This is a genomic window from Haemophilus parainfluenzae (assembly GCF_036288925.1).
Lineage (GTDB): Bacteria > Pseudomonadota > Gammaproteobacteria > Enterobacterales > Pasteurellaceae > Haemophilus_D.
The window spans coordinates 742,178-1,203,550 of record NZ_CP127167.1; the positions used below are offsets into that span (position 1 = coordinate 742,178).

General features: G+C 39.2%; 442 protein-coding genes, 20 tRNA genes, 3 rRNA genes, 8 pseudogenes, 1 riboswitch and 2 other annotated features (2 of these 476 only partly in view). Of the genes and pseudogenes, 281 read left to right on the plus strand and 192 right to left on the minus strand.

The features are described from left to right. On the plus strand, positions 1-168 hold the final stretch of the coding sequence (gene nlpD / locus QQS40_RS03825; RefSeq protein ID WP_289902141.1) for a murein hydrolase activator NlpD. 1,062 nt of this gene lie to the left of the window's left edge; the window shows 168 of its 1,230 coding nt (coding positions 1,063-1,230); the start codon falls outside the window, past its left edge; it ends in the stop codon at positions 166-168. Positions 169-263: 95 nt separating this feature from the next. Further along, positions 264-1,979 (plus strand): proline--tRNA ligase, encoded by a 1,716-nt coding sequence (proS, locus tag QQS40_RS03830; RefSeq protein ID WP_329506195.1) that lies wholly within the window; start codon positions 264-266, stop codon positions 1,977-1,979. 65 nt (positions 1,980-2,044) lie between these two features. Here the strand turns inward: proS and deoC are convergent, their stop codons facing one another. Continuing rightward, positions 2,045-2,719 (minus strand): deoxyribose-phosphate aldolase, encoded by a 675-nt coding sequence (deoC, locus tag QQS40_RS03835; RefSeq protein WP_128786738.1) that lies wholly within the window; start codon positions 2,717-2,719, stop codon positions 2,045-2,047. Between the two features lie 39 nt (positions 2,720-2,758). Continuing rightward, positions 2,759-3,493, minus strand: a complete 735-nt coding sequence (gene deoR, locus QQS40_RS03840) for a DNA-binding transcriptional repressor DeoR (RefSeq protein WP_128786739.1) — start codon at positions 3,491-3,493, stop codon at positions 2,759-2,761. A gap of 151 nt (positions 3,494-3,644) precedes the next feature. On the opposite strand from deoR, the gene QQS40_RS03845 reads away from it, so the two are divergent. The 4 genes and pseudogenes from QQS40_RS03845 to QQS40_RS03865 all read left to right on the plus strand — a co-directional run bounded on the left by QQS40_RS03845 (position 3,645) and on the right by QQS40_RS03865 (position 15,765). Further along, a complete protein-coding gene (locus QQS40_RS03845) occupies positions 3,645-3,902 on the plus strand; it encodes a PfkB family carbohydrate kinase (protein ID WP_420485560.1) in 258 nt (85 codons plus the stop codon). A gap of 227 nt (positions 3,903-4,129) precedes the next feature. After that, entirely contained in the window at positions 4,130-5,851 is a 1,722-nt protein-coding gene (locus QQS40_RS03850; protein WP_329506718.1) for a ShlB/FhaC/HecB family hemolysin secretion/activation protein, read from the plus strand. Positions 5,852-5,895: 44 nt separating this feature from the next. Beyond that, positions 5,896-15,578: pseudogene (locus tag QQS40_RS03860) on the plus strand (two-partner secretion domain-containing protein). A gap of 7 nt (positions 15,579-15,585) precedes the next feature. After that, on the plus strand, positions 15,586-15,765 hold the full coding sequence (locus QQS40_RS03865; protein WP_329506198.1) for a hypothetical protein: 180 nt from the start codon (positions 15,586-15,588) through the stop codon (positions 15,763-15,765). A gap of 7 nt (positions 15,766-15,772) precedes the next feature. On the opposite strand, the gene QQS40_RS03870 is transcribed toward QQS40_RS03865, so the two are convergent. After that, positions 15,773-17,047, minus strand: coding sequence for a VENN motif pre-toxin domain-containing protein (locus tag QQS40_RS03870; protein ID WP_225852634.1), 1,275 nt, complete (start codon positions 17,045-17,047; stop codon positions 15,773-15,775). A 147-nt stretch (positions 17,048-17,194) separates the two neighbouring features. On the opposite strand from QQS40_RS03870, the gene QQS40_RS03875 reads away from it, so the two are divergent. The 10 genes and pseudogenes from QQS40_RS03875 (at position 17,195) to rfaD (ending at position 21,843) form a co-directional block, all read left to right on the plus strand. After that, a complete protein-coding gene (locus tag QQS40_RS03875; RefSeq protein WP_289902133.1) occupies positions 17,195-17,440 on the plus strand; it encodes a hypothetical protein in 246 nt (81 codons plus the stop codon). A gap of 80 nt (positions 17,441-17,520) precedes the next feature. Then, positions 17,521-17,802: a virulence factor gene (locus tag QQS40_RS03880; protein WP_128786747.1), complete on the plus strand. Its 282-nt coding sequence runs from the start codon at positions 17,521-17,523 to the stop codon at positions 17,800-17,802. 220 nt (positions 17,803-18,022) lie between these two features. Then, positions 18,023-18,250, plus strand: a pseudogene (locus tag QQS40_RS03885) (Mor transcription activator family protein); the annotation flags it as partial. A gap of 157 nt (positions 18,251-18,407) precedes the next feature. Continuing rightward, on the plus strand, positions 18,408-18,770 hold the full coding sequence (locus tag QQS40_RS03890) for a helix-turn-helix domain-containing protein (RefSeq protein WP_128786748.1): 363 nt from the start codon (positions 18,408-18,410) through the stop codon (positions 18,768-18,770). Between the two features lie 3 nt (positions 18,771-18,773). After that, positions 18,774-19,274, plus strand: coding sequence for a toxin (locus QQS40_RS03895; protein ID WP_128786749.1), 501 nt, complete (start codon positions 18,774-18,776; stop codon positions 19,272-19,274). Positions 19,275-19,506: 232 nt separating this feature from the next. Further along, positions 19,507-19,650 (plus strand): hypothetical protein, encoded by a 144-nt coding sequence (locus tag QQS40_RS03900; RefSeq protein WP_172621990.1) that lies wholly within the window; start codon positions 19,507-19,509, stop codon positions 19,648-19,650. Positions 19,651-19,756: 106 nt separating this feature from the next. Then, a pseudogene (locus tag QQS40_RS03905) lies at positions 19,757-19,951 on the plus strand (N-acetylmuramoyl-L-alanine amidase); the annotation flags it as partial. Positions 19,952-20,001: 50 nt separating this feature from the next. After that, a complete protein-coding gene (locus QQS40_RS03910) occupies positions 20,002-20,286 on the plus strand; it encodes a hypothetical protein (protein ID WP_128786750.1) in 285 nt (94 codons plus the stop codon). Positions 20,287-20,360: 74 nt separating this feature from the next. Further along, entirely contained in the window at positions 20,361-20,864 is a 504-nt protein-coding gene (locus tag QQS40_RS03915) for a protein disulfide oxidoreductase (RefSeq protein WP_329506206.1), read from the plus strand. Positions 20,865-20,916: 52 nt separating this feature from the next. Next, positions 20,917-21,843: an ADP-glyceromanno-heptose 6-epimerase gene (gene rfaD, locus QQS40_RS03920; RefSeq protein ID WP_111327568.1), complete on the plus strand. Its 927-nt coding sequence runs from the start codon at positions 20,917-20,919 to the stop codon at positions 21,841-21,843. A gap of 50 nt (positions 21,844-21,893) precedes the next feature. Here rfaD and xylB read toward each other — a convergent pair whose 3' ends face one another. After that, the gene (gene xylB, locus QQS40_RS03925; protein WP_329506210.1) at positions 21,894-23,375 is read right to left on the minus strand and encodes a xylulokinase; all 1,482 of its coding nucleotides are present in this window, start codon (positions 23,373-23,375) and stop codon (positions 21,894-21,896) included. A gap of 56 nt (positions 23,376-23,431) precedes the next feature. Beyond that, a complete protein-coding gene (gene xylA / locus QQS40_RS03930) occupies positions 23,432-24,751 on the minus strand; it encodes a xylose isomerase (protein ID WP_015702065.1) in 1,320 nt (439 codons plus the stop codon). A 233-nt stretch (positions 24,752-24,984) separates the two neighbouring features. On the opposite strand from xylA, the gene xylF reads away from it, so the two are divergent. The 11 genes from xylF to hslO all read left to right on the plus strand — a co-directional run bounded on the left by xylF (position 24,985) and on the right by hslO (position 38,087). Continuing rightward, positions 24,985-25,983 carry a D-xylose ABC transporter substrate-binding protein gene (gene xylF, locus QQS40_RS03935; RefSeq protein WP_329506251.1) on the plus strand — a complete coding sequence of 333 codons (999 nt, stop codon included), beginning with the start codon at positions 24,985-24,987 and terminating at the stop codon, positions 25,981-25,983. A gap of 50 nt (positions 25,984-26,033) precedes the next feature. Beyond that, entirely contained in the window at positions 26,034-27,545 is a 1,512-nt protein-coding gene (xylG, locus tag QQS40_RS03940) for a D-xylose ABC transporter ATP-binding protein (protein WP_329506253.1), read from the plus strand. A 3-nt stretch (positions 27,546-27,548) separates the two neighbouring features. Next, a complete protein-coding gene (locus tag QQS40_RS03945; protein ID WP_329506255.1) occupies positions 27,549-28,676 on the plus strand; it encodes a sugar ABC transporter permease in 1,128 nt (375 codons plus the stop codon). Positions 28,677-28,950: 274 nt separating this feature from the next. After that, positions 28,951-30,123: a MalY/PatB family protein gene (locus tag QQS40_RS03950; RefSeq protein ID WP_126470229.1), complete on the plus strand. Its 1,173-nt coding sequence runs from the start codon at positions 28,951-28,953 to the stop codon at positions 30,121-30,123. 1 nt (position 30,124) lies between these two features. Beyond that, positions 30,125-31,531 (plus strand): Na+/H+ antiporter NhaC, encoded by a 1,407-nt coding sequence (nhaC, locus tag QQS40_RS03955; RefSeq protein ID WP_012054497.1) that lies wholly within the window; start codon positions 30,125-30,127, stop codon positions 31,529-31,531. A 111-nt stretch (positions 31,532-31,642) separates the two neighbouring features. After that, positions 31,643-32,806 carry a XylR family transcriptional regulator gene (locus QQS40_RS03960; protein ID WP_012054498.1) on the plus strand — a complete coding sequence of 388 codons (1,164 nt, stop codon included), beginning with the start codon at positions 31,643-31,645 and terminating at the stop codon, positions 32,804-32,806. Positions 32,807-32,881: 75 nt separating this feature from the next. Continuing rightward, complete coding sequence (gene waaF, locus QQS40_RS03965; protein ID WP_329506274.1) at positions 32,882-33,922, plus strand: lipopolysaccharide heptosyltransferase II; 1,041 nt, start codon at positions 32,882-32,884, stop codon at positions 33,920-33,922. Continuing rightward, complete coding sequence (locus QQS40_RS03970; RefSeq protein WP_329506276.1) at positions 33,919-34,824, plus strand: DMT family transporter; 906 nt, start codon at positions 33,919-33,921, stop codon at positions 34,822-34,824. The genes waaF and QQS40_RS03970 overlap by 4 nt, the downstream gene beginning before the upstream one ends. Continuing rightward, complete coding sequence (rfaC, locus tag QQS40_RS03975; RefSeq protein WP_308603223.1) at positions 34,821-35,774, plus strand: lipopolysaccharide heptosyltransferase RfaC; 954 nt, start codon at positions 34,821-34,823, stop codon at positions 35,772-35,774. The genes QQS40_RS03970 and rfaC overlap by 4 nt, the downstream gene beginning before the upstream one ends. A 144-nt stretch (positions 35,775-35,918) precedes the next feature. Then, a complete protein-coding gene (locus tag QQS40_RS03980) occupies positions 35,919-37,022 on the plus strand; it encodes a porin (protein ID WP_329506280.1) in 1,104 nt (367 codons plus the stop codon). A 198-nt stretch (positions 37,023-37,220) separates the two neighbouring features. Continuing rightward, entirely contained in the window at positions 37,221-38,087 is an 867-nt protein-coding gene (gene hslO, locus QQS40_RS03985) for an Hsp33 family molecular chaperone HslO (RefSeq protein WP_049381434.1), read from the plus strand. A gap of 44 nt (positions 38,088-38,131) precedes the next feature. Here hslO and QQS40_RS03990 read toward each other — a convergent pair whose 3' ends face one another. After that, positions 38,132-38,956 (minus strand): alpha/beta hydrolase, encoded by an 825-nt coding sequence (locus QQS40_RS03990; RefSeq protein WP_329506282.1) that lies wholly within the window; start codon positions 38,954-38,956, stop codon positions 38,132-38,134. 257 nt (positions 38,957-39,213) lie between these two features. On the opposite strand from QQS40_RS03990, the gene pckA reads away from it, so the two are divergent. Continuing rightward, the gene (gene pckA / locus QQS40_RS03995) at positions 39,214-40,830 is read left to right on the plus strand and encodes a phosphoenolpyruvate carboxykinase (ATP) (protein ID WP_329506284.1); all 1,617 of its coding nucleotides are present in this window, start codon (positions 39,214-39,216) and stop codon (positions 40,828-40,830) included. A gap of 180 nt (positions 40,831-41,010) precedes the next feature. On the opposite strand, the gene fecE is transcribed toward pckA, so the two are convergent. The 5 genes from fecE to QQS40_RS04020 all read right to left on the minus strand — a co-directional run bounded on the left by fecE (position 41,011) and on the right by QQS40_RS04020 (position 45,598). Next, positions 41,011-41,778: a Fe(3+) dicitrate ABC transporter ATP-binding protein FecE gene (fecE, locus tag QQS40_RS04000; RefSeq protein WP_075916512.1), complete on the minus strand. Its 768-nt coding sequence runs from the start codon at positions 41,776-41,778 to the stop codon at positions 41,011-41,013. Next, positions 41,778-42,761, minus strand: coding sequence for a Fe(3+) dicitrate ABC transporter permease subunit FecD (gene fecD, locus QQS40_RS04005; protein ID WP_075875608.1), 984 nt, complete (start codon positions 42,759-42,761; stop codon positions 41,778-41,780). The genes fecE and fecD overlap by 1 nt, the downstream gene beginning before the upstream one ends. Further along, positions 42,761-43,750 carry an iron-dicitrate ABC transporter permease FecC gene (gene fecC / locus QQS40_RS04010; RefSeq protein ID WP_007526232.1) on the minus strand — a complete coding sequence of 330 codons (990 nt, stop codon included), beginning with the start codon at positions 43,748-43,750 and terminating at the stop codon, positions 42,761-42,763. Before fecC ends, fecD begins: the two co-directional genes overlap by 1 nt. Then, entirely contained in the window at positions 43,750-44,640 is an 891-nt protein-coding gene (locus QQS40_RS04015) for a Fe(3+) dicitrate ABC transporter substrate-binding protein (RefSeq protein WP_329506294.1), read from the minus strand. The genes fecC and QQS40_RS04015 overlap by 1 nt, the downstream gene beginning before the upstream one ends. Before the next feature lie 91 nt (positions 44,641-44,731). Then, a complete protein-coding gene (locus tag QQS40_RS04020; protein ID WP_329506296.1) occupies positions 44,732-45,598 on the minus strand; it encodes a DMT family transporter in 867 nt (288 codons plus the stop codon). 112 nt (positions 45,599-45,710) lie between these two features. On the opposite strand from QQS40_RS04020, the gene msrAB reads away from it, so the two are divergent. Further along, a complete protein-coding gene (msrAB, locus tag QQS40_RS04025; protein ID WP_329506298.1) occupies positions 45,711-46,772 on the plus strand; it encodes a bifunctional peptide-methionine (S)-S-oxide reductase MsrA/peptide-methionine (R)-S-oxide reductase MsrB in 1,062 nt (353 codons plus the stop codon). A 9-nt stretch (positions 46,773-46,781) separates the two neighbouring features. Next, entirely contained in the window at positions 46,782-47,258 is a 477-nt protein-coding gene (locus QQS40_RS04030; protein WP_297568420.1) for a redoxin family protein, read from the plus strand. 42 nt (positions 47,259-47,300) lie between these two features. Here QQS40_RS04030 and QQS40_RS04035 read toward each other — a convergent pair whose 3' ends face one another. Continuing rightward, entirely contained in the window at positions 47,301-48,332 is a 1,032-nt protein-coding gene (locus QQS40_RS04035) for an extracellular solute-binding protein (protein ID WP_374047774.1), read from the minus strand. Between the two features lie 182 nt (positions 48,333-48,514). Between QQS40_RS04035 and QQS40_RS04040 the strand changes: the two genes are divergently transcribed. After that, entirely contained in the window at positions 48,515-49,810 is a 1,296-nt protein-coding gene (locus tag QQS40_RS04040) for an NAD(P)/FAD-dependent oxidoreductase (RefSeq protein WP_329506302.1), read from the plus strand. A gap of 51 nt (positions 49,811-49,861) precedes the next feature. Here the strand turns inward: QQS40_RS04040 and asnC are convergent, their stop codons facing one another. Next, positions 49,862-50,314, minus strand: coding sequence for a transcriptional regulator AsnC (asnC, locus tag QQS40_RS04045; RefSeq protein ID WP_288669103.1), 453 nt, complete (start codon positions 50,312-50,314; stop codon positions 49,862-49,864). 157 nt (positions 50,315-50,471) lie between these two features. On the opposite strand from asnC, the gene asnA reads away from it, so the two are divergent. Continuing rightward, positions 50,472-51,464 (plus strand): aspartate--ammonia ligase, encoded by a 993-nt coding sequence (gene asnA, locus QQS40_RS04050; protein ID WP_049371941.1) that lies wholly within the window; start codon positions 50,472-50,474, stop codon positions 51,462-51,464. A 344-nt stretch (positions 51,465-51,808) separates the two neighbouring features. On the opposite strand, the gene glpK is transcribed toward asnA, so the two are convergent. Next, positions 51,809-53,320 (minus strand): glycerol kinase GlpK, encoded by a 1,512-nt coding sequence (glpK, locus tag QQS40_RS04055; protein WP_128786764.1) that lies wholly within the window; start codon positions 53,318-53,320, stop codon positions 51,809-51,811. 372 nt (positions 53,321-53,692) lie between these two features. Between glpK and QQS40_RS04060 the strand changes: the two genes are divergently transcribed. The 3 genes from QQS40_RS04060 (at position 53,693) to QQS40_RS04070 (ending at position 55,642) form a co-directional block, all read left to right on the plus strand. Next, the gene (locus QQS40_RS04060) at positions 53,693-54,436 is read left to right on the plus strand and encodes an MIP/aquaporin family protein (protein ID WP_065286246.1); all 744 of its coding nucleotides are present in this window, start codon (positions 53,693-53,695) and stop codon (positions 54,434-54,436) included. Positions 54,437-54,536: 100 nt separating this feature from the next. Continuing rightward, a complete protein-coding gene (locus tag QQS40_RS04065; RefSeq protein WP_329506309.1) occupies positions 54,537-54,890 on the plus strand; it encodes a helix-turn-helix domain-containing protein in 354 nt (117 codons plus the stop codon). Next, the gene (locus tag QQS40_RS04070) at positions 54,878-55,642 is read left to right on the plus strand and encodes an IS3 family transposase (RefSeq protein ID WP_329506722.1); all 765 of its coding nucleotides are present in this window, start codon (positions 54,878-54,880) and stop codon (positions 55,640-55,642) included. Before QQS40_RS04065 ends, QQS40_RS04070 begins: the two co-directional genes overlap by 13 nt. 110 nt (positions 55,643-55,752) lie before the next feature. Here QQS40_RS04070 and QQS40_RS04075 read toward each other — a convergent pair whose 3' ends face one another. The 5 genes from QQS40_RS04075 to cysZ all read right to left on the minus strand — a co-directional run bounded on the left by QQS40_RS04075 (position 55,753) and on the right by cysZ (position 60,083). Then, on the minus strand, positions 55,753-56,523 hold the full coding sequence (locus QQS40_RS04075) for an amino acid ABC transporter ATP-binding protein (protein WP_329506311.1): 771 nt from the start codon (positions 56,521-56,523) through the stop codon (positions 55,753-55,755). A gap of 8 nt (positions 56,524-56,531) precedes the next feature. Continuing rightward, entirely contained in the window at positions 56,532-57,248 is a 717-nt protein-coding gene (locus QQS40_RS04080; protein ID WP_329506313.1) for an amino acid ABC transporter permease, read from the minus strand. Further along, positions 57,232-58,005, minus strand: coding sequence for an amino acid ABC transporter substrate-binding protein (locus QQS40_RS04085; protein WP_049362446.1), 774 nt, complete (start codon positions 58,003-58,005; stop codon positions 57,232-57,234). The genes QQS40_RS04080 and QQS40_RS04085 overlap by 17 nt, the downstream gene beginning before the upstream one ends. A 181-nt stretch (positions 58,006-58,186) precedes the next feature. Beyond that, complete coding sequence (gene cysK / locus QQS40_RS04090) at positions 58,187-59,137, minus strand: cysteine synthase A (protein WP_329506316.1); 951 nt, start codon at positions 59,135-59,137, stop codon at positions 58,187-58,189. Between the two features lie 100 nt (positions 59,138-59,237). After that, entirely contained in the window at positions 59,238-60,083 is an 846-nt protein-coding gene (gene cysZ / locus QQS40_RS04095) for a sulfate transporter CysZ (RefSeq protein WP_329506724.1), read from the minus strand. 170 nt (positions 60,084-60,253) lie between these two features. Between cysZ and zipA the strand changes: the two genes are divergently transcribed. After that, positions 60,254-61,276 (plus strand): cell division protein ZipA, encoded by a 1,023-nt coding sequence (gene zipA / locus QQS40_RS04100; protein ID WP_329506318.1) that lies wholly within the window; start codon positions 60,254-60,256, stop codon positions 61,274-61,276. 84 nt (positions 61,277-61,360) lie between these two features. Continuing rightward, a complete protein-coding gene (gene ligA / locus QQS40_RS04105; RefSeq protein WP_329506726.1) occupies positions 61,361-63,370 on the plus strand; it encodes an NAD-dependent DNA ligase LigA in 2,010 nt (669 codons plus the stop codon). A 145-nt stretch (positions 63,371-63,515) separates the two neighbouring features. Here the strand turns inward: ligA and QQS40_RS04110 are convergent, their stop codons facing one another. The 7 genes from QQS40_RS04110 to tsaD all read right to left on the minus strand — a co-directional run bounded on the left by QQS40_RS04110 (position 63,516) and on the right by tsaD (position 67,859). Further along, the gene (locus QQS40_RS04110) at positions 63,516-63,770 is read right to left on the minus strand and encodes a hypothetical protein (protein WP_329506320.1); all 255 of its coding nucleotides are present in this window, start codon (positions 63,768-63,770) and stop codon (positions 63,516-63,518) included. Positions 63,771-63,773: 3 nt separating this feature from the next. Then, on the minus strand, positions 63,774-64,079 hold the full coding sequence (locus QQS40_RS04115; RefSeq protein ID WP_329506322.1) for a hypothetical protein: 306 nt from the start codon (positions 64,077-64,079) through the stop codon (positions 63,774-63,776). A gap of 58 nt (positions 64,080-64,137) precedes the next feature. Beyond that, a complete protein-coding gene (locus QQS40_RS04120) occupies positions 64,138-64,524 on the minus strand; it encodes a YgiW/YdeI family stress tolerance OB fold protein (protein ID WP_197560909.1) in 387 nt (128 codons plus the stop codon). Positions 64,525-64,746: 222 nt separating this feature from the next. Next, entirely contained in the window at positions 64,747-65,967 is a 1,221-nt protein-coding gene (locus tag QQS40_RS04125) for an aromatic amino acid transporter (RefSeq protein WP_329506329.1), read from the minus strand. Positions 65,968-66,003: 36 nt separating this feature from the next. Beyond that, positions 66,004-66,585: a thymidine kinase gene (locus tag QQS40_RS04130; protein ID WP_329506331.1), complete on the minus strand. Its 582-nt coding sequence runs from the start codon at positions 66,583-66,585 to the stop codon at positions 66,004-66,006. Next, complete coding sequence (locus tag QQS40_RS04135; protein ID WP_329506334.1) at positions 66,585-66,821, minus strand: hypothetical protein; 237 nt, start codon at positions 66,819-66,821, stop codon at positions 66,585-66,587. The genes QQS40_RS04130 and QQS40_RS04135 overlap by 1 nt, the downstream gene beginning before the upstream one ends. 9 nt (positions 66,822-66,830) lie before the next feature. Next, positions 66,831-67,859, minus strand: a complete 1,029-nt coding sequence (tsaD, locus tag QQS40_RS04140; protein ID WP_329506336.1) for a tRNA (adenosine(37)-N6)-threonylcarbamoyltransferase complex transferase subunit TsaD — start codon at positions 67,857-67,859, stop codon at positions 66,831-66,833. 218 nt (positions 67,860-68,077) lie between these two features. On the opposite strand from tsaD, the gene rpsU reads away from it, so the two are divergent. From rpsU to psiE, 4 genes are all read left to right on the plus strand, one after another. Further along, positions 68,078-68,293, plus strand: coding sequence for a 30S ribosomal protein S21 (rpsU, locus tag QQS40_RS04145; RefSeq protein ID WP_005694732.1), 216 nt, complete (start codon positions 68,078-68,080; stop codon positions 68,291-68,293). Positions 68,294-68,428: 135 nt separating this feature from the next. Continuing rightward, the gene (gene dnaG / locus QQS40_RS04150) at positions 68,429-70,213 is read left to right on the plus strand and encodes a DNA primase (RefSeq protein ID WP_329506339.1); all 1,785 of its coding nucleotides are present in this window, start codon (positions 68,429-68,431) and stop codon (positions 70,211-70,213) included. Positions 70,214-70,282: 69 nt separating this feature from the next. Continuing rightward, positions 70,283-72,178 (plus strand): RNA polymerase sigma factor RpoD, encoded by a 1,896-nt coding sequence (rpoD, locus tag QQS40_RS04155; RefSeq protein WP_329506341.1) that lies wholly within the window; start codon positions 70,283-70,285, stop codon positions 72,176-72,178. Positions 72,179-72,310: 132 nt separating this feature from the next. Continuing rightward, the gene (gene psiE / locus QQS40_RS04160; protein ID WP_070582952.1) at positions 72,311-72,727 is read left to right on the plus strand and encodes a phosphate-starvation-inducible protein PsiE; all 417 of its coding nucleotides are present in this window, start codon (positions 72,311-72,313) and stop codon (positions 72,725-72,727) included. 35 nt (positions 72,728-72,762) lie between these two features. Here psiE and QQS40_RS04165 read toward each other — a convergent pair whose 3' ends face one another. After that, positions 72,763-73,608, minus strand: coding sequence for a 23S rRNA (adenine(2030)-N(6))-methyltransferase RlmJ (locus tag QQS40_RS04165; RefSeq protein WP_329506344.1), 846 nt, complete (start codon positions 73,606-73,608; stop codon positions 72,763-72,765). Positions 73,609-74,027: 419 nt separating this feature from the next. Beyond that, a riboswitch (TPP riboswitch) is annotated at positions 74,028-74,119 on the plus strand. A 74-nt stretch (positions 74,120-74,193) separates the two neighbouring features. Between QQS40_RS04165 and QQS40_RS04170 the strand changes: the two genes are divergently transcribed. Genes QQS40_RS04170 through QQS40_RS04205 form a run of 8 tightly spaced genes read left to right on the plus strand, consistent with a single transcriptional unit; the run spans position 74,194 to position 80,880 of the window. Further along, positions 74,194-74,919, plus strand: a complete 726-nt coding sequence (locus QQS40_RS04170) for an ABC transporter ATP-binding protein (RefSeq protein ID WP_126470271.1) — start codon at positions 74,194-74,196, stop codon at positions 74,917-74,919. Next, the gene (locus tag QQS40_RS04175) at positions 74,916-75,653 is read left to right on the plus strand and encodes an ABC transporter permease (protein ID WP_289902118.1); all 738 of its coding nucleotides are present in this window, start codon (positions 74,916-74,918) and stop codon (positions 75,651-75,653) included. Before QQS40_RS04170 ends, QQS40_RS04175 begins: the two co-directional genes overlap by 4 nt. Positions 75,654-75,678: 25 nt before the next feature. Next, positions 75,679-76,623, plus strand: a complete 945-nt coding sequence (locus QQS40_RS04180) for an ABC transporter substrate-binding protein (protein ID WP_297568388.1) — start codon at positions 75,679-75,681, stop codon at positions 76,621-76,623. Positions 76,624-76,632: 9 nt separating this feature from the next. Then, entirely contained in the window at positions 76,633-77,280 is a 648-nt protein-coding gene (tenA, locus tag QQS40_RS04185; RefSeq protein WP_329506349.1) for a thiaminase II, read from the plus strand. Positions 77,281-77,295: 15 nt separating this feature from the next. Then, entirely contained in the window at positions 77,296-78,090 is a 795-nt protein-coding gene (thiM, locus tag QQS40_RS04190) for a hydroxyethylthiazole kinase (protein WP_289902116.1), read from the plus strand. Then, positions 78,083-78,892, plus strand: coding sequence for a bifunctional hydroxymethylpyrimidine kinase/phosphomethylpyrimidine kinase (thiD, locus tag QQS40_RS04195; RefSeq protein ID WP_289902115.1), 810 nt, complete (start codon positions 78,083-78,085; stop codon positions 78,890-78,892). Before thiM ends, thiD begins: the two co-directional genes overlap by 8 nt. Before the next feature lie 10 nt (positions 78,893-78,902). Beyond that, positions 78,903-79,583, plus strand: a complete 681-nt coding sequence (gene thiE, locus QQS40_RS04200) for a thiamine phosphate synthase (protein ID WP_289902114.1) — start codon at positions 78,903-78,905, stop codon at positions 79,581-79,583. After that, on the plus strand, positions 79,567-80,880 hold the full coding sequence (locus QQS40_RS04205) for an MFS transporter (protein ID WP_329506353.1): 1,314 nt from the start codon (positions 79,567-79,569) through the stop codon (positions 80,878-80,880). Before thiE ends, QQS40_RS04205 begins: the two co-directional genes overlap by 17 nt. Before the next feature lie 123 nt (positions 80,881-81,003). Here the strand turns inward: QQS40_RS04205 and QQS40_RS11220 are convergent. Together QQS40_RS11220 and QQS40_RS04210 are read right to left on the minus strand one after the other, a co-directional pair. Beyond that, a pseudogene (locus QQS40_RS11220) lies at positions 81,004-81,696 on the minus strand (penicillin-binding protein 1A); the annotation flags it as partial. 75 nt (positions 81,697-81,771) lie between these two features. Next, positions 81,772-83,622: pseudogene (locus QQS40_RS04210) on the minus strand (penicillin-binding protein 1A); the annotation flags it as partial. A 99-nt stretch (positions 83,623-83,721) separates the two neighbouring features. Between QQS40_RS04210 and QQS40_RS04215 the strand changes: the two are divergent. The 7 genes from QQS40_RS04215 to nfuA all read left to right on the plus strand — a co-directional run bounded on the left by QQS40_RS04215 (position 83,722) and on the right by nfuA (position 88,785). Then, positions 83,722-84,570 carry a competence protein ComA gene (locus QQS40_RS04215; protein WP_289902111.1) on the plus strand — a complete coding sequence of 283 codons (849 nt, stop codon included), beginning with the start codon at positions 83,722-83,724 and terminating at the stop codon, positions 84,568-84,570. After that, a complete protein-coding gene (locus tag QQS40_RS04220) occupies positions 84,557-85,069 on the plus strand; it encodes a PilN family protein (RefSeq protein WP_289902110.1) in 513 nt (170 codons plus the stop codon). Before QQS40_RS04215 ends, QQS40_RS04220 begins: the two co-directional genes overlap by 14 nt. Further along, positions 85,066-85,608: a competence protein ComC gene (locus QQS40_RS04225; RefSeq protein WP_289902109.1), complete on the plus strand. Its 543-nt coding sequence runs from the start codon at positions 85,066-85,068 to the stop codon at positions 85,606-85,608. Before QQS40_RS04220 ends, QQS40_RS04225 begins: the two co-directional genes overlap by 4 nt. 38 nt (positions 85,609-85,646) lie before the next feature. Next, positions 85,647-85,991, plus strand: coding sequence for a pilus assembly protein PilP (locus tag QQS40_RS04230; protein ID WP_329506359.1), 345 nt, complete (start codon positions 85,647-85,649; stop codon positions 85,989-85,991). 1 nt (position 85,992) lies between these two features. After that, complete coding sequence (gene pilQ / locus QQS40_RS04235; protein WP_329506361.1) at positions 85,993-87,378, plus strand: type IV pilus secretin PilQ; 1,386 nt, start codon at positions 85,993-85,995, stop codon at positions 87,376-87,378. A 19-nt stretch (positions 87,379-87,397) separates the two neighbouring features. After that, positions 87,398-88,087: a ComF family protein gene (locus QQS40_RS04240; RefSeq protein WP_289902165.1), complete on the plus strand. Its 690-nt coding sequence runs from the start codon at positions 87,398-87,400 to the stop codon at positions 88,085-88,087. A 113-nt stretch (positions 88,088-88,200) separates the two neighbouring features. Beyond that, positions 88,201-88,785 (plus strand): Fe-S biogenesis protein NfuA, encoded by a 585-nt coding sequence (gene nfuA / locus QQS40_RS04245; RefSeq protein ID WP_005694707.1) that lies wholly within the window; start codon positions 88,201-88,203, stop codon positions 88,783-88,785. A 43-nt stretch (positions 88,786-88,828) separates the two neighbouring features. On the opposite strand, the gene QQS40_RS04250 is transcribed toward nfuA, so the two are convergent. The 7 genes from QQS40_RS04250 to QQS40_RS04280 all read right to left on the minus strand — a co-directional run bounded on the left by QQS40_RS04250 (position 88,829) and on the right by QQS40_RS04280 (position 96,927). Continuing rightward, complete coding sequence (locus QQS40_RS04250) at positions 88,829-90,358, minus strand: YifB family Mg chelatase-like AAA ATPase (RefSeq protein WP_128786785.1); 1,530 nt, start codon at positions 90,356-90,358, stop codon at positions 88,829-88,831. Between the two features lie 129 nt (positions 90,359-90,487). After that, positions 90,488-91,102, minus strand: coding sequence for a ribosome biogenesis GTP-binding protein YihA/YsxC (gene yihA, locus QQS40_RS04255; protein WP_049357183.1), 615 nt, complete (start codon positions 91,100-91,102; stop codon positions 90,488-90,490). Between the two features lie 278 nt (positions 91,103-91,380). Further along, positions 91,381-92,379, minus strand: a complete 999-nt coding sequence (oppF, locus tag QQS40_RS04260) for a murein tripeptide/oligopeptide ABC transporter ATP binding protein OppF (RefSeq protein ID WP_014064663.1) — start codon at positions 92,377-92,379, stop codon at positions 91,381-91,383. Continuing rightward, positions 92,376-93,347, minus strand: a complete 972-nt coding sequence (locus tag QQS40_RS04265) for an ABC transporter ATP-binding protein (RefSeq protein ID WP_128786786.1) — start codon at positions 93,345-93,347, stop codon at positions 92,376-92,378. Before QQS40_RS04265 ends, oppF begins: the two co-directional genes overlap by 4 nt. A gap of 9 nt (positions 93,348-93,356) precedes the next feature. Then, the gene (gene oppC, locus QQS40_RS04270) at positions 93,357-94,292 is read right to left on the minus strand and encodes an oligopeptide ABC transporter permease OppC (protein ID WP_049357189.1); all 936 of its coding nucleotides are present in this window, start codon (positions 94,290-94,292) and stop codon (positions 93,357-93,359) included. Positions 94,293-94,301: 9 nt separating this feature from the next. Further along, complete coding sequence (gene oppB / locus QQS40_RS04275; RefSeq protein WP_049357190.1) at positions 94,302-95,222, minus strand: oligopeptide ABC transporter permease OppB; 921 nt, start codon at positions 95,220-95,222, stop codon at positions 94,302-94,304. A 79-nt stretch (positions 95,223-95,301) separates the two neighbouring features. After that, positions 95,302-96,927 (minus strand): ABC transporter substrate-binding protein, encoded by a 1,626-nt coding sequence (locus QQS40_RS04280; protein WP_329506368.1) that lies wholly within the window; start codon positions 96,925-96,927, stop codon positions 95,302-95,304. Between the two features lie 292 nt (positions 96,928-97,219). Between QQS40_RS04280 and tal the strand changes: the two genes are divergently transcribed. From tal to rpoC, 8 genes are all read left to right on the plus strand, one after another. Further along, entirely contained in the window at positions 97,220-98,176 is a 957-nt protein-coding gene (gene tal / locus QQS40_RS04285; protein ID WP_289902104.1) for a transaldolase, read from the plus strand. A gap of 198 nt (positions 98,177-98,374) precedes the next feature. Further along, the gene (locus QQS40_RS04290) at positions 98,375-98,998 is read left to right on the plus strand and encodes a YagU family protein (RefSeq protein WP_289902103.1); all 624 of its coding nucleotides are present in this window, start codon (positions 98,375-98,377) and stop codon (positions 98,996-98,998) included. A 167-nt stretch (positions 98,999-99,165) separates the two neighbouring features. Then, positions 99,166-99,912 (plus strand): MlaA family lipoprotein, encoded by a 747-nt coding sequence (locus QQS40_RS04295; RefSeq protein WP_289902102.1) that lies wholly within the window; start codon positions 99,166-99,168, stop codon positions 99,910-99,912. An 80-nt stretch (positions 99,913-99,992) separates the two neighbouring features. Next, complete coding sequence (locus QQS40_RS04300) at positions 99,993-100,382, plus strand: RidA family protein (protein WP_289902101.1); 390 nt, start codon at positions 99,993-99,995, stop codon at positions 100,380-100,382. 312 nt (positions 100,383-100,694) lie between these two features. Beyond that, positions 100,695-101,186, plus strand: coding sequence for a 50S ribosomal protein L10 (gene rplJ / locus QQS40_RS04305; RefSeq protein ID WP_005694693.1), 492 nt, complete (start codon positions 100,695-100,697; stop codon positions 101,184-101,186). Positions 101,187-101,240: 54 nt separating this feature from the next. After that, positions 101,241-101,612, plus strand: coding sequence for a 50S ribosomal protein L7/L12 (gene rplL / locus QQS40_RS04310; protein WP_049357197.1), 372 nt, complete (start codon positions 101,241-101,243; stop codon positions 101,610-101,612). Positions 101,613-101,910: 298 nt separating this feature from the next. After that, positions 101,911-105,939 carry a DNA-directed RNA polymerase subunit beta gene (rpoB, locus tag QQS40_RS04315; protein WP_329506376.1) on the plus strand — a complete coding sequence of 1,343 codons (4,029 nt, stop codon included), beginning with the start codon at positions 101,911-101,913 and terminating at the stop codon, positions 105,937-105,939. Positions 105,940-106,062: 123 nt separating this feature from the next. Further along, a complete protein-coding gene (gene rpoC, locus QQS40_RS04320; protein WP_297568313.1) occupies positions 106,063-110,313 on the plus strand; it encodes a DNA-directed RNA polymerase subunit beta' in 4,251 nt (1,416 codons plus the stop codon). 185 nt (positions 110,314-110,498) lie between these two features. Here the strand turns inward: rpoC and QQS40_RS04325 are convergent, their stop codons facing one another. From QQS40_RS04325 to metN, 3 genes are read right to left on the minus strand one after another with little or no spacing between them, the layout of a single operon-like run. Next, a complete protein-coding gene (locus tag QQS40_RS04325; RefSeq protein ID WP_049357202.1) occupies positions 110,499-111,329 on the minus strand; it encodes a MetQ/NlpA family lipoprotein in 831 nt (276 codons plus the stop codon). A 39-nt stretch (positions 111,330-111,368) separates the two neighbouring features. Next, positions 111,369-112,061: a methionine ABC transporter permease gene (locus QQS40_RS04330; RefSeq protein WP_049357203.1), complete on the minus strand. Its 693-nt coding sequence runs from the start codon at positions 112,059-112,061 to the stop codon at positions 111,369-111,371. Further along, on the minus strand, positions 112,051-113,088 hold the full coding sequence (metN, locus tag QQS40_RS04335; RefSeq protein ID WP_049357205.1) for a methionine ABC transporter ATP-binding protein MetN: 1,038 nt from the start codon (positions 113,086-113,088) through the stop codon (positions 112,051-112,053). The genes QQS40_RS04330 and metN overlap by 11 nt, the downstream gene beginning before the upstream one ends. 173 nt (positions 113,089-113,261) lie before the next feature. Here metN and gmhB point away from each other — a divergent pair, with 173 nt between their 5' ends. The 9 genes from gmhB (at position 113,262) to hemN (ending at position 121,922) form a co-directional block, all read left to right on the plus strand. Next, positions 113,262-113,816, plus strand: coding sequence for a D-glycero-beta-D-manno-heptose 1,7-bisphosphate 7-phosphatase (gmhB, locus tag QQS40_RS04340; RefSeq protein WP_049357206.1), 555 nt, complete (start codon positions 113,262-113,264; stop codon positions 113,814-113,816). Positions 113,817-114,145: 329 nt separating this feature from the next. Next, a 16S ribosomal RNA gene (locus QQS40_RS04345) occupies positions 114,146-115,678 on the plus strand. Positions 115,679-115,760: 82 nt separating this feature from the next. Continuing rightward, positions 115,761-115,837 (plus strand) — tRNA-Ile (locus tag QQS40_RS04350). Between the two features lie 53 nt (positions 115,838-115,890). Beyond that, positions 115,891-115,966 (plus strand) — tRNA-Ala (locus QQS40_RS04355). Positions 115,967-116,211: 245 nt separating this feature from the next. Next, positions 116,212-119,102 (plus strand): 23S ribosomal RNA (locus QQS40_RS04360). A 149-nt stretch (positions 119,103-119,251) separates the two neighbouring features. Next, a 5S ribosomal RNA gene (gene rrf, locus QQS40_RS04365) occupies positions 119,252-119,367 on the plus strand. Together the 16S, 23S and 5S rRNA genes with 2 tRNA genes alongside form the textbook arrangement of a ribosomal RNA operon. 181 nt (positions 119,368-119,548) lie before the next feature. Next, positions 119,549-120,106 carry a Der GTPase-activating protein YihI gene (yihI, locus tag QQS40_RS04370; protein ID WP_289901662.1) on the plus strand — a complete coding sequence of 186 codons (558 nt, stop codon included), beginning with the start codon at positions 119,549-119,551 and terminating at the stop codon, positions 120,104-120,106. A 5-nt stretch (positions 120,107-120,111) separates the two neighbouring features. Further along, positions 120,112-120,555, plus strand: coding sequence for a DUF2489 domain-containing protein (locus QQS40_RS04375; protein WP_289901661.1), 444 nt, complete (start codon positions 120,112-120,114; stop codon positions 120,553-120,555). Beyond that, entirely contained in the window at positions 120,555-121,922 is a 1,368-nt protein-coding gene (hemN, locus tag QQS40_RS04380; RefSeq protein ID WP_329506384.1) for an oxygen-independent coproporphyrinogen III oxidase, read from the plus strand. The genes QQS40_RS04375 and hemN overlap by 1 nt, the downstream gene beginning before the upstream one ends. Positions 121,923-121,975: 53 nt before the next feature. On the opposite strand, the gene lysA is transcribed toward hemN, so the two are convergent. Further along, positions 121,976-123,226 (minus strand): diaminopimelate decarboxylase, encoded by a 1,251-nt coding sequence (lysA, locus tag QQS40_RS04385; protein ID WP_329506386.1) that lies wholly within the window; start codon positions 123,224-123,226, stop codon positions 121,976-121,978. 27 nt (positions 123,227-123,253) lie between these two features. Beyond that, a complete protein-coding gene (lptM, locus tag QQS40_RS04390) occupies positions 123,254-123,379 on the minus strand; it encodes an LPS translocon maturation chaperone LptM (protein ID WP_005697346.1) in 126 nt (41 codons plus the stop codon). Between the two features lie 95 nt (positions 123,380-123,474). Between lptM and cyaY the strand changes: the two genes are divergently transcribed. Then, entirely contained in the window at positions 123,475-123,780 is a 306-nt protein-coding gene (cyaY, locus tag QQS40_RS04395; protein WP_289901658.1) for an iron donor protein CyaY, read from the plus strand. Further along, positions 123,780-125,645, plus strand: a complete 1,866-nt coding sequence (gene recQ / locus QQS40_RS04400) for a DNA helicase RecQ (RefSeq protein WP_289901657.1) — start codon at positions 123,780-123,782, stop codon at positions 125,643-125,645. Before cyaY ends, recQ begins: the two co-directional genes overlap by 1 nt. Before the next feature lie 42 nt (positions 125,646-125,687). Here recQ and QQS40_RS04405 read toward each other — a convergent pair whose 3' ends face one another. Then, positions 125,688-127,229, minus strand: coding sequence for a YjjI family glycine radical enzyme (locus QQS40_RS04405; protein ID WP_289901656.1), 1,542 nt, complete (start codon positions 127,227-127,229; stop codon positions 125,688-125,690). A 190-nt stretch (positions 127,230-127,419) separates the two neighbouring features. Here QQS40_RS04405 and yczE point away from each other — a divergent pair, with 190 nt between their 5' ends. After that, complete coding sequence (yczE, locus tag QQS40_RS04410; protein WP_289901655.1) at positions 127,420-128,085, plus strand: membrane protein YczE; 666 nt, start codon at positions 127,420-127,422, stop codon at positions 128,083-128,085. Here yczE and QQS40_RS04415 read toward each other — a convergent pair. The 4 genes from QQS40_RS04415 to QQS40_RS04430 form a co-directional block, all read right to left on the minus strand. Next, positions 128,035-129,066 carry a glycosyltransferase family 9 protein gene (locus QQS40_RS04415; protein WP_329506728.1) on the minus strand — a complete coding sequence of 344 codons (1,032 nt, stop codon included), beginning with the start codon at positions 129,064-129,066 and terminating at the stop codon, positions 128,035-128,037. The genes yczE and QQS40_RS04415 overlap by 51 nt on opposite strands. Further along, on the minus strand, positions 129,060-130,307 hold the full coding sequence (locus QQS40_RS04420) for an O-antigen ligase family protein (RefSeq protein ID WP_329506390.1): 1,248 nt from the start codon (positions 130,305-130,307) through the stop codon (positions 129,060-129,062). Before QQS40_RS04420 ends, QQS40_RS04415 begins: the two co-directional genes overlap by 7 nt. Positions 130,308-130,573: 266 nt before the next feature. Further along, positions 130,574-131,929: a surface lipoprotein assembly modifier gene (locus tag QQS40_RS04425; protein WP_289901653.1), complete on the minus strand. Its 1,356-nt coding sequence runs from the start codon at positions 131,927-131,929 to the stop codon at positions 130,574-130,576. Positions 131,930-131,983: 54 nt separating this feature from the next. Then, complete coding sequence (locus QQS40_RS04430; RefSeq protein WP_289901652.1) at positions 131,984-132,598, minus strand: Slam-dependent surface lipoprotein; 615 nt, start codon at positions 132,596-132,598, stop codon at positions 131,984-131,986. 141 nt (positions 132,599-132,739) lie between these two features. Between QQS40_RS04430 and QQS40_RS04435 the strand changes: the two genes are divergently transcribed. After that, positions 132,740-133,117 (plus strand): helix-turn-helix domain-containing protein, encoded by a 378-nt coding sequence (locus tag QQS40_RS04435; protein WP_289901651.1) that lies wholly within the window; start codon positions 132,740-132,742, stop codon positions 133,115-133,117. 283 nt (positions 133,118-133,400) lie between these two features. On the opposite strand, the gene fbaA is transcribed toward QQS40_RS04435, so the two are convergent. From fbaA to QQS40_RS04450, 3 genes are all read right to left on the minus strand, one after another. Then, positions 133,401-134,480: a class II fructose-bisphosphate aldolase gene (gene fbaA / locus QQS40_RS04440; protein ID WP_329506394.1), complete on the minus strand. Its 1,080-nt coding sequence runs from the start codon at positions 134,478-134,480 to the stop codon at positions 133,401-133,403. Positions 134,481-134,572: 92 nt separating this feature from the next. Then, a complete protein-coding gene (gene pgk, locus QQS40_RS04445) occupies positions 134,573-135,733 on the minus strand; it encodes a phosphoglycerate kinase (protein WP_329506396.1) in 1,161 nt (386 codons plus the stop codon). 98 nt (positions 135,734-135,831) lie between these two features. Further along, complete coding sequence (locus QQS40_RS04450; RefSeq protein WP_289901649.1) at positions 135,832-136,545, minus strand: ribonuclease T2 family protein; 714 nt, start codon at positions 136,543-136,545, stop codon at positions 135,832-135,834. Between the two features lie 75 nt (positions 136,546-136,620). On the opposite strand from QQS40_RS04450, the gene QQS40_RS04455 reads away from it, so the two are divergent. From QQS40_RS04455 to rpoH, 7 genes are all read left to right on the plus strand, one after another. After that, entirely contained in the window at positions 136,621-136,881 is a 261-nt protein-coding gene (locus QQS40_RS04455; protein WP_014064693.1) for a YfhL family 4Fe-4S dicluster ferredoxin, read from the plus strand. Positions 136,882-136,916: 35 nt separating this feature from the next. Continuing rightward, positions 136,917-137,069, plus strand: coding sequence for a DUF1232 domain-containing protein (locus QQS40_RS04460; RefSeq protein WP_005696968.1), 153 nt, complete (start codon positions 136,917-136,919; stop codon positions 137,067-137,069). Between the two features lie 142 nt (positions 137,070-137,211). Next, positions 137,212-138,426: an MFS transporter gene (locus tag QQS40_RS04465; protein WP_297569652.1), complete on the plus strand. Its 1,215-nt coding sequence runs from the start codon at positions 137,212-137,214 to the stop codon at positions 138,424-138,426. A 136-nt stretch (positions 138,427-138,562) separates the two neighbouring features. Further along, positions 138,563-140,266: a nitrate/nitrite two-component system sensor histidine kinase NarQ gene (gene narQ / locus QQS40_RS04470; RefSeq protein ID WP_289901647.1), complete on the plus strand. Its 1,704-nt coding sequence runs from the start codon at positions 138,563-138,565 to the stop codon at positions 140,264-140,266. A 9-nt stretch (positions 140,267-140,275) separates the two neighbouring features. Continuing rightward, entirely contained in the window at positions 140,276-141,301 is a 1,026-nt protein-coding gene (gene murB / locus QQS40_RS04475) for a UDP-N-acetylmuramate dehydrogenase (protein WP_289901646.1), read from the plus strand. 19 nt (positions 141,302-141,320) lie between these two features. After that, the gene (locus tag QQS40_RS04480) at positions 141,321-141,632 is read left to right on the plus strand and encodes a DUF2322 family protein (protein WP_289901645.1); all 312 of its coding nucleotides are present in this window, start codon (positions 141,321-141,323) and stop codon (positions 141,630-141,632) included. Positions 141,633-141,778: 146 nt separating this feature from the next. Next, complete coding sequence (gene rpoH / locus QQS40_RS04485; RefSeq protein ID WP_289901644.1) at positions 141,779-142,621, plus strand: RNA polymerase sigma factor RpoH; 843 nt, start codon at positions 141,779-141,781, stop codon at positions 142,619-142,621. A gap of 49 nt (positions 142,622-142,670) precedes the next feature. Here rpoH and plsY read toward each other — a convergent pair whose 3' ends face one another. Next, entirely contained in the window at positions 142,671-143,270 is a 600-nt protein-coding gene (plsY, locus tag QQS40_RS04490; protein WP_014064698.1) for a glycerol-3-phosphate 1-O-acyltransferase PlsY, read from the minus strand. A gap of 97 nt (positions 143,271-143,367) precedes the next feature. On the opposite strand from plsY, the gene folB reads away from it, so the two are divergent. Both folB and QQS40_RS04500 read left to right on the plus strand, forming a co-directional pair. Continuing rightward, entirely contained in the window at positions 143,368-143,724 is a 357-nt protein-coding gene (folB, locus tag QQS40_RS04495) for a dihydroneopterin aldolase (protein ID WP_297569656.1), read from the plus strand. Positions 143,725-144,113: 389 nt separating this feature from the next. Then, positions 144,114-144,941 (plus strand): class II glutamine amidotransferase, encoded by an 828-nt coding sequence (locus tag QQS40_RS04500; RefSeq protein ID WP_297569658.1) that lies wholly within the window; start codon positions 144,114-144,116, stop codon positions 144,939-144,941. A 70-nt stretch (positions 144,942-145,011) separates the two neighbouring features. Here the strand turns inward: QQS40_RS04500 and QQS40_RS04505 are convergent, their stop codons facing one another. The 4 genes from QQS40_RS04505 to gorA form a co-directional block, all read right to left on the minus strand. Continuing rightward, positions 145,012-145,833, minus strand: a complete 822-nt coding sequence (locus QQS40_RS04505) for an IS3 family transposase (protein ID WP_329506730.1) — start codon at positions 145,831-145,833, stop codon at positions 145,012-145,014. Further along, positions 145,818-146,045, minus strand: a complete 228-nt coding sequence (locus QQS40_RS04510; protein WP_329506404.1) for a hypothetical protein — start codon at positions 146,043-146,045, stop codon at positions 145,818-145,820. The genes QQS40_RS04505 and QQS40_RS04510 overlap by 16 nt, the downstream gene beginning before the upstream one ends. Continuing rightward, positions 146,032-146,172 carry a hypothetical protein gene (locus tag QQS40_RS04515; RefSeq protein ID WP_329506405.1) on the minus strand — a complete coding sequence of 47 codons (141 nt, stop codon included), beginning with the start codon at positions 146,170-146,172 and terminating at the stop codon, positions 146,032-146,034. Before QQS40_RS04515 ends, QQS40_RS04510 begins: the two co-directional genes overlap by 14 nt. An 84-nt stretch (positions 146,173-146,256) precedes the next feature. Beyond that, the gene (gene gorA / locus QQS40_RS04520) at positions 146,257-147,627 is read right to left on the minus strand and encodes a glutathione-disulfide reductase (protein WP_329506407.1); all 1,371 of its coding nucleotides are present in this window, start codon (positions 147,625-147,627) and stop codon (positions 146,257-146,259) included. A 254-nt stretch (positions 147,628-147,881) separates the two neighbouring features. Here gorA and QQS40_RS04525 point away from each other — a divergent pair, with 254 nt between their 5' ends. Next, on the plus strand, positions 147,882-148,301 hold the full coding sequence (locus tag QQS40_RS04525; protein ID WP_049356160.1) for a hotdog fold thioesterase: 420 nt from the start codon (positions 147,882-147,884) through the stop codon (positions 148,299-148,301). Further along, positions 148,298-149,269 carry a ferrochelatase gene (hemH, locus tag QQS40_RS04530; RefSeq protein ID WP_329506410.1) on the plus strand — a complete coding sequence of 324 codons (972 nt, stop codon included), beginning with the start codon at positions 148,298-148,300 and terminating at the stop codon, positions 149,267-149,269. The genes QQS40_RS04525 and hemH overlap by 4 nt, the downstream gene beginning before the upstream one ends. A gap of 219 nt (positions 149,270-149,488) precedes the next feature. Here the strand turns inward: hemH and QQS40_RS04535 are convergent, their stop codons facing one another. Further along, a complete protein-coding gene (locus QQS40_RS04535) occupies positions 149,489-150,532 on the minus strand; it encodes a porin (RefSeq protein WP_329506412.1) in 1,044 nt (347 codons plus the stop codon). 301 nt (positions 150,533-150,833) lie between these two features. Next, entirely contained in the window at positions 150,834-151,817 is a 984-nt protein-coding gene (epmA, locus tag QQS40_RS04540; RefSeq protein ID WP_297569128.1) for an elongation factor P--(R)-beta-lysine ligase, read from the minus strand. A 278-nt stretch (positions 151,818-152,095) separates the two neighbouring features. Between epmA and frdA the strand changes: the two genes are divergently transcribed. From frdA to frdD, 4 genes are read left to right on the plus strand one after another with little or no spacing between them, the layout of a single operon-like run. Beyond that, the gene (frdA, locus tag QQS40_RS04545) at positions 152,096-153,895 is read left to right on the plus strand and encodes a fumarate reductase (quinol) flavoprotein subunit (RefSeq protein WP_289901633.1); all 1,800 of its coding nucleotides are present in this window, start codon (positions 152,096-152,098) and stop codon (positions 153,893-153,895) included. Beyond that, a complete protein-coding gene (locus tag QQS40_RS04550; RefSeq protein WP_005696861.1) occupies positions 153,888-154,658 on the plus strand; it encodes a succinate dehydrogenase/fumarate reductase iron-sulfur subunit in 771 nt (256 codons plus the stop codon). The genes frdA and QQS40_RS04550 overlap by 8 nt, the downstream gene beginning before the upstream one ends. A gap of 10 nt (positions 154,659-154,668) precedes the next feature. After that, on the plus strand, positions 154,669-155,079 hold the full coding sequence (gene frdC / locus QQS40_RS04555) for a fumarate reductase subunit FrdC (RefSeq protein ID WP_126470358.1): 411 nt from the start codon (positions 154,669-154,671) through the stop codon (positions 155,077-155,079). An 11-nt stretch (positions 155,080-155,090) separates the two neighbouring features. Then, positions 155,091-155,435 carry a fumarate reductase subunit FrdD gene (gene frdD / locus QQS40_RS04560; protein ID WP_049356147.1) on the plus strand — a complete coding sequence of 115 codons (345 nt, stop codon included), beginning with the start codon at positions 155,091-155,093 and terminating at the stop codon, positions 155,433-155,435. Between the two features lie 153 nt (positions 155,436-155,588). Here frdD and rplI read toward each other — a convergent pair whose 3' ends face one another. From rplI to infA, 5 genes are all read right to left on the minus strand, one after another. Next, positions 155,589-156,038, minus strand: a complete 450-nt coding sequence (gene rplI / locus QQS40_RS04565) for a 50S ribosomal protein L9 (protein ID WP_014064775.1) — start codon at positions 156,036-156,038, stop codon at positions 155,589-155,591. A gap of 14 nt (positions 156,039-156,052) precedes the next feature. Further along, entirely contained in the window at positions 156,053-156,283 is a 231-nt protein-coding gene (gene rpsR / locus QQS40_RS04570; RefSeq protein WP_005696867.1) for a 30S ribosomal protein S18, read from the minus strand. A gap of 11 nt (positions 156,284-156,294) precedes the next feature. Continuing rightward, positions 156,295-156,621: a primosomal replication protein N gene (priB, locus tag QQS40_RS04575; RefSeq protein ID WP_005627623.1), complete on the minus strand. Its 327-nt coding sequence runs from the start codon at positions 156,619-156,621 to the stop codon at positions 156,295-156,297. Beyond that, a complete protein-coding gene (rpsF, locus tag QQS40_RS04580; protein WP_005627620.1) occupies positions 156,608-156,985 on the minus strand; it encodes a 30S ribosomal protein S6 in 378 nt (125 codons plus the stop codon). Before rpsF ends, priB begins: the two co-directional genes overlap by 14 nt. Before the next feature lie 190 nt (positions 156,986-157,175). Beyond that, complete coding sequence (gene infA, locus QQS40_RS04585) at positions 157,176-157,394, minus strand: translation initiation factor IF-1 (protein ID WP_049356144.1); 219 nt, start codon at positions 157,392-157,394, stop codon at positions 157,176-157,178. A gap of 345 nt (positions 157,395-157,739) precedes the next feature. On the opposite strand from infA, the gene QQS40_RS04590 reads away from it, so the two are divergent. The 6 genes from QQS40_RS04590 to QQS40_RS04615 all read left to right on the plus strand — a co-directional run bounded on the left by QQS40_RS04590 (position 157,740) and on the right by QQS40_RS04615 (position 163,257). Next, complete coding sequence (locus QQS40_RS04590) at positions 157,740-158,417, plus strand: glycosyltransferase family 25 protein (protein WP_126470361.1); 678 nt, start codon at positions 157,740-157,742, stop codon at positions 158,415-158,417. Further along, entirely contained in the window at positions 158,410-159,441 is a 1,032-nt protein-coding gene (locus QQS40_RS04595; RefSeq protein ID WP_126470363.1) for a glycosyltransferase family 9 protein, read from the plus strand. The genes QQS40_RS04590 and QQS40_RS04595 overlap by 8 nt, the downstream gene beginning before the upstream one ends. Before the next feature lie 42 nt (positions 159,442-159,483). After that, positions 159,484-160,347, plus strand: coding sequence for a 16S rRNA (adenine(1518)-N(6)/adenine(1519)-N(6))-dimethyltransferase RsmA (gene rsmA, locus QQS40_RS04600; protein ID WP_054419133.1), 864 nt, complete (start codon positions 159,484-159,486; stop codon positions 160,345-160,347). 15 nt (positions 160,348-160,362) lie between these two features. Next, a complete protein-coding gene (apaH, locus tag QQS40_RS04605; protein WP_329506429.1) occupies positions 160,363-161,190 on the plus strand; it encodes a bis(5'-nucleosyl)-tetraphosphatase (symmetrical) ApaH in 828 nt (275 codons plus the stop codon). Between the two features lie 9 nt (positions 161,191-161,199). After that, positions 161,200-161,823 carry a glucose-6-phosphate 1-dehydrogenase family protein gene (locus QQS40_RS04610; protein ID WP_329506433.1) on the plus strand — a complete coding sequence of 208 codons (624 nt, stop codon included), beginning with the start codon at positions 161,200-161,202 and terminating at the stop codon, positions 161,821-161,823. Positions 161,824-161,922: 99 nt separating this feature from the next. After that, entirely contained in the window at positions 161,923-163,257 is a 1,335-nt protein-coding gene (locus QQS40_RS04615) for an NAD(P)/FAD-dependent oxidoreductase (protein WP_049356137.1), read from the plus strand. 99 nt (positions 163,258-163,356) lie between these two features. On the opposite strand, the gene QQS40_RS04620 is transcribed toward QQS40_RS04615, so the two are convergent. Together QQS40_RS04620 and QQS40_RS04625 are read right to left on the minus strand one after the other, a co-directional pair. Beyond that, positions 163,357-165,315: a TonB-dependent receptor domain-containing protein gene (locus QQS40_RS04620; protein ID WP_329506436.1), complete on the minus strand. Its 1,959-nt coding sequence runs from the start codon at positions 165,313-165,315 to the stop codon at positions 163,357-163,359. A gap of 145 nt (positions 165,316-165,460) precedes the next feature. Next, positions 165,461-167,710 (minus strand): annotated as a pseudogene (locus QQS40_RS04625) (TonB-dependent receptor). A gap of 253 nt (positions 167,711-167,963) precedes the next feature. Here QQS40_RS04625 and QQS40_RS04630 point away from each other — a divergent pair. After that, positions 167,964-168,677, plus strand: coding sequence for a 7-cyano-7-deazaguanine/7-aminomethyl-7-deazaguanine transporter (locus QQS40_RS04630; RefSeq protein ID WP_329506438.1), 714 nt, complete (start codon positions 167,964-167,966; stop codon positions 168,675-168,677). A 133-nt stretch (positions 168,678-168,810) separates the two neighbouring features. Here the strand turns inward: QQS40_RS04630 and QQS40_RS04635 are convergent, their stop codons facing one another. Continuing rightward, a complete protein-coding gene (locus QQS40_RS04635; RefSeq protein ID WP_329506440.1) occupies positions 168,811-170,220 on the minus strand; it encodes a multicopper oxidase domain-containing protein in 1,410 nt (469 codons plus the stop codon). A gap of 1 nt (position 170,221) precedes the next feature. Next, complete coding sequence (locus tag QQS40_RS04640; RefSeq protein ID WP_329506442.1) at positions 170,222-170,944, minus strand: 1-acylglycerol-3-phosphate O-acyltransferase; 723 nt, start codon at positions 170,942-170,944, stop codon at positions 170,222-170,224. Between the two features lie 87 nt (positions 170,945-171,031). Between QQS40_RS04640 and lpxH the strand changes: the two genes are divergently transcribed. Continuing rightward, on the plus strand, positions 171,032-171,736 hold the full coding sequence (lpxH, locus tag QQS40_RS04645) for a UDP-2,3-diacylglucosamine diphosphatase (RefSeq protein WP_329506444.1): 705 nt from the start codon (positions 171,032-171,034) through the stop codon (positions 171,734-171,736). 64 nt (positions 171,737-171,800) lie between these two features. Here the strand turns inward: lpxH and glmS are convergent, their stop codons facing one another. The 7 genes from glmS to QQS40_RS04680 form a co-directional block, all read right to left on the minus strand. Next, the gene (glmS, locus tag QQS40_RS04650) at positions 171,801-173,633 is read right to left on the minus strand and encodes a glutamine--fructose-6-phosphate transaminase (isomerizing) (protein WP_289901620.1); all 1,833 of its coding nucleotides are present in this window, start codon (positions 173,631-173,633) and stop codon (positions 171,801-171,803) included. A gap of 50 nt (positions 173,634-173,683) precedes the next feature. Further along, positions 173,684-174,466: a DeoR/GlpR family DNA-binding transcription regulator gene (locus QQS40_RS04655; protein WP_297569094.1), complete on the minus strand. Its 783-nt coding sequence runs from the start codon at positions 174,464-174,466 to the stop codon at positions 173,684-173,686. 126 nt (positions 174,467-174,592) lie between these two features. Beyond that, on the minus strand, positions 174,593-174,865 hold the full coding sequence (gene hbs, locus QQS40_RS04660) for a non-specific DNA-binding protein Hbs (RefSeq protein WP_049356119.1): 273 nt from the start codon (positions 174,863-174,865) through the stop codon (positions 174,593-174,595). A gap of 138 nt (positions 174,866-175,003) precedes the next feature. Continuing rightward, positions 175,004-175,594: a YjaG family protein gene (locus QQS40_RS04665; RefSeq protein ID WP_289901619.1), complete on the minus strand. Its 591-nt coding sequence runs from the start codon at positions 175,592-175,594 to the stop codon at positions 175,004-175,006. 11 nt (positions 175,595-175,605) lie between these two features. Next, complete coding sequence (gene hemE / locus QQS40_RS04670; protein ID WP_329506450.1) at positions 175,606-176,670, minus strand: uroporphyrinogen decarboxylase; 1,065 nt, start codon at positions 176,668-176,670, stop codon at positions 175,606-175,608. A 10-nt stretch (positions 176,671-176,680) separates the two neighbouring features. After that, the gene (gene nudC / locus QQS40_RS04675; RefSeq protein ID WP_420485561.1) at positions 176,681-177,508 is read right to left on the minus strand and encodes an NAD(+) diphosphatase; all 828 of its coding nucleotides are present in this window, start codon (positions 177,506-177,508) and stop codon (positions 176,681-176,683) included. Between the two features lie 73 nt (positions 177,509-177,581). Then, complete coding sequence (locus tag QQS40_RS04680) at positions 177,582-178,796, minus strand: aromatic amino acid transporter (protein ID WP_128787778.1); 1,215 nt, start codon at positions 178,794-178,796, stop codon at positions 177,582-177,584. Positions 178,797-178,972: 176 nt separating this feature from the next. Between QQS40_RS04680 and QQS40_RS04685 the strand changes: the two genes are divergently transcribed. The 8 genes from QQS40_RS04685 to murQ all read left to right on the plus strand — a co-directional run bounded on the left by QQS40_RS04685 (position 178,973) and on the right by murQ (position 187,650). Next, complete coding sequence (locus tag QQS40_RS04685; protein ID WP_329506454.1) at positions 178,973-179,836, plus strand: YicC/YloC family endoribonuclease; 864 nt, start codon at positions 178,973-178,975, stop codon at positions 179,834-179,836. A gap of 8 nt (positions 179,837-179,844) precedes the next feature. Beyond that, the gene (gene ygfZ, locus QQS40_RS04690) at positions 179,845-180,684 is read left to right on the plus strand and encodes a CAF17-like 4Fe-4S cluster assembly/insertion protein YgfZ (protein WP_329506456.1); all 840 of its coding nucleotides are present in this window, start codon (positions 179,845-179,847) and stop codon (positions 180,682-180,684) included. Between the two features lie 290 nt (positions 180,685-180,974). Continuing rightward, entirely contained in the window at positions 180,975-182,576 is a 1,602-nt protein-coding gene (locus tag QQS40_RS04695) for a lactate permease LctP family transporter (RefSeq protein WP_297569083.1), read from the plus strand. Positions 182,577-182,672: 96 nt separating this feature from the next. After that, positions 182,673-183,404, plus strand: coding sequence for a (Fe-S)-binding protein (locus tag QQS40_RS04700; protein WP_329506459.1), 732 nt, complete (start codon positions 182,673-182,675; stop codon positions 183,402-183,404). A gap of 1 nt (position 183,405) precedes the next feature. Continuing rightward, on the plus strand, positions 183,406-184,818 hold the full coding sequence (locus tag QQS40_RS04705; protein ID WP_289901612.1) for a LutB/LldF family L-lactate oxidation iron-sulfur protein: 1,413 nt from the start codon (positions 183,406-183,408) through the stop codon (positions 184,816-184,818). 5 nt (positions 184,819-184,823) lie between these two features. Beyond that, positions 184,824-185,522 (plus strand): LutC/YkgG family protein, encoded by a 699-nt coding sequence (locus QQS40_RS04710; protein WP_289901611.1) that lies wholly within the window; start codon positions 184,824-184,826, stop codon positions 185,520-185,522. Positions 185,523-185,619: 97 nt separating this feature from the next. After that, positions 185,620-186,738: an anhydro-N-acetylmuramic acid kinase gene (locus QQS40_RS04715; RefSeq protein WP_329506462.1), complete on the plus strand. Its 1,119-nt coding sequence runs from the start codon at positions 185,620-185,622 to the stop codon at positions 186,736-186,738. Between the two features lie 3 nt (positions 186,739-186,741). After that, positions 186,742-187,650: an N-acetylmuramic acid 6-phosphate etherase gene (gene murQ, locus QQS40_RS04720; protein WP_289901609.1), complete on the plus strand. Its 909-nt coding sequence runs from the start codon at positions 186,742-186,744 to the stop codon at positions 187,648-187,650. A gap of 60 nt (positions 187,651-187,710) precedes the next feature. Here the strand turns inward: murQ and QQS40_RS04725 are convergent, their stop codons facing one another. The 3 genes from QQS40_RS04725 to QQS40_RS04735 all read right to left on the minus strand — a co-directional run bounded on the left by QQS40_RS04725 (position 187,711) and on the right by QQS40_RS04735 (position 191,426). Then, positions 187,711-189,369 carry a phosphoglucomutase gene (locus tag QQS40_RS04725; RefSeq protein WP_329506464.1) on the minus strand — a complete coding sequence of 553 codons (1,659 nt, stop codon included), beginning with the start codon at positions 189,367-189,369 and terminating at the stop codon, positions 187,711-187,713. Between the two features lie 184 nt (positions 189,370-189,553). Further along, positions 189,554-190,696, minus strand: coding sequence for an FMN-dependent L-lactate dehydrogenase LldD (gene lldD, locus QQS40_RS04730; RefSeq protein WP_049356086.1), 1,143 nt, complete (start codon positions 190,694-190,696; stop codon positions 189,554-189,556). Positions 190,697-190,856: 160 nt separating this feature from the next. Then, positions 190,857-191,426, minus strand: coding sequence for a DUF5358 domain-containing protein (locus QQS40_RS04735; protein WP_289901607.1), 570 nt, complete (start codon positions 191,424-191,426; stop codon positions 190,857-190,859). 152 nt (positions 191,427-191,578) lie between these two features. Between QQS40_RS04735 and menB the strand changes: the two genes are divergently transcribed. The 15 genes from menB (at position 191,579) to fis (ending at position 205,683) form a co-directional block, all read left to right on the plus strand. Further along, positions 191,579-192,436, plus strand: coding sequence for a 1,4-dihydroxy-2-naphthoyl-CoA synthase (gene menB / locus QQS40_RS04740; protein WP_005698319.1), 858 nt, complete (start codon positions 191,579-191,581; stop codon positions 192,434-192,436). 95 nt (positions 192,437-192,531) lie between these two features. Next, positions 192,532-193,302, plus strand: coding sequence for a glycosyltransferase family 25 protein (locus QQS40_RS04745; protein WP_080969746.1), 771 nt, complete (start codon positions 192,532-192,534; stop codon positions 193,300-193,302). A gap of 57 nt (positions 193,303-193,359) precedes the next feature. Continuing rightward, positions 193,360-194,349, plus strand: coding sequence for an o-succinylbenzoate synthase (menC, locus tag QQS40_RS04750; RefSeq protein ID WP_289901606.1), 990 nt, complete (start codon positions 193,360-193,362; stop codon positions 194,347-194,349). A 60-nt stretch (positions 194,350-194,409) separates the two neighbouring features. Further along, positions 194,410-194,862, plus strand: coding sequence for a type II 3-dehydroquinate dehydratase (gene aroQ, locus QQS40_RS04755; RefSeq protein ID WP_049356080.1), 453 nt, complete (start codon positions 194,410-194,412; stop codon positions 194,860-194,862). A 159-nt stretch (positions 194,863-195,021) separates the two neighbouring features. After that, complete coding sequence (gene accB, locus QQS40_RS04760; RefSeq protein WP_049356078.1) at positions 195,022-195,480, plus strand: acetyl-CoA carboxylase biotin carboxyl carrier protein; 459 nt, start codon at positions 195,022-195,024, stop codon at positions 195,478-195,480. Positions 195,481-195,539: 59 nt separating this feature from the next. Then, positions 195,540-196,886, plus strand: a complete 1,347-nt coding sequence (gene accC / locus QQS40_RS04765; RefSeq protein WP_289901604.1) for an acetyl-CoA carboxylase biotin carboxylase subunit — start codon at positions 195,540-195,542, stop codon at positions 196,884-196,886. A gap of 123 nt (positions 196,887-197,009) precedes the next feature. After that, entirely contained in the window at positions 197,010-198,203 is a 1,194-nt protein-coding gene (locus QQS40_RS04770) for a transferrin-binding protein-like solute binding protein (RefSeq protein ID WP_297569051.1), read from the plus strand. A gap of 64 nt (positions 198,204-198,267) precedes the next feature. Then, positions 198,268-199,716: a surface lipoprotein assembly modifier gene (locus tag QQS40_RS04775; protein WP_329506476.1), complete on the plus strand. Its 1,449-nt coding sequence runs from the start codon at positions 198,268-198,270 to the stop codon at positions 199,714-199,716. 12 nt (positions 199,717-199,728) lie between these two features. Next, a complete protein-coding gene (locus QQS40_RS04780) occupies positions 199,729-199,983 on the plus strand; it encodes a YhdT family protein (protein ID WP_049365286.1) in 255 nt (84 codons plus the stop codon). Next, positions 199,983-201,407, plus strand: coding sequence for a sodium/pantothenate symporter (panF, locus tag QQS40_RS04785; protein WP_329506478.1), 1,425 nt, complete (start codon positions 199,983-199,985; stop codon positions 201,405-201,407). The genes QQS40_RS04780 and panF overlap by 1 nt, the downstream gene beginning before the upstream one ends. A 16-nt stretch (positions 201,408-201,423) precedes the next feature. Beyond that, on the plus strand, positions 201,424-202,299 hold the full coding sequence (locus tag QQS40_RS04790; protein ID WP_329506480.1) for a DMT family transporter: 876 nt from the start codon (positions 201,424-201,426) through the stop codon (positions 202,297-202,299). 12 nt (positions 202,300-202,311) lie between these two features. Beyond that, a complete protein-coding gene (gene prmA, locus QQS40_RS04795; RefSeq protein WP_329506482.1) occupies positions 202,312-203,214 on the plus strand; it encodes a 50S ribosomal protein L11 methyltransferase in 903 nt (300 codons plus the stop codon). A 20-nt stretch (positions 203,215-203,234) separates the two neighbouring features. Beyond that, complete coding sequence (locus tag QQS40_RS04800) at positions 203,235-203,849, plus strand: acyltransferase family protein (RefSeq protein ID WP_329506484.1); 615 nt, start codon at positions 203,235-203,237, stop codon at positions 203,847-203,849. Between the two features lie 560 nt (positions 203,850-204,409). After that, positions 204,410-205,390: a tRNA dihydrouridine synthase DusB gene (dusB, locus tag QQS40_RS04805; RefSeq protein ID WP_329506486.1), complete on the plus strand. Its 981-nt coding sequence runs from the start codon at positions 204,410-204,412 to the stop codon at positions 205,388-205,390. Then, a complete protein-coding gene (gene fis, locus QQS40_RS04810; RefSeq protein WP_005696908.1) occupies positions 205,384-205,683 on the plus strand; it encodes a DNA-binding transcriptional regulator Fis in 300 nt (99 codons plus the stop codon). The genes dusB and fis overlap by 7 nt, the downstream gene beginning before the upstream one ends. A gap of 46 nt (positions 205,684-205,729) precedes the next feature. Here fis and QQS40_RS04815 read toward each other — a convergent pair whose 3' ends face one another. The 4 genes from QQS40_RS04815 to bcp form a co-directional block, all read right to left on the minus strand. After that, positions 205,730-206,530 (minus strand): energy transducer TonB family protein, encoded by an 801-nt coding sequence (locus QQS40_RS04815; RefSeq protein WP_329506488.1) that lies wholly within the window; start codon positions 206,528-206,530, stop codon positions 205,730-205,732. Then, on the minus strand, positions 206,527-206,964 hold the full coding sequence (gene exbD, locus QQS40_RS04820; protein ID WP_049356061.1) for a TonB system transport protein ExbD: 438 nt from the start codon (positions 206,962-206,964) through the stop codon (positions 206,527-206,529). The genes QQS40_RS04815 and exbD overlap by 4 nt, the downstream gene beginning before the upstream one ends. Before the next feature lie 2 nt (positions 206,965-206,966). After that, the gene (gene exbB / locus QQS40_RS04825) at positions 206,967-207,419 is read right to left on the minus strand and encodes a TonB-system energizer ExbB (RefSeq protein WP_049356059.1); all 453 of its coding nucleotides are present in this window, start codon (positions 207,417-207,419) and stop codon (positions 206,967-206,969) included. Positions 207,420-207,593: 174 nt separating this feature from the next. Next, complete coding sequence (gene bcp, locus QQS40_RS04830; protein WP_049356058.1) at positions 207,594-208,061, minus strand: thioredoxin-dependent thiol peroxidase; 468 nt, start codon at positions 208,059-208,061, stop codon at positions 207,594-207,596. A gap of 115 nt (positions 208,062-208,176) precedes the next feature. Here bcp and dapA point away from each other — a divergent pair, with 115 nt between their 5' ends. Together dapA and bamC are read left to right on the plus strand one after the other, a co-directional pair. Then, positions 208,177-209,073: a 4-hydroxy-tetrahydrodipicolinate synthase gene (gene dapA, locus QQS40_RS04835; protein ID WP_329506496.1), complete on the plus strand. Its 897-nt coding sequence runs from the start codon at positions 208,177-208,179 to the stop codon at positions 209,071-209,073. Positions 209,074-209,175: 102 nt separating this feature from the next. Continuing rightward, positions 209,176-210,177 carry an NlpB/DapX family lipoprotein gene (gene bamC / locus QQS40_RS04840; protein WP_329506498.1) on the plus strand — a complete coding sequence of 334 codons (1,002 nt, stop codon included), beginning with the start codon at positions 209,176-209,178 and terminating at the stop codon, positions 210,175-210,177. A gap of 62 nt (positions 210,178-210,239) precedes the next feature. Here the strand turns inward: bamC and QQS40_RS04845 are convergent, their stop codons facing one another. The 3 genes from QQS40_RS04845 to arsC all read right to left on the minus strand — a co-directional run bounded on the left by QQS40_RS04845 (position 210,240) and on the right by arsC (position 211,232). After that, a complete protein-coding gene (locus QQS40_RS04845) occupies positions 210,240-210,536 on the minus strand; it encodes a DUF5377 family protein (protein WP_329506500.1) in 297 nt (98 codons plus the stop codon). Positions 210,537-210,561: 25 nt separating this feature from the next. Then, positions 210,562-210,816: an alternative ribosome-rescue factor A gene (locus tag QQS40_RS04850; RefSeq protein ID WP_289901592.1), complete on the minus strand. Its 255-nt coding sequence runs from the start codon at positions 210,814-210,816 to the stop codon at positions 210,562-210,564. Between the two features lie 65 nt (positions 210,817-210,881). Further along, complete coding sequence (arsC, locus tag QQS40_RS04855; RefSeq protein WP_289901591.1) at positions 210,882-211,232, minus strand: arsenate reductase (glutaredoxin); 351 nt, start codon at positions 211,230-211,232, stop codon at positions 210,882-210,884. 94 nt (positions 211,233-211,326) lie between these two features. Here arsC and QQS40_RS04860 point away from each other — a divergent pair, with 94 nt between their 5' ends. Further along, complete coding sequence (locus QQS40_RS04860; RefSeq protein ID WP_289901590.1) at positions 211,327-212,373, plus strand: AI-2E family transporter; 1,047 nt, start codon at positions 211,327-211,329, stop codon at positions 212,371-212,373. Between the two features lie 36 nt (positions 212,374-212,409). Here QQS40_RS04860 and tsaA read toward each other — a convergent pair whose 3' ends face one another. Continuing rightward, positions 212,410-213,147 carry a tRNA (N6-threonylcarbamoyladenosine(37)-N6)-methyltransferase TrmO gene (gene tsaA, locus QQS40_RS04865; protein WP_289901589.1) on the minus strand — a complete coding sequence of 246 codons (738 nt, stop codon included), beginning with the start codon at positions 213,145-213,147 and terminating at the stop codon, positions 212,410-212,412. Positions 213,148-213,208: 61 nt separating this feature from the next. Between tsaA and QQS40_RS04870 the strand changes: the two genes are divergently transcribed. The 3 genes from QQS40_RS04870 (at position 213,209) to QQS40_RS04880 (ending at position 216,212) form a co-directional block, all read left to right on the plus strand. Continuing rightward, positions 213,209-214,120, plus strand: a complete 912-nt coding sequence (locus QQS40_RS04870; RefSeq protein WP_128787763.1) for a 1,4-dihydroxy-2-naphthoate polyprenyltransferase — start codon at positions 213,209-213,211, stop codon at positions 214,118-214,120. A 45-nt stretch (positions 214,121-214,165) separates the two neighbouring features. After that, the gene (gene rraA / locus QQS40_RS04875) at positions 214,166-214,663 is read left to right on the plus strand and encodes a ribonuclease E activity regulator RraA (protein ID WP_049356040.1); all 498 of its coding nucleotides are present in this window, start codon (positions 214,166-214,168) and stop codon (positions 214,661-214,663) included. A gap of 163 nt (positions 214,664-214,826) precedes the next feature. Next, positions 214,827-216,212, plus strand: coding sequence for a DASS family sodium-coupled anion symporter (locus tag QQS40_RS04880; RefSeq protein WP_289901588.1), 1,386 nt, complete (start codon positions 214,827-214,829; stop codon positions 216,210-216,212). Positions 216,213-216,274: 62 nt separating this feature from the next. Here the strand turns inward: QQS40_RS04880 and plsB are convergent, their stop codons facing one another. Further along, positions 216,275-218,731 (minus strand): glycerol-3-phosphate 1-O-acyltransferase PlsB, encoded by a 2,457-nt coding sequence (plsB, locus tag QQS40_RS04885; protein WP_329506505.1) that lies wholly within the window; start codon positions 218,729-218,731, stop codon positions 216,275-216,277. A 218-nt stretch (positions 218,732-218,949) separates the two neighbouring features. Between plsB and lexA the strand changes: the two genes are divergently transcribed. Then, the gene (gene lexA / locus QQS40_RS04890) at positions 218,950-219,576 is read left to right on the plus strand and encodes a transcriptional repressor LexA (protein WP_289901586.1); all 627 of its coding nucleotides are present in this window, start codon (positions 218,950-218,952) and stop codon (positions 219,574-219,576) included. A 121-nt stretch (positions 219,577-219,697) separates the two neighbouring features. Continuing rightward, entirely contained in the window at positions 219,698-220,522 is an 825-nt protein-coding gene (gene dapF, locus QQS40_RS04895) for a diaminopimelate epimerase (RefSeq protein WP_289901585.1), read from the plus strand. A 174-nt stretch (positions 220,523-220,696) separates the two neighbouring features. Here the strand turns inward: dapF and dusC are convergent, their stop codons facing one another. The 5 genes from dusC to dauA form a co-directional block, all read right to left on the minus strand. Beyond that, a complete protein-coding gene (gene dusC / locus QQS40_RS04900) occupies positions 220,697-221,629 on the minus strand; it encodes a tRNA dihydrouridine(16) synthase DusC (RefSeq protein WP_289901584.1) in 933 nt (310 codons plus the stop codon). Continuing rightward, the gene (gene djlA, locus QQS40_RS04905; RefSeq protein ID WP_289901583.1) at positions 221,629-222,495 is read right to left on the minus strand and encodes a co-chaperone DjlA; all 867 of its coding nucleotides are present in this window, start codon (positions 222,493-222,495) and stop codon (positions 221,629-221,631) included. Before djlA ends, dusC begins: the two co-directional genes overlap by 1 nt. 111 nt (positions 222,496-222,606) lie before the next feature. Then, a complete protein-coding gene (gene pyrE / locus QQS40_RS04910; RefSeq protein ID WP_329506509.1) occupies positions 222,607-223,248 on the minus strand; it encodes an orotate phosphoribosyltransferase in 642 nt (213 codons plus the stop codon). Positions 223,249-223,257: 9 nt separating this feature from the next. Beyond that, positions 223,258-223,974: a ribonuclease PH gene (gene rph, locus QQS40_RS04915; RefSeq protein WP_329506511.1), complete on the minus strand. Its 717-nt coding sequence runs from the start codon at positions 223,972-223,974 to the stop codon at positions 223,258-223,260. Between the two features lie 62 nt (positions 223,975-224,036). Continuing rightward, the gene (gene dauA / locus QQS40_RS04920; RefSeq protein ID WP_329506514.1) at positions 224,037-225,779 is read right to left on the minus strand and encodes a C4-dicarboxylic acid transporter DauA; all 1,743 of its coding nucleotides are present in this window, start codon (positions 225,777-225,779) and stop codon (positions 224,037-224,039) included. Positions 225,780-225,904: 125 nt separating this feature from the next. On the opposite strand from dauA, the gene QQS40_RS04925 reads away from it, so the two are divergent. Beyond that, a tRNA-Ser gene (locus tag QQS40_RS04925) sits at positions 225,905-225,994 on the plus strand. A gap of 199 nt (positions 225,995-226,193) precedes the next feature. Further along, positions 226,194-226,379, plus strand: coding sequence for an Arm DNA-binding domain-containing protein (locus tag QQS40_RS04930; protein WP_329506516.1), 186 nt, complete (start codon positions 226,194-226,196; stop codon positions 226,377-226,379). A gap of 715 nt (positions 226,380-227,094) precedes the next feature. Here the strand turns inward: QQS40_RS04930 and QQS40_RS04935 are convergent. Both QQS40_RS04935 and QQS40_RS04940 read right to left on the minus strand, forming a co-directional pair. Then, a tRNA-Arg gene (locus QQS40_RS04935) sits at positions 227,095-227,171 on the minus strand. A 52-nt stretch (positions 227,172-227,223) separates the two neighbouring features. Further along, positions 227,224-227,300: transfer RNA gene (locus QQS40_RS04940), tRNA-Pro, on the minus strand. Positions 227,301-227,478: 178 nt separating this feature from the next. On the opposite strand from QQS40_RS04940, the gene folD reads away from it, so the two are divergent. Next, positions 227,479-228,336: a bifunctional methylenetetrahydrofolate dehydrogenase/methenyltetrahydrofolate cyclohydrolase FolD gene (folD, locus tag QQS40_RS04945; RefSeq protein WP_329506518.1), complete on the plus strand. Its 858-nt coding sequence runs from the start codon at positions 227,479-227,481 to the stop codon at positions 228,334-228,336. 244 nt (positions 228,337-228,580) lie between these two features. On the opposite strand, the gene rpmE is transcribed toward folD, so the two are convergent. Next, the gene (gene rpmE, locus QQS40_RS04950) at positions 228,581-228,793 is read right to left on the minus strand and encodes a 50S ribosomal protein L31 (protein WP_005696847.1); all 213 of its coding nucleotides are present in this window, start codon (positions 228,791-228,793) and stop codon (positions 228,581-228,583) included. A 192-nt stretch (positions 228,794-228,985) separates the two neighbouring features. On the opposite strand from rpmE, the gene mutY reads away from it, so the two are divergent. The 7 genes from mutY to QQS40_RS04985 all read left to right on the plus strand — a co-directional run bounded on the left by mutY (position 228,986) and on the right by QQS40_RS04985 (position 234,760). Further along, complete coding sequence (mutY, locus tag QQS40_RS04955) at positions 228,986-230,104, plus strand: A/G-specific adenine glycosylase (protein ID WP_289901576.1); 1,119 nt, start codon at positions 228,986-228,988, stop codon at positions 230,102-230,104. Beyond that, positions 230,097-230,369 carry an oxidative damage protection protein gene (locus QQS40_RS04960; protein ID WP_014064755.1) on the plus strand — a complete coding sequence of 91 codons (273 nt, stop codon included), beginning with the start codon at positions 230,097-230,099 and terminating at the stop codon, positions 230,367-230,369. The genes mutY and QQS40_RS04960 overlap by 8 nt, the downstream gene beginning before the upstream one ends. Positions 230,370-230,378: 9 nt before the next feature. Next, on the plus strand, positions 230,379-231,458 hold the full coding sequence (gene mltC, locus QQS40_RS04965) for a membrane-bound lytic murein transglycosylase MltC (RefSeq protein ID WP_329506523.1): 1,080 nt from the start codon (positions 230,379-230,381) through the stop codon (positions 231,456-231,458). Between the two features lie 227 nt (positions 231,459-231,685). Continuing rightward, a tRNA-Phe gene (locus QQS40_RS04970) sits at positions 231,686-231,761 on the plus strand. A gap of 2 nt (positions 231,762-231,763) precedes the next feature. Then, a tRNA-Asn gene (locus QQS40_RS04975) sits at positions 231,764-231,839 on the plus strand. Positions 231,840-232,115: 276 nt separating this feature from the next. Beyond that, positions 232,116-233,354 (plus strand): HAAAP family serine/threonine permease, encoded by a 1,239-nt coding sequence (locus QQS40_RS04980; RefSeq protein ID WP_289901574.1) that lies wholly within the window; start codon positions 232,116-232,118, stop codon positions 233,352-233,354. Between the two features lie 35 nt (positions 233,355-233,389). Next, the gene (locus QQS40_RS04985) at positions 233,390-234,760 is read left to right on the plus strand and encodes an L-serine ammonia-lyase (RefSeq protein WP_329506525.1); all 1,371 of its coding nucleotides are present in this window, start codon (positions 233,390-233,392) and stop codon (positions 234,758-234,760) included. Between the two features lie 56 nt (positions 234,761-234,816). On the opposite strand, the gene QQS40_RS04990 is transcribed toward QQS40_RS04985, so the two are convergent. Together QQS40_RS04990 and QQS40_RS04995 are read right to left on the minus strand one after the other, a co-directional pair. Next, a complete protein-coding gene (locus QQS40_RS04990) occupies positions 234,817-235,644 on the minus strand; it encodes a transferrin-binding protein-like solute binding protein (protein WP_329506527.1) in 828 nt (275 codons plus the stop codon). 76 nt (positions 235,645-235,720) lie between these two features. Then, positions 235,721-236,812 carry a metallophosphoesterase gene (locus QQS40_RS04995; protein WP_329506529.1) on the minus strand — a complete coding sequence of 364 codons (1,092 nt, stop codon included), beginning with the start codon at positions 236,810-236,812 and terminating at the stop codon, positions 235,721-235,723. Positions 236,813-236,947: 135 nt separating this feature from the next. On the opposite strand from QQS40_RS04995, the gene QQS40_RS05000 reads away from it, so the two are divergent. The 6 genes from QQS40_RS05000 (at position 236,948) to QQS40_RS05025 (ending at position 241,891) form a co-directional block, all read left to right on the plus strand. After that, a complete protein-coding gene (locus QQS40_RS05000; RefSeq protein ID WP_005696839.1) occupies positions 236,948-237,277 on the plus strand; it encodes a YbaB/EbfC family nucleoid-associated protein in 330 nt (109 codons plus the stop codon). A 61-nt stretch (positions 237,278-237,338) separates the two neighbouring features. After that, positions 237,339-237,941 carry a recombination mediator RecR gene (recR, locus tag QQS40_RS05005; protein ID WP_289901572.1) on the plus strand — a complete coding sequence of 201 codons (603 nt, stop codon included), beginning with the start codon at positions 237,339-237,341 and terminating at the stop codon, positions 237,939-237,941. A 4-nt stretch (positions 237,942-237,945) separates the two neighbouring features. Then, positions 237,946-239,889: a DNA topoisomerase III gene (locus tag QQS40_RS05010; protein ID WP_329506531.1), complete on the plus strand. Its 1,944-nt coding sequence runs from the start codon at positions 237,946-237,948 to the stop codon at positions 239,887-239,889. A 117-nt stretch (positions 239,890-240,006) separates the two neighbouring features. After that, complete coding sequence (secG, locus tag QQS40_RS05015) at positions 240,007-240,354, plus strand: preprotein translocase subunit SecG (RefSeq protein WP_070582988.1); 348 nt, start codon at positions 240,007-240,009, stop codon at positions 240,352-240,354. Between the two features lie 20 nt (positions 240,355-240,374). Further along, positions 240,375-240,460 (plus strand) — tRNA-Leu (locus tag QQS40_RS05020). A 204-nt stretch (positions 240,461-240,664) separates the two neighbouring features. Next, a complete protein-coding gene (locus QQS40_RS05025; protein WP_329506534.1) occupies positions 240,665-241,891 on the plus strand; it encodes a tyrosine-type recombinase/integrase in 1,227 nt (408 codons plus the stop codon). Between the two features lie 171 nt (positions 241,892-242,062). Here QQS40_RS05025 and QQS40_RS05030 read toward each other — a convergent pair whose 3' ends face one another. From QQS40_RS05030 to QQS40_RS05120, 19 genes are all read right to left on the minus strand, one after another. After that, complete coding sequence (locus QQS40_RS05030) at positions 242,063-243,832, minus strand: DNA primase family protein (protein WP_329506536.1); 1,770 nt, start codon at positions 243,830-243,832, stop codon at positions 242,063-242,065. Then, the gene (locus QQS40_RS05035; RefSeq protein WP_118856813.1) at positions 243,820-244,212 is read right to left on the minus strand and encodes a hypothetical protein; all 393 of its coding nucleotides are present in this window, start codon (positions 244,210-244,212) and stop codon (positions 243,820-243,822) included. The genes QQS40_RS05030 and QQS40_RS05035 overlap by 13 nt, the downstream gene beginning before the upstream one ends. Then, positions 244,205-244,717 (minus strand): hypothetical protein, encoded by a 513-nt coding sequence (locus QQS40_RS05040; RefSeq protein ID WP_329506543.1) that lies wholly within the window; start codon positions 244,715-244,717, stop codon positions 244,205-244,207. The genes QQS40_RS05035 and QQS40_RS05040 overlap by 8 nt, the downstream gene beginning before the upstream one ends. Continuing rightward, the gene (locus QQS40_RS05045; protein ID WP_329506545.1) at positions 244,704-244,910 is read right to left on the minus strand and encodes a hypothetical protein; all 207 of its coding nucleotides are present in this window, start codon (positions 244,908-244,910) and stop codon (positions 244,704-244,706) included. The genes QQS40_RS05040 and QQS40_RS05045 overlap by 14 nt, the downstream gene beginning before the upstream one ends. After that, complete coding sequence (locus QQS40_RS05050) at positions 244,900-245,100, minus strand: hypothetical protein (protein ID WP_329506548.1); 201 nt, start codon at positions 245,098-245,100, stop codon at positions 244,900-244,902. The genes QQS40_RS05045 and QQS40_RS05050 overlap by 11 nt, the downstream gene beginning before the upstream one ends. Next, complete coding sequence (locus QQS40_RS05055) at positions 245,093-245,341, minus strand: hypothetical protein (RefSeq protein WP_329506550.1); 249 nt, start codon at positions 245,339-245,341, stop codon at positions 245,093-245,095. Before QQS40_RS05055 ends, QQS40_RS05050 begins: the two co-directional genes overlap by 8 nt. Further along, entirely contained in the window at positions 245,334-246,299 is a 966-nt protein-coding gene (locus QQS40_RS05060; RefSeq protein ID WP_329506552.1) for a host cell division inhibitor Icd-like protein, read from the minus strand. Before QQS40_RS05060 ends, QQS40_RS05055 begins: the two co-directional genes overlap by 8 nt. A 91-nt stretch (positions 246,300-246,390) precedes the next feature. Beyond that, the gene (locus QQS40_RS05065; protein ID WP_329506554.1) at positions 246,391-246,594 is read right to left on the minus strand and encodes a helix-turn-helix transcriptional regulator; all 204 of its coding nucleotides are present in this window, start codon (positions 246,592-246,594) and stop codon (positions 246,391-246,393) included. A 159-nt stretch (positions 246,595-246,753) separates the two neighbouring features. Then, positions 246,754-247,680, minus strand: coding sequence for a hypothetical protein (locus QQS40_RS05070; protein WP_329506556.1), 927 nt, complete (start codon positions 247,678-247,680; stop codon positions 246,754-246,756). Between the two features lie 94 nt (positions 247,681-247,774). Then, positions 247,775-248,137, minus strand: coding sequence for a hypothetical protein (locus QQS40_RS05075; RefSeq protein ID WP_329506558.1), 363 nt, complete (start codon positions 248,135-248,137; stop codon positions 247,775-247,777). A 93-nt stretch (positions 248,138-248,230) separates the two neighbouring features. Further along, on the minus strand, positions 248,231-248,515 hold the full coding sequence (locus tag QQS40_RS05080; protein ID WP_070775428.1) for a hypothetical protein: 285 nt from the start codon (positions 248,513-248,515) through the stop codon (positions 248,231-248,233). Then, the gene (locus QQS40_RS05085; RefSeq protein WP_329506561.1) at positions 248,512-250,179 is read right to left on the minus strand and encodes a terminase large subunit; all 1,668 of its coding nucleotides are present in this window, start codon (positions 250,177-250,179) and stop codon (positions 248,512-248,514) included. The genes QQS40_RS05080 and QQS40_RS05085 overlap by 4 nt, the downstream gene beginning before the upstream one ends. Positions 250,180-250,186: 7 nt before the next feature. Then, positions 250,187-250,555, minus strand: a complete 369-nt coding sequence (locus QQS40_RS05090; protein ID WP_065243198.1) for a phage terminase small subunit P27 family — start codon at positions 250,553-250,555, stop codon at positions 250,187-250,189. Positions 250,556-250,660: 105 nt separating this feature from the next. Beyond that, entirely contained in the window at positions 250,661-251,023 is a 363-nt protein-coding gene (locus QQS40_RS05095) for an HNH endonuclease signature motif containing protein (RefSeq protein ID WP_111696305.1), read from the minus strand. 16 nt (positions 251,024-251,039) lie between these two features. After that, positions 251,040-251,348: a head-tail connector protein gene (locus QQS40_RS05100; protein ID WP_005633852.1), complete on the minus strand. Its 309-nt coding sequence runs from the start codon at positions 251,346-251,348 to the stop codon at positions 251,040-251,042. Continuing rightward, a complete protein-coding gene (locus tag QQS40_RS05105; RefSeq protein WP_005633854.1) occupies positions 251,335-251,679 on the minus strand; it encodes a phage head closure protein in 345 nt (114 codons plus the stop codon). Before QQS40_RS05105 ends, QQS40_RS05100 begins: the two co-directional genes overlap by 14 nt. Further along, positions 251,663-252,895 (minus strand): phage portal protein, encoded by a 1,233-nt coding sequence (locus tag QQS40_RS05110; protein ID WP_329506569.1) that lies wholly within the window; start codon positions 252,893-252,895, stop codon positions 251,663-251,665. Before QQS40_RS05110 ends, QQS40_RS05105 begins: the two co-directional genes overlap by 17 nt. Position 252,896: 1 nt before the next feature. Continuing rightward, positions 252,897-253,463, minus strand: coding sequence for an HK97 family phage prohead protease (locus QQS40_RS05115; protein ID WP_329506571.1), 567 nt, complete (start codon positions 253,461-253,463; stop codon positions 252,897-252,899). A 43-nt stretch (positions 253,464-253,506) separates the two neighbouring features. Next, positions 253,507-254,697, minus strand: coding sequence for a phage major capsid protein (locus QQS40_RS05120; protein ID WP_329506572.1), 1,191 nt, complete (start codon positions 254,695-254,697; stop codon positions 253,507-253,509). Between the two features lie 592 nt (positions 254,698-255,289). On the opposite strand from QQS40_RS05120, the gene QQS40_RS05125 reads away from it, so the two are divergent. After that, entirely contained in the window at positions 255,290-256,711 is a 1,422-nt protein-coding gene (locus QQS40_RS05125) for a sucrose-specific PTS transporter subunit IIBC (RefSeq protein ID WP_005698676.1), read from the plus strand. A gap of 89 nt (positions 256,712-256,800) precedes the next feature. Here the strand turns inward: QQS40_RS05125 and QQS40_RS05130 are convergent, their stop codons facing one another. Next, the gene (locus tag QQS40_RS05130) at positions 256,801-257,268 is read right to left on the minus strand and encodes a hypothetical protein (RefSeq protein WP_128787746.1); all 468 of its coding nucleotides are present in this window, start codon (positions 257,266-257,268) and stop codon (positions 256,801-256,803) included. Positions 257,269-257,485: 217 nt separating this feature from the next. On the opposite strand from QQS40_RS05130, the gene QQS40_RS05135 reads away from it, so the two are divergent. Further along, positions 257,486-259,156 (plus strand): ATP-dependent nuclease, encoded by a 1,671-nt coding sequence (locus QQS40_RS05135; protein ID WP_329506575.1) that lies wholly within the window; start codon positions 257,486-257,488, stop codon positions 259,154-259,156. A gap of 65 nt (positions 259,157-259,221) precedes the next feature. Here the strand turns inward: QQS40_RS05135 and metH are convergent, their stop codons facing one another. From metH to leuA, 5 genes are all read right to left on the minus strand, one after another. Further along, complete coding sequence (metH, locus tag QQS40_RS05140) at positions 259,222-262,914, minus strand: methionine synthase (RefSeq protein ID WP_329506577.1); 3,693 nt, start codon at positions 262,912-262,914, stop codon at positions 259,222-259,224. 175 nt (positions 262,915-263,089) lie between these two features. Next, positions 263,090-263,692 (minus strand): 3-isopropylmalate dehydratase small subunit, encoded by a 603-nt coding sequence (gene leuD, locus QQS40_RS05145; protein WP_329506579.1) that lies wholly within the window; start codon positions 263,690-263,692, stop codon positions 263,090-263,092. A gap of 10 nt (positions 263,693-263,702) precedes the next feature. After that, the gene (gene leuC / locus QQS40_RS05150) at positions 263,703-265,112 is read right to left on the minus strand and encodes a 3-isopropylmalate dehydratase large subunit (RefSeq protein WP_329506581.1); all 1,410 of its coding nucleotides are present in this window, start codon (positions 265,110-265,112) and stop codon (positions 263,703-263,705) included. A gap of 167 nt (positions 265,113-265,279) precedes the next feature. Further along, a complete protein-coding gene (gene leuB / locus QQS40_RS05155) occupies positions 265,280-266,356 on the minus strand; it encodes a 3-isopropylmalate dehydrogenase (protein ID WP_329506583.1) in 1,077 nt (358 codons plus the stop codon). A 175-nt stretch (positions 266,357-266,531) separates the two neighbouring features. Next, positions 266,532-268,079 carry a 2-isopropylmalate synthase gene (gene leuA / locus QQS40_RS05160; protein ID WP_329506585.1) on the minus strand — a complete coding sequence of 516 codons (1,548 nt, stop codon included), beginning with the start codon at positions 268,077-268,079 and terminating at the stop codon, positions 266,532-266,534. Positions 268,080-268,602: 523 nt separating this feature from the next. On the opposite strand from leuA, the gene dprA reads away from it, so the two are divergent. The 4 genes from dprA (at position 268,603) to pfkA (ending at position 272,221) form a co-directional block, all read left to right on the plus strand. Continuing rightward, positions 268,603-269,718, plus strand: coding sequence for a DNA-processing protein DprA (gene dprA, locus QQS40_RS05165; protein WP_297568873.1), 1,116 nt, complete (start codon positions 268,603-268,605; stop codon positions 269,716-269,718). A 63-nt stretch (positions 269,719-269,781) separates the two neighbouring features. Next, the gene (yaaA, locus tag QQS40_RS05170; protein ID WP_297568870.1) at positions 269,782-270,558 is read left to right on the plus strand and encodes a peroxide stress protein YaaA; all 777 of its coding nucleotides are present in this window, start codon (positions 269,782-269,784) and stop codon (positions 270,556-270,558) included. Continuing rightward, entirely contained in the window at positions 270,551-271,144 is a 594-nt protein-coding gene (locus QQS40_RS05175) for an HI_0983 family protein (protein WP_297568867.1), read from the plus strand. Before yaaA ends, QQS40_RS05175 begins: the two co-directional genes overlap by 8 nt. A 111-nt stretch (positions 271,145-271,255) precedes the next feature. After that, entirely contained in the window at positions 271,256-272,221 is a 966-nt protein-coding gene (pfkA, locus tag QQS40_RS05180; protein WP_297568864.1) for a 6-phosphofructokinase, read from the plus strand. 78 nt (positions 272,222-272,299) lie between these two features. Here the strand turns inward: pfkA and uhpC are convergent, their stop codons facing one another. Both uhpC and folA read right to left on the minus strand, forming a co-directional pair. Next, entirely contained in the window at positions 272,300-273,625 is a 1,326-nt protein-coding gene (uhpC, locus tag QQS40_RS05185; RefSeq protein WP_297568860.1) for an MFS transporter family glucose-6-phosphate receptor UhpC, read from the minus strand. A 202-nt stretch (positions 273,626-273,827) separates the two neighbouring features. Then, complete coding sequence (folA, locus tag QQS40_RS05190) at positions 273,828-274,313, minus strand: type 3 dihydrofolate reductase (RefSeq protein WP_297568857.1); 486 nt, start codon at positions 274,311-274,313, stop codon at positions 273,828-273,830. Positions 274,314-274,454: 141 nt separating this feature from the next. On the opposite strand from folA, the gene proB reads away from it, so the two are divergent. Then, positions 274,455-275,564: a glutamate 5-kinase gene (proB, locus tag QQS40_RS05195; protein ID WP_297568856.1), complete on the plus strand. Its 1,110-nt coding sequence runs from the start codon at positions 274,455-274,457 to the stop codon at positions 275,562-275,564. 238 nt (positions 275,565-275,802) lie between these two features. On the opposite strand, the gene ftsN is transcribed toward proB, so the two are convergent. Beyond that, positions 275,803-276,669, minus strand: a complete 867-nt coding sequence (gene ftsN, locus QQS40_RS05200) for a cell division protein FtsN (protein WP_289901557.1) — start codon at positions 276,667-276,669, stop codon at positions 275,803-275,805. A gap of 92 nt (positions 276,670-276,761) precedes the next feature. Then, positions 276,762-278,951: a primosomal protein N' gene (priA, locus tag QQS40_RS05205; protein ID WP_329506591.1), complete on the minus strand. Its 2,190-nt coding sequence runs from the start codon at positions 278,949-278,951 to the stop codon at positions 276,762-276,764. Positions 278,952-279,064: 113 nt separating this feature from the next. Between priA and trmB the strand changes: the two genes are divergently transcribed. The 9 genes from trmB (at position 279,065) to QQS40_RS05250 (ending at position 286,781) form a co-directional block, all read left to right on the plus strand. Further along, positions 279,065-279,811, plus strand: a complete 747-nt coding sequence (trmB, locus tag QQS40_RS05210; RefSeq protein WP_329506593.1) for a tRNA (guanosine(46)-N7)-methyltransferase TrmB — start codon at positions 279,065-279,067, stop codon at positions 279,809-279,811. Between the two features lie 50 nt (positions 279,812-279,861). Further along, entirely contained in the window at positions 279,862-280,203 is a 342-nt protein-coding gene (locus tag QQS40_RS05215) for a YggL family protein (RefSeq protein ID WP_329506594.1), read from the plus strand. 223 nt (positions 280,204-280,426) lie between these two features. Continuing rightward, on the plus strand, positions 280,427-280,969 hold the full coding sequence (gene napF, locus QQS40_RS05220; RefSeq protein ID WP_289901554.1) for a ferredoxin-type protein NapF: 543 nt from the start codon (positions 280,427-280,429) through the stop codon (positions 280,967-280,969). Beyond that, complete coding sequence (locus QQS40_RS05225; protein WP_049367905.1) at positions 280,956-281,219, plus strand: chaperone NapD; 264 nt, start codon at positions 280,956-280,958, stop codon at positions 281,217-281,219. The genes napF and QQS40_RS05225 overlap by 14 nt, the downstream gene beginning before the upstream one ends. 63 nt (positions 281,220-281,282) lie before the next feature. Continuing rightward, positions 281,283-283,769: a nitrate reductase catalytic subunit NapA gene (gene napA, locus QQS40_RS05230; protein WP_329506597.1), complete on the plus strand. Its 2,487-nt coding sequence runs from the start codon at positions 281,283-281,285 to the stop codon at positions 283,767-283,769. A 116-nt stretch (positions 283,770-283,885) separates the two neighbouring features. Next, on the plus strand, positions 283,886-284,791 hold the full coding sequence (gene napG / locus QQS40_RS05235) for a ferredoxin-type protein NapG (protein WP_049356291.1): 906 nt from the start codon (positions 283,886-283,888) through the stop codon (positions 284,789-284,791). Next, positions 284,791-285,681: a quinol dehydrogenase ferredoxin subunit NapH gene (gene napH, locus QQS40_RS05240; RefSeq protein WP_126470602.1), complete on the plus strand. Its 891-nt coding sequence runs from the start codon at positions 284,791-284,793 to the stop codon at positions 285,679-285,681. Before napG ends, napH begins: the two co-directional genes overlap by 1 nt. Positions 285,682-285,702: 21 nt before the next feature. Beyond that, entirely contained in the window at positions 285,703-286,131 is a 429-nt protein-coding gene (locus QQS40_RS05245) for a nitrate reductase cytochrome c-type subunit (RefSeq protein WP_049356295.1), read from the plus strand. Positions 286,132-286,142: 11 nt separating this feature from the next. After that, entirely contained in the window at positions 286,143-286,781 is a 639-nt protein-coding gene (locus QQS40_RS05250) for a NapC/NirT family cytochrome c (protein WP_289901551.1), read from the plus strand. Positions 286,782-286,832: 51 nt separating this feature from the next. On the opposite strand, the gene gss is transcribed toward QQS40_RS05250, so the two are convergent. Together gss and QQS40_RS05260 are read right to left on the minus strand one after the other, a co-directional pair. Beyond that, complete coding sequence (gene gss, locus QQS40_RS05255; protein ID WP_289901550.1) at positions 286,833-288,722, minus strand: bifunctional glutathionylspermidine amidase/synthase; 1,890 nt, start codon at positions 288,720-288,722, stop codon at positions 286,833-286,835. 170 nt (positions 288,723-288,892) lie between these two features. Beyond that, positions 288,893-289,966 (minus strand): TrmH family RNA methyltransferase, encoded by a 1,074-nt coding sequence (locus QQS40_RS05260; protein WP_329506602.1) that lies wholly within the window; start codon positions 289,964-289,966, stop codon positions 288,893-288,895. Between the two features lie 149 nt (positions 289,967-290,115). Between QQS40_RS05260 and pssA the strand changes: the two genes are divergently transcribed. The 6 genes from pssA to acrB all read left to right on the plus strand — a co-directional run bounded on the left by pssA (position 290,116) and on the right by acrB (position 298,212). After that, positions 290,116-291,483 (plus strand): CDP-diacylglycerol--serine O-phosphatidyltransferase, encoded by a 1,368-nt coding sequence (gene pssA / locus QQS40_RS05265; protein ID WP_289901548.1) that lies wholly within the window; start codon positions 290,116-290,118, stop codon positions 291,481-291,483. Positions 291,484-291,608: 125 nt separating this feature from the next. Then, positions 291,609-292,478, plus strand: coding sequence for an archaetidylserine decarboxylase (gene asd / locus QQS40_RS05270; RefSeq protein ID WP_329506604.1), 870 nt, complete (start codon positions 291,609-291,611; stop codon positions 292,476-292,478). Between the two features lie 22 nt (positions 292,479-292,500). After that, positions 292,501-293,133, plus strand: a complete 633-nt coding sequence (locus tag QQS40_RS05275; RefSeq protein ID WP_005696813.1) for an FKBP-type peptidyl-prolyl cis-trans isomerase — start codon at positions 292,501-292,503, stop codon at positions 293,131-293,133. A 155-nt stretch (positions 293,134-293,288) separates the two neighbouring features. After that, positions 293,289-293,870, plus strand: coding sequence for a TetR/AcrR family transcriptional regulator (locus tag QQS40_RS05280; protein WP_329506606.1), 582 nt, complete (start codon positions 293,289-293,291; stop codon positions 293,868-293,870). Between the two features lie 27 nt (positions 293,871-293,897). Continuing rightward, positions 293,898-295,094, plus strand: a complete 1,197-nt coding sequence (gene acrA / locus QQS40_RS05285) for a multidrug efflux RND transporter periplasmic adaptor subunit AcrA (protein WP_297568832.1) — start codon at positions 293,898-293,900, stop codon at positions 295,092-295,094. Between the two features lie 13 nt (positions 295,095-295,107). Next, the gene (acrB, locus tag QQS40_RS05290; RefSeq protein ID WP_329506609.1) at positions 295,108-298,212 is read left to right on the plus strand and encodes a multidrug efflux RND transporter permease subunit AcrB; all 3,105 of its coding nucleotides are present in this window, start codon (positions 295,108-295,110) and stop codon (positions 298,210-298,212) included. Between the two features lie 115 nt (positions 298,213-298,327). Here acrB and QQS40_RS05295 read toward each other — a convergent pair whose 3' ends face one another. Then, the gene (locus QQS40_RS05295; RefSeq protein WP_289901543.1) at positions 298,328-299,107 is read right to left on the minus strand and encodes a M48 family metallopeptidase; all 780 of its coding nucleotides are present in this window, start codon (positions 299,105-299,107) and stop codon (positions 298,328-298,330) included. A 124-nt stretch (positions 299,108-299,231) separates the two neighbouring features. Between QQS40_RS05295 and mtr the strand changes: the two genes are divergently transcribed. The 4 genes from mtr (at position 299,232) to tsf (ending at position 303,210) form a co-directional block, all read left to right on the plus strand. After that, positions 299,232-300,488, plus strand: a complete 1,257-nt coding sequence (mtr, locus tag QQS40_RS05300; RefSeq protein ID WP_289901542.1) for a tryptophan permease — start codon at positions 299,232-299,234, stop codon at positions 300,486-300,488. Between the two features lie 71 nt (positions 300,489-300,559). Then, positions 300,560-301,333, plus strand: coding sequence for a class I SAM-dependent methyltransferase (locus QQS40_RS05305; protein ID WP_289901541.1), 774 nt, complete (start codon positions 300,560-300,562; stop codon positions 301,331-301,333). Positions 301,334-301,502: 169 nt separating this feature from the next. Next, entirely contained in the window at positions 301,503-302,225 is a 723-nt protein-coding gene (gene rpsB / locus QQS40_RS05310; RefSeq protein WP_005698638.1) for a 30S ribosomal protein S2, read from the plus strand. Between the two features lie 133 nt (positions 302,226-302,358). Continuing rightward, positions 302,359-303,210: a translation elongation factor Ts gene (gene tsf, locus QQS40_RS05315; protein ID WP_049365655.1), complete on the plus strand. Its 852-nt coding sequence runs from the start codon at positions 302,359-302,361 to the stop codon at positions 303,208-303,210. Positions 303,211-303,284: 74 nt separating this feature from the next. Here the strand turns inward: tsf and QQS40_RS05320 are convergent, their stop codons facing one another. Then, positions 303,285-304,844 carry a phosphoethanolamine transferase gene (locus QQS40_RS05320; RefSeq protein WP_289901540.1) on the minus strand — a complete coding sequence of 520 codons (1,560 nt, stop codon included), beginning with the start codon at positions 304,842-304,844 and terminating at the stop codon, positions 303,285-303,287. 125 nt (positions 304,845-304,969) lie between these two features. On the opposite strand from QQS40_RS05320, the gene pyrH reads away from it, so the two are divergent. The 14 genes from pyrH (at position 304,970) to QQS40_RS05390 (ending at position 319,902) form a co-directional block, all read left to right on the plus strand. Then, positions 304,970-305,683: a UMP kinase gene (gene pyrH / locus QQS40_RS05325; protein ID WP_005696785.1), complete on the plus strand. Its 714-nt coding sequence runs from the start codon at positions 304,970-304,972 to the stop codon at positions 305,681-305,683. Positions 305,684-305,807: 124 nt separating this feature from the next. Then, on the plus strand, positions 305,808-306,365 hold the full coding sequence (frr, locus tag QQS40_RS05330; protein ID WP_049356323.1) for a ribosome recycling factor: 558 nt from the start codon (positions 305,808-305,810) through the stop codon (positions 306,363-306,365). Between the two features lie 89 nt (positions 306,366-306,454). After that, a complete protein-coding gene (gene ispC, locus QQS40_RS05335) occupies positions 306,455-307,654 on the plus strand; it encodes a 1-deoxy-D-xylulose-5-phosphate reductoisomerase (RefSeq protein WP_289901539.1) in 1,200 nt (399 codons plus the stop codon). Between the two features lie 39 nt (positions 307,655-307,693). Next, positions 307,694-308,413, plus strand: coding sequence for a polyprenyl diphosphate synthase (gene uppS, locus QQS40_RS05340; protein WP_128787716.1), 720 nt, complete (start codon positions 307,694-307,696; stop codon positions 308,411-308,413). A gap of 11 nt (positions 308,414-308,424) precedes the next feature. Further along, the gene (locus tag QQS40_RS05345) at positions 308,425-309,291 is read left to right on the plus strand and encodes a phosphatidate cytidylyltransferase (protein ID WP_128787715.1); all 867 of its coding nucleotides are present in this window, start codon (positions 308,425-308,427) and stop codon (positions 309,289-309,291) included. Between the two features lie 8 nt (positions 309,292-309,299). Beyond that, on the plus strand, positions 309,300-310,631 hold the full coding sequence (gene rseP, locus QQS40_RS05350) for a sigma E protease regulator RseP (protein ID WP_329506618.1): 1,332 nt from the start codon (positions 309,300-309,302) through the stop codon (positions 310,629-310,631). Positions 310,632-310,656: 25 nt separating this feature from the next. Continuing rightward, positions 310,657-313,044 carry an outer membrane protein assembly factor BamA gene (gene bamA / locus QQS40_RS05355; protein ID WP_297568819.1) on the plus strand — a complete coding sequence of 796 codons (2,388 nt, stop codon included), beginning with the start codon at positions 310,657-310,659 and terminating at the stop codon, positions 313,042-313,044. A gap of 101 nt (positions 313,045-313,145) precedes the next feature. Next, positions 313,146-313,754 (plus strand): OmpH/Skp family outer membrane protein, encoded by a 609-nt coding sequence (locus QQS40_RS05360; RefSeq protein ID WP_297568817.1) that lies wholly within the window; start codon positions 313,146-313,148, stop codon positions 313,752-313,754. Between the two features lie 12 nt (positions 313,755-313,766). Then, positions 313,767-314,792, plus strand: a complete 1,026-nt coding sequence (lpxD, locus tag QQS40_RS05365) for a UDP-3-O-(3-hydroxymyristoyl)glucosamine N-acyltransferase (RefSeq protein WP_297568815.1) — start codon at positions 313,767-313,769, stop codon at positions 314,790-314,792. Between the two features lie 141 nt (positions 314,793-314,933). After that, positions 314,934-315,338, plus strand: coding sequence for a 3-hydroxyacyl-ACP dehydratase FabZ (gene fabZ / locus QQS40_RS05370; protein WP_420485563.1), 405 nt, complete (start codon positions 314,934-314,936; stop codon positions 315,336-315,338). A gap of 23 nt (positions 315,339-315,361) precedes the next feature. Beyond that, positions 315,362-316,150 (plus strand): acyl-ACP--UDP-N-acetylglucosamine O-acyltransferase, encoded by a 789-nt coding sequence (lpxA, locus tag QQS40_RS05375; RefSeq protein ID WP_329506623.1) that lies wholly within the window; start codon positions 315,362-315,364, stop codon positions 316,148-316,150. 95 nt (positions 316,151-316,245) lie between these two features. Beyond that, on the plus strand, positions 316,246-317,415 hold the full coding sequence (gene lpxB, locus QQS40_RS05380) for a lipid-A-disaccharide synthase (protein ID WP_329506625.1): 1,170 nt from the start codon (positions 316,246-316,248) through the stop codon (positions 317,413-317,415). After that, entirely contained in the window at positions 317,408-318,010 is a 603-nt protein-coding gene (gene rnhB / locus QQS40_RS05385) for a ribonuclease HII (RefSeq protein ID WP_329506627.1), read from the plus strand. The genes lpxB and rnhB overlap by 8 nt, the downstream gene beginning before the upstream one ends. A gap of 35 nt (positions 318,011-318,045) precedes the next feature. Next, positions 318,046-319,902, plus strand: a complete 1,857-nt coding sequence (locus QQS40_RS05390; RefSeq protein ID WP_329506629.1) for an SLC13 family permease — start codon at positions 318,046-318,048, stop codon at positions 319,900-319,902. A gap of 54 nt (positions 319,903-319,956) precedes the next feature. Here QQS40_RS05390 and aspA read toward each other — a convergent pair whose 3' ends face one another. From aspA to ureA, 8 genes are all read right to left on the minus strand, one after another. Next, positions 319,957-321,375 (minus strand): aspartate ammonia-lyase, encoded by a 1,419-nt coding sequence (gene aspA / locus QQS40_RS05395; protein WP_329506631.1) that lies wholly within the window; start codon positions 321,373-321,375, stop codon positions 319,957-319,959. A 160-nt stretch (positions 321,376-321,535) separates the two neighbouring features. Next, positions 321,536-322,348 carry an urease accessory protein UreD gene (locus QQS40_RS05400; RefSeq protein WP_329506633.1) on the minus strand — a complete coding sequence of 271 codons (813 nt, stop codon included), beginning with the start codon at positions 322,346-322,348 and terminating at the stop codon, positions 321,536-321,538. A gap of 53 nt (positions 322,349-322,401) precedes the next feature. Further along, on the minus strand, positions 322,402-323,037 hold the full coding sequence (gene ureG, locus QQS40_RS05405; RefSeq protein WP_126470651.1) for an urease accessory protein UreG: 636 nt from the start codon (positions 323,035-323,037) through the stop codon (positions 322,402-322,404). An 84-nt stretch (positions 323,038-323,121) separates the two neighbouring features. After that, a complete protein-coding gene (locus QQS40_RS05410) occupies positions 323,122-323,829 on the minus strand; it encodes an urease accessory protein UreF (protein WP_289901531.1) in 708 nt (235 codons plus the stop codon). After that, positions 323,814-324,371 carry an urease accessory protein UreE gene (gene ureE, locus QQS40_RS05415; protein ID WP_329506636.1) on the minus strand — a complete coding sequence of 186 codons (558 nt, stop codon included), beginning with the start codon at positions 324,369-324,371 and terminating at the stop codon, positions 323,814-323,816. The genes QQS40_RS05410 and ureE overlap by 16 nt, the downstream gene beginning before the upstream one ends. A gap of 69 nt (positions 324,372-324,440) precedes the next feature. Next, positions 324,441-326,159: an urease subunit alpha gene (gene ureC, locus QQS40_RS05420; protein ID WP_329506638.1), complete on the minus strand. Its 1,719-nt coding sequence runs from the start codon at positions 326,157-326,159 to the stop codon at positions 324,441-324,443. 11 nt (positions 326,160-326,170) lie between these two features. Further along, complete coding sequence (gene ureB / locus QQS40_RS05425) at positions 326,171-326,476, minus strand: urease subunit beta (protein WP_049356354.1); 306 nt, start codon at positions 326,474-326,476, stop codon at positions 326,171-326,173. Positions 326,477-326,552: 76 nt separating this feature from the next. Next, positions 326,553-326,855, minus strand: coding sequence for an urease subunit gamma (gene ureA / locus QQS40_RS05430; RefSeq protein ID WP_049356356.1), 303 nt, complete (start codon positions 326,853-326,855; stop codon positions 326,553-326,555). 168 nt (positions 326,856-327,023) lie between these two features. Here ureA and QQS40_RS05435 point away from each other — a divergent pair, with 168 nt between their 5' ends. The 9 genes from QQS40_RS05435 (at position 327,024) to metJ (ending at position 336,120) form a co-directional block, all read left to right on the plus strand. Further along, positions 327,024-327,314: a co-chaperone GroES gene (locus tag QQS40_RS05435; protein WP_126470663.1), complete on the plus strand. Its 291-nt coding sequence runs from the start codon at positions 327,024-327,026 to the stop codon at positions 327,312-327,314. 22 nt (positions 327,315-327,336) lie between these two features. Continuing rightward, complete coding sequence (groL, locus tag QQS40_RS05440) at positions 327,337-328,983, plus strand: chaperonin GroEL (RefSeq protein WP_065244178.1); 1,647 nt, start codon at positions 327,337-327,339, stop codon at positions 328,981-328,983. A gap of 110 nt (positions 328,984-329,093) precedes the next feature. Beyond that, the gene (locus QQS40_RS05445; protein ID WP_297568793.1) at positions 329,094-329,642 is read left to right on the plus strand and encodes a YecA/YgfB family protein; all 549 of its coding nucleotides are present in this window, start codon (positions 329,094-329,096) and stop codon (positions 329,640-329,642) included. A 12-nt stretch (positions 329,643-329,654) separates the two neighbouring features. Next, entirely contained in the window at positions 329,655-330,947 is a 1,293-nt protein-coding gene (gene pepP, locus QQS40_RS05450; protein WP_297568791.1) for a Xaa-Pro aminopeptidase, read from the plus strand. A gap of 104 nt (positions 330,948-331,051) precedes the next feature. Further along, complete coding sequence (gene uspA / locus QQS40_RS05455; RefSeq protein ID WP_289901525.1) at positions 331,052-331,477, plus strand: universal stress protein UspA; 426 nt, start codon at positions 331,052-331,054, stop codon at positions 331,475-331,477. Positions 331,478-331,664: 187 nt separating this feature from the next. Next, entirely contained in the window at positions 331,665-334,289 is a 2,625-nt protein-coding gene (alaS, locus tag QQS40_RS05460; RefSeq protein ID WP_329506645.1) for an alanine--tRNA ligase, read from the plus strand. A gap of 78 nt (positions 334,290-334,367) precedes the next feature. Then, the gene (csrA, locus tag QQS40_RS05465) at positions 334,368-334,559 is read left to right on the plus strand and encodes a carbon storage regulator CsrA (protein WP_005698601.1); all 192 of its coding nucleotides are present in this window, start codon (positions 334,368-334,370) and stop codon (positions 334,557-334,559) included. 224 nt (positions 334,560-334,783) lie between these two features. Further along, positions 334,784-335,671: a UTP--glucose-1-phosphate uridylyltransferase GalU gene (gene galU / locus QQS40_RS05470; protein ID WP_049370893.1), complete on the plus strand. Its 888-nt coding sequence runs from the start codon at positions 334,784-334,786 to the stop codon at positions 335,669-335,671. 131 nt (positions 335,672-335,802) lie between these two features. Then, positions 335,803-336,120 (plus strand): met regulon transcriptional regulator MetJ, encoded by a 318-nt coding sequence (gene metJ / locus QQS40_RS05475; protein WP_297568780.1) that lies wholly within the window; start codon positions 335,803-335,805, stop codon positions 336,118-336,120. 2 nt (positions 336,121-336,122) lie between these two features. On the opposite strand, the gene cueR is transcribed toward metJ, so the two are convergent. Beyond that, entirely contained in the window at positions 336,123-336,509 is a 387-nt protein-coding gene (gene cueR / locus QQS40_RS05480) for a Cu(I)-responsive transcriptional regulator (protein ID WP_297568778.1), read from the minus strand. 80 nt (positions 336,510-336,589) lie between these two features. On the opposite strand from cueR, the gene QQS40_RS05485 reads away from it, so the two are divergent. Both QQS40_RS05485 and QQS40_RS05490 read left to right on the plus strand, forming a co-directional pair. Continuing rightward, entirely contained in the window at positions 336,590-336,799 is a 210-nt protein-coding gene (locus QQS40_RS05485; RefSeq protein ID WP_297568775.1) for a heavy-metal-associated domain-containing protein, read from the plus strand. Next, the gene (locus QQS40_RS05490) at positions 336,786-338,954 is read left to right on the plus strand and encodes a heavy metal translocating P-type ATPase (protein ID WP_329506653.1); all 2,169 of its coding nucleotides are present in this window, start codon (positions 336,786-336,788) and stop codon (positions 338,952-338,954) included. Before QQS40_RS05485 ends, QQS40_RS05490 begins: the two co-directional genes overlap by 14 nt. Positions 338,955-338,991: 37 nt before the next feature. Here the strand turns inward: QQS40_RS05490 and cpxA are convergent, their stop codons facing one another. The 4 genes and pseudogenes from cpxA to yejK all read right to left on the minus strand — a co-directional run bounded on the left by cpxA (position 338,992) and on the right by yejK (position 342,651). Then, the gene (gene cpxA, locus QQS40_RS05495; protein WP_289901520.1) at positions 338,992-340,395 is read right to left on the minus strand and encodes an envelope stress sensor histidine kinase CpxA; all 1,404 of its coding nucleotides are present in this window, start codon (positions 340,393-340,395) and stop codon (positions 338,992-338,994) included. Beyond that, a pseudogene (locus QQS40_RS05500) lies at positions 340,395-341,096 on the minus strand (response regulator transcription factor). Before QQS40_RS05500 ends, cpxA begins: the two are co-directional and overlap by 1 nt. 63 nt (positions 341,097-341,159) lie before the next feature. Further along, positions 341,160-341,573, minus strand: coding sequence for an outer membrane protein assembly factor BamE (gene bamE, locus QQS40_RS05505; protein WP_289901518.1), 414 nt, complete (start codon positions 341,571-341,573; stop codon positions 341,160-341,162). 61 nt (positions 341,574-341,634) lie between these two features. Beyond that, positions 341,635-342,651 carry a nucleoid-associated protein YejK gene (gene yejK, locus QQS40_RS05510; RefSeq protein WP_289901517.1) on the minus strand — a complete coding sequence of 339 codons (1,017 nt, stop codon included), beginning with the start codon at positions 342,649-342,651 and terminating at the stop codon, positions 341,635-341,637. A gap of 140 nt (positions 342,652-342,791) precedes the next feature. On the opposite strand from yejK, the gene QQS40_RS05515 reads away from it, so the two are divergent. The 3 genes from QQS40_RS05515 to QQS40_RS05525 all read left to right on the plus strand — a co-directional run bounded on the left by QQS40_RS05515 (position 342,792) and on the right by QQS40_RS05525 (position 345,937). Continuing rightward, complete coding sequence (locus QQS40_RS05515) at positions 342,792-343,010, plus strand: YejL family protein (RefSeq protein ID WP_014064863.1); 219 nt, start codon at positions 342,792-342,794, stop codon at positions 343,008-343,010. Between the two features lies 1 nt (position 343,011). Continuing rightward, the gene (locus QQS40_RS05520; protein WP_329506656.1) at positions 343,012-344,754 is read left to right on the plus strand and encodes a DUF3413 domain-containing protein; all 1,743 of its coding nucleotides are present in this window, start codon (positions 343,012-343,014) and stop codon (positions 344,752-344,754) included. Positions 344,755-344,944: 190 nt separating this feature from the next. Continuing rightward, positions 344,945-345,937 (plus strand): amidohydrolase family protein, encoded by a 993-nt coding sequence (locus QQS40_RS05525; protein ID WP_049374946.1) that lies wholly within the window; start codon positions 344,945-344,947, stop codon positions 345,935-345,937. A 117-nt stretch (positions 345,938-346,054) separates the two neighbouring features. Here the strand turns inward: QQS40_RS05525 and QQS40_RS05530 are convergent. The 4 genes from QQS40_RS05530 to QQS40_RS05545 form a co-directional block, all read right to left on the minus strand. Beyond that, positions 346,055-346,130: transfer RNA gene (locus QQS40_RS05530), tRNA-Val, on the minus strand. Positions 346,131-346,177: 47 nt separating this feature from the next. Further along, a tRNA-Val gene (locus tag QQS40_RS05535) sits at positions 346,178-346,253 on the minus strand. Between the two features lie 59 nt (positions 346,254-346,312). Next, a tRNA-Val gene (locus QQS40_RS05540) sits at positions 346,313-346,388 on the minus strand. Positions 346,389-346,432: 44 nt separating this feature from the next. Then, positions 346,433-346,508 (minus strand) — tRNA-Val (locus QQS40_RS05545). A gap of 172 nt (positions 346,509-346,680) precedes the next feature. Between QQS40_RS05545 and gltX the strand changes: the two genes are divergently transcribed. From gltX to QQS40_RS05560, 3 genes are all read left to right on the plus strand, one after another. Next, complete coding sequence (gene gltX, locus QQS40_RS05550) at positions 346,681-348,123, plus strand: glutamate--tRNA ligase (protein ID WP_329506658.1); 1,443 nt, start codon at positions 346,681-346,683, stop codon at positions 348,121-348,123. 80 nt (positions 348,124-348,203) lie between these two features. Then, a tRNA-Ala gene (locus QQS40_RS05555) sits at positions 348,204-348,279 on the plus strand. Between the two features lie 239 nt (positions 348,280-348,518). Then, positions 348,519-349,682, plus strand: coding sequence for a tyrosine-type recombinase/integrase (locus tag QQS40_RS05560; protein WP_329506660.1), 1,164 nt, complete (start codon positions 348,519-348,521; stop codon positions 349,680-349,682). 86 nt (positions 349,683-349,768) lie between these two features. Here the strand turns inward: QQS40_RS05560 and QQS40_RS05565 are convergent, their stop codons facing one another. The 5 genes from QQS40_RS05565 to merR all read right to left on the minus strand — a co-directional run bounded on the left by QQS40_RS05565 (position 349,769) and on the right by merR (position 353,270). Beyond that, positions 349,769-350,029: a hypothetical protein gene (locus tag QQS40_RS05565; protein WP_005644566.1), complete on the minus strand. Its 261-nt coding sequence runs from the start codon at positions 350,027-350,029 to the stop codon at positions 349,769-349,771. Between the two features lie 16 nt (positions 350,030-350,045). Further along, positions 350,046-350,285: a transposase gene (locus QQS40_RS11265; RefSeq protein WP_329506662.1), complete on the minus strand. Its 240-nt coding sequence runs from the start codon at positions 350,283-350,285 to the stop codon at positions 350,046-350,048. Between the two features lie 62 nt (positions 350,286-350,347). Further along, on the minus strand, positions 350,348-351,049 hold the full coding sequence (locus tag QQS40_RS05575) for a transposase (protein ID WP_329506664.1): 702 nt from the start codon (positions 351,047-351,049) through the stop codon (positions 350,348-350,350). Positions 351,050-351,208: 159 nt separating this feature from the next. Then, the gene (gene merA, locus QQS40_RS05580) at positions 351,209-352,849 is read right to left on the minus strand and encodes a mercury(II) reductase (RefSeq protein WP_329506666.1); all 1,641 of its coding nucleotides are present in this window, start codon (positions 352,847-352,849) and stop codon (positions 351,209-351,211) included. Positions 352,850-352,877: 28 nt separating this feature from the next. Further along, on the minus strand, positions 352,878-353,270 hold the full coding sequence (gene merR, locus QQS40_RS05585; RefSeq protein ID WP_005644354.1) for a mercury resistance transcriptional regulator MerR: 393 nt from the start codon (positions 353,268-353,270) through the stop codon (positions 352,878-352,880). Between the two features lie 229 nt (positions 353,271-353,499). On the opposite strand from merR, the gene QQS40_RS05590 reads away from it, so the two are divergent. Next, entirely contained in the window at positions 353,500-354,087 is a 588-nt protein-coding gene (locus QQS40_RS05590) for a hypothetical protein (RefSeq protein WP_005644465.1), read from the plus strand. A 1,006-nt stretch (positions 354,088-355,093) separates the two neighbouring features. On the opposite strand, the gene QQS40_RS05595 is transcribed toward QQS40_RS05590, so the two are convergent. From QQS40_RS05595 to QQS40_RS05640, 10 genes are all read right to left on the minus strand, one after another. Continuing rightward, entirely contained in the window at positions 355,094-355,843 is a 750-nt protein-coding gene (locus tag QQS40_RS05595; protein WP_329506670.1) for a DEAD/DEAH box helicase family protein, read from the minus strand. A 40-nt stretch (positions 355,844-355,883) separates the two neighbouring features. Beyond that, positions 355,884-356,162, minus strand: coding sequence for a hypothetical protein (locus tag QQS40_RS05600; RefSeq protein WP_010129410.1), 279 nt, complete (start codon positions 356,160-356,162; stop codon positions 355,884-355,886). Continuing rightward, positions 356,155-356,367, minus strand: coding sequence for a helix-turn-helix transcriptional regulator (locus QQS40_RS05605; protein WP_010129411.1), 213 nt, complete (start codon positions 356,365-356,367; stop codon positions 356,155-356,157). The genes QQS40_RS05600 and QQS40_RS05605 overlap by 8 nt, the downstream gene beginning before the upstream one ends. 586 nt (positions 356,368-356,953) lie before the next feature. Beyond that, positions 356,954-357,700 (minus strand): monofunctional biosynthetic peptidoglycan transglycosylase, encoded by a 747-nt coding sequence (gene mtgA / locus QQS40_RS05610; RefSeq protein ID WP_289901378.1) that lies wholly within the window; start codon positions 357,698-357,700, stop codon positions 356,954-356,956. After that, a complete protein-coding gene (trpR, locus tag QQS40_RS05615; protein ID WP_289901377.1) occupies positions 357,678-357,986 on the minus strand; it encodes a trp operon repressor in 309 nt (102 codons plus the stop codon). The genes mtgA and trpR overlap by 23 nt, the downstream gene beginning before the upstream one ends. A 32-nt stretch (positions 357,987-358,018) precedes the next feature. After that, positions 358,019-360,211, minus strand: coding sequence for a transglycosylase SLT domain-containing protein (locus QQS40_RS05620; RefSeq protein ID WP_297569587.1), 2,193 nt, complete (start codon positions 360,209-360,211; stop codon positions 358,019-358,021). A gap of 66 nt (positions 360,212-360,277) precedes the next feature. Beyond that, a complete protein-coding gene (locus QQS40_RS05625) occupies positions 360,278-360,574 on the minus strand; it encodes a YciI family protein (RefSeq protein WP_128787676.1) in 297 nt (98 codons plus the stop codon). A gap of 11 nt (positions 360,575-360,585) precedes the next feature. Then, complete coding sequence (gene yciA, locus QQS40_RS05630; protein WP_049372961.1) at positions 360,586-361,050, minus strand: acyl-CoA thioester hydrolase YciA; 465 nt, start codon at positions 361,048-361,050, stop codon at positions 360,586-360,588. Further along, positions 361,050-361,604, minus strand: a complete 555-nt coding sequence (locus QQS40_RS05635; RefSeq protein WP_289901375.1) for a septation protein A — start codon at positions 361,602-361,604, stop codon at positions 361,050-361,052. The genes yciA and QQS40_RS05635 overlap by 1 nt, the downstream gene beginning before the upstream one ends. Before the next feature lies 1 nt (position 361,605). Then, a complete protein-coding gene (locus QQS40_RS05640; RefSeq protein ID WP_289901374.1) occupies positions 361,606-362,361 on the minus strand; it encodes a beta-methylgalactoside transporter in 756 nt (251 codons plus the stop codon). 217 nt (positions 362,362-362,578) lie between these two features. On the opposite strand from QQS40_RS05640, the gene QQS40_RS05645 reads away from it, so the two are divergent. Next, entirely contained in the window at positions 362,579-363,193 is a 615-nt protein-coding gene (locus QQS40_RS05645; RefSeq protein WP_049356401.1) for an OmpW family outer membrane protein, read from the plus strand. Positions 363,194-363,248: 55 nt separating this feature from the next. Here the strand turns inward: QQS40_RS05645 and purN are convergent, their stop codons facing one another. The 3 genes from purN to QQS40_RS05660 all read right to left on the minus strand — a co-directional run bounded on the left by purN (position 363,249) and on the right by QQS40_RS05660 (position 365,434). Beyond that, positions 363,249-363,887, minus strand: a complete 639-nt coding sequence (gene purN, locus QQS40_RS05650; RefSeq protein ID WP_289901373.1) for a phosphoribosylglycinamide formyltransferase — start codon at positions 363,885-363,887, stop codon at positions 363,249-363,251. 68 nt (positions 363,888-363,955) lie between these two features. Continuing rightward, entirely contained in the window at positions 363,956-364,993 is a 1,038-nt protein-coding gene (purM, locus tag QQS40_RS05655; RefSeq protein ID WP_329506681.1) for a phosphoribosylformylglycinamidine cyclo-ligase, read from the minus strand. Between the two features lie 153 nt (positions 364,994-365,146). Then, positions 365,147-365,434 carry a YfcZ/YiiS family protein gene (locus QQS40_RS05660; protein WP_289901371.1) on the minus strand — a complete coding sequence of 96 codons (288 nt, stop codon included), beginning with the start codon at positions 365,432-365,434 and terminating at the stop codon, positions 365,147-365,149. 203 nt (positions 365,435-365,637) lie between these two features. Between QQS40_RS05660 and QQS40_RS05665 the strand changes: the two genes are divergently transcribed. From QQS40_RS05665 to mutH, 3 genes are all read left to right on the plus strand, one after another. Further along, positions 365,638-366,996 carry a porin gene (locus QQS40_RS05665; RefSeq protein WP_289901370.1) on the plus strand — a complete coding sequence of 453 codons (1,359 nt, stop codon included), beginning with the start codon at positions 365,638-365,640 and terminating at the stop codon, positions 366,994-366,996. 77 nt (positions 366,997-367,073) lie between these two features. Continuing rightward, entirely contained in the window at positions 367,074-367,613 is a 540-nt protein-coding gene (locus QQS40_RS05670; RefSeq protein ID WP_289901369.1) for a methylated-DNA--[protein]-cysteine S-methyltransferase, read from the plus strand. Then, the gene (mutH, locus tag QQS40_RS05675) at positions 367,610-368,281 is read left to right on the plus strand and encodes a DNA mismatch repair endonuclease MutH (RefSeq protein WP_289901368.1); all 672 of its coding nucleotides are present in this window, start codon (positions 367,610-367,612) and stop codon (positions 368,279-368,281) included. The genes QQS40_RS05670 and mutH overlap by 4 nt, the downstream gene beginning before the upstream one ends. Positions 368,282-368,296: 15 nt before the next feature. Here mutH and tilS read toward each other — a convergent pair whose 3' ends face one another. The 5 genes from tilS to znuC all read right to left on the minus strand — a co-directional run bounded on the left by tilS (position 368,297) and on the right by znuC (position 373,189). Beyond that, entirely contained in the window at positions 368,297-369,589 is a 1,293-nt protein-coding gene (gene tilS, locus QQS40_RS05680) for a tRNA lysidine(34) synthetase TilS (protein WP_289901367.1), read from the minus strand. Further along, the gene (gene pdxY / locus QQS40_RS05685; protein WP_049369150.1) at positions 369,589-370,455 is read right to left on the minus strand and encodes a pyridoxal kinase; all 867 of its coding nucleotides are present in this window, start codon (positions 370,453-370,455) and stop codon (positions 369,589-369,591) included. The genes tilS and pdxY overlap by 1 nt, the downstream gene beginning before the upstream one ends. Before the next feature lie 109 nt (positions 370,456-370,564). Then, positions 370,565-371,512, minus strand: coding sequence for an acetyl-CoA carboxylase carboxyl transferase subunit alpha (gene accA, locus QQS40_RS05690; RefSeq protein ID WP_075915680.1), 948 nt, complete (start codon positions 371,510-371,512; stop codon positions 370,565-370,567). Between the two features lie 87 nt (positions 371,513-371,599). Then, entirely contained in the window at positions 371,600-372,385 is a 786-nt protein-coding gene (gene znuB, locus QQS40_RS05695; protein WP_329506688.1) for a zinc ABC transporter permease subunit ZnuB, read from the minus strand. A 9-nt stretch (positions 372,386-372,394) separates the two neighbouring features. Then, on the minus strand, positions 372,395-373,189 hold the full coding sequence (znuC, locus tag QQS40_RS05700) for a zinc ABC transporter ATP-binding protein ZnuC (RefSeq protein WP_329504246.1): 795 nt from the start codon (positions 373,187-373,189) through the stop codon (positions 372,395-372,397). A gap of 179 nt (positions 373,190-373,368) precedes the next feature. Here znuC and mepM point away from each other — a divergent pair, with 179 nt between their 5' ends. The 6 genes from mepM (at position 373,369) to QQS40_RS05730 (ending at position 379,633) form a co-directional block, all read left to right on the plus strand. After that, positions 373,369-374,844: a murein DD-endopeptidase MepM gene (mepM, locus tag QQS40_RS05705; protein ID WP_329504248.1), complete on the plus strand. Its 1,476-nt coding sequence runs from the start codon at positions 373,369-373,371 to the stop codon at positions 374,842-374,844. A gap of 137 nt (positions 374,845-374,981) precedes the next feature. Then, positions 374,982-375,935, plus strand: a complete 954-nt coding sequence (locus QQS40_RS05710; RefSeq protein WP_269471709.1) for an ABC transporter permease — start codon at positions 374,982-374,984, stop codon at positions 375,933-375,935. Then, positions 375,928-376,887, plus strand: coding sequence for an iron chelate uptake ABC transporter family permease subunit (locus QQS40_RS05715; RefSeq protein ID WP_289901363.1), 960 nt, complete (start codon positions 375,928-375,930; stop codon positions 376,885-376,887). The genes QQS40_RS05710 and QQS40_RS05715 overlap by 8 nt, the downstream gene beginning before the upstream one ends. Next, positions 376,878-377,639, plus strand: coding sequence for an iron ABC transporter ATP-binding protein (locus QQS40_RS05720; protein WP_289901362.1), 762 nt, complete (start codon positions 376,878-376,880; stop codon positions 377,637-377,639). Before QQS40_RS05715 ends, QQS40_RS05720 begins: the two co-directional genes overlap by 10 nt. Before the next feature lie 14 nt (positions 377,640-377,653). Continuing rightward, positions 377,654-378,562: a siderophore ABC transporter substrate-binding protein gene (locus tag QQS40_RS05725; protein WP_329504257.1), complete on the plus strand. Its 909-nt coding sequence runs from the start codon at positions 377,654-377,656 to the stop codon at positions 378,560-378,562. Between the two features lie 120 nt (positions 378,563-378,682). Continuing rightward, positions 378,683-379,633 (plus strand): sigma 54-interacting transcriptional regulator, encoded by a 951-nt coding sequence (locus QQS40_RS05730; RefSeq protein WP_289901360.1) that lies wholly within the window; start codon positions 378,683-378,685, stop codon positions 379,631-379,633. On the opposite strand, the gene hflX is transcribed toward QQS40_RS05730, so the two are convergent. The 3 genes from hflX to rluC form a co-directional block, all read right to left on the minus strand. Further along, complete coding sequence (gene hflX / locus QQS40_RS05735) at positions 379,623-380,969, minus strand: ribosome rescue GTPase HflX (RefSeq protein ID WP_289901359.1); 1,347 nt, start codon at positions 380,967-380,969, stop codon at positions 379,623-379,625. The two genes, QQS40_RS05730 and hflX, sit on opposite strands and share 11 nt — an antisense overlap. Positions 380,970-380,978: 9 nt before the next feature. Then, complete coding sequence (hfq, locus tag QQS40_RS05740; RefSeq protein WP_289901358.1) at positions 380,979-381,260, minus strand: RNA chaperone Hfq; 282 nt, start codon at positions 381,258-381,260, stop codon at positions 380,979-380,981. An 88-nt stretch (positions 381,261-381,348) separates the two neighbouring features. Beyond that, on the minus strand, positions 381,349-382,329 hold the full coding sequence (gene rluC / locus QQS40_RS05745) for a 23S rRNA pseudouridine(955/2504/2580) synthase RluC (protein WP_065244214.1): 981 nt from the start codon (positions 382,327-382,329) through the stop codon (positions 381,349-381,351). A 426-nt stretch (positions 382,330-382,755) separates the two neighbouring features. Between rluC and rne the strand changes: the two genes are divergently transcribed. Together rne and QQS40_RS05755 are read left to right on the plus strand one after the other, a co-directional pair. Further along, positions 382,756-385,560: a ribonuclease E gene (gene rne, locus QQS40_RS05750; protein WP_329504263.1), complete on the plus strand. Its 2,805-nt coding sequence runs from the start codon at positions 382,756-382,758 to the stop codon at positions 385,558-385,560. Between the two features lie 155 nt (positions 385,561-385,715). Next, positions 385,716-385,805, plus strand: a tRNA-Ser gene (locus QQS40_RS05755). Between the two features lie 69 nt (positions 385,806-385,874). On the opposite strand, the gene priC is transcribed toward QQS40_RS05755, so the two are convergent. The 5 genes from priC to cmoA form a co-directional block, all read right to left on the minus strand. After that, positions 385,875-386,456 carry a primosomal replication protein PriC gene (priC, locus tag QQS40_RS05760; protein ID WP_329504265.1) on the minus strand — a complete coding sequence of 194 codons (582 nt, stop codon included), beginning with the start codon at positions 386,454-386,456 and terminating at the stop codon, positions 385,875-385,877. Between the two features lie 39 nt (positions 386,457-386,495). Continuing rightward, a complete protein-coding gene (locus tag QQS40_RS05765; protein WP_126470737.1) occupies positions 386,496-387,848 on the minus strand; it encodes a Na+/H+ antiporter family protein in 1,353 nt (450 codons plus the stop codon). 98 nt (positions 387,849-387,946) lie between these two features. Next, positions 387,947-388,074: a sequence feature (His leader region), on the minus strand. 116 nt (positions 388,075-388,190) lie between these two features. Next, positions 388,191-388,880: a ribonuclease T gene (rnt, locus tag QQS40_RS05770; RefSeq protein ID WP_329504268.1), complete on the minus strand. Its 690-nt coding sequence runs from the start codon at positions 388,878-388,880 to the stop codon at positions 388,191-388,193. Between the two features lie 73 nt (positions 388,881-388,953). Then, positions 388,954-389,361 carry a lactoylglutathione lyase gene (gloA, locus tag QQS40_RS05775; RefSeq protein ID WP_126470741.1) on the minus strand — a complete coding sequence of 136 codons (408 nt, stop codon included), beginning with the start codon at positions 389,359-389,361 and terminating at the stop codon, positions 388,954-388,956. A 95-nt stretch (positions 389,362-389,456) separates the two neighbouring features. Continuing rightward, complete coding sequence (gene cmoA, locus QQS40_RS05780) at positions 389,457-390,182, minus strand: carboxy-S-adenosyl-L-methionine synthase CmoA (protein ID WP_049381649.1); 726 nt, start codon at positions 390,180-390,182, stop codon at positions 389,457-389,459. Between the two features lie 184 nt (positions 390,183-390,366). Between cmoA and aspS the strand changes: the two genes are divergently transcribed. From aspS to ruvB, 8 genes are all read left to right on the plus strand, one after another. Next, positions 390,367-392,133: an aspartate--tRNA ligase gene (gene aspS, locus QQS40_RS05785; RefSeq protein WP_329504272.1), complete on the plus strand. Its 1,767-nt coding sequence runs from the start codon at positions 390,367-390,369 to the stop codon at positions 392,131-392,133. Positions 392,134-392,904: 771 nt separating this feature from the next. Continuing rightward, a complete protein-coding gene (locus QQS40_RS05790; RefSeq protein ID WP_329504274.1) occupies positions 392,905-394,173 on the plus strand; it encodes an NRAMP family divalent metal transporter in 1,269 nt (422 codons plus the stop codon). Between the two features lie 101 nt (positions 394,174-394,274). Then, on the plus strand, positions 394,275-394,745 hold the full coding sequence (gene nudB, locus QQS40_RS05795; RefSeq protein WP_329504276.1) for a dihydroneopterin triphosphate diphosphatase: 471 nt from the start codon (positions 394,275-394,277) through the stop codon (positions 394,743-394,745). A gap of 36 nt (positions 394,746-394,781) precedes the next feature. Continuing rightward, positions 394,782-395,522: a YebC/PmpR family DNA-binding transcriptional regulator gene (locus tag QQS40_RS05800; protein WP_005697071.1), complete on the plus strand. Its 741-nt coding sequence runs from the start codon at positions 394,782-394,784 to the stop codon at positions 395,520-395,522. A gap of 17 nt (positions 395,523-395,539) precedes the next feature. Beyond that, on the plus strand, positions 395,540-395,974 hold the full coding sequence (locus tag QQS40_RS05805) for an ACP-like domain-containing protein (protein WP_289901347.1): 435 nt from the start codon (positions 395,540-395,542) through the stop codon (positions 395,972-395,974). A 50-nt stretch (positions 395,975-396,024) separates the two neighbouring features. Next, the gene (gene ruvC / locus QQS40_RS05810) at positions 396,025-396,597 is read left to right on the plus strand and encodes a crossover junction endodeoxyribonuclease RuvC (RefSeq protein WP_128787639.1); all 573 of its coding nucleotides are present in this window, start codon (positions 396,025-396,027) and stop codon (positions 396,595-396,597) included. Between the two features lie 58 nt (positions 396,598-396,655). Further along, entirely contained in the window at positions 396,656-397,267 is a 612-nt protein-coding gene (gene ruvA / locus QQS40_RS05815; protein WP_128788032.1) for a Holliday junction branch migration protein RuvA, read from the plus strand. Positions 397,268-397,280: 13 nt separating this feature from the next. Then, entirely contained in the window at positions 397,281-398,288 is a 1,008-nt protein-coding gene (gene ruvB / locus QQS40_RS05820) for a Holliday junction branch migration DNA helicase RuvB (protein WP_289901346.1), read from the plus strand. Between the two features lie 55 nt (positions 398,289-398,343). Here ruvB and QQS40_RS05825 read toward each other — a convergent pair whose 3' ends face one another. Beyond that, on the minus strand, positions 398,344-398,655 hold the full coding sequence (locus tag QQS40_RS05825) for a DUF5339 domain-containing protein (RefSeq protein WP_289901345.1): 312 nt from the start codon (positions 398,653-398,655) through the stop codon (positions 398,344-398,346). Between the two features lie 441 nt (positions 398,656-399,096). Between QQS40_RS05825 and QQS40_RS05830 the strand changes: the two genes are divergently transcribed. From QQS40_RS05830 to iscX, 21 genes are all read left to right on the plus strand, one after another. After that, on the plus strand, positions 399,097-400,662 hold the full coding sequence (locus QQS40_RS05830) for a cytochrome ubiquinol oxidase subunit I (RefSeq protein WP_289901344.1): 1,566 nt from the start codon (positions 399,097-399,099) through the stop codon (positions 400,660-400,662). 14 nt (positions 400,663-400,676) lie between these two features. Beyond that, a complete protein-coding gene (cydB, locus tag QQS40_RS05835; protein ID WP_289901343.1) occupies positions 400,677-401,816 on the plus strand; it encodes a cytochrome d ubiquinol oxidase subunit II in 1,140 nt (379 codons plus the stop codon). 112 nt (positions 401,817-401,928) lie between these two features. Then, positions 401,929-402,216, plus strand: a complete 288-nt coding sequence (ybgE, locus tag QQS40_RS05840) for a cyd operon protein YbgE (RefSeq protein WP_128788031.1) — start codon at positions 401,929-401,931, stop codon at positions 402,214-402,216. 71 nt (positions 402,217-402,287) lie between these two features. Then, on the plus strand, positions 402,288-402,716 hold the full coding sequence (ybgC, locus tag QQS40_RS05845) for a tol-pal system-associated acyl-CoA thioesterase (RefSeq protein WP_225852609.1): 429 nt from the start codon (positions 402,288-402,290) through the stop codon (positions 402,714-402,716). A gap of 20 nt (positions 402,717-402,736) precedes the next feature. Continuing rightward, positions 402,737-403,423, plus strand: a complete 687-nt coding sequence (tolQ, locus tag QQS40_RS05850; protein ID WP_049356471.1) for a protein TolQ — start codon at positions 402,737-402,739, stop codon at positions 403,421-403,423. A gap of 78 nt (positions 403,424-403,501) precedes the next feature. Further along, positions 403,502-403,921, plus strand: coding sequence for a colicin uptake protein TolR (gene tolR / locus QQS40_RS05855; RefSeq protein ID WP_014064913.1), 420 nt, complete (start codon positions 403,502-403,504; stop codon positions 403,919-403,921). Positions 403,922-403,939: 18 nt separating this feature from the next. After that, positions 403,940-405,211 carry a cell envelope integrity protein TolA gene (gene tolA, locus QQS40_RS05860; RefSeq protein WP_329504287.1) on the plus strand — a complete coding sequence of 424 codons (1,272 nt, stop codon included), beginning with the start codon at positions 403,940-403,942 and terminating at the stop codon, positions 405,209-405,211. 41 nt (positions 405,212-405,252) lie between these two features. Beyond that, positions 405,253-406,536, plus strand: a complete 1,284-nt coding sequence (gene tolB / locus QQS40_RS05865) for a Tol-Pal system beta propeller repeat protein TolB (RefSeq protein ID WP_128787635.1) — start codon at positions 405,253-405,255, stop codon at positions 406,534-406,536. Positions 406,537-406,560: 24 nt separating this feature from the next. After that, positions 406,561-407,031 carry a peptidoglycan-associated lipoprotein Pal gene (gene pal / locus QQS40_RS05870; protein ID WP_014064916.1) on the plus strand — a complete coding sequence of 157 codons (471 nt, stop codon included), beginning with the start codon at positions 406,561-406,563 and terminating at the stop codon, positions 407,029-407,031. 167 nt (positions 407,032-407,198) lie between these two features. After that, positions 407,199-407,274 (plus strand) — tRNA-Lys (locus QQS40_RS05875). 26 nt (positions 407,275-407,300) lie between these two features. Continuing rightward, a tRNA-Lys gene (locus tag QQS40_RS05880) sits at positions 407,301-407,376 on the plus strand. A gap of 124 nt (positions 407,377-407,500) precedes the next feature. After that, positions 407,501-408,226 carry a tRNA (cytosine(32)/uridine(32)-2'-O)-methyltransferase TrmJ gene (gene trmJ / locus QQS40_RS05885; RefSeq protein WP_128787633.1) on the plus strand — a complete coding sequence of 242 codons (726 nt, stop codon included), beginning with the start codon at positions 407,501-407,503 and terminating at the stop codon, positions 408,224-408,226. A gap of 53 nt (positions 408,227-408,279) precedes the next feature. After that, entirely contained in the window at positions 408,280-408,735 is a 456-nt protein-coding gene (gene iscR, locus QQS40_RS05890; RefSeq protein WP_128787632.1) for a Fe-S cluster assembly transcriptional regulator IscR, read from the plus strand. A 63-nt stretch (positions 408,736-408,798) separates the two neighbouring features. Further along, positions 408,799-410,013, plus strand: coding sequence for an IscS subfamily cysteine desulfurase (locus QQS40_RS05895; protein WP_128787631.1), 1,215 nt, complete (start codon positions 408,799-408,801; stop codon positions 410,011-410,013). A 54-nt stretch (positions 410,014-410,067) separates the two neighbouring features. Next, the gene (gene iscU, locus QQS40_RS05900; RefSeq protein WP_005696665.1) at positions 410,068-410,451 is read left to right on the plus strand and encodes a Fe-S cluster assembly scaffold IscU; all 384 of its coding nucleotides are present in this window, start codon (positions 410,068-410,070) and stop codon (positions 410,449-410,451) included. A gap of 50 nt (positions 410,452-410,501) precedes the next feature. Continuing rightward, entirely contained in the window at positions 410,502-410,825 is a 324-nt protein-coding gene (gene iscA, locus QQS40_RS05905; protein WP_032822628.1) for an iron-sulfur cluster assembly protein IscA, read from the plus strand. 9 nt (positions 410,826-410,834) lie between these two features. Further along, positions 410,835-411,356: a Fe-S protein assembly co-chaperone HscB gene (gene hscB / locus QQS40_RS05910; RefSeq protein WP_128787630.1), complete on the plus strand. Its 522-nt coding sequence runs from the start codon at positions 410,835-410,837 to the stop codon at positions 411,354-411,356. 74 nt (positions 411,357-411,430) lie between these two features. Then, positions 411,431-412,117: a DUF2625 domain-containing protein gene (locus QQS40_RS05915; RefSeq protein ID WP_128787629.1), complete on the plus strand. Its 687-nt coding sequence runs from the start codon at positions 411,431-411,433 to the stop codon at positions 412,115-412,117. A gap of 40 nt (positions 412,118-412,157) precedes the next feature. Further along, positions 412,158-414,014, plus strand: a complete 1,857-nt coding sequence (hscA, locus tag QQS40_RS05920; protein ID WP_329504293.1) for a Fe-S protein assembly chaperone HscA — start codon at positions 412,158-412,160, stop codon at positions 414,012-414,014. Positions 414,015-414,059: 45 nt separating this feature from the next. After that, positions 414,060-414,401 (plus strand): ISC system 2Fe-2S type ferredoxin, encoded by a 342-nt coding sequence (gene fdx / locus QQS40_RS05925; RefSeq protein ID WP_005696659.1) that lies wholly within the window; start codon positions 414,060-414,062, stop codon positions 414,399-414,401. Beyond that, positions 414,401-414,595, plus strand: a complete 195-nt coding sequence (gene iscX, locus QQS40_RS05930; protein ID WP_049364507.1) for a Fe-S cluster assembly protein IscX — start codon at positions 414,401-414,403, stop codon at positions 414,593-414,595. The genes fdx and iscX overlap by 1 nt, the downstream gene beginning before the upstream one ends. Positions 414,596-414,630: 35 nt before the next feature. Here the strand turns inward: iscX and QQS40_RS05935 are convergent, their stop codons facing one another. From QQS40_RS05935 to QQS40_RS05955, 5 genes are all read right to left on the minus strand, one after another. Beyond that, on the minus strand, positions 414,631-415,287 hold the full coding sequence (locus tag QQS40_RS05935; protein WP_289901339.1) for a class I SAM-dependent methyltransferase: 657 nt from the start codon (positions 415,285-415,287) through the stop codon (positions 414,631-414,633). A gap of 75 nt (positions 415,288-415,362) precedes the next feature. After that, entirely contained in the window at positions 415,363-416,373 is a 1,011-nt protein-coding gene (mglC, locus tag QQS40_RS05940) for a galactose/methyl galactoside ABC transporter permease MglC (protein ID WP_289901338.1), read from the minus strand. 18 nt (positions 416,374-416,391) lie between these two features. Next, positions 416,392-417,906 (minus strand): galactose/methyl galactoside ABC transporter ATP-binding protein MglA, encoded by a 1,515-nt coding sequence (mglA, locus tag QQS40_RS05945; protein WP_289901337.1) that lies wholly within the window; start codon positions 417,904-417,906, stop codon positions 416,392-416,394. 80 nt (positions 417,907-417,986) lie between these two features. Beyond that, entirely contained in the window at positions 417,987-418,982 is a 996-nt protein-coding gene (gene mglB / locus QQS40_RS05950; RefSeq protein ID WP_049355502.1) for a galactose/glucose ABC transporter substrate-binding protein MglB, read from the minus strand. Positions 418,983-419,162: 180 nt separating this feature from the next. Continuing rightward, positions 419,163-420,170 (minus strand): substrate-binding domain-containing protein, encoded by a 1,008-nt coding sequence (locus tag QQS40_RS05955; protein WP_289901336.1) that lies wholly within the window; start codon positions 420,168-420,170, stop codon positions 419,163-419,165. A 215-nt stretch (positions 420,171-420,385) separates the two neighbouring features. Here QQS40_RS05955 and galT point away from each other — a divergent pair, with 215 nt between their 5' ends. The 12 genes from galT to murA all read left to right on the plus strand — a co-directional run bounded on the left by galT (position 420,386) and on the right by murA (position 431,047). Then, positions 420,386-421,432, plus strand: coding sequence for a galactose-1-phosphate uridylyltransferase (gene galT / locus QQS40_RS05960; RefSeq protein ID WP_049374436.1), 1,047 nt, complete (start codon positions 420,386-420,388; stop codon positions 421,430-421,432). Positions 421,433-421,486: 54 nt separating this feature from the next. After that, positions 421,487-422,641: a galactokinase gene (galK, locus tag QQS40_RS05965; protein WP_289901335.1), complete on the plus strand. Its 1,155-nt coding sequence runs from the start codon at positions 421,487-421,489 to the stop codon at positions 422,639-422,641. Further along, positions 422,635-423,660, plus strand: coding sequence for a galactose-1-epimerase (gene galM, locus QQS40_RS05970; RefSeq protein WP_289901334.1), 1,026 nt, complete (start codon positions 422,635-422,637; stop codon positions 423,658-423,660). Before galK ends, galM begins: the two co-directional genes overlap by 7 nt. Positions 423,661-423,806: 146 nt before the next feature. Beyond that, positions 423,807-424,703, plus strand: a complete 897-nt coding sequence (gene corC, locus QQS40_RS05975; RefSeq protein WP_014064936.1) for a CNNM family magnesium/cobalt transport protein CorC — start codon at positions 423,807-423,809, stop codon at positions 424,701-424,703. Positions 424,704-424,777: 74 nt separating this feature from the next. Beyond that, complete coding sequence (lnt, locus tag QQS40_RS05980; RefSeq protein WP_289901333.1) at positions 424,778-426,310, plus strand: apolipoprotein N-acyltransferase; 1,533 nt, start codon at positions 424,778-424,780, stop codon at positions 426,308-426,310. Positions 426,311-426,382: 72 nt separating this feature from the next. Then, complete coding sequence (gene mlaF / locus QQS40_RS05985) at positions 426,383-427,177, plus strand: phospholipid ABC transporter ATP-binding protein MlaF (protein ID WP_289901332.1); 795 nt, start codon at positions 426,383-426,385, stop codon at positions 427,175-427,177. Then, positions 427,174-427,959: a lipid asymmetry maintenance ABC transporter permease subunit MlaE gene (gene mlaE / locus QQS40_RS05990; RefSeq protein WP_049355494.1), complete on the plus strand. Its 786-nt coding sequence runs from the start codon at positions 427,174-427,176 to the stop codon at positions 427,957-427,959. Before mlaF ends, mlaE begins: the two co-directional genes overlap by 4 nt. 12 nt (positions 427,960-427,971) lie before the next feature. Next, positions 427,972-428,478, plus strand: a complete 507-nt coding sequence (gene mlaD / locus QQS40_RS05995; protein ID WP_049355493.1) for an outer membrane lipid asymmetry maintenance protein MlaD — start codon at positions 427,972-427,974, stop codon at positions 428,476-428,478. A 21-nt stretch (positions 428,479-428,499) separates the two neighbouring features. Continuing rightward, entirely contained in the window at positions 428,500-429,147 is a 648-nt protein-coding gene (gene mlaC / locus QQS40_RS06000; RefSeq protein ID WP_289901331.1) for a phospholipid-binding protein MlaC, read from the plus strand. Positions 429,148-429,151: 4 nt separating this feature from the next. Then, on the plus strand, positions 429,152-429,487 hold the full coding sequence (locus QQS40_RS06005) for an STAS domain-containing protein (protein ID WP_014064941.1): 336 nt from the start codon (positions 429,152-429,154) through the stop codon (positions 429,485-429,487). A gap of 13 nt (positions 429,488-429,500) precedes the next feature. Next, on the plus strand, positions 429,501-429,758 hold the full coding sequence (locus tag QQS40_RS06010; protein WP_005697151.1) for a BolA family protein: 258 nt from the start codon (positions 429,501-429,503) through the stop codon (positions 429,756-429,758). Positions 429,759-429,766: 8 nt separating this feature from the next. After that, positions 429,767-431,047, plus strand: a complete 1,281-nt coding sequence (gene murA, locus QQS40_RS06015) for a UDP-N-acetylglucosamine 1-carboxyvinyltransferase (protein ID WP_289901330.1) — start codon at positions 429,767-429,769, stop codon at positions 431,045-431,047. 54 nt (positions 431,048-431,101) lie between these two features. Here the strand turns inward: murA and QQS40_RS06020 are convergent, their stop codons facing one another. Beyond that, complete coding sequence (locus QQS40_RS06020) at positions 431,102-431,806, minus strand: YggS family pyridoxal phosphate-dependent enzyme (RefSeq protein WP_289901384.1); 705 nt, start codon at positions 431,804-431,806, stop codon at positions 431,102-431,104. 162 nt (positions 431,807-431,968) lie between these two features. Beyond that, positions 431,969-432,082 (plus strand) — a sequence feature (Thr leader region). A 32-nt stretch (positions 432,083-432,114) separates the two neighbouring features. On the opposite strand from QQS40_RS06020, the gene thrA reads away from it, so the two are divergent. From thrA to thrC, 3 genes are all read left to right on the plus strand, one after another. Further along, positions 432,115-434,562, plus strand: coding sequence for a bifunctional aspartate kinase/homoserine dehydrogenase I (gene thrA, locus QQS40_RS06025; RefSeq protein WP_329504305.1), 2,448 nt, complete (start codon positions 432,115-432,117; stop codon positions 434,560-434,562). Between the two features lie 12 nt (positions 434,563-434,574). Further along, positions 434,575-435,519 carry a homoserine kinase gene (thrB, locus tag QQS40_RS06030; protein ID WP_329504307.1) on the plus strand — a complete coding sequence of 315 codons (945 nt, stop codon included), beginning with the start codon at positions 434,575-434,577 and terminating at the stop codon, positions 435,517-435,519. A 78-nt stretch (positions 435,520-435,597) separates the two neighbouring features. Next, a complete protein-coding gene (gene thrC, locus QQS40_RS06035; RefSeq protein WP_329504309.1) occupies positions 435,598-436,872 on the plus strand; it encodes a threonine synthase in 1,275 nt (424 codons plus the stop codon). 46 nt (positions 436,873-436,918) lie between these two features. Here thrC and QQS40_RS06040 read toward each other — a convergent pair whose 3' ends face one another. The 3 genes from QQS40_RS06040 to QQS40_RS06050 form a co-directional block, all read right to left on the minus strand. After that, on the minus strand, positions 436,919-437,740 hold the full coding sequence (locus QQS40_RS06040; RefSeq protein ID WP_329506711.1) for an IS3 family transposase: 822 nt from the start codon (positions 437,738-437,740) through the stop codon (positions 436,919-436,921). Beyond that, positions 437,725-438,078, minus strand: coding sequence for a helix-turn-helix domain-containing protein (locus QQS40_RS06045; protein ID WP_128787400.1), 354 nt, complete (start codon positions 438,076-438,078; stop codon positions 437,725-437,727). Before QQS40_RS06045 ends, QQS40_RS06040 begins: the two co-directional genes overlap by 16 nt. A gap of 121 nt (positions 438,079-438,199) precedes the next feature. Next, positions 438,200-439,693: a PTS transporter subunit EIIC gene (locus QQS40_RS06050; protein WP_329504313.1), complete on the minus strand. Its 1,494-nt coding sequence runs from the start codon at positions 439,691-439,693 to the stop codon at positions 438,200-438,202. A gap of 172 nt (positions 439,694-439,865) precedes the next feature. Here QQS40_RS06050 and QQS40_RS06055 point away from each other — a divergent pair, with 172 nt between their 5' ends. The 6 genes from QQS40_RS06055 to QQS40_RS06080 all read left to right on the plus strand — a co-directional run bounded on the left by QQS40_RS06055 (position 439,866) and on the right by QQS40_RS06080 (position 445,696). Beyond that, the gene (locus QQS40_RS06055) at positions 439,866-440,576 is read left to right on the plus strand and encodes a 4'-phosphopantetheinyl transferase family protein (RefSeq protein WP_329504315.1); all 711 of its coding nucleotides are present in this window, start codon (positions 439,866-439,868) and stop codon (positions 440,574-440,576) included. Positions 440,577-440,704: 128 nt separating this feature from the next. Further along, positions 440,705-441,946: an FtsH protease activity modulator HflK gene (gene hflK / locus QQS40_RS06060; RefSeq protein WP_329504316.1), complete on the plus strand. Its 1,242-nt coding sequence runs from the start codon at positions 440,705-440,707 to the stop codon at positions 441,944-441,946. Then, positions 441,946-442,833 carry a protease modulator HflC gene (gene hflC, locus QQS40_RS06065; RefSeq protein WP_289901324.1) on the plus strand — a complete coding sequence of 296 codons (888 nt, stop codon included), beginning with the start codon at positions 441,946-441,948 and terminating at the stop codon, positions 442,831-442,833. The genes hflK and hflC overlap by 1 nt, the downstream gene beginning before the upstream one ends. A 92-nt stretch (positions 442,834-442,925) precedes the next feature. Beyond that, positions 442,926-443,279, plus strand: a complete 354-nt coding sequence (locus QQS40_RS06070; RefSeq protein ID WP_128787400.1) for a helix-turn-helix domain-containing protein — start codon at positions 442,926-442,928, stop codon at positions 443,277-443,279. After that, complete coding sequence (locus QQS40_RS06075) at positions 443,267-444,085, plus strand: IS3 family transposase (protein WP_253257864.1); 819 nt, start codon at positions 443,267-443,269, stop codon at positions 444,083-444,085. Before QQS40_RS06070 ends, QQS40_RS06075 begins: the two co-directional genes overlap by 13 nt. A gap of 222 nt (positions 444,086-444,307) precedes the next feature. Further along, positions 444,308-445,696 carry a cytochrome-c peroxidase gene (locus tag QQS40_RS06080; protein WP_289901323.1) on the plus strand — a complete coding sequence of 463 codons (1,389 nt, stop codon included), beginning with the start codon at positions 444,308-444,310 and terminating at the stop codon, positions 445,694-445,696. Between the two features lie 409 nt (positions 445,697-446,105). On the opposite strand, the gene QQS40_RS06085 is transcribed toward QQS40_RS06080, so the two are convergent. The 4 genes from QQS40_RS06085 to QQS40_RS06100 all read right to left on the minus strand — a co-directional run bounded on the left by QQS40_RS06085 (position 446,106) and on the right by QQS40_RS06100 (position 446,503). Beyond that, positions 446,106-446,181: transfer RNA gene (locus QQS40_RS06085), tRNA-Lys, on the minus strand. Between the two features lie 50 nt (positions 446,182-446,231). Then, positions 446,232-446,318 (minus strand) — tRNA-Leu (locus tag QQS40_RS06090). A gap of 28 nt (positions 446,319-446,346) precedes the next feature. Further along, positions 446,347-446,420, minus strand: a tRNA-Cys gene (locus QQS40_RS06095). A gap of 7 nt (positions 446,421-446,427) precedes the next feature. Beyond that, positions 446,428-446,503, minus strand: a tRNA-Gly gene (locus tag QQS40_RS06100). A gap of 255 nt (positions 446,504-446,758) precedes the next feature. Here QQS40_RS06100 and QQS40_RS06105 point away from each other — a divergent pair. Next, complete coding sequence (locus tag QQS40_RS06105) at positions 446,759-447,868, plus strand: methionine biosynthesis PLP-dependent protein (RefSeq protein WP_289901322.1); 1,110 nt, start codon at positions 446,759-446,761, stop codon at positions 447,866-447,868. 117 nt (positions 447,869-447,985) lie between these two features. Then, positions 447,986-448,309: a thioredoxin TrxA gene (gene trxA / locus QQS40_RS06110; RefSeq protein ID WP_049364449.1), complete on the plus strand. Its 324-nt coding sequence runs from the start codon at positions 447,986-447,988 to the stop codon at positions 448,307-448,309. Positions 448,310-448,362: 53 nt separating this feature from the next. On the opposite strand, the gene QQS40_RS06115 is transcribed toward trxA, so the two are convergent. Then, positions 448,363-449,172, minus strand: coding sequence for a DNA ligase (locus QQS40_RS06115; RefSeq protein WP_289901321.1), 810 nt, complete (start codon positions 449,170-449,172; stop codon positions 448,363-448,365). A gap of 199 nt (positions 449,173-449,371) precedes the next feature. On the opposite strand from QQS40_RS06115, the gene lpcA reads away from it, so the two are divergent. From lpcA to QQS40_RS06145, 6 genes are all read left to right on the plus strand, one after another. After that, positions 449,372-449,956, plus strand: a complete 585-nt coding sequence (gene lpcA / locus QQS40_RS06120) for a D-sedoheptulose 7-phosphate isomerase (protein WP_014065007.1) — start codon at positions 449,372-449,374, stop codon at positions 449,954-449,956. 148 nt (positions 449,957-450,104) lie between these two features. Continuing rightward, a complete protein-coding gene (gene artP / locus QQS40_RS06125; RefSeq protein WP_005696556.1) occupies positions 450,105-450,842 on the plus strand; it encodes an arginine ABC transporter ATP-binding protein ArtP in 738 nt (245 codons plus the stop codon). An 11-nt stretch (positions 450,843-450,853) separates the two neighbouring features. Beyond that, positions 450,854-451,573 (plus strand): lysine/arginine/ornithine ABC transporter substrate-binding protein, encoded by a 720-nt coding sequence (locus QQS40_RS06130; RefSeq protein WP_289901320.1) that lies wholly within the window; start codon positions 450,854-450,856, stop codon positions 451,571-451,573. 3 nt (positions 451,574-451,576) lie between these two features. Continuing rightward, positions 451,577-452,248, plus strand: a complete 672-nt coding sequence (artQ, locus tag QQS40_RS06135; protein WP_289901319.1) for an arginine ABC transporter permease ArtQ — start codon at positions 451,577-451,579, stop codon at positions 452,246-452,248. Further along, a complete protein-coding gene (artM, locus tag QQS40_RS06140) occupies positions 452,248-452,931 on the plus strand; it encodes an arginine ABC transporter permease ArtM (protein ID WP_049375226.1) in 684 nt (227 codons plus the stop codon). The genes artQ and artM overlap by 1 nt, the downstream gene beginning before the upstream one ends. Positions 452,932-453,046: 115 nt before the next feature. Continuing rightward, the gene (locus QQS40_RS06145) at positions 453,047-453,745 is read left to right on the plus strand and encodes an SIR2 family NAD-dependent protein deacylase (protein WP_289901318.1); all 699 of its coding nucleotides are present in this window, start codon (positions 453,047-453,049) and stop codon (positions 453,743-453,745) included. A gap of 94 nt (positions 453,746-453,839) precedes the next feature. Here QQS40_RS06145 and QQS40_RS06150 read toward each other — a convergent pair. Both QQS40_RS06150 and QQS40_RS06155 read right to left on the minus strand, forming a co-directional pair. Next, a pseudogene (locus QQS40_RS06150) lies at positions 453,840-454,211 on the minus strand (virulence RhuM family protein); the annotation flags it as partial. A gap of 159 nt (positions 454,212-454,370) precedes the next feature. Further along, entirely contained in the window at positions 454,371-454,604 is a 234-nt protein-coding gene (locus QQS40_RS06155; RefSeq protein WP_289901317.1) for a zinc ribbon domain-containing protein, read from the minus strand. 203 nt (positions 454,605-454,807) lie between these two features. Between QQS40_RS06155 and QQS40_RS06160 the strand changes: the two genes are divergently transcribed. The 6 genes from QQS40_RS06160 to murE form a co-directional block, all read left to right on the plus strand. Beyond that, complete coding sequence (locus tag QQS40_RS06160; RefSeq protein ID WP_289901316.1) at positions 454,808-456,382, plus strand: carbon starvation CstA family protein; 1,575 nt, start codon at positions 454,808-454,810, stop codon at positions 456,380-456,382. Between the two features lie 208 nt (positions 456,383-456,590). Further along, complete coding sequence (gene mraZ, locus QQS40_RS06165; RefSeq protein ID WP_005696540.1) at positions 456,591-457,049, plus strand: division/cell wall cluster transcriptional repressor MraZ; 459 nt, start codon at positions 456,591-456,593, stop codon at positions 457,047-457,049. Between the two features lie 77 nt (positions 457,050-457,126). Then, entirely contained in the window at positions 457,127-458,095 is a 969-nt protein-coding gene (rsmH, locus tag QQS40_RS06170) for a 16S rRNA (cytosine(1402)-N(4))-methyltransferase RsmH (protein WP_289901315.1), read from the plus strand. Position 458,096: 1 nt separating this feature from the next. Further along, positions 458,097-458,417: a cell division protein FtsL gene (gene ftsL / locus QQS40_RS06175; RefSeq protein ID WP_302482248.1), complete on the plus strand. Its 321-nt coding sequence runs from the start codon at positions 458,097-458,099 to the stop codon at positions 458,415-458,417. A 14-nt stretch (positions 458,418-458,431) separates the two neighbouring features. Continuing rightward, positions 458,432-460,252: a penicillin-binding transpeptidase domain-containing protein gene (locus QQS40_RS06180; RefSeq protein WP_329504328.1), complete on the plus strand. Its 1,821-nt coding sequence runs from the start codon at positions 458,432-458,434 to the stop codon at positions 460,250-460,252. A 14-nt stretch (positions 460,253-460,266) separates the two neighbouring features. Further along, on the plus strand, positions 460,267-461,373 hold the 5' portion of the coding sequence (gene murE / locus QQS40_RS06185; RefSeq protein ID WP_329504330.1) for a UDP-N-acetylmuramoyl-L-alanyl-D-glutamate--2,6-diaminopimelate ligase. 363 nt of this gene lie beyond the right edge of the window; the window shows 1,107 of its 1,470 coding nt (coding positions 1-1,107); the start codon lies at positions 460,267-460,269; its stop codon lies beyond the right edge, outside the window.

The window sequence follows — 461,373 nt, forward strand, 5'->3', positions numbered from 1 at the left end:
GCTTATGCACACAACGACAAGATCCTTGTGAGCGATCAACAAGAAGTGAAAGCAGGCCAAGAGATTGCGAAAATGGGTAGCACAGGGACCAATGCTGTGAAACTTCACTTCGAGATCCGTTATAAAGGTAAATCTGTCGATCCAGTTAGATACTTACCGAGAAGATAATCTTTTCTCAGAAAAAAGTGCGGTTAAAAATGACCGCACTTTTTGTTATACTCTCACCAATTTTTTCTCAATGCTTAGAATCTAAGGTTAATTCAATGCGTACAAGTCAATATTTATTCTCAACATTAAAAGAAACCCCAGCTGAAGCGGCCATTGTGAGCCATCAATTAATGCTTCGTGCGGGGATGATTCGCCCTCTTGCTTCAGGTCTTTATAACTGGATGCCAACCGGCTGGCGTGTGCTTCGTAAAGTAGAAAAAATCATTCGTGAAGAAATGGATAAAAGTGGTGCACTTGAAATCAAAATGCCAGTCGTGCAACCAGCAGAATTATGGGAAGAATCAGGTCGTTGGGAACAATATGGCCCAGAATTACTTCGTTTTGAGGATCGCGGAAACCGTAACTTTGTGTTAGGTCCAACACACGAAGAAGTGATTACGGATTTAGTTCGTCGCGAAGTGTCATCATACAAACAACTTCCAATCAATTTATACCAAATTCAAACCAAATTCCGTGATGAAGTGCGTCCTCGTTTCGGTGTCATGCGTTCACGTGAATTTATCATGAAAGATGCGTATTCTTTCCATGCGGATCATGCGAGCTTACAACAAACTTATGATGTGATGTACCAGACTTATAGTAATATTTTCAATCGCTTAGGTTTAGATTTCCGTGCCGTACAAGCGGATACCGGTTCTATCGGTGGTAGTGCATCACATGAATTCCAAGTGTTAGCAAACAGCGGTGAAGATGATGTGATTTTCTCTACGGAATCTGATTACGCTGCAAACATTGAATTAGCGGAAGCGGTGGCAATTGGTGAGCGCACCGCACCAACGAAAGCGATGGAATTAGTTGATACACCAAATGCAAAAACAATTGCAGAGTTGGTGGAACAATTCAATTTGTCAATTGAGAAAACGGTTAAAACCTTGATTGTAAAAGGGGCAAGCGAAGATCAACCGTTAGTGGCATTAGTCATTCGTGGTGACCATGAATTAAACGAAATCAAAGCGGAAAAATTACCGGAAGTGGCTTCACCATTTGAGTTTGCGGATGAAGCTGCCATCAAAGCAAAAATTGGTGCAGGTGTGGGTTCATTAGGTCCTGTTAATCTCAATATTCCAGTGATTATTGACCGTTCAGTGGCATTAGTGTCTGATTTCAGTGCGGGTGCAAACATTGATGGTAAACATTACTTCAATATCAACTGGGAACGTGATGTAGCGTTACCAAAAGTGGCGGATATTCGTAACGTGGTTGAAGGTGAGCCAAGCCCAGATGGTAAAGGCACCTTATTGATTAAACGTGGTATCGAAGTAGGCCATATCTTCCAATTAGGTAAAAAATACTCAGAAGCGATGAATGCGACCGTTCAAGGTGAAGATGGTCGTCCAATGGTCGTCACCATGGGATGTTACGGGATTGGTGTAACACGTGTGGTGGCTGCAGCGATTGAACAGCATTTTGACGAACGCGGTATTGTGTGGCCAACAGATGAAATTGCGCCATTCACAGTTGCCGTTGTACCAATGAATATGCATAAATCTGAAAGCGTTCAAGAATATGCGGAAGAATTGTACCGCACTTTACAAGCACAAGGCGTTGAGGTGATCTTTGATGACCGTAAAGAGCGTCCAGGTGTCATGTTTGCCGATATGGAACTTATCGGTGTGCCACACATGGTGGTGATTGGTGAGAAAAATCTTGCAAACGGTGAAATCGAATACAAAAATCGTCGCACCGGTGAAAAACAAATGATTGCAAAAGATCAGTTGTTAGATTTCTTGAAAGGACAAATTAAAGCTTAATTGAGTCTTTGATGATTTAAAAAGGAGATTGGGTCATACACTTCAATCTCCTTTTTTATTATAGGTTAGTAATTACTTGAGGTATTACCAGAAACCCCCGTTACAATTGCAATGCCTGCGCTTGCACCAATTCGAGTAGCGCCTGCTTCAATCATCGCTAGTGCGGTTTGAGTATCACGAATACCGCCAGAGGCTTTTACGCCAATGTTGCCTACCGTTTTCTTCATTAATGCCACATCTTCTACGGTTGCCCCGCCTTTATTGAAACCCGTTGAGGTTTTAACGAATGCCACACCTAGCGCTTTACAGATTTCACAGGCTTTTACGATTTCTTCTTTGGTGAGTAAGCACGTTTCTAAAATCACTTTAAGCGGCACACCATGACAAGCGGTTAAGACAGCTTGAATGTCCTCTTTTACAGCATCCCATTTATTTGATTTAATCAAGCCGACATTAATCACCATATCGATTTCACCCGCACCCGCTTTGATGGCTTCTTGGGTTTCAAACGCTTTGACTGAGGATAAGTTAGCGCCAAGTGGAAAACCGACTACTGTACAAATTTTTACATCTGAGCCAGCGAGTTTTTCTTTGGCTAACGGAATATAACCTGAATTAATACAGACTGAATAAAAACCGTACTGAATGGCTTCATCACAAAGCTTAAGTATATCCTGTTCTGTTTTTTCAGCAGTAAGGGCAGTGTGATCAATATATTGTGCTAATTGTTTACTATCCATATTTTTTCTCCTGATTTAATTATGTCTCATTAAGGACAATTATTTTTTCTCATAAAAATTTTTAGGTAATTCTTTATCACATATCAGTAAATCGAATTGGTTTAAATCTCCAATATATGCTTTTTTTACTTGATTTATTTTTGTATGATCAAAAACCAATATATTTTTTCTACTTTTTTTCATTGCTACTTTTTTTACTTTTGCTTCATCATAATCAAAGCAGCTAACACCATATTCATCGCTTACTCCTGCCGCAGAAATAAAGGCTTTAGTTGTAAGTATCGATTCTATTTCTGAGTTATTAATTGGAGTGAAAAAGGAGTTGTGACTAGAGTATGAACCACCTGCTAGTATTACTTCACAATTACTTTTTTCTTGCAAAATTGTAAATGTATTTAGAGAACAACAAAGTGCAGTAAATTTTATATCTGATTTTATTTGTGATGCAATAAAAGGGATTGTTGAACCACAATCAAAAAAAATAACATCGCCATTTTCAACAAGTTCTGCTGCTGCTTTACCTATAGTCATTTTCTCCTTTAAATTCTTAGTTTCTTGTTCAAAAATAAGGTAGTTAGCCTCATGATGATTTTGAGGGGTTCTGACTATATGACCACCTAGTAGAATTAAAGGGCATCCTTCAATACTTAAATCTCTTCTTAAAGTCATTTCAGATACACTTAGTATATTGGCGGCGTCTCTTAATTTTATAGAGCTCATTGTTCTTAGTATAAATTCTAAGCTTTTTATTCTTGAATTGTTTTTTCTGTCCATGGTGATATATGGTTATAGTTTTATTGTTTCTAATAATATCATAAAAATTTTTTCTAGAACTGTGATATTTGTCACTTTTTTAACATTTATTGGTGATTATACTATTTCTTAAACAAAATGTTACTTTATTAACAATTGAAATGGAGGTCGTATGGATATTGCAGTTATTGGTTCAAATATGGTTGATCTGATTACATATATAGATCGGATGCCTAAGTTGGGTGAGACAATTGAAGCTCCTAGCTTCAAGATAGGATGTGGAGGTAAGGGTGCTAATCAAGCAGTAGCTGCTGCTAAGTTAGGATCGAATGTGATGATGTTAACAAAAGTTGGAGATGATTTGTTCGCTGATAACACACTAAAAAACTTTCAACGATATTCCAACATTCGAGCACAGAATTTGCAGTAATCACGGCATCCCGATTTCTTCATGTTACTTTCATACATAAGTAACTCAGCAATGGGTTGCTTTATTTTTTTAATTTAATGTTTAAAATAAATAAGATTATTTAATTGAAGCATTTTAAATTCAGCGAGTATTTGATAATAAATTATAAATAGCATAAAATTAATCAAATAAAATTTGTCATCTTAGGTACAAATGTGAAAGTAGTTCATCAGCATATTTATTCGGTAATGATATTTGCCTGCCTTCCTAATTCTCTTTTTGCTAATCAAACTGAAAACTTCTCTCGTTTAAATCAAATCGATGCAACGCAACAACAACGACAGCAACAGATTCAACAAGCACAAGATAAAATATTGCAATCTCAATCTGATGTACGTTTAGATACCACCAATAATGAAAGGTTGACATTATCAAACCACGAAATGCCCTGTTACTCTGTCCATCGTATTAGTCTCGTCGATTACTCCACAACGCCCACTTCCTCTGAAAGCCAATTCCAATGGGCGTTTGATAAAGCCGCTCATGATTTAAACTTAATCTTACCACACTGTTTTGTCGGTGAAGGTTTAGGTATTTTAATGAAGCAAATTCAAAATCGTATCATTGAAAAAGGTTATGTTACGACAAGAGTGGTGACCCAAGAGCAAGATTTGCGTTCAGGGACGTTAACACTCACGGTGATTCCAGGTAAGGTGGGGAATACGTTAGTTTCCGACAGTAGCAATGTCCCCCGCTTCACACGTTTGCATGTGTTAACAGGACTTACCTTTGCGAAAGGCGATGTTTTAAATGTGAGGGATATTGAACAATCCCTTGAAAATCTCAAGCGTGTTCCGACCGCCGAAGCCAATATTGAGATATTACCAAGTGAAACGGATGTCGGTGTCAGCGATATTAAAATCAGCTACCAACAAGCATTCCCTTTCCGTATTAATCTCGGTTTAGATGATTCAGGCTCTACTTCAACAGGTAAATACCAAGCTTCAGGTACACTCTCTTTAGATAATCTGTTTTCAGTCAATGACCTGTTTTATACCAGCTTCACCCACAGTTTAAAAAGTAACAATGACGAAGCCGGAAAGCGTGCGACTAAAAATCTCACGTTTTACTATTCTATCCCGTTTGGTTATTGGACACTTTCTGCTTTACAAACCTATAACCGTTACTATCAAGAAGTCTTCGGTGCTTTTAATAATAACTACCTGTATTCTGGTAAAAGTAATACCACTAAGGCAACACTTTCTTATTTACTTTACCGTGACAGCAAACGTAAAACTTCGATTTTAGGTTCGTTTTGGTCTCGCCAATCGCAAAATTATATTGACGGTGCAGAAATAGAGGTACAAAAACGCCGTATGGCAGGATGGGAAGCGGGCATTTCTCATAAAGAGTATATCGGTGATGCAACCCTTGAGCTATCGGCAAATTATAAGCGAGGCACAGGTGCAAGAGGCTCGATTGAAGCACCTGAAGAGCTTTGGGGGGAAGGTACATCTCGTCCTAAAATAATGACTGCCGCCATTGAGCTAACCAAGCCATTTATGTTAGGTGAACAACCGTGGCAATATCAAAGTAGTTGGAATGCACAATGGAATAAAACCCCTCTGATAGCCCAAGACCGTTTTAGTATCGGTGGGCGTTATACGGTGCGTGGTTTTGATGGTGAGTTAACTTTGTCCGGTGAGCGAGGTTGGTTATGGCGTAACGAGTTAGCTTGGAATGTGAATCAGAAAGGGCATCAGCTTTATCTCGCCCTAGATAGTGGACGGGTGATGGGTTGGTCAACCGAATCACAGCTTGGACATCATTTAGTGGGTGCTGCGTTAGGCTTAAAAGGTGGCTTCGGTAGATTTTATTATGATGTTTTTGTTGGCAGACCTATCCGTAAGCCTGAGGGCTTTAGAACCTCGGATGCGGTAGCAGGTTTTAATATTGGATATAGTTTTTAATGGCTGATTGTCTTTCATTAGTTATTGATGTTTCGGAGTGAAAAATGAATAAAAAATGTTTCCGTGTGATTTTTAGTAAAACTCTTCAACGCCTTGTGGTGACGTCTGAATTAGCCAAATCAGAAGGTAAATCTACGGAGCCGTGCGCTTTTGGCTTATCGCATATTTTTGCCCAAATCCGACCGCTTACCTTTAGTCTTTATTGTGCATTAGGCTTTGTGGCATTCTCTAATTCGGCATTAGCCAATCTGATTATTCAAGCCGATAAATCCGCCCCGAAAAATCAACAACCGATAGTGCTACAAACGGCGAACGGTTTACCGCAAGTTAATATTCAAACTCCGAACGACAAAGGGCTTTCACATAATAAATATGCCAAATTTGATGTTGATACCAAGGGGCGATTTTGAACAACAGCCGCACCAATGTGCAAACACAGCAAGGCGGTTTGATTACGGGCAATCCTTATTTGGCGAGAGGGGAAGCCAAGGTCATTTTAAATGAAGTCAATTCCTCCGACCCCTCAGTGTTAAAAGGCTATGTGGAAGTAGCAGGCAAAAAGGCAGATGTGATTATTGCCAATCCGTCCGGTATTCATTGCGAAGGGTGTGGGATTATCAATTCTAACCGTGCGACGTTCACAACCGGTAAACCACAGATTAAAAACGGCAACTTAGAAAGCTTTGTAGTAGAAAAGGGTAAGGTCAAAGTATCGGGCAAGGGGTTGGATAACAGCCGAGTAGATTACACCGCGATTATTGCTCGAGAAACGCAAGTCAATGCCGGTGTTTGGTCTAAAAAAGAAGCTAAAGTGATTACCGGTAAGAATACGGTCAAACGGTTGGAAAATTCGGCAGATTTACAAATTATTCACAGCAATCAACCGCTTGCGGATGAAGCACGACCACAGGTGGCGGTGGATGTTGGCGAGTTGGGCGGCATGTACTCGGGCAAAATTCATCTTATCGGCACGGAAAAAGGCGTGGGCGTGCACAATGCTGGACATATTGGGGCGAGTGCGGAAACCCTCAAAATTGACAGCGAAGGTCGCATTGTCAATACCGGAACTTTAAACGCCAACCACGCCGTTCAACTAGCAGGCACAAAAGGCATTGAAAACCGAGGCAAAATCGAAAACCGCCAAGGCGACATGGTCTTTAACACGGCGGCCGATATTCAACAAGACGGCTCTGTAGTCGCACGTGGCGGTCATATTCATCAAACGGCAAACCAAGCCATTCACCAGCAAGGTGAAACGGTGGCGAAAGGTCATATCACCTATAAGGCATCAAGTGTTACCGCTTCAACATCATCACTGATTGCCTCAGGTGTCGAAGTCAAAGATAGCGCACAAGGTGAAGTTCGCACACTTGAAACTCAATCGGCTCAAGGTAAGTCGATTAGCGTTATCACCACAGGGAAAACCTCATTACAAGGTAAAAATGTGGCTTCGGGCAATATCAATGTCAGCAGTTCGGAAGCCGATTTAGACCACAGTCACACTTCTGCGCATGCAGTCAATGTCAACGCATCTCAAGGCAAAATTCAAGCTAACAATGCAATCTTGATTGCTAATGCCGAGTTAGCCTTAACCACGCCAACCTCGCTTGAAACGCAATATAGTGATGTAAAAGCAGAAAAAATCACGATAAAACAACGCTCATTGAATACAAAAGGAGCTACTTGGGAACAAACTGGCACAGGCGAATTAAAACTGGATGTTGCAGATACATTACACAATAGCGGCGGTACCTTTAAAACTCAAGGGAATTTAACTGTTAATGCCCAAGGCGTGAATAACCAACAAGGGCGTTTGATTGCGAAAGACAAACTGACGGTTAATACCGAGCGTGGTAAATTAGATTCGACACAAGGCTTATTGGTGGCAGAGCAAGATATTGCTATCAATTCGGGTGAATTTATCAATGATGGCGGCTTAATTCAATCTAATCAAAATGTTGCTATTAATACCCAAGGACAATCTCTATCTAATAAACAGACCTTAACGGATGCCCAAGATAAGGGTATTGTTGCACTTGGAGAAGTGAATATTCAGGCAGGAAATGTAGTCAACCGACAAGGGCGGATCGTCAGTGTAGGCAAACAGATTATCAATGTTGCCAATGTCGATAATCAGCAAGGTTTGGTTTACACGCAGGACAATTCAACTTTAAATGCGAAAAATCTTTCTAATGATGAAGGTAGTATTCGTGCTGTTAAACAGGCTGATATCACATTATCTGATAGTTTAAATCAGCAAAATGGTGCCATTAAAGCTCAGACATTAAATTTGGTTGCAAATACACTGAATTCACTCACAAAAAGTGTCATTTCGGCGGATAATCTTAGTATCATCACGTCAAATGAATTAAGCAATAAAGATAGTCATATTATTGCTAAGTTAAATGGTGATATTCAAACCGGCAGTACATTAAACAATAAGAATGGAACGATTGGTAGTCAGGAGCGTTCTTTCATTATCAATACGCATCAGCATCGTTTAGAAAACGAACAGGGAAGTATTATTGCTGCTCAAAATATTGATATTAACAGCGGGGCAATCAACAACAATCAAGGATTAATCTCAGCAAATGAGATTGTTATTAATAGCAATAATCAGTCAATTAATAATCAAAAAACCGTATTGGAAAAGCAAGGTAGTAAAGGGATTATTGCACAACATTCATTAACCCTGCATTCAAATTCTTTGAATAACAATAACGGGAATATTCTTTCACGCAATAATGCCACCGTAAATACGGCATCTCTCATGAATCATCAAGGTGAAATACGTACACAATCACAGCTTGATTTGCATACAAATACCCTTGAACAGAACAATGGTTTAATCACTGCAAATACCGTTAATTTGGTTGCTGATGCTATTAAATCAAATAAACAAAGCGAAATAAGCGGCAATCAAGTAAATGTGACTGCACAAACGCTTGATAATCAAGAGAGCAAATTAATTGCACGCCAACTCGCACATGTTGATATAAAACAAGGTATTCAAAATCAAAATGGCATCCTTGCCAGCCTTGGTGAAAAGCTCACGATTAATAGCAATCAATCCGATATAAATAATACGGGCGGCATGGTTTTAGCGCAAAACGGCACACTGAAATTAAATACGAATATGCTTAATAATAAACAGGGGAGTATTCGTGCCAAAATAGCAGAAATTTTTGCGCAAAAAACCTTAGATAATCGCAATACTCTTGCAGATGAGCAGCAAGGTATCATCGCCACTGATTTGAGTTTAAAAGCGAAGCAACTTGATAATCAAGCCGGACGTATTACAGCTTTAAATAGCACCGCACTTCAAGCTTCTGATATTCAAAATCAGGCCGGTGAAATTTTAATGGTAAATGATGGTTCGCTGAATGCAGATAAAATCAATAATCAAGCTGGCCAAATTGCCTCTCTGTCTGCCAATTTAAATATTACGACACAAACAGCATTAAATAACCAACGAGGCACGATCAAGGCAGAAAATATGCTTACGTTGATGACCAAAGGGTTAGAAAATCAACAAGGCAAGGTGGTTTCATCCAATCAATTACTGCTTAAAACAGATCAACAACAGATTGATAACCAACAAGGCACCTTATTCGCCAAGAATAAGGCCGATATTCACTCGGGGAGTATTAATAACCTAAACGGTCTCATTCGAGCAGACGATTCACTCTTAATTGAGACTTACCAAAATGTCATTGATAACCGACATACCCAAGATGCTTTAAAGGGAATTGTTGGATTGCGTAACATGGTTTTACAAGGTGTCACTACGCTATTTAATCAGCAAGGTAAACTCTATGGTGGAAATACGCTTAATATCACGACAGCAGAAGACATACAAAATCAGCAAGGAACTCTTCAAAGTCAGGGAGATTTAACACTCTCTACACAGTCAGTGAATAATCAAGAAGGTAAGATTTCTTCTCATGTAGCCAATATTACAGCGAAAACAATCAATAACCGCGCAACATCTGAGCAAGGTTCGTTAATTTATGCAGATAAATTAACCCTCAATACCGAGCAGCTTGATAACCAAGGCACAAAAGCAAAAGATAAATCACCGGCACAAGGTATTCAAGGTCAAGATATTGTCATCCAAACGGCAACATTAAATAACCAACAAGGTGGCATTTATAGTGCGAATAATGTCTCTATTACTTCAAATAATCATTTGGATAATAGCGAGGGAGAATTATTAGCGGTGAACACCGTGGATGTCTTAAACGGCAACAATTTAATGGTCAATAATGAGAAAGGGCTTATTCAAGGTAATAAAACCGTTACTTTAAATGCAACAGGTTTGGCATCTGAAGGCAATATTAAAACAAAGGGCGATCTGAATATCGCATTAAAAGAGAGTTTTATCTTAAATAATGCTTTTGAAGCAAATAATCTAACGTTTAAAACGGAAGGTAACTTCACGAATAATACTGAGCAGAGAGTTGCCAATAAAATGACGATTTCGGCAAATCATATTGAGAATCGTGCCAATGCAGAGCTTTCATCAAATGAGACAATGCTGAATTCAACGAACTTAATAAACCGAGGGTTGATTGATGGCGTTAACACCGTTATCAAGAGCTCAGCCGTAACAAATATCGGCACAGGACGAATTTACGGTGATCATTTAGCAATTAATGCTGCAACAGTCGAAAACTTGGCTGAAACCGTCAATGGAGAGACGAAAGCGGCTACGATTGCGGCAAGAGAGCGCCTAGATTTTGGGGTAAATACGTTAATTAATCAAGATGGTGCTTTAATTCTCTCCTTAGGTAATACCGTGATAGGTAATACATTAGATAAAAATAATCATGCTGTTGGAAAGGCGAATTTAATTCAAAATGATAGTGCAACAATTGAATTGTTAGGCAATGCAGTGGTTAATGCCCAAAATGTGATTAACCGAGATACTAAAATCAAAACTCGAATCAGAGAAGAAAAAGAAACGTTTGATTTATATGGTAAAGAAAATGCTACTACTGAGAAAGTTTCTGAATGGTATCGAGTTGGTGTAGATGGAGAAATGGATCATGCAAACGGGAAACGTAAAAAAAGTGCAACCTTTACGTTTTATGATAGCGCCAAAGGGAGCATTTCTTCGCATAAAGGGGATTATTGGCAACGTCGAGAGTTTACCCAAACACGCTATATCCCGGAAATTTATGATGAATCTCCTGCTAAATTCCTTGTGGGCGGAAACTTACACCTTAATAGCGAAAATACACTCAATCAATATAGCCAACTTTTAATTGGAGAAAGATTATATTTTAATGAACAAAATATTTCACAATCAGATAAAAACATTGATTCAAACAATGGAAAACTCGTGAATGAGGATTTCACCGCAATACAGAGTGTAGATGAGCAAGGTTATTTTTATCGTTATCAGCAGAAGAGATTGAGATCAGGAAAAGGAAGAAGACATAAAAATTTCTTAAAGATAAATATACAAAATGCCATTAATGAACAATCTTCAAAAGAGTTGCATTTTAATCTTGTACTCAACACGATCGGCATCCCAATCACATCCAGTGCCACTGTGGATGATAAAACCAAAGTAAAAGATATTCAGTTAGATACAGTCTCTGTTATGTCAAATAGTGCGGAGAGTCCAAATGGGATTTCTATTGAACGATCACCATTAAATCCGTCTATCGGCAAGCATACCGAAATGATACTGACACCGACCATAAATAACCATAATGTGATTAGTTCCGGGCAGGTCATCGCTAAATTACAGACCGCCGTTGAAAAAGTTGATCCTCAAGACTTATCTAGCATGACCATGCCAATGGTAAAAACCCATTTGACAGAAGTGCGTTTACCACAGGCTAGCCTGTATAAAATCAACCCGGATGCTCCGAACGGCTATCTGGTGGAAACTGATCCAAAATTTACCAATCGTAAACGCTGGCTCAGTTCCGACTACATGTTTGAACAGCTTCGTTACAATCACGATAACGTACATAAACGTTTAGGCGACGGTTTCTATGAACAGCGTTTAATCAATGAACAAATTAACCAGCTCACCGGTCGCCGTTATATTGAGGGTTACAACAACGATTTCGCACAATATCAAGCGTTAATGAAGCGTGGTGTGGAATACGCCAAACAATTTAACCTTGCCTTGGGTGTGGGCTTAACGGCGAAACAGATGTCGGAGCTGACGACCGATATGGTGTGGTTAGTCAATAAAGAAGTCACGCTTGCAGACGGACGTAAAATCACCGCCCTTGTACCACAAGTGTATTTAGTTGCACGAGATAGCGATATTAGTTCCCGAGGTGCAGTGATTTCAGCCAATCAAATAGAGGGAAATGTGGGCGAACTAAACAATAGCGGTGTAATAGCCGGACGAGATTTAACCCAAATTCATTCGAGTCAACTGCAAAACGAAGGCTCGATACTGGGGGATACGGTTGATTTATCCGCTCAACAAAACCTGATTAACCTGGGTGGACGCATTGAGGCGGTAAAATCTCTCTCGCTGTCGGCGGGGAAAAATTTAGACATTAGCAGTACGCTTTCCTCTTCAGAAAGTGCCGACGGCAATGTTGCCCGTACGGTGTTAGACCGTCTTGCCAGCGTGAAAGTCACCGGTGCAGGCGGCCATTTGGCATTACACAGCAATGAGAACCTGACGATAAAAGCGGCCGATATTGAAAGCCAAGGCAGCTTAAGCGCAACGGCAGGGAATATGTTAAACGTGACGACATTAGCGGTGCGCAATAAAGAATATTACAACGGCGATGCGGATAACTACTATCGTTTAGCGCAACATTCGGAAGTCGGCAGTACCCTTAAAGGCAAGGATGATGTAACGCTTGTGGCGAAAAAGGATGTCCGGCTACGCCAATCGAATATCGGTAGCGAAAAGGGCAACGTACTTATTGACTCACAACAAGGGAATATACAGGTTGAAGCCGGGCGCGAAGAGGAACAACTGGCAAGCGCTTCAAAATCCGTGAGCAGAGGTCGCTTCGGGTTAAGTAAAACGACGGAGATACGTCGTCATGAACACCATATTGAACAATCGGTGGGCAGTAACATTGACGGAAAAACGGTGAATCTTATTGCCGGTCAAGGGAATGTGACGGTGCAAGGCTCAAATGTGGTGGGAGAAAACAGCTTAACGGTGCGGGCGAAAAACATCGACATCAAAGAAGCGGAAAACAAAGTTTATTCCGATGATTTTCACAGCAAGAAAAAATCAGGTGTGCTGGGCGGAGGAGGCCTAGGGGTTACGTTTGGTGCCCAAAAGCAAACGCTAGAAAGCGATAAAACGAAGTTTTATGCCCAAGGCAGCCAAGTGGGGAGCTTAAACGGCAACGTCACCCTCATCGCAGAGAATCATTACACTCAAACGGCAAGTCTGGTGAGTGCAATCAAAGGCGGCGATGTAAATATTCTGGCGAAAAAAGTTGATATTAAAGCAGCAGATGAGAAATATGAAACCAATACCAAACAAACCTTTGAACAAAAAGGTGTAACTCTTGCGATTACCTCCCCTGTTATTTCTGCTGTTCAGGCTGTACAAGGCGCAGTGCAATCAACTAGACAAGTAGGTGAGAGTAAGCATGGTCGTGTAAATGCGATGGCAGCAGCTAATGCTGGTTTTGAGGCTTATCGTGCAGCTGATAGCGTAATGAAAGCTGGCGACTCTATTCAAAAAGCAATGAGTAATAGCGATGTGGATTCCGTAGTAGGGGCACAAATCACTTATGGCCAACAAAAGAGCGAATCACGCACACATACCGAAGGCAAAACCGCGGCCAAATCACAAGTGAATGCCGGAGGCAAAGTGAATATTGTTGCCACAGGGGCAGGCAAAGCATCCAATATCACCATTAACGGTTCGGACGTGTCCGGTAAACAAGGAACCTTCTTGGAGGCTGACAATGACATCAACATCACGGCAGCCGAACAAACGCACAAAGAGCGCAGCACTAATAAATCGAGTGGTTTTAATGCAGGGGTAGCCATTAAAGTGAGTAATGGTGAGGCTGCTGGGGCTACTTTAGGCAGTAATTCCGGAAAAGGCTATGGCAATGGTGATGAAACCACTTATGTTGCAAGTCATGTAGGTGATAGTCAAAGTAAAACCGTGATTAATGCAGGTGGTGATGTCACTCTTGCAGGCAGTCAAGTGAAGGGTAAACGTGTTGAATTGGATGCGGAAAACCTGAATATTGAGAGTTTGCAAGACACCGCCACATACAAAGGCAAACAAATGAACGTGAGTGGGAGTGCGACAGTAGGCTATGGTTTTTCTGCAGGTGGTAGTTTCAATAAATCAAAAATCAATGCTGATCATGCGAGTGTGAATGAACAGGCAGGAATTTATGCCGGAGATGAAGGCTATGATATTAATGTTAATAAGCATACCGATCTTAAAGGTGCATTGATTACCTCTACACAAAAGGCAGAAGCAGATGGTAAAAACCATTTTAGCACTGGCAGCATTACACATTCAGATATTGAAAATCACTCAAATTATAGTGGCAGCAGTTTTGGTGTAAGTGGCAGTGTGTCAGCTAACTTTGAAACACCATTTGGTGAAAATGGTGAGGCTCAAAGTACAAAACAAGCCACAGATAAAGATGGTAATCTGCTTTATACTGATAAAAATGGCAACACAACCGTTAATTCTAAAGGAGTAGATGGAAAAGAGAACACCAAGAAATTGGCTGAAGGCAAGGAGTCTCTCCAATTCTCTTATGGCATGGGCTATGGTAAAGATTCCGATAGCCAATCTAGCACAACAAAAAGTGGTATTAATACACAAAATATCATTATTAAAGATGAAGCTGAGCAATTAAAACGTACAGGCAAAACGGTACAAGAAGAAATTGCGGCGATTAAAACCGATATCACTACAGAGAGTGCACAAAGCCAAAGTGGCAAATTAGAGAATCGTTTTAATAAAGATGATGTTCAAAAAGAGCTTGATTTCCAACGTGAGGTGACAGAGAAATTTGGACCAAATGTCGCGGAAGCAGGAAGTTTGCTTGCTAATAAATTTGGTGAAGAAGCGAAAGCAAAACGTCATGAAGCCGCAATTGCGTTAGAAGAAGCAGAAAAAGCCAAGGCAGAAAACAACAACGAAACGAACCGCGCTTTAGTCAAACAAGCACGAGATAATTTTGAGACAGCGAGTCGCGAAGCCAAAAAATGGGAAACGGGGGGAAGTCAACGCCTTGTCATTGATTCAGCATTAAATGTTATCAGCACCGCTTTGGCCGGCAGACCGGCAGCGGAAGTGGTGGCTTCAGGATTATCACCTGTGGTGAATAATAAAATTAAGAAAGCGACAACAGATGCAAAAGGCAATGTGAATACCGCTCTCAATTTGACTGCTCATGCACTTTGGGGCGCGGTAGAGGCTTATGCGGGCAATCGTAATGTTGCTGCGGGTGCTGCGGGTGCAGCAGGCGGAGAGGTTGCGGCTCATTTCCTTGCCTCGACACTTTATAATAAATCACCTGAAAAGCTTAGCGAAGAAGAAAAACGTACGGTATCTTCTTTAAGCCAGGTAGCCGCAGGTATTGCTGGTGGTAGTTTATCAGATAGTTCTGATGGAGCGATTATTGCGGCTAAGACAGCGAAAGATTCTGTGGAGAATAATGCGCTTACTCCAGAAACAGTGTGGGATGTGGCTAATCTTACAATAGGAGGCGCTTCTTTAGCTTATAATATTGGAAGAGGGTAATTATGGAATGGCTGTTCTTGATGGAGTCGGGCTTCTCTATGATGGCTTTGCCACAGTCGTGCCATTTTTACCTGCAGGGGCATCTGCTGGGCTTAAAGCATATCGTACTGGTAACTCAGTTAAACAGTCAGTTGCTATTGGTAGAAGAAGCAGAAAAAGCCAAGGCAGAAAACAACAACGAAACTAACCGCGCTTTAGTCAAACAAGCACGAGATAATTTTGAGACAGCGAGTCGCAAAGCTAAAGAATGGGAAACAGGTGGAAGTCAACGCCTTCTCTATAGCTTGATTAATATCATCCTCATCAAATCCATAATTTAATAGATTATTTTTATTCTGTTCTAAATCTAAACATTGAGCTCCACATAAATCTTTAGAATCTTTCAATGTTTGACTAGAAGTATTCCTTCCACCATACGTTCTACTATTCTTATGAACTTCTTTAGGGATGGCTATTGCTGTTGCCTCATTTTTTAATTTATATTTTTCCTCTCTTGTTAATTGTCGTCCTAAGCTTTTTTCTAGGCTTTTAATCTGAGCAGCAAATGATGGAATATGATCTAAATCAAGATTATCTCCTACGACTGAACGTGCTTTTAAAACTTTATAACTATCTACATCCAATGCTTTAACACTCTCAAATTGTTTAATCGCTTCTTTTTGATACTTAATCGCCTCGGCAACATTCCCCGCTTTTTCAGCAGCTTTCGCCATGTTAAGTGCGTTCTTCGCCTCTTTTAACGGCTTCGTCACAACATCCGCACCGGGAATCAACCCTACTGTTGCCAACGCATAGTCAATACCATTTTCCGCTTCTACAAAGGATTTTATATCTCCAATTATCGGCGTAAAGTCCGCTAAAAATGCACCTACATCACCCGTGGTTCTTAAGTTTTTAACCAATTCAGGATGCGCTTTTTCAAATTCTTCCGCAGCTTGACGCGTCGCTTCGCTTAACTGAGTTTGCACTGTGGCATTTGCGACTAAACCGTTAGCATAATCCGTGGATTTATACGCTTGGTCAAAGAAGTTATTCTCTACCGCATCTTTCGCTGTTTTAGCTGCAATAATCGCCCCATCAGAGCTATCTGATAAACTACCACCAGCAATACCCGCCGCCACTTGGCTTAAAGAAGATACTGTACGTTTTTCTTCTTCGCTAAGCTTTTCAGGTGATTTATTATAAAGTGTTGACGCTAAGAAATGAGCCGCCGCCTCTCCGCCTGCTGCACCCGCAGCACCAGCAGCAACATTACGATTGCCCGCATAAGCCTCTACTGCGCCCCAAAGTGCATGAGCAGTCAAATTGAGGGCAGTATTCACATTGCCTTTTGCATCTGTTGTTGCTTTCTTAATTTGATTATTCACCGCAGGTGATAATCCTGAAGCCACCACTTCCGCTGCCGGTCTGCCGGCTAAAGCGGTGCTGATAACATTTGATGCTGAATCAATGACAATGCCACAGTGCAAACTCAGTTATTCAGCATAAAGGACAAATTATTCCAGCTTGCTATTTAGAGGAAAATCACCAACTAAATCCATTATGGGAAGCTATCTCAAACCCAGAGAAAACCTATGATAATGTTGTGGTCTCGTTGAAAGATTGGGATGAGGCTTATGCGCGTGCTCTTCAAGAGAATCCAAAATTCGCGGGTGAAATGCAAGGTTAAGTTGCTTGAAGAAAAGGGCTTTTCAGTGACTAAAGCCAACATTCATAGCTGGCGACGGAAAAGCGGTAAGCCAAATTCTCGACCTGTTCCACACCGTATTTTATACGCTCTTTTTGAGCTTTTATTTGCTCAAAAAAATCAAAATCCTGATTTTTTTGAATATCCAAAAGAAATAAAAAGCGGCGAACAATAAAGAAAATTTTAATTTTCTTGTACTGCTATGTTCTGTATTGTACAATTTATGTTCCAAAATAATGAGCGGAGGATTTTAATATGTATGCTATTGCTTTCGATCTTGATACTGCAATGCTAAAAGAGCTATACCCTACTGAAAGTTGGCAGAATGCTTACGGTGATGTAAAAAAAGTGCTAGAAGCAGAAGGCTTTGATCATCAACAAGGTAGTGTTTATTTTGGTGGTGCAGATATGACAGCGGTTAAATGTGTTTTGGCTGCTCAAAAACTTTCTCAGTCTTATTCTTGGTTCAAGCCATCTGTATCAGATATTAGAATGTTGAGAATAGAAGAGCTTAATGATCTAGCTCCTGCATTGTAATTAAAGCTATATCTAAGCCCTAGTTATTTACTAGGGCTTTTTTATTTGGTGCTTCCCCTCCCTTTGGGTCGGGTCGGGCTATATTTTACGGCTGTATCCAACCACTTAATATGAGAAATAAACAAAGAAATAGGGATTTGGTTGTAATAAGCGGGAATAAGTGGTTCAAAACCTTATGAAACGGGGCTTTACGTGATGTAGAGCCTTTTTTATTGGGGAAAACCATATCGCGCAATGCTGGGGCGGTGAGGTGATTTATATCCCTCGTAATCTTGTTTTATTACTAAACGAACGCGACCGGAAGATTTTTAACGAGTTCAAAGATACAAATCACCGTGAACTCACACGAAAATACAACGTATCAATGCAGTGGATTTATCAGATAGTGAAAAAAATCACAAAAGAAGAAATCGCCCGACGCCAATTTGATATGTTCGGTAACGCATAACCGCTAAAAATTAGAAAAAACGTCCGAAAGGGCGTTTTTTAATAACTCTGCATTTACCAAATAGGTGAATGAAAAATCAAAAACTAAAAAATAATTTATTGACTTTCTTATTTAATTGCTTAAAATTGGGAAATAAGAGAGACAAGGAGATAAAACTATGGCACTTACAGAATTCGGCAAAGCAGTCCGCAAAGCTCGGATTGATGCCGGTGAAACACTACTTAGTATGGCAGAGACTATCGGAGCCAGTCCAGCATTTTTAAGCGGAATGGAAACCGGTCGTAAAAAAGTCCCGACTGAATGGGTAGAAAAAATTGCTAACTACTTTAAAGACAAAAACGTACAAACTGAAGACTTGCAAGAATTGGCCCATATTTCTAATGACGCTATTCCTGTAGAAGGTTTGCCATTACAACAGCAAATGATGGTAGCAGGTTTCGCCAAATCTGCGATGACCGCAGAGCAACTCACCAAATTTGCCGAATTATTAAAAGAAATCCATTCAGAAAAGGGAGAGTAATGGATGAGTTTACAAAGTTTATTATACGAAATGAACGGCTTACGAGTAAAACCAATGACCAGAAATGAAATTGAAAAAATGGCGTTGCCTCTTGCTAAGCATTTGAAATTTACCAAATGGAATAAAGCACGCCAACGCTTTGATGATGTATTGGAAAATGTGGCAACGATTGTCAATCTTGAGATCCTGTCAGAGACCGAATGGCAGGAACTTACCCATAACTTCACCAAAGGGCATTTCAGCCCAAGCGAGTTTACCATTCGTATTCCTGAAAATACCTATATTCTTGCCTGTAAAGGCGATAAAGATTCACTCGAAATTGTGTTGCATGAACTCGGACACGTTTTTCTAATGCACCAAGCCTATTTACACAAAGCAGACGAGTCACCTACAATCAATGAAGATCCCGAATGGCAGGCAGACACCTTTGCAGAAATTATTTTAGAAGCAATGGGGTACTCAATTACACAAATCTCACTAGATTTCGGTCGGCTAGAAATGTAAAAACCCAATCATAAAGACTGGGTTTATAAGATTTAGTAAAGTATTGCAGTACTTTATTAAATAGTAAGCAAAAAAATCAGTTCCATAGGGCGTTACTGATTTTCTTAACCTGAAAGCAATGCGAAATTTTACTCTTTTAATAGATTTTCGCAAGGATTAAGTTTGTAAAATGAGATATTTCTCTCAAATTACAATAATAAATACGCCCTCCTAACAATATAGGAGGCTTCAAATGGTATTTGAAACTAACCCTAATGGTGAACAGGTGGCAGTGATTTTTACTCCATATATCACTAAAAAAGGTAAGCGAATTTATCATCCTCACGGCGGTGTTTTCCGCATTGAGATCCCAATGGATAAATATCGTAACCATTAATTCAAAGGCTGTCTTATGACAGCCTTTTTCTTTAAACTCCTTTAATATAGCAACCCACCATTATTTCTTAAAATTTCTTTACGTAATATTAAAGAGGTTTAAAGAAATATCTCTATCACTTCCTATCACCAAAATCGTGATCCATTGTTCCGCCACAAAAAACGGCAAATCATTACGCACGGCAATACAAACCACCGCGCAACGTATCGACGAATGGCATAAACAACGCGGTTTTAAGCGTAGCCCCGTGTTAGCCAAACAATTCAATCCACATTTGCAACACCTAAGCTATCACTATGTATCGGCAAACATACCGAAATTACACTGACACCGACCATAAATAACCATAATGTGATTAGTTCCGGGCAGGTCATCGCTAAATTACAGACCGCCGTTGAAAAAGTTGATCCTCAAGACTTATCTAGTATGACCATGCCAATGGTAAAAACCCATTTGACAGAAGTGCGTTTACCACAGGCCAGCCTGTATAAAATCAACCCAGATGCTCCGAACGGCTATCTGGTGGAAACTGATCCAAAATTTACCGATCGTAAACGCTGGCTCAGTTCCGACTACATGTTTGAACAGCTTCGTTACAATCACGATAACGTACATAAACGTTTAACGTATTTATAGCAAAATATCTGTAATTTTGACCGCACTTTTCTAATCGATTACAATCCACTTATCCTAGCTCATGAAATTTTATTGTGAAAATTAAAACCTTATTAAAAAATGCGATTTCGCTCCTGCTGACGTTAATTATCGTGAGCAGTATTCTCGATTTTATTCGTAAACCCAATATTCCACCTGAAATCAATGCGACAGCACTTTATGATTTACAGGGGAATGCCTTCTTTTTACCTCAATTAGATCAAGCTAAGCCGACGATCATTTATTTCTGGGGAAGTTGGTGCGGCTATTGTCGTTATACTTCGCCAGCGATTAATTCACTTTCAGAAGAAGGCTATCCGGTAGTCTCTGTCGCGCTGCGTTCAGGGTCAAATAAGGACGTGGAAGATTATTTACAAACCCATCACTATCAGTTTACAACGGTGAATGATCCTCAAGGCAAAATTGCGGATCAATGGCAGGTGAATGTGACGCCGACCATTATTATTTTAAACAAAGGAAAAATGGATTTGGGCACAACAGGCTGGACAAGTTACTGGGGCTTAAAAGTGCGGTTGTTTTTCACAGAGTTTTTTGGCTAAGCGGCACAAAATCTATTACAATACACAGACTTATTTTAAAGAGGACAGAATTATGATTATCGTAACAGGTGGCGCCGGTTTTATCGGCAGTAATATCGTTAAAGCGCTAAACGATATGGGACGCAAAGATATTTTAGTGGTGGATAACTTAAAAGACGGGACTAAATTCATTAACTTAGTGGATCTTGATATCGCAGATTACTGTGATAAAGAAGACTTCATTGCGTCAATTATTGCCGGTGATGATTTAGGTGATATCGATGCAGTATTCCATGAAGGGGCTTGTTCAGCGACCACTGAATGGGACGGCAAATACATCATGCATAATAACTACGAATATTCAAAAGAGTTATTGCATTACTGTTTAGATCGTCAAATTCCGTTCTTGTATGCATCAAGTGCGGCAACTTATGGCGATAAAACTGAATTCCGTGAAGAGCGTGAATTTGAAGGCCCATTGAATGTGTACGGTTATTCTAAATTCTTATTCGACCAATATGTACGTGCAATTTTACCTGAAGCACAATCGCCAGTATGTGGTTTCCGTTATTTCAACGTGTATGGTCCGCGTGAAGGCCACAAAGGTTCAATGGCAAGTGTGGCATTCCACTTAAATAACCAAATCCTGAAAGGCGAAAATCCCAAATTATTTGCAGGCAGTGAACATTTCCGCCGTGATTTCGTTTATGTAGGTGATGTGGCTCAAGTCAACATTTGGTGCTGGCAAAATGGCATTTCGGGTATCTTCAACTGTGGTACCGGCAATGCCGAGTCTTTCGCAGAAGTGGCGAAAGCGGTAATTAAATTCCACGGCAAAGGCGCAGTGGAAACTATTCCATTCCCAGAGCATTTGAAATCTCGCTATCAAGAATATACGCAAGCAGATTTAACGAAACTTCGCGCAACTGGCTACGACAAACCATTTAAAACTGTCGCGGAAGGTGTGGCTGAATATATGGCTTGGTTGAATAGAAAATAAATTATTAATGTAGTAAATCCCCTATAGACTCTCGGTATAGGGGATTTTGTTTAGTATAACTGTGATAAATGTTTTAAATAACGCTCGTAAGCACTTTGATAATTTTTCACCTGTGATAAGTTGGGGTAAGTTTTGGAGTTTTCATCTAAGTGAATGAAGGTTTCGCATAAAATTTTTAGTTCTCCTTCTCCATTTGCCCACATAGCTTGAATTGCTCCTCCTAATGCAGCAGCTTCTTCTTCCTGCAAACATACCACTTCGGAATTCATCACATCAGCAACCATTTGCCGCCAAAATGAGCTTTTCGCTCCACCTCCAATTAGGCGAATTTGTGAGGTTTTGAGTCCTGCTTGATGAAATAAATCTAAGCCATAGCGAAGCGTAAAAGTGGCACCTTCCATCATTGCTCGACAAAGATTTTCTCGTGTGAAATTACTTGAATCTAATCCTAAAATACTCGCTTTTGTATTGGGTAAAGGTGGAACTCTTTCACCATTAAAGAATGGCAAAATAGTGATGCCATTCGCACCGATAGGTGCTTGTTGAGCAAGTTGATTTAATTCTTCAATATCAATATTGAGCAAATTCATTAGCTGTTTATTTGAGGAGGTTATATTCATAACACAAACTAGTGGTAACCAGCCATTATTACTTGAACAAAAATTTGCGATCATTGGTGGTAAATTAAGTAATGGCTTTTGCGTATAAGCATACAAGGTACCAGAAGTACCGAGACTCATCGTAGCAATCCCTTCTCGAATATTTCCTGTACCAATTGCTCCCATCATATTATCGCCTCCACCTGTGGAGACGATGACATTATCATTAAAACCAAATAAAGTCGCAATTTCAGGTTTAATCACACCGATTTTTTGTTCGGCAGAAAGTAATTTAGGTAACACTTCATCCATATTTAATTCTGGCGCAAGATATTTGAAGACTTCTCTTTTCCATTCTCTTTTCACAACATCGAAATAACCACTACCGGAAGCATCACCAAATTCAGTGCAGAATTTTCCTGTTAGCCAATAATTTAGATAATCGTGTGGCAGCATAATTTTGCGAATATTGGCAAATTTATCAGGATAATTTTGACGGAACCAACTCAGTTTTGAAGCCGTGTAACCAGTTTGGCAAATGATACCTAATTTTTCAAATGCGGCTGTTTGTCCGCCTAATTTTTCGATCAGTATATCATTTTCCGTAGCGGTTTCTGTATCACACCAAAGCTTAGCCTTATATAGAGGACGATCGTTTTTATCTAACATTACCAGTCCATGTTGTTGTCCTGAAATGCCTATTCCCTTCACTAAATTAGGTGAAAAGTGCGGTAAATTTTTTGCTTGTTTCAATGCAATTTGTAATGCTTGTTGTAATGCCTCAATCCACCAATTTGGATGTTGTTCACGTCTTCCATTGGATTGTGTAATTAATTCATGTTTTGCGTAACCAACTCCAATCACTTTTTTTTGGACAGAATCAAGCACTATCGCCTTTGTTCCTTGTGTGCCACAATCAATTCCTATATACATAATGTCTCCTAAAATAAAAAAGTGCGGTGGAATACAACCGCACTTTTGCTTCATTTTTAGCTATAAATAACTTGGTTTACCAAATTTTCCAAATATTCTTGCTGACCTGAAACTGGTTTTGGCGCTAAATCTTTTTGTTGGACAAGTTGCGCAAGTGTTTCAAGTGAAGTTTTACCTTGCAAAATATGCTGGCCAAGTTCACTATTCCAACCTGCATAGCGTTCATTAACAATTTTTTGTAAGGTTTCCTCTTGTAACATTTTTGCTGCACGTTTTAAGGATAATGCCAATACATCAATTGCACCGATATGAGCGTAAAATAAATCATAAGGATCAATACTTTGTCGGCGAATTTTCGCATCAAAATTAAAACCTCCAGTAGTAAAACCACCATGTTTTAAAATTTCATACATAACTAGCGTGTTTTCTTCAACACTATTTGGGAATTGGTCGGTATCCCAGCCTAATTGTGGATCGCCACGATTAGCGTCAATTGAGCCAAAAATATCTAATGCACAAGCTGTTGCAATTTCATGTTGAAAGGTATGGCCAGCAAGCGTCGCGTGGTTAGCTTCAATATTAACTTTAATTTCTTTTTCTAAACCAAATTGTTTTAGGAAACCATACACTGTTGCCACATCATAATCATATTGATGTTTAGTTGGTTCTTGCGGTTTTGGCTCAATTAATAATGTACCTTTAAACCCAATTTTATGCTTATGTTCTACCACCATTTGCATAAAACGACCAATTTGTTCACGTTCACGTTTCAAATCGGTATTCAATAAAGTTTCATATCCCTCACGTCCACCCCATAATACGTAATTTTCTCCACCTAAACGTTGAGTGGCATTCATTGCATTAAACACTTGTGTTGCAGCCCAAGCAAAAACCTCAGGATTAGGATTGGTTGCTGCACCAGACATATAACGAGGATTAGTAAAACAATTTGCAGTTCCCCATAAGAGTTTTACACCCGTTTCTACTTGTTTGCGTTCTAAAATATCAACAATATGATGAAAATTTTGTACATATTCCCGCACTGAATTACCTTCAGGTGCAATATCGACATCATGAAAACAATAATAAGGCACGCCTAACTTATTCAAAAACTCAAAAGCAATATCTGCTTTTTGTTCTGCGCCAGCAAGCAAATTTGGATTTTTCTGCCAACTTCGTTCCAAAGAACCTAGCCCAAACATATCATTCCCATTCCAGCAAAAGGTATGCCAATAACACACAGCTAAGCGTAAATGTTCAGCCATAGTTTTACCTAAAATTACTTGATTAGCATCATAATGTTTGAAAGCAAAAGGATTTGTGGATTTTTCTCCCTCAAAGGAGATTTTTTCAATTTTATCGAAATAGGTTGTCATAACATTTTCCTCTCTAGATGATGAAATTTTTCGTATTTTTGTGAAAAACTAGCTTTTCATCAATTATGTTATTTAATTTTTCTATGTTGATTATTTGCAACTGTGGAGTGGATCACAGTTGTGAAAAAACGTAATAATGGAGAAAGATTTTATAATTGAAAGCCTTTTTTAAAGTGTGAAAACTAACAACTGGAGTAATAACTAGTCCTTCACTTAACTATCGAGGTATCAATATGAAAATCAAATCAGCTTTACTTACCCTTGTTGGTGCATTAACTGTATTTAGTAGTTCAGCCCATTCCAAAGATCTTAAAATTGGTTTATCCATTGATGATTTACGTTTAGAAAGATGGCAAAAAGATCGAGATATTTTCGTAAACAAAGCAGAATCAATGGGTGCAAAAGTATTTGTCCAATCTGCGAATGGTGATGATTCAGCACAAATTTCTCAAATCGAAAATATGATCAATAAAAATATTGATGTATTAGTAATTATTCCTCATAACGGTGAAGTATTAAGTAACGTTATTTCTGAAGCTAAAAAGGAAGGAGTAAAAGTATTAGCGTATGACCGTTTAATCAATAATGCAGACTTAGATTTTTATGTTTCCTTTGATAATGAAAAAGTGGGTGAACTACAAGCTAAAAGTATTGTGGATGTAAAACCAGAAGGTAATTATTTTTTAATGGGGGGATCTCCTGTAGATAATAATGCGAAATTATTTAGAAAAGGGCAAATGAAAGTATTAGATCCTTTAATTGCCAGTGGGAAAATTAAGGTTGTAGGAGATCAATGGGTTGATTCTTGGTTAGCTGAAAAAGCGTTACAAATTATGGAAAACGCATTAACAGCTAATAAAAATAATGTGGATGCTGTTGTTGCATCTAACGATGCTACTGCTGGAGGTGCGATTCAAGCCCTTAGCGCACAAGGCTTATCCGGGAAAGTAGCAATTTCTGGGCAAGATGCAGATTTAGCTGCAATTAAACGTATTGTTAATGGCTCACAAACTATGACTGTTTATAAACCAATTACGAAACTTGCAGATAAAGCGGCAAAAATTGCGGTTGAATTAGGTAAGAATGAAAAAGTAGAAGCTAATGCAGAACTGAATAATGGCTTAAAAAATGTTCCTGCGTATTTACTTGATCCTATCGCTGTTGATAAACGTAATATTAATGAAACTGTAATTAAAGATGGTTTTCATACTAAGGAAAGCATTTATCACTAACTTTAAGAGGGAAGAGATAACTCTTCCCTTACCTCTTAGGGAGTTACGATATGGCATTATTGGAAATGAAACATATCACAAAAAAATTTGGTGATGTGACCGCACTTCATAATATATCTATTGAATTAGATGCGGGGAAAATTTTATCTTTATGTGGTGAAAATGGATCTGGAAAATCTACATTAATGAAAATACTTTGCGGTATTTATCCTTGTGGAGATTACAGCGGTGATATTTACTTTTCAGAAAGTGAACTAAAAGCAAGGAATATTAGAGATACTGAAGAAAAAGGAATTTCAATTATTCATCAAGAACTTACTCTAGTAAAGAATATGTCTGTATTGGAGAATATTTTTTTGGGTAACGAAATAACTCATAAAGGTTTGACAGCAGATAATGAAATGTACTTACGTTGCAAAAATTTATTACAGCAGGTGCAATTAGATGTTGATCCCAATACACGAGTAGGAGAATTAGGTTTAGGGCAACAGCAATTAGTTGAAATAGCTAAGGCTTTGAATAAACAGGTAAGACTTCTTATCTTAGATGAACCAACGGCTTCACTTACTGAAAAAGAAACGGAAATTTTGTTAAATCTTATTAAGGATCTTAAAGCACACAATATCGCTTGTATCTATATTTCCCATAAACTCAATGAAGTTAAAGCGATCTCTGACAAAATTTGCGTCATTCGTGATGGTGAACATGTTGGTACGAAAGACGCTTCAACAATGACAGAAGATGACATTATCACCATGATGGTAGGTCGGGAAATTACCTCACTTTATCCACATGAACCTCATGAAATCAAAGATGAAATTTTACGAGTAGAAAATCTTTCTGCTTGGCATCCAATCAATACACATATTAAGCGTGTTGATAACGTAAGTTTTAGTCTTCATGAGGGGGAAATTTTAGGTATTGCAGGTTTAGTTGGTTCGGGTCGTACAGACATGGTGCAATGCTTATTTGGGTCTTATGAAGGTAAGTTTGAAGGAAATATTTTTATCAATCAAAAACAAGTAAATATCAAAAATTGTGCCCAAGCGATTGAACATAAAATTGTGATGGTTCCTGAAGATCGGAAGAAACACGGCATTGTTTCTATTATGGGGGTTGGAAAAAACATTACGCTTTCTTCTTTGAAATCTTATTGTTTCGGAAAAATGGTAGTTAATGAAGCAAAAGAAGAGCAAATAATTGGCTCAGCCATCAAACGACTAAAGGTGAAAACTTTTTCACCAGATTTACCAATAGGACGACTTAGTGGCGGTAATCAACAGAAAGCGATCCTTGCAAAATGTTTATTGTTAAATCCTAAAATACTAATTTTAGATGAACCAACAAGAGGAATTGATGTCGGTGCGAAATATGAAATTTATAAGTTAATTAACCAATTAGCACAAGAAGGGATTGCGATTATTGTCATTTCATCAGAACTGCCAGAACTTTTAGGCATTAGTGACAGAGTTCTTGTTATGCATCAAGGTAAACTTAAAGCTAGTCTTATCAATACTGCTCTTACTCAAGAACAAGTTATGGAAACAGCACTTAAGGAGTAATCTATGTTTAAGTTAAAATCCGTAAATTTACAAGTTTACATTATGTTAATAGCTATTGCCGTCATTATGGCATTCTTTAGTGTTGCTACTGATGGAGCTTATTTAAGTGCAAGAAATATTTCTAACTTGTTACGCCAAACTTCAATTACCGGCATTCTTGCAATTGGAATGGTTTTTGTCATTATTTCTGCTGAAATTGACTTATCTGTTGGTTCACTTATGGGCCTACTGGGAGGATTTGCAGCTATTGCCGATGTTTGGTGGGGCTTTCCATTACCTGTAACTATTATTGCAACAATTGCTCTTGGTTTAATTTTTGGTATTTGGAATGGTTGGTGGGTGGCTTATCGCAAAGTGCCATCCTTCATTGTTACACTTGCAGGTTATCTCGCATTCCGTGGAATTTTGATTGGCTTGACTAATGGCACAACTGTATCTCCTATTAGTGGAACTATGACAGTTATTGGGCAAGGTTATTTATCAGATATTGTAGGGGTTATCTTAGGTGGTATTGTAGTTATTGGATTTGTTCTTTGGGGAAATTATCAACGTAGAAGTCGCCAACAGCTTCAACTGGAAGTGTCTGCATTATCAAAAGATTTTACGAAATATGCTTTGTTTGCAGTAATTGTATTAGGTGCAATTTATTTACTTAATGATTATCGTGGCATTCCATTTCCTGTTTTAGTACTGTCAATTCTTGCAATCTTAGGGTTATTCCTCTCTCGTAAAACTTCATTCGGTCGCCACGTTTATGCGATTGGAGGCAATATTGATGCGGCAAAATTATCTGGTATCAATGTAGAGAAAACAAAACTGATTATATTTGCAATGAATGGTGTGTTAGTTGCAATAGCAGGGTTGATTTTAAGTGCTCGTTTAGGTGCAGGCTCACCATCGGCAGGGCAAAATGCAGAACTAGATGCGATTGCAGCTTGTGTCATTGGAGGGGCAAGCTTAGCTGGTGGTGTAGGAAGTGTGTTTGGGGTTGTTATTGGCGCACTTATCATCGCATCGCTTGATAATGGTATGAGTATGCTTGATGTGCCAACTTTTTGGCAATATATTGTCAAAGGTGCCATTTTGTTACTTGCTGTATGGATAGATACTAGTAATAAGAAAAAGATGTAATTATTAATTTTAAACCGTCATTTATAAAATGGCGGTTTTTTAATTTTATAGAAATGGTTACCTAACATACTGCTTTCTAGATGATGAAGTTTTTCATCTTTTTATGAAAAAACAAGTTCTTATCCGTTACATTATTTAATTTTTTATAGTGATTATTTACAATTGTGGACTAGATCACAGTTGTGAAAAAAAGTAATAGATAAAGTAGTTTTAGTAATTTTAATTCTTTTCTTCTTTGACTAAAGTAAATTTGCCTTATGTATCAGGAGGAATAATGAATAATTTTTATAATTTTGATGTGATTATTGATCGCCTAAATACGTTTAGTGCTAAATGGAATGTAGATAATGATATTATTCCAATGTCTGTTGCGGATATGGATATTCCAGCACCTCAAATAATGATAGATGAATTAGAAAAATTTAATCGTTTAGGAATTTATGGTTATACTGAATTACCAGCCGATTATTACAAGATAATCAGTGATTATATTTTCGAACAATATCATTATTCTGTTCTCTCTGAAAAAATTGTATTTTGCCCAAGAATAATCCAAGCCATATCTATTTATATACGAGCATTTACAAAAGAAACTGATGGGATATGTATTCTATCACCTTCATATGGTCCAATATTAAACACGATAAAATTAAATGACAGAAAATTATATCAATGTCCTTTGGTTTATGAGAATAGAAAGTATCGTATTGATTTTAATTTATTAGAGGAATGTTTTGAACATTCTAAAGTATTTGTTTTAATTTCTCCTCATAACCCAACTGGAACGATTTGGAACAAAGAAGTCCTTATTAAAATTATAAACTTAGCTAAAAAACATAATGTATTTATCATTTCCGATGATGTCCACGCAGACTTTACACTAACAAATGACTCCCACTATTTAATATCATCATTAGATGAATGGGTAGCAAATCACTCAATGATCTGTTTATCCCCAGCAAAAACTTTTAATATTCCTGGATTGGAAATAGCTAACCTAATTATTGAGAATAAAGAAATTCGAGAGAAATTTATAAAAGAAATGATGGCATTAGGTATACATAATCCAAATTATTTCTCTATACCAGCTATTATTTCGTTATATAAATATTGTACTGACTGGGTAATCTATCTAAAAGAATACATAAAGAATAATAAGAAGATAGTAAAAGAATTTTTCAATGAGTATATTCCATTATTAGATATTACCGAAAGTGATGGAACTTATTTACTTTGGATAAACTATAAAAAGCTAAGTATAAATGAAAATGAATTAGCTTATTGGATTAATAATTTATCAAGAGTAAAAGTATCTTTGGGTAGTGAATTTGGCAAAGAGGGAGACGGTTTCTTTCGTATGAATGTCGCTATGCCTAGAGAAAAATTATTAGAAGCATTGAATCGAATCAAAAATGGGTTTTGTTTATTAAACAATAGGGAGATTTAATATGAAAACCACTCATCGCACAAGAATGCCAACAACATTAGAAGCTTTTTCACCAATCATTGTGATGCTATTACTGTTAGGGCTTGGGTATGCTTTATTTGATTTGCCAGCTGAGCCATTAATGATTATTTCAACGGTATTTGCTGGTTTTTTAGTTATTAAATTAGGTCATTGCTATTTAGATATTTTAGACGCTATTTCAGAAAAAATAGCTAAAACAATGCCTGCGCTATTAATTTTAATTACTGTAGGATTATTAATTGGAACTTGGATTAGTGGAGGAACAATTCCTATGATGATCTACTACGGACTAAAAGCGATATCACCAGAATATCTTTATGTGACAGCCTTATTCCTTACTGCTATTGTTTCCATTTGTACTGGAACCTCTTGGGGGTCAGCAGGGACTGTTGGTGTGGCATTTATGGGAGTTGCGATTGGATTAGACGCCAATTTGGCTGCTACGGCAGGTGCTGTGGTGGCTGGTGCGTATTTTGGAGATAAATTATCGCCATTATCTGATACAACCAATATTGCATCTGCAGCTGCTGGCGTAGATTTATATGAGCATATCGCTCACTTACTTTATACAACATTACCATCCTTTATTCTTTCGGCTACTGTCTATGTGGTATATGGTTTAAACTACGATTTTTCTAATGTGGCGACTCCAGAAAAAGTAAATACAATGATTCATGAGTTAGAGCAAGTTTATCATTTTAACTTTCTATTACTTATTCCAGTCGCTATTGTATTATGGGGATCTATTACTAAGAAACCGACTATTCCAGTGATGTTATTATCAGCATTTATCGCAATTATTAATGCTATCTTAATTCAAAAATTCTCTCTATCTGATGTGATTAATAGCGCAGTTAATGGATTTGATACCTCAATGATTCACCATACTTCAGTTAGCTCTGATTTAAGTCGTTTGTTGAATCGTGGTGGAATGAACTCAATGATGGGAACACTATTAATTTGTTTCTGTGCATTGTCATTTGCAGGTGTATTACAATTGAGCGGTGCATTAACCGTGATTATTCAAAAATTACTCACCTTTGTTCATTCAACTCTTTCTTTGATTATTACAACGATTCTTTGCGGTTTAACAATGATTGGGGTTACTTGTAATGGGCAAATTTCTATTCTAATTCCAGGAGAAATGCTTAAAGATGCGTATGTAGAAAAAGGATTACATCCAAAAAATCTAAGTCGAACAGCAGAAGATTCCGCAACAATTATTGAACCTATTTTGCCATGGACTGCCGCAGGTGCATATATGGCAGGCACATTAGGTGTTGCAACATTGTCTTATTTACCTTGGGCAATTTTATGTTGGAGCGGTATTATCTTTGCTATTATTTATGGTGCAAGTGGAATAGGTATTGCGAAGCTAAAAAAATAAATGTGGTATTGGATATAAAAATGGCCAGTTATTCTGGCTATTTTTATCTTGAAGCTAAATATCTTTTCTATTATAACTTAAATAGCAATTTCCCATAGATAAGGATATAAAATGACGGAACAATACTACAAAATTGCCCTCTTATTTAATGCAAACAAAGTATATGATCGGCAGGTAGTGGAGGGTATTGGACAATATATTCAGGCATCGCAATGTATGTGGGATATTTTTGTAGAAGATGAATTTATCTATCATACTGATACCATTAATCAACTTTCTATTGATGGCATTATTGCAGACTTTGATGATCCAAAAACTGTTGAATTATTGCAACACACTCTTATTCCTACTATAGCAGTTGGTGGATCTTATAAACAAGCTGATTTTTATCCGCACTTTCCTTATGTAGCAACAGATAATATGGCATTGGTTGAAATGGCTTTATCTCATTTACAGGAGAAAGGACTGTCACAGTTTGCATTTTATGGTTTGCAAGTAAATACTCATAAGCATTGGTCTATAGAACGAAGAGATGCTTTTGTAGAGTTGATGGAGAAAAATCATTACCCTATTTACCTATATGAGGGTGTGCAGGTTCATGCTCAAAATTGGTTGGAAGAGCAACAAAAGCTAATTGTCTGGTTAAAATCTCTTCCTTCTCATACTGGTATTATTGCTGTTACGGATGCGCGTGCTCGTCATTTATTGCAAGCTTGTGAGTACAGTAAAATTGCTGTACCTGAAGAGCTTTGTGTGGTTGGTATTGATAATGAAGAATTGATCCAATATTTATCGCGTGTGTCCCTTTCCTCCGTAGAACAAGGCACGAGAGAGATTGGTTATCAAGCTGCGAAATTATTACACAAATTACTCAATGGTCAAAAAGTTTCACATACCCCTATTTTAATTCCACCGATTACCGTTCACTCTCGAAATTCTACAGATTATCGATCATTAACAGATCCGCTTGTCATTCAAGCAATGCATTATATTCGTCATCGTGCCTGTCATCGAATTAAAGTAGAACAAGTTTTAGATCATCTTGAAACCTCACGTTCTAATCTTGAACAACGTTTTAAGAATGAAATGAATAAAACAATTCACCAAGTCATTCACGAAGAAAAAATTTCCCGAGCAAAGAATTTATTACAACAAACAGATATTTCTATTCAAGAAATTGCTGAGATTTGCGGCTATCCATCAATTCAATATTTTTATTCTGTGTTTAAGAAAGAATTTGAAATGACTCCTAAAGAGTTTCGACTAAATTGTTAAAGGAGCATATTTTTATTCAACTCTGTGCCATAATAACAAGTATTTTTGACCGCACTTTTATCTGAAAGACAGAAAATGAATATTCTAATTATTGGCCCATCTTGGGTCGGCGATATGATGATGTCGCACAGTTTGTATCAACAACTCAAACAGCAATATCCAAATTGCCAAATTGATGTGATGGCACCCAATTGGTGTAAACCGCTTTTAGCCCGTATGCCAGAAGTGCGTCATGCTATTGAAATGCCGCTTGGACACGGCAAGTTTGCCTTGTGTGAACGTTATCGTTTAGGTAAGGCATTGCGCAATCAATATGATATGGCAATCATATTACCAAACTCCTTGAAGTCAGCTTTTATTCCCGCCTTTGCAAAAATTGCGGTACGTCGAGGCTGGAAAGGGGAGAGCCGTTATTTCTTGCTTAACGATTTACGCAATCATAAACGGGATTACCCGATGATGGTGCAACGTTATGTCGCGTTGGCCTTTGAGCAAAATGCGGTACCGAAAGCGGCTGATATTCCTGTTCTAAAACCTTATTTAACCGTTGATCCCACTCAACAAGCAGAAACCTTAAAAAACTTTGAAAAACAGACCGCACTTTTAGGCGAACGTCCGATTATTGGTTTTTGTCCTGGAGCTGAATTTGGTCCAGCTAAACGTTGGCCTCACTACCATTATGCGAAATTGGCCGAAATGCTCATTGAAAAAGGCTATGCAGTGGAATTGTTTGGTTCACCGAAAGACGTAGAAGCCAGCGAACAAATTCGCAATGCATTGCCTGTTGAACAACAACCATTTTGTTTAAATTTAGCGGGACAAACTAATCTGAATCAGGCTGTGGATTTAATTGCTCACTGTACAGCAGTAGTGAGCAATGACAGTGGGTTAATGCATATTGCTGCAGCAACGGACCGTCCATTGGTTGCGCTTTATGGTCCAACGAGCCCAACTTATACACCACCATTATCTGATAAAGCCGTGATTATTCGTTTAATTGAAGGTGGATTGATTAAAGTCCGTAAAGGCGATAAAGAGGGCGGTTATCATCAAAGCTTGATTGATATTACGCCGGACATAGCATTAGAAAAATTAGAGGCATTATTAGCAAAATGAACCCTCTCCGCATACACTTACAATTAATTGGAATGGTGATTTTATGGGGCGCCTCTTGGCCTTGGGGACGAGTGGTTGCCCAAGCCATGCCGACATTTGTGGCTTCAAGTTTACGATTTTTGTTCGCGATTATTCCATTGTTGATTTGGTTGTATGTGGCTAATCGCTTTATTTATGTGAGAAAGCTTCGTCCTAACCAATGGTTTGGATTATTATTAACGGCTTTGCTTGGGATTTTTGGTTATTCGACTTTCTTTATTTGGGGCTTGAAATACGTGCCTGCAGGACAAGGAACGATGGTGGTTGCTTCGAATCCAGTCTTTACGATGTTTTTTGCTATTTTACTATTTAAAGAAAAATGGAATCGCTGGGTTGTATTAGGCATGATTATTGCAATTAGCGGTTCCCTATTAGCCATGACAAAAGGGAATCCAACTAATCTCTTACAAAATTTTGGATTCGGTCAAATGTTATTGCTTTGTGCTTTAGTTTGCTGGGTTGCTTATACTTTGTTGGCGCGTAAGGTATTAATTGGAATAGATTCCCTTACCGCGACCACAATTTCTTCCACTTTTGGTTTCTTCATGCTGACGTTGGCAGCGTTATGGACGGAAAATGCAGAAGATTGGGCAACCGTACTTCAATTAAATGGACCACAATGGTTTAGTTTACTTGGTCTTGCATTTGGTGCAACGGTATTAGCCTATGCATGGTATTTTGATGGGGTGAAATACTTAGGGGCAGGCAATGCCTCGGCTTACATTATTCTTGTACCTATTTTAGGCATTTTATTTTCAGCCGTTTGGTTGAATGAACAAGTGGATTCCTCCTTAATTATTGGCGGTATTTTAGCCGTATCTGGGCTTGGGATTATGCACTGGGGAAGAAGGTTAATTAAATGAAAGTATGTGTGATTAAGACTTCCTCTATGGGGGATGTGATTCATACTTTGCCGGCATTGACTGATGCGCAGCATGCTATTTCTAATCTCTCTATTGATTGGGTGGTGGAGGAGAATTTTGCCGAAATCCCACGTTGGCATCCAGCAGTGAATCAAATCATTCCAATCGCGTTAAGACGTTGGCGAAAATCGCCTTTTTCAGCTCAAACAAAAAACGAATGGAAATCTTACCGCACGTTATTACAAGCCAATCAATATGATGCCGTGATTGATGCGCAAGGGCTTTTTAAGAGCGCTTTTTTTGCGACACGCTTAGCTAATGGCGTCAAGCATGGCTATGACCGAAAAAGTATTCGTGAGCCGATAGCTTCCTTGTTTTACGATAAAAAATATGCGATTTCTTATCAACAACATGCCGTAGAACGTATTCGTCAACTTTTTGCACAAGCCTTATCTTATCCATTACCTAAAGAGAAAGGGGATTATGGCATTGCGCGTCATTTTATTTCCGCAGATTCTATCGAACCTTATGTGATCTTTTTTCATTCTACGACTAGAGATGAAAAGCATTGGCCAGAACCTGAATGGCGAAATTTAATCGAAAAACTGACCGCACTTTCAGTTCAAGTGCGTTTACCTTGGGGAAATGAAAAAGAAAAGGCAAGAGCAGAGCGATTAGCCACAGGTTTATCTCATGTGGTCGTTTTACCTAGACTTTCATTAAATGAATTAGCTGACCAAATTGCTAATGCGAAAGCGGTGGTATCTGTGGATACAGGGCTTGCTCATTTAACTGCTGCATTGGATAAACCGAATATTACGCTTTATGGCGCAACTGATCCGACCTTAATTGGCTGTTATGGTAAAAATCAACATTATTTAACTTCAAACTCAATGGAAAATATTACTTCAGACCAAGTATTTTCTACTCTTAATTTATTAATTAAATAATTGAATGTGTATTTATCTGGATTAAATTTAGTCAAAATGTTGTTTATTTTCCGATAGTTGTCTAGATTTAAGGTTGACCTCTGGAGTTGTAGTGTATAAACTGGGAAAAGTTCAAATTTTTTATTAAATCATAAGGAAAGCGTTATGAAAAAAGCTCTTCTTGCTTTATCTGTCGCAGCATTCGCAACAGGTTCTGCGCAAGCATATAACTTCCATATTGACCAAACGGGAACTGATGTGGACTTTTATGGTTCTTTACGTGTTAAATGGGAAAGCACCTCTAACAAAACTAACTATGTAAACGGTGATGTAACTAAAGAGCACATCAATCACGCAGTTGATAACAACGGCTCACGTTTCGGTTTCAAATTAAAACAAAGCTTAGGTGGAGATTTCTACGCTTTAGGCCGTGCTGAATGGCGTATGCGTGGTGAAGCACCTTCACAACATGATTTTGACCATGTTTATACTCACCAACTTTATGCTGGTTTTGGACATAAAAAATTCGGTGAGTTAACTTACGGTAATATGACAACTATTACTGATGAAGTAAAACAAACTGACTTAGCAAATACTTACAGCTTGTCTGATGGCTTATTAGATAGTTCTGCACGTCGTGTAACTCAATACGTGTACAATGGTAATTATGGTGATAACAAAGTTAAATTTGGTGCGTACTATGGCGGTTCAAGCAAACGTGACATCAAAAACGTAGATTTAAAAAATAACCGTAAAAACACTTGGGGTACAGGTCTTATCTTTGATCATGAAATTGATAGTATCCAAAATGTAACTGTCGCAGCAGGTTTCACTCGTGAAATTTCTGAAAATGCTGACAAAACAGCATACTACAGCAATGCTTATGCTTTAGGCTTAGCCTATAACTTTGTTCACACTACTTATGGTTTAGACTTTGCTCACAAAGATACTAAAAATAAAGATGGCGCAGGTAACAAGGTAAAAAATAATGAAGTAACCGCAGTAATTCGCCAAGGTTTAAATGAAGACTGGAACGTATATGCAATGTATTCTTATAAAACTGAGAAAACGTTACCTGTGGGTTCTGCATATTCCAAATCAACAGATCGCCAATTCTTAGTGGGTACTGAATACTATGTGTATAATCAAGGTTCATTAAAAGTTAAACCATTTATTGAATGGCAAGCAACTCGTACTAAATACGAAAATGATGCAAAAGATCGTAGCCGTGATTTCAAAACTGTTATCGGTCTACGTGCATACTGGTAATTTATCAGTTTAATCTTATAAAACGAGCGGATAGTGAAAGCTATCCGCTTTTCTTTTTGGCTTGTAATTTTGATTTTCACCCCCATAATACTGCTCAGGCGCAAAGTGCGGTAACAAAATGACATCTTTTTTGAATGTTTACGATTTATTCGAAAAATTGACCGCGCTTTTTACTCAAAGAATAAATAGGAACAAATAATGAATTACACTCAAGACAATGACAAACTTTACCGCTACCTTTTCCAAAACCGTGCCGTGCGTGGTGAATGGGTGCGATTAAATCAAACTTTTACTGATACGTTGAATACTCATCATTATCCAAAAGCGGTACAAAACTTATTAGGTGAGATGATGGTGGCGACTAATTTATTGACTGCAACATTAAAATTTAACGGTAATATTACTGTTCAAATTCAAGGTGATGGTCCATTAAAATTAGCTTTAGTAAATGGTAATGACCAACAACAGATCCGTGCATTAGCACGTGTACAAGGCGATATTCAAGACGGTATGAGCCTTCATGATATGATCGGCAAAGGCGTATTAGTGATTACGATTGCTCCAACTGAAGGTGAGCGGTATCAAGGCGTTATCGGTTTAGATAAACCAACGATTACGGAATGTTTAGAAGACTATTTTGTTCGTTCAGAACAATTACAAACTCAGCTTATTATTCGCACGGGTGAATATGAAGGCAAACCAGTTGCTGCAGGAATGTTGCTACAGATTATGCCAGATGGCCAAGGTACACCAGAGGATTTTGAGCATTTAACTACGTTAGCTGCAACCGTAAAAGATGAGGAGTTATTTGGATTACCCGCAGAAGAATTGCTTTATCGCTTATATCACGAAGAAGTGGTGGAAGTTTTTGAACCACAATCAGTTTCTTTCTTCTGTGGTTGCTCACCTGAGCGTTCAGGGGCAGCATTATTACTGATTCCAGAAGCTGAAATTGAGGAAATCTTAGAAGAGCATAAAGGCAGCATTGATATGCAGTGTGAATGTTGTGGCACGCATTACTTCTTCAATAAAGAAGCAATCAATAAACTCAAACAAGCACAATAAGAAAAATCCCCGTTCATGATAACGGGCATTTTTTTATGGATGTTTTATTGTTGCACTTGTTCCAAGCAATGTTTGATTGCGTCAGGAATTGAGCCACCGTGGTTTTTATTGGGAATGGAAATAAACGCCACGGAATTTCCTTGTTTTTCCAATATTCCCGCCAGTTGATGCGCATTGATTGTTCGCATTTGTTTCCGTTGATTAATACGCTGTAATTGTTCTTCAGTGATATTTGGATCTTGTTCAGGGTATTCTTCGTAAGAGCCTAATGTAATTAGAATATGTGATGGTTTTTGGCTAACCCAAGGTTCATTTTGAGGCAAAAATGAGCCATTTCCCCACCAAAGGGAAGGGCTTGCCAAGGTGTAATGTTGAAATAAATCCGGTTGATGGAAGAGCACATACAATCCAAATAATCCCCCAAAAGAATGACCAAAGAAATATTGTTTTTCTTTATTTATATTGAAATGCTGCTCAATGTAAGGTTTAACATCTTCTTGAATAAAACGTAAAAAATCGGCAGCTTTCCCTCCTTTGGCAAATTCAGCACCTTCAGCCGGAAACGTGTAGTCTCTTGTACGTTCCTCAATGGCGTAAGCTTTATCAGATACATAACCGATACCGACAATAAGAGGGAGAGGTTTGTTAGGATTGACCGCATTCACTGCGATTGGAAATTGAGCGTTACCATCTAGCGTATAAAGTGCGGTCAGTTTTTTCGACGTTTTTGGTGGAACTGCAATAAACAAACGGTAATGCTTGCCTTCAAAAGTAAAATCTTTTTCTTGAATTTGATACATTTTTTTCATGCTTTCTTGAATAGGTGGAATTTTAAAATCGGGTTCAGCTTGCGTGCTTTGTGTAAACATCAGCAGAAAAAATAAAAAAGGTAAACACAGAAATGAGAACATGGTTATCTGGTATTAATTTGAGAATGGTTATCACTATATAGTAAAAGTAAAGGTGAAATCAACCGCACTTCATCTTGGCTCCCCAAAACACCCTAAAAATAGGTAGAAATTTTCAATGAATGTTCAAAAATTTGATCTAGTTAACATTTTTTTTGGGGTAATTCCCCTACAATAGCCACAGGAAAAATTTTTAAACTTTAATCAAGAGGTGAACTATGACTGACATTAAAAATGTAATTAAAGAACTTGAAGCCATTGGTATTCATGACGTAAAAGAAGTGGTTTATAACCCAAGTTATGAACAACTTTTTGAAGAAGAAACGAAACCAGGTTTAGAAGGTTTTGAAAAAGGTACACTTACCACAACTGGCGCGGTGGCTGTTGATACAGGGATCTTTACCGGTCGTTCACCGAAAGATAAGTATATCGTTTTAGATGATACTACAAAAGATACCGTATGGTGGACTTCTGATGTGGCGAAAAACGATAACAAACCAATGACTCAAGAAACTTGGTCAAGCTTGAAAGGCCTTGTGACTAAACAACTTTCTGGCAAACGTTTGTTCGTGGTTGATGGTTTCTGTGGCGCAAGTGAAAAAGACCGTATTGCGGTTCGTATTGTGACGGAAGTAGCATGGCAAGCACACTTTGTGAAAAATATGTTCATTCGTCCGACAGAAGAACAATTAAAAACCTTTAAACCAGATTTCGTGGTCATGAACGGCTCTAAATGCACTAACCCGAATTGGAAAGAACAAGGTTTGAACTCTGAAAACTTTGTCGCATTCAATTTAACTGAACGCATTCAATTAATTGGTGGTACTTGGTACGGTGGTGAAATGAAGAAAGGTATGTTCTCCATGATGAACTACTTCCTACCACTTAAAGGTGTAGGTGCAATGCACTGTTCTGCTAACGTAGGTAAAGACGGTGATGTAGCAATATTCTTCGGTTTATCAGGTACAGGTAAAACCACACTTTCTACCGATCCAAAACGTGAATTAATCGGTGACGATGAGCACGGTTGGGATGATGTAGGTATCTTCAACTTTGAAGGTGGTTGCTATGCGAAAACTATCCATCTTTCAGAAGAAAATGAGCCGGATATTTATCGTGCAATCCGCCGCGATGCATTATTAGAAAACGTCGTTGTTCGTGCTGACGGTTCAGTTGATTTTGATGACGGTTCTAAAACTGAAAATACTCGTGTGTCTTACCCAATTTATCACATTGATAATATTGTTAAACCAGTGTCTCGCGCAGGTCACGCAACGAAAGTCATTTTCTTAACTGCGGATGCATTCGGTGTATTACCGCCAGTGTCTAAATTGACACCAGAGCAAACCAAATACTACTTCTTATCGGGTTTTACCGCTAAATTAGCCGGTACAGAACGTGGTATTACTGAACCAACTCCAACCTTCTCAGCATGTTTTGGTGCAGCGTTCTTAACTCTCCACCCAACACAATATGCTCAAGTGTTAGTTAAACGTATGCAAGCTGCCGGTGCAGAAGCATATTTAGTTAATACAGGTTGGAATGGTACAGGTAAACGTATCTCAATCAAAGATACTCGTGGTATTATCGATGCAATCTTAGATGGTTCTATCGAAAAAGCAGAAATGGGCGAATTACCAATCTTTAATTTAGCGATTCCAAAAGCATTACCTGGTGTAGATTCTGCGATCTTAGACCCACGTGATACTTATGCGGATAAAGCACAATGGGAAGCGAAAGCGAAAGACCTTGCAGGACGTTTCGTGAAAAACTTCGAAAAATATGCGACTAACGCAGAAGGTAAAGCGCTTATCGCAGCAGGTCCAAAAGCTTAATTAGAGAATATAGTTATCTAATTAAACATTTCTAAAAATAACCGCACTTTGGTTTTTAAATCAAAGCGCGGTTTTTTATATTAATTTTTTATGTGAATGATATTTTCTGATATGGTGAGAAGAGACCAATATTGTTACTACCCTACAATAAAGCTTTATATTTAGAGAAGTGATAGTAGGTTATTTCAAAATAAACATTGGTGTATTGCTGATAGGATCACGATGAATAATGACATCTAAATCAAACACATCCTTCAGCAACTCTTCGGTCATGACTTCATCAGGTGTGCCTTGTGCCATTACTGCACCTTTTTTCATGACGATTAAGTGATCGCAATAGCGGCAGGCTTGGTTGAGGTCATGTAACACCGTAATCACGGTTTTTCCGTTTTGTTGCATTTGTCGCATCATGCCCATGAGTTCAGCTTGGCGGTTTAAATCCAGATAAGTGGTAGGCTCATCGAGTAGCACTAATTCAGCATCTTGCGCAAGAGTCATGGCTAAGAAGACGCGTTGTTGCTGACCACCAGATAAATCAGAAACCAACTGTTCGGCAAGTTCAGCAGTTTGTGTTTGATCCATCGCCCAAGTGACCAATTCTTCATCTTTTTGGCTGAGTTTGCCCCAGAGATTTAAGTAAGGCGAACGCCCGTAGGCGATCAATTCCCGCACTTTAATCCCTTCGGGTACCAAGTGTTGCTGCGGGAGAAAAGCCAATTCTTGGGCATATTCTTTAGGGCTTTTTTGCCAAATATCCTGACCTTTATGAGTGATTGAGCCTTGCTTCGGTTTGAGCAAGCGAGCCACCGCTTTTAATGTGGTGGACTTACAGCAACCATTTGGGCCGATTAATGCAATCACTTTATTTTTCGGGAATTTTAGCGACAGATTTTTAACCACGAGTTTATCTTGATAACCTAAAGATAAATTATTGATTTCAATGCTCATTATTTAGTTCTCATCAATAAGTAGAAGAAATATGGCGCACCGATAATTGCAGTCAGAATGCCCGCGGGGAGTTCAGTTGGTGGGTCAATCACCCGCGCCAAAATATCCGAAAGTTGTAATAAGAGGGCGCCAATAATCAAGGCCGCCGGTAATAGGGTGCGATGTCTGCCACCGACTAAACGACGAGCAAGATGCGGAGCAACTAATCCTAAAAAGGCAATTGGACCACAAATTGCCACAGCTGTAGTGGAAAGGGCTACCGCTAACACTAAAACGCTAATTTGCACTTTATTTACGGTTACGCCCAAGGTGGAGGCTTTGTTTTCACCTAAACCAAGGGTATCTAGATCGTGACAGAAAATAAATGGCAAGGGCAGTAATACTACTAACCATGGCAATACCACATTCAAATAAGACCAGCTGCGCCCCCACAGGCTTCCTGTGAGCCATAACATAGCCGTGTTGATCTCGACCGGATTGGTAAGCATCAAATAATGACTAATGGCTGCCCACAATGCGGAAAGTGCAACTCCAATGATTGCCATTTTGATAGGGCGGAAGTTAAAGCCGCATACGATCCATAAAATAACAAAAGATAGCACACCACCTAAAAAGGCAAAAATCGGCATCCAGTAAAATGCTAAGTTTGGCAAGAACATCAATACCGAAACAGCAATTAACCCCGCTGCATTGTTAATCCCCAAAATATCGGGAGAGGCAAGTGGATTACGCACCACGCTTTGTACGAGCACACCAGAAATCGCTAAGGCGCCGCCTAATAAAATCGCTAATACCGCACGGGGTAGGCGATATTCCATCAAGGTAAAATAGTTTTTATCATCAGGCTGAAAGGCCGCCCAAATTTCCTCAAAGGAAAGCGTATAAGTGCCAAGGCGAATACTCAACCCAAAGAGTAGTACCATTAGACTAAGCGTGACGACATAAAAGCCGATAGCGCGAAAAGATACATGAGAAGCTCGCATTAGTGTCTTCCTCTGGCAAATAATACAAAGACTGGTGCACCGATTAAGGCAAGCACCGCACCGGCAGGCACTTCGCTAGGGAAGTTGACCGCGCGGGCAATGGTATCTGCAGCCAGCATTAAAATTGCGCCGAGTAACATCGCCATGGGGAGCGATTTTCGCAAGTCATAACCAATCCAATAGCGGGCAAGATGGGGCACGAGTAAGCCAATAAAGGCTACGGGGCCGGCAACACTCACACTAGAACCCACAATCAATAACGCCATGATGTTAGCGTACCAACGTAAACGGAAGAGATTGATGCCTAGTGAACGAGCGGATTCATCGCTTAAATTGAGTAAGTTCAAACGGCTGGCAAAAAACAGGCAGAAAAGTGCGGTCAAAATAAAGAACGGAAATAACGTCAATAATTCATTCCAACGGGCATGTGCAATGCCGCCAGCTAGCCAACTCATAATACCGAAGGCATGATCTTCTGCGATAATGAGCACCAATTTCGTCAGAGCTGCACACAGTAGTGATACGGCAATCCCCGCTAAAATCACTCGGCTACGATCTCCACTGTTGTCTTTCCATCCGTTGCTGATCAGCATCACTACAAACCAACTCAGACCACCACCGATACTGGCAACTAAAGCAATACTATAACCAGAAAGAATCAAAGGGCTAAACGCACTGGCGGTTACCATGGCAAGACTGGCTCCCGAGTTCACGCTGAGTAGCGTAGGCGAGGCTAGTGGATTGCGCGTAATGGTTTGTAATAACGCCCCCGCCACCGCAAGATTGGCACCTAAAATCATGCCAACTAATGCGCGCGGTAGGCGTAAATCGGTTACCGTAATTTTGGCAATTTCATCGCCATCGGGGAGGAACGCTTGTAACGCTGCAAGCGGTCGAATTTCGATGGGATAATACAAAAACAGGCTTCCCCATAATAGGAAAGCCAGAATGATAAGGGGAAGTCCCCAACGGAAAGCAGACTTCATCATTATTTTTGTTTCACGAAACCTTCAATTTGTTTTGCCATAATTTTGCTTGCTTCTAAGCCGCGACCACGCGCCCACATGTCGGCGTCAACGCTGTAAACATGGTTTGCTTTGACGGCAGGAATGGCTTTCCAAAGTGGCTCAGCTTCCCATTTGCGGGCAATACTTTCATCACGATAATGGGCGATGAACAAGTATTCCGGTTTTTCCATTACTAATTGTTCAAGGTTGATTTCCACGAAAGCCTGATCGCTATTGAGTTTGGTTGGGGCAAAACCTAATGTCGTTAAGAAACTACCCACATAGCCATTGTCATTTTGGATATTAAATTTATCTTCTCGGGAAGTACCAAATGAGGCTTTTTTGCCTTGTACACCTAGATTTTTTGCAATGTTGGCAATGTAATCATTATGTTCATTGATCTTCGCTTTCATTTCAGCGCTTTGACCCACTAAATCACCAATTTTTTGTGCTGTTTCAAGGTTTTCTTGATAGCTTTCATGACGAGAATCGAACATCACCGTTGGCGCAATTTTTTTCAATTCTTCAAACACCGCTGTGTGACGGGAAGGATCGGCAATAATTAAATCGGGTTTGAGAGAAGCAATCACTTCAAGGCTTGGCTGAGAACGCGTGCCAACGGATTGCCATGCAGCAATTTTTTCGCGTACTTGCGGCAGAATACGATCGACTTTGTTATCGTCGGCCACACCCACTGGGCTTACACCCACTTGGGCTAACGCATCCACAAAAGAATATTCCAACGCCACAACACGGCTTGGGGTTTTATCAAGGGTAAATTCGCCCTTTGCATCTTTAATCGTCACAGCACTAGCAAATGCAGATGCCATCAATAATGCGGAAGCTAAAGTAGTTTTGAATAATTTTTTCATGTTGTGTCCTCAATAATAAAAAGCATTTGGATTATACACTCAAACAATGTTATTGAGAATAGTTGTATTTTAGCTATTTGGTCGGATTTCTCTATTTTGCCCGCATTCTAGCAAGTAAACTGACGGCAATAATAATAACTAATGAACCGATCCAGAAATTTAGGCTTGGTACGTTATCCCAGAATAACCAGTCACAGATACTGGAAAAAATGACACCGGTAAAAGCAAAAGGCGTAATGACATTCGCTGGCGCGTATTTAAAGGCACGAGTGAGTAATAATTGGAAAATAAGCCCGAATCCGCCCACCAAAAGCAGTAATACAAATCCATGTAATGTTGGCATTTTCCATTGTGCGATGAAAAAGAGCGGCAATAAAATTGAGCCTAATAAGTGAAAGTAAAACACGATATTTTTAGGTGAATTGTGTTTATTGAGCTCTTGTAAGCTGATAAATGCCATCGCAGCCAAGACTGCCGCACCCAAAGCATAGCCTATATGGAGAGGATTGATATTCATTGAGCCGTTGGTCAGCATAATGATGGATACACCAATAAAACCCATAAAACTGCAAGCCAATACTTTTAATGGTGTTCTGACCTTAAAGAAAAACAGCAGTAAAGGCACAAAAAGCGCGGAGGTATTCATCAATAAAATCGCAATGGAAATCGGTAAATATTTAATAGCGTAGAAGGTTAATAACATACTGGCTATGCCGGCGAGGTTACGCAAAACGAGAAACTTCCATTGGGACATATCGACTTTGAAATCTCCATCTTTAATTAAAAAGGGTAAGAGAAACACAAAACCAATAAAGAAGCGGGAAAATAAAATTTCACTGGACGGTAATTCATCAGAGGCGTATTTTACAAATACGCCCATTAAGGCAATGCTGATGTAAGCTAATACCATACAAACAACAGCTTTTTGATAATTATTGCGGAGATGTATGTTTGGCATAAGGGTTCCTTGCACAAAGTGCGGTAAAAATTGCCTTATTTTGTAAGAAAATGGGCTTGTATTCGTCTAATGAAATGTAATCTTAAGATATTTTCTATAATAAGGAAAGAAAATGAAATATACAAAAACATTTCTCATATTGACCGCACTTTTTAGCGGTTTGCAAAGTAGTTTAACGTATGCTGATCACACAGAATCATCAAAGGAGCAAAAAATGACAATGGAAAGTAAACAAGAACAACAAATTATTTATCTTGCAGGTGGCTGCTTTTGGGGATTAGAAGCTTATATGGAACGCATTCAAGGCGTGACCGATGCTGTTTCGGGCTATGCTAATGGAAAAGGTGATACCACTAACTACCAATTATTGCATGCGACAGATCATGCGGAAACGGTGAAAGTCACTTACGATCCAAATAAAATTTCGCTAGATAAATTGCTGCAATATTATTTTCGCGTGATCGATCCAACCAGTATTAACAAACAAGGTAATGATCGTGGCAGACAATATCGCACCGGCATTTATTATCAAAATGAGCAAGATAAAGCGGTTATTGAAGAGGCATTGAAAACCTTACAAAGTAAATATCAAGCGCCGATTCAAATTGAAGTAGAACCGCTGAAAAATTATGTGGAGGCGGAAGAGTATCATCAGGATTATCTCAAGAAGAATCCGAATGGTTATTGTCATATCGACATCAAAAAAGCCGATGAGCCATTAATTGATGATAAAAAATACCCAAAACCAAGTGATGCAGAATTAAAGCAAAAATTGACCGCACTTCAATATGATGTGACGCAAGGCAAACATACCGAACGCTCTTTTAGTAACGAATATTGGGATAATTTCGCGCCGGGTATTTATGTGGATATTACCACGGGAGAGCCGTTATTTTCTTCTAAAGATAAATTTGAATCGGGCTGTGGTTGGCCAAGTTTTACTAAACCGATTGCCGCTGAAGTCGCTGAATATCAAAAAGATACTAGCTTTAATATGACTCGTATTGAGGTGTTAAGTCGCAGTGGTCATGCCCATTTAGGTCATGTGTTTGACGATGGTCCACGTGATAAAGGTGGTTTGCGTTATTGCATCAACAGCGCATCGATTAAGTTTATTCCATTAGATGAAATGGAAAAACAAGGCTATGGTGATTTGATTCCTTTTGTGAAATAAGAGGGCAAAATGAGAAAAATATTGACCGCACTTTTATTTTTTTTGAGTCCATTGAGTTTTGCACAAGAGAAGGTGTCTTTGGCGGATATTTCCTTGAAGATGTTGGATAACCAAACCGTCACCTTATCACAATATCAAGGCAAACCGCTTTATATTAAAATGTGGGCATCTTGGTGTTCAATTTGCTTAGCAGGCTTAGCGGAAATTGATGATCTCAGTGCTGAAAAGAATCTTGATTTTAATGTGATTACGATTGCCTCACCTGGACAAAAGAACGAACAAAATAGTCAAAAATTTATCAATTGGTATAAAGGTCTGGATTACAAAAATATTACGGTATTATTGGATGAAAATGGGGAAATTATTAAACGTGCTAATGTGTTAGGTTATCCATTTAATTTGCTGTTGGATAAGGATTTAAATCTTATCAAAGCACAGCCAGGTCATTTGAATTCAGATCAAATTAAACAATTTGTGAAGGAATAAAAAAGTGTGGTCATTTTTGACCACACTTTCATTGAGATGTTATTAATTGGTTTTCAATTTATTCCAATATTTTTCGTAAATATCCACTGCTTCACCCACATCGCCTTGCATAATACCTTTTTCGATATTTTCAGCAGAGGGGAATAAGGTTGGGTTATTCGCCATTTCAGGTGAAAGTAATGCTTTCACGCCTTCATTTGGCATCGAGAAGCCCATTTTTTCAACCACTAATTTCGCATTTTCAGGGCGAAGTAAGAAGTCGATAAATTTATAAGCGCCCTCTGTATTTTTCGCACCTTTGGGAATCGCGTAGTTATCCATCCAGAAAATCGCGCCTTCTTTTGGATACACAAATTGGATACTTGGATTTTCTTTATGGGCTAAATAAGCCGAACCATTCCATAACATCCCAATAGATGCCTCACCTTGTACAAATGGTACTTCTGGCGAATCGGAGTTAAAGGTCACCACATTTGGTAACAGTTTCACTAAGCGCTCATAAGCCGCTTTAATGTCTTCTTCATTCGTGGTGTTTGGTGATTTTCCATCCAAGACTAATGCGATGTGGAACACTTCACGCGCATCACTGGTTAATAATACTTTACCTTTGTATTCAGGGTTCCATAAGTCAGCCCAGCTGGTGATTTTGCTTGGATCAATATCATCCGCATTCACACCGATACCGGTTAAGCCATAAACATAAGGCAAAGAATATTTGTTATTTGGATCAAATTCCTTGTTTAATAAGTTTGCCGGAATTTGTTTAAAATTACTTAATTTGCTGTGATCAAGCTCTTGTAACATATTTTCTTTCGCCATTTTATTGACGTAATAGCTTGATGGGAAAACTAAATCATAACCACTACCTGTACTAGAGGTCAGTTTCAATTTAGCATACATTTCTTCATTACTTTCAAACGTAGAATAAATCACTTCAATGCCGGTTTCTTTGGTAAATTCAGCAACCAAATTGGATGGCACATAGTCAGTCCAGTTGTAAACATACAATTTTTCAGCAGCAAGTGCTGCAGAGGTTGCAGCGAATGCAACTGCTGAAAGGCAAAGTGATTTGATGTATTGAACAGCATTTTTTTTCAATTTATTGACCTCCTCAGGACAATCAAAATAAACCCTAAGTAATTGTTTACTTATATAAACTTTCTGAGTATAGCACCTTTTTTGCAAAAGGTTTGACATATTTTTCTATCAGGGTAAGATTTCCTTTATCTCAATTTTATGTTAATTAATCATCAATTATGCTCGAATTTGCACATCAAGAACACATCAAATCTTATTATCTTGACAGTCGGAATCAAACTTTTGAACTGATGCCTCTCACTCAACAAGAAGAGGCGGATGTTTGTGTCATCGGTGCGGGGTTTTTTGGTTTATCTACAGCGCTTGAATTGGCGGAAAAAGGTAAAAAAGTGGTTGTCCTAGAAGGTGCGAGAGTCGGATTTGGCGCATCCGGCAGAAGTGGCGGTCAAGCTATCAATGGTTTTGAAGAAGGCATTGATGAATATATTGCTCAAGTGGGCTTTGATAAAGCGAAAAAACTTTGGGATATGTCGCTAGAAGCCATTGATATTATTGACGAACGCATTGCGAAATATGGCATTCAATGTGATTGGAAAAAAGGTTATGCCACATTGGCGTTAAATGAACGTCGTATGGACGATCTCATTGAAATGGAAAAAGCCAGCCATGCGACTTTTGGCTATGACAAAATGCAACTTTGGGATAAAGCCAAACTTAAACAACATCTAGGCAGCGATATTTATGTAGGCGGCTTATACGATAGCAACTCAGGCCACTTACACCCATTAAACTATTGCTTAGGCTTAGCAAAAGCTTGCTTGGATTTAGGCGTGCAGATTTATGAACAATCGCCTGTTGTGGATTTAGTGGAAAAATCAGGCTGCATTGAAGTCAAAACCGATAAAAGTGCGGTTATTTCTCAAGACGTTATTTTAGCCACCAACGCTTATATTGATGCACTACCGAAGTCCATTCATCACGGTATTAATCGCAAAATTTTACCGGTCGAGAGCTTTATTATTGCGACCGAACCTTTAGATCAAGCCACGGCTGACTCAGTGATCAACAATGGCATGTCTGTTTGCGATAACAATATCTTGCTCGATTACTATCGCTTGAGTGCGGATAACCGTTTGTTATTTGGTAGTGACTCAAGCTCAGAAAAAGATATGGTGCAAATTATGCGTGGCAATATGTTGCATGTTTTCCCACAGTTAGAAAATGTCAAAATTGACTATGGCTGGGCAGGGCCAATTGATATGACAATGAACGCAAGCCCGCATTTTGGTCGTATTTCACCGCATATTTACTTTGCACAAGGTTATTCTGGACACGGTGTCGCTCTCACTGGACTTGCAGGACGCATTATTGCAGAAGCAATTTTAGGTAATGACGAACGTTTGAGAATTTTTGAAGGGTTGAAAGTCCCTTCGTTTTATGGTGGAAAATATCTTAAAAACTTAGCCACCAAGATCGGCGTACTCTATTACAAATTCCTCGATCGTTATCGTTAATTAAAAAACAAAAGGCGTGTTAAATACACGCCTTTATTGTTTCGATGACATTTAAGGTTTAATGTCTCGTAAAATAGGATTTTGCATGGAAATCAAGGTTTCCGTCGATTGAATTTCATCAATTAGCTGAATTTTAGTTGCCAGCACGGAATGTAATTCAGCAATCGTATGTGTCATCACTTTAATAAAAATCGAATAGTTACCCGTGGTATAATAGGCTTCCACCACTTCATCAAAAGTGTCTAGCTTTTTAATCACTTTTTCATAATCTTTTGCACTTTTCAAAATAATGCCAATAAAGCAACACACATCGTAACCCAACTTACGCTCATCAATAATCGCTTTTGTCCCTTCAATCAGGCCAGACTGACGCATTTTCTCTACACGAACATGAATTGTACCCGGGCTTACACCAAAGTTTTTGGCCATTTCTGCATAGGGTGTACGAGCATCTTTTGTCAGTACTCGGAGAATTTGTCGATCAAGCGTATCGATATTGTGCATAAAACACCCCCAGTTAGATCTTTTTTAAAATATCTTCTTTATTTTTGATAATATTCAACATTTAAAACAATGTAAAGAAATTACTTGAAACAAATTGCAATTTTATTAAATAATACACAACAAATCTTACCAGTTATTATAAAAAAGAAGGATAAATATGAAAAAGACGTTTATTTTACAACAACAAGAAATTAGCTTTGTGAAGAACACCTTTACTCAAAATTTAATTGAACAACTTGGCATCATTGAAGTGCAAGGTCCAATCCTGAGTGAAGTTGGCAATGGTATGCAAGATAACTTATCAGGCATTGAGAAAGCGGTTCAAGTAAACGTGAAATGCATCCCAAATGCGGTTTATGAAGTGGTTCACTCATTAGCAAAATGGAAACGTCACACTTTAGCACGTTTCCACTTTAAAGAAGGCGAAGGCTTATTTGTGCACATGAAAGCATTACGTCCAGATGAAGATTCATTGGATCAAACTCACTCTGTTTATGTGGATCAATGGGACTGGGAAAAAGTGATTCCTGAAGGTCGTCGTAACTTTGCTTATTTAAAAGAAACGGTACGTTCTATCTATCGTGCAATCCGTTTAACTGAATTAGCAGTAGAAGCGCGTTTTGATATCCCATCAAGTTTGCCAAAAGAAATCACCTTCGTTCACAGTGAAGATTTAGTGAAACGCTACCCAGATCTTTCAAGCAAAGAGCGTGAAAATGCGATTTGTAAAGAATATGGCGCCGTGTTCTTAATTGGTATTGGTGGCAAATTATCAGACGGTAAACCACATGATGGTCGTGCACCAGACTATGATGACTGGACAACTGAATCTGAAAACGGCTACAAAGGCTTAAACGGTGATATTTTGGTGTGGAACGCTGAGTTAGGTAAAGCGTTTGAGCTTTCTTCAATGGGTATTCGTGTGGATGAATCCGCATTACGTTTACAAGTTGGCTTAACCGGTGATGAAGATCGCTTAAAAATGGATTGGCACCAAGATTTATTAAACGGCAAATTACCTCTCACCATCGGTGGTGGTATCGGTCAATCTCGCTTGGCAATGTTGTTGCTTCACAAAAAACACATTGGTGAAGTGCAATCAAGCGTATGGCCAAAAGAGATGTTAGAACAATACCAACATATTCTTTAGTTAATATCGAATATAAGCCTACTAGCAGCCATTTAGAGATGGTAAAGTAATCTCTGAATGGCTAACTAAGCGAGTAGTTTCTTTTATTGAAAATTTGGCTGGTCATTTAGCCGTCTATCATCGAATTGAGACTGAATAAAGAATCATTTGTGGCATATAGAGAAGTAAATGGTTTCGATAATCAATGGTGATCTAAATTGCGATGATGGCCGATCAATTTAATTAAAATCAAAAGAAAAGGACGTCGTCTAATATATCGACGTCAGTCCTTAAGTGAATGGTGTAGCTTTTAGGTGAGATCAAAATAGAAATTTTGATCTCATTTTATTATCAGTCAGAAAAGATTATTCCGCATCTTCTTTTGCCCATTCTAATGAGCGTTTAACGGCTTTTTTCCAACCTTTATACCGACGTTGACGTTTTTCATCATCGTTATCAGGCGTAAAAGTTCGTTCTACACGTGCTTTGTCGTGAAGTTCATCGAGGTCTTTCCAGAAACCAACTGCAAGACCGGCAAGGTAAGCTGCACCAAGTGCGGTCACTTCTTTTACGACAGGTCGTTCAACATTCACATCTAAAATATCCGCTTGGAATTGCATTAAGAAGCTATTGTTGGTTGCGCCGCCATCAACACGTAAATATTGTAAGCGTTGACCAGAGTCAGATTGCATTGCTTCTAATACGTCACGAGTTTGGTAAGCGATAGATTCAAGGGTTGCGCGTACAATATGGTTACGGTTAGAACCTCGAGAAAGACCAAAAATTGCACCGCGTGCATACGGATCCCAATATGGTGCACCTAAACCGGTGAAGGCTGGAACAACATATACCCCGTTGCTATCAGGGACTTTCTGTGCGAAGTATTCGGAGTCGTGGCTGTCATGAACGATTTTGAGTTCATCACGTAACCATTGGATTGAAGCGCCTGCAATAAATACAGAACCTTCAAGTGCGTATTCAGGTTCACCTTTGGCGTTACAAGCGATGGTGGTTAATAGGCCATTTTTAGAGGTAATAGCTTTATCACCGGTGTGGAGCAACATAAAGCAGCCTGTACCATAGGTATTTTTCGCTTGGCCTGCGCGTGTGCATAGATGGCCGTAAAGTGCCGCTTGTTGGTCGCCCGCGATACCTGCAACTGGAATACGTACGCCGCCTTTACCCCCGATGTTGGTTTGGCCATACACTTCAGAAGAATTACGCACTTCAGGTAACATAGAGCGTGGAATATTTAATAATTCCAACATTTTGTCATCCCATTTTTTCGTATGGATGTTAAATAACATGGTACGGGATGCGTTGGTGTAATCCGTTACGTGAACACGACCTTGGGTTAATTTCCACACAAGCCAGGTATCTACAGTACCGAATAAAAGCTCGCCACGTTCCGCTTTTTCGCGAGCGCCTTCTACATTGTCTAAAATCCATTTCACTTTTGTACCAGAGAAATAGGGGTCCACCACTAAACCCGTGGTGTTGCGGATATATTCCTCATGACCATCCGCTTTAAGTTTGTCTGTAATATCTGCAGTACGACGACATTGCCACACAATCGCGTTATAAACCGGTGTACCGGTTGCTTTTTCCCATACGATGGTGGTTTCACGTTGGTTAGTAATACCAATTGCCGCAACTTCATCAGAGGTAATGCCTGCTTTTGCAACCACTTCGTTTAATGTTGAACTTTGTGTTGCCCAAATTTCCATTGGATTATGTTCCACCCAGCCTGCACGTGGATAAATTTGTGTAAATTCACGTTGAGCGATTTCGACAACATTCGCATTGTGATCTAATAATACTGCACGAGAGCTTGTGGTACCTTGGTCCAACGCAATGATGTATTTCTTGTCTGTCATGGTTCTATTCCTTAGAGTGTTTGGCACTCTCATTAAATGAATGAAGAAATTTTGAGCTTAAACGAACAAATTGCGAACCTAACTTAATTGAATTCGAACTTAATTGGAATAAGCAATATTTGATTTTGTGACTGTGATCACAAATTTTTTCCTGAAAATATGTAAACGATTGCGTTAACGCACAAAATAATGTGATCGCTCTCTCATTTTTAGAAAATAGATCGGTTTCATCTATTGAATTAATTGGTTAAAACTAGATAATGAAGCCACTCACTTTGAGTATCTCAATATTTGATCAAACAACGAAACGAATTGCAAAGCAAGATTTCTTTAATGAAATCATTAAGTTAATCATTATTTGGAGATTTTCTTATGAATGCCTATTTTGCAGAATTTTTTGGCACAGCACTTCTCATCCTGTTAGGTAACGGTGTAGTGGCCAACGTATGCTTAAATAAAACGAAAGGGCAAAGTTCTGGTTGGATTGTGATCACTACCGCATGGGCATTTGCGGTGTATGTGGCGGTTGTTGTAACGGGACCTTACAGTGGGGCACACTTAAATCCTGCGGTAACACTTGGTGTAGCAATGAAAGGTGCATTTGCTTGGGAATTGGTGCCGGGCTACATCGCGGCACAAGTGGTGGGTGGCATGGTTGGTGCGTTGTTGGTTTACATTATGTATAAAGATCACTTTGCAGCGACTGAAGAAGAGGGCTTAAAACGCGCTTGTTTCTGTACTGAACCAGCAATTCGTAACTATCCAATCAACTTAGTGAACGAAATCGTTGGTACCTTCGTACTCGTCTTCGTGATTTTCTATCTTGCAGGTGCAAACATCACTTTACCTGGCACAGCAGAAAGCACGCCAATTGGTTTAGGTTCTATCGGGGCATTACCAGTCGCGATTTTAGTTTGGGCAATTGGTTTAAGTTTAGGTGGAACAACCGGTTATGCGATCAACCCAGCTCGAGATCTTGGTCCGCGCTTAACTTTAGGTCTTTTACTTGGTGGTACATTAAAAACTAAAGCTGACTGGGGATACAGTTGGGTTCCGGTTGTAGGTCCATTTATCGGGGCGGCTTTAGCAGCGGTATTCTATAACGCCATTATGTAATTTATTCAAATAGAAAGAGCGGTCAAAGTTCATGATGTTTTTTGATCTGCACCCCAAAAGTTGGACTCAACAAACCAACAATTGAGGTGCAGATTTTTTTATGGGTAAACACTACACAATCGAATTTAAATTACAGGTTCTTCAACCTATTTTGAATGGGAAAATGAGTATCAGAGAAGTGGCTCGTTTTTACAATATTCCTTCCAACGCCTTAGTCGGGACATGGTTGAAACGGTTTGAAAAAAGTGGCATAAAGGGACTTATTCCCCGTAAACCATCAGGACGACCGCCTATGAAACCTAAATATGCCAGAATGCCACCGCCACCCAAAACTGAAGAAGACCGTTTACGCCTGAGAATTTTACAGCTTGAAGCGGAGGTAGCCTACCTAAAGGAGTTGAGAAAGCTCAGACTTCAGGACGAAGCCGAGCAACGGAAATTATCCAAAGGTTAAGAACACGCTATCCGTTAAAATGGCTTTTAGGCTTTGCACAGTTAGCGCGTAGTACGTTTTTTGCGAAACTTCAGATTAAACCGGATAAGGATGAGGAGCTGAAAAAGGCCATTAAACGCATCAAAGCCAATCATCCTGATTATGGCTACCGACGTGTTCATGCCAGCTTGCCAGGCGTGAATCATAAAAAAGTTCAACGTTTAATGCAGACACTTGGGCTTCAAGTGCGGTCAAGAAAAAGCAAGAAATTTACCACCTATCGAGGCACGATAGGGGTAATTGCACCGAATCATCTTGAACGCGATTTTAGCGCAACAGCCCCGAAACAAAAATGGGTGACCGATATCACCGAGTTTAAGGCAAAAGATGGGAGTAAAGTCTATTTATCCCCGATTTTAGACTTATTTAACAATGAGATAGTCTCCTATAACCTCAGCTATTCCCCAAACTGGGCGCAAGTAGAAGACATGTTAATGCAAGCCGTCAAAGGATTAAATAAAGCTTGTGGTGTCATTTTACATTCAGACCAGGGATGGCAATATCAAATGGTAGCTTATCGTCGAATCTTGGCTGAACATGGCATCATTCAAAGTATGTCGAGAAAAGGGAATTGCTTAGATAACGCCGCAATGGAAAGTTTCTTTGGGCGATTAAAAACGGAATGTTTTTATGGTCGGGAATTTAAAACAAAAGAAGAGATAGTTGATGCTGTCAGAGATTATTTGGATTACTATAATCATCGACGGATTTAACTAAAATTAAAAGGACTGAGTCCGATACAATATCGAAAACAATCCTTTAAATAACAGTCTAACTTTTTGGGGTCAGATCATTTTGACCGCTCTTTTTGTATTTAGGGGGATTAAATACAATAATCTTCGAATTCCATTGGCATTTTAGCTTGCAATAAGAATTGTTTGGTGCGCTCTTGCTGTGGATGACTGAAGAATTCAGCTGCGGTATTTTGTTCAACAATATGACCATTTTCCATAAGAATCACACGATCTGCCACATCTTTGGCAAAATTCAACTCATGGGTGACGATAATCATTGTCCAGCCTTCTTGTGCGAGCATTTTGAGTGCCTGTAACACTTCACCAACGAGTTCCGGGTCAAGAGCGGAAGTGGGCTCATCTAACAAGATAATATCGGGTTTAACCGCTAAAGCTCGGGCGATCCCGACACGTTGCTGTTGACCACCAGAAAGTTGAGAGGGATATAAATCCGCTTTTGCTTTTAAACCGACTTTTTCCAATAATGCCAAGGCTTTTTCACGTGCAATCTCTTTCGGTTGTTTTTGCACAACCACCATCCCTTCCATCACATTTTCAAGTGCCGTGCGGTGAGGAAATAGGTTATATTGTTGGAATACCATTGAGGAACGACGACGCAATTTTAGTTCATCGGATTTGCTGATCTTCTTACTGAAATCAATGGTTAAGCTTCCATCGGTAAATGCTAATACCCCTTTTTCTGGGTGTTCGAGCAAATTTAAACAGCGTAAAAAGGTCGTTTTGCCTGAACCTGAGGGACCCAGAATGGCAACCACTTCACCTTTATTAATTTCAAAATCAATGCCTTTTAATACATGGTGGCCATTAAAACTTTTCTGAATATTCGTGACTTTTAACATAACAGTCCTTATAAATGGCGAGAAAGGCGTTTTTCTAAGTGGGTTTGCCCTATCGACAGCACAAAACAGAATACCCAATAAATGAGAGCCGCTTCACTATAAATTAAAATAAATTCGTAGTTTTCGGCTGTGATGTTTTGTGCCACACGGAATAATTCTGCAATCCAAACGAGTGAAGCAAGAGAAGTATCTTTCACCGTGCTAATGAAAGTGTTTGATAGCGAAGGGACGGAAATACGTAAAGCTTGCGGCATAATGGTACGCACGAAAGCTTGTGTGTAATTCATGCCTATCGCATAAGAGGCTTCCCATTGACCTTTAGGAATCGCAAGAATGGAGGCTCTCACCGTTTCTGCCGCATAAGCACCAATGTTAATGGAGAACGCAATAATTGCGGTTGGAAAAGGTTCTAGCTTGATACCAACTTCAGGTAAGCCGTAGAAAATAATGAAGATCTGCACCAACATTGGCGTGCCACGAATAATTGAAATATAAGTGCGACAAATGCCCTGCAGTATTTTGGTCATTAAATTGGGATGGGGCAATGTGCAAATCACAGCCACGATAACCGCAATGAATAAACCGCAAAAGAAGGAAATGACCGCAAGGGGGATCGTATATAAAATTGCCCCTTCCATCATAGGCCAAAACGAGCTGATGACATAATCAGCTCGTTCTGTGGTCATAAATGGAAGGCTGGCTAACCAATTATTGAGTAATGTCATCGCCAAACCATTTGATTGAAATTTGTTTTAACGTTCCGTCTTTGCGTAGTTCTTCAAGTGCTTGGTTCACTTTTGCAATAAGCGGTTCTTCACCTTTCAAGAAAGCAAAACCGGTCGGGATTTTTTTATCACTTTCTACAGCAATTTTTAAGCCTGAGTTAGGTTGTTTTTTGAAGTAATCTAATACGGCTAATTTATCGTTTACTGTTGCATCAACACGGCCTTGTTTTACCGCCTCAAGGTTTTGTGCCAAGCTATCAACAGTCACGATAATTGCACCATTATCACGTGCGTCTTTGCTCCAGTTACTGGTTGCAGATTGTGCAGATTTTTTACCTTTTAAATCAGGGAATGATTTAATGCTATCGTTATCAGCTTTCGTCACAATTACGCCAGCTGAGTAGTTATAAGGTGCACTGTAATCATATTTTTTTAAACGTTCTGGGCTTGGATTGGTTTGGTTCGCAATAACATCAAAACGTTTTGCGTTTAAACCTGCATACATGCCATCCCAAGCAGTTTCTTTAAATTCGACTTTCCAACCTAATTTTTGCGCAACTTTTTCGATAATTTCCACATCAAAACCGGTTAACTTGCCATCTTTGTCGTGGAAAGTAAATGGTGCGTAAGTCCCCTCAGTACCGACTAATAAGGTTTTAGTTTGTTCAACGCGATCCGCAATTTCACCTGCGTTGGCAAAAGTAGAAAGGGCTAATCCTGCCGCTAAAAGTGCGGTGCTAAAAAATGATTTTTTCATAAGTATTCCTTTTTTAGATAAATATCAAAAGTGAAATGAATTATAAGAAGCGAAAAAGAAAAGAAAAGTATTATTTATTTATGAATTATTTCCTTTAGTTATATTAAATAGAAATTGTTTAATTAATAAACAAAAAGGTCTGTAAAAACAGACCTTAGATTAAATGAATTCAATCAATAGGTTAAGCTTCAATACCTTCAAATAACGCCGTACTTAAATAACGTTCTGATGCAGAAGGTAAGATTGCAACAATTAATTTATCTTGGAATTCTGGTAGTTTTGCTAAGCGGTCAGCTACTGCCACAGCGGCTCCAGAGGAAATACCCGCAAGAATCCCTTCTTCAGCCATTAAACGGCGAGCGGTAGCAATCGCAGTATCGCTATCTACAGTTTCCACACGATCAATGAGTGATAAATCTAAGTTTTTCGGAATGAAGCCTGCACCGATACCTTGAATTTTGTGTGGGCCCGGTTTTACTTCTTGCCCTGCAAGGGTTTGGCTAATAACAGGTGATTCAGTTGGTTCAACCGCTACAGAGGTAATTTTTTTACCATGATCCAATTTGATTGAGCGAGAAATACCGGTAATTGTACCACCGGTACCCACACCAGCAACCACCACATCAACTTTACCGTCAGTGCCTTTCCAGATTTCTTCACCGGTAGTTTGACGGTGAATGTCAGGGTTAGCCGGGTTTTCAAATTGTTTTAGCATCACATAATGATTTGGATTAGACGCCACAATTTCTTCTGCTTTAGCGATCGCACCTTTCATCCCTTTTGAGCCTTCAGTGAGCACGAGATTTACCCCTAAACCACGTAATAAACGTTTACGTTCAAGGCTCATGGTTTCAGGCATGGTTAAGGTGATTTTATAACCACGTGCGGCTGCTACATAGGCTAAAGCGATACCGGTGTTACCACTGGTCGCATCTACTATTTCTTTACCAGCCGTTAAAATGCCATCTTTTTCCGCTTGCCAAATCATATTGGCACCAATACGGCATTTCACGCTAAAGCTTGGGTTACGACCTTCAATTTTTACAACAACGTTACCATTGTGTCCGAAATGTTTTAAACGAACTAATGGCGTATTACCGATTGAGTATGAGTTATCTGCATAAATTGTCATCTTACTGTCCTTTTATATTTTGGAATAATTTGATGCAATAGTTATAACACCAGCTTTTAAATTCAAAAAATAGTTAATCGCTATATTTTATAACTAAATGCTATTTATTCACGATGCTGTTTCCCGAAGGCTTAATTTCCGTACTTGTAGAACGTGTCACAATTTGTGTTGAACTTGAAGTGCGGTCAAAATTCATATCAAATTTTAATTGTGAGCGATAATTTTCGACCCACATTATGGTCGCACCACAGACTGCAACGGGAATAACGACTAAATTCACAATCGGTAATGCGGTACAAAGGGTGATTAATGCTCCGAATGTCAGGCTTTGTATGCGTCTTTCACCTAATGCGTTTTTCATAATGCCAAAAGAAATTTTATGATTATCAAATGGGTAATCACAATATTGAATTGCCATCATCCAGAAAGTAAATAAGAAGGTCAGTACCGGAATAATGGTTTGTCCGATAACAGGGATAAAACTCAATAGGAATAAGCCTACGAATTTCGGTAAGCTGTACCACAGTTTTTGCCATTCACGATTTAGCATACGTGGCACATCTTTCATAATTTCGGCAAAACCATCATCATTAACCGCTTCACCAGTTAGCATTTTTTCGACTTTTTCTGCTAATAATCCATTAAACGGCGCGGCAATAAAGCCTGAAAGCGTTGTAAAGGCAAAATAGAAAAATAAGAGAATTGAGCCAATAGACAACACAAGCAAAATCACGCTTAAAAAGCTTAGCCAATCTGGAATAAAGCTCATCACCCAGTCAATAATCGTGGAGATTTGTGAAACGAATAGCCAAAATAAGCCTGTAAGTAGAACGACGTTAAGTAAAATTGGCATAATCACAAAACGGCGGAGTCCTTTTTGCGTAATAAAATGCCAACCCATTACGAAATGATTGAAAGCAGATTTTATTTCATTTTGATCGATCATCATTGTTCCTTTGAATTGAAAAGTAAAAAGCACAAAATCTCACAGAAAGACAATGTTTTTTGAGAAAAATTCCATTTTGTTCCTTTTAATATCTTGTTTGTATCCCTATTTTTTCACTTGGTGAAATGTGATAGGATTAGCAAAAATTATTGCGTCAAGGAGCAACAAGAATGGATTTGAATACCATTTTGATCATTTTAGGAGTGATCGCTTTAATTGCCCTAGTGGTACACGGATTATGGTCAAATCGTCGAGAGAAATCAAAGTATTTTAAAAATGCGAATGCATTTAATCGCACTTTTAAAAGTGAGGAGGTCAATCCTTTTTCGCAAGCGGCCGATGTCAATGCGGATATCTCTTTAACGCATAGTGCAGAGAGCGTACAAACAGTACAGCAAACTACCGATCGATTCAATGTTATGCCACAGGTGGTGAGCCAGGTTGAAGAGCAACGAACCCAAGAGGATGCTCGTCAAACAGAAAAAAGTGTCGATGATATAAAAATCTCCTTACCAAATCAGTCTGTTTATGAAATCGAGTCTGTTCAATCACCTTCAGCATCGCAATCCGAGTCTGCAGCTTCTCTTGACGCTAATGAGCAGTCGAAGCGTCGTGTAGTAGAAATGACAATCGAAGAATTAGAAGCGCAAAGCAATGATTTTGACGGTGTGAATTCTTCTTCGCCTGAATTGCGTGAGCAGTTAGCGGAAATGTCATTAAGTTCACAGAATGCTACACATGACAATGTGCATTTTAATTATCACGAACCTGTCGAAGTAGAGAAACCAAAACAAACCTCTGGTTTTGTTCAACTTTATGTGATTTCGAATCAAAATCGTGACTTTTATGGACCGCAATTATCACAATCTTTGGAAAATCTTGGTTTTATTTTTGGTGAACATCAAATGTATCATCGCCATTTAGATTTGAGTGTAGCGAGTCCTGTATTATTTAGCGTAGCGAATATTGAACAGCCAGGTACGTTTGATTATTACAATATGGCTGAGTTTTCAACCATTGGGATTGTGTTCTTTATGCAATTGCCATCGCCAGGTAATAATTTGGCCAACTTACGTACCATGATTCGCGCAGCGAAAACTATTGCAGAAGATTTAGATGGTGTAGTGCTGACTGAACAACAAGAAATTTTTGATGATGTAGCAGAGCAGGATTATTTATCTCGTATCGCATAAAAACGCACGAAAAATAACCGCACTTTGGGCGAGCCGCGATGGTTCGCCCATTTTAATTCAATGAACAAACTGTTAGAGAACATTATGAGCCTTCAGCAACAAATTGATAAATTACGTCAGGATCTTCGTCGTTATGAATATGAATATCATGTATTGGATAACCCAACGATTCCTGATGCAGAATATGACCGTTTATTTCATCAACTTAAAGCCTTAGAAGCCGCCCATCCGGAACGCATTACGGCAGATTCACCTACTCAACGTGTAGGCGCCAAACCGCTTTCTGGTTTTGCTCAAATTCGTCATGAAATTCCAATGCTTTCTTTGGATAATGCCTTTTCAGACGAGGAATTCTATGCATTCGTAAAACGTATTGAAGATCGTCTTATTCGTTTGTCTGAACCTCTTACTTTCTGCTGTGAGCCGAAATTAGATGGTTTAGCGGTGAGTATTTTGTATGTGAATGGCGTACTGACTCAAGCTGCAACCCGTGGTGATGGGACAACAGGGGAGGATATTACCGCGAATATCCGTACAATTCGAAATATTCCCTTGCAACTTTTAATGGACAATCCACCTGCACGTTTAGAAGTGCGTGGTGAAGTGTTTATGCCACATGAAGGCTTTGAGCATTTAAATCAACAGGCTTTAGAGAAAGGCGAGAAAACCTTTGCTAATCCACGTAATGCAGCAGCAGGTTCGTTGCGACAGCTTGATCCAAAAATTACGAGTAAGCGCCCATTGGTATTGAATGCTTATGGTATTGGTATTGCAGAAGGGGTGGATTTACCAAATACGCATTATGATCGTTTGCAATGGTTGAAGTCTATTGGGATTCCTGTAAACCCAGAAATCCGTTTATGTAACGGCACAGATGAAGTGTTGGATTTTTATCGTGATATTCAAAATAAACGCAGTTCCCTTGGCTATGATATTGATGGTACCGTGCTGAAAATTAATGATATTGCGTTACAAGAGAAATTAGGTTTTATCTCCAAGGCGCCACGTTGGGCGATTGCTTATAAATTCCCTGCGCAAGAAGAATTAACTCGCTTAAATGACGTGGAATTCCAAGTAGGCAGAACGGGTGCAATTACCCCAGTAGCAAAATTAGAGCCGGTATTTGTGGCAGGGGTAACGGTAAGTAATGCCACATTGCATAATGGTGATGAAATTGAACGCTTGGATATTGCTATTGGTGATACGGTAGTGATTCGTCGTGCGGGGGATGTGATCCCACAAATTATCGGCGTATTGCACGACCGTCGCCCAGCAGATGCGAGACCGATCATTTTCCCTAAAACTTGTCCTGTGTGTGATTCGGCCATTGTTCGTATTGAAGGCGAAGCCGTTGCACGTTGTACTGGAGGCTTATTCTGTGCAGCACAGCGTAAAGAAGCGCTTAAACATTTCGTTTCTCGTAAGGCCATGGATATTGATGGCGTAGGGTGTAAATTAATTGAGCAGTTGGTGGATCGTGAATTAATTCATACGCCAGCCGATTTATTCAAGTTAGATTTAACCACACTGACTCGTTTGGAAAGAATGGGCACAAAATCTGCTGAAAATGCCTTAGCCAGCCTTGAAAAAGCAAAAAATACGACTTTGCCACGTTTTATTTTTGCGTTGGGAATTCGTGAAGTGGGTGAAGCTACGGCATTGAATTTAGCGAATCATTTCAAAACCCTAGAAGCATTGCAAAATGCAGATTTAGAGGCTTTACAGCAAGTGCCTGATGTGGGCGAAGTGGTGGCAAATCGTATTTTGGCGTTTTGGCATGAACCACATAATGTGGCAGTAGTGAATGATTTGATTGCTCAAGGCGTACATTGGGAAACCGTGGAAACCAAAGAGGTCACAGAAAACCGCTTTAAAGGCAAAACGGTTGTGTTAACCGGAACCTTAACCCAAATGGGCCGTAATGAAGCGAAAGCGTTATTACAAGACATGGGCGCGAAAGTGAGCGGCTCGGTTTCAGCAAAAACAGATTTTGTGATTGCTGGTGATGCGGCGGGTTCTAAGCTCACAAAAGCACAGGAATTAGGTGTTACTGTGCTAACGGAAGAAGAGTTCCTTGCAGAAATTCAGTCATAATTAAACGGTTAGAAAACAAAATGGGGCGTAGATGAATACGCCCCATTTTTTATCTCAAAAATACGCTCAAAATTGACCGCACTTCATCTCATCTCAAGATTAAGTGCGGTTTAACTTTTCTTCTTAATAAACAATAGCGGACATTTTAAGCTCTTAATTTACTGGCTCCGCGTTCCAGTTGTGTCGCCAAATATTCTTTGGAGGCAATAATTTGTTTACCAAAACGTTTATATAAACGTTGTTTTAATTTTGCCAATCCTTTCACTTTAGCACTTTTTTCTGCCCCAAATAGTTGCTTAATATGGAGTGTCACCTGGCCAATCTCTTGTAAGGCTATACCTGTTTTGGCTTTTAATTCGTTTAATTGGAACGTGATTTTTTCTTGTACATTCTGTTCCAATCGTTACATTAATTCTGTCGTATCGGCGGTTTCATTTTGACACAACTGTTCAAATTCGGCGATTTCTGTACTGAAATCTAGCGGTAACCCTTGTTCCAGTTCAATTAATACTGCCGTGCCGTATTCCAATTGTGACGTTAATTGCTGTTGGCTTTGAACTAATTGATTTTGAATGGCTTCACTTTGCTCAATACATTCATTTAATGACTGTTTCATTTCTGTTTGTTGTTGCATAGCAGAGGCTTTTAGTGAATCAATTCGTTGTTGAATTTGCTGCATAGGATCTGACATTGTTTGTACGTTTTCCATTTTCTTCTCCTTTGGAGATTTTTAACCGCACTTAAGAAAAGTGCAGTCATTTTGTTACTTATTTTTTGATGATTTGTTTCACATCAATATCTGTTTTATTCCATTCTTTATCGACTTTACCGATAATTTGAATGTTATCTTGAGGTGCTATCGTTTGACCATTCCATGCTTTTTTGCTGACTTCGATTTGGATTTCTTTTCCACTTGCATCTTTAAATAAGAAATCCTTTTTACCAATTTGTTTTACAATTTGTCCGTCTAAACGAACTGGAGTGTTATCATTGGCATTTAATGCATCAGCGACGGTTTTCACAATGACGCTTTCATCTACAAAACCTTGTTGAGTGACTTGATTCTTGCCATCATTAAATCCTTGCGCCATTGCGGTGTTATATACGGCAACAGAAGATAATGCGATAGCTGCAACAGTAAGTAATTTTTTCATAGTTTGTTCTCCTAAATAAGATAATCATAAAGTAAGTTGAAAGTTTTGCTTTCAAATTTATTTATCGATTGGGTTGTTTGCCTTCGATGAGTGTATTTAAACAAGAGAATCTTAAGGAAAGATTAAGAGAGGTAAAAAAAATGAAAACTTTTTGAAAATAAAAAAATAGGGCGTTTAAGCCCTACTTTTTATAAGAAAAATGCCTTGAAAATCTACCGCACTTTAGCCTGCCACAGCTGGTAGGTAACCCGCTTGAATTAAGAATGGCACGATCATAATTGTTACACCAATGATTAACGCAATCACTAAAGTCACATTACCACCGATTACACGATAAGGCAGATTTGGATTTGCTTGACGTGTTTTCCATGCTAGTCCAATAGGTAAAATTAAGCAATAGAATGCACAGAGTAAACCCGCATAGCTTAATGCCGCAATAAAACCTTCAGGATAATACAAGGCAAACGCAAGTGGTGGTGTGAAGGCTGCAACCGTCAGTGTCAAACGGTTGTGTGGCAATTTATAACGTTTAAATAAATCGCCTAAACCTTCAAATACCCCTAGCATCACACCTAGGAAAGAAGTGATTAATGCAAGTGCAGAGAACACACGTACGATTTCGCCCATGATGTGGGAGTTTGTGATTTGACGTGTTGCATTGACCAAGCCGTTAAGGGTTGGATCCGCTTGGAGTACTTGCACGAATTCATTTTGACTTAATACGCCGTGAGTCGCTAATTGCCACACTAAATAAGCTACTAGCGGAATAGCTGTCCCAATTAAAATCGCTTTACGGAATTGAGTGACACTACCATCTAAATAGCTATTTACGCTACCCATGATGATGTGGAAGCCAAAAGAGGTAAAGAAGATTGGCGCTGCAGAGATTACGAAAGCATAATCTAAAGGCAATGCCATCAGGTTATCGACAGACACTTTTGGTAACATCATGAATAACACGAAAGCAAAGGCAATTAATTTACCGATGAACAGAATGCGGGTGGCACCATCAACGCCTCTTGTACCTACAACCACAAAGGCACCGAGTACGACGGTAAATAAAATGATTGAAAGTTCGGAGGAAAGACTTTCAAAGCCAAAAGCGGTTGGTAAACCCGATAATAATGAACCGCCCCCGGTGATGTAAGCCGCAGAAAGGGCATAAAGTAAAATGAGTAAGCTAAAAGTTGCTAAGACACGCCCTGTGATACCGAAGTATTTCTCCGCGAGAGTCGCCACGCCATCATTTAATCGATCGGCTGTTTGGTAGACTTCAACAAAAAGTAAACCGCTGTAAACCAAAAGTGCCCATAAGCCGACTAATAAGAAAACGGTGTAACCAAAACCAATACCTGCAGAGGTTAATGGCATCGCGAGCATTCCCGCCCCGATGGTCGTGCCGGCAATGATTAAGGCACTGCCGAATGTTTTGTTTTTTAGCATAAAATTGTTCTCCGAGTATAAAATTGAAAAACGAGGTTAAAGCTGACCGCACTTTTCTTTGTAATGATAGCGGCAAACCGAAAGATAGGAGTCGTTTCCACCAATTTGGATTTGTTCCCCTTCCTTAATGACTTCACCTTGTTTATTTAAACGTAAAACGAAATTGGCTTTACGTCCACAATAACAGATAGTTTTTAATTCTTCTAGTTGATCTGCCCAAGCAAGTAAATACTTACTGCCTTCAAAAAGCTCTGCTTGGAAGTCGGTACGTAAGCCATAACAAAGGACAGGAATCTTCAGTTTATCCACGACATCGCTTAATTGATACACTTGTTGTTTCGTTAAAAACTGGGCTTCGTCAACCAAAACACAATGAATTTTTTCTTCTTGTAAACGTTGGCTCACTTCGGCAAAAAGGTCACTCGTTGATGTAAATAGATTAGCATCTTCATGAATACCAATACGCGATGTGACTTTGCCTAATCCAAAGCGGTCATCAATGGCTGCCGTATAAACCATGGTGTTCATATTGCGTTCACGATAGTTATAGGAAGACTGCAGCAACGTGGTTGATTTGCCCGCATTCATCGTAGAGTAGTAAAAATAGAGTTTTGCCATTATTTAATCACCCATTTCCAGAAATAATAGGCAATAAATCCTGCAACAGGTGGACAGGCTGCGAGCATAAAGGTCCCGTAAGTGGCGCCACCTCCAACCATTTTTCCAGCAGCTGAAAGCGCGCTAACGATATCAGCACTTGGTGTGGTAAAAATCCATGCGCCAATAATCGCGAGCACTAAAAAACAAGCGATACCGGCTGCACGCATAGCTCTCACTTTAATCATATTTTCCATATTTTTTCCTTAAATTGCAGGGAGTTCAGCCATTGCCCAACGAGGTTTAACATCAATGGCGAGATCGCTATGCTGACCTTGTTTTAAGCGTAAAAAGCCCGTATAGGCAATCATGGCGCCGTTATCGGTACAAAATTGAGGTTGCGGATAAAACACTTCGCCACCAAGATTTTTCATCATTGTGCCAAGAGTTTCACGTAATTTTTTGTTTGCACTCACCCCGCCAGCAATCACTAAACGCTTATAGCCGGTTTCTTTTAAGGCACGTTTACATTTGATAGCAAGCGTATCTACGACGGAATCTTGGAAGGCAAACGCAATATCGGCTTTGGTTTGTTCGGATAATTCACCTTCTTGCTTAATCGCCTGATTAATCGTATTAGCCGCTGAGGTTTTTAAACCTGAAAAGCTAAAATCAAGGCCTGGTCGATCTGTCATTGGACGTGGAAACACAAAACGATCTTTTGATCCTTTTTCGGCTAAACGTGAAAGTGCCGCACCGCCAGGGTAATCTAACCCTAATAATTTTGCGGTTTTATCAAAGGCCTCACCCGCCGCATCATCAATAGATTCGCCAATGACTTCATATTTTCCTACGCCATCAACGCGCACTAATTGCGTATGTCCACCTGAAACTAAGAGAGCAATGAATGGAAAGTGCGGTCGATTTTCATCAAGCATTGGCGCAAGTAGATGACCTTCCATGTGGTGTACGCCAATCGCGGGCACATTCCAGGCATAAGCCAGTGAACGCGCGATCGTTGCACCCACTAATAATGCACCCACTAAACCAGGACCACTTGTATAGGCGATACCATCAATTTGATCAGCCGTTAGATTGGCTTCTGCTAATGCGGCTTTAATTAATGGCGCTGTTTTACGGATATGATCTCGAGAAGCCAGCTCAGGTACCACACCACCATAATCTGCATGTAAGGCAATTTGCGTGTAGAGCTGATTGGCAATTAAGCCTTTATCTTCATCATAAATCGCGACACCTGTTTCATCACAGGAGGTTTCGATTCCTAAAATACGCATTTTCTTCTCATTTTATTAAAAAAATTGGCAAAGATTTTACCTTGTTTAGCCCGTTTAAACCAGTTTAAACGCCAAATTTTCAGCAAATAGGCGATCTTTCCTTTGCTTTTGCAGGTAAGATCGATTAGAATTGCGTCCTTTATTGAATTTGCCGTTTATTCGGCAGTAATAAAAATTTAAAATTGCAATTAAATTAAACTCATTGAGGTGATTGGCTTATGCCTGTAATTAAAGTACGTGAAAACGAATCATTTGACGTAGCTTTACGTCGTTTCAAACGCTCTTGCGAAAAAGCTGGTATTTTAGCAGAAGTTCGCGCTCGTGAATTCTATGAAAAACCAACTACAATCCGTAAACGTGAAAAAGCAACGCTTGCTAAACGTCACGCTAAACGTAATGCTCGCGAAAATGCGCGTAATACCCGTTTATACTAATTTGTAGTATTTTCTAACTCGAGTTAAGACAAACCGTGAAACCTTTTTGGAATCACGGTTTTGCCATTTTAAATTCATCGAAAAAGTCACGCAAAATCAACCGCACTTTCGCATCGTATTCAAGGAGGCAAGGCAATGAAAGGCTCTATTCCACGCCAATTTATTGATGATCTGCTCACAAAATCGAATATTGTCGATGTGATTAATGCGCGCGTGAAACTCAAAAAAGCAGGACGAGATTATCAAGCTTGTTGTCCATTTCATCACGAAAAAACACCCTCCTTTACGGTAAGTGAAAAAAAACAATTCTATTATTGCTTCGGTTGTGGCGCAAAAGGCAATGCCATTTCATTTTTAATGGATTACGACAAATTAGAATTTGTTGAAGCTGTTGAAGAACTTGCCGCTTCTGCCGGACTTGAAGTGCCTTATGAAAAACGTCCAAATCAATTCGGCAATAAACCGGATGTGAGCTATCAGACAAAACGTAATTTATATGATTTGATGCAAGAGATTGCGTCGTTTTATCAAGCTCAACTCCCGCTAAATATTCCTGCTCAAAGCTATCTTCAGCAACGTGGTTTATCGCCAGAAATTATTGCTCGTTTTCAAATTGGTTATGTACCCAATGCGATGGATACGGTGTTGCGTCAATTCGGTAAAAATCGAGAAGAACAGAAAAAGCTGTTTGATTTAGGTATGCTTTCTCGTAATGATCGGGGCAATGTGTACGATAAATTCCGTAATCGCATTATGTTTCCGATTCGGGATAAACGGGGTCGAACGGTCGCTTTTGGGGGACGTGTCTTAACGGATGAAAAGCCCAAATATTTAAACTCACCCGAAACCATTACATACCATAAAGGTAATGAACTTTATGGTTTGTATGAAGCCTTACAAATCAATGATGAGCCAGAAAAATTACTGGTAGTTGAAGGTTACATGGATGTGGTGGCATTGGCGCAATTTGGTGTGAATTATGCGGTAGCTTCCCTTGGGACATCAACGACCTCGGAGCAAATTCAATTATTGTTCCGTTCAACAGAACAAGTTATTTGTTGTTATGATGGTGATCGAGCGGGTAGAGATGCTGCTTGGCGTGCGCTTGAAAATGCGTTGCCTTATCTGGAAGACGGACGACAAATTAAGTTTATTTTTCTACCAGATGGAGAAGATCCGGATACTTATATTCGTCAATACGGTAAAGAAAAGTTTGAAGAATATATTGAGCAAGCTCAGTCTCTTACGGAATTTTTATTTGCGCATTTAAGTCCACAAGTGGATTTTTCGACGCAAGAAGGAAGAGGCAAATTAATGGCTCTGGCTGCGCCATTGATTCGTCAGATTCCGGGGGAATTGCTACGTTTATCATTGCGAAATATGTTAGCACAAAAGCTTGGAGTCTTTGATCAATCACAGCTTGAAAGCTTAATTCCAAATCAAATAGATAAGGCTGAACCAAAACCTAAAACGCCACAAAAAATCATTAAGAAAACGCCAATGCGTGTGGTGATTTCGCTGTTATTACAGAATTCACAATTAGTAAATCGTATTTCGGATGTCGGTTTGCAAGCCTTAAAGCATGAGGCGGGTTACGAATTACTCGAAAAATTAACCGCACTTTGTCGTGAACGAGAAGGTATTACAACAGGGCAAATCTTAGAATATTTTCGCGATACAGAATTTAGCAAGCCCCTTGAAATATTAGCCTCTTGGGATCATCTATTAAATGACTTAGAAATCATTAATGCATTCTCTCAAAACTATCGTCGATTGAATATTCAAGCAATTGAAAGAGATATTGAAATGCTGATTGCAAAAGAAAGGGCTGAAGGATTAACTGACCAAGAACGAGCAATTTTAGTGAATTTGCTCAAGGGGAAAGAAGCGCAGAAAAAACAGTTAGTTAATCCGTCATAACAATGGTAGAATCTCCTGTTCAAAACAAGGGCTTTTATCTTCCAAAAATAACGCAAAATGGGAATAAAAATGGAACAAAATCAACAATCTACCGCCGAGCAATATTCAGAACAAATTGAACAGCTTATGGAATTAGGTCGTACGCAAGGTTATTTAACTTATGCGGAGATTAATGACCTGCTTCCAGAAGATGTCATCGATCCAGAATATTACGATAAGCTGTTACAAACTTTACAGCATGATGCTGGTATTCCGGTTCTTGATGAAGCACCAGAAAGTGATGAAATGATGTTGAATGACACGATTCCGGATGAAGATGCAGTGGAAGAAGCAACGCAGATTTTATCAAATGTGGAATCTGAGATCGGTCGTACAACGGATCCTGTGCGTATGTATATGCGTGAAATGGGTACTGTTGATCTTCTCACACGTGAAGATGAGATCAGCATTGCAAAACGTATTGAAGAAGGAATTGATGAAGTCCAAAGTGCGATAGCAGCCTATCCAGAAGCGTTAACTGAATTATTAGATAATTACGATCAAGTTGAAGCGGGGAATTATCGTTTAGCGGATTTAATAACTGGCTTTGTAGATCCAAGCGTGATTGAAGAGGAAAATGCAGATGTAGATATTGAAGAGCATTTTTCTGATGAGGGTGAAAGTGGAGAATCTAATACGGTTATTGATGACAGTGATGATGAAGAGGATGAAAACGATAGCGGTTCAAGTTCAGATGACAGCGATTCAGATAACAGTATCGATCCTGAGGTAGCTCGTGAAAGATTTGCGACATTAAGAGAGCAACATACTAAAACATTAGCAACGATTGCAAAATACGGACGCAGTGGTAAACGAGCAAAAGATCAAATCGAATCACTAGCTGAGATCTTTAAACAATTTCGTTTAGTACCAAAGCAATTTGACACACTTGTTTTGTCGATGAAGAATATGATGAAACGCGTACGCTTTGAAGAACGTCAATTACAAAAAGTGCTTGTTGATATCGCGGGTATGCCAAAAGATGAATTCGAAACACTTATTACAACGAGTGGAAGTAATGATGCTTGGGTAGTTAAAGCATTAAAATCAACTAAGCCCTGGGCAAAACGCTTACCAAAATATGAAGAGCGTATCCGTTTATCTTTAGATAACTTGGCTAATATTGAGCAACATACCAATCTTACAATTCAACAAATGCGTGAGATTTGTGATGCAGTATCACGTGGTGAACAAAAAGCTCGCCGGGCGAAAAAAGAAATGGTTGAAGCCAACTTGCGTTTGGTGATCTCTATTGCGAAAAAGTATACCAACCGTGGTTTACAATTCTTGGATTTAATTCAAGAAGGGAATATCGGTTTGATGAAAGCGGTAGATAAATTTGAATACCGTCGTGGCTATAAATTTTCTACTTATGCAACATGGTGGATTCGTCAGGCGATTACTCGTTCCATTGCGGACCAAGCACGTACAATTCGTATTCCTGTTCATATGATTGAAACAATTAATAAATTAAATCGTATTTCTCGTCAAATGTTACAAGAAATGGGGCGTGAAGCGACACCGGAAGAGCTTGCTGACCGCATGGGTATGCCAGAAGATAAAATTCGTAAAGTCCTTAAGATTGCGAAAGAACCTATTTCTATGGAAACTCCAATTGGTGATGACGATGATTCACATTTAGGTGACTTCATCGAGGATTCAACCCTTGAGTTACCATTAGATTCAGCAACCGCACAAAGTTTAAAAGTAGCGACTCATGAAGTGTTAGAAGGTTTAACTCCTCGTGAAGCAAAGGTATTACGTATGCGTTTTGGTATTGATATGAATACCGACCATACACTCGAAGAAGTGGGTAAACAATTTGACGTAACTCGTGAACGTATTCGTCAGATTGAAGCGAAAGCATTGCGTAAATTACGTCATCCTAGCCGTTCTGAGACATTAAGAAGTTTCTTGGATGAGTAATTGTTCATTTATATAAAAAGAAAAGGCAGAGTTCTCTGCCTTTTTTATTTGATTAAATTTGGTTATTTACCATGAAATCATATTCCTTTAAAATACGCGCCTTTCTTCATTTAAAAATAAAAAAGGAACTTTATGGAAGAATCTCAAGAACTCGAAAAACTGCCGCGAGTGGTGACAAGTGTATTAAAAGTAGTATTAAGTTTTTCACTTATTGCTTTGGCTTTAGTGTTGATTATTGCTTTAGCTAAAATTACCTATACCTTAGCAATTATGGTATTTAATACATCAAGCGTAGTACCTTATGATGTTGCTGAACAAGCTGTGATGTTTTTCTTATATTTCGGTTTTATTGGTCTTATTGTGCAATATTTTAAAAGTGGCTATCACTTTCCTTTGCGATATTTTATTTATGCGGGGATTACTGCCATGTTGCGCCTGATTATTGTGAATCATGAAAGCTCAGTTGATACCATCTTATTCGCAGGTGCGATTTTAATTATGGTTATTGCACTTTGTTTAGTGTTGTATTCCAATAAAATTAAAATTTAAAAGGGCGGTCGCTTTGACCGATATTTGGGAATGGATTATTCCGGCACAATCCATTCCACTGTCCAACTTCCCGTACCTTCAGGGACGAGCGTTTGGGTTAAATAAGGTAAAATGGCTTTCATTTGCTGTTCTAATTGCCAAGGTGGGTTAATCACCACCATTCCACTTGCGGTCATGCCACGTTGATCGCTATCAGGGCGAACCGCCAATTCAATTTTCAAAATTTTACGAGTTCCCGTTGCTTCTAATCCTTTAAAAATGCGTTTTGTTTGTTGACGTAGAACCACAGGATACCAAATCGCATAAGTCCCCGTTGCAAAGCGTTTGTAACCGTCTTCGATTGCTTTCACCACTAAATCATAATCTTCTTTTAATTCATAAGGCGGATCAATAAGCACTAAACCACGGCGTTCTTTTGGTGGAAGCGTCGCTTTAAGTTGTTGGAAACCATTTTCTGATTTTGTAGTGATATTTTTAAATTCTTTGAAATTATTGCGTAATAATGGAAAATCGCTCGGGTGTAATTCTGTTAGTAATGCACGATCTTGAGGACGTAATAATTGCGCGGCAATCATTGGTGATCCCGCGTAATAACGTAATTCTTTACCGCCATAATTGAGTTTTTTAATGAGATCCACGTAGCGAGCCACTTCTTCGGGTAAATCTGTTCTTTCCCAAAGTCTCCCAATTCCCTCTTTGTATTCACCGGTTTTTTCTGATTCGTTAGAACTTAAGCGATAACGACCCACACCAGAATGGGTGTCAAGATAGTAGAAACCTTTTTCTTTTAGTGAAAGATTTTCTAGAATTAGCATTAGTACAATGTGCTTAAGCACATCGGCGTGGTTGCCAGCATGAAAACTGTGGCGATAACTTAACATAGTTTCTCCTTTATGATGAGAAAAGTACGCTCAAGATTGATGGTATAACTTTTCTGTAGAAAAAATATTATCACTTGAAACACTAAAACCTTTAAAGGGATTTGAATTCAAAGGGATATTCATGATGTCAGAATTTTTTATAATTCGGCAACTTATGGGAAAGCAAATTAAGGGACTAATAATATATTATATGCTTATAGAGAATCTAGTTTTTTATGATAAATACGTTCGTTGTCTTATTTTACAAGGTAAGGTGTCATTTCTAGAGCGTTGAATATAACACTTGAAAAGTGAGTCTATAATTTAAATTATTATTTTCATTACTTAAATTGACTCCTGAGGACTAAACAAAAAAATCTAAACTAAAGTTAATGTGATTTCCTATTGTTTTATTCTTAATTGCGATATAAAATTCTTTCAAATTTTAGTCGGGGTGCCACAAGGTGGCTGAGATGATACCCGTGAACCTGAAACAGTTAGTACTGACGTAGGAAACTAATATGCCAAAATATTTTCTCATTCTTCATACCTATTTTTACTCCTTTTCTGCCGTTACCTTTGGTTATTAATCCTTAGGTTAATGCTATGGTGAATATTCAGGATCTTAGTCTTGCTTTTGGAGAGCAAGTACTATTTGAACACCTTGATTTAACGCTTTTGCCTAATGAGTGGGTCAGTTTACTTGGCTGCTCTGGTGTAGGTAAATCAACGCTTTTGAGATTAATTGCAGGGCTTGAAATACCAGGAAAAGTTCAAGGCAATATCACCTCCCATCCTCATATTCGAGTGGCATGGTTACCGCAAAAAGATACCCTTTATCCTTGGCTTTCAATTGTTGATAACGTCCAATTAGAAAACGTACTATTTGGAAATAAATCTGCAAAAACCACTATTCGAGCCAAAGTATTACTTGAACAAGTGGGTATGTCAGAGCATCTGCATAAAAACAGTGCTCAATTATCTGGAGGGCAAAAACAAAGAGTGGCGCTCGCTCGAGTATTAATGCAAAACGCTGATTTAGTTTTACTTGATGAACCATTCTCTGCCCTTGATGCGATTAGTCGTTACCAATTACAAAACTTGGCCTATGAACTATTAAAAAATAAATCAGTATTATTAGTTACCCATGATCCTCAAGAAGCATTACGCTTAAGCCAACGTATTTTTGTATTACGTTCACCGCAGCCTAATCAATCAGCATTATCCGATGTTATAAAACCTGAAGGTAAAGCACCACGAGATCTAAACCAAAATAATTTGTGGATGCTCCAACAGCAATTATTGAACGAGTTATTAGAGGGAAAAAGATGAAACTTAACCTTCTTAAACCGCTCTTTATTGGAGTTATATTGCTTTGTCTATGGCAACTTATTGGTGTATTCGGTGATTTTCCCCATTACATATTTCCTTCTCCACAAGCTGTATGGTTGCAATTAACTTCTCATTCAGAACTACTTTGGCAACATACACTAATCACCTTAATTGAAATTGGCTTAGGGCTGCTACTGGGTTTTCTTTTTGGATTGTCATCAGCCCTATTGCTCTCTTTTTCGCCTAAAATATCGTCCTTACTGTTACCGGTTTTAGTGATTTCTCAAGCAATTCCTGTTTTTGCTATCGCTCCGATACTCGTACTTTGGCTAGGTTATGGCATGCCGTCAAAAATTGTTATGGCTATTCTCATTATCTATTTCCCTGTAACTGCAGCTTGTTACGATGGCTTACGCAATACACCTAAAGCTTGGATTGATCTCGCCAAAACATTCAAGCCATCCCCTTGGCGTTTATTACTTAAAGTACGTTTACCAGCTGCTTTACCCGCATTTGCATCAGGCTTTCGCATTGCTGTTTCAGTCGCACCAATTGGCGCTGTAATTGGAGAATGGGTGGGTTCATCAGAAGGGCTTGGCTATTTGATGATTCATGCCAACGCCCGTATGCAGGTAGATTTAATGTTTGCCGCATTGCTGATCTTAGTGGCAATTTCACTTTGTTTATATTTCAGCATTGATTGGCTACTACGCCGTTTTATTTGGAACGTTTAACACTTCATGACAAAAGGAGACAAAAATGAAGAAAATCATCCGTTATTTCAGTCTTTTAATTGGACTCACCGCCAGCTTTTCCAGCTTAGCAAAAGAGAAAATCAGCTTAATGCTTGATTGGTATGTAAATCCTGATCACGCCGCAATCATTGTCGCGCAACAAAAAGGCTTTTTTGAAAAAAATAACTTAGACGTCGACATTATCGAACCCGCCGATCCATCATTACCGCCTAAATTAGTTGCCGCAGGAAAAGTGGACTTAGCTATTAATTATCAACCTCAACTTTATCAACAAGTTGCTGAAGGATTACCTTTAGTACGTGTAGGCTCTCTGATTTCCAGCCCATTAAATAGCGTAGTGGTTCTAAAAAATAGCAATATCAAAACGCTTGCCGATCTGAAAGGGAAAAAAGTAGGCTATTCAGTCAGTGGCTTTGAAGATGTGTTGCTCGATACCATGCTCCATTCCATCGGACTCAGCAACCAAGACGTAAAATTAGTGAATGTGAATTGGTCACTTTCCCCTTCTCTTTTAACCGGACAAGTCGATGCGGTCATCGGGGCATTTCGTAATTTCGAACTGAATCAGATCCATTTAGAAAAACAAGAAGGCGTGGCATTTTTCCCAGAACAATATGGTGTGCCAGCTTATGATGAATTGATTTTAGTGGCGAACAGAAACAATCTTGCCTCTAAAAAAATTTCCGCTTTTTTGACCGCACTTGAACAAGCCACAACCTATCTACAAAGCCATCCAGATGAAGCATGGCAAGCATTTGTGAGCTATAAGCCAAAAGAACTTAATACAGAATTAAATCAATTAGCATGGAAAGATACCCTACCTTTATTAGCAACGAAACCCCGTCAATTGGATGCTAAACGTTATCAACAAATGGCGGAATTTATGCATCAGAAAGGGTTGATTACAAAAGCACTTGAATTGAAAGACTATGCTGTCGAATTACAATAAGGGAAAATGATGATTAATCAACTCATTCAGCAAGCGCAACCTTATTGGAAGCAATATGTTGAGCATGAATTTGTGCAACAACTTGCAAAAGGCACCTTGCCAAAAGCTTGTTTTCAACACTATTTAAAACAAGATTACATCTATCTTTTCCATTACAGCCGAGCTTTTGCCTTGGGCGTATTCAAGGCAAAAAATTTTGCCGAGATGGACATGCCACGTAAAACGCTCGATATTCTTTGCCAAGAAATCCAATTACATTTGGATTACTGCCGACAATGGGAAATTAGTGAACAGGAAATATTCCAAACACCCGAAAGTGCGGCATGTATTTCCTATACACGTTATCTGCTTGATTGTGGAATGACGGGCGGTTTACCTGAACTATATGCCGCCGTTACGCCTTGTGCTTTAGGTTACGCACAAGTCGCCCGTTACATCACAGAAAATTATCCCAAACAACCAAGCAATCCTTATCAAGCATGGATTGACGCATACTCTGCACCAGAATATCAACAAGCGGCACAAAAAACAGTTGATTTTCTTACCGCACTTTGTGAACCACTTAATGATGCCCAATTCGCTCATATCCAACAAATTTTTACTACGGCTACCCGAATGGAAATCGGATTTTGGCAAATGGGATTAGATTTAGCATAAAAATAAAGGTGTGAAATGAAATCTATTTATTTATCAAAAATTCGTGAACAAAACCCGCTTATTCATAACATTACCAACATTGTCGCGGCAAATTTTAGTGCCAATGGCTTACTTGCATTAGGTGCGTCACCATTGATGTCAGCCAACATAGAGGAAATGGTTGAGGTGCCGAAAATCAGCCAAGCATTAGTCATCAATATCGGTACTCTCATAGGTAAAGAACGAGAGGCTATGTTATTAGCGGGTAAAACGGCTAATTCTATAGGCATTCCTGTCGTGCTTGACCCGGTTGGAGTGGGCGCCACTCGTTACCGACAAGAAACAGTCCGTCAGTTATTGGCGGAAGTAAAATTTGCCTTAATTCGTGGTAATGCTGGTGAGCTAGCTGCAATTGCAGGTGAAGACTGGCAAGCAAAAGGCGTGGATGCGGGACAAGGTAAAACGAATCTACAAGAAGTCGCTAAACATGTTGCACAACGCTATAACTGTACGGTGTTGATTAGTGGAGAAGTCGATATTATCAGTGATGGTCAGCAAACTGCTACCATCCATAACGGTACGCCGCTATTTCCAAAAGTCACCGCATCGGGGTGTTTATTAAGTGCAGTATGCACAGCATTTTTAGCCGTTGATGAAGGTAAACATTTTTCTGCAACAGTCGAAGCCTGTGCCGCTTACACCGTTGCAGGGGAGCTTGCGGCTAAAAACTTAACCACGCAAGTCGGTCAATTCCAAATTCGCTTACTTGATGAATTGGCAGACTTAACACCTGATTTAATAGAACAAAATGCGGAGGTGAAATATGTCTAACATTCCACAAACATTGACTATTGCTGGTTCTGACTGCGGCGGTGGTGCGGGAATTCAAGCAGATTTGAAAACCTTTCAAATGCAAGGCGTATTTGGGACTTCAGTGATTACAGCTGTCACCGCACAAAACACACTTGGCGTATTTGATATTCACCCTATTCCGCTGAACACGATTCAAGCACAACTTGAAGCGGTTAAAAATGACTTTCAAATTGCAAGTGCCAAAATTGGCATGCTTGGCACGGCAGATATTATTGAATGCGTTGCTGATTTCTTAAAATATCGACCATTCGGCACATTAGTTCTTGATCCCGTCATGATTGCGAAAGGTGGGGCACCTTTATTGCAACAACAAGCTATTTCCGCACTAAGCAAATATTTATTGCCACTTGCCGATGTGATTACGCCAAATATTCCTGAGGCAGAAGCTTTAACTAGTTTTAAGATTTCTGATACAGCCAGCATTCAACAAGCCGCGTTAGACTTGCAAAAACAAGGCGCAAAGAATGTGATTATTAAGGGCGGACATTCACTCAATTCACAAAGTCAGCAATGCCAAGATTGGATCCTTTTACAAAATGGTGAACATTTTGTTTTGGAAAGTCCACGTTTCAATACACCACATACTCATGGCACAGGTTGTACTTTTTCAGCTTGCTTAACGGCAGAATTAGCCAAAGGGGCACCTCTAGAAAGTGCGGTCAAAACAGCCAAAGATTTTATTACGGCAGCTATTTCTCACCCATTGAATATTGGTCATGGACATGGACCAACGAATCATTGGGCTTACAGTCGCCTTTAAGGATTGAAAGATGAAAAATATTCAAGAAATTTTACCGATCTATTTTGTAGCAGGCACACAAGATTGCCGACATTTAGGTGATAATCCAGCAGATAACTTGCTTTCTGTTCTTAAACAAGCTTTAGAAGGTGGCATTACCTGTTTTCAATTTCGCGATAAAGGCAAATTCTCATTAGAAAATTCTCCAACAGAACAACGAGTCTTAGCCATTAAGTGCAGAGACTTATGTCGTCAATATAATGTGCCATTTATTGTCGATGATAACGTTGATTTAGCTTTAGAAATTGAAGCGGATGGTATTCACGTTGGGCAAAGTGATACGCCTGTAAAAACGATTCGAGCAAAAACCAATAAACCACTGATTATTGGTTGGTCAGTAAACCGTTTAGACGAAGCCAAAATCGGAGAGGAATTATCTGAAATCGATTATTTCGGTATTGGTCCAATTTTTCCGACTCAGTCAAAAGAAAATCCTAAACCTACTCTAGGAATGACGTTCATTCAAACATTGAGAGAAGCAGGAATCACCAAACCACTTGTAGCTATTGGTGGCGTAAAACGAGAACATGTAAAAACCTTACTGAAATATGGTGCTGATGGTGTTGCAGTTATAACGGCTATAACTCAAGCGAATGATATAAAAGTAGCCACTCAAGCCTTAAAGGAAGAAAGTAATGCAAGCAACCAATAATCCAAATAGCTTAAAACGAGTCGCAATAGCAACAATGATTGGCACCGCTATTGAATATTTCGATAACTATATTTATGCCATGGCTGCGGTGCTCGTTTTCAATCATCAATTTTTCCATGCAGCCGATCCGCTTTCAGGCCAAATCGCTGCGCTTTCTACGCTAGCACTGACTTTTATTGCTCGTCCTCTGGGGGCGGTATTATTCGGACATTTTGGCGATCGCTTAGGAAGAAAAAATACCTTTGTTATGAGCCTGTTAGTAATGGGAATCTCAACCGTAGTGATCGGCTTATTACCGACTTACGACAGTATCGGAATATGGGCAACCATCTTACTTTGCTTATGCCGTATCGGGCAAGGTATTGGTTTAGGTGGCGAATGGGGCGGCGCTGCATTAGTGGCAATCGAAAATGCACCTGAAGGAAAACGTGGTTGGTATGGCACTTTTCCACAATTAGGCGCACCTCTAGGGTTACTACTTGCCAATGGTATCTTTCTACTCATTACCACGCTTTTTGGACAAGCAGCAATGATTGACTGGGCATGGCGAATTCCATTTCTTTCCTCTTTTGTATTAGTTGCAATTGGTTTGTATGTTCGATTAAAACTTACGGAAGCACCAATATTTATTGCTGTACTTAACAAGCCTAAACCTAAAGCTTTACCGATGATAGAAGTAATCGTTACTCATTTCAAACCGTTCTTCTTAGGCATGATGATCTGCATTTCAGGCTATGTGCTCTTTTATATTATGATCGCTTTCAGCCAAATTTATGCAAAATCTGCCCCAACCGTATCAGAAGCTGGCTACGCAATGGGATTAGGTTTCTCACCACAAATTTTTACTGCTTTACTAATGTGCAGTGCGATTTCATTAGCTATTACAATTGCTATTTCAGGCAAATATATCGATATTGTTGGACGAAGAATTTGGTTAATTTGGACAACCTTTGGCGTGGCTATTTTTGGCTTAGCCTTGCCATATTTTCTCGATAATGGAACAACTACCAGTTTATTTTGGTTCTTGATGATAGGAATGGGGTTAATTGGCATGGGTTATGGCCCGCTTGCGAGTTTCTTACCTGAATTATTTCCAACACATGCTCGTTATTCCGGTGCATCGTTGACCTACAATATTTCAGGCTTATTCGGTGCCAGTGTAGCAGCAATTATTGCGTTACCACTGAATGCAAATTATGGCTTAAAAAGTGTTGGAATTTATCTAACCTTAAATGCCGTATTAAGTTTGATTGGACTTTGGTTTATTACGGAAACAAGAGATAGGCAACTGCGCTAGATAAATTTATCAAACTTAAAATTTAACTAATATTGAAAATATTTTGAGTAAAAGAATGCCTTTCACAAATTGAGATCGGAAAGGCATTTAAAATTAACTACACTTTTAGTATTTTAATCAGTACTAGAATAATTCTTCTGGTTGCGTTGCTGGAATGGCATCTTTAGTTTTACCTGTTCCACCGTTTAGACGTTGTTGTAACTCTGGTGGAACATAATAACCACGCTCTTGCATTTCCGCAATGTAAGTACGTTTAGGCTCAGTACCGACGATAAAGTATTCTTTGCGACCACCACCTTCAGAAAGTAAACCAGAGTTACTATCAATGGTTTTTTCCATGATGTTTGGAGGAAGCTCAAGTTGACGTTCTGGAACATCAGAAAGTGCAGCTTTCATATAAGCGACCCACGCCGGCATTGCAGTTTTTGCACCCGCTTCACCTTTACCTAATATGCGTTTGTTATCATCGAAACCAACATAGGTTGTGGTGACTAAGTTTGCGCCAAAACCTGCGTACCAAGCTACTTTCGCACTATTAGTGGTACCGGTTTTACCACCGATATCACTACGTTTAATGCTTTGAGCAATACGCCAGCTGGTACCTTTCCAACTAAGTCCTTGCTCACCATAAATCGCCGTATTTAATGCACTACGAATTAAGAAGGCTAATTCACCACTAATCACACGAGGTGCGTATTCTTGTTTTGCTGCACCGTCTTTCGCATCCGCCATTAAATCAACAGAACCGTCATTTAATGCGGATGTTTGAAGCTCTGGCAAGTCTGGTACATTCTCAGGTTGCTGATCGCCCTCACCTTCATCTGTATCGGTGTTGCTATTACCTTTAGCGGATTTTAGGTTATCAGGGTTAGCCACTTCTGCGACATCTTTAAAGCCATCAATTTTATCTTTGGTTTCACCATAAATCACAGGAATGTCATTACAGGTAATACAAGCAATTTTAGGGTTCGCAATAAATAAATCTTTACCGGTATTATCTTGAATTTTTTCGATAAGGTAAGGATCAATTAAGAAACCACCATTATCAAAAACTGCGTAAGCACGCGCCATTTCCAATGGCGTGAAGGATGCAGCACCTAATGCAAGCGCTTCACTCGCAAAATATTGGTCACGTTTGAATCCAAAACGTTGTAAGATGTCAGCAGTGAAGCCAACACCTGCGGTTTGTAGTGCTCGGATTGCAATCATGTTTTTAGATTGACCTAAACCTACACGTAAACGCATCGGACCGTCATAACGATCAGGTGAGTTTTTCGGTTGCCACAAAGGTTGTCCTGGTTTTTGGATAGAGATAGGACTGTCTTGCAATACGCTTGAAAGCGTTAAACCTTTTTCTAACGCAGCGGCATAGATAAATGGTTTAATTGAAGAACCGACTTGCACTAAAGATTGGGTTGCACGATTAAATTTACTTTGTTCGTAACTAAAGCCACCCACCATGGCTTCAATTGCACCATTATCGGAGTTTAATGAAACTAATGCAGAGTTAGCGGCTGGGATTTGACCTAAAATCCATTCACCGTTATCACGTTTACGAATCCAAATTTGTTCGCCCACTTTAACCGGTGATCTACCTGCCCAACGCATTGCGTTAGAAGAGAGCGTCATCGTTTCATTATTGGCTAAAAGTAATTCTGCACCATTCTTACCTAATGCGGTCACTGCTGCTGGAATGAATGGTTCTGAATCAGGTAATTTTTTCAAGAAAGCGACAATACGTTCATTATCCCATGGGGCTTCACCTTTTTTCCAAAGTGGTGCACCGCCACGCCAGCCATGACGCATATCATAATCAATCAGGTTATTACGAACGGCTTTTTGTGCTTCTGCTTGATCTTTTGAGAGTACAGTCGTGAAGACTTTATAACCTTTGGTATAAGCATCTTCTTCACCAAAACGTTTTACCATTTCTTGACGAACCATTTCTGTCACATAGTCTGCACGGAACTCAAATTTAGCACCGTGATAGCTTGCGACGATTGGCTCTTTAATCGCTGCATCATATTCTGCTTTGGTGATTTTATTCTCATCAAGCATTCGACTTAAAACCACATTTCGACGTTCTTCCGCACGTTTTGGCGAATAGAGTGGATTCATGGTAGAAGGCGCTTTTGGCAAGCCAGCAATGATCGCCATTTCAGAAAGCGTTAATTCATCTAAGTTTTTACCAAAGTAGGTTTGAGCGGCGGCTGCAACGCCATAAGAACGATACCCTAAGAAAATTTTATTTAAATAGAGTTCTAAAATTTCTTGTTTGCTTAAGGCATTTTCAATTTCAATGGCCAATACCGCTTCGCGAGCTTTACGAATAATGGTTTTTTCTGGCGTTAAGAAGAAGTTACGCGCAAGCTGTTGCGTAATGGTACTTGCCCCTTGAGATGCACCACCATTGTTGACGGCAACAAAAATCGCACGAGCAATACCGACAGGGTCTAAACCGTGATGTTCATAAAAACGGCTATCTTCTGTTGCTAAGAAGGCATCTTGCAGGCGTTGAGGCACATTTTCTAATTTTACTGGAATACGGCGTTGTTCACCGACTTCACCGATTAATTTGCCATCAGCCGTATAGATTTGCATTGGTTGTTGCAACTCAACGGTTTTTAGGCTCTCAACCGATGGTAAGGAGGATTTTAAGTGAAAATACAGTACACCACCGGCGACTAACCCCAGTATACATATCGTAAATAGGGTACTTAATATTAATTTTGCGATCCGCATCGTAAAATTCTCTCTGGTTTAATGAATATTCAAAAAATCAAAATTATGATTTTGGCTGCTAAGTATAAAAGATTAATCCCTTAAAGAATAGGAAAGAATATGGGAATTGTTCCTAGAAAGCAGCTAAAACAAAAAATTGGTGTGAGTAAACAACAAGATAACCTCTATTTTGTTTGGCTAGATGAATTCTACAAAGTTCAATCTATTTGCTTAAATGGACAACAAAAGGACATTTTCCCCCAGTTATTACCTCATTTACCTCAAAAAGCGAACCAATGTTGTTTTATTGGTTCCATTTCCCCCCATTTGACTTGGTCTAAAACGCTTATTTTACCGCAAACACTCAATGCTCAGGAGTGTGAACAACAATGTCGTTTTATTTTGCAAAAAGAATTGCCGATTCCGTTGGATGAATTATGGTTTGATTATCTTGCCATGCCATTAAAACAAGGTTTCCGTTTGGATATCACGGCGATTCGACAAGAAAGCGCCAATGCAGAATTAGAAAAATATTTGCCGCTAAAATTGACCGCACTTGATTCACTGAATCACAGTATTTTACGTGCATTTTATGCCATTTTAGGTCAAGAGCCGATTAACACTTTATTTTTATATCAAGATCAACAAGGATGTCTCGCCGTTTGTGAACGCTTACAACAACGACAAGTTTTGCAATCTCAAGGTGATTTATCCGAACTTTATCAACAATTTACCCAGCGTTTTCCTGAAACCATAGAACAGATTTATATGTATCAAACGCCCGATATATTAAATTCACACACAATCGAATTACTGTCTCAGGATTGGCAGCGTATCGAAACAGATTTTCCTTTCATCGCCTTAGGTAATGCACTTTGGCAAACCGATTTAAAGCTAGTGGATTTATCTTTAAAACCAGCCGCACTTTTGCCTTTAGTTAATCGGGAGAGTGGTGATGTTAAGCCTTAATTTATTGCCTTGGCGTTTAGAACAACATCAAAAGGCCTTTCGTCGTTTTATGTGGCAAGGTTTCATTTGGCTAGCTTGTTCAGTTTTGATTGTCATTGGATTGAACCAACTCAATGAACAACAAGGGCAAGCCCTAAATCAGACAAAAGAAAAACTGACACAAATAACTCATCAAGTCCATCAGAAGCGCATTCAAGTTCAGCAACTACAAAGTAACTTAAAAGAAATGAATGAGTTGACTGAGATGGATACGGAATATGTGTATCGCCTGCTTAATTTATTAAGTGAGCTGCCATTACAACAGGGTGAGTTAGATGAATTTACGCTCAATGCGAAGCAAATTGTCCTTTCAGGCATGACAGAAAGCCAACAAGAGTTTGAAGAGATACATCAATTTCTCAAACGCCATTTTACAGAGGTTAACTTAACTAAGTTTCAGCCAGTGCAACAGCAGTTATTTTTTCAATTTGATATTCATTTATCGGAGTCTATGCAATGAGGAACTTTATCAATGAGCTAGTTCAAAAAAGTGCGCAAAGTTGGTTTGGGAGATGGCTTCGATTACCTCAAATGGTCCATGCTGCCTTTTGGTTGAGTGCATTAAGTGCAGTCATCTTTTTACCTGTTTTTCGTTACGTTGAAAATAGCAACGAACTACATCGACTTGACGCAGAATTGAGTTTGCAGCAGCAAGAGTGGGATAAACAGGAAAAGATTTTACAAACCTTAAGGCAAAAGTCAGACAGCCGACAACTTTCTCCTGAATTGGCTAACTCTGTGTTGCCGATTAATCAGCATGTACAGGCGCTGTTAAATGGGCGACTTCGAGCGTTGGATTTACGTTGGGATTTTTCTCAACATACTTTGTTGCATTTGTCGTTACAAGGCTATTTTGTCGATTTACAGCAATTTTTGACCGCACTTTTAAACGATGTTCCTACACTTTCTTTAACTCAATTAAACATTAAGAAATTAGATGAAGAGGAAAATGCTTCTATTACATGCGAGTTAATTTTCCAACTAAATAAGGACAAATAATGAAAAAGCTTTTCTTAATCTTGATAGCGTTTTTTTCTGTGTCAGCATTTTCGCAAGATCCTTTTGATCGTAAACAAAGAGAACAAACCGAATATCCAAAAGAGGGGCTTACCCTACCGCCAGTGTCGACTTGCGTGTATTCAGAGCTGAGACTGGCGGAGGAACGCCCATTGGCTCAGCTAGATATTGTGGGAGTCGTGCAATATGGTAAACAGGCAGAAGTATTATTTAATGATGATGGGCATATTCTTTCCGTTCAAGTCGGGCAGCGAATTGGAAAAGAAGGTTATTTAATTGAAAAAGTAAGTAAAAATGGCGTGACGCTTCAAAGTTATAAACCGGGGCAATGTGAACAAACGACCTCAATCATAATGAGATTTTAAAATGATAAAGCAGAAAATAAAAACAAAGTGCGGTCAGTTTTTAATGTGTTTTTTGATCCTATGGACAACTTACTCGGCGGCAGAAAATCGCGTATTTTCACTTCGCTTAAAACAAGCTCCCATGGTGGCGACACTCCAGCAACTTGCTCTTGAGCAAAATGCCAATTTAATGATTGATGATGAGTTAGAAGGAACGCTTTCATTGCAATTAGAGAACGTAGATTTTGATCGTTTATTGCGTTCTGTGGCAAAAATCAAAAGGCTCTCTTTTTATCAAGAAAATGATATTTATTATTTGGGTAAGCCTTCTCAACATGAACAATATGCAGAGAAAATGACAGAACCTATGGCGATTAGCGGAGAAAGTTTGCCTAGTGAAACACCACTTGTGAGTACAACGATTAAACTGCATTTTGCTAAGGCCTCTGATGTGATGAAATCTTTAACAACTGGTAGTGGTTCTTTGCTTTCACCTAGCGGCACAATTACCTTTGATGATCGAAGCAATGTATTACTGATTCAGGATGATGCACGTTCTATCAAAAATATCAAAAAATTGATTGCAGAGCTGGATAAACCCATTGAACAAATTGTCATCGAAGCACGTATTGTGACGATTACTGATGAAAGCCTGAAAGAGTTAGGTGTACGTTGGGGTATTTTTAATCCGACTGAGGCTGCCCATCGAGTGAGTGGCAGTCTAGATGCGAATGGTTTTAGTAATATCAGTAATAATTTAAATGTGAATTTTGCGACAACGGTCACGCCAGCTGGCTCATTAGCATTTCAAGTCGCTAAAATTAATGGCCGATTATTAGACTTAGAATTGACTGCACTTGAACGTGAAAATAACGTAGAAATTATTGCGAGCCCTCGCTTACTCACGACCAATAAGAAAAGTGCAAGTATCAAACAAGGGACGGAAATTCCTTATGTAGTGACGAACGGGAAAAATGACACCCAATCAGTGGAGTTTCGAGAAGCTGTGTTGGGATTGGAAGTCACACCGCATATTTCAAAGGATAATAATATCTTATTGGATTTATTAGTCAGTCAAAATTCCCCGGGAAACCGTGTGGCTTATGGGCAAGGTAACGAAGTCGTGTCTATTGATAAACAAGAAATTAATACACAAGTTTTTGCTAAAGATGGGGAAACGATTGTATTAGGTGGTGTATTCCACGATACGATCACAAAAGGAATTGATAAAGTGCCGCTATTGGGTGATATTCCAGGTATTAAGCGCTTATTTAGTAAGGAAAGTGAACGTCATCAAAAGCGAGAGCTTGTAATTTTTGTGACTCCTCATATTTTAAAACAAGGTGAAAGAATGGAAATGGCTAAGAAAGAAAAGCATTTTAAGCAAATTGAAAAAGCGAAAAAATAAAGTGCGGTCAATTTCTCTGATGTTTTCTCATTTTTTTCAATTTAGCTGTGTGTATTGCAAGCGATCTATTCATCTTGGTCGAAATGGATTGTGCAGTCGATGTCAGAAGCAAATTAAAACTTTCCCTTATTGTGGGCGATGTGGTTCACCCTTGCAGCATTATGCAATGGGCTGTGGACATTGTTTGAGAAATGAACCCGCTTGGGATCGTATTGTGATTATTGGGCATTACCTCGAACCGCTTTCTTCACTTATTCATCGTTTTAAATTTCAAAAACAGTCTTGGTTAGATCGCAGTTTATCGCGTTTGCTTTATCTTGCGGTGCGAGAGGCGAGACGAACGCATGGACTCTCACTGCCACAGGCGATTATCCCTGTGCCGTTATATCATTTTCGGCAATGGCAACGAGGCTACAACCAGGCTGATTTATTAGCGAACTGGTTGAGCCGTTGGTGTGATGTGCCTAACTGTCATCATGTGGTGAAACGAATTAAACACACCCACACTCAGCGAGGTTTAAGTGCGAAAGATCGACGATATAATCTACAAAATGCTTTTACAGTGAATACCAAAAAGTCTTTTCCTTATGAACGTGTTGCGTTGGTGGATGATGTGATTACAACCGGCTCAACGTTGGCAGAGATAGCCAAACAGCTTCGAAAATTAGGCGTAAAAGAAATTCAAGTGTGGGGCTTAGCGAGAGCCTAAATTTTTAAAGATAGGATTTATCTATATTTATAAAAATAGGAATAAATATAGAAAAAATTACCATATAGGAGTATCATTCTTGATATATTGCATCAAGTATTAGGATTTTATTTATGGAACAAATTTTTATTTCAGATGCTGCACAAGCACATTTTCGGAAACTTTTAGATACACAAGAAGAAGGTACCAATATCCGTATTTTTGTTGTGAATCCAGGTACACCTGGAGCAGAATGTGGCGTGTCTTATTGCCCGCCAAATTCAGTTGAAGCGACTGATACTGAAATGAAGTACGATACGTTCTCTGCATTTGTGGATGAAATCAGCTTACCGTTTTTAGAAGATGCGGAAATTGATTATGTAACAGAAGAGCTTGGGGCTCAACTGACTTTAAAAGCGCCTAACGCAAAAATGCGTAAAGTTGCGGATGATGCGCCTTTAATTGAGCGCGTAGAGTATGTGATTCAAACACAAATCAACCCACAATTAGCCAGTCATGGCGGTAAAATCACGTTAATTGAAATTACTGATGACGGTTATGCAGTTTTACAATTTGGTGGTGGCTGTAACGGTTGTTCAATGGTGGATGTCACCTTAAAAGATGGGGTAGAGAAACAGTTAGTTTCGCTCTTCCCAAATGAATTAAAAGGTGCAAGAGACGTAACCGAACACCAACGTGGTGAACATTCTTATTACTAAGAATAGAAGATAAAAAAGGGCGAATGATTCGCCCTTTTATTTTTTAAGCGGCAGATAATTTCTGTAGCAATCGATCCATGGCTCGATATCCGAGCGCTTCAGCTAAATGGGGTTGCTGTATTTCTTTTTCGTCATTTAAATCAGCAATCGTGCGTGAGACTTTTAAAATCCGATGATAGGCTCTTACTGAAAGTCCTAGCTTATTGAGTGCATTCTCAAGGAATAGCGAGTCTTTATCTTGTAATTTACAATCCCGTTCAATTTCTTTGCTTGAAAGATACGCATTGATTTTACCGGCTCGGGCAAGTTGAATTTCTCTCACTTTTAACACTTTTTCTCGTACTTGCTGGCTTGTCTCACCTCTATCCCCTGTATTCTGTAAGCTACCTTGTGGCAGAAGAGGTACTTCAATAGATAAATCAAAGCGATCTAAAAATGGCCCTGAAAGTCGGCTTAAATAACGCATCACTTGCTGCGGCGAGGTGCGATTATGTGTTCCCGTATAATGCCCGGTTGGACTTGGATTCATCGCGGCAACGAGTTGAAAGCGAGCGGGGAATTGGATTTTTGCATTGGCACGCGAAATAATAATTTCTCCACTTTCTAAGGGCTGTCGAAGTGCATCAAGCACTTTACGCTCAAACTCAGGCAATTCATCAAGAAAAAGTACGCCGTTATGTGCGAGTGATATTTCGCCTGGTTTTGGAATGGTTCCCCCACCTACTAAGGCCGGTAATGAGGCACTATGATGTGGCGCTCGAAACGGACGTTGTTTCCAGTTATGAAAATTTAATTCATTTTGTACTAAGCTCGTAACCGAAGCGGTTTCAATGGCTTCTAAATCGGTCATTTCAGGTAGCAATGCAGTAAGACGGCTTGCCAACATGGTTTTACCCGTCCCTGGTGGCCCTAAAAAGAGTAGGTTGTGCTGACCTGCTGCCGCTATCGTTAGTGCTCGTTTAGCATGTTGTTGACCAATAATATCGGTCAAATCTAAGTGATTTTTAGCTGAAAATCCGACCGCACTTTCTTGTGCGAGTAATGAGGCTAAAGGTAATTTTTCTTGATTATTTAAGAATTGTACGACGTCTAACAGGTTTTTAGCAAAATAAGTCTCTTGTTCTGAAACAAGCGAAGCTTCATTAGCATTTTGATAAGCGATAATGGGGGCGCGTTTCGCTTTTTGTGCCGCTAAAATGGCAGGAATGACACCGTGTACACCACGTAATTCACCTGTTAATGCGAGCTCACCTACGAATTCAAACTGTTTTAAACGGCTGCCATCAAGTTGATCTGATGCGGCTAAAATACCGATTGCAATAGGTAAATCAAATCGTCCCCCTTCTTTGGGTAAATCGGCTGGTGCAAGGTTAACGGTGATGCGTTTGGCCGGATATTTGAACTGGGCATTTATTAATGCACTTCTGACACGATCTTGCGCTTCTTTTACTGTTTTTTCAGGTAGGCCAACTAAGGTAAATCCAGGCTTTCCGTTACTTAAGTGCACCTCAATGGTGACAAGGGGGGCTTGTACCCCCATTGAGGCACGGCTATAAACAATGGCAAGAGACATTCAGATTCCTTAAAGTGCAGTCAAAAATAATTAGATTTTCGCACTATAAAAAAAGCACAGAATGAAATCATGCATTCTGTGCTTTTTTTGCGATCTTGATCGCAGAAATGACTTTTTCTTGATAAAAAACTACACGAAAAGTGGCGCAAACCAACTATCTAACTTAGTTGCTAATTTATCAATACCAATTTTGTTTTGTGCAGAAAAAGCCTCAACTTGAATATCACCTTGGAAGGGTAAAATAGCTTCACGTACCATTTTGACCTGTTTGCTACGCGCACTTTGACTGAGCTTATCTGCTTTAGTTAAAAGTAACATAACCGGTAAATCAGCAGAAACAGCCCATTCGATCATTTGTTGGTCGAGATCTTTTAAAGGATGGCGAATATCCATTAAAACAACAAGCCCGCCTAAACATTCGCGTTTTTGCAAATATTCCCCGAGGGATTTTTGCCATTCGATTTTCATTTTTTCAGGAACAGCAGCATAACCATAGCCGGGTAAATCCACTAGTTTACAATTCGGCTCCACCTCAAAAAGGTTGATGAGCTGTGTACGACCAGGTGTTTTAGAAGTTCGAGCTAAGCTTTTTTGATTGGTTAATGCATTAAGTGCGGTTGATTTTCCAGCATTTGAGCGTCCCGCAAAAGCAATTTCAATTCCTGTATCTTCTGGGATAGAACGAATATTGGGGGCGCTCGTAAGAAAATGCGTTTTATGATAATTCAGTTTAATTTCAGACATAATAGTTCCTTTCATCAATTGATCCTAGCATATCACAAATAGAAAAATTGCTGAAATGATGAGAGAATGCGGACTTTGTATGATTTAAACATTTTTAATTAGGTATTCCACAAGAATATCAAAATAAATCTCGTTTTATCCAAAATTCTCATATGTTGTAGAATTTGTAATTTAAATTCGATTGTGTAGTGTTTACCCATAAAAAATCTGCACCTCAATTGTTGGTTTGTTGAGTCCAACTTTTGGGGTGCAGATCAATTTTAACCGCACTTTTTGTTTTATAAGACTTTTAAACAAGCCACAAAATGGCTGTTGTTTTGGCTGGTGAAAGGTGGTTTTTGTTTCGCACAATTTTCATCAGCTTTCAGGCAGCGGGTACGGAACACGCAACCAGACGGCGGATTAATTGGCGAAGGCAAATCACCTTCAAGCAATTCGATGGATTTATTGCGTTCCAATTTTGGATCGGGAATCGGAACTGCAGACATTAAGGCTTTGGTATAAGGATGTTTGGTATTGTTATATACCTCCTCATCACTGCCTAATTCCATGGCATTGCCTAAATACATGACTAATACGCGGTCAGAAATGTGTTTTACCACCGCTAAGTCATGGGCGATAAAAATTAAGGAAAGCCCCATTTCTTTTTGTAGGGATTTTAATAAATTTACCACTTGAGCTTGAATCGATACATCCAATGCAGAAACCGGCTCATCACAAATGATCATTTTCGGCTCAATGATTAACGCACGAGCAATACCGATACGCTGACATTGGCCACCAGAAAACTCATGCGGATAGCGGTTAATCAAGTTTGGTAAAAGCCCAACTTTCAACATCATTGCTTGTACTTTTTCTTTCACTTCAGCGGCACTTAAGTGCGGTTGGTAGATTTTTAATGGCTCAGCAATGATTTCACCAATATTCATTCGCGGATTGAGAGAGGCCAGCGGATCTTGGAAAATCATTTGGATATCTTTACGCGTTTCTTTCCATTGTTTGGCTGATTGTTTTCGTAAATTTTTACCAAGCCACAAGATTTCCCCTTCGCTCGCTTCGACTAAACCGATAATAGCGCGTGCAAGTGTGGATTTACCGCAACCGGACTCACCCACCACACCGAGAGTTTCACCTGCGTAAAGTTTAAAAGAGACATCCTTCACCGCTTTTAAGGTTTGCGGTTTGGCGAAGAAAAGGGATTTCTCATTTTTAATTTTAAAACTGACGCCTAAGTGATTGACTTCAAGGAGTAATTCTTTGTTATTTGAGACTGTCATAGGTTAAATTTCTCCGCGGGTAACCAACAATTGCGTAATTGACCGTGATTAAATGTAGTCAGTTTGGGCGCAGTTTGGCATTGTTCGGTTGCAAATTGGCAACGTGGTGAGAATGGGCAACCTTTTGGCAAATGCAACAGATTCGGTGGATTGCCTGGAATGGTTACCAAGTGTTCTTCATTGCCGTCTAAGCGAGGAATTGCATCCATTAAGCCAATGGAATAAGGATGGGTTGGATGATAGAAAATTTGTTCCGCTGTGCCGTATTCCATGGTTCGTCCAGCATACATCACCATAACTTGATCGCAGATACCTGCCACTACACCAAGATCATGGGTAATCATAATAATCGCAGTATTAAATTCACGTTTTAGCTCATTTAATAAAGTCATGATTTGCGCTTGAACCGTTACATCCAAAGCAGTGGTTGGTTCATCAGCAATGAGTAGTTTGGGACGGCATAATAAGGCCATCGCAATCATCACCCGTTGACGCATACCACCCGAAAATTCATGCGGATACATGCCCATACGTTTTTTAGCTTCTGGCATTTTAACTGCATCTAACATTTTCACGGATTCAGCAAAGGCAGTTTGTTTATCATAACCTTTGTGCAATTGCAGCACTTCCATGAGTTGTTCACCGATTTTCATGTATGGGTTGAGTGACGTCATGGGATCTTGGAAAATCATGGAAATTTGCTCGGCGCGGATTTTATTCAATTCAGCATTCGGTAAATTAACTAATTCTTTCCCTTCAAAAATGGCTGAACCTTCCACTTCTCCGTTGGCTGCCAATAAACCCATTAAAGCAAAGGCCGTTTGTGACTTGCCTGAGCCACTTTCGCCTACAATACCCAGCGTGCTTCCTGCATTCAGCGTGAAGTTTAAGTCATTCACTGCTGTGACGACGCCATCTGGTGTTTTGAAGCGAACGTAGAGATTTTTTACATCTAATAAAGGATTCATTATTCGCTCCTATCTATCTTTCGGATCGAGTGCATCACGCAACCCGTCACCGATAAAGTTAAAACAAAATAGGGTAAGGCAAAGGAAAAATGCCGGGAAAATTAATAACCAAGGCGAGACTTCCATTTGCGCAGCACCATCACTTAAGAGTGCGCCCCAACTACTCATCGGCTCTTGTGTACCTAATCCTAAGAAGCTTAAGAATGATTCAAATAGAATGAGCCCCGGTACTTCAAGCGAGGCGTAAACTGCCACTAAGCCCAATACATTCGGAATAATGTGTTTCAAAATGATTTGGCGACGAGGTACGCCACAAACGATGGCGGCTTCGACGAATTCTTTATTTTTTAGGCTGAGGGTTTGTCCGCGTACAATACGTGCAAGACCAAGCCAAGCAATGGCCCCGATTGCGATAAAAATTAAGAAAATGTTTTGGCCAAAAAGGGTCACTAACAAAATGACGAAAAACATAAATGGAAATGAGCTGAGAATCTCTAAAAAGCGCATCATCAACATATCTGTTTTACCGCCTACATAACCGGAAATAGCCCCATAAATTGTGCCGATAGTTACGGAAATGAAAGCACCAGCAATACCGACCAATAATGAAATCCGTCCACCGATAGCAGTACGTACCAATAAGTCGCGACCCGAGGCATCGGTACCGAAGAAGTGATAGCCTTCCATTGTTGGTGGGGCGCTCATCATATTCCAATCGGTATCTTCATAGGTAAAGGGGAAGAACCAAGGCGCTACGGTAATAAATACAATAATAAACGCTAGAATAATCAGACTGGCAACGGCCGCTTTGTTGCGGAAAAAACGGCGTTTCGCATCTTGCCATAGGCTGCGGCCTTCCAGTTGCATTTCTTCAATACGGTCAGCCACGTGTTCCACAAAATCCGCATTTTTCTGATTAATCGGCTGAGTACGATAATCTGTCATAACTTATCCTTAATAACGAATTTTTGGATCGATGATGGCATATAAAATATCCACAATCGCATTAAATAAAATGGTTAATGTGCCCACTAAGATAGTGAGACTTAAAACTAAAGAATAATCGCGGTTTAATGCGCCGTTTACAAATAATAACCCCATGCCAGGTAAACCAAATACGCTTTCGATCACCATTGAACCGGTAATAATCCCCACAAAAGCGGGCCCTAAATAGGTGATCACGGGTAAAAGAGCAGGGCGCAAAGCATGTTTTAAAATGATTCTTGAAGTAGAAAGTCCTTTAGCTTTGGCGGTCCGAATAAAGTTGGAATGCAGCACTTCAATCATCGAGCCACGCATGATACGCGCAATCCCTGCCACATAAGCGATAGTTAAGGAGGCGACAGGTAAGATCATGTACATGGCGGTACCGCCGTTCCAACCACCAGCTGGCAGCCATCCTAAATAAATGGCGAAAATCAGCACCAAGACTGGTGCGAAGACGAAGCTCGGCATAATGACGCCAAGCATCGAGAAACTCATCAAAATATAATCCCAACGACTATTTTGATTGAGCGCAGCGAGCGTACCCGCTGTTACCCCTAATACGACAGCAAAGGCGAAGGCCACCATGCCCAATTTAATGGAAACCGGGAAAGCAGACGCGATTAAATCATTGACTGATTGGTCTTTATATTTAAAAGAGGGACCAAAATCTCCTTTGGAAAGATTTTCTAAATAAAGGAAATATTGTTTATATAATGGTTCATTTAAATGATACTTCGCTTCGATATTCGCCATCACTTCTGGCGGATAAGCACGTTCAGAGGTGAACGGGCTACCAGGGGCGAGGCGCATCAAAAAGAAAGAAAAAGTAATTAAAATAAACAGCGTCGGCAAGGCTTCCAACAGCCGTTTAAAAATAAACTTGAGCATAACAACTCCAACAAAATGGGCGAAAAGTGCGGTCAAAAAACACGACGATTTTTAACCGCACTTAAATACTAGCAACGAATTAATGTTTAATAATATAAAGGTTACGTAAGTAGATGTGATCTTGCGGATCTTTGCCTGAATAACCTTTTACGTAAGGTTTCACTAAGCGTGGATTCACATAGTTAAAGATTGGTACGATCCCGTAATCTTTTGCAAGAATTTCTTCGGCTTTCGCATAAGCTTTTGCACGACCTTCTGCATCCGTTGCGACATAAGATTCAGCAATGGCTTTATCATATTCTGGGTTCGCGTATTTCGCGGTATTGTTACTCGAATTAGATAAGAAATAGTTGCCGAATGTTGTTGCTTGGTTGTAATCCGCATTCCACCCAGCACGCGCCACATCATAACGACCTGCACGACGGCTATCAATGTAAGTTTTCCACTCTTGGTTTTCTAATTTCACATCAATTAAACCTTTAGTGTTCGCTTTCCACATAGAAGCTGCAGCAATAGCCACTTTTTTGTGATTTTCATTGGTATTGTAAAGAATACTGAATTTCAACGGATTCGCTTTGCTGTAACCAGCTTCCTCTAAGAGTTTAATGGCTTCTTCATTACGTTGTGCCATTGGTTCTTTTGAATAAGCAGGTTGTTGAATGAAATGACCTTCTTCGATGTAAGTTGGAGTAAACACATAGGTTGGTGTTTGACCTTGGCCTAAAACTTTATCGGTGATCACATGACGATCAAGGGATAAGTTCAAGGCTTTACGAATATTCACGTTATCAAAAGGCGCTTTCTTATTGTTTAACTCGTAAGAATAGGTCGCAAGAGTTCGTGTCGTGAATACTTCACCAGGCAATTCTTTTTGTAATTTAGCAAATTGTTCTGGTGGTAAGGCGTAGCTTGTCATATCTAAATCGCCTGCACGATAACGCGCCACATCGGTACTTGGGTTCTCAATAGCGAGAAATGTTGCGCTATTGATTACGGTTTCTTTATCGTTCCAATAAAGTGGGTTACGTTCAAATTCGATTTTTTCGTTAATGATGTGGTTAGCGAGCTTATACGCACCGTTACCCACGTAGTTTTCTTTTTTCACCCATGCATCACCCAATTTTTCGACTACTTTTTGTGGTAATGGCAATAAGGATTGGTGAGTCGTTAAACTGACCGCATAAGGCACAGGATTGGTTGCATGAACAATAAAGGTGTAATCATCTTTTGCTTCCACGCCTAATTCAGCCGGTTTTTTCTTACCGTCAATGATGTCTTGCGCATTTTCAACTTGTAAATAACTTAAGTAACTTGCGTAAGGTGCAGCAGTTGCAGGATCCACTAAACGGCGCCACGCAAATACGAAGTCGTGTGCTGTAACAGGATCACCGTTTGACCATTTAGCATCTTTACGTAAATGGAATGTCCAGGTTTTGAAGTCAGGTGTATTTTCCCAGCTTTCCGCCACACCCGGTTGAAGTTTACCCTCAGAGTCTGAGGTGACTAAGCCTTCAAGTAATTGATAAGCAACGTTAGATTCTGGTACACCTTCGGTTTTTTGTGGATCAAAACTTTGCGGTTCAGCCCCATTATTGAACACGATATGCTGTTTTTCATCTAATTGCGTTCCCTCAGGTAGTATAACTGCTTGCGCAGAATAGGAAAGAGCAAGAGCGATTGCTGAGAAGAGTAGTTTGTGTTGCATTTGAGCCTCCTTGTTATTAGGTGATATTTTTATAAGAGTCTTCCACTTATTAGCTCAAAAAATTATTTTTGTAAAGATTTGTAAGGGGATTATTTGAAGAAAAATTGAGTTTTGTGATTTGTGTCTAATAAATCGCTAAAAAAATTGCTAAAAGTGATGATATGAGAGGAGAAATCTAGAATGTATTGGTTTTTCCTATCGCAAATATTTTGCTGGAGAAATTACCTTTTTAAAGCTAATTATGCTATCTTAACTCAATTAGATTCAAACAAGTCCATTCAAGGAGAATATAATGACAACTCAGTTAGATTCACTTCGTAAAATGACCGTCGTTGTGGCTGATACTGGCGATATTGATGCAATTAAAAAATACCAACCGCAAGATGCAACAACAAACCCATCTTTAATTTTAAGTGCTTCAGCATTACCTCAATATGCACCATTAATTGATGAAGCGATTGCTTATGCAAAAGCGCAAAGTGCGAATAAAGCACAACAATTAATTGATGCAGAAGATAAATTAGCGGTAAACATTGGGTTAGAAATTTTAAAAATTGTTCCGGGACGCATTTCAACAGAAGTAGATGCGCGCCTTTCTTACGATACCCAAGCAACCGTTGAAAAAGCACGTAAACTTATCGCACTTTATAATGCGGCAGGCATTTCAAATGATCGTATTTTGATCAAAATTGCTTCAACATGGCAAGGTATTCGTGCGGCAGAAATTCTTGAAAAAGAAGGCATTAACTGTAACTTAACGTTATTATTCTCCGAAGCGCAAGCTCGCGCCTGTGCTGAAGCGGGTGTTTATTTAATTTCGCCATTCGTAGGCCGTATTTTAGACTGGTACAAAGCAAATACCGATAAAAAAGAATATGCGCCAGCAGAAGACCCAGGTGTCATTTCTGTAACCAAAATTTATAACTATTACAAAGAATATGGTTATAAAACGGTGGTGATGGGCGCAAGTTTCCGTAATGTAGGCGAAATTATTGAATTAGCAGGTTGTGACCGTTTAACGATTGCACCCGCTTTACTCAAAGAATTACAAGAAAATTCAACCGCACTTGTACGTAAACTAGAGTACAAAGGTGAAGTAAAAGCGAAACCTCAACCGTTAACTACTGAAGCAGAGTTCTATTGGCAACATAACAGCGATGCGATGGCAGTTGAAAAATTAGCAGAGGGAATTCGCAAATTTGCAGTTGACCAAGAGAAATTAGAAGCAATGCTTTCAGCAAAACTTTAATTTGATAGAGAAGAAAGTGCGGTTGGAAATAACCGCATTTTTTATTCTTATCATAAAATGTTCTAACTCTTAATAATTAGTTCTTGACTAACTCACCAAAGTCATTGAAAATTCAAGATAAGTTTTGCTAAAGCAAAATGGGAACTGCGACTTTTGATACAAAGAGCGGTCATTTTTTTCTTTTTTCGGAGCAAATATATGTCAGGTATTTTTGAACAAACTCCTGCTAATCGTCGTCGTTATGGCGTAGCGATTTTTGTTGGTATTATTGCAGGTTTGATTTCTGCATTCGTAAAATGGGGTGCAGAGCATCCATTTCCACCGCGTAGTCCAATTGATTTCTTCGCGGCAGCATGTAAAGTAGACATTACAGGCTTAAGCCAAGATCAAATTCTTCAAGTCTGTTCACGTGCATTCTTAAACCCACCACACGTATTCTTACGTGATTATTTAGGTATTGATCCAACTCAAGCCGTATTTACTTTTGCAGATCATGGTTTTGACTGGATTGGTGTGACTCACATTACTTTCTCATTAGTATTTGCTATTGCTTACTGCTTAGTGGCAGAACGTTTCCCTAAAATCAAATTTTGGCAGGGTATTGGTGCTGGTTTAATCGCCGATATTTTTGTGCATTACATTACTTTCCCTGCATTGGGTTTAACACCACCTGTTGCAGAATGGCCGTTATATGAACATATTTCTGAATTAGTGGGACACATTTTCTGGTTCTGGACAATTGAGATTATTCGCCGTGATCTACGTAACCGTATTACTCACGAGCCCGATGCAGAAATTCCATTAAAAAATACAACAGAATAATCAATCTTTTTGAGTAAGAATGCCACCAATAAGGTGGCATTTTTACTGACATTGAAATCCAAAATATCGTTTTACAAGAAAGTTAGTACTAGAATTTAAATAAATTTTTTGTAGTTATCTCTCAAGTTGGTTAGAATAAAGACAATTTTTTGTAATAGGAAAGTGGAATGAAAAAAGCACCTTTACTTGCAGTAAGCTTAATGACAACGGCTGTTTTAACAGGTTGTGCAACCAAAGCTGATGGTGAACGCAATGATAAATTAGAAGGTTTTAACCGTACGATGTTTGATTTTAACTATAAAGTCATGGATCGCTATGTGTTGGAACCAGCAGCAAAAGGCTGGCGTGATTACGTGCCAACACCGGTTACAAAAGGTCTATCCAATGTGGCAAATAACTTGGATGAGCCGGTGAGCTTTGTTAACCGTTTATTAGAAGGTGAACCGAAAAAAGCCTTTGTTCACTTCAACCGCTTTTGGATTAACTCAACCTTTGGTATCGGTGGCTTATTTGACTTTGCAAGTGCAAGTAAAGAATTACAGGTTTATGATCAACGTAGCTTTGGTGAAACATTGGGCACCTATGGTGTAGATGCAGGTACTTATATTGTATTGCCAATTTATAATGCGACGACACCTCGTCAATTAACGGGTGCAGTAGTTGATGCAGCTTATACCTATCCTTTCTGGAATTGGGTAGGCGGTCCGTGGTCACTTGTAAAATATGGAGTGCAAGCGGTAGATAAACGCTCGAAAACATTGGATCAAACCGAGTTGCTCAATCAAGCACAAGATCCTTATGTTACCTTCCGCGAAGCTTATTATCAGAATTTAGAATTTAAAGTAAATGATGGCAAAGTAAAAGAAAGCTCACAGAAAGAATTGTCTGATGATGTATTAAAAGAGATTGATTAAGAATACTCGTATAAGCGATAAAGTCACTTATATGTTAGGATAGCAAGCGTATTTATTCGTCAATATTAAAGGAGAATATCATGACTAAAATCATTCACACAGAAAAAGCCCCAGCAGCAATCGGTCCTTATGTTCAAGCGGTAGATTTAGGTAATTTAGTTTTAACATCTGGACAAATTCCCGTTAATCCGGCGAATGGTGAAGTGCCGAAAGATATTGTGGCACAAGCGCGTCAATCTTTAGAGAATGTGAAAGCGATTATTGAACAAGCGGGTTTGGCCGTGGGTGATATTGTGAAAACTACTGTGTTTGTGAAAGATCTGAATGATTTTGCAGCAGTAAATGCAGAGTACGAGAAGTTCTTTAAAGAAAACAATCATCCGAATTTCCCAGCTCGTTCTTGTGTAGAAGTGGCTCGATTACCAAAAGATGTAGGTGTGGAAATCGAAGCAATTGCGGTAAGAAAATAGTCGCAAAGTGCGGTTAAAATCTGCAGATTTTTTCTACAATAGACTTTACAAGAGCGAGATTAATCACTATAATCTCGCTCCTAAATTACGCTCAGCGTAAAATTTCTGGTTGGTGCTTGACCTATTCAAGCCCCGTCCAAGACCGTAGGGAATGGTTAGCAATAATCGTCTTAATAATCCTACGTAGATGGTGAACAGAATAAGAATATTTCTTGCTTCTGGGCACCGAAGTCGTCCTAGTCTGAAAGATAACTCTTTCGATGAGGTAAATTAATTCCGAGAAATCGGAGTGTATTCAGGAGCTAAAAGCCAATGGCATTAAATCTTCAAGACAAACAAGCAATTGTTGCCGAAGTAAATGAAGCAGCCAAAGGTGCACTTTCAGCAGTAATCGCGGATTCTCGCGGTGTAACTGTTGATAAAATGACTGAATTACGTAAAGCAGCTCGTGAAGCGGGTGTAACAATGCGCGTTGTTCGTAATACTTTATTACGTCGTGCGGTTGAAGGCACTGATTTCGAATGCTTACAAGATACGTTTGTAGGTCCAACACTTATCGCATTCTCTAATGAACACCCAGGTGCAGCAGCACGTTTGTTCAAAGATTTTGCTAAAGCAAACGATAAGTTTGAAATTAAAGGTGCAGCCTTTGAAGGTAAGATCCAAGATGTTGAATTCTTAGCAACATTACCAACTTACGAAGAAGCAATTGCACGTTTAATGGGCACAATGAAAGAAGCTGCGGCAGGCAAACTTGTTCGCACTTTTGCGGCATTACGCGACAAATTACAAGAAGCAGCTTAATCATTAAGCGTTTCTTACTTCATTTAACTTTATTAATTTTAGGAATTGATTGTTATGTCATTAACTAACGAACAAATCATTGAAGCGATTGCTTCTAAATCTGTAACTGAAATCGTTGAATTAATCGCAGCGATGGAAGAAAAATTCGGCGTTTCTGCAGCAGCAGTAGCAGCAGCTCCAGCAGCTGGCGGCGCAGCTGCAGCGGCAGAAGAAAAAACTGAATTCGACGTAGTTCTTGCTGAAGCTGGTGCTAACAAAGTAGCAGTTATCAAAGCAGTACGTGGTGCAACTGGTTTAGGCTTAAAAGAAGCTAAAGACTTAGTTGAATCTGCTCCAGCTAACTTAAAAGAAGGCATTTCTAAAGAAGAAGCTGAAGCACTTAAGAAAGAATTAGAAGAAGCTGGTGCAAAAGTAGAAATCAAATAATTTTTGATTCACTTATGTCCTGTTTCTCAGGCTTAATGGCTGGTGGTTTACCATCAGCCATTTTGTGCTATCAAAAACAGTACAAAAAAACAGATAGGCATTTTCCGTTTAATGGTATCTGTTTCCACTTAAATTAATCAGACGTTTTAATTTAAGTAGCCCACTACAGAAGTAAGGTTCAGAGTGCGGTATCCGAAACGGCGTCAATCTCCGATATAAATAAAAAACGTCAATCAATTTGACCGCACTTTTTTTATATCAACTCGGTCTCACTAAAATTTACAGAGGAAAACCAATAATGGGTTACTCCTATACTGAGAAAAAACGAATTCGTAAAGACTTCGGCAAACGTCCGCAAGTTTTAAATGTACCTTATTTATTAACTATCCAATTAGATTCTTTTGATAAATTCATTCAAAAAGATCCTGAAGGTCAACAAGGCTTAGAAGCTGCATTCCGTTCTGTTTTTCCAATCGTAAGCAATAACGGCTATACAGAATTACAATATGTTGATTACCGTTTAGAAGAGCCAGAGTTTGATGTACGTGAATGTCAAATTCGTGGTTCCACTTATGCGGCAGGGTTGCGTGTCAAATTACGTTTAGTTAGCTACGATAAAGAATCTTCATCACATGCAGTAAAAGACATCAAAGAAAGCGAAGTGTACATGGGAGAAATCCCATTGATGACTGATAATGGTACCTTTGTGATCAATGGTACCGAGCGTGTTATCGTTTCACAATTACACCGTAGCCCAGGCGTATTCTTTGATTCTGATAAAGGGAAAACACACTCTTCAGGTAAAGTGCTTTATAACGCACGTATTATCCCTTACCGTGGGTCTTGGTTGGATTTCGAATTTGATCCAAAAGATAACTTATATGCACGTATTGACCGCCGTCGTAAATTACCGGCAACCATTATTTTACGTGCATTAGGTTATACGGTTGAAGAAATCTTAAACTTATTCTTCGACAAAGTAACGTTCGAAATCGCTGGCAATAAATTATTAATGACCTTAGTACCAGAGCGTTTACGCGGTGAAACGGCGACATTTGATATCGAAGCAAATGGCAAAGTCTATGTAGAACGTGGTCGTCGTATTACAGCTCGTCATATCAAAGCATTAGAAAAAGATAATGTGACACAAGTTGAGGTGCCAACGGAATACATTATTGGTAAAGTTTCTGCAAAAGATTACGTTGATCTTGATTCTGGAGAGATTATTTGTCCAGTTAACAGTGAAATTTCATTAGAAGGATTAGCGAAGTTATCTCAAGCGGGCTATAAAGTCATCGAAACATTGTTTACTAACGATTTAGATTATGGTCCATATATTTCTGAGACATTACGTGTTGATCCAACTTACGATCGTATAAGTGCATTATATGAAATCTATCGCATGATGCGTCCAGGTGAACCACCTACACCCGAATCTTCGGAAGCGTTATTCAATAACTTATTCTTCTCTGCAGAACGTTATGATTTATCTGCAGTAGGTCGTATGAAGTTTAATCGCTCGTTAGGTATTCCTGAAGGCGAGGGGACGGGTATTTTAAGTAACGACGATATCATTGGTGTGATGAAAAAACTCATCGACATCCGCAATGGTCGTGGTGAAGTGGATGATATCGACCACTTGGGTAACCGTCGTATTCGTTCCGTAGGTGAAATGGCAGAAAACCAATTCCGTATTGGTTTAGTTCGTGTAGAAAGAGCGGTTAAAGAGCGTTTATCTTTAGGCGATTTAGATGCGATCACGCCACAAGACTTAATTAATCCAAAACCAATTTCTGCGGCAGTGAAAGAATTCTTTGGTTCTTCACAACTTTCGCAATTCATGGACCAAAACAATCCATTATCAGAAGTGACACATAAACGTCGTATTTCTGCATTAGGTCCAGGCGGTTTAACGCGTGAACGCGCAGGCTTTGAGGTACGTGACGTACATAACACCCACTATGGTCGTTTATGTCCAATTGAAACTCCTGAAGGTCCAAACATCGGTTTGATCAACTCACTTTCTGCGTTTGCTCGTACGAACGATTATGGTTTCTTAGAAACCCCGTATCGTAAAGTGGTTGATGGCCAAGTAACTGAAGAAATCGAATATTTATCTGCAATTGATGAAGCGAACTACATCATTGCACAGGCGAACTCAAATCTTGATGAGAACAATCGCTTTACTGATGCATTCGTTACTGCGCGTGGTGAGCGTGGTGAATCTGGTCTTTATAAACCAGAAGAAATTCATTATATGGACGTTTCAACTCAACAAGTGGTATCTGTGGCTGCAGCGTTAATTCCATTCTTAGAGCATGACGATGCGAACCGTGCCTTAATGGGTGCGAACATGCAACGTCAAGCAGTTCCGACTTTACGTGCTGATAAGCCGTTAGTGGGTACAGGTATGGAAAAACCAATCGCACTTGACTCAGGTGTGGCGGTTGTTGCGAAACGTGGTGGTACAGTTCAATACGTTGATGCGTCTCGTATCGTTATCAAAGTAAATGAAGACGAAACTGTAGCAGGCGAAGCGGGTATCGATATTTATAACTTAATTAAATACACCCGTTCTAACCAAAATACCTGTATCAACCAAATTCCTTGTGTGAATTTAGGCGATCCAATTAACCGTGGTGAAGTATTAGCTGATGGTCCTTCAACAGATTTAGGTGAATTAGCATTAGGTCAAAATATCCGTGTGGCGTTCATGCCTTGGAACGGTTATAACTTCGAAGACTCAATGTTAGTTTCTGAGCGTGTTGTACAACAAGACCGCTTCACGACAATCCACATTCAAGAATTATCTTGTGTGGCACGTGATACTAAATTAGGTTCTGAAGAAATCACTGCGGATATTCCAAACGTAGGTGAATCTGCATTAAGCAAATTGGATGAATCAGGTATCGTTTATGTGGGTGCTGAAGTGAAAGGTGGTGACATCTTAGTCGGTAAAGTAACCCCTAAAGGCGAAACGCAATTAACACCAGAAGAAAAATTGTTACGTGCAATCTTCGGTGAAAAAGCATCTGATGTGAAAGACTCTTCATTACGTGTACCAAACAGCGTAAGTGGTACTGTAATTGACGTTCAAGTCTTCACCCGTGATGGCGTAGAAAAAGACAAACGTGCATTAGAAATTGAAGAAATGCAGTTAAAACAAGCTAAGAAAGACCTTTCTGATGAATTAGAAATCTTAGAAGCTGGCTTGTTTGCTCGTGTACGTAATGTACTTATTGCAGGCGGTATTGATGCGGTTCAGTTAGATAAAATGGATCGCACTAAATGGTTAGAACAAACCATTTCAGATGAAGAAAAACAAAACCAATTAGAACAGCTTGCTGAGCAATATGAAGAATTACGTAAAGAGTTTGAACACAAACTTGAAGTACAACGTAAGAAAATCATTAAAGGCGATGATCTTGCACCAGGCGTGTTAAAAGTGGTTAAAGTTTACCTTGCGGTGAAACGTCACATCCAGCCGGGTGATAAAATGGCGGGTCGTCATGGTAACAAAGGTGTTATCTCGAAAATTAACCCAGTTGAAGATATGCCATACGATGAGAATGGCCAACCTGTTGAAATCGTATTGAACCCACTGGGCGTACCATCTCGTATGAACATCGGTCAGATCTTAGAAACCCACTTAGGCTTAGCGGCGAAAGGTATCGGTGATCAAATCAATGCGATGATCAAACAAAAACAAGATGTTGAGAAACTTCGTGGCTATATGCAAAAAGCATACGATTTAGGTCATGGCGCACAAAAAGTTGATTTAAGCACCTTTAGCGATGACGAAATCATGCGTTTAGCGGAAAACCTACGTAAAGGTTTACCGGTAGCAACACCTGTGTTTGATGGTGCTGCTGAGCAAGAAATCAAAGAAATGTTGAAACTCGGTGGCTTACCAACTTCAGGTCAGATTACGTTATATGATGGCCGTACTGGTGAGAAATTCGAGCGTCCAGTAACTGTAGGTTATATGTACATGCTCAAATTGAACCACTTAGTTGATGACAAAATGCATGCTCGTTCAACCGGTTCTTATAGTCTTGTTACTCAACAACCACTTGGTGGTAAAGCACAATTCGGTGGTCAACGTTTCGGTGAGATGGAGGTATGGGCACTTGAAGCATATGGTGCAGCTTACACCTTACAAGAAATGTTAACCGTGAAATCCGATGACGTGAACGGCCGTACGAAGATGTATAAAAACATTGTCGGTGGCAACCAACAAATGGATCCGGGTACGCCAGAATCTTTCAACGTAATTATGAAAGAAATCCGTTCACTTGGTTTGAATATCGAGTTAGACGAAGAGTAATCGACAAACCGGTCTTCCCCTGTTCGCAGGGGAAGCAAAAGGAAGAAATCACCGAAGTGCGATTAAAAAACAAAATATTTTTGACCACACTTTGAAACCCTTAACTCCGACAGGAGACTATTTGTGAAAGACTTAGTTAAGTTTTTAAAAGCACAATCAAAAACGAGTGAAGATTTTGATGTGATTAAAATTGGGTTAGCTTCTCCAGACATGATCCGTTCGTGGTCATTTGGTGAAGTTAAAAAACCTGAAACAATCAACTATCGTACGTTCAAACCTGAGCGTGATGGTCTTTTCTGTGCACGTATTTTCGGGCCAGTAAAAGATTACGAATGTTTATGCGGTAAATATAAACGCTTAAAACACCGTGGTGTGATTTGTGAAAAATGTGGTGTTGAAGTTACACAAACTAAAGTGCGTCGTGAACGTATGGGCCATATCGAATTGGCTTGTCCAGTTGCACACATTTGGTTCTTAAAATCACTTCCATCCCGTATTGGTTTATTACTTGATATGCCATTACGTGATATTGAACGTGTGCTTTACTTTGAAATGTACATCGTGACCGAACCGGGTATGACCGATTTGGAACGTGGACAGTTATTAACTGAAGAACAATTCCTTGATGCAGAAGACCGTTGGCAAGATGAATTCGAAGCGAAAATGGGTGCTGAAGCAATTCAAGATTTACTTAAAGGTATTGATCTTGAAGTGGAATGTGAAAAATTACGTGAAGAGTTACAAGAAACTAACTCTGAAACAAAACGTAAGAAAATCACTAAACGCTTAAAATTATTAGAAGCTTTCCAACAGTCTGGTAATAAACCAGAGTGGATGGTGATGACGGTATTACCGGTACTTCCACCAGATTTACGTCCGTTAGTACCATTAGATGGTGGTCGTTTTGCAACATCTGATTTGAACGATTTATATCGTCGCGTGATCAACCGTAACAACCGTTTAAAACGTTTATTAGATTTAATTGCACCAGATATTATCGTGCGCAACGAAAAACGTATGTTACAAGAATCTGTGGATGCGTTATTAGATAATGGTCGTCGTGGTCGTGCGATTACGGGTTCTAACCGTCGTCCATTAAAATCACTTGCGGATATGATCAAAGGTAAACAAGGTCGTTTCCGTCAAAACTTATTAGGTAAACGTGTTGACTATTCAGGCCGTTCTGTAATCACTGTAGGTCCATACTTGCACTTACACCAATGTGGTTTACCGAAGAAAATGGCATTGGAATTATTCCGTCCGTTTATCTATGCAAAATTAGAAAGCCGTGGTTATGCAACCACAATTAAAGCGGCTAAGAAAATGGTTGAGCGTGAAGACGCGATCGTTTGGGATATCTTGGCAGAAGTTATTCGTGAGCACCCAATTCTATTGAACCGTGCACCGACACTTCACCGTTTAGGTATTCAAGCGTTTGAACCACTTCTAATCGAAGGTAAAGCAATCCAGTTACACCCACTTGTTTGTGCGGCGTTCAACGCGGACTTCGATGGTGACCAAATGGCGGTTCACGTACCATTAACACTTGAAGCGCAGTTAGAAGCACGTGCGTTAATGATGTCAACCAACAACGTACTTTCACCAGCAAACGGTGATCCAATTATCGTTCCATCACAAGACGTGGTGTTGGGTCTTTATTATATGACCCGTGAAAAAGTAAACGGTAAAGGCGAAGGCATGTTATTGCAAGATCCGCGCGAAGCTGAAAAAGCGTATCGCACAGGTGAAGCGGAGTTACATTCTCGTGTTAAAGTACGTATTACTGAATATGTGAAAAATGAAGCTGGCGAATTAGAAGAGAAAACCACATTAACCGATACCACTATCGGTCGTGCAATCTTATGGATGATCGCGCCGAAAGGCATGCCTTATTTATTGTTCAACCAAACATTAGGTAAAAAAGCAATTTCTAAACTCATCAACGAAGCTTATCGTCGTTTAGGTTTGAAAGAAGCAGTAATGTTTGCTGACCATATTATGTATACCGGTTTTGCTTACGCTGCACGTTCAGGTTCTTCTGTGGGTATCGATGATATGGTTATCCCAGAGAAAAAATATGAAATTATTTCTGCAGCGGAAGAAGAAGTGGCAGAAATTCAAGAACAGTTCCAATCTGGTCTTGTAACAGCTGGCGAACGTTATAACAAAGTTATCGATATTTGGGCTGCGGCGAATGAGCGCGTAGCGAAAGCGATGATGGAAAACTTATCTCAGGAAGAAGTCATCAACCGTGAAGGTAACCCTGAGAAACAAGCTTCTTTCAACAGTATCTTTATGATGGCTGACTCTGGTGCGCGTGGTTCTGCAGCTCAGATTCGTCAGTTAGCAGGTATGCGTGGTTTGATGGCGCGTCCAGATGGTTCGATCATCGAAACCCCAATTACAGCGAACTTCCGTGAAGGTTTGAACGTACTTCAGTACTTTATTTCAACCCACGGTGCACGTAAAGGTTTGGCGGATACCGCATTAAAAACAGCAAACTCGGGTTACTTAACTCGTCGTTTAGTTGATGTAGCACAAGACTTAGTGATCGTTGAAGATGACTGTGGTACACACGAAGGCTTAGTCATGACTCCATTAATCGAAGGTGGCGATGAGAAAGTTCCACTTCGCGAATTAGTGTTAGGTCGTGTTGTAGCTGAAGATGTGTATAAACCAGGTACAGAAGAAGTTTTAATTGCACGTAACACGTTATTAGATGAAAAACTTTGTGATGTGTTAGATGCAAACTCAGTGGACAGCGTAAAAGTACGTTCTGTTGTAACTTGTGATACTGACTTCGGTGTATGTGCGAAATGTTACGGTCGTGACTTAGCACGTGGTCACCTCATCAACCAAGGTGAAGCAGTGGGTGTTATCGCTGCTCAATCTATCGGTGAGCCAGGTACACAGTTAACCATGCGTACGTTCCACATCGGTGGTGCAGCTTCTGCAGCCGCGAAAGAATCTAGCGTACAAATCAAAAACAACGGTACTTTACACCTTGCTAACGCAAAATTCGTTGTGAATGACGAAGGTAAATTAGTGTTAACTTCTCGTAATACTGAGTTAACCGTAACCGATGCATTCGGTCGTACGAAAGAACACTATAAAGTGCCTTACGGTACGGTATTGAATAAAGCAGATGGTCAAGAAGTATCAGCAGGTGAAACAGTGGCAAACTGGGATCCACATACCATGCCAGTTGTCTCTGAGGTATCAGGTTTTGTGAAATTCGTTGATATCGTGGACGGTTTAACTGTAACTCGTCAAACGGATGAATTAACCGGTCTTTCTTCTATCGTGGTACAAGACGTGGGTGAACGTGCAACAGCAGGTAAAGATTTACGTCCAACCATCAAATTAGTTGATGCAAAAGGTAACGATATTTTCTTACCTGAAACTGATGTTATTGCACAATACTTCTTACCAGGTAAAGCAATCGTAAGTTTAGATGACGGTGCGGAAGTGAAAGTGGGTGAACCACTTGCACGTATTCCACAAGAATCTGTAGGTACTAAAGATATTACTGGTGGTCTTCCACGCGTTGCTGATTTATTCGAAGCTCGTAAACCGAAAGAGCCTGCTATTTTGGCAGAAATTTCAGGTATCGTGTCCTTCGGTAAAGAAACCAAAGGTAAACGTCGCTTGTTAATCACCCCAACTGAAGGTGAAATCTACGAAGAAATGATTCCAAAATGGCGTCAGCTCAACGTATTTGAAGGTGAGATGGTAGAACGTGGTGACGTGATTTCTGATGGTGCAGAGACACCACACGATATCTTACGTTTACGCGGTGTTCGTGCTGTAACTGAATATATCGTAAACGAAGTGCAAGAAGTTTACCGCTTACAAGGGGTAAAAATTAACGATAAGCACATCGAAGTTATTGTACGTCAAATGTTACGTAAAGCAGTCATTACGAAAGCTTATGACAGCGAATTCCTCGAAGGGGAACAAGTTGAAGTAGCTCGCGTGAAAATTGTGAACCGTAAACGTGAAGTGGAAGGTAAACCACCGGTTGAATTCGAACGTGAATTACTTGGTATTACCAAAGCATCATTGGCGACAGAATCCTTCATTTCTGCGGCATCGTTCCAAGAAACCACTCGCGTGCTTACTGAAGCTGCGGTGGCGGGTAAACGTGATGAATTACGCGGCTTGAAAGAGAACGTAATTGTAGGTCGTTTAATCCCTGCAGGTACTGGTTTTGCGTATCACCAAGGTCGTCACAAAAAACGTATTGTAGACGATGTTGTGATTAAATTGTCTGAAGACGATGAAGCAGCAATTGCTGATGAATTTGTCATGACAGCAGATGATGCAACCGCTAACTTAGCAGAAATGCTTAATATGGCAGATGATGCAGAGTAATCGCTAATCAATAAAAGAAAACCCAAGTTTAAACTTGGGTTTTTTATTATCTTAATACAGAAAGAGCGGTTAGGTTTTGATGAATTTTTCTTTTGGAAAAGTATTGTAAAATGACCGCACTTTCTTTTCATCAATAAAAAGCCACCCTAATGGATGGCTTTGAAATATGTACTTCTAAGCTAAGATTACCAGCCTTTTACAACACCATCTTTAAAGTGTTTTTTCGCTTCTTGGTAAACTTCTTCAGTTTGGTACGCTTTGACGAAATCTTGGATCGCTTTGCTGTCTTTGTTATCAGTACGTGCAACGATGATGTTTACGTATGGAGAATCTTTATCTTCTACGAAGACACCGTTATCTTGCGCATTTAAACCAACTTGACCCGCATAAGTGTTATTTACAACAGCAAGATCAACATCATCTAGTGCACGAGCGGCAACAGAAGTATCTACTTCAGAAATTTTGAAGTTTTTCGGATTTTCAACAATATCAGCTACAGTTGAAAGAAGGTCGTTAACATTTTTAAGTTTGATTAAACCTTGTTTTTCTAGAAGAATTAATGCGCGACCGCGGTTTGACGGATCGTTTGGAACAACGATTTTAGCACCTTCTTTTAAATCATTTACATTTTTAATAGTTTTAGAATAACCAGCAAGTGGGTAAACAAAGGTGTTACCAACGATCACTAAGTTATTTAAGCTTTTTGCTTTTGCATCTTCATCTAGGTAAGGTTTGTGTTGCATTGCGTTAGCATCTAAATCACCTTTAGATACCGCAGTGTTTGGTAATGCGTAGTCATTGAATAAAACAAATTCAACATTTAAGTTGTATTTATCTTTTGCGACTTTTGCAGCAGTTTCAGCTACTTGGTGCTCAGGACCCGCCATTACACCAACTTTGATTGATGTTGCAGTAGGTGTAGTTGATGCTACATCTGCTTTTTTCTCTTCTTTACACCCTGTTAATACTAATGCTGACGCAATAGCAGTGATAGCAAATAAGTTTTTTAATTTCATGTTTTTTCCTTGTTGTGAATAAAATACTATAGAAAATAATTAACGGTGATCCACTCGTTTTGCGAGCGTGTCGCCTAATTTTTGACTGAGCATCACGATAATCACGATAACAATCGTTGCCGCCCAAGTTACCGATGGCATATTGCGATAGACACCATAGTTAATGGCGAGGCTTCCTAAGCCGCCACCGCCTTGCGTTCCCGCCATTGCGGTATAGCCAATTAATGTCACGAAAGTGAGCGTAATAGCATTAATTAGCGTAGGTAGGGATTCAGGCAAATAGAATTTACGAATAATTTGCCAATTGGTTGCACCCATTGCTTTTGCGGTTTCAGTTAAACCCATTGGAATCTCAAAAAGCGCATTACTTGTTAGGCGAGCAAAAAATGGTGTTGCCGCCGCACTTAATGACACAATCGCTGCATTAGAACCAATGCTCCCGCTAGGAAGTAACCAACTGGTAAGCGGAATTAAAGCAAGTAACAAAATAATATAAGGGATTGAACGTCCAATATTAATAATGACATTTAAACACGCATTGAGCTTTTTGCTTTCTAAAATCGCCCCTTTATTGGTTAAAAAGGTTAAAAAACCTAATGGTAAACCTAATAAAGCTGCAATTAATGTTGATAAGACCGACATATAAATTGTTTCAACGGTAGATACCGTTAATAAATTAGCAAAATTATCGGGAAATTGTTGGCTAAGTGTTGCCCATAATTCATTGAACATAGCCTAGTACCTCTACTCGAACATTATTTTCCATTAAATAGACCTTAGTTTGTGTAATTGCATCTTCATCACCTTCAACTTCTGCAATAGTAAAGCCGAATTTAACGCCACCGGCATAATCAATTTGTGAAGTTAAAATACTGAGTTCGACACCAAACTTTTTCGATGCTTGAGAAAGTAGTGGCGCATCGACAGAGCGACCAGTAAATTCAAATTTGATAATTGGGTAAGATCTTGCATGTTTGGGACTATGAGATAAATTTTCCAAGTATTCTTCTGGCAACGAGATATGGAAAGTAGAACTAATAAATTCTTGAGCTAACTTTGTTTTTGGATTAGAGAAAATTTCGCTAACTGTGCCTTGTTCAACGAGACGGCCTTTATCAATTACTGCAACTTGATCGCAGATTCGTTTAACTACTTCCATTTCATGGGTAATAAGAAGAATTGTAATGCCTAAAGAGCGGTTGATTTCTTTTAATAATTTTAGAATGGATTGTGTTGTAGCGGGATCTAATGCGCTAGTAGCTTCATCACATAATAATACTTTGGGATCACTTGCAAGTGCTCGAGCAATGGCTACACGCTGTTTTTGGCCGCCTGAGAGATTAGCTGGATACACATTATGTTTATCACTTAATCCAACAAGCGCTAAAAGTGCGGTTGTTTTCTCTTGAATTTCTGCTTTTGATTTATTTTCTAATTCAAGTGGTAACGCTACGTTTTCAAAAACGGTTCGAGAGGTCAATAAATTAAAATGTTGGAAAATCATGCCGATTTGGCGGCGTGTTTTCACTAATTCAGCGTCAGAAAGTTGAGTTAAATCTACGCCATCGATGATTACGGCACCGTGAGTTGGTCTTTCTAATAAGTTTACACAACGGATCAGCGTACTTTTGCCCGCACCAGAGGCACCAATGACCCCACAAATCTGTCCTTTAGGCACATGTAATGAAACATTATCAAGTGCAGTCAGTTTTTTATCTGGAAGTGTAAAAATCTTCGTAATATTATTTAGCTTAATCATATAAGCCCTTGTCGTCAGTTAATATCTAAGTTTAATCTGTATTCTAGACGTCTAGATTGCTATGTCAATATGTTAACGGATCTTTTTTAGATTGATTGGTTATGACTTATTATTGCTAATGTAGAAGATAAAGGAGATAATTTGCCTTAAGAAGAAGGTAAATAAGAAAATATATGAAGAAAGCTATTTTTTTGGATCGAGATGGTACCTTAAATATCGACCATGGTTATGTTTATAAAATTGAAGATTTCCAATTTATTGAAGGCAGTATTGATGCACTAAAAGCGCTAAAAGAACTGGGATACCTTTTAGTTTTAGTGACGAATCAATCAGGTATTGCTCGTGGATATTTTTCAGAAGAACAATTTTTGCAGCTTACAGAATGGATGGACTGGTCATTGGCTGATCGTGGTATTGATTTAGATGGTATCTACTATTGTCCTCATCACCCGGAAGGGAAAGGCGAATATAAAGAAGACTGTGCATGTAGAAAACCAAAATCAGGCATGTTATTAGAGGCGATTAAAGCACTAAAAATCGATCCTGCGCAATCTATTATGGTTGGCGATAAGATTGAAGATCTTAAAGCGGGTATTGACGCAAACGTGAGAACAAATATTTTAGTACGAACAGGTAAACCTATTACAGAAGAAGGAGAGAATCTCGCTGATTATGTTTTGGATTCTATTGCAGATTTACCAAGAATAGCAAAGCGATTAATTAAATAACAAAAATAATCTATTTTTTGAGCGAATAGACGAAAAGATATTCAATTAAGAAAAAAATCACATTTTTTACAAAAAAGCACTTGCAAAGAATTCTGAAATATCTATAATACGCCCCACACAACGACGCACTGTTGTGAAACGTAATAAAGCCAGTGCGTCGTTCTTTTTGCTCTTTAACAATATATCAGACAATCTGTGTGGGCACTTGTTGATTGACTTGTTTTAAAAATATTTTTTAATTTTGAAGTCTTAATAGGTGCTAACTAGAAATTCATTATACTTTATTAAGTAGTGACATTTTATGTCAGCAGTATTGAGCGATTGAACTTGAATTGAAGAGTTTGATCATGGCTCAGATTGAACGCTGGCGGCAGGCTTAACACATGCAAGTCGAACGGTAACATAGAGAAGCTTGCTTCTTTGATGACGAGTGGCGGACGGGTGAGTAATGCTTGGGAATCTGGCTTATGGAGGGGGATAACTATGGGAAACTGTAGCTAATACCGCGTAATATCGAAAGATTAAAGTGTGGGACCTTCGGGCCACATGCCATAGGATGAGCCCAAGTGGGATTAGGTAGTTGGTGAGGTAAAGGCTCACCAAGCCGACGATCTCTAGCTGGTCTGAGAGGATGACCAGCCACACTGGGACTGAGACACGGCCCAGACTCCTACGGGAGGCAGCAGTGGGGAATATTGCGCAATGGGGCAACCCTGACGCAGCCATGCCGCGTGAATGAAGAAGGCCTTCGGGTTGTAAAGTTCTTTCGGTAGCGAGGAAGGTGGTTAGTTTAATAGGCTAGCCAATTGACGTTAACTACAGAAGAAGCACCGGCTAACTCCGTGCCAGCAGCCGCGGTAATACGGAGGGTGCGAGCGTTAATCGGAATAACTGGGCGTAAAGGGCACGCAGGCAGACTTTTAAGTGAGGTGTGAAAGCCCCGGGCTTAACCTGGGAATTGCATTTCAGACTGGGAGTCTAGAGTACTTTAGGGAGGGGTAGAATTCCACGTGTAGCGGTGAAATGCGTAGAGATGTGGAGGAATACCGAAGGCGAAGGCAGCCCCTTGGGAATGTACTGACGCTCATGTGCGAAAGCGTGGGGAGCAAACAGGATTAGATACCCTGGTAGTCCACGCTGTAAACGATGTCGATTTGGGGTTGAACTTTGAGTTTGGCGCCCGTAGCTAACGTGATAAATCGACCGCCTGGGGAGTACGCCGCAAGGTTAAAACTCAAATGAATTGACGGGGCCCGCACAAGCGGTGGAGCATGTGGTTTAATTCGATGCAACGCGAAGAACCTTACCTACTCTTGACATCCAGAGAACATTCCAGAGATGGAATGGTGCCTTCGGGAACTCTGAGACAGGTGCTGCATGGCTGTCGTCAGCTCGTGTTGTGAAATGTTGGGTTAAGTCCCGCAACGAGCGCAACCCTTATCCTTTGTTGCCAGCGATTCGGTCGGGAACTCAAAGGAGACTGCCGGTGATAAACCGGAGGAAGGTGGGGATGACGTCAAGTCATCATGGCCCTTACGAGTAGGGCTACACACGTGCTACAATGGCGTATACAGAGGAAGCGAGAGTGCGAGCTGGAGCGAATCTCACAAAGTACGTCTAAGTCCGGATTGGAGTCTGCAACTCGACTCCATGAAGTCGGAATCGCTAGTAATCGCAAATCAGAATGTTGCGGTGAATACGTTCCGGGCCTTGTACACACCGCCCGTCACACCATGGGAGTGGGTTGTACCAGAAGTAGATAGCTTAACCTTTTGGAGGGCGTTTACCACGGTATGATTCATGACTGGGGTGAAGTCGTAACAAGGTAACCGTAGGGAACCTGCGGTTGGATCACCTCCTTACTAAAAATGAGAGACAATAAGTGTCCACACAGATTGATTGATATATTGTAGACAATATCGAGCAGAAAGCCGTTATTCCCTTGGGTCTGTAGCTCAGGTGGTTAGAGCGCACCCCTGATAAGGGTGAGGTCGGTGGTTCAAGTCCACTCAGACCCACCACTCAAACTGAGTGAGTGATGAAGGTGAATAGGGTGGTAAATAAACGATGATATGGGGATATAGCTCAGCTGGGAGAGCGCCTGCCTTGCACGCAGGAGGTCAGCGGTTCGATCCCGCTTATCTCCACCACTTATCATCGTTAAGTAAATTGAGCAAGTTAACACTTAAAATACTTTAATGAATTTATTTAACGATGATAACTGAAAATGTTATTTCTGTTCTTTAACAACCAGGAAACAAGCTGAAAAACTGAAGAGACTTTCAAGTCCTTTTAAAGGATAAGAAAAAGTCTGAGTAAGAATAAAATCTTGATTGAACAAAAGCAATCAAGTGTTTAGTTGAAAACACAACATCAAGAATTTTTGAGGTTGTATAGTTAAGTGACTAAGCGTACAAGGTGGATGCCTTGGCAATCAGAGGCGAAGAAGGACGTGCTAATCTGCGAAAAGCTTGGATGAGTCGATAAGAGGCGTTTAATCCAAGATGTCCGAATGGGGAAACCCAGTAGATGAAGAATCTACTATCACTGACTGAATACATAGGTAAGTGAGGCAAACCGGGAGAACTGAAACATCTAAGTACCCCGAGGAAAAGAAATCAATCGAGATTTCGTTAGTAGCGGCGAGCGAACGCGAAGGAGCCTGTTAGTGATAATGACAGAGACAGAGGAACAAGCTGGGAAGCTTAGCGACACAGGGTGATAGCCCCGTACTCGAAGTCCAGGTCATGGTACTAAGCTAACGACAAGTAGGGCGGGACACGTGATATCCTGTTTGAAGATGGGGACCATCCTCCAAGGCTAAATACTCCTGATTGACCGATAGTGAACCAGTACTGTGAAGGAAAGGCGAAAAGAACCCCGGTGAGGGGAGTGAAATAGAACCTGAAACCTTGTACGTACAAGCAGTGGGAGCCCTTTAAGGGTGACTGCGTACCTTTGTATAATGGGTCAGCGACTTATATTTTGTAGCGAGGTTAACCGAATAGGGGGAGCCGAAGGAAACCGAGTCTTAACTGGGCGTCTAGTTGCAAGGTATAGACCCGAACCCGGTGATCTAGCCATGGGCAGGTTGAAGGTTGGGTAACACTAACTGGAGGACCGAACCGACTAATGTTGAAAAATTAGCGGATGACTTGTGGCTGGGGTGAAAGGCCAATCAAACCGGGAGATAGCTGGTTCTCCCCGAAATCTATTTAGGTAGAGCCTTGAGCGGACACCTTCGGGGTAGAGCACTGTTCGGCTAGGGGTCCATCCCGGATTACCAACCCGATGCAAACTACGAATACCGAAGAGTGATACTCAGGAGACACACGGCGGGTGCTAACGTCCGTCGTGGAGAGGGAAACAACCCAGACCGCCAGCTAAGGTCCCAAAGTCTATATTAAGTGGGAAACGAAGTGGGAAGGCTTAGACAGCTAGGATGTTGGCTTAGAAGCAGCCATCATTTAAAGAAAGCGTAATAGCTCACTAGTCGAGTCGGCCTGCGCGGAAGATGTAACGGGGCTCAAATATAGCACCGAAGCTGCGGCATCAGTAGCAATACTGTTGGGTAGGGGAGCGTTGTGTAAGCGGATGAAGGTGTGTTGAGAAGCATGCTGGACGTATCACAAGTGCGAATGCTGACATAAGTAACGATAAAACGGGTGAAAAACCCGTTCGCCGGAAGACCAAGGGTTCCTGTCCAACGTTAATCGGGGCAGGGTGAGTCGGCCCCTAAGGCGAGGCTGAAAAGCGTAGTCGATGGGAAACAGGTTAATATTCCTGTACTTGGTAAAGCTGCGATGTGGGGACGGAGCAGGTTAGGTTATCGCACTGTTGGATATGTGCGTTTAAGTTGGTAGGTGGGAAGTTTAGGCAAATCCGAACTTCTTTAACACTGAGAGATGATGACGAGGCTCTACGGAGCTGAAGTAACCGATACCACACTTCCAGGAAAAGCCACTAAGCGACAGGCTTTACTAAACCGTACTGAAAACCGACACAGGTGGTCAGGTAGAGAATACTCAGGCGCTTGAGAGAACTCGGGTGAAGGAACTAGGCAAAATAGCACCGTAACTTCGGGAGAAGGTGCGCCGGCGTAGATTGTAGTCCTTCGCGGGCGAAGGTTGAACCGGTCGAAGATACCAACTGGCTGCAACTGTTTATTAAAAACACAGCACTCTGCAAACACGAAAGTGGACGTATAGGGTGTGATGCCTGCCCGGTGCTGGAAGGTTAATTGATGGTGTAATCGAAAGAGAAGCTCCTGATCGAAGCCCCAGTAAACGGCGGCCGTAACTATAACGGTCCTAAGGTAGCGAAATTCCTTGTCGGGTAAGTTCCGACCTGCACGAATGGCATAATGATGGCCAGGCTGTCTCCACCCGAGACTCAGTGAAATTGAAATCGCCGTGAAGATGCGGTGTACCCGCGGCTAGACGGAAAGACCCCGTGAACCTTTACTATAGCTTGACACTGAACATTGAATTTTGATGTGTAGGATAGGTGGGAGACTATGAAGATGATACGCCAGTATTGTTGGAGTCGACCTTGAAATACCACCCTTTAACGTTTGATGTTCTAACGAAGATTGCGAAACGCGGTCTCGGACAGTGTCTGGTGGGTAGTTTGACTGGGGCGGTCTCCTCCCAAAGAGTAACGGAGGAGCACGAAGGTTTGCTAATGACGGTCGGACATCGTCAGGTTAGTGCAATGGTATAAGCAAGCTTAACTGCGAGACAGACAAGTCGAGCAGGTACGAAAGTAGGTCATAGTGATCCGGTGGTTCTGAATGGAAGGGCCATCGCTCAACGGATAAAAGGTACTCCGGGGATAACAGGCTGATACCGCCCAAGAGTTCATATCGACGGCGGTGTTTGGCACCTCGATGTCGGCTCATCACATCCTGGGGCTGAAGTAGGTCCCAAGGGTATGGCTGTTCGCCATTTAAAGTGGTACGCGAGCTGGGTTTAGAACGTCGTGAGACAGTTCGGTCCCTATTCGCCGTGGGCGTTGGAGAATTGATTGGGGCTGCTCCTAGTACGAGAGGACCGGAGTGGACGCACCACTGGTGTTCCGGTTGTGTCGCCAGACGCATTGCCGGGTAGCTAAGTGCGGAAGAGATAAGTGCTGAAAGCATCTAAGCACGAAACTTGCCAAGAGATGAGTTCTCCCAGATTATAAATCTGTAAGGGTTGTTTAAGACTAAGACGTAGATAGGCAGGATGTGTAAGCGGTGTGAGCCGTTGAGCTAACCTGTACTAATTGCCCGAGAGGCTTAACTATACAACGCTCAAGGGTTTTGGGTGTTGAAATGATACAAAGACGAAACTCAGAGAAGAAAGAGAAAGTATTGAAGGTAAATCAGCTTGTTTGGTTGTGAGCGCTAGAGATAGCGGAGCAGAGAGAAATAGAAAAGTTATTAAAGGAATAATCCTGGCGGCGATAGAGCGGTGGTCCCACCTGACCCCATACCGAACTCAGAAGTGAAACGCCGATGCGCCGATGGTAGTGTGGGGCTTCCCCATGTGAGAGTAGGACACCGCCAGGTAGTGAATATAGAACCCCGAGCTGAATGGCTTGGGGTTTTTTGTTTTTAGATTTGAGTTTAATAAACTAAAAGTGCGGTCAAAATCAGAATAGTTTTATTAAAAGATGTTTAAATCTTTTAATGAGAAAATATAGGTGGAATGGTACAATCACCAAAATTTTTTATAGGATAAATAACACAAATGGCTCGTAAAAAGAAAAGTCGTAAAATTAGCGATATTATGCCAATTCGTAAATCAGATAAGAAACCTGAAGCACCTAAGCTATCAGGTAAAAAATTAACACGTTATGAATTAGATGCTAAAGCAAGAGAAGATAAGAAAAAACGTAAACATAAAGGTTTAGCATCGGGTTCTCGTCATAGTAACGCTGAGCAAAATAAGCATAATCAAGTCGTTGAACAAAAAGATCCGCGTATTGGCAGTCGTAAAAAGGTTCCACTGATTGTTGAATTTGTGAATAAACCTGAGAAAGGGATAATAATTCCAGCAGTAAAAGAGCCGAAAAAACTTGCGCCTGAAGTTGAGTTAGAACGTTTAGAAAATAATGAAATTCTAAATGAATTGCTGGATGCCTTAGATGAAGGTAAAACGATTAGTAAAGCTGATCAACAATTTGTGGATGAATGTTTAGATCGTATTGCTCAGTTAATGGAAGAATTGGGTATTCAAGATGAAGATGAGACAGAGGATGATCTCTATCGAACCTTCGAGAAGATTGATATCAACCAATTCAGATAATTGTCATGTGGCCGATTATTTTCAGTATCATTGCTTTGGGAATTATTGCTGGTGTATCATTTTATGCTTTCAAATTACTTAGGAAGTTACGCCATCAAAACACTCTCATTAAACAGGCTAAAATAACGCGTACAAAACGCCTAAAAGAGAGTATGGTAATTATCGCTAAAGCGATGCAAAATGGAGATTGTAACCATTCAGAAGGAGTGATTCGTTTATCAATGCTTTTACTCCCTTTTGGACAATCTTTGCAGCCATATCAAGCGATGTATGCACTTTATAATATTGTAAAAGAAATGCCTACGCATGAAGCTCGGAAAGCATTGTTAAAAAAAGAAAGAATGAAACTCGATCTTGAGCGAGAAAGTGCAGAAGCAAAATTTGAAGAAGAAATTATGTTGGAGTTACGTCAGTTTTTAAATGACGTAGAGAAATTTGGGGAAGCTTAATGTCTGAAATTATTTGGGATCTTGCGTTAATTCAAAAATATAACCAATCAGGACCTCGTTATACATCTTATCCAACTGCATTAGAATTTAATGAAAGTTACACAAACGAAGATTTTATTGCAGCGGCTAATCGTTATCCGGAAAGACCACTTTCCCTTTACGTACACATTCCGTTTTGTCACAAACTTTGCTATTTCTGTGGTTGTAATAAGGTGATTACTCGTCATCAACATAAGGCGGATATTTATCTTGATTACCTTGAAAAAGAAATCAAAGCACGCTCAGAATTATTCAAAAATCGTGTTGCGACTCAAGTGCATTGGGGCGGCGGCACACCGACTTATTTGACAGAAGAACAATCTGCTCGTTTGATGAAGATGCTTAAAGACTATTTTACGATTGCGGATAATGCAGAAGTCAGTATTGAAATGGACCCACGCGAGATTGAACTTGATATGCTTGATCATTTACGCAATATTGGTTTTAACCGAATTAGCATGGGTGTACAAGATTTCAATAAAGCGGTTCAAAAAGCGGTAAATCGTGAACAAGATGAAGAGTTTGTAAATGCTTTGCTTGTTCGTGCGCGTGAGTTAGGTTTCCAATCAACGAATCTTGATTTAATTTATGGATTGCCACTTCAAAATGTGGAAAGCTTTATGTTTACATTGCATAAAGTGATTGAATTGAATCCTGATCGTTTAAGTATCTTTAACTATGCTCATTTACCAAGTCGATTTGCAGGGCAAGCAAAAATTAAAGAAGATCAATTACCACCACCGAAAACTAAATTAGAAATTTTACAGAAAACGATTGAAACCTTAGGCAATGCTGGTTATAAGTTTATCGGTATGGATCACTTTGCTAAACCAGATGATGAATTAGCGATTGCTCAAGAGAAAGGTGTCTTACATCGAAATTTCCAAGGCTATACCACGCAAGAAGAATGTGATTTGCTCGGTTTAGGTGTATCAGCCATTAGTTTATTAGGTGATACATATGCTCAAAACCAAAAAGAATTAAAACATTATTATCATGATGTAGAAAATTCAGGTATTGCACTGCATAAAGGTTTAGCGATGACAGAAGAAGATTGCTTACGTCGTGATGTGATTAAGCAATTGATTTGTAACTTTAAGCTTGATTTTGCACCAATTGAAAAACAATATAATATTGATTTTAAAAAACACTTTGCTGAAGATTTACAGTTATTACAGCCATTACTTGAAGATGGGTTAATTTCTGAAACAGAAACAGGCTTACAAGTTTCGCCTAAAGGTCGATTATTAATCCGTAATATTTGCTTATGCTTTGATACCTATTCAAGAGCAGCAGCAAAACGACAACAATTCTCTCGAATTATTTAGTTATACAAAAAACGGTCAAGACTTAAATCTTGACCGTTTTTCTTTCAATCTATTTATTTCGCGATGCTTTCTAGTGCCCATAATTCGCTGAGATTTTCTCTGCGACGAATTAAATGAGCTTTGTCTCCATCCACTAACACTTCTGCCGTACGTGGACGAGAATTGTAGTTAGAAGACATGCTTGCACCATAAGCACCAGCAGAGCGTTGAGCAATATAATCACCTTCAGCAATGGCGAGCTCACGCTGTTTACCTAAGAAATCAGAGGTTTCGCATACCGGACCGACAACATCATAAGTGGCTTTTTCACGCTCTAAAGTGCGGTCAATTTCAATGATGTTCATATAAGCTTCATAGAGTGCAGGGCGAATCATATCGTTCATGCCAGTATCGGTAATCGCGAAGTTACGGCTTTCATTACTTTTTAAGTATTGCACTTTAGCCACTAAAATCCCCGCATTCGCCGCAATCGCTCTACCTGGTTCCAGAATAATTTCGAGATCTTCATAATTTTTTAATTTATTCAGTAACGCTGCGGCATAATCACTTGGATGTGGCGGTGTTTCATCAGTATAAGTTACGCCTAAACCACCGCCGAGATCTAAGTGTTTTAACGTGATGCCATCTTCTTTTAACTGTTCTATTAAACGAATGAGGCGATCCGTTGCATCTAAGAAGGGTTGTAATTCAGTCAGCTGAGAGCCAATATGGCAATCCATACCGGTAATTTTTACATGAGGTAAGGTTGTTGCTAATTTATATACTTCACGTGCTTCATCTACGCTCACACCAAATTTATTTTCTTTCAATCCAGTGGAAATGTAAGGGTGTGTATGGGCGTCAACATCGGGGTTTACGCGTAAAGAAATAGGCGCAATTTTCCCCATTTCACCGGCAATTTGATTGATATGATGTAATTCCGCAATAGATTCCACATTAAAACAACGAATGCCCACTTCTAACGCTCGCGTAATTTCGGCACGAGATTTTGCCACACCGGAAAAAACCACTTTTGATGCGTCACCACCTGCTGCCAATACGCGTTCTAATTCACCCTGTGAAACAATATCAAAGCCTGAGCCTAATTTTGCCATTACATTTAATATGCCGATATTAGAATTGGCTTTTACGGCATAGCAAATTAAATGTGGATGATCTCCTAAGGCTGAGTCAAAGGCGTGCCAATGGCGTTCAAGTGTTGCACGAGAATAAATATAAAGCGGTGTGCCGAATTCTTCAGCGAGTTGTTTGACGGGCAAATCTTCAACATAAAGTTGCTCGTTTTTATATTGGAAAAAATCCATGACGAATCCTTTAAGTGCGGTCAGTTTTTATTGTGTTTTTTGTGTGTTTTGCGGCTGTTCTTTTTCAGGAAAATATAATGGTCCTTTTACACCGCAACCTGTAGCTAAGGTGCAGAATGCACTTAATAACAAAATAGAAAGTAATTTTTTCATTTTTCAATCTCTCTAATCAGTAAAATCTACCTTTGCCAACGAGGCGAAAGGCTTTATAATTCACGGCATTCTATCAGATTTAATCGGAAAATTTTATGAATGTTGCAGAATTTCACCAAAATATTGAACAGGTTTGGCAAAAAATTGAAGAAGCGTTAGAGAATCAAGGTTGTGATGTGGATTGCGAAACGCAGGGTTCGGTATTCACGATCACATTTGATGACCGCTCACAAATCGTGATTAATAAGCAAGAACCCCTTCTTGAGCTTTGGCTTGCGAGCCGCTTGGGTGGATTTCATTTTGCCTATAAAAACAATGATTGGGTAGCAAATGATGGTAAACGCTTTTGGGATTGTTTAACCGAGGCGGTTGCCGCTCACGGAGAAACGGTAACATTCTAATGGCCGAACTCGCGGAATATGCCCCGCAAAAAACAGACTTAAAAACGACCGCACTTCATACGTTACGGTCTGTTTTTGGTTACCAATCTTTCCGCAAAGGGCAGGAAGAAGTGATTCATGCTGCGTTAAGCGGTCAGGATGCCTTAGTGGTGATGGCCACAGGAAATGGCAAATCCCTGTGTTATCAAATTCCAGCACTTTGTTTTCCCGGTCTCACATTAGTGATTTCGCCTTTGATTTCTTTGATGAAAGATCAGGTGGATCAACTCCAAGCAAACGGCATTGAAGCGGATTTTCTAAACTCTAGTCAGACGCCAGAACAACAACAGCAAGTTGAAAATAAGCTGATTTCAGGTCAATTAAAATTATTATATGTTTCGCCTGAAAAAGTGATGACAAACAGCTTTTTTCAGCTGATTTCTTATGCTCAAATTTCCTTTATTGCTATTGATGAAGCGCATTGTATTTCACAGTGGGGGCATGATTTTCGCCCTGAATATACCCAACTTGGTAGCTTAAAAGCAGCGTTTCCAAATGCGCCAATTATGGCATTAACGGCGACAGCGGATTACGCGACAAGACAGGATATTCTCACTCATCTTAAATTGGATAATCCTCACAAATACATAGGCAGTTTTGATCGCCCAAATATTCGTTATACGTTGGAAGAAAAGTTTAAGCCGATGGAGCAGCTTACGCGTTTTGTTTTAGCTCAAAAAGGCAAAAGCGGCATTGTATATTGTAATAGTCGTTCGAAAGTAGAACGTATAGCCGAAACTTTGAGAAATAAAGGCGTGTCGGCTGCGGCGTATCATGCGGGAATGGAAACCGCACTGCGTGAACGAGTCCAGCAAGATTTCCAACGAGACAATGTTCAAGTTGTGGTTGCGACGATTGCGTTTGGCATGGGGATTAATAAATCTAACGTACGTTTTGTCGCCCATTTTGATTTGCCGAGAAGCATTGAATCATATTACCAAGAAACTGGTCGTGCGGGACGAGATGATTTACCAGCGGAAGCGGTGCTTTTCTACGAACCGGCTGATTATGCGTGGTTACAGAAAATTTTGCTTGAAAAGCCAGAGACGCCACAACGTCAAATTGAACAACATAAATTGGAAGCCATTGGTGAATTTGCCGAAAGTCAAACTTGTCGCCGCTTGGTATTACTCAATTATTTTGGTGAATATCGTCAAACACCTTGTCAAAACTGCGATATTTGTCTTGACCCGCCAAAGAAATATGATGGCTTAATTGATGCGCAAAAAGTGATGTCGACGATTTATCGTGTGGGGCAACGTTTCGGTGTGCAATATGTGATTGCGGTATTGCGAGGGATGCATAATCAAAAAATTGTAGAACGCCAACATGATAAGTTAAGTGTTTATGGCATTGGTAAAGATAAAAGCAAAGAACATTGGCAATCTGTCATTCGCCAACTGATTCATCTTGGTTTTATTCAACAAGTGCTTGGTGAGTTTAATAGTGCCACGCTTCAGCTCACAGAAAGTGCTCGCCCTGTTTTAAAAGGCGAAGTGCCGCTTGAATTAGCGATGCCACGCATTTCATCCATTAATAAAATTGTGCATACGTCTCATAAAAATACGGTAGTAAATTACGATAAAGATCTGTTTGCTCGTTTGCGTTTCTTAAGGAAGCAACTTGCGGATAAAGAAAATATTCCACCTTATATTGTCTTTAACGATGCAACGTTACAGGAAATGGCGCAATATATGCCAACAAGTAATATTGAGATGTTACAAATTAATGGGGTGGGTGCGATCAAATTGGAACGCTTTGGGCAGCCGTTTATGGCATTGATTCGAGAGCACAAAGCAATTTTAGAAAAGGCAGAAAAAAGATAAGTGCGGTTAAAAAACAGAGAATTTTTCAACCGCACTTTTTTTCTAGCTTGCTCTTACATCTTGTTCATCGCGTAATTGACGGTCAAAGACTTGTGCACAATCATCGGTACCCGAACCATACCAAGTAGTATCACGCAATGCTACTTCACCTTTACGGTATTTTTCCACTTCGCTTTTCTTCACCAAATAACCCGTTACACGAATCAAATCGGTGTTTTTAAGGTAAGTGGTGATGTAGCGGTAACCTTGAGCAAATGAGCCATCGATAATATCAACGACGGCATCTAAATGATCCACATAGGTTTGGTCAAAGGCAAACAAATCTCCCGTACCTGATGGGAAGTACTTATGGAATGGCGCTGATTGTTTTAAATGAGCTAATAATGTTGGTTCTTCACCCACACGAATACGATGCGCAGGCGCATTACGTTTATCTTCTTCATGATTGCTTGCACCCACTTGCGCATGTAATAAATAACGGTTGCCCGTGCGTTCAGCATACACGCCTTCATGGTTATCCGTGACTTCTTTTAATTTATCCATAATCAAGGTTGCAATTTCATCACCGCGTTGGCTTTTACCAAAGGTTTCGTTTAAGCCTTCTTGTTGCAATAAATGATTTGCTGCATCAGCGAGACCAACAATAGCAAACATCCCTGTAAAATTAGTCCGTTTGATAAAACCTTCTTTTTCGAGGAATGAGGTATTGAAGAAGTTGCTTTCTTCTACTACAAATTTATGACGTTTATCCATAGTGGATAGCGCGCATTTTGCAACACGAGGTAAAAGTTCATTGACCATTTCATCCACGGTTTTACAGGCGCGCGCGATAGTCCCTAAGCGCAAACGAGTGAGGGTATAAGCCCCACCACATTCAGGAAGTGCGTTGTAGCAGCTTGCAATACCATATTGTTCGCCTAAGTCAGAAATGTAGTAAGCATCGTTGGCAAAAGACGGTTTAGAAACCAATAAGCAGGCTTTTGCTGCTAATTCTGCAAATTCACGACTTGTTTTACTCTTATCGTAACGAATGGTCATATTTGGTGTTGGTGCTTCCAACTCAATCACCGCTTTTAAAATCAAACGCCCTGCTTTGGTGTCATAAGGCCCAATATTGGCATGACAGAATGAATCTGGCACGGTTTTATCCACATGATTTAAGAAACGTTTAATTTTGATGTAGTCTTGTTCTTCATCGGTAATAAACGGGTCAAGTAGCATGTCTAATCGCCCAATGTAAACCGGGAATGTGGTAATTGATGGCACGTGGGAATATAAAATCAATAAGCCATCTAATGCTTCATCAAGATCTTTTGGTGCGGGCAATTCAAGGAATTCACAGCCTTTTTTAATATACACATTGTAATCCGGCAAAATATAGCGAGGACGATAAATCGCATAGCCTTCGTTTAAATCACAGATCATTTGATTTTGAAGAAATTGCCATTCTTCATCCGTATAGCCTAATAATTCACGAGGATCAAATAATCGCTCGGCAATATTGCCTAAACACATGAGTTTTTGTTGATAGGTGAGCGTGTTGGATTTTACGGTATCCAAAATATCTTGAAGAGATGCAAGCATAATAATGTCCTGATTAAAAAGGGTAGCTTATTTTAAGTCAGTGAATGAGTAATGACAATTTTGACAATGTGATCCGCATCACATTTATGATATTTATCAGTCAATTCGGTTATATCATATGACGTTAAAATGTTTGGGTTTTATCGGATTTCCCATTATGATGTTGGCGTTAAACATAAACAGGAATAATATGAAAAAAGCACGGGTGATTCCCCACACCAGTTGGGCAGCCAAATCGCTATGGTCAGTCGAAGGTAAAACCATGTCGATGCTCTTATTTGCATTGGCAATACTGGGCATTGGAGATGGCTTAATTGTGCTCGCTAATTTGGGCTCTTCACCTTGGACCGTGCTTTCTCAAGGTGTGGCATTACAAGCTAAGGTGAGTATCGGTTGGTCATCATTTTGGATTAGCTGTTTGGTAATGTTAGCTTGGATTCCCTTCAAATTAAGGCTTGGGCTTGGCACCATTCTAAATATTATTGTGATTGCCTTTTTCCTTGGCTTAACCACGAAAATTGTGCCAGAACCAACCGCACTTTTTAGCCGAATTTTATTCGATGGAATTGGGCTTTTGCTTTATGGATTAGGGACGGCATTGTATTTAACCTGTCATCAGGGGGCAGGCCCGCGGGATGGTTTAATGGTGGGGCTTTGTCAACGATTTCATTTAAAAGTGGGGATTGTGAGAACAAGTCTTGAAGTGTCGGTTTGTGTATTAGGTTATATTCTCGGCGGCACAGTCGGAATTGGTACCGTTGTTTTTGCCGCCGCGATAGGTTGGATAGTGCAGTTATGCTTAAACTCAATTGCTCGCTTGCCACATCTTCCGCACGAAGGGGATAATCTCCACTAAGGCATCATCAATAGAAATTAAACCTAAATTCATTTCCTCTTTCCCTTTTGGCGGGCAGAAAGCAATGTGTTTGTCTGCATCGTTAATCGGTTTCCAACGACGAGGCTGAGATGACCGACTATTTGGATAGAATCCGATCGTTGGCACATTGAATGCACTGCTTAAATGCAATGGTCCAGTAGAGCCTGCAATGAATAAATCCGCACAAGCCAGTGAGTGTGCAAAATCCACTAATCCTTTATTCTTATCGTACACAACCACATTTGGGTTATCGATTTTTGCTGCTAGCTCATGGGCCTTTTCACTTTCACCCGGTCCTGCCGTTAAGATAATCTGGCAATCAAATTCGCTTAACAAGCTTTGTATCAATTGAGCATATTGTGACAATGAGAGACTTGTTGCTGAACCACCTGTTCCGCTATGCACAAACACCCATTTTTTATCTGCCGATAAGCCTAATTGTTCTTGCAGAAAAACACGTTGATTTTTAACCGCACTTTCAGGAAGTAAAAGATAAGGTGGTTTGGGTTCCACAATCGGCATGTTGTGTTTTTTTAAGAACGCTCGAGCCAGATCTTGATTGTATTCTGCTTCAGATTTTTCTGAGCGTGAGCGGCGTTGTGTTAAACGATGGTTATAAAGGATTTGCACCCATTTTGTTGCGGGTGCAAGACGATAAGAAATCCCACTTTTCCACGCTAATTTACCGTTATGGGTATTGGAAAAGAAGCTAATCATGCCGTCAAATTGCTGATCTTTGATTTCTTTAACAAGACGATTGAAATCCGCTTTGTCGTTCTTGGCACTATCAATGATGACATCATCTAAATAGGGGCAAATTTGAGCCAATGGGGCTGTATAAGCTGGCACAAGTGCGGTCAGTTTTAGCTCGGGATTTGAGGCTTTCAACATCGCAAAAGCTGGAAATGCCTGAACAAAATCCCCCAGTTTATCGTTACGAATGACTAAAATTTTCATGATTCTGCCTTTTGTTGTGTTCGTATTGCGGCATAAAATACAATCGTTAAGAAAAAGTAAAAAATAGTACCCGAGTTATGGGTTAGGAAACCTTGGCTCAAGCCATAGATCATCACAGATAAAATATGGGCAATACCTAAAGTGGCAATCAGCTTGATTTCATTATTCGTGGTTTTCAGACCTTTCATAAAGGCAAGTAGAGGAATCAATAACACAGCGAGCAAGGCGAGTAGTCCAACTATTCCTCGTTTTGAGAGGTCGTCTAAATATTGATTATGGGCATGCGTAAATTGTCCAATGTCACCCGTGACAATTTTTTCTTTCGTATCTAACTTACGCTTTTCTGTCGCCCCTTGAATGCCCCAGCCAAATAAAGGCTTTTCTTTTGCCATTTCAAGTGCACTTTTCCACATTTCAAAACGCGCACCTAGAGAAGTATTGCCATCATTATTATCCAAGTAAAGTTGGATATCTTTTCGTGCAACGTCAATCCGTTCCATAATTCGGTTATTGGGCATTTGGCTAATGCCAACGCTTGCTACGGCAATGATTCCAAAGAAAGTCAGGAAAAAACGTTTCGAAAGAGAATGGCGATAGATATAAAGGATAACAATAAGTAAGATAGGTAATGTCACCCATCCTCCACGAGCAGTGGAAAGTAAACTTCCTATGATGCCACATAAACCACCAATAACACTAAGAGCGGTTAATTTTATGTCTTTTTTCTGATGGGCATAGAGGGCAATAACTAGGCTAAAAATACCTAATGACATAGAAATGTCACCACCTTGAATATGCATAATTCGAGGATTTTGCTCTGGGCGTAAATTCAACATAAATTTATCATAAAGTGCAACACAGGTGGAACTCATTCCACCAAGAGGAATCGCATAATTCAAAACGCAAGTTTTGATTGGGTATTTTAACAATAAAAACAAGATAGGAATTAAGAAAACTACTCGACTTGCCGTATCGATATCGCGCATTTTCCCTCCATGAATGAAGAGGGAAAAAATAAATGTAAAGAAATAAAAAAGGTAACTATAAATTAACCATTTGTCCACTTTTGATAAGTTTAATAGTGTTCTCTTGATTAAACTATAAATGCCATAACCTAAACTGATTAACATCAGTAAAACTGGTGCTGCATTATACCCACCCTTGACAATAAAAATAGAAAGAAAGAATAGTGTTACCGCAAAATTTATGATGGTGGGTAACCAATTTTGTTTTGTTATGTACATAGATAATGGCCGATATTTTGGGGGAGATTACATTAAAAAACCGCACTAGAAAGTGCGGTCTTATTTTAGTCTATTTTTATGGATTATAAAACATCAACGCAGTTTAAGTCTTCGAAAGATTGTTCTAAGCGTTTAGAGGGAGATTCCTCCATTGTCTCTCCAGATAAATGATTGTAGGTAGTACTTAAATAGCAATAGAAATTATTCATGAAAGCCAGTTAATTATCTGGTATAAACTTTTACCTTATTTTTATTAAGATGTTTTACTAAAAACTCTTTTCAAAAATCAGATTAATATTCTTCTGTTGATAAGAATACATTTGAGGAATGTTACTTATTTGCTTTTTCCAAATAAACTGTAGTTTAGGTGTAATTCCCTCCAAATGCCAATCTCGTTTCCAAACTAATAAATTTAGAGAATAAATATGATCTTTACGGTTTTTATTAAAGGAGAAAATATCTAAATTACCTAATTTAGCAACATCTTTATAATTTCGTTTAATAAATGACACGGCTATTTGTGAAGATATTCCTTTTCCCCAGTCTTGTCCCCAACCTAAACGTAGGCCTTTGCTTTTAGAACCATATTGCCTTACTTGAGTTTTTTCATTTATCCAGTCACCTCCAATATAGAAAAATTGTCGAGTGTTTGGCTGAAAAATTAAGGTTGATGTAAGCTGTGTTAGATGTCCATTAAGCTCTTTTTCAATAAAATAATGTTGTTTTTCAAATTCAGCAGAATAAGATAGTTGCCAATGTGGGTTAAAGTGAAAATCATATTCAACTTGCACACCATTATTCCAGCGATAACGATGGTTGCCATACCAACGACGCTCATAAAAAGGTTTCACTTTTATTATATGAGATGCATTTTTATAGGCATAACCTAAAAAAGTGCGGTTTAAAATATCATCATATTCATGATTATCCCAATACTCTTTACCCCAAGCTCGATTGCCGAATAAAAAATAGTGAGAATCGAATAAATTCAAATCTCGAGAAACCGAGAAAAAATATCCAACTCCATGGGCTGATTGTGGCAACATTTTTGGGGATTTGGTCAGTACTGCACGATTAGACAATGGCACATAATTGACATTTGCTGCATGGTTGACATTTTTATCTCGGATATAATGAGCTGCAAAATCTATCTCCCAACTTTGTCTCTTATCTAATGCTTGCAGATAATTATTAATAACCAACAACGAACCATCAGGTAGATCTTTTTCCACTTTTGCTTTTTCAAATTGAGTTCTTGCTGCACTATCTTGCCTTTGATGAAATAATGCAATCGCTAACTCGATTCTAACTGGGTTTAATTCTGGGTTTTCCGATAAGACTTGTCGATAAAGCCGAATTGCTTCGTAATAATCTTGTTCTAAAAAGGCAATACGCCCTTGTGCAAATTGAGCTAAATGTTTATTGAAATGAGGATTATATTGATACAGATCTATTAATCGGGCCAGTTCTTTTCCAGATAAAGAATATATATTTTCGGATAATAGTTTTTCAATCATTTTAGGATTACTTTGAAGATATGTTATATCTGGTAACGATAATGTGTGAGCAGTCGCAGAAAATGAAAAAGATGAGTAGAATAGCCAAAATAACGCTTTTTTCATATTACACCTAATAAAATAGGCGGAATAACCCGCCTATTAACATATAAAAATAAATTAACGATAGCCACCAAAAGAAGTATTTAATGCTGAATTATTATCAAAAGTTACAATACCAGCAGCTTCTTCGGCATTTGGCCCATATAATGCACCTGTATATTTACCACCGTCATTCAAGAATACACTAGCTTTACCACTAAAACTATTACCATTTAAACTAGTTTCATGCAGAGTAATATCACGAGCAAGTGGCATCTCAATTTTTCCATCAACTTTTTTAGTATCAAAATTTACATTAAGAGTGGTTTTTCCATCTGCTTGTACGCCATTAATATTTTGAGCAATGATACTATCTCTTGCACGCACTGCATGCCCCGTATAAGTTGCAGAGCCTTTTGGAATACTTGAAGTTGGTGTTACTGTACCTTGATAACGAATTTCTTGGCGAGTTTTATCGTGATTCACCCACACACCGTAAAATGAATGATTTTGGTTATAACCAATTAGTGTTCCATCCATCGTATTACCGCCAGTTAGTCCTTTGTCACTATTATTTAAATCAAATTTTGTACCATCTGGTGTTTGTGCAGTACCAGAACCACCACCAGAACCACAAGCGACAGCTAAGGCTGATAATCCTAAAATAGCAACATTATTTAATTGTTTTAACATAACGATTTCCTCATTTTTTCTTAGTTAGAAAGATTAACTTTAATTCTAATAGGAAACTAGACTCTATATCTCAACTGTCCAGTTGTTAATTTAAAAATCATTTGGTGAATTTATTATTTGGGTTATCGTTATAATTATTAAATGCAGAAAATATTTGATGAAAAAGCACTTTTTAGCCAACGGTTACGAGTTGCTCTTGAAGCCGCTTCTTACGGTACATTTAAAGTATCAGACATTGAGAGGGAATTTAACTTACGTTATGTTTCAGGGTCTGTCACACCCCAAGCAATTTATAAATGGCTAAATGGTCAATCAATCCCTTCTTTTGACAAAATCCAAGTACTTGCCGATTGGTTAAATGTTTCTGCAGAATGGTTAAAGACCGGGGCAAGTAATACCACTTTAAATGCACAATCACTTATTGAAAAACAAGGTTTAGAGAGTTTCCTTCAATTAAATAATGAGCATAAGTATTTAATTCTCAATTTGATGCAAGCACTTCTTAGAACCTACCCATAGCCTCATCTCCTTGTGTTAAGAAACTATATTTAAAAATAAAAGAATCAATAAAATACTTGCTATAATCAAGCTATCTTTATAGGTTCCATTAAATTTATTTTCTGTTAAACAATAAAAATAAAGACATGATAAAAATAATATTGTGTATTAGTTAGTAGAATTCAATATAGAAGCGTTAATCCATTACTGATATTTAATAAATTCGAAGATTAATTCCTAAATTAAAATAAAAGGCTAAATTCTATTAGAATTTAGCCTTAATATTTAAATATAATTTACAGGATTATAAAACATCAACGCAGTTTAAGTCTTCGAAAGATTGTTCTAAGCGTTTAGACATAGATTCTTCCATTTTACGTAACCAAACACGTGGATCGTAGTATTTTTTGTTTGGCGCATCTGGGCCTTCTGGGTTACCTAATTGACCTTGAAGATAAGCTTCATTTGCTTTATAGAAGTTCAAAATACCATTCCAAGATGCCCATTGAGTATCTGTATCAATGTTCATTTTGATTGCACCATAACTAATTGCTTCACGGATTTCTTCGCGACTAGAACCCGAACCACCGTGGAAAACGAAGTTAATTGGTTTAGCAGGAAGGTTGCGTTCTTTTGCAACGAACTCTTGTGATGCACCTAAAATAGATGGTTTTAATTTTACGTTACCTGGTTTGTAAACACCGTGTACGTTACCGAATGCTGCTGCAACGGTAAAGTTAGGGCTTACAGGGTTTAATTGGTCGTAAACATAAAGCACATCAGATGGTTGAGTATATAAACGAGATTCATCGACATCTGAGTTATCTACGCCATCTTCTTCACCACCGGTAATACCGATTTCGATTTCAAGGGTCATACCTAACTTGTCCATACGAGCAAGGTATTCACGGCAGATTGCCATGTTTTCTTCCATTGGCTCTTCAGATAAGTCAAGCATGTGAGAAGAGAATAATGGACGACCAGTTTCTGCAAAGTGTTTCTCACCCGCTTCAAGTAAGCCATCGATCCATGGAAGTAATTTTTTCGCCGCGTGGTCAGTATGAAGAATAACGGGTACACCATATTCTTTGGCTAAAGTATGAACGTGTTTCGCACCTGCGATCGCACCTAAAACATCTGGACGTGCCCCGGTGGTTGGTTTGATACCTTTACCTGCGTAGAAAGCTGCACCACCGTTTGAGAATTGGATAATTACTGGCGCTTTTACATGTGCAGCGGTTTCCAATACCGCATTTACGGAGTCAGAGCCCACGCAGTTCACTGCAGGGATTGCGAAGTTGTTTGCTTTGGCATAAGCAAAGATTTTTTGTACATCTTCACCTGTTACTACACCTGGTTTTACGATATCTAATAATTTAGCCATAGTTGTGTTTCCTTTTGTTTTGGAGGATTCATTCCTCCGTTTGAAAAATCAATATTTATCCCCTCTGTGCAGAGGGGATAGAAGCCATTTAATTAACCGTTCGCACGTTTTTCAAGAATTTCTACTGCTGGTAATACTTTACCTTCAACGAATTCTAAGAATGCACCGCCACCGGTAGAGATATAAGAGATTTTATCTGCAATACCGAATAAATCGATAGCTGCTAAAGTATCACCGCCACCTGCGATAGAGAATGCATCGCTGTTTGCAATCGAGTGAGAAATGATTTCAGTCCCTTTACGGAAGTTAGGGAATTCAAACACGCCAACTGGGCCATTCCATAAAATGGTTTTTGCATTTTTGATGATTTCAGCTAATTGTTTAGCAGATTTATCACCGATATCGAAGATAGATTCGTCATCTTTTACTTCAGTCACTGATTTTTCTGTTGCAGGTGCAGTTTCAGAGAATTCAGTACCAACACGTACATCAACCGGAACAGGAATATCTGTGCTTGCGGCTAATTCTTTTGCTACAGGGATTAAATCTGCTTCATATAATGATTTACCCACATTGTGGCCCGCTGCTGCAATGAACGTATTTGCAATACCACCACCCACGATAATTTGGTCAGCAATTTTTGAAAGAGAATTTAATACTTCTAATTTAGTGGAAACTTTAGAACCGCCTACGATCGCGACCATTGGACGAGCAGGTTCTTTTAGTGCTTTACCTAATGCATCTAACTCAGCCGCTAATAATGGACCTGCACAAGCAACCGGTGCAAACTCTGCTACGCCGTAAGTTGATGCTTGCGCACGGTGAGCCGTACCGAATGCATCCATCACGAATACATCACAAAGTGCGGCATATTTTTTACCTAATTCAGGATCGTTTTTCTTCTCACCTTTGTTCACGCGAACGTTTTCTAAAACAACGATTTCGCCTTCTTTAACATCCACACCGTTTAAGTAGTCTTGCACTAAACGCACATTGAAACCTGCGTCTTTTAAGTAATCAACAACCGGTTGTAAAGAATCTTCAGGTTTGAATTCGCCTTCAGTTGGACGACCTAAGTGAGAGGTAACCATCACTTTTGCGCCTTTCTCTAAAGCCAGTTTTAACGTCGGGATAGTCGCACGAATACGCGCATCAGATGTCACTTTGCCATCTTTTACCGGTACGTTTAAGTCTGCGCGAATAAATACACGTTTACCTTTTAAATCTAAGTCGGTCATTTTGATTACTGACATAAGCTTTCCTCTTGGGTTAGTTAAAATTAAACGGGGACATTATACCTAGTTCTTACTAGGTTGTAACGATGTAGATCAAATAAAAAAGTGAATTATGCTTATTTAGGGCAATCGATTACTTGCCATCGGCGATCGTAGCAAATAAATAATTCGTTATGGCTCGCCCCTAAATAAGCGCCTTTTAATTGCGGATTATTTTGCTTCATCCATTGAAATAATTCTTTACGGCTTAATTGTTCGTTTGGCAAAGAAAGCGATTCAAATAATGCTTTCTCTTGTTTGAAATAAGCTTCTGCTGAATCAAACGCACAGCTACCGTGTTTTTCCCATTCGCCTTGCAACAATTTTGCGCCTGGCGAGATTGAAAGGTAAGGCTCGAACGTTTCAATTGGAAGTGGCGATAAATCACCATTACAAAAACGAGGGTGATCCGTAACAGAGCGTGCATTCGCATTTTGCGGCCATAATCCATGCACTACCCAGCCAAATTGATTTTTTGTACTACATTGATATTGCGCTGAATCAGGTAAATTATTGCCATATTGCGCACGTTGTTTTTCACAGAATGCCGGCGACCAAGATAAGGCCAACATATAGTAATCAACTGGGGCATTTTTATTTTGCCCAATAGCATCATCACGCATGATGACATCATAATTCCCAAAATCTTTGGTATTTTTGATCGCACTTTGGCTTTGTTGTTGTGTGGTTGTTGGGGCTGGTTTTGTATCTTTTTTGTGTTCAGTAAAATATTGCCAAATGCTAAATGCAGCAAGGGCAATAAGGGAAAGAGTGGAAACCTGTTTTTTCATAAAAATCCTGTTTAAATTTTGTCAATTTTGCTTTTGTCGGCTATAATTCGCCGCTTTCTCATATAAAGGAATGGTATGGCGTTACTGATCACAAATAAATGCACAAACTGCGATATGTGTCTCCCCGAATGTCCGAATGAAGCAATTTCAATCGGCGAGGAGATCTATGTGATCGATCCTGTACTTTGTACGGAATGTGTTGGTCATTATGACACGCCAACCTGCCAAAAAGTTTGCCCGATTACCAACTGCATCAAGCCAGATCCTGAGCATCAAGAAAGCGAAGAGCAGCTTTGGGAACGTTTTGTGATGATTCACCATTCGGATAAGTTGTAGAATTTACCTGATCTTTTTCTTTTCGTCCAATGACTATGAATAAAACGAAGTTAATCAAAATCGCCATCATTCTGATTTATCTGTTCAGTCCCATTGATATTTTGCCTGAAGCGGTGCTTGGCCCATTAGGTTTAGTCGATGATGCGGCAGCCATTGCCTTATTAATTCGAATTTTATTGAAAAAATAAAAACTTGAATAAAATCAACCGCACTTTGTTTTTCTCATTCTTGCAAAATTCCGTCAATTTCTCTAAACTACGCATCGGAAAATTTCTTCCCTCATCATTTCACTTTAAACGCTACCCGTGAGTAGCAAAAGGAATCTCAATCATGACAAACGTCAATCAATATGGCTGGAAAGCCTTGGTTGGATCAGCTGTCGGCTACGCGATGGATGGATTCGATCTTCTTATTCTTGGATTTATGCTTAGTGCCATTTCGGCCGATCTTAATTTAACTCCCGCACAATCTGGCTCATTAGTTACCTGGACTCTTATTGGTGCTGTGGTGGGTGGTATTGTATTTGGTGCATTAAGCGATCGTTATGGGCGTGTACGTGTACTAACTTGGACAATCGTCCTCTTCGCCGTATTTACCGGTTTATGTGCAATCGCACAAGGCTATTGGGATTTATTAATTTATCGCACCATCGCGGGGATCGGTTTGGGTGGTGAATTTGGTATCGGTATGGCATTAGCTATTGAAGCTTGGCCCGCAAAACACCGTGCAAAAGCCGCGTCTTATGTGGCGTTAGGTTGGCAAGTTGGTGTGTTAGCGGCGGCATTACTCACCCCTGTATTGCTTCCACATATCGGCTGGCGTGGCATGTTCGTTGTTGGTATTTTCCCTGCATTTGTTGCTTGGTATTTACGAGTACGCTTACATGAACCTGAAATTTTTTCGCAAAAACAGACTGAACTTTCAACCCAAAAAATATCTAAACTGGAATCTTTCAAACTCTTAGTGAAAGATAAAGCAACCACAAAAGTGAGCCTTGGTGTGGTGGTGTTAACTTCCGTACAAAACTTCGGTTACTACGGTATTATGATTTGGATGCCAAACTTCTTATCTAAACAACTTGGTTTTAGTTTAACAAAATCAGGTTTATGGACGGCTGTTACGGTATGCGGCATGATGGCAGGGATTTGGATTTTTGGTCGTCTAGCCGATAGAATCGGGCGTAAACCAAGTTTCTTATTGTTCCAACTTGGTGCGGTGATCAGCATTATCACTTACTCTCAATTAACCGAACCAACCGCTATGTTGGTGGCCGGTGCATTCTTGGGGATGTTTGTGAACGGCATGATGGGCGGTTATGGCGCATTAATGGCAGAAGCTTATCCGACAGAAGCACGTGCAACGGCACAAAATGTGTTGTTTAACTTAGGTCGTGCCGTAGGTGGTTTCGGACCGGTTGTTGTCGGAGCGATTGTCTCTGCGTATTCATTCAGCATTGCGATTGCTTTCTTGGCGGTGATTTATGTCATCGACATGGTAGCGACAGTCTTCTTAGTGCCCGAATTAAAAGGCAAAGAATTGAGCTAAGTGCAGTCAAAAAAAATCAAGTTTTTGAAAACATCGGGGTTAAAACCGATGTTTTTTTATTTATGAAAAATCAGCCAATTTCAACCGCACTTTGTGCTAAACTATGGGCATTTTTCCCCTGTTTTAAAGAATTACCGTGTACGCTAAACGTTCAGTTTCTACCCGTATTGCTAAATATTTATTTGTGGTCATTATCTTCATGGGCATTATTAGCTCATTGAGTTTGATCGTGATGGCCAGTAATAAATCGGACGCGGAAGCCATTAATATTTCCGGTTCTCTACGTATGCAAAGTTATCGCATATTGACGGAAATGGAGCGGTCGCCAGATACGGTTGAACAGAATTTAGTGCGCTACCAACATAGTCTCAATGCTAAGGCCTTACGCAATGTACAACAACAATTGTTTGTGCCTTCTGAAGTGCAAGAATCCTATCAGAAAATTCTTAAACGTTGGGTGATGATGTCTGATCTTGCTCATTTACAACAGGTAGAAAAATACTATGCAGAATTAAAAAGTTATGTGCAAGATGTGGACGATTTTGTTTTAGAGCTTCAACGTTTTTCGGAACAAAAATGGATCATTGCGGTTTCAGTACTTTGCTTCTCTATGTTGCTGATTGTTGTGATGGTTTCTTACGTAATTTGGTATTTAAAGAAAGAGGTTGTTAAGCCTCTAGAGTTAATGACGAAAGCCAGTATGCAAGTGCAAATGAGGCAGTTTAACCATATCCAGCTTGATACAGAAAGTGGTAATGAGCTTGGTGTTTTGGCGAAAGTGTTTACCCAAATGTCATCAGAGTTAGGGCGGCTTTATTCCCGTTTAGAAGATGCGGTAAATGAGCAAACGCAAAAGTTGCGTCAAACCAATCGCTCTTTAACAACACTTTATCAAAGCTCTCAGTTACTTACGCCAACAAAGATTAATGATAAAATTCTCAGTCAAGTGCTCAATCATATTCGTGTTAGCGAACATTTACGCTACATTGAGTTAGAAATTCTAGGTGCAGAACATTGGGAAATTTCCTTTGGACAAAAAGATCCTAAACAATCACTTCAAGTCGAAGAGCTTTCCATTGAAAATGAAAACTTAGCGGTGCTCTCGTGGCAAGCCGGTTTGCCTTGCCCTGATCCTCGCATGATGAAAAACTTAGGGCAAATGGTGGCAAAAGCCTTGTATTCACACAAAACGCAACGCCAGCAAGAGCAACTCTTATTGATGGAAGAGCGGTCAATCATTGCAAGGGAATTACATGACTCGTTGGCACAAGTGCTGTCTTTCTTACAAATTCAATTAACGCTGTTAAAGCATAATTTGAAGAAAGAAGACGAGGAATCAAAAGAGAAAAGCATTGCCATCATTGGTGAATTTGAACAAGCCTTATCAGATGGTTATTCTCAATTACGAGAATTATTGGCGACCTTCCGTTTAACGGTGCAAGAAGCCAACTTACAGGTTGCCTTGGAACAAGTTATCGAAAGTTTGCGCTCACAAACGAAGATGCAAATGACCGTAGAATGTAGTTTGCCCTCACAAAGTTTAAATCCACAAGAATTAGTGCACGTTCTGCAAATTGTACGTGAAGCAACGTTAAATGCGATGAAACACTCCAAAGGCACACGTATAGAAGTAAAAGCCCATATTAATGCTGAGGGCGAATACGAAATCCTCGTACAAGATAATGGCGTAGGGATACCTACATTAGACGAGCCAGACGGACATTATGGTTTAAATATCATGACTGAGCGCAGTCGACAATTAAATGCTCAGTTCAGTATTTCAAAAGGGGAGCAAGGCGGTACTATCGTGAAAATCACGCTTCCTCACACACTTTTTTAAGGAAAGTTAATGCAAAGTTTACAGCCGTTTCACACCTTCAATATTCCAGCAAATGCGCGTGAAATTATTGAAGCCACATCGATTGAACAAATCCAACAAGCTTGGCAAAAAGCGCAAGCTGAAAATCTACCTGTCTTATTTTTAGGACAAGGCAGCAATATGCTGTTTTTAGAAGATTTCCAAGGTGTTGTAATTGTTAACCGTTTATCGGGTATTCAACATACAGAAGATAGCAATTACCATTATTTGCATGTTAATGGTGGCGAAAATTGGCATCAGTTAGTGGAATGGTCGCTTTCACAAGGGGTTGACGGCTTAGAAAATCTCGCACTCATTCCCGGCTGTGCCGGCTCAGCACCGATTCAAAATATTGGCGCGTATGGCGTAGAATTTAAAGATGTGTGCGATTACGTGGATGTATTGAATCTCAACACGGACGAACAATTCCGTTTACAGGCGAGTGAATGTGAATTTGGTTATCGTGAAAGTATTTTCAAACATCGCTATGCACAAGGTTATGTGATTACAGCGGTTGGATTGAAATTAGCCAAAAATTGGCAACCAATTTTAAAATATGGCTCATTAGTGAATTTTGATCCTCAAACTGTAACGGCAAAACAAGTGTTTGATGAAGTGTGCCATATTCGCCGCAGCAAATTGCCCGATCCAAAAGAATTTGGTAATGCGGGCAGTTTCTTCAAAAATCCTGTGGTAAGTGCAGAACAATTTGCGAAAATCCAAAAACAGGTCGAAAATCTACCGCACTTTCCACAACCGGATGGTTCAGTGAAACTGGCAGCAGGTTGGTTAATCGATCAATGCCATTTAAAAGGATTTCAAATCGGTGGCGCAGCGATTCATCAACAACAAGCTTTAGTGCTGATTAATAAAGGCAATGCCACTGGGCATGATGTGGTTAAGTTAGCACATCATATCCGTCAAACCGTGGCAGATAAATTTGGTGTGTATTTACAGCCAGAAGTGCGCTTTATGGGCGCGAATGGCGAAATGAATTCAGAGCAAGCCATTAGTTAATTTATAGAGGAAAGCAATCATGAACTTTAAAGACATTTTAGAGACTTTACCAAGCATTGATCATTTAACGGGTTTAGATGTATTAAACGGTGAAACCGTGATTCATCATATTCCTGCTGCACCAGGCAAACTTGGCTCGCTTCGTCTTTATAATGCACTGGCTGAAAAATTTAATGGAAAATTAGACCGCCCTTCAGCGCAGCAAGGCATTGAATGGTTTGCAGAGCATGTTGAAGATGCCAAACAAAATCCTGGAAAACACCCTAATATTGATCTATTGTTTAAGGTTGTGGCAGAGGATGTAGTTTATTCACTTGTGCCATTAAATTAATTTGGAAAATTTTTAGTGATTAATTTGAACTTTTAATCGTTAAAAACTGTCAAATAAAACAAATTGAGGTATAATGACAATAGTTGTTATACAATAACAAATAAGTAATGAATCGGGGCGTTGCTCCGCATGCTGTGAGGAGAAGAATGAATAAAGAAACTCAAATGATGTTAGTACCTCAAGGTAGCATCGAAGGTTATATTCGAGCAGCAAACGAATATCCGATGCTGACTGCAGAGGAAGAAAAAAGCTTAGCAGAACGTTTGTATTATGGCGGTGATATTGAAGCAGCGAAAAAGTTAGTTTTATCACACTTACGTTTTGTTATTCATGTTGCGCGTGGTTATTCAGGTTATGGATTACCGCAAGCAGATTTAATTCAAGAAGGTAATATCGGATTAATGAAAGCGGTAAAACGTTTTAATCCGGAAGTAGGTGTTCGTCTTGTATCTTTTGCGGTGCATTGGATCAAAGCTGAAATCCATGAATATGTCCTTCGCAACTGGCGTATTGTGAAAGTCGCTACTACGAAAGCACAACGTAAATTGTTCTTTAACCTACGTAAAACCAAACAACGTTTAGGTTGGTTCAATGAAAACGAAGTGGATATGGTGGCGAATGAGCTTGGCGTGTCAAAAGAAGATGTCATCGAAATGGAATCCCGCATGACAGGGGCCGATGTAGGCTTTGATTTGCCAACAGACGATGATGACGAAGCTTATGCACCTTCTTTATATTTAGAAGATAAAAGCTCAAACTTTGCGGCAGAACTTGAAAGCGAAAACTTTGAAGAACAAGCTACAGAAAAGTTAGGTACAGCCTTAGCTAATCTTGACGAACGTAGCCAAGATATTATCAAAGCACGTTGGTTAGATGATGATAAAGCCACACTTCATGATCTTGCTGCAAAATATAATGTGTCTGCAGAACGTATTCGTCAGCTTGAAGCGAACGCACTGAAAAAACTTAAAAGTGCGGTAGATTTCTAAGCCATTTTGATAAAAAGAAAACCTGTCGATTATCGACAGGTTTTTTTATTTATTTCTTCTTGGATTTCCCCCACATTTTATCTTCTTGGCCTCGCCATAAGCGCTGAATATTGTCGTGGTGACGATAAATCAGCAAACAGCAAACTAAGGCAACGGGGAAGGTAAATTCCGGTTTAAGCCACCAAACATAAAATGGCACGAGAAGTGCAGTGATAACCGCACTTAATGAAGAATAGCGACTAATTAAGAAGACTAACAACCACGTACCTAGTGTTGAGCCGGCGACGCCCCAAGAGATGGGTGCTATGGCACCGAATGCAGTCGCTACACCTTTCCCGCCTTTAAACTGAAAGAAAATAGGGAAGATGTGCCCCAAGCAAGCCCCTAATGCAACCATGCCTAATTCAAATTGCGTAAGCCCTAAATAATAACCCGCCCAAACAGGTAACATCCCTTTTAAAATATCGCAAATTAATACCGCAAGCGCCGCCCAACGTCCGCCAATACGTAATACATTGGTCGCACCAGGGTTATGAGAGCCATTTTTTCGCGGGTCAGGCAAGCCTGCAACCTTACAAATCAAAATTGCACTGGAAATCGAACCCAGTAAATAAGCAAAAATCATATAAAAAAGGGCAAATAGGCTCATTTTGTGCTCCACAATCTTGATTGTATTTGAAAAACTTGTTCGTTATTTTAACCAAACTTGATAGCATAAGCCCACTATATTTTTACAGGAATGAGAGATGGATCGTATTTTTATTGAAGAATTAGTGGTCTTCGCACAAATCGGTGTGTATGACTGGGAACAACAAATTAAACAAAAGCTTGTTTTTGATTTGGAAATGGCATGGGATTGTCAAAAAGCCGCAGAAACGGATAATGTGCAATACTGTCTCAATTATGCCGAAGTGAGCCAATTTATTTTAGATTATGTGCAAGCTAAGCCATTTTTATTGATTGAGCGAGTGGCTTATGAAGTAGCAGATCAATTACAACAACGTTTTGGTATTTCATGGTTACGCCTCAAATTAAGCAAACCGAAAGCCGTTGCTCAAGCAAGTAATGTGGGGATTATTGTAGAACGAGGCGAGTTGAAATAATCACTGAAAATTGACCGCACTTTGGAAATCTCAAACCAAAGTGCGATTAATTTTCAAGGTGTTTTTTACAGTGAAATAATATGCGCCAGTTCCACTTTTAACTCAAGTAAATTCTTACATAGTCATTCCTGAATATATGTTTTTAGTTTCGAAATAATGACAAGAATTAATTCTAATAGATAGATAAACTAATGCGTTATCAAAATTATGACATTGTTAGTCTGGCTTAAGCTGTCATGCCTTTCTAGCGTATAAAAGCTCAAGGTTATTTTATGTAACTTTTTAGTCTAAAAATCCTTTATTACCTCTCTTGAATTTCAATGTATTATGGTGTTAAATCAGCACATATTATAAGGGTATAAAATGATAAAAATAAGTTGTAGGAATTTATGTGCCAATTACTCGGAATGAATTGTAATACACCGACGGATATTGTTTTTTCTTTTGAAGGTTTCCGTCGTCGTGCTGGTCTTACTGATTGTCATTCGGATGGCTTCGGTATTGCTTTTTTTGAAGGTCGTGGAGTGCGTATTTTTCGCGATAACCACGCAGCATCACAATCCCCGATTGCGGATTGTGTAAAACAATACAATATTAAATCACTGAACGTGATCGCCCACATTCGTAAAGCAACACAAGGAGGGGTCACCATTGAAAACACCCATCCCTTTATTCGTGAAATCTGGGGCGAAAACTGGGTGTTTGCTCACAATGGTAATTTAAAAGAATTACCAGACATGTCTGAGAGTTTCTGTCAGCCTATTGGTTCAACTGATTCAGAAGCCGCATTTTGTTATATGGCGGAATATTTGAAAAATCGTTTCCGTCGTAAACCGTCTGAAATGGAAATTTTTAACGCGATTCAAGATATTGCTAAAGCACTCTCAGAAAAAGGCACCTTTAATTTCATTCTTTCAAATGGAGAATGGATGATCGCCCACTGCTCAACCAATTTGCATTACTTAACACGTAAAGCCCCTTTTGGTAAAGCGCACCGCATTGATGATGATGGCGTCATCGATTTTAATGATTATGCAAAAGATGGCGACAAAGTCACAATCATTACGACTTTTCCACTCACTAAAGATGAGCCTTGGGTCAAAATGGAACATGGTGGTTTCGTCTTCTTCAAAGAAGGGGATAAAATTGCTGAGGTCGTCGGTGTAGCTAAAGAAATGGAAGATGATGGTACATTAGGCAATCGCGCAGCAGCCTAATAACAAATCACAATAAAAAGTGCGGTCAAAAACATCAGAGATTTTGATCTGACCCCAAAAAGTTAGACTGTTATTCAAAGGATTGTTTTCGATATTGTATCGGACTCAGTCCTTTTAATTTTAGTTGAATCCGTCGATGATTATAGTAATCCAAATAATCCCTGACGGCATCAACTATCTCTTCTTTTGTTTTAAATTCCCGACCATAAAAACATTCTGTTTTTAATCGTCCAAAGAAACTTTCCATTGCGGCATTATCTAAGCAATTCCCTTTTCTCGACATACTTTGAATGATGCCATGTTCAGCTAAAATTCGACGATAAGCTACCATTTGATATTGCCATCCCTGGTCTGAATGTAAAATGACACCACAAGCTTTATTTAATCCTTTGACGGCTTGCATTAACATGTCCTCTACTTGCGCCCAATTTGGGGAATAGCTGAGATTATAGGAGACTATCTCATTGTTAAATAAGTCTAAAATTGGAGATAAATAGACTTTACTCCCATCTTTCGCCTTAAACTCGGTGATATCGGTCACCCATTTTTGTTTCGGGGCCGTTGCACTAAAATCGCGTTCAAGATGATTCGGTGCAATTACCCCTATCGTGCCTCGATAGGTGGTAAATTTCTTGCTTTTTCTTGACCGCACTTGAAGTCCAAGTGTCTGCATTAAACGTTGAACTTTTTTATGATTCACGCCTGGCAAGCTGGCATGAACACGTCGGTAGCCATAATCAGGATGATTGGCTTTGATGCGTTTAATGGCCTTTTTCAGCTCCTCATCCTTATCCAGTTTAATCTGAAGTTTCGCAAAAAACGTACTACGCGCTAACTGTGCAAAGCCTAAAAGCCATTTTAACGGATAGCGTGTTCTTAACCTTTGGATAATTTCCGTTGCTCGGCTTCGTCCTGAAGTCTGAGCCTTCTCAACTCCTTTAGGTAGGCTACCTCCGCTTCAAGCTGTAAAATTCTCAGGCGTAAACGGTCTTCTTCAGTTTTGGGTGGCGGTGGCATTCTGGCATATTTAGGTTTCATAGGCGGTCGTCCTGATGGTTTACGGGGAATAAGTCCCTTTATGCCACTTTTTTCAAACTGTTTCAACCATATCCCGATTAGGGCGTTGGAAGAAATATTGTAAAAAACGCGCGGCTTCTCTGATACTCATTTTTCGATTCAGAATAGGTTGAAGAACCTGTAATTTGAATTCGATTGTGTAGTGTTTACCCATAAAAAATCTGCACCTCAATTGTTGGTTTGTTGAGTCCAACTTTTGGGGTGCAGATCATTTTGACCGCACTTTCTTTATCAGCAATTAACGCATTGTCACAAATTCTTCAGAACCTGTTGGGTGAATCGCTACGGTATTATCAAAGTCTGCTTTCGTTGCGCCCATTTTGATTGCCACAGCAAAACCTTGAATCATTTCATCCACACCAAAACCAATACCGTGTAAGCCCACAATTTTCTCTTCTTTGCCAACACAAACTAACTTCATTCGGCAAGGTTGGCGATGTTCAGTGACAGCGGTGTACATTGCCGTGAAAGAGGATTTATACACTTTCACATTTTCTTCACCATATTGCTCAATCGCTTGCGGTTCAGTTAAACCCACCGCACCAATTGGCGGATGGCTGAATACCACAGTTGGCACTAAGTTATAATCTAAATGTTCAGTCGGTTTATTATTAAATAAACGCTCAGATAAGCGACGACCTGCTGCTACGGCAACGGGTGTTAATTCAATACCACCTTCGATAATATCTCCCACAGCATAAATACCAGGCACGTTTGTATTTTGGTATTTATCGACAATAATTTGTCCGCGTGAGTTGGTTTTCACCCCTGTTACTTCAAGATTAATCACATCCGTTGCCGGTTCACGACCAATCGCCCAAATTAACGTATCTACCGTGGTTTCACGACCATCTTGTAATTTCAAGGTAAGTGAACCATCGGCATTTTTTACGACTTCTTCAGGCAACGCTTTGGTATGTAATTGAATTCCATCTTGTGCTAACACTTCAACTAATGTCTCTACAATTAATGGATCCTGATGACGCAATGGGGCGTGTTGGCGCACAAATAAATGGGTTTCGCTGCCTAAGCTATTTAAAACACCCGCTAATTCAACAGCAATATAACCCGCACCAACCACTGCAACACGTTTTGGTAATTCATTTAAAGCAAATACACCATTTGAATCAATCCCGTATTCTGCACCTTTTACCGCAGGAATACTTGGACGACCACCTGTAGCAATTAAAATATGATCCGCTGTCACTAATTCTGTTGAACCATCTGCATAGCTTACTTCAATCGTTTTCGCATCTTTAAAGCGAGCAAAACCATTTAGAACATCCACATTATTTTTTGCTAATACATTATTGTAAGAGGTATGAATACGACCGATATAAGCTTGACGACTCTCAACTAATTTCGCGTAATCAAAGTTTTTCACTTCGACATCAAAACCATAAGCGGGTGCATAGCTGTTAATGGCTTCTGCAATTTGTGCGCCATAAAACATCACTTTTTTCGGTACACAACCTACGTTCACACAAGTGCCACCGAGGTGTTTTGCTTCGATAATGGCACATTTTTTACCGTAGCTTGCTGCACGGTTAATTGAGGCAATCCCGCCAGAACCGCCACCAATCGCAATATAATCGTAATGTTTAATCATTGTAATAATCCTTTTTTTACTTACTTAAATTTTCTCCTATTTTGCCTAAAAGTGAGGAAGAAAGCTATAAATTGATGTAATTGGAATTGTCTATATGAAAAAGGGGAGGATTGATCGTTTTCAGCATAAATTTCAACATACAAAGTAGATTTTCGTTATAATGCTGACTTGCACTCTAGCAAATAAACCGCATTGAATTATCTTAAAAGATAAAAAACTCAAAAATTAATCAGCCTATCTAAGGAATAACCTACATGGCGATCTGGAAAAAGACATTCACACTCAATCAACTTAATGAAATGAGTAAAAACTGTGCTATAGAACATTTAGGTATTGAGGTTTATGCGGTTGGAGAAAACTGGATTGAGGCCAAAATGCCTGTAGATCATCGCACAATACAGCCTTTTGGTTTGCTACATGGGGGCATATCTGTTGCCTTGGCCGAAACTATTGGATCTCTGGCAGGATTTCTCTGTGTAGAAGAGGGACAAATAGTTGTCGGCTTAGACATTAATGCGAATCACCTCCATTCAGTAAAACAAGGTTTTGTGATTGCTAAGGCAATCCCTATTAGTTTAAGTAAAAATATCCATGTATGGCAAATTGACATTCGTGATGAACAAGATAAACTTTGTTGCGTTTCTCGATTAACGCTTTCTATTAAACATTTATGAATAAAACTCAAAAAATCGGTGTTATCTTAGCCAATCTTGGTACGCCGGATGAACCTAACGCCAAAGCAATTTCACGTTATTTATGGGAATTTCTCACAGATCCTCGAGTGGTCGATTTACCCCGTTGGAAATGGTATCCCCTTTTAAAAACTATTATTTTACCGATGCGTTCTAAACGTATTGCACAAAATTATCAAGCTATTTGGACCGCTCAAGGCTCTCCGCTGCTCGCTATTACAAAGCAACAACAAACAGGTTTACAAGCTTATTTGACTGAACAAGGCATCAATGCACAAGTCGAAATTGCCATGACTTACGGCAATCCTTCGATGCAAAGTGCGGTCAAAAATTTACTCAAAAATGATGTAGAACGCATGATTGTACTACCACTTTATCCACAATATTCCAGCACCACAACAGGTGCATTAATCGATGCATTCAATCGTGCGATTGCACAAGAACGCGATATTATGCCTTTTGAGTTTATTCATTCTTATCATCTTGATAAAAACTACATTAATGCGTTGGTGGATTCTATCAAAGTGCGGTTAAAATCGGATGAATTTTTGCTTTTTTCTTATCATGGCATTCCATTGCGTTATGAGAATATGGGGGATTATTATCGTCAGCATTGCAAACAAACTACGATTGCGATTGTGGATAAGCTCGGTTTAACCGAAAACCAATGGAATATGACGTTCCAATCTCGTTTTGGTCGTGAAGAATGGTTACAACCTTATACCGATCATTTCTTGGAAGAAGCTGCTTCTCAAGGGATTCAAAAAATCGTGGTGATTTGCCCTGGCTTCTCGGTGGATTGCTTAGAAACCTTAGAAGAAATTGAGGTTGAAAATAAAGAAACATTCTTAAATCATGGTGGTGTGTCTTATCACTATATCCCTGCGTTGAATGCAGAAAAAGCCCATATTGAAATGATGGGAGAACTGATTTTGGATAAGTTGAAGTAGTTAATCTCCCCCTAGCCCCCTCTTTGCGAAAGAGGGGGGGGGTATTTTATTGGCAAATAAATGCTTTCCGTTCTTAGCTCTCTCAAATACTCCCTAAAATATTAAAAGTAACTCATAAAAAAGCCCCTCTTTTGTAAAGAGGGTTTGGGGAGATTTAAAAAGATAAATAAAAAGGCGAACCTTTCGATTCGCCTTTTAAGATTTCTTTCTAATCAAAGATTAGAAGTATACACGCATACCTACACCGATAGCTCTGTCTTTAACTTTACCAGTATAAGTATCATTAGTGTAAGATTTAGTTGTTACGTATTTACCTTCTAAGAACACTACGACTTGTTTATGAAGTTTGTAGTCTGCACCAAGTAAGAAACCGTGAGTTTTATCTTTATTAACGTCACCTTTCACACGTTCGTATAGGTAGTTACCATACACTTTAGACGCTGGCACAACCTGATATGCGAAACCAGGAGACACATAGAATTTGTTTGTTTTTTCATCATCAAATTTTTCATGACCATAAGCGAAGTCACCAGTTAATGTGAAGTCGCCAAATTTATAACCTAATGATGCTAAAAAACCATCTAAACGGTGTTTATATGACGCATCAGTTTCAAAGCTAGTGTGGCCATAAGCGAAACGCGCATCTAAATCACCCGCTGTGTATAATGCACCGAAACCAAATGCATTTTTGATAGCTGGATCAAGTGCTTTGCCTTTTTCATTATTTTTTTGACCAAAGTTATAGTTTGCACTTAATTGTAAACCTTCAATACCTTTATAGTCATAACGAACTACGCCAGTACCATCTTTTGGGATATATTCTTCTTTTGGAATGAAACCGTATTCATAGTCATTCGCTTGTACTAACTCATCTGCGATAGTTACTTGACGACCAAATGTGATGTCACCTGTCGCTTTGCTACCTAAACCTACGTAAGCACGTTTAGCGTAAAGTCTACCAAATTTATCACGAGAATCAGTATCATCAAAACGGAATTCTAAACGACCTAATGCATAGAAATCGTTATCTAAGTTATGTTTTACAGTGATGCCGAAACGTGAGCCTGCATTACGTAAAGCAGAGTTAGCTTTTTTAGTTGATTGACCAGCGGCGTTGTACTGTTTTTTATCCGCCTTTTCCATGATTAAACGAAGAGAACCATTTAATTCAACTTTAGTACCTTCGTTGTCGTAAACTACTGCTGCGTTTGCTGCTGAAGCGGCAAATGCAGAAACAATTAATGCTGCTAGTGTCTTTTTCATAATTGTTATTCCTTTGGGTTATGCTCTACGATTTTTGATTGAAGCAATTTTTCATAAAAAGTTCAATCTCCGAAATAGACGCCACAAATATTACAAAATAAAGTTATGGTGTCAATGGGAGGATCTACACCAATTTACTAAAATCTGATCAAGATCACATTTTTCAAACAATAAAGTTTGTTTTTTAATCAATCCCAAATTGACTTGCTGACATTTTAAATATTCGGCCAGATCGATTTCTTGTTTTATTTATTCTTTATAATCGCCTAAGTGTCGAAGAAATAATGGGTATTTGATAGCGTTAAGCGCACTCCACTGAAAATGAAATCACCTCTTTAATACTTTTAGCACCTAATGCAATCATAATTAAACGATCGACACCTAAAGCCACGCCTGATGTATTGGGAATCCCTGCTTGTAATGCCGCCAGGAAGCGATGATCGATTTCATGTTGTGGTAAGCCTGCTTTTTCGCGTAGGCGGTTATCTTGCTCAAAGCGGTGTTGTTGTTCACGGGCATCAGTTAACTCGTGAAAACCATTTGCTAATTCTAATCCTTTATAATAAAACTCAAAGCGTTCTGCCACACGACTATCTTCTGGACTAAGTTGTGCAAGTGCAGCTTGTGAAGAGGGAAAATGATATACAGCAACAGGTGCTTCTTGCCCGATGTTAGGTTCTACCACTTCGCTGAATAAAAATTGTAATAATGTGTCCCTGTCTTCATTTTCATCTGCCATGAAATGGTGTTTACGAGCTGCTTCAACTAATTCTTGACGAGTTGCAGAAAGTGGGTCTAATCCTACATATTCTTGAAATACGAACTGATAACTTAAGGTTTCTGCGGGTTTACAATCAAGAATTTGTTGTAATAAATCATCCACTTCATTCATCAGACGATACATATCAAAGTACGGTCTATACCATTCAAGCATGGTAAATTCTGGATTATGCCGATTGCCAGCCTCCTCATTACGGAATACTTTACTAATTTGAAAAATTGGCCCACTGCCAGCAGCCAGTAAACGTTTCATGTGATATTCCGGACTAGTGGAAAGCCAGAGTGTTTTTGATAATTCGCCAAAAGGTGCAATAAATTCGGTATTAAAGGTGGAAAGATGGAGATCGGTTACGCCAAATTCGCTTAAAACAGGTGTTTCTACCTCTAATAATCCACGATCAGTAAAGAACTCGCGAATATCAGCAATAATTTTTGCACGAGCCAGTAAATTTTTTATTGGAGCAGAAGGTTGCCATAGTGTTTGTTTATCGCTAAGTGCGGTCATTTTTTTCTCCATTTTTGGCACTAAGAGGAATGATATTATTGTAAACAAGAGCGATTTTTAACTCAATAATCCAATTGAATGGTTTATAAACGAAAACAGTTATCATCCCAAAATATATAAAAACTAACTTTTTTGAGTTAGATCACACTTTTAGTATTTTATCCGTTTATTCAGGAAAAAAGGTTACTAATTTGTAAACAAAAATGGCAGAATGGTAGTATGTTCCCTATTGCTTTTATTAGGGCGTTTCATTTTTTTACTTTTAATTGGAGGATATCGTGCAAACGGTTAATGTCGATATTGCTATTGTTGGTGCCGGTGGCGGCGGTTTACGTGCAGCAATTGCAGCAGCAGAAGCAAACCCTAACTTAAAGATCGCATTAGTTTCTAAAGTTTATCCTATGCGTAGCCATACGGTTGCTGCAGAAGGTGGTGCGGCCGCAGTAATTAAAGAGGAAGATTCCTACGATAAACACTTCCACGATACCGTTGCCGGTGGTGACTGGTTATGTGAACAAGATGTGGTGGAATATTTCGTTGAACATTCTCCGGTGGAAATGACTCAACTTGAACGTTGGGGCTGCCCTTGGAGCCGTAAAGCCGATGGTGATGTAAACGTGCGTCGTTTCGGTGGGATGAAAATCGAACGTACTTGGTTCGCAGCAGATAAAACCGGTTTCCACTTATTACATACTCTTTTCCAAACATCCATTCAATATCCACAAATTCAACGCTTTGACGAGCACTTCGTTTTAGACATCTTAGTTGATGATGGTCATGCTCGTGGTATGGTTGCGATGAATATGATGGAAGGTACACTTGTTCAAATCAACGCAAATGCGGTTGTGATTGCAACTGGTGGTGGCTGTCGTGCATTTAAATTCAACACCAACGGCGGTATCGTAACTGGTGATGGTTTATCAATGGCATATCGTCATGGTGTTCCTCTTCGTGATATGGAATTCGTCCAATATCACCCAACCGGCTTACCGAATACCGGTATCTTAATGACTGAAGGTTGTCGTGGTGAAGGCGGTATCTTAGTGAACAAAAACGGCTACCGTTATTTACAAGATTATGGTCTAGGTCCTGAAACCCCAATCGGTAAACCTGAAAACAAATATATGGAACTTGGTCCACGTGATAAAGTTTCACAAGCATTCTGGCAAGAATGGAAAAAAGGCAACACCTTAAAAACTGCAAAAGGCGTCGATGTAGTTCATCTTGACTTACGTCACTTAGGGGAAAAATACTTACATGAACGTCTTCCATTCATTTGTGAATTAGCCAGTGCTTATGAAGGTGTAAACCCAGTTAATGAACCAATCCCTGTACGTCCTGTTGTTCACTACACCATGGGTGGTATTGAAGTGGATTACAACAGCGAAACTCGCATTAAAGGTTTATTTGCTGTGGGTGAATGTGCGTCTTCTGGTTTACATGGCGCAAACCGTTTAGGTTCTAACTCGCTTGCAGAATTAGTGGTTTTAGGCCGTGTTGCAGGTGAATATGCCGCACAACGCGCAGCGGAAGCACAACCTGCAAACCGTGCAGCAGTTGATGCGCAAGCTCAAGATGTTGTAGCTCGCCTTGAAGCACTTTATAACCAAGAAGGTAACGAATCTTGGTCTGAAATCCGTGACGAAATGGGTACCGTTATGGAAGAAGGTTGTGGTATCTACCGTGACCAAGAAAGCATGCAAAAAGCAGTAGATAAAATTGCTGAGCTTAAAGAACGTTATAAGCGTATTCGTGTTGCAGACCGTTCAAGCGTATTCAATACCGATGTGCTTTACACTGTAGAATTAGGTTACATCCTTGATGTGGCACAATCTATTGCAAACTCTGCAATTGAACGTAAAGAGTCTCGTGGTGCACACCAACGCTTAGACTACACTGAACGTGATGATGTGAATTATTTACAACACACCCTTGCTTACTACAATGGCGATGATGCACCGCGTATTGAATACAGCCCGGTGAAAATCACCAAATCTCAACCAGCAAAACGTGTTTATGGTGCTGAAGCAGAAGCGGCAGAAGCGGCTGCGAAAGCTAAGGAGCAAGCAAATGGCTAATTCACCGGTAATGACTGTAGAAGTATTACGCTACAACCCAGAAAACGATCAAGAGCCACATTTAAGCTCTTATCAAGTACCTTATGATAACCAAACCTCTCTTTTAGATGCGTTAGGTTACATTAAAGATAAACTTGAGCCGTCTCTTTCTTATCGTTGGTCTTGCCGTATGGCGATCTGCGGTTCTTGTGGGATGATGGTTAATAACAAACCAAAATTGGCTTGTAAAACGTTCTTACGTGATTACAGTGGCCACATGCGTATTGAACCATTGGCAAACTTTCCTATTGAACGCGACTTAGTGGTTGATTTAAGCCACTTTATCGAAAGTTTAGAGGCAATTAAACCTTATATTATTGGTAACGAAGCACCAGCATTAGATGGTAAACCACATCCATCGAAAGAATTGCAAGTAAGCCGTACTAAACAAACTCCGGCACAGCTTGAAAAATATCGTCAATTCTCAATGTGTATTAACTGTGGTTTATGCTATGCGGCTTGTCCGCAATTTGGTTTAAATCCTGAATTCTTAGGCCCAGCAGCAATTACGATGGCACACCGTTACAACCTTGATAACCGTGACCATGGTAAAGCACAACGTATGCCATTATTAAATGGTAAAAACGGTGTTTGGAGCTGTACTTTCGTGGGTTATTGTTCTGAAGTGTGTCCAAAACACGTGGATCCGGCTTCTGCAATCAACCAAGGCAAAGTGGAAAGTGCCAAAGATTATGTTATCTCAATGCTAAAACCAAAAGGCTAAGGGGAAGAATATGTCAGTAACAGTAAGTAAACGTAAAAAATATGTTCGCCCAATGACGGCTACTTGGTGGCAAAAATTGGATTTCTACAAAGCGTATATGGTGCGTGAAGCAACCTCTATCTTTGCTGTATGGTTCTGTATCGTATTGCTTTATGGCGTACTTTGCCTTGCAAGCAATCCTGTTCCAGGTCTAGGCATTATTGATTTCATCGGCTTCTTAAGAAATCCAATTGTGGTGTTCTTAAATATCATCACATTAATTGCGACTTTATATCACACAGCAACTTATTTCGTGATGACACCAAAAGTGATGAACATCATTGTTAAAAATGAGCGTTTACCACATCACGTGTTAAGAAATGCACTTTGGGCAGTTACAGCTGTGATTAGTGTTATCGCATTAATTTTAGTTTATATGTAGGGAGAGAAAAAATGGTCGAACAAAATCCAAAACGCTCTGGTGAACCACCAGTATGGTTGATGTTTGGTGCTGGCGGGACTGTCAGTGCGATTTTCTTCCCTGTGGTAATCTTAATCCTTGGTTTATTGTTACCATTCGGATTAATTGATCCACATAACTTAATTACATTCGCTTATTCTTGGATCGGAAAATTAGTTATCTTAGTTTTAACAATTTTCCCTATGTGGTGTGGTTTACACCGTATCCATCATGCGATGCACGATCTTAAAATCCACGTGCCAGCAGGCGGATTTATCTTTTACGGTTTGGCAATGATTTACACAATTTGGGTGTTATTTGCTGTATTAGGTTTGTAATTTAAAACAACACTAAATGGATAAATAAAAGTGCGGTCAAAAAAATGATCGCACTTTTTTTATTCTTTAAGCATAACTAAAATATTTTCTTAATCCAGAAAAACAAAAAACCCGACATTACGTCGGGTTTTCTTTTATCAAAAACTTTGATAATTATTCTGCAACAACGATAACATCTAATGTTGCAAATACTTCACCGTGAAGTTGGAAACGAACATCGTGATCACCAAGAGTACGGATTGGACCATTTGGTAAACGAACTTCGCTTTTCGCAATTTCAACACCAGCTGCAGTTACGGCTTCTGCTACATCACGAGTAGTGATTGCGCCGAATAAACGACCTTCATCACCTGCTTTAGATGCGATGGTAACAGAACCTAATGCAGTCACTTGTGCTGCACGAGCTTGAGCTGCTGCTAAACTTGCTGCTGCCGCTGCTTCTAACTCTGCACGACGTGCTTCAAAGTGTTCAATGTTAGCTTTAGTTGCCATAACTGCTTTACCTTGTGGGATTAAGAAGTTACGAGCGAAACCAGATTTAACATTAACTTGATCACCTACGTTACCTAGGTGAACGATTTTATCTAAAAGAATTACTTGCATTTCCTAACTCCTTCTTAATTGTGATGAGAATCAGAGTAAGGTAATAACGCTAAATAACGAGCGCGTTTGATTGCGCGTGCTAATTGGCGTTGGTACTTCGCACGAGTACCGGTAATGCGGCTTGGTACAATTTTGCCGCTTTCAGAAATGTAGTTCTTTAATGTAGCGATATCTTTGTAATCGATTTCAACAACATTTTCCGCTGTGAAACGGCAGAACTTACGACGACGGAAATAACGTGCCATTTGGCTGTCTCCTAATCTATAAATTCGATTTGCTCGGCATGCAATACTAACTGTGTTAAACCATTTGAGGTTTTATGTGAAGTAATAAACCCCACCACAAGAAGTTTACTGCCGACCGTAATGCTTTGAGTTTTTTCTATTAACTGATTGCCACTGACTTGAACTGGCATCTTTAACCACGCTTGACGTGATAAACCACTTTCGACTTGTTCGGAACGATGTTCCAGCCAAAATTGGCAATGTGCAATCCCGTTAGGGCTTTTGCTTCGCTTGGGTAATTGGCACACTGTGCCGATTAACGAGAAGCGATTATCAAGTTTTGAATTACTCTTCAGCATCCTCAAAATCGTTGTTTTCAACTTCAGCTAAAGGTTTACGTTCTTCTTTAGCCGCTTTCATTGGGGACGCTTCGGTTACGGCGTGCTTAGTATGGATAACAAGACTGCGTAATACAGCATCGTTATAACGGAAAGTCGTTTCTAGCTCGTCGATGACTTGTTGAGGCGCTTCTACATTCATAAGCACGTAATGTGCTTTGTGTAATTTGTTAATTGGGTACGCTAATTGACGACGACCCCAATCTTCTAGGCGATGAACTTGACCACCAGCTTCTTTAACAGAACCTGTGTAACGTTCGATCATACCTGGTACTTGCTCGCTTTGGTCCGGATGAACCATAAACACGATTTCGTAGTGACGCATTACTGCTCCTTACGGGTTAATCAGCCTTTGACGTAGACTAGCCACCAATCTGCAAAGGCAAGGAACGAAAAAATGAACGTGGCTAAGGATGCCGATTATACAGTTTTTTTTCTAGACTTCAAATCATTTGCATGCTTTTCAAACAAAAAAACCGATATTAACAACATCGGTTTTCTTTTTTATTTCTAAATTAACGACTACGGAAAATGATACGACCTTTGCTCAAGTCATAAGGTGTCATTTCTACCGTTACTTTATCGCCTGTTAAAATACGAATATAATTTTTACGCATTTTACCTGAGATGTGTGCAGTTAATACATGACCATTTTCTAATTCAACACGAAACATGGTGTTAGGTAAAGTTTCTAAGATTGTACCTTGCATTTCAATGCAATCTTCTTTTGCCATTTTATCCTCTAAAATTATGATTTTTTTGACCGCACTTTTTGCGGGTTATAAATGAAAAACGGGCGGATTATAGCCGTTTTTGGCGTTAGACGAAAGATTAAAATGGTATTTTGTTGAAATCCTCATTCTTTTTTTAATAATTCAATTATATATAATGTTTCAACGCTGGATCAGATAGAAAATTTCATTTAGCATACAAAATATAGAGAAAAGATAAGGCGTTTGAGTCTTATGCCGCCTTCCTTTCTAAAAGGATAACAGCGCTATCTTGAAAATAGCTAAAGCAATTTTACGATGGTTTGATAAAATTATATGTAAACAAATGACTTCAACTAAGGGCTATTTATGGCTATACCTAAAATAATTGTAATTAGTTTAAAACATTCAAAAAGAAGAGAAAATATTGCTAAACGCCTTTCCGGTTTGGGGTTGGACTTCAGTTTTTTTGATGCAACAGATGGGAAAAAACTATCCGCTTCTGTATTAGAATCTGTCGATTATGATTTCTATCCAAAACACTATTTATCACCTAAGCCATTAACACTCGGCGAAATTGGTTGCGCAATGAGCCATATTAATGTTTATGAATATATTATAGAAAACAATATTGAAAGTGCTATTGTTCTTGAAGATGATGCTATAGTTTCACATTATTTTGAGGAAATTGTTCAGGATGCGTTAAATAAAGTTGGAAAAAAATATGATTTGATCTTTTTAGATCATGGTAAAGCCAAATCATATCTTTGTAAGAAAAAACTTTATGAAGGCTATCGACTTGTACATTATAAGTCTCCTTCGAAAAATTCTAAGCGGTTTATTACCTGTACTGCCGCATATTTAATTACACAATTGGGCGCTTCAAAATTGCTTAACTATGCTTATCCTGTACGAATGCCTTCAGACTACTTAACAGGACTTATTCAAAAAAACAAAATGAATGCCTATGGAATCGAACCACCTTGTGTATTCAGAGGTTTGAGTATTGATTCTGAAATAAATCAAGTTGAAGAGCGATATGAATAAGTTAAAAGCCCTAAGATTAAAAATAGGGAAATGGATACTCGATAAATCATCGAGAGTAAATAATCCCCAAAGTTTAGAACATCCTAAGAGTTTCTTATTTTTGCGACAAGATGGGAAAATTGGCGACTATATCGTGAGCTCTTTTGTTTTTCGAGAGATAAAGAAATTTAATCCATTGATAAAAATTGGTGTTATCTGTACGAAAAAAAACGCTTATCTATTTCAAAAAAATAAAAATATTGATGAAATTTATACTGTAAAAAAAAGAAATATTTTAGACTATATTAAAAAGGGGCTATTAATTAGAAAAGAAAGATATGATGTTGTCATTGACCCAACCCTCATCATTAGAAATCGAGACTTGTTGCTCTTGAGGATAATCAATGCTCATAATTATATTGGCTATCAAAAAGAAGATTATAATATTTTTAACGTAAATATTACTAAAGATAGCCATTTTTCAGAAATTTACAAAGAAGCTTTAGCTAAATCAAACATTAATTTAAGTGATGATAGCTATGATATTCCGCAAGATGACTTAATTAAAGAAGAAATTCTCCAGTTTATTACGGATAATAAGTTAAATAATTTTATTGCCATTAACTTTTATGGAAATGGGAAAAATAGAAAGTTTGATGATGCTCACATTATAGATTATTTAACATATATTAAAGACTTTTATAAGCATCAGTTAGTCTTGCTTGCAACGCCGGATACTCATGAACATTTAAGTCGTATCGCTAATCAATTTAATGATGTGTTTGTTTATTCAAGTCATCATATAATGATCTATCATACTATTGAATTAATTAGAAATTGCACACAACTTATTTCGGTTGATACATCCACCGTTCATATTGCTTCAGGGTTAAATAAAGCGATGATTTGTATTTATTCGCGAGACAAAGATAATTTTATACATTGGCATCCCAACTCCAAGAATGTGTGCCATATTCTGCATTACAACGATAATGTGAATGAGCTCTCCCCGAGAGAAATAAAACCAGAGTGGTTAGATATTTAAAGATATAAAACCACAAGCTTTATTATTTATTAGACTATCTTTATGAACTCAAAGAAACATTTAGGCCATACAGCCCGCAAACGCTTTGGTCAAAACTTTTTACATGATACATCTGTGATTCAAGGTATCGTGGCGGCGATTTACCCACAACCCAATCAATTCTTAGTAGAAATTGGTCCGGGACTTGGTGCATTAACAGAGCCTGTTGGTGAACTTGTCGATCATCTGACTGTGGTCGAGCTTGACCGAGACCTTGCTGAACGTTTACGTCATCATCCATTTTTACATCAAAAACTCACCGTTATTGAAACGGATGCGATGCAATTTGATTTTGGTGAGCTTTATAGACAAGAAAACCTAGCAGAAAAAGGCCAGAAATTACGCGTGTTTGGTAACTTGCCTTACAACATCTCCACCCCATTGATGTTCCACTTGTTTAAGTATCATGATGTGATTCAGGATATGCACTTCATGCTGCAAAAAGAAGTGGTCAAACGCTTATGCGCAGGGCCAAATAGCAAAGCTTACGGTCGTTTAACCATTATGGCGCAATACTTCTGCCAAGTGATGCCTGTACTTGAAGTGCCACCTTCTGCATTTAAACCAGCACCGAAAGTGGATTCAGCCGTTGTGCGTTTAATTCCGCATAAAGAATTGCCACACCCAGTGAAAGATTTATATTGGTTGAACCGTGTTTGCTCCCAAGCGTTTAATCAACGTCGAAAAACATTACGCAATGCACTTTCAACACTATTTTCACCTGAAAATCTGACTGCACTTGGTATTGATTTAAATGCACGTGCAGAAAATTTGGCTATCGCAGATTATGCGCGTTTAGCAAACTGGTTAGCGGATAATCCTCCAGCTGATATTAATAAAGATGAAATCTTAGATTCAGAAGAATAAAAAGAGCGGTCAAAAATGGCAACCTATTTCGTCGGTGATTTGCAAGGCTGTTATGATGAATTACAGCTTTTATTAGAACGTGTAGATTTCAATCCTACGCAAGATAAACTTTATCTTGTGGGGGATCTTGTCGCGCGTGGGGATAAGTCACTTGAATGTCTTCGTTTTGTAAAATCACTTGGTAACGCAGCGCAAACCGTACTAGGGAATCACGATTTACACTTAATTGCGACCGCACTGGGTATTAAAAAAGTGAAACCACGTGATCGTGTTGATGCTATTTTTAATGCGCCCGATTTTGATGAACTGATTCATTGGTTACGTCATCAACCATTACTTGTGCATAATGAAGAATTAAACTTTCTGATGGCGCATGCTGGTATTTCGCCTGATTGGGATTTGAAAACTGCGAAATCTTGTGCAGCCGAAGTGGAACAGATTTTACAAAACGGTGATTTTCATTATCTCATTGAAAATATGTATTCCGAACAGCCTGATCGCTGGTCGCCAGATTTACAGGGCTTAGCGCGTCATCGTTACATTATTAATGCTTTCACTCGAATGCGTTTTTGCTATTTGGATCATCGCTTTGATTTTACTTGTAAATCCCCTTTAAAAGATGCACCAGATGAACTCACGCCTTGGTTTAATTTAGATAACCCACTTTATAAACAAATTCCCATTGTCTTTGGGCATTGGGCAAGTTTAGTCGATGAGCCCACTCCACAAGGTATTTATGCCCTAGATACTGGTTGTGTATGGAATAATCGAATGACTATGCTGCGCTGGGAAGACAAACAATGCTTCACACAAAGTGCGGTCAAAAATTACAGTGATTTTTAAGGAAATGCTATGCTCTCTCTTACAGCTGAATCTTGTGAACTGTTTAATATTCCTTTCTACCAATTTGCCCAAATGAAAAAATTCTGCCCAGAAGATATTCCGGCGATTAAAGCGGATTACAAATTACATTGGGATAACTGGAAAGCGATTATTCAAGAAGTGGCAAAGCAGCTTGGCACACCTTTTGCGAAACCGCATATTGAAAGTTGGACCAATGGTTGGCAGGTACGTGCGCATTTCTTCGCTTATTTTAAATACGAGTTTAATCAAAATTCTGCAGCAATCTTTTCCGTGCTATTAAATCGTCGTCGATTAAGAGTGTGCTTAGATTGGCATTGCTATCGTGCAGATCGCTCACAAATTAATGTGCAACAATATAATCAGTGGCTTGAGCAATTTGATTTCAAACAATTTGCTGATTTTGATATTTGGCGAGAAGATGAAAGCGAATATGATGATTTTCGCCAAGTGAAGGACATTTCTGAAAAAGATCTCCTCTTACGTTCAGATGAAGATTTTTGGTGCATTGGAAAAAGCATTGAAAAAGCTGAACTTCATCAAATCGACCCAGTTTCATTTATCACCCAAACCATTCAACAGTTACAACCGCTTTACGATCGCTGCCATCAATAAAGTGCGGTCATTTCCATTAAATTTTTTCGTCTTTTTATTTGTTATGCTATCATTACATTAGTTTAACATTTTTAACAATTTTACTTTTAGGAGTACTTTATGAAAAACGTCGTGATCGTTGGCGGTGGCGCCGGCGGCATAGAGTTAGCGACATTTTTAGGCGATAAATTAGGTCGCAAAAAACAGGCTAAAGTGACGCTTGTGGATCGCAATGCGACCCACTTGTGGAAACCCTTATTACATGAAATTGCTACAGGTGTGATGGATGATGGCACCGATTCTCTGAGTTATCGTGCACACGGTAAAAACCACCATTTTAGCTTTGAGCAAGGTTCAATCACACGTATTAATCGTGAGCAAAAATATGTTGAACTTGCTCCTGTTTATGGGCAAGAAGGTGACATGCTCGTGGTTGCACGTCGTATTCCTTATGATTACTTAGTAATTGCGATCGGTAGTAAATCGAACGATTTCAATACAAAAGGCGTGGCTGATAACTGTATTTTCTTAGACAGCTCTGATCAAGCACTTCGCTTTCAACAAAGAATGTTAGAATTATTCCTTAAATTCTCTGAAAACCGTGCATTAGACGATATTGGTGAAGAAGAATTTAAACAGAAATTAGTCGATGAGAGCAAAGTCAATATTGCGATTGTTGGCGGTGGTGCAACTGGCGTGGAATTAACCGCAGAGCTTTATCATGCGACTGAAGACTTATCTTCTTATGGTTACGGCAAAATCGATAATTCTTGCTTGCAAGTCACCTTAGTTGAAGCGGGCCCGCGCTTACTTCCAGCATTACCTGAAAATTTATCTGCTGCGGTATTAGATGAATTGCAAGAAATGGGTGCAAATGTGAAATTAAATACGATGATCACAGAAGCCCAACCAAATACACTTATTACCAAAGATGGCGAAGAAATCAAAGCTGATCTGATTGTGTGGGCAGCGGGTGTTCGCACCTCAACGGTGACACAGCAATTCGATGGATTAGAGCTTAATCGCATCAATCAATTAGTGGTAAAAGATACTCTCCAAACCACGGTTGATGACAGTATTTTTGCCATTGGTGACTGTGCGGCATTAATGCAACCAAACGGTAAATTAGTCCCGCCAAGAGCGCAAGCGGCACACCAAATGGCAAAAGCTTGTGCAAAAAATATCTTTGCACTTTTTGAGCAAAAACCATTAAAAGCATTCAAATACAATGATAAAGGGACCTTGGTTTCTCTTTCAAGCTTTACCGCATTGGGTAGCATTTCAAATAAATTTGGGAAAAATCCACTGACTGTTCAAGGTAAATTTGCACAGTTTGCGTATTTATCCTTATATCGTATGCACCAACATGCTTTGCATGGATGTATTAAGATCGGCTTGATTATTTTAGTGGATAAACTTAACCACTATTTAAAACCAAGATTGAAATTACATTAAGAGAACACTAAGTTTACATATGAGCAGTTTCTAGAAACTGATATATTGAGTTAAGGCCTGACAACAATATTATATCGTTGTCAGGCCTTTTAATTTTAGTTAAAACGTATAATTGACATTTAAACGAATGTCTCGACCTGGCTCAGGTAATGTTGATACCCCTGCACGTTGGCTATGGCTTCGATAATACTTGTTAAACGCATTATCTAGAGCAAGATTCACATTAATATTTTCAACCGGTTTCCATGTAATATAGAAATCACTTACCCCATATCCAGGGCGTTTAGTGGTTGTTGCACCACCGCCACGATTATTCGTCGTTGAGTCATAACTGGTATGTTGTACAAAGCGACCTTTCCAGCCAATTTCAATATTAGGTTGAGTAAAGCGATAAGATACGCCTGTTGTCCAAGTACGTCCAATCGGAATAGCTGTCACGGTACTATCTACTGTTCTGCCATCTAATTCAGGTTTACTATAAGCTACACCTGCACGTAATGTTAAACCTTCATATTTGTAAGCTGCACCGACTTCATATCCGTGGTTTCTTAGCTTGCCTGCATTTTGGATTTCGTAAAAACCAGGACGAATAAGTGTAAATGCGTGAGTATCTTTTACCGTTTGCCAGAAATAGCTTCCATTTAACGAGAAATTATCGGCTAATTTGTAATTGAAACCCACTTCTGCATTACGGGATTTTTCTGGTTTAATATTTGATGCTATTGAGTAAACCGCTGTCTTACCTCGAGTTGAACCTGACGATAGCATTACTTCATGGAAACGAGGGCTTCGTGTTGCATAGTTTAAGCTTGCATTAAAACTTAGATCATTATTCACTTCATAAATTAAACCAACACTCGGATTTACACTTCCCTTATGCGATTTTTTGCCATTCATTGCTCGGAAATCAAAGTGATCATAACGTAATCCGGTTGTTAAAGTAAAAGCACCTAAACCCCAGATACCTTCTGTATAAACACCGACATCACGTTTCTTTTGAGTTTTCATTTGAACACCGTTTTGTACGGTGAGCGAATTAGGTTTACCTTCTTGATCACGATAATTGAGGCCGTATTTAACGAGATGAGATTGACCGATTGCACTTTCTAAATTTAAGTTTGCCCCATTAGCAATTAAGCGTGTTTTTGAATTTTCACTCGGTTCTTTACGATTGATCATAGAATGATATACATTAGCTTTAGCATTTGTTACAAAGCCCATGTTCGTACCATTCCATTCTAAATTTGTCGTATCATTTTGTGTTATACGATAGCGAGGAGCATTATTTGCCTCATTATTGTCTTGCGCAAAATCAAACTCTTCACGAAGGGCACGAACACCATAATGACGTTCTTGACGATGACTGACTTCGATTCTGTGGTTTTCATTGACATCAAAACCAAGTTTAGCTAATAAGCCACGCTGTCCTAATGCACTATTTTTTACTTTATAGCCATTACCGTCTTTATAATCACGTTCAGTCACAAAATTAGCAGAAATTAATGCATCTACCGGACCAGCTTTAGAATAAACTGTTGCCCCTTTAGACCAGCCACTATTTGAACTTACACCTGCATTAACTTTGAAGCCGATATCTTGTCCTTCTTTGAGCAAATCTTTTGCGCTAACTGTTTCTGCAACAATTGCACCGCTTGTAGCTCCAATTCCAGCACTTGCTGAACCCGTCCCTTTTTGCACATCGACACGTTTTAATAAAGACGGATCAAACATGAAACGACCTTGGTGATGGAATAATTGTGCATCGGTATAAGCACCATCAATTTTTACATCAACTTGATCTTGTCCCATACCACGAATTGTAAACCATTGTGAGGTACCACGACCGCCACCAAAATTAATTGCTGGTTCATCCTTTAATAAACCTTTTAATTCGGTCTCAGTGCTACGCTCCATTGTTTTTGTCGTAATCACATTGGTTTTACTTTTTGCCCCACTATTTTCGGAAACAACATTAATCACATCTAGTTGTTCTTCAGCTTGGGTATTCGCTGCAATAAACACAGCAAGTGGCAATAAGGCAAAATTTGCTTTCTTCATAAGTACACCTTTAATAAAATTAAAATGATAACAATTATTATTTATTTTTATATGTTGAGTCAAGATTTCTTTGCGTTTTTGTTGTCTAAGTTGGCTACATATAAAAAAGCCCTGTATAAACAGGGCTTGAATCATCTTTTATTACTTAGAAAGTATATTTTACTGTTGCGTAATAAGCACGACCAGGTTCGTTATAAGTATGAGCATTGTAATTTGTACTGCTTGATGAACGATAAATACGTTTATCAAATAAGTTACTTACGCCAACACGAATGCTGATTGTGTCTTTCCAATTATAACCTGCACTTAATCCCCAAACTGCATAGCTACCAATATCTTCTGAGCCAGCAAGCTGATTAACGTATTTATTGTTACCATTTTCCATACGGTTTTCCGGATTTTTACGGGATTTTTGTTTACCGTATTGCGTATAAGTTAACATCGCATCCAAACTATCGGTAATTTGATAACTTAAGCTTGAATTCAAGGTATATTTTGGCACGATAGAAAGCGGATTACCTGTATCTTTATTTTTGGTTTTATGCATATAAGTGAAGTTATTCACCCAGTTTAATTTATCTTGGATTAATGGTAATGTCAGATTACCTTCAAAACCTTCAATCACCGCGCGGTTTGCATTACCCCATTTATACAAATAGTTACCTAAGTTAGTTAAACCAATAAATTCACCATCAGATACGATTTTGTTACGATAGTCATTACGGAAGTAAGCCACAGAAGCAAGAAGCCCGTCTTTATTATATTCAACTCCAATTTCTTTATTCCAGCTGGTTTCTGGTTTAATGTCGCTATTACCTTGGAAATAACAAGTTTTATTATTTGGTACATTCGTTGGACAACCTTGGCCTAAGGTAAACAACAAGTAATTCGGATTAGTTTGATAAAGGTTCGGTGCTTTATAAGCTCTTGCTATCCCACCTTTGATTCTCCAATCATCGTTGAGGCTTTGTAAGAAGTTTAATCCACCACTTACATTAGAACCTGAATAGGTGTTGTAATCATAACGTAAAGATGGCGTTAGGATGGTAGATTGGGTTGCTGAAATATTATCTTCAACAAATACTGCCCATTCAGTTTGACTGCTATGACCACCTCGTACATTTGAGATACCACTTGGTAAACGTTCTTTCAAATCATAAACTACTTTATTGCCAACACGTCGTCCGCCGAGTAACTGTGTCATCGAAGCGTCATCATCTAAACTGCTATGCGCACCTTCAAAACCAACTGTCAGCATATGATCTACACCCAAGGTAAATGGAATATAGAATTCTGAACTAAAACGTGTATTTTTAAGAATGGAATCGCTAAAAGCTGATGTACTCGAATAACTGCCCTCTGGACCACCCGCTAAGTATTCTGGTAAACGGCTGTTTTTCGTTTTATCAAAAGTAATATAGGTTTTATTGTCAAAATGATCGAATTTACCTTCATAGGTTAAAGCATAGTTTTGACGATATAAACGAGCAGTTTCAGCTTTACTTCCTGCCAAGGTTTTGGTTTCAGGATAGTTTTTATTATTGTAAAGCCCTGCTGAGCTATTTTGTGTATCACCGTTATAAATATTACCTTGACGGTTAAAACCAGAATCCAAGGTTAATTTATTTTTCTCATTGATATTCCACACTAAACGGCCATTAATATCTTTATTACGTACACCTTCACGACCGGCAATAGCAGGATCGCCATTAATACCGACTTCATCCGCTTGCGTTTTGTTCCAGTTACCATATAAACGGAATTGCAATACGTCTTTAATTAACGCTCCGCTTAGATTAAAACCGACACGGTTCGTTGCGCCTTCGTCGCTATCTTCGGGTTAGTTGGTGTAATAACTTAAGCTCCCGTGTAAATCATTGGTAACAGGTTTAGTGATAATATTCACCACTCCACCCATTGCACCTGAGCCATAGCGTGCAGCCGAAGGACCACGTAATACTTCAATTTTTTCAATCGCTTCAACTGGTACCCAGTTACTGTCGCCACGAGAGTTACGTTCACCACGCACACCATAACGTTCTGCATTACGAGAGGTGACTGGTTTACCATCCACTAAAATCAATGTATTTTCTGGTCCCATACCACGAATATCAATTTGACGTTTATTTCCGCGTTGTCCTGTAGATGAGTTACCTGTTAAATTCACACCTGGCATAGTACGTAATACTTCAGAAACATCATTTGTCGCTGGGCGTTTCTCTAAATCTTTTGCTGTCACAAGAGAAGAACCAAGTGATTGTTTTACCTGATCTTCCGCAGTAACTTTAATTTCCTCAAGTTTCTCTTCTGCATAAGAATAGTTTGAAAAAAGCGCGATGGTTAACGCACTTAATGCGAAGAATGATGTTGTTTTTAAATGATTGGATTTATACATTAAAATGCTCTCCTGGCATATGTGGAATAAATAATGTCCGAGGATTTTAGTACAACATTATTTTCATGTAAATAATAATTCTTATCATTATAATAAGTGCATTAACTAGAATAGGTAAAAATACCAAAATTTTTGACCGCTCTTTCTTGCAATCCAAACAGATTCTAGTATCATTCACGGCTCGCCAATTTGGCGAGTTTATTTCTCGTGTCGGGTTCCCTACCCCCGATTAACTAACTAAAAAGGTCTTAAAATGAAAATTAATACTCTGATCTTCAATGATCAACAAAAACGTTTTGCTTTAATTTTATTAAGCTTGTTTCATATCTTCATCATCACAGCCAGTAATTATTTCGTTCAAATTCCCTTTGAAATCAATTTAAAATTGACCGCACTTGGTTTTGCTGATGATTTCTCATTCCACAGCACATGGGGCACACTCACTTTTCCATTCATTTTCTTAGCCACTGATTTAACGGTGCGTGTATTTGGGGCGAAAGAAGCACGTTGGATCATCTTTATCGTGATGCTCCCTGCGCTTATCGTGAGTTACATTGTTTCGGTTGTTTTTTCTAATGGACAATATCAAGGCTTAGGTGCATTAAGTGAATTCAATATGTTTGTTTTCCGTATTGCCCTTGCTAGCTTCTGTGCTTATGTATTCGGACAATTATTAGATGTGTTAGTTTTCAATCGCTTACGCCAATTAAAAACGTGGTGGATTGCCCCGAGTAGTTCAATGACATTTGGCTCTCTTGCTGATACTTTTATGTTCTTTGCTGTAGCGTTTTATCAAAGCAGCGATCCTTTCATGGCAGAGCATTGGTTTAGCCTTGGATTTGTCGATTATTTATTTAAATTATTTGTTGGCATTATCTTATTTGTACCCGCTTATGGCGTGGTGCTTGGTATGATTTTGCGTAAGCTTCAATCACTGACAAATTCTCAATATGAATTGAAAATATAACGAGGATAAAAGGCGTGTTAAACACGTCTTTTTATTTCTGTTCATGCACAGATATTTCTTCGGAATGTTGACTCACAGATTACCAAGTATTATGGAAACTATTTGAATGATTATAATAATGCCATTGATTATCTCATTGAACAAGTATGATACCAAGGCAACCCATATCTGCTAGCATCAAATTTGATGCACCGAATAAGAAAGGATGGCTATTTGATGATGGTTGTTCAAATTTTACTAAAATTTGTACTTTCTTTTTCACCCAAACTGTGTCTTTCCAGGCAAGCTCCGACACATCGACGTTGACGTCATCTTGGCTTTTAATAACAAATTTAGCGCCTTGAATGGTAAAGCCGACAGGCAGAGAGCTGTTGATGATCCAACGTTCGACAGTACCAACTTTAGCCGAAATATCAACACGACGCGGATCGAAGCGTTGTTTGTTGATTAAGCCATTCGTGACATCCAATTCAAAGGTGCGTTCTTGGGCGATTTTACTTTCGAGCATAGCCATGGCATCAGTATTAAATTGCTCATTCATCTTTTTACTGAATGCTGAAATGTCACCTTGTGGGCGAAGTTCTAAAACGGTGTTATCTGCAAAATCATTGCTTGAGCTGAACACATTTTTGACTTTGTCGAAGAAACCACGTTTAGCCCCAGAGATGAGCGATACACCTTCTCCTTCGCTTAAATTGACTAATACTTCAGCACGTTCACCTGGTGCAAGAATGAGAGAATTAATTGCTTTACCTTGTGGTAAAAAGCCTAGGTCTCGCGAAACGAGCAACATATCTTGCTCATTATCTAAACGCAGATCATAGGCTCTTGCTAATGACGCATTGAGCAAACGCAAACGCACCCAGCCACGAGGGACGTCAAGATAAGGCGCTTCCTGTCCATTAACGAGAAGACGATTACCGACAAAGTGCGGTTGATTTTGCTTAAATAATTGTAATCCGTTGCCGTTAAATTCCATGTCTTGTAAGATTAATGGAATATCGTCCACGCCATATTTATGAGGAAGTTGTGATTTTAGGCTTTGCTCATCTTCAATCAACCACATTCCCACAATGCCGCGATAGGTTTGATAAGCCGAGTTAGCCAAGGTCGCAGAACGATACCAGCAAGTCGCGGCAGGTTGGTCTATAGGGATAATTGGTGCCCAAGATTCCCCTTTTTTGAGGACTTTTGCCGCGCCACCAAATAATTCGCCACTAGCTTGTAATCCCTGAATAGAGAGAGCAATACTTTGTGGCAAATTGTTGTGATAATTGAGTTTTGCAAAAGAACCCGATTTGATGCGAATAGTGGGCCCAAGATAATTGCCGTTAAAGCCCCATACACTGACATTATGGGAGCCATCTAATTTGTAGCCGGTTTCTTCCATATTAAGAATAATTGGGCGGCCACGTTTCGCTTCCATCAATGGCGGAATGGTTAATTTTTCACGAGATGCCGCTAATACTGATTGAGGTGTGGTAGCAAGTGCGGTTGAAATTGCAGTAGTTTTTAATAATTGGCGACGAGAAAGACGCAACATATTATTTTCCTTGTGCAATTTCAGCATCGAGTTCTGCGATGCGTTTTTCCATCAAATCGTGGCAGTAAGTAGCAAGTTCGCGGACATTGTCTTTTGTGTAGGATGACACGTCAATCGGATCCATCATTTCACAAATTACTTTACCGTTATCCCAACGATTTAAATCTATTTTATTATGTGTAGTTGAACACACAACGGGGACAATTGGTACGCCAGCTGCAATTGCTGCATGGAATGCCCCTGTTTTGAATGGCAATAAGCCGCGACCACGGCTACGAGTGCCTTCAGGGAACATCCAAATTGACAGGTTGTCTTTATTGATACGACGAGCAAGTTCTGTCATCGTGCTGTGTGCTTTAGAGCGATTTTCACGATCTAAGAAAATATTGCCCGTCACCCAATACAAAATGCCGAAGAAAGGAATCCAAATCAGGCTTTTTTTACCTACACTCACCGTGCGAGGTAATACCATGTAAGAGATGGTCACCATATCAAAATTATTTTGGTGGTTACCGATATAAATACAACGCGGCATATTCTCTTTATTTTGTGGAAAACGGTGTTCTACTTCTAAGCCAAATAAAGGGTATAAGCGGCCAAACCAGCGAGCCATAATACCCACATTGCTTGGATTTTTGAAACGAATAAAGGAATAGATCGTACCGAGCACACAAATTAAAATACAACAAAGTGCAACGATGAGAATTCTGGCGATTTTTAACATAGAAAATACCTAATTAAAATTTTTGGAAAGTATAGCAAATTACACAAAAATGTGTGCTAATCTAATGAAAAAAATGACGGAATAGTTATGAAACCCATTTATTTTATTGCAGATCTTCATTTGAGCGAAACGCATCCAGAATTAACCGCACTTTTTAACGATTTTATGCAAAACAAAGCACAAGAAGCCCAAGCGGTTTATATTTTGGGGGATCTTTTTGATTTTTGGATTGGTGATGATGAGACCTCACCTTTAATTTCACAAGTCAAACAGCAGCTTAAAAAACTGACAGAAAAGGGCATTGCTTGTTATTTTATTCATGGCAATCGAGATTTTCTCGTCGGGAAAAAATTTGCACAAGATTGTGGTTTAACGTTATTGCCAGACTATCATTGCGTTGATCTTTATGGTGTGAAAACCTTAATTTGTCATGGTGATACCTTATGTATTGATGATGTGAAGTATCAGCAATTTCGCCGAAAAGTGCATCAAAAATGGCGACAAAGATTGTTTTTATGTTTGCCATTAAAAGTGCGGTTAAAAATTGCAGAGAAAATTCGTGCGAAGAGCAAAGAAGATAAGCAGTATAAGTCGCTGGATATCATGGATGTGAATTTAGTGTTTACGGTACAAACAGTGAAAGCATTTGGTGTTGAGCGGTTAATTCACGGTCATACGCATCGAGAGGCCATTCATCAGGAAAAAGCGTACACGCGAATAGTGTTAGGCGATTGGCGAAAGGATTATGCCTCCATTTTGGAAGTAACAGAAAACGGTTATCGGTTTATTTAAACAAAAAGCACAGGATTAAATCTGTGCTTTTTTGTATTAAAACGTGCTGATTTTCAACCGCACTTTATTCTACGGTTACCGATTTCGCTAAGTTACGAGGTTGATCCACGTCGGTTCCTTTAATTAATGCCACATGGTATGACAATAATTGCATTGGAACGGTGTAGAAAATTGGTGCAATAATTTCATTCACTTTTGGCATAGTGATTATTTTCATGCCTTCACTTGGTGTGAAGCCTGCTTCTTTATCTGCGAACACATAAAGCTGACCACCACGCGCACGTACCTCTTCAATGTTTGATTTCACTTTTTCAAGCAATTCATTGTTTGGTGCCACCACGATAACCGGCATATCCGCATCGATTAACGCTAATGGACCGTGTTTTAATTCACCCGCTGCATAAGCTTCAGCATGGATATAAGAAATTTCTTTTAACTTCAATGAAGCTTCCACCGCGATAGGGTAGAACTCACCACGACCTAGGAAAAGCGCATGATTTTTCTCGGCAAAGTCTTCAGCTAATACTTCGATATCTTTATCAAAGGCAAGCGCTTTTTCAATTTCAGCAGGCAGTGATTGTAACGCTTTTACAATTTCCACTTCTTTTTCGTTTGAGATATTGCCTTTTACTTTACCAATTGCAGTCACTAACATTAATAATGCGGCTAATTGAGTGGTAAATGCTTTGGTTGATGCCACACCGACTTCTACGCCTGCACGAGTCATGAATGCAAGATCAGATTCACGTACTAAAGATGAACTTGATACGTTACAGATCGTTAAGGCAGCCATGTAACCTTTTTCTTTTGCCAAGCGAAGTGCGGCAAGAGTATCCGCTGTTTCACCTGATTGAGAGATGGTCACTAACAAGCTATTTGGGCGAGTGACAAATTTGCGATAGCGGAATTCAGACGCGATTTCGACATCACAGCTCACGCCAGCAAGTGCTTCAAACCAGTAACGAGCGGTCATCCCTGCATTATAAGAGGTACCACAAGCCACAATTTGAATGTGTTCAACTTTTTCTAAAATTTCTGATGCGCCATTACCGATAGCATCCACAATCACGTTATTGTGAAGGATACGACCTTCCATGGTATTGATTAATGCATTTGGTTGCTCATAGATTTCTTTTTGCATGAAATGGCGGAATTTGCCTTTTTCTGCGGCATCATTTTCAAGGTTGGATTCGTGTACTTCACGTTCTACTTTTTGACCATTCGCATCGTAAATATCCACGGTACGACGTGTAATTTCGGCAATGTCGCCTTCTTCTAAATAAATGAAACGACGAGTTACGCTTAATAACGCGAGTTGGTCAGATGCCAGGAAATTTTCACCAATCCCTAAACCAATTACTAATGGACTGCCTGAACGCGCAGCCACTAAATGTTCTGGATGTTCGCGATCTAATACCACCATACCGTATGCACCGGTAAGTTGTTTTACGGTTTTTTGTATGGCTTCAAGCAGAGTAGAGGCTGAACGCATTTCCCATTCAACTAGGTGAGCGATCACTTCTGTATCGGTTTGAGAATTGAACACATAACCACGAGATTTAAGCAATTCACGTAATTCTTCATGATTTTCGATGATGCCATTATGTACGACAGCAAAGTTACCCGAAGTATGTGGGTGAGCATTGGCTTCAGATGGTTCACCATGAGTTGCCCAACGTGTGTGCGCAATCCCTGTACCACCGATTAATGGTTTTACTGCAACTGCTTCATCAAGAGCTTTTACTTTACCTAAGCAGCGCACGCGGTGTAATTCATGGTTTGGATCCACGACAGCAACACCCGCAGAGTCATAACCACGATACTCTAAGCGGTGTAAACCATTAATTAAAATTTCTGCTACATCACGTTGTGCTACCGCACCAACAATACCACACATAGTTTTTCCTTATTTACTCAAATTAAAAGTCTTGTTTTTCTGACCGCACTTTATGCCACATCTACACAAATTACTTCTACGCCTTGTGCCATTATGGCGTCTTTGTCGGCCTGAGATAATTTGTTATCGGTAATCAGTACATCAATTTGCTGCCAGGTTAATTCCACATTTGGCATTTTTCTGCCAATTTTTTGTGATTCCACCATCACAATCACTTCACGAGATACTTCAGCCATCACTTGGCTTAAGCGAACTAACTCATTGAATGTTGTTGTCCCTCGTTCTAAATCAATGCCATCGGCTCCAATGAATAATTGGTCAAAATCATAAGAACGTAGCACTTGTTCGGCAATCTTGCCTTGGAAGGATTCAGAACGCATATCCCAAGTACCTCCCGTCATTAAGAGCGTCGGTTCATTTTCGAGTGAGCGTAATTCGGTTGCCACCGAAAGCGAATTTGTCATCACAACTAATCCTTGCTTGCGATTAAGTTGTTTAATCAATGCGGCGGTTGTACTGCCACTATCCACAATAATGCGATTGTGATCACGAATACGTTCTGCAGCTGCCTTTGCTAAGACTAACTTTCGTTGCGAAAGTTCATTATCTTGTTCTTCTTCGATGATTTCTTGTGGCATTAAAATAGCACCACCGTATTTACGAAGAAGAAAACCATTACTTTCCAATGCAGTGAGATCTTTTCGAATTGTCACTTCAGAGGTGTCAAATAACTGTACTAGCTGTTCTACACTGACTTCACCTTGTTCTTGTAGCAGTTGCATAATGGCATGTCTGCGTTGTTGGGTATTTCGGTGTTGAATATTTCGTTTCATTATTTATGTTCCGTAATAAGTTTCGGTTCGGAATTATATCGACAAAATTATGATTGTAAAGCTAAAATTTAGACAATAAAAAACCCTGACAAAGCAGGGTTTAATTTTAATTCGTTTTAAAACAAATTATTTAATTGCGTCTTTTAATGCTTTACCAGATACGAAAGCAGGTACTTTCGATGCGGCGATTTGGATTTCTGCACCTGTTTGTGGATTACGGCCAGTACGTGCTGCACGTTGGTTAACTTTGAATGTACCGAAACCAATTAATTGTACCGATTCACCTTCTTTAAGGCTGTTGGTGATAGCGTCTAAAGTTGCTTCTAATGCAGCTTTAGCTTGTTTTTTGTTTAATTCAGCTGCACTTGCAATCGCATCAATTAAATCTGTTTTGTTCATAAATTTGTACCTTCTGTTAAATTAAAATTTGATTTTATTTAGCTAAGTCTAGCCGTTATTAGCTAACGCTCGGTAAAGGATAATCGAACTTTTTAGGAAATAAAAGCATGATTTGTAAAAATTGTGACAAATCTCACGTTATTGCTCAATTTTTATACCAATATTGGAGATTCCCTCCTGTTTGATCTCGTTCCGGAGGGATAAAATCAAGTCAACATCACGTTTTTCACAGTCTTTGAGTAAACGATAGATTTGCCATTGAAGGTCAAGTTCCTCTTCAATTTCTTCACGGCTTTTTAGTTCGCTCTCAGAAAGATCTCGATTTTCTTGTGTTTCTAACAAAGAACAAACCGTACCTAACGAAATTTGGCTGATTTGAATCGCTTTTTCGAGTGTTTCACCTGCGATAATGGCATGCAATAATTCACCTAACGCTTCACAAGCATCGAGAGCGGGTACCACACCAAAGAAGTCATAATTATTCACATCAGGAATAATCTCTTCGAGCTTCTCCAATTGGTTTTCGAAATTGATTTTCGCCCCTTTAACGGTTAGAAATTCCCACACTAAATTTAAAATGTTGTGATAGGTCTTTTCTGCTTGTTCCTGTTCGGTCATTTGACAAAACAAGGTAAAATTCGGCGCCATACGTTCGCATAAGCAGGCCATAAAGGTCAGATGTTGCCAGCTTTCAACATTTTCGAGACGCTTGTGAATTGGGTTTCGCATTTTTTTCTCGCTTATTTATGATAGGCTTTAGAAAATTCGTGAATGGCATCCACGAAGATTTTTGGTGCACTTTCCGGCACGTCTTGGTGGATTCCATGACCTAAGTTAAATACATGTCCGCTGCCTTGACCAAAATCGGATAAAATTGACCGCACTTCTTGCTCGATACGCTCTGCAGGTGCATATAACACACTTGGATCCATATTGCCTTGTAGCGCCACTTTATGACCTACACGCGCTTTTGCATCAGCCAAATTAACTGTCCAGTCTAATCCTAGCGCATCGCAGCCTGTATTAGCCATGGCTTCTAACCATAACCCGCCGCCTTTAGTAAATAAGGTTACCGGTACTTTACGACCATCGTGTTCACGAATTAAACCATCAACGATTTTATGCATATATTGCAGAGAGAAGTCTAAATATTCACGATGACCTAATACACCGCCCCAAGTATCAAACACCATGACCGCTTGTGAACCTGCTTTGATTTGTGCGTTTAGGTATAAAATCACGGAATCCGCTACTTTATCTAATAAAAGGTGTAAGGTTTGCGGTTCGGCATACATCATTTTTTTGATTTTATTGAAGGTTTTGCTGCTACCACCTTCAACCATATAAGTTGCTAGGGTCCATGGGCTACCAGAGAAACCAATCAGTGGCACTTCGCCTTTTAGTTCGCGACGAATTGTGCGCACAGCATTCATCACATATTGAAGTTCGCCTTCAGGGTCAGGAATGGGTAAATTTTTGACCGCGCTTTTGTTTTCAATTGGATGGGCAAATTTCGGACCTTCACCTGCACCAAAACTTAATCCTAAGCCCATCGCATCAGGAATAGTCAGAATATCTGAAAATAAAATAGCCGCATCTAAAGCATAGCGACGAAGTGGCTGTAAAGTAACTTCACAAGCTAAATCCGCATTGCGGCAAAGAGACATAAAATCGCCCGCTTCTGCACGTGTTGCTTTATACTCTGGCAAATAGCGTCCCGCTTGGCGCATCATCCATACGGGGGTCATATCCACTGGTTCGCGTAATAAGGCTTTTAAATAACGATCATTTTTTAATTCAGACATGGGCTTTCCTTTATTTATTTTGTTCCGCTTTGCAAAGCTCAAGCGTAGCATTAATTAATTTGAGTGCGATAGTACCTGTTGGCGGTAATTCTGGCAAGGGGGCAGCGCTAGAAAACCATTGTGCATCATGCAGTTCTGTTTCTTGCAGTTGAATTTCTCCACTGTCGTAATCGGCTAAAAAGCCCACCATTTGTGAATTAGGGAATGCCCAAGGTTGGCTACCGAAATAGCGAATATTTTTAATGCGAATGCCGGTTTCTTCAAACACTTCGCGGTGAACCGCATCTTCGAAGGTTTCACCCACTTCCACAAAACCGGCGAGCGTGGTGTACATCCCCGCTTTGCCAGGCGTGTAATGGCGTTTATGGTTGGCTAATAAAATCTCTGTGCCACGGCGAACGGCGACAATAATCGAAGGGCAAATAACGGGGTAAGTACGATAGCCGCAACTTGTGCATTGAACCGCAAGCTCATCGTGAGTTTGTTCCGCTTTTTGACCGCACTTTCCACAAAATTGATGGGTTTTCAAAAAATGATTGATTTCTACACCTCGGCTTAACAAATGAAAATCTTCAGTCGGTAAGGACAACAAACTCCGTAAGGAAAGGTATTCTCGCTCATCTTGATCATTTTCTGCCACAAGCCATAAAGGTCGTGATTTCCATTTCCCGAGCAACATTGCTTTTTGCGTTGTGAGGCCGAGTTCTTTTGCTGATCCAAAAGGCAGATCATTTTCCTGCCAATAAAGTGTCGATCCTTTGGTGAACAGCCAATATCCCTGATCTTCGGGCTGAATTGCATTCATATTTTTCTCTTTTTGTTTCAAAAGTGCGGTCATTATAAAAGGGATTTTTAATAAAACGAATAAAAAAAGACCGCACCTTAAAAGTGCGGTCTTTTTTTCGCTCATTTTAACCGACAACAAAAGGTAAATAACCCGCTCGGATGGCAAAAGGAATTGAAGTAATAATCACCCCAAGCACCAATACAAGTACTAACAATGCTTTACCGCCCCATACTCTGTATGGCAAGTTAGGATGAATAGCACGTGCTTTCCAAACTAATGCTACCGGTAAAACCACTGCGTAGAACGCGAACATTTGACCGGCGTAACCTAGTGCGAGAATAAAACCTTCCGGATAGAAAAGGGAGAAAAGCACTGGGGGAATAAAGGTCATTAAACCTAATGAAATACGCCCTGCATGAATATCAAAAGATTGTTTGAGTAAGTCTTCGATACATTCTAATAAACCTAATGCCACCCCTAAGAATGAAGTTACCAATGCTAAAGTGGAGAAGATTTTTACCGCATTCGCAATAATTGGGCTTTGGGTGATTTCTAAGGTTGCTTTCACTAAGCCATTTAAGGTTGCGTCTTCACGTAAAATTTGTAAGAACTCATTTTGGCTGAGTAAGCCATGCGTCGAAAGCTGCCATAAAAAGTAAGCAAATAACGTGATACCAGAACCGACTAAAATCGCAATGCGTAAGGATTTCACATTACCGTCTAAGTATTTATTTAAGCTAGGAATCGAACCGTGGAAGCCAAATGCCGTGAAAAATACAGGGCTTGCAGAAATAATTAAGGCATTATCAATCGGCATCGCCATTAAGTTATCAAATTTAATGTTTGGTAACATTAATGCGAGCACTAAGATAAAAGTGGCAATCATCACAAAGAATAGGACACGGTTAATTTTATCCACACTGTGTGTACCGATGACAATAAAACTACCGAAGAAAATGGTGAATACAAGCACCGCGATTTTGTTCATGGTGTCTTTATCCCCCATGGCTGGGAGTAAATCCATTAATAAGGAACCACCACCACTTACATAAGCAGCAATTAAGGCATATAAAAAGACAATTAAAACAGCGGTGGAAATAATTCGCCCCGCTTTACCAAAATATTGTGCAGCAAGTGTGCCGATCCCCGCATCGCTGTCAGCAGTTTGATACAGTTCCACGAATAACAATGCGGTGAATGTGAGTACCGCCCACAAGCCAATTAATAAGAAAACCGTCGCCGTTAAGCCAATCCCTGCTGAGGTGAGCGGCATTGCCAACATCCCCGCACCAATCATAGTTCCTGCCACAAGCAAGGTACTTCCCACAGTCTTGTTCATTCTACTTTCCTTTAATTGTAATAATTAATTTACGATGATTGTATTTTAATCTTTACAGTGTGTAAAGTGGAGAAAACAAATTTCTTCTACAAAATGTACGGTAGAAATGACCGCACTTTCCCGATAAAATAACCGGCAAATCAATTAAGACGAGAGACAATAGTAGGAGAGCGCTTATGATTTATAGTATGACAGCCTTTGCACGCCTTGAAATCAAGAAAGATTGGGGCGATACAGTTTGGGAAATTCGTTCGGTTAACCAACGTTATTTGGAAAACTTTTTCCGCTTGCCAGAGCAATTTAGAGGCTTGGAAAATGCTTTGCGTGAGAAACTTCGTCAAAATCTCACTCGCGGTAAAATTGAATGTTCATTGCGTATTGATAGCAAAAAACAAGCAGCGGCTGAGCTCAATTTAAATAAAGAATTAGCGAATCAAGTGATTCAATCTTTACAATGGATTAAGTCGCAAGCTGGCGAGGGTGAAATCAATTTAGCAGATGTATTGCGTTATCCTGGCGTGGTGGAAGCGGCTGAGCAAGATCTTGATGCCATCAGTCAAGATTTGTTGACAGCTTTTGATGAATTGTTGGTGGAATTTATTGCAATGCGTGGGCGTGAAGGCGAAAAACTACAAGCCATTATTCAGCAACGTCTAGATGGTATTACGGTAGAAGCCGAAAAAGTGCGGTCACAAATGCCGGCCGTTTTACAATGGCAGCGTGAGCGTTTATTGCAACGTTTTGAAGAAGCGAAGATTCAACTTGACCCACAACGTGTTGAACAGGAAATGATTTTATTGGCGCAACGTGTGGATGTGGCGGAAGAATTAGATCGTCTGCAAATGCACGTGAAAGAAACCAACAACATCTTGAAAAAAGGTGGGGCAGTGGGTCGTAAACTAGATTTTATGATGCAAGAGCTCAATCGTGAATCTAACACGTTGGCATCAAAATCCATTAATGCTGATATCACCGCTTCCGCCGTGGAATTAAAAGTATTAATCGAACAAATGCGTGAGCAAATTCAAAACCTTGAATAGGAAAAATCATGGCAACATTTATTTCATTAAACCACTATGATTTGGTGGAAGTGGCTGGCGTCGATGCGGAGAAATATCTGCAAGGCCAATTAACGTGTGATGTGGTGCATTTAGCAGCTGGCGCTTCAACGCTTACAGCGCATTGCGATCCTAAAGGCAAAATGAACTCGTTGTTTCGCTTAATTAAGCTTTCAGCAGAGCAGTTTTTGATTTTAATGCCGAAAGCTTTATTAGCTCCACTCGATCAGTTAAAAAAATACGCGGTGTTTTCAAAAGTCACTTTCCAAGTATTGGATTGGCAAATTGTTGGCTTGATTGGTGAAAAGTGCGGTCGAATTCATGCGCAGATTGAATTAGATATTGATGAAAATCGTGCAATTTTGCTCAATCCTACACCGTTAGATGTCACCTTTAATGGCGATGAAAAACAATGGCTTTGTGCGGATATTCAAGCGGGCTTACCAAGCTTGAGTGCGGAAACGCAAAATGAATTTATCCCGCAGGCATTAAATCTACAAGCGATTGAACAAGCAATTTCTTTTACTAAAGGGTGCTATATCGGGCAAGAAACTGTCGCACGAGCCAAATATCGTGGCGCCAATAAACGAGCGATGTATGTGCTTTCAGGAAAAACCACGGTTACACCGAAAATCGGCAGCGAAATAGAAATGCAGTTAGAAACAACTTGGCGTAAAACGGGCACGATCGTAAGTGCGGTTAATTTTGACGGCGTTTTATGGTTACAAGTGGTGATGAATAACGATTTAGAAGAAGGGATGCATTTCCGTTTACCTGAAGATGGAACTGTTCTAAAAATTGAATCTCTTCCTTATTCCATAAATAGCTAAAAATAGTTCCTTTTAATCTATTTTACACTTAAAAATCCTTGGTAAAGTCAGCCTTTGCAAGGATTTTTTCGTTATATGATTTTATCATGAAAATTTATTTTCTATCACAATTCCTGTATTTTTATCAGATTTTTTGAATAGTTAAAAAATTGTTACAATAAAAGGTGAAAATGTTAAAAAATTATGAGATCTTTGTCACATTTTTAACAAATTTCACTAAATAGGGTATAGGCTTTTTCTTCAAAAACCATAGAATACGCGCAATTTTTAGTTACATAAGAGGATTAAGTATGACTCTATCTTTTATTCTTAGTGTTTTTCCCATCATTTTATTAATTTATTTAATGGTAAAGCGTAATGCATTACCTTCTTATGTTGCATTACCTTGGATTGCAACTTTAGTGATGGGCGTTCACCTTCTTCATTTTAATACCGACATCGTAACGATTAGTGCGAATGTGACCGCTGCTATTGTGGCTGTTCAAACACCAATTACGGTGATTTTTGGGGCAATTCTGTTTAATAAATTTTCAGAAGTATCTGGTGCAACCGATACGATGCGTAAATGGTTAGGCAATATTAACCCAAACCCAGTTGCACAATTAATGATTATCGGCTGGGCATTTGCTTTTATGATTGAAGGCGCAAGTGGCTTTGGTACGCCAGCTGCGATTGCCGCACCAATTTTAATGGGATTAGGTTTTAATCCATTAAAAGTCGCCATGTTAGCTTTGGTGATGAACTCAGTTCCGGTTTCTTTTGGAGCAGTAGGTACACCAACTTGGTTCGGTTTTGGTCCGTTAAAATTAGATTCAAAATCGATTCTTGAAATTGGCTCGATGACAGCGTTTATTCACTCCATTGCGGCATTAGTGATTCCATTGATGGCATTACGCATCATGGTGACCTGGAAAGAAATCCGTCAAAATATTGTTTTTATTTATATCAGTGTATTTTCTTGTATCATTCCTTTCGCCATCATAGCTCAATTTAACTATGAATTCCCATCATTAGTGGGTGGCGCAATTGGTCTCTTTATTTCTGTATTTGTAGCGAATAAAGGTATTGGTTTAGCGAAAGTTGAAAACAAGTTAGATAATAATGCGGTTAGTACGGGCCAAGTTGCTAAAGCATTACTCCCTACTGGTTTATTAATTTTATTCTTAATTGTTACACGTATTCCTGAATTAGGCTTAAAAGGCTTAATGAATAACAAAGATGTGTGGTTCTCCACCGTGTTAGGTTCATTAGGTACATTTGAAGTCAGTAAAGGTTTAATTTTTAGTTTAAAAAATATCTTTGGTTCAGAAGTGAGTGAAAGCTATAAACTACTTTATGTGCCTGCGTTAATCCCATTTGTCATTACCGTATTAATTTCATTACCACTTTTCGGCGTGAACTTCAGCAGAGCAAAAGGTATTTTTAGTGCAAGCTTAAGCCAAGTAAAAAATCCATTTATTGCCTTAATGGGAGCCTTAGTTATGGTAAACTTGATGTTAGTAGGTGGCGAGCATTCTATGGTGAAAATCATCGGTCGTACCTTTGCAGAAGTGACCGGTAGTGACTGGACAATCTTCTCATCTTTCTTAGGTGCGGTAGGTGCATTCTTCTCGGGGTCAAATACGGTATCTAACTTAACATTCGGTAGCGTACAATTATCGACCGCTGAAACCACCGGTTTATCTGTGACCTTAATTCTTGCGTTACAATCAGTTGGTGGAGCGATGGGTAACATGGTATGTATTAATAATATCGTAGCCGTTTCTTCTGTATTGAATATTCAAAACAAAGAAGGAACAATCATTAAGACTACGATTGTACCAATGGTCGTTTACGGTATCATTGCAGCCCTTTGCGCAAGTTTCTTAATTCCGCTATTCTACGCGCTCTAAAATAGAGGCAAAAAGCAACCGTACTTTATCGGCGGTTGCTTAACTTTTATCGAATATTTTACTTTTTATTTTCTATTACTGTTGGAGTAATTATTTATGAACGTAAATTTCTACGTTACCTGTATTGCTGATGTCGTAAAAAGCGGTGTGGCGAAAAACACCGTATTACTACTGGAGAAACTCGGTTGTAATGTTATCTTCCTTGAAAAACAAGGCTGTTGCGGGCAACCTGCATTAAACAGCGGTTACACCAAACAAGCCATCCCTGGCATGAAAAACTTAGTCGAAACCTTTGAAGTGAACGATTATCCCATCGTTGCCCCTGCAGGTTCCTGTGTTTATGCGATTAAAAACTATCCTGACTATTTCACCAAAGTGGGTGAATTAGATTGGGCAGAGCGCGCTAAAAAAGTGGTGGATCGTTTCTGTGATTTAACCGATTTTATTGTCAATAAACTTGGTGTAACGGATGTCGGCGCATATCTGCCAGGTAAAGCAGTTTATCACCCTTCTTGTAGCTTATCTCGAAAATTAGGTATTGTTGATGAGCCCATTGCGCTTTTAAAAGGAGTGAAAGGTTTAGAATTGCTTCCTATTCATAATCAGCAAACTTGCTGTGGTTTTGGGGGAACTTTCTCTGTGAAAATGGCAGAGATTTCTGGCGAAATGGTGAAAGAAAAAGTTGAGCATATCGAAGAGGTTGAACCGGAATATTTAATTGGTGCCGATGTCAGCTGTTTATTAAACATTGGTGGTCGTTTACAACGCGAAGGCAGCAAGATCAAAGTGATGCACATTGCGGAAGTATTAATGCAAGGGGAGAAATAATATGTCACTAAAAACCAGTCATCTTCCTTTTAAAGCGCGTGTTGATCACGAAGTACATAATACTATCATGCGTAAAGCGGTAGTGAAAGCCCAAGAAACTATTGGTGCTAACCGTCAAAAAATGGTGGACGAATTAGGTCATTGGGAAGAATGGCGTGATTTATCTAAACAGATTCGTAACCATGTTTTAGCTAATTTAGATGCTTATTTGTATCAATTAAGCGAAAAAGTGATTGAAAATGGCGGTAAAGTGTATTTTGCTGAAACTGCCGAAGAAGCGAGTGCTTATATTCGCAAAGTAGCATTAGAGAAAAATGCGAAGAAAATCGTAAAATCCAAATCCATGGTGACAGAAGAAATCGGTTTAAACGACGTGCTTGAAAAAGAAGGTATGCAAGTGATCGAAACCGATTTAGGGGAATATCTCTTACAAATTTCAGGTGATAAACCATCCCATATCGTTGTACCAGCAATTCATAAAGATCGTCATCAAATCCGTAAAGATTTAGCTGAGCGACTCGGCTATGAAGGTGAGGAAACACCAGAAGATATGACGAGTTTCGTACGCAAAAAAATTCGTCAAGATTTTTTAGAAGCGGATATTGGTATTAGTGGTTGTAATTTTGCCGTAGCAGAAACTGGCTCAGTTTGTTTAGTAACGAATGAAGGTAACTTACGTTTAGCCACTACTTTACCAAAAACACATATTGCCGTGATGGGAATGGAGCGTCTAGCACCAACCTTCCAAGAGGTAGATGTGTTAATCACGATGCTTGCTCGTAGCGCTGTAGGAGCGAAATTAACCGGTTATAACACTTGGTTAACGGGTCCTCGTGTTGCAGGTGAAACGGATGGACCTGAAGAATTCCATTTGGTTATTGTGGATAATGGCCGTTCAGATATTTTAGCGTCTGAATTCCAAGAAGTTTTACGTTGCATCCGTTGCGGTGCTTGTTTGAATACCTGTCCGGCATATCGTCAAATCGGTGGTCATGGATATGGTTCTATTTACCCAGGGCCAATTGGTGCCGTGATTTCTCCGTTACTAGGCGGCTACGATGAGTTTAAAGAATTGCCGTATGCTTGTTCATTATGTAACGCATGTAACTCTGTCTGCCCGGTGCGTATTCCATTAGCACAGTTAATCTTAAAACACCGTGAGAAAATGGTAGAGTTAGGTAAAACGCCTGCGATGGAACGTTTATCTATTTTTGGTTTCACCACAGCCAATGCCAACCCAATACTATGGAAAACAGGTGTGAATATTGGTGCGAAATTAGCGGGTAAGCTGATCAAAAATGGGAAAGCACCAATTACATTTGGTGCATTGGGTGAATGGACAAAAGCACGAGATTTACCACAAGCAGATGGCGAAAGTTTCCGTCAATGGTTTAATAATAGAGAGAGAGGGTAATAAGCATGGATTTACAAAATCGCGAAAATTTTCTTAATAAATTAGCGGCGAAAATGGGTAAAGCCCGTGCTATCGTACCTGAACCGATGGAAGCACCAGTCAATACATACCCAACTGAGCGTTTAACCCATTTAAGTGCGGTTGATTTAGCGAATGAATTTACCAATTCTGCTAAAACCATGATGGTGGACGTAAATGTGTGTAAAGAGTCTGATGCAGTACAAACCTTACTTGCTCTCTGTGAAAAATATGGTGGCGGTGATGTTGTGCTTAATTCCGATGAAAGATTGACTGCACTTGGTATTCCTGCAGCGCTTGAAGCGAAATATACTTGCCATACATGGTCACCAGAAACGGCACAAGATAATATTAGTTTTTCTGAAAAAGCTAATCTTGGTGTGGTTTATGCAGAATATGGTTTGGCGGAAACGGGCGGAATCGTCTTATTCTCTGACGCAGATCATGGACGTTCAGTGAGTTTATTACCTGAAAAATCGATTGTTGTTGTACGTAAAAGCCAAGTACTACCACGTGTTGCACAAGTGGCGAAAGTATTACATGATAAAGCACAACAAGGCGAGCGTATGCCATCTTGTATCAATATTATCTCAGGTCCAAGTTCAACCGCAGATATTGAATTGATTAAAGTGATTGGCGTACATGGTCCAGTAGCAAAAATCTATTTAGTCATTGATGACTTATAAGAATCATCCATGATGAAAAGAGAGAACTATAATGTTCTCTCTTTTTTTATTTTTTTGAAATCCGCTATAATTCTGAAAAACTCATGAATTGAACACTATGACTTATTATCTTGGCATTATGTCTGGCACCAGCCTTGATGGGGTGGATATTGCCCTTACTGACATCCAATCTAATCAAACCAAATTAATTGCGGCAGGTTTTACGCCGATGCCGGCAAATTTACGCGAAAAAGTGACCGCACTTATTCAATCGGGCGAAACGTCGTTACAAGCATTGGGTGAACTCGATCATCAATTTGGTTTGCTTTATGCCGATTGCGTAAATGATTTTTTACGTAAACACCAGTTAAAGCCAGAACAGATTGAAGCCATTGGCTGCCATGGCCAAACAGTGTGGCATTCCCCAAAAGGTCAATTTCCGTTTACCATGCAAATTGGCGATATGAACTTATTAGCTGCAAAAACAGGCATTACGGTCGTTGGCGATTTGCGCCGTAAAGATATGGCGTTTGGTGGACAAGGGGCGCCTTTAGTACCCGCTTTTCATCAAGCGGTATTTTTTGATCCTCATTGGACAACGGTGGTGCTGAATATTGGTGGTATAAGTAATGTATCGTTATTGATACCCGAACAGCCTGTCATTGGCTTTGATACGGGAACAGGTAATACCTTGCTTGACCAATGGATCGAAAAACATCAAAGCAAAGCTTACGACCAAAATGGTGAATGGGCGGTTTCAGGTCAAGTGAATCCAGATTTGTTAGCGGCATTATTAGATGAAGATTTCTTTCAGCTTCCACCACCGAAAAGCACGGGGCGTGAATTATTTAATTTGGCTTGGCTAGAGAGGAAAATTCAAAAAATAGCAGGCAAAACGACCGCACTTTTACCACAAGATGTGCAAGCTACTTTGGCTGAATTTACCGTGCAAAGCATTGTTTTAGCCCTTAATAATATTCAGACGATATTACCATGTCGATTACTTGTTTGTGGCGGGGGGGCTAAAAATCAGGCGATCATGAATGGTTTAAAACAGGCGTTGCCAACTTGGCGTATTCAACTGACGACGGAATTAGAGCTTGATATCGATTATGTGGAAGCGGCAGCTTTTGCTTGGTTGGCTTATCGTCGTATGCATAATTTACCCGCTAATTTGCCGAGTGTGACGGGCGCCACAAGTGCGGTCAGTTTAGGGGCGATTTTTCCAAAGGAATAAACCATGGCAGAGAATTTATTACAAACCCTTTCAACTCTAATTACTGAACAACGAAATCCCAATTCCATGCATATAGATAGCTTATCTGCATTGGAAATTGCGCAGTTAATGAATCAGGAAGATAAGCAAGTGCCTTTGGCAATTGAAAAATGTTTACCTCAAATTGCCCAAGCGGTTGAACGTATCGTTGCTGCATTTCAACAAGGCGGTCGATTAGTCTATATTGGCGCAGGAACCAGTGGTCGATTAGGCGTACTCGATGCGTCTGAATGCCCGCCAACATTTGGTGTGTCACCTGAAATGGTGAAAGGTATTATTGCAGGCGGCGAGCGCGCATTACGTCATCCAATTGAAGGGGCGGAAGACAGTAAAGCACAAGCCGTGGTGGACTTACAAACAATTCACTTTTCCTCAAAAGATGTGTTGGTGGGTATTGCTGCAAGTGGACGAACCCCTTATGTGATCGGTGCATTGGAATATGCGAAACGTTTAGGTTCAGTGACGGTTTCGATTGCAAGTAATACGAATTCAGCGATGGCGAATATTGTGGATATTGCCATTGATACTGTCGTGGGACCAGAAGTGCTAACTGGCTCGAGCCGCTTGAAATCAGGCACAGCACAAAAATTAGTACTGAATATGCTGACTACGGCTTCTATGATTTTAATGGGTAAATGCTATCAAAACTTAATGGTGGATGTGCAGGCAAGTAATAAAAAACTGAAAGCTCGTGCCATTCGTATCGTCATGCAAGCCACGGATTGCGATAAGGCTCTCGCAGAAGAGACATTAAAGCAGGCTGATCAAAATGCGAAATTAGCGATTATGATGATTCTGAGTGGATTAGATCGTGCTCAAGCAGAGGCTTTATTAGAAAAACATCAGGGCAAGTTACAACTTGCATTGAAATAAGCAAAAATAAAACGCTAGGCATCAAACCTAGCGTTTTTTATTATTTAATAGTTTGCTTAATTAGCAATCTTGTTTGCCGTAAGCATCTTGACGAAGGATTTGACGAACGCCTTCCTCAAATTGTGCTAAAACTTGATCCGCGTCTTTTGGATCTTTACCGCGAGCATCAAGGTAGAACTTGATTTTCGGCTCAGTACCAGATGGACGAGCGATTAAGCGGCTACCGTTTTCTAATACGAATACAAGGATGTCGCTTTGGCGATCAGTTTTAGTGTGGTCGATGAATTGTGCCACTTTAACACCACCTACTTCAGCTGGAGGCGTGTTACGAAGTGCGGTCATTAATTTACCGATTTCAGATAAATCGCTTACACGGATAGAAATTTGACCACTTACATAAGCACCGAATTCTTGTGTGAAGTCATTGGCATAATCCGCTAAGGTTTTACCTTGTGCTTTTAAGTGACGCACTAAATCTAAGAATACGATCGCCGCTGAAATACCGTCTTTATCGCGTACTTTATCTGGGTCAACTAAGTAACCAAGCGCTTCTTCGAAACCGAATAATAAGCCTTGAACTTTACCGATGTATTTGAAACCGGTTAAGGTTTCTTCTGATTGGAAGCCGTATTTTTTCGCAATTTCAGCAAGCGCTGGAGAGGACACTAAAGAACACGCTAATACGCCTTTCTCACCTTTTGCATGATATTGTTTTGCTAAATACCAACCTAAGAAACAACCTACTACGTTGCCGTGTAAAGGTTTCCAGTTACCTTGTGCATCTGGAACAGCTACTGCTAAACGGTCTGCATCAGGGTCATTGGCAATAATGAATTCCGCATTGTGTTCTTTTGCCACTTTAATGGCTAAATCTAATGCCCCTTTTTCTTCTGGGTTAGGGAAGTTTACTGTTGGGAATGTGCCATCTGACCATACTTGTTCTGCCACAATATGAGGTTGTGGAAGACCTGCTTTGGTTAAGGTTTTGCTTAATACTTCATAGCCTACACCGTGCATTGCGGTATAAACGTAGTTAATGTCTGCTTTAGGTTCTTTAGCAAGAGAAGCCGTTTTTTCAATATAAGCGTTAACTACTTCATCATCTAACACAACATAATCTTGGCTACGAGGTAAATCTTTTACATTACCCACTGCGACTTTGTCGATTAATGCAGCGATATCTTTATCTGCAGGCGAAACGATTTGGCCACCGCCGTTCGCTTTGCCTAAATACACTTTATAACCGTTATCTTCTGGTGGGTTGTGACTTGCTGTCACCATAACACCTGCTGTGGTATCAAAATATTGAATTGCGTAAGCTAATACTGGAGTGGGTAATTTACGTGGAAGTAAATAAGCTTTAACGCCTGCCCCCGCCATGATTTCAGCGGTATCACGTGCGAAAACATCAGAGTTTTTACGACCGTCGTAACCAATCACGATAGAAGGTTGTTTGTCGTAATCTTTTAAATAATCCGCTAAACCACCTGCTGCTTGTGCTACTAAAACACGGTTCATCCCCATAGGGCCTGCTTGTAATGGTCCACGAAGCCCTGCAGTACCAAATTGTAAACGGCTACTAAAGCGAGCTTGTAATTCAGATTGTGCTTTTTTATCACCATTTTTCGCCGCGGTTAAAAGTGCGGTTAATTCTGCATGAGTTTCTGCATCAGGATCTTGGTTTAACCAGTTTTGTGCAATATCAAAAAGCGTTGTCATGATGTTTTCTCCTTGTAAAAAGTAATTCTGGATAGACTAACGGAAAATGGATCGGATTAAAACGACTATTTTTCTTTTTTCCTGAAAAGATAAGCTTTTTTTGATCGCAATCGTTTTCTAATAAAATAAAAACAGCGTAAAATATTCACGCTGTTAAATGATTTTAGATTATGAAATTTAAAATTTATTTGCTGAAATCCACCAAAGCATCACGAGTAATATCTGTGATATTCTTATTGCTTGTTAGTGTCATTGCTACACGCATTTCTTTATGAAATATATCGAGCATATTCTCTACGCCACGTTGACCATCTGCTCCAAGAGCATATACAAAAGAACGACCAATCATAGTAGCATCAGCACCTAATGCGATCATACGTACTACATCTAATCCATTACGAATACCACTATCTGCAAGAATTTTTATATTACCTTTGACTGCATCAGCGACATAAGGTAAAGCTTGAGCTGTTGATGGCGTACCATCTAGTTGTCTACCTCCATGGTTGGATACCACGATCCCATCAGCACCAAAGCGAACAGCATCTTTAGCATCTTCAGCATCTAAAATACCTTTGATAACCATAGCACCATCCCAATAATCACGTATCCATTCTAAATCTTTCCACGAAATAGAAGGGTCGAAGTTGTCAGTTAACCAACCAATGTAATCATCTAACCCTACCGGTTTACCCATATATTGAGAAACATTACCTAATGTAAATGGACGCCCCTTCATGAGCATATCGTAAGACCATAATGGATGAGTGAAACCTTGTAATGTTCGACGAAGCCATTTATATTCGCCACTCATGCCTGAATGCATATCACGATAACGTGCACCAGGGGTTGGCATATCTACAGTAAAGACCAATGTCTTACAACCTGCTGCTTTTGCTCGTTCGAGCGCATTTTTCATAAAGCCTCGATCTTTTAGAACATAAAGTTGGAACCACATGGAACGTTTGAGTGTTGGAGCTACTTCTTCAATTGGACAAATTGACACAGTTGAAAGCGTAAATGGAATACCTTTATTATCGGCAGCTTTTGCAGCTTGAACTTCACCACGACTTGCGTACATACCACATGCACCTACAGGAGCCAATACTAACGGCATAGAAAGCTTTTCACCGAATAATTCAATTTCAGTATTTAATTGAGACATATCATTGAGCACACGTTGCCGTAATGCTATGTTAGATAGATCACTTACATTACGTGTAAGTGTATGTTCGGAATAAGAGCCACCATCAGCATAATGAAACATAAATGGAGGAACCTTACGTTTAGCAACTTGACGATAATCGTTTGCGGATGAAATAATCATATTTACCTCATTATTAATGATAATTATTATCTTCCATTGTAAGTTAAATTCATTAATAAAGGTATTAGTTTTTGAAGATTTGTAATTGGGCAATAAAAAATGCACGATTTTCCATCCGAATCGTGCATTTAATTGATTTTGATCGTGAAGAGTGAAATTACTAAAGGAGGAGAGCTGAACCCCATTTAATAATATCAAAGAAGAATTTGTTTTGATTGGTGGCAATACCATCACCCGTTTTCTTCAATGTACCATCGTCATTTTTGGTTTCATCTACCATGCCATTTATATATTGACCTTTTACGACATCTAAATCTTCTTTGGCTTGAGTTCGTAAGATTTGACATGCTTTAGGATCTAACGAGTCAACATCCCCGACTTCTGTACGGAATTTCTTAAATTGATAAGTTGCGTAATTCATTGATTTTTCATCTTTTTGAATCATTTTCACATAGTTTTCCCCGATGATTTTTTCTAACGGATAGAAAAAGACATATTGGGAATGAATGTAGCTATCTTCTTTAGCGAAGTGTTGTTGTTGAATTCGGGTCAAATTCGGATAGATACATTGTTCAGCTTGTTTACTTGACGTTGCCCATGTTTTCGCATTCACATCTGAAAGGAGGTAATCCGCTTGTGCAAATTCTGCGGGGATCGGCGATTGTGATGGGCCAAATAAACCACAAGCACTTAAGAGTACAGTTGCGCCGAAAATAATAAATTTTCTCACTTAAATTTCCTTATAATATCTAGATTGCCAAAATTTTAGCAACAACAATCTGATTGTAAAGTGATTATCTAATAGCGACGTGATTTTCTTTCCCGAAGTAAAAAACTTCCGTTATAATGACCGCACTTTTTACACTTATAAAGGAAAGAACAATGCAAAATCCAAAAGATGATGTTTTATATGCACCAGTTGAGTGGGTTGATCATAGCGAAGGTTACACTGATATTCGTTTCCACAAATCGACTGATGGTATTGCAAAAATTACTATTAACCGTCCAGAAGTGCGTAACGCATTTCGACCGCAAACAGTTAAAGAAATGATCCATGCTTTTTCTAACGCTCGTTTCGATGAAAAAATTGGCGTGATTGTATTAACCGGTGAAGGCGAAAAAGCATTCTGTTCTGGTGGTGACCAAAAAATTCGTGGTGACTACGGCGGCTATAAAGATGAAAGCGGTGTGCATCATTTAAATGTATTGGATTTCCAACGCGATATTCGTACTTGTCCAAAACCAGTTGTAGCAATGGTGGCAGGTTACGCAATTGGTGGTGGCCACGTACTTCATATGTTATGTGATCTAACCATTGCAGCAGACAATGCAATCTTTGGTCAAACTGGTCCTAAAGTAGGTTCATTTGACGGTGGCTGGGGTGCAAGCTATATGGCGCGTTTAGTGGGTCAGAAAAAAGCACGCGAAATTTGGTTCTTATGCCGTCAATATAATGCGCAAGAAGCATTAGATATGGGCTTAGTGAATACTGTCGTGCCTTATGCTGATTTAGAAAAAGAAACCGTGCGTTGGTGCCGTGAAATGTTACGTAACAGCCCAATTGCGTTACGTTGCTTGAAAGCTGCATTGAATGCGGACTGTGATGGTCAATCAGGTTTACAAGAACTCGCGGGTAATGCAACCATGTTGTTCTATATGACTGAAGAAGGTCAAGAAGGGCGTAACGCATTTAACGAAAAACGCGCACCAGACTTCAGCAAATTCAGACGTAATCCTTAATTTGAACATAAAAAGTGCGGTTCAAAATCAGTGTGTTTTTAACTGCACTTTTGAAAATATATTGAAATCTTTATTGCTATTTGGAAAATATTTTTATGGGTTGCGAAAAACAATATAATTATGTGATTAGTTTAATCAAAGAAACTAAACGTCGCAAACATATTGAACAAGAATTTGGTCAGCAAAAAATCCCTTTTTCATTTTTTGATGCGGTCACACCAGATCGTATTGAGGATGTTGCAAAGAAATTTAATATTACTTTAGATAGGTCACCAAACGCCAAATTATCGGATGGTGAAATTGGTTGTGCATTAAGTCATATTGCGTTATGGGATCTGGCAGTAGAAAATAATTTAGATTATATCAATATTTTTGAAGATGATATTCACTTAGGTGAGAATGCGAAGAAGTTATTAGAGATTGATTATTTGCCTGATGATGTTGATGTGCTAAAGCTTGAGGCTAATGGAAAAATGGTATTTCGTAGGCCTAAAGTAGTAAAGTGTCATAGAAAGATTTACCCTATCACATTTAAGCAGTCAGGAACTGCAGGTTATACAGTCATGGCAAAAGGTGCGAAATACCTTCTCAAACAGGTAAAAAATAAACCGCTTGAAATTGCAATTGATTCTCTTATCTTTGAGGATTTTTTAAATTTAAAGGATTACAACGTGGTACAGCTTTCACCCGGTATTTGTGTACAAGATTTTGTTGTGAATCCAGATAAACCTTTTGAAAGCAGCTTGCAAAAAGGTAGAGATTTAGTTCATGAAAATCAGACAAAATTTTCAGTGGTTGAAAGAATAAGAAAAGAAATTATAAGATTAAAGCGTAAATTATTTATGAAACACGTGCCTTTTAAATAAGGGAAGTGCGGTTAAAAAATTATTTTTAACCGCACTTTTGCTATCAAGGAGAACAAGATGAAAACCAAATCATTTAATCTTTATCGTTATTCTATTCCCGTCGACAGCCAATTAATTTTACGTGGACGCTTTTTGAAACGTCGAGAAGGTTTGATTGTACGTGTTGCTTGCAGCCGTGATGGCTGGGGCGAAATTGCACCTTTGCCTGGGTTTAGCGAAGAAACCATCGAACAAGCGCAAGAGCAAGCCATTGAATGGCTGACGAATTGGTGTCATGCAAGCTGCGAAGCACCAAGAGTCCCCCTTGACGGTTGTTATCCTTCTGTTGCCTTCGGTATTAGCACGGCGATGGATGAGATGAAACGTTATTTAAATGAGGAAGGTAACTATCACACTGCACCTTTGTGCTATGGTGATCCTGATGAGTTATATTCAGAATTGAATCAAATGCCAGGTGACAAAGTCGCTAAAATCAAAGTCGGCATGTATGAAACGAATCGTGATGGTTTAATTGCCGACATGTTTTTGGAAGCCATTCCTGATTTGCAATTACGTCTAGATGCGAATCGTCAATGGACTTTAGAAAAAGCCTTAAAATTTGCGGAGAAAGTAAAACTGCAACATCGTTCTCGTATTCAATTTCTGGAAGAACCTTGTAAAACTCGTGAAGAAAGCCGTCAGTTTGCAGCTCAAACAGGCATTAATATTGCTTGGGATGAAAGTGTGCGTGAGCCAGGCTTCCTTTTAGAAAAAGAACCACACTTAAGTGCCATTGTGATTAAACCAACACTGGTTGGTTCGCTACAAGATTGTCAAAAGCTGATCGCACAAGCACATTATTTAGGCATAAAAGCAGTGATTAGCTCGAGCATTGAAAGTAGCCTTGGATTAACGCAACTCGCTCGTATCGCGGCACAATATACACCCAATGTGACGCCAGGATTAGATACGTTAAATTTAATGCAACATCAAGTATTACGTGCGTGGCCAGGCTCAGATTTACCGCTAATTGATTTAAATTCAGAATTTATTACCAAAATCGTCTAGAGATACGACCACCATTACACAAAAAATCGCTATAATTCGCACAAGTTAAAGGATGTGAAAATGTCAAAAAAATTTAATATTTTGCTGTTAAATGGCCCAAACTTAAATATGTTGGGGGCAAGGGAACCGAAACATTATGGTTCGCTTTCGTTATCTGCCATTGAAGAAAATATGGTAAAACTTGCGGCGCAGTATGATGTGAATTTGGCGTGCTTTCAAGCAAATAGCGAAGAAAAGTTAATCGATAAGATTCATCAAAGTTTTCAGAAAGTGGATTTTATTTTAATTAACCCTGCGGCTTATACGCATACCAGTGTTGCATTGCGTGATGCCTTGCTTGCTGTGTCAATTCCATTTGTTGAAATCCATTTGTCTAATGTACATAAGCGCGAGCCATTCCGTCACCATTCTTACTTTAGTGATGTGGCTGAAGGGGTGGTTTGTGGCTTAGGTGCGAAAGGTTATGAGTTTGCTCTTCAATTTGCGTTAGATTTTTTAAATAAAAAAGCATAAAATTTCACAAAATTTACAGATTTTCGCAGAAATTTATCGCAAAGTGCGTGATTTTGCGGTAATCTTGCCGACACAAAAACAGGTTTCAAAATGACCGTACTTTAGAAATCAATTCTGAAAGTGCGGTTAACAATTCATTATTATTTTTAGGAAGAGCGTATGGACATTCGTAAAATCAAAAAACTGATTGAATTAGTAGAAGAATCGGGTATCACTGAATTAGAAGTGCAAGAAGAAGAAGGTACAGTACGTATTAGTCGTGCGGCACCAGCTGTTGTACCTGCTGCAATTCAATATGCAGCGGCGCCTGTCGCACCCGTTGCGGCTCCTGCAGCTGCTCCAGCGGCAGCTGCACCTGCTGAAGCGCCAGTCGCTGAAGTTTCTGGCCACCAAGTGCGTTCACCAATGGTAGGTACGTTCTATCGTAGCCCAAGTCCAGAAGCGAAAGCTTTCGTTGAAGTGGGACAAACAGTCAAAGTAGGCGATGCACTTTGTATCGTTGAAGCAATGAAAATGATGAATCGTATCGAAGCAGACAAAGCTGGTGTGGTTAAAGCAATCTTAGTGAATGATGGCGAAGCGGTTGAATTTGATCAACCATTAATCGTTATTGAATAATCCCTATTAATCTGAAATGGCGAGAGTTCTCGCCTTTTTTCACACAAGTAGAAATTGTTATGTTAGAAAAAGTTGTGATAGCTAACCGTGGTGAAATTGCACTACGTATTTTGCGTGCCTGTAAAGAATTAGGCATTAAAACTGTGGCGGTTCACTCTACCGCCGATCGTGATTTAAAACACGTATTACTTGCAGATGAAACAGTTTGTATCGGACCTGCGCCATCTGTAAAAAGTTATTTAAATATCCCTGCCATTATTGCCGCAGCAGAAGTAACCGGTGCGGATGCGATTCACCCTGGTTATGGTTTCCTTTCTGAAAACGCAGATTTTGCAGAGCAAGTTGAGCGTTCTGGTTTTATTTTTATTGGCCCAACTGCAGACGTCATTCGTTTGATGGGGGATAAAGTTTCTGCAATTAAAGCAATGAAAAAAGCGGGCGTGCCTTGTGTACCGGGTTCAGATGGTCCAGTAGGCAGCGATATCGCAAAAAATAAAGAAATTGCAAAACGTATTGGCTATCCAATTATTATCAAGGCATCTGGCGGTGGCGGTGGTCGTGGTATGCGTGTCGTTCGTAGCGAAGATGCACTTGAAGAATCTATTGCGATGACAAAAGCTGAAGCAAAAGCCGCGTTTAACAATGATATGGTTTACATGGAAAAATATTTAGAAAATCCACGCCATATTGAAATTCAAGTTTTAGCGGATACACACGGTAATGCAATCTATCTTGCAGAACGGGATTGTTCTATGCAACGTCGTCACCAAAAAGTCGTGGAAGAAGCACCTGCGCCGGGTATTACAGAAGAAGTTCGTCGTGACATCGGCACTCGTTGTGCGAATGCTTGTGTTGAAATTGGCTATCGCGGTGCAGGTACGTTTGAATTCTTGTATGAAAATGGTGAATTCTATTTCATTGAAATGAATACCCGTATTCAAGTAGAGCACCCAGTAACAGAAATGATTACCGGTGTAGATTTAGTGAAAGAACAATTGCGCATTGCAGCTGGTTTACCACTTTCTTATAAACAAGAAGATATCAAAGTGAAAGGTCATGCAATTGAATGTCGTATCAATGCAGAAGATCCAAAAACATTCTTACCATCTCCAGGTAAAGTTGCTCACTTGCACTCACCAGGTGGTTTAGGGGTTCGTTGGGATTCTCATGTATATGCTGGTTATACCGTTCCACCACACTACGATTCTATGATCGCAAAATTAATCACATACGGTGATACGCGTGATGTCGCAATCCGTCGTATGCAAAATGCATTATCTGAGACGATCATTGATGGTATCAAAACAAATATCCCACTTCATGAACTCATTCTTGAAGATGAAAACTTCCAAAAAGGTGGTGCGAATATCCACTATTTAGAGAAGAAATTAGGGATGTATGATTAACATGAAACGGCTAACGTAAGTTAGCCATTTTTATATCTTTTGATAATTAATATATTTTCTTTGAAAAGATATTTTAAATCTCTTTATAATGTGTACCTATTTATTTTTACCTAAGGAAAAACAATGAAATTTAATCTCTCTAAATTAAGTTTAATAATTCTTGCAACTGTAACGTTAGCTGCCTGTGGAAGTAGTGGTGGTAGCAATACTCAACCAGCTGATCAAGCAAAAACACCTGAGCCAGTAAAACCAGCTGAGCTAGTAAAACCAGCTGAGCTAGTAAAACCGGCTGAGTCAGTAAAACCAGTTGAGCCAGTAAAAACAGCTGAGCCAGTAAAACCAGCTGAGCTAGTAAAATCAGCTGAGCTAGTAAAACCAGCTGAGACAGTGAAACCCGCTGAGACAGTGAAATCCGCTGAGACAGTGAAATCCGCTGAGACAGTGAAATCCGCTGAGACAGTGAAACCAGCTGAGCAAGTGAAACCAGTTGAGACAGTAAAACCAGCTGAGCCAGTAAAACCAGCTGAGCCAGTAAAGCCAGCTGAGACAGTGAAACCAGCTGAGCTAGTAAAACCAAGTGAGCTAGTAAAACCAGCTGAACAACCAAAAAATGAAGAACAAATTGTGCTTAGTCGAGTAGGATTTGAAGTTAACAAAGAGAATGGAGTAATTACTACAATTGAAAGACAAATACATGATGACAATAATGTGAATCTCGTTAATGTTGAAGGTCAAGAAATTGAAATTATTCCATCAGGGTATTATGAACGTCCCGGATTCATTGGAATTAATGCAAAAGAACTGCTAGAGGAGTTTTCTCCTAAATCGCAACGTAGTGTTAGCGGTAAAAACTATAAGAACATTCGTTGGGGTACATTTACAGATCCTTCGCTGAACTCTTATTATCATGTTGCATTCGGTGTAAATCCAACAACAGAAATGCCTCAATCAGGTATAGTCAATTATACTGGATATGGTAGTCATTTAGAGGCAGCTAAAAAAGAGGGATATTTCTTATCATCAGCCAGACTTACTGCAAATTTTGCAGATAAAACACTAAATGGAACAATTTCTTTAGCGAAAACAGGTTTTAATGATGTCCTCGTATCAAATGATATTGCTGGAGGCGCTCTTCCTCCTCATCTACATTTTGATGATGTTTCCTTATCTGCCAAAATTCAAGGCAATCAATTTAGTGGAATAAATAGCCAAGGTGTTCAGGTTGAAGGTGGCTTCTATGGAAAAGATGCAGACGAAGTGGCTGGAACTTATCAAGGAAATGATAAATTTGGTGTTTTTGGTGCTAGAAAAAATTAGAAAATTTTTGTAAATTTTAAAGCAAGCCTTTGGCTTGCTTTATTTTTCTTTATAGGAATAAAAAATGACTTCACAATCTAAACTTATTTTATTTTTAAACTCTTCATTATTGCTTAGTTCATTCTCTTTTGCACTAGAGAAGTCTCCTCAACCTCGGGATGAGCGGTTTGATGATCAGCTTCAGCTTGCGAAACCTGACTTATCCACTCAAAAGCCACAAATTCCAGAAAAACGTGATGATAAACATACACTTTCTATGACGAAAGAAGAATTAGCAAAACACCCTGATTTGATCGTACGTGGATTGATTCCTGCAGTGTTGCAAAATAACGGTGACGTCGTTCAACTATTACTGCCGTTGTATCAAAATTTGCCAAAACAAGATCCATTTTTACTTGAGTGGGCAAATGCAATTAATGCTCGTGAAAATGGTCGTTTTTCGGAGGCGGTAACTCGTTATCGTACTCTATTTTCTCAAGATTCGACCATTCTGCCATTGCGTTATCAGTTAGCACAGGCACTCTTTTTAAACAATGATAATGAGGCGGCCAAAGATCAATTCCAAAAACTGAGAGCTGAACAAGTTTCACCCGAGTCTACCGTCATGATAGACCAATATCTTTCTGCGCTTAACCGCCGAGATCAATGGAAGTTTCGAGGTGGGTTGAGCTTCTTAAACGAAAGTAATATTAACAATGCACCAAAACCTGGCACTCGCATTGGAAATTGGAATGCCTGGGATCGCGAAAGTGCAACAGGGTTTTCTTATTTTGTAGAAGCAGAGAAAAAGTGGTCATTACCTCATAATTATTTCACTAAGTTTTCTATTGAAGGTAATGGGAAATATTACTGGGATAATAAAAAATATAATGAATTTAATGGTAGAGTTGGCGCTGGATTGGGTTATCAAACAGCACGTTTTGAGATTTCATTGATGCCATTTACAGAAAGACGATGGTATGCAGGTGGCTCCTCAGGGAGTGAGTCAATGAAGCAGTATTCGAAGAATTCAGGTGCTCGTTTAGATTTAACCTATTGGCTGAATGAAAAGTGGCAAATGTCAACCGCACTTGAATATGGTGAACAGCGTTATAACACTCGTAAACACTTGAATGGTAATAATTATCTTTGGTCGAATACGTTATCTTATTTTCCTAAGAGTGGTCAATTTTGGTTCATAGGTGCTGATTATAATCGTGAAAATACGCGAGATGAAGACAATGCTTATCAACGTAAAAATCTCCGTTTAGGTTGGGGGCAAGAGTGGGGCTGGGGTATTTCAACCCGAGTTTCCCTTGCCTATGCGCGTAGAACTTACAAAGGTGCTGATTTATTTAATATTCGTCAGAAAAATAATGAATATCAATCAGCAGTAACATTATGGCATCGTGATCTTTACTTTTTAGGAATCACGCCTAAAATTACATGGTCTTATCAAAAAGTGTCAAGTAATCACCCATTTTATAGCTACGACAAAAATCGTATTTTTCTTGAAATGGGTAAAACATTCTAACGGGAGTTCATCATGGATTTATCACAGCGGTATAAACAAGCAGCCAAGGAGGCTCGCTGGGCATTAGGTTTAGCTATTCTTTATGTGATTGGATGGTGTGTTTGTGCTTATTTACCGAAAGACTCGCCAGGGCCGATAGGTTTTCCGTTGTGGTTTGAATTATCCTGCATTTATTTACCTATTTTGTTTGTCGTCATTGGGTATTGGATTGTCAAAATTGTTTTTTTAGATATCCCGTTAGATGTTGAGTCAAAGGAGAATAAATAATGAATTTAGGTATTATTCTCCCCTTAATTATCTACTTAATTTTTATCTTTGGCGCAGCATTATTTGCTTATGTAAAACGCAGTAAAGGGGATTTTCTTACGGAATATTATGTGGGAAATCGCTCCATGACGGGCTTTGTCCTTGCGATGACAACCGCTTCCACTTATGCCAGTGCCAGTTCTTTTGTTGGTGGGCCAGGGGCAGCTTATAAATATGGGCTAGGTTGGGTATTACTCGCCATGATCCAAGTGCCAGCTGTGTGGTTAGCCTTAGGCACATTAGGCAAAAAGTTTGCATTACTTTCTCGCGAAACCAATGCGCTTACCATCAATGATTTATTTTTCTATCGTTATAAAAATAAATATCTCGTTTGGATTTCCAGTCTAGCATTGTTGCTTGCCTTCTTTGCTGCTATGGTTGTGCAATTTATTGGTGGAGCGAGATTGCTCGAAACGACGATAGGGATTCCTTATACTCATGCCTTACTTATTTTTGCCTTAACGGTTGGTATTTATACGTTTATTGGTGGTTTCCGAGCCGTCGTGTTAACCGATACGATTCAAGGTACAGTAATGATTTTTGGCACAATCGTGCTATTAGTGGGCGTGATTTACCATCTCGGTGGCGTAGAAAGTGCGGTCAATAAATTAACTGAAATTGATCCGAGTTTAGTGAGTCCTTACGGCCCAAATGAGATGCTTGATTTTCAGTTTATGGCATCCTTTTGGATTTTAGTTTGTTTCGGTGTGGTTGGCTTACCACATACAGCTGTGCGTTGTATGGCTTTCAAAGATAGTAAAGCCTTACATCGAGGCATGCTCATTGGTACGATTGTCCTTTCAGTCATTATGTTAGGGATGCATTTGGCGGGCGCTTTAGGACGTGCTGTTGTGCCAGATTTAACGGTGTCAGACAAAGTCATTCCAACCTTAATGTTGGAAGTGCTTCCGCCAATTGTTGCAGGGATTTTCTTAGCCGCACCGATGTCGGCGATTATGTCCACAGTTGATGCGCAACTTATTCAATCCTCCTCAATTTTTGTGAAAGACTTATATCTTGCAAGCAAACCTGAAGCCGCAAAGAATGAAAAACGAATTAGCCGTATTTCATCCGTCATTACACTTGTTTTATCGGCGTTGTTAATTCTTGCGGCACTGAATCCACCGGATATGATTATTTGGCTGAATTTATTTGCTTTCGGAGGATTAGAAGCTACATTCCTTTGGGTGATTGTATTAGGCATTTATTGGGATAAAGCAAATACAACAGGGGCAATAAGCTCAATGCTGGTGGGATTAAGCAGTTATGTGCTGCTGACTCAATTTGGCATCAAATTATTGGGGTTTAATGCGATTGTGCCTGCACTTGTATTTGGTTTGATTGCGTTCATCTTAGGCAATCAATTCGGCGCCAAAAAACAGTAAAAATGGACCGCACTTTATGATTTACCAGATCCTGGCGTTGTTTATTTGGAGTAGTGCCTTTGTTGCCGCGAAATACACCTTTACAATGATGGACACCATTTTGATGATCCAAGCCCGTTTATTAATGGCGGCGCTTATTGTGATGCCGCTCTTTTTTCGTCGTTGGAAAGGCGTGTCTAAACCGATGCGAAAACAGCTTTGGTGGCTAGGTTTTTTCAATTATACTGCGACCTTTTTGCTGCAATTTATTGGCTTAAAATATACAAGTGCGGCGAGCGCAACAACCATGATTGGATTAGAGCCGTTATGTGTGATTTTTGTAGGGCATTTTTTCTTTCAAGATCGTGCGAAATGGTATCATTGGGTGTGTGGGGCTTTTGCCTTTTTAGGCGTAGCCATTTTAATTCTAGGTGGGCAGGGCAATGAAGGCTCAAGTGAAATTAGCTTATTGGGATGCTCATTAGTGGTAGCGGCAAGTATTGTGTTTGCTTGTTGCTTGCGTTGGACGAAAAAAGTGGTAGCAACGGTTTCAGCACAAGCCTATACATCAATTTCGATTGTGTTAGCAACCATCACCATGCTGCCATTTACGTTATTGATGACTGAAAACTGGGATATCCATTTTAACTGGCTTGGTTTCTTCGGTTTGATTTATCTCGGTGTAGCATGTAGTTGGTTTGCCTTTTGGTTGTGGAATAAAGGCTTAAATTCGGTGGATGCAAAAATCTCGGGAATTTTGACCGCACTTGAGCCGATTTTTGGTGTCTTTTTGGCAGTACTATTACTCAACGAAGAGGTTTCACTTGTTTCAACGCTTGGGATTATCATTATTGTGGCTTCAGCCCTAGGAGTAAGTTTATTACCGAAATGGTTACATAAAGAAATTAATTAAAAGGAAAAGAAAATGGCGTGGATTCAAATTCGCTTAAATAGTACAAATGAAAAAGCTGAGAAAATTAGTGACTTTTTAGAAGAAATTGGCTCAGTTTCGGTCACCTTTATGGATAGCCAAGACACACCGATTTTTGAACCACTTCCAGGCGAAACGCGTCTGTGGGGAAATACCGATGTGATTGCATTGTTTGATGCAGAAACTGATATGAACGAAATTGTGAGTTTGCTTAAACAAGCCCATCATTTAGATGAAAACACCGCTTACAAAATCGAGCAAATCGAGGATAAAGATTGGGAACGTGAATGGATGGATAACTTCCACCCAATGCAATTTGGCAAACGTTTATGGATTTGTCCAAGCTGGCGTGAAGTACCGGATCAAAATGCGGTTAATGTGATGCTTGATCCAGGTTTAGCTTTCGGGACAGGTACTCACCCGACAACCGCACTTTGTTTAGAGTGGTTAGATGGTTTGGATTTAACTGGCAAAACCGTCATCGATTTTGGCTGTGGCTCAGGAATTCTTGCCATTGCTGCCCTTAAATTAGGGGCAAAAAATGCAATCGGTATTGATATCGATCCACAAGCGATTCTCGCCAGTCGCAATAATGCTGAACAGAATGGGGTTGCAGATCGTCTGCAACTTTTCTTATCTGATGATAAACCTGCAGATTTAAAAGCAGATGTTGTTGTGGCAAATATTCTGGCTGGACCATTAAAAGAGCTTTACCCGATTATTTCTCAATTAGTGAAAGAGGACGGTGATCTTGGATTATCAGGCATTTTAGAAACGCAAGCACAATCGGTATGTGATGCGTATACGAAATCATTTGAATTGAACCCTGTTGCAGTAAAGGATGAGTGGTGTCGTATTACAGGTAAATTAGCCATAACGTCAAATTCTTCGAACTAGTTCTTTATTGGGAGAATATTTTGAATAATACAACACGGGAATTTATAACAAAAGATGAGTCTTTATATATAAAAGGCTGCGCGGTTATTCTGATGTTAATTCATCATCTTTTCCCATTTGCTGATCGTATCCCTAAATCGACTGAAATTATCTGGCTCTTTGGTGATAATCAATTTGAAGTATCATTAGGTTGGTGGGGGAAATATTGTGTTGCTATATTTTTATTTATAAGCGGCTATGGTTATTCTTTTTCAAAGGATAAACCTATGCAATATTATACGACTAAAATAGTTTCAATATATCGAAAAGTTTTTATTGTATTTTTAATATATATTCCTATTGATATTTATTTTCATGTTAAAAATGTAATATCAGATCTAAATTCAAAATCTATATTAATGAATGCAATAGGATTTCATTCCAATTATAATGAAGAGTGGTGGTTTCTATTTCCTTATATCTTATTAGTATTAATTACACCTGTATTACATAAACTTCGTCATCATTTAGTCTCACTATTTGCAATGGCGATTATTATCCACAATATGTCTGGTAATGGGATCATTGGCCACTTCTTCTGGTGGGCTATTGCCTATATTATTGGATTTATTTTTGGTGTATTATCCCTAATTTAAGTAAATTCAACTCTAACATTATTTTTCCTTACTGTTATCTATAGTGTTCTATTTTATTATGAACTATGGAATGAATAATTTTGGATTTGAAAGTATGGTATTTCTTATACCATTAATGATTTTTTAATAAAAACGCTTTACAGAATTACGCCATTAATTTTTCGTAAGATTATAGCTGGCATAGGTAAAAAATGTTTAATAATTTGGCTTGTTCATTCATTTTATTGCTATCATTTTGCTGGGGAATTTATTTATTCACCTAAATATTCAATATTTATTTTAATTAATTTATTGATTGTTTCATCTTTAAGCGCAATAGTAATTGAGTTTATAGAAAGGATGCTTTCAACAACTTTTTTCAATATAAAAAATATCGTATTAAAAAAGGTTTCATAGGCGTGATACTATGCAGATCGAATTTTGTCAATTAAAAAAGTGCATTTTTTGAACAAATTTCCCTTTGCAAAAAAAAGAAAAATGCGTAATATAGCACCCCTTGTCGGTGACTGCAGTTGCCTGACTTGCTAGAGATTAGGACTTGTAATTGGGGATAACATAAAATGCGAATTGGTTCTTATGAATTAAAAAATCGTATTTTATTGGCACCCATGGCGGGTATCACGGATCAACCTTTTCGACGTTTATGTGCCCATTACGGGGCAGGATTAACGTTTTCAGAGATGATGTCCACTAATCCTCAGGTTTGGCATACAGAGAAATCGAAACTTCGTTTAGCACATAGTGAAGAGCTAGGATTAAATGCGGTGCAAATCGCAGGTTCTGATCCTTTAGAAATGGCCCAAGCTGCAGCAATTAATGTAGCCTATGGTGCTGAAATTATCGACATCAATATGGGTTGTCCCGCAAAGAAAGTGAATCGAAAACTGGCGGGCTCCGCACTGCTTCAATTTCCCGATTTAGTGGAGAAAATTTTAAAAGAAGTCGTGAATGCCGTTGATGTGCCAGTGACGTTAAAAATTCGCACAGGTTGGGATAAAGCAAATCGAAACTGTGTGCAAATCGGAAAAATTGCAGAACAATCTGGTATTCAAGCTTTAACCATTCATGGGCGGACGAAAGAATGCTTATTTGAAGGGGAAGCGGAATACGACAATATTCGAGCAGTCAAACAATCAATTTCAATTCCAGTCATTGCGAATGGTGATATTGATTCTGCCTCGAAAGCGAAAAAGGTACTTGAGTATACAGGTGCCGATGCAATAATGATCGGTCGTGCCGCACTAGGCAATCCATGGCTTTTTCAAGCCGTCGAGGCGTTAGTGGAACATGATTCGATAATTCAAACATCAAGTTTGCGTGAAAAGTGCGGTCATATTTTGCGTCATATTCAAGAACTCCATCAGTTCTATGGCGAGCAAAAAGGCTATCGAATAGCCCGCAAACACGTAGCTTGGTATTTACAGGGAATTCAACCCGATTCCGTTTTTAGACAGACTTTTAACGCAATTAATGAACCGAAAGAGCAGTTAATTGTGCTGGAAGATTTTTTAAATTCAATTTTGGATAAAGAAAAATGTTAGAACAACAACGTAGTCCGTCTGAAGCGTTAACCGTTTCAGTTTTAAACTCTCAATCACAAGTAACAAACAAACCATTACGTGATTCGGTAAAACAAGCTTTACGCAATTACTTATCACAATTAGATGGTCAAGATGTGAATGATCTTTACGAATTAGTATTAGCGGAAGTTGAACACCCGATGTTAGATATGATTATGCAGTACACCCGCGGTAACCAAACCCGTGCAGCGAACATGCTAGGAATTAACCGTGGTACATTGCGTAAGAAATTGAAAAAATACGGTATGGGCTAATTAAAATTAGCAAAAAGAAAGGCGAACATCATGTTCGCCTTTTTATTTATTGAATGGTAAAACTAATTGGTACGCTTACTGAAGACGCAAACCCAGCAGGTTTTGGGCCGATAGGTCTCGCGCTTCTTACTGCCTCAAGTGCTGCGTTGTCTAAGCTTTCATCACCAGACGATTTAGTGACACGCTCTCCAGACAGAGAACCATCTCCTCCAACACTAAAACTGACGTTAACAATACCTTGTTTACGCATCATTTTTGCGCGTGCTGGATAGCGTTTATGCCGTTCAATTTCACGTCGAATAGCTGCACGATAAGCATTTAGCTCATCCGTATTGATACCTGAGCCACCTTGAACGCCATTTGTACCAGGTTGACCTGTGGTCGTTGCTTTAGAATTTGCCGTAGCCGTTGAATTGATGTTCTTATCGCCAATCGGTAGGCTCTTCGGCATTTCTACCGCTTTCTCTGCTTTTACCTCATTTTTAGGTTTTTCTTTTGGCTTCTCTTTCGGTTTTGGTTTCGGTTTTTCTATTGGTTTTTCTGGCTTTTTCTCAGGTTCTTTTTTCTTCTCAGGCTCTGGTTTCTTCGTTGGATCCGCGACGACTTCCTGTTTTTCAGGTTCCGGTTCTGCCTGTTGAGGTTCGGGTTCCGGCTCAGGAGCGGGTTCTTCTATTCGCATTTCCTGAATCATTTCCATTGAAATCGTTGTAGATATTTCATCTCCCGCATTACTTGCAGCTTCACTTGGCTTATGCCAGTTCCAAATCAATGCGACTACAATAGCACCATGAATTAATAGAGAAATAAGCAAGCCTAATAGTGATCGTTTAGCTTGTTGGCTGTTCATTGTTTATGCCCTACTCCGACGCCTCCCACTGCTGGCGTATTTTTGCTTGAAACGCCTTTATCTTTCATCGAAACAATAGCGACATTTTTAATTTCGTTTTTCGATAACATATCTGTAATCGTCACGAAATCTTGGAAAGAGGCATCTGCATCAATTTTTAATGTGACTTTCTGATCTTTATTCCAACCTGCGATCTCTTTTTCAAGCGCTTCTTGTGAGATTGGTTTGTCATTAAAATAAAGTTGTTTATCTGCCGTCACGGTCAATAATTTAGCTAATTCATCTGATTTGAATGCAACCGTTGAACTGGCTTTGGGTAGATTAACTTGAATTTTCCCTTGAGAAATAAAGGATGCGGTGATCAACACTATCGCTAATAACACCAACATAATGTCGATGAAAGGAATAATGTTGATTTCATCAAATTTTTTCACGATTATTCCTTATCTTTTTGAGCGTTTAATACTTTCCATTTCAATAAGTTAACTTCTACTTTACGACCTAAGCCGTTATAGAACATCATAGATGGAATAGCGACTAAAATACCTAGTGCGGTTGCTTTTAATGCAAGAGAGAGGTGCATCATAATTGCGCCTGCATCGACATCACCGCCAGCCTGACCAATTTGATAAAAAGTTAATAAGATACCAATTACCGTTCCTAACAAACCCACATAAGGTGCGTTTGCACCAACGGTTGAAATGATCGTCATATTACGATTTAAATCAATTTCAAGTGAATGGATATTGGAATATTTAGCGACATTGATACGGCTTAAAAAGATAAAACGTTCAATCACGGTAGCAAGCATGATTACGCTCATAAGAAGTAAAAGCCCGATAATAATGTAATCACTATATTGTTGTAAAAACTCAAAAAGCTTTGGCATCTGATAGTCCTTTTATGTGTAATAAAGAATATAAGGTTAATTGATAATGAATTTCAATTAGGTTATGGATTCTATCAAATGGAAAATAGAGCGTAAATATAAATTAAAAAAATGAGTATTTTTTTACCGCACTTTGGGATAAATCAGAAAAGTGCGGTTGTTTTGAGAGGTATTTTAAAGGGATTGTAGGTAATCTAAGACGACTTGATGATGTTCACCCGTTTTGAATTTATTAAAAACGTGCTGAATTTTGCCTTGTTCATCAATGAGAAAGGTAATGCGATGAATACCATCATAAACACGGCCCATGAATTTCTTTTCTCCCCATACGCCAAATTGTTCTGCAACCTGGTGATCTTCATCAGAAAGTAAGGTGAAGTTGAGTGCTTTTTTCTCTATAAATTGAGCGAGTTTTTTGGGTGCATCTGTACTGATACCTAAAATAACGACACCTAATTTTTCTAACTCACTTTTAGCATCACGCAAACCGCAGGCTTGAGTTGTACAGCCTGGTGTTAAGGCTTTTGGATAAAAATACACGAGTACTTTTTTACCTTTGAAGTGACTAAGTGAAACTGGTTGATTGTCTTGGTTTAAAAGTGAGAATTGAGGGGCTAAGTCACCCGCTTGTAATGTTTTCATAAAAAATCCTTAAAAATGTAAAAAATGATTTGTAAATTCAAACTATTTTAGCGATTATAACCAAGTATTTTCAAATATTATTGTTAAACGCAGAATAGATGTAAATGGAGAACTTATGACTACGCAAACCCCTTTATTTTCAGGCAGTATTGTTGCTTTAGTAACCCCGATGGATAACCACGGAAGCATTGATTTTGAAACATTAGAAAAACTTATCGAGTTTCATATCAATGCGGGTACAGATTCAATTGTATCTGTGGGTACAACGGGAGAGTCTGCCACATTAAGCATTGAAGAAAATGTGAAGGTGATTGAAAAGACTGTGGAATTAGCGAAAGGGCGTATTCCAATTATTGCTGGCACTGGTGCAAATGCGACGAGTGAAGCCATTATAATGACAAAATTATTACGTGATAGCGGAGTCGCGGGTTGCTTATCTGTTGTGCCTTACTACAATAAACCGACTCAAGAAGGCATGTTCCAACATTTTAAAGCGATTGCTGAATGTACAGATTTACCACAACTTCTTTATAATGTGCCAGGTCGTACCGGCAGTGATATGAAACCTGAAACCGTAGCACGTTTAGCACAAATTGATAATATTGTAGGGATTAAAGAAGCAACTGGTGATTTAGCTCGCATCACTGCGATTAAAGAATTAGCTGGTAAAGATTTCATTGTATTAAGTGGGGATGATGCCACAGGGCTAGAAGCGATGAAATTAGGTGCAGAAGGTGTCATTTCTGTGACCAATAACCTCGCAGCAAAAGATATGGCGGCAATGTGTCGTTATGCTTTAGCGGGCGATTTTGCGAAAGCAGAAGAAATTAATGCCCGTTTAATGCCTTTACATAAGAATTTATTTATTGAATCAAATCCAATCCCTGTCAAATGGGCAGCATATCGTTTAGGCTTAATTAAGACTCCATACTTACGTTTACCACTTACCGTGTTAAGCGAAGGCGCGCAAGTCAAAGTAGAAGAAGCATTAAAAGTTGCAGGATTAATTTAATGAATTAAAGGGTTGTTTTTACAGCCCTTTAAACTTTCAGCTCTTTTATTTGTCAAAGAGCGGTCATTATTCTAATTATTTTTTATTGAAAGGATTGAAGGAATGAAAAAAATCGTACTGAGTTTAGTCGCAGCAGCATTGTTATCGGCATGTTCAAACAGCGTAGAAAAAATGCAGACGGCTAATGACACTTATCAAAATTCTGATCGTGAAATACCGAGCTTTTCTCCTTTAGCAAGTGGTGGGGTAACATTGCCGCAAGCTGATCCGACTTATGAACTTCCTCAGCTTAATGCGAAAAAAGAACGCGTGGATATTCGTCCGCCTTCAACCCCATTAGCGATTATTAAAAATTCTTTAACACAATTTGATGGCGAACGTGCATTGATTGTTTATACGGATGCACAAGCAGAGCTTTATAACCTCAAACAAATTGAGCGTTTATTGAAAGAAGAAGGCACGAATTCAACTTTAAATGGTGCGGTATTAATTAGCGATTGGGCGCCAACGGGTCGTGCAGATGATAAAGCCAATACAGAGATCCGTTATAAAGTAGAACAAGTGACAGCGAAAGACGCAAGTGCGCTAGCCGTTTCGGTAGAGCAAATGCGTCATGATGGCGTAATTTATACGCCAAATCAAGTAAATAAACAGCGATACGCATCCGATCGTTTAAATCGTTTTGTTTCTGCGATCACTAAAGCTTATAACAAGCAACAACAAGACTTAACCGGCACATCAACGATGCCTTTTCAATCGAGTGTAATTACTGATACGAATGGCAGAATGGCATTAGGTATGAATGCAAGTTTTGGTCAAGCATGGCAACGTTTAGGTTCGGCCTTACCTAAATTAGGCTTTAAAGCGACATCGGAATCTGCTGGCCGTGGTTATCGAGAATTAAAATATAAACCATTGGATAAACAAACGTGGTTACGCTTAGGGGCGAGTCAACCTCATTTAGAAAAAGGCATTTACCAAATGCAAATCTTAGCCGTGGGTAAACAAAGTGCGGTCGTCATCACTGATGAAAAAGGTAATACATTACCAAATGACGCTGCTCAATCGATTTATTCGGCATTAAATGTATTGCTAGCACGATAGTATAAGTTGAGAAAAAAGTGTGGTTCAATTGAGTTGACCGCACTTTTTTATTTGTAGAAGCGTTATTCAGCTTTCACGCCTAAGTGACCCATTTTTACGCCGAGGTTACCGAGTGAAACTGGGTCCAAATAATCCCCTAAGAATTTGAATAACTCACTTAATTCTGTAAATGAGCGTTTGATTTTTACTTGATCTTCTACTTTACGCACAAATTCATAACGCACATTTTCGCCTTCAAAATAAGCCGTGAGCGTGAGATAAATGGTTTCAAAAAAGTGGCTTTGAGCACCTTCTTCACCTGGGTCACTGATACGGACATTCCAAGTATTGTTAAATAAAACTTCTGTTTTGATTGACATATAGACTTCCTCTGTTTGTTATTTTTTATACTGAAATTGAAACGAAAAACCCGATGATAAAATTTCTGAAATCAAAAACTTTATCATCGGGCTTTTCAAACCAATTGCTCACATATTTTGCTTTTCGTTGGTAACTGCCTTTGCCTTTACGTTTTTTCTCAACGCGTTGGCGGAATAATTTGTCGTGTAATAGTGCCATCACAGCATTATCTTTCACGACTCCTTTGGCGTGTTGATAAATGGGCTGATTTTCAACCGCACTTTTTGTTTTTTTTGTCATATTTACCTCTAAAAAATTGCCGTGAAGTGTTTCACGGCAAGTCATTATAGCGAAAATGAATAAAATTACAAAATGGCGAGTACGCTTTCAGGTGGTCGTCCAATTTTGGCTTTTTCACCTTTTACCACAATCGGGCGCTCTAATAAGGCTGAATTTTCACTGATGGCTTTTAATAAATCATCATTCGTTAATGCAGGATTCGCTAACTCTAATGATTGATAAAGTTCATCCTTGGTACGCATCATTTTTCTGACATCATCTAATCCTAATTTATTAGCCAGTTGCTGCAATGTTTCAACAGAGTAGTGTTGTTGCAAATAAAGTTCGATAGTTGGTTGGATACCTTTTTCTTCTAATAAAGCTAAGGTTTCACGGCTTTTTGAACAGCGCGGATTATGGTAAATCTTAACAGACATAACGTTTCCTTCTATTTTATGTTGAATGAGTGGATATAGGATTGATTTAAATTTTAACTTATAATGACAAAAAATACTTGTTTAGGAAAACTTTATGTTAGAAATGCTAAAAAATTGGTATAGTCGTCGCTTAAGCGATCCGCATGCGATGGGACTACTTGCCATTTTGTTATTTGGCTTTATTGCGATTTATTTCTTTAGTGATTTAATCGCTCCGTTGCTGATTGCCATTGTATTAGCATATTTATTGGAAATGCCGATTAATTTTTTAACGAAAAAATTAAAATTTCCTCGAATGCTTGCCACGTTAATTATTTTTGGTGGCTTTCTAACCTTAGCGTTATTAATTTTCTTCGGGCTTGTACCAACATTATGGAATCAAACGATTTCCTTATTAAGCGATTTGCCGGCCATGTTTAATAAGTTACATGAATGGTTGTTGGCCCTTCCTGAGCATTATCCTGAACTCATTGATTACACCATGATTGACACCTTTTTTAGTGCGGCTCGTGCGAAGATTTTGGGCTTTGGTGAATCCGCAGTGAAATTGTCGATTACTTCATTAATGAACCTTGTATCACTGGGTATCTATGCATTTTTAGTGCCATTAATGATGTTCTTTATGCTGAAAGATAAAACTGAGCTTCTTGCTGGAGTGAGTCGCTTTTTACCTAAAAACCGTCTTTTGGCCTCTAAAGTATGGAATGAAATGCAGCAACAAATTGCGAATTATATTCATGGCAAGTTGTTGGAGATTTTGATTGTTGGCGTGGTGACTTATATTATCTTTTTAAGCTTTGGTTTAAATTATCCGCTGTTACTTTCTGTTGCCGTTGGTCTTTCTGTGTTAGTTCCTTATATTGGTGCGGTATTAGTGACGATTCCTGTTGCTTTAGTCGCCATGTTCCAGTTTGGCATTTCCCCAACGTTTTGGTATTTGATTGTAGCCTTTGCGGTAAGTCAACTTCTAGATGGAAACCTGTTAGTACCGTATTTATTCTCTGAAGTTGTTAATTTACATCCTTTAGTAATCATTATTTCGGTGCTGATTTTCGGTGGATTATGGGGGTTCTGGGGCGTATTTTTCGCTATTCCATTGGCAACGCTCGTCAAAGCTGTGCTGAATGCATTGCCGGATTAGACAGAATTAAAGCGATAAAAAGAAAGTTGACGAAAGTCAGCTTTTTTGTTCTTTTAATTTTTGGATATCCAGAATTTCGACACAATCTGTTGTTCCTGCTTTAATACGCCATTTAATATTAAATTCGTACAGACTAATACCGTAAATACGATCGGTTTCTTTACCTTGTTGATAAGCAGGGCGGGGATCTTGTGCGATCACTTCTGTAATGAATCTTACTAAGTGCGGTCGGTTTTTGTGATATTTTTCAACCGCACTTTGGGCGATTTCTGTAAATGCTATATTTAATTTGGCAGGTGGTTTTTCTTGCGCAAAACTTGACTTTGCCTCAGGTTCACTATCAGCATAGGCAATATAAGGCTTAATATCAAAAATAGGTGTGCCATCGACAAGATCTACGGAACCCAAATGCAGAAAAACACGCCCATGAATACATTCCACTTGGCGTAATTCAACTTTGGATAAGCCTAGCGGATTAGGGCGGTGTGTGGCGCGTGAGGCAAATACACCGACACGTTGATTGCCGCCTAAACGAGGGGGGCGAACAGTGGATTGCCATTTCCCATGAGATATTTTGTCGAATTGGAAAATAAGCCAAAGATGGCTAAATTGCTCTAATCCTCGCACAGCCTCTGGTGAATTATACGGAGGGAGCAGTTCCACAATACCAATGCCATCTTGTACTAAATCAGGCTGGCGTGGCACCGAGAATTTTTCTTTGTAAGGCGTGTGAATCACCGCAATTGGGTGAAGCGTCAGTGTTAAATCATTCATAAAAAGGCAATTTCCGTGTAGAATACGCCCTTTATTGTAATCAAAAGTGCGGTCAAAAAAAATGACAAATCGTAAATTGAAAATGTGGTGGGAAACTGCTCGCCCAAAAACCTTGCCTTTGGCATTAGCTTCTATTTTTACTGGCTCAGCATTGGCATATTGGGCGGATAAAGAAAGTTTTAATCTCACCGTGATGTTACTTTGCTTGCTTACCACCATTTTATTGCAAGTCCTTTCCAACTTTGCTAACGATTACGGCGATCATCAAAAAGGGTCAGATACCGAAGAACGTATTGGGCCTTTACGTGGTATTCAGCAAGGTGCAATTTCTGCGAATGAGCTTAAATGGGGCTTAATTTTAATGGCGGTGGGAGCATTTTTCTCAGGTGCATTTTTAATTGGTATCGCATATAAAAGTCTTACTGATTTATTGGCCTTTGCTGGGTTGGGTATTCTTGCCATTATTGCTGCCATTACTTATACCGTAGGGGCTAAACCTTATGGTTATTTAGGTTTAGGTGATCTGTCAGTGTTGCTCTTTTTTGGACTATTAGGTGTAGGTGGAACCTATTATCTACAAACTCACAGTATTGATAGCTTAATTACTTTACCTGCGTTAGGCTCAGGTTTATTAGCGACAGCCGTTTTAAATATCAATAATTTACGTGATATAGAGCAAGATGCGAAAGTAGGAAAAAATACCCTAGTTGTGCGTATTGGCCCGAAGAAAGGACGTATTTATCATTGTATTTTATTAAGCGTTGCAGCTTTATGTTATGTGCTATTTGCGGCATCAACAGCATTGAGTCCTTGGCATTTCTTATTTTTATTGGCATTTCCATTGTTATTAAAACACGCATTATTTGTTTATCGCAGCAAAGAGCCTACAGTATTACGTCCGATGTTGGCTCAGATGTCAATGATTTCTTTATTGATCAATATCTTGTTTAGTTTAGGCTTGCTTATCGGCTAGATCGGCTTATACTAGAGAAAAAATTTTACCGACAAGGGGAACATTATGTATATTGATACTTCAGAACTTTGTGATATTTATGCTGATCAAGTAGATGTGGTTGAGCCCATTTTTTCGAGCTTTGGTGGTGTCAGCAATTTCTACGGCAAAGTGACGACAGTAAAATGTTTTGAAAATAATGGATTAATTGCCGAAATTCTCGAAGAAAATGGTAATGGCAGAGTGCTTGTCGTCGATGGTGGTGGTGCAGTACGCCGTGCTTTAATTGATGCTGAGCTTGCACAACTTGCCGCAGATAATGACTGGGCGGGTATTATTGTTTACGGTGCAGTACGTCAAATTCAACAGCTTGAAAATATTGATGTTGGAATTCATGCGCTCGCACCAATTCCTGTTGGTGCAGAAGATAATAATCATGGTGAAAGTGATCTTCCAGTGAATTTTGGTGGTGTGACATTCTTCCCTGAAGATTATATTTACGCGGATTTAACCGGCATTATTCTTTCACAAGAAGCGTTAGATTTAGAAGATTTCGAAGAATAATTTTAAAATTTATGATCGTTTTATAGTGTGGTTAGAAATAACCGCACTTTTTTTGTTAAAATTTTTTTGAACAAGATCACATTCTAAACATTTGTTAGTTGAAAGTTTGTAACATTCATTTAACATCGTAAATAGTTCATCTGTAATCAGTTTGGAGGGACTCATGAACGAAACAAACACAACAAAAAATTATAAAAGTGGGATTATCTTTCTTCTGGCGATAGCCTGTTTTTTTATTTTGTTAAAAACCTTACCTTTTGCGCCTAAGGAAAATGCTGGTTTAGCATTATTAGCCTTTGTTGCGATCCTTTGGTTAACTGAAGCATTACATGTAACGGTTACTGCGCTATTAGTGCCTTTACTTGCGATTGCACTTGATTTGGTGACAACTAAACAAGCTTTAGTGGCTTTTGCCGATCCAACCATTTTCTTATTCTTTGGTGGATTTGCGTTAGCGACGGCTTTGCATATGCAAAAGCTTGATAAGATGATTGCTAATAAAATCATGGCGATGGCGCGTGGTAATTTATTTGTAGCTATCATGTATCTTTTCTTAATTACCGCGTTCCTTTCTATGTGGATGAGTAATACAGCAACAGCAGCCATGATGCTACCTTTAGCCATGGGGATCTTAAGTAAGCTTGATAAAGAAAAAGAACATAATACTTATGTCTTCGTATTATTGGGTATTGCATATAGTGCGAGTATTGGTGGGATGGGTACATTAGTGGGTAGTCCACCAAATGCTATTGTCGCAAGTAACTTACATTTAACCTTCTCTGATTGGTTATGGTATGGCTTGCCAATTATGATTATTTTGATGCCATTAATGGTTGGTACGCTTTTCATTGTATTTAAACCAAAACTTAACTTACGTTTTGAGCAAAATTTTGAACGTATTGAAATGAATGGCCAACGGGTTTTAACGCTTGTGATTTTTGCTGTGATTGCGCTTTGCTGGGTATTCAGTAGCTATATTAATCCAATGATTTCAGGTGTATTAGGCCTTGCTAAAAATATCGGTAGTTTTGATAGTGTGGTCGCATTACTTGCAGCTGTCATTATTTGCTCAACGGGTGTGGCAAATTGGAAACAAATTCAAGAAAGCACTGACTGGGGTGTATTGATGCTTTTCGGTGGTGGTTTAACCTTGAGTGCGGTATTAAAAGATTCTGGTGCAAGTAAAGTGTTAGCTGATGGCATAGTATTCTTAGTTCAAGGGCAACATTATTATCTGATAGGCCTGCTGGTTGCAGCATTCATTATCTTCTTAACCGAATTTACGTCAAATACGGCGAGTGCGGCATTATTAGTACCAATTTTTATTTCTATTGCGCAATCCCTCGGTATGCCGGAAATTGGTCTTGCTTTAATCATCGGTTTAGGTGCATCTTGTGCCTTTATGTTACCAGTGGCAACACCGCCAAATGCAATCGTGTTTGGTACAGGTGAAGTTCGCCAAAGTGACATGATCAAAGCTGGATTTATCTTAAATATTGTGTGTATATTTGTTATTGCGACAATTGGATATTATTTCTGGTTGAACTAATCATATAAAGAAAAGGGCGTGTTGGATATATTCAACACGCCCTTTTGTTATTTCAATAAAGATTATTCATCTTTACTTGATTTATCCTCTTCTTCTACTTCAATCTCAACTTCATCTGCTTTATCTGCCGCACCATTGATCGTTAAGCAAATCTCGCTAGAAATTAAATGTTCTAAGATTGTGGCAAGCTCGTGTAATTTCTCTTTGTCATCATCAAAATAACCTTCTTCTTTTAATTTAGCAATAAAGGCAGAGAATACCGCTTTATCGAAGAATTCCGGTGCGTTAATGCCATGTAATACTGAAAGACGTTGTGCCACTAATTGGCTCTCTTTTTCTAATAAGCCACGGGCAATTTCAGGATCTCTACGTAAAATACTCACTGTAATATAGTAGCGTTGTAGGATTTCACGTATACCAGCAGACCAAAGTTGCAAAATACGAACTTTAGAGCGGTGGATAGATAAGAAATTATCATTGGCTTGAATAACCTCTTGACGCGCAAATTCATCAATAATGGCTTTAATTTGTGTATCTAATTCTTCTTCAGTGAAATGAAGGAAGAGTTCGCCTTTTAAGAATGGATAAATTTTACGTACCGCATCCAATAATAAATCTTTTTGGATTGCTTCATAATGTAAAACGATACTCGCAACAAGTGAAGGCAACACAAATAAGTGTTGAATATTATTGCGGTAATACGTCATGAGAACAGCGGAATTACGTTCTAAACGAATAATTTCCCCAAAGTTATCTTTTTCAACTAACACGCCAACACGATCTAAGCTTAATACGTGGTCAAGCATCGCTTTTGGTGTATCAGTTGGCAGTACCACATCAGTAGAATACGGTACATTCTTTAACATTTCTTGATAACTAGAGAGTTGTTCTAATAACTGTTCATGAGAAAGCGCACGCTGACGAGAAGAGAGTAGAGCGGTCCCCACTAAATTCATCGCATTGACGGCTGCAGCTTTATTAATATTCACCATCACTTGATTAGAAACAGACCCAACCGCATGGTTAAACCAGTGAGGTTTATCTTCATGATGTTGTTCTTTCCATTCTGGATAATGGTGATTGAGGTAATTGGAAAGCGTGATTGGCTCACCGAAATTCACAAAACCTTGACCTAAATTACGTAATTTTTTAATCACACGTAAAACTAAGCCTGCATTTTCTTTTTCTTTCGCTGCACCACGTAATTCTTTCGCGTAAGTATCTACTTCTAATACGTGCTCATAACCGATATACACAGGCACCACAGAAATAGGACGAGTCTGGTTATGTTGTAGTGCTTGTAGCGTCATTGACATCATACCTGTTTTCGGTGCAAGCAAGCGACCTGTACGAGAACGCCCACCTTCAATGAAGTATTCGACGGAATAACCGCGGTGGAATAATTCCCCTAAATACTCACGGAAAATTGCAGAGTAAAGGCGGTTACCTTTAAACGTACGGCGAATAAAGAATGCGCCCCAGCTGCGGAATAAAGGACCCGCTGGCCAGAAGTTTAAGTTGATCCCCGCTGCAATATGTGGTGGTACAAGACCTTGATGATAGAGCACATAAGAAAGCAATAAATAGTCAATGTGGCTACGGTGACAAGGCACATAAACAATCTCATGTCCTTCTAATGCTAATTTACGCACACGGTCCGCATTTTGTACATCAATCCCTGAATAAAGTTTGTTCCATAACCAACGTAAGAAACGATCCGCCGCACGAAGGCTGGAATGGCTTACATTAGCCGCGATTTCATGAAGCATTTTTTCGGCTTCAGCATAGGCTTTCTCGCAGCTGATATTTTTTGATTTTGCCTCATCTTCAATGGCATTTTGAATTGCTTGAGAATTTAATAGCTTATTAAACATGGCTTCGCGGTTTGGCAAACGAGGCCCTGTCGCGGAAATGCGTTGTTTAGCAAAGTGTATTTTAGCCACGCGAGCCAGTTTTTGCGCAATTTTTTCATCTGAACCGTGCTCATTTACCATGTAACGCAAAGAAAGCGCTTGAGAAAAACGCACAAAAGTGTCACGTCCAAACCAAATCGCTGCAAAGGTTTTTTGAATGCCATTCAATAAACGCAGATTCGGTAAGCTTGCTTTATCTTCTTTACCTGGTGAACGTCCCCAAAGTACAGAAACAGGAATGAGTTGTACATCTAAATCAGCTGTATCAAGGTGCAGTTCTAAGTATTTATTGAAGACTTTGGTGGTTTCATCTTTTGCGCCTTTTGATTTAAAAAAGCGACGACCTTCGTCTAAATAGACATAACGTGGTAATGCTACGCCATCAATTACATTCTTTTCAGCCGGATCAGGCAAACCTACGCTCAGACAGTTACGACGGAAAATGACGAAGTCAGTTTGAGAGGTGTAAGGCAAAACATAAAGAATAGGTTGATTGATATTGAGTTGAAGCTCTTCAATTGGTTGAGCGGGGATTGGATTATTTTTTACTAAAACCGAAAGCGGTAATTCTAATAATTTACGATAAGTACTTACGATGCCAGACATAATTAACGTTCTCTTTTTGTTAGACATTTCTAGGTATTGTCAGGCATTTTAACACATTCGACCAGTCAAATTCTAAAAATTTACATTTGAGATTTGTGATGAACACTCAAAAATATGAAAAAAATTGACCGCACTTTTATCGCTAGAAAATAGTTGTTGCAATCATCATCTTTCTGTATATACTAACAGTTATTCTGTATAAAGTAACAGGAGTGTATATGAGACCATTAACTGCCAGACAACAAGAAGTGCTGGAACTCTTAAAGCGCCATTTAGAAACTACGGGTATGCCGCCAACTCGTGCAGAAATTTCTCGTGAATTAGGCTTTAAATCCCCTAATGCGGCGGAAGAACATTTAAAAGCACTTGCTCGTAAAGGTGCAATTGAAATTGTTGCGGGGGCTTCTCGCGGTATTCGCATTATTGATGACAGTGCAAATGATGAGGAAGAAGAAGGCTTACCGCTCATCGGTCGTGTGGCCGCAGGGGAGCCAATTCTGGCTGAGCAACATATTGAAGGTACTTATCGTGTTGATGCTAATATGTTTAAGCCTCAAGCTGATTTCTTATTAAAAGTATATGGCCAATCCATGAAAGATATCGGCATTTTAGATGGCGATCTTCTTGCTGTTCATAGCACAAAAGATGTGCGAAATGGACAGATTGTTGTTGCACGAATTGAAGATGAAGTGACAGTAAAACGCTTAGAACGCAAAGGTTCTGTTATTTATCTGCATGCAGAAAATGAAGAGTTTCAGCCGATTGTCGTTAATCTTGAAGAACAACCTCGTTTTGAAATTGAAGGGATTGCAGTAGGGATCATTCGTAATAACGCTTGGATGTAATGATGAAAGTGCGGTGAGAAAATAAAGTGTTTTTTGACCGCACTTTGTCTATTCTGGCTATTTGCCATTCGGCTTATTGCTCTCTATAATGCCAAAAAATTTTCAAATCAAGGAAGGAAACATGCAGTTTTCCAAAATGCATGGCCTTGGCAATGACTTTGTCGTTGTTGATGCTGTGACGCAAAATGCCTATTTTACCCCTGAAACCATTAAACGTTTAGCCGATCGTCATCGTGGTATTGGTTTTGATCAGCTTTTAATTGTTGAGCCACCTTATGATCCAGATTTAGATTTCCATTATCGTATTTTTAATGCAGATGGTAGTGAAGTGTCGCAATGTGGAAATGGGGCAAGATGTTTTGCGCGTTTTGTCACCTTAAAAGGGCTGACTAATAAAAAGGATATTGCAGTAAGCACGCAAAAAGGAAAAATGGTTTTAACGGTAAAAGAAGATGGGCAAATTTGCGTCAATATGGGCGAGCCGATTTGGGAACCGAATAAAATTCCTTTTGCTGCCAATAAATTTGAAAAAAACTATATTCTACGTACCGATGTTCAAACGGTGCTTTGTGGTGCAGTATCAATGGGCAATCCACATTGTGTTGTTCAAGTGGAGGATATTGAAACGGTTAATATAGCAGAATTAGGTCCACTCTTAGAAAGCCACGAACGTTTTCCTGAAAGGGTAAATGCTGGATTTATGCAAGTCGTCAATCGTAACCATATTAAGTTGCGTGTATATGAGCGTGGTGCAGGTGAAACACAAGCTTGTGGCAGTGGGGCGTGCGCGGCGGCGGCTGTTGGGATTATGCAAGGTTTGCTTGATAATAAAGTGCAAGTTGATCTACCTGGTGGTAGCTTGCTTATTGAATGGGAAGGCGTTGGCTCTCCACTTTATATGACGGGTGATGCGACTCATATCTATGATGGAAACATTCACCTTTAATCTCGCCTAGACGAGTCTTCATTAGGCACCTCTCCTTTTTTGTGGTATATGCCTCATCGATTCTACTGGTTCTGTATGATAACTTTTGATTTTGGTCAAGTTTTGTTTGAGTGTTGAACTCATCGTACGAGTGGGGATAATGCTAAAAAAGCCGTCTATTCTGACCGCACTTTTTTAGCCTTGACAGAGTCTTTCTCTCAGATCTTCTGCTGTTTTGCTGGTTTTAATTCGCTCAAAAACGATGCCCGCTTCAGGATATTCTTTATTGAGATAGCGTAGCCATTGTTTGATGCGGGCAACATGATAAAAACCGGAATCATGGAAATTTTCCATTTCCGCATATTTTTGCAAGATCTTTTGAATATCCGCCCAAGGCATTTTTTCGCAATTTTGTTTGAGTACAAGGCTTAAGTTTGGGATATTTAATGCACCACGTCCGACCATTAGATCTTTACACTCGGTCGCTTTTAAACATGCTTGACCATCTTCCCAACGCCAAATTTCACCATTAGCAATTACAGGGATCGCTAAGCGAGATCTCACTTCACCGATTTTTTCCCAATTAATGCGATCGGCACGATAGCCATCGGCTTTGGTTCGACCGTGAATGGTAATTTCAGTCGCGCCACCTTGTTGTACTGCATCGGCAATTTCAAACGCTTGTGAAGTACAATCCCACCCTAATCGTACTTTAACGCTAACAGGCAAGTGGCTAGGTACAGTTTGTCGTAAGGCTAGAGTCGCTTGATAAATTAATTCAGGTTGTTTGAGTAGGGCTGCACCTCCGTTACTGCCATTAACGGTCTTAGAAGGACAGCCACAATTTAAATCAATACCATGTGAGCCAAGTTCAATGGCACGATGGGCATTTTCAGCAAGACAGTTCGGATGTTGACCTAAAAGTTGGACGCGAACAGGTGTTCTAGAAGGTGTAAAACCCTGATTTTTGAGTTCAGGGCAAAGACGATAAAAGAGCTTTTCAGGTAAGAGTTGATCTACTACGCGGACAAATTCGGTGATGCAGAGATCGTATTCATTCACTTCGGTTAAAAGCTGGCGAACGAAAGGATCAAGTACCCCTTGCATGGGAGCGAGGATAACACGCACTATTTCCAGCCTTTCACTTTACAAATTAAATCGTAAGCAGCTTGGATTTGTTGTGCCTTTTCTTTAGCCATTTCCATCATTTCTGGCGGTAAGCCTTTAGCCACTAATTTATCCGGATGATGTTCATTCATTAAACGACGATATGCACGTTTTACAGCATTACGGTCATCGCTTTCACTCACACCCAGTACTTTATAAGCATCACTTAATGTTGGACCTGAAGATTGTTGGTATCCGCCTTGTTTTTGGTACTGATAGCCACCTTGCTGTTGATTGCCACCTTGTTGGTATTGGCGATAGAATCCACCTTGAGTAAATTGACGAGCTGCAATTTCCATTGCCAGCATTTGCTCAAACTGCATACGGGAAAGACCAAGCTCTTCAGCCACCACATAAAGGACTTCTTTTTCTGAGTCATGTAATTGAGAATCAGCAAATGCGGCTTGCACTTGTACGTGCAAGAACATTCTTAGTAAATCAGCCCGTTGTCCACATCCAATGCGGAATTCGCGAATCACCTGACGTAGTGGAAAATCGGTTGCTTTACCTCGACTAAATGCCTCTTGAGCAAGTTTGCGATGACTCTCATCTAATTGCATCTGGTTCATCAGCTGATTTGCCAGTTGGATATCTTCTTCCGTCACACGACCTTTGGATTTACTCAAATGCCCAAGTACCGCAAAAGTAGTTTGCATGAAAAGCGCTTGTCGGGTCGTTTTTTTCTTAAAAAAGCTTGAGTTAACAGAACCCATCTCATAAAGTTTTTTATCTGCGATTGAGCCTAAAATGAGTCCAGCGATGGCACCGAAAAAACCACCCCATTTGAAACCTAAAATAACCCCGATAATCTTTCCAAAAAAATACATTCTCTTCCCCTAAAGTGCGGTCAAAAAATAAGTCTTTTTGACAATAATGGGCAGACGTAAATGTCTGCCCTTACATTAATATGGCATTTTTCTTATTTTTCAAGTAGCAAATTACACACCATAACTTTCACGATAAGCCCGCATTGCCGGCAAATATTGCTGATAATCGACTTCGTTTTCAATGAATTGCATTAAATCATCAAAATCAATAATGGAAAGGACTTGGCACTGGTAGTCGCGTTCCACTTCTTGAATGGCGGAAAGTTCGCCTTTGCCTTTTTCTTTGCGATTTAATGCAATAAATACGGCGGCTAATTTGGCATTGTTGGCTTCAAGAAGCGCCATGGATTCACGAATAGCCGTGCCGGCGGTGATGACATCATCGACTAATAACACATTGCCAGTTAATGGGTTGCCGATTAAATTACCACCTTCACCGTGATCTTTTGCTTCTTTGCGGTTAAAGCAAACAGGTGTATCTCGGTTAAATTGATTGAATAGTGCAATGGAAACGCTCGTTGCAATTGGAATACCTTTGTAGGCCGGACCAAAAATAACATCAAAATCGACCGCGCTTGATTGAATTGCCTTCGCATAGTATTCACCTAAGCGAGCAAGATCTGCGCCCGTGCTAAACAATCCAGCATTGAAAAAATAAGGGCTTTTTCGACCTGATTTTAGGGTGAACTCACCAAATTTGAGTACTTGGTGGCTCAACGCAAATTTAATAAATTCGATTTTGTAGCTTTCCATTTTTTGTTCCTATAAACCTAATGCTTGACGTTGTGCTGCGAAGATTTGTTCGCAGCCTTGTTTTGCTAAGCCCAATAAGGTGAGTAATTCTTCGTGGCTGAATGGTTCGCCTTCTGCCGTACCTTGCACTTCAATCATGCGGCCATCTTCCATCATCACAACGTTCATGTCTGTTTCGGCGGCTGAATCTTCCACATATTCCAAATCACACACGGCTTCACCTTCAACGATTCCAACTGAAATTGCAGCAACCAGACCTTTGATTGGATTGGTTTTTAATGTACCGTTCGCGATTAAACCGTTGATAGCATCACATAAAGCCACTGCTGCACCGGTGATAGAAGCAGTTCTTGTACCGCCATCCGCTTGAATCACATCGCAGTCTAAGGTAATAGAACGTTCGCCGAGGGCTTCTAAGTCAATCATTGCACGCAATGAACGTGCAATTAAGCGTTGAATTTCCATGGTACGTCCACCTTGTTTGCCTTTTGCGGCTTCACGTTGCATACGGCTGTGTGTCGAGCGTGGCAACATGCCATATTCTGCTGTCACCCAACCTTGATTTTGTCCTTTCAAGAAACGCGGTACACTTTCATCAACACTCGCCGTACATAAAACTTTGGTATCACCAAATTCCACTAATACTGAGCCTTCAGCATGTTTCGTGTAATTACGGGTGATTTTAATTGGACGAGATTGATGATTTTCACGATTATTTGGACGCATTCTGAATTCCTTTATTTTTATTGATAAAAAAGCGTGCCTATTTTAGCACGCTTTTCACTGTTTTATGGATTTGCTTGCTCAAACTCACGAATTTTATTAAAGACATCTTGTAAATCTGAGCCGTAGTTGATTTTTTGCAATTCAGGAACAGAGTTTGATTTCACTAACATTCTTAGTGGTTGAAATTGCATATTGCACAAGTAGATTTGTTGATGTGGCAACATATGTTGTACAAAGTGTGTGAGTGCATGAATCCCCCCAGTATCGAGCACGGTCACGGCATCGCATTGCAATACGATATGTTTGATCTCGTGATCCGTATATACGGTTTTATCATGCAAATCCGCAAAGAGTTTATCTGCCGCCGCAAAGAACAATGGGCCACTGATACGATAAGCTAACACATCATTCAGATCTTCTGGTGCAGGTTGTTCAATAGCTTTTGTCATTTCTGCAATGGTGCGGATAAATAAGAGGCTCGCTAATAATACGCCAACTGAGATGGCAATCACCATATCGAATAATACGGTGAGAATTAAGCAAGTGAACAACACCGCAATTTCATTTTGTGTGGAACGACGAGCCAAACGAATAATTTCAGGCACGTTTGCCATATGCCAAGCCACCATTAACAACAATGCGGCCATGGAAGAAAGTGGCAAGTAAGACAGGGCATTCGCAAAGAATAACAGTGAGAATAAGACTAAGAGTGCATGAACGACACTCGATATTGGTGATACCGCACCCGATTTCACATTAGCGGCTGAGCGCGCAATAGCTGCGGTTGCGGTAATCCCACCTAAGAATGGCGAAACAATATTCCCTAAGCCTTGAGCGAGTAATTCATTATTGGAGTGATGTTTTGTGTCAGTCATGTTATCTAAAATGACCGCACAAAGTAGTGACTCAATCGCACCTAATACGGCCATAGAAAAGGCTGCAGGTAAGAGAGTCTGTATGCGATCAAAATTCCAATTGATGACTTCACCTTGTGCGTTTGGAATATTCCAAGGTAAGGCAAATTCAGGCAAGACATTAGGAATGCCATTTCCCGTTGTGCCATCCGCTAAGGTGTAGTGGAATGCCGTACCAATAGTTTCAACCGATAAACCAAATTGCCCTAAGGCTAATGCCATCAGTGTACCAATAACCACAGCAGGTAAATGACCTGGCACAGGTAAACGAAGTTTGTGCCATTGTGTGAGAACAAATAAGGTGGCCACACCAACAGCGGTATCAGCCCAGCTAATCGTCGGAAGTGCGGTCAAAATAGCCTGTACTTTTTCAATATAGTGAGATGGCATTTGGGCAATATCTAAACCTAAGAAATCTTTGATTTGCAATGTACCGATAGTAATGCCAATCCCGCAGGTAAAGCCAAGTGTAACGGGGAGAGGTATATACTCAATTAACCGACCCAATCGAGACAACGCCATGATGACTAAAATAATCCCCGAAAGTAGCGTTGCCATGAGCAAGCCACTGAGTCCAAATTGTTGAGTAACGGGATATAAAATCACAACAAATGCCGCGGTTGGTCCAGAAATATTGAAACGCGATCCACCAGTTAATGCAATTACAATCCCCGCTACGATAGCCGTATAAAGACCATGTTGTGGTGGAACACCGCTAGCGATCGCTAAGGCCATGGAGAGGGGAATTGCAATGACTCCTACTGTGAGTCCCGCAATAATATCTTTAATCAATTTTTGTTTTCCGTAACCTTCACGGAAAGATTCTTTCAATGCGCTAAATGGTTTTACAGCCAGAAACACATTTTTAGAAAAGAGAGATTTGATTTGCATAAAAATACGACGATGGAAAAGAGATAAGTTTATATTTTAGCTAAAAGGAATAGGATTTTTTATGTTCTAGCTCAAAAAACTTGACTAATCTTAGATAAATCTTTATATTTCACGCACTTCAAAACGGTGAGATGTCCGAGTGGTTGAAGGAGCACGCCTGGAAAGCGTGTATGTGCGAAAGTGCATCGGGGGTTCGAATCCCCCTCTCACCGCCATGAACCTTGTCAAATAACGTCTATCTTGTCAAAAAACAACGTAAAAACAATGATTTAGTTATATCTAATCTGTTTCTTTCGTTGGTCTATGTTTGTCTTTGTTTCCGTTTTTAACCCCCTATTTAACCCCCTGTTAATTTTGGGGATCTTAGGTGGGGATTAAAACGTTTAGTTTTTAATCATACAAAGGCATTTCATTATGAAAATAATCAAACCTCTTACAGACTCAAAGATCCTATCATTTAAAGCACAGGAAAAAGAATATACAAAACATGATGGAAAAGAATCAGGGCTAGGAATCAAAATTAATTCTAGCGGCTCTAAGATTTGGTATTTTTTCTATAAATTAGATAATAGAAAAAGAAAAATGAGTTTAGGCGAATAGGGCAAGATGTGGCGAAGAGCTGGATAGCTCAACTTAAAGAAAAGGGGCAGATGATCAATGCTGCAACAGAACAAAGCGCAAGTATTAATCAATTAATTGCTAACGGTTAACCGAGAAAACCAAGATTAAAACAAAGGATAGAACATGATGCAACAACAAGAACAACCACTATTGATCCTTTTGAACGCATTGAACAACCCAAAAAAAACACAAGTAAGGAAAACACAATAAAATTTCTATACAGTGGTTATTAATGTTCTCAAGAATAAAATTTTGACATCTAAATATTCAATCTTACTTTTCTCGTAAAATCTGAATCCAATCACCGCCATATTTCACGTCAACGCATTGTCAAAAAAATGAATACATAAAACAAAATTAAATAAAAATTAAAGATTGCTTATTTTTCCTACTTATCAAATAATGCCGTCGCAATGACAGCATTAAGACTATTTTATAGATGTTCCTTGTTTTGTTCCCTTTGTATCTATGATTTTTAATTAAATTGAATAAAATCAATACGTTGCTTAAATCTGGCGAATCCCCCTCTCACCGCCATTCAAATATTTTCTTTTCTAAATTTAAAATCATTTTTTAACTAATCATTGTTGAGATCTGGAATTTACGCTATTTTGTCTTGCACAAAATATGCGTTGAATTGATTACTTTCGATAAAAAGCACATTAGAGAAATAATGACAGATGGAGATGAGTTATGGCACGCCCTAAAGGATTCGAACCTTTGACCCACGCCTTAGAAGGGCGTTGCTCTATCCAGCTGAGCTAAGGGCGCATTTCAAGGGTTACATCTTTTGTATGGCATTTCGAGGGAAATATAAAAGAAGTGGTCGGCGAGATAGGATTTGAACCTACGACCCACTGGTCCCAAACCAGTTGCGCTACCAAGCTGCGCTACTCGCCGACGATTGAGCATAATTATAGTGAGCTTTTCTTTTCAGTCAATTAATTTTTTTAGATTTATCTTTCAACTGCTCAAAATTATTCCAGTTTTTACAACCGCACTTTTGTTGTCTTTGTAAAATAAGGCGTTCTCAGTTAAAATAGCAAACGTTTACTTAATTCCACCTAGAGGAAAACGCATGACCGCCCAAATTATTTCAGGTACTGAACTATCAAAAAAAATCAAATCTGATGTTGCCAGTAAAATTGAACATTATCGTGCTCAAGGTAAACGTGCACCAGGACTTGCAGTAATTTTAGTGGGTGCAGATCCTGCTTCTCAAGTCTATGTGGGCAGTAAACGTAAAAGTTGCGAAGAGATTGGAATGATCTCTAAATCTTATGACTTGCCTGAAACAACAACAGAAGCAGAACTACTTCAACTTATAGATCAATTAAATGCAGATGAAACCATTGATGGTATTTTGGTTCAGCTTCCATTACCCGAACAGATTAATAGCGCATTCGTTATTGAACGAATTAGCCCTGAAAAAGATGTAGATGGCTTTCACCCTTATAATGTTGGACGTTTATGCCAACGTATTCCAACTTTACGGGCTTGTACCCCTTATGGCGTAATGAAATTATTGGAAACCACAGGTATTGATTTACACGGTAAACATGCCGTGATCGTTGGTGCATCAAATATTGTGGGACGTCCGATGTCGCTTGAATTATTATTAGCAGGCGCTACTGTTACGGTAACGCACCGTTTCACTAAAGATTTAGAGCATCATATTCGTCAGGCAGATGTTTTAGTAGTGGCTGTTGGCAAACCTCGTTTTATTCCCGGCGATTGGATTAAAGAAGGGGCAACCGTAATTGATGTAGGCATTAACCGTATTGATGGTAAATTGGTCGGTGATGTGGAATATGATGTAGCGATACAAAAAGCGTCTTATATTACGCCAGTACCGGGCGGAGTGGGACCTATGACGGTTGCTATGCTGATGTTTAATACACTTTATGCTTATGAACATAATAATCAACTTGTGTAAAAAATAAAAAAGTATAGTTAAATAGCACAATCAAAGTTATTTGGCTCCCAAAATCTAGACTTATTTACTTAAGACAGACCATGATAAGCAACGGCGGATTGCTAATTTCTGTTCGAGTATACAATCATATTCCAGATGATATGATACTATCAAATTGTTCTTTTAGTAGGTTGTATTTGAAATATTGTGAGTTATTGGATAATAAAAAACCCTGCCTAAGCAGGGTTCTTCACACAGATTCAAATTATTTTGTACCTGGGATTTTGAAACGGCTGTTAAAGCGTTCAACACGACCACCAGTATCAACAACACGTTGTTTACCAGTGTAGAATGGGTGGCAGCTACCGCACACATCAAGGTTGATATCTTTGCCTAAAGTTGAACGAGTTTTGATCACGTTACCGCAAGAACAAGTTGCAGTGATCTCTTTATATTCTGGATGAATACCTTGTTTCATAGAAAACCTCAAACTGAAGCCACGCCGCTATAAATGCTTTCCACTTACACCGCGTGAGTTAATAATCGCCGATAATCCGGCACCAAATAGACTGCGAATTATACTGAAAAAATCAAATTGATCAAGAGGTGCGCTTTAGTGATAGAATCATCGCCAAGTTCTTACTTATTTTGACTGCATTTTAGGAAAGTTATGTTAGCCCAATCCTCTGTTGATGTCCCTTTTGCCCATTCAGTTTTACAATGGTATGAAAAGTTTGGGCGTAAAAATTTGCCTTGGCAACAAAATAAAACCCTTTATGGTGTTTGGCTTTCCGAAGTAATGTTACAACAAACCCAAGTTTCTACTGTTATTCCTTATTTTGAGCGATTTATCAAAACCTTTCCTAATGTGACCGCACTTGCTAATGCATCACAAGACGAAGTGTTACATCTGTGGACGGGACTCGGTTATTACGCCCGTGCAAGAAATTTACATAAAGCCGCTCAAACCATTAGAGATGAATATCAAGGTGAATTTCCTACACAATTTGAGCAAGTTTGGGCATTAACAGGCGTGGGGCGATCGACGGCAGGAGCAATTTTATCTTCTGTACAAAATCAACCTTATCCGATTTTAGACGGTAATGTAAAACGCGTCCTTTCTCGTTATTTTGCTGTAGAAGGTTGGCCTGGTGAGAAGAAAGTCGAAAATCAATTATGGCAGTTGAGCGAACAGGTTACACCAACAACGAGAGTCGCTGAATTTAATCAAGCGATGATGGATATCGGTTCGGCTATTTGCACCCGAACAAAACCTAAATGTGATCTTTGTCCTCTAAGTAACGATTGTTTAGCCAATAAACTCGAAAAGTGGACAGCGTTTCCTGGAAAGAAACCCCAAAAATCGTTGCCGGAAAAGCAGAGCTATTTTTTGATTTTATCTCATCAAGGAAAAGTCTGGTTAGAACAGCGTGAAAGCAAAGGCTTATGGGGTGGATTGTATTGTTTCCCTCAGTTTGATGATAAACAAACATTGCTGAATTTTCTGAACGAACAAGGAATTACCGAATATCAAGAATGGGTGACTTTCCGTCATACGTTTAGTCATTTTCATCTAGACATTCATCCTATTTATGTTGAAGTCGATCGAAAATCTGAAGATGGCGATCGTTCAGATTGGAAAAAATTGTCAGAAAAAGGAAAAGAATCTCGATCTGGTCTATTAAGTGCGGTCAAATATTGGTATGATCCAACGTCACCAGAACAGATCGGGTTAGCTCAGCCTGTGAAAAATTTATTAACGCAATTTGTAAGGAATTATTATGGCTAGAACCGTTTTTTGCGAATATTTGAAACAAGATGCAGAAGGGTTGGATTTTCAACTGTATCCCGGTGAATTAGGTAAACGTATTTTTAATTCAATTAGTAAACAAGCATGGGGCGAATGGATCAAAAAGCAAACCATGTTAGTGAATGAGAAAAAGCTCAATATGATGAATGCCGAACATCGAAAATTATTAGAAGAAGAAATGGTGAATTTCTTATTTGAAGGCAAGGAAGTGCATATTGAAGGTTACGTTCCCCCATCTAAATAACAAAAGATTATGAAAAAGTATTTATTATTGGCGCTACTTCCGCTTTTATATGCTTGTAGCGACTCGCCAAGCCATCGACGTGGCATTAATTATGACGAAGTGTTTGCAAAAGACACGCAAGGTTTAGATATTTTAACGGGTCAATTCTCTCACAATATCGATCGTATTTGGGGAGTAAATGAACTTTTAGTGGCGAGCCGTAAAGACTATGTGAAATATACAGACTCTTTCTACACACGTAGCCACGTAAGCTTTGATGAAGGTTCAATCATCATTGAAACACAAAAAGATCTTAATCGCTTACATAATGCGATTATCCATACTTTATTGATGGGCTCGGATGCGAAAGGTATCGACTTATTCGCTTCTGGTGATGTACCGATCAGTACGCGTCCTTTCTTATTAGGTCAGGTAGTGGACAATAATGGCCAACAAATTGCTAACCAAGTTATCGCAAGCAACTTCGCCACCTATTTAATCCAAAATAAATTACAAACTCGCCGCCTGCAAAATGGTAACACCGTGCAATTTGTGGTGATCTCAATGATTGCGAATCACGTTGAAGTGCGTGCACAAAAATATCTTCCATTGGTACGTAAAGCCGCAGAGCGCTATGGTATTGATGAAAGCTTGATCTTAGGTATTATGCAAACAGAATCTAGCTTCAACCCCTACGCAATCAGTTATGCGAATGCGATTGGCTTAATGCAAGTGGTGCCAAGTACGGCTGGTCGTGATGTGTTTGCCATGAAAGGTAAAGGTGGACAACCATCAGCTCGTTATCTGTATGATCCTGCAAATAATATTGATGCGGGTGTATCTTATTTATGGATTCTACAAAATCAATATTTAGATGGTATTACGAATCCAACTTCTAAACGTTTTGCAATGATTTCTGCTTATAATAGTGGAGCTGGAGCAGTGTTGCGGGTATTTGACAGTGATAAATATGAAGCTATTTATAAAATCAATCAAATGTATCCTGAACAGGTATATCGTATTCTCACTACGGCACATCCATCTTCACAAGCGAGAAATTACTTGTTGAAAGTAGATTCAGCACAAAAGAAATTCCGTGTAAGACGATAATTTCGGTGATTAAATACAATGCTCGAAAGAATTTTCGGGCATTATTTTTTTAGAAAGAGCGGTTATTTTTAATTGAGTTTTCAAAAAACGTTCTTTTTATAGACGTTTTGGTTATTAACCATTCAAACAAACTAATTTTTTCACTTTTTTTGAATTTAGTTGTTGACCAATACTCAAAAAAATAGTTTAATACGCTCCGTTGTCAGGCAGTAGCCAATAACGATAACGCCTCGATAGCTCAGTCGGTAGAGCAGGGGATTGAAAATCCCCGTGTCGGTGGTTCGATTCCGCCTCGAGGCACCATTTCCTCCTTAGTTCAGTCGGTAGAACGGTGGACTGTTAATCCATATGTCGCAGGTTCGAGTCCCGCAGGAGGAGCCAAATTTTAAGAAGCCGCTATTTAATTAGCGGCTTTTGCTTTTCTCTTTGCAAAATATAATTTCTTCATTTCTTTCCAAATAAAAAAATAAATTTTTTCTTAGTATTTTTTTGATCTAGATAAATATTTATAAAAATAATTCAAATAAATTTGTTATGTAGATCACATTTTTATCTTTTATACTTTGCATTCCTTTTTAATCCCTTTCATAATATCGCCGTCATTCAATAAGTGCTTATTAAATGAACAGTTTATAACTAACTCTATAAGGATTCAATATGAATACAATAACTAATAAAAAGTGGAATAAATTTGATGTCGCATGGGTATTAAATTTATTTGGTACTGCCGTTGGTGCCGGTGTGTTATTTTTACCTATTAATGCGGGGATGGGTGGTTTTTGGCCATTAATTATAATGGCGATTCTAGTGGGGCCAATGACTTATTTTGCTCATCGAGGCTTGGCTTATTTCGTATTATCTTCTTCTAAACCTGGCAGTGATATTACTGAAGTAGTTGAAGAACATTTTGGTCCAACAGCAGGAAAATTAATTACACTCTTGTATTTTTTTGCGATCTTTCCTATTTTATTAATTTATGGAAACGGTATTACTAATACGGTTGATTCTTTTATCGTAAACCAATTAGGTATGGCTTCACCAAACCGTGTAATTCTTTCTTTTGTATTAATTGCGGTATTAATTTCGGTAATGCTGTTCAGTGAAAAAGTAATGTTGAAAATCACTGAATTATTAGTTTATCCATTGGTATTGATTCTCTTTGCATTATCAATCTATCTCATTCCTCAATGGAATGCATCAATGCTTTATGAGCTTCCTACTACTGGTGGTTTTATCACTACATTGTGGTTAACTATCCCAGTATTAGTCTTCTCTTTTAACCATTCTCCGGCAATTTCTTCTTTCACGCTTTCTCAACAACGTGAATATAAAGATTTTGATACAACGGAATATCACATTGGTCATACAGAGAAAGGGGCTTCAACTATATTACTTTTCTTCGTGATGTTCTTTGTGTTTAGCTGTGTATTAACGTTAACACCGGTAGAGTTATTAGAGGCAAAAGCACAAAATATCAGTATCTTGTCTTATCTTGCGAATAAATTTGATAATCCATACATTTCTTACTTTGCACCATTAGTGGCTTTCTTAGCGATTACGAGTTCATTCTTTGGCCATTATTTGGGGGCACGTGAAGGCTTAGAAGGCTTATACCTCAAAATGAAAGGTGAAAGTGTGAATCGTAAAAAATTAAATTATGGTACTGCAGTATTCTTCTTATTAACATTATGGGGCGTAGCAATCATTAACCCAAGTATTTTAGGGTTGATTGAATCACTTGGCGGACCAATTATTGCGATGATTCTTTTCATTATGCCAATGTATGCAATCCGTAATGTACCTGCGATGAAACGTTATCAAGGTCGTTTTAGTAATGTATTTGTTACAGTAATGGGATTAATTGCTATCTCTGCGGTCGTATATGGATTATTATAAGCGACTTTTTAGGTTAGCTTAGGATTGAAAATAATATGATTAGTGTATTTGATATGTTTAAAGTGGGGGTTGGGCCATCCAGCTCCCATACTGTCGGCCCGATGAAAGCGGGTAAACAGTTTATTGACGATTTAATCGAGCAAGGTAAATTTGATGCCGTTGCAACCTTGCACGTTGATGTATATGGTTCTCTCTCCATGACGGGGCATGGCCATAATACAGATATCGCGATCATCATGGGATTAGCCGGTTATCTACCGCACGATGTAGACATTGATTTAATCCCAACTTTTATCGAACAGGTTAAACAAACCAAAAAACTGTCGATTGCACAGGGTAAAAAAACGGTTAATTTCGATTGGGATGTCAATATGGTATTCCATAATTCTTTTTTATCGTTGCATGAAAATGGCATGACCATTACTGCATTAGATGCTGAGCGTCATGTGCTTTACCGTCAAACCTATTATTCTATCGGTGGTGGTTTTATTGTTGATGAAGCACATTTTGGTCAAGAGGAAGAGAATCCAGTGGCCGTGCCGTATCCTTATCAATATGCTGAAGATATTTTGAAACATTGTCAGGAAAATGGCTTAATGCTTTCTACGGTAATGATGAGAAATGAGTTAGCATTACGTGATAAAAAAGAGGTTGAAGCGCATTTACATAATGTCTGGAAAACCATGAAAGATTGTATTGAGCATGGTGTCAATACAGAAGGCGTGTTACCTGGCCCATTAAAAGTGGTGCGTCGTGCACCGTCACTTTATCGTTTATTGCAAGCCAATAGTAATCGTCTTGCAAATGATCCAATGCATGTCATCGACTGGGTGAATATGTTTGCCCTTGCGGTAAACGAAGAGAATGCTGCAGGTGGACGTGTCGTGACTGCACCAACTAACGGTGCTTGTGGTATTGTGCCAGCTGTGCTTTCTTATTACGAAAAATTCGTAGGACCTTTAACACAGGATGTGATTGAGCGCTACTTATTGGCTGCTGGTATGATTGGTTCACTTTATAAGATGAATGCGTCTATTTCAGGTGCAGAAGTAGGCTGCCAAGGTGAAGTGGGTGTGGCATGTTCAATGGCTGCAGCGGGTTTAACTGAAATCCTAGGCGGTACGCCAGTACAAGTGTGTATTGCAGCTGAAATTGCGATGGAACATAATCTTGGCTTAACTTGCGACCCTGTTGGAGGCCAAGTACAGGTGCCTTGTATTGAACGTAACGCAATTGCTTCGGTGAAAGCGATTAACGCAAGCCGTATGGCATTACGCCGTACCACAAATCCTCGCGTAACCTTGGATAAAGTGATCGAAACCATGTATGAAACAGGTAAAGATATGAATGCTAAATACCGTGAAACGTCACAAGGTGGCTTAGCGGTGAAAGTAGTGTGTTCTTAAGATTTCATTGATAATAAAAGAGCGGTCAAAAATGACCACTCTTTTATTTATCTAATTTAGTCTTTTTTACCAGCGAATGCTCCTATGTGAGGAGACGTATTGTTATTTACTTCTTTTGTTCTGAATATCCCACCAATTTCATTTGCATTTGGTCCAAAGAAGCCACCTTTAAGAATGACAGGATCTTGCTCTTCTGATGCAAATGAGCTGCCATTAATTTTTGCATTAAGTTGTAATGTTTCAGGAGTTTTATTATTTTCTTCTCTGTTACTGACTTCAATAGCACCATTCACAGTTTTATTATCAAAATTGACGTTAAGTTTTCCTCTAGTTGAATAGTCTGAAACAGAGTGTTTAGTATGGCTAAACATCGGTACTCGAATAGAATAAGTCGCACTTCCTTTTGGCATATCGCGTACATCGGTATATTTACCATTAATAAAAGCATACTCATGCCACTCTGAAATATTGGAAGAAAGTAATCCAACCACTAAGTTATCTGAAGAATAAACCGATACTTTACGAATTTGATCGGGTAGATTATCTTGACCTGTTTGAATATTTCCACCGATAACACGTAACCAACCACTTTGGCTTATTCCATCTTTACTTACTTCAACAAGATCGAATGTTTTTCCTTCAACAGTAATTTGTGAAAGTTTATCAGAATTATTAAACTGAACAGGATTTTGTGAGAGAGATGTCAAATTTACATTAGCAATATAGTTTTTTCCTTCACTGCTGATGGTTTCTTTGGGCGTTTCTGGAGATGGGGTTACTGGATTAGGATTCTCAGAACCACCGCCCCCAGAACCACCGCCCCCAGAACCACAGGCTGAAATTAATAGTACAGATAATGCTGAAATTAAGAAATGTCTTTTCATTTATGAATACTCCTTAGCAAATAACAAGTCGTTTTTGATTTTAGAGATAACTTATTATTTTTACAAGTATTATCTGTCATTTCTCTTTCACATCAATAATCACCACTTCTGATTGAGATCCTAATCGCATTGGAATGCCCCAGAAGCCATAACCAGAAGTGACAAAAACATGTGGATTGCCAATCTTTTCATAGCCATAATCCAAACGATACATCATTTTCGTGATTAAACTGGCTGGGAATATTTGCCCTTTATGTACATGCCCTGAAACTTGAATGTCAAGCGGAAGTGAAGCATGTTTTTCAATATCTGTTGGGCGGTGATCCAATAGGATAGTCGGTAAGTCAGTATTCACTTGTTTTAATAATGTTTCGCTACTTGGTCTATCATGAGCAAGATCGTCATTTCGTCCAATAAGTACCAATTCATTATTTAACGTTAATGTTTCATCTCTTAATACGGTAATACCCGCTTTGCGAATTTCTTGATCAATTCGATCTTGGTCTCCAAATAAATCGTGATTGCCTAGTGTGGCATAAACGCCCATTGGCGCTTTGAGTTTTGCTAGATGAGGTTGCATTTTTTCGGCTAAATAGGCATTGACGTTATCGTCCATAATATCGCCAGGCAGTAAAATGATATCCACCTTTTCTTGCTGCATAATGTCAGCTAGTTTATCCAATTCTTTCCCACCAAATAATTTACCTAAATGGAGATCGCTTGCCATGCCAATTCGAAATGGTTTAATGGGTTTATCTAGCGTAATTTCATAATGAATAACACGGGTTACATAGGCGTTATACACACTTAAAGTAATGATACCAATAAATAAAACGGGATAAGCTATACGCAAAGTGCGGTCGATTTTGGTGATGGATTTGGATTTTCGGAAAAGGAAGTGAATACCTCCCACGGTGATACTCGCAAAGGCTGAAAAAAGAAGCAGCGCGAGCACTAAAGCAATAAGTCGAAATACCGTAAAAAGCTTTAAAAAATGACAAATAACTAAGACATTAGGAAGCAAAAAACTGGTAAAAGTGATAGTTCGTCTTGCCTTTTGGGAGAGTGGTTTGTTTAGCCACCAAATCAGCGTTTTATTAAAAATATAAATCAGCAGTTGTAACAAAATAATAGCTGCCGTAAATATAAAGTAATAACGAGTTTCCATTAGCGATTCCTAAATAAAAGTGCGGTCGTTTTTGACCCAGTTTTGAAGTGTGGAATAATAAATTTCTCTGTTCCCAAAGGCAAATTTTTTCGCTAAAATGCGGCTCGTTTTAGTTAATTTAAGAAGGAAAATCCAATGTTTGGAAAAGGCGGTTTAGGCGGTTTGATGAAACAAGCCCAACAAATGCAAGAAAAAATGCAAAAAATGCAGGAAGAAATTGCCCAATTAGAAGTAACAGGCGAAAGCGGTGCAGGTTTAGTAAAAATCACGATTAATGGTGCGCACAACTGCCGTCGTATTGAGATCGATCCTTCTTTAATGGAAGACGACAAAGAAATGTTGGAAGATTTAATCGCTGCCGCATTCAACGATGCAGTCCGTCGTGCAGAAGAATTGCAAAAAGAAAAAATGGCTTCTGTGACCGCAGGCATGCCATTACCTCCAGGAATGAAACTTCCATTTTAATTCATTGGGTGTGTGAATTTATCGCTTCACACACCATTCATTTTCTCCCATCATAAATACTATGCAAAGCAGTCCACTTTTAGAACATCTTATTGAAAACTTTCGTTGCTTGCCGGGTGTAGGCCCGAAATCAGCGCAGCGCATGGCTTATCATCTTTTACAGCGCAATCGTAGCGGTGGGATGAATTTAGCTCGTGCATTAACGGAAGCGATGTCTAAAATTGGGCATTGTTCGCAGTGTCGTGATTTTACCGAAGAGGAAAGGTGCAATATTTGTAACAATCCTCGCCGTCAAAATTCAGGTTTGCTTTGCGTGGTGGAAATGCCGGCTGATATCCAAGCAATTGAGCAAACAGGCCAGTTTTCTGGACGTTATTTTGTCTTAATGGGGCATTTATCGCCTTTAGATGGTATTGGGCCAAAAGAGATTGGTTTGGATTTATTGCAAAAACGTCTGGTAGAAGAATCTTTCCATGAAGTGATTTTAGCGACCAATCCAACGGTAGAAGGCGATGCCACAGCCAATTATATTGCTGAAATTTGCCATCAACATAATATTAAAGTAAGCCGTATTGCTCACGGGATCCCTGTCGGTGGGGAATTAGAAACTGTGGACGGCACAACCTTAACCCACTCTTTCTTAGGTCGTCGTCAGATCGACTAATCTTATGCGCCTGTTTATTGCCGAGAAACCCAGTCTTGGGCGAGCTATTGCCGATGTATTGCCAAAACCTCATCAACGTGGTGATGGTTTTATTAAATGCGGCAATGATGATGTTGTGACTTGGTGCGTGGGGCATTTGCTCGAACAGGCAGAGCCGGATGCCTACGATCCGAAATTCAAACAATGGCGTTTAGAACATTTACCCATCATTCCTGAAAAATGGATTCTGTTACCGCGAAAAGAAGTCAAAAAACAACTTTCTGTGGTGGAAAAACTGATTCATCAAGCTGATGTTTTAGTTAACGCAGGTGACCCGGATAGAGAAGGGCAGTTGCTGGTGGATGAAGTGTTTAGTTATGCCAATTTATCAGCGGAAAAACGTGATGGCATTTTACGTTGTCTGATTAGCGATCTTAACCCAAGCGCGGTCGAAAAAGCGGTACAAAAACTCCAACCGAATCGTCATTTTATTCCATTAGCCACCTCTGCACTGGCGCGTGCTCGTGCGGATTGGCTTTATGGTATTAATATGACTCGCGCTTATACCATTCGCGGTCGCCAAGCGGGTTATGATGGTGTGCTTTCTGTTGGGCGAGTGCAGACCCCCGTATTAGGTTTGATTGTTCGACGCGATTTGGAAATTGAACATTTCCAACCAAAAGATTTCTATGAAGTGTTGGCATGGATAAAAGACGAAAAAACATCTGAAAATCCGACCGCACTTTTTTCTGCACTTTGGCAACCAAGTAAAGCTTGCGAAGACTACCAAGATGAAGATGGTCGTGTGCTGTCTTTAGGCTTAGCCGAAAATGTGATGAAACGCATTACCGATCAACCTGCCGAAGTGACCGAATATGTAGATAAGCGCGAGAAAGAAACAGCGCCTTTGCCTTACTCGTTGTCAGCATTGCAGATTGATGCGGCAAAACGTTTTGGGATGTCGGCACAGAGCGTGTTGGATACGTGTCAGCGGTTATATGAAACCCATCGTTTGATTACCTATCCTCGTTCTGATTGTCGCTATTTGCCGGAAGAGCATTTTGCTGAGCGACATAAAGTGATGAATGCCATTTCACTGCATTGTCAGACTTATCAAACCTTGCCATCGGTGGTGGATAGCGAGCAGCGTAATCGTTGCTGGAATGATAAAAAAGTGGAAGCGCACCATGCGATTATTCCGACGGCTAACACACGCTCGAGCAATTTAAGCATTGATGAACAACGTATTTATGAATTGATTGCACGCCAGTATTTATTGCAGTTCTGTCCCGATGCGGAATATCGTAAAAGCAAAATTACCTTAAGTATTGCGGGTGGTACTTTTGTGGCGCAAGCTCGTAACTTGCAAACAGCAGGTTGGAAAGCGTTGCTTGGCAAAGAAGACGAAGATGAAAATCAAGAGCCGTTATTGCCGATCGTGAAGAAGGGGCAGATCCTGTATTGTGAACGAGGCGAAGTGGTGAGCAAAAAAACGCAACCGCCAAAACCATTTACCGATGCGACATTGCTTTCCGCCATGACAGGGATTGCACGTTTTGTGCAAGATAAAGAATTGAAAAAAATTCTGCGTGAAACGGATGGGCTTGGCACAGAAGCCACGCGTGCAGGTATTATTGAATTGCTGTTTAAACGCGGTTTTTTGACGAAAAAAGGACGCAATATTCACAGCACAGAAACAGGGCGGATCCTCATTTCAGCTTTGCCGGATATTGCTACGCAACCTGACATGACGGCACATTGGGAAGCGCAATTAACCGATATCAGCCAAAAACAGGCGAGTTATCAGCAATTTATGTTTACGCTTAATCAAATGCTGCCGGATTTAGTGCGTTTTGTTGATTTCACCGCATTACGTCGTTTAAGTCAGATTTCAAAAGGTTTAAGCACACCAGCAACAAAACGAAAAAGAGCGGTCAAAAAATCGGAAGATTTACATGCTGAAAAGTGATTAAACTTAATACAATTAAGCAAAAAAAATGGGAAAGCGCTTGCGAAAAGCAAGAATTTTATATAACATTCACCACCAGTTTTCCTGCGAAATTGCAATTTATAAGAAGAAAGAATAATGTACAATATTTTATTATTTGTTTATGTATTAATTTGTATCGCCTTAATCGGCTTTATCCTTGTTCAACAAGGTAAAGGTGCGAACGCAGGTGCGTCATTTGGCGGCGGTGCATCAGGTACGATGTTTGGTTCTGCAGGTGCAGGTAACTTCTTAACCCGTACCAGTGCAATCTTAGCAACTGGCTTTTTTGTGATTGCTTTAGTGTTAGGTAACATTAACTCTCACCGTGGCAACGTACAAAAAGGTTCGTTTGACGATTTATCTCAAACTGCTGAACAAGTTCAACAACAGCAACAACAAGTTGCTCCAGCGGTTGAAAACAAAAATAATGATATTCCGCAATAAGGAATAAAAACAGAATAAACGCTCTGGTGGTGGAATTGGTAGACACGCTATCTTGAGGGGGTAGTGGCCGCAGGCCGTGCGAGTTCAAGTCTCGCTCAGAGCACCATTTGACTAAACAAAGCCCCGCGAAACTAATCGCGGGGTTTTGTTTTATCCAGGTTTCACAAGGGTTTATAGCACTTTCACCCATCATATCTAATCGTCTCTAATTGTCTTTAATCGCTGTTTTTAGTAACACTATTAGTAACACTGACTTAGTTGATGTTACTATATCTATTATCTTGTATTACTGCGTTAGGGAAGAAATCTTATGTCTAGAACCAAAAAACCTTTAACAGATACAGAAATCAGAAAAGCAAAGCCAAAAGAAAAAGAATATCCATTATCTGATGGTAACGGTCTTATTCTAAGAGTTAAGCCAAACGGATCTAAAATTTGGCTATTTAACTACTATCATCCAGTCACAAAAAAAAGAACAAATGCTGGCCTTGGAATGTATCCCCAAATCCAATTAGCAGATGCTCGTGCTAAACGTGAAGAATATCGTGCGTTACTTGCTAAAGGTATTGATCCACAAGAAGAAAAAATCCGCATCCAACAAGAATATGAAAACCGTCTAAAAGATACGTTCCATTCTGTTGCAGAAAGTTACTTTAATGGTATTTACAAAGAAAAAGCTAAAAATCCAGAAACACGAGAAAAGAATTGGGAACGATTGAAAAATCATATCTTCCCTTATATTGGCGATAAGCATGTATCAGAAATAAAAGTAAAAGAGTTAGTTAGCATTTATGAAAAAATAGCAGATAGAAGTAACACGCTCAAAAAAATCCACCAGCTTGTCAGTGCAATTATGGATCATGCGATAACAAAAGGTATCATAGAAAGCCATAACTGCAGATTGGCCGTGAAAAACTTCTATATAAAATCATCTACGCCACATCCCACTATTAAACTTGATGAACTCTCAAAATTATTCCAAGACTTAGAAAATGCTCGTATAGGGAAAAAAACCTATTTATTAATTTGTTGGTCATTCTTAACTGCATTACGACCAAAAGAGGCAGTAAATGCGGAATGGTCAGAAATTGATTTTGATAACAAGTTGTGGAATATCCCCAAAGAAAAAATGAAAGGGCAAGCAGACAAAAAACGACCGCATACTGTGCCTTTATCTTCACAAGCAATTCAGCTTTTAGAAGTGATGAAACTGTTTTCAGAAAATAGCTCTTTTGTTTTTGCTGGGCGCTCATCAAAAAATCAACCCATGAATAAAGCAACCGTAAATGTTGCTCTAAAACGTATCGGCTATAAAGATAAATTAACTGCTCACGGCATCCGTGCGTTTATTAAAACATTCTTAGCCTCTCATAAAGTTGAACGCAATGTATCTGAAACTATTCTCTCTCATTTATTAGAAGGCGGAGACGACTTAGAAAATACTTACAATCGATATAATTATTTAGAAGAAAGAAAACCCATAATGCAGCTTATCGGTGATTATTGTGAATCTTGCGGAATGAACTTAAATTTATAATTAGTATATTAAAAAAGTTTTTTATAGGTTTTAGTCTTCACCTCTTCACCTTTGGTATTTTTTATTTATAAATCAATGTTTTAAGTGGTGAAGACTACCCTTTTAACCCTTCACCAAGTCTTCACCAAAAGGTGAACACTCAATAAAAAAGCGGGATTTAACCCGCTATTTTTAACTAAACATTTCATTTCGAAAACTATCAAAATCCTTAAAATGGATATTTGTCCTACGTCCAGTTTTGGTATGTCTCTTGATGAAATCATGTTTATTGCCATTCTGTTTTAAGGCTTGCTCAACCCCTATTACAAAGTTGTTCAGCCCTAATTCACCGATATTCATCGCCTTTGTATAGGCTAAATATGCTGGGTAAAGGTGGGTTCTTATTTTGTCTAATCCCATGTTTGTAACACCAATAAAAAGCCCATCTGTTTGTTCTGTCGTGTAGAAATAACCAAAGAAGTCTGTAAGTGGATCAGATAGTTTTTTTACTTCTAACGCCTCTTGGCTTTCCATTTGTGCTTTTAAAGCCTTTTTCGCATCATTTGGATCAGGGAATGAATCAAACACCTTGCGGATAATTCCGCCCACTTCTAGGGTGATTTTATCCATAAAATGCGGATCACGTTCATCTTCTGGCACTATCTTTTTGAAGTCAAAAATAACACGTCTTCGATCAACTCCACCAGAACGCTCTGTAAATGAACAAGGTCTATTATTTATCAGCATAACTAGGGCCGTGATTTTTACGTCAAATGGATCTTGATAATTATATCTTACCCTTACAGTATCCCCGCCAGTGATAGATTTCAAACCGCTGCCGTCTCCAGCATATTTTGATTGTTCAGGGCATAAAATCAGCGTTTTATTTTCAAGTCCAGATAGTCCGCGTTCATCATCAAACTTTTCTAAATTACTTGATGCAGTGTTTTTTACACCAGCCAACAAAGTGGCGATACTGGCAAACACAGATTTACCACTTCCCCCCTTTCCTGTAATTTCAAAGAACATTTGCCAGTTGTAACGATTGGTTAAGATCGCATATAAAACGGCTAGGATGTTTCTAGCTTTATCTTTGTTTCCATCAGATACAAAGCTCAACCATTTGTCAAAGTGTGGCGTATCTGCAGCCTGTTTATCATACTTATGAGGAATAAAAGAGGTTAGCCAGTTTTGCCGATTATGCGATTCAAATTCCATTGTATTGCGATTTAACACACCATTCTCAAAGGCTATCAAATCGTTAGACATTTCTCCCATTCTTGGCAACTGGGCTTTTAATGTCTTGATTAACCGCTCTATTGTAGAATCGCTGTAGTTAAATTCATTTTCATCGAGAAATTTAACTGCTTTCTCTTCCAAGTCATCATTTTCTTGTTTATTCCACGTTTTGCCATCATAAGCATAGATTTCCCTGCAACCACGCTGTAGCGCCATATCTAAATTTAACCACTTTTGAAAGGCTCGTGATTTTTTGTTCGTTCCGTCTTTTTCTTTTAATTTCTCTGGCGGTACTATTTTCTCTGCGAAGTCTGCAGTCTCTTTATCATTACGTAAGAGTTGAATATAACCACTTAAATCTTCTTTAGTCTGCGCTGCAGCATCAAGAAGTTTGACTTCTATCGCATCAGAGTTTTTAGCTAAGTTTTGGCAAATAGCCGTTATTTCAGCTTGTGCCAGTTCACCATATTGAACAAGTTTTACTGATCGTTGATCTTCTTTGACTATGCGGATAGAAGAAATATTCTCTAATTGGTTTTCAGCAAGAATAACTGGTTTTATAGTGCTGTCTAATCCGTGAATTAAAGAACATAACAAGAGCCATTCTTCACCCTTTCCGTTATCCCATGCTTGCCAGGCTTTACGCCCAGCAAGAATAAAAATATCAGAGTAAGGTTCATGTGGTTGATCCGCAAGGTGCGGTGCATTGATTAATTTAGCCATTGTTTGCCTCCTTGCTCCGCATCAATCCCTAATCCAATTCCTGCGCATTGCTTAAATAGAAACGTATCTTTAAACTGAATCACTCTAATTTGCGCAGTAGGGTAGATTGTTTTGAAAGGCGCTATCGCCTCCTCAGCCTCTGCACGTTCTCTTCTTCCCTCTGCGTGAATAATGGGCGCGCGTGCATTGCCTAAGCTAATTTCTAGCGTGTAATGGTTTAAATTAATGGCTCTGATATTTGTGAGTTTACCCTGTTTAGCATAGGTGTGATGAAGGCTTAAAATATCCCCTTTGCTTTCTCGCATCGCGACAACAGTCAGCATAAATAAATCATCAACAACGTGAAAGCCAGCAGTTAAAATAAAAGCAGTTTTACTCATTATTTCCCCCTTGCAATTTATCACCCTCAATGCGTTCAATATTGAGTTGGTTTATTTGTGTGATAACTTCACCGAACTTATGAATTAAGTAGTCATTAGCTTGATTAAAGTTTCTGATTGTTTCTTGGTTATTTGGGTTAAGTTTTGCACCTTTTGCCTTAACCATTTCATTAAATAACTTTCCGCCTGTTTTTAATCTCACCACTAAATCAGTAAGTTCATCTCTAAACTTGATTTTGTGATGGAAGTCATCAGGATAGACTTCTAAACATTTACGGTTGCTATCTAAAATCAGTTTGAATTGGCGCGTAAGCTGGCTACATTTAAAAGCTAATGGATTCGCGTATAGTTTCCCTTGATATTTGTTTTTGGTCTCGCTACCTACGTTTCCTTGCGTATTTTTAACCAGTCCAGAATTGGGCTGGTTGGTGTTAGCAGAATGCAGATTTGCATTGCGGTTATCTTTCCACTGTTGAAGTTGTTGCATTGGGTTACTTGGTTTCATATTGTGCCACCTTTCTAATTGTTGCTGCTTTCTTGATTTGTTCGATTGATGCCGCCAGTCCTTTGTAGTGTCCAGAGTGTAGATAATCTTCTGCAAAGGCTAAGAATTGTTTAATCCGTTTGTAAGATTTCTCTAACTGCTCTGGTGTCGGTGTATAGGGTGCTTTGAATGCTTTGATTTTTTTAGCTTTCATTTTCTCCCCCTATCAAAACCGAGATCACTTCTAACACTCGACCGCAAATATCAGCTTGCCCTATTTCGTGCTTACATCTGATTTTTGCCTGTAACGCCTCTCTAAGAGAGCCATATTCGCCTGCTATGAATTGGCTGCCATTGTCATAAACAAAGATTAATTGATAGGGTAGGTTCACTTGCTCAGTCATTGCTTGCCTCCTGTAAACCTTCAATAAAAGCTATGCGTTCTTCCATATCAATCTTGATATGGCTCAATAGGTTCTTAATGCCTTTGATAGTGTAGGCAATATCAAAAGAATCCATTTCATCGAACAAATCAGGGGTGATAGATAACGCCAATAACATGCTTTCTAATTGTCCTAATCCGTCCATATGGAGCTTTAACGAATTAATCTGGCATTGTTCTACTTGGATAATGCGGTTAGCCATGTGCCACCTCCATTTCAGCAGATACAGAAAGGGTAGGAAGTGCCGCTAAAGCGCGGTTATTTTTGGGGTAGATTTTCATTGTTGGATTTCCGATAGATTTAGTTAATGTAAGAGTATCGCCCGTAAATGGGTGCGATACAGACTCAACTACCGCTATCGAACGGCTAGCCTTATTCGTGCGGATAAACTCCGCCTTATTTCGGCTTATCATCTGTACCGCAAATTCGATATAAGACAACGCATCCGATTTTTCAGGAACGTGCAAGGAATGAATTTTAGGTAAAAAAATACCGCATTGATAAGGGTTGCGGTTGCCCTCGATAGTAGTAGTGCTTTCAATACTACCCACATTCTGCCCTGCTGGCAAGCTGTGATTTTTTACAGAGTAAGATTCAGCTTTAACATCCACCACTGGTGTAAGTTTAGGGTTTTGATTAATTCTGCCAACAAATAACAAGGTATCGCCATCGGTAAAACGTGAGCGTGCTTGTTGTTCATTATCGGCAAGAAGTCTGATTTTGATTTGAGGTGCGCGAATAAGCGCAAAAATGAATTGATACATTTGCGTAAGTTCCTGATGTTGGTTTATAGGAACTACCGCTAGACTTTCCACGGTCGGGCGGTAGAACGTAACAAGGTGGAAAACTGCCACATCAGGAGGGCAGCCAGTCAAAGACTGCTCATTACGCTCTACCATTGAGAGAATGATCGGATTTAGATTGAAAACAAAATCCGCATATTCTTTAGGTGTGCGAATGTTACGAACAAAAAAAGCACGGTCTAATGGAGTGCTATCGTTCGCCTGATGTAAATAGTTCAGCTTTCCACGGCTGGCAATCACTTTTTCTGATTGCGGGAAAATAATGCCAAAACTCACCGCACTTTGTAAAGTAGGGTTTTGTAAATGTTTGTTGAAAATATTTCTAATTTGATTAGAATATTTATGAATTAAGTTCATTTTCATTTCCTGTTTGAATTTAATTGCTTGTTCCAAATACGTTTCTAGTTACGCCATAGTTTCTTTTTCCTCACTATGGCGTTTTTTTCTATTAAGCACGTGCAGCCTTCTGTTCTTCAATCCATTGATTCACTTCTTCTAAATCCCAGCGGACAAAGTTTTGTGAAAAGCGGATTGGTTGAGGGAATTTCTTAGCTTTTACAAGCTCGTTGAGTTTGGTGCGACCAAAGCCAACAATATGGCAAGCGGTTTCACCAGAGATTAGTTTTTGTTGTGGGTTTAAATTTAGATTCATAAGAAAATACCTATCGTTTGTTTAACACTGTGGAATAGCGTTCTATTCCGTTGAGTTGTTCGAACGATAGGTATTTAACCGTAAATTTAATTTTGATGGTCTAGAATATTCCGATTTACATAGAATGTTCCAGATAATGAAAAAAATGTTCTAGATTTCTTATTTCTCTTCAAGATCTCCTAATATACCACGAATAAATTTAGAGCTTGGCGGCATTAGCCCTTTTTGAGTGAAGTCTTGTACTATCTCACCATCTTCCCTCATGTTATCTTCGCCTTTTTTCTTAAAAGCTTTGATTATATCTGTTTGATTTTTATAGCCATATTGAAGATCGATTAAATTAACGATCAATCTAGCCATTGTATTTTTTGTTTTTGTTGAGAGTTTATCGCTTGATTTTTCCTTTTCTAACTTGAAAATCTTAGCGTTTAACTTGCCTATTTCTTCAGGTATTTTATATTTATCGTCAATTACGCCCATGCTAGCTAAAAATACCATTAGATCATCATGTAAAATACAAACTTTAGACATGGGAAATGTCGCATTGTAACTATTACCTATAAAAATTTCGGAGTCATGCTCATCTGAATTGACACTTAACCTCATGGGAAAAGAAAAGATCTCTCCATTTAATATGGTATTAAAAACATGGTTTGGAATTGTAAAATAACCCGAAAACCCAAAACTAAATACTTCAGAGCCGTTGAACACTTTACATCTTTCTCCTAAAAAAGCATCGTCCACTTTATCTTTATAAAATAATGCCACTTGTAGATTTTTGCTTTCGCATACTAAACAACTTCTACCTTCAAGAATTTCAACTACTTTAGATTGCTCATTCTCTATTTTGAAGTTACAGTAAAAAGGATCAATAGAAACTCTATTATTTGGAATTTTTTCTCTATCTATCCTTGTAATATACCTACTATTTCCTTTTAAAAGGAGGGATGAAACTAATACCCCATCACGCAAATAATCTAATAAATCATCTCTATCTATTTTGATTCCATAGTTTATAGACATATAGGCAGCAGCTTTCTCTAGTGAATACGCTTTCTTAGGCAGCATTCTTTTTTCTGGTTCCATAAACGCCCCTTTCGCATTTGTCCTTATGATAGGAACGCACCAACAAGATAAGGTTTCTTGCTTTCGGGGATCAGCCTAGGTGCGCTTTATTCGGTTATTTGTTTTTTATATCTACACTAATATCTATTAAAGTGGTTTCTTTGCCGGTGTTGCCGTCTATCCAGTTTATCGTGCCGGTAATAAGTGGCTTTTGCCTTTCCGGTAATGTTTTCTTGATAACTGCGTTATTTATTTCATATTCTACAGGGCGGTTTTTTCTTTCTTCCCACTCGGCGGCCAGCCGTTTATTTTCTTTCCGGTGCTTATATTCATCGTAAATAAGCCAACCGATAGTAAATGAAAGCCCGCCGGCTAAACCAAAGGCCACAATAAACCACCAGTCTTGAAAGGTAACTATTGCTAATACGACAAAAAAAGCAGCAACCATACACTTTATTGCAACTAGTATCAGACCCATAGTTCCCCCTTATTTTTACTGGTTATTATAACAAATAACATAGTAACAAAGGGGGGAAAATTCAATAGTATAAGGAAAATATTTTATTATTCATCACTTACCGGCATTGATTCTTTTTTGCTGTTTTAGCATGGCATCAAGTTGTTTCTTGGCAATAAAGTAAATCGTTTCTAACGCGTCCATATTCGGGCTATTTGGTCGGCTGTCTATTTCTCGCTTGGCCGCATTACATTTACATTTTAATGCGTGAATAACTTCACTTATTGGATAGGGTTCTTCATCATCGTAAAGGCTGACAAAGGTAAAAAGTGCGGTCGATTTTTTATAGTGGTTCACCGCTGAAAGAAGTAAGTTTTGTTTTGCCTGTTTACATCTCATAAATCAATCCCATTAAATTGTTCCAATGCCTGTTTGTGTTCTTCTGATAACTCAAAAATCAGATCGCCATATTCAAGTTGATAGGTGCCGAATGACATCAAGAAAGCTACTGCCGGATCGATTTTGTTTGCGGCCTTCTTCTTGTTTGGCTTTATGTTGGCGTTGGCATCGGTTTCCATCACCACATTGGATAACGCCCAGGTAAGCACCGGATCGCCGTTGTGTTCTATCATCTGTCTGTTTATTAAAACTTCCGCACTTTTTGCCACTGGGCTAAATCGTTGGTATGTTTGCGGGAATGGCTCTACTTCAAGCCCAGCCGCTTGTAATTGTGTTCGTAAATGGGTTGCGTTCCATACATCAAAGCCTGTCATCTTGATATTGAAACGTTCAGCATCTTTCAGAATATCGTCTCTGATTTTGTCGTAGTCGATGCAATCCCCTTCCGTTGCTATTAGCCAACCACTGCGCACCCAGTTTCGATACATTGCGCGGTTTTTATTTGCCACGTTGTTAAGTTGGAATTCGGGAATGTAGTGCCGTGTAAGCAAGCGCACTTTGTTTCCGTGTGGGAATGTATAACAAAGGCTTGTTAAGTCGTTGGTACTTGATAAATCTAGCCCTAAATAGCAATCTTGATGAAGTAAATCGCTTTCCGTGTACTGCCGTTCACATTGCGCCCAGTTTCCATCACCTAGCCACGGCGTAGAGCCTTGACACCATACATTAAAGCGCTTAGTTAGCATTTCTACCCATTCGGACGGAATACCCCTAGCCTTCTTGATAGTGTTCTCAAAATCAAGGTAAGGAATGGATTTACCTATATTCGGATTTGATTTTATCCAGTTCTCTTGATTGTCGATTTCGTTTTCTTCGTCTAACTCAAAAATCAACACAAATAGGCTTTCATTCTGATCATTTCCTTCAAGGATTTGAGCGCAATAATCATAATGCTGTTTACAGGCTGAAATAACGTTACTTCCGGCTGTTGTAATAGCAAAGAGTAAACCTTCAGGACGTGCGCCTTGTCCTAGCTCTAACGCGCTATATACGCTGTTGTCCGTGTGTAGGTGATATTCATCAACAATCGCTAAACTAGGGTTTGTTCCTTCAATGGTTGAAGATTTAGCGGCAAGCGGTCGCATAATGCTGTTATTCTTCGGATTGATTAGCTTGTGTTGTTGAATATTAAGGCGCTTTTTCAATGGCGCTGAAAGTAAGCACATTTGACGAGCATCATCAAAAACAATTCTTGCTTGATCTCGGCTAACGGCTGCGGTGTATATATCCTGTTGTCCGCCTTCCATCACTAAAAACCAATTGGCTAAAACGGCTGCTACCGTTGATTTTGCGTTCTTTCTTGCTACTTGAACGTAAGCAGAGCGATATTTTCTTAATCCCGTATCTTTTCGTTTAAAGCCCAGAATATTGGCAAAGAGGAAAACTTGCCAATCTGAAAGAATAATCGGCTCACCTCTCAAGTGTCCTTTAACGTGTGGGCATAGTTTCGAGAAAGCGATAAATTTTTCTACCGCACTTTGATCAAAGAAATAATCGGGATTGTTTAAATCGTTAAAATAACGCTCTACGGCTTGTTTTATCTTCTTACAAGCCACTATTTCACCTGTTTGAACTTTTTTCGCGTATTCGTGCCAGATTTCCATTTTTCGCCTACATTGTGAGGATTTCATCCAACATATCAGTAACGTCTGTTTCTACTGGATTTTTACGGCGACTTACCGGGTCAAAGCCCAAAAGTGCGGACATCTTGATCATCACTTTTTCCGCATCAGCTTTCGCTGATAGTGCCGGATTGCGTGATTGCGTACCTTGACTGTTTACAATGGAAAAGCCGTTTTTCGCAATATCCGCTACCGCACTTCGGAATAGTGAATAGTTAATACAGTAGATTTCAAGATTGGTTAAATCTTCCGGTTTAATATCGCCACGATCCGAAAGCTGCGTAATGCGTGCTTTCCATTGGCTTTTAGCCAGTTCGTCTAAGAAATCAGGGGCTTTATATTTGGTTCGTTTCGTCATTTATGCTTTTCCTTATTTTCAAAAAATTTGCCTTGCGTAAAAATTTGAGTAGGGGGGCGGTTCTTTAGGCTTGCCACTTTCTTTCAAAAACTCCCCCCACCTTGTCTAATCAATCTTCTTCGCACCAAATCCGCGTTGGTCTATCACTCGTGTTTTATAGCTATGGCAATCACGACATAAAGATTGATGGTTAGATTCAACCCAAAATAGCGGGTCTGCTTGTCCGTTCTCGACTGGCTTGATATGGTCTATCACTGTAGCGGGCGTGTAGATACCTTTCTCTAAGCACATCACGCAAAGAGGGTGATGCTTTAAGTACTGTGCTCGGTATTTGCTCCACTTATGGTCGTAACCGCGTGCGCGACTGCTTGGTCGGTTGTCCTTTGGCTTATGCTCTTCACATCTGCCCGACTTCACTTTATTTCTACATCCTGGATAACTACAACGTCTTAACGGTTGATAAGGCATATCGGTTACTAAATCCTTAGTAAGCGCAAGGCTCTCTATAGACTTCCCATAATGCGGAAATCGTCATGGGTGCTTGTTTAAGATTGGCTAAATCTGTTATAGCCTCACGGTTTGTGTAAAGGTAGGCAATATACATTAAGCAGCCGACTTTAATTGATGGCGTAAACGGAACGGTATTTTCGGTTTCTTCATCACCAAAGGTTTTGCCTATATGCTTTTGGCATACTTCCAATGTAGCGACCTTATAGGTTTCGAGTAACGCATCATCTAAATCATGATCGAGATTTAAATGTTGCTTAATTTCTTCTAGTTCAATTTGTGCCATTGCCTAATAACTCCTTACAGATTAGTTGAAGTTCACGGTGAGATTCCTTGCTGTCTATGATATTGGTTATCTCAAGTAGCCTTGTACCATACTTCACTCGCATAGTGCGATCGACTTCTATCCCATAACGAACCCTAACCCTTACAATGTTCTCCCCTAGAGGCACTGCCCCAGAGAAGAACTCTCTACCTTGTAATGGCTCAACTGCAGCTCGAACATTAGAGATAGTTCTCCATTTACTCACAATGCCGCCATAGTCGTTCTGTTCGTTTACTTGCTTTTGTAAATCAATCACCTTGTTATATTTCCCCGCTTTAAGCATCACTGCCATTGCTTGCCCCCTGTTCTTGTTCATCACCGCGTTTAACTTCTACGGTTTGTTTCCAAGCCTGGCTAAATTCATCTCCACCTTCATAAGGCGGTAAACCTTCACGGCGGCGAACTTCATTTGGAGACATTACACCCGCTTTGATTGCTACATCATAGCTACTGAAACGTTCGCTTTGACTGGTGCGTAATAAGTCGCTTGTATCAAATTCGATTAAGTAACGTTTCTTGCTGTTGCTGCCTAAATTAATCATCAAGGCATCTTTGAGTTGTTGTTCAAAGTTAGTAAGCCAAGGGCGCAAGGTTTGAGAAAGAAATGCGCGGCTCGCCTCACTAAAATTCGCATAGCTACTATTCGAGTAGTCTTGTAAGAAAATTGGGCTAATATTGTAGATTCGGGCTATATCGGAAATGGTAAACGTGCGACTGGCTAACCATTCTGCATCTTGGTTTGTCATGCCTAATTGTTTATATTCCATTGAGCCTTCAAGAATAGGCGTTTTACCCGCATTCTTTGCCCCCTTGTAACGTTCAAGGGCTTTGACGGCTTTCTGCGCTTTTGCATCATCTAACCATTCTGCCGTTGAGATAAGCCCGCTTGCCATCAATCCGTTTTTCATAATGGCTGCACCATGGCGTTGCTGGGCTAAACCTAATCCCACCGTTTCACGACAAACTGTTATCGGAGAACGCCCCATAAATCCATCAACAGAACTATGGCGTAAATGTAAAATCTCATCTTGAAGATAGTTTTTTGTTACCCCGTTTAAGTCTGTGATTTGATAAATATATTCACCCGTTACTTTACGGAAGATATTTACCGCACTGGGTTGATAAGGAGTAAGGCTTATTGGTTCGCCTTTGTTATTCCACTCAATCACGGCATAAGCGTTACCATTTAGCAAACAATGGCGCATCATCGTATTTTTGAATTGATACGGTGTTTGGCTGCGGTTTGGCATTTCATTGAGAAGATATTCAACAGGATGACGATAGATTCTTTCTCGGCCATCTTCTTTTAATGCGTATAGATAACAAGGCATTGATGCCACCGCCTCCGAAATGACGGTAACGGCATTCATCACGGCAGGTAACGATTCTGCAGTTTGTGGACTGACAAATTCGCCCGCGCCTGTATTGTTTACGCCCATGTAAGATAAAAGCTCTTCTATTGTGGTTGGCTCGCTACGTTGCTCTTTTCGTCTAAAAGGATTCCACATATTAAGCCTCCATCACATCAAGCCACTGTTTCAAAAGTGCGGTAGAGTGTTCTTGTGTTTTTTCTTTGGCCGCGACCATTGAACGCTTAGCAATTGCTACGCTACTTTCAGGATAGGCAGGAATGCTTGTTACGGTAACTTCAAAGAGTTCGGCTTTTTGTACGGTTCGTTGGCAAGGCTCTACATCAAAATTCCATGTTTCTTCTTTAGCCCAAAAGCCGAAAGACATTCCGCTAATATCGCCGCGTTCAACACTTACCAACAAATCACGCCCTAAGGTGGTATCAGGTGGTGTTAATTCAAAACGTAAGCCGATTGAATCTTCTTCTAGTTTTAATGTTCCCGCACTAGTGCGACCGAGTAACTTGGTGTAGTCGTGTTCAAAGAGTGCGCGAACATCTTCGCCACTGGCTAAACTTTCACTGAATGCTTTAGGCGCAAAGGATTCTACAAAATCACAGTAAAGCACTTGTGAAGGGCTGTTCCATTTGACCGCATAACCAACGAGCTTTTGATTCTCTTCATCCGTTGAAATGGTTGCAGAGCGGATTTCAAATTCTTTCTTCATTTTTCACCTATTAAGCAAAAAAGGGCTTTCGCCCCTCTATGATTTATGCCGTTGTCTCAATCAATTTAATTGCGTTGGAATCTACTACGCCACCGCCTAAATATTTATCGGTGTGTACTTTATAGAATCCCGGTTCGGTTAAGTTGTCCGGACGGGTTCGCACGCCTGTTTCGTGATCTACAATGAAATATCCGCGTTTGAAGTCACCGAAGGCAATTACTGCTTTGTTTGCTCCGCCTGTCGGCATTGTTTCTAAGAAGTGGACTGGGCGACCTAATAATGTTGCTGGGGCATCGGCTGTTAAACCATCGCGCCAGATATAATCCCCGTTTTTGTTTTTAAGTTTTTGTAATGCTGCTGCAATCGTTGATGACATCACCCAAACCGCATTTTTACGGTATTTGCTATGAAGTGTATAGAACGCATCGATTAAAGTATCTGCATCAATCTTCGCTACACCTGCTACTTCAATTTTTTGAAGTTTGCCGAATGGGCGCACTTTATCGTTTTCAGTTGTGCGTTGGTAGGTTAAGAAGCCTTTTGATTTCTTGTTACCATCACCGGAAGTTAAATCTGTTTCTTCTGTTTCTGTGAAGGTTTCAGAAATTTCATCAGTTAGCCAACCTAAAACATCAATGCTTGAGAAGTCCAAAATCTCTTGAGTAGTTTTTGGATAAGCGTAGATTGAATTTAATGCAATGGTTACTTCGTGCAGTTTCGGGCTTGCTGTACCATTGCGTACTGTGCCCTCGGTGCCATGTTCAACGGTTGCACCGCCAGCAGATACTAATTTTTTGTATTCTTTCGCACCGATAGGCAAGCGAACGACATTACAGAGCTGGCGTATGACGCTATCGTCTGTTAAGCGTTTCATGACCTCTTTATCTAATTGAGGAATGACTGAATAGCCGCCATCTTCACCGTTAGCTGTCGTTAAATTGCGAAGTTCACCGGTTTTAATGTAATGGCGCAATTCATCATTTGAAAATTGTTTCGTGCTGCGAGTTTCTAATGATTTAGATTGCGCACCAAGATTACGTTCTTCATCTGCTACGGTTTCGTATTTACTGATTTCATCACTCAATTGTTTCACTAAATCTTTCAATTTATCAAAATCTACTGATTCAGTTTCATCTAATGAACGATTTTCTTTTTCTGCTTTATCAAGCATTGCTCGCATTTCTGCGATTTTTTCTGCCTTTTGTTGGCGTAACTCAATTAATTTTTTAAACATAACTTGTCCTTTATTTAGTCTTAATTAAGACGGCTTATAAAAAGCCCACAGAACAATATATATACAAAAAATATAAAGTAAATACCTTAAATTTCAATAGTTTAGATACGGTTAGATACGTTGAGTAAAATATTTTATTCAGTGATTTTTTAGGTGATTTTGGGTTTGAAAAGATAATTTAAGATAGGAATTTATCTATTTTTATAGGTGAAGACTGGTGAAGACTTGGTGAAGACTTGAATAGGTAGTCTTCACCCTTATAAATATATAATAAATAATGATTTTTCTTATTTTTTAGCAAAAGTGAAGAGGTGAAGACTATAATAGAAAAAAGTTTTTGATATACTAAGATTCAGTAAAATTTACTTAGTAACACCGTTAGTAACACCAATAAAAACAACTGAAAATAATTACATTAAAAATCAATGTGTTACATATCAAATTCATTTCTCGCTCAGGCACCAACTATAAACCGACTTAATTAAGTCGGTTTTTTTTCGCCTAAAATTTGTTTAGACCGCTAGTTATTATCCCCTGTTTTAGTTACAATCGGTCAATTTCTTTTTCTTTAGAAACCCATTAGGAGAGCATTATGAACTTCCCTCAAATCGCCCAACAAGTGATTGATAAACTTGGCGGCAAAGAAAACATCGCCACAGCAGCACATTGCGCAACGCGTTTACGTATTGTGTTAAACGATGAAAGCAAAGTGGACAAAGAAGGCATTGATAATATTGAAGGCGTGAAAGGGCAGTTTGCTGTCGCGGGTCAATATCAAATAATCTTTGGTTCAGGTACGGTGAATAAAGTCCATGCTGAACTTACTAAATTACTTGGTATCGGCGATGTGAGTAAAGCCGAAGTGGCTGAAGCAGCATCAGGCAACCAAAACTTATTGCAACGTTTGGTGAAAGGCTTAGCGGATATTTTCGTGCCAATCATTCCAGCAATCGTCGCAGGCGGTTTGTTAATGGGTATTCACTCCATGCTTACAGCGAAAGGTTTCTTCGTTGATGAATTAAGCGTGATTGATATGCACCCAGGTCTAGCGGATTTGGTGGACTTCATTAATACCATCGCGAACGCACCGTTTGTGTTCTTACCTGTATTACTTGGTTTCTCTGCAACCCGTAAATTCGGCGGTAACCCGTTCTTAGGGGCAGCACTTGGGATGTTATTAGTTCACCCTGCATTAGCAGATGGTTGGAACTACGCATTAACCCTTGCTCAAGGCAAAATCCAATACTGGAATGTATTCGGTCTTGAAATTGAAAAAGTCGGCTATCAAGGCACGGTTATCCCAACATTAGTTTCTGCTTGGGTGTTAGCAACCTTAGAAAAAACCTTCCGTAAGTTTGTACCTTCTTATTTAGATAACCTCATTACCCCATTATTCTCGCTCTTTATTGCGGGCTTCTTAGCATTCACCGTAATTGGTCCAATCGGTCGTGAAGCAGGTTCATTAATTGCATCAGGCTTAACTTGGTTATATGACACCTTAGGTTTCGTGGGCGGCGCGATCTTCGGGGCATTCTATGCACCAATCGTTATCACAGGTATGCACCAAACCTTCATTGCGGTTGAAACACAATTATTAGCTGAAATGGCAAATACAGGCGGTACCTTTATTTTCCCAATCGCCGCAATGTCAAATATCGCACAAGGTGCGGCCTGTTTAGGTGTGGCAGTCGCATTAAAAGATCCAAAAGTACGCGGTTTAGCGGTACCATCAGGAATTTCTGCATTATTAGGGATTACTGAACCGGCAATGTTCGGGGTGAACTTACGTTATCGTCAGGCTTTCTTTGCAGCGATGATTGGTTCAGGCTTAGCAAGTGCCTTTATCGCATTCTTCAATGTAAAAGCCATTGCATTAGGCGCAGCAGGTTTCTTAGGTATTCCATCGATCAAACCGGATAGCCTTGCAATGTACAGCATTGGTATGGTGATTTCATTTGTGGTGGCATTCACGCTTTCAGTCATTTTCGTGAAACGTGCACAAGCAAAAGCATAATCGAAATAAAAAAGAAAAAGCACGAGTTTAACCTCGTGCTTTTTTGTTTGGAAAAATGCGTCTAAAAACGACCGCACTTTCAGTGAGAATTAGCCTTCTCGACAATTTAACCAAGCTGTTCTCATGCCTTGATTGTTTTTGTAATACACCGAATTATGCTCACGCGCAATCAGATCCACATGGCTTCCATCAATTGGCTCATAAGAGCGATAAATCACTTCAAAGCGATTTCCGCGTGCATTTAAGGTGCGATTTTCCACATGATCAAACGGCACCGCTTTTCCACCGTCTAATTGGAAATAAATACCAAAATTATCTTTCATGCGGCTTTCTCTTGAAAGCGGGAAGTAAGTCGTTAAATAAGAATTCGAGCCCGTTTCTGAATTACGGCAAGAATAGTAATAACGTTTGTAATCTTTCGGATTGTTTAATTCCGCTTGGCTAATGTTATTTTTAAGGAATCGGGTCTTAACGGTTTTCTTTGGTTGTTGTGTTGTGGTACAAGCAAACAAACCTACGAATGCAGCCGTGAGTAATGCTATTTTCAATTTATTCATCGATAAAGTTCCGAGAGTAGAGTGAATGAGAAAGGGAATATGATAGCGGAAATTGGGGATTGTGCAAGATATTGAATGTCTATGATTGGTTTTGATTAAAGTACAGTTAGTTTTTAGTAAATTTTATTTGTTTTATATTTATAAAATATAAGTAGAATTATACTCTTAATATTTCTATTATGTGACTAGATAATAAATTATTTATATGGAGTATTCAATGCTTAAAAAACTTAAATTACAGGCAGGGACATATCCTAGCTCAGATGAAAACTTGGAAATAGAACTTAGCCCTGTGACTGTTTTTATTGGACCAAATAATAGTGGTAAATCTCAGGCCTTAATTGAAATAGAAGGATGGATAGCTAATGGAGAAACAGAATTATTAAATGTAATTAGTAACTTAGAGTTTGAACGTTTAACCCGCGAGCAAGTTTATGAAAAAATGTTAGATAGAATAAAAATTGCTCCTTCAAAGGGTTTTACTCCCTATAGTAACGATTATTTCTTGATTGGAAAGTATGGTAAGAATAATCAGATTTATTTGCTTGATTTAATCAATACTGCGCTATCTCCAAATAAGGAGAACTTCAAAAATTCACAATTAGCAAAAGTTTTATCTTATTTTACAACAAGGCTTGATGGATATAGTAGATTATCTTTAGTTAATTCACAAAATGCGGGTGATTTGCAAGGAGATCCTATAGACAGTTTTTCTAAATTATTTAAGGATCAGGTATTAATGTCTAAAGTTAGAGATGTTATTTATGGTGCTTTTAGAAAGTATTTAGTAATTGATCCTACTAGTTTAGGCAATCTTAGATTGAGATTGTCTGAAGAAGAACCTAAAGATAGTTTAGATAAAAGTCTTACTGAGGAGGCAATCGCTTTTCATAAGAATGCAATTTTAGTGGAGAATGCTAGTGATGGTGTTAAAGCATTTATAGGAATTATAATAGCTTTAATTGCCGGAGAGTCTGATTTCATATTAGTTGATGAACCAGAGGCATTCTTACATCCAACACTATCCTATAAATTAGGTAAAGAGATCACATCCATATTAAATAATGATAAAAGACTATTTGTTGCAACCCATAGTGCTGATTTCTTGATGGGGTGTGTACAAAGTAATGTTGGTATTAATATCGTGAGACTTACTTATGGGACTCAGGGGGCAACAGCGAGAATTTTAACGCAAGATAAGTTGAAACCTTTGATGCAAAATCCATTATTACGTTCAATAGGTGTTTTTAATGCGCTCTTCTATAATGCGGTTGTAGTTACTGAAGCCGATGCTGATAGAGCTTTTTATCAAGAAATTAATGAACGTTTATTAAAGGAAAAAGATCCAAGAGGGATTGAAGGATGTTTGTTTCTAAATGCTCAAAATAAACAGACTGTTTGGGATATTGTTAAGCCATTAAGAGATTTAGGTATTCCTGCGGTTGGGATTGTTGATATTGATGTTATTAAAGAAGGGGGCGTTAATTGGAATAAAGTTTTAGATGGTATATATATTCCTGAGCGAAATAAAAGCTCCTTCAGAACAAATAGGGAAAATCTAGTAAACGCATTTGATGGAAAAGATTTTAAACGTAGTGGTGGAATTAATTTATTAACAAAAGAAGATCAAGAATTCTGTTCAAATTTCTTTGATAATTTAATGGAATATGGGAGTTTTGTTGTTCCAATAGGAGAAGTTGAGAATTGGTTAAGTGATCTTGATATTGATAGAAATAAAAACGGTTGGCTAAGAAATATTTTTGAAAAGATGGGAGATGATCCTAGTTCTGATCACTATATTAGACCAACTCATAATGATGTTTGGGATTTTATAGGAAAAATATCACAATGGATTAATAATCCAAACAGAAAGGGGATTCCAAAATAGTTTTTATCAATACATATGAAAGACCACCTAATTTTAGGTGGTCTTCTTACTTTAATAAGGCATATTTACTTCATCGCCACACCCAACCACTTCATCATCTCTCTCTCATCCCAACCTTTACGTTTGGCATAATCTTGAGCCTGGTCTTCATCAATGCGACCTAAAGTAAAATAGTTGCTTGCAGGGTGGGTGAAGTACCAACCGCAGACGGAAGCTGCCGGCCACATGGCATAGCTTTCGGTGAGTTTCATGCCGATGCGTTGTTCAACTTCTAATAAATCCCAAATCAAGGCTTTTTCCGTGTGTTCTGGGCAGCTTGGGTAACCAGGTGCAGGGCGGATGCCGACATAGTTTTCATTGATTAAACCTTGATTGTCGAATTCTTCTTGCGTGTAGCCCCAAATGCGGGTGCGAAGCTCAAAGTGCAGGTATTCTGCCATAGCTTCGGCTAAGCGGTCGCCTACGGCTTGTAGCAAGATGGCGTTGTAGTCATCGCCTGCCGCTTTATAGCCTTCCACTAGCTCCATTTCTTCAATACCCGCACAGACGGCGAACATGCCGAACCAGTCTTTTTTACCGCTTTCGCGATCGGCGATAAAGTCGCTTAAGCAGAAGTTAAATGGGCTTTTGCTGTTTTTGCCACGTTCGGTTTGTTGGCGTAAGCCGTAAGCCGTGCCAATGGTTTGCGTGCGTTCTTCATCAGCGAAAAGCACCACATCATCGCCTACACGTTCTGCAGGGAAGATACCTAAAATACCGCTTGGGTTGAGTTTGTGGTTTTGCTCTAATTCATCTAAAACCACTTGCGCATCATTCCAAACTTTGCGTGCTTCTTCGCCGCCTTCTGGATAATCAAAGGCATCAGGATAGCCGCCCATCAAGCCCCAAATGCGGAAGAATGGCGACCAGTCGATAAATTTACGCAGCTCAGCAATCGGCACGTTTTTAAATTCCACAATGCCAGTTTGATTTGGTTTTGGTGGCACATAATCTGCCCATTCTCCACCAAAGCCATCAAAGCGGTTTGCACGTGCATCTTCAATGCTCAATTGCTTACGCAGTGGTTTTCGGTTAGAGAAAGATTGCTGAATTTTCTCGTAATCTTTCTTGAATTGTTCCCATAATGCCGCACGGCTTTCTGGGTTCATCAAGGTCGCGCATACAGTTACCGCACGGGAGGCGTTAGAAGTATAAAATACGCCGTGTTCTTTATATTTTGGATAAAGTTTAATGGCCGTATGTTCTTTAGAGGTGGTCGCACCGCCAATCATCACTGGCAGATTTAAGCCTAAACGAGTCATTTCACCTAAGAAGTATTCCATCTCATCTAGAGAAGGGATAATCAAACCACTTAACGCGATGATGTCCGCTTTTTCATCAATGGCGGTTTGAATGATCTTGTCCGCAGGCACCATTACGCCTAAGTCAATCACTTCAAAGTTATTACATTGCATCACTACGCTTACGATGTTTTTACCGATGTCGTGCACATCGCCTTTTACGGTTGCAATCACCACTTTACCGTTGCTTGAACCTTTTTGTTTGGTGGCATTGATAAACGGCTCTAAATACGCCACGGATTGTTTCATCACGCGTGCGGATTTCACCACTTGTGGCAGGAACATTTTACCGTCACCGAATAAATCGCCGACTACGTCCATGCCCGCCATCAACGGGCCTTCAATCACATCTAATGGAGTTGGTAATGTTTGGCGAGCTTCTTCAGTATCTTCCACAATGTAAGTGGTAATCCCTTTCACCAGCGCGTGTTTTAAACGTTCTTCCACTGGCCAAGTGCGCCATTCTGCCACAGAATCGACCGCACTTTCATCGTTGCCTTGGTTACGATATTTTTCTGCAATATCGAGTAGTTTTTCGGTGGCATCAGGGCTGCGGTTTAATACTGCATCTTCCACGATTTCACGCAATTCAGGATCGAGATCGTCATAAATCGCAAGCTGTCCTGCATTCACAATCCCCATATCCATGCCTTGTTTGATGGCGTGATAGAGGAAGACGGCGTGAATGGCTTCACGCATCACGTTGTTACCACGGAATGAGAAAGAGACATTCGACACCCCGCCTGAGATTTTCGCATGCGGTAGGGCACGTTTGATACGACCTGTAGCGTTGATAAAATCGACACCGTAGTTGTTGTGTTCTTCAATCCCTGTACCGATAGCAAAAATATTCGGGTCGAAAATAATGTCTTCTGGTGGGAAACCCACTTGGTTGACCAAAATGTCATAAGCACGGCTACAAATTTCAACTTTACGCTCTTCGGTATCAGCCTGCCCCACTTCATCAAATGCCATCACCACAACGGCAGCACCGTATTTACGCACCAATTTAGCCTGATGAATAAATTTTTCCTCGCCCTCTTTCAACGAGATAGAGTTCACAATCGGCTTACCTTGCACCGACTGTAAACCTGCCTCAATCACTTCCCATTTAGACGAGTCGATCATGACTGGCACTTTAGCTGCATCCGGTTCGGTCGCCATAATATTAAGGAAACGGGTCATGCATTTTTTGCCGTCTAATAATGCTTCATCCATATTGACGTCAATCACTTGCGCGCCGTTTTCTACTTGGTCGATAGCAATTTCAATGGCTTCGGCAAATTTATCTTCTTTAATTAAACGCTTAAATTTCGCCGAACCCGTCACGTTATTACGTTCACCCACGTTCACGAATAGGCTTTCATCATCAATGTTGAGCGGCTCTAAACCTGATAAACGCATCGCGGTTTTAATTTCCGGTAATTTACGTGGCGCAATACCTTGCATGGCATCCGCAAAGGCTTTGATATGCTCTGGTGTTGTACCACAACAACCACCGACAATGTTTACAAAGCCACTTTCAGCCCATTCCTTAAGGTGTGCGGCCATTTCTTCTGCACCTAAATCGTAGCCACCAAAGGCATTTGGTAAGCCTGCATTTGGGTGGACGGAAACATAGGTTTCGCTGATTTTAGACAGTTGTTCAACATACTGGCGAAGTTCTTTCGGGCCTAGTGCACAGTTCAAACCGAACGTTAGCGGTTTGGCATGGCGAAGCGAGTTGTAGAACGCTTCAGTGGTTTGCCCTGAAAGCGTACGGCCAGAAGCGTCGGTAATGGTGCCGGAGATCATGATCGGCAATTCCACACCTAATTCTTCAAATACGGTTTCAATGGCGAAAACGGCCGCTTTAGCGTTAAGCGTATCGAAAATAGTTTCGATCATGATTAAATCAGCACCGCCTTCAATTAAGCCTTTGGTCGCTTCAGCATAGGCATCGACCAATTCCATAAAAGTGACATTACGGAACCCTGGGTCGTTTACATCAGGGGAAATCGAGGCAGTGCGGTTAGTTGGCCCTAACACGCCAGCAACAAAGCGAGGTTTTTCTGGTGTGCTGTATTTATCTGCAGCTAAACGTGCTAATTTTGCTCCTGCAAAATTCAACTCAAAAGCGACTGCTTGTAAGTCATAATCTGCTTGTGCAATGGTGGTAGAACTGAAGGTATTGGTTTCAATAATATCTGCACCCGCGGCTAAATATTTCTCGTGAATCGCAGAAATTAACAGGGGCTGGGTGAGAGTGAGCAAGTCATTATTACCACGTAAATCAACCGCACTTTCTTTAAAACGCTCGCCTCTAAAATCAGCCTCGGTGAGTTTATATTTTTGGATCATCGTCCCCATTGCACCATCTAAAATGAGGATGCGTTCAGCGAGGGATTTTTTCAGTAATTCGGTTTGATTATGTGACATAGACAGCTCTTTTTAAAATCAATCAATATTGCTCGAAATAATAGGGATAAGCGTGGATACTGTCAAATAAAAGGGGAGAAAGCGCGGTAAAAAAATAGAATGTTTTCAAAAAGAAAGGCGGACAAATTGTCCGCCGAATGGTTAGCAATATTTGCTGTCCGAGTAAAAAAACAGATTAACGTAAAAATGCCGGAATATTTTTTTCGTATTCACTGATGGCATCTTCGTGTTGTAATGTCAAACCGATGTTATCCAAGCCATTTAATAAACAATGACGGCGGAATTCATCCAGTTCAAAGTGATAAACTTTGTCACCTACAGTGACGGTCATCGCTTCCAAATCCATATGGATTTGTTTGCCTTCATTTGCCCAGACCCATTGGAAGATTTCTTCCACTTCTTCTTCGCTTAAACGAATCGGTAACATGTGGTTATTTAAGCTGTTGTTGTAGAAAATATCTGCAAAACTTGGTGCGATCATCACTTTGAAACCGTAATCGGCTAATGCCCAAGGTGCATGTTCACGAGAAGAACCGCAACCTAGGTTTTTACGTGCTAATAAAATGGTCGCGCCTTGATATTGTGGATAATTCAGCACGAAATCTGGATTTGGTTTAGTGCCTTCTACATCCAAATAACGCCATTCATGGAATAAGTGTTTGCCGAAACCTACGCGCGTAATCGCTTGTAAAAATTGTTTTGGAATAATCGCATCCGTATCCACGTTTGCTGCATTCAATGGCACTACTAAGCCTGAAAGTTGTTTAAATCCTGCCATTTTCTGCTCCTTAGTTTAATGTGACGTCACGAATATCAACGAATTTACCGAACATTCCCGCTGCGGCAGCCATGGCAGGACTCACCAAGTGAGTACGACCGTTACGACCTTGGCGACCTTCAAAGTTACGGTTTGAAGTGGAAGCACAACGTTCCCATTCACCTAAACGGTCATCGTTCATCCCTAAGCACATTGAGCAGCCCGGATTACGCCATTCAGCACCCGCTTCGATAAAGATTTTATCCAAGCCTTCTTTTTCCGCTTGTTCTTTCACTAAACCGGAACCTGGTACCACTAAAATACGTTTTACATTATCGGCTTTTTTGCGGCCTTTCATGACAGCCGCTGCCGCACGTAAATCTTCGATACGAGCATTAGTACAAGAACCGATAAATACTTGATCTACAGGGATATCTTTTAAATCAGTGTTAGCGTCTAAGCCAATATAATTCAATGCTTTTTCTGCTGAAGCACGAGTCACGGGATCGGTCATTTCCGTTGGATTAGGCACTCGTTGATCGATACCGATTACTTGGCCTGGGTTGGTGCCCCAAGTGACTTGCGGTGCGATATCTTTGGCTTCTAATGTAATGACGGAATCAAATTGCGCGTCATCATCAGATTTTAAGGTTTTCCAATAAGCGACTGCATCCTCCCAATCTTTACCTTTCGGTGTATGTGGACGGCCTTTTAAATAGTCGAAAGTGGTTTCATCCGGTGCGATTAAACCCGCTTTCGCGCCCATTTCAATCGCCATATTACAAACGGTCATACGACCTTCCATAGAAAGGTCACGAATCGCTTCACCGCAGAATTCCACTACATGGCCTGTACCGCCCGCCATGGTTGTTTTACCGATAATGGCAAGAATAATGTCTTTTGCGGTAATGCCTGGCGCGACTTTGCCGCGCACTTCAATTTTCATATTTTTTGCACGAGCTTGTTTTAAGGTTTGGGTAGCTAATACGTGTTCTACTTCAGATGTACCAATACCAAATGCCAAAGCACCGAATGCACCGTGAGTGGCGGTATGGGAGTCACCGCAGACGATCGTCATACCTGGCAAAGTTAAGCCTTGTTCCGGTCCCATCACATGCACAATACCTTGTTCTTTGGTGGTCATGTCGAATAATTGAATACCGGTCGCTTTCGTGTTTTTTGCAAGCTCCAGTACTTGAATTTTTGCTTGGCCTTCAAGTTTGTTCACATCACGTATTTGGGTAGAAATACTGTGATCCATGGTACCGAAAGTTTTACTGACTTGACGTATTCGGCGGCCTGCAACACGCAAACCGTCAAAGGCTTGTGGGCTGGTCACTTCATGGATTAAATGACGGTTAATATACAAAATCGGCGTTTCGCCTTCAGCTTCGTACACCACGTGGGCATCGAATAATTTTTCGTAAAGAGTTTTTGCCATAATTTTTCTCAATTCGTTAGAGGCTTTTGTTAGAGTAGTAAGTGCGGTTAAATTATTACTCGTAAATCCTGAAGATTTACTCGCTCCTTCGGAGCCGTTGGCAGAGCCAACGTTCAAAAAGCGTTGCTTTTTGTGGGTGTTTTTAAACCGCACTTTAATTGTTTTTATTAGATTGCATTAGCGATTAACGTACCCATTTCCGCAGTTGAAACAGGGGCAGAGTCATCGGCTAAATCACCGGTACGGTGACCATTTGCTAAGACTTTTTGCACGGCATTTTCAATCGCATCAGCGGCATCATTTAAGTTGAAGCTATAACGCAACATCATTGCCGCAGAAAGAATTTGTGCGATTGGATTGGCAATGCCTTTGCCTGCGATATCTGGTGCAGAACCGCCAGCAGGCTCATATAAGCCGAAACCTTCTTCGTTTAAGCTAGCAGATGGCAACATCCCCATAGACCCTGTGATCATCGCGGCTTCATCAGAAATAATATCGCCGAAAATGTTAGAGCAGAGGAGTACATCGAAAGATTCAGGCGCTTTGATTAATTGCATAGTCGCGTTGTCGATATAAATATGATCTAAGGTCACTTCAGGGTAGTCTTTCGACACTTCAGTCACAGTTTCACGCCATAAGATTGAAGCTTGTAATACGTTCGCTTTATCCACAGACGTCACATGTTTACGACGTTTCATTGCCGCATCAAAAGCCGCATGCGCAATACGTTCGATTTCATACTTGTAATAAACTTCGGTATCAAATGCTTTGGTTTGAGCACCTTCACCTTCACGGCCTTTAGGCTGACCGAAATAAATCCCGCCGGTTAATTCACGAACAACCACCATATCAAATCCTTTCGCTGCAATATCTGCACGTAATGGACAGAATTTTTCTAAGCCTTTATAAAGGGTAGCAGGACGAAGATTGCAGAATAATTTGAAATGTTTACGCAATGGCAACAATGCACCGCGTTCTGGTTGTTGATCTGGTGGTAAATTTGTCCATTTAGGGCCGCCTACAGAGCCAAACAAAATTGCATCCGCATCATCACAACCTTTTAAGGTGTCTGCCGGTAATGGGCAACCGCAGTGATCAATTGCAGCGCCACCCACATAAAATTCGTTAAAGTTAAGTTTGAAACTGAATTTTTCTTGGACTTTGTTTAATACTTTAATGGCTTCAGCCATGACTTCCGGACCGATACCGTCTCCCGGTAGAACAGCGATGTTGTATGATTGCATATTATTTTTCCTATTTCTTTCACACTAAAGTGCGGTTAATTTTTTTCATATTTTCTCCCCTCTTTTATAAAGAGGGGCTGGGGGGAGATTTTAACGATATAAAATTTACCACTGAGGTTGATGTTACTTCTGCCAAATCTCCCCTAACCCCTCTTTGCTAAAGAGGGAGATTGGGTTAGTGATTTTTGTGGCTTTTAATGTCTGCAACTTTATGAGCACGATAAATGGCATTAATTGCATGAACTAAAGCAAGTGCGGAAGATTCAACGATGTCTGTCGCTAAACCAACACCATGGAATTTACGGCCTTCGTGTTCAATCACGATATCTACCTGACCTAACGCTTCAGCACCTTCGCCTTTTGCAGTTAAGTTATAGTGGGACATTTTGATATCTAAACCGGTTAAATTCAAGATCGCATTGTAGACAGCATCAACCGGACCATTACCACCGATAGAAGAGGTACTTAATTTTTTACCATCCAATTCTACTTGAACAAAAGCAGTTGCTGGATATTCTTTAGTGGAGTGTGCAGAAAGTTTATCTAACACTAAACGATCTTCATCACCTTGTTGCATATCAATAAAGGCTAAGGCTTCCAAATCATAATCGAACACTTGGCCTTTTTTATCCGCCAATTTTAAGAAGGCTTCATACAATTTGTCTAAATCGTAATCTTGTTCGGTGTAACCCATATCCGCCATGTGACCTTTTACTGCTGCGCGACCAGAACGAGCGGTTAAGTTTAATTTCTCTTTCTTCAAGCCAATCGTTTCTGGTGACATGATTTCGTAGGTATTTTTGTTTTTCAACATACCATCTTGGTGAATACCGGAAGAGTGAGCAAAAGCATTTGAACCCACAATCGCTTTATTTGGTTGAATTGGCATATTACAAAGTTGGCTCACCATTTGACTGACACGGTGAATTTCTTGCGTGTTGATACGTGTATCCACGCCCATAAATTCTTGGCGAACTTTCATTGCCATCACGACTTCTTCAAGTGAAGTATTACCTGCACGTTCACCAATACCGTTTACGGTACATTCAATTTGACGAGCACCATTTTGTACTGCGGTTAAGGAGTTAGCGGTTGCCATACCTAAGTCATTGTGACAATGCACAGAAATCACAGCTTTGTCGATATTTGGCACGCGGTTACGCACTTGAGCAATGATATTGCCGTATTCATTTGGTAAGCAGAAACCAACGGTATCTGGAATGTTTACGGTGGTCGCACCCGCATTAATTGCGGCTTCAACAATACGACAGATATTATCGATGCCCGTACGGCCTGCATCTTCGCAAGAAAATTCCACATCATCAGTGTAGTTACGTGCACGTTTTACCGCTGCCACAGCCATTTCAACGACATCATCAAATGTACGTTTTAATTTGGCTTCAACGTGTAATGCGGAGCTCGCGATAAAAGTATGAATACGGAAAGCTTCCGCCACTTTTAAGGCTTCGTAAGCCGCATCGATATCTTTATTTACCGCACGGGAAAGTGCTGCAACACGACTATTTTTGATATGACGCGCGATAGTTTGAACAGATTCAAAATCGCCTTGAGAAGAAACCGGGAAACCCACTTCCATCACATCCACACCTAAACGTTCAAGTGCCAAAGCAATTTGTAACTTTTCTTTAACGGTTAAGCTTGCTTTTAACGCTTGTTCGCCATCACGCAAGGTGGTATCAAAAATAATAACGCGATCTGTCATAGTATTTTCCTTCTTTTATCACTCAAAGTGCGGTCATTTTTACCGTGATTTTAAAACGAAAAAACCCGCAATCTTAAAAGTGCGGGTTGATAATAGATTTTTTACATAAAGGTGTTTTTTATCCACAACTTAGCCGCACAAAGAATGTGAGAGCAGAAGGTTGAGAGATAAAGAAACAACTTGGTACATAAAAAGATAATCCTATAAAAAATTCTGTAAAACGCTGTTCATATTACCGATAAAAGTTTTACTGTCAAACCATTTTTTAGTGATTTATATTTAATGTTGCTATATTTTCATTATTGTAAAAGTTTATTATTCTAAATTTGTGGCGATGTATGGGGTTTGTCTCTAAAAAGAACTTTGATAGAGCCATTTTTATACTGCTTTATTCATTATTTTTGGTATGCAGATTTTTTCTAAAATTTTTTCGCTTTTTACGATCTGAATCGCAAAATTAAGACAAATCTTTCATTTTGGGAGACCAACCTTGTCATAATTCTCTTTTTAAAGGAGAGAATAAATGAGTGATTTTGCGTCGATTTTATTGCGGTTGTCACAAGTCCCCAAATTGGGCAGTGTGCGAATTCAACAAATTCTAGCCCATGTAGGTATAGAAGACTTATTAAATTATGATGAAGTTGCATTTCAACAAATGGGCTGGAAATCTTTGCAGATTCGTCGTTGGTTTCAGCCTGAAATGAAATTCATTGAACCCGCTTTGAGTTGGGCCGAAAAAGAAGGGCATCATTTAATTCACAGTTTTTCAGATGACTATCCTTTTTTACTCAAACAAATTAGTGGTTTTCCGCCTTTATTATTTGTGAAAGGCAATTTAACCGCACTTTCTGCTCAACAAATCGCCATGGTGGGGAGTCGCTATTGTTCGGCTTATGGTGAATATTGGGCAAAATATTTTGCGACAGAACTTTCTCTCGCGGGATTGACGGTCACGAGTGGACTTGCATTAGGTATCGATGGATTTAGTCACCAGGCGGTGGTGGATATTCAAGGACAAACCATTGCCGTATTGGGCAGTGGATTAGCGCACATTTACCCCGCGAAACATCGCCGATTAGCCGAGCAAATTATCGAAAATAACGGGGCATTAGTTTCTGAATTTATCCCTACGCAAGCACCGATTGCCGAAAACTTTCCTCGCCGTAATCGCATTATCAGCGGGCTTTCATTAGGAACATTAGTCATTGAAGCCACAGAGAAAAGCGGTTCACTCATTACAGCACGTTATGCCTTAGAACAAAATCGCGATATTTTTGCGCTGCCGGGGAATATTCAAAGTGAATACAGTCAAGGCTGCCATAAATTGATTAAGCAAGGGGCGATGTTGGTGGAAAATGTTAAAGATATTTTAGATAGCCTCAACCATAGTGTTGTTTTTCAGCCGCCAGTACATGTGCTAATCAATCAGTCGATAACTCAACCGCTCACAGCAAAAACACCAGCTGTGGAGCCGAGTCATCCTGAACTTTATCAACATATCAGTTATACACCAATAAGCCTCGATGATTTATCTGCAGCATTGAATTTGCCGGTGGATTCGCTTTTAGTACAGTTATTGGATTTGGAATTACAAGACTTAATCGTCAATGAGAATGGACTCTATAAGCGGGTAGCGTAAACGGGGTGGAGCGAGGAGGCTATCCTGTGCTAAGATACGGTTTCGTTTTAGAAAGGAGAACCTATGTTAGCCATTATTTCCCCAGCAAAAACCTTAGATTTTGAAAGTGCGGTCAGAAATCTGCCTGTTTCTCAACCGCACTTGACGGATTATAGTGAACAACTGATTGAAATCTGCCGTCAATTATCTCCCCAAGATCTTTCTTCCTTAATGTCTATCAGCGATAAACTTGCAGGCCTAAATGTCGCTCGTTTTGCGGAATGGACAAAATCTCACAACGAAAAAAATTCACGCGCAGCCATTTGGGCATTCAAAGGTGATGTTTACACCGGCTTAGATGCTGATAGTTTATCTGATGAAGATGTACAATTCGCTCAACATCATTTACGTATGCTTTCTGGCCTATATGGCTTACTTAAACCCCTCGATTTAATGCAACCTTACCGCTTGGAAATGGGCACAAAGTTAGCGAATCCAAAAGGGAAAGATCTTTATGCTTTTTGGGGAAATATCATCACTCAATCTGTACAACAGGCACTTGATGAGCAAGGTGATCGTGTGTTGATCAATTTAGCTTCAGATGAGTATTATAAATCAGTGAAAGAGAGCCAATTAGACGCACAGATTGTTAAGCCAGTTTTCTTAGATAATAAGAATGGTCAATACAAAGTGATCAGCTTTTATGCGAAAAAAGCTCGTGGTTTAATGTGTCGTTTTATCATTCAAAATCGTTTACAGTGTGTTGAACAACTGAAAGAGTTTAACCTTGGTGGTTATTGGTTTGATGCAGCATCCTCTACTGAAAAAGAATTTGTATTTAAGCGAGATATTAATGAATAAAATTCTTGTTATATTGACCGCACTTTTACTCTCAGGTTGTGCGGCAAAGGTGAGTCAGCTTCAAACGCCTGAAAAAATTGAGTACAACGGCAAAACCTATAAGCTTACTGCAAGCCAAGATTTGGGGACGATTGCACGTTACGTTTATCTGATGGAGCCAGATACATTAGAAAATTGGCAATCTCAGATTGAAGTGTTGTTTGATCGCGATCTGGTTCGTACTATAGAACAACGCGTGACATTACGTGAGAAGGTATACCGTAATTTAGGTGTAAAAGATTTCAAAATCCTTGCTAATTCAACGAATCCGAAAAAGCCTGCCACAGAGTTAACTGGTTATGTCATTTATGCACCAACAGAACAGAATCCATCTTGGCAGGTAGATATTGCAAAAGGAAAAAATATTCCTTCTTGTGGTTTTGTACAATATCAATATTCTCAAAAAGTAGAACAAGGTAAAAAATTTCAACGTTTAAGTAAAGTAAAGATAGTAAGACATTTAGAAAAATATTTAGTGGCGAAAGAAAGTAAGACACTACAAAAAGCAGATTTGTCTTGGAAGTGTGAAAATCATTTTAATCACTAAAACTTATAACTAGATCAAATCTGGCGTAAATTTTAAAAATTTTGCTAGAGCAGAAATAGTGGATAGTGTAATCTTATTATTAGTTATTTTTAGAATGCAAAGTAGGTAAGTATGATTAAAAAAATTGCGGTATTAACCAGTGGTGGCGATGCACCAGGCATGAATGCTGCTATTCGTGCTGTTGTACGAGCAGCACTTGCAGAAGGGCTTGAAGTATTTGGGATTTACGATGGTTATCAAGGCTTATATAACAATAAAATCAAACAGCTAAACCGTTATAGTGTATCAGATGTGATTAACCGTGGTGGTACATTCTTAGGGTCTGCTCGTTTCCCTGAATTTAAGGATCCTGCCGTCCGTGAGAAATGTGCGGAAATTTTACGTTCACATGGTATTGATGCCTTAGTAGTTATCGGGGGGGACGGTTCTTATATGGGGGCAAAATTGCTCACAGAAGAACATGGTTTCCCTTGCGTAGGTATTCCAGGCACGATTGATAACGATGTAGCAGGCACGGATTACACAATCGGTTATCAAACAGCCCTACAAACAGCAGTGGACGCCATTGATCGTTTGCGTGACACCTCAAGTTCTCACCAACGTATTTCTATCGTAGAAATCATGGGTCGTCACTGTAGTGACTTAACTATTTCTGCAGGTATTGCCGGTGGTTGTGAATATATCGTGGCATCTGAAATGGAATTTAATCGTGAAGAATTAATTCGCCAAATTGAACGCAGTATTATTCGCGGAAAACGCCATGCGATTATTGCGATTACTGAATTAATTACAGATGTGCATTCTTTAGCTCACGAAATAGAATCCAGAGTAGGACATGAAACTCGAGCAACGGTATTAGGCCATATTCAACGTGGTGGCTCACCTTGTGCTTTTGACCGAATCTTAGGTTCTCGTATGGGCTCGTATGCAGTAGACTTATTGTTACAAGGGAAAGGTGGCTACTGCGTGGGCATTCAAAATGAAAAATTAGTTCACCATGATATTATTGATGCAATTAACAATATGCGCCGTGAATTTAAAGCAGATTGGTTAGAAATGGCTAAACGTTTAGAATAATCTTTTTACGGTTATTTAAAACAAAAGAAATCGGGCTAAAATAATCATTGTTTTAGCCCGATTTTTATATGCCGTAGATTAGGCTTTTCGGTTATTTCTCTTACGTTGTAAGAAGTACACTAAAATGAGTAATAATGCACAAGCGAGAGAAACGATAAATAAGCTACCAAAGAATCCATTCCAATGGAAAGATTGAATAATCCATGCTAATGGCGCACCTGCTGCTGCTGCACCAATATAGGCGAAGAGACTAACGAAACCGGTAGAAGAACCTGAAGCATGTTTATGGGAGTTTTCCGCAGCCGCCATTGCGATAAGGAATTGTGGACCGAAGATAAAGAATCCCATCAGGAAGAACAATCCACACATAATGAAATAGTTATCGCTAGGGATGAACCATAATGCTAAGGAAGTTGAAATAATACCTAACACATAAATAATGTTCATTTGGGTACGGTTTCCGTTGAAGAATTTATCAGACCCCCAACCTGCAAAAAGCGCACCTAAGAATCCGCCGATTTCAAAGAAAGAAACAGCAGAGTTTGCTTTAAGTAAGTCATAACCGTGGGTTTCTGTTAAATATAAGTTACCCCAGTCGTTGATACCAGTACGGATAATATAAATAAAACACCAAGAGAATGCTAATGCCCAGATAATGCTGTTTTTGAACACATAAATTTTAAGAATTTCCCAGTTAGATAAACCTAAACCTTCACTTTCATGTTCTTTTTCAGCAATATCATTACGCCATTCACCAACCGTTGGGAGACCCATTGAAGTCGGGCGATCGCGCAATAAGAAACAAAGAGCAAAACCGATGACACAGGCTATAATTCCTGGCACGATCATACCGTAACGCCATCCCCAATAAAGGGCGACGGCACCAGATAAAATTGGAATGAGTGCACCACCTAAGTTATGTGAGGTATTCCAAATCGCCCACCATAATCCTCGTTCGTTACGTGAGTACCAAGTGTTTAGAATTTTTGAACATGGAGGCCATCCCCAACCTTGGAAAAAGGCGTTGATCATCCAAAGGGTGATAAACATAAAGATAGATGAACTCATACCGAATAGAATATTAACGACACCCGTCATCATTAAGCCAATCCCCATAAAGTAACGAGGATTAGAACGATCACCAAGTACACCTGATAAGAATTTTGACACACCGTAGGTAAGATAAAACGCCGTACCCATGATCCCGATATCGGCTTTTTGTAGCCCTAAGTCCGTCAGCATGGCAGGCATAACGAAGTTAAAGCTTTTACGAGTAAAATAGAAAACGGCATATCCGATATAGCTAGTGATCATCAAATGTAATCGCCAGTAACGATAAGTTTTGTCGATCTCCTCTTTGCTTTTCGTAACCGGTAGATCCGGTGGTACACTGAAGATACCCATAATATTTCTCCTCTAATGATAATAATAAATTATTCCAGTATATTACAAAGCCGACTTTCAAAAGGGGACTCAGATCAAAAAACTGGGGATTTATAGGAAAAAATGGCTTGATGAATCGTTGATTTGATGGTGTAAGAACAAAGTACGGTCAAAATTTTTAAGGTTTTGACCGCACTTTGCTTTAGGATGGTTTAGATGTGTTTTATGCTTTACGTTGCAAAATAAAAACACGACAATCATAGGGATTATCCGCATCCGCTTGGCGATATTCTTCAAACTCGATGTTCCATTCAGCCCAATTAATTTCAGGGAAGAAGGTGTCACCGTCAATGTCTGCTTGAATTTGCGTGAGGTACAATTTATCTGCTTTAGGTAAATATTGTTTAAATAACTCTCCGCCGCCGAGCAACATAATTTCATCAAATTCTTTGACAAAATCGACCGCACTTTCAAAACTATTTTTCCAGATGACACCTTCATGTTCGTAAGGCGTGCGTGAAAGGACAATATTAGTCCGTTTCGGTAGTGGGCGACCAATGCTTTCGAAAGTTTTACGGCCCATAATCACCGGTTTTCCCGTAGTGTTTTTACGAAACCAGGCTAAATCAGCAGGCAAGTGCCAAGGCATTTGATTATCTTTTCCGATGACGTTATTTTTTGTTATCGCAACGATCAAACTTAATGTCATATTTTCTATCCTATTTTTCTTTTTTTGCATTATATCATAGCTATTCAGAAAATCTGAATTTGAGATGGTTTTTTTCGTGATTTTTATTAATTTTAGTGCTAATTTAACCGCACTTTTCTATTTTTTCACTGAGGACAAACTATGTCGGCAAATCGCAAAACAATCGTCGTAAAATTTGGTACTAGCACATTAACACATGGTTCCCCAAAATTGAATGCGCCTCACATGGTCGATATTGTTCGCCAGATTGCCCAGCTTCATCAAGCGGGTTTTCGTGTCGTGATTGTGACATCAGGTGCGATTGCAGCAGGACGGCATTATTTAAATCATCCTCAACTTCCGCCAACCATTGCGTCAAAGCAACTTCTAGCTGCAGTAGGGCAGAGTCAGCTGATTCAAGCCTGGGAAAAATTATTTGCGATTTATGATATTCATATTGGACAAATTTTATTAACTCGTGCTGATATTGAAGACCGTGAACGTTTTTTAAATGCGCGCGATACATTACATGCCCTGTTAGACAATCATATTATTCCTGTGATTAACGAGAATGATGCGGTGGCAACAGCTGAGATAAAAGTAGGAGATAATGATAACTTATCTGCATTAGTCGCGATTTTAGTGCAAGCGGAACAACTTTATTTATTAACGGATCAACAAGGTTTGTTCGAAAGCGATCCTCGTAAAAATCCAGATGCGAAATTGATTCCAGTGGTTGAGCAAATTACTGATCATATTCGTTCGATTGCAGGCGGTAGTGGTACAAACCTTGGTACTGGCGGGATGAGTACAAAAATTATTGCAGCAGATGTGGCAACGCGTTCAGGTATTGAAACGATAATTGCACCAGGTAGCCGACCTGATGTGATTGTGGATTTAGCCTACGATAAACCAATTGGCACGAAATTTATTGCACATCATTCAGATCGTCTCGAAAGTCGTAAACAGTGGTTATTTGCAGCTCCATCAGCGGGTATGCTGACGATTGATGAGGGTGCTGAAAATGCCATGTTAGTACAGAATAAATCGTTGCTGCCTGCAGGAATTACGGCTGTGGAAGGGTGTTTCTCACGTGGTGAAGTCGTCAAAATTAAGAATACCTCAGGTAAAGTGATTGCACTTGGTATGCCGCGTTATAACAGCGATGCGTTGGAATTAATCAAAGGGAAAAAATCCCAGGAAATTGAGCAAATTCTTGGCTATGAGTACGGTGCAGTTGCGTTACATCGTGATGATATGATTGTGTTATAGCATTAAAGATTTATCATCTACTCAAAGGTTATTCTTGAAAATATCGTAGCCAATTTTAGTGGGTAAATATATAGGAGGTATAAGTGTAGTTCCTTATTGACTAAAGAGGGGCGGGATATTGGCATGATGATAACCATTTTTTCATCTATAGCTATCGCAGTAATAACAACGGTGATAGGAAATAAAAAAAGTGCGGTTATTTTTATTTGTACCGCACTTTTAATGTTTTATTTTTTCATTACATTCCTATGACGACACAGCTTGCTACAGGTTTTGCTGTATCTTGAACAGCAGTTGCGGCATCTCGACTGCTAAATGGTCCTACGCGGACACGATTCCATTCTTCATTTCGCATAATTTGTGCATTTACACCCGCCATCGCAAGACGACCTTGTAAACTTTCTGCTTGTGCGCGATTTTTAAATGCGCCACATTGCAAACCAAATTTTTTACCACCAGCCTGTACTTGCTGTTCAGCAGGTTTCGGTTCGGCTTTTTTCGGTTGCTCTATTTTAGCTGGTTCTGTTTTTACAGGTTCTGCTTTTACCACATCCGCTTTTTTCGGCTGTTCAGACTTTTTAACTGACTCAGGCTTTTTCGCCTCTGTTTTTTCTGTTTGCTGAGCTGGCTGAGCTTGAGCTGTTTGTGCTGATTGAGCTTGTTGTGCTTGAGCTGTGGTTTTTTCTGTATTCGCTGCTTCTTGCTCTTTACGTTGAGCTTCTAATTTTTTTGCTTCCTCTGCTGCCTTTTGCTCTTTTTCCATTTGAATCAGCACTTGACGCTGCTCTTCCGTCAAACGCATATTTTTTTCAACAGAAGAAGGATTATTATCCACCGGCACAGTACGGGTTTCTAATTCTTTAATATAGTGCCATACTTCTTCTGGACGATTTGGTAACACACTTTTCGGTTGCGGTTTTTCTGGTTGAACCGTTGTTGTCACTACAGGTTCAGGCGTTTTGCTTTTTAAGAAATAAAGCCCTAAACCAAAACCTAATACCGCCACTAATGCAAGACCAATTAAGGTATTGCGATTGAAACTTTTCTGTGCTTTCTTTTTATTATTTTTTGAGCCGTTTCGACCGGCAAAATCTCGATGAGCCACGATACAATCCTAAAATATTCGATTAATTAAAATTAAAGTGTAAAAAATACTTAATTCTACTGAAAAACTGTGCATTTTTCTAGGGGATTTTGCTAACTCAAGTCCAATGGATCCACGTCTAAAATCAACCGCACTTGAGAAGGCTTTATTAACTCTGGCGAGTACCGACTTAATGCCGTGTGTAATTGTTTCCGAGAAGCATGCTGTAATAATAACTGCCAGCGATACTGCCCCGCTTTTTTGCTGAACGGTGCGGGAATCGGCCCCAACACTTGCAAGCCTTCAATTTTTTGTTCATAGAAGAAAGAGGCTAATTGTGACAATGCATTTTCCGCCTCTTCAGAATGACGACATTGTGCTTTAAACAACGCTTGGAAACTAAACGGAGGCAAGCCCATATTATGGCGTAACTTCAGCGTTTCTTCTGCAAAGGCTTGGTAGCCTTTTTCAAGCAAGGTGGTTAATAACGGGTGATCCGGATAATGTGTCTGCAAAACCACTTCGCCCTGTTTTTCAGCTCTGCCTGAGCGTCCTGCAACTTGTACATAAAGTTGCGCTAAACGTTCTTCGGCTCTGAAATCAAGGGAAAATAAGGCATTATCTACATTCACTAAAGCAACCAAAGTGACATTCGGAAAATGGTGTCCTTTAGCTAACATTTGTGTGCCAATTAAAATCTGGCTTTTACCTTGCTGAATATCCTCTAAATAACCTTCAAGCTTGCCTTTTCGTGCTGTGCTATCACGATCGATACGTGCAATATTATATTGAGGAAAACGTGCTTTTAGGGTTTCCTCCAGTTGTTCTGTACCTAAACCCGTTGTGACTAAATGTGTTGAACCACAATGGCCACATTGCATCGGCACTGTTTTTTGTGCACCACAATGATGGCAGCGTAAAACGCGCTGATGTTGGTGATAAGTATAAGGTTTTTCGCAATGATGACATTCATCAATCCAGCCACATTCATGACATAACAACACGGGCGCAAATCCACGTCGATTAAGGAACAACAACACTTGGTTGCCTTTTTCTAAGTGTTCTTGCATACGTTGCAATAGCGGTTCGGATAAGCCGTTTTGAATTCGTTGATGTTTTAAATCAATCACAAACTGGCGAAGTGCGGTCGCATTTCCAGCCCTTTTTGATAGCACCAAATGATGATATTTACTATTTTGTACGTTATTCACACTTTCCAAACTTGGGGTCGCAGAACCTAACAAAATAGGAATATTGAGTTTTTGCGCTAACACAATGCCTAAATCTCTCGCATGATAACGCCAACCATCTTGCTGTTTAAACGAGCCGTCATGTTCCTCATCTAAAATGATTAAGCCGAGATCTGAAAACTGGGTGAAGAGCGCCGATCTCGTACCAATCACGATCGCACTCTGTCCTGTTTTTGCTCGCTCCCAAACATTTAAGCGCTGTGTATCATTCAAGTTGGAATGCAATACATCAATTTCTACATTAAAGCGAGCTTGGAACCGTCTCACGGTCTGAGGGGTAAGTCCAATTTCAGGAACAAGCACTAAAACCTGTTTGCCTTTCTTTAAAACTTCTTCAATGTATTGCAGGTAAATTTCAGTTTTACCTGAACCGGTCACGCCCTCTAACAACCACACATTAAAGCCTTCTTGGAAAAGTAACTGGCTAAATGCAAGGGCTTGTTGCTTGTTTAAGGTCAATCGATTATCAAGATTAACTAAAGGATTATTCCCTAAAGCTTGCTGCCAACTTTTTTGTTCTGTAGGCACAATAATCTCTTCCACATAATCTTTGCCTTTAAGGGATGACCAAATTGCGGAACTAATTTCATTGTTACCTTTTTCTAGATCTTGCGTGAGCAACAAATTTAAGGCTTCAATTTGTTTTTTAGCGCGTTTTAATTCACCCGATTCTAATGCTTGTTTTCCAAGGTCCGTAATACGCCAAAAAGTGCGGTCATTTTTTACCGCACTTTCTCCATTACGAAGTTTGACTGGCAAGGCTTGAAACAACACATCACCTAATGCTGCACGATAATAATTAGCCGACCAAGCTAACCAATCCCAAGTTGTGGAATTAAAAAGTGATTCAGCATCAAGCACATCAATAATCGGTTTTAACTTTTCTTTTGCTACATCCGAAGAAGCGGGCAAATCTACCACGATCCCGACTCGTTTTTGCGAACCAAAAGGCACCAACACGCGTCCACCTACGACTGGCATCAAGTCGGGCGAATAGAGATAATCAAAAAATCGGGGAAGCGGTACGGCTAATGCAACTCGGACAATATTCATAACAAAAAACAATTAAAAATTTTCGCTATTATACGGGAATTAGGTGGAAAAATCCCACAACCTTGCCTTTTAGTGTATAATCGCCGCCAATTTTAATTAAGCGAATAAAAACCATGACAGAAGAGCAAAAAACCTTTGCTGATCAAAAACGTAAAACCGTTGAAACGGCTGAATTTACAGAAGATGGTCGTTATAAACGTAAAGTTCGTAGCTTTGTGTTGCGGACGGGTCGCTTAAGTGATTTTCAAAAAAACATGATGAACGATCACTGGGCTGATCTTGGATTAGATTATCAAAACACCCCTTTTGATTTTGCCGCGATTTATGGCAACACGAATCCCGTTATATTAGAAATTGGCTTCGGAATGGGGAAATCTTTAGTGGATATGGCTGAAGCGAATCCTGATAAAAATTATCTCGGTATTGAAGTGCACACGCCTGGTGTGGGTGCCTGTATTGCTTATGCGGTAGAAAAAGGCGTGAAAAACCTTCGCGTGATTTGCCATGATGCCACTGAAATTTTACGTGATTGTGTGAAAGATGGCGAATTGGGCGGTTTACAACTTTTCTTCCCTGACCCTTGGCATAAAGCAAAACATCATAAACGCCGTATTGTTCAACCGCACTTTGTAGAGCAAGTCGTCCAAAAATTACAACGAAATGGCTTTATTCATATGGCAACGGACTGGGAGAACTATGCAGAACAAATGCTTGAAGTGCTTTCAGCCAATGAAAATTTAGTCAATACTGCCGAACAAGATTATATTCCACGTCCTGATTTCCGCCCTCTCACAAAATTTGAGGCACGCGGTCATCGTTTAGGTCACGGTGTGTGGGATTTATACTTTAAGAAAAAATAATCATCGAGATGATGACTATACCCATTACCTTAACATAGGAGAACATTGAAATGACAACTCGTAATCAACGTCAACGTAAAAAACTTCACTTAGCTGAATTCCAAGAATTAGGCTTTTTAGTGAATTGGCAATTTGCTGAAGGTAGCAGCATCGAAACTATCGATGAAACCGTTGATCGTTTTATTGCTGAAGTGATTCAACCAAACGGCTTAGCTTATGAAGGTAGCGGCTATTTACATTGGGAAGGCTTAGTTTGCTTAGAGAAAATCGGCAAATGTGATGAAAGCCATCGCCAATTAGTACAAAAATGGTTAGAAGAGAATAAATTGCAACAAATCGAAATCAGCGAATTATTCGATATTTGGTGGGATTACCCAACAAAAAACGCGTAATATTTTTAAGCACACTTCAGGGCGGATCATTCGCCCTATTTAATAATCATTTTCACTTATTTTTTAACAATTTATTTACATTAATAACATATTTTAAAAATATCCTTGATCTAACTCAATAAAAGTGTATATTTTTTGAAAATTACTCCTTTTAGGTAGTTACTATCTTGTCATTAGAACTGGATAATGCTCCCCTTGAAAATACCGAACTTTAAAGAAAAATATGGCGATTGAAAATCCTTCTCGCAGACAATTATTACGTGGGCAATTTTTACAATCGTTACATTCTGAAAACGCTAAAATTCAAGGTATAAATGCTATCCGTCCACCTTGGTCGGTAAACGAAACAGACTTTACAGATAAATGTACTCGATGCGGTGATTGCATACTGGTATGTGAAACCCAAATTATCGTAAAAGGTGATGGTGGTTTTCCTGAAATACAATTTGACAAAGGCGAATGCACTTTCTGCCAAAAATGTGTTTTAGTCTGCGAACAACCGATTTTTCGTTCATTAGAAGAAGAGCCTTGGGCACATAAAGTTGAGATTACAACGCAGTGCCTCACAGAAAATCGAGTGGAATGTCGAAGTTGCCAAGATAGCTGTCCGATGAATGCCATCCGTTTTCGATTACAGCTTGGTGGTGTGGCAAAACCCATTTTAGATTTAGAAAGTTGTAATGGTTGTGGTGCTTGTTTAAGCGTTTGCCCAACAAAAGCAATAAAAATTTTTAATATTGAAACAAATATCGATGAGTCAATTTAGCGAAAATGAGAACTGGTATGTATGCAGCATTGTTGTGCAAGCCAGACCAGAAAAACTTAACCAAGTCAAAGAAGCCATTTTAGCGATTCCAACTGCTGAAATTCATGGCGAAAAATCTGATGAAGGCAAATTGGTGGTCACCCTTGAAAGTAACCGTCAATTAGCATTAGCGGATCTTATGGATGAAATTAAAGATATCCCAGGAGTGATTGTCGTTTCTTTAATTTCTAATTACTTAGATGAAAAATAAATAATTTAGGTATACATGCCATTTTGTATATTCTAAAAAATTCAACAACGAGTGGGGAAAACTATGGAACTTAATCGTAGAGATTTTATGAAAGCCAATGCTGCGCTTGCAGCAGCAGCGGCTGCCGGTATGACCATCCCTGTTAAACAGGTTGATGCGGCAGAAGATATGGGCATCAAATGGGATAAAGCGCCATGTCGTTTCTGTGGTACAGGATGTAGCGTATTGGTAGGAACCAAAGATGGTCGAGTTGTTGCGACTCAAGGTGACCCAGATGCAGAGGTAAACCGTGGTTTAAACTGTATCAAAGGTTACTTCCTTTCTAAAATCATGTATGGTGCAGACCGTGTAAAAACGCCATTATTACGTATGAAAGATGGTAAATTCCATAAAGAAGGTGACTTTACACCAGTTTCTTGGGATCAAGCTTTCACTATCATGGCGGAAAAAATCAAAGACATCTTGAAGAAAAAAGAACCGAATTCAGTTGGTATGTTCTCTTCAGGTCAAACAACCATCTACGAAGGTTACGCAAAAGTAAAACTTTGGAAAGCTGGTCTTCGTTCAAATACTATCGATCCTAATGCTCGTCACTGTATGGCGTCTGCAGCGGTTGCGTTTATGCGTACATTTGGTATGGATGAACCTATGGGCTGCTATAACGACATCGAAAAAACCGATGCGTTTGTGCTTTGGGGTTCAAACATGGCGGAAATGCACCCAATTTTATGGTCTCGGATTTCTGACCGTCGTCTTTCTTCTGATAATGTGAAAGTTGTAGTTATGTCAACTTTCGAACACCGTTCGTTTGAATTAGCTGATGTGCCTATCGTATTTAATCCACATTCAGACCTTGCAATCCTTAACTACATTGCAAACTACATTATCCAAAACGATAAAGTAAACTGGGACTTCGTTAATAAACATACTAAATTCAAACGTGGTGAAACTGATATCGGTTATGGTCTACGTCCAGAACACCCACTTGAAGTTGCAGCGAAAAACCGTAAAACTGCAGGTAAAATGTATGACTCTGACTTCGAAGAATTCAAGAAAATCGTTGCACCTTATACATTAGACGAAGCACACCGTATTTCTGGTGTACCAAAAGATCAGCTTGAAACCCTCGCGAAAATGTACGCGGATCCAGAACAGAACTTAGTTTCTTACTGGACAATGGGCTTTAACCAACACACTCGTGGTGTATGGGTTAACCACATGATCTATAACGTACACTTATTAACCGGTAAAATTTCTAAACCAGGTTGTGGACCATTCTCATTAACGGGGCAACCTTCGGCTTGTGGCACAGCGCGAGAAGTGGGGACTTTCGTCCACCGTTTACCAGCAGACATGGTGGTTACCAATCCAAAACATGTTGAGCTTGCAGAAAAAAAATGGAAATTACCAAAAGGTACGATTCCAACTGTACCTGGATATTCCGCTGTACAACAAAGCCGTGCATTAAAAGATGGTAAATTAAACTTCTTATGGCAAATGTGTACCAACAATATGCAAGGGGGGCCAAATATTAATGAAGAGATTTTCCCTGGTTGGCGTAATCCTGAAAACTTCATTGTTGTCTCTGATCCTTATCCATCCGTTTCTGCGGTTGCAGCAGACTTAATTCTTCCAACTTGTATGTGGGTAGAAAAAGAAGGGGGCTATGGTAACGCAGAACGTCGTACCCAATTATGGCGTCAACAAGTGAAAGGTCCTGGTGAGTCTCGTTCTGACTTATGGCAAATTGTGGAATTCTCTAAATACTTCAAAACAGATGAAGTATGGGGCGAAGAATTATTAGCTCAAATGCCAGAATATCGTGGTAAGACTTTATATGAAGTACTTTACGAGAATGGTGAAGTAAACAAATATAAAGTACCAACGGATGTTCCAGGATACATCAATGATGAAGCAGAACACTTCGGCTACTACCTACAAAAAGGCTTATTCGAAGAATACGCAAGCTTTGGTCGTGGTCATGGCCATGACTTAGCACCATTCGATACTTATCACCAAGTACGTGGTTTACGTTGGCCGGTTGTTGACGGTAAAGAAACCTTATGGCGTTACCGTGAAGGCTTTGACCCGTATGTTAAAGCAGGCGAAGATGTTGCGTTCTACGGTTATCCGGATAAAAAAGCAATTATCTTAGGTGTGCCTTATGAAGACCCTGCAGAATCACCAGATGAAGAATATCCATTATGGTTATGTACTGGTCGTGTACTTGAACACTGGCATACCGGTACCATGACTCGTCGTGTACCTGAATTACACCGTGCGTTCCCGAACAACTTAGTTTGGATGCACCCAGCGGATGCGAAAAAATATGGCTTACGTCATGGGGATAAAGTGAAATTAATTACACGACGTGGTGAAATGGTTTCTTACTTAGATACCCGTGGTCGTAACAAATGTCCTCAGGGCTTAATTTACACAACCTTCTTTGATGCCGGCCAACTTGCGAACAAATTAACATTGGACGCAACCGATCCGATTTCAGGTGAAACCGACTATAAAAAATGTGCGGTTAAAGTAGAAAAAGCGTAGGATTTTCCTTTTGTTTTTAGTCACTCCTCTCTTTCAAGAGAAGGGAATTTAAAATAAGAGCGGTCAAATTTTGCAACATTTTCACAAAATCGGGCCGCTTATAAAAGGAAACGCAGATGAGACTTGATCCTAACCGTCGTCAGTTTTTAAAAAATGTGACAAGAACGGCTGCCGGAGTGTGTGGGGTTGGTATTATTCTTGGCTTACAGCAACAACAAGCTAAAGCTAAAGAAGGAATCGCCTTACGTCCACCTGGTGCTTTACCGGAAAAGGATTTCTTGGCAGCTTGTACCCGTTGCGGACAATGTGTCCAAGCGTGTCCATATGATATGTTGCATTTAGCTTCGCTAATTTCACCAATGGAAGCGGGCACACCGTATTTTATCGCTCGGGATAAACCTTGCGAAATGTGTCCGGATATTCCATGTATGAATGCTTGTCCAAGTGGTGCATTAAGTGAAGAGCTTAAAGATATCAATGATGCTAGAATGGGCTTAGCCGTCTTGCTGGATCATGAAACCTGCTTAAACTGGCAAGGTTTACGTTGTGATGTTTGTTATCGAGTTTGCCCATTAGTGGATAAAGCGATTACGCTTGAACGCATCCACAATGATCGTACGGGGATTCATGCAAAGCTTATTCCAACCGTTCACTCTGATGCTTGCACTGGATGTGGTAAATGTGAACAAGCTTGTGTGTTAGAAGAAGCGGCAATCAAAGTCTTACCGATGGATATCGCCAAAGGACTGCTCGGTCGCCACTATCGCTTAGGTTGGAAAGAAAAACAAAATGCGGGAAAATCCTTAATTGAGGAACAACATCCGGATGGCTTACGTCCAGCAATGGATGCTCGTACGCCAGAAGACTTACATGAGCCGGTTTATCAACCAATGCAGGTTCAGCCAAACCAAAAAGTGGCAACACCGAATCGTGCAACAATGGATTATGTTCCAAATCCAACCACAGTGCCGGAAGCTGAACAGTTCCCGAATTTGGATTTAAACATTAAGGGGGTTAAATAATGGCTGAAAAATATACCCCGAATAAGCCAAAAGATGCTGGCTTAGAAGCACGTCAAAAACTTGGTTGGTGGCATGCTTATCGCTTTTTAATTCTACGTCGAATTAGTCAATTAAGTATTATTTTAATGTTCTTAAGCGGCCCGATTTGGCAAGTTTGGATTCTAAAAGGCAATTACAGCTCAAGCATGCTTTTGGATACTGTGCCATTGACAGATCCATTGATTACCGCTGAAAGTTTAGTGACAGGTTACCTACCAGAAGTCACAACGATTATTGGTGCCTTGGTTATTGTCATATTCTACGCCATCATTGCGAGCAAAGCCTTTTGTAGTTGGGTTTGTCCAATGAATATTGTGACTGATGCAGCAGCTTGGTTACGCAGAAAATTAGGTATTCGACAATCATTAAAAATTTCACGTCAACTTCGCTATGTGATTTTAGCCGTGATATTAGTTGGTAGTGCAATAACGGGTACACTCTTATGGGAATGGATAAACCCTGTTGCAGCACTTGGACGCATATTCGTCTTTGGAACAGGTGCAACGCTTTGGTTGGTAGCAGTTATCTTCCTATTTGACTTACTTGTTGCTGAACATGGTTGGTGTGGTCACCTTTGCCCAATTGGCGCGATGTATGGTGTGATTGGTGCTAAAAGCCTAATTAAAATTAATGTAGTCGATCGCGATCGCTGTGACCGTTGTATGGACTGTTATAATGTTTGCCCAGAACCGCAAGTATTAAGACTTCCTTTGCACGGTGGATCAGAAGACAGTCAAATCATATTGGCAAAAGATTGTATTACTTGTGGACGTTGCATTGACGTTTGTGCAGAAAATGTATTTACATTTGGTTCTCGCTTTGAGAAACAAATAAAAATTAAAAATATTTAATTATTGAATGGAGTGGATTTCATGAAAAAATCATTTATTTTCATGCTGGCTTTATGTAGTGGATTGGCATTTGCCGATGCGCCGCAAGTTGCAAACAGCATTGATAAAACAGCAGAAAGTATTGCACCAGCATTTACGAATCCTTATAAAGATGTTGGTAATATTCCTGTAACCTTCCCTCACCAACCACCACTTGTTCCACACAGCATTCGTGGTTTACAAGTGACTAAGAATGCTAACCAATGTTTAGGCTGTCACTCTCCGGATGTTGCTCCAACAACGGGTGCACCTCGCGTACCTGAAAGCCACTTTTTAACACGTGATGGACAAAAAACAGAAGGCACTTCGCCACGTCGTTATTTCTGTTTACAATGCCACGTTCAACAAACTAACGTGAACCCAATTATCCAAAATAAATTTGAAACTATTCGTCAAATGCAAGGTAAATAAGGAGCTAAACCATGATTAAATCAAGCATTCAGAAAGTTTGCCGTTGGTTACGCTCTCCGAGCAAAATGGCAATTAGTGGGGTTATTTTATTAACTATCATTGGTACTATCGTTGGAACTAACCTGTTTAATGCTGGAATGGCGACAACTAATACAGAGCAATTCTGTTCAGACTGTCATACTAATGACGTTGTACCTGAGTACCAAGCGTCAATCCACTTTAGTAACCGTTCAGGTGTGAAAGCAATTTGTTCAGACTGTCACGTTCCACATGAATTTATTCCAAAAATGGTTCGTAAAATGCAGGCATCGACTGAAGTTTATGCTCACTTTACAGGTAAAGTCGATACTAAAGAAAAATTCGAAAAACATCGTTTAGAAATGGCTGAACGCGAATGGGCGCGTATGAAAGCGAATAACTCACAAGAGTGCCGTAACTGCCATAACTTCAATGACATGGACTTTACTCAACAAAAAACTGTGGCACAACAAATGCATGCACTTGCCCAGGAACAAAACAAAACCTGTATCGATTGTCACAAAGGTATTGCACATAACCTTCCACACATGGAAAAAGTACAACAAAGCTTTATTCCAGCGGATATGTTAAAAGCAAATGAAAAACCTGCTGATAACAAAGAGGCAAAATAATCTTATAGTAAAATAATAAATCGGCACTCATTTTGAGTGCCGATTTTGTTTTTATTTTTTAAGGAAATCTTTATCAGATAATACCCTTAATGGTTGCATATCGCTATTCCCCATAATAACCAAACTCGGGTCTGAGCGTAAACAGCTACCACCATAATGCCCGCCGACAGTAAAAGTACAGACCTGAACATATTGGTCTTCCACTTTTGGTAAACACCAAAGCTGTTGATAAATACTCTCCTGCTTACCAAAACGACCATCTTTACTATCAAGCACTGATTTACGCTCACCAATCAATTTCACATTATCACCTCGACGACCGGCAATGGGTTTTTGTGCATAACCATTTTTAATCAGCTCAGGCGTCAATTCAAATCCCGCTTCGAGTAGATAACGATGATTTGGGAATAATGACCACAACACTGGTAAAATCGCTTTATTACTTGGAATCGCTGTCCAAAGTGGTTCATAAACTAGAACTTCTGGACGAAGTAACACATCGATCAACCGCACTTTATCTTCCGGATAGCCTGTACGAATTGGTGGTGCCACTTCCATGCCTGTTGCATCTTCACGAAGTTGCTCTAACATAGTTTCCCAGGCCCACGTTTTCCATACTGTTTTTACCTGGTTATCTTCATCATCAATCAAACGACCACGATTATCCCAATGTAATCCCTCGGTCCCATGAATAATTTTGGCTTGAAATCCTGCTTGAACCAGTGCATTGCGCATAAATAATGCGTGATAATCTTCCTCATCATCGTGATCTTGCATAATATGAACAAGTGGCGTGGCTTCACTATGTTTCCAACAATCCGCTAATGCATTACGTAAGCCATCGGCAGGATTATCGCCTATATTCAATCCACCCTGAATTGCCCATCGATTCATAAATTCACCCGCTTCAGCGTGACAAGAAGCTGAATCTGCATTGTATTCATACACTTTCAATCCACGACTATCCATGCAGAAATCTAAACGCCCCGTAATGGTTTGATAACGGCGATTTTGCCAAGATAACCGTAAGCGAGGCCAAAGCAATTTAGGAATATTAAAATATTGTAATAACTTATCGTCTTTTAAGACTTTATCTGTGGCATGCAAATACATTAAATGCAATTCATTGGTTGCACGAATCAACTCATGCTGCGCTGTTTCAGATATCGTAAAATAGCGATATTGATCCGAATGGCTGACTTTATGCCCGCCCATTGCTTTCACATATGCCGCTTCAAATTCATTTTGCTCATTCAGCCATTTATGCTCAAACTGACCATTGTTTTCTATATGTTCAGCATGAATCTCAAGTTTCTCTTTTTCTGGTGTTGGCCGCGGCAGACTGTATTCGGTATCTTCTGTTTGGATCATCCAACCTAAAATTTCTGTATCATCAAAGGTATCATGCAGAAAATAACCACTTTCGGAAACCGTCATCGGTAATTCACGAGTCCATTGCTGCCCACTTGGTAAGCGAGAGTGAATCACGTTTTGCTCGGCAATGCGAATTTTATCTTCTAATACCTCGGTAATGATCGCCACATGCCCCGTATGTTGAAATTCACCGCCCTCCTGCCAAATTAACAATGCACCTGCTTCAGGCTTACGTTTACAACCATTTGCAAAGGCTTGTAAAGGTAATAAGGCATCATTCACCACTTGACGTAAAAATCGTAAAGAAAAGATCTCGTAAGCCATTCCTACATCTGTAAACACCATGCCATGATTGAGATATAAATAACGACGCGCAAATTCCACGCACTGCCATTTGTAGCCCATGTACTCTCTTCCCAAATAACTGCGAAAGGCGGCATCATCGGGATACTCTTTCTCATCTGCTGTATGATAATCGGATGAATAAATCGCAATGCCACCCGGCGCGTAGCCTAATAAGCTCCCGAAAGGATCGTGTGTACTGATGTTTGCTGAACGTTCAGGCATAAAAACTCCCTGTTAAATAACAAATGGAAGTAGTATAGATCTTTTTTCTGATTCCCCCCAAAGGCTTTTAAAAGAAATATCAAAATTTGAATCCCATACAATTTTGAAAAAGAAAAAGGGCTGACAGATGTCAGCCCCCAAAACAAACCTAAAAATAACCGCACTTAAGGTTATTTCACATACCAATGTGCTAATAAAATCCCTGTATTTACTGCAATATTTAATCCGGTTTTTAATGGATTACTTAAAGAAAGGCGCACATTTACATCTTGTTTATCACAAATATCATCCGTACTACCTTCACTCAATACCAACGCGACTTTCTCTGCAAATTTGAGGTGTTCCAACGCAACGCCTTGCTTATTGGTTGATACATGAATAATCTGATAACCAGCTTTACGTAAAGCCGCTAACGCGATTTCAGTACTTTCTGTTTCTAAAATACGAATATGCTTCATCCCGCCTTCAGCTACACGCATCGCAGCGGGCGCATAAAGCTGTTCAACTTGATTTGTTACCACATTTTTAATGCCATAGAAGGCACAAGTACGCACAACGCCACCTAGGTTTTGCGCATTATTGACTTGATCAAGCACGACTAAACAGTCTTCTTGACGCGGTACATCTAAATAACCTTGTAAAGAAAAAGTACGTTGTTTTTTTACTAACATACAAATGCCGCCGTGATGCTCCGTGCCGCTTACTAAGCTTAGCTCATCACTATCCACCACGTGATACACTTTTTTATTTGCGGCTAAATAACTGAAAATCTCGCCAATTCGATGCGCCATTTGCACCGTTGCCCATACGCGAACGATGCTCTCCGGACGTTCTGCAAACAATTCCAAGCACGCATTTTCACCATACACTTTCATTTCTTCAGAGCGGTTCTTTTTAATTTTCTCCGGTGCGCGTGGTGATAATGCGCCTGTTTTCTTTTCTTTCGGTTTATAACTCACGCCAGTGCTTTTTACTGTTACTTTTACCGAGCCACTTTCACCATTGGCTTTATTTAATGAAAGTTCCGCAATTTTCGGCTCTCTGACTTCTTGCTGTTGGAAACCTCGAGAAGGTTTACGATCATCCCGTTTTTTATCAAAGTGCGGTCGATTTCCCTCATGTTTTTCATTATTACGACGATCATCAAAGCGACGTTCTTTATCATTAAATGTGCGTTTTGGGCTACGCTCTTGAAAAGATTTGCTGGAATTGGTTTGGAATGATGGTTTACGTGAATTGCTCATAATTTGCTTCTCGAAGGAAAAATTGGATAATAATTCGCCAAAAAATGCGAAAATTTGTGAGCATTATAACGAAAAAAAACCTTTTTTCTATCAATCTATAAAGGAAATATTGTAAACTAGAAGACTAATTTTTAGTGTAGAGATAGATTATGTTAATCAACAAAGCTAAACGAGCAGAACAAAATTTAAAAAATTTGCCTTTTCTTCCTTTACAGGCAGATCAGGTTGAGTTTCTGTTTAGTCCGCTTGAATTCAAAGCACAAATTATAGAATTAATTCGCCAAGCTAAAAAACGCATTTACGTGACCGCACTTTATTGGCAAAAAGATGAAGCGGGACAAGAAATTCTCAATGAAATTTATCGCGTAAAACAAGATCATCCAGAATTGGATGTGAAAATTTTAGTGGATTGGCATCGCGGACAACGCAATTTACTCGGTGCAGAAAAATCTGCCACTAACGCTGATTGGTATTGTGAACAACGCCAAACCTATCAACTTCCCGATGAACCGAATATGTTCTTTGGTGTGCCTATTAATACCCGCGAAGTCTTCGGCGTATTACATGTTAAAGGATTTGTCTTTGATGATACCGTCCTTTATAGCGGTGCAAGTATCAATAATGTGTATTTACAACAACAAGATAAATACCGCTACGACCGCTATCAAAAAATTCACAATGCTGCACTTGCGGATTCTATGGTGAATTTCATCAATGATTATTTATTGGATTTCAGTGCGGTACACCCATTAGATGTGGCTAATCGCCCTCGCACCAAAGAAATTCGTAGTGCAATAAAAGCTTATCGCAAAAACCTATCAATCCATGCTGAATATCAGTTGGAAAGTGCGGTTGGTTTTTCCGATGTTTTAACCATTTCACCACTTTTTGGTTTAGGTGCATCAGGCAATGAATTAAACCAAGTTATCGAAGATTTATTCTTACAAGTGCAGGAAAAATTGGTAATTTGCACCCCTTATTTCAACTTTCCTCGCACGCTAAGAAGTAAACTTGCCCGCTTATTAGAGCAAGGAAAACGTGTCGAAATTATCGTGGGTGATAAAGTCGCGAACGATTTCTATATTCCACCAGAGCAACCATTTAAAATGGCAGGTGCATTACCCTATTTATATGAAAGCAATCTTCGTCGTTTCTGCGAGAAATTTGATGCTTACATTAAAAATGGCCACTTAACGGTACGTTTATGGAAAGACGGCGATAACACTTATCACCTCAAAGGTGTTTGGGTGGACAATCAGTATATTCTTTTAACAGGGAACAACCTGAACCCTCGTGCATGGCGTTTAGATGCGGAAAATGGATTATTAATCCACGATCCAAAACAAGAACTTCAGTCACAAGCGGAAAAAGAATTATCGCACATCCGCCAACATACCAAAGTATTGCAAGATTATTCTGAATTAGAAGAATTGACGCAATATCCTGAACCAGTGCAAAAACTATTGAAGAAGTTTGCTCGGATTCAGGCAGACAAATTGGTCAAAATGATTTTATAAATACAAAAAGAAGCCGACAAATGTTGGCTTCTTGCTTGTATCTTGCGCAAAAATATCAACTAACATTGCACAAGTGAAATAAGTTGTTATAATCGCCCAACTTTTTAATCTTATCGGAGAAATCAATGAACCCAATTTCTTATTGGCAACGCCTAAAAGTTGCATTTCAATATGTGATGCCACAAATCTATATGACACAAGCAGCAGGTTGGTTAGCTAAACAAAAATGGGGCGCAGTGACACATTTTGTGATTAAAGCGTTTGCAAAAAAATACAACATTGATATGAGCGTTTCTGAAAAAGAAAAATTCAGTGATTACGCCAGTTTTAATGAATTCTTTATCCGTCCATTAAAAGAAAATGCACGACCAATTAACCAAAATCCAGCCGCACTTTGTTGCCCTGCGGATGGCCGTGTAAGTGAATGTGGACATATTGAAGATGACCGCCTATTACAAGCGAAAGGTCACTTTTTCAGCTTAAATGATTTATTAGCGGAAGATCAAGATTTAACCGAGACCTTTAAAAATGGGGAATTCATCACCACTTATTTATCACCACGTGATTATCACCGTGTGCATATGCCATGTGATGGTACGCTTCGCAAAATGATTTACGTGCCGGGTGATTTATTCTCCGTCAATCCATTTTTAGCGAAACATGTGCCGAACCTCTTTGCTCGTAATGAGCGTGTAATTTGTGTCTTTGATACTGAATTCGGCACCATGGTACAAATCTTAGTGGGAGCAACAATCACTGCGAGTATCGGCACGGTTTGGGCTGGCGTTATTAATCCGCCACGTCATAACGAAGTGAAAGTATGGACTTATGAAGGTGAAAGTGCGGTTAAATTAAGCAAGGGTCAAGAAATGGGTTGGTTCCAACTTGGTTCTACCGTAATTAATTTATTCCAAGCCAGCCAAGTGAAAATTGCCGATCATTTAAGTGTTGATGAACCTGTGCGCATGGGTGAAATCTTGGCATTGAAAAAATAGTTTTATAACAAAGGGAAAAACAATGACAGCTCAAATTTTTGAACAAGTAAAATTAGAAAGTATTTCTGAAAAAGGCAGCTACGGTATCGGTTTACAAATCGGTCAGCAATTAGCTGATAGCCAAATGGATATTTCTGTTGAAGCGGTAGCAAAAGGCATTTTCGATGCGTTGAACCGTAATCAACCTGCATTAGAAATTAATGATTTAATGCATTCTGTTCAAGCACTTCAACAACAAGCTGCTGAAGCACAACAAGCGCAATTTAAAGCGATTGAAGAAGAAGGTAAAAAATTCTTAGAAGAAAACGCGAAAAAAGCAGGCGTAAACGTCACTGACAGCGGTTTACAATACGAAATTTTAACCGAAGGTAACGGTAACAAACCATCTGCAACTGATAAAGTACGTGTTCACTACACAGGTACATTACCAGATGGTACCGTATTCGACAGTTCGGTTGCTCGTGGAACACCGGCTGAATTCCCAGTAAATGGCGTAATTCGTGGTTGGGTTGAAGCATTACAAATGATGCCTGTTGGTTCTAAATGGAAACTCACTATTCCACACGAACTGGCTTACGGTGAACGTGGTGCGGGCGCATCTATCCCACCATTCTCAACCTTAGTGTTTGAAGTCGAATTACTCGATATCCTCTAAAAAGAAAAAGTGCGGTTGAAATGATTTAACCGCACTTTTTTTATTTTTAGCTTGCTAAAAAAGTAAAAACTCATAAAATGAACGTTCATTCATTTTTGAATGTTTGTCTTAAATGACCTTTCTCATATATAACCCTAAGAATTTTATTTTTTATTATGCGACAAGCAGAAGAATTTAAGCCAAAGATAGATGTCAGTGAGCAGATCTTTGATGCAACAGATCGTCTAATGGCAAAAGAAGGATTGCATCATCTTTCTATGCATAAGTTAGCCAAGGAGGCTGGTATTGCCGCTGGTACAATTTACCTTTATTTTAAGAGTAAAGATGAGTTATTAGCTCGATTTGCTCGTCGAGTGTTCAATAAGTTTGTAGTGGCGATTGAAGAAGGCTTTGATGAAAACCAATCTTTTTTCGAGCAATATAGAAAAATGTGGTGGAATATTTGGCATTTTCTTCAAGAAAATCCAACGATTCTGTTAAACATGAACCAATACCGATCTTTGCTGGAGTTTATTGAAACCTGCAAAGAAATGGAGTATTCGTGTTGGGATCAGTTTTGTCTCAAGGGACAAGCAGCAAATGTGTTGGCTGATTTAGATCCTCATATGTTATTTTTGTTGAGCCTTAAAACTGCAATAGTTTTAGCCTCAGATATCAAATTCCTCGGTACGGCAGTGACCGATGAGATGTTAGAATCTGTCATTGAACGCTCTTGGCGTGCAATTCAGAAGTTGTAATTTTATTGTCTTAATGGAGTTTTCCAAATGAGTGTAACTCAAACTAATAGACCAAAGCGCTCACACATTTTCTTTTTGAAATTAGCGTTAGGCGTATTTGTGTTAATTTTTGCTGCAATGATTTTTCTTAATCATATGAAAGCAAAAGGCATAGCTGATTTCTTAGCAAATAAACCTGAAACAGCTTCTCCTGTTACAGCAATGACAGTCAAGCCTTCAGAATGGACGCCGATCATTGAAACAACAGGTCTTGTTCGTCCGAATCAAGGGGCAATGTTAAGTGCACAAAGCGCTGGAACCGTCTCTAAAGTACTCGTACAAAATGGCCAAAGTGTGAAAAAAGGTGATTTGTTAGTTGAGTTAGATAGCTCAGTTGAGCGTGCCAGTTTGCAAGCTGCGCAAGCTCAGGTGGTGTCATTACGTCAAACTTATCAACGTTATGCAAACCTTGCGGGCAGCGGAGCTGTTTCTCGTCAAGAATTAGATAATGCAAAAGCAGCTTATGAAGCACAAGCGGCAAATATTGAGTCATTAAAAGCGGCGATTGAACGTCGCCAAATCGTGGCACCATTTGATGGTAAAGCCGGTATCGTGAAAGTGAATGTTGGTCAGTACGTTTCAAACGGTACTGAAATTGTGCGTGTGGAAGATCGTTCTTCTATGAAAGTGGATTTTGCGATTGCTCAAAACCAATTAGATAAATTGCATATTGGTCAAAAAGTAACGGCTACGGCAGATGCGCGTAAAGGTGAAACTTTTGCCGCGAAGGTTACTGCAATTGAGCCTGCAATTAATTCTTCAACAGGTTTAGTCGATGTTCAAGCAACGTTTGAACCAGAAGATGGTGCAAAATTATTATCCGGTATGTTTACTCGCTTAAATGTCGCTTTACCAACTGAGCATAATCAAATCGTTGTACCACAAGTGGCAGTGAGCTACAACATGTATGGCGAATCGCTTTATATTTTGACCGCACTTTCCGATGAAGATATTGAGAAATTAGGCGGCGCAGAAAAAGCAGCAAATATGTACCGTGCAAAATCAATCACTGTATTTACGAAAGATCGTCAAGGCATTTATGCACAATTAAAAGGTGATGAAGTCAAAGTTGGCGATAAAATTGTGACAGGTGGTCAGCAAAACTTAAGTAACGGGGCATTAGTGTCTGTTGCAGATAAAGCGGGCGTAGGTACTGAACAACCTGCGAATAAAACGAATCTTTAATTAGGAAAAGCGAATGAAATTTACCGATATATTTATTCGTCGTCCTGTTTTGGCGGTTTCGATTAGCTTGTTAATCATTATTTTAGGTTTACAAGCAATTTCGAAATTGTCTGTGCGCGAATATCCGAAAATGACCACAACGGTAATTACGGTGACCACAGTATATCCAGGGGCGGATGCGAACTTAATTCAAGCGTTTGTTACTTCCAAAATTGAAGAGGCGGTAGCGCAAGCGGATAATGTGGACTATATGTCTTCAAGCTCTAGCCCAAGTACGTCAACAGTCACCGTAAAAATGAAATTAAATACGGATCCGAATGCAGCCTTGGCAGATGTTTTAGCTAAAGTTAACTCAGTTCGTTCTGAATTGCCAAGTGGTATTGAAGATCCAACGGTTTCTTCATCAACCGGTGGTTCGGGGATTATGTATATTAGTTTCCGTTCTAACAAACTTGATGCAAGCCAAGTGACTGACTATATTCAACGCGTAGTCAAACCGCAGTTCTTTACCGTAGAAGGGGTGGCGAGTGTGCAGATCTTTGGTGCATCTGAGTACGCACTTCGTGTTTGGTTAGATCCAGAAAAAATGGCGGCTCAAAACCTTTCAGCCACACAAGTGATGTCCGCATTATCCGCGAATAACGTTCAAACAGCGGCGGGTAATGATAATGGCTATTTTGTCACCTATAAAAACAAAGTAGAAACCACGACAAAATCGGTTGAAGAATTAGGTAATTTAATTGTTGAGTCTAGCGGTGATAAGTTAGTACGTTTACGTGATATCGCCGATGTTGAATTAAATAAATCAAGCGATAGCTCACGTGCAGTAGCGAATGGCGCGGATTCTGTTGTGTTAGCGATTAACCCAACCTCGTCAGCAAACCCATTAACTGTAGCTGCGAAAGTACGCCCACTGTATGACAGTATTAAAAATAATCTGCCGGATGCTATTGAATCTGACATCTTATATGACCGTACAATTGCGATTAATAACTCAATTAATGAAGTAATCAAAACGATTGTTGAGGCAACGCTGATCGTATTGGTGGTGATTACCATGTTTATTGGTTCATTCCGTGCGATTTTAATCCCGGTTATCACCATTCCGATTTCATTAATCGGGGTAATTATGTTGCTTCAAACCTTGGATTTCTCCATTAACTTGATGACGTTGCTAGCATTGATTCTGGCTATCGGTTTAGTGGTAGATGATGCGATTGTTGTTTTGGAAAACGTGGATCGTCACATTAAGTTAGGGGAAACGCCATTCCGTGCGGCGATTATCGGTACGCGTGAAATTGCTGTCCCAGTTATTTCCATGACTATTGCCTTGATTGCGGTATATTCTCCAATGGCGTTAATGGGCGGTATTACGGGTTCTTTGTTTAAAGAGTTCGCCTTAACCCTTGCAGGAGCAGTATTTATTTCGGGTATCGTAGCATTAACGCTTTCACCAATGATGACCAGTAAATTGCTGAAATCCAACGAGGCTCCAAATAAATTGGAACAAAGAGTAGAGCATACCCTTAGTAAAGTAAATGCAGCTTATGCGTATGTACTTGATTTGGTGATGGTAAACCGTAAATGTATGTTGATGTTTGCGGCAATTATCTTTGCAACCTTGCCAGTATTGTTTAAATCACTTTCAAGTGAATTAACACCAACGGAAGACAAGGGGGCATTTTTGGCAATCGGTTCTGCACCTTCGAACGTGAACGTGGATTATGTGCAAAATGCGATGGCACCTTATCAAGAGATTTTAACCAATACGCCAGAAGTGCAGTTTGCAATGACGATAGCAGGGGCACCAAGCTCTAACCAATCTTTAAACGTTGTGACTTTAAAAGATTGGAAAGAACGCTCTAAAAGCCAAACAGCAATCATGAAAGAGTTGAATGAAAAAGCGAAATCCATTCCTGAAGTATCTGTACAAGGCTTTGCGTTCCCTGAAATTGATACAGGAGAGATGGGACCGCCAATTGGCTTCGTAATTAGCACATCTCAAGACTATGGCGATTTAGCGAATGTGGCAGGTAAATTCTTAGAGGATATGCAGAAATCCAGTAAGTTCGTTTATACCGATCTTGATCTTAAATTTGATACCGCTCAAATGCGTATTAAGATTGATCGTGAAAAAGCGGGGACTTACGGTATTACAATGCAACAAATCAGCCGTACGTTAGGGAGCTTCTTATCTGCCGCAACCATTGAGCGTGTAGATATTGATGGCCGTGCTTATAAAATTATTTCCCAAGTAAAACGTGACAATCGTTTATCACCGGAAAGTTTTAATAAGTATTACGTCACTGCGGCAAATGGTACCTCTGTTCCATTAAGCAGCTTGGTGACAGCAACACTAGAACCACAACCAAGTTCATTACCACGTTTCAGCCAATTAAACTCAGCGGTAATTAGTGCAGTACCAATGCCGGGTACTTCAATTGGTGATGCGATCCAATGGTTACAGGACAATGCGAAAAATACGTTACCACAGGGTTATAACTATGACTTTAAAAGTGAAGCGCGTCAGTTAGTACAAGAAGGTAATGCACTTGCCGTGACTTTCTTACTCGCGGTGGTAATTATTTTCTTAGTCTTGGCGATTCAATTTGAATCAATTCGCGATCCAATCGTGATTATGATTTCTGTTCCTTTAGCCGTGAGTGGTGCATTGTTAGCCTTAAATGCCTTCGGATTTTTGGGTATTGCAGGCTCAACGCTAAATATCTACTCACAGGTTGGTTTGATTACCTTAGTCGGACTTATCACAAAACACGGTATTTTGATGTGTGAAGTAGCGAAAGAAGAGCAGTTAAACCATGGTAAAACCCGTATTGAAGCGATCACCGAAGCGGCTAAAGTACGTTTACGTCCAATTCTGATGACAACCGCTGCGATGATTGCAGGTCTTGTACCGTTGCTTTATGCAACAGGTGCGGGGGCGGTATCTCGTTTCAGTATTGGTATTGTTATCGTGGCGGGTTTGGCAATCGGTACATTGTTTACCTTGTTCGTGTTGCCAGTGATTTATTCTTACATTGCAAGCGAACACAAACCATTACCAGTGTTTGATGAAAATGTAAAACCAATCGAAGGTCACATTAACGAACAACATTAATTGAAAATATGATAAAAACAAACCGCACGTTGATTTTTCAAGTGCGGTTTTCTTTTAGAGATTAAAAAAGCGAACATGATGTTCGCTTTTTATTTATGAAAGTGCGGTCAATTTTTTAACCATTTTTATTTTTAGCGGCTTTGTAAAGCTCCATCGCTTCTGGTAATAAGCGTTGTAAGTTTTCTTGACGGGATTCATCACTCGGGTGAGTGGAGGCTAATACATCAAGCGCACCTCTTGACCCTCCCGACATTTTTGCCATTTTTTGCCACAAACCAGGTGCCACCTGCGGATTATAGCCTGCACGCGACATAAGCATTAAGCCTTCTTCATCAGCTTCTGTTTCAGCACTACGAGAATAAGGTTTATCTAAGGCAAAATCTTTGGTTAAAGAAACGAGCTCTGTCATATCTGCTCCCATAAAAACGGATAATGCAGTTCCACCAATGGCTCCAGCAATAGAACTCATCGTACCAAAGTTGGCTTTCGCTTTACCGTGTTCTTTTAAGGCGTGAGCCATTTCATGTCCCATGACGACAGCGATTTCATTATCGTTTAGTTGTAACGTATCCACTAAACCTGTATAGAAAGCCATTTTTCCACCAGGCATAGCCCAAGCATTGAGTTCTTTAGATTTAATGACATTAATTTGCCAGTTAAATTGTTGTCCTGTTTCATTCGCTTGGTCTGCATAAGGGACCATTTGATTAAAGACATGATGAATACGTTTTGCCGTATTTGATGTCGTATCAATTGCCCCTTGTGCACGAATTTTTCCCATTTCTTGTGTATAACTACTTGCAGCTTCTTGATTGATTGAGGCAGAATCCGCACAAGATGTGATAACCGCACTTGCTAATACAGCAAACACAAAACTTTTGAGTTGTTTTTTCATAAATTATCCTTTTTGTTGAGATGACTGATTATATGAATTTATTGCGTTTTGTCGATACAAAAAGATTGCCTTTTACTTATGTACTATTATAATAGTGCGAGATATATATTTTTTAGGCGGGAGCATGACAACAAAAAAATTACCATCTTTATTTGGTGGAGCCATGATTATTACAGGTACAGCAATTGGTGCGGGAATGTTGGCTAACCCCACTTCTACAGCTGGAGTATGGTTTATTGGATCGCTTCTCACCTTAATTTACACGTGGTTTTGTATGACTACGTCTGGTTTGATGATTTTAGAAGCCAACTTACATTATCCTACTGGCTCAAGCTTTGACACCATTGTGAAAGATTTGTTAGGTAAAGGTTGGAATATTATCAACGGTCTTTCTGTGGCTTTCGTCTTATATATTTTAACTTATGCTTATATCACCTCTGGCGGCGGTATTACACAAAACTTGCTTAATCAAGCGCTTGGTTCTGCTGAAAGTGCGGTCGATATTGGACGTACTTCTGGATCCTTAATTTTCTGTTTTATTCTTGCAGCTTTTGTATGGCTTTCTACTAAAGCTGTGGATCGTTTCACCACTATATTGATTGTTGGAATGGTAGTCGCTTTTTTCCTTTCTACCGCAGGTTTATTGAGTTCGGTGAAAACAGAGGTGTTATTCAATAGTATTGCAGAAGGTGAGCAAACCTATTTACCTTATTTATTGACCGCACTTCCAGTTTGTTTAGTGTCCTTTGGTTTCCACGGAAATGTACCGAGCCTCGTCAAATATTACGATCGTGATGGTAGTAGAGTAATGAAATCGATCTTTATCGGTACGGGCTTAGCATTAGTGATTTACGTCTTATGGCAGCTGGCGGTGCAAGGTAATTTACCACGTACAGAATTTGCACCCGTAATTGAAAAAGGCGGCGATGTATCGGCATTATTAGAAGCATTACACAAATATATTGAGGTGGAATACATTGCGGTTGTATTGAATTTCTTTGCTTATATGGCCATTGCGACCTCATTCTTAGGGGTAACGTTAGGTTTATTTGACTATATTGCCGATTTATTTAAATTTGATGACAGCGTATTAGGTAGAACAAAAACCACATTGGTGACATTCTTACCGCCGCTATTGTTAAGTTTACAATTCCCTTATGGCTTCGTGATTGCCATTGGTTATGCTGGATTAGCTGCAACCATTTGGGCCGCAATCGTGCCAGCACTGCTTGCTAAAGCCAGTCGCCAAAAATTCCCAAATGCGACTTATAAAGTGTATGGCGGTAATTTTATGATTGGCTTTGTGATCTTATTTGGTGTGTTAAATATTGTGGCACAAGTAGGTGCAAACTTAGGATGGTTTGCCAATTTCACAGGATAAGTTTTCGCGTTAATGTTAATATTGTAGGGGCGTATCGAATACGCCCTTTTTAATTTTACATAGGAAACGAGATGTGTAACAAAACGAGCGTTTACGATAAAGAAAACTTCTTTGAGCTTTATCAAAAACTTCGATCTAACCCAATCAGTCTCAATGAAATAGTGGAAAAGCCGACTATGCTTTCCCTCTTACCTGATTTACAAGGAAAAAAATTACTCGATCTAGGTTGTGGAACGGGTGGACATTTGCAACTCTATTTAGAACGCAATGCGGAGAGCGTAGTAGGAACGGATCTTTCAGCTAAAATGCTAGAGCAAGCTGAACAAGATCTGCAAAAGTGCGGTCAATTTTCAGGATGTTTTTCGCTATATCAGTTACCGATGGAAAAATTAACGGAATTGCCAGAAAGTGATTTTGATGTCATTACCAGCTCTTTTGCTTTTCATTATGTTGAAGATTTTCCCGCTTTATTAGCTTCTATTGCCAACAAACTTAAGCCTTACGGCACACTCGTTTTTTCCCAAGAGCATCCGATTACAACTTGCCATAAAGAAGGGGAACGCTGGGAAAAAAATGAGAAAAAACAGCAAGTCGCTTATCGTTTAAACCATTACCGTGATGAAGGACTGAGAGAGCGAAATTGGTTTCAACAACCTTTCAAAACCTATCACCGCACGACAGCAACGATTATTAATGATTTAATCGCTGCGGGTTTCCAAATTGAGCAAATGGCTGAACCAATGTTAGCCGAACAGCCACAATGGCATGATGAATTTAAAGATTTGCGGCATCGTCCCCCTTTATTGTTTATTAAAGCAAGAAAAGTGATGAATTTAACAAAATAAACTGGTTTTTGACCGCACTTTATGGTATAAATCGCACCGCTGTTTTTGGGTTTCAAAAGCAGCGTTTTTAATTATTAACAACACACACATATCATTAAGGCTTAATCGGGGTGCCAAACGGTCGATTAGCTGATATGTGGAGGCTCAACCCCAACAAAAGGAAAATATTATGGCACAAGTTTCAATGCGCGACATGATCAACGCGGGCGTACACTTCGGACACCAAACTCGTTACTGGAATCCACAAATGAAACCTTTCATTTTTGGTGCTCGTAACGGTGTTCATATCATCAACTTAGAAAAAACTTTACCTTTATTCAACGAAGCTTTAGCGGAATTAACCCGTATTGCTAGCAACAACGGTAAAGTATTATTCGTTGGTACTAAACGCGCGGCTCAAGAAGCAGTACAAGCTGCAGCATTAGACTGTCAACAATATTACGTAAACCACCGTTGGTTAGGTGGTATGTTGACTAACTGGAAAACCGTTCGTCAATCAATTAAACGTTTAAAAGATTTAGAAACTCAATCTCAAGACGGTACTTTTGACAAATTAACCAAAAAAGAAGCGTTAATGCGTACCCGTGAGATGGAAAAACTTGAATTAAGCCTTGGCGGTATCAAAGATATGGGTGGCTTACCAGATGCGTTATTCGTTATCGGTGCAGACCACGAACATATCGCGGTTAAAGAAGCAAACAACCTAGGTATTCCTGTATTTGCTATCGTTGATACTAACTCAACTCCAGCTGGCGTAGATTTCGTTATCCCAGGTAACGATGATGCGACTCGTGCTATCCAACTTTACGTTTCTGCAGCTGCAGCAGCGGTTAAAGAAGGTCGTGGTAACGAAGCTCAAGTTGCTGAAGAATTAGCAGCTGACGCAGAATAATTTAAGTTTTGCAATAAGGCGAAGCCCTTAATAATCAAACGATTAATTGGCATAGGGGCTAAAATTTAGCCCCTATATTTTTATCTAAAAGTGCGGTCAAAATAAATCGCATTTTCGACAGAGGATTTTTAAAATGGCTGAAATCACAGCATCATTAGTAAAAGAACTTCGTGAACGTACCGGTGCCGGTATGATGGAATGTAAAAAAGCATTAGTTGAAGCAAACGGTGATATCGAGTTAGCAATCGACAACATGCGTAAATCTGGTCAAGCTAAAGCTGCTAAAAAAGCAGGCCGTGTTGCCGCTGAAGGTGTTATCCTTGCTCGTGTAGAAAATGGTTTCGGTGTATTAGTTGAAATGAACTGTGAAACTGACTTCGTAGCAAAAGATGCTGGCTTCTTAGGTTTAGCAAACGAAGTAGCTGATTTTGCAGCAGCACACAAAGGTACGACTATCGAAGCGTTACAAGCACAATTTGAAGAAAAACGTGCTGCATTAGTGGCTAAAATCGGTGAGAACATGAACATCCGTCGTGTTGCTTACTTAGATGGTCAAGTTATTGCTCAATACTTACACGGTGCGAAAATCGGTGTGTTAGTTGCGGGTGAAGGTTCTGCTGATGAACTTAAAAAAGTGGCAATGCACGTTGCGGCATCTAAACCAGAATTCGTGAACCCAGAAGATGTACCTGCAGAAGTAGTTGAACACGAGCGTCAAATCCAAATTGATATCGCAGTTAACTCTGGCAAACCAAAAGAAATCGCAGAGAAAATGGTTGAAGGCCGTATGAAGAAATTCACTGGTGAAGTTTCATTAACAGGTCAACCATTCGTCATGGATCCTTCTGTATCTGTAGGCGACTTCTTAAAATCAGTAAATACTTCAGTGTCTAACTTCATCCGTTTAGAAGTAGGTGAAGGTATCGAGAAAAAAGAAGAAGATTTCGCAGCTGAAGTTGCAAAAATCACTGGCGGTAACGCTTAATTTTCTCCATTGAGATATTATAAAAAAGCCGATATTCAATATCGGCTTTTTTGTTATCTTAAATTTGAGATGCTTTATTTCTTTGGACGAATATCGATGGCAGGGTCTGCATCTTTACGATATTTTTCTTCAATCAGTTTTTTCAGTCCATAATCGTCTTTGTCAGCTTGTTCAGAGAATAAATCTTCCTCTAAAGTGAGCTTCGGATTTTTAATCCCTATCCAATGAGCAATACCTTCCAAGAAATTTAAACCAGATTTAAAGGTTTTGTATTCCTTACGCTCGGTATCATCAGATGAAATTTTAAAGAGCGGAATATTATGATGTAATTGGCTGTGACAGTTTTGGTTAAACAAGGTGACGCCATGTTTATCATCTTCCTGATGACATAAACCATGATCTGAAAAATAAATCATCGAGAAAGTGCGGTGTGTTTTTTGCTCGTTTTCTTTGAGGGTTTCATACACTTTCTTAATAAAATCATCGGTTTTCTTAATGGATGTAATATAGCAATTTAAGTATTCATTCTTTTTTTCGATGTCATTGTCATTGAAAATTTTCGGGTAATCTTCAACGCGATCGCAAGCAAGCGGATGTGAGCCATAAATGTGTAATACAATAAAGCGTTTACCTTGCGTTGGATCTTCTAAAACTTGGGCAAATTTAGGGATTAGATCAAAATCGCTGTAGTTTGTTGAATTAAAGCTCCCACCTTTTTTCAAGAAAATGGTTTCATCAGATTTTGATGCAAGCGAGGCGACTGGCGTGTCATATTCACCTAAGAAACCTTGATTAGACAGCCAGTAGGTTTTCAGACCTGCAGACTTAATGAGATCCACTAAGCTTAAATCATAGTTTGGTTCCCATTTTTCTTTATCAGATAACGTTAACATTAAGCGCAATGAGGCGACAGTGTTGGTTCCGGCAGATGTCATCCCATCAATCAGTGTACCAGTTACTGATGACATAAATGGTGTGTCATTTACGGGGTATCCATACGCATGCAAGTAATCTTTTCTCGCACTTTCACCCAAAATAATCACATAATCTTGGTATTTCGAATTTTCTAATGTGGATTGTCCCCAGTTGCTTTCCTGTGACATTTTTTTCAATTTTTGCCATTCATCAACGATTTTAACAGTGGAATCAATGGTTTCTTTTAATGGCGCAGCAATTGGTAAGTTATAACCAATTAACAAGGTAGCCAAAGCGATAAATGTTTTATTGCGATAAAATTTCACGCCAAATTTGACCGCACTTTTGTAATGTAAAAAGACCAATAGTGGAATAGCCAATGCCGCTAAATAGCTACTCACGGGGATTTGCATGAGAAACTCTTTGGTCTCTAACATATCTGTTGCAAGAACCGAAGCGATATATTGGTAGCTTGGCGCACCAAAATTTAAGCCTGTCGGCGTATAAATTGCGTGTAAGCAAACTAAGGGGAATAAAATAAAATAGAAAGATTTTCGGCTACTACTTAATAAAATAATGAAAATAGCCGTGAGTAAAATCAGACTAATAGATGGCTCAGGAAACATCCCTGAACCTCGTAAAATCAAATAACCGGCAGCAATGGCGCAAGCCAAAGAAAAAAGTGCGGTTAAAATTTGTGAGGTTTTTGAAATCTTCATAAAGTTTACCTATAAAATCAAAACAGCGATATTTTATCGCACTTTTCTGACCAATTTCCATTTTTAACTTTTTCTCTCTTTTGCTAGAATAAGCCAAATTTTGTAACCGACAAAGGAAAAGACAAATGAGCCAACCAATTTACAAACGTATTTTATTGAAATTAAGTGGTGAAGCATTACAAGGGGATGAGGGATTCGGTATCGATCCTTCGATTCTTGATCGTATGGCGTTAGAGATTAAAGAATTAATTGAAATGGGCGTGGAAGTTGGTGTTGTGCTCGGCGGTGGTAACTTATTCCGTGGCGCAAAATTAGCTAAAGCCGGCATGAATCGCGTAGTAGGCGACCATATGGGGATGCTTGCAACTGTGATGAATGGTTTGGCGATGCGTGATGCGCTTCACCGTGCAGATGTGAATGCAAAATTAATGTCTGCTTTCCAATTAAATGGTATCTGCGATACCTATAATTGGTCTGAAGCGATTAAAATGTTACGTGAAAAACGTGTAGTTATTTTCTCAGCCGGTACAGGTAGCCCGTTCTTTACTACAGATTCTGCGGCATGCTTACGCGGTATCGAAATTGAAGCGGATATCGTTTTAAAAGCGACTAAAGTTGATGGTGTGTATGATTGCGATCCAGCAAAAAATCCTAATGCGAAGCTATACCATAAATTATCTTATGCAGAAGTGATTGATAAAGAATTAAAAGTAATGGATTTAGCAGCATTCACACTTGCGCGTGACCACGGTATGCCAATTCGTGTATTTAATATGTGCAAACCAGGTGCGTTACGTAAAGTGGTACTTGGTACAGAAGAAGGCACAACGATTAGTTAATTTTTTAAAGAATAAAATGGCGAGAGACAATCTCGCCTTTTTTATGAATAAATTTATTCAAAACTCCCTAAAAATCCAGTAAAATCACTGTGTTTTATCTTTATTTATTGAAAAGGACAGATGAATGATTAATGAAATCAAACAAGATGCTGAAGCTCGTATGGAAAAAAGCCTCGAAGCGTTGCGTGGACATATTGCAAAAATCCGTACAGGTCGTGCTCAACCTAGCTTATTAGACGCGATCCAAGTGGAATACTATGGTGCAGCGACCCCACTTCGTCAATTAGCTAACGTTGTTGCAGAAGATGCGCGTACTTTAGCGGTAACAGTATTTGACCGTTCTTTAATCAGTGCAGTAGAAAAAGCGATTTTAACGTCTGATTTAGGTTTAAATCCATCTTCAGCGGGTACAACAATTCGCGTACCTCTTCCTCCATTAACTGAAGAACGTCGTCGTGATTTAATCAAAATCGTAAAAGGCGAAGGTGAACAAGGTAAAGTCGCGATTCGTAACGTGCGCCGTGATGCAAATGATAAAATCAAAGCATTATTAAAAGACAAAGAAATCAGCGAAAATGATCAACACAAAGCGGAAGAAATCATTCAAAAAGTGACTGATAGCTATATCAAAAAAGTGGATGAGATCTTAGCAGATAAAGAAAAAGAATTAATGGATTTCTAATTGTCGAACCATGTTTTGGGGCAGGCCAAGTGTCTGCCCTTGTTCTATTCTGATAAAAAAATAAAAGCACAAAGTGCGGTCGAAAATTTATGCAAAAACAAAATCTTGTTATTTTAGGATCAACCGGTTCTATTGGTCATAGCACCCTTTCAGTTATCGAACATAATCCTGACAAATACCATACCTTTGCGTTAGTGGGAGGCAAAAATGTTGAGACTATGTTTGAACAATGCGTGAAATTTCAACCGCACTTTGCTGCATTAGACGATGAACATGCAGCAAAAGTATTGCGAGAAAAATTAGCTTCACATCACATTAAAACGGAAGTCTTAGCCGGACAGAAAGCGATTTGTGAGTTGGCCGCACATCCAGACGCAGATCAAGTTATGGCCGCCATTGTTGGGGCTGCAGGATTACTACCAACTCTTTCGGCAGTAAAAGCGAGTAAGAAAGTCTTGCTTGCAAATAAAGAATCATTGGTGACTTGTGGCCAGATCTTTATTGATGCAGTGAAGCAGTCAAAAGCAAAATTATTGCCTGTTGATAGCGAACATAACGCGATTTTTCAATCTTTACCGCCTGAAGCCCAAGAAAAAGTTGGCTTCTGTCCTTTGAAAGAATTAGGGGTCAGTAAAATTATCTTAACCGGTTCTGGTGGCCCTTTCCATTATACGCCATTAAACGAGTTTGAACATATTACTCCAGAACAAGCCGTCGCTCATCCAAACTGGTCAATGGGTAAAAAAATCTCCGTGGATTCTGCCACGATGATGAATAAAGGTTTGGAATACATTGAAGCCCGCTGGCTCTTCAATGCATCGGCTGATGAAATGGAAGTAATTATTCATCCTCAATCTATTATTCATTCAATGGTGCGTTATGTTGATGGATCTGTCATTGCTCAAATGGGTAACCCGGATATGCGTACGCCCATTGCGGAAACCATGGCTTATCCAAATCGTACCGTAAGTGGTGTGGAACCATTAGACTTCTTTAAAATCAAAGAATTGACATTTATCGAACCTGATTTTAATCGTTATCCAAATTTAAAATTAGCGATCGATGCGTTTGCAGAAGGGCAGTATGCGACAACCGCAATGAATGCAGCAAACGAAATTGCAGTACAAGCCTTTTTGGATGGATATATTAAATTTACGGATATTGCGAAAATTAACCAAGCAGCGGTTGAGCAAATGCCAGCTTCTATTATTTCAAGCATTGATGATGTCTTAGCCGTAGATAAGCAAGCACGTGAATTAGCCGCTTTGCTGATTAAAACGTTAATGTAGAATGCGTCAAAGTGCGGTTATAAATCCGAATATTTTAGAATGAAAGAACTTGATAACAATAATATTCCCGAACACGTTGCCATCATAATGGATGGTAATGGGCGTTGGGCGAAGCAACAAAATAAGCTGCGTATTTTTGGCCATACAAATGGGGTGGCAGCCGTGCGCCGTGCGGTGAGCTATGCACGACAAACGGGTGTTAAATTTTTGACATTATATGCGTTTAGCAGCGAAAACTGGAATCGTCCTGAGCAAGAAGTGAGCGCTTTAATGACGCTCTTTATGCAAGCGCTTGATCGAGAAGTCAAAAAATTACACAAAAATAATATTCGTTTAAAGATTATCGGTGATGTTTCTCGTTTTAGTGAAAAATTGCAAGAGAAGATCGCAAAAGCAGAAAAGTTAACGGAAAATAATACCGCACTGACTTTAAATATTGCAGCTAATTACGGTGGTTGTTGGGATATTGTTCAAGCGACTCAACAATTAGCTGAAAAAGTAAAAAATAATGAGATTTCGGTGAGTGATATTAATGAATCACTTTTCCAGCAACATTTAGTCACACAAGATGAGCCGCCGGTCGATTTATTAATTCGGACGAGCGGTGAACAACGTATTAGCAATTTCTTGCTTTGGCAAATTGCGTATGCGGAATTGTGTTTTTTAGATGTGCTTTGGCCGGATTTTAATGAAAAAGATTTTAATCAGGCAATTGCCTGCTATCAACAACGTCATCGCCGTTTTGGCGCGACAGAATAAGCGGAGAACTTATGCTTAAAGAACGTGTATTATCAGCCATTGTGTTGATTGCTTTGGTATTATGTGCCTTGTTCTTATTTACCCCATTTTATTTTGCCCTAGCCTTAGGCTTTGTGGCGACGCTTGGTATTTGGGAGTGGGCCCAATTTGCTCGTTTTAAAAATCCTTTAGTACGCCTTTGTATTGCGGCATTTTTAGGCGCATTTATCTTTCTCTGGCTTTATAACGAGGGTAGTTATTTAGATGCAGGTCGAGTGTTTGAAAACTACTTGCCGCTTTTATTGCTAAATTCTGTCGGTTGGTGGGCACTGGCATTAGTGTTAGTGATGACTTATCCAAGCTCTGCGAAGTTTTGGGGCAAAAATATCCCTTTACAAGTGTTGTTTGCGTTTTCTACGTTGATTCCTTTTGTTGCCGCCGTCTTACGTTTACGTTTAGATAATTATACTGCTGATCCTCATCATGGTTTATTCTTATTGCTTTATGTGTTTGTACTGGTATGGGCAGCGGACTCTGGTGCCTATTTCGCGGGACGAGCTTTTGGTAAGCACAAACTTGCACCTAAAGTATCACCGGGAAAAACATGGCAAGGCGTATTTGGTGGCATGATCACCGCAGCGGTATTGGCATTTGTGTTTATCCATTTCTCAGGTGAAACCTTATTAGGTAGTCGTGCAATGAGTGGTTTTATTGTGCTTTCTGTGGCAACAGTGGCTATTTCTGTATTGGGTGACTTAGCCGAAAGTATGTTTAAACGTGAATCAGGCATTAAAGACAGTAGTCAATTAATTCCAGGCCATGGCGGTATTTTAGATCGAATTGATAGCTTAACGGCAGCAGTGCCATTCTTCACCTACTTCTATTTCTTTGTGTTATAGGATCGAACATGTCGTTTTTGTGGTCGCTTGGCTCATTTATTGTTGCAATTGCCGTACTGGTTGCTGTACATGAATACGGTCACTTTTGGGCCGCAAGAAAGTGCGGTATTAAAGTTCATCGTTTTTCCATTGGCTTTGGTAAAGTAATTTGGCAACGTACAGATAAATTGGGCACAGAGTTTGCGATTTCAGCCATTCCGCTTGGCGGTTATGTAAAAATGCTTGACGGGCGAAATGAAGCAGTTCCCGCAGAATTAAAATCGCAGGCATTTGAAAGTAAATCTGTTGCGCAACGTGCTTTTGTGATTGCTGCAGGCCCCCTTGCTAATTTTATTTTTGCAATTTTGGCATATTGGGTAATTTATTCCGTTGGGATTCCGAGTGTTAAACCGGTCATTGAAAATATCACGCTAAATTCTCCGGCGGCGATGGCTCAAATTGAACCGAATAGCCAGATTTTGGCCATTGATGGGAAGAATACCCCCGATTGGGAAACCATTAATTTATTGCTCACTGATAAGTTAGGTTCTGATTCGGTTGGACTCACATTAACGCCTTTTGGTGAAGACCAACCTTATCAACGAACCATTAATCTGCAAAATTGGACATTTGAACCAGATAAAGAAACAGCATTTGAAACATTAGGGATTAATCCCGTTTCAAGTAAAGTGGAGATGACATTATCAAAAGTGGTGGAAAACTCTCCAGCAGAAAAAGCGGGCTTATTGATTGGCGATAAAATTTTAGCAGAAAATTCGACCGCACTTGATTGGAAAGCTTTTGTCGCACTGGTACAACAAGGTCAGTCGTTCACAATTAAGGTTGAACGTAATCAAGAAATTTTTGCCAAAACCTTGCGACCAGAAAAAAATCAAGATGGTAAATGGTTTGTAGGGGTAAGTCCGACGTTCTTAAAAGTTGGCGAACAGTATCGAACTGAACTAAAATATGGTATTCTTGATGCCTTAAAGAAAGGCATAGAAAAGACAGGTCAAATTTCTTGGTTTATTGTGAAGGCAATCGGGAAATTATTTAGTGGAGAGCTTTCATTTTCCAGTTTGGCGGGGCCAATTTCAATTGCACAAGGTGCAGGCGCATCTTCTAACGCAGGTGTGATTTATTTCTTAAGTTTTCTTGCGTTGATTAGTGTGAATTTAGGCATAATGAATTTATTTCCGTTGCCAGTTTTAGATGGTGGACATCTCGTATTTTTGGCGGCGGAAGCTATCAAAGGAAAACCTGTTTCAGAACGGGGACAAAATTTAAGTTATCGTATAGGGCTGATACTCTTGTTAATTCAAACAATGGTTGTGCTTTTTAATGATTTCTTACGTTTATAACTATTATTTTTATAGGATAAAGTCGATGAAAAAACTTCTAATCGCAAGTTTATTATTCGGTACTACAACGAGTGTATTTGCGACACCATTTGTAGCGAAAGACATTCGTATTGATGGCGTTCAAGGAGACTTAGAACAGCAAATTTTAGCAAGTCTTCCCGTTCGTAGCGGTCAGCGTGTAACGGATCAAGATGTGGCTAATATTGTACGTTCATTGTTCATCAGTGGGCAGTTTGATGATGTTAAAGCTTTCCAAGATGGTGATGATTTAGTTGTAAGCGTTATTGCTAAGCCTATTATTTCTGAAGTACATATTAAAGGTAATTCAGTTGTTCCAACTGAAGCGTTAAAACAAAATCTTGATGCGAATGGTTTTAAAAGTGGTGATGTACTAAATCGAGCAAAATTAGAAGAGTTTGCGAAAACCTTAAGAGAACATTATAAGAGTGTAGGTCGTTATAATGCGAAAGTTGAACCTATTGTGACAACTTTGCCAAATAACCGTGCAGAAATTACCCTTCAAATTGATGAGGATGATACAGCAAAACTTCACTCTGTTACTTTTAATGGAAATGAGGCCATTTCAAGTAGTAAGTTACAGGAGCAAATGGAGCTCCAACCAGATGCTTGGTGGAAGCTTTGGGGTAATAAGTTTGATGGTTCTCAGTTTGATAAAGATATTCAAGCTATCCAAGACTACTACCAAAATAATGGTTATGCCAAAGCCAGAGTGACAAAAACAGATGTTCAATTAAATGAAGAACATACAAAAGCAGATGTGACTATTGATGTAAGTGAAGGTGAAAAATACAATTTAAGTTCTGCTCGTATTGTCGGTAACTTAGGTGGTATGGCTGATGAATTACAACCATTATTAGGTCAACTTCACTTAAACGATACATTCAGTCGTGCGGATGTGCAAAATGTAGAAAGCTTAATTAAAGATAAATTAGGTGAACGTGGTTACGGTAGTGCAACAGTGAATACTGTACCAACTTTTGATGATGCAAATAAAACATTAGCATTAACCTTTGTCGTTGATGCAGGACGTCGTTTATCTGTACGTCAAGTTCGTTTTGAAGGTAATACGGTTTCTGCAGATAGCACATTGCGTCAAGAAATGCGTCAGCAAGAAGGGAGTTGGTATAACTCACAATTAGTTGAGTTAGGTAAAGTACGTTTAGATAGAACAGGTTTCTTTGAGAGCGTAGAAAATCGTATTGAACCCATTCCTGGTTCTAACGATGAAGTAGATGTCGTATATAAAGTAAGAGAACGTAATACTGGTAGTATTAACTTTGGTATCGGTTATGGTACAGAGAGTGGTATCAGCTATCAAGCAAGTGTGAAACAAGATAACTTCTTGGGAACTGGTGCTGCGGTAAGTTTAGCTGGTACACGTAATGACTATGGTACAAGTGTAAACTTGGGTTATACAGAACCATACTTTACTAAAGATGGGGTAAGTTTAGGTGGAAACGTATTCTATGAAACTTATGATAACTCGAAAAGTGATACTTCATCAACCTATAAACGTACAACTTACGGTGGTAATGTCACATTAGGATTCCCAGTTAATGAGAACAACTCATATTATTTGGGATTAGGTTACGCCTATAATAAGATCAGTAATTTTGCTACTGAATACAATCGTAACCTATATATGAAGTCTATGAATTTAGATGGTAACTCAATTAAAACCAACGATTTTGATGTTTCATTCGGGTGGAATTATAACAGCTTAAATCGGGGCTATTTACCAACTAAAGGGGTGAAGGCAAGTATTGGTGGACGCATTACCGTTCCTGGTTCGGATAATAAGTATTACAAGTTAAGTGCAGATATTCAAGGATATTATCCATTAGATCGTCAGCACCTTTGGGTATTATCAGGTAAAGCAAGTGCGGCTTATGCTAATGGTTTGAGTAATAAGCGAGTACCTTTTTACCAGTTGTATAGTGCCGGTGGAATTGGATCACTACGAGGTTTTTCATATGGAGCAGTTGGCCCAAATGCGATATATTGGCAAAAAGATAGTTATGGTAACCAAGGTTGGGTTTCAAGTACTGATGTAATTGGTGGTAATGCGATGACTACGGCGAGTGTCGAGTTAATTATTCCAACTCCTTTTGTGTCAGATAAAAATCAGAATAATGTGAGAACTTCATTATTTGTTGATGCAGCAAGTGTATGGAATACAAAATGGAAATCTGATAGGGAAGGGCTTCCATCAGCCCTTCTTACAAACTTACCCGATTATGGTAAGTTTGGTCGAGTCCGTGCATCTGCTGGGGTCGGTTTTCAGTGGCAATCTCCGATTGGACCGTTGATTTTCTCTTATGCAAAACCAATCAAAAAATATGAGAATGATGATGTAGAACAATTCCAATTCAGTATTGGTGGTGCATTTTAAAGGTTGAACTTTAGTGTATTATTTAAGTCAAAATTTTTTTCTGTGTCAGCATATTAGCTGATACAGAAAAGTTTATTAAACTCATTTAAGGATATTAAAATATGAAAAACGTAGTAAAAGTAACAGCGTTATCTGTAGGTCTTGCGTTGGCATCCGGTTTTGCCGCTGCAGATGAAAATATTGCATTCATTAATGCTGGCTACTTATTCCAAAATCATCCGGATCGCCAGGCTGTTGCAGACAAGTTAGATGCAGAATTTAAGCCAAAAGCCGATAAACTTGCAGCAAGCAAAAAAGAAATTGATGAGAAAATCGTAGCATCGCGTAAAAAAGTAGAAGCTAAAATTGCCTCTTTACAAAAAGATGCACCTCGTTTACGTCAAGCTGAAATTCAAAAACGCCAAGATGAAATTACTAAATTTGGTTCAGATGAAGAAGTTAAGCTAAATAAATTGATGGAAGAGCAAGATAAAAAAGTAGCAGAATTCCAAGAGCAAAATGAAAAACGTCAAGCAGAAGAGCGTGCTAAATTATTAGAAAGTATCCAAGTTGCAACTAATGATTTAGCTAAAACAAAAGGTTATACTTATGTTTTAGATGCTAATTCTGTTGTGTTTGCGGTAGATGGTAAAGATATTACTGAAGAAGTATTAAAATCTATTCCTGCAACTGAAAAAGCAGCTCCAGCAAAAACTGAAGAGAAAAAATAATAGGTTCTCATAATGCAAAAATCCTATTCTTTACAGGAATTAGCAATAAAGGTCGGCGGTACTCTTCGCGGTAACGCCGACGTTGTCGTTAATAGTATTGCTGCTCTTTCAAAAGCAGATGCAAATCAGCTTACATTCATTTCTAATGCAAAATTTCGACCTTTATTAGCTGAATCTAAAGCAGGTATTCTTGTGGTGTCAGAAGCGGATGTGGAATTTTGCTCACCTGAAAGTAACTTACTTATCGTCAAAGATCCTTATGTTGCTTACGCCGTATTAGCTCAATATATGGATACCACTCCGAAAGCGGCTCAAAATATCCACCCAAGTGCGGTTATTTCTGAAAAAGCGTCAATTGGTGAAAATGTCTCAATTGGCGCAAATGCCGTTATTGAAGAAGGTGTTGTATTAGGCGATAACGTGATTATTGGTGCGGGTTGTTTTGTGGGTAAATTCACCAAAATTGGTGCAGGTACACAGCTTTGGGCAAATGTAAGCGTTTATCATGAAGTAGAAATTGGACAAAATTGCTTAATTCAATCAGGTGCTGTGATTGGTAGTGATGGTTTTGGCTATGCAAATGATCGTGGCCGCTGGGTGAAAATTCCACAAGTTGGTCAAGTGATCATTGGTAATAATGTTGAAATCGGTGCTTGCACTTGTATTGACCGTGGCGCCTTAGATGCGACAGTCATTGAAGATAACGTCATCATTGATAACCTTTGTCAAATTGCGCATAATGTTCATATCGGCACAGGTACAGCAGTCGCTGGCGGTGTCATTATGGCGGGTAGTCTAAAAGTGGGGTGTTATTGTTTGATTGGCGGAGCAAGTGTGATCAATGGGCACATGGAAATCTGTGATAAAGTAACCGTGACTGGCATGGGGATGGTAATGCGTCCAATTACTGAACCAGGCGTTTACTCATCGGGTATTCCATTACAAACCAATAAAGAGTGGCGAAAAACAGCTGCACTGACTTTGGGGATTGATGGTATGAATAAACGCCTGAAAGCCCTTGAGAAAAAACTTGGCTAAGATTTTTAAAACGTACCCTAGGGTGCGTTTTATTTTTATACAGAAATATCGTATAATCTCAGTGTTTTATTATTATTTATTTTAAAGGTATTAGACGTGTCAGAGAATCAAGCAAGTAAAGTAATTGAAGCAAAAGAAATTATGACCTTATTGCCACATCGTTATCCATTTTTATTAGTGGATCGTGTGTTAGACTACAAAGAAGGTGAATGGTTAAAAGCAATTAAAAATATCAGCGTAAACGAACCTTGTTTTACCGGTCATTTCCCTGGAGAACCAATTTTACCCGGGGTGTTAATTCTTGAAGCTTTGGCACAATCAATGGGATTACTTGCATTTAAAACCCATGAATTAAAAGGTGGCGAATTATTCTATTTTGCAGGTATTGATGAAGCGCGTTTCAAACGCCCGGTATTACCTGGAGATCAAATGGAATTGAACGTTCAAGTGATTAGAGAACGTCGTGGTATTACAGCATTTATGGGTATTGCAACTGTAAACGGTGAAGTAGCTTGTGAAGCCAAATTAATGTGTGCTCGTCGATAATTAAAGAAAATTAAGGGGTAAGTATGATCCACCCAAGTGCAAAAATTCACCCAACCGCGCTTGTTGATGATGGCGCAGTTATTGGCGAAGACGTTGTTATCGGTCCTTTCTGTATTATTGAAAGGAGCGTTGAGATTAAAGCGCGTACCGTTTTAAATTCTCACATTGTCGTGAAAGGCGACACCGTGATTGGCGAAGATAACCAGATTTATCAATTCGCTAGCATTGGTGAAGTCAACCAAGATTTAAAATATAAAGGCGAAGCAACTAAAACCATTATTGGTAATGGCAACCTTATTCGTGAACATGTGACAATTCACCGCGGTACTATCCAAGGTGGTGGTGTAACACGTATTGGTAATAACAACTTATTGATGATCAATGTCCACGTTGCGCATGATTGCCAAATTAAAAATAACTGTATTTTGGCAAACAATGCAACGCTTGCAGGTCACGTTGAATTGGATGATTTCGTGATTGTTGGTGGTATGTCTGCGATCCATCAATTTGTGATCGTCGGTGCGCACGTAATGCTAGGTGGTGGCTCTATGGTTAGCCAAGATGTGCCGCCTTATGTGATGGCACAAGGTAACCATGCGCAACCTTTCGGTGTCAACCTTGAAGGATTAAAACGCCGTGGTTTTGATAAACCAACTATGCATGCTATCCGTAACGTCTATAAAATGATTTACCGTAGCGGTAAAACCCTTGAAGAAGTATTGCCTGAAATTGAACAAATTGCACAAACTGAATCTGCAATTAGTTTCTTTGTTGAATTCTTCAAACGTTCTACTCGTGGCATTATTCGTTAATTAATGTTTCTTTTCTCGTTAAGAGAAAACGATGAATGACAAAGAGACCGCACTATGACTTGCTCAAAGTGCGGTCGTTTTTTAGGATAAATTTAATGATAAAAGAAAATCCGACTATTGCGATTGTTGCCGGTGAGGTCTCTGGCGATATTCTTGGTGCTGGTCTCATCCAAGCGCTTAAACGCCACTATCCGCAAGCTAAGTTTGTCGGGATTGGTGGTAAGCGAATGATTGCTCAGGGTTTTGAAAGCTTTTTTGATATGGAAGAGCTTTCCGTGATGGGCTTAGTAGAAGTGCTTAAACATTTACCTCGATTGCTTAAAATTCGTCGCAGTGTCATCGCACAACTTTCTGCGATTAAACCGGATGTATTTATTGGTATTGATGCACCAGATTTTAATCTTACCGTTGAACTGAAATTAAAAGAAAAAGGGATTAAAACCATTCATTACGTGAGTCCATCTGTCTGGGCTTGGCGTCAAAATCGTATTTATAAAATTGCTAAAGCAACCCATCAAGTATTAGCCTTTCTTCCTTTTGAAAAAGCCTTTTATGATCGTTTTAATGTACCTTGCCGTTTTATTGGGCATACCATGGCGGATACCATCCCATTAAAACCAAATCGAACAGAAGCTTGCCAAACCTTAGGTATTGATGAAAAAGGACGTTATCTTGCCATTTTAGTGGGAAGCCGTGGTAGTGAAGTCGAGTTTCTGACTGAACCATTTCTAAAAACCGCTTTGTTATTAAAAGAAAAATATCCAGACTTGCAGTTTTTAGTTCCTTTGGTGAATGAAAAACGTCGCCAGCAATTTGAGGAAATAAAGGCTCAGATTGCCCCTGATCTCGATATGCATTTAATTGATAGTAAAGCACGACAAGTGATGATTGCCGCTGAAGCAACTTTACTTGCTTCGGGGACTGCGGCGCTTGAGGCGATGTTGTGTAAATCGCCAATGGTGGTGGGCTATCGAATGAAACCGTTCACGTATTTCTTGGCAAAACGATTGGTCAAAACAAAATATATTTCATTGCCTAATTTGTTAGCGGATGAAATGCTTGTGCCAGAAATGATTCAAGAAGATTGCGAACCGCAAAAATTGGCAGAACAACTTTCTCAGTATTTGGGCGATGACGAAAGTGCGGTCAAATCTCGCCATGTTTTAATTCAACGTTTTACTGAATTACATAAATTAATTCAATGTGATGCGGATAGCCAAGCCGCACAAGCTGTGATTGATTCATTGGAGCAAAAACATGACTGATTTTGTTTATCCTGAAGGTTATCAATTATTTGCCGGAGTGGATGAAGTTGGACGCGGCCCTTTAGTAGGGGCAGTTGTAACAGCTGCAGTGATATTAGATCCGAATAATCCAATTACTGGGTTGGCAGATTCTAAAAAGCTCAGCGAGAAAAAACGTCTTGCACTTGCAGCAGAAATTAAAGAGAAGGCATTAGCTTGGGCAATGGGACGAGCAGAGCCAGCAGAGATCGATGAGTTGAATATTCTGCATGCCTCTATGTTAGCAATGGAAAGGGCCGTAAAAGTGTTAAAAATTCAACCGCACTTTGTGCTGGTGGATGGTAATCGTATTCCATCTAATCTTGATTTGCCTGCACAAGCCGTAGTGAAAGGGGATTCACTTGTGGCTGAAATTAGCGCCGCCTCTATTTTGGCAAAAGTCGCACGAGATCAGGAAATGGAAGACTTAGATAAAAAACATCCTGAATATGCCTTTGCTCAACATAAAGGTTATCCCACCAAATTACATTTAGAAAAATTAGCTGAGCTTGGTCCTTTACCAGAGTATCGTCGTAGTTTTTCACCCGTGAAGAAAGCGTTAGGCATAGAAGAGTAGTTAGAGAGAAAGGTCGTAAGATTAAAGGATAGAGTATGAATACCATTTTTGATCATGCACTTTGGGTAAGTCCACTATTTTTGACATTAATGTTGCTTATGGCTGCTATTATTTTATTCGTGCATAATAAAATTCGTATGGATGTAGTGGCATTATTGGTGATGCTCTTTTTTTATCTAAGCGGCATTCTGAGTATCCAAGAGATCTTCGTAGGATTTAGTGATCCTAATATTATATTAATCGCCTTACTCTTCATTGTGGGTGAGAGTTTAGTCCGAACAGGGATCGCTTATCGTGTAAGCGATGGTATTTTGAAAGTGGCAGGAAATAGTGAAGCTAAGGTGCTTATTTTGTTAATGCTTTCTGTGGCTGGATTGGGTGCATTTATGAGCTCTACAGGCGTGGTTGCTGTATTCATTCCTGTTGTCATCATGATTTGTCGTCAAATGAATATTTCCCCAAAACGCTTAATGATGCCATTAAGCGTGGCAGGGCTAATCAGCGGGATGATGACGTTAATCGCGACAGCCCCTAACCTTGTGGTGAATGCGGAATTAGTGAAAGATACGAATCTTCGCCTTGAGTTTTTTGATTTCACGCCAATCGGATTATTGATCTTAGTGCTAGGTATGGGTTATATGCTTATTGCCCGTCGATGGCTTTCTGATAATAACGATGAAAGCAATCAAGATACCATGCAAAGCTCCATGAATGAGCTAATTAATGAATATGGTTTGAAAGATCGCACCAAGCGTTTAGTTGTGAAAAGTACGTCACCTTTCGTTGGCAAAACCTTAGATCAATTGCATTTGCGTTCTAGTTATCAACTCAATGTGCTAGCGATTGAACGATGGAAACATTTTCGTCCAAGCTACACTATGCCACTTGGCACGTCAGAGATAAAGGCAAAAGATATTCTTATGGTCAATTTGGAAGGATCTGATTTCAATTTTTACCTATTTTGCCAAGAATTTCATTTAGAGCCTGCTGAAATTAAATCGCAGTCTTTTGATCAGCAAGTACGTTCTATTGGAATGGCTGAATTGATTATTGTACCAGACTCTATTTGTATAGGTAAAACGACAGCTGAGTTACAATTTCGTACAAAATATGGTTTAAATGTAGTTGGTATTAAACGGGATGGTGTAGTACTGAGTGATGCCTTTAATAAAGAAAAATTTTGTTCAGGCGATTTGCTTTTGGTGATCGGTGATTGGCGACTTATTCAAGCAATGCGAGATCGTCGGAAAGATTTTCTGGTATTGAATTATCCGAAGGAAATGGAACGCGCAGTGCCTGCTCAGCGCCAAGCACCGTTTGCCTTACTATCCATTTTGGTCATGGTATTATTAATGGTTTCAGGCGTTGTTCCAAATGTCATTGCGGCATTAATAGCCTGTTTAATGTTGGCTTATTTTGGATGTATTGATGCAAAAAGTGCATACAATTCCATTCAATGGCCAAGTCTCATCTTGATTATTGGAATGATGCCATTTTCGACTGCACTTCAAAAAACAGGTGGGGTTGAATTCGCCGTAAAATGGCTGACCCAAATTATTGATGGATGGGGAATGTATCCTGTATTGATTGTACTTTTTATTTTTTGTGCATTAGTTGGATTGTTTATTTCGAACACGGCTACAGCAATTTTGATGGCACCGATTGCGATTTCTCTGGCTACACAGCTTAATGTTTCTCCAGTACCATTTGCGATGGTTGTGGCAATTGCCGCTTCAGCTGCTTTTATGACGCCAGTTTCCTCTCCAGTGAATACTATGGTAATGGGACCTGGTGGCTATAAATTTGCTGATTTTATTAAAATAGGCGTACCTTTTACTTTAATTATTATGTTCGTAACTGTTTTTATTGTGCCAATATTGTTTCCATTTTAAATGAAAAAGAGCGGTCAAATCAAAGTTGACCGCTCTTTTTATCTCTCAGCGAGATTATTTATTTAATTTCGCTTTGTAAGTTGGGTTCATTAAGTTTTCTACAGAAAGGATGTCATCCAATTGTTCTGCAGTTAATAAACCTTTTTCTAATACGACTTCACGTACACCTTTACCGGTTTGAGCACAGATTTTACCCACTAAGTCGCCGTTGTGGTGACCGATAAATGGATTCAAGTAAGTCACGATACCGATTGAATTAAACACGTAGTTTTCACAAATTTCTTTGTTCACAGTGATGCCATCCACGCATTTATCGCGTAAGTTCACGCAAGCATTCGTTAAGATATCGATAGATTCAAACATTGCTTGACCAATCACGGGTTCCATTACGTTTAATTGTAATTGACCTGCTTCAGATGCGAAAGTCACCGTTGTATCGTTACCAATTACTTTAAAACATACTTGGTTCACCACTTCTGGAACAACTGGGTTGACTTTTGCAGGCATAATAGAAGAACCCGCTTGTAATTCAGGTAAGTTAATTTCTTTAATACCAGCACGTGGACCAGAAGAAAGTAAACGTAAGTCATTACATACTTTAGAAAGTTTCACAGCAGTACGTTTTAATGCGCCGTGAACCATGACATAAGCACCACAGTCAGATGTTGCTTCAATTAAGTTTTCTGCCGGTACGCAAGCTAATCCAGTTACTTCAGCAAGGTGTTTTACAACTAATTCTGTATAACCTTGTGGCGTATTTAAACCTGTACCGATAGCTGTTGCACCAAGGTTTACTTCAAGGAGTAAATCTGCTGTACGTTTTAAGTTACGCACTTCTTCTTCAAGTAATACGGCGAAAGCTTTGAATTCTTGGCCAACAGTCATTGGCACAGCATCTTGCAATTGAGTACGACCCATTTTTAAGATATTCGCAAACTCTTTTGCTTTATTATCAAAACCGTCGTGTAAATATTGAATTTTATCGATCAATTTTAAGATGCTGTTATACACTGCGATACGGAAACCGGTAGGATACGCATCGTTGGTTGATTGGCTTGCATTAACGTGGTCCATAGGATTAATCACGTTATATTCGCCTTTTTTATGGCCAATTTTTTCAAGCGCAAGGTTAGCAACCACTTCATTGGTATTCATATTGACAGACGTACCTGCACCACCTTGATATACGTCTGATGGGAATTGATCTAAGCATTTTCCAGTGGTAAGAATTTCATCGCAAGCTGCTACAATCGCTTTTGCAATATCACTTGGAATTGCACCTAATTCACCATTGGCTAAAGCCGTTGCTTTTTTCACCATCACCATGCCACGTACAAACTCAGGCACATCAGAAATAGTTACGTTAGAAATATTGAAATTTTCTACCGCTCTTAATGTATGAATACCCCAGTAAGCATCTGCAGGAACTTCACGTTCACCTAATAAATCCACTTCTTTTCTGTATTGAGTCATTTTAATCACCTTTTTTGGTTGTTAATTAATTTGAGGTAATTATAGGAATTTACATAGAAAATAAATTTGACATGGATCACATTTCAAATAAGACGTATAAGAGATATTTTCATTTCTCGCATAAGTTTTTTTAGGGGAAATTAATTCAGCTATATTAATTTCATGCTGATTTTAGCTGTTCACCTATTTTCTCAAACAGTTTCTGAATGAGTTCGGCACGATGTCCTAATACTCGCACCATAAGTCCACCTTCATTTAATTGAGAAACGCCAATAAGTAGAGATTTTTCACTTTCCTGCTGTTGAAGTGTTTGGACGATTTGTTTAACTTCAGTTGGTGTTTTCTGCAAATTGAGATAAACCAACGATCCTTGATGTGAGAACCCTTCCATTTGGCTTAATGCGGTCAATTTCATTTGTGCGGGTTGCCATTGAATACAATCCAAAACGAGCGGTTTAGTTTGCCCGTTATTTTTCAAAAGCTGAACTTTTAGATGAGAAGAAAATTGACGAAATTCCAAACGTTCATTATTTGCTACTCGTCCAATCGCCACAATTTCACCATAAATTAGCGTACTCCCAGATTGCATATTGATGAATGTTTTTTGTTTGAATGCAGAATCCTTATGTAATACCAATGGGTGGAGCAAATAAAATAAACGGCTCTTCTCTTCAAGTTGAATGAACGTATTTTGTTGAGCAAAATAGTCCTCATTCATCGACTGAACACGACTGAAAGCCTGAGTATTTAAAGAAAGAGCGGTCGATCTTGCAAGTTTTATTTGAATATCAACTCGATCCCCAGCTAATAACCCTGGCGAAGAAGACATTTGCATTGCGCTAAGTCCATTTTCCCAAGAATCGGCGTAAGCAGACAATGTCATTACTTTAAAAGGTGGCGTCGCAAAGTATTCATCAAGTTGAGTTTTGCCGTTTGAGGAAAGTTTGGTTGAAAGTTTGAGGGTACTATTCATAATCTTTTCAATTTGTAAAAAACTCCCCTCTTTAAAAGAGAGGGGAGGACTCTTTATCTCACTAATGCTTTCGGCTCTTCTACGTTCTTCAACAATGCATATTTTTCAATCCAGCCAATCACACCGTCTAAATTTTCTTTCTTCATTAAGTTGGTAAAGATAAACGGTTGGCCGTTACGCATACGGCGTGCATCATGTTCCATGACGCTTAAATCCGCACCAACGAATGGTGCAAGGTCTGTTTTGTTAATCACTAATAAATCAGAACGAGTAATACCCGGTCCACCTTTACGCGGGATTTTTTCACCTTGTGCAACGTCAATCACGAAAATTGTCACATCTGCTAAATCGGGGCTAAAAGTTGCCGATAAGTTATCACCACCGGATTCAATAAAGACAATTTCCACATCAGGAAAACGCGCCACCATTTCATCAACCGCTTCTAAATTCATTGAGGCATCCTCACGAATTGCCGTATGTGGGCAACCACCTGTCTCAACCCCCATAATTCGCTCTGGCGGAAGTAAACTATTTTTAGTTAAAAATTCCGCATCTTCTTGGGTGTAAATATCGTTAGTAATCACTGCCACGCTATATTGACTCGCCATTTCACGAGTCAGTTTTTCAATTAAGGCAGTTTTGCCCGCGCCAACAGGGCCTGCCACGCCAATTTTAATGTAGTTACGCATAATGTTCCTTTCGTTTTCGATGATCACAGAAAAAGCCCATAAGCACCTCTGTGATAGTAAAATCTCAATAAAAAATGATCGCACTTACGACATATAAAGTCGCGTATAAAGTACTTCGTGTTGCATTGCTCGTATATCATTCGCAAGCGTTGCAGCACCCAGCCAATCTAAATCGGGTTCTAAACTTAATTCCACAGCTTGAACAAGAGATGCTCGTAAATCGAACAAAATATCTTGCCCGTCCATTTGACTAAGGGGAATGAGTTTTACGCCATTGGTAATGGTGCCGACTGCTGCATTGTAGTAGAACGCATACAAGGTATCCGCTTTGCTGAGCCCCATCGCTTGCGCCACCATAGCAAACACAATCGGGAAATAGCCTTGCACGGCTTTATTTTGAATCGCTTGCTGAAATTGGCTCAACATTGGATGTTGTTCATAGCGGATAAAAATTTTTAATAACCGCACGCCGAGCTTGAAACTGCCTTCGCGGCTTTCTCGCGCAATTTTGGTCGCAGATAACGAATGGTCTAATTCACACAAACGGTTAAAATCATTGGCAGTCATTGCATCAAATGCGAGGGAAAGATACGATCCATCATTATATATCCAGTTCTGCAATAACTGCGTTTGAACATATTCTTCAAGACTTGCTTTAGTCGAAACAACGCCTTGCTGAACAAAGGTTTCTAAACCGTTTGAATGGTTAAAGCCGCCGATTGGTAAAGTGGGGTCAACCAAGTGCAACAATGCGCCTAAATCTGTCAGGCTTCGGTTTAATGTTGGTGCCAATTGCCGTCTCCATGATGGTGATAGCCATGATGATCGTGCGTATGGCTATGCGAATGCCCGTGTCCTTGTGCAGAATTTGCTCTTAAGGCTTGGCTCAAACGACGCTCTGCTTTTTGTGGGTTAAACCCTGCCGCGTCTAACCATTCAAACATAGGCTTATCGTAAGGCAACGTGACTTCATCACCATCTAAAAAGAGCGGTGAATGTTTGTTGCCGATTTCATAACACGCCCGTGCCATTTCAGGCAAGGTTTTCGGCGAAAGTAGAATGACTTCACTCGGTAAAATTTCAATCGAAATCACTAATTCATCGTTGATAAACACTACATCATCGTGTTTTAAACGTTGTCCCTCTTTGAGCAAACGAAACGCTACTTCACGCCCCGTATTCGTGGTTTTACGCAAAATATTCCGTTCACTTTCATACCACTGCAATGCCACGCGTTCAATAATTTGATGTGTAATTTTGCCTTCAGTTTGGAGGCTATTTAAATCGCCTAAAATGGTATCCATAATAGGCAGAATAGGGTTGATGATTTTCATATTTATAAATTCGAAAGTAGTGCGTGTTATACACGCACTGTCTTTATTATTGAATAGTGTGTATTTTTATTAGAACAAGAAATACCGTTGTCCTAATGGCACCGTATCCACAGGTTCGCAAGTAATGAGCTCACCATCTACACGCACTTCATAGCGTTCTGGATCCACCGTGATTTCAGGCGTAGCATTGTTGTGAACGAGATCTTTTTTACCTACGTTGCGGCAGCCTTTCACCGCAATGGTTTCTTTGTGTAAACCGAATCTTGCACGAATATCGGCTTTTTCAGCGGCTTGTGAAATAAAGAATACCGCGGTTTGTGCTGTGGCTAAGCCTTGTGCACCATACATTGGACGGTAGAATACAGGTTGCGGTGTTGGAATAGAGGCATTTGGATCGCCCATTTTCGCGTAGCTAATAAAGCCTTTTTTAATGACCACTTCCGGTTTTACCCCAAAGAACATAGGTTTCCACAACACTATATCTGCGATTTTACCCACTTCTAACGAACCAATATGATCCGCAATACCATGTGCAATTGCCGGGTTAATAGTGTATTTTGCAATGTAGCGTTTAATACGGAAGTTATCGTTTCCTTCATTGCCTAGCTCACCACGTTGCATTTTCATTTTATCTGCGGTTTGCCATGTGCGAATCACTACCTCGCCAATACGTCCCATCGCTTGAGAGTCAGAACTCATAATCGAGAACACGCCCATATCATGCAAAATATCTTCTGCAGCAATGGTTTCAGGGCGGATACGGCTATCGGCAAAAGCTACGTCTTCCGGTACGCGTTTATCTAAGTGATGGCAAACCATCAACATATCTAAATGTTCATCAATAGTGTTTTTGGTAAACGGACGAGTTGGGTTGGTTGAAGCGGGTAATACGTTTGGATACATCGCAGCTTTAATAATGTCAGGCGCATGACCGCCACCCGCACCTTCGGTATGGAAGGTGTGAATCACACGTCCATCAATCGCTTTCATGGTATCTTCTAAGAAGCCACTTTCATTTAGCGTGTCGGTATGAATTGCCACTTGAATATCCATTTCATCAGCCACTTTTAAGGCAGAATCAATCACAGCTGGCGTTGCACCCCAGTCTTCATGGATTTTTAGACCTAATGCGCCTGCTTCAATTTGCTCACGTAGTGGATCTAAAGTTGAACAGTTTCCTTTACCAAAAAAACCTACGTTTACAGGCAGTGCTTCTGCTGCTTGGAACATGCGTTCCATATACCATGCACCCGGTGTGCAAGTGGTCGCGTGTGTACCATCAGCAGGGCCTGTTCCGCCACCAATTAACGTGGTAACTCCGCTTTCAATCGCATGTTGCGCTTGTTGCGGACAAATAAAGTGAATGTGGGTATCAATACCGCCTGCGGTCGCAATTAAATGTGCGCCATTATGTACTTCCGTGCTTGCACCGATAATCATATTTGGCGTGACGTTATCCATGGTGTCTGGGTTGCCTGCTTGACCGATGCCGACAATACGCCCATCGCGAATACCAATATCGGCTTTGATAATGCCTAATTTCGCATCAATGATCATCACGTTGGTAATCACAAAATCCAATACATTTGAATTATCACGAGTTGCGGTACCGCTTTGCGCCATGCCGTCGCGCACACTTTTACCGCCACCAAATTTACATTCATCACCTTTGGTCAATAAATCTTGTTCAATGGTTGCCCATAAATTGGTATCGCCTAAACGGACTCTATCGCCGACGGTTGGGCCATAAGTTGCGACATATTGTGCTCTTGAAATTGTTAATGCCATTTTGCCCTACCTTATAATTTGCCATCAATTTGATTATGGAAGCCGTAAATGGTTTGGTTACCACCGAAAGCCACTAACTCGACTGATTTCATTTCACCCGGTTCAAAACGTACTGCATTGCCAGATGGAACATTTAAGCGCATTCCACGCGATAAAGCGCGGTCAAATTTAAGGGCATTATTGGTTTCAAAAAAATGGTAATGCGAACCGACTTGGATTGGACGGTCGCCTGAATTGGTTACTTCAATTATCACTGTTTTTCTGCCGGCATTAGCGAGAATATCGCCTTCGGCTAATTGGTATTCACCTGGGATCATATCTTGGTTCCTTGTAGGGTGGGCTTTAGCCCACCATTGATATTTTTATTTTGGTGGGCTAAAGCCCACCCTACGGTTATCTGATTGGATTATGCACGGTAACAAGTTTCGTCCCATCTGGGAAAGTTGCTTCAATTTGTACTTCGTGTACCATCTCAGCGACGCCTTCCATCACATCTTCAACGGTGAGTAGGGTTGCTCCATATTGCATGACTTCCGCCACACTCATACCATCTCTTGCCGCTTCTTGTAAATGGCTGGCAATGTACGCGATTGCCTCAGGATAGTTTAATTTTACGCCACGAGCTTTACGTTTTGCTGCAAGTTCACCAGCTAAAAAGAGCATTAATTTTTCTTGTTCTCTTGAGGTTAAATGCATTCTGTTTTTCCTTATTTTTGTATTATGTAAAGTACGATGAATTTTACGTAAAAAAAGTTAAATAGGAAAAGTATTTTATTAAATTTTTTTAATATATAACCCTTGAAATGAAAAAAACTCTCCTCATATAGGAATAGTATTTATCAATTCTTAAGAAGGAAATTAATCATGAATATTCGTCCTTTACACGATCGTGTAATCGTTAAACGTGAAGAAGTCGAAACCCGTTCAGCTGGTGGTATCGTATTAACCGGTTCTGCAGCGACTAAATCAACCCGTGCGAAAGTATTGGCAGTGGGTAAAGGTCGTATTTTGGAAAATGGTACCGTTCAACCTTTAGATGTAAAAGTTGGCGATACGGTCATTTTCAATGATGGTTATGGCGTAAAAAGTGAAAAGATCGATGATGAAGAAGTGTTAATCATTTCTGAAAACGATATTTTGGCGATTGTGGAATAATTTAAATTAAGGAAAAAAGAAAATGGCAGCAAAAGATGTAAAATTTGGTAACGATGCACGCGTAAAAATGCTTAAAGGCGTGAATGTATTAGCCGATGCAGTAAAAGTGACCCTTGGCCCTAAAGGTCGTAATGTCATTTTAGATAAATCATTTGGTGCACCAACCATCACCAAAGATGGTGTATCTGTCGCACGTGAAATTGAATTAGAAGATAAATTTGAAAACATGGGTGCACAAATGGTGAAAGAGGTTGCCTCTAAAGCTAATGATGCAGCCGGTGATGGTACAACAACTGCAACAGTACTTGCTCAAGCTATTGTAAATGAAGGTTTAAAAGCTGTGGCGGCAGGTATGAATCCAATGGATTTAAAACGCGGTATCGATAAAGCGGTAAGTGCGGTTGTTTCTGAGCTTAAAAATTTATCTAAACCTTGTGAAACTTCTAAAGAAATTGAGCAAGTAGGGACAATTTCGGCTAACTCTGACAGCATTGTGGGTCAATTAATTGCTCAAGCAATGGAAAAAGTGGGTAAAGAAGGCGTGATTACTGTAGAAGACGGTACAGGTCTTGACGATGAATTAGCCGTTGTGGAAGGGATGCAATTCGATCGTGGTTACTTATCACCTTATTTCATTAACAAACCAGAAACGGCAACGGTTGAATTAGATAACCCATACATTCTTTTAGTAGATAAAAAAGTATCAAACATTCGCGAATTACTTCCAGTATTAGAAGGTGTGGCAAAAGCGGGTAAACCATTATTAATTATCGCTGAAGATATCGAAGGTGAAGCACTTGCAACCTTAGTGGTGAATACCATGCGCGGTATCGTAAAAGTGGCTGCAGTAAAAGCGCCAGGCTTTGGTGATCGTCGTAAAGCAATGTTACAAGATATTGCGATCTTAACAGCGGGTACCGTGATTTCTGAAGAAATCGGTATGGAACTTGAAAAAGCGACATTAGAAGATTTAGGTCAAGCAAAACGTGTAGTCATCAACAAAGACAATACCACTATTATCGATGGTGTAGGTGATGAAGCACAAATCAAAGGTCGTGTGGCTCAAATTCGTCAACAAATCGAAGAATCAACGTCTGATTACGACAAAGAAAAACTTCAAGAACGAGTGGCTAAACTTGCCGGCGGTGTGGCTGTAATCAAAGTCGGTGCAGCAACTGAAGTTGAAATGAAAGAGAAAAAAGATCGTGTGGATGATGCGTTACACGCAACTCGTGCAGCAGTTGAAGAAGGTATTGTTGCAGGTGGTGGTGTAGCCTTAGTTCGTGCAGCTGGCAAAGTGGCTGCAACCTTAAAAGGTGATAACGAAGAACAAGATGTAGGTATCAAACTTGCATTACGTGCAATGGAAGCGCCACTTCGTCAAATCGTCACTAACGCAGGTGAAGAAGCATCGGTCGTGGCAAGTGCGGTTAAAAATGGCGAAGGAAACTTCGGTTATAACGCGGGTACTGAACAGTACGGTGATATGATCGAAATGGGTATTTTAGATCCAACTAAAGTCACTCGTTCAGCGTTACAATTCGCGGCTTCTGTAGCGGGCTTAATGATCACCACAGAATGTATGGTCACCGATCTTCCAAAAGATGATAAAGCCGATTTAGGTGCTGCCGGCATGGGCGGTATGGGAGGCATGGGCGGAATGATGTAATTCCCCTTTGCGAAAGAAAGTGCGATCGTTTTCTTTATAGAAATGCGATCGCATTTTTATTTGTGTGGTGCTACACTTTAATGGTTTTCGATGATTTTATAGGTATAACAATGACAATTTCCCAAACTGAACTTAATCAACAACTCAAATCTGCCGGTATTGGCATTAATGCAACAGAATTACATGGCTTTTTGAGCGGCTTAATTTGTGGTGGACTGAAAGATCAAAGCTGGTTACCGCTTTTATATCAATTCAGTAACGATAACCACGCCTATCCAACCTCATTAATTCAGCCAATTACCGAAATCTATGAGCAGATAGGTAAAACCTTAGGGGATGTAAAAGGGTTTGATTTTGAATTGGGCTTAACAGAAGATGAGAGCGTGTTTGCCCGTGCAGACAGTTTATCAGACTGGGCAAACCAATTTTTACTGGGCTTAGGTCTTGTTCAGACAGAATTGGATAAAGAAAAAGGTGAAATTGGCGAAGCGGTAGATGATTTACAAGATATTTGTCAGCTTGGTTATGATGAAGAAGATGACGAAGAAGAGCTTGCTGAAGCCTTAGAAGAAATTATTGAATATGTTCGCACCATTGCGATGTTGTTTTACACCCATTTCAACGATGATGCGCAAGAAATAAAACCGATATTACATTAAAAGGAGCGAAACATGGATCTCGCATACATGGCGGCATTACCGCAAGAGGAATTTACTGAACGTCGTCAAAAAGTGTTAGCACAAATGCAGCCAAATTCTGCCTTGTTGCTATTTTCCGAAATTGAAAAACGTCGTAATAACGACTGTGATTTTCCTTTTCGTCAAGACAGTTACTTTTGGTATTTAACGGGTTTTAATGAGCCAAATGCAGTGTTGTTATTGATTAAAACGGAAGATGCGGAAAAGGCGGTTGTATTTCTTCGTCCGCGAGATCCTTTGCTTGAAACCTGGCATGGTCGCCGATTAGGTGTTGAGCGAGCACCGCAAAAACTCAATGTTGATGAAGCCTATTCTATTGATGATTTCAAAACTGAATTTTCAAAATTAACGGAAAAATTGACCGCACTTTATCATGTGGCAGCTCGCCATCCTTGGGGCGATAAATTAATAGCTGAAAGTGCGGTGAAATTTTACGCTGTTTTTGATTGGCAGCCGATGTTAAGTGGGATGCGCTTAATTAAATCACCAAATGAAATTCGATTAATGCAGCAAGCTGGACAAATTACAGCATTTGGACATATTAAAGCGATGCAAGTGACTCGTCCAAATCGTTTTGAATATGAAATTGAAAGCGAAATTCTACATGAATTTAATCGTCATGGTGCAAGATTCCCGTCTTACAATTCGATTATTGCGGGAGGCGACAATGCCTGTATTTTGCACTACACTGAAAATGATCAACCATTAAAAGATGGCGATCTAGTGTTAATTGATGCAGGTTGTGAGTTTGCAATGTATGCGGGTGATATCACACGTACGTTCCCTGTAAATGGTAAATTTACCCAGCCTCAACGTGAGATTTATGAATTAGTCTTAAAAGCACAAAAACGCGCGATTGAGCTATTAGTGCCAGGAAATTCAATTAAATTGGCGAATGACGAAGTGATTCGTATTAAGACTCAAGGCTTGGTGGATTTAGGTATCTTGAAAGGGGATGTAGATAAGCTGATTGAAGAAAAAGCTTATCGTCAATTTTATATGCATGGTTTAGGCCATTGGCTTGGCTTGGATGTGCACGATGTTGGCCACTATGATGATGATCGTAGCCGCACGCTTGAAGTGGGGATGATCATCACTGTTGAGCCAGGTATTTATATTTCAGAAGAGGCGGATGTGCCAGCTCAATATAAAGGCATTGGTGTGCGTATTGAGGATAATTTGCTGATGACTGAATATGGTAATAAAAATCTGACCGCGGCGGCACCAAAAGAAATCGATGACATTGAAAATTTAATGAAAAATTGAGAAGAATTCTCAAAATTGTGATCTAGTGCAAGTTTTTCCTGTCGCCAAAGTGCTACTATGCAACTAGATAACAAAAGGTCAATTAAATCAGTAAGGAGTTGATTATGTATAAACACGTTTTAGTGGCGGTAGATCTTTCTGATGAAAGTGAATTTCTACTCAAAAAAGCCGTGGGAATTGCAAAACGCAATGATGCGCAACTTTCCATTATCCATGTAGATGTAAACTTCTCGGATCTCTATACTGGTTTAATTGATATCAATATGTCATCCATGCAAGATAGAATTTCGAGTGAAACCCAAAAAGCGCTAATTAATTTAGCGGAACATGCGGGTTATCCAGTGAAAGAAAAATTGAGTGGTAGCGGTGATCTAGGTCAAGTTTTGACAGATGCTATTGAACAGTATGATGTAGATCTACTCGTGACAGGTCATCACCAAGATTTCTGGAGTAAATTAATGTCTTCAACACGCCAGGTGATGAATACCATTAAAATTGATATGTTGGTTGTGCCACTTCGCGACGAATAGTGATCAAAAATTATTTTAGCCCTATTAAAATAACGTAAATTTTAACCGCACTTCTCAATTAATGCAGTAGAGTGCGGTTTTCTTTTTTAATATCAGTGAAAAAGCCTTTTTCTCTAGGGCAAAATGTGCAAGAATAGTAAGCTTATTTTATAAATCGTGATCGAGATAGAGACACAAGGTTTTATCAATGAAAACAACAGCAGAAATTAGACAGTCATTCCTTGATTTTTTCCATAGCAAAGGACATCAGGTCGTCGAAAGCGGTTCGCTTGTGCCTGAAAACGATCCGACATTGCTTTTTACCAATGCCGGGATGAATCAATTTAAAGACGTGTTCCTTGGTATGGACAAACGTCCTTACTCACGTGCGACAACTGCACAACGTTGTGTGCGAGCAGGTGGTAAGCATAATGACTTAGAAAACGTCGGTTATACGGCGCGTCACCATACTTTCTTTGAAATGCTCGGTAACTTCAGTTTTGGCGACTATTTCAAACATGATGCGATTAATTTTGCGTGGGAGTATTTAACTTCTCCACAATGGCTTGGGTTACCAAAAGAAAAATTATGGGTCACCGTGTATGAAACTGATAATGAAGCTTATGATATTTGGCATAAAGAGGTTGGTGTGCCAGCAGCGCGTATTATTCGTATCGGTGATAACAAAGGTGCGCCTTATGCATCAGATAACTTCTGGGCAATGGGTGATACCGGTCCTTGTGGTCCATGTACTGAAATTTTCTACGATCACGGTGATCACATTTGGGGTGGACCTCCAGGCTCACCAGAAGAAGATGGTGACCGCTATATTGAAATTTGGAACGTGGTATTCATGCAATTTAACCGTCTAGCAGACGGTACCATGGAAAAATTACCACGTCCATCGGTTGATACGGGGATGGGTTTAGAGCGTATTTCTGCCGTATTACAGCACGTAAATTCTAACTATGAGATCGATATTTTCCAAAAATTAATTGCAAAAACCGCAGAAATCGTAGGAACAACAGATTTAACTAATAAATCATTACGCGTAATTGCAGACCACATTCGTTCTTGTGCATATTTAATTGCAGATGGCGTGATTCCATCAAACGAAGGTCGCGGTTATGTATTGCGTCGTATTATTCGTCGTGCAGTACGTCATGGTCACTTGTTAGGGGCAAAAGAAGCGTTCTTCTATAAACTTGTGCCAACCTTAATTGAAGTCATGGCAGAAGCAGGAAAAGAAGTTAAAGAAAAACAAGCCAATGTCGAAAAATTACTTCGTTTAGAAGAAGAACAATTTGCTCGTACATTAGAGCGCGGATTAAGCTTGTTAGATAATGCGCTAGCTCAAGTGAAAGATGGTGTGTTGTCAGGTGAAGTTGCCTTTAAACTTTATGATACTTATGGCTTCCCACTTGATTTAACCGCAGACGTATGTCGTGAACGTGATATTGCAATTGATGAAGCAGGTTTTGAGCGTGAAATGGAAGCACAACGTTTACGCGCACAATCTGCAAGCCAATTCGGCATGGATTACAACAATGTTATTCGTGTAGAAGGTGAAACGAAATTTGAAGGTTATACTGAATCAGAATCTTTAGCCAAAGTGACCGCACTTTTCCATGATGGTAAATCAGTAGAGAGTATTACTGCCGGCCAAAGTGCTGTCGTGATTTTAGAAAACACGCCATTCTATGCAGAATCGGGTGGCCAAATTGGTGACAGTGGTTATTTAACCGCTCAAGGTATTCAGTTTAATGTAAAAGATACTCAAAAATATGGTCAAGTATTCGGTCATATTGGTGAGTTAGAACAAGGCAGTTTAAAAGTCGGACAAACGGTCAATGCGGTTGTGGATGCAGCAAGACGTCATCAAACGTCACTTAACCATTCTGCAACACACTTATTACATGCCGCGTTGCGTCAAGTTTTAGGTCACCATGTAGTGCAAAAAGGATCATTAGTATCCGATACCGCATTACGTTTTGACTTTGCCCATCCGGAAGCGATTACCAAAGCACAGCTTAACGAAATTGAAACCTTGGTAAACCAAAAAGTACGTGAGAATTATGTGGTTCAAACGGACGTAATGGATATCGAAGCGGCAAAAGCGAAAGGTGCAATGGCGTTATTCGGTGAAAAATATGCTGATGTGGTACGTGTTTTAACAATGGGTGATTTCTCCGTTGAACTTTGTGGTGGCATTCATGCTAAACGTACTGGTGATATCGGTTTATTTAAAATTGTGGCGGAAACTGCAGTTGCAGCAGGTGTTCGTCGTATTGAAGCGGTAACGGGTGAAAATGCAATGAATTGGTTACATAATCAACAACGCATTCTTGCTCAAAGTGCAGATTTATTTAAATCTGACGTTAATACCCTTGTTGAGAAGATTCAGCAACTTCAAGATAAAGCGAAGAAAGCAGAAAAAGAATTACAAGGATTAAAAGAAAAAGCCGCAATGCAAGCGGGATCCGATTTAGTGAAAAGTGCGATTAAAATTAATGATGTTTCTGTAATCGTACATCAACTAGACGGAATTGAAACTAAATCGTTACGTGTGATGGTTGATAATTTAAAAAATCAACTTGGTTCAGGCGTAATTGTATTTGCATCTATTTTAGATGATAAAGTCAACCTCGTCGTTGGCGTAACAAGCGACTTAACTACTAAAGTGAAGGCTGGTGAGCTAGTGAATTTAATGGCTCAGCAAGTTGGTGGAAAAGGCGGTGGTCGCCCTGATATGGCAATGGCAGGAGGCTCCCAACCAGAAAACGTGGGCCTAGCATTAACAGTCGCACAAAACTGGTTAAGCAATAATCTGTAGTACAAGCAGGTCGGTGGGATGCCGATCTTTACTTGATTGATAGGGATATCTAATAAATGCAAACTAAGGAGATAAAAGATGTTAATCTTAACTCGAAAAGTTGGCGAAAGTGTTCTTATTGGAGACGATATTTCTATCACGGTTTTGAGTGTACGTGGAAATCAAGTCAAACTCGGTGTACAAGCACCTAAAGAAGTATCCGTTCACCGAGAGGAAATTTACCAACGAATTCTGCAGTCAAAAGATGAACATGTAGATGGTACATCTTAGGTGTACGAGTTTTATGAATGTTTTGACATTCTGTTTATACTTTAATTAACGTTCTTTCGAAAATTAAACCCGTTGGTTTGCAAAATTTTAAATAACGGAAATTTGAGTCATAAAAGGTAGAGAAGGAACTTTTCCAACTTGAATCTATTAATATTTAATAAATAATGACCGCACTTTTGTTCAAGAAGTGTGGTCATTGAATATTTAAACAAAAAGGAAAATTAATGAAAGCAATTATTCCCGTAGCTGGTTTAGGTACTCGTATGTTGCCAGCAACAAAAGCGATTCCAAAAGAAATGTTAACGCTTGTGGATAAACCACTGATTCAATATGTTGTGAATGAATGTGTGGCTGCAGGCATCAAAGAGATTGTGTTAGTTACACATTCATCTAAAAATGCCATTGAAAACCACTTTGATACGTCTTTTGAGTTGGAAACAATGTTAGAGAAACGTGTTAAACGCCAGCTTCTAGAAGAGGTGCGTTCTATTTGCCCTAAAGATGTAACTATTATGCATGTTCGTCAGGGCAATGCGAAAGGTTTGGGGCATGCGGTGTTATGTGGTCGCCCAGTTGTTGGAAATGAGCCATTTGCAGTGGTGTTACCTGATGTGCTTTTAGCGGATTTTACGGCAAATCAAAAGAAAGAAAATCTTTCTGCGATGATTAAACGTTTCAAAGAAACCAAAGCGAGCCAAATTATGGTAGCGCCTGTTTCCGCTGATGAAGTGAGTAGCTATGGTATTGCTGATTGTGGTGGCGTAGAGTTAAAAGGTGGTGATAGCGTCAAAATTAACAGCATTGTTGAAAAACCATCTGTGGAAGATGCACCATCAAATCTTGCGGTTGTCGGTCGTTATGTATTCTCTGCTGAAATCTGGGATTTATTAGAAAGAACACCTGTTGGTGTGGGGGATGAAATCCAATTAACGGATGCGATCGATATGCTTATAGAGAAAGAGATTGTTGAAGCATTCCATATGACTGGAAGAAGCTTTGACTGTGGTGATAAGATTGGCTATATGGAAGCTTTTGTAGAATATGGTCTTCGTCATGATAAATTAGGGAAAGAGTTTAAAGCTTTCCTAAAAGATCTTGCAAAAACCTTATAATTGACTGAAACCACCGAAAGGTGGTTTTTATTTATCTTATCTAGATTGCTATACTTTTAGCCGTCTAGATTGTCATTTTGCTTATTTTTCATTAAAATACGGATAAATTATCAGGTTATTTAAGGTGCATTATGGCAAACTGGGATGGCAAATATATTAGCCCTTATGCAGAGCATGGCAAAAAGAGCGAGCAAGTCAAAAAAATTACAGTTTCTATTCCAATTAAAGTATTGGAAATTCTGACAAACGAGCGTACGCGTCGTCAGTTAAAAAGTTTGCGCCATGCAACAAATAGTGAATTGCTTTGTGAGGCATTCTTGCATGCTTTTACGGGGCAGCCATTACCGACGGATGCGGATTTAATGAAAGAACGCCATGATGAGATTCCTGAAAATGCTAAAAAGATCATGTGTGATTTAGGCATTGATCCTGAAATCTGGGAATATTAATTTTATCCTTTTAATCCTTCCAAAATACTGCATTCAGGGCATTCATTGCCCTGACAAGCGTTATGCCATCGTTCTAATTCCTCTACCATTTTTTGCAAGTGATAAATTTGTTCATTCAACATTTTTATATGTTGCGTCGTGAGTGCTTTCACTTCTCGGCTACTACGATTGGGATTATCTTGTAATTGCAAAAGCTGGCGAATTTGTTGGAGTGAAAACCCTACATCTCGAGAGTGACGAATAAAACGTAGTCGTTCTAAATCCTTTTCTTCATAATGGCGATAGCCAGAAAGGCTGCGTTGTGCAGGTTTTAATAAGCCAGATTTCTCATAATCCCGAATTTGTTTACTTGATAAACCGACTAATTTTGCTACTTCACTGATATTCATAAAAAAAACTTGACCTTAACCTTATGTTAAGGTTTATAGTAAGCTTAATTTCAATCTATATCAATAATTAAGGAGTAAATATGAAATCAATTACATTACATGTAACAGGAATGACTTGTGGTGGTTGTGTGAAAAGTGTCACAAGAGTATTGGAAGAACTCAATGGCGTCGAAAAAGCCGTTGTAACACTTGATGAAGGTAAAGCAGTGATTACCTTTGATGAAAGTGCGGTCAGTATTGCACAATTAATTGAAACAATTGAAGACGCAGGTTTTTATGCAACAGAATAAAAAAATAGCCATTCAAATCGAGGGGATGACTTGCCAATCCTGTGCGAATCGGATTGAAAAGATGCTGAATCGAAAAGATTTTGTCTCTGAAGCGGGTGTGAATTTTGCGGCGGAGGAAGCGCACGTAGTATTTGATTCATCTCAGGCTTCAGAACAAGATATTTTAACCATTATTCAAAAAGCGGGATTTAATGGCATTCTAAAGAAAAATGTGTTGCCTAGTACGCCCAATGAAACGAAGATCAGTCCGCGTTTATGGTTGCTTTTGTTCATTAACATTCCTTTTTTAATCGGAATGATCGGGATGATGTTTAATCATCATTCTTGGATGATGCCGCCAATGTGGCAATTTGTTCTTGCGAGCATTGTGCAACTTGGGTTAGCCATTCCTTTTTATAAAGGTGCGATTGGTAGTATTCGAGGTGGTTTGGCCAATATGGATGTACTGGTGAGTACTGGTACGTTGGCGATTTATCTCTATTCGGTCTTTATGCTGTTTTATCATCAGTCAATGGGACATGATGGCGCATCTCATGTCTATTTTGAAGCATCGGTGATGGTCATCGGTTTTGTCAGCCTAGGGAAATTTCTTGAGGAAAGAACGAAGAAACAAAGCTTAAATAGTTTAGGGCTATTATTACAGCTCACCCCAAAACAAGTGAGTGTTCAACGTGAAAATCGTTGGGAAACGATTCCTCTCGATCAAGTAAAAATAGGCGATATTTTAAGGGCTAATCAAGGTGAACGTATCGCAGCTGATGGCGTAGTTGAACAGGGGAGTGGTTGGTGCGATGAGAGTCATTTAACCGGTGAATCTCAACCATTAGAAAAAATGTCTCAAAGCCCTGTGCTTGCAGGCGCAATGGTGACACAAGGTAGTCTTATTTATCGAGCTAATCAACTTGGTCAGCAAACCCTATTGGGCGATATGATGAAAGCGCTCTCAGAGGCGCAAGGTACAAAAGCACCGATTGCTCGTTTTGCTGATAAAGTCGCTGCTGTATTTGTACCTGCCGTGTTATTGATTTCGGCACTAACATTTGGATTAACTTGGTGGATAAAAGGAGATTGGGTAACCGCTTTAATTCATTCTGTTGCCGTGTTAGTCATTGCTTGTCCTTGTGCATTAGGGCTCGCCACACCTGCTGCAATAATGGTGGGAATGGGCAAAGCGGTGAATGCAGGCATTTGGTTTAAAGATGCCGCATCCATGGAAGGGGCGGCCCATGTGGATACGGTGGTATTAGACAAAACAGGAACGCTAACCCAAGGGGAGCTTAAAATCGCTGCAGTTTGGCAACCACAAAGTGCGGTCTATTCTGAGGAAGATTTATATCGTATAGCGGCTTCCGTTGAGCAAAATGCCAATCATCCTTTAGCTAGAGCGATAGTTTTAGCTGCACAGGAAAAATCACTTGAAATTCCGACCGCACTTTCAGTTCATTCAGAAGTAGGGATGGGTATCTCTGCCCACATTGATGGAATAGGTTTGGTTAAAGTAGGTAAACCGACTTATTGTGAATTAACCTTACCAGATAATATGCCTCAAATTTGGCAAATTGCGAGTATTGTTGCAGTATCTGTAGATAACAGTCCAATTGGTGCTTTTGCATTAGCAGATAGTCTAAAAGAGGATAGCTTGCAGGCGATTCAGCGTTTACATCAACATAATATTGATGTGGTGATGATGAGTGGTGATCAGCAATCTGTCGTGGATTATGTTGCTCAACAAATCGGTATAAAAACGGCGAAGGGTAATTGTAGTCCTCGTGATAAAGCAACCTATATTAAGGCATTACGTCAGCAAGGCAAAGTAGTAGCAATGGTTGGTGATGGTGTGAATGATGCACCAGCCTTAGCGATGGCTAATGTCAGTTTTGCGATGAAATCGGGTTCTGATGTTGCAGAGCAAACCGCATCGGCGACACTCATGCAGCATTCGGTGGATCAATTAGTCGATGGCTTAATGATTTCTCGCGCGACATTAAAGAATATTAAACAAAACTTATTCTTTGCTCTCATTTACAATGTGCTAGGTATTCCACTTGCCGCATTGGGCTATCTAAGTCCTATATTAGCGGGCGCAGCCATGGCGATGAGTTCGCTTTCTGTGCTGTCCAATGCGTTGCGATTAAAACGAGTGAAAATTAAATAAGAAAAAGGCGATATGAAAATATCGCCTTTTGTTTGGACTAACTTTGTTTCCATAATGGAAGTTGAATAGTGACGGCAAGTCCACCTAAATTACTCTGTTCAGCCCAGACTTTTCCTTGATGTTCACTCACGACATTATATACGATGGTTAAGCCCAATCCTGTTCCGCCAGTTTCTCGAGTTCTTGCTTCATCTACTCTGTAAAATGGTTTAAAGATGTTATGAAATTCTTCTGGAGGTAAACCTAGACCATTATCATCCACTCTAATTTGTAGAAAGTCATCATCATTTTCATTTCTATATAAATTGATAGTGAGGCATATACGGTTCTTAGTATATTTTAATGCGTTACGAATAATGTTTTCAACCGCACTGGCTAGTAAACTTAGATTGCCAGAAATCACATATTCCTCAGGATGCAAAATAGCGATATTAACATCACAAGTAATCCGGCGTTGCTGTGCTTCAAATAATGCATCCTCTATGACCTCATCCCAAAGCTGAACAATAGAAAATAAATGGTGCTTCATTTGCGAATCCATTTTTTGATGGGAAACGAGTAGCAATTCGCTGATCATTTTATCCATTTGTTGTATCTCTTTTTCAATACGTTTTACAGGCTCTGTATCACCAATTTGGTGGCGAATGAGCGCTGTAGCGAGTTGTAAACGGGTTAGTGGTGTTTTTAATTCATGCGAGATGGACGAAAGTAGGTTGTGTTGATTTGAAATTAAATTATCAACCGCAATTGACATATTGTTAAAACTTTGACCAACGTCTCGTAATTCCGATGGACCATAATTAGCTAATTCCTTATTAACTTTGAAGTTTCCTGAGGCTATGCTATTAGCGGCTTTTTGCAAATGAGTGATAGGTTTTACAATAGTGCGAGTAAACCAACACAGCAAAGGTGTTGTAATGATTAACATTAAAATCAATAAAATCCAAGGCTGATCAAGGATATAACGTAAAATTTCTTGTTGATCGTTTGTTCTAGACACAAAGAATAATTTTGATGTCGTTTCTGAATCTCCAATATAGAATTTAAATGGACCTGCGATTTCGATATCGTTGAATACTCGACGCTGAGGGGTAGAAAAATCATTTGCCTCTTGGGCAAAGCGAGTGATGAACCTTTTTTCTTTGTCTAAAGCTCCTAAAATTTCTTGTTCAGGTGTCATGATGACAGGACGATAAGAATCAAACTTATCTACGGGAAGGACTGGAACACCCGCAAGAATGCTGCTAATTTTATTATTTCGAATGGATTCAAAAAGCTTCTTCTGATAGTTCGATATGTCATTTTGATTTAAGTCTGAATATAGGCGGCTATCATAATGAGGTAGTGCCACTAAGAGCGCAGCCATCGTAAAGAATGCTAACCAAAAGACAATAAATGTGCGTATAGTGAGCTGATTTAAGCTAAATTTTTTGACACGCATTATTCACATACCAATAGGTAACCATGCCCACGTAATGTTTTCAGCCATGGCAAACCATTTTTTCTTTCAGGAAGTTTTTTACGTAAGTTTGACATATGCATATCAATGGAGCGATCAAAAGGTGAGAGATTTTTGCCTAGCGCGTTTAGACTTAACTCTTCCCGAGAGATAATTTCTCCTGGTCGAAGTACGAGTTTATAAAGTAGAGCAAACTCAGAACCGGTTAGACCGAGATCTTGACCTTCATAAGAGGCTTGTTGAAGCCCTGAATGAAGTAATAGACCTTCGAATTCCAATGTATTTTCTTCTGATGATGAAGGCGTATTTTGTACGTCTTCGGATTGACTCGTACGTCTCAAAATCGCTTTGATACGAGCAACCAACTCTCGGTCATTAAAGGGTTTTGGTAAATAATCATCTGCACCCAGTTCTAGGCCAATTACACGGTCGATTTCTTGACCTCGTGCAGTAAGCATCATCACAGGAATATTTGATATTTGACGAATTTTTTTGAGTGTTTCAATACCATTTTATACAGGTATCATAACGTCTAGTAAAACTAACTGGTGGCTTTCATTCAGTTTTTCTAATGCCTCTTCACCATTATTGGCGACGTCGACTTCAAAGCCTGTAAGCTGTAAAATCTTAGCAAGTAAATCTGTAAGTTCAACATCATCATCAACTAATAGAATTTTTGACATTTTTATTCCCTTTTAATATAACAAACCTGCTTGGTTTAACAAGCAGGTATTATTCTTTAATGATTACCAAAATTTCCACCAGCTTTTTTTGTCTGGGTTATCAGGCGCACGGATGATTGTATTATTTTCATCTTGTTTTGCTACTTTAGGTAGCGGTTTATCTAATTCAGCACTGCTGACTAAGCCATTTTTATCAAATTTTACCGTGAAGGTGTGTTGTTCCGGTTTTTGGTAAGAGTGTTGTTGTAAGAACACGTAATACCAAGTTAAGTTACTATAAGGATCAATTAAAACCGGTGTACCAAGTAAATATTGAACTTGTTGGGCTGTCATGCCTGGTTTTACTTGTGCCACCGTGGCAGCCTCTAAATAGTTACCTTGTGGTACATCAATACGATAAACGACTTTTTGTACAGTTGAACAAGAAGTTAAGCTTAATGCTAAAACAACTGCACCTAAAAATGTTTTTAATTGCATATTTTTACCTTTTACTGCAAAGTTATGTCGAATGATACCGAAACTTTATGATCTTGCCAAATTAATTATCGCACTTTAATGCTTTTTGAAGTTGATCTTTCAAATTTGGTGGTATCCCTTTGATTGTTAAAGTATCTGTAAGTGGATCCCATTCAATACGGTTATTCAATAAATCCACATCAAAACTTAATGTCACCCCTTTACCGGAACCTGAAAATTTCGTTAATGTTTTTAAGGCTGAACGTACTGGTGGAATCGTTTCTTCCAAGCCGTAATCTTGCTCTTCTGTAAAGGTGACAAAAGGGCGCTCGTTTAGAGTCGGCAAATTAGCTGAAAGTTCAGTTAATGCGATCTCGCCGCCGCTAGCTAATTGACCTTTGCAGTACTCAAATACCTGTTTTTTGACTGCTTGGGTTTGTTCTTTATTTAGTTCACCTTGTTCACAGTAGTCACTTACCGCTTGTAATAAGCATTGGTTTTGAACTTGTGGATTTAATCCTTCTTCAGCCCCCAAGAAATCCATAAAGAAGTCACTGATTTTACGGCCAACACGACCTTTAATGAAGGTAAGGTAGCGGTTTGAGTTTGCGTTCACTTGCAAATCCGTTAAGTTGATACGTGCCGCAATATCAAATTGTGTGATATCTAAGTATTCTGTACGGCGAATTTCAAGATTTTCGTCAACTAACATACTGATACGGCTATCCAACAAAGCAATGAATAGGTAATCCGTCGCTAAAAAATTATATTGACACAGGATAAGCGTACCACTGTCTGCAAAATTATATTTACCTAATTCTTGCGCTAATAATTTTGTGGATTGTTGGCTGAAATTTAAAAAGTTGATTTCATTTTCTAATAAACGATTCAGATCTTGTGCAAAAATAGAGTTCTCTTGGAAGACACCAAATGCTTTACCTTTATTTTGATAGCCTTGATGTAATTGCAACATCATTTGTTCGACTTCTGGCGTAATGGTGAGAAGTTCATCACGCAACACGCTTTCCATGGTAGTGGTTTCATTTTCAGCGTGCTTAACTAATTGATGTAGCACGATTTGATTAACCGTAATGCTCATAATTTTTTCCTTTGTAAAATTTACCTTAAATTATAACCGCACTTTTTAAGCAAGAAAAAAGAAATTATTCAGATTGAGTAAATTATCGGGTATGATATGAGAAGTTTTTTTGTATTTAGAACAGGTTTAAAACATTCCAAATGGCTCAACATTCAAAGTATTCCGATGGGCAAGTTAATGCCATCATTAACGACATGATTAGCGTACTTGAAACTCACAAAGCACCCGTTGATCTTTCTCTTATTGCTTTAGGCAATATGGCCAGTAATTTATTGACCACTAGCGTACCAGCCGCACAGCGTGAAGCGCTCGCTCAAGCCTTTGCCAACTCTCTGATGAATTCGGTGAAAACAAAATAAAATGTGGTGGTTTAAAAAGAGCAAATTTAACGGACGTGAATACCGTGAAGAAACCTCACGAAAAATTTCGTGGGGACATTGGTTTGCTTTTTTTAACATTATCATCGCCATTCTTATTGGCAGTCGTTACGCCTTTCTCATTGACTGGCCTGACACCTTATTCGGTAAGATTTATTTCTTTATCAGCTTATTAGGACATTTCAGCTTTTGTGTTTTTGCCTTGTATTTGCTGGTTATTTTTCCGCTGAGTTTCATCATCAAAAATCACCGCACTTTCCGTGGATTAACGGTGATTATCACGACAATTTGCACCACTTTATTACTGTTTGATACGGAAGTATTTAATCGCTTCAATATCCATCTTTCTTCTATCGTTTGGAATTTATTAGTTAACCCTGAAAAGGGTGAGCTTTCACGAGATTGGCAAATTTTCTTTACGCCAATGCCGATTATTTTACTGATTCAAATGCTTTTCTCCCGCTGGAGTTGGGAAAAATTACGTAGTTTAGAACGTCAAAAATGGCTGAAGAAAGTCGGATTCGTGCTGACATCTACTTTTGTTGCAACACATTTAATTTACGCTTGGGCGGATGCATTTTTATATCGTCCGATTACCATGCAACGCTCAAATTTCCCACTTTCTTATCCCATGACTGCTCGAACCTTTTTGGAAAAACAAGGATTTATTAATGCGGAAGCATATTCTCAGCGCTTAGAGCAAGAAGGGCGTTTAGACGCATTAAAACTTGATTATCCGAAAAAAGACCTTCGGTTTGAGCAAGTTGAGAACAAACCAAATATTCTCGTGATTACCGTTTCAGGCTTACGTTATGATGCGCTAACTAGTGAGAAAATGCCTAAATTGTTTGAGTTTGCCACAAGTTCTACTCAATTTACGAATCATTACAGTAGTGGTAATACGAACAATGCCGGCTTAGTGGGCTTATTCTATGGACTTAATGCAAATTATACGGACAGTATTTTGAGTAATCACACACCGTCGGTATTAATTAAAAAGCTACAAGATGAGAAGTATCAATTTGTCGCTTATTCGTCTACGGCATTTAAAGACAGTTTATTTAAACAAGCCTTGTTCCGTAATGTAAAATTGCCTAAAGTGAAAGCCTCTTCGCCAAAAGAAGCGATAAATGGTGTTTTATCTCTCTTAAAAGAGGATAAACCTTGGTTTGCTTATGTGGATTTAGATATTACGGATAAAACGCAAGAAAATTACACCAAATCGCTTGCAGATATAGATCAACAGATTGATGAAACCTTAGCATCAGTTTCTTTAGAGAATACGATTGTCATTATTACGGCAGAACATGGTACAACCTTTAATAAGATGGATGAAAAAGCGCAAGAAAACTATTTTAGTCGTGATGAAATCCAAGTGCCATTTATTGTTTACTGGAAAGATTTGCCGGTGCAAGAAGTTTCGAAATTAACGAGTCATACAGATTTATTACCGGCATTGATGTCATCGATCTTTAAAGTGAAAAATCCTGTTGTAGATTATGCACAAGGTCGCAATTTATTTGAGCTTAATGGCGATTCTTGGGTGTTAGCATCGAATTTCCGCTGGAATGTCATTATTCAGCCAGATGGCACACAGTACCATATTGATCGCAAAGGAAACTATAAGAAATTTGACCGCACTTATACTGAGCAATCCTCTAGTCGACCTCCGCTCGGCTTGTTTTTAGACGTTTTCAACCAAGAGCGTTCTTTTATTAATAAATAGGTAGCTTTTTTGTGCTTAAAATCTTATACTTTGCACCCAGTTGAAAGACTGAAAAGATGTTATTAATTAAAATCTGCGAATTTTTCATAACATTGCAAACAATTCACAATAGATCTGACCCTTATTGGGTTTGCTTTTCAATTAATACACTTCTCGTCTCTCTTTTCCTTTCTTTTTTGGCGGAGTTATTATGAGAAATCACGTTCGTAGCTTTAAAACGTTTATTCGAGACGAAATTATTAAAAAAGGTGGCTGGGTTAATGCCCACGCTCATGCAGATCGTGCTTTTACAATGACACCCGAAAAAATCGGCATTTACCACAACAGTAATCTTCAACAAAAATGGGATTTAGTGGACGAAGTTAAACGTACCTCAAGTGTTGATGATTATTACGCCCGTTTCTGTCAATCGATTGAGCTGATGATTTCCCAAGGGGTGACGGCATTTGGTACTTTTGTGGATATCGACCCGATTTGTGAAGACAGAGCCATCATTGCTGCACACAAAGCTCGCGAAGTTTATAAGCATGACATTATTTTGAAATTTGCGAATCAAACCTTAAAAGGGGTCATTGAGCCAGAAGCCCGTAAATGGTTTGATATTGGCTCTGATATGGTGGATATGATTGGTGGCTTGCCTTATCGCGATGAGCTTGATTATGGTCGCGGTCTTGAAGCAATGGATATTCTGCTTGATGCAGCTAAATCTCGCGGCATTATGTGTCATGTGCATGTGGATCAATTTAACTCTCCGAAAGAAAAAGAAACCGAACAGCTTTGCGATAAGACCATCGAACATGGTATGGAAGGTCGAGTCGTGGCGATCCATGGTATTTCCATTGGTGCCCACAGCAAAGAATATCGCTATAAACTTTATGAGAAAATGCGACAGGCAAAAATGATGATGATTGCTTGCCCAATGGCCTGGATTGATAGTAATCGAAAAGAAGATTTAATGCCTTTCCATAATGCCTTGACACCGGCAGATGAAATGATTCCGGAAGGAATTACAGTCGCGTTAGGTACAGATAATATCTGTGATTATATGGTGCCACTTTGTGAAGGGGATTTATGGCAAGAACTCAGCTTACTTGCTGCAGGTTGTCGTTTTCCACATCTTGATGCAATGGTTGATATTGCGAGCATCAATGGACGTAAAGTGTTAGGTTTAGAGCCAGTTTAATCCCAAAATTAGATAGAGGTGCGGTCATAAAATGAAAAATTTTGTGGCCGTTTTTATTTATAAAATAAAACAGAATTAATGTGACTTTGAATGATTTAAATAAGGATTGTAAGAAAGTGGTGGGCGATACCGGTCTCGAACCAGTGACCCCCTCCTTGTAAGGGAGGTACTCGCCCAACTGAGCTAATCGCCCGATGCACCTGAAAAGGTATTCGGATTTATTTAAACACTAAAATTAAGTGGTGGGCGATACCGGTCTCGAACCAGTGACCCCCTCCTTGTAAGGGAGGTGCTCTCCCAACTGAGCTAATCGCCCACATAAGAAAAGCGTTTAAATAATGGGAAAGTTTGAGCGGAAAGAACACTTTAGAAAAGTGGTGGGCGATACCGGTCTCGAACCAGTGACCCCCTCCTTGTAAGGGAGGTGCTCTCCCAACTGAGCTAATCGCCCGCTTGGTCAAACTTTTACAACATTAAAGTCTACTTTGGAAAAAGTGGTGGGCGATACCGGTCTCGAACCAGTGACCCCCTCCTTGTAAGGGAGGTGCTCTCCCAACTGAGCTAATCGCCCTTAATGTTGTGGATTGGCATTATAAGTATAATGAGATTTCAGTCAATATATTTTTATGAAAAAGCGTCTAGTTGTTGCAAAAATAGGCATAAAATCAGATTTTTTATTTAGAAGTCACGCAAGTCGTAGTAAAATAAAGGTAATTTTTGTAAATGAATAGGTTATTAAGAAAATGAAAATTGATCCTCCTTTTGAATTAGATCCGAATGTAAAAGTACGTACGCGTTTTGCCCCAAGTCCAACAGGTTATTTGCACGTGGGTGGCGCACGTACAGCCCTTTATTCTTGGTTATTTGCAAAACATAACAACGGTGAGTTTGTATTACGCATTGAAGATACCGATTTAGAGCGTTCTACACCGGAAGCAACAGCAGCAATCATTGAAGGGATGGAGTGGTTAAACCTGGCTTGGGAGCATGGTCCTTACTATCAAACCAAACGCTTTGAGCGTTACAATCAAGTGATTGATGAAATGATTGAGCAAGGCTTGGCTTATCGTTGCTATTGCTCTAAAGAGCGCCTAGAAGAATTACGTCATACACAAGAGCAAAACAAAGAAAAACCACGTTATGACCGTCATTGTTTACATGATCACAATCATTCAGCCGATGAGCCACATGTTGTACGTTTTAAAAACCCAACAGAAGGTTCAGTCGTGTTTGATGATGCCGTGCGTGGTCGTATTGAAATCAGCAATAGCGAATTAGATGATTTAATTATTCGTCGTACCGATGGTTCACCAACCTACAACTTCTGTGTGGTAGTGGATGACTGGGACATGGGTATTACTCATGTTGTGCGTGGTGAAGACCACATTAACAACACTCCACGTCAAATTAATATCTTAAAAGCGTTAGGCGCACCAATTCCGGTATATGCGCACGTTTCCATGATTAATGGTGATGATGGTCAAAAACTTTCAAAACGTCATGGTGCGGTAAGTGTGATGCAATATCGTGATGACGGTTATTTACCTGAAGCCTTAATCAACTATCTTGTTCGTTTAGGTTGGGGGCATGGTGACCAAGAGATCTTTACACGTGAAGAAATGATTAAATTCTTCGAATTAGATCATGTGAGTAAGTCAGCGAGTGCATTTAACACTGAAAAATTATTGTGGTTAAATCACCATTACATTCGTGAGTTACCACCTGAATATGTGGCCAAACACCTTGCATGGCACTATAAAGATCAAGGTATTGATACATCAAATGGCCCAGCATTAACTGAAATCGTGACGATGCTTGCAGAACGTTGTAAAACCTTAAAAGAAATGGCATCAGCAAGCCGTTATTTCTTCGAAGAGTTTGAAAGTTTTGATGAAGCGGCAGTGAAGAAACACTTTAAAGCAGCGGCGATTGAACCACTTGAAAAAGTAAAAGAAAAATTGACCGCACTTTCTAGCTGGGATTTACATTCTACGCATGAAGCGATTGAACAAACCGCAGCTGAATTAGAAGTGGGTATGGGTAAAGTCGGGATGCCATTACGCGTGGCAGTAACAGGATCAGGTCAATCACCTTCGATGGATGTGACATTAGTGGGTATCGGTCGTGAACGTGTGTTAGCGCGTATCCAACGTGCCATTGATTTTATTAAATCTCAAAACGCTTAATATTTAGGCTGATAAACAAGATTTGATTATTTCAATATTGACAGTTTATCAGCCGAAATTTATCATAGCTTGCGTTATTTGGGGATATAGCTCAGTTGGGAGAGCGCTTGAATGGCATTCAAGAGGTCGTCGGTTCGATCCCGATTATCTCCACCAAATTCTAATTTTATATAGTATGATATAGTCCGATAAAGCCTTGATATATAGCATATCAAGGCTTTTTTGTTGTTCTAACAAGTCCGATAGAAACCAACCAAATCCACAAATTCTAGTAACACTAATAGTAACACCATGCTATGATAGGATCATATAGTGTTACTAAATTAATTATAACTTTATGATTTATAAAATAAATTTATAAAGTTTTTAGTGTTACTTCATTTTGGAGGTATCTAATGGCAAGAAGAACAACTCCCTTAACAGATACGGAGATAAAAAAAGCTAAGCCAAAAGAAAAAGAGTATAGCTTATGTGATGGTTATGGGCTTTTATTAAGAATTAAGCCTAACGGCTCTAAATTATGGCTATTTAATTATATACGACCTATTCTTGGTACAAGGACTAATTTAGGGCTAGGTACATATCCGATAGTTAGCTTAGCTGAAGCTAGAATGTTAAGAGATGACTGTCGTAAATTATTAGCTCAACAAATTGATCCTAAAAAACATAGAGAAGAACTAGAAAGAAAGCAGCTTATGGATACTCAAAGTTCCTTTGAGAAAGTTGCAGAACTTTGGAAAGAGAAAAAAAGTTCAGAAGTTGAAGAGAAAACGATCAATAAATATTGGCGAAACTTAGAGCTTCATCTTTTTCCTTTGATAGGTCGATATTCTATTAAAGAAATTAAGCCTTCTTTAGTAGTCCAAATGTTAAAGAAAGTGGTGGAAAATGGATCTCCAGATATGGTTCATAGACTATGCGGTCATCTAAATGAAATCTTAAATTTTGCGGTTAATAGTGGGTTAATTGAAAGTAATACTTGCCTAAAAATTAGCTCTACATTCAAGTCTGTTCGTCAAAGAAATAACCCTAGAGTAAGTATTGAAGAAATTCCTACCCTTATAAAATCAATACATAGTGCTAAGATTGAAAAGAAAACTCAATTATTAATCTTATTTCAATTATTAACAATGGTTCGACCTAGTGAAGCAAGTAACGCTTCATGGAGCGAATTTGATTTTGATAAAAAAGAATGGAATATTCCTGCTGAAAGAATGAAAGTGAGGTTTCTACATACAGTACCATTATCATCCCAAGTAATGGCTTTGATAGAACAGCTAAGACCAATGACGGGTCATAATAAATATTTGTTTACTCATAGAAGTGATTTAAAGAAAGCAATGAGTTCATCTACTGTTAATATGGCACTAAAAAGGATGGGTTACAAAGATAAACAGACTGCACACGGATTAAGGGGATTGGCTAGAACTTTTTTAGCAGAACAAGGCGTTCAACATGAGCATGCTGAAGCTTGTCTAGCACATAAAACAGGAAGCCAAGTTAGCCTAGCTTATAATCATGCTAATTATTTGGAGAAAAGAAGGGATATCCCTAAATAATGCTGCTAGCAGTGATTTAGATAGGTTATACAGCGTTTTCTGATAGTTAAATAATTTAGATAAAATAAGTATATTATAGATAGTGTCTATTTCGATTTAAGCAAAGAAATAATCTCTTTCAATGCTGAAATCTCGCTATCTTTTTGTTCAATCACTAGATCTCTTTGTTTCAATAGCTCATCTTTATGCGAAATAGTTAGTTTTAATCGATCGATTTCTGATGTCAAATTCTCATTTGAACCGTAGTAGTTAGTGTTATGATCATTCATGAAGAACAGTACATTCTTATCATCATTTTTGATTAGTTCTAAAACATCAATATTAAAGATATTGGCAATTTGCTCCAATTTATGAAGATTGAGCTTAGTTTCTCCACGTTAAATTTTTGCATATAGAGTTGCTGGACATACAACGGTGTCTCCATTGACTATAACGAAGATGACCTTCATCTGGATCAGGAGTATCCCATATCCAGTAAAACTCTTCTTTGAGTTCATAGGCTTCTTTTAAAGCAGGAAGATTACCTAACCAAGTATCTAAGAGGAATGATTCACGTTCATTTAGATCGTGTTTACGCTTTAGAAGGATAAACCTTTCACGCATAAGGTACGTCTTTCTTTTTGGCTCATATGGGCTTTCAAAGACTTTCTGACGTTATCTAAGGCTTAATTAGCCATTCTAACTACATGAAACTTATCTACGACAACTTTAGCGTGTGGAAGGATAGTGTTCACTGCGTCTTTGTAGGGCTTCCACATATCCATTGTGACGTACTCAATGTAAGTCCTGTCACTGATTTCTGAAAGACGTTGGATGACTGTTTCCTTGTTACGGTTAGGCTTGATGTCATAAATAGTCCTGCGTTCAATATTAGTCAATACAAGCCGAAGTCTACGGATAATATGTATCTCGTCTATCCCAAGCCACTTAGGAGTTTCAAACTGGTATTCACGTTCTTTGAGTGCCACATAGTCCTTAAAAACGTTCCTAATGGTTTTTTCGTCAACACCAACGCTTTCTGCGACTTCTACAAAGGTCTTAGACATGGATTGCTCTTGAATGGACTTTAAAAGCCTTTTGGTCATACTACGCTTTTCATCTACAGATATTAGGCGTTCCCAGAAGGTAGATCCGCATTCACGACACTTGTATCGTCTACGGTTCAATTGTAAGCCCACTCGCTTTAAACGAATGGGCAAATCCATAATTAGTTGATTTCTTGAACTGTGTTTGTACAACTTGTCAAAACCACATTCAGGACAACATTCAGGTGGTCCGACTGCTTCAACTTTAAACATCATATCGGTTTCATTTTCTTGTGGCGGTTCTATTGTTTTAATGTCTGGTAAGGATAATAAGTCTGACATATTATTCATCCTTTATTACTCTGCGGTGTTAAGGTATCAATTATAGATTTGATGTTGAAATCATCAGTGTTAAATTATTTTTGTGACCACAAATGCACTTAGAAAATCCCTTAAAGCATTAGCTGGTTCACTTGAATAGGGAGTTGTAAAAAAGTTCCCTTAGCCTGCACAGCAAGATAATTTCGAAACATCTTTATCGAACGTAAGTGCAACTAATTTTAGCCCTTCAGCCATTGTTAAATATGGTGCTAGGGTTTCTGTTAAATCTTCTATCGTTAAGCCAAATTTAACAGCTAATGATGCTGCATAGATGACATCTCCTGCATTTTCAGATACAATATGAACCCCTAATACTTTTAGTGTTTCTGCATCTGCTACTAGTTTAAATACACCGGTTGTTTCACGGTTTACAATTGCTCTTGGAACAGCATCTAAAGGTAATACAGATGTCTTCACATCATACCCTTTCTCTTTTGCTTGTTCTTCTGTTAAACCAACCGTTGCAACCGTCGGATTCGTAAACGTAACAGCAGGAACTACCGATAAATCTATTTTTTTGTTTAATCCACCAATAGCATTATCAGTAATAATTCCACCTTCATAGGCTGCTACATATACAAATTGTGGTCCTAAAGTCACATCTCCTGCTGCATAAATCTTTTCATTACTTGTTTGACCAAAATCATTGATCAGGATTTCATTATTTTTTCCAGTTTCAACACCTGCTGCACTTAAATTTAAAGAATCCGTATTTGGTTTTCTTCCAGTGGCAACAAGTAACTGATCTGATTCAATGACTTCTCTACTGCCATTTACTGTTACGTAAACCCTTTTTATCTCTCCACTTTGTTCAACACGCTCAAAAGTTGCCCCTTTGACAAGGTTTATACCCTGTTCAATTAACGCTTTTTCAACTGACTCTGAAATCTCAGGATCATACTCCTTTAAAAGTCGCTCACTTCTTTGCATAAGCGTTATTTCTGAACCTAAATGATGAAATAGTTGTCCAAGCTCCATTCCAATGTATCCTGAACCAATTACAGTTAATCGTTTTGGTATTTTCTTTAACTCAAGAAGTGTTGTACTAGTTAAATAGTCCATTTTTTCAAGTCCTGAAATTTGGGGCAACGAAGGCGATGCACCTGTTGCAATTAAAAAGCGTTTTGCAGATAACTTTGCCCCATTGACCTCAACCGTACTAGCATCAACGAATTTTGCTTCACCTTTAATTAAATCAAAATTATATTCATCAATTAAATCCATATATTTTTGATTCCGAAGTTCGCTCACCAATTTATCCTTTTGCGTGATTAAACTAGCTAAATCCACTTCTCCAGCGGATGTTTGTAAACCTATAAACGGATTGTCTTTTGATAAATGATTGATTTCCCCTGCCCTAAGAAGAGTTTTTGACGGAACACAGCCAATATTCACACAGGTTCCCCCAACCGTTCCACGCTCAATCATTCCAACTTTTGCACCGTATTCTATAGCTTTAATTGCCGAAGAAAAGGCAGCAGCACCAGAACCAATAATAAGAAGGTCATAATTGTCTTCATTAATTAACGCCACGTTTTCTAGTGATGATACTTCTTCAATTTCTCCGGCTTGGTAATTTGCTTCATCAATCGCCTTTATTGCACTTTCAACCTCAATATCATCGGGCAGTTCAAATACTGCTTCACCACGACGATAACTAGACTCAATATTTTTAGCACCTATCTTTTCAAGTGCTGATTCTACGTGTTTTTCACAACCCGTACAGGTCATTCCTGAAATGTTTACCTTAAATTTATTCATAAAAAAGCTCCTTTCGTTAATTAATCTCTCATGTTAATGTTTCTATTATTGGACACGAATGTAATTGCTTTTCAGCTGGACATCGTTGTTTTAAGTCGTCTAACATAGTTTCAATTCGTTTTAAATCCTCTATTTGTTTTTGCACTTCCTTTTGTTTTTTAGAAACAAATTCGAACATATCTTGACAACGAACTTCATCTTTATCTACAACAGCAAGTAATTTATAAATCTCGCTTAAAGAGAAACCAAGTTCCTGTATTCGTTTAATAAACCCAACACGCTTAACGTCATCATATGAATATATCCGATAACCAGCTTCCGTTCGGTGAGGTTCTTGTAATAAATTTTTTCGCTCGTAATATCTGATCGTTTCTTTATTAACTCCACATTTATCTGCAAACTCACTAATGCGATAAATCATCTTATTTCACCCCCTGAATATTATAAACCATGTACCATAGTACACGGTCAAGTAAATTGGACTATTTTATTTTTTTCCCAAAGTATCACTCGTATGTGATTGATACTTTTATATAATACTATTGATTATCCTAACATCCCACCAGAAAATCCAATTTAAACACCAGTTGTTTTTAAACTATTAAGAAAGTAATTCCATTATATATTCCGAAGACCCAAAAAAAGAAATAATGCTAAAAAATGCATTTAATGAATTTTCATTAAAAATGGATAAAAGAGAAAAAGAACAGTTATCTGAATTAGAAAATAAATATTCTAGTAAAAAGAACAGTCTTTCTTCAGATAAAAATAAAGCTATTTCTGATTCAGAACAAAAATTACTAGAAAATGAAAATCATTATAAAAGAATGTCTAGCCAAATCGAATTAGATGCTAAAAACTATAAAAGAGCAGGAGCAAGTGATAAAGAAGTGTCTGAGTCTTTAGAACGTAACAAAAAGGAACTTTCTAATAATTACAATCATCATAAAAATAGATTCAATCAAGAAAGGGATGATAAGGTTAAGAATATTGAAGATAATCTTAGGATTTTAGAAGAATCTTACCCTCAAGATATTAATAGAGTAAAAATTTATTATCAACAAGAAAGGGATAAATATTTATCTGAAACTAAAGAACAGTTAGATAAAATGGTTAGAGAACATGAACAAGCAATAGAAGTTTATAGAAATCAATATAACAGTGGCATAAAAGCACCTATACGTTATAAAATTGAAAGTAGTGATAATGGAAAAGATTTTTATGTAACTATTCAATAAAAAATAAAGCCTAATAGATTAACTCCCTATTAGGCTTTTATTTTATAAAGTTAAATTTATATTAAGGTATTCCATGAGAGCATTTTGAAGTGGTATAACATCTCTCCTAGATTTAAATTTATGATCAACAATATCATTTAATTCTTTAAGGCTGGTTTTAATTTCCATAATTTCATTTTTTAAATCTAAAATATTCATTTTACGAATGAAGTTTTTTACTTTTTTAGTGTATTCTTATTCAATTCATTTTCCATTATATTTAATATTCTTCTCATTTTAACCATTCTTTTAAAATCATTATCTTCTATATTCAATATACTATTAATACTTTCTTCAAATGAATCGTATCCATCCAATAATTTCTCATTATAATTGTAAAAAATGCGATAGATACTGACTTTCCTATTCTTGCTTGAGTTCTAAAAATTGCTTGAACTATTTCTGATTTTACTAGATCTTTAGATTCTATTTTAGTATTTAATACTTCAGAAAGTCTCTGCATGAAATGAATTATTAAACCACTCACCAAAAAATATTATTGAATCATATTTTATATACTCATTTGTAGCTCTACACTTTCCTGAATTATAATGAATAACCTCATATTTATCTCGCAAATCTTTACTAATATTTTCTTTAATGAAGTTAGGTAGATTCTCTATATGAAATGTATTATTCCATGTAATAACAAGATGTTTATTTCCATTATTCATAGAAATATATTTCTCAAGTTTTCTTATGTCTTCAACAATATCTTTTTTATGTTTCTCATTACTTTTTCTTGTCCTTCGTGTTGATAACAATGTATCATAATAAATATTATTATTTATAACTACTTTACTTTGATTATATCTTTCTATATTCCAATTATTACTACCTTCAAATAAAAATTCTGCTGTGGCATCTAAAATAATTAATTTTGTATCTTCATCTATAAAGTCATTAATATCTTGGTGTATGATAATATCTGATGATATATCTGTATTAGATAGATCTCCTAAAGATACTATAAGTTTATTGAATAGCCAGCTAACTCTTTCATGATATAGTTTTTCATTTTTATATCAGGTAAATCATTAAATAATTCATTAAATATATTTTTGTCAAAATTTATTATATTCTTAATTGTCTCCTTATTTAGCCTTATCTCTTTTCCGTATATCAACTCTCTCTTATAAAGTTCTACTAATAATTTCTCATGTTTTACTACTATATCCGTATAAGGGGTCTGGAATTCATCAAAGATAACTAATTCTCTCTTTGTTATCTCTTTCTTTATGGGATCATCATAGTTAATAAATATATTGCTTGATTCATATAAAGCCCTCCAGTTATTAGTTACTACTATTCTATATTTTGACAAAGCATAAATATTACATTCTAATTCTTTTAATGTATCGCTTCCTTTATAAATTCCACAAATGGACTGTTTAGGATTTAATGCTTTAACATCAAATACAAGCCTTTTAATTTCTTCATTTGTTTTTACAATAATCAAAGTAGACTTATCAGTATTAGCACAAAGAACCTTTAAATTTGTGGTTTTCCCTGAGCCGCAACCCCAAGCTAAGACTTGCCTATTTGAATAGCTATCTATGCTATTCTTAAGTTTGTAACTGCTATCATCTACTTTATCTAGTAAATAGTTACGCCTAGAAAGTAGATAGTTATTATCATCTACATTGTAATCAATCTCATTATTTTTTAATCTCCATCCCTTCCATTTATCTGGAAAACTTACATTTTCTTTCTTCATAATAATCTCCATAAAAAAGCCACTAAATAGTGGCTTGGATTTAAATTTTTAGCATATAGATATTATCTATTTCAGTTCTTTTTAAATAATCTACTTTTATCAATTCATTTATAGCTTTAATGAATAAATCTCTTTTTAAGTTAAAAACAGATTCCGAGTTGAAAGTAGTTAACGTTATTTCTTTATTTTCATTTTTACTTTTTATGATTAATGTGTATAAGACATTTCTAGCATTGCTAGTTAACTTCTTAAAACGTTTCTCTAATGGCAATTTCCTATTAATAATTGAAAAAATCTTATCATCTACTGTTTTAAGCATAGATCACCTCATTTAGGTTTTTAATGTTGTTTAAGTACCGATTTACATCAGATTCAAAGTAGCCTACGGAGTTAGCTCCTAGGCTAACTTTTTTGGGAAAATTAGGCTTATAATAAGCAGAACTTTTATCCTGCCAAGTGTAGAATGTACTTTTAGATATTCCTAATATCGTTAAAAATTCTTTTACCCTGATTATTCTATCCATGGTAAAACCCCTATATATAAAAAGGGTATTACTCTTTAGTTAGTAATACCCTTATATTATTGCGTTTAAAAAAATGATCTGTAATATCACTTTTGATAAGGCGTATAGCCTCTATTTCATATATTAATAAGAAATCCTTACTGTTGTATGGTCTAACTAAAATCAACTTGAGACCATCCTATACTTCCTCCAGATTGCTTGCAAGCATTTTTTGAACAAATTTTCTGCTTTCCAACATAGGAAACTTATCTTATTCATTCTCATATATAACTAATGTTTTCATTAAGAAAATTTTTAAAAATTTCTGTCTAAAAAATAGTCGAATAATACTATTTTACTTTTTTAGATATTTTCCTATTGTTGTGCTACCATTAACTCACAAGGTAGCATACCAGTGCTTTAATTATTATAGATAATCTATCACTTCATTTTTTAGTAACACCAATAGTAACACTGAACACAAACCCAACAAATAAAGTTATTATAAATCAAAGTCTTATATTGCTAGTTCAAGTGAGATTATCCCACCAAATTTAGAACCTTGAAACTTAAAGTGAGTTTCAAGGTTTTTTTCTTTATGGAAAATCTACATTTCTTTCAGATAATTTAAGCCTAATCCATTCATTTGTCCCATAATCCAACTTTGTTTTTTACGAACTAATGCACTAGGCTTATTCACTTTATAGATAATCGGATTCGGTAAAACTGCAGCGAGTAATGCCGCTTCTGATTGAGTTAAGTTTTTCGCTGATTTTTTGAAGTAATAGCGACTAGCTGCTTCTACACCAAAGATGCCATGACCAAATTCTGCGATGTTCAAATACACTTCTAAAATGCGTTCTTTGGACCAAAAGATTTCCATTAATGCCGTTATGGGAACTTCTAATCCTTTGCGAAACCAACTTTGTCCATGCCAGAGAACGAGGTTTTTTGCTGTTTGTTGAGAAATCGTTGAAGCGCCTCGGATTCGGCGAGATTTTTCATTAAATTTAAAGGCCTTTTGAATTGCTTCAAAATCAAAGCCCCAGTGGTTGGGAAATTTTTGATCTTCAGCGGCAATTACCGCAAGTTGCATATTCGGTGAGATTTCATCAAGGCTCACCCAATCGTATTTGATTGAATAGCTGAAATCTAACTGTAATAAGTGCCCGATTTTTTGCTGTGCCATATAGGCAGAGAAGGGAACAGGGATAAAGCGGAAGCAAATGAAAAATGCCAGGATTGCGAGAGAAAAACGCCACGCAACCCGTTGCCAATTTTTTTTCCACCAAGAGGGGCGAAAAAGATGTAAAAGTGCGGTCAGAATTCGCTTAGTTTTTTGCAGCTTGCTCATCGAGTTGGCTTTTCACCCAGTTTATAAAATCCGGATCCATTGTTTTGAGCATATTAGAACCACGCGTAATGGTTGCTGCACTGGTATTGAGATTTTGTTGAATCTCTCGTTGTGAGAGATTTTTATCCAATAACTGTGCTACGATTTGTAAACGTAACCCCACCGCATCACGTTCATCAGGCGTGAGCAGAAGCGTTAAGAAATCTTGTGCTTTGCCTTGCTTAAATGCAGTTTGCAAGGTCGCGAGGAAAGCATTCCATTGTTCTAAATTGCGACTAATATACATATCAACAACCCTATACTATTAAACTAGTGCGACTAGTATAGCCGATCGTATTCCTCTTTGCTAAAGGTTTGTAATTTTTCTTTGTCTTGTAGGTTTTGATAGTAAAAATCGTAAGTTAATACGTTTTGAACATAACCTCGCGTTTCAAAGAATGGAATAGAGGCAATAAATTCATCCATAGCCAATTTGCCATTGGCTCTTGCAAGCCATTTTTCTACACGGCTTGCTCCCGCATTATAGGCGGAGGCGATCAAAATTCGGTTATTAGGGTATTTAGCATTTAACTCATTTAAGTGAGCCGTGCCGAGTAAAATATTATTAAGCGGTTTAAATAAATCTAACTCACCGTTATAAGGAAGTTGCTGATTTTCTGCTGTTTTTTGTGCAGTACTCGGTAATAGCTGCATTAATCCTCGAGCATTTGCAGAAGATTGTGCCATTGGATTCCAAGCACTTTCTTGGCGAGCAATGGCCATGGCAAAAGTTTTGGTTACACGATTATCCACAATCGCTTGAGGTTCCGTTGCGCTGAGATTCCCATTACTGAGGGCAATATCAAAATATTGACTGTAAGCATTTGGTAAGCGTAAGTCGATATAATCCCAAGCTTTTGCAATAATTGAGCCATCTACGCCCAATTCAAACCAATTTTGTTCATTTGCATATTGGCTTAACGCAAGTTGTTTCTCTTGCGGTAATTTTTCTAATAGAGAACGCCAACGTTGTTTGGCTGCGCCTAATCGATCTAATTGACGCAGTTCTGCAATCTCAGCTAATTCAGCTGAATACTCCTCTTGGATATTGGACTCTTGAGAAATTTTAGGCATTTCCAGTTTGTAGGAATGGCCTAATTTGACCGCTGCTAACATTGGATAAAACCCACGTTCTTTCGATAAAGCTTCTAATCGTTGTTTCGCATCTTTATCGGATGCTTGAGCAGCTATTTTAGCCATCCAATAACGCCATTCTTGTTTTTGCTTCGCTTCATCTGAAAGGGCATTCAACCAACCTAATAAATCCGTTTGTTGCCAAATAGCCGTACGCAAACGACGTTCAATGAGGTTATCTGCATTGAGTTTTAGGATTTCTTGATCGCGCCATTGCACAAAGTTAGGGCTTTCGTTATCAAAGAAACGGCTAATAAAGGCGATTTTCCAACCACGTAATTCACTTTCATTTAATTGCCAAGTCTTAGCCCATTGCTCGTAAGGAGTGAAAGTTGGCTCATTCATATTTTCCGGAATGGTTCGCAAATAACGAGCAAAACCGAGCACTACAGCAAATTTATTGGTGATTTTATTCGTATTATCATTAATTAATGGTAATTTCTCGGCAAGTATTTTCAAATTGGCTGGATTTTTTAAGAGATCCTGATAGAGCGCTAAATGAGCGGCTACTTGCTCATCTTCTTTAGCATTCTCAATTTTTTCTAACTCTTTAGCGAGTATTTCTAATCCTTTCGCATCATTTTTACTGAAGAGCATTTCCGCTTTTTGATAGATCTTCTCTTCAGCGCGTCCACCTTGTGAATACCAAGCCGCCCAGAGTTGAGCATCATTAGGAAGCTCTGCATTATTGAGCCAAAGTTGTTCATATTCAGACAAAATAGCCGATTTATTCTTGTCGTTTGATTGGTTTTCTGTCGTCTGACTGGTATTGGCTGCCTCTATTTGATATTTAGCTGTAAGCACGGCAATTTGTGTTTCTAAATTATTTGGCTTGAGTTTGGCGAGAGATTGAGTATCTTCAGCATTGGTGAATAACGTAAAAATACGTTGTTCTAATTTTCCACGTAGGAAATGAGAGGAATGTTGCTGAATAAATTGTTCAATGTCTGTTCGCAATGCATTCACTTCTTCACGAGGTGTATCGCGATTAACGGTTTTTACACGTGCATCTAAATAAGCCGCTATAGCATCAGTTTGCAATGGATAACCTTTTAAAGAATCAATAAGCCCAAGAAATAATTTGGCATTATTAGAAACATGATTATTTTTGACCGCACTTTTTAGGAGCGACTCTAATTGCAGAAAAGTCGCGCGTTGTTCAATCAGCTTTAATTCATGAGCGTGCTGTTGCTGTGCCCATTTGGCTTGTTCTTCTGCAAGGTTAATTTGTGGCGCTGTTTCATTTTTGCTTTTATGGGCATGCTGATTAGCCAAAGCTGAGCCTGAAAGTGCGGTTAAAATCAATAACGAAATTGTCGTGTGTTTAAGTGCTCGCATAGGAGATTCCATATAAAGAGAAAGACGGATATTTAGATCCGTCTTTGAGTGTAGCGTTCGTTTTATTTAGAAAACTTTTTTGAAAGGCTTCACAATCACATCACCGTAAACGCCAGCTTCAACATAAGGATCTTGTGCAGCCCAGTCTTTTGCTGCAGACAGACTTTCGAATTGAGCAATCACAGTCGAGCCGATAAAGCCAGCTTCGCCTGGATTTTCATCGTCAATGGCAGGATTAGGACCTGCTGTTAATAAGCGACCTTCTGCTTGTAATTGTTTTAAACGAGCAAGATGTTGCTCACGTACAGTAAGGCGTTTTTCTAAAGTACCAGGAATATCTTGGGCAAAAATTACGTAATACATCATTTATCCTTTTAACAATTTAATTCTTCGATAGAGGCTAATGCTCGTTCTAGTTCAAGATTACCTTCACGTGGAATAGAGCGGGATTTGCCGTCTTTTCCTACGGCGACAAAGGTAAATACAGCATCTGTCACGCAGTAACGTTCCCCAATTGGTTCACTGGCAACTTTTTTCACCCATACTTCTACCTTGATTTTAATAGAAGAACGACCCACACTGAGACATTGGCCGTAACAACACACCACGTCACCGACGGCGATAGGCTTAATGAAATTCATACTTTCTACGGCAACGGTGACAACGCGACCATGAGCAATTTCTTTTGCTAGAATTGCTCCGCCCATATCCATTTGTGACATAATCCAGCCACCGAAAATATCGCCGTTGGCGTTGGTATCTGAAGGCATAGCCAAGGTGCGTAGTAATAATACGCCTTTAGATTGACGACCGTCTTTATCGATAAGATTTGAAACCATTATTTTTCCTCATCATTTTTTTGATCATCTTTAGGTAAGTAACGGTAAATATAAGCACCGCTGACAATTGTTGCAACAAAGGTCATACCAAGTAAACCAAAAGATTTGAAATCAACCCAAGCATCTTCAGACATATTTTGGCTGATATAAATATTTACCAGCATACACAGAATAAAAAATCCTGCCCAGCCTACATTTAATTTGTTCCACACATTATTCGGTAATTGGATTTCCTTGCCTAATAACTTTTTCACCAGTGGCGTATTGAATTGGAATTGTGCAACCAATAAAACAATGGCAAATAAGGCATTAATAATCGTGACTTTCCATTGTAGGTATTTGATTTCATTGAAATAGGCAGTGAGCAAACCAAAAAAGACGACAGCAATTGCCATGATTTTTTGTTGTTTCTCAATCATGCCATATTTCAGTTTTAGTACAACCATCTGAATGATGGTCGCGATCACTAAGACAATCGCCGCCTCACGCACCCCAAACATTTTGTAGGTGATGAAAAAGAGAACAAGAGGAATAAATTCAAGAAGTTGCTTCATATTATGCCTTCATAAATAAACTGTAAAAACGGTAAGTAAATACTAAAATAAATAGTTGAAATAATGCTACCAAAATGCCAAAAATCACACTTAGAAATGATGTACCTAGGATTGCACCAACGCTATTCACTAATAAAGGTAGAAGTAAATAAGTGATCAAAGCATAAATAATCAATATGCCATTACGTTTAACACCCGCACGCCACACTTGTAAAGCACTTTGCCCGATAGATTGATTGGAAGCAATATAATGCACGGGCGATAAGCATAAACGAACAAAGAAAAACAAGCCAAATACCATTGAAAAAAAGGCTAGAGGGGAGAGTGCATTTTTGCTTAAAAATGAACTCATAACATCAACGATACCAAATAAAAGCGGCAAGCTCATAAAAATATCTAAAACCACCACACCTAAAAAACGACGTAATGTCAGCATGAGACCTTGATTAATCGGATTTTGGTTTTGCTGGCTAATATGATGAATGGTTGCAATACCGAAGGTCGCAATAAAAGACATCAATAATTGTTGGAATACAAAAGATCCAATCAGAGCAGTTGGCTCCACTTTGCTTAATGCATCAATAATGTCTTGTTGTGATGGATTAGGATTATCACCCAAACTCGGCATTGGTACACTGACTAATGCATTAATCAATTGTGAGACAACAAAAATCCCAACGAAAATCAGCACGGTTTTTCGCTGATTACGCATAAAATTGAGGCTATCTTGAAAAATCTGAGTAAAGTTAATTTGCATCTTATTTTCTCGGTAAAAAAAGTGAGGTAATTATACAAGCTTTGACATCAAAAAACTAAAAATACGAAGAATTGCTCTAGATTAAAAAAAATTTTTTAATTAATTTCAAAAAATTTGACAGAGATCACGGTTTAATACCCCAAAATAAGTATTATTATAACAAGAGATAGTATTGTCCGAATGCGGACTTAAAAGATAATGACTAAGGAGTCAAAATATGAAAAAAACGGCATTAGCATTGGGATTAAGCGCAGCATTATTAGCAGGCTTTGCAAATGCACATCAACAAGGTGATGTTATTGTAAGAGCGGGTGGTGTTCTTGTGGATACTCACACGAGCACAAATAGCGATGTCTTCAAATTTAAAGTGAACAATAATACTCAATTGGGGTTAACGGGTACTTATATGTTCACTGATAACATCGGGGTAGAATTACTTGCGGCGACACCTTTTAGTCATGAGATTAAGTTAGGGTCTGCTTTAGTGGGTAAAACTAAACATTTACCGCCAAGTTTATATGCTCAATACTATTTCTTGGATAAAGATGCTAGTGTACGTCCTTATATAGGTGGAGGTCTTAACTACACCACGTTTTTCAGTGAAAAAGCTAAGTTAGCTGGTGTATCTAATCTTAGATTAAAAGATTCAGTTGGCCCGATTGCGAATGTGGGTATAGATGTTAAACTGACAGATAACCTTTATTTCAATGCGGCAATGTGGTATGCGCAAATTAAAACCAAAGCGCGTTTTAATTTAGCTGGTGAAAATCATACGGTGAAGGTGAAACTTGACCCTACAGTATATTTCGTCGGTTTAGGTTATCGTTTCTAATGGAACCTTGTTCTGAAAAAAGCGGTACACAGTGTGTACCGCTTTTTATTTAACGTTATTCAGCGGCATAGCCAGATATGGGTAAAGGGGAGTCGTCTAAATATGCTATACCGTTTTCGAGTTTTAATCGCTCCTCAATAAACCATTTAATCACTAAAGGATAAATATGATATTCCTGTTCACGTGTACGAAGTTCAATCTCCTCGACGGTATCACCAGGGAAAATCGGTACTTTAGCTTGTAACACAATGGCACCGCCATCGATCTCTTCATTGACAAAATGCACGGTTGTACCATGTTCGCTCTCGCCATTCTCAAGTGCTCTTTGATAAGTATGTAACCCAGGATATTTTGGAAGAAGGGAAGGGTGAATATTTAAAATTTTCCCAGCAAAACGTTGTGTGAATGGTTTGGTTAAGATTTTCATGTAGCCGGCTAACACAATGAGATCAACATTGAGATCATCTAAATAATCACCTATAGCCTTATCCATATCGAGATTAGAGGCAAAATCTTGGCGCAAAAAAACTCGGCTAGGAATGCCCGCACTTTCAGCACGTTCTAAGCCAAATGAATCGATTTTATTACTGATGACAGTCACAATCTTTCCAGGAATAAAACCAGTTTGACAAGCCTTAATTATCGCTTGAAGATTTGATCCTTGTCCTGAAATCAGGACGGCAATTTTTTTCATATTATTCTACATAAAAGAAGGGCGAACCTTTCATTCTGAAATTTTCGCCCTGAGATGGAAAAGAGATATCATTTAATGATAACTTGTGGTTCGTCATCTGTTGCACTTTCGATATGACCGATTAACCAGGCATTTTCACCCGATTGTTTTAAAATCGTTAAAGCGGTTTCCACTTGCGATTGTGGTAATGCAATCACCATGCCAACGCCGCAGTTGAACGTACGGTACATTTCATAGGTTTCAATGTTGCCTTTTTCTTGTAACCATTTGAATACGGGTTGCCATTCCCAACTGCTTTCATAAATAACGGCTTTGGTATTTTTTGGTAATACACGGGGAATATTTTCCCAGAAACCGCCACCCGTTAAGTGTGCAATAGCATGGACTTCCGTTTGTTTGATTAAAGCGAGAACAGATTTTACATAGATTTTTGTCGGCGCAAGCACTTGTTCACTTAATGGACGACCATCTAGTTGCTCAGTGGCTGGGTTGACGCCAGCAACATCAATGACTTTACGAATTAAAGAATAACCATTTGAATGCGGGCCACTTGAACCTAGTGCAATTAAAGCATCTCCTACTTTAACTTGGCTACCATCAATGATTTCTGATTTTTCAACCACGCCCACACAGAAACCTGCAAGGTCATAATCGCCAGCGTGGTACAAGCCTGGCATTTCGGCGGTTTCACCCCCGACTAATGCACAACCTGATTGTACACAGCCTTCAGCAATGCCTTTCACTACATCGGAGGCAACATCTACGTCAAGTTTGCCTGTGGCGTAGTAATCCAAGAAGAATAAGGGTTCGGCACCTTGCACGACTAAATCGTTAACACACATAGCAACCAAATCAATACCGATGGTATCGTGTTTTTTTAAGTCAATGGCCAGGCGTAATTTAGTGCCCACACCGTCTGTACCTGAAACAAGGATGGGTTCTTTATATTTGCCCGGAATGGCACATAATGCACCAAACCCACCTAATCCCCCGATGACTTCAGGGCGAGTTGTCCGCTTTACGTGTGGTTTAATACGTTCAACTAATTCGTTACCGGCATTAATATCCACGCCTGCATCTTTATAACTTAATGATGGTTTGCTCACAATGTTGTCCTATATTTTTAGGTTAAATGATAAAACGGCGTGATTGTACCAGATCAAGCAAACGTTTGCGATAGTGATTTAATCATGATTTAAGCAAAAAATAACCGCGCTTTATTTTTAATAATAAAGTGCGGTTATTTTCTAGAATGTTTTTTAGCGATTCGCTAATTCGAAAATCATTGCTTCAGCCTGGCAGCTAAATGTAAAACGTGCCGTTAAATTGGCGCCATTTTCAGTTTCTGTGATTTCACTTTTAATATCGCAAGGATCACTTTCTGTTTTGCGTGCTTTTTCAACGAAACAATTAAGTGCCGCTTCAGCTTCAGCTTTATTTGCATAGGTTTGATGAATATCAACAGCGCAATCTGAACCGTCAATAATCGTCCCCACATCAACACAACTACAAGTGAGAGATTCTTCAGCTTTGCATGTTACAGTCATAGGATTTCCTTATTTAAAAATTAAGATTGGCTGTATTTTAGCACTTTTGAACAACTCTGCAAAAATAACCGTATTTTAAATTGAAATATGATTTATTGAATAGTGGTCGGAACACTTATAAATTAGTTTAAAATAATTTGCACTCTATTTCATGGAGCTTTAGAATCTGGGAGCTTTTTATTATTAGTCACAATAGGTTCTCGATGAAAAAATTTCATAAAACGCTAGTAGCGATGGCGATCTTATCTACTGCAAGCGGTGTAAATGCTGCTGCATTCCAATTAGCAGAAGTGTCAACGTCAGGTCTTGGTCGTGCTTATGCCGGTGAAGCTGCAATTGCGGACAATGCCTCAGTGGTTGCAACTAATCCAGCATTAATGAGCTTATTTAAAACCAACCAATTCTCTGTGGGTGGCGTTTATGTGGATTCTAAAATTCGAATGAGTGGTCCGGTTACCGTTAATGCATTAGGTCGTACTGTTGCTGCAGGTTCTGCAGATCATGATAGTGTTATACCAGATTCATTGATTCCGAATATGTATTTTGTGGCACCAATTAATGACAAATTTGCCATTGGTGGTGGTATGAATGTGAATTTTGGATTAAAAAGTGAATATGAATCAGATTACAACGCAGGAGTATTCGGCGGTAAAACTGATTTAAGTGCGATTAACTTAAATTTAAGCGGTTCATATCGTGTGACTCAAGGTTTAAGTGCTGGTGTGGGTTTAAATGCAGTTTATGCAAAAGCAAAAATTGAGCGTAGAGCTGGTGCTCTGGCTGATGCAGCTCAATATGTTGGTAAGGCTGTACGCGAAGGAGCTATACAATTACCTCCTACAGCTGGTCCATTATTGGCTTCATTAAGTAGCGTTCAAAAAGATACTATTCTAACTCAACTACAAGACAAAGCGGCTTGGGCTTTTGCTTGGAATGCTGGTGTAATGTATCAATTTAATGAAAATCATCGAATTGGTTTAGCTTACCATTCTAAAGTAGATATTGATTTTACAGATCATACAGCAACTAGTTTACAAGCTCAGCGTATTGGGCAAGAAGGTGGTTTAAAGCTCAATTTGCCTGATTATTTAGAGTTTTCAGGATTTCACCAATTAACCGAGAAATTTGCTATGCACTATAGTTATAAATATTCTCACTGGAGTCGTCTGAAAAACTTATATGCAACGTATCATGCTGATGGCGTAGAAGCATTTCATAAGAAAATGTACTACAGAAATAGTTCGCGTGTAGCACTAGGTGGAACTTACGATGTGGATGAGAAATTAACTTTACGAGCAGGTATTGCTTATGATCAAGCTGCAGCAACTGAATATGCTAGTGCGGCAATTCCTGATACAGATCGTACTTGGTATAGCGTAGGTGCTACATATAAATTTACTCCAAATCTTTCAGTTGATTTAGGCTATGCTTATTTGAAAGGTAAAAAAGTTCATTTCAAAGAAGAGCAAATTATCCGCAATGGTGCTGTAGTGGTAACTGGAAATTACACCTCTAAAGCAAGTGCAAATCTTTACGGTTTGAATTTAAATTATAGTTTCTAATCGGTTAGAAAATTTAGCATAATAAAGCACACCTCCACACGAAGTGTGCTTTTCTTTTTTATAAAACAAGGCAAAAAATGACCGTACTTTATTATACTTATTATCCTTCTCCTATCGGGCGGCTTTTAATTTTATCTGATGGTGAAAGTATTACACATATTGATTTTGAAAAAGAGCAATATGAACCTAATCCTAAATGGCATAAAAAAGATGAATTGCCTGTTTTTCAAAAAGTATACTTGGCTTTTGAACGATATTTTAGTGGAGAAGTCGAGCGTTTTTCAGATATCCCCTTGAAGCCAGAAGGTACAGCGTTTCAACTCTCTATTTGGCAAGCTTTACGCGAAATTGATTATGGTGAGCTTTCCTCTTATGGTGATCTTGCGTTGCAGATTAATAATCCTAAAGCGGTTCGAGCCGTAGGTGGTGCGGTAGGGAGTAATCCGATTAGTATTATTATTCCTTGTCACCGCATTTTAGGTAAAGATCGTACTTTAACTGGTTTTGGCGGAGGCTTAGAGGCAAAACGTTTTTTATTACAATTAGAAAAAATTCCCTATATTGATAAAGGTACTGAAAATACTAAGCCTCGCTTTTTTAAGAAATATCACGAATGATTCCACAAACCCTTGAACAATTACTTTCCAAAGCACAATCCATAGCTGGCTTAACTTTTGGTGAATTAGCTGACGAATTACATGTTCCAGTTCCACCGGATTTAAAACGCGATAAAGGTTGGGTTGGGATGTTGCTTGAAACTGCATTAGGTGCTACGGCAGGCAGTAAGGCTGAACAGGATTTTTCCCATTTAGGCATTGAATTAAAAACTTTACCCATTAATGCAGAAGGCTTTCCGTTAGAAACCACGTTTGTGAGTCTTGCGCCCTTGGTTCAAAACTCCGGGGTAAATTGGGAAAATTCGCACGTTCGTCATAAATTATCGAAAGTCTTGTGGATTCCCATTGAAGGCAGTAGAGATATTCCTTTACGTGACCGCCATATTGGTCAGCCTATCTTATGGCAACCTTCGGTTGAACAAGAACATCAATTACGCCAAGATTGGGAAGAGTTGATGGATTATATTGTGCTCGGAAAGTTAGATCAGATTACGGCACGTATTGGTGAAGTTATGCAACTGCGTCCAAAAGGTGCAAACAGTAAAGCCATTACGAAAGGCATTGGTAAAAATGGGGAAGTGATTGATACTTTGCCGCTGGGGTTTTATTTACGGAAAGAATTTACGGCAGGCATTTTAAACGCTTTTCTTTATCATAAAAATGGGTGAATCATCACTCATTTTTTATTTCTCTAAGTTCTGAAAAACACAGAAAAAACCTACCGCACTTTGTAAAGTCTCTCCATAGAAAATGAGTGGGATACGATTTCGTTGCCAAGGCGGAACACCGAGCTCTTGCCAAATTTTTTTCATGGTTTCGGCTGGGCGATTATGCTGTCGTTTTACTTTGCCAGTATAAGCAAATCGTATTTGAATCGGCTCTTGTGTATTAGCAAGTTGAACTTGTTTGTCATTCCAATGGACTAAAATGCCTTGCTCATTGTTGATTGCATAAATTCTTCCAAGATTATCAGGCAAAAGAATCTGTTGATTTAACGGCATATCAAGACAAGTTTGCGACAAATCAGCGAATTTCCCCGTTAAATAGAGACATTCCTGATAACGGCGAATAATATGCTCCCCGAGTTGAAATTGTGGGGATGCATCCGCTTTAGCCTGAATAACATCATCAATAATATGCATTAATTGAATCTGCGTAGGCATAGCAATCTGATTTTTAGCCAGCCACATACGCAAAAGTGAGGTTTGTTTTTGCGGTGAATAGTCTAGAAAGTTTATGAGCGAAAACTGTTTTTGATCCTCAAGAATGTGCTGCTCAAAGCAGGTCTGTAATAATTCATTAATCAGTTGTTGTTGCTCAAAACAATGTTGTGCGGCACGCTGAACAGCATGATCAAAATGTTCCCAGCGTTGACGTATTTCAGGCAAAATTTGGTTACGTAAGAAATTGCGATCGTAATGATTATCTTGATTGCTTTCGTCTTCGACCCAAGACAGATTTTCTTGCTGAATGTAATCTTCTAATTCATTACGGGTAAAAGAAAGAAGCGGGCGTAGAATAGACATCCCGAACAATTGACTTTCTTTTTGCATTGCGCCTAAACCTTGTAATCCCGCGCCTCGTTTTAGCGCTAGGAAAAAAGTCTCAGTTTGATCATTTAAATGATGTGCAGTGACCAGATATTCATCTGGCTGAATATGTTTCAAAATCGCCTGATAACGGGCTTCTCTAGCGCCAGCTTCAATGCCATCGTGCATTTCCACTTTGACTCTTTCAATAATAAGTGGAATGGCAAATTGTTTACAGAGTTGTTGGCAATGAGCCGTCCAAGCATCCGCATTCGGGCTTAATCCGTGATGGATATGGATAGCTCGCAGACTTAAGTGCGGTCGTTTTTCGCGGAGTTTTTTAACTAAAGAAAGCAGTGCAGTTGAATCCAAACCACCGCTAAAAGCAATGAGAAGCTTATTGGCGGTGGTTGGGATTTGAGCTTGGAATAATGAAAAAAGATCCATTAGGCAACTTTAACAGCTTTGTAGTTTGTGCTTGGATTTAAGATCTCAAAACGTGCAGCAATAGGTTGGAGTTCGTAAGATTTTAAATCAAAGGTAGTTTTCATTACGCCTGCCACCGCATTATTCATTTTTTCAAAAGCTTCAACATCGTTGCCACAGTTTAAGTAATGCGCCAAGAAAGTACCCGCAATTAAATCACCCACACCAACAGGTTCAAAGTTAAATTTATAAAGCGGACGGCTTAAATGCCATACACCTTCAGGTGTCGCCATAATAATTTCAAAGGTATCGGGATCATTTAATTTACCCGCTTTACCTAAGTGTTTAACCAACACTTTTTTCACACCTTTAGCCACTAATGCATTGGCGGCTTTCAGCACATCGTCAAACGTATTGATAGGGAAGTCAGAAAGCGTACGAAGTTCGGAAAGATTTGGGGTCATGATATCCGCACGTGGAATGGCTTTTTCAATTAAGCGTTCACGTACACCATCGGCGACCACGCAGACTTTTTCGGCATTTGGCATCACTGGATCGCACAAGTAAAGTGCATTTGGGTTACGTGCTTTGATTTTTTCTAAAGCATAGATAATTTGGTCAACTTGCTCAGCTGAACCTAAATAGCCAGAAAGCAACGCATCACATTCTTGCAGTTTTCCAATGGCATCTAAACCGTTAGCAATTTCACCAATTTGCTCTTGTGGAATCACCATGCCTGTCCATTTACCATATTGAGTATGGTTAGAGAATTGCACGGTATTGAGTGCCCATACATCCACGCCTAATAGCTGCATTGGAAAGGTAGCAGATTTATTACCAGCGAAACCATAAACTACGTGAGATTGGATTGCTAATACGTTTTTCATTTTAAGTTCTCCTTTTATATTATTTTAGGCATTGATGCTGTTTTTTGCATCCATGCAACATTTTTTTCAAAACACAAAAAAGAGCGGTTAAACTAACCGCTCTATTTTATTAACAATAACCGTAAGACATTAAACGTTCATAACGTCTTTCTAATAAGCCATCTTTGTCGAAGGTATCGAGTTCGTTTAGTTCTTCAAGGAGGCATTGTTTTAAATTACGTGCCATTTCATGATAATTACGATGCGCACCACCTAATGGCTCTTGAACGATATTATCAATTAAACCTAACTCTTTTAAACGAGTAGCGGTTAAGCCCATGACTTCGGCTGCGGTAGATGCTTTTTCTGCGCTCTTCCACAAGATTGAAGCACAGCCTTCTGGTGAAATAACGGAATAAGTTGAATATTGCAACATATTCACTTTGTCGCCGACACCAATGGCTAATGCACCACCAGAACCGCCTTCACCGATTACCGTACAGATAACAGGTACTTTTAATGTAGACATTTCACGTAAGTTACGAGCAATCGCTTCAGACTGACCACGTTCTTCCGCACCGATGCCCGGGTAAGCCCCTGGTGTGTCGATAAAGGTAATGATAGGTAAGTTAAAACGCTCAGCCATTTGCATTAAACGTAACGCTTTACGATAGCCTTCAGGTGCTGGCATCCCAAAGTTACGAGTTACTTTGTCTTTTACCGTACGACCTTTTTGGTGACCGATAATCATTACCGCGCGACCATCTAAACGAGCAAGACCACCTACGATTGCTTTATCATCTGCAAAGGCACGATCGCCTGCCAGTTCTTGGAAATCAGTAAAAATATGTTCGATATAATCAAGCGTGTATGGACGATTTGGGTGACGTGCCATACGAGAAACCTGCCATGCATCAAGATTTGCAAAGGTTTTTTTGGTTAATTCATCGCTTTTCTTTTGTAAGCGTTTAATTTCATCGTGTAAATCAATTTTGTCATCAGATGCTGAACGTAGTGCTTCAATTTTAGCTTCAAGTTCAGCAATAGGTAATTCAAAATCTAAATATTCTTGGCTCATTTCTTATCCTAAAATATCGTCAAAAGTTGCCCGCACTTTATCAAGATTTAAGGTGCGGTGCAAATGGTTTTCACTGGTTGGAGCGGATTATAAATATTCCTTTTTTAGTAATGATAACAAAAACAAAAATGCGGAACAAATCACGACAGAAGGCCCCGCAGCGGTATCATAAAAGGCGGAAAGGAATAACCCGCCAATAACGGAAAGCATACTAATTAAAATCGCAATAAACACCATTTGCTCAGGTGTCTTAGCAAAGCGTCTTGCTGTTGCAGCGGGAATAATTAAGAGCGATGTAATAATCAGAGCTCCAACAAACTTCATACTTAATGCAATGGTAAGTGCGGTCAAAATCATTAAGATAAATCGCATTTTTTTAATGTTAATGCCTTCCACTTGTGCCAGTTCAGGTGAGACTGTGGTGGAGAGTAAGGCTTGCCAGAAGTAAAGCAATGTGCTTAATACAATGACGACACCTACGCCAATATAAGGTAAATCGTTAAAATTAATGGCAAGCAGATCCCCAAAAAGATAACTCATTAAATCTACGCGGACATTTTTAAGTAAGCCAACCGTAACTACACCAAGAGAAAGACAACTGTGAGCGATAATGCCTAAAAGGGTATCCACTGAAAATTGCGTGTTACTTTCGAGCCATACCATTAATACGGCGAGAATAATCGTCAAAATTACAATGGCAACATAAGGGTTAATTTGTAAGAAAATCCCTAACGCTACACCAAGCAAGGCTGAGTGGGAAAGGGTATCACCAAAATAAGCCATTTTACGCCACACCACAAAGGCTCCCAGTGGTGCGGTAATTAAGGAAAGCAGTAAGCCCGTAAGCAAGGCGGGAAATAAAATCTCAAACATGATGTTTCCTTATTGTTGGCATTCTGATGGATTGGCACTGCAACTACAAACATCACCGTGCATATTATGGTGGTGATTATGATGGTGTGTATAAAAGCCCACATTTTGTGAGATTTGATTGCCCCAAAGACGCATAAATGTGGGATCATTCGATAAGCTTTCGGGTGTGCCAGCACAGCAAATATGTTGATTGATGCACAGCACTTCTTTACTGTCCGCCATCACGATATGCAAATCATGGGAAACCATTAAAACTGCACAATTTAAGGCTTGTTGAGTACGATGAATTAGCTGATAAAGTTCAGCTTGACCATTAATATCCACCCCTTGAGTGGGTTCATCTAACACCAGTAGATTGGGTTTATTTAAAATCGCACGAGCCAATAATACACGTTGCATCTCGCCACCAGAGAGTTTTTGCATATTATTTTTTCTCAAATGAGTAATAGAGAGTTGCTCAAGTGCGGTTGATATTTCTTGCGTTTTAACACCTTTTTTGAGCGCCAGAAAACGCTCAACCGTCATCGGTAAGCTGTGATCGAGGTGAATTTTTTGTGGGACATAGCCAATTCTGACATTCGCGCTATAAATCACTTCACCGGATGTTGGCGCTTGTAATTTTAATAAGGTTTTTAAAAGGGTTGATTTTCCCCCACCATTAGGACCGACAATGGTAATAATTGAATGAGGATAAATGTTAAGATTAATATCCCGCAGTGCGGTCTTTTGCTCAAAGACTACATTGATATTTTTTAGCGTAATTAATGGTACTGATTGGGTTGGTTGAATGGCGTTAATTTGCATAATTCTCCCCTTAAAAATAGCCCAATAACATAGCTCATTTCCTTATTTTTCTCAAGAAATTCTATCAGTGTCTAAATATTAGGCATAAGATTTTATATTCTTGGGGTAAAATGAATTTTTTCTAGATTTTGTAGTCTGAATCACGAAAATCTTTTATTTTATATCTAAGGGTAGCAAAAGTGCAGCACGTTAAATTAGCCAGAGAACGACGGAAAAGAAAGTCTCGCATAAAAGCAGCGATTTTTTTTACTGCACTTTTACTTATTTTTACAGGTACTTTTCTCGCCTTTAAAGATACCGCTGATTATGATCCTTCTTTGCAAAGTAATCTTGAGCCAGAGATGGTAGATAACGTTCAATATCAATCTCTGACACCTGAAAAAACGGAATCGGGCAATCCTCAATCTCAAGAAGGCGAACATCCTGAAGCAAAACAACATGCTAATACGGAAGATGCAACCTCTTATGATGATGAACTTCAAGCCAAAGATGATGAAGTCGATGAAATTAAACCACAGTTTGATGAGCTAACTGATTTGCCAAAAGATGCACAAGATGCACTCAGTGGCATTTTAGATGTAGCTGATCAGGCATTACGTATTACCGATCAATTTAGCCATACCGTGGTACGTGGTGATTCATTAAAAGATGTATTAGAGCTTTCAGGTTTGGAAGATGATACAGCGAAGAACTTAATTGCCGAATATCCTGAATTAAAAAATTTACGCGCAGGTCAGCAGTTCTATTGGATTTTAGATAAAGAAGATCAACTGGAGTATTTAAACTGGTTGGTATCTGAAAAAGAAGAGCGAATTTATGAGCGCACTGAAGACGGCAAGTTTAAACGCCAAATCTTAGAGAAGAAGAGTATTTGGAAGAAAGAGGTATTAAAAGGCACGATTAACGGATCTTTTGCATCAAGTTTGCGTGATTTAGGTTTGGATGGTCGTCAAATCAGTCAGTTAAGTTCCGCATTACAATGGCAGGTAAGCCTTCAAAAACTCAGTAAAGGCACCAAATTTGCGATTTTAGTGTCACGTGAATATTTAGGTGATAAATTAACGGGACAAGGTAATGTAGAAGCTATCCATATTATAACAGGTGGTAAAAGTTATTATGGAATTCAAGCGGCAAATGGTCGCTATTATAATAGACAAGGTGAGACCCTTGGCAAGGGCTTTGCGCGTTATCCACTACAACGTCAAGCGCGTGTTTCTTCGCCATTTAATCCAAATCGTCGTCATCCAGTCACAGGACGTATTCGCCCACATAAAGGCGTCGACTTTGCTGTTGCTCCAGGTACGCCCGTTATTGCGCCAGCAGAAGGCGTAGTTGAAAAGGTGGCTTATCAAGCAGGTGGTGCAGGACGTTATGTGGTGATACGTCATGGTCGCGAATATCAAACGGTGTATATGCATTTAAGTCGTGCTTTAGTTCGTGCAGGGCAAACTGTGAAGAAGGGAGAGCGTATTGCTTTAACAGGAAATACAGGAATCTCAACGGGACCTCATTTACATTATGAGTTTCATATTAATGGTCGTGTTGTAAATCCATTGACAGTTAAATTACCTGGTACAAGTAGTGCAATGGCAACAGCAGAGCGTAAACAGTTCTTAGTGCAAGCGAAAGAAGCGGAAAAGATGTTAAAACTGTAGCGAATAAAGTGCGGTCAAATTTGGACCGCATTTTTTATGTGCTTAAAAAATTAATCAAAAACTGACCGCACTTCATCTTTCCTCTTTTTCATCAATATGCTATCCTTCTTTGCGTTTTAGAATTATTCTCATTTGTTATGATTAAGCGACGTTATCTCATTTTTCTTTTGATCGTGCTTTCCTTTGTCTCACTTTTTCTCGGGGTGAGCACTGTTAATCTGAAAGGGTTACTGAATTTTGAAGGTAATCAATGGCAGATCTTTTTAATTAGTCGCGTGCCTCGCTTAATCAGTATCTTGATTGCTGGCGCATCCTTGAGTATTTGTGGCTTGGTGATGCAGCAACTCAGTCGAAACCGATTTATTTCTCCCACCACGGCGGGCACAATGGACAGCGCACGATTAGGCATTTTAATGGCGATGCTGTTTTTCCCAACGGCTTCGATGTTGTTAAAAACCACCATTGCGGTAATAGTATCTTTCCTTGGCACATTGTTATTCATGACGATTCTGTCCCGTTTGAAATTCAAGGACACGATTTTTGTGCCTTTAGTGGGGATTATGTTCGGCAATATCATCAGTTCAATTACCGCCTTTATTGCTTATAAAGAAGATTTATTACAAAACTTATCCGGGTGGCTACAAGGAGACTTTTCTCTTGTGATGTCAGGCCGCTATGAATTGTTGTATTTCAGTATTCCTACCCTCATCGTAGCTTATTTATTTGCACATCGTTTTTCTATTGTCGGGATGGGGAAAGATTTTGCGGTTAATCTGGGTCTAAATTACAACCAAGTACTTTATCTCGGCCTGCTCATTGTGGCGGTCGTATCTTCGATTATTATTGTGTCTGTTGGCGTGATTCCTTTCTTGGGGTTAATTATCCCGAATATCGTCACACTTTATTTGGGTGATAACTTGAAGAAAGTGTTATCTCATACCGCCTTGTTGGGTGCCGTATTTGTTTTATTCTGCGATATTTTAGGGCGAAGTGTGATTTATCCTTATGAGATTTCCATTAATGCCGTAGTTGGCGTATTTGGCAGTGGTATCTTCTTATTTTTATTATTAAAGCGGTATAGAAATGGCTAAGAAATCTTCTTCTCAACTGATTGTATTGTCGTTGTTAGCCATTGTTTCTCTTGCACTCTATTTAGGCTACAACTTACCAAACCGTTGGCAATATGCCTTGGAAAATCGTGCCTTATCCTTAATTGCGATTGTGATTACAGGTGCGGCAATTGCACTCGCTACGATGATTTTCCAAACGGTTGTGAATAACCGAATTCTCACGCCGAGTATTTTGGGTTTAGATTCGCTGTATTTACTGATTCAAACGACGATCATTTTTCTTTTCGGTTCAAGTACATTGCTTTCAATGAATTCGATTGCATTGTTTGTCTTATGTACGGGATTAATGATGGCGTTTTCATTAGTGCTTTATCACTTCCTGTTTAAGAAAGAGAGCCAAAATATTTTCTTCTTGTTGCTTGTCGGGATTATTTTCGGCACCTTCTTTGGTAGCTTAACGACCTTTATGGAAGTGTTGATTGACCCAAATGAATTCCAGATCGCTCAAGATATTGGCTTTGCAAGTTTCAACCGAATCAATACTCAAATCTTGTGGGTCGCATTAGCCATTTTAGTGGCGACCATTGTTTTCAGTTTTAAATATTGGCATTGCTTTGATGTGTTGGCGTTAGGGCGAGAAAATGCCATTAACTTAGGTATCGATTACCAAAAGACCTTAAAAGTCCTATTAATTCTCGTGGCAATTTTAACATCAGTATCGACCGCACTTGTTGGCCCACTTACTTTCCTTGGGTTATTGGTAATGAATGTAACTTTTGAATTTATTCGTGATTATCGCCATAAGGTGCTTATTCCTGCTGCGATGTTAATTTCCATTATTACCTTGGTTTTTGGGCAATTATTGGTTACTCATATTTTTACCTTCCGCACGACATTAAGCATCATCGTTAATTTTGTCGGCGGTGTGTACTTTATTTATTTGTTATTAAGAGCAAACAAAAAATGGCAATAGAAATTCGCAATATTACGAAAAGTTACGGAAGCAAAAAGGTGGTGGACAACGTGTCTGTCACCATCCCAACGGGGAAAATTACGTCTTTTATCGGACCGAATGGCGCGGGGAAGAGTACAGTGCTGTCTATTATGAGCCGTTTGTTGAATGCTGATAGTGGCGAGATTTATCTCAACGGTGAATTGCTCAATCGTAAGAAAAGTAGCGATATTGCGAAACAGCTTGCGATTTTAAAGCAGACTAACAACATTAATTTGCGTCTAAGCATTGAAGATTTGGTCGCTTTTGGGCGTTTTCCTTATTCCAAAGGAAATTTAACTCAAACTGACCACACTTTTATTGATAATGCCATTGCTTATATGGATTTAGATGATATTCGTCATCAATATATCGATAACTTAAGTGGTGGGCAGCGACAACGCGCTTATATTGCGATGACGCTTGCACAAGATACCGATTATATTTTGTTGGATGAACCATTAAATAATCTGGATATGAAACATTCTGTGCAGATCATGCAAGTTTTGCGTAAATTAGCGACAGAACTCAACAAAACCGTGGTGATTGTGATTCATGATATTAATTTCGCCTCTTGTTATTCTGACTATATTGTTGCCATGAAAAATGGAAAATTAGTCCAACAAGGTGAAGTTAACCACATTATGCAATCAACCGTATTACAAGATATTTATGATATGACGATCCCTATTCAGAATATCGATAATAACAAAATTGCTGTTTACTTTAGATAAATAAGGAAATCTTTATGAAAAAAACATTATCAACTTTAGCACTTTCACTCTTCGCACTTTCTGGTGTTGTACAAGCTGCGGATATTACGGTGGAAAATTCTGTTAGAAAACAAGTTGTGCCACAAAACCCACAACGAGTTATTGTGCTCGATTTTGGTGCAGCTGATACGCTTCGTGCATTAGGTGTGCAAGATAAAATAGTGGGCTTCCCACAAAGCGGAAAAATTCCAAACTATCTTTCAGAATTTGCAGACAAAAAATATAAAAATGTTGGTGATTTGAAAGAACAATCATTGGAGCAAATTAACGAACTTAATCCAGATTTGATCATTGCGTCTAAACGTCAAGAAAAAATGATCGACAAGTTTAAGGAAATAGCCCCCGTGTTGAATGTGGATTATGACTACAACAATTACTACCCGAGTTTTCAACAAAATGTGACCGCACTTGGTCAGATCTTTGACAAAGAAAATGTAGCAAAAGAGAAATTATCCGAGTTAGACAGTAAAGTTGCGCAAGTTGCAAAAGACGCACAAAGCAAAACGGCACTATTAGTGTTGGTTAATGAAAGTAAAATCAGTGCTTTTGGTGATGGTTCTCGCTATGGTATGGTGTATCAAAAATTTGGTTTTAAACCGATTGATGACAGCATCAAATCGTCTACGCATGGACAAAGCGTTGGTTTTGAATATATCTTAGAAAAAAATCCAGACTTTTTACTCGTAGTGGATCGTACAGCGGCCATTACAGAAAAAGCCAACAATGCGCAAAAAGTATTGGATAACGATATCATCAAACAAACCAAAGCATATAAAGATGGACACATTGTGTACCTTGATGCAGCCAATTGGTATCTTGCATTTGGTGGTTTAGAAAGTATGGAAATCATTGCACAAGAACTTGATCGTGCAGTGAAAAAATAATACGAAAAATCATTTAAAAGGGCAGTCAATGATTGCCCTTTTTATATGTAAATTAATCTTTACACATATCAATAAACTTCCTATCATATCGGCATCATTCAATAAAACAGAGCTTATTTTATGCTGACATTTAATCCACAAGATCCGTTCTCTTGCTTTGTCACTCAAAGCCTTTCCATGAAAAGTGCGGTCGAAAATGCACAACGTTTTGCGATGTTTGATGTGCCGCTTTTAATTCAAGGTGAAACGGGCACGGGTAAAGATTTATTAGCCAAAGCTTGCCATTTTGCGAGCTTGCGTCGTGAGAAAAAATTCATTGCAGTAAACTGTGCAGGCCTGCCGGATGAAGATGCGGAAAGCGAAATGTTTGGGCGGAAAGTGAGTGACAGTGAAACCATCGGTTTTTTTGAATATGCTCACGAAGGTACGGTGTTGTTAGATGGCATTGCCGAGCTTTCATTAAGTTTACAGGCAAAATTATTGCGTTTTTTAACTGATGGTTCTTTCCGTCGAGTGGGTGAAGAAGAAGAACATCATGCAAATGTTCGGGTGATTTGTACGTCACAAGAACCGATGGAAAAGCTGTTAGAACAAGGGAAATTGCGCAGTGATTTATTCCATCGCTTAAATGTCTTAGCACTAAATGTACCGCCATTGCGTGAGCGAGTTGAAGATATTCAGTCTTTAACGGACGGTTTTTTGCAAGAAATTAGCACGCAGCTTAAGATTTCAATGCCGCAATATGATGCTGATTTTTTGAATTATTTGAAAGGGCAGCCTTGGCAAGGCAATGTACGAGAGCTTTACAATGTCTTGTATCGCGCCTGTTCCTTAGCGAAAAATAACCAGCTTGATATTGAAAGTTTAAATTTAAAACCCGTACAAAGTGCGGTCATTTCTGTGGATGATTTTGGTGAGCAAACCCTGGATGAGATCATGGGACAATATGAGGCGAGTGTATTGCGTACTTTTTATGCTCAGTATCCAAGTACACGAAAATTAGCACAACGATTAGGCGTATCACATACGGCGATCGCCAATAAATTAAAACAATACGGTATTAGTAAATAATTTCTGACAGTTTAGGGAATTGTTTACAAAGTTTGAGCCATTCGACTTTATCAATTTGTACATTGAGGATAAATTCACCTTCATCCGAAATTTGTTCGTGACGAATGCTATCTAATTGATAGAGCGCATGGCGAATTTTGCCCTCTTGCGGGAGCAGCGTGAGAGTGAAAGAAAGTATCTCATTTTTCAACCGCACTTTAATGGCTTCAAGTAGCAGATCTAATCCTTCACCTGAATGTGCTGAAAGGTAAACGGCAACGGGCTTATTCTCGTCATCATATTCAATATGGGGCGCTACATTTTCCAATAAATCGATTTTGTTATACACCAACAATACCGGTACTTTGTTAGCCTTAATTTCTTCCAATACTAAATTCACCGCTTCAATATTTTCGATCTTTCGAGCGTCTGCCGCATCAATGACGTGCAATAACAAACTGGCTTCTACCGTTTCTTGCAAGGTAGATTTAAAAGCGGACACTAAATCATGAGGGAGCTGGCGAACAAAACCAACGGTATCGGCGAGAATTGAAGTACCAACATCTTGAATTTGTAAACGTCTTAATGTGGGATCGAGGGTAGCAAAAAGCTGATCCGCGGCATAGACATTGGCTTGTGTGATGAAATTGAATAGTGTCGATTTGCCCGCATTGGTATAACCGACCAAAGAAATGGTAGGGATATCCGCTTTTTGTCGAGTTTGATTACGTTGTTTTTCGACTTTCGCCAAACGATTTTGCAACTGCGCAATACGCACCTTGATTAAACGGCGATCCGTTTCTAATTGCGTTTCGCCTGGACCACGTAACCCAACCGCACCTTTTTGCTGATCTAAGCCTGTTTTTCGACGAACTAATCGAGTCGATAAATGCTTGAGTTGGGCTAATTCAACTTGCAATTTTCCTTCGTGCGATCGGGCTCGTTGGGCAAAGATATCTAAAATCACCCCAGTGCGATCCACAACACGGCATTGGCAGATGCTTTCTAAATTACGGGTTTGTGCAGGGGTTAATTGATGATTCACCAAAACAACATCGGCATCTAAGGCTTTTACTGCATCCGCAATTTCTTGTGCTTTTCCTTCACCGATAAAATATTTTGCTTGTGGTGTAGTACGGCTCGTGGTGATGATTTGTAAAATCTCAACATTGGCAGATTCTGCTAAAAGCTGGAATTCTTGCAGATCTTCAATGTTTTTATTTTGAGAAAAGAAAACATGCACGACGACAGCTTTATCTTTTGCCGATTGGTTATTGTCGCCTGTTTTAGATGACGAAAGTGCGGTTGAAATTTCTGGTGAATTTTCAACCGCACTTAAATTGATGAAATCATTCATTGAACAGAACTATTCTGCTTGTGTTTCTACTTCCGCTGCAGCATCAGAAGCTTGTGCTGCATGATGACCGTTATTATTGTGGTGAGAAACAGAACGTGCTGGAACCACAGTTGAAATAGCGTGTTTATACACCATTTGATTAACAGTGTTTTTTAATAAAATCACGAATTGGTCGAATGATTCGATTTGACCCTGTAATTTAATCCCATTAACGAGATAAATCGAAACAGGAATACGTTCACGGCGTAACGCATTCAAATAAGGATCTTGTAATGATTGTCCTTTTGCCATTTTTTGCTATCCTTTGTTGTTATATGTTAATTAATGATAGAAACGAGTTGTCTCCGTTATCAAATATAGCAATAAACATTTTTCTTGTCTATGGGTTTATCTCTTTGCTTTCACGCAGTTTTTTCAGAATTGTTTTCATTTTTTCATCTAGTTGTGCGTTGAAACGTAATGTTTCGCCCGTTTTAGGGTGTTCAAATCGAATAGAAAATGCATGTAAAAACAAACGATTGAGTCCGAGATCTTGCATATATTTATCGAATTCTTTATCACCGTATTTATCATCCAGCGCGATTGGGTGACCGGCATATTGAGTATGAACTCGGATCTGATGGGTCCTTCCCGTTACAGGCGACGCTTTTACTAAGGTCGCATTCTGGTAGCGTTCTTCAATAGCAAATCGCGTTTCAGAAGGTTTGCCTTGTTCACTGACTTTAACGATGCGTTCGCCACTGGCTAATTCATTTTTTAATAAAGGTGCTTGCACGACTTTCACATGAGATTGCCATTGTCCACGCACGAGTGCGAGATAGTCTTTTTGTACCGTTTTAACACGAAGTTGTTCGTGTAAGTTGCGTAAGGCAGAGCGTTTCTTTGCCACCAATAAAATGCCTGATGTATCTCTGTCTAAGCGATGAACCAATTCTAAAAAACGGGCTTCAGGACGTAATGCACGCAAGGCTTCTATCACACCAAAATTCAAGCCACTTCCGCCATGAACCGCAATGCCAGAAGGTTTGTTCAATACTAATAAACAATCATCTTCAAAAATAATATGGCTTTCAAGGGAGGCGACTTTATTCAAGTTTTTAGAAATCGGCGCGGTATTTTTTTCAGAAACACGAACTGGTGGCACACGCACCACATCACCATTTTGCAATTTATATTCAGGTTTGATTCGTCCTTTGTTCACACGAACTTCGCCTTTACGCAGAATGCGATAAATCAAACTTTTTGGCACACCTTTTAATTTTGCCAATAAATAATTATCAATGCGTTGTCCTGCTTCATCCTCAGAAACGGTGAGCATTTTGACGGATTGATTGATGATTTTTTCTTGTTTTTCAGTCATTGAATCTGTCCTTTAAAAATTGGGCTGAATCATATCACAATATCCCTGGTGATAATAGCAAGAATGCCTTGCTAATTTAGCCCCGAATGTGGATAATAGAGCGTCTTTCTATGCCTAAAATTTGGCATTTAGAAAGCGATTTTGTATGTTGGTCAATACTCAATGCAGCGAATGGCATAAGACATTGATAATCAACATATTTTTCTTGAAGATTAACGCTTCCTTGCAATGCGTAATTAACACACCGCATTGTTTTACGAAAATTGTCTTAGATAACAATTGAGTATGCTATCAATGCACCCAGCAACACACAGTCGTGAGATTGACTGTTCGCGAGAAACACGAGGTCGATGGCTAAGGTCAGTCAATCTGTAAAGTGCGGTTAATTTTCAAGGTATTTTAGATAATTCAAACGAGAAATTGACAATGAAAAGAATGTTAATCAATGCGACTCAAAAAGAAGAGTTGCGCGTTGCGTTGGTCGATGGCCAGCGTTTATTCGACTTGGATATTGAAAGTCCGGGTCATGAACAGAAAAAAGCCAATATTTACAAAGGGAAAATCACTCGCGTAGAGCCGAGTTTAGAAGCTGCCTTTGTGGATTATGGTGCAGAGCGCCATGGCTTCCTTCCTTTAAAAGAAATTGCCCGCGAATATTTCCCTGCTGATTATGTATTCCAAGGTCGTCCAAATATCCGTGATATTTTGACTGAAGGTCAAGAAGTGATCGTTCAGGTGAACAAGGAAGAGCGTGGCAATAAAGGCGCAGCCTTAACCACTTTTGTTTCCCTTGCCGGTAGTTATTTGGTGATTATGCCAAACAATCCGCGTGCAGGTGGCATCTCTCGCCGTATTGAAGGCGATGAACGTATCGAATTAAAAGAAGCATTGAGTTCTTTAGATGTACCAGAAGGCGTAGGTCTTATCGTGCGTACAGCGGGTGTAGGTAAATCACCAGAAGAATTACAATGGGACTTAAAAGTACTGTTGCATCATTGGGAAGCGATTAAACAAGCTTCACAAAGTCGTCCGGCGCCATTCTTAATCCACCAAGAAAGTGATGTGATTGTTCGTGCGATCCGTGATTACTTGCGTCGTGATATCGGTGAGATCTTAATTGATAGCCCGAAAGTATTTGAAAAAGCGAAAGCACACATCAAACTTGTGCGTCCAGATTTCATCAATCGTGTGAAACTGTATCAAGGCGAAGTGCCGCTATTTAGCCACTATCAAATTGAATCTCAAATTGAATCCGCCTTCCAACGTGAAGTACGTTTACCTTCTGGTGGTTCGATTGTGATCGATGTGACAGAAGCGTTAACAGCGATTGATATCAACTCGGCGCGTTCAACTCGTGGTGGTGATATTGAAGAAACAGCATTAAATACCAACCTTGAAGCGGCGGATGAAATTGCTCGTCAATTACGTTTACGTGACTTAGGTGGCTTAGTGGTTATCGACTTCATCGATATGACACCTGTTCGTCACCAACGTGAAGTAGAAAACCGTATCCGTGATGCCGTGCGTCAAGACCGTGCTAGAATTCAAATTAGCCGTATTTCTCGCTTCGGTTTGTTGGAAATGTCACGTCAGCGTTTAAGCCCATCATTAGGTGAGTCTTCTCACCATGTTTGCCCACGCTGTCAAGGTACGGGTAAAGTGCGTGATAACGAAAGTTTATCACTTTCTATCTTACGTTTAATCGAAGAAGAAGCGTTAAAAGAAAACACCAAACAAGTACACACTATCGTGCCTGTACAAATTGCATCTTACTTACTTAACGAAAAACGTAAAGCTGTTCATAGCATCGAAAAACGTCATGATGTTGATATTATCGTCGTGCCAAATGAAGCGATGGAAACGCCACATTTCAGCGTATTCCGTGTACGTGAAGGCGAAGAGCTAAATGAATTAAGCTATAACTTAACCAAATTCCATGATGCACAAGACGATACATTTGTACCAGAAGAGTCTCTTGTTTCTCGCAACATTGAAACTGCAGCCGTGACCTCTGAGCAAGTGGTGGAAAGTGCAGCAGTATCTTTATCGATTCCAACAGCTGCACCAGCACCAGTTGAGCGTAAATCGGAAGAACCATCATTGTTTGCGAAAATTGTTGCCGCAATTAAAGGTTTATTTGCTTCTGAACCAAAAGAAGAAGAGAAAAATCAAAATAACCGCAACAATCGTAACAACAACCGTAATAATCGCCGCAATCAAGATCGTCGTAATAATCGCCGTTCTCGCAATAACGAAAACAACGATAATGCGAAAAATACAGATGAAGAAAATGCGCGTCCAACTCGCGAGCGTGTAAATAATCGTCGCAATCGTCGTAATGCGAATGAAGAAGTGACATCTGAAAGTGCGGTTAATTTAGCGAATGTTTCTGATGATAATCGTCAAGAAGAAAAAGCAGAGAAACCGGTAGCAGAGCGTCGTCAACGTCGTGATTTACGTAAACGTGTTCGTATTGAGGATAATACAAATAACATCAATGAGAATGTTATTGAGGCCGTTGAAGTTCCTGTGATTAAAAATGAAGTGGTTGAAAATAACACTGTTGATAATACAGAAAATAAACCTCGTCAAGAACGTCAGCGACGTACTCCACGTCATTTGCGTACATCGAATAATCAACGTCGTCGTCGTAATGAAGTGAAGTCACCAATGCCATTATTTGCGGCAGTTGCTTCACCTGAATTAGCAAGCGGTAAAGTTTGTGTCGATTATTCTGTTGTAAATGCAGCGAAAGAAAGCAATTTCTTATCTGTGGATGAATTGCTTGAGCAAGAAAAAACGAAAAAAGGTGTGATCACGCCTGCAACGGGTATTGTCGTGGAAGAAAAACCGGTAAAAACTCAACCGGCTTTAGATTTCATTACTCAACCGGCAAATGAAGCAGTGCAACAGAAAGTGCAAGAATCATTAGAACGCTTGCATCATAAATCAGAGCCGGTTGCTCAAGTCGAAACAGCTGAAGTTGAACCGCAAGAAAAAGCAGAATTCGTTCGCTCTTATGTGTTTACAGGTCGTGCAGGTACCATTTCAGCAGTACAGCACACTAAAGCAGCGATGACATTAGCGAAAGCACCAGATGAAGAGTCCAAACCATTCCCAATTGTAAAATGGACGGAGTCTCGTTATTACTTTAACGGTAAAGGCGCCGCAGGCCATCATAGTGCAATTAGCCATATTTATTCTGAAGCGACACAAGCGAAAGCAGAGTAATATCTCAATAATAAAGACGGAGCCAGTAGGTTCCGTTTTTTATTTTGTGTATTTTTAAAGCATTATGATTTAAAAGTAGTCAGTCAGATAATTTTTTTATTTTCTTGCTTGACGGGGTGAGGGAAAAAACGTATTATTCACCTCGCTTAAATCACGGAGGAATGGTCGAGTGGTTGAAGGCACCGGTCTTGAAAACCGGCGAGGGTTTACGCCCTCCGTGAGTTCGAATCTCACTTCCTCCGCCATCAAATTCAAAAAATCCCTAAATTGAAAGATTTAGGGATTTTTGCTTTTCAGTCTATTTTAAAAAGATCTTATTTTTTGACAGCACTGTCTCGAGCCTCTTTAAAAGCAAGGTATTCTTCTAAGGTCTCAATCGCTTCTAAACATTTTTGTCGGCGTGTTAAATAAATCGCAGCTGTTTGCTTATATATATCTCGTTGAATATCTGTTTGAGCCGTATTAGCTTGTGCTTTGGCTTCTCCGTATTTTTCTGTGAGTTGCTGCAAGGCTTCATAATACTTTTCTAGACGCTCTCTAGGAGGGAGACGATGAATGCTATGTTGTGATTTATTACTTGTAACTGGTTGTTCCGTTTTTTTCGGTTGAATAGCCTTTTTATGCTTGCGATTCATCGCTTCGTTCAAGGCGGTACATTGCCCTAAAAGATGTTCTGCCATAAATACAATTTGCTCTTCATTTTGATGCGGAATTTTACATAGCTTAGTTAAGCTTTGTTGGATTTCTTTGAGATAAAAACCAACGGTTTCAAAATCTTCGGTAAATAAAGTGCGGTTAAATTTCGCATTGATTTTTTTATCGGAGTTAGGTTGATAGGTTTGAGTTAGTTGAAGTACTTTTTGCTCGAGCGTATTGAGTAATGATTGAATAGACATAAAAAAATCCCCGCATAATATACGCAGGGATTATAACGATTAAAGGGTCATGGCTGCAATCCAACCGAATGTTAATAATGGGATATTGTAATGCATAAAAGTTGGTATAACTGAATCCCAAATGTGGTCGTGTTTACCATCCATATTTAAACCGGATGTTGGCCCAAGTGTGGAGTCAGAAGCCGGTGAACCCGCATCCCCTAGTGCCGCCGCTACACCTACGATAGCCACTGTCGCAAGTGGTGAGAAACCAAAAGAGAGACAAAGAGGTACATAAATTGAGGTGATAATTGGTACAGTTGAGAAGGAAGAACCAATACCCATAGTAATCAATAACCCAACGAGTAACATTAAGAATGCCGCAACGCCTTTACTTTGAATCGCACCGGTTGAAAGTGCATCAACTAAATCTTGTACACCACTTGTAGTATTAATGACATTAGCAAAACCAGAAGCTGTAATCATAACAAAGCCGATCATCGCCATTAAACGTAAGCCTTGTTGGAAAATGTCATTACTTTCTTTGAGTTTGAAGATACCGAATACACCGAAAATGACTAAACCGACTAAACCACCAATAATTGTTGAGCTTGTGAAAAGCTGTGTAGCAAAAGTAGCGACAATAGCAACCGCACTTGCAGTAATTTGAATAGGTGTAATGTTCGCAATGTGTTGTTCAATTTCGGTTGTCGTTGGCTCGGTAGTTGTTACTACATATTCACGTGGTTTACGATAGGTAATAAATACAGCAGTGAGTAAACCAAGAATCATGCCTGAAACAGGGATAAGCATAGCAAGGGAAACTTCACCTACGCTAGTTTGTAATCCGAGTGGTGCACCAGCAAGATTGATATTTTTGACTAACACGCTCTCAATGAAAATTTTTCCAAAACCAACAGGTAAGATCATATAGGTTGCGGTTAAACCAAAGGTAATAATACAGGCCACTGCCCTGCGGTCAATTTTTAAACGGTTAAAAATAGAAAGTAAAGGCGGTAAAACAATTGGAATAAATGCAATGTGTACTGGTAACAAATTTTGGGATGAAATAGCAAATAAGAGTAAAATGCTAAGCAGAATATATTTAAACCACGCTAAATTTTTACCAGTTGGTGTTTTGTTCATTCGGGTAATCATTTTGTAGGCAAGCAAATCAGTAATGCCGGATTTTGAAATCGCAATGGCAAATGCACCGAGCATCGCATAGTTCATCGCTACTTCAGCACCACCACCTAAGCCGCCTGTAAAGGTTTCAATGGTTTTAGTTAAACCCAAGCCACCACCTAAGCCTGCGGTCAGAGCGGAAATCACCAGTGCGATAATCACGTTTAAGCGTAGCAAGCTTAACGCCAGTAGCACGGCAATTGAAATAACAACGGGATTCGATAACATATTGTTGTTCCTTATTAATTAAAAGAAAAAGGTCGCATAAAAGAAAATTGATTTAAGGTTAAATGTCGCATAGTTATAAACTCCTGTAATTGGTAATAAAACAAAACCCCTCGAAAGTTGCCTTCCGAGGGGTAAGATTTTTTTGATCTTTATCTTGTCAGCTCGGAAGAAATCTTCCAAGCACGCCAACAGCCTGAAAGATTATTCAGTTGAATGACGATGATGGTGACGAAGGATAAAGTTCATTTGAAACTCGCTTATTTAGATAACTAAATTGAACTATTTTTTAAAATACGGTAAAGCGAAAACGATTGCAAGTTTTTTCTAGAAAAATTTTAAAAATTAAAGTGCGGTCTGATTTTCAGCTGTTTTTTCCGTTTCATTTGTTTGAGCAATATGTGGGAATCCCCCGAGATCTTTTAAATGATTCACCATATAGCAAAATAATTCGGCCGTACGTTCAGTATCATAGAGCGCAGAGTGTGCTTGTTTGCCATCAAAAGGAATTTTTGCCGCTTGGCATGCTTTGACGAGCACCGTTTGGCCAAACATAAAACCGGCAAGCGTTGCCGTATCAAACATCCCAAAAGGGTGGAATGGATTGCGTTTTACGCCCGTACGTTCAGCCGCCGCCATCACGAAACTTTGGTCAAAAGTGGCATTGTGCGCTACGATGATAGAGCGCTGACATTCTGCATCTTTTTGTCCACGACGCACCATTTGGAATAACCCCGTGATGGCGTCTAATTCAGATACGGCTCCACGCAATGGATTGTGAATATCAATTCCATTAAATTTGAGTGATTCGGGATTAATATTCGCCCCTTCAAATGGTTCAATATGAAAATGGCATTTTTGATCAGGTTGCAAATTGCCATTTTCATCCATTTTTAAGGTGATTGCCGCAAGTTCTAAAAGTGCATCTTTTTTTGCATCAAATCCTGCTGTTTCTACATCAATAATAACGGGGAAGTACCCGCGAAAACGATTTTTTAATTGGTGGTGATAAGGGATTTCTTGAGAATTGGACATATTTTATCCTTTAAAATGAATGACGCAGGTAACCCTGCGTTATAAAAGAGCGAAAAATCAACTGCACTTTTAATTAATTGCCTAGACCAGATTTTGAACTTTTATTTTCGATAAATTCAATTTTATAGCCATCTGGATCTTCAACGAAGGCAATAACGGTTGTACCACCTTTAACTGGGCCGGGTTCGCGAGTCACTTTACCACCACTTGCACGAACTGCTTCACAAATAGCATAAATATCATCAACGCCGATAGCAATATGTCCATATGCTGTACCTTGTTCATATTTATCTACGCCCCAGTTGTATGTTAATTCAATTTCTGCAGCGCTTGCGCCATCTTCGTAACCTAAAAAAGCAAGCGTATATTTATATTCAGGGTTTTCACTCGTACGCAATAAACGCATACCTAAAACATCTTGATAAAACTTAATAGAGCGGTCTAAATCACCTACTCGAAGCATCGTGTGTAAAATTTGCATTTTGTTTTCCTCTTTTCTATTTGGGTGTTGGGCGATTATAGCATAGAAATTGGTTGCTTCTATTGCAAGATATAACTTGCTTTCTAGGATTTGGTTTATTTCACCGCAATCATTGAACCAAAATTAAAGCATTGGAACCATAATTCGACGTGTGAAAATCCGATATTTTTTAACCGCTCTTTGTGGATGTTAATCGAGTCAGTACGCATAACATTTTCAAGTGCGGTGCGTTTTTGGCTCACTTCAAGCTCACTGTAACCGTTAGCACGTTTGAATTGGTGATGGAGGTCAATCAGTAGCTCATTCACTTTTTCATCTTCAAAACGGAATTTTTCAGAGAGCACCAACACGCCGTTTGGATTTAAACCTTGGTAGATTTTGGTGAGCAAGGCTACACGATCTTCTGGTGGTAAAAATTGCAATGTGAAGTTGAGCACCACCATTGAGGCGTTCTTAATTTCAATTTGACGAATATCATCGCAAAGAATTTCTACGGGCACATCACTATGATAAGCCGCAACGTGCTGACGGCAGCGTTCCACCATTGGTAAAGAATTATCGACACCGATAATTTTCACATTCGGTTGTTTAATATTACGTCGCATAGAAAGAGCTGCCGCACCACGTGAACAGCCTAAATCATAGACTTGGCTGTCAGCCGTCACAAAGCGTTCAGCCAACATACCAATCGCCGTGATAATGTTGGAGTAGCCCGGAATCGAGCGTTGAATCATATCGGGGAAAACTTCCGCCACGCTTTCATCAAAAGTAAAATCGCCCAGTTTTTCGATCGGGGCGGCAAAAATTGTATCTTTCATCATGATTGAATTCTGTTGTTGTATTGAGAGGGCATTTATTTAGATAAAATGTAAAAAACTGCGGTCATTTTAGTGAAAGTTTTTAAAGGATCAAATAAATTTCGCTTTTCAATTTAAAAGGCATGTCTTTTTCCGTATAATCAACGCGTTAATTATCCATTTTTAGAAAAATGAAAGGAATATAGAAATGATGCGTACACATTATTGCGGTGCATTAAACCGCAACCATATTGGACAAGAAGTAACATTAAGCGGTTGGGTTCACCGTCGTCGCGATTTAGGTGGTTTAATTTTTATTGATATGCGTGATCGCGATGGTGTCGTACAAGTTTGTTTTGACCCGAAATATCAAGAAGCCTTAACCGCAGCTTCAGGCTTACGTAATGAATTTTGTATTCAAATTAAAGGTGAAGTAATCGCGCGTCCTGACAATCAAATTAATAAAAATATGGCGACAGGCGAAGTGGAAGTATTAGCGAAAGAATTACGCATCTACAACGCTTCTGACGTTTTACCATTAGATTTCAACCAAAATAACACCGAAGAACAACGTTTAAAATATCGTTATTTAGATTTACGTCGCCCAGAAATGGCACAACGTTTGAAAACCCGTGCGAAAATCACGAGCTTTGTACGTCGTTTTATGGATGACAACGGTTTCCTTGATATTGAAACCCCAATGCTTACCAAAGCAACGCCAGAAGGTGCGCGTGACTATTTAGTGCCAAGTCGTGTACATAAAGGCAAATTCTATGCCTTGCCGCAATCACCACAGCTTTTCAAACAGCTTCTCATGATGTCTGGTTTTGATCGTTATTATCAAATTGTGAAATGTTTCCGTGATGAAGATTTACGTGCAGATCGTCAGCCTGAATTTACCCAAATCGATGTGGAAACTTCTTTCTTAACTGCGCCAGAAGTACGTGAGATCATGGAACGCATGGTACACGGTTTATGGCAAAACATCATTGGTGTGGATTTAGGTAAATTCCCACAAATGACCTGGCAAGAAGCAATGACTCGTTTTGGTTCAGATAAACCAGATTTGCGTAACCCGCTTGAATTAGTCGATGTGGCAGATATCGTTAAAGATGTTGAATTTAAAGTATTTAATGAGCCAGCAAACAATCCAAACGGCCGTGTGGCAGTCATTCGTGTACCAAATGGTACTGAAATCACTCGTAAACAAATTGATGAATATACACAATTTGTGGGTATTTACGGTGCAAAAGGTTTGGCTTGGGCGAAAGTAAATGACATTAATGCAGGCCTTGAAGGCGTACAAAGCCCGATCGCAAAATTCTTAAATGAAGAGGTATGGAAAGCGTTAGCTGAACGTGTGAAAGCTCAAACTGGCGATATCTTATTCTTCGGTGCAGATAAATGGCAAACCACCACTGATGCAATGGGTGCATTACGTTTGAAATTAGGTCGTGATCTTGGCTTAACTCGTTTAGACGAATGGCAACCACTTTGGGTAATTGATTTCCCAATGTTTGAACGTGACGATGAAGGTAATCTTGCAGCAATGCATCACCCATTCACTTCACCAAAAGATTTTACGCCAGAACAATTAGAAGCGAATCCAACCGATGCGGTAGCAAATGCTTACGATATGGTGATCAATGGCTATGAAGTAGGTGGTGGTTCTGTTCGTATTTTCGATCCGAAAATGCAACAAACCGTGTTCCGTATTCTTGGTATTAACGAACAAGAACAACGCGAAAAATTCGGTTTCTTATTGGATGCATTAAAATTCGGTACACCGCCACATGCTGGTCTAGCATTTGGTTTAGACCGTTTAACCATGCTTTTAACAGGCACTGAAAATATCCGTGATGTGATTGCATTCCCGAAAACAACGGCAGCAGCATGTTTAATGACAGAGGCACCAAGTTTTGCGAATCCGCAGGCTCTAGCTGAGTTGAGTATTGCAGTGACGAAAGCTGAGTAGTTTTTCCAATATTTAAACATAAAGTAAGTGCGGCCAATTGTGGCCGTATTTTTGTGGAGAAAAAATGAAAAGACCTATACCTATTACTATACTTAGCTATATCATCATAATTGCTAATATTGTGCTTGTCACAGTAGCTCTAGTTGGCACATATAACTTATTTCAAAGAATAGAGTTGCTTTGTCAGGGGCGATTATCTCTAATCTATTAGAGACTTTATCTTACACTACTATAGGTATAATAAGTGCTATTGCGTTACTCAAAGGAAAGGATTGGGCTCGCTTTGTTTTGCTTTTTAGTGCGATTCCTAAGATAATTTATTACTCTTTTACTATTTTTCTTATTGAAGATGATTATGAAAAGCTGGGATTTGTTCTCATCATATTATTGTTCAGTTTTATCATGATCTATTTTCTATTCAACAATAAGGCAGCGTTATTTTTTACTCAAAATAAAGGATAATGATTTTATTCAGTGGAATAAATAATAAGATAAAAATAATCTTTTGTAAGGTGCGGTCAAAAATTCAACTGATTTTGACCGCACTTTCTTTTTATTGAAAAAATTTTATTTACTTAAAAACATCCGTTTTTTGGTATGAACACTGGGGAAATTTATTTGTTTTAGAGTTATATTCTGAGATTTTAAAATAATTAGATTTTTATTTTTTATTAGTGCTTTTACATGGATTTTATTGACTTTACTCAAGGATAAAATTCTATTATAAATAAGGCCTTTTCGATTTATGATTAATTTATAAGAGAACATTTTATGAGTGAAGTTTCAACTCCAGTAGAAAAATCAACGTGGGCGAGTAAATTCTCTGCCTTAGGCCCTGGCATTGTGATGGCATCAGCAGCTGTTGGTGGTTCACATATTATTGCATCTACCCAAGCTGGTGCGATCTATGGTTGGGAATTAGTGAGCATTGTCATTCTAGCTAACTTATTTAAATATCCTTTCTTCCGTTTCGGTGTTCAATATACCCTAGATACGGGTAATACCTTGTTAGAAGGTTACCGTCAAAAAGGGAAGTTCTACCTTTGGTTATTCCTTGCTTTAAACGTTTTTGCCACAGTAATTAATACCGCGGCAGTGGGATTATTAACGGCAGCAATTTTAACGTTTATTACACCAATTCCACTTCCAATGCCCGTGTTAAGCTCATTAGTGATTCTTGTGACAACTGGCATTTTATTGTTAGGGAAATATCGTTTATTAGATAGTTTATCGAAAATCATCATGATTGCTTTAACAGTAACAACCGTAAGCGCTGTCGTAATTGCCTTTATGCGTAACGGCATCCATGGTGTAGCCGCACCTGATTTTGTCGCGCCTTCTCCATGGGAATTAAGTAAATTAGCGTTTTTAGTTGCGTTGATGGGCTGGATGCCTGCACCAATTGAAATTTCTGCAATTAACTCAATGTGGGTGGTAGCAAAACGTCGTCTAACGAAAGTATCTTATGAAGACGGCTTGTTTGATTTCAATGTAGGTTACATCGGCACAGCAATTTTAGCTGTCGTCTTCTTAGCGCTTGGTGCATTGGTGCAATATGGTTCTCCAGAAACCGTCGAGATGGTTGGCGGAAAATATATCGCACAACTTATCAATATGTATGCAAGTACTATCGGTGAATGGGCGCGTTTATTAATTGCCGTGATTGCATTCATGTGCATGTTTGGAACAACAATTACGGTAATTGATGGTTATTCTCGTACCAATGTTGAAGCCGTGCGTATCTTGTTTGGTAAACAAGAAAGCTCTGTGAGAATTCTTAATATCGGCATGATTTTAGCAGCATTGTCTGGTTTAGCGATTATTTTCTATTTCAATAATGCTGTCGGTCCAATGCTGAAATTCGCGATGATTGCTTCATTTGTTTCTGCACCAATCTTTGCTTGGTTGAATTTATCTCTGACTAAGCACGCGAAACACAGTGTAAAAGGTGGATTATTGTGGTTATCCCTTATCGGTTTATTCTACTTAACTGCTTTTGCAGGCTTGTTTATCGCCCAACAAGCTGGCTGGTTAAACTAAAATAATTGAGATAATTACCGCACTTTAGTTTTAAAGTGCGGTAATTTTTTTGAAAGTTTTTAGTAGAAAAGGTATGATGCTACCCATTCTCAATCATGTAGATGACGAGCTTGAAATATAAAAATAATCAATCGGTTCTTGTGGTGATTTATGCGGAAAGCACGCATCGTGTTCTTATGCTTCAGCGCCAAGATGATCCCTGCTTTTGGCAATCCGTTACGGGGACATTGGAAACCAACGAAACACCAAGAGAAACGGCAATTCGAGAAGTTTGGGAAGAAGTTGGATTAAAAATAGAAGAAAATTTGACCGCACTTTTTGATTGTAAAGAGAGTATAGAATTTGAAATTTTCCCGCATTTCCGCTATAAATACGCACCGAATGTGACTCACTGTCATGAACATTGGTTTTTATTGGCAGTTGAACAGGAATTTGAACCGATATTAAGTGAGCATTTTGCGTATCAATGGGTTTCTCCAGAACATGCGATCCAAATGACGAAATCGCCGAATAATGCCGAGGCCATCAAAAAATATTTGATGAACGGCTTTCCTCTATATAAGAGGATTTAATTTAAAAAACGTTTTTAAGATAAGAAGGAAAACAACATGGCAGGCCATAGTAAGTGGGCAAATATTAAACACCGTAAAGCCGCACAAGATGCGCAACGCGGTAAAATTTTTACAAAATTAATTCGTGAATTAGTCACTGCTGCAAAAATTGGTGGCGGTGATGTCAGTGCGAACCCGCGTTTACGTGCGGCAGTAGATAAAGCCTTATCGAGCAACATGACTCGCGATACCATTAACCGTGCGATTGAGCGCGGTGTGGGCGGTGGTGATGACACCAATATGGAAACAAGAATTTATGAAGGTTATGGTCCGGGTGGAACTGCTGTGATGGTTGAGTGTCTAAGTGACAACGCAAATCGAACCATCTCACAGGTTCGCCCAAGTTTTACTAAATGTGGTGGTAACTTAGGGACAGAAGGTTCTGTGGGCTACTTATTCAGCAAAAAAGGCTTGATTTTAATTAGCCAAGGTGAAGAAGATGCGTTAATGGAGGCGGCAATTGAAGCCGGTGCAGATGATGTTCAACCACAAGATGATGGTTCATTTGAAATCTATACTGCGTGGGAAGATTTAGGTTCGGTGCGCGATGCAATCGAAGCAGCAGGATTTAAAATTGATAACGCAGAAGTGACAATGATTCCATCAACAACAGTTGATCTTGATCTTGAAACTGCGCCTAAATTGTTGCGTTTAATTGACATGTTAGAAGACTGTGACGATGTACAAAACGTATATCATAACGGTGAAATTAGTGATGAAGTTGCAGCTCAACTGTAATTTTAAGGAGATTTAGAATGAAATTTGCTAAAGTATTACCAGCAATGGCCGCGCTTGTTGTTTTATCAGCTTGTGCAAGCGAAGCACCAAAAGTAGAAAACAAAGCAGAGCAAACTGCAGCACCTACTGTAACGGATAAAACAGTCGTTTATACTTGTAACAAGAAAACGGTAACTGCAGTTTACCAATTCGAAAACCAAGAACCAACAGCAGCAATGGTGATGGTGGGTAACAAAGTTATCGCGAAAGATTTTGCTCGTGATGCAGCTCAAAAAGACTTCACTTCATTTACGTCAGGAAAATATGTTTGGAACGTAGATAGTGGTTTAACTTTAGATAAATTTGATTCTGTTGTGCCAGTAAATCTTTTAATTAAAGGTAAAAAAGCAGACAAAATTGTTGTGAAAAACTGTGATGTAGATGCAAAAGCAACTGCAAAAGCAAACCAATAATTAACGCTAAAAACGGCCGGCATTGACCGGCCGTTTATTTTTGAGAATTTATGAGTATTATTTTAGGTATTGATCCTGGTTCTCGTGTAACGGGTTATGGTGTGATTCGACAAAATGGTCGCCATTTAGAATATCTCGGCAGTGGCGCCATCCGCACACAGGTAGAAGATTTACCTACTCGATTAAAACGAATTTATGCTGGCGTGACAGAAATCATCACACAATTTCAGCCTGATATGTTTGCTATTGAACAAGTGTTTATGGCTAAAAATGCGGATTCAGCTTTAAAACTGGGGCAAGCACGTGGTACAGCGATTGTGGCAGCCGTCAACCATGATTTACCTGTATTTGAATATGCGGCTCGTTTGGTGAAGCAGACTGTCGTAGGGATTGGTTCTGCAGATAAAGTTCAAGTACAAGATATGGTGACACGAATTTTGAAGCTCTCAGATAAGCCTCAGGCAGATGCAGCAGATGCTTTAGCTATTGCGATTACACATGCCCACACCATTCAACATTCTTTGCATATTGCTAGCTCGGTCAAAACCACAGAAACACACGAAAAAATGACCGCACTTTTAAGAACAAGGTACAGCCGAGGTCGATTTAGATTAAAAATTTAACTGGATTAATGTCCAGTTTTATTTTATGCTATGCAAAATTTTTTTACATGAAAATCGTATGATCGGTCGTTTAAAAGGCATCTTATTAGAAAAACAACCTCCTGAAATTTTGTTTGATGTACAAGGCGTCGGTTACGAATTATTGTTACCGATGACCAGTTTTTATGACTTACCTGAAATCGGGCAAGAAACTACTTTATTTACCCATCTTGTTGTGCGTGAAGATGCTCATCTTCTTTTTGGATTCGCCCAAAAAACTGACCGCACTTTATTCCGTGAATTAATTAAAACCAATGGTGTTGGACCTAAATTGGCACTCGCGATTTTATCAGCGATGTCAGTAGAGCAGTTTGCTTACGCTATTGAACGAGAAGAACTATCGAAATTAGTTAAAATTCCAGGTGTGGGTAAGAAGACGGCTGAACGTTTATTGGTAGAGTTAAAAGGGAAGTTTAAAGATGTTCGCCAAAGCGATTTCTTTGTAGAGAGTAAGCATATTCCTTCAACTTCAGAATTGCGCCAAGCTGAAAGCTCAGCTGATGAAGCGGTTGCTGCATTAGTTGCATTAGGTTATAAACCAACCGATGCTGAAAAAATGGTGAAAAAAGTCGCTAAAGCGGATTTAAGCAGTGAGCAATTAATTCGCGAAGCTTTAAAAGCCGCATTATAAAGATTAAACAGATATGATCGAAGCAGATAGAATTATTAGCAGTCAGGCAAAGATGGATGAAGATGTCATCGATCGTGCGATTCGTCCAAAGCTTTTAGCGGACTATGTGGGACAGCCACAAGTGCGAGAGCAAATGGATATTTTCATTCAGGCGGCAAAATTGCGTCAAGATGCCTTAGATCATCTTTTGATCTTTGGTCCTCCAGGTTTAGGAAAAACGACGCTAGCTAATATTGTGGCGAATGAAATGGGGGTGAATATTCGCACAACATCAGGTCCAGTTCTTGAAAAAGCTGGCGATTTAGCGGCAATGCTGACCAATCTTGAACCCCATGATGTGTTGTTTATTGATGAAATTCACCGTCTTTCCCCTGCGATTGAAGAAGTGCTTTATCCGGCAATGGAAGATTATCAGTTGGATATTATGATCGGTGAAGGCCCTGCTGCACGCTCAATTAAATTAGACTTGCCACCTTTCACATTAATTGGTGCAACAACTCGAGCGGGTTCTTTAACTTCGCCACTACGTGATCGTTTTGGTATTGTTCAGCGTTTAGAATTTTATTCCGTTGAAGATTTAACTTCTATTGTGACAAGAAGTGCCTCTTGCTTAAATCTGGAATTAGAAGATAAAGCCGCTTTTGAAGTGGCGCATCGTTCACGTGGTACGCCTCGCATTGCAAACCGTTTATTGCGTCGCGTTCGAGATTTTGCTGATGTGCGTAATAATGGCATTATTTCGGCAGACATTGCGAAACAAGCGCTTTCAATGTTAGATGTAGATGATGCGGGCTTTGATTACTTAGATAGAAAATTGCTTACCGCAGTGATTGAACGTTTTGATGGTGGACCAGTTGGGGTAGATAACTTGGCAGCAGCAATAGGTGAAGAACGAGACACTATCGAGGATGTTTTAGAACCTTACTTGATTCAACAAGGATTTTTACAGCGAACTCCTCGAGGCCGGATTGCTACTTCGTTAACTTATCGACACTTCGGGCTTCAGAAGCCGTCAGAATAAGACAGATAAAAAAGGACATATTGATATCAATATGTCCTTTCTTTTTGAAACCTGCTTAGTTAGTTTCTTCAGTATAGTTCTTCATGCTATTTAATCTTGCTAAACCCACATCGCAGCTTTTTTGTTGAGTCGCTAATTCCATTTCAAGAATTTGCTGTTTGCTTTGATTAAGTTTACTTTTGATTTTACCGACTTGAGTATGAGTGCCAGGCTGTTTTTCTGCTTGAGCAATCAAATTTTCTGTTTCTTTAAATAACTGTAAACATTGCTGTGGAAATACAGCTTTACTTTCTGCTATAGGTGCTGCAGTAGCAGATAATGCAATAGAACCCAAAAGAGCGGTCAATATTTTATAAATTTTTTTCATTGTTAATCCTAACAAAAGACTTTTACAGAGTGCTTTTTGGGAAAATACCAAAATTTTACAATATTGTCTAGCATTTCTTAGATAAGTTGGGTTTTCTAATTAAATACAACTGCTGAGATGGGTAAAAAGACATCATATTCTATATAGATCAATTTTGATTGCTTTACATATAATGGGGTATTTTGTAATTTATATCAAAAATGTGATCAAACTAACAATTTTTGCTATTTTTTATCCTTATAAATAGTAGTAGAATAGACGCCAGTTCTGAGTGTTTACATTATAATTAGGTAAAGCTCTTTTTCTAAACAAAAGGGCGATTATCGTGTAAATAGTTCAAGCTTGCTTGACGCATTGTGTTGAGTCTTTAGGGGTGGTTATTTTAGGTTATCCTTGGTAATCATAAAGTGAAAATCTTGTAGGTTTATACAAGGAGTTGAGATGTTAGACGTTGTTGATCTCTCACGCTTGCAGTTTGCATTAACTGCGTTATATCACTTCATTTTTGTACCATTAACATTAGGTTTATCTTTCGTTCTTGTGATCATGGAAACCATTTATGTTAAAACGGGCAAAGAAGTATATAAAGATATGACTAAATTCTGGGGTAAGTTATTTGGTATTAACTTTGCTCTAGGGGTAACGACCGGTATTATCATGGAGTTCCAATTCGGGACAAACTGGTCTTATTATTCTCACTATGTAGGTGATATTTTCGGTGCGCCATTAGCGATCGAAGCATTACTTGCGTTCTTCTTAGAGTCCACTTTCGTGGGTTTATTCTTCTTCGGTTGGGATCGTTTAACTAAAGGTAAACACTTACTCGCAACTTACTGCGTAGCCTTTGGTTCAAACCTTTCTGCGATGTGGATTCTAGTCGCGAATGGTTGGATGCAACATCCGGTAGCGGCAGAATTTAACTTTGAAACCGTTCGTATGGAAATGACCAGCTTCTTAGATCTTTGGTTAAATCCGGTTGCGCAAAGTAAATTTTTACATACATTAACAGCAGGTTATACAACCGGTGCAATGTTTGTATTAGGTATCAGTGCATTCTATTTATTAAAAGGTCGCGATATCGGTTTCGCTAAGCGTTCATTCTCTGTAGCGGCAACTTTTGGTTTTATCGCTGCATCAGCGGTATTAATTATGGGTGATGAATCAGGTTATGACATCGGTAAAGCACAACCTGTGAAATTGGCTGCAATGGAAGCTGAGTTTGACACTCATGCAGCACCAGCACCATTCCATCCAGTTGCAATTCCAAATACCGCTGAAATGAAAAATGATTTTGCGATTGAAATCCCTTACTTGGGTGGTTTAATTGCAACGCGTTCTTTAGACACTGAAATTGTTGGTTTGAAAGACATTCAAGCGAAAAATGAAGGTCGTGTTCGTAACGGTATGGTTGCTTATGATTTATTCACGCAATTAAAAGCAGAGAAAAAATCAGCAGGTCAAGTAAATCCAGAAACTAAAGCAAAATTTGATGAAGTCAAAGGTGATTTAGGTTTCGGTTTATTATTAAAACGTTACACAGATAAAGTTGTTGATGCAACGGATGAACAAATTAAACAAGCAGCACGTGATACTATTCCAAACGTAGGTCCTAACTTCTGGGCATTCCGTGGTATGTTAGCCGCAGGTGGTTTAATTATTTTACTGACCTTTAGTGCATTTGTTCAGAATTTACGTAACAAAGTGACTTCTTCTCGCTTATTACTTAAAGCATTGCTTTGGAGTATTCCATTGCCATTCTTAGCGATTGAATTTGGTTGGTTCTTAGCTGAATTTGGTCGTCAACCATGGGCGATTTATGAAGTATTACCGGTGGGTGTGTCTGCCTCTAACTTGAGTGTAGGTGACTTATGGTTCTCTATCGGTTTAATTTGTGTACTTTACTTCTTCTTCATTATTGCGGAAATGTATTTGATGTTTAAATATGCACGTTTAGGTCCAAGTGCATTGAAAACCGGCAAATACTATTTTGAGCAATCATCTAAATAAGCAGGAGATGGATTATGCTTGATTATGAAATTCTACGTATTATTTGGTGGGTGCTAGTTGTTGTATTGCTTATCGGTTTCTCTGTAACAGATGGATTCGATATGGGCGTGACCGCACTTTTACCCGTAGCAGGTAAGAAAGAAGTAGAAAGACGTATTATGATTAACTCTATTGCTCCACACTGGGATGGTAACCAAGTTTGGTTATTAACTGCTGGTGGTGCAATCTTCGCGGCATGGCCGATTGTTTATTCTGTAGCGTTTTCAGGCTTCTATATTGCCTTATTCCTTGTATTAGCCGCGTTATTCTTCCGTCCAATTGGTTTTGAATATCGTGCAAAAATTGATAATCCAACATGGCGTGCTGTGTGGGATTGGGGCTTATTTGCGGGCGGTTTTGTACCTGCATTAGTATTCGGTGTGGCATTTGGTAATTTATTACAGGGTGTACCATTTGAATTAAATGAGCTTTCCCAAGCAACTTATACGGGTTCTTTCTTTGCATTATTAAACCCATTCGCATTACTTTGTGGTGTGTTAAGTCTTGCAATGTTAGTCACTCACGGTGCGAACTGGTTACAAATGAAAACCACTTCAGCATTGCGTGATCGTGCAAGAGCAATTACACAAATCGGTGCATTAGTCACATTAATTACTTTTGTATTGGCAGGGTTATGGCTTTCTTTCAAAGATGGTTATGTGGTGACGAGCACTATTGATCACTTTGCTGCATCTGCGCCGACCTCTGGTAAAGAGGTAGTTGTTGAAGTTGGAGCATGGTTTAGAAACTTCAATGAAAATCCAGCTTTATGGGCATTCCCTGTATTAGCTGTGGTTGGTGCATTATTGAATGTGGTTGCATCTAAAGCAAATCGTTGTGGTTTTGCGTTCTTCTTCTCTGTATTAACAATGGCGGGTGTAATTATTACTGCGGCAGTATCAATGTTCCCATTTGTAATGCCTTCAAGTACTCACCCTGAACAAAGTTTGTTAATGTGGGATGCAACGTCAAGTGAATTAACATTAACCTTAATGTTCTACTTGGCATTAGTATTTGTTACCATCTCATTGCTTTATACCATTTGGTCATACTACAAAATGTTTGGTCGCTTGGATGAAAACTTTGTTGAAGACAACAAAAACTCATTATACTAAGGAGAAACAATATGTTATATGTAATTTGGGTAGTGGGTGTGTTGGCTGCAGTTATGGTGAGTGCTAAATTAACCATTAGTAAAGAAACGTCAGGTAAATTTGACGAGTAATGATGATTTATTCACTCTATCAATTAAGTAATAAGGGTTCCTTGCGGACCCTTTCATTTATTTTAGCGTTATTTTTAACTGCGGCTTTCTTTTTAAATTTAAGTCAATTTTCAACCGCACTTCGAACCGCTCATCCTGCTTGGATACTTGCAATCTTTTGGGGATTGATTAATTTATGGATTCACGGGATTGGATTTGATATTCGTCGGGCAATATGGCAGCTTGTTTTCTTGCCCTTTATTGGTTATTTCACCACAATAATTGCCATTGTTCAGCATTGGTTTTTATAGGAGCGATAGACAAATATTATTATTTGGATCTTGCACATCTTATGAACAGGTTCTAAAATAAGCGGCTTGTTATGGCTGATAATTTGAGCATTATTTTGAATAACCAATGTTTTACCTTTCCTGTTCGTGTTTATTATGAGGACACGGATGCTGGTGGAGTAGTGTATCACGCACGTTACTTACATTTTTTTGAACGTGCGCGAACTGAATATTTAAGAACGCTTAATTTTTCTCAACAATCATTATTGCAGGAACAACAATTAGCTTTTGTGGTCAAAACCATGTCTATTGACTATTGTATTCCAGCAAAATTGGATGATTATCTTATTGTCGAAACTGAAATAACGGTAGTGAAAGGGGCGACAATCCTCTTTGAACAGCGGTTAGTTCGTGATACGGTGATGTTATCAAAGGCTACTGTTAAGGTAGCCTGTGTTGATCTAGGCAAAATGAAACCTGTCGCAATTCCTGAAGAATTAAAAGCGGCATTTTTAAAGTAAATAACTTTTCGGAGTATGCAATGACTGCAGAATTGAACTTTTTAGATCTTTTTCTAAAAGCGAGTATCGTTGTTCAACTTGTAATTGTGATCTTAATTTCGTTCTCAATTATTTCTTGGGCAATCATCATTCAACGTAGCCGTATTTTGACGAGTGCGTTAAAAGAAGCGAACACTTTTGAAGATCGTTTCTGGTCTGGTGAAGATTTAAATAAACTTTATGATGGTTTATCTAATCGTCGTGAGGTATTAACAGGTAGCGAACAAATTTTCTTTGTCGGCTTTAAAGAATTCTCTCGCTTAAAACAAGTGAATGCAGATGCGCCAGAAGCAATTATCAAAGGTACGACTCGTGCAATGAACCTTGCGATGAATCGTGAAGTAGAATCCCTTGAAAGTCGAGTACCTTTCTTAGCAACAGTGGCTTCTGTAAGTCCATATATCGGTTTATTTGGTACCGTTTGGGGGATCATGCACGCATTTATGGCATTAAGTGGTGCGAAACAAGCAACATTACAAATGGTTGCTCCAGGTATCGCAGAAGCCTTGATCGCAACAGCGATCGGTTTGTTTGCGGCAATTCCAGCTGTAATGGCGTATAACCGTTTAAGCTTACGTGTAAATGCGATTGAACAAAATTATGGTAACTTCATTGATGAATTCACCACAATTTTACATCGTCAAGCTTTTGGTAAAGCGCCCCATTAAAAATAAATAAAAAATTGACCGCACTTCATAAATAAAACGAAAAGTGCGGTGGATTTTAGCGAAGTTTTAGAGGAAATTATGGCTCGTCGTCAGCGTAAAGACATTAAATCTGAAATTAATATCGTGCCATTTCTCGATGTTCTTTTAGTTTTAGTGTTAATTTTTATGGCAACCGCGCCGATTATCAGTCAGAGCGTTCAAGTGGAACTCCCTGACTCGGTGCAAAGTCAAAATGTATCAAATGAAGATAAAACACCGGTTATTTTAGAAGTAGCAGGTATTGGGCAGTATTCGATTTCGATTGGTGGTCAACGCCAAGAAGGCCTTAACGAAGAAATGGTAACCCAATTATCAAAACAAGAATTTGATAAAGACAATAACACAATGTTCTTAGTGGGCGGAGCAAAAGATGTACCTTATGAAGAAGTGATTAAAGCACTGAATTTACTACATCTTGCCGGCATTAAGTCTGTGGGTTTAATGACCAACCCAATTTAAGAATAAGTAGGTAAAACCGTGCAGAATAATCGACGAAAAAAACGTGCAAATGAGTTTGTCATCTCTATTGCGATGCACCTTGCATTGTTTGGTTTGTTGATTTGGAGCTCTCTTTATCAAACCGTTGAAATAATGGGTGGTGGAGAAGGTGAAGGTGATGCCATGGGAGCTGTTATGGTCGATACTGGCAGCGCAGCACAGGAATGGGGACGTATTCAACAACAGAAAAAAGGTCAAACTGATAAACAGAAGAAACCTGAGCCTGTAGTTGAAGAGAAAAAACCAGAGCCTGAACCTGAACCAAATCAGCAAGAAATTGCGAAACAAGAAGAGATTAAGCGTCAGCAGGAAATTCAACGTCAAAAAGAACTTGAAAAACAAAAGCAGCAAGAAATTGAAAAGCAAAAGCAAAAACAGCAGCAAGAGCTTGCTCGTCAAGAGGCGTTAGAAAAACAGAAACAAGCTGAAGAAGCAAAAGCAAAACAAGCTGCAGAGGCAGCGAAGTTGAAAGCGGAAGCTGAGGCGAAACGTTTAGCAGCAGCCGCTAAGCAAGCTGAAGAAGAGGCAAAAGCGAAGGCACAAGCTGAAGCTCAAAAAGCGAAAGAAAAAGCAGAAGCAGATGCTAAAGCCAAGGCTGAGGCGAAAGCGAAGGCAGAGGCTGAAGCAAAAGCCAAGGCAAAAGCTGAAGCAGACGCTAAGGCAAAAGCTGAAGCAGACGCTAAGGCAAAAGCTGAAGCAGACGCCAAGGCAAAAGCTGAAGCAGACGCCAAGGCGAAAGCGAAAGCTGAGGCCGATGCCAAAGCGAAAGCAGAGGCAGAAGCAAAAGCGAAAGCGGATGCAGAAGCTAAAGCGAAGGCCAAAGCAGATGCAGCAAAACGTAAAGCGGATCAAGCAGCTTTAGATGATTTCATGAACGGTGGTGACATCGGTGGTGGTAGCGCATCTAAAGGTGGTAATGCGAATAAAGGCGGTACACAAGGTAGTGGTGCGGGACTTGGGGCTGGAGACGGTGGCAAGGTCGGTGACCAATATGCAGGTGTAATTAAACGTGAAATTCAACGTCGTTTCTTAAAAAATCCTAGTTTTGCTGGTAAAGTTTGTAGTATTAAAATCCAGCTTGGCCGAGATGGTACTATTTTAGGCTACCAACGTGTCTCAGGACCTGATGATATTTGTACTGCAGCATTAAGTGCGGTGGCAAGAACGAAAAAAGTTCCAGCGGCACCATCTGATGCAGTGTATGAAAAATACAAAGCGCCGACTATCGATTTTGATATCAATGCTCGATAATCGGTTTTAAGAAAGTAACAACGTTAAAATAAGGTGATTAAATGAAATTGATCAAACGTGTTATCGGGCTATTTGTGATGATGTTTGCATTTGTAAGCACAGCAATGGCAGAAGATGAAGTTCGAATTGTGATTGATGAAGGGGTAGATGGGGCTCGTCCTATCGCAGTTGTTCCTTTCGCAGGTTCTGCACCTGAAAATATTGGTCAAATTGTTGCGGATGACTTACGTAATAGTGGTAAATTTAACCCAATTCCAGTAAGCCAAATGCCACAACAACCAACAACTGCAGCAGAAGTGAAACCAGAGGCTTGGACAGCTTTAGGTATTGATGCTGTTGTTGTAGGTCAAGTGACTTCAACGGGTAGTGGTTATAACATTTCTTATCAGTTAGTTGATACTGTGGGCGCATCAGGTACGCCAGGATCCGTACTTGCACAAAATAGCTATACCGTGACTAATAAATGGTTGCGTTACGGTGCGCACACTGTGAGTGATGAAGTATTTGAAAAATTAACTGGTATTCGTGGTGCATTCAGAACGCGTATTGCTTATGTAGTGCAAAAAAATGGTGGATCACAACCTTATGAAGTTCGTGTAGCAGATTACGATGGTTACAATCAATTCATCGTCAATCGTAGCTCACAGCCAATTATGTCTCCAGCATGGTCTCCAGATGGTAAACGTTTAGCTTACGTATCTTTTGAGAATAAAAAATCACAACTTGTTGTACAAGACCTAGGTTCTGGTTCTCGTAAAGTGGTTGCTTCTTTCCCTGGTCATAACGGTGCACCAGCGTTCTCTCCAGACGGTTCTAAACTTGCGTTTGCTTCTTCACAAGATGGTTTATTAAACATTTATGTAATGGGCTCAAATGGTGGTACACCGACTCAATTAACTCGCGGTGCGGGTAATAATACAGAACCATCATGGTCTCCAGATGGTAGCTCAATTCTCTTTACTTCAGATAGAAGCGGTTCACCACAAGTTTATCGTATGAGCGCAAGCGGTGGTGGTGCATCACCAGTTGGCGGTCGCGGTAGTGCGCAAATCAGTAGTGATGGTAAAACACTTGTGATGATCAACGGTAATAATAATGTGGTAAAACAAGATCTCACCAGCGGTAGCTCTGAAGTATTAAGTACATCTTTCTTAGGTGAAAGCCCAAGTATTTCTCCTAACGGTATCATGATTATTTACAGCTCTACACAAGGGCTAGGAAAGGTGTTACAATTAGTTTCTGCAGATGGTCGCTTTAAAGCGAGTCTTCCAGGAAGTAATGGCCAAGTGAAATTTCCAGCTTGGTCGCCATATTTGACTAAATAAAAGAACTCATTGAGGAGAAATCTAATGAACAAATTTGTTAAATCATTATTAGTTGCTGGTTCAGTAGCTGCATTAGCAGCATGTAGCTCATCAAACAACGATGCAGCAGGCAACGGTGCTAACAACAACGGCCAAACTTTCGGTGGTTACTCTGTTGAAGATCTTCAACAACGTTATAACACCGTTTATTTTGGTTTCGACAAATTCAACATCGAAGGTGAATACGTTCAAATCTTAGATGCTCACGCTGCATACTTAAATGCAACTCCAGCTTCTAAAGTAGTTGTTGAAGGTAACACCGATGAACGTGGTACTCCTGAGTACAACATTGCTTTAGGTCAACGCCGTGCTGATGCAGTTAAAGGTTTCTTAGCTGGTAAAGGTGTTGATGCGGGTAAAGTATCAACTGTTTCTTACGGTGAAGAAAAACCTGCAGTGTTAGGTCATGATGAAGCAGCATACTCTAAAAACCGTCGTGCAGTGTTAGCATATTAATTTTTAGGGAATTTTCATTCTTAGAAAAGGAGAGAAATTCACTCTCCTTTTTTTGTAAAAAATATATCCTGCTATTGGTGAGTGTTCGTGCAGTTGGTATGATTTCTTCAGATTTTTCTTGCATCCAAAAATAAAATCTGTAACATACAAAGCCATAGCAGTATCACGGGTCGTTAGCTCAGTCGGTAGAGCAGCGGACTTTTAATCCGTTGGTCGAAGGTTCGAATCCTTCACGACCCACCATTTCTCATATCATTATTTAACAGGTTGGGTTGTTAGCTCAGTTGGTAGAGCAGCGGACTCTTAATCCGTCGGTCGAGAGTTCGAATCTCTCACAGCCCACCATTAAAAATCTCATCTATCTTATTATTTCCAATAAATTAAGGAAAAAATCAAATATTTTTTAAATTCTTGACTATATTTAACGGTTATTATGTTAGAATATCCACAAATTTAAGTCGGACATAAAATGTTACAAAATATTCGTATTGTTCTAGTTGAAACATCACATAGCGGAAACATCGGTTCAGCTGCGCGTGCAATGAAAACGATGGGATTATCCAATCTTTATTTGGTGTCGCCAAAATCAGTAGATGAACAATCTATCGCATTAGCAGCTGGGGCAGATGACGTTTTGCAAAATGCTAAAATTGTTGATACTTTTGAGCAAGCAATAGAAGATTGCTCCTTAGTGATCGGTACCAGTGCGAGATTACGCCATCTACAGAGTACGTTGATTGAACCAAGAGAATGTGCTGATAAAGCCTGTGCTCATCAAGGTCAGGTAGCGATTGTGTTTGGTCGTGAGCGTGTTGGGCTTACAAATGAAGAATTACTTAAGTGTCATTATCATTTAAATATTCCCGCTAATCCTGAATATTCTTCGCTAAATTTAGCGATGGCTGTTCAGTTAGTCAGTTATGAAATGCGAATGGCATTTTTAGCAAAAGGTAAAACGGAAAATACTCTTTCTACAATAGAAAATATCTATCCCACAACGCAAGAGATAGAGTATTTTTTAACGCATACAGAACGGGTATATAAATCACTTGGTTTCATTCAAAATCAAGGGGTTATGCAAAAATTGAGACGGCTTTATAATCGTTCCTTTTTGGAGAAAAATGAATTGAATATTTTGCATGGGATGCTAAGTGCCGTTGAAAAACGCGTCAATTTGGAAAAAGGGCAAAGTTGACTATTACAGTCAGATATGTAAACTGCCCAAATGATGATTAATAGGAATATTTTATGAAACTTACATCTAAAGGGCGATATGCAGTTACTGCGATTTTAGATATCGCATTACATGCAGGGTCTACGCCAGTTTGTTTAGCGGATATTTCGGAACGTCAAAATATTTCACTTTCTTATCTTGAGCAGCTATTTGCAAAATTACGAAGAGGTGGATTAGTAAAGAGCGTTAGAGGTCCTGGAGGCGGCTATTGTTTAGCTTTACCACTTGATCAAATATCTATTGGTATGGTGATTTCTGCCGTCAATGAGAATATTAATGTCACAAGATGCCTTGGCAAAGGAAATTGCAAAGGTGGAGTAGAATGTTTGACTCATACTTTATGGCAAGAATTAAGTGATCGTATTTCTGATTTTTTAGATGAGATCTCATTAGCTGAGCTTGTTGAGAAAAAAACAGGAAAACATAAAGCTCACAAAGATTTTGATGATTTGGTTGTAGTCAACCAATAATAGGAAAGTAGATCAAAGTGCGGTCAAAATGGTGGCATTTTTGATAGTTATTTAGGAGTGAAAATGAAATTACCAATTTATTTAGATTATGCAGCAACATGTCCAGTTGATGAACGTGTGGCTAAAAAAATGATGGAGTATTTAACCATTGATGGTGTATTCGGTAATCCAGCATCTCGTTCACATAAATTTGGCTGGCAAGCTGAAGAAGCGGTTGATATTGCACGTAATCAAATTGCGGATTTGATTGGCGCAGACTCACGTGAGATCGTGTTTACTTCTGGCGCAACAGAAGCAGATAACCTTGCAATTAAAGGTGCAGCGCACTTTTATCAAACAAAAGGTAAGCACATTATCACCAGTAAAACGGAGCATAAAGCCGTATTAGATACTTGTCGTCAATTAGAGCGTGAAGGCTTTGAAGTCACCTATTTAGATCCAGAAGCAGATGGTTTAATCGATCTTGAGAAATTCAAAGCTGCATTACGTCCAGATACGATTCTTGTGTCAATTATGCACGTGAATAATGAGATTGGCGTTATCCAGGATATTAAAGCAATTGGTGAGCTTTGCCGTGCAAATAAAACGATTTTCCACGTAGATGCGACCCAAAGTGTCGGTAAAGTAGAAATTAATCTTGCTGAGTTACCGGTTGATTTGATGTCAATGTCTAGTCACAAATTGTACGGACCAAAAGGTATCGGGGCATTATATGTTTGTCGTAAACCTCGCGTTCGTTTAGAAGCAATTATCCATGGTGGTGGTCACGAGCGTGGTATGCGTTCTGGTACATTACCTGTACACCAAATTGTTGGTATGGGTGAAGCTTATCGTATTGCAAAAGAAGAAATGGCGACAGAGATTCCTCGTATTAGAGCTTTACGCGATCGTTTATATAATGGCTTAAAAGAAATTGAAGAAACCTATGTAAATGGTTCAATGGATCACCGTGTAGCAAATAATTTGAACATCAGCTTTAACTATGTTGAAGGTGAATCATTGATGATGGCATTACGTGATGTGGCAGTTTCTTCTGGTTCGGCTTGTACTTCAGCAAGTTTAGAACCATCTTATGTATTACGTGCATTAGGTCGTAATGATGAATTAGCACATAGCTCAATTCGTTTCACACTTGGTCGTTGGACAACGGAAGAAGAAATTGATTACACCATTAATTTAACACGTAATGCAGTAGCAAAACTTCGTGAATTATCGCCACTTTGGGATATGTTCAAAGAAGGTATTGATTTAAACACTATTGAGTGGGCAGCCCACTAATTTTCAAGGCGGCTTGACCGCTTGATAGCAACTTATTTAGGAAAGGAAAAGAATATGGCATACAGCGAAAAAGTTATCGATCATTACGAAAATCCACGCAATGTTGGTTCAATGGACAAAAAAGATAATTCAGTAGGAACGGGTATGGTTGGCGCACCGGCTTGTGGTGATGTTATGCAGTTACAAATCAAAGTAAATGATAGTGGCATTATTGAAGATGCGAAATTTAAAACTTATGGTTGTGGCTCTGCGATTGCATCAAGTTCTTTAATTACCGAATGGGTGAAAGGTAAATCTTTAGATGAAGCAGGTGCAATCAAAAACAGCCAAATTGCGGAAGAACTTGAATTACCACCGGTAAAAGTTCACTGCTCAATCTTAGCAGAAGACGCAATTAAAGCCGCCATTGCTGACTACAAAAATAAACAAGGTAAGTAATCAAAGTGCGGTTGAAAATGACCGCACTTTATCAATTTAAGGATCAGAATATGTCTATAACACTCACTGAAAAAGCGGCACAACGAGTTCGTACTTTTCTTGAAAATCGTGGAAAAGGCATCGGTTTACGCTTAGGTGTAAAAACATCAGGTTGTTCGGGTTTAGGTTATGTGCTTGAATTCGTTGATGTGCTCAATGATGACGATCTTGTTTTTGAGCAGCATGGCGTGAAAGTGGTAGTCGATCCAAAAAGCTTGGTTTATTTAGATGGCATTGAGCTAGATTATGTCAAAGAAGGCTTGAACGAAGGCTTTAAATATAACAATCCAAATGTGAAAGAATCATGTGGATGTGGTGAAAGTTTCCATGTTTAAGGAATAAAGATGACAAATCCTTTTGCTATTTTTGATTTGCCCGTTGCTTTCAATGTTGATCAATCGCTTTTGTCTGAACGCTATTTAGTGCTTCAAAAGAGCTTGCATCCGGATAATTTTGTTACGGCAGATGCACAAGAACAACGCATTGCAATGCAAAAATCAACAGAAGTTAATGATGCATTAAAAACCTTGAAAGACCCAATTTTACGTGCGGAAGCAATTATTGCGTTAAATACGGGAGAAACACAGGATTTAGAGCAAAAGAGCACACAAGATATGGCATTCCTAATGCAGCAATTAGAATGGCGAGAAGAGCTTGAAAATATTGAGCAAAGCCAGGATGAAAATGCATTAGAATCCTTTGCGAAACGCGTTAAAAAAGAAACAAAAGAAATGTTGACCGCACTTGAAGAACAACTAAATGAGCAACAATGGTCAACTGCTGCACAGTTCTGTGATAAATTACGTTTTCTAAAAAAATTGGCGGATGAAATTAGCCAAGTAGAAGAACGTCTATTTGAATTATAATCTTGAGGGCGTTTAATACGCCCTTTTCGCTATTGATAAATGAGGAATTGCCCTCATACTAATGAAACTCGATTATGCAAACTTTAGAACAACTGACTGATGCCTCAAAATCTGCTTGGGGAACCATTTCCCAATGGATTGAGCATGCTCGTAATCATTGTGATGTGATTAAAAAAGATCAATCTAGCGCAGAACGTGAGCTTTTCACCATGCAAATGCCCACTTCTTCTCCAATGGGCGCAGTCATTTATGAAACCGGTGGCATTTTAATCCATCATGGTTGGTTGCGTATATTGGGGTCAGGCAGTTTTAAATTACCACGTGGATTAATGGACTGGAATTTTAGCAAATCCTTTAATCAATCAGGTGATAAACCCAAATATTTGCTTGTTGCGGACGATGTCATTGGTGGTTATTTTGCTTTAAATGGTGGTTCTTTAGGTTCTAATCTTGGCAAGATTTATTATTTTTCGCCAAAAAATTTAACTTGGCATGATTTAAATTTTACCTATACGAATTTCTTAGCTTGGGCATTAAATGGTGACATTGAAGCATTTTACCAAAATCTATTTTGGCAAAATTGGCAAGAAGATGTAAAACAACTCGATGGTAACCACATGATTGTTTTTACACCCGAGCTTTCAGAAGATAAGACGACTGATATTAATCAGCGTGAACGACGCGAAGTCAACATTGAAACCCATTACAACGCAAGTTTCACCGAACAAGATAAATTTGCACAAGCTTATTCAGTGGCATAACGAGCCCTTAACGAATTAATTATTAGAGATAAAAAGAGATATGGCATTACTCCAAATTGCAGAGCCAGGACAAACGGCTGCACCCCATCAACATCGTCTTGCGGTAGGGATTGATTTAGGTACAACAAACTCTTTAGTTGCCGCAGTGCGTAGCGGTCAAGCCACTATTTTGAATGATGAACAAGACAGAAGCCTTGTGCCTTCAGTCATTTACTATGGTGAAAATGAAAAACTTGTTGGTACAGAAGCATTTGCAAAAGCTGCAATTGATCCTAAAAATACGATTATTTCTGTGAAACGTCTGATTGGACGTAGCCTTGATGATGTGCAATCTCGTTATACCAATTTGCCCTATGAGTTTGTGGCAAGTGAAAATGGGTTGCCATTATTGGTAACACATCAAGGTAAAAAAAGCCCAATTGAAGTCTCTGCGGATATTTTATCTCGTTTAAATCATATTGCAGAACAACGACTTGCAGGTGAGCTTTCTGGCGTGGTGATTACCGTACCTGCCTATTTTGATGATGCTCAACGCCAAAGTACAAAAGATGCGGCACGTCTTGCAGGGTTAAATGTATTACGTTTATTAAATGAACCCACTGCTGCAGCAGTGGCTTATGGCTTAGATAGCGGAAAAGAAGGTGTCATCGCTGTTTATGACTTAGGTGGCGGTACCTTTGATATCTCAATTTTACGCTTGTCTAAAGGTGTATTTGAAGTCTTAGCAACAGGTGGGGATACCGCTTTAGGTGGTGATGATTTTGACCATTTAATTGCCGATTGGATTGTTGAACAAGCGGGTATTCAACCACAAAATGCGAATGAGCAACGTGAACTTTTAAGTTTAGCCACACAAACTAAAATTGCCTTAACAAGTGCACAAAGTGCGGTCATTTCTTGGCGCGGATTTGAAGGTGAGTTAAGTCGTGAGCAATTCAATGAATTAATCCACTCATTGGTAAAACGTTCTTTATTAACCTGCCGTCGAGCATTGAAAGATGCGCATGTTGAGGCTGAAGACGTGCAAGAAGTGGTTATGGTTGGAGGCTCAACTCGCGTGCCTTACGTACGTGAACAAGTAGGCGAATTCTTTGGTAAAACACCATTAACCTCTATTGACCCAGATAAAGTAGTTGCCTTAGGTGCGGCTATCCAAGCAGATATTTTAGTGGGCAACAAGAATGACAGTGATATGTTGTTACTCGATGTTGTGCCGCTTTCTTTAGGCATTGAAACCATGGGCGGTTTAGTGGAGAAAATTATTCCACGTAATACCACGATTCCAGTGGCTCGCGCGCAAGAATTTACCACCTTTAAAGATGGTCAAACTGCGATGACGGTACATGTGGTACAAGGGGAACGTGAATTAGTGGATGATTGCCGTTCTTTAGGTCGTTTTACGTTGCGTGGTATTCCACCAATGGTAGCGGGGGCAGCACATATTCGTGTAACTTATCAAGTGGATGCGGATGGCTTATTAAGTGTAACCGCCATGGAAAAATCCACAAAAGTCCAAGCATCGATTCAAATTAAGCCTTCTTATGGTTTAACGGATGAAGAAGTAACGGCAATGATTAAAGCTTCTTTTGATAATGCACAAGATGATATGCAAGCACGTGAATTAGCCGAGCAACGTGTTGAGGCTGATCGTGTGATTGAAAGCGTGATTGTAGCATTACAACAAGATGGGGCTGATTTATTAACCGAAGCCGAATTCCACCAAATTGAAAATGCACTGAAACAATTAATGGATGTAAAAGAAGGTACAGATCGTCATGCTATCGTTCAGGGGATTAAAGCCCTTGATATCGCGACTCAAGAATTTGCGGCAAGACGAATGAATAAATCCATTAATCAAGCGCTGACAGGTAAATCTGTATCAGATATTGAGCAATAAAGTGCGGTTATAAATTAACGAGTTTTTTATATTGAGGAAAGTAATATGCCAAAAGTGATTTTTTTACCGAATGAAGAATTCTGTCCAGAGGGTATGGTGGTTGATGCAGCAGCAGGCGACAACTTATTAGAAGTAGCGCATAATGCGGGTGTTGAAATTCATCACGCTTGCGATGGTTCTTGTGCTTGCACAACATGCCATGTTGTGATTCGTGAAGGGTTTGATTCATTAAATGAAGCAAGCGATCAAGAAGAAGATATGTTGGATAAAGCATGGGGCTTAGAAATGGATAGCCGCCTTTCTTGCCAATGTGTCGTGGGGGATGAAGATTTAGTGGTGGAAATCCCTAAATATAATATTAACCATGCGAATGAGGCGGCTCACTAATGAAATGGACGGATGCACAACTTATTGCAGAAGAGCTTTATGATCATAATCCAGATTTAGATCCTAAAACGGTACGTTTCACGGATTTGCATAAGTGGATTTGTGAACTAGACGGTTTTGATGATGATCCAATGAAATCTAATGAGAGTATTCTGGAAGCGATTTTGTTGAAATGGTTAGATGAATACGAATAAGCCTGATTACACAGGCTTATTATATTTTTAATTAGTTAATCTGATAGTTTTTGTATATAAAGTTGATAAACGGGTAACATCTGTAAAACATGGAGTTTTTGCTGATAGATATTGACGTAAGCATCGACAGCAGGTTTTACTAGGTGGTAGTAGTTTTGTTTGCCATTTTCTTCTGGGCTCCATAAATAGTCATCAAAAGCAATAATACCATTATTTTTTACTAATTTATGGGCTAAAATAGCATCAAATAGTACATCTGGAGCTTCATGAGAACCATCTACATAGATAAAATCAAATTTTCCAGCTTCGCCTTTTGCTAATAGTTCAATCATTTTAGTATGGGAATATCCCTTATGTTTGATAATATTAAGGGATTTTCCGCATCGTTTGGCATAAATCATTAATGTTTGAATATTCTCATTGAAAGATTGCTCAATAGAACTCATATCCCACTTTCCTTGATGCTCTAATCCACCTTCCCAAGAATCAATACAATGAATCTCTATTTCATTATGGTATTTAAGCATTTCCTCAGTAAAAAAATGCGTTGAACGCCCTTCAAATGAACCAATTTCTAAGATTCTTTGAGGAGTAAATTGTTCAAAAATATAGGATAGGGGAGGGATATTATGAGTAAACCAGTCAGTACTGAAATTGACAGTTAAATTATCTTTAGTTACGTTGTTTGACATTTTAAATCCTTAGATTGATTAAATATAAACCGCACTTTATTGCTAAAGTGCGGTTATTTTTATCGTTATTTTTAATTATTTTTTCTTCGCGTATTTTAAGGAGTCAATAGCAACCGCGAGGATGATAATGCTACCTTTAATGATATATTGCCAGTAAGGGTTAACACCGATGTAAGTTAAACCATAGTTAATAACGGTGAAGATGATAACACCCGTGATTACGCCGATAACAGTACCCACACCACCAGCGAAAGATACACCACCTACTACGCAGGCAGCAATCGCATCTAATTCATACATGAAACCAAGGTTGTTGGTAGCACTACCGATACGGCCAGCTTCTAACATACCACCGAATGCATAGAACATACCAGAAATCATGTAAATTACAACAAGGTTACGTGCTACGTTTACGCCAGATACTTTTGCTGCTTCAGGGTTACCACCGATAGCAAAGATATTTTTACCGAAGCGTGTTTTATTCCACATCACCCAAACTAAGAATGCACAAATTGCCGCATAGATAGTGATGTAGGATAATTTGAATGAACCGAGTCTAAAGAAGCCTTGTGCGAAGTTAGAGAAAGATTCACTGAAGCCAGCAATTGGTGAGCCACCTACGCCATCGTAATAAAGTGAGTTAAAACCGTAAACAATGATCATGGTACCCATGGTTGCAATGAACGGAGTTACATTGAGATAAGCGATAACTAAACCATTCACTAAACCGATTACAGCACCTATCACACAAACAGTCAGGATAACTACTGGAATCGGAATTTCACCTAAATCCGGGAACACGCGGTTCATGTTTTCCATTGATTGTAAGAGGGTAGCAGAAATAACCGCCGCTAAACCGACTTGGCGACCGGCTGACAAGTCGGTACCTTGAGTGACAAGCAAGCCTGCAACACCAAGGGCGATAATAAGGCGGACGGATGATTGAGTTAAAATGTTACTAAAGTTGCGAACATTCAAGAATGTTGGATCTTGTGCGATGATGATGCCAAGTAAAATCAACAACACAAAATAAATCGCATTTTGTTTTAAGAAATCGAATGATTTATTTTTTGGTAAGGCACTCATAATTTGTTCCTTTATGATTTATAAATATTTTGCGGCAAGTTGCAAAATTTCTTCTTGAGACGTTTTTGCCGTTTCAACGATGCCGGCAACACGACCATTACTCATGACCAAAATTCGGTCTGTTACGCCTAATAGTTCCGGCATTTCTGATGAAATCATAATGATGCCTTTATCTTTTTTAGCGAGTTCTTGAATGAGCTGATAAATTTCAAATTTTGCCCCAATATCAATACCACGAGTTGGTTCGTCGAGCATTAAGATATCTGGTTGGGTTAAAAGCCAACGGCCGATAATGACTTTTTGTTGGTTACCACCAGAAAGCGATCCAATCGTTGTTTTGTGAGAAGGGGTTTTCACGTTCATCGCATCAATCACCCATTGCGTATCGCTCGCCATTTTTTTGTTGCTGAGCAATTTCCATGGGGTGAGGTAAGATTTCATATTTGAAATCAAAGAGTTAAATTCAATACTTAGGTTTGAATAAATCCCGGTTGAACGACGTTCCTCAGTCACCAAAGCAAAACCGTGGTTAATCGCCTCAAGTGCGGTATGATTTTTCACGATTTTTCCGTTGAGTTTGATCGTCCCTTCTTTTAATTCGCGTACACCAAAAATGGCTTCCACAATATCAGTTCGTTTTGCACCAACAAGACCTGCAATACCTAAAATTTCACCTTTGCGTAAATTAAAGGAAACATCTTGAATGGAAGGTTGATTCACCGCAGTTAAATGTTCCACTTCAAGCGTGATTTCTTTGGGTACGTTAGTTTTTTCAGGGAAACGTTGTGTTAATTCACGGCCAACCATCATTGAAACAATTTCTTCCATGGTGGTGCCTTTAACTTCAACGGTATTGATCCATTTACCATCACGAAGAATGGTGATTTCATCACAAATTTTGAAGATTTCATCCATTTTGTGTGAAATATAGATAATGCCACAACCGCGATCTTTTAATTTTTGAATAATTTTGAAAAGATGTTCCACTTCTTTTTCTGAAAGTGAGGATGTTGGCTCATCCATAATTACGATTTTAGCGTTATAAGAGAACGCCTTCGCAATTTCGATCATCTGCATTTGTGAAACAGAAAGTTTGGCCACTTTTTCTCTTGGATCAACATCAATATCCAATTCATCGAAAATCGCTTTGGTATCACGATACATTTTGGCGTGATCCACAAAAGGACCTTTAAGTGGGTAGCGACCCAACCATAGGTTATCCATTACACTGGTTTGACGCACCAAGTTAAGTTCCTGGTGAACCATTGAAATCCCATTTTCAAGGGCTTCTTTTGATGTTTTAAAATCAACAGGTTTGCCTAAGAATAAAATTTCACCTTCGTCTTTTGCATAAATTCCGAAGAGGCATTTTAATAATGTCGATTTACCCGCCCCGTTTTCGCCCATTAAGGCGTGAACAGAGTGAGAACGAACTGTTAGATTGGCGTGATCAAGGGCTTTTACACCGGGGAAAGACTTACTGACATCCGTCATTGTCAGTAGTACATCACTGTCTTGGGTTTGAGTTGTCATATCCAACCTCATCAAAAAGGGGGGAAAGGGAATTTGGGTTTCCTTTCCCCCCTAAAATTAAAGAAAAGCAATAGATTTTCTTATTTTAAGAATTCACTTAGGTTATCTTTATCCACACCAACATAAGGGATACGTACCACACGGTTTTCTAATTTCCATTGTGTACCTTCTGTTGCTGTTTTACCGCTAGCAAGGTTTGCAGAAAGTTGAACAACTGCTTTACCTTGGTTAACGCCATCGTTTAACACAGTACCTGCAATTTCGCCTTTCTTAATTAATTGAAGTACCTCTGGTAACGCATCTACACCAAAGATTGGTAGTTTTTTACCGTGAGCTTTGGTTGCTTCTAGTGCGCCTAATGCCATACCATCATTATTTGAAATAATCATTTCAATTTGATTGGCCTTAGAGCTAGATAACCAGGCGTCCACTTTATCTTTTGCCATTGCGGCATCCCACATACCGGTATCAATAAATAATTGTTCGGTTTGGATACCTTTAGCATTTAATTGCTCAATCACATATTTAGTACGCGCTTCAGCATCCGGGTGGCCTGGTTCACCTTTTAATAATACATATTGGATTTTACCGTCTTTGTTTAAGTCTAAGTCTGGCATTGCTTTCCATTGTTTCGCAATTAGATCACCTTGGATTAAACCAGATTCTTTCGGATCAGTACCAACATAGTAAGCTTGGTCATAGATACCAATTGCTTTGGCGCCCGGATCTTTATTGAAGAAAACAACAGGAATGTCATCTTGTTTCGCTTTCTTGATAACAGTTGAAGCGGCTGCCGGGTCTACTAAGTTAATCGCTAAGGCTTTCACACCTTTAGAAAGCAAACCATCTACTTGGTCGTTTTGAATAGATTGTGCATTTTGAGAGTCATTCATTAATAACTCAATGCCGCCAAGGGCTTTCGCTTCTTTATCGATTTCTTTACGCATCAATGACATGAAGTTGTCATCATATTTATAAATGGTAACACCAATACGGTTATCGGCTGCGAAACCTGAAGTTGCTGAACTTAAACCGATTGCTAAAGCGACCGTACTTAATACTGCTGTTTTTTTCATAAAAACGCTCCTATGTAGAGAAAGAGATTTTATTGTTGATTTTTTATATATCAAATAGAGGAATGTTGCGTACATCTATTGCAACTGAATGCATCATAACGAAATCAAAACTGTTAATCTGTGATCAAACTCACATAAATGAAAACGATTACATAGCAATGTTTAAATTTGTGATCTACATCACGGTTTTATTGCATTTTCTACGGAAAAACGTCTCACCAATGTTGGATTAAATTGAACAACAGTCGGTGTGACAATAGACGAATCGACTAAACTTAACGCTAGTTTTGCCGCATAATTTGCCATTAAATCAATTGGATAGCGAATTGTAGTGAGTTTGGGGATTAAATACCGAGCAATCGGCATATCATCAAATCCTACAATGGAAAATTGTTTCGGGACTTTGATATTGTTTTCATTTAAAACAGAAATTGCACCAGCTGCCATGGTATCGTTATAGGCCACCACAGCGGTTAAATTGGAGTTGTAGCTTAATAAATCAATCATGGCTTTTTCACCGCCTTCAAAATCAGGTGAATTATGCACAATGGCTTGTTCTACAATGGGGAAGTTATGCGCTTCTAAGGCCTCTAAGTAGCCTTCCTTACGTTCTGTTTCATCTAAAATACCGTGATTGGAACCTATGTAGGCGATATGCTTATGACCATAACGAATCAGCATTTCAGTGGCAAGATAGGTACCTTGACGGTTATCAAGGCTGACGCAACGATTTTCATAACCCGCAATCACGCGGTTAATTACCACCATACCGGGTACATTTTCTAAATAATGCTGTAACGCTTCGTCAGAAAGGGCTTTGGAATGAACGACTAGACAGCTACAACGCTTGCGTAGCAAGGTATCAATTGCTTCACGCTCTTTTTCTGCATGATGGTATCCAATGCCAATCAAAATCGTTTTTTGATGTTCTTCAGCGACTTTATCGACCGATTTAACCAAGATAGCAAAGAACGGATCCGTTACATCGGTAACCACCACGCCAATGGTATCAGTATTTTGTACTGCCAGAGCTTGTGCGTTTGCATTGGGTTGATAATTTAAGACTTCCATAGCGCGTTGTACCGAGTAACGGGTTTTTTCACTCACAGATGGGGAGCGATTAATCACCCGGGAAACAGTGGCAACCGACACGCAAGCTAATTCAGCAACATCTCGAATTGTAGGCATAACAGGGCTCTCATTCATTTTTTCATAGCAATTATCATAGTAAATTTGAATAAAATTGAAAGCGGTTACTTTCAAAAATGCTACATTCGTCACAAAAAAGTGATTGAATGAGCGGCTTATTTCCTGATTTTGTGATAATGATCACGGTTTATTTTTTTTAATTTGTTATCTTATGAGAAAATTTTTTGTAATCGTTTACATTTTGGAGCAAAAATATGAGCGAAACCGTATTTGAACCGACAGATCATCCACATCGTCGTTATAATCCGTTAATTGACCAATGGGTTTTAGTCTCGCCACATCGTGCTAAACGTCCATGGCAGGGGCAACAAGAAAAAGTGAGTGAGGAACAAAAGCCAAGCCACGATCCAAATTGTTATCTTTGCCCGCGTAATAAACGTATCACGGGCGAACCTAATCCGGATTACCATAAACCTTATGTATTCAAAAATGATTTCTCGGCTTTATTAGAAGATACACCCGCGCCAGAGCAATCAGCCGATCCTCTTTTCCAAATGAGCCAAGCTCGTGGTGAAAGCCGTGTTATTTGTTTTTCGCCAGATCATAGTAAAACATTGCCGTTATTGACCGCACTTGAAATTGAAGAAGTGATTAAAGTGTGGCAAGAGCAATTGCGTGAACTGGGTCAAAAATATCAGTGGGTACAGATTTTCGAAAATAAAGGCGCGGCAATGGGATGTTCCAATCCACATCCGCACGGACAAATTTGGGCAAATAGCTTTTTACCGAATGAAGTCGCACGTGAAGATGTTGCTCAACGAAATTATTATGAAAAACACGGTTCGGTACTTTTAGTGGATTACGTTCAAAAAGAATTAGAGAAAAAAGAACGTATTGTGGTGGAAACCGAGCATTGGGTTGCGGTTGTGCCTTATTGGGCGGTGTGGCCGTTTGAAACCCTGTTGTTGCCTAAATTGCATGTAAAACGCTTAACAGAATTAACTGAAGCTCAAGCTAAAGATCTTGCCGTGATATTGAAAAAATTGGCAACGAAATACGATAACTTATTTGAAACGTCTTTCCCTTATTCGATGGGCTTCCATGCAGCACCATTTAATGGTGAAGATAACGAACATTGGCAGCTTCATGCACATTTTTATCCACCATTGTTGCGTTCAGCTACGGTTCGCAAATTTATGGTGGGTTATGAAATGCTAGGTGAAAGCCAACGTGACCTCACCGCTGAACAAGCGGCAGAAAGATTACGTGCGTTAAGCGAAGTACACTATAAAGAACGTTAAGAAATCCTTTCCCTCTTGAGTTAAGAGGGAGTGTGAAAGAGAAAGGAAAATAATATGACTCCAGTTCAAAAATCCCAACACATTTTTACGCAAAAATATAACAAGCAACCTGAACTGACCGTATATGCACCAGGTCGTGTAAATATTATCGGCGAACATACCGACTATAATGATGGCTTTGTGATGCCTTGTGCGATCAATTATGGTACAGCTATTGCAGGATTAAAACGTGCTGATCATATTTGGCATGTTTATGCCGCCGATCTTGATCTTGAGGATACCTTTTCTCTTGATGAAGATTTCCCTCAAAGTGAGCAAAAATGGGCGAATTATGTGCGTGGTGTCGTGAAATTTATTCAAGAACGTTGCCCACAATTTAAACAAGGTGCTGATTTAGTGATTTCCGGAAATGTGCCACATTCTTCTGGTTTGAGTTCTTCTGCTGCTCTTGAAGTAGCGACGGGTAAGTTCTGCCAACAACTCAGTGATTTACCTTTAACACATACAGAGATTGCTTTAATTGGTCAAAAAGCTGAAAACAAATTTGTAGGCGCAAATTGTGGGAACATGGATCAATTAATTTCGGCTTTAGGACAAAAAGATCATCTATTAATGATTGATTGCCGTAGTTTAGAAACACAGCCAACGCCTGTGCCGAAAGATGTCGCTGTTATTATTGTGAACTCAAATGTACCGCATGATTTGGTGACGGGTGAATACAATACACGCCGTTGGCAATGTGAAAAAGCGGCAGAATTCTTTGGTGTGAAAGCGCTGCGTGATGTGTCAGTAGAAGAATTCCAAAAAAGAGAAGCAGAATTGACCGCACTTAATTCTTTAGTGGCTAAACGTGCACGCCATGTGGTGACTGAAAACCAACGCGTACTTGATGCCGTTGAAGCCTTAAAACATAACGATTTAACAAAATTAGGTGAATTAATGGGGCAATCTCACGAATCAATGCGCGATGATTTCGAGATTACCGTGCCGCAAATCGATTATCTTGTTGAACTCGCTCAATTAGTGATTGGTAAAACCGGTGGTGCGAGAATGACAGGCGGTGGTTTCGGTGGCTGTATTGTTGCCCTTGCGCCTCATGATAAAGTCGAAGCCGTGCGTAAAATTATTGCCGATAATTATGAAAAACAAACGGGTTTAAAAGAAGATTTCTACGTTTGCACAGCCTCACAAGGAGTGAGTCTATGCTAGAAAAAACGGCGTTCAATGCACCAGATGGACAGCCTTATCAACTTGTTCAACTCACCAATTCAAATGGCATGATCGTGCAATTTATGGATTGGGGAGCCACTTGGCTTTCTTGTAAAGTCCCTGTGAATGGTGAGTTGCGAGAAGTGTTACTTGGCTGCAAAGTGGAGGATTATCCTCATCAAACTGCTTATTTGGGCGCAAGCGTAGGGCGCTATGCAAACCGTATTGCTAACGCCAAATTTGAATTAGGTGAGCGAACAATTCAGCTGGTTGAGAATCAAGGCAAACATCAATTACATGGTGGTAAAGAAGGCTTTGATAAACGCCGTTGGAAAGTGGAAGAGTGCGGTCAGAATTTTGTGCGTTTTTCCCTTGTGTCTCCCGATGGTGATCAAGGTTTTGAAGGTAATGTGCAGGTTAATGTGCTTTACACACTGACTGATGAAAATAGCGTAAAAATTGAATACGAAGCAGAAAGTGATAAAGATACCGCGCTTAATTTAACAAACCACGCTTATTTCAATTTAGAAAATGCTGAGCAGGGCTGTGATGTGCGAAATCATACACTACGCCTTAATGCGGATTTTTATCTGCCGGTTGATGGTGAAGGCATCCCAAATTCACCACTTAAACATGTGGTGAATACCAGCTTTGATTTTCGTGTTGCAAAACCAATCGTAAAAGATTTTCAACAAGGCGATCAAGTGGTAACAAAAGGTTACGATCATTCCTTTATTGTCAATAAAGCATGGCAAAAGCCTTGTGTATTATTGACTTCCCCTAATGAAGATTTAAGCCTTGAAGTACTCACATCCCAAGCGGCGTTACAGGTTTATACGGGAAACTATCTTGCCGGCACTCCAACTCGTGAAGATAGCACTTATCAAGATTTCAATGGCATCGCCCTTGAAACCCAATGTCTTCCCGATACCCCAAACCACCCCGAATGGCAAAATTATGGCGGTATTCAAAAAGCAGGTGAACGCTATTACCAGTGGACAGAGTTTAGGTTTAAATAGTTTAATCAATTAATAAAAGTGCGGTTAAAAATTACCAAGTTTTTAACCGCACTTTATTTTCAGCCATTTAGCTTAAGTTTTTTGCGATTTTTGTCAAAATATGCTACTTTTTACGCAGTCAATCCGACAGTAACGCATTTAATTTTATGAACGAAGAACATTCGAGTAATCAAACTGAAACAACTAAAAAGTCTTTTTTCCAATCACTTATTGGCCGCTTTTTCCAAGGTGAGCTGAAAAACCGTGAGGAACTCGTGGAGGTGATTCGCGATTCAGAACAAAACGATTTAATCGATCAAAACACTCGTGAAATGATTGAAGGAGTAATGGAAATCGCTGAGCTTCGTGTACGCGATATCATGATTCCTCGCTCGCAAATCGTATTTATTGAATCGAATCAAGATCTCGATGCTTGTTTGAATACCATTATTGAATCCGCTCACTCTCGTTTTCCTGTAATTGCAGATACGGATGACCGCGATAATATTGAAGGTATTTTGCACGCGAAAGATTTGCTTAAGTTTTTACGTGAAGATGCAGAAGAATTCGAGTTGTCCAAGTTATTACGTCCAGTCGTGATAGTGCCGGAAAGTAAACGTGTCGATCGTATGTTAAAAGATTTTCGCTCTGAGCGTTTCCATATGGCGATTGTGGTGGATGAGTTTGGTGCAGTATCAGGTTTGGTGACTATCGAAGATATTCTCGAACAAATTGTCGGTGATATTGAAGACGAATTTGATGAGGAAGATGTCGCGGATATTCGTCAGCTTTCTCGTCACACTTATGCGGTGCGTGCATTAACAGATATTGATGATTTTAATGCCCAATTTAATACGCATTTCGATGATGAAGAAGTGGATACCATTGGTGGTTTAATCATGCAAGCCTTTGGGTATTTGCCTAAGCGCGGTGAAGAAATTACCTTAGAAAATATTCAATTTAAAGTGACCTCTGCCGATAGCCGTCGTTTGATTCAGGTACGTGTAACCGTGCCAGATGAGCATTTGTCAGATATGGAAGGTGTAGAAGAACAAGCTGAGTAAGTTACTCAGTTTGACCGTATTCTTGGCCCCCTCTTTGCTGAAGAGGGGGAATATTTTTTTATAGTATGGATAAAATGAATAAATTAGTCGTTTATCTTATAGCCTTGATTTCTGGGGTAATTGGCGTATTTGCTTTTTCACCGTTTGATTATTGGGGATTAGCCTATGTATCCTTAGGCGGATTACTTTTTGTAGCGAAAAATGCCAAAAAATCAACCGCACTTTTTGCTACTTTTTTGTGGTCGATGGGCTTTTTCTGTTTTGGTGTAAGTTGGTTAAATGTTAGCATTCATCAATTTGGTGGGGCTTCCCTTGGTGTGAGCTATCTCTTGGTGGGCTTACTTTCGGCCTACCTAGCACTTTATCCAATGCTTTTCACTTATTTCGTGCAGCGTTTTCAGGTGCAAAGTGCGGTCATTTTTGCTGCGATTTGGACATTGACTGAATTTTTGCGTGGTTGGGTGTTTACCGGTTTTCCTTGGTTACAATTTGGTTATACCCAAATAGACAGTCCGTTTTACGGGATTGCGCCGATCTTTGGTGTCACGGGGATGACATTCTTTACCGTTTGGGCAAGTGCGGTCATTTTTAATCTTGTTTTTTCACTATCGAAAAAACAATGGAATTTAGTCAGTGTGAATGCATTGCTCTTATTGGTTGTGGGTGGATTAAGCGCTTATGCTGGTAAGATGAATTTTGTTCAACCCAAAGAAGGTAAAGGACTAACTGTCACGCTTGCACAAGGCAATATTGAGCAAAATTTAAAATGGGATCCTGAATATCTTTATGCTACAGTAGACATCTATCAAAAACAAATTTTGACACATTTAGGCAAGTCTGATTTGATTATTTTACCTGAGTCAGCATTGCCAACCCTTGAAAATGCGATTACGCCATTTTTTGAAGCTTTAGATAAAGTCGCAAAAGAGAAAAACACGGAAGTAATGATTGGTACCGTATATCGTGATGAGCAAAGCGGTAAATTATTAAATTCGATTGTGACGGCTGGGAATTCTGATTTTCCTTATGAGTTGACGACAAAAAATCGTTACAGCAAACATCATCTCGTGCCATTCGGTGAATATGTGCCGTTAGAAAGTTTGTTGCGCCCACTTAATTCCGTATTTAATTTGCCAATGTCTGCGTTCCAAAGTGGCGATGCGGTACAGCCATCTTTTATGGCAAAACAACATGCTTTTGCGCCAGCTATTTGCTATGAAATTATTTTTGGTGAGCAACTTCGTGAAAATCTGAAAAAAGAAACCGATTATTTGCTGACGATTTCTAATGATGCATGGTTTGGTGATAGCATTGGCCCTTGGCAGCATTTACAAATGGCTAGAATGCGCGCGCTCGAATTAGGTAAACCATTAATTCGTGCAACGAATACAGGGATTTCAGTGTTTATTGATGCAAAAGGTAACATTGAAGCGCAAGCGCCTCAATTTGAGGAAACAACGCTGACCCATAAAATGGTGCCAACAGAAGGCAAAACGCCTTATGCAGCATTAGGTAATTTACCTATTTATGTGTTGTCATTAATTTTTGTGTTATTACGTGGCTTCACGACGTTATTAAAACGTCGCTTGAACCTTTCACAAAAATAGCAGTCAAAACGACCGCACTTTTTTAACGTGAGAGAAAAATAAATTTCTTCTTATAAAACCAATGAGATTTTAATGAATAAAAATCTAATCGAAGTCAAAAACCTGACCTTTAAACGAGGTGAGCGTGTGATTTACGATAACCTGAATTTGAAAGTCCAACAGGGCAAAATTACGGCCATCATGGGGCCATCAGGGATCGGAAAAACCACGCTACTGAAATTAATTGGCGGTCAGTTGCATCCTGAACAAGGCGAGATTTTGTTTGATGGACAAGATATTTGTCGTCTTTCAAATCGAGAGCTTTATGAAGTGCGTAAACGCATGGGAATGTTATTCCAATCAGGTGCATTATTTACGGATATTTCAACGTTTGATAACGTGGCATTTCCGATTCGCGAGCATACGCGTTTACCAGAAAGTCTAATTCGTCAAATTGTATTGATGAAATTAGAAGCAGTGGGCTTACGAGGTGCGGCAGATTTGATGCCTTCGGAGCTTTCTGGGGGGATGGCGCGTCGTGCAGCATTAGCTCGAGCGATCGCACTTGACCCAGATTTAATCATGTTTGATGAGCCGTTTACAGGGCAAGATCCAATCAGCATGGGCGTGATCGTGAGCTTAATTAAACGCTTGAACGAAGCACTGAAGTTAACCTCTATTGTGGTTTCCCATGATGTGAATGAAATATTAAGTATTGCAGATTATGCCTATATTATTGCGGATAAGCATGTGATTGCCGAAGGAACATCAGAGCAACTGCTCGCGAGCCAAGATCCGCAAGTGGTGCAGTTCTTGAAAGGTGAAGCGGATGGTCCGGTAAAATTCCATTATCCGGCAGGTGATTATGTGGAGGAATTATTTAAATGATTGTTGATATGATTTCTTCACTTGGACGAAGCGTAATCAAATTTTTCCGTGCATTAGGCCGATCCGGCTTTATGTTGTTTGGTGCGTTAGTCGGTAAGCCACAAATTCGTCAACATTTTCCTTTATTAGTGAAGCAGTTGTACGTATTAGGTGTACAGTCGTTATTAATTATCCTGCTTTCAGGTTTATTTATTGGTATGGTGTTAGGTTTACAAGGCTATGTAGTCTTGGTAGATTTTTCTGCAGAAACCAGCCTTGGTCAACTTGTGGCACTGTCTTTATTACGTGAATTAGGTCCAGTAGTGACCGCACTTTTATTTGCGGGTCGAGCGGGTTCAGCACTAACGGCTGAAATTGGCTTGATGAAAGCCACAGAACAACTTTCCAGCCTTGAAATGATGGCAGTCGATCCATTACGTCGTGTGATTGCACCGCGTTTTTGGGCGGGCGTGATTGCGATGCCAATTCTTGCGATTCTCTTTACCGCGATTGGTATTTGGGGCGGCTCGCTTGTTGGCGTGGATTGGAAAGGTGTCGATGCAGGTAGCTTCTGGTCAGTGATGCAAAATGCTGTCAGCTGGAGCTATGACATTCTAAACGGATTTATTAAAAGCGTATTTTTCGCCATTGCGGTGGTGTGGATTGCGTTATTCAATGGTTATGATTGTATTCCAACATCTGAAGGTATCAGTCAAGCCACAACTAGAACAGTTGTCCACGCATCACTTGTGGTACTTGGGCTCGATTTCATCTTAACTGCCATTATGTTTGGGGCAGGCTAATAGGGTATTTTTATGCGACAAACAATTAAATATGAATTTTGGGTAGGCTTATTTTTACTACTCGGTATCGCTGCGTTAGTGTTTCTAGGCTTACGCGTAGCAAATGTACAAGGTTTTGGTGAAACAAAATCTTACACAGTGACTGCAACTTTTGACAATATTGGTGGACTAAAAGTCCGAGCGCCACTTAAACTTGGTGGGGTAGTCATTGGTCGCGTGTCTGATATTAAGTTAGACGAAAAATCGTACTTACCAAAAGTCAGTATTGCGATTAATGAAGAATATCAAGAAATTCCGGAAAACAGTTCGTTATCGATCAAAACATCGGGATTATTGGGGGAGCAATATATCGCTTTAAGCATGGGGTTTGATGATGGTGAAACCGCAATGCTAAAAAACGGTAGCCAAATTCAAGACACGAAATCCGCAATGGTATTGGAAGATTTAATCGGTCAGTTCCTTTACGGTGATAAAAAAGTAGATGGTAATGCTGACAAAGCAGAACCAGATGTAAAATAATAATCTTTATTTGGGAGATTTATGATGAAATTTATTCAGTTAAAAAAATGGTTTAGCCTAATGGCATTTGCAGTGGCTACGCTTTTTGTGACTCAAACTGTACGTGCAGAAACCAGTCCTTATGTGTTGATGCAACAAGCATCAGATAAGTTATTTGCCGATATAAAAAACAATCAGGCAAAAATTAAAAAGGATCCAAATTATTTACGTACTATCGTGCGTAACGATTTATTACCTTACGTGCAAGTAAACTATGCAGGTTCTTTGGTGTTAGGTTCACACTTTAAATCAACCACACCAGAACAACGTGAAAAATTCTTTAAAGCATTCAGCGATTTTATTGAACAAGCTTATGCACAAGTGTTAACCGCTTACACTGATCAAAATATTCAAATTGAACCGGCTAAAGAGGTAGGTGATAAAAACCTAGTGAGCATTCGTGTTAATATTGTACAAAATGGTGGGCAAGCGCCAATCAAATTAGATTTTAAATGGCGTAAAAACAGTAAAACTGGCGAATGGCAAGCTTATGACATGGTTGCAGAAGGCGTGAGCATGGTTGTCACTAAACAAAATGAATGGAGCGGTATCTTACGTCAACAAGGTATTGAAGCATTAACTGCTCAAATTCAAAAATCTGCTGCAGCACCAGTGACATTGAGCAAATAAGCGAATGACTGCGTTAAAGTGGGATTTAATCCAAAATAATGATAAGATAGCTCTCCAATTATCGGGGGAGCTATCCCGCAACACGTTGTTACCATTATGGCAACAACGTGCTTCTTTTTTATCAGAAAAGCAAAACAATCAAAGTCTCATTGAATTTGATTTAACTGAAATCAATCGAATTGATTCTGCTGGTTTTGCATTATTGTGTGATTTTCTACACGATTGCGAGCAGTTACCAAATAAAAAAGTGCGGTTGATAAACCCTCCAGAACAGCTATTAACCCTTGCTGATTTAGTGAATTTATCTCATTGGATTAGCACTTTTATCGACCATAATTAAAACGGAAATCCGAATGGAACTGCAAGAAATTGAACGTATTTTAAAAGAAAGCCTGAATGTAGATGAGGTTTATGCTCAAGGTGAAAATGCTCACTTTGGTGTGATTGTAGTAAGTGATGAAATCTCAGCACTTTCTAAATTAAAACAGCAACAAACCATCTACGCGCCATTAATGCCTTACTTTCAAACTGGCGAAATTCACGCTTTAACGATTAAAACCTATACCACTGCAAAGTGGAAAATGGATCGTCTATTACATCAAGCAAGCTAGGATTTTCTATGGAAAAATTTCGTGTTTATGGCGGGCAATCTCGCTTAAGTGGTACTGTGACCATCTCAGGTGCAAAAAATGCTGCACTTCCTATTCTTTTTGCTGCAATTTTGGCAACTGAGCCGGTTAAATTAACAAACGTACCAGAACTAAAAGATATTGATACAACCTTAAAAATCTTGCACAAACTTGGTGTGGTGGCAGAGCGTGATGCTGAAGGTGCTGTATTATTAGATTGTTCTAAAATTGATCACTTCGTTGCACCGTATGAATTAGTAAAAACCATGCGAGCCTCTATTTGGGCACTAGCACCGTTGGTGGCTCGTTTTAATCAAGGTCAAGTTTCTTTACCAGGTGGTTGTTCTATCGGTGCACGTCCGGTTGATCTTCACATTAGCGGCTTAGAAAAACTCGGTGCAACAATTGAGCTTGATGAAGGTTATGTTAAAGCGGTTGTTGCAGATCGTCTTGTAGGTACACGTATTGTGATGGAAAAAGTGAGTGTCGGTGCAACTTTATCTATCATGATGGCTGCAACACTTGCAAAAGGTACAACAATCATTGAAAACGCTGCTCGCGAGCCAGAAATTGTTGATACGGCAGATTTCCTCAACAAAATGGGGGCGAAAATTACAGGTGCCGGGACAGATCACATTGTCGTTGAAGGTGTTGACCGCTTAACAGGCTGCGAGCACAGCATTGTGCCAGATCGTATTGAAACCGGTACATTCTTAATTGCGGGTGCCATTTCTGGTGGTCGCGTGGTATGTCAAAATACCAAAGCAGATACCATGGATGCGGTGATTGATAAACTCCGTGAAGCAGGCGCAGAAGTTGAAGTGACTGAAGATAGCATTACATTGGATATGTATGGCAATCGTCCGAAAGCTGTCAATATTCGTACTGCACCACATCCAGGCTTCCCAACAGATATGCAAGCACAGTTCACCTTATTAAACATGGTGGCTGAAGGCACAAGTATCATTACTGAAACCATCTTTGAAAATCGCTTTATGCACATTCCAGAATTAATTCGTATGGGTGGTAAAGCTGAGATTGAAGGTAACACGACAGTTTGTCACGGTGTTGAGCATCTTTCTGGTGCAGAAGTGATGGCGACAGATTTACGCGCATCAATCAGTCTTGTGTTAGCAGGATGTATCGCAAGTGGTGAAACTATCGTAGATCGTATTTATCACATCGATCGTGGTTATGAGCACGTTGAGGATAAACTTCGTTGTTTAGGTGCGAAGATTGAACGTTTCTCTGAAAAGAGTGAAGAAGTTTAATTAAATTCTGATCAAAGAGCGGTCAATTTTGACCGCTTTTTTATTCTCTATTCATTATTTTTTTGAATAATCTCTCGCCCCAAAAATGGCCGTACCAATGCGTACCATCGTTGAGCCACATTTGATGGCACTTTGCATATCATCGGTCATTCCCATAGAAAGCGTATCAATTTGCTGATGAGGCAAGGCGACTTTAAGCTGCTCAAATAATTGTTTCATTTGGCTAAAGGCGGCTTCTTGTTCAGCAATATTATCTGTTGGTGCAGGAATCGCCATTAATCCACGTAAACATAAGTGCGGTAGATTTTCAATGTGTTTTGCCAACTCAATCATTTCACTCGGTTGAATACCTGATTTACTGGCTTCATCACTGATATTAATTTGAATTAAAACATTCAAAGGCGCTTTATTGGTAGGGCGTTGTTCATTTAAACGATCGGCAATTTTGGCACGTTCTAGCGTTTGCATCCAATCAAAATGTTCAGCGACAAGACGCGTTTTATTAGATTGTAATGGCCCAATAAAATGCCATTCAAGTTGAATATTCTGTGCTTCAAAATACTGAATTTTATCTACGCCTTCTTGAACGTAGTTCTCCCCAAATGCTTTTTGTCCGGCTTGATAGGCTTCTAAAATTGCTTCATTGGGTTTGGTTTTAGAAACTGCCAATAAAGTGACCGCACTTTCAGGACGATGTGCAAGTTGAGTAGATGTTTGGATTTGTTGATGAATGTTTTCGAGTGATTGTTGAATTGTCATCATTTCCTTCCTGAGCAATGTTAAGTTTTCTTATTCTACACCAACGTAATGATTTTTAGGAAAAAAGCTTCACTTTTTCGATTTTATGTTTGACAAACTTGCGCTTTTTCGGTATTTCTAAACATATCTTTTTTCAAGGTAAAAATACAATGAAAAATAACCGCACTTTCACTATTACCACCATTATTATGACCATTACGACAATTAATGGGGCGGGTTAGTGCGTAGCAAACAGGATCAGGAAAACCCGCATCAATCTAGTGCGGGTTTTTTAATATTTAAAAATCACAACATCTGAGGATATTATCATGCGCGTATTAAAATTTGGTGGCACTTCATTAGCCAACCCTGAGCGTTTCTCGCAAGCGGCTCAATTAATCGAAAAAGCTCATTTAGAAGAACAAGCAGCCGGTGTGTTATCCGCTCCTGCTAAAATCACCAATCATCTTGTTGCCCTCTCTGAAAAAGCTGCATTAAACCAACCAACCGATACCCACTTTGACGAAGCCATTGAAATTTTCTATAACATCATTAATGGTTTGTATGCTGAAAATAATAAATTTGATCTTGCCGCTATCAAAGCTATTATTGATGCAGAATTTACCCAAATTCAAGGTTTATTAGAAGAAATCCGCCAAGCTGGCAAAGTAGAAGATAAAGTGAAAGCAACCATTGACTGCCGAGGTGAAAAATTATCGATTGCGATGATGAAAGCATGGTTTGAAGCACGTGGATACAGTGTTCACATTGTAGATCCGGTTAAGCAATTATTAGCACAAGGCGGCTACTTAGAATCGTCAGTTGATATTGAAGAATCGACAAAACGCGTTGATGCGAAGAGTATCGGAAAAGATAAAGTTGTCTTAATGGCAGGTTTTACCGCTTGTAATGACAAAGGTGAATTAGTGTTATTAGGGCGTAATGGTTCTGATTATTCAGCCGCTTGTTTAGCGGCTTGTTTAGACGCATCTGTTTGCGAAATCTGGACTGATGTAGACGGCGTTTATACTTGTGATCCACGTTTAGTACCAGATGCACGTTTATTACCAAGCCTTTCTTATCGTGAAGCAATGGAACTTTCTTATTTTGGTGCGAAAGTGATCCATCCGCGTACAATTGGTCCATTATTACCAAAACAAATTCCATGTGTAATTAAAAATACGGGTAACTCATCTGCGCCAGGTTCTGTAATTGATGGTCATGTAAAATCTGAAGGTTTACAAGTGAAAGGGATTACTAACCTTGATAACGTGGCGATGTTTAACGTTTCAGGACCTGGTATGCAAGGTATGGTGGGAATGGCCGCTCGCGTTTTCTCTGCGATGTCAAAAGCTGGTATTTCGGTGATTTTAATCACTCAATCTTCTTCTGAATACAGTATTAGTTTCTGTGTGCCAGTAAAATCAGCAGATGCTGCGAAAGCGATTTTAGAACAAGAATTTGCGACAGAATTAAAAGCCCATGACTTAGAACCAATTGAAGTGGCAAAAGATCTTTCTATTATCTCTGTTGTGGGCGATGGTATGAAACAAGCTAAGGGTATTGCTGCTCGTTTCTTCTCTGCATTGGCTCAAGCGAATATTAGCTTAGTAGCAATTGCACAAGGTTCTTCTGAACGTTCAATTTCAGCAGTAGTGGCGCAAAATAAAGCGATTGAAGCTGTGAAAGCGACTCACCAAGCCCTTTTTAATAATAAGAAAGTCGTCGATATGTTTCTAGTCGGCGTCGGTGGTGTAGGCGGTGAATTGATTGAACAAATCAAACAACAAAAAGAGTACCTTGCAAAGAAGGATATTGAAATCCGTGTTTGTGCCTTAGCGAATTCAACAAAAATGCTTTTGGATGAAAACGGGTTGAATTTAGATAATTGGAAAGCAGACCTTGAAAATGCAACCCAACCTTCTGATTTTGATGTGTTGTTATCTTTCATTAAATTACATCACGTGGTGAACCCAGTCTTTGTTGATTGTACAACAGCTGAATCGGTCGCAGGACTTTATGCGCGTGCGTTAAAAGAAGGCTTCCACGTGGTAACCCCAAACAAAAAAGCGAATACCCGTGAATTAGCCTATTACCATGAATTACGTCACAATGCCCAAGCGAGTCAACATAAATTCTTGTATGAAACCAACGTAGGCGCAGGTTTACCTGTTATCGAAAACTTACAGAATTTATTGGCAGCGGGAGATGAACTTGAGTATTTTGAGGGTATTTTATCTGGCTCGCTTTCTTTCATCTTCGGTAAATTAGAAGAAGGACTTTCTCTTTCTGAAGTGACCGCACTTGCTCGAGAAAAAGGCTTTACAGAGCCCGATCCTCGAGATGATTTATCGGGTCAAGATGTGGCACGTAAATTGCTTATTTTAGCGCGTGAAGCAGGTCTAGAACTTGAGCTTTCCGATGTGGAAGTGGAAGGCGTGTTACCGAAAGGCTTCTCTGAAGGCAAATCAGCCGATGAATTTATGGCGATGTTGCCACAATTAGATGCGGAATTTAAAGCGCGTGTTGAAGCTGCGAAAGCAGAAGGCAAAGTATTGCGTTACGTAGGCCAAATTAAAGATGGCCATTGCAAAGTGTCAATCATTGCAGTGGATCAAAATAATCCATTGTATAAGGTGAAAGACGGTGAAAATGCCCTTGCATTCTATACGCGTTATTATCAACCAATTCCGTTGCTATTACGTGGCTACGGTGCGGGTAATGCCGTGACTGCAGCAGGCATCTTTGCGGATATTTTAAGAACATTACACCACTAAAAAGGACTTAACATGTTAAGAATTTATGCTCCAGCATCGAGTGCAAATATTAGTGTAGGGTTTGACACATTAGGCGCAGCCATTTCACCGATTGATGGTTCATTATTAGGTGATGTCGTACAGATTGAGTCTATTCTAAGTGGTTTCGAGCTCGAAAGTGCGGGCTATTTTGTGCGTAAATTGCCAAAAGAGCCGCAAAAAAATATCGTGTATCAGGCCTATGTGCTGTTTAGTGAGCAATTAAAATTACGCAATGTGAGAGTCAAACCATTGCGTTTGACCCTTGAGAAAAATATGCCGATTGGTTCGGGATTAGGCTCAAGTGCCTGTTCTATTGTGGCTGCATTAGTGGCATTAAATAAATTCCACGATGAAGCATTTTCAAAAATGGAATTGTTAGAAATGATGGGCGAGTTAGAAGGTCGTATTTCTGGTTCTATCCATTATGATAATGTGGCACCTTGTTACTTAGGCGGAGTGCAATTTATGGTACAATCCCTCGGTAACATTTGCCAAAAACTGCCATTTTTTGATAATTGGTATTGGGTCTTAGCTTACCCAGGCATTGAGGTTTCAACCGCTGAAGCACGTGCAATTTTACCAAAAAGCTACACACGTCAAGATGTGATTTCTCATGGTCGGCATTTAGGTGGCTTTGTGCACGCATGTCACACTCATCAAGAAAACCTTGCAGCAATGATGATGAAAGATGTGATTGCAGAACCTTATCGTGAGGCTTTATTACCCAACTTCGCGGAAGTGAAACAAGCTACGCGTGATTTAGGCGCATTAGCGACGGGAATTTCAGGTTCTGGACCAACGATTTTCTCCATCGCACCCGATTTACAAACGGCAACAAAACTCGCGACTTATTTAGAAAATCATTATTTACAAAACAATGAAGGCTTTGTGCACGTTTGTAAGGTCGATAATGATGGCGCGAGAGAGCTCGGTTAAATAACAAATCGCTTTATCCCCTCTTTTATAAGAGGGGGAATAACATTTTATTAAAACTCTATAATTAACGGATATACAATGAATTTGTACAACATCAAACACCCTGAAGAACAAGTGAATTTTGCGCAAGCAGTACGTCAAGGACTTGGCAAAGATCAAGGTTTGTTCTTTCCGGAAACGATCCCCGCTTTAACTGATATTGACGAGTTATTATCCTTACCATTGGTTGAACGTAGCCAAAAAATTCTTGGCGCATTAATCGGTGAAGAATTACCGAAAGCCACTTTGGATGCGATGGTGAAAAATGCGTTCACCTTTATGGCACCATTAGAAAAAGTGGAAGACAATATTTATGCCCTTGAATTATTTCATGGTCCAACCTTAGCGTTTAAAGACTTTGGTGGTCGTTTTATGGCACAAGCACTCGCAGCAGTACGTGGTGATGGCAAAATTACTATTTTAACAGCCACTTCGGGCGATACTGGTGCGGCAGTTGCGCATGCATTTTACGGGTTGGAAAACATCAATGTCGTGATTTTATATCCGAAAGGCAAAATCAGCCCATTACAAGAAAAACTATTCTGTACTTTAGGTGGCAATATTCGCACTGTGGCGATTAATGGTGATTTCGATGCATGCCAAGCGTTAGTCAAACAAGCGTTTGATGATGCAGAACTACGTCAAGCGATTGGTTTAAACTCAGCGAACTCTATTAATATTAGCCGTTTATTGGCGCAAGTTTGTTATTACTTTGAAGCAGTAGCGCAATTACCAAAAGAAAAACGTGATAACGTCGTGGTTTCTGTACCAAGTGGTAACTTCGGTAACTTAACCGCAGGATTAATTGCGAAAACATTAGGTTTACCAATTAAACGCTTTATTGCTTCCACCAATGCGAACGATACCGTGCCACGTTATTTAGAATCAGGTAATTGGGCTCCTAAAGCGACTGTAGCCACGCTTTCTAATGCGATGGATGTCAGTCGCCCGAACAACTGGCCTCGTGTAGAAGAGTTATTTAAACGTAATGGCTGGAGTTTAAGTGATTTAGGTTCTGGTATGTTAAACGATAGCGAAACAGAAGAAACCTTAAAAGCGATGTACGCAAAAGGTTATTTATGTGAACCACACGGTGCAATCGCCTATCAAGTATTGAAAGATCAACTTAAAGCGGATGAAACCGGTATTTTCTTATGTACGGCACATCCTGCAAAATTTAAAGAGTCTGTGGAGCGTATTCTTTCGCTCGATCTTCCATTGCCAGAAGCGTTGGATAAACACAATAAATTGCCATTACTTTCTGATGAAATGGATGACGATTTTGCACAATTACGTGCATATTTGCTGAAATAATAAAAAAGTGCGGTTAATTTTGATCTGACCCCAAAAAGTTAGACTGTTATTTAAAGGATTGTTTTCGATATTGTACCGGACTCAGTCCTTTTAATTTTAGTTGAATCCGTCGATGATTATAGTAATCCAAATAATCCCTGACGGCATCAACTATCTCTTCTTTTGTTTTAAATTCCCGACCATAAAAACATTCTGTTTTTAATCGTCCAAAGAAACTTTCCATTGCGGCGTTATCTAAGCAATTCCCTTTTCTCGACATACTTTGAATGATGCCATGTTCAGCTAAAATTCGACGATAAGCTACCATTTGATATTGCCATCCCTGGTCTGAATGTAAAATGACACCACAAGCTTTATTTAATCCTTTGACGGCTTGCATTAACATGTCTTCTACTTGCGCCCAGTTTGGGGAATAGCTGAGGTTATAGGAGACTATCTCATTGTTAAATAAGTCTAAAATCGGGGATAAATAGACTTTACTCCCATCTTTTGCCTTAAACTCGGTGATATCGGTCACCCATTTTTGTTTCGGGGCCGTTGCACTAAAATCGCGTTCAAGATGATTCGGTGCTATCACCCCTATCGTGCCTCGATAGGTGGTAAATTTCTTGCTTTTTCTTGACCGCACTTGAAGTCCAAGTGTCTGCATTAAACGTTGAACTTTTTTATGATTCACGCCTGGCAAGCTGGCATGAACACGTCGGTAGCCATAATCAGGATGATTGGCTTTGATGCGTTTAATGGCCTTTTTCAGCTCCTCATCCTTATCCGGTTTAATCTGAAGTTTCGCAAAAAACGTACTACGCGCTAACTGTGCAAAGCCTAAAAGCCATTTTAACGGATAGCGTGTTCTTAACCTTTGGATAATTTCCGTTGCTCGGCTTCGTCCTGAAGTCTGAGCCTTCTCAACTCCTTTAGGTAGGCTACCTCCGCTTCAAGCTGTAAAATTCTCAGGCGTAAACGGTCTTCTTCAGTTTTGGGTGGCGGTGGCATTCTGGCATATTTAGGTTTCATAGGCGGTCGTCCTGATGGTTTACGGGGAATAAGTCCCTTTATGCCACTTTTTTCAAACCGTTTCAACCATGTCCCGACTAGGGCGTTGGAAGGAATATTGTAAAAACGAGCTGCTTCTCTAATACTCATTTTTCCATTCAAAATAGGTTGAAGAATTTGTAATTTAAATTCGATTGTGTAGTGTTTACCCATAAAAAATCTGCACCTCAATTGTTGGTTTGTTGAGTCCAACTTTTGGGGTGCAGATCATTTTGACCGCACTTTTGTTTTATCTCTCAAAAGGGCGGGATAAACGCCCTTTATTTTTTAGGAGTTAATCTTCTTTTCCTAAGATTTGATTCACTTCACTCTTGTAGAGTACGGCTTTAGCACCGAAAATGGCCTGCACGCCACCGCCTACTTCAAGCACATCAATTGCACCTAATTTTTTCAGTGTGGCTTTATCAACGGCTTTTACATCCTTAACAGAAACACGTAAGCGAGTAATACACGCATCCACGTTTTCAATATTTTCAGCGTTACCTAATGCTGCAATAATTTTATGTGCATTTTCAGTCAGTGAACTTGTTTCTTGTTCTACATTGTCTTCGGTTTCTTCACCACGTCCTGGCGTCATTACATTAAAGATGCGAATCAAGAAAACGAAAGAGAAATAATAGAGCAGTGCCCAAGGAATACCAACGAAAATTACACGCAACCAATGAGTGTTTTCATCACCTTGTAAAATGCCGAAGAGCAAGAAATCAATAAAACCACCAGAGAAAGTATTCCCGATAGAGATATTTAAATAATCGGCAATAAAGAAAGATACACCATCTAAGAAAGCGTGGAATACATAAAGCCATGGTGCGACAAACAAGAACATAAATTCGATCGGTTCTGTAATGCCAGTAATGAAAGAGGTTAGGGCTGCACCAAGGAATAAGCCGCCAATTTGTGCACGACGTTTTTTCGGTACACAGTGATACATGGCTAAGCAGGCTGCTGGTAAGCCAAACATCATGGTATCAAAACGGCCAGCAAAGAAACGAGTCCCTTCAGTAAATAAACCGTGGTGATTTGGATCGGCTAATTGAGCGAAAAAGATTTTTTGTGCACCGACAATCATCTCGCCATTAACCATTTCCACACCGCCTAATTCAGAATACCAAAATAGCGGATAAATCATGTGATGTAAGCCAACCGCACCAGATAATCGCATCAAAAAACCATATAAGAATGTTCCAAAGCTTCCCATAGAGGCGATGCTTTTACCTGCCGAAACGAGCCATTGTTGGAAGGTTGGCCAAATGAGGAAGAAAACCAATCCAACAAAAATGGCTGAAAAAGCGGTAACGATTGGCACAAAGCGAGAGCCGCCAAAGAAACCTAATACTTGTGGTAATTGGATGTTGTGATAGCGATTGTGTAATTTAACGGTAATCAAGCCCATCACCAATGCGCCAATTACACCCGTATCAATGCTTTTTACATCAGGAGAGAAAATCGGAATTAATGCGGCAATGGTACCCGTCATAATGAGATAACCAACAACGGCAGCGAGAGCTGCAACGCCTTTGTCACGTTTGGCTAAGCCGATACCTAAACCAATACACAATAATAAGGCTAAATTAGCGAACACTACGCTACCGGCTGCTGACATAATCTGAAACAGACCTTGCAGCGCCTCATTATTTAAAATTGGATAGGCTTGCACTGTTGCTTTATTGGAAAGCGCACCACCGATCCCGAGCAAAAGACCTGCAGCAGGCAAAATAGCAATCGGCAACATGAATGCCTTACCGACTTGTTGAAGTTGTTTAAACATAGAACCTCCTGTGATTACTTTTTCGAAATGTAACGTATTTGAAGAGAAAAATCTGTGAAACCGCTCACAGTTTCAATCTAACACCTTGCTTTGATGAGTTTTAGCTTATGTTGGCGTGCGGTGGATTTCCTTTTATAATGCAATCAAACTGATATGTTTATTCATTATTTTTATGACAACTTTTATTGCCTACGCCAATATTCAACAACCTTTTCCTTTTGATGAAATTCCTAGGGAACTAGTCCCTAAGGATTTGCATACGGAACCGCAAGGAAATTCTCGGATAACGCAACGACATCAATGTCGTCGATTGGCGCATTTTTTACTTTGGCAGTTGCTAAAAACAGCGGAAAAATCAACCGCACTTTTAGGGCGAATTTATCGTACACAAAGTGATAGACCACAATTTCCCGTCGAGAATATTGATTTTAATATTAGTCACTCTGGTGATTGGGTCGCCGTATTGCTGCATATTAATGAATCAGAAAAAAGTGCGGTCGGTATTGATATTGAATTTTCAAAAAAACGGAATTTTTCTGCGCTCATGGCGCATTTTGCGACACAAGCAGAACAAGAATGGTTTGCTAAACAGCCTGATGCAGACCTGGCCTTTTATCGTTGTTGGTGTTTGCGTGAAGCTGTATTGAAATCACAAGGCATAGGAATAGTGAAGTTATCAAGTGTGACGCATTTGCCTGAACAACTGCAGATCTTTTCAGATTATTGTCCGAAAGGTGCGTTGCTCTTTACGGATGAATTGCCTTTTTACTTTGCGGCATTTATAAATCAGTCAAAAATTCAACCGCACTTTTATCACTGGAATGGAAAAAAATTACTCAAAAAAAATATAAAAAAATCCTTGATTTACCAAGTAAATGAATAAAAGAAAATCCTTGAAAATATTCAAGGATTTTTTATTTTATAAAACTTGATTCGCCACTTGTATTTTCATAGACTAACCCCATTTATTTCGATAAACTCATTAAAATTTTTAGACAAATGGAGAACGTAATGTCGCAAAACGGTCCAGATCAAGATCCTTGGGGTAAACCGGGACAGAGCAGCGGTCCAAAACAGTCAGATAATTCATCAGATAAGCAAAATGAAAATGGCTGGGGCTCGCGAGACAATAAAAATCAGGAGCAATCACCACCAGATATTGAAGAAGTATTCAATAATCTGTTGAAAAAATTAGGTGGGGGTAATAAAAAAGGCGGTTCAAATAATACTTCGCCGAATATGCCTTCATTCAATTTAGGTAAAATTTTACCGATCGCCGCGGTGATCGGGGGAATTATTTGGGGGGCAAGCGGTTTTTACACCATTAAAGAAGCGGAACGTGGTGTGACGTTACGTTTTGGTGAGTTTCATTCTATCGTTCAACCAGGTTTAAACTGGAAGCCAACCTTTGTTGATAAAGTGATTCCAGTGAATGTAGAACAAGTTCGTGAGCTTAAAACGCAAGGTGCGATGTTAACTAAAGATGAAAACATGGTTAAAGTAGAAATGACCGTGCAATATCGCGTGCAAAATCCTGAAAAATACTTGTTTAGCGTGAGCAATGCGGATAATAGTCTCGGACAAGCGACGGACAGTGCACTTCGTTATGTGATTGGTCATATGACCATGAATGATGTGTTGACAACGGGTCGAGCAGTGGTGCGTGAAAAAACGTGGAAAGCGTTAAATGATATTGTTAAACCTTATGATATGGGCCTTGAGGTCATTGACGTGAACTTCCAATCCGCACGTCCACCAGAAGAAGTAAAAGATGCTTTCGATGATGCGATTAAAGCGCAGGAAGACGAACAACGTTACATTCGTGAAGCAGAAGCTTATGCTCGTGAGAAAGAGCCAATTGCTCGCGGTGACGCACAGCGTATTATCGAAGAAGCTACTGCTTACAAAGATCGTGTTGTGCTTGATGCGCAAGGGGAAGTGGAACGTTTACAACGTCTTTTACCTGAATTTAAAGCTGCGCCTGATTTGTTAAAAGAGCGTCTTTATATTCAAACCATGGAAAAAGTCATGGCAAATACGCCGAAAGTCATGTTAGATGCAAATAATGGTAACAATTTAACCGTATTACCATTAGAACAATTAATGGGTAAAAAAGCGGCTCAACCGACTACTACAACACCTGAAAGTGCGGTCAGTTCTGCACCTGTTTCAACACAGGAACGTCGTGTAGAAACGCAAACGACTCAACCAGTTCAATCAAATGAAGGCATTCGCCAAGGGAGATTTAACTAATGCGTAAATTTTTACTTCCGATTATTGTGGTGATTGCTGTGGTGCTATATTCCAGCGTCGTGGTTGTAACTGAGGGCTCGCGTGGCATCATGTTGCGTTTTAACAAAGTACAACGTGATGCAGAAAACAAAGTTGTGGTGTATGAGCCAGGTTTGCATTTCAAATTGCCTTTCATTGATAGCATTAAAGTGCTTGATGCGCGTATTCGTACCCTTGATGGTTCAGCTACTCGTTTTGTGACAGTTGAGAAAAAAGACTTATTGGTGGATTCCTATGTAAAATGGAAAATCAGCGATTTTGGTCGTTTCTATACTGCAACGGGTGGTGGCGATTATAACCAAGCTTCAAGCTTATTAAGCCGTAAAGTGAATGACCGTCTGCGTTCAGAAATAGGTACTCGTACAATTAAAGATATCGTTTCAGGTACGCGTGGTGAATTAATGGCGGGGGCGAAAAAAGCGTTAAATTCAGGGCAGGATAGTACCTCTGAATTAGGGATTGAAGTCGTCGATGTTCGCGTAAAACAAATCAATTTACCGGATGAAGTTTCTTCTTCGATTTACCAACGTATGCGTGCAGAACGTGATGCGGTTGCCCGTGAACACCGTTCTCAAGGTAAAGAAAAAGCGGCCTTCATTCAAGCGGATGTGGATCGTAAAGTCACCTTGATCTTAGCGAATGCAAACAAAACTGCACAAGAATTACGTGGTAATGGTGATGCAGCAGCGGCAAAATTATATTCTCAAGCCTTTGCTCAAGAACCACAGTTTTATAGCTTTATTCGTAGCTTAAAAGCCTATGAAAGCAGCTTCGAAGGTTCAGGTAATATGATGATCTTGAAACCTGACAGTGATTTCTTCCGCTTTATGCAGGCGCCAAAGAAATAAACAAAAGATAATGAAAAGTAAAGTGCGGTTAGAAATGATCTGCACCCCAAAAGTTGGACTCAACAAACCAACAATTGAGGTGCAGATTTTTTATGGGTAAACACTACACAATCGAATTTAAATTACAAATTCTTCAACCTATTTTGAATGGAAAAATGAGTATTAGAGAAGCAGCTCGTTTTTACAATATTCCTTCCAACGCCCTAGTCGGGACATGGTTGAAACGGTTTGAAAAAAGTGGCATAAAGGGACTTATTCCCCGTAAACCATCAGGACGACCGCCTATGAAACCTAAATATGCCAGAATGCCACCGCCACCCAAAACTGAAGAAGACCGTTTACGCCTGAGAATTTTACAGCTTGAAGCGGAGGTAGCCTACCTAAAGGAGTTGAGAAGGCTCAGACTTCAGGACGAAGCCGAGCAACGGAAATTATCCAAAGGTTAAGAACACGCTATCCGTTAAAATGGCTTTTAGGCTTTGCACAGTTAGCGCGTAGTACGTTTTTTGCGAAACTTCAGATTAAACCGGATAAGGATGAGGAGCTGAAAAAGGCCATTAAACGCATCAAAGCCAATCATCCTGATTATGGCTACCGACGTGTTCATGCCAGCTTGCCAGGCGTGAATCATAAAAAAGTTCAACGTTTAATGCAGACACTTGGGCTTCAAGTGCGGTCAAGAAAAAGCAAGAAATTTACCACCTATCGAGGCACGATAGGGGTAATTGCACCGAATCATCTTGAACGCGATTTTAGTGCAACGGCCCCGAAACAAAAATGGGTGACAGATATCACCGAGTTTAAGGCGAAAGATGGGAGTAAAGTCTATTTATCTCCAATTTTAGACTTATTTAACAATGAGATAGTCTCCTATAATCTCAGCTATTCCCCAAATTGGGCGCAAGTAGAGGACATGTTAATGCAAGCCGTCAAAGGATTAAATAAAGCTTGTGGTGTCATTTTACATTCAGACCAGGGATGGCAATATCAAATGGTAGCTTATCGTCGAATTTTAGCTGAACATGGCATCATTCAAAGTATGTCGAGAAAAGGGAATTGCTTGGACAATGCCGCAATGGAAAGTTTCTTTGGGCGATTAAAAACGGAATGTTTTTATGGTCGGGAATTTAAAACAAAAGAAGAGATAGTTGATGCTGTCAGAGATTATTTGGATTACTATAACCACCGACGGATTCAACTAAAATTAAAAGGACTGAGTCCGATACAATATCGAAAACAATCCTTTAAATAACAGTCTAACTTTTTGGGGTCAGATCAGAAATAACCGCATTTTTTATTGCTAAATTCTAAAAGAAATTAGCCCTCTATAAAGTAAAAATATCTTAAATGCAATCAATCAAATCTATAGCCAAAGCAGATCAAATCCACATAAAAAATAAGTCAATTTTTTGGCATAATTACCTAACTTTAAACTTTACCTTTTTTATGTTTTATTGATCGTTTGGAGGATTAGATGAAAAAACTGATTATTGGCGGTGCAGCCATTGCTATCTTAGGTTATTTTGGCGTTGTGGGGTATTTACATCAATTTGATAAAGAGAACGCGACCCAACTTTTAATGGAAAATCGCTATACGGGCGAACAAGAAAAAGTGGCAAAAGCATTGTTTGATAACAGCTGCCAATATTGTCATAGTCCAAACACGCCACTTCCATTTTATTCAAAATTTCCGATTGTGGGGGATGAAATGCAATCGGATATTCAGCGTGGCCTTCGTGCTTTCCGTCTAGATCGTTTAGTTGAAGGCTTAAAAGATCCGAGCAAATTATCCCAAGCTGATTTAGCAAAGCTACAGCGAGTGCTTGAAAATAATGAAATGCCAATTGCTAAATTCAGACATCTTCACTGGGGAAGCAAACCAGATGAGCAAGAAAAAGTGGCGTTGCTTAACTGGATTCGTGAAGCACGTAAAATGTCTTTACCAAAAGAAACACCCAATGTTGATGCCGATCGTTTAGTGCAACCGATTCCAGACAGTATTGCGAAAGATGAAGCAAAAGTTGCGTTAGGCCATGATCTTTTCTTTGATGGTCGTTTATCAGGCGATGGTTCTATTCAATGTCATACTTGTCACCAATTAGATAAAGGTGGGGTGGATAGACTTGATACTTCAACAGGGATTGAAGGTAAAAAAGGTCCGATTAACGCACCAACTGTATTCAATGCCGCATTCAACTTTGTACAATTCTGGGATGGCCGTGCGGCAGATTTAGCGGATCAAGCAAAAGGTCCTCCAACAAATCCGGTAGAAATGGGATCGCACTCTTGGGATGACATCGTGGCACGTTTTGAAATGGATGAAGAGTTCAAAAAAGCATTCTTAAAAGAATATCCACAAGTGACGAAAGAAACCTTAACTCATGCGATTGGTGAATATGAAAAAACATTAATTACGCCAAATAGTGATTTTGACCGTTATTTGAAAGGGGATAAAACAGCTTTGACTGAGCAACAAGTTCATGGTTATGAGTTATTCAAACAACATAAATGCGATACTTGCCATACTGGTGTAGCAATGGGCGGACAATCTTATGAATACATGGGACTCTACGGCGATTACTTTAAAGATCGTGGTATGCCATTAACTGATGCCGATGAAGGTCGATTTGCTCAAACTAAAGATCCATTCGATATGCATCGTTTCAAAGTACCAACCTTACGTAACGTCGCACTTACTGCACCATATTTCCATGATGCGTCAGCAAAAGACTTAAAAGATGCTGTTATTGCAATGTTGAAATACCAAAGCAACGTGCAACAGCCTGCTCAAAAAGATGTTGAAGATATTACCTCTTTCTTAGAAAGTTTAACAGGTGAATTTAAAGGTGAAAAATTAAAATAATCCTTTGAGTTATAAATAGAAACGACTGCAAATGCGGTCGTTTTTTATGAGCGTTGTTTAGCAAAGAGGAGGAAATTCAATAATATAAGCTTATCTTATTTTAGACTAAGTATTCTACGGGAGTAGGACATCAAGTAATTCGGGATAAGCAGCCGCTGAATAGAGATCTTAACTGTAAAATTTACGGGGTTTTACAGTGTTTTTCACTTAAAAGAGATCTGTATAAGTTTGTAGGAGATTACAGTATATTGATTTATAAAGTGTTTTTATCTTTTACGTGATAGTTAATAAGAAATTTTAATTTTATTTTTAATGATTGGCGGCATCGCCACTAAGATAAATAATTTATAAATGAAAGTGTAAAAAAATGGAAATTTAACCGCCACTTTATCGCCACTTAAGAAAGAATTGGTGGGTCGTGAAGGATTCGAACCTTCGACCAACGGATTAAAAGTCCGCTGCTCTACCGACTGAGCTAACGACCCAACTAGATGATTTTAAAGTAAATTTTAAAATCTTTTGATTGGTGTTTAAATGGTGCCCGAAGCCAGACTTGAACTGGCACGCCTCGAAAGGCGAGGGATTTTAAATCCCTTGTGTCTACCGATTCCACCACTCGGGCATTGAGTGATTAACTAACTACGTGGTTATGGAGGCGTGTCCCGGAGTCGAACCGAGCTACATGGATTTGCAATCCAGTGCATAACCGCTTTGCTAACACGCCGTTAGTTTGGAGCGGGAAACGAGGCTCGAACTCGCGACCCCGACCTTGGCAAGGTCGTGCTCTACCAACTGAGCTATTCCCGCATACGCTGTTAGTGCGGTGCATTTTACGGGAATTTGAAATTCTGTCAATCGAAGATCTGAAAAAAAAATTCAAATGTTGAAAAAATCTTCGTTTCGGTTGAAATTACAGCAAAATTTAACACAAGAATATAATTTTCACAGAGTTTTCAATTTCTACTTTTATCGTGAGTGGCTTTATGACAAAATTGGAACGTTTTGCTCGCCATTAAATAAAGAAAAGTGCGGTCAAGTTTTTGCATGTTTTAGAGGTAAATTATGACACAACAATATTCTATCGATACATTATTAGCCCAAGCGGGGAATCGCAGTGATGAACGCACTGGTGCGGTTTCAACGCCAATTTATCTTTCAACGGCCTATGGTCATCATGGGATTGGCGAAAGTACTGGGTTTGATTATACCCGCACGAAAAACCCAACGCGTAGTGTTTTGGAAGATACCGTAGCAAAATTAGAAAATGGTGATCGTGGTTTTGCCTTTTCCTCCGGCATGGCGGCAATTCAAGTGTTGATGAACCTATTTAAAGGTCCTGATGAATGGATTGTGTCAAGTGATGTATATGGTGGAACTTATCGCTTATTAGATTTTGCCTATAAAAATAACAACAGCGTGAAACCCGTTTATGTGAATACTGCTTCTTTAACTGAAATTGAAGCCGCTATTACAGCGAATACAAAAGCAATTTTTATTGAAACCCCATCAAATCCATTAATGGAAGAGTGTGATGTGGCAGAAATTGCGAAGTTAGCGAAAAAACACAACTTGTTAATGATTGTGGATAATACCTTCTTAACTCCAGTGCTATCTCGTCCATTAGATTTAGGCGCAGATATTGTCATTCATAGCGGTACAAAATATATTGCGGGTCATAATGATAGTTTAGTGGGCTTGATTATTGCAAAAGGGCAAGAACTTTGTGATCGTATCGCCTATATTCAAAATGGTGCAGGTGCTGTACTTTCGCCATTCGATTCTTGGTTAACCGTGCGTGGTATGAAAACTCTTTCATTACGTATGAAACGCCATCAAGACAATGCGAAGGCGATTGCGGAATTTTTACGCGAACAACCACAAATTGATAGTGTGTTATATCCAAACAAAGGCGGTATGCTGTCTTTCCGTTTGAAAGATGAAAATTGGGTGAATACGTTCTTAAAATCAATCAAGTTGATTACCTTTGCGGAAAGCTTAGGCGGTACAGAAAGTTTTATTACTTATCCTGCGACCCAAACTCATATGGATATTCCTGAAGCAGAACGTGTCGCCCGTGGTATTACAAACACATTGTTGCGTTTTTCTGTTGGTTTAGAAGATGTGGAAGACATCAAGGCTGATTTATTACAGGCATTTGCACAGCTTAAATAGTTAGTTTTTATCAATCGAACTAATCTGTGCAATTCTATATACCTTGTGCTATTATGCACGGCATCAATTAATGTTAGGTGTTAATTAATCAACATCTTATTAGATAAGGAAATAAAAATGAGCGAAGTATTACATATTACTGATGCAGATTTCGAAACTGCGGTTGTGCAATCAGATATCCCTGTATTAGTGGATTTTTGGGCACCTTGGTGTGGTCCTTGCAAAATGATTGCGCCAATTTTAGATGAAATCGCACCTGAATTCGCAGGTAAAGCAAAAATCGTTAAAATCAACGTAGATGATAACCAATTAGTGGCAGGTCAATTTGGTGTACGTAGTATCCCAACTTTACTACTTTTCAAAAATGGCCAACTTGTTGCAACACAAGTCGGTGCGTTACCAAAAAATCAATTAGCGGCGTTTATTAATCAACACCTATAATTGAGTTATTAAACATAAAAGAGCGGTCAAAAATTTTGATGTTTTGGCCGTTCTTATTTTTTCTCTCGCCAATAAGTGGCAAAACGAGGTTTTCCGGAGTTGGTTAATCCACGATATTTGTAGGTAATCGTGCTGCCAATAGGTGGTGGATTTTCACGCTCATTCAGATTAAATCCTGAACCGATTTTGAATTTTCCACGATGATTTTCACAGGTGAGTGAACCGAGTATATTTTCAAATTGTCCTTTTCCTTTATGATGCTCAACCACCATACATTCTTCATCATAAGCGGTTTTAAGCTTCAAAATTTGTGTACTGCGTTTCCGTTCGTAAGGGGCGTTAGGATTACGTAACACAACCCCTTCACCTTTTTTTGCTTCTACTTCATGTAAATAGTTGAATAAGTGCGTTTTATCTTGGATTGGAATTTGTGGAATAATCTTGATATAAGACGTAGGGTTGTTTTTCAAATAATCTTCTAAGGTTTTGAGACGTTCAAAGAGGTTGCCTGAGGCATTCGGTACATCAAAAACATAAAGTGTTAATTTTGCCCAATTATCACCTTTAAAGGATTTCGTAATAGAAGCAATTTCTTCAAATTGATTACGTTCACTAAATAGCTCACCATCAATGGCAAAAGGTGGAAATTGAGCGGTAAAATAGGCGGGTGCGGGTAAGGGTAATCCTTGACGGCTTAATAGCGCTTTGCCATCCCAATAACCTCGTATCCCATCTAATTTTTCTGACATTACCCAACCTTGAATATCTTGGTTCTCATAGGTGCTTAATAGCATTAAATCACTATCATTTGCCCAAGTTATCAGACTGAATAGCATACAAAGTAATAAATAAACTACTCGCATAATCTCTCCTTTTAAATTGTTTGAGTTTAAAAAGTGCGGTCATTTTTTACAGCGTTTTTAATTGAATTTGTGATTCGTATCGCAAAATAATGAGAAGTAAGCTGGAAAATAGAGAGATAAGAAAGAGCGCTAGATTATTTGAAATGAACGCTATACAATGCCAACACTATCTCGAATTTTAATTTTTAAGGAGAATAAAATGTATTTTGATCAAATTAAAGCGGAGCTTGTGGAAGCACAAGATGTATTAAATAAGTTTGTTTCAGATGATAACAATATCAAACTCATTGAAAAAGCAGCTAAATTGTTAGCCGAAAGCTTTAAAAATGGCGGGAAAGTATTATCTTGCGGTAATGGTGGTTCTCACTGTGATGCTATGCACTTCGCAGAAGAACTAACTGGTCGTTATCGTGAAAATCGTCCGGGTTATCCTGCAATTGCGATTTCTGATGTAAGTCATTTAAGCTGTGTAAGTAATGACTTTGGCTATGAATATGTATTCTCTCGCTTTGTTGAAGCAGTGGGTAAAGAAGGCGATGTTTTATTCGGGTTATCGACATCAGGCAATTCTAAAAATATCTTAAATGCAATTGAAGCGGCGAAAGCAAAAGGCATGAAAGTGATTGCGATGACAGGTAAAGATGGCGGTAAAATGGCAGGCCTAGCGGATGTTGAAATTCGTGTGCCACACTTTGGTTATGCAGATCGTATTCAAGAAATCCACATCAAAGTGATCCATATTTTAATGATGTTAGTTGAATTTGAAATGGCGAAAGAGGCTTAATACACGACAAGCGCGGTTAAAATTCAATGATTTAAAGATCCCAAAAAGTTTTTTGGGATTTTTTATAAAAAATGCTTGCATAAATAATCACTAAAAAGTAATATTTATTCAATCTTACGAATCAATCAAGGATAGCAGTAAACTTAAAATGGCGATTAGTGTTAAAAATTTGAATTTCTTTTACGGTTCATCACAGGCATTGTTTGATATCAATCTTGATGCACAAGAAGGCGATACCGTGGTGTTACTCGGACCAAGTGGGGCAGGGAAAAGTACGTTAATCCGTACATTAAATTTATTAGAAGTGCCAACTTCTGGCGAATTGCATATTGCGAATAACCATTTTGATTTGTCTCAGGCGAATAATAATCCGAAAGCTATTCGTCAACTTCGTCAAGATGTGGGCATGGTATTTCAGCAATACAATCTTTGGCCACATTTAACCGTGATTGAAAACCTAATTGAAGCGCCGAAAAAAGTGTTAGGTATTAGCGAGGAAGAAGCGAAAAAAGATGCATTAGAACTTTTAAAACGTTTACGTTTGGAAGAGCATGCCGATCGTTTCCCGCTTCACTTATCTGGCGGTCAGCAACAACGTGTTGCCATTGCTCGAGCATTAATGATGAAACCGCAAGTGTTGTTGTTTGATGAGCCAACGGCTGCACTAGATCCAGAGATTACAGCTCAAGTTGTTGATATCATTAAAGAACTTCAACAAACAGGCATTACTCAAGTAATTGTAACCCACGAAGTGAATGTGGCACAAAAAGTGGCGACAAAGGTCGTTTATATGGAACAAGGTAAGATTATTGAAATGGGCAGTGCAGATTGCTTTGATAATCCAAAAACCGAACAATTTAAACAATATCTTTCACACTCAGAATAAGGAAACACAACATGAAAAAATTACTTTTAACCGTAATGTTAATGGGCTCAGCTTTTGCTGCGAATGCACAAGAAATCACTTTCGCGATGGAACCAAGCTATCCGCCATTTGAAACAACGAATGAAAAAGGCGAAATCATCGGTTTTGATGTGGATGTAGCGAATGCAATTTGTAAGGAAATTCAAGCAACTTGTCACTTTAAAAGCCAAGCATTTGATGCGTTAATTCCAGGCTTAAAATCTAAACGTTTTGATGCTTCAATTTCTGCGATTGATATTACGGATGCTCGTGCAAAACAAGTGGCATTCTCTAATGCTTACTATGATAGTTCAGCAAGCTATGTAGGGTTAAAAGGTAAAGCAGATTTATCTTCAGCAAAAACTGTTGGTGTTCAAAACGGAACAACATTCCAACAATATACTGCAGCAGAAAGCAAACAATATAATGCGAAAGCTTATGCTAGCCTTCAAGATGCGATCTTAGACTTAAAAAATGGTCGTATTGATATTATCTTTGGTGATACAGCGGTGCTAGCAGATATGATTTCAAAAGAAGCTGAAATTCAATTTGTAGGTGACAAAGTAACAGACAAAAAATATTTCGGTAATGGTTTAGGTATCGCGGTAAATAAATCAAGCAAAGAATTGCTTGAAAGCTTGAACAAAGGTTTGGAAGCGGTGAAAGCAAACGGCGAATACCAAAAAATCTATGATAAATGGATGACTAAATAATCTATGTTTTATGATTATCTTACATTAATTGGACACGCAGCCCTAATGACTTTAGGGCTTGCTATTTGCTCTCTGATTGTCGGTTTATTACTCAGCATTGTTTTTACCGCCTTAGAAGCCAATAAGTATGTATTTATTGCAAAGCCAACGGCGATTATCATTGCTTTATTACGTGGTTTGCCAGAAATCTTAGTCGTATTACTGATTTATTTTGGGTCAACTCAAGTCGTGGAAATGCTGACGGGTGAGTATATCGAATTCAGCGCCTTTGATTGTGGTGTATTTGCATTGTCTTTGATTTTTGCCTCTTATGCTTCACAAACTTTGCGTGGTGCGATTCAAGCTATTCCAAAAGGGCAGTGGGAATCAGGTGCAGCTTTAGGATTAAGCCGTCCTTATACCTTCATTAATTTAATCATGCCACAAGTATGGCGACATGCTTTACCGGGCTTAAGCAATCAATGGTTAGTCTTATTAAAAGATACAGCGTTGGTATCATTAATTGGTGTCGATGATTTAATGCGTCAAGCAGGATACATCAATACCAATACACATGAGCCTTTCACTTGGTATGGCATTGCAGCCTTGATTTATTTAGTGATTACGTTGATCAGCCAAGCGGGGATTCGCAAATTAGAATTACGTTTCACTCGATTTGAACGGGGAGTCGAATAATGTTTCAAGAGTATTTAGCTGTTATTGCTCAAGGTATTCCGACTAGCCTGTTGCTTACGGTTGTCGCATTGTTTATTGCCTTTTTCCTCGCATTGGGCTTAACCTTCTTGCTTTCTATTGGCAATAAATTGGTGAAAAGTGCGGTCAATTTGTTCCTTGTTTTATTTACAGGTACCCCACTTTTAGTGCAATTTTTCTTAATTTATGCCGGTCCTGGTCAATTCCAATGGTTGGTGGACAGCCCATTATGGGGATTATTCTCCAACGCATGGTTCTGTGCAGCATTAGCTTTGGCTTTGAATAGTGCGGCTTATTCAACCCAATTATTCCACGGAGCAGTAAAAGCGATCTCTAAAGGTCAATGGGAAAGCTGTGCGGCATTAGGATTAAGTCGTATGCAGACTTTAAAAATCCTCATTCCTTATGCGTTAAAACGCGCACTTCCTTCTTATACCAATGAAATTATTTTGGTATTTAAAGGTACAGCATTAGCTTCTACCATTACGATCATGGATATCATGGGATACGCACGCCAACTTTATGGTACTGAATATGATGCGCTCACTATCTACGGTATTGCAGGCGGTATTTACCTCATCATTACTGGTATCGCCACTTTATTACTCCGTCAGTTAGAAAATAAAGTGTTGTCATTCGAACGTATTGATACCGCAAAAGCATAAAGTGCGGTCAAAAATAGAAACAAATCGGGCAGTTTAAAAATTGCCCGATTTTTATTATAAATTCGAAGTGAATTTATTTTTCAGGCTTATAATATAAAGTGCTGAGGAGAATATTATGAAACCTATTTGTGTCGTCTTAACGGGTGCTGGAATTAGTGCTGAAAGTGGTATTCCTACTTTTAGAGCAGAAGATGGCTTATGGGCTGGGCATAAAGTGGAGGAAGTTTGTACGCCTGAAGCCTTGCAAAAGAACCGAGCGAAAGTGCTCGATTTCTATAACCAACGCCGTAAAAATGCGGCAGCAGCTAAGCCCAATGCAGCGCATCTCGCCTTAGTTGAACTAGAAAAAGCCTATGATGTGAGAATTATCACGCAAAATGTGGATGATTTACATGAACGCGCAGGAAGTTCAAATGTTTTACATTTGCATGGAGAATTGAATAAAGCTCGTAGTAGTTTTGATGAAAGCTATGTTGTGGATTGTTTTGGCGATCAGAAATTAGAAGATAAAGATCTAAATGGACACCCAATGCGCCCTTACATCGTCTTTTTTGGCGAAATGGTGCTGATGTTAGAACGTGCTGTGGATATTGTTGAACAAGCGGATGTGGTATTAGTGATTGGCACTTCTTTGCAAGTATATCCAGCCAATGGCTTGGTCAATGAAGCCCCAAGCAAAGCGCCAATTTACTTGATCGATCCAAATCCCAATACAGGTTTTGTTCGTAAGCAAGTGATTGCCATAAAAGAAAAAGCAGGCGAGGGGGTGCCGAAGGTGGTGGCAGAGTTATTAGAGAACATCAAAAATACATAGAAAAACGACCGCACTTTTTAAACAAATAGCGAATTTAGTCGCTATTTATCATTACTTCTCTTGTTTCTGCTTAAGCATATATAATAAGCCTAATAATGGTATAGCCTTGAGTCAGATATTCTTTTAAACGTGCAGTTGCCCAACGGCGGAAACTAATGCCTTGTTTAGATTTTACTCTATAACCAACAGAGATAATCATATCTAAATCATAATGCTCAATTTCACGATTGACTTGGCGTTTACCTTCTTGGCGAACTATCCGGAATTTCCGGATAGTTGATTCTTTCTCTAGTTCTTCGTCATCAAATATATTGGTAATGTGCTCATTGATGGTGCGAATATCCTTACCAAATAACATGGACATCTGCGCTTGGGAAAGCCAAACGGTGTCATTTTCAAATCTTACTTCTACTTGCGTTGTGCCATCTTGAGCTTGGTAAATTTCAATTGGGTTTTGGTTATTCATGTTCTTTTCCTTAATAATTTACATGTATATATAAACAGATAAATATACATATTGCAATACAGGTAATTGAAATGAAACTAGCGTTTTCTTCAACGACACGACGGATTGGGTTCTGATTAAAGTGCGGTCAAAATTCTTATCGTTTTTTGACCGCACTTTTTATTCTCCTGTCAGCCAGCTTGCGAGCAAAATAACGAGGGTGAAAATAGCGAACCAGATAAGGTGAAGTTTAGTGCTTTTTCGATTGATTTCGGCATTTTGCTGGCATCGTTCTTCGAGTTTTTGTTTATAAATTTCAAGATCTTCTACTTTAAAAGAAAACCCACAATTTGGACAAAATTGAGCGGATGCGCTGATTTTTTTACGACATTCAGGGCAGCGAGTAAGAGCCATTGATGATCCTTTTTTAATTATTTGAATTTATGAGCTTATTGTAAGTGAAAAAAGTGTAATGATAAACGTGACATGGATCACAAAATTGAAACAATGTAAAAATTAAAATTTTTGATTTTGAGAATTTTAACTTAGAATACCGCCGACGAAGTCTAGCGTATGGCTAGATTTCGGTATTCATTTATTCCTGAGGAGTATTTTTTATGTTGTGGTTTTTCTTCTGCGTGGCGTTATTGCTTGCAGGTTATTTCTTTTATAGTCGAGTGATTGAGCGCATTTTTGTGATCAATCCAAATCGTCAAACGCCTGCGTATACCATGAATGATGGCGTTGACTATATGCCAATGTCTAAAACTAAGATTTGGTTAATTCAATTATTAAATATTGCGGGTACTGGTCCAATCTTTGGTCCGATTCTTGGTGCGTTATATGGACCAGTAGCTATGCTTTGGATTGTCATTGGTTGTATTTTTGCCGGTGCAGTACACGATTATTTCTGCGGAATGTTAAGTGTGCGTAATGGCGGAGCATCTATGCCTAACCTCGCAGGTAAATACTTAGGTCGTCCGGTTAAAGCATTTATTAACATCTTAGCGGTTGTTCTTTTATTATTAGTGGGAGTGGTATTTGTAGCAAGTCCAGCTCAATTAATGGGTACGATTACAATGGATGTATTAGGTGCTTCTGCGGGAGGACTTTCTATCAGCAATGCAGAAGAGATTCATCATGCGGTTGAAGCAGGTGGTATTACCGTTTGGGGTATGGATAAAGCGACGGTTATCAGTGTTTGGACTGCTATCATCTTCATTTACTATATTCTTGCGACATTACTTCCTGTTGATAAAATTATTGGTCGTATCTACCCGTTCTTTGGTGCATTATTGCTCTTTATGTCTGTTGGTATGGTATATGGTTTAGTCAGTGCAGATCTTAGTTCAGCAGATCCGATTTCTTTCTATCGTTCTGTGGACGGTATGTCTTTTGAGAAATTCTTCCAAAATTTTGAAACCCGTGGGGATTTACCATTATGGCCACTCTTGTTCTTAACAATCTCTTGTGGTGCATTATCTGGTTTCCACGCAACACAAAGCCCATTAATGGCGCGTTGTACTGAAAACGAAAAAGAAGGACGTTTCATTTTCTACGGTGCGATGATAGGCGAAGGTATAATTGCATTAGTATGGTGTGCGGTTGGTTTGAGTTTTTATGATTCTTTACCGGGTCTATTGGAAGCGATTAAAGCAGGCTCTCCATCTAAGGTCGTTTATGACTCTTCAATTCATTTCTTGGGCTTGATTGGTGGCATTTTTGCAGTATTAGGTGTGGTTGTTCTTCCAATTACATCAGGCGATACAGCATTCCGTGCGGCACGTCTTGTTATTGCAGAATTTTTCCATTTAGAACAAAAAACCTTAGCTAAACGTTTAATTATTGCTGTGCCATTATTCGTGGTTGGTTATATCGTATCAAAAGTGGATTTCTCTATCTTATGGCGTTACTTCACTTGGGCGAACCAAACTACTGCGATGGTTATGTTATGGACTGCAGCTGCGTATTTATATCGCTATAATAAATTCCACTGGATATGTACAATCCCTGCGGCATTTATCAGTACAGTATGTTTCACTTACCTTGCATACAACAAAATCGGTTTTGGTTTAGACTATCAATTATCTGTTTATATCGGCTTAGGCTTAACAGTACTTTGTTTAGTTTTATTCTTCACACAGCTTAAACCATTAGGTAATCGTGATGAAGAAGCGTATGTAAATAACTAATTAAATCGAGTTAAAAATTGAAAACCGTTTGAGTAAAATCTCAAACGGTTTTTTTGTTTATGTTATTACCAGAATTTACTAATCTTTACGTTTTAATTGCTTGCAAGTTAAGGCTACAACCGATAAACTTACACAAAGTGGTGAAAAGTGGAATTTTGTGGAGAATTCTGTCAATTTTTTCTAAAAATAAAGGTTTAAAGCTAGAGAAATGTTTCGTGGGGCAGCAGCGGTAAATTTAGATGCAAAGGGTCGAGTAGCGATTCCTACGCGTTACCGTGCTGAAATCATGGAAAAGAACCAAGGCCAAATGGTTTGTACCGTTGATATTCGTCAGCCTTGTTTATTACTTTATCCTTTAGATGAATGGGAAAAAATCGAACAAAAACTACTTTCACTTTCCAACTTTGACCCAAACCAACGCCGCTTACAACGTGTGATGCTCGGTTATGCCACAGAATGTGAAATGGATGCGCAAGGTCGTATCTTATTAAGTGGTCCATTGCGCCAACACGCAAAATTAGAAAAAGGTTTAATGTTGGTTGGGCAGTTGAACAAATTTGAAATTTGGAGCGATACCGAATGGTATGCACAAATTGATGAAGATATCGAAATTGGCTCAAGTGCTGAATTCGGTGCTTCTGAAGAACTAAAAATGCTGTCATTATAGAACAGCAGCACTAGCAGGATAAGCGGTGCAAGTACCGCTCTATCTTTTCTTTATTGATTTTGATTTAACCTTTATTTATGACTACGCAAAATTCCTTTTCTGCACCTGAACATATCACAGTTTTGCTTCACGAGGCGGTGGATGGTTTGGCGTTGAAAGAAAACGGAATTTATATTGATGGGACCTTTGGTCGTGGTGGTCATTCTCGTCTTATTCTCTCCCAACTTTCTGAACATGGTCGTTTAATTGCGGTAGATCGCGATCCTCGTGCGATTGCTGAAGCTGAAAAAATTCAAGACCCTCGTTTTCATATCGAACATACAAGCTTTTCACACATTCCAGACATCTGTCAAAAACTTGATTTAGTTGGTAAAGTTGACGGAATTTTGCTGGATTTAGGCGTGTCATCTCCACAGCTTGATGAAGCTGATCGTGGTTTCAGTTTTATGAAAGATGGTCCGTTAGATATGCGCATGGATACCACACAAGGTTTATCAGCAGCAGAGTGGCTAAAACAAGTATCTGTTGATGATTTAACTTGGGTGTTAAAAACCTTCGGCGAAGAGCGTTTTGCAAAACGAATTGCTACTGCCATCGTAGAATTCAATAAAAGTGCGGTCAAAAATGGCACAGAATGTTTAAGTCGTACTTCTCAGCTCGCTGAATTAATTGCTCAAGCTGTGCCGTTTAAAGATAAACATAAGCATCCTGCGACGCGTAGTTTCCAAGCCATTCGAATTTATATTAATGCGGAATTAGATGAATTAGAAAGTGTACTAAATTCTGCATTAGATATGTTGGCACCAGAAGGACGTTTATCGATTATCAGTTTCCATTCACTTGAAGACAGAATGGTAAAACATTTCATGCGTAAGCAAAGCAAAGGCGAGGATATTCCAAGAGGTTTACCACTACGTGAAGATCAAATTCAACGTAATCAAAAGTTAAAAATCATTGGTAAAGCGATTCAGCCGAGTGAGGCAGAAATTTCGGCAAATCCACGCTCAAGAAGTGCGGTTTTACGTATTGCGGAAAGGGTGAAATAAGATGTTAGAAAATAGCGAACGTTATCCTTTACAACATATTCTCGTTGAAGATATTTTTTCTTCTAATAAATTAATTGTTATCTTACTTTTATTAATTTTAGCTTCTGCAATGGGCACAATTTGGATGACACATCAAACACGAGGCCTAATTTCTGAAAACGGGCAGTTGGTATTGCAACATCAAGCCCTTGAAAACGAATATCGCAATTTGCAATTACAAGAAGCAACCGAAAGTGATAATACAAGAGTTGAATCCATTGCGATTGGTACATTAAAAATGCAACGTGTTCAAAGTGAACAAGAAGTGGTTATTTTTGAATAGGGATTTTGAATAAAATGGTTAGATTTAATTCCTCTAAGAAACCAGCAAAGCCAAAGAAAACAATTAGAAAATTGGCTCAACCAGCGTCAGTAAAACCAAACAAACCGAAAATGGTGTTTGAGAAATGTTTCCTTCGTGGTCGTTATCTCATCGCGACAAGTTTTATTTTCTTAGGCTTAGGCGCATTAGTGGCTCGTGCTGCTTATGTGCAATCGGTTAATTCTGAAACCCTTTCTGGTGAAGCGGACAAACGTTCATTACGTAAAGATGACGTGCTTTCTGTTCGAGGATCAATTTTAGATCGTAATGGCCAATTGTTATCGGTGAGTGTGCCGATGAGTGCAATTGTGGCTGAACCGCGTTTAATGCTAAAAGAAAATGCATTAGATGACAAAGAACGTATTAAAGCCCTTGCTAACGAATTAAATATGACACCAGCTGAGTTGGTGAAAAAAATTGAGAAAAATGCAAAATCAGGTTTTTTGTATTTAGCGCGTCAAGTAGAAGCGAGCAAAGCGAATTATATTCGTGACCTCAAAATTAAAGGTATTTCATTAGAGACTGAACCACGTCGATTTTATCCTCGTGTAGAAGAAGCGGCTCAATTAGTCGGTTTTACTAATATTGATGGTAAAGGGATTGAAGGGGTTGAGGCAAGCTTCAACTCAATGTTAGTGGGGAAAGACGGTGCTCGCGTTGTGCGTAAAGATAAACACGGTAACGTGGTTGAACATATTGCTGATGAGAAAAAATATGATGCACAAGATGTTACCTTAAGTATTGATGAAAAGTTACAATCAATGGTGTATCGAGAAATTAAAAAAGCGGTAACAGAGAACAATGCAGAGTCAGGTACTGCGGTATTGGTAGATGTGCGTACAGGTGAAGTATTAGCAATGGCAACGGCGCCTTCTTACAATCCGAATAATCTAAACAATGTAAAAGATGAGTTAAAACGTAACCGTGCGATTACCGATACATTTGAACCTGGTTCAACCATAAAACCTTTCGTTGTTTTGACCGCACTTCAACGCGGCGCAGCGAGACGTGATGAAGTGATTAATACAGGTTCATTTACCGTAAGTGGTAAAGAAATTGTCGACGTGGCACCTCGCCCACAACAAACCTTAGATGAAATTTTGATTAACTCCAGTAACCGTGGTGTGACTCGTCTTGCGTTACGTATGCCACCTTCTGCATTAATGGAAACTTACCAAAATGCGGGCTTAGGTAAAGATACAGAGTTAGGCTTAATTGGTGAACAACGTGGTGTATTAAATGCAAACCGTAAACGTTGGGCTGATATCGAACGTGCTACGGTAGCTTATGGTTATGGTTTCACTTCAACACCATTACAAATTGCACGCGCTTATGCCACTTTAGGTAGCTTCGGGATTTATCGTCCGCTTTCTATCACAAAAGTCGATCCGCCAGTCATTGGTCAACGTGTCTTCTCTGAGAAAATCACGAAAGACGTAGTGGGTATGTTAGAAAAAGTCGCGATCAAAAATAAACGTGCGATGGTTGAAGGTTATCGTGTTGGTGCGAAAACAGGTACAGCGCGTAAAATTGAAAATGGTCACTATGTTAAAAAATATGTGGCATTTACAGCGGGTATTGCACCCATTAGCGATCCACGTTATGCATTAGTGATTTTGATTAACGATCCGAAAGCAGGGCAGTACTATGGTGGTGCGATATCTGCACCGGTATTCTCGAGCATTATGGGTTATACCTTACGTGCTAATGGTATTGCACCAGATGCAGAACCAACAGAAAAAACAGCAAGACGTACCGTTCGCTTAAGCGATCAAAAATTTGAAAAAATGAATTAAGAAAAGGCAAAACAATGAAAAAATTGACCGCACTTTTTGATCTTCCGGTGCTTTCAGACATTAATGTGAAGGCAATGGTGTTAGATAGCCGCAAAGTGACCCAAGGTGATTTGTTTGTGGCAGTAAAAGGGCATCGTTTTGATGCGAGTCAATTTGTTCCTCAAGCTATTTCTTCTGGTGCAAGTGCGGTCGTTTTAGAGACAGATTTAGAAAACGAGCATTTGAACATCCAATGGCAAAATAATGTGCCAGTGATTCATTTCAATCATTTATCAGCTAATCTTTCAGCATTGGCAGGTCAATTTTATGACAATCCTTCCGAAAAATTGACTTTAGTTGGTGTCACTGGAACAAATGGTAAAACCACCGTTTCTCAATTATTAGCTCAATGGGCAACGCTATTTGGCCATAAAGCCGCTGTCATGGGCACCATTGGCAATGGTTTATTAGGTCAAGTTAAGGAAGCTAAAAATACCACAGGTTCAGCCGTTGAAGTTCAAGCAAACCTCGCTGATTTTGTAGAGAAAGGGGCTGATTTTGCATCTATCGAAGTGTCTTCACATGGTTTAGCTCAATATCGTGTTGAAGCGCTCAAATTTAAAGCTGCTATTTTTACCAATTTAAGTCGCGATCATTTGGATTATCACAAAACAATGGAAAAGTATGCCGAAGCTAAAAAACGTTTTTTCGTTGATTTAGCATCTGAATTACAAATTCTTAATGCTGACGATCCCATTGGGGCCGCATGGTTAAATGAATTACCAAATGGTATCGCAGTCAGCTGTCACCCCAATTTCCATCCAACATCTCAACAATGGCTTTATGCTACTCAAATTCGTTTTACTCATGAAGGAGCAGTCATTGAGTTTGTATCAAGTTGGGGGAATGGCACATTACATAGCCCATTAATTGGCGCTTTTAACGTGAGTAATCTGTTGTTAGCCACGGCTGTTTTATTGGCTTTAGGTTATTCTTTCGATGATCTTATCCGTACTGTTTCACAACTAAAAGGAGTAAATGGAAGAATGGAACTTATTAAAAAAGCAGAAAAACCAACGGTTATCGTTGATTATGCGCATACTCCAGATGCGTTAGAAAAAGCATTGAATGCTGCTCGTGAG

Bases quoted from the DNA above. Each gene is read 5' to 3' on its own strand.
- proS (WP_329506195.1), top strand. From the start codon at position 264: ATGCGTACAAGTCAATATTTATTCTCAACATTAAAAGAAACCCCAGCT.
- deoC (WP_128786738.1), bottom strand. From the start codon at position 2,719: ATGGATAGTAAACAATTAGCACAATATATTGATCACACTGCCCTTACT.
- deoR (WP_128786739.1), bottom strand. From the start codon at position 3,493: ATGGACAGAAAAAACAATTCAAGAATAAAAAGCTTAGAATTTATACTA.
- QQS40_RS03845 (WP_420485560.1), top strand. From the start codon at position 3,645: ATGGATATTGCAGTTATTGGTTCAAATATGGTTGATCTGATTACATAT.
- QQS40_RS03850 (WP_329506718.1), top strand. From the start codon at position 4,130: ATGATATTTGCCTGCCTTCCTAATTCTCTTTTTGCTAATCAAACTGAA.
- QQS40_RS03865 (WP_329506198.1), top strand. From the start codon at position 15,586: ATGGCTGTTCTTGATGGAGTCGGGCTTCTCTATGATGGCTTTGCCACA.
- QQS40_RS03875 (WP_289902133.1), top strand. From the start codon at position 17,195: ATGCGCGTGCTCTTCAAGAGAATCCAAAATTCGCGGGTGAAATGCAAG.
- QQS40_RS03880 (WP_128786747.1), top strand. From the start codon at position 17,521: ATGTATGCTATTGCTTTCGATCTTGATACTGCAATGCTAAAAGAGCTA.
- QQS40_RS03890 (WP_128786748.1), top strand. From the start codon at position 18,408: ATGGCACTTACAGAATTCGGCAAAGCAGTCCGCAAAGCTCGGATTGAT.
- QQS40_RS03895 (WP_128786749.1), top strand. From the start codon at position 18,774: ATGAGTTTACAAAGTTTATTATACGAAATGAACGGCTTACGAGTAAAA.
- QQS40_RS03900 (WP_172621990.1), top strand. From the start codon at position 19,507: ATGGTATTTGAAACTAACCCTAATGGTGAACAGGTGGCAGTGATTTTT.
- rfaD (WP_111327568.1), top strand. From the start codon at position 20,917: ATGATTATCGTAACAGGTGGCGCCGGTTTTATCGGCAGTAATATCGTT.
- xylB (WP_329506210.1), bottom strand. From the start codon at position 23,375: ATGTATATAGGAATTGATTGTGGCACACAAGGAACAAAGGCGATAGTG.
- xylA (WP_015702065.1), bottom strand. From the start codon at position 24,751: ATGACAACCTATTTCGATAAAATTGAAAAAATCTCCTTTGAGGGAGAA.
- xylF (WP_329506251.1), top strand. From the start codon at position 24,985: ATGAAAATCAAATCAGCTTTACTTACCCTTGTTGGTGCATTAACTGTA.
- xylG (WP_329506253.1), top strand. From the start codon at position 26,034: ATGGCATTATTGGAAATGAAACATATCACAAAAAAATTTGGTGATGTG.
- QQS40_RS03945 (WP_329506255.1), top strand. From the start codon at position 27,549: ATGTTTAAGTTAAAATCCGTAAATTTACAAGTTTACATTATGTTAATA.
- QQS40_RS03950 (WP_126470229.1), top strand. From the start codon at position 28,951: ATGAATAATTTTTATAATTTTGATGTGATTATTGATCGCCTAAATACG.
- nhaC (WP_012054497.1), top strand. From the start codon at position 30,125: ATGAAAACCACTCATCGCACAAGAATGCCAACAACATTAGAAGCTTTT.
- QQS40_RS03960 (WP_012054498.1), top strand. From the start codon at position 31,643: ATGACGGAACAATACTACAAAATTGCCCTCTTATTTAATGCAAACAAA.
- waaF (WP_329506274.1), top strand. From the start codon at position 32,882: ATGAATATTCTAATTATTGGCCCATCTTGGGTCGGCGATATGATGATG.
- QQS40_RS03970 (WP_329506276.1), top strand. From the start codon at position 33,919: ATGAACCCTCTCCGCATACACTTACAATTAATTGGAATGGTGATTTTA.
- rfaC (WP_308603223.1), top strand. From the start codon at position 34,821: ATGAAAGTATGTGTGATTAAGACTTCCTCTATGGGGGATGTGATTCAT.
- QQS40_RS03980 (WP_329506280.1), top strand. From the start codon at position 35,919: ATGAAAAAAGCTCTTCTTGCTTTATCTGTCGCAGCATTCGCAACAGGT.
- hslO (WP_049381434.1), top strand. From the start codon at position 37,221: ATGAATTACACTCAAGACAATGACAAACTTTACCGCTACCTTTTCCAA.
- QQS40_RS03990 (WP_329506282.1), bottom strand. From the start codon at position 38,956: ATGTTTACACAAAGCACGCAAGCTGAACCCGATTTTAAAATTCCACCT.
- pckA (WP_329506284.1), top strand. From the start codon at position 39,214: ATGACTGACATTAAAAATGTAATTAAAGAACTTGAAGCCATTGGTATT.
- fecE (WP_075916512.1), bottom strand. From the start codon at position 41,778: ATGAGCATTGAAATCAATAATTTATCTTTAGGTTATCAAGATAAACTC.
- fecD (WP_075875608.1), bottom strand. From the start codon at position 42,761: ATGCGAGCTTCTCATGTATCTTTTCGCGCTATCGGCTTTTATGTCGTC.
- fecC (WP_007526232.1), bottom strand. From the start codon at position 43,750: ATGATGAAGTCTGCTTTCCGTTGGGGACTTCCCCTTATCATTCTGGCT.
- QQS40_RS04015 (WP_329506294.1), bottom strand. From the start codon at position 44,640: ATGAAAAAATTATTCAAAACTACTTTAGCTTCCGCATTATTGATGGCA.
- QQS40_RS04020 (WP_329506296.1), bottom strand. From the start codon at position 45,598: ATGCCAAACATACATCTCCGCAATAATTATCAAAAAGCTGTTGTTTGT.
- msrAB (WP_329506298.1), top strand. From the start codon at position 45,711: ATGAAATATACAAAAACATTTCTCATATTGACCGCACTTTTTAGCGGT.
- QQS40_RS04030 (WP_297568420.1), top strand. From the start codon at position 46,782: ATGAGAAAAATATTGACCGCACTTTTATTTTTTTTGAGTCCATTGAGT.
- QQS40_RS04040 (WP_329506302.1), top strand. From the start codon at position 48,515: ATGCTCGAATTTGCACATCAAGAACACATCAAATCTTATTATCTTGAC.
- asnC (WP_288669103.1), bottom strand. From the start codon at position 50,314: ATGCACAATATCGATACGCTTGATCGACAAATTCTCCGAGTACTGACA.
- asnA (WP_049371941.1), top strand. From the start codon at position 50,472: ATGAAAAAGACGTTTATTTTACAACAACAAGAAATTAGCTTTGTGAAG.
- glpK (WP_128786764.1), bottom strand. From the start codon at position 53,320: ATGACAGACAAGAAATACATCATTGCGTTGGACCAAGGTACCACAAGC.
- QQS40_RS04060 (WP_065286246.1), top strand. From the start codon at position 53,693: ATGAATGCCTATTTTGCAGAATTTTTTGGCACAGCACTTCTCATCCTG.
- QQS40_RS04065 (WP_329506309.1), top strand. From the start codon at position 54,537: ATGGGTAAACACTACACAATCGAATTTAAATTACAGGTTCTTCAACCT.
- QQS40_RS04075 (WP_329506311.1), bottom strand. From the start codon at position 56,523: ATGTTAAAAGTCACGAATATTCAGAAAAGTTTTAATGGCCACCATGTA.
- QQS40_RS04080 (WP_329506313.1), bottom strand. From the start codon at position 57,248: ATGACATTACTCAATAATTGGTTAGCCAGCCTTCCATTTATGACCACA.
- QQS40_RS04085 (WP_049362446.1), bottom strand. From the start codon at position 58,005: ATGAAAAAATCATTTTTTAGCACCGCACTTTTAGCGGCAGGATTAGCC.
- cysK (WP_329506316.1), bottom strand. From the start codon at position 59,137: ATGACAATTTATGCAGATAACTCATACTCAATCGGTAATACGCCATTA.
- cysZ (WP_329506724.1), bottom strand. From the start codon at position 60,083: ATGATCGATCAAAATGAAATAAAATCTGCTTTCAATCATTTCGTAATG.
- zipA (WP_329506318.1), top strand. From the start codon at position 60,254: ATGGATTTGAATACCATTTTGATCATTTTAGGAGTGATCGCTTTAATT.
- ligA (WP_329506726.1), top strand. From the start codon at position 61,361: ATGAGCCTTCAGCAACAAATTGATAAATTACGTCAGGATCTTCGTCGT.
- QQS40_RS04115 (WP_329506322.1), bottom strand. From the start codon at position 64,079: ATGGAAAACGTACAAACAATGTCAGATCCTATGCAGCAAATTCAACAA.
- QQS40_RS04120 (WP_197560909.1), bottom strand. From the start codon at position 64,524: ATGAAAAAATTACTTACTGTTGCAGCTATCGCATTATCTTCTGTTGCC.
- QQS40_RS04125 (WP_329506329.1), bottom strand. From the start codon at position 65,967: ATGCTAAAAAACAAAACATTCGGCAGTGCCTTAATCATTGCCGGCACG.
- QQS40_RS04130 (WP_329506331.1), bottom strand. From the start codon at position 66,585: ATGGCAAAACTCTATTTTTACTACTCTACGATGAATGCGGGCAAATCA.
- QQS40_RS04135 (WP_329506334.1), bottom strand. From the start codon at position 66,821: ATGGAAAATATGATTAAAGTGAGAGCTATGCGTGCAGCCGGTATCGCT.
- tsaD (WP_329506336.1), bottom strand. From the start codon at position 67,859: ATGCGTATTTTAGGAATCGAAACCTCCTGTGATGAAACAGGTGTCGCG.
- rpsU (WP_005694732.1), top strand. From the start codon at position 68,078: ATGCCTGTAATTAAAGTACGTGAAAACGAATCATTTGACGTAGCTTTA.
- dnaG (WP_329506339.1), top strand. From the start codon at position 68,429: ATGAAAGGCTCTATTCCACGCCAATTTATTGATGATCTGCTCACAAAA.
- rpoD (WP_329506341.1), top strand. From the start codon at position 70,283: ATGGAACAAAATCAACAATCTACCGCCGAGCAATATTCAGAACAAATT.
- psiE (WP_070582952.1), top strand. From the start codon at position 72,311: ATGGAAGAATCTCAAGAACTCGAAAAACTGCCGCGAGTGGTGACAAGT.
- QQS40_RS04165 (WP_329506344.1), bottom strand. From the start codon at position 73,608: ATGTTAAGTTATCGCCACAGTTTTCATGCTGGCAACCACGCCGATGTG.
- QQS40_RS04170 (WP_126470271.1), top strand. From the start codon at position 74,194: ATGGTGAATATTCAGGATCTTAGTCTTGCTTTTGGAGAGCAAGTACTA.
- QQS40_RS04175 (WP_289902118.1), top strand. From the start codon at position 74,916: ATGAAACTTAACCTTCTTAAACCGCTCTTTATTGGAGTTATATTGCTT.
- QQS40_RS04180 (WP_297568388.1), top strand. From the start codon at position 75,679: ATGAAGAAAATCATCCGTTATTTCAGTCTTTTAATTGGACTCACCGCC.
- tenA (WP_329506349.1), top strand. From the start codon at position 76,633: ATGATTAATCAACTCATTCAGCAAGCGCAACCTTATTGGAAGCAATAT.
- thiM (WP_289902116.1), top strand. From the start codon at position 77,296: ATGAAATCTATTTATTTATCAAAAATTCGTGAACAAAACCCGCTTATT.
- thiD (WP_289902115.1), top strand. From the start codon at position 78,083: ATGTCTAACATTCCACAAACATTGACTATTGCTGGTTCTGACTGCGGC.
- thiE (WP_289902114.1), top strand. From the start codon at position 78,903: ATGAAAAATATTCAAGAAATTTTACCGATCTATTTTGTAGCAGGCACA.
- QQS40_RS04205 (WP_329506353.1), top strand. From the start codon at position 79,567: ATGCAAGCAACCAATAATCCAAATAGCTTAAAACGAGTCGCAATAGCA.
- QQS40_RS04215 (WP_289902111.1), top strand. From the start codon at position 83,722: ATGGGAATTGTTCCTAGAAAGCAGCTAAAACAAAAAATTGGTGTGAGT.
- QQS40_RS04220 (WP_289902110.1), top strand. From the start codon at position 84,557: ATGTTAAGCCTTAATTTATTGCCTTGGCGTTTAGAACAACATCAAAAG.
- QQS40_RS04225 (WP_289902109.1), top strand. From the start codon at position 85,066: ATGAGGAACTTTATCAATGAGCTAGTTCAAAAAAGTGCGCAAAGTTGG.
- pilQ (WP_329506361.1), top strand. From the start codon at position 85,993: ATGATAAAGCAGAAAATAAAAACAAAGTGCGGTCAGTTTTTAATGTGT.
- QQS40_RS04240 (WP_289902165.1), top strand. From the start codon at position 87,398: ATGTTTTCTCATTTTTTTCAATTTAGCTGTGTGTATTGCAAGCGATCT.
- nfuA (WP_005694707.1), top strand. From the start codon at position 88,201: ATGGAACAAATTTTTATTTCAGATGCTGCACAAGCACATTTTCGGAAA.
- QQS40_RS04250 (WP_128786785.1), bottom strand. From the start codon at position 90,358: ATGTCTCTTGCCATTGTTTATAGCCGTGCCTCAATGGGGGTACAAGCC.
- yihA (WP_049357183.1), bottom strand. From the start codon at position 91,102: ATGTCTGAAATTAAACTGAATTATCATAAAACGCATTTTCTTACGAGC.
- oppF (WP_014064663.1), bottom strand. From the start codon at position 92,379: ATGACAGTCTCAAATAACAAAGAATTACTCCTTGAAGTCAATCACTTA.
- QQS40_RS04265 (WP_128786786.1), bottom strand. From the start codon at position 93,347: ATGAATCCTTTATTAGATGTAAAAAATCTCTACGTTCGCTTCAAAACA.
- oppC (WP_049357189.1), bottom strand. From the start codon at position 94,292: ATGACAGATTATCGTACTCAGCCGATTAATCAGAAAAATGCGGATTTT.
- oppB (WP_049357190.1), bottom strand. From the start codon at position 95,222: ATGCTCAAGTTTATTTTTAAACGGCTGTTGGAAGCCTTGCCGACGCTG.
- QQS40_RS04280 (WP_329506368.1), bottom strand. From the start codon at position 96,927: ATGCAACACAAACTACTCTTCTCAGCAATCGCTCTTGCTCTTTCCTAT.
- tal (WP_289902104.1), top strand. From the start codon at position 97,220: ATGACAACTCAGTTAGATTCACTTCGTAAAATGACCGTCGTTGTGGCT.
- QQS40_RS04290 (WP_289902103.1), top strand. From the start codon at position 98,375: ATGTCAGGTATTTTTGAACAAACTCCTGCTAATCGTCGTCGTTATGGC.
- QQS40_RS04295 (WP_289902102.1), top strand. From the start codon at position 99,166: ATGAAAAAAGCACCTTTACTTGCAGTAAGCTTAATGACAACGGCTGTT.
- QQS40_RS04300 (WP_289902101.1), top strand. From the start codon at position 99,993: ATGACTAAAATCATTCACACAGAAAAAGCCCCAGCAGCAATCGGTCCT.
- rplJ (WP_005694693.1), top strand. From the start codon at position 100,695: ATGGCATTAAATCTTCAAGACAAACAAGCAATTGTTGCCGAAGTAAAT.
- rplL (WP_049357197.1), top strand. From the start codon at position 101,241: ATGTCATTAACTAACGAACAAATCATTGAAGCGATTGCTTCTAAATCT.
- rpoB (WP_329506376.1), top strand. From the start codon at position 101,911: ATGGGTTACTCCTATACTGAGAAAAAACGAATTCGTAAAGACTTCGGC.
- QQS40_RS04325 (WP_049357202.1), bottom strand. From the start codon at position 111,329: ATGAAATTAAAAAACTTATTTGCTATCACTGCTATTGCGTCAGCATTA.
- QQS40_RS04330 (WP_049357203.1), bottom strand. From the start codon at position 112,061: ATGTTCAATGAATTATGGGCAACACTTAGCCAACAATTTCCCGATAAT.
- metN (WP_049357205.1), bottom strand. From the start codon at position 113,088: ATGATTAAGCTAAATAATATTACGAAGATTTTTACACTTCCAGATAAA.
- gmhB (WP_049357206.1), top strand. From the start codon at position 113,262: ATGAAGAAAGCTATTTTTTTGGATCGAGATGGTACCTTAAATATCGAC.
- yihI (WP_289901662.1), top strand. From the start codon at position 119,549: ATGGCTCGTAAAAAGAAAAGTCGTAAAATTAGCGATATTATGCCAATT.
- QQS40_RS04375 (WP_289901661.1), top strand. From the start codon at position 120,112: ATGTGGCCGATTATTTTCAGTATCATTGCTTTGGGAATTATTGCTGGT.
- hemN (WP_329506384.1), top strand. From the start codon at position 120,555: ATGTCTGAAATTATTTGGGATCTTGCGTTAATTCAAAAATATAACCAA.
- lysA (WP_329506386.1), bottom strand. From the start codon at position 123,226: ATGGATTTTTTCCAATATAAAAACGAGCAACTTTATGTTGAAGATTTG.
- lptM (WP_005697346.1), bottom strand. From the start codon at position 123,379: ATGAAAAAATTACTTTCTATTTTGTTATTAAGTGCATTCTGCACCTTA.
- cyaY (WP_289901658.1), top strand. From the start codon at position 123,475: ATGAATGTTGCAGAATTTCACCAAAATATTGAACAGGTTTGGCAAAAA.
- recQ (WP_289901657.1), top strand. From the start codon at position 123,780: ATGGCCGAACTCGCGGAATATGCCCCGCAAAAAACAGACTTAAAAACG.
- QQS40_RS04405 (WP_289901656.1), bottom strand. From the start codon at position 127,229: ATGCTTGCATCTCTTCAAGATATTTTGGATACCGTAAAATCCAACACG.
- yczE (WP_289901655.1), top strand. From the start codon at position 127,420: ATGAAAAAAGCACGGGTGATTCCCCACACCAGTTGGGCAGCCAAATCG.
- QQS40_RS04420 (WP_329506390.1), bottom strand. From the start codon at position 130,307: ATGTACATAACAAAACAAAATTGGTTACCCACCATCATAAATTTTGCG.
- QQS40_RS04425 (WP_289901653.1), bottom strand. From the start codon at position 131,929: ATGAAAAAAGCGTTATTTTGGCTATTCTACTCATCTTTTTCATTTTCT.
- QQS40_RS04430 (WP_289901652.1), bottom strand. From the start codon at position 132,598: ATGTTAAAACAATTAAATAATGTTGCTATTTTAGGATTATCAGCCTTA.
- QQS40_RS04435 (WP_289901651.1), top strand. From the start codon at position 132,740: ATGCAGAAAATATTTGATGAAAAAGCACTTTTTAGCCAACGGTTACGA.
- fbaA (WP_329506394.1), bottom strand. From the start codon at position 134,480: ATGGCTAAATTATTAGATATCGTAAAACCAGGTGTAGTAACAGGTGAA.
- pgk (WP_329506396.1), bottom strand. From the start codon at position 135,733: ATGTCAGTAATCAAAATGACCGACTTAGATTTAAAAGGTAAACGTGTA.
- QQS40_RS04450 (WP_289901649.1), bottom strand. From the start codon at position 136,545: ATGAAAAAACAGGTTTCCACTCTTTCCCTTATTGCCCTTGCTGCATTT.
- QQS40_RS04455 (WP_014064693.1), top strand. From the start codon at position 136,621: ATGGCGTTACTGATCACAAATAAATGCACAAACTGCGATATGTGTCTC.
- QQS40_RS04460 (WP_005696968.1), top strand. From the start codon at position 136,917: ATGAATAAAACGAAGTTAATCAAAATCGCCATCATTCTGATTTATCTG.
- QQS40_RS04465 (WP_297569652.1), top strand. From the start codon at position 137,212: ATGACAAACGTCAATCAATATGGCTGGAAAGCCTTGGTTGGATCAGCT.
- murB (WP_289901646.1), top strand. From the start codon at position 140,276: ATGCAAAGTTTACAGCCGTTTCACACCTTCAATATTCCAGCAAATGCG.
- QQS40_RS04480 (WP_289901645.1), top strand. From the start codon at position 141,321: ATGAACTTTAAAGACATTTTAGAGACTTTACCAAGCATTGATCATTTA.
- rpoH (WP_289901644.1), top strand. From the start codon at position 141,779: ATGAATAAAGAAACTCAAATGATGTTAGTACCTCAAGGTAGCATCGAA.
- plsY (WP_014064698.1), bottom strand. From the start codon at position 143,270: ATGAGCCTATTTGCCCTTTTTTATATGATTTTTGCTTATTTACTGGGT.
- folB (WP_297569656.1), top strand. From the start codon at position 143,368: ATGGATCGTATTTTTATTGAAGAATTAGTGGTCTTCGCACAAATCGGT.
- QQS40_RS04500 (WP_297569658.1), top strand. From the start codon at position 144,114: ATGTGCCAATTACTCGGAATGAATTGTAATACACCGACGGATATTGTT.
- QQS40_RS04515 (WP_329506405.1), bottom strand. From the start codon at position 146,172: ATGGGTAAACACTACACAATCGAATTCAAATTACAGGTTCTTCAACCT.
- gorA (WP_329506407.1), bottom strand. From the start codon at position 147,627: ATGATTAAACATTACGATTATATTGCGATTGGTGGCGGTTCTGGCGGG.
- QQS40_RS04525 (WP_049356160.1), top strand. From the start codon at position 147,882: ATGGCGATCTGGAAAAAGACATTCACACTCAATCAACTTAATGAAATG.
- hemH (WP_329506410.1), top strand. From the start codon at position 148,298: ATGAATAAAACTCAAAAAATCGGTGTTATCTTAGCCAATCTTGGTACG.
- QQS40_RS04535 (WP_329506412.1), bottom strand. From the start codon at position 150,532: ATGAAAAAGACACTAGCAGCATTAATTGTTTCTGCATTTGCCGCTTCA.
- epmA (WP_297569128.1), bottom strand. From the start codon at position 151,817: ATGACCGCACTTAGCGATAAACAAACACTATGGCAACCTTCTGCTCCA.
- QQS40_RS04550 (WP_005696861.1), top strand. From the start codon at position 153,888: ATGGCTAATTCACCGGTAATGACTGTAGAAGTATTACGCTACAACCCA.
- frdC (WP_126470358.1), top strand. From the start codon at position 154,669: ATGTCAGTAACAGTAAGTAAACGTAAAAAATATGTTCGCCCAATGACG.
- frdD (WP_049356147.1), top strand. From the start codon at position 155,091: ATGGTCGAACAAAATCCAAAACGCTCTGGTGAACCACCAGTATGGTTG.
- rplI (WP_014064775.1), bottom strand. From the start codon at position 156,038: ATGCAAGTAATTCTTTTAGATAAAATCGTTCACCTAGGTAACGTAGGT.
- rpsR (WP_005696867.1), bottom strand. From the start codon at position 156,283: ATGGCACGTTATTTCCGTCGTCGTAAGTTCTGCCGTTTCACAGCGGAA.
- priB (WP_005627623.1), bottom strand. From the start codon at position 156,621: ATGCTGAAGAGTAATTCAAAACTTGATAATCGCTTCTCGTTAATCGGC.
- rpsF (WP_005627620.1), bottom strand. From the start codon at position 156,985: ATGCGTCACTACGAAATCGTGTTTATGGTTCATCCGGACCAAAGCGAG.
- infA (WP_049356144.1), bottom strand. From the start codon at position 157,394: ATGGCAAAAGAAGATTGCATTGAAATGCAAGGTACAATCTTAGAAACT.
- QQS40_RS04590 (WP_126470361.1), top strand. From the start codon at position 157,740: ATGGCTATACCTAAAATAATTGTAATTAGTTTAAAACATTCAAAAAGA.
- QQS40_RS04595 (WP_126470363.1), top strand. From the start codon at position 158,410: ATGAATAAGTTAAAAGCCCTAAGATTAAAAATAGGGAAATGGATACTC.
- rsmA (WP_054419133.1), top strand. From the start codon at position 159,484: ATGAACTCAAAGAAACATTTAGGCCATACAGCCCGCAAACGCTTTGGT.
- apaH (WP_329506429.1), top strand. From the start codon at position 160,363: ATGGCAACCTATTTCGTCGGTGATTTGCAAGGCTGTTATGATGAATTA.
- QQS40_RS04610 (WP_329506433.1), top strand. From the start codon at position 161,200: ATGCTCTCTCTTACAGCTGAATCTTGTGAACTGTTTAATATTCCTTTC.
- QQS40_RS04615 (WP_049356137.1), top strand. From the start codon at position 161,923: ATGAAAAACGTCGTGATCGTTGGCGGTGGCGCCGGCGGCATAGAGTTA.
- QQS40_RS04620 (WP_329506436.1), bottom strand. From the start codon at position 165,315: ATGAAGAAAGCAAATTTTGCCTTATTGCCACTTGCTGTGTTTATTGCA.
- QQS40_RS04630 (WP_329506438.1), top strand. From the start codon at position 167,964: ATGAAAATTAATACTCTGATCTTCAATGATCAACAAAAACGTTTTGCT.
- QQS40_RS04635 (WP_329506440.1), bottom strand. From the start codon at position 170,220: ATGTTGCGTCTTTCTCGTCGCCAATTATTAAAAACTACTGCAATTTCA.
- QQS40_RS04640 (WP_329506442.1), bottom strand. From the start codon at position 170,944: ATGTTAAAAATCGCCAGAATTCTCATCGTTGCACTTTGTTGTATTTTA.
- lpxH (WP_329506444.1), top strand. From the start codon at position 171,032: ATGAAACCCATTTATTTTATTGCAGATCTTCATTTGAGCGAAACGCAT.
- glmS (WP_289901620.1), bottom strand. From the start codon at position 173,633: ATGTGTGGTATTGTTGGTGCGGTAGCACAACGTGATGTAGCAGAAATT.
- QQS40_RS04655 (WP_297569094.1), bottom strand. From the start codon at position 174,466: ATGAAACGAAATATTCAACACCGAAATACCCAACAACGCAGACATGCC.
- hbs (WP_049356119.1), bottom strand. From the start codon at position 174,865: ATGAACAAAACAGATTTAATTGATGCGATTGCAAGTGCAGCTGAATTA.
- QQS40_RS04665 (WP_289901619.1), bottom strand. From the start codon at position 175,594: ATGCGAAACCCAATTCACAAGCGTCTCGAAAATGTTGAAAGCTGGCAA.
- hemE (WP_329506450.1), bottom strand. From the start codon at position 176,670: ATGTCTGAATTAAAAAATGATCGTTATTTAAAAGCCTTATTACGCGAA.
- nudC (WP_420485561.1), bottom strand. From the start codon at position 177,508: ATGACCGCACTTTTGAAACAAAAAGAGAAAAATATGAATGCAATTCAG.
- QQS40_RS04680 (WP_128787778.1), bottom strand. From the start codon at position 178,796: ATGAACAAGACTGTGGGAAGTACCTTGCTTGTGGCAGGAACTATGATT.
- QQS40_RS04685 (WP_329506454.1), top strand. From the start codon at position 178,973: ATGATTTATAGTATGACAGCCTTTGCACGCCTTGAAATCAAGAAAGAT.
- ygfZ (WP_329506456.1), top strand. From the start codon at position 179,845: ATGGCAACATTTATTTCATTAAACCACTATGATTTGGTGGAAGTGGCT.
- QQS40_RS04695 (WP_297569083.1), top strand. From the start codon at position 180,975: ATGACTCTATCTTTTATTCTTAGTGTTTTTCCCATCATTTTATTAATT.
- QQS40_RS04700 (WP_329506459.1), top strand. From the start codon at position 182,673: ATGAACGTAAATTTCTACGTTACCTGTATTGCTGATGTCGTAAAAAGC.
- QQS40_RS04705 (WP_289901612.1), top strand. From the start codon at position 183,406: ATGTCACTAAAAACCAGTCATCTTCCTTTTAAAGCGCGTGTTGATCAC.
- QQS40_RS04710 (WP_289901611.1), top strand. From the start codon at position 184,824: ATGGATTTACAAAATCGCGAAAATTTTCTTAATAAATTAGCGGCGAAA.
- QQS40_RS04715 (WP_329506462.1), top strand. From the start codon at position 185,620: ATGACTTATTATCTTGGCATTATGTCTGGCACCAGCCTTGATGGGGTG.
- murQ (WP_289901609.1), top strand. From the start codon at position 186,742: ATGGCAGAGAATTTATTACAAACCCTTTCAACTCTAATTACTGAACAA.
- QQS40_RS04725 (WP_329506464.1), bottom strand. From the start codon at position 189,369: ATGACAACGCTTTTTGATATTGCACAAAACTGGTTAAACCAAGATCCT.
- lldD (WP_049356086.1), bottom strand. From the start codon at position 190,696: ATGATTATTTCATCCGCAAACGATTATCGTCAAGTTGCTAAACGTAAG.
- menB (WP_005698319.1), top strand. From the start codon at position 191,579: ATGCAAAATCCAAAAGATGATGTTTTATATGCACCAGTTGAGTGGGTT.
- QQS40_RS04745 (WP_080969746.1), top strand. From the start codon at position 192,532: ATGGGTTGCGAAAAACAATATAATTATGTGATTAGTTTAATCAAAGAA.
- menC (WP_289901606.1), top strand. From the start codon at position 193,360: ATGAAAACCAAATCATTTAATCTTTATCGTTATTCTATTCCCGTCGAC.
- aroQ (WP_049356080.1), top strand. From the start codon at position 194,410: ATGTCAAAAAAATTTAATATTTTGCTGTTAAATGGCCCAAACTTAAAT.
- accB (WP_049356078.1), top strand. From the start codon at position 195,022: ATGGACATTCGTAAAATCAAAAAACTGATTGAATTAGTAGAAGAATCG.
- accC (WP_289901604.1), top strand. From the start codon at position 195,540: ATGTTAGAAAAAGTTGTGATAGCTAACCGTGGTGAAATTGCACTACGT.
- QQS40_RS04770 (WP_297569051.1), top strand. From the start codon at position 197,010: ATGAAATTTAATCTCTCTAAATTAAGTTTAATAATTCTTGCAACTGTA.
- QQS40_RS04775 (WP_329506476.1), top strand. From the start codon at position 198,268: ATGACTTCACAATCTAAACTTATTTTATTTTTAAACTCTTCATTATTG.
- QQS40_RS04780 (WP_049365286.1), top strand. From the start codon at position 199,729: ATGGATTTATCACAGCGGTATAAACAAGCAGCCAAGGAGGCTCGCTGG.
- panF (WP_329506478.1), top strand. From the start codon at position 199,983: ATGAATTTAGGTATTATTCTCCCCTTAATTATCTACTTAATTTTTATC.
- QQS40_RS04790 (WP_329506480.1), top strand. From the start codon at position 201,424: ATGATTTACCAGATCCTGGCGTTGTTTATTTGGAGTAGTGCCTTTGTT.
- prmA (WP_329506482.1), top strand. From the start codon at position 202,312: ATGGCGTGGATTCAAATTCGCTTAAATAGTACAAATGAAAAAGCTGAG.
- dusB (WP_329506486.1), top strand. From the start codon at position 204,410: ATGCGAATTGGTTCTTATGAATTAAAAAATCGTATTTTATTGGCACCC.
- fis (WP_005696908.1), top strand. From the start codon at position 205,384: ATGTTAGAACAACAACGTAGTCCGTCTGAAGCGTTAACCGTTTCAGTT.
- QQS40_RS04815 (WP_329506488.1), bottom strand. From the start codon at position 206,530: ATGAACAGCCAACAAGCTAAACGATCACTATTAGGCTTGCTTATTTCT.
- exbB (WP_049356059.1), bottom strand. From the start codon at position 207,419: ATGCCAAAGCTTTTTGAGTTTTTACAACAATATAGTGATTACATTATT.
- bcp (WP_049356058.1), bottom strand. From the start codon at position 208,061: ATGAAAACATTACAAGCGGGTGACTTAGCCCCTCAATTCTCACTTTTA.
- dapA (WP_329506496.1), top strand. From the start codon at position 208,177: ATGACTACGCAAACCCCTTTATTTTCAGGCAGTATTGTTGCTTTAGTA.
- bamC (WP_329506498.1), top strand. From the start codon at position 209,176: ATGAAAAAAATCGTACTGAGTTTAGTCGCAGCAGCATTGTTATCGGCA.
- QQS40_RS04845 (WP_329506500.1), bottom strand. From the start codon at position 210,536: ATGTCAATCAAAACAGAAGTTTTATTTAACAATACTTGGAATGTCCGT.
- QQS40_RS04850 (WP_289901592.1), bottom strand. From the start codon at position 210,816: ATGACAAAAAAAACAAAAAGTGCGGTTGAAAATCAGCCCATTTATCAA.
- arsC (WP_289901591.1), bottom strand. From the start codon at position 211,232: ATGTCTGTTAAGATTTACCATAATCCGCGCTGTTCAAAAAGCCGTGAA.
- QQS40_RS04860 (WP_289901590.1), top strand. From the start codon at position 211,327: ATGTTAGAAATGCTAAAAAATTGGTATAGTCGTCGCTTAAGCGATCCG.
- tsaA (WP_289901589.1), bottom strand. From the start codon at position 213,147: ATGAATGATTTAACACTGACGCTTCACCCAATTGCGGTGATTCACACG.
- QQS40_RS04870 (WP_128787763.1), top strand. From the start codon at position 213,209: ATGACAAATCGTAAATTGAAAATGTGGTGGGAAACTGCTCGCCCAAAA.
- rraA (WP_049356040.1), top strand. From the start codon at position 214,166: ATGTATATTGATACTTCAGAACTTTGTGATATTTATGCTGATCAAGTA.
- QQS40_RS04880 (WP_289901588.1), top strand. From the start codon at position 214,827: ATGAACGAAACAAACACAACAAAAAATTATAAAAGTGGGATTATCTTT.
- plsB (WP_329506505.1), bottom strand. From the start codon at position 218,731: ATGTCTGGCATCGTAAGTACTTATCGTAAATTATTAGAATTACCGCTT.
- lexA (WP_289901586.1), top strand. From the start codon at position 218,950: ATGAGACCATTAACTGCCAGACAACAAGAAGTGCTGGAACTCTTAAAG.
- dapF (WP_289901585.1), top strand. From the start codon at position 219,698: ATGCAGTTTTCCAAAATGCATGGCCTTGGCAATGACTTTGTCGTTGTT.
- djlA (WP_289901583.1), bottom strand. From the start codon at position 222,495: ATGTATTTTTTTGGAAAGATTATCGGGGTTATTTTAGGTTTCAAATGG.
- pyrE (WP_329506509.1), bottom strand. From the start codon at position 223,248: ATGGAAAGCTACAAAATCGAATTTATTAAATTTGCGTTGAGCCACCAA.
- rph (WP_329506511.1), bottom strand. From the start codon at position 223,974: ATGCGTCCAAATAATCGTGAAAATCATCAATCTCGTCCAATTAAAATC.
- dauA (WP_329506514.1), bottom strand. From the start codon at position 225,779: ATGCAAATCAAATCTCTCTTTTCTAAAAATGTGTTTCTGGCTGTAAAA.
- QQS40_RS04930 (WP_329506516.1), top strand. From the start codon at position 226,194: ATGAAAATAATCAAACCTCTTACAGACTCAAAGATCCTATCATTTAAA.
- folD (WP_329506518.1), top strand. From the start codon at position 227,479: ATGACCGCCCAAATTATTTCAGGTACTGAACTATCAAAAAAAATCAAA.
- rpmE (WP_005696847.1), bottom strand. From the start codon at position 228,793: ATGAAACAAGGTATTCATCCAGAATATAAAGAGATCACTGCAACTTGT.
- mutY (WP_289901576.1), top strand. From the start codon at position 228,986: ATGTTAGCCCAATCCTCTGTTGATGTCCCTTTTGCCCATTCAGTTTTA.
- QQS40_RS04960 (WP_014064755.1), top strand. From the start codon at position 230,097: ATGGCTAGAACCGTTTTTTGCGAATATTTGAAACAAGATGCAGAAGGG.
- mltC (WP_329506523.1), top strand. From the start codon at position 230,379: ATGAAAAAGTATTTATTATTGGCGCTACTTCCGCTTTTATATGCTTGT.
- QQS40_RS04980 (WP_289901574.1), top strand. From the start codon at position 232,116: ATGAATACAATAACTAATAAAAAGTGGAATAAATTTGATGTCGCATGG.
- QQS40_RS04985 (WP_329506525.1), top strand. From the start codon at position 233,390: ATGATTAGTGTATTTGATATGTTTAAAGTGGGGGTTGGGCCATCCAGC.
- QQS40_RS04990 (WP_329506527.1), bottom strand. From the start codon at position 235,644: ATGAAAAGACATTTCTTAATTTCAGCATTATCTGTACTATTAATTTCA.
- QQS40_RS04995 (WP_329506529.1), bottom strand. From the start codon at position 236,812: ATGGAAACTCGTTATTACTTTATATTTACGGCAGCTATTATTTTGTTA.
- QQS40_RS05000 (WP_005696839.1), top strand. From the start codon at position 236,948: ATGTTTGGAAAAGGCGGTTTAGGCGGTTTGATGAAACAAGCCCAACAA.
- recR (WP_289901572.1), top strand. From the start codon at position 237,339: ATGCAAAGCAGTCCACTTTTAGAACATCTTATTGAAAACTTTCGTTGC.
- QQS40_RS05010 (WP_329506531.1), top strand. From the start codon at position 237,946: ATGCGCCTGTTTATTGCCGAGAAACCCAGTCTTGGGCGAGCTATTGCC.
- secG (WP_070582988.1), top strand. From the start codon at position 240,007: ATGTACAATATTTTATTATTTGTTTATGTATTAATTTGTATCGCCTTA.
- QQS40_RS05025 (WP_329506534.1), top strand. From the start codon at position 240,665: ATGTCTAGAACCAAAAAACCTTTAACAGATACAGAAATCAGAAAAGCA.
- QQS40_RS05030 (WP_329506536.1), bottom strand. From the start codon at position 243,832: ATGGCTAAATTAATCAATGCACCGCACCTTGCGGATCAACCACATGAA.
- QQS40_RS05035 (WP_118856813.1), bottom strand. From the start codon at position 244,212: ATGAGTAAAACTGCTTTTATTTTAACTGCTGGCTTTCACGTTGTTGAT.
- QQS40_RS05040 (WP_329506543.1), bottom strand. From the start codon at position 244,717: ATGAAACCAAGTAACCCAATGCAACAACTTCAACAGTGGAAAGATAAC.
- QQS40_RS05045 (WP_329506545.1), bottom strand. From the start codon at position 244,910: ATGAAAGCTAAAAAAATCAAAGCATTCAAAGCACCCTATACACCGACA.
- QQS40_RS05050 (WP_329506548.1), bottom strand. From the start codon at position 245,100: ATGACTGAGCAAGTGAACCTACCCTATCAATTAATCTTTGTTTATGAC.
- QQS40_RS05055 (WP_329506550.1), bottom strand. From the start codon at position 245,341: ATGGCTAACCGCATTATCCAAGTAGAACAATGCCAGATTAATTCGTTA.
- QQS40_RS05060 (WP_329506552.1), bottom strand. From the start codon at position 246,299: ATGAACTTAATTCATAAATATTCTAATCAAATTAGAAATATTTTCAAC.
- QQS40_RS05065 (WP_329506554.1), bottom strand. From the start codon at position 246,594: ATGAATCTAAATTTAAACCCACAACAAAAACTAATCTCTGGTGAAACC.
- QQS40_RS05070 (WP_329506556.1), bottom strand. From the start codon at position 247,680: ATGGAACCAGAAAAAAGAATGCTGCCTAAGAAAGCGTATTCACTAGAG.
- QQS40_RS05075 (WP_329506558.1), bottom strand. From the start codon at position 248,137: ATGGGTCTGATACTAGTTGCAATAAAGTGTATGGTTGCTGCTTTTTTT.
- QQS40_RS05080 (WP_070775428.1), bottom strand. From the start codon at position 248,515: ATGAGATGTAAACAGGCAAAACAAAACTTACTTCTTTCAGCGGTGAAC.
- QQS40_RS05085 (WP_329506561.1), bottom strand. From the start codon at position 250,179: ATGGAAATCTGGCACGAATACGCGAAAAAAGTTCAAACAGGTGAAATA.
- QQS40_RS05090 (WP_065243198.1), bottom strand. From the start codon at position 250,555: ATGACGAAACGAACCAAATATAAAGCCCCTGATTTCTTAGACGAACTG.
- QQS40_RS05095 (WP_111696305.1), bottom strand. From the start codon at position 251,023: ATGCCTTATCAACCGTTAAGACGTTGTAGTTATCCAGGATGTAGAAAT.
- QQS40_RS05100 (WP_005633852.1), bottom strand. From the start codon at position 251,348: ATGGCACAAATTGAACTAGAAGAAATTAAGCAACATTTAAATCTCGAT.
- QQS40_RS05105 (WP_005633854.1), bottom strand. From the start codon at position 251,679: ATGGCAGTGATGCTTAAAGCGGGGAAATATAACAAGGTGATTGATTTA.
- QQS40_RS05110 (WP_329506569.1), bottom strand. From the start codon at position 252,895: ATGTGGAATCCTTTTAGACGAAAAGAGCAACGTAGCGAGCCAACCACA.
- QQS40_RS05115 (WP_329506571.1), bottom strand. From the start codon at position 253,463: ATGAAGAAAGAATTTGAAATCCGCTCTGCAACCATTTCAACGGATGAA.
- QQS40_RS05120 (WP_329506572.1), bottom strand. From the start codon at position 254,697: ATGTTTAAAAAATTAATTGAGTTACGCCAACAAAAGGCAGAAAAAATC.
- QQS40_RS05125 (WP_005698676.1), top strand. From the start codon at position 255,290: ATGAACTTCCCTCAAATCGCCCAACAAGTGATTGATAAACTTGGCGGC.
- QQS40_RS05130 (WP_128787746.1), bottom strand. From the start codon at position 257,268: ATGAATAAATTGAAAATAGCATTACTCACGGCTGCATTCGTAGGTTTG.
- QQS40_RS05135 (WP_329506575.1), top strand. From the start codon at position 257,486: ATGCTTAAAAAACTTAAATTACAGGCAGGGACATATCCTAGCTCAGAT.
- metH (WP_329506577.1), bottom strand. From the start codon at position 262,914: ATGTCACATAATCAAACCGAATTACTGAAAAAATCCCTCGCTGAACGC.
- leuD (WP_329506579.1), bottom strand. From the start codon at position 263,692: ATGGCAGGATTTAAACAACTTTCAGGCTTAGTAGTGCCATTGAATGCA.
- leuC (WP_329506581.1), bottom strand. From the start codon at position 265,112: ATGGCAAAAACTCTTTACGAAAAATTATTCGATGCCCACGTGGTGTAC.
- leuB (WP_329506583.1), bottom strand. From the start codon at position 266,356: ATGCAATCATACAACATCGCTGTTCTACCGGGAGACGGTATCGGTCCG.
- leuA (WP_329506585.1), bottom strand. From the start codon at position 268,079: ATGACAGATCGCGTTATTATTTTTGATACCACCTTGCGTGATGGCGAA.
- dprA (WP_297568873.1), top strand. From the start codon at position 268,603: ATGAGTGATTTTGCGTCGATTTTATTGCGGTTGTCACAAGTCCCCAAA.
- yaaA (WP_297568870.1), top strand. From the start codon at position 269,782: ATGTTAGCCATTATTTCCCCAGCAAAAACCTTAGATTTTGAAAGTGCG.
- QQS40_RS05175 (WP_297568867.1), top strand. From the start codon at position 270,551: ATGAATAAAATTCTTGTTATATTGACCGCACTTTTACTCTCAGGTTGT.
- pfkA (WP_297568864.1), top strand. From the start codon at position 271,256: ATGATTAAAAAAATTGCGGTATTAACCAGTGGTGGCGATGCACCAGGC.
- uhpC (WP_297568860.1), bottom strand. From the start codon at position 273,625: ATGGGTATCTTCAGTGTACCACCGGATCTACCGGTTACGAAAAGCAAA.
- folA (WP_297568857.1), bottom strand. From the start codon at position 274,313: ATGACATTAAGTTTGATCGTTGCGATAACAAAAAATAACGTCATCGGA.
- proB (WP_297568856.1), top strand. From the start codon at position 274,455: ATGTCGGCAAATCGCAAAACAATCGTCGTAAAATTTGGTACTAGCACA.
- priA (WP_329506591.1), bottom strand. From the start codon at position 278,951: ATGAATATTGTCCGAGTTGCATTAGCCGTACCGCTTCCCCGATTTTTT.
- trmB (WP_329506593.1), top strand. From the start codon at position 279,065: ATGACAGAAGAGCAAAAAACCTTTGCTGATCAAAAACGTAAAACCGTT.
- QQS40_RS05215 (WP_329506594.1), top strand. From the start codon at position 279,862: ATGACAACTCGTAATCAACGTCAACGTAAAAAACTTCACTTAGCTGAA.
- napF (WP_289901554.1), top strand. From the start codon at position 280,427: ATGGCGATTGAAAATCCTTCTCGCAGACAATTATTACGTGGGCAATTT.
- QQS40_RS05225 (WP_049367905.1), top strand. From the start codon at position 280,956: ATGAGTCAATTTAGCGAAAATGAGAACTGGTATGTATGCAGCATTGTT.
- napA (WP_329506597.1), top strand. From the start codon at position 281,283: ATGGAACTTAATCGTAGAGATTTTATGAAAGCCAATGCTGCGCTTGCA.
- napG (WP_049356291.1), top strand. From the start codon at position 283,886: ATGAGACTTGATCCTAACCGTCGTCAGTTTTTAAAAAATGTGACAAGA.
- napH (WP_126470602.1), top strand. From the start codon at position 284,791: ATGGCTGAAAAATATACCCCGAATAAGCCAAAAGATGCTGGCTTAGAA.
- QQS40_RS05245 (WP_049356295.1), top strand. From the start codon at position 285,703: ATGAAAAAATCATTTATTTTCATGCTGGCTTTATGTAGTGGATTGGCA.
- QQS40_RS05250 (WP_289901551.1), top strand. From the start codon at position 286,143: ATGATTAAATCAAGCATTCAGAAAGTTTGCCGTTGGTTACGCTCTCCG.
- gss (WP_289901550.1), bottom strand. From the start codon at position 288,722: ATGCCTGAACGTTCAGCAAACATCAGTACACACGATCCTTTCGGGAGC.
- QQS40_RS05260 (WP_329506602.1), bottom strand. From the start codon at position 289,966: ATGAGCAATTCACGTAAACCATCATTCCAAACCAATTCCAGCAAATCT.
- pssA (WP_289901548.1), top strand. From the start codon at position 290,116: ATGTTAATCAACAAAGCTAAACGAGCAGAACAAAATTTAAAAAATTTG.
- asd (WP_329506604.1), top strand. From the start codon at position 291,609: ATGAACCCAATTTCTTATTGGCAACGCCTAAAAGTTGCATTTCAATAT.
- QQS40_RS05275 (WP_005696813.1), top strand. From the start codon at position 292,501: ATGACAGCTCAAATTTTTGAACAAGTAAAATTAGAAAGTATTTCTGAA.
- QQS40_RS05280 (WP_329506606.1), top strand. From the start codon at position 293,289: ATGCGACAAGCAGAAGAATTTAAGCCAAAGATAGATGTCAGTGAGCAG.
- acrA (WP_297568832.1), top strand. From the start codon at position 293,898: ATGAGTGTAACTCAAACTAATAGACCAAAGCGCTCACACATTTTCTTT.
- acrB (WP_329506609.1), top strand. From the start codon at position 295,108: ATGAAATTTACCGATATATTTATTCGTCGTCCTGTTTTGGCGGTTTCG.
- QQS40_RS05295 (WP_289901543.1), bottom strand. From the start codon at position 299,107: ATGAAAAAACAACTCAAAAGTTTTGTGTTTGCTGTATTAGCAAGTGCG.
- mtr (WP_289901542.1), top strand. From the start codon at position 299,232: ATGACAACAAAAAAATTACCATCTTTATTTGGTGGAGCCATGATTATT.
- QQS40_RS05305 (WP_289901541.1), top strand. From the start codon at position 300,560: ATGTGTAACAAAACGAGCGTTTACGATAAAGAAAACTTCTTTGAGCTT.
- rpsB (WP_005698638.1), top strand. From the start codon at position 301,503: ATGGCACAAGTTTCAATGCGCGACATGATCAACGCGGGCGTACACTTC.
- tsf (WP_049365655.1), top strand. From the start codon at position 302,359: ATGGCTGAAATCACAGCATCATTAGTAAAAGAACTTCGTGAACGTACC.
- QQS40_RS05320 (WP_289901540.1), bottom strand. From the start codon at position 304,844: ATGAAGATTTCAAAAACCTCACAAATTTTAACCGCACTTTTTTCTTTG.
- pyrH (WP_005696785.1), top strand. From the start codon at position 304,970: ATGAGCCAACCAATTTACAAACGTATTTTATTGAAATTAAGTGGTGAA.
- frr (WP_049356323.1), top strand. From the start codon at position 305,808: ATGATTAATGAAATCAAACAAGATGCTGAAGCTCGTATGGAAAAAAGC.
- ispC (WP_289901539.1), top strand. From the start codon at position 306,455: ATGCAAAAACAAAATCTTGTTATTTTAGGATCAACCGGTTCTATTGGT.
- uppS (WP_128787716.1), top strand. From the start codon at position 307,694: ATGAAAGAACTTGATAACAATAATATTCCCGAACACGTTGCCATCATA.
- QQS40_RS05345 (WP_128787715.1), top strand. From the start codon at position 308,425: ATGCTTAAAGAACGTGTATTATCAGCCATTGTGTTGATTGCTTTGGTA.
- rseP (WP_329506618.1), top strand. From the start codon at position 309,300: ATGTCGTTTTTGTGGTCGCTTGGCTCATTTATTGTTGCAATTGCCGTA.
- bamA (WP_297568819.1), top strand. From the start codon at position 310,657: ATGAAAAAACTTCTAATCGCAAGTTTATTATTCGGTACTACAACGAGT.
- QQS40_RS05360 (WP_297568817.1), top strand. From the start codon at position 313,146: ATGAAAAACGTAGTAAAAGTAACAGCGTTATCTGTAGGTCTTGCGTTG.
- lpxD (WP_297568815.1), top strand. From the start codon at position 313,767: ATGCAAAAATCCTATTCTTTACAGGAATTAGCAATAAAGGTCGGCGGT.
- fabZ (WP_420485563.1), top strand. From the start codon at position 314,934: ATGACCTTATTGCCACATCGTTATCCATTTTTATTAGTGGATCGTGTG.
- lpxA (WP_329506623.1), top strand. From the start codon at position 315,362: ATGATCCACCCAAGTGCAAAAATTCACCCAACCGCGCTTGTTGATGAT.
- lpxB (WP_329506625.1), top strand. From the start codon at position 316,246: ATGATAAAAGAAAATCCGACTATTGCGATTGTTGCCGGTGAGGTCTCT.
- rnhB (WP_329506627.1), top strand. From the start codon at position 317,408: ATGACTGATTTTGTTTATCCTGAAGGTTATCAATTATTTGCCGGAGTG.
- QQS40_RS05390 (WP_329506629.1), top strand. From the start codon at position 318,046: ATGAATACCATTTTTGATCATGCACTTTGGGTAAGTCCACTATTTTTG.
- aspA (WP_329506631.1), bottom strand. From the start codon at position 321,375: ATGACTCAATACAGAAAAGAAGTGGATTTATTAGGTGAACGTGAAGTT.
- QQS40_RS05400 (WP_329506633.1), bottom strand. From the start codon at position 322,348: ATGAATAGTACCCTCAAACTTTCAACCAAACTTTCCTCAAACGGCAAA.
- ureG (WP_126470651.1), bottom strand. From the start codon at position 323,037: ATGCGTAACTACATTAAAATTGGCGTGGCAGGCCCTGTTGGCGCGGGC.
- ureE (WP_329506636.1), bottom strand. From the start codon at position 324,371: ATGAAAATCATCAACCCTATTCTGCCTATTATGGATACCATTTTAGGC.
- ureC (WP_329506638.1), bottom strand. From the start codon at position 326,159: ATGGCATTAACAATTTCAAGAGCACAATATGTCGCAACTTATGGCCCA.
- ureB (WP_049356354.1), bottom strand. From the start codon at position 326,476: ATGATCCCAGGTGAATACCAATTAGCCGAAGGCGATATTCTCGCTAAT.
- ureA (WP_049356356.1), bottom strand. From the start codon at position 326,855: ATGCATTTAACCTCAAGAGAACAAGAAAAATTAATGCTCTTTTTAGCT.
- QQS40_RS05435 (WP_126470663.1), top strand. From the start codon at position 327,024: ATGAATATTCGTCCTTTACACGATCGTGTAATCGTTAAACGTGAAGAA.
- groL (WP_065244178.1), top strand. From the start codon at position 327,337: ATGGCAGCAAAAGATGTAAAATTTGGTAACGATGCACGCGTAAAAATG.
- QQS40_RS05445 (WP_297568793.1), top strand. From the start codon at position 329,094: ATGACAATTTCCCAAACTGAACTTAATCAACAACTCAAATCTGCCGGT.
- pepP (WP_297568791.1), top strand. From the start codon at position 329,655: ATGGATCTCGCATACATGGCGGCATTACCGCAAGAGGAATTTACTGAA.
- uspA (WP_289901525.1), top strand. From the start codon at position 331,052: ATGTATAAACACGTTTTAGTGGCGGTAGATCTTTCTGATGAAAGTGAA.
- alaS (WP_329506645.1), top strand. From the start codon at position 331,665: ATGAAAACAACAGCAGAAATTAGACAGTCATTCCTTGATTTTTTCCAT.
- csrA (WP_005698601.1), top strand. From the start codon at position 334,368: ATGTTAATCTTAACTCGAAAAGTTGGCGAAAGTGTTCTTATTGGAGAC.
- galU (WP_049370893.1), top strand. From the start codon at position 334,784: ATGAAAGCAATTATTCCCGTAGCTGGTTTAGGTACTCGTATGTTGCCA.
- metJ (WP_297568780.1), top strand. From the start codon at position 335,803: ATGGCAAACTGGGATGGCAAATATATTAGCCCTTATGCAGAGCATGGC.
- cueR (WP_297568778.1), bottom strand. From the start codon at position 336,509: ATGAATATCAGTGAAGTAGCAAAATTAGTCGGTTTATCAAGTAAACAA.
- QQS40_RS05485 (WP_297568775.1), top strand. From the start codon at position 336,590: ATGAAATCAATTACATTACATGTAACAGGAATGACTTGTGGTGGTTGT.
- QQS40_RS05490 (WP_329506653.1), top strand. From the start codon at position 336,786: ATGCAACAGAATAAAAAAATAGCCATTCAAATCGAGGGGATGACTTGC.
- cpxA (WP_289901520.1), bottom strand. From the start codon at position 340,395: ATGCGTGTCAAAAAATTTAGCTTAAATCAGCTCACTATACGCACATTT.
- bamE (WP_289901518.1), bottom strand. From the start codon at position 341,573: ATGCAATTAAAAACATTTTTAGGTGCAGTTGTTTTAGCATTAAGCTTA.
- yejK (WP_289901517.1), bottom strand. From the start codon at position 342,651: ATGAGCATTACGGTTAATCAAATCGTGCTACATCAATTAGTTAAGCAC.
- QQS40_RS05515 (WP_014064863.1), top strand. From the start codon at position 342,792: ATGGCTCAACATTCAAAGTATTCCGATGGGCAAGTTAATGCCATCATT.
- QQS40_RS05520 (WP_329506656.1), top strand. From the start codon at position 343,012: ATGTGGTGGTTTAAAAAGAGCAAATTTAACGGACGTGAATACCGTGAA.
- QQS40_RS05525 (WP_049374946.1), top strand. From the start codon at position 344,945: ATGAGAAATCACGTTCGTAGCTTTAAAACGTTTATTCGAGACGAAATT.
- gltX (WP_329506658.1), top strand. From the start codon at position 346,681: ATGAAAATTGATCCTCCTTTTGAATTAGATCCGAATGTAAAAGTACGT.
- QQS40_RS05560 (WP_329506660.1), top strand. From the start codon at position 348,519: ATGGCAAGAAGAACAACTCCCTTAACAGATACGGAGATAAAAAAAGCT.
- QQS40_RS11265 (WP_329506662.1), bottom strand. From the start codon at position 350,285: ATGCGTGAAAGGTTTATCCTTCTAAAGCGTAAACACGATCTAAATGAA.
- QQS40_RS05575 (WP_329506664.1), bottom strand. From the start codon at position 351,049: ATGTCAGACTTATTATCCTTACCAGACATTAAAACAATAGAACCGCCA.
- merA (WP_329506666.1), bottom strand. From the start codon at position 352,849: ATGAATAAATTTAAGGTAAACATTTCAGGAATGACCTGTACGGGTTGT.
- merR (WP_005644354.1), bottom strand. From the start codon at position 353,270: ATGATTTATCGCATTAGTGAGTTTGCAGATAAATGTGGAGTTAATAAA.
- QQS40_RS05590 (WP_005644465.1), top strand. From the start codon at position 353,500: ATGCTAAAAAATGCATTTAATGAATTTTCATTAAAAATGGATAAAAGA.
- QQS40_RS05595 (WP_329506670.1), bottom strand. From the start codon at position 355,843: ATGAAGAAAGAAAATGTAAGTTTTCCAGATAAATGGAAGGGATGGAGA.
- QQS40_RS05600 (WP_010129410.1), bottom strand. From the start codon at position 356,162: ATGCTTAAAACAGTAGATGATAAGATTTTTTCAATTATTAATAGGAAA.
- QQS40_RS05605 (WP_010129411.1), bottom strand. From the start codon at position 356,367: ATGGATAGAATAATCAGGGTAAAAGAATTTTTAACGATATTAGGAATA.
- mtgA (WP_289901378.1), bottom strand. From the start codon at position 357,700: ATGAGCAAGCTGCAAAAAACTAAGCGAATTCTGACCGCACTTTTACAT.
- trpR (WP_289901377.1), bottom strand. From the start codon at position 357,986: ATGTATATTAGTCGCAATTTAGAACAATGGAATGCTTTCCTCGCGACC.
- QQS40_RS05620 (WP_297569587.1), bottom strand. From the start codon at position 360,211: ATGCGAGCACTTAAACACACGACAATTTCGTTATTGATTTTAACCGCA.
- QQS40_RS05625 (WP_128787676.1), bottom strand. From the start codon at position 360,574: ATGTATTACGTAATTTTTGCCCAAGATATTCCTGGTACTTTAGAAAAA.
- yciA (WP_049372961.1), bottom strand. From the start codon at position 361,050: ATGGTTTCAAATCTTATCGATAAAGACGGTCGTCAATCTAAAGGCGTA.
- QQS40_RS05635 (WP_289901375.1), bottom strand. From the start codon at position 361,604: ATGAAGCAACTTCTTGAATTTATTCCTCTTGTTCTCTTTTTCATCACC.
- QQS40_RS05640 (WP_289901374.1), bottom strand. From the start codon at position 362,361: ATGCAAATTAACTTTACTCAGATTTTTCAAGATAGCCTCAATTTTATG.
- QQS40_RS05645 (WP_049356401.1), top strand. From the start codon at position 362,579: ATGAAAAAAACGGCATTAGCATTGGGATTAAGCGCAGCATTATTAGCA.
- purN (WP_289901373.1), bottom strand. From the start codon at position 363,887: ATGAAAAAAATTGCCGTCCTGATTTCAGGACAAGGATCAAATCTTCAA.
- QQS40_RS05660 (WP_289901371.1), bottom strand. From the start codon at position 365,434: ATGACTGTAACATGCAAAGCTGAAGAATCTCTCACTTGTAGTTGTGTT.
- QQS40_RS05665 (WP_289901370.1), top strand. From the start codon at position 365,638: ATGAAAAAATTTCATAAAACGCTAGTAGCGATGGCGATCTTATCTACT.
- QQS40_RS05670 (WP_289901369.1), top strand. From the start codon at position 367,074: ATGACCGTACTTTATTATACTTATTATCCTTCTCCTATCGGGCGGCTT.
- mutH (WP_289901368.1), top strand. From the start codon at position 367,610: ATGATTCCACAAACCCTTGAACAATTACTTTCCAAAGCACAATCCATA.
- tilS (WP_289901367.1), bottom strand. From the start codon at position 369,589: ATGGATCTTTTTTCATTATTCCAAGCTCAAATCCCAACCACCGCCAAT.
- pdxY (WP_049369150.1), bottom strand. From the start codon at position 370,455: ATGAAAAACGTATTAGCAATCCAATCTCACGTAGTTTATGGTTTCGCT.
- accA (WP_075915680.1), bottom strand. From the start codon at position 371,512: ATGAGCCAAGAATATTTAGATTTTGAATTACCTATTGCTGAACTTGAA.
- znuB (WP_329506688.1), bottom strand. From the start codon at position 372,385: ATGTTTGAGATTTTATTTCCCGCCTTGCTTACGGGCTTACTGCTTTCC.
- znuC (WP_329504246.1), bottom strand. From the start codon at position 373,189: ATGCAAATTAACGCCATTCAACCAACCCAATCAGTACCATTAATTACG.
- QQS40_RS05710 (WP_269471709.1), top strand. From the start codon at position 374,982: ATGATTAAGCGACGTTATCTCATTTTTCTTTTGATCGTGCTTTCCTTT.
- QQS40_RS05715 (WP_289901363.1), top strand. From the start codon at position 375,928: ATGGCTAAGAAATCTTCTTCTCAACTGATTGTATTGTCGTTGTTAGCC.
- QQS40_RS05720 (WP_289901362.1), top strand. From the start codon at position 376,878: ATGGCAATAGAAATTCGCAATATTACGAAAAGTTACGGAAGCAAAAAG.
- QQS40_RS05725 (WP_329504257.1), top strand. From the start codon at position 377,654: ATGAAAAAAACATTATCAACTTTAGCACTTTCACTCTTCGCACTTTCT.
- QQS40_RS05730 (WP_289901360.1), top strand. From the start codon at position 378,683: ATGCTGACATTTAATCCACAAGATCCGTTCTCTTGCTTTGTCACTCAA.
- hflX (WP_289901359.1), bottom strand. From the start codon at position 380,969: ATGAATGATTTCATCAATTTAAGTGCGGTTGAAAATTCACCAGAAATT.
- hfq (WP_289901358.1), bottom strand. From the start codon at position 381,260: ATGGCAAAAGGACAATCATTACAAGATCCTTATTTGAATGCGTTACGC.
- rluC (WP_065244214.1), bottom strand. From the start codon at position 382,329: ATGACTGAAAAACAAGAAAAAATCATCAATCAATCCGTCAAAATGCTC.
- rne (WP_329504263.1), top strand. From the start codon at position 382,756: ATGAAAAGAATGTTAATCAATGCGACTCAAAAAGAAGAGTTGCGCGTT.
- priC (WP_329504265.1), bottom strand. From the start codon at position 386,456: ATGTCTATTCAATCATTACTCAATACGCTCGAGCAAAAAGTACTTCAA.
- QQS40_RS05765 (WP_126470737.1), bottom strand. From the start codon at position 387,848: ATGTTATCGAATCCCGTTGTTATTTCAATTGCCGTGCTACTGGCGTTA.
- rnt (WP_329504268.1), bottom strand. From the start codon at position 388,880: ATGTCCAATTCTCAAGAAATCCCTTATCACCACCAATTAAAAAATCGT.
- gloA (WP_126470741.1), bottom strand. From the start codon at position 389,361: ATGCAAATTTTACACACGATGCTTCGAGTAGGTGATTTAGACCGCTCT.
- cmoA (WP_049381649.1), bottom strand. From the start codon at position 390,182: ATGATGAAAGATACAATTTTTGCCGCCCCGATCGAAAAACTGGGCGAT.
- aspS (WP_329504272.1), top strand. From the start codon at position 390,367: ATGATGCGTACACATTATTGCGGTGCATTAAACCGCAACCATATTGGA.
- QQS40_RS05790 (WP_329504274.1), top strand. From the start codon at position 392,905: ATGAGTGAAGTTTCAACTCCAGTAGAAAAATCAACGTGGGCGAGTAAA.
- nudB (WP_329504276.1), top strand. From the start codon at position 394,275: ATGACGAGCTTGAAATATAAAAATAATCAATCGGTTCTTGTGGTGATT.
- QQS40_RS05800 (WP_005697071.1), top strand. From the start codon at position 394,782: ATGGCAGGCCATAGTAAGTGGGCAAATATTAAACACCGTAAAGCCGCA.
- QQS40_RS05805 (WP_289901347.1), top strand. From the start codon at position 395,540: ATGAAATTTGCTAAAGTATTACCAGCAATGGCCGCGCTTGTTGTTTTA.
- ruvC (WP_128787639.1), top strand. From the start codon at position 396,025: ATGAGTATTATTTTAGGTATTGATCCTGGTTCTCGTGTAACGGGTTAT.
- ruvA (WP_128788032.1), top strand. From the start codon at position 396,656: ATGATCGGTCGTTTAAAAGGCATCTTATTAGAAAAACAACCTCCTGAA.
- ruvB (WP_289901346.1), top strand. From the start codon at position 397,281: ATGATCGAAGCAGATAGAATTATTAGCAGTCAGGCAAAGATGGATGAA.
- QQS40_RS05825 (WP_289901345.1), bottom strand. From the start codon at position 398,655: ATGAAAAAAATTTATAAAATATTGACCGCTCTTTTGGGTTCTATTGCA.
- QQS40_RS05830 (WP_289901344.1), top strand. From the start codon at position 399,097: ATGTTAGACGTTGTTGATCTCTCACGCTTGCAGTTTGCATTAACTGCG.
- cydB (WP_289901343.1), top strand. From the start codon at position 400,677: ATGCTTGATTATGAAATTCTACGTATTATTTGGTGGGTGCTAGTTGTT.
- ybgE (WP_128788031.1), top strand. From the start codon at position 401,929: ATGATTTATTCACTCTATCAATTAAGTAATAAGGGTTCCTTGCGGACC.
- ybgC (WP_225852609.1), top strand. From the start codon at position 402,288: ATGGCTGATAATTTGAGCATTATTTTGAATAACCAATGTTTTACCTTT.
- tolQ (WP_049356471.1), top strand. From the start codon at position 402,737: ATGACTGCAGAATTGAACTTTTTAGATCTTTTTCTAAAAGCGAGTATC.
- tolR (WP_014064913.1), top strand. From the start codon at position 403,502: ATGGCTCGTCGTCAGCGTAAAGACATTAAATCTGAAATTAATATCGTG.
- tolB (WP_128787635.1), top strand. From the start codon at position 405,253: ATGAAATTGATCAAACGTGTTATCGGGCTATTTGTGATGATGTTTGCA.
- pal (WP_014064916.1), top strand. From the start codon at position 406,561: ATGAACAAATTTGTTAAATCATTATTAGTTGCTGGTTCAGTAGCTGCA.
- trmJ (WP_128787633.1), top strand. From the start codon at position 407,501: ATGTTACAAAATATTCGTATTGTTCTAGTTGAAACATCACATAGCGGA.
- iscR (WP_128787632.1), top strand. From the start codon at position 408,280: ATGAAACTTACATCTAAAGGGCGATATGCAGTTACTGCGATTTTAGAT.
- QQS40_RS05895 (WP_128787631.1), top strand. From the start codon at position 408,799: ATGAAATTACCAATTTATTTAGATTATGCAGCAACATGTCCAGTTGAT.
- iscU (WP_005696665.1), top strand. From the start codon at position 410,068: ATGGCATACAGCGAAAAAGTTATCGATCATTACGAAAATCCACGCAAT.
- iscA (WP_032822628.1), top strand. From the start codon at position 410,502: ATGTCTATAACACTCACTGAAAAAGCGGCACAACGAGTTCGTACTTTT.
- hscB (WP_128787630.1), top strand. From the start codon at position 410,835: ATGACAAATCCTTTTGCTATTTTTGATTTGCCCGTTGCTTTCAATGTT.
- QQS40_RS05915 (WP_128787629.1), top strand. From the start codon at position 411,431: ATGCAAACTTTAGAACAACTGACTGATGCCTCAAAATCTGCTTGGGGA.
- hscA (WP_329504293.1), top strand. From the start codon at position 412,158: ATGGCATTACTCCAAATTGCAGAGCCAGGACAAACGGCTGCACCCCAT.
- fdx (WP_005696659.1), top strand. From the start codon at position 414,060: ATGCCAAAAGTGATTTTTTTACCGAATGAAGAATTCTGTCCAGAGGGT.
- iscX (WP_049364507.1), top strand. From the start codon at position 414,401: ATGAAATGGACGGATGCACAACTTATTGCAGAAGAGCTTTATGATCAT.
- QQS40_RS05935 (WP_289901339.1), bottom strand. From the start codon at position 415,287: ATGTCAAACAACGTAACTAAAGATAATTTAACTGTCAATTTCAGTACT.
- mglC (WP_289901338.1), bottom strand. From the start codon at position 416,373: ATGAGTGCCTTACCAAAAAATAAATCATTCGATTTCTTAAAACAAAAT.
- mglA (WP_289901337.1), bottom strand. From the start codon at position 417,906: ATGACAACTCAAACCCAAGACAGTGATGTACTACTGACAATGACGGAT.
- mglB (WP_049355502.1), bottom strand. From the start codon at position 418,982: ATGAAAAAAACAGCAGTATTAAGTACGGTCGCTTTAGCAATCGGTTTA.
- QQS40_RS05955 (WP_289901336.1), bottom strand. From the start codon at position 420,170: ATGCCTACAATTCGAGATGTTGCTGAATTAGCTTGCGTGTCGGTTGCC.
- galT (WP_049374436.1), top strand. From the start codon at position 420,386: ATGAGCGAAACCGTATTTGAACCGACAGATCATCCACATCGTCGTTAT.
- galK (WP_289901335.1), top strand. From the start codon at position 421,487: ATGACTCCAGTTCAAAAATCCCAACACATTTTTACGCAAAAATATAAC.
- galM (WP_289901334.1), top strand. From the start codon at position 422,635: ATGCTAGAAAAAACGGCGTTCAATGCACCAGATGGACAGCCTTATCAA.
- corC (WP_014064936.1), top strand. From the start codon at position 423,807: ATGAACGAAGAACATTCGAGTAATCAAACTGAAACAACTAAAAAGTCT.
- lnt (WP_289901333.1), top strand. From the start codon at position 424,778: ATGAATAAATTAGTCGTTTATCTTATAGCCTTGATTTCTGGGGTAATT.
- mlaF (WP_289901332.1), top strand. From the start codon at position 426,383: ATGAATAAAAATCTAATCGAAGTCAAAAACCTGACCTTTAAACGAGGT.
- mlaE (WP_049355494.1), top strand. From the start codon at position 427,174: ATGATTGTTGATATGATTTCTTCACTTGGACGAAGCGTAATCAAATTT.
- mlaD (WP_049355493.1), top strand. From the start codon at position 427,972: ATGCGACAAACAATTAAATATGAATTTTGGGTAGGCTTATTTTTACTA.
- mlaC (WP_289901331.1), top strand. From the start codon at position 428,500: ATGATGAAATTTATTCAGTTAAAAAAATGGTTTAGCCTAATGGCATTT.
- QQS40_RS06005 (WP_014064941.1), top strand. From the start codon at position 429,152: ATGACTGCGTTAAAGTGGGATTTAATCCAAAATAATGATAAGATAGCT.
- QQS40_RS06010 (WP_005697151.1), top strand. From the start codon at position 429,501: ATGGAACTGCAAGAAATTGAACGTATTTTAAAAGAAAGCCTGAATGTA.
- murA (WP_289901330.1), top strand. From the start codon at position 429,767: ATGGAAAAATTTCGTGTTTATGGCGGGCAATCTCGCTTAAGTGGTACT.
- QQS40_RS06020 (WP_289901384.1), bottom strand. From the start codon at position 431,806: ATGACAATTCAACAATCACTCGAAAACATTCATCAACAAATCCAAACA.
- thrA (WP_329504305.1), top strand. From the start codon at position 432,115: ATGCGCGTATTAAAATTTGGTGGCACTTCATTAGCCAACCCTGAGCGT.
- thrB (WP_329504307.1), top strand. From the start codon at position 434,575: ATGTTAAGAATTTATGCTCCAGCATCGAGTGCAAATATTAGTGTAGGG.
- thrC (WP_329504309.1), top strand. From the start codon at position 435,598: ATGAATTTGTACAACATCAAACACCCTGAAGAACAAGTGAATTTTGCG.
- QQS40_RS06045 (WP_128787400.1), bottom strand. From the start codon at position 438,078: ATGGGTAAACACTACACAATCGAATTTAAATTACAAATTCTTCAACCT.
- QQS40_RS06050 (WP_329504313.1), bottom strand. From the start codon at position 439,693: ATGTTTAAACAACTTCAACAAGTCGGTAAGGCATTCATGTTGCCGATT.
- QQS40_RS06055 (WP_329504315.1), top strand. From the start codon at position 439,866: ATGACAACTTTTATTGCCTACGCCAATATTCAACAACCTTTTCCTTTT.
- hflK (WP_329504316.1), top strand. From the start codon at position 440,705: ATGTCGCAAAACGGTCCAGATCAAGATCCTTGGGGTAAACCGGGACAG.
- hflC (WP_289901324.1), top strand. From the start codon at position 441,946: ATGCGTAAATTTTTACTTCCGATTATTGTGGTGATTGCTGTGGTGCTA.
- QQS40_RS06070 (WP_128787400.1), top strand. From the start codon at position 442,926: ATGGGTAAACACTACACAATCGAATTTAAATTACAAATTCTTCAACCT.
- QQS40_RS06080 (WP_289901323.1), top strand. From the start codon at position 444,308: ATGAAAAAACTGATTATTGGCGGTGCAGCCATTGCTATCTTAGGTTAT.
- QQS40_RS06105 (WP_289901322.1), top strand. From the start codon at position 446,759: ATGACACAACAATATTCTATCGATACATTATTAGCCCAAGCGGGGAAT.
- trxA (WP_049364449.1), top strand. From the start codon at position 447,986: ATGAGCGAAGTATTACATATTACTGATGCAGATTTCGAAACTGCGGTT.
- QQS40_RS06115 (WP_289901321.1), bottom strand. From the start codon at position 449,172: ATGCGAGTAGTTTATTTATTACTTTGTATGCTATTCAGTCTGATAACT.
- lpcA (WP_014065007.1), top strand. From the start codon at position 449,372: ATGTATTTTGATCAAATTAAAGCGGAGCTTGTGGAAGCACAAGATGTA.
- artP (WP_005696556.1), top strand. From the start codon at position 450,105: ATGGCGATTAGTGTTAAAAATTTGAATTTCTTTTACGGTTCATCACAG.
- QQS40_RS06130 (WP_289901320.1), top strand. From the start codon at position 450,854: ATGAAAAAATTACTTTTAACCGTAATGTTAATGGGCTCAGCTTTTGCT.
- artQ (WP_289901319.1), top strand. From the start codon at position 451,577: ATGTTTTATGATTATCTTACATTAATTGGACACGCAGCCCTAATGACT.
- artM (WP_049375226.1), top strand. From the start codon at position 452,248: ATGTTTCAAGAGTATTTAGCTGTTATTGCTCAAGGTATTCCGACTAGC.
- QQS40_RS06145 (WP_289901318.1), top strand. From the start codon at position 453,047: ATGAAACCTATTTGTGTCGTCTTAACGGGTGCTGGAATTAGTGCTGAA.
- QQS40_RS06155 (WP_289901317.1), bottom strand. From the start codon at position 454,604: ATGGCTCTTACTCGCTGCCCTGAATGTCGTAAAAAAATCAGCGCATCC.
- QQS40_RS06160 (WP_289901316.1), top strand. From the start codon at position 454,808: ATGTTGTGGTTTTTCTTCTGCGTGGCGTTATTGCTTGCAGGTTATTTC.
- mraZ (WP_005696540.1), top strand. From the start codon at position 456,591: ATGTTTCGTGGGGCAGCAGCGGTAAATTTAGATGCAAAGGGTCGAGTA.
- rsmH (WP_289901315.1), top strand. From the start codon at position 457,127: ATGACTACGCAAAATTCCTTTTCTGCACCTGAACATATCACAGTTTTG.
- ftsL (WP_302482248.1), top strand. From the start codon at position 458,097: ATGTTAGAAAATAGCGAACGTTATCCTTTACAACATATTCTCGTTGAA.
- QQS40_RS06180 (WP_329504328.1), top strand. From the start codon at position 458,432: ATGGTTAGATTTAATTCCTCTAAGAAACCAGCAAAGCCAAAGAAAACA.